Raw genomic sequence first — 461,373 nt, 5'->3', positions numbered from 1 at the left:
AGATTTACTTGAGAATACTGAAAGCTAAGGCCATCTAAAAACAAGAAAAACGTTACATAGCGAAATGAAAAATAAATTACCAAAATTAGATGTTGTGCTTATTGCAACCATCCGCGCAGATACGCTACGGATGACGCTTTCCTCATTCACCAAGAACTTCTTGCATCAGTTTGATGTGCGGATTATTATCACTGTTGACCCTGTGGGCGAAACCGAAAAGAACAGTCAAATGGATATAGTGGAAATATGCCGAGAGTATTTTGACAAGGTGACCCACCGAACCCCGAAAACCGCATCGTTTTCCGATGCAGTCAAGTGGGCTTGGCAGCAAGTGGAAACCGAGTTGTTTTTCCATTTGGAAGATGATTGGATTTTGAAAAGAAAAGTATCCGCACAGGAAAATATCGATCTTTTTCAAGATGAAAATGTGGTGAATGTAATTTTCAACAAATACCCCCAGGAAGGTAATTTTCTACATGTGAACAAGGTTGAGTTTTATAACAAAAAGTATATCTATTTCCCAAGTATTTCTTTGAATCCAAGTCTGTTTAGAACCCGATACAGCAAGGAGCTTGCAAATAAACTGGACACTGCCAGAGACCCCGAGTTTCAATTTGGCGGTGATAACGCCACCGAACTTTACCCAAACCCAAAGTTTCTATGGCGTGTTTCTAAAACCAGTTTAATCATTGACACGGGAAATAGTTGGCGCAGAGCGGTTTTTATTCACAAGTCAGCTGGTGATGATATAACCACCAAATGGATTTCAGTGAACTCACGGATAAGGATTAGAGATCGTATTAGAAAAATCAAAAGAACTGCTCTATACTGCTTGCGTAAATGGTATTGGCAAGTTCGTTATTGCCGCCCACTTGACCCACCCAAGAAAAGAACATGATCTTGCCAATTATTCAATCACTTGGATTGGCGATGACTTAACCATTTTGTGTTGGCGGCAATCTTGATTCCCATCATAATCAATATCATTTCACTATTTTAGGATTGACCATGTTGCCTCCTATTTATGTAATATCTCTTGCGCGGGCAAAAGAGCATCGCGCCGATATAAGTAGCCGATTGGATTCCGCTGGCGTGGCATACCAAATCATCGAAGCGGTGGATGGGGAGACATTGGATTTACTCACACTCAAAGATCGGTTGGTGCAGGATATTTACTGGTTCAAAAAAGAAAAGAAAATGACTGTTGGGGAAACCGGTTGTTATCTCAGCCATTACAATTTATGGGAAAGGATGGTCGCCGAGCAAACCCCGTTTGCTTTGGTGTTGGAAGATGATGCCGTATGGGAGGATGATTTTTTTGAGGTGGTGGAGCAGTTGGTGCAATCCAAGTATTATTGGAATGTAGTGCATTGTGCCTGCCCCAAAATAGGCAGAATCTACTCCACTTTGTCGAAGGTGGGCAATAATCGAAAATTTGTCCGTTTCAAACACCCAATGGGAATCACCGCCGCTTATCTGATTGATTTGGACGGAGCAAAAAAACTACAACAGCATTGCTATAAAATCCGCGACTCAATTGACATGCAGTGGTTGTTGTATTGGCAATGCAATCTGTATTTTTATTTTGTGCAACCACCCCCCGCGCAAGGTGCTATCGATGAAACCACCATTGGCTCGCGCCCGATTGCAAAAAACAAGCATCAACTAAAATCTGAAATGGGCGTGTTGAAATATCTCATCAAGGCAAACCGTGAACGATATGCTCGCCGATTTTATCATTGGACACACCCGCCCAAGAAACGAAAATAACCTTTCCCGTTGAAATAAACCATCGGCACATTGTATTGGCGGGCAATGTTAGTGCGAAATGAAGATTTGCCCATATTCAATGAGAAATCTGCAAAAGAACACCGAAAATACCACCCACCAAAGTATTCCAACTAACCAATCTCTACCCATGAAATTTAAACTTATTATTACCAATTTAACAGGCGGAGGCGCTGAAAAAGTAATTTTGACTTTGGCAGTAGAACTCATGAAACAAGAACATGATGTTGAAATCGTCTTATTACAAAACTTGATTCAACATGAAGTGCCAAACGGGATTAAGATCACTGTTTTGATGCAAAAACCATCCAGAAGTTGGATAGGTAAAAGATATGTGGCAAATCGACTAAAAAAGCATATAAAGTCTCAAGAGAAACCTGACTTAATTATTAGCGCTTTACCATTTGCTAATGAGATTAGTTATTTGGCAAACCTTCCAAATCATTGGTGTCGAATAGATAATACACTAGGAATAGAAATTGATAAACTAGCCGTCAAGAACCCAAAAAAAGCGAAAAGGCGTTTAAATAGGTATAGGCGCATTTATAACAACAGGCCGCTGATAGCAATCTCTAACGGCATGATTGATGATTTAAAAAATATAGGCATAACAGGTAAAATTGTCAAAATTGCCAACCCTCTCGATTTTGCCGATATTAAATGTAAATCTGATGAGTATTCGGTTGATGAGACAGATTACATTATTCATGTGGGTCGTTTTAATACTCAAAAACGACACGATATTTTGATAAATGCCTATAAGGTTTCTTGCATTAAACAAAAATTAGTATTACTTGGCGATCACACAACACCTCAGGGTCAAAAAATACGCAAATTAGTTTACGGTTTAGGAATAGAAGATAAGGTTATTTTTATGGGTTTTAAGCCAAATCCATATCCTTATATAAAAAATGCCAAAGCCTTGATGCTCAGTTCAGATCATGAAGGTCTTGGAATGGTTTTAATTGAAGCCTTGATTTTAGGTGTGCCAGTTGTCAGCACGGATTGCCCATCTGGACCAAGCGAGATTTTAGTTAATGAGTTAAGCGAATTTTTATCACCTGTTGGTGATGTGGAAGCATTGTCGATTAACATTCGCAAAATGCTAAAAGCTCCGGTTAAAATTACTGATGATTACATATCAAAATTTGATGCTGGAAAAATTGCCAAGCAATATCTGGCATTATGCAAGAATGATTAAAAAAATAACCTTCATTCGCGCTAATAAAATCAAATATGGCGGCGGCGGGGCTGAAGTTTATTGAGTGAAATTTGATAAAAATTGATTAAATAATCACCAATAATGGCATCAAATGATGCATAATAAAGATGTCCATAGAGAGGAAAAATGCGAATGCGAACCACAATAAACATAAACGACGAGCAACTGGCAACCGCCCAAGAGCTGACCGGGATTGAGCAAAAGCCGGCATTGGTGCGTGAAGCGCTTAAAGCGCTGATTGAACGAGAAAGCGCTCATCGACTGGCACGCGCTTAGGGGGTGCGTTTCCTAAGTTCAAAGCGGCGCCACGTCGCCGTTTTGAATCTATTGTTGCAGATGAGGAATCCTCAGAAAAGCCGTTCCTCTTGGTAAATCTGAAAAAGGAATTCAAAGCCATGAAAAATGAGTCAGAAGTCGTCAAAACTCAACGCACTCTAAAGAGGAAGCGTTGAAACAAATTAGATTTGGCACGGAGCAAAAGAAAGTTGGTTCTTAAGAGGACCGGGTCGGTTACAAATGATTTTGATTGACACCTCCATTTGGGTCAACCACTTTCGCAAACCTGATGAAAATTTGTTAAGCCTGCTGGACCACCAAAAAGCACTAATACACCCGATGGTAACCGGCGAGCTATTGTTGGGTGACTTGGACCGCCAAACGTTTCATTATATGAGCAAATTGACGCAAGCAATAGTTGCTACCCATAATGAGGGCTTTTTTAATACCAAGACTTCGTTAACTGTTGCACTTACGAGTTGAATCCACGTTCCCTAAAGACTACATACATTTTGAGAAAACCATGCAAATTAAGTTGGAAAACCTTGCCTTGGCAACAAAGCGACCTAACAGTTTTTAAAAAATCATACTATCCAACAAATAGAAATCAAGGAGTCGTATAAAGATTTAGGCTTATTCTCGCTGAGATAATAGACCATCCTGAAAATTTGCTAAATTTAAGCAGCAAGGGAAATCAAGTGATACCGTCCCTTGATTCGCTCTAGTTTCAGATTCATCCATCATCGTTTCCTGTTTTTGATGGGAAATTTCTCAATGGGAGAAAATTCATGGCAGTCGCAAAACCGATGAAACTCAAATTCGACATCGTGGTGCCGAGCGTGGCAATCCGCGAGGGCGTGTTGAAAAGCATCGGGATGATTATGCAAAGATGATTAAAAAAATAACTTTTGTTCGCGCTAATAAAATCAAGTATGGCGGAGGCGGGGCTGAAGTTTATTTATCGAGATTATCGGAAGCGCTGACTAAGCAGCGCATCAGTCATTCAATTACGCATTCGATTTTCCCTGAATTTCTGCCTTCATGGATACGGGTTTTATTATTTAATCTGCAAACCTGCTTAACCAAGGGCGGAAAGTTTTATTTTTCACTGGAAAGAATTACTTGCCCGGATATTTATCGTGCCGGTGATGGTGTTCATAAAGTCTATATGCGTATTGAGAATAAAAGTATTTTCAATTTATTGCATGCCGTGTATTTATTTATAGAAAAACGCTGTTTCAGGAATGCTAAACACATCATAGCTAATTCGCAAATGATAAAAGATGAAATTATTGCCACTTACGACATTAATCCAAAGAAAATAAGCGTTGTTTATAGTGGTATGAATTTCAAAAAGATGGATTACCAGGGTTCTTTTGACAGATTGTCCCGAGAATTTTCAATCCCTCAGAATAAAAAAATACTGCTTTATGTTGGCAGCGGTTTTAAGCGAAAAGGCGTTGAAGAGTTTTTGCATATTGTTGCTCTACTAAAAAACCGAGACCTCAAAGCCTTTGTCGTCGGTAGGGAAAGAAACAGTCAATTTTATTATCAGTTGGCAAAAAAATTAAAAATTGACGATCAGGTTGTTTTTACCGGCATACGAGATGATGTGGATGATTTCTACGCTATCAGCGATATTTTTTTATTGCCCACGCATTATGACCCGTTTTCCAATGTCGTTTTAGAGGCGATGAGTTTCGAAAATGCAGTTTTTACGACAAGACAAAATGGCGCCAGTGAGATACTCAAGCAACCGTTTATAATGGAGAATCCTAAAGATTTTTCAATCGTGGAAAAGATCGATAATTTGCTGAATAATGCTGAACACTTGCAAAATATCAAACGACAGAACAAATTGAAATCAGCAGAGTTTTCTATTGATGCTAACCTTGAGAAAACATTGGCTATTATAAATGGAGCGAATGAAGGCGCGGATTTCACAAATTGATGGGGTTTCCTTGTCATTCTGGAGCGAACAACCCGGAAAACACCACCGTTGACAACGGAAAATTCGCACTAACACCATGCAAAATCAAAGCATACAATTCGGTGCCGGGCAGTGATGCGGTTGTATTTCTACATCTTCGGCTGCTTTCGATTTACACCGAATCGGCAGGGAGGGGTAGAACAGTTCTATTCCCTCAGCCAAATGTAATGATTGACTCTGTTTTGTATTAAGTTGAATTTCCTCTTGTCATCTTTAATTACACGCTTCAAAAGCCAACCCGCATCTTTTGCCGCTTTGGCATACGCATCATCTTCAGTTGCACTAGTTTTTCTGTGTTTGTCATACAATGGCTGTAATGGTGTGCCACGCCAATCAGCATTTTCAGCACCCACAAGGGTGCGGACGGCAAATTCTTCGTCTGGTTTGTTTTTACACCAGCAATAAACCGACCTTTGCAGAAAATCTTTGGCACGCTGTTTCTCTTCTAGGCTCAGAACGTTAACATCCCTTATTGTGCCGCCATTATTTTTGATAGTCATGCTTACACATATTCAGTATATTGAAAATATTTGAAATATGCACCTAAATGCACCCGCACCTAACGGTGCAGTAGTGAAGGGGAATTATACCATACAAAAAATATGGGGCAAAATTCCTTTTTCATTTATCTGCTTGTTTCTTTCAATGAGGACGGCGATACCGAGTTTTTCACCCTATCATTATCCTGTAATTTCTGCCGATTTAGGCATATTATCCCCATAAATAGTGTGTAGCGATCGAGCAATGGAATGTTTGATTGGAGTCCATTTGCTCGTTTCGGGAGCACTGAGCATTGAATTTGCTAGAATCGTCCCCAAATATTATTTGCGGGATCATCATATATAAAGTGCTCATGAAAAACGATTACATAACCCATCGGGATATAGCCAATTTTGCCGACCAATATGTTAACCTCAAAAGGGATTACGCGAAAAATACAGGGACCAAGCCAATGGATTGCGTGACAGATTGGATAAAAAACTGAACGAGGATTCCAATTTTAAGTTGCGCAGAATGTTACTGTCCGGGAGTTTGGCAAAGCGTACAGCACTGAAAAATCTTAACGACATTGATGTCGCATTGTACATTTTACAACCCAACCCGCCGGATGATATGCCTAAATTCCTGGATGACTTGGTGAATATGCTTAAGACTCTGTATTCAAATATGGAGCCTTCGCAAATACAAAAACAGGAACATTCAATCCGCATATCGTATCGAGGCACCGGGCTTGATGTCGATTTGGTGCCGATTGCGTATGATGACAATGGAGAATGGAACGGCTACTTGTATTCTTCTCGTTCAGGCGAATGGGTTAAGACCAATATCAAAAAGCATCTTGAGTTCATTGGAAAACGTAAAAAAAAGCATGATGCGCATTATGTGCAGGTGATTCGCCTGCTGAAATACTGGATTAAAGAAACGAAGAAAAATGACGAAAGTTTTAGGTTCAAGTCGTTTTTGGTCGAGTTAATCGTGGCGCATTTGGCAGACAACGGTAAAATTTGTCTGGACGACTATGTTGAAGCATTGGCGGATTTTTTCAATTTCATTGTCCGGGGCAAATTGGATGAAATAATCGTATTTCCGGATTATTATCCGCGAAGTTCGGTTTCTCGTTGCTCCGACCAGATACGAGTATTTGATCCAGTTAACCCGGGGAATAATGTCGCGAGCAATTATACGTTCCACAATAAAAAATCTATAGCGGATGCGGCGGCGGACGCTGCTGACGCCGTGGATTCCGCTTTGCGCGCACCTACGAAAGGCGAAGCCGTTCGCTATTGGCGCAAGGTTTTTGGTTCTTCATTTGGGGGTTAGAGAAATGTCCACGGTAACTGCGACACAAACAAACACTTATGTTTATGCACGTCATATTGCCGCCAAGGTGTCTGCGGACTTAAAGCGATTGCAACGTCTTTATGGCATTGATAGCCCATCCGATAAGGAGATTGATGATTATGAAGAGGAAATGCAAAAGTTATTGTGTGCCGGATATTTGGGCGTCGTCACTTATGGCTACAAGCGAAACAATAAATGGGTTGTGGCATTGAAATATGAAGCAATTGATGGCGAAGTTATTGGCGGTGACCCTGGTGGTATAAGCCCAGAAGGGGATATAAGGGATTCTTATTTCACCTCGTTTTTGAGTTATTCGAGCAAGTGGTTCTATCTTCCTCCAGTCGCTAAAGAACAATTTAAAAAAGATCTTCCGTTCCAACGCGTAAACGGTGAGGAACCACTGCCTGAGAGAGGTCACTGGGTTAAAGGCAGAAGTTATGCGGCGGGTGCATTAGGTGTACGACGTTCCATGATAAAAGTATTTTAGAGCAATGAAAGAAGAATCAATAGACGATGTTTTTAGTCGACGAACAGTGTTGCCCGACGGCGATGCGGACGAGCGTCTTGCGCGTTTGGTTGGCATCGACGAATATATTGAAAGGTTATCCAAGATTTTGGAAATGCTGTTATTCCCTGCGCGCACTGAGGCATGGCGCAAGCGTCATCATCCCGAGGCATCAACTATCTTTAACTACGCCAAGAATAAATACCCACTGGTCATCATTGCCGGTGATGTCGGCACGGGGAAAACGGAGTTGTCGGAGACAATCGGGAGCCGAGTTGCCAGAAACGGCAATTTGGAGATAACCTTGTTCCCGATGAGTTTATCCACCCGTGGCTCGGGGTTGGTTGGTGAAATGACCAAATTAATTTCTTTCGCCTTTGGTTATGTTGAACAGGAATGCAAGAAAATCGCCAAATCAAAGGATGGCAGTTACCGGACGGGCATTATTTTGTTAATAGACGAGGCCGATGCCTTGGCGCAATCGCGTGATAGCGGGCAGATGCACCACGAAGACCGGGCAGGAGTGAATGCGTTGATACGCGGTATGGATTTGTTGAATCGGCAACGGTTGCCCGTCGTGGTGATAATGTGCACCAATAGACTGGAAGCGATTGACCCAGCGGTTGCCCGTCGTGCCGCGGAAACTTTTATGTTTGAACGACCCAATGCGAAAAAACGCACCGCCATATTGAAACCGGCGTTGGAAGAACTTGGTTTTGATGCATGCCAAATCGATCAGGTTGTTGCGGTTACCGGCGAAACCGAGGGGCGAAACTATGGCTATACTTTTTCAGATATTACGCATCGATTGTTCCACGCCATTACGATGTCAGCGTACCCCGATAAGCCGATTGATTTTGATGATGTTTTGAGGGCAGCCAATCAAATAAAACCGACACCGCCGTTTAAGAATTAACCTAATGCCTTCGATAATTGAATTCTTCGATTACCCATTTTTTACACTGGTGGGCGGTGTGAATGTTGTGGTTTCTTTGGCCGTATTGGTGTGTATCGCGTATTTAGCAGTAACCGGAATTATCCCAGTCTGGTGGCGTTTGGGAATCGCACTTTCTCGAAATAAGATCGCCATCTTTGCGGATAGCGATCATTTTAGCGATTTGAAAAAAGTGCTGATTGATTCAAAATTATTCAAAGAAAAAAATATCGTGCACATCGGAACAACTAATATCCAAAGCGCAAAATCAGCAGACTTGCTTTTGGTTTATTGGCCGACTTTCAAAGACAAACTGGATAATGTGTTGATGGCTAAAAGTCATTCGGTGAGTCTTGTCGTGTATGCTCCCCAAGAAGAAGGACGCATAGATGAGGAAAGTATGAATAAATTAAACAAACATCATAATGTAATAATCACAAACTTCAGGGGCCGGTTGTTAAATGATGTGTTCGTGTCCATGATTACAACCAAGCGAGAAAAATGACGGAATCTGAAAACGAAGTAGTTGTAAATAAAATTAGTCAAACGAGTGAAAGGATTTACGAGCTACAGCGTCTTGGCCTGGATGTCGATGAATCCTTGAATTTCTTGGGATGCATGAAAGAGTATCTTGATTCATTACGCTTTATCAGGCAGTACGACCAAACGCAACCGGACACCGTTGACACTGCGCCCACAAACGAACCGGAACCGTATATCCTGAAAAAGGAACAAACGAATATCATTATACCAGAACTTAAAAAGTATCTGCACAGTAAGGGGGAGAACGTAGTGCATTTCGGTGTTGAACGCAACGGCGGCGTAGAAAAAGTTATAGGTAACATTTATCAGGGTTCGAGTGAAGGAGACTATTACCAAAGTGTGGAAAGCAAGGCGACGCACCTACTCTATTTCTTAGTGAAAGACCATCTTTTTGTTTATGGCAATAAAAGGATAGCGGCATTTCTGTTTATCTGGTTTTTGGATATGAATGGAATGTTGCGCCGTGAGGCAAAAAAAGCGCCGATCGTTTCTTATGGCATCATCTACAAACTGACGGTGTTTATTGCCAAGAGCAACCCCAAAGACAAAAATATAATTGTGGATTTGATTACGCATATCGTATCTTTCCATAAGGAATTACTGCTGGACTAGCCTTCGGTTGAATGAATGTGAGTGTGAGTGTGAGTTCGATGTTGAGACTTCTATTGTACTTGGTTTGCCATGCTTCGTTGAACTCGCCACGCGCACGAGAGAAAAACTTACGCGAGCGGATGGGAACAAAGACACCGGCGACAATGCGGCTTGAATCACCTTTATATAAGGGAAAATCATGCACCGTCTTTCAATACTTTGCGAAAATACGCGCACGCGGTTGAGTGTAAAATGCAGATTAAATGTGTCAAACAAGGGCCGGCTGCTTGATAAAAATATCAATTGTCATCGGTTGTATGCTTCGTGGTCAATGAGCGAGCGGTTGCCGCTTGTTTGGTGTTGTGGTTTTGCTGCCGCTTCGCAGTGCCCGATGTGCAGCATCAGTGTCCGCAGGCAACAAGATTCGTTAGGCACTTAAAACGCTGTCCAAAACGAAAGGAGTGGTTTCCAAGATAGGTGGAAGCCCTGCTATACAGAGATAATAGTTTGATTGGATTTGTGTTTACCATTCACATCGCCAATTCTTGCTGACGAAGTTCTGCAGAATGATCCTTCTTGAAAGAATCAGACGAAATCATGTCTATGAAATCATGCTGAGACCCTAATGCTTTATCCAATGAGTTTAGCTTCAACAAGGAGACCAATAATGCACAAGTATGGGCTTGGCAATTGATGGATCTTTGCGGGTTAAACTCGATATCAGTGAAGCCCTTATAGGAATACAGCCGCTTTAGAAATTCTTGATGCGAACTTAGGGCAGAAAGGTACAACCAATCATAGAAGGCTGTTTCTGGCGCTAAAGGCCACGTCCGCCCGAAGTAATCAAAACCTGTTAAGGTACCTGACTCCTGTATCCTTGGGTCTTGTTTGGCACGCTTGCTATCTTTCCTATAAATATCCGTGTAGGGGCCTCCTTTTTCAAATACCTTGCTCCCTTGGTACGCAGCTTCAAGGCTAATTTTTCCGATGTCTGTCTCAACTTTCAGACTAAACGCACTTAATCTTTGCCCTAACCGTTCATCAGACTTTGTTGATACTTCCAACAAGGGAGATAGACCTTCTTTGTCAGCGGATTCATGCAACGCCGCTACATTCTTTTTCTTTTGAATCGGAGCGAACCCGGGATTCCATTCAAAATCCACTAGGACTTCTTCAACAAGATGCCCTGGCTTGCCAATGGGGATAAATACTGGACGTTTAGCCATTCTTCCAACCTGATATTTTCTCGATTGAGATCGAGCGAGGGATAAGTATTTCGGATTTACGCGCTTTTTTCAGCCTTTCTTGTATAGCTGGATTTGTCCAATCCGTGCTGGTAAATAGTACCTCAAAGTCGATCTGCTTTTTTGCTTCCTCGGCATTGGAGGATAGCTACTCCAGTTTTGTTGGAAACATCAGAACTAAATCGCACATCATCTCCAAGCAGTATAGATGAATCAATTTTAAGCCAAACGGGTTCTGATATTCTATGCTCTTTTTTGGCCCAAAAAAGCATTGGGTGATCATCAACAAAGGCCAAATGAACATACTCATCCATCTCTTTTATTCTGTCTGCGTCATGGCTCCAATCATTACCACCTGAGGATAGTATCTCGATGCCACGCCTCTCAGCTTCCCGAAAAGAAAACAATCCTTTGTGCTCCTGAATCGAATCAAGGTTTGACCTGTCAGTGAAATGCCAGATCTCGAAGATGTTGTATTTCCGGATAATCGTATTCATATTTATGGATAACTATACACGATCTTTCTTCGGCGAATAGTCAAACACCGGATTCTTATCGTTGAGCGCGACAAATTGGCGGCCTTTGGCGCGGGCGATCAGGATTGCCCTGAATACTTCGGTCAGATTAAAGCCTATGTGGGTGGCGCACAACTCATTTCTTTTTGCGCATTGATTGGATGAATGCTTTTCGAGTGGTGTTTGCGGTTTTCAGGTTACTCATAATGACATTTGCGGACAATTCTTTTTGTTCGGGAACAACAATCGGACGGGAAATTTCCTCTTTGGTCAGAACAATGTGACTTCCTTTTGCCGGTTGCACTTGAATCCGTGATTTTCAAGAAATTGCACGAATTCTCTGTAACTGACGACGGGCAGCCTGTCGCCCATTATGCGTCATACATCATCATTGGAATTTCCGCAGGGATTTGGACTTCCCGGGCGCTGGAAAATGCACCCGCAGATTTGTTGCGTTGCTTGCGGGTAGATTGCTGCTTATACGAAGTAAACCCGCATTCTGTTAACACCTCATTCAGCGTGTTGCACTGGATACAGGGATGTTCTCGGTGGCTTGTTTGATTGTTTCGCCCTGACTGTATAAATCCAGTTCAGGACAGTAAGAGATGAGTATTTTGGGTTTTTCTTGTTTGATTTGCGCGGACAAGTTTGCTCTGATAAAGACAACGCCCTTCGTCTCTTTAATCGGTTGATTATCGGTCATGGTTATTTCGCATGGTTGTGTGCATGGATATAAAAGATTGAGTCGCCTAAAATCTTTGCCTAGTGCCAAATCAGGGTTTGGGAAGTGTAAAGCATATATGATCCTGGTTACAACATATTCAATCGGAGTGTACAGAGTCTGGAAATTACCTGAAAATGGTCGCACAAGACAAGATTTTCTACACCCCGGTCGCAAACGGATTTTTGCGTTGAGCGCAATGGATTGGCAGTAAAAATCGTTGCTGGAACGCCTGCTATGCAGTTAGTTTCATGGATTGAGCTGCGGCGCCTGTACATTAAAAGATATCGCTATAAAATAGATATTAAATTATGAAAGTAAAAAATACTATGAGACAACTTCTTGTGGATAGCCTTGGCGAATCACGCCGAATTATGGCCGAATCATGCTTGTGTTCTCGATAGTAGATGCAATAGCCTGATTTGATGACATCCAAACTCACCTTATCTAGTCCCCGAATTGAGATAACTTGTGCCGAGGCAACCACTGTTGTGCGGGATATTTTACTCAAAGCCGGATGCAGGAATAATGTTGCGAGAATAGTTGCAGCACATTTGGTTGATTCTAATTTGGCCGGGGTAGAATCCCATGGCGTCATGCGGGTGCTTCAGTATGTCAAACAGTTTCAAAGCGGCTATATGCGGATAGACGGGTCGGCCGAGATTATTGAACATGATACCTTCACTGAAATTGATGGTGGCGGCGGTATTGGAATCCCAACAATGCTTAAGGCAGTTGAACACAGTGCATCCATGGTTTCTGAAAAAGGAATTTACGCACTCCCTATCCGAAATGTGGGTCATACTGGCCGACTGGGCGCGTTTACTGAGCTTGCCGCTGAGGCGGGTTGCCTGATGATTGTCGTTGGCGGGGGCGGTCGCCAAAAATGGCGTCAGGTTGCGCCATATGGTGGGCGCAAAGCGATGTTGCCGACTAATCCGTGGAGTATTGCTATTCCTGGTGGTGATCGTGGTCCGGTGGTTCTGGATTTTGCCACTGCGATGATTGCGGGCGGCTGGCTCTATGCCGCACAATCAGCTGGTGCTTTGCTGCCGAGTGGTTCTATTATTGACGCTCAGGGCAAGCCATCACGTAACCCGGAGGATTATTTTAATGGGGGTGCAATTCTACCGAAAGGCGGGCCAATGGGTTATGGATTGGCAGTGATGGCGGAAATGATCGGTGAAGCAATGCTTGGTCCTGTTGCGGTCGAGGCAAACACATTAATGATAACAATGGATACACATCGCTACCGGGAACCACATATATTTCAGGCCGCGGCGGAAGAAATTTTAGCCGACTTGCGCACTTCTCCTGCTATGGGAAAAAACGCTGTGGTAGAAATACCGGGGGAAAGGGAACGCGACCATCGGACGCGAAGAAAAGCTGCGCACATTGAAATTCCAGAGCGGACCTGGCATCAGATTAACGACCTCAATAATTCACTCGGTTAACTTCATGATAGCGCTCTGCCCTGCTTTGGACGGGTTGCGCTTGGGCGTTAAATTCGCCCTGCATCGTTCGGGTGCATCATTATTATTCAGGGCATTATTCAGGGCATTATTCAGGGCATTATTTTATCGTGTTTCGGCAACGGCACAGCACAATTTCGTGGCATTATGATTCACTATGATTCACTATGATTACTGATTCGGAAAAAATTACCAGGCTGACTGCTGGCCAGGCTTGCCGCGCGCCTCTGCACTATTGTTCATGCACAAAGGTTCGCCCGTGACAGATCAATTAGACGGCGCCGACCGGCCCAGGTTGGGCATCGTCTTGATGCTCATCGGCATCGCCGCCTTCTCGGTGATGGACGCGACCATCAAGTGGCTGACCGCCGATTTCCCGGTGCCGCAGGTGGTCGCGTTGCGAAGCTGGTTCGGGCTGCCGTTGCTGTGTCTGCTGGCGCATTTCGAGGGCGGGCTACACACGCTCAAAACCAGTCGTCCGCTGGTGCATATCGGGCGATATATCCTGGTGCTGGTGCTTAGTTTCAGTTTTTTCTGGGCGCTCTCGCAGATGAAACTGGCGGATGTGGTGGCGATCACCTTCGCCGCACCGATCTTTATTGCCCTGCTTTCGGTGCCGTTATTGAAAGAGACCGTCGGCTTGCGTCGCTGGGTCGCCATCGGCGCCGGGTTTTGTGGTGTTCTAATTATGCTGCGCCCCGGTGTGGGTGTGTTCCAATGGGCCGCGCTGGTGGCGCTCGGCAGTGTCGTCGTTTACGCGCTGTTGATGATCACCACGCGCGCTTTCAAGTCCACCGAAAGCACCGCGGCGCTGATGCTCTACCCGCAACTCGGCATGACGCTAACCGGCATTGTCATCGCGCCGTTCTTCTGGGTGCCGCCGAGCCCGGGCGATCTCGGATTATTCTCGCTGGCTGGCCTGTTCGGCAGCATCGGCGTGATATGCCTGACCCACGCCTTCCGCCTGGCGCCCGCAGCGGTGGTCTCGCCGTTCGAATATTCCGCGCTGATCTGGGCGACCTTGCTGGGGTTTTTGCTGTGGCGCGAATTGCCGGCCACACTGACTATAGTGGGCGCCGGCATCGTGGTCGCAAGCGGGCTTTACATCATCTACCGCGAAACCATCAAAATCGGGCGAGCGCAACCACGCTTGCCAAGCATGAGCCCGGACGATACCGGCCAATGAAGCGGTCGCCGAGCGATTTAATTCGGTCGGCGGGTTTTCAATGAACTACGCCGACAAAATTTTATCTTGTGATTGTGGCAGCCCGATGGTTGCAAACCGCGATCATTGTAGCGTTCTTTTGAGGGCATATTCTTTCAGGCATAGCAGTTTTTGATCTCATGTCTTGGGCCATGATTCACAAACAATTCAAACTCCATTGATCTGCAAAAAGCTCGGCTTGTTTCAAAATATTTTCCGTTGCCAATTTTTGTTTGTCCGGCGGATAGCCGTATTGGCGTAATATTCTTTTCACAATAACGCGGAGCTTCGCTTGCACGCTTTCCTTAATCGTCCAGTCAATCGCAGTATTGGTTTTTACTTGCTCCACTAAAATTCTGGCAAGATCGCGCAGGGTGTCATCGCCAAGCACTTCTTTAGCGCTGCCGTTCATTTCCAGCGCGTCATAAAAAGCGACTTCATGGTCCGTTAATCCCAAGTCGTCGCCGCGCTTGTCTGAGGCTTTGATTTCCTTTGCGAGGTTAATCAACTCTTCAATGACTTGCGCCGCTGTCAGCAGATTGTTTTGGTACTTTCTAATCGCGGCATCAAGCATATCCGACAGCTTTTTGCTTTGAACAAAGTTCTTTTTGGCTCTTGTTTTTATTTCATCATTAAGAATTTTTTTGAGCAATTCCAGCGCAGTGTTTTTATGCGCCATCCCTCGTATTTCCTCAAGGAAATCATCGGAAAGAATAGAGATGTCCGGCTTTTTAATTCCAGCCGCATCAAAAATATCAGTCACCCCGTCAACCACCACCGCTTTATCCACAATCTGCCGTATAGCCGTCTCTATTTCGACATCGCTTGGCCCGCTCCCGGTTGTTTCAAATTTAATCAGCCTGGCTTTTATCGCTTGGAAAAATCCCAACTCCTCTTTTATGCCCATCGCAGCAGGTGCGGGCACGGAAAGCGCGAATGTTTTGGAAAGTAAGCCGACCTGCTTGGTAAATCTGTTTTTACCGTCTTGCAAACTCAAAACATGCTCTTGCGCCGCCAGGATAAGCGCCATCTTCTCTCCAGTGTCTGCGGAGAAATATCGCCGGTAGTCAAAACCATTGAACATTTGCACAACAATTTCGTGCTTCTCCAGCATCGCGGTAATCGCATCTGCTTGGTTCAGCGTAGGTGTGCCTTGCCCGCCGCTTCTGGTATAGGATGCAAGCGCTTGTTTCAAATATGAGGCAATGCCGATATAGTCCACAATCAACCCGCCGGGCTTGTCTTTGTAAACCCGATTTACGCGAGCGATGGCCTGCATCAGGTTATGCCCTCGCATGGGTTTATCAACATACATCGTATGCAAGCACGGCGCGTCAAAACCGGTCAGCCACATATCCCGCACGATAACCAACTGCAATGGGTCGTCTGGGTTTTTCAATCTCTCGCCAATCTCTTTTCTGTCTTGCTTGGTGGTGTTGTGTCTTTGCCAGCTTGCAGGGTCGCTTGAACTGGAAGTCATAACCACTTTGATTACGCCTTTGTTTTTATCGGGGTCATGCCATTGGGGACGTAACTTGATGAACTCGTCATGCAATTCAACGGCAATGCGACGGCTCATGGCAACGATCATGCCTTTGCCATCAAAGACCTCCCGCCTTGTTTCAAAATGATTGAGAATATCCTGTGCAATCGTTTTCAGTCGATGTTTATGCCCGACAATGGCTTCTAACTGTGTCCATTTGGCTTTGGCTTTTTCAGATACGGTTGCTTCTTGATTTTCGGTTATGCGCTCAACTTCGGCATCAAGTTTTTCTTTTTCATCTTTTTTCAAGTGCACCTTGACCAAGCGAGATTCGTAATAAATCGGCACGGTTGCGTTATCTTCCACTGCTTGTTGAATGTCATAGATATCAATGTAGTTTCCAAAAACGGCAGGCGTTGAAGCGTCCTCTTTTTCAATCGGTGTTCCAGTAAAGCCAACGAATGAAGCGTTTGGCAAAGCGTCTCTTAGATATTTTGCAAAGCCGTATTTTGTGTATGCTTGTTCATCTTTTATCACCGTTTTTGCAGCAAAGCCATATTGACTGCGATGCGCCTCGTCCGCGATCACAACAATGTTTTCCCGTTGCGAAAGCAGTTCAAAGTTTTCGCTGACCCCATCAGGAGAAAACTTTTGAATGGTGGTGAAAACAATGCCGCCGCCTGCGGTCTGCAAAAGATTTTTCAGATGCGCTCGGCTATCCGCCTGTATCGGTTTTTGACGTAATAACTGCCTGCTGTCTGAAAATGTGTCAAACAACTGTTGGTCAAGGTCGTTGCGGTCTGTAATAACCACAAGCGTGGGGTTTTCCATTTGCGGATGGACAACCAATAACCCGGCATAAAAAACCATCGACAGCGATTTACCGCTTCCTTGCGTGTGCCAAACCACTCCCGCCTTGCGGTCTCCTTTCGGCTGGTCTTTAACATCAGGCAGGTTATATGCATCAGGGGATTCGCCCATCCATTTGTCCGGTTTTTTGTATGACGCTCTTATTGTTGATTTAACGGCTTTCTTGACCGCGTGATACTGATGGTAGGCAGCGATCGTTTTTTCTTTTTCATAATCTCTGCCGGTCACCGGGTTTTCTGTTTTACTACTTGCGAAGACGGTAAAATGCCTAACCAAATCAAGCAGCACATCCGGGCGCAGCATACCCTTGATGATGGTTTCTATCTGCGGTGTGGTTGCAGGGTCTTCCCTTTCTCCGTCAACGGTTTTCCAAATCATAAAACGAGTCCAGCCAGAAGTCAGCGAGCCGGCTTTTGCGTCCAGGCCATCAGACGCAACCAAAACACCGTTGTAACAAAACAAACTCGGAATATCGTTTTTGTAGTTCTGTAATTGCGTAAATGCCTTGTTGACTGTCGCGTTTTCATCGGTTGGATTTTTTAATTCAATCACTACCAGCGGCAAGCCGTTCACAAAAATAACCACATCAGGACGTTTGGTTATGTTGTTTTCCGTAACCGTAAATTGATTGCAAACTGCAAGGTTGTTATTCAACGGATTGTCAAAATCAATCAACCGTACTTTGGCACCGACCGTTTCGCCGTTGTTCTGGTATTCCTCAGCAACGCCCTCCATCAACATTTGATAAAATGCTTGGTTGCTGTCAATCAAACTTTGGTTAGGCAGCGCAATCACTTGCCGCAAAGCATGCGCTTTAACTTCATCGGGAATGGTCGGATTGAGATAATCAATCTCGGTTTTAAGCCGTCCAATCAAAACAACATCGGAAAAGTTTTTTCTTTCGGCTTCATGGTCTTCAGGTGAAAGATAAACATAGCCCTGTTTTTGTAGCAGTTCTATGGAAAATTTTTCAACGTCTGCTTCGTGGAGTGTAAACACTGAGTTTTATTTTGTGAGTTTGTGGGTTTGGCTAATTTTCCATATTTCTTTTTCCCGAAAAGCCGATATGGTTTGGCGTTTTGCTGCGTTGGTTAATTTTGGCGCTGAGAGTTTATGTTGCCTAATATAATCCGACAAACGAACGATGCGCTCTCCTTGCAGGTAAGTGATTCGTTTATGCAATGATTCCAGCAGAGATAACGCCACAATTTTCCCCATCGGTTTTGTTCGTTGAGCATTGTTGTAATCATTAAAAGCCTGATAGTAGGCATTTTTTCCTTTGTTGCGAATGATGACACGCGGAAAACCTAACGCCAACAACTGAAAGTTCATAAGCACGCGCCCCATGCGTCCGTTGCCGTCACAAAATGGATGAACAGTTTCAAAATCCAAATGAAACCTGACTACTTTATCCAAAAAATAACTATCCAGATCGTTTGAGTCGGCCAATAAAATTTCATTGATCATGGGTTCAACCTGTTCTGGCGGCGGCGCGATGTGTGCGCCCACTCGCACATACTCATCGTTTTGCCGAAAACGTCCAGCGATAGAATCGTCAATGCCGCCTAGCAACATATTATGCAAAAGTTTTATGAAGTCTGCGGTGAGCGGCTCGGTTTTAACTTTGTTGCGTTTATACACCATAACCCGCGCCAAATTTTTAGCCTCAAACACTTCGCGCACCGAAACATTACGCGACAATTCCATTTCCAACAAAATTTTCTCGGTCTCGCTGAGAGTTAAGGTGGAGTTTTCTATGGCGTTCGAGTTGTAAACATTTTCCGCTACTTCGGCCTCGTCAATTAAACTTAAAAGGGACTCCTTACCCGATTTAAGGGAGGCGTATTGTTGGTGTAAGGATTTAATCCTGGTTCTGGTGGGTGCGGCGATGGCCATGCTGGGAAGTATATGAATTCACCAGAAAATGTCAATAAGCTGTGAATTTACGTTATAAAATGATCATATTCACAAAGGTTTCCTATTTCCAGGTCGGATTCATGAATATCACGCATATTATTTTTCATCGTCTTTTGTAATGGTGGCAGGTCAGCATAATACACTTGCATCGGGTCTTGTTCTTCGGAAGCGGGACTTTAGTCCCGCCATTTGCAATGGCTTGGCGAGGCTGAAGCCTCACTCCCAGCACTCATACATTACTCTGTTCTTCGGAAGCGGAACTTTAGTCCCGCCATTTGCAATGGCTTGGCGAGGCTGAAGCCTCACTTCCAGCATTCATACATTACTCTGTTATTCGGAAGCGGGACTTTAGTCCCGCCATTTACAATGGCTTGGCGGGGCTGAAGCCTCACTTCCGGCATTCATGCCCATCTCGGAAGCGGGACTTTAGTCCTGCCTTCTTGGCACTGGCTTTGCGGGGCTGAAGCCTCACTTCCGGCATTCATGCCCATCTCGGAAGCGGGACTTTAGTCCCGCCATTTGCACTGGCTTGGCGAGGCTGAAGCCTCACTTCCGGCATTCATGCCCATCTCGGAAGCGGGACTTTAGTCCTGCCTTCTTGGCACTGGCTTGGCGAGGCTGAAGCCTCACTTCCGGCATTCATGCCCATCTCGGAAGCGGGACTTTAGTCCTGCCTTCTTGGCACTGGCTTTGCGGGGCTGAAGCCCCACTTCCGGCATTCATGCCCATCTCGGAAGCGGGACTTTAGTCCTGCCTTCTTGGCACTGGCTTTGCGGGGCTGAAGCCCCACTTCCGGCATTCATGCTCATCTCGGAAGCGGGACTTTAGTCCTGCCTTCTTGGCACTGGCTTTGCGGGGCTGAAGCCCCATTTCCGGCATTCATGCTCATCTCGGAAGCGGGACTTTAGTCCTGCCTTCTTGGCACTGGCTTTGCGGGGCTGAAGCCCCACTTCCGGCATTCATGATCATCTCGGAAGCGGGACTTTAGTCCTGCCTTCTTGGCACTGGCTTGGCGGGGCTGAAGCCTCACTTCCGGCATTCATGCCCATCTCGGAAGCGGGACTTCAGTCCTGCAATCTGCAATGATCTTGCGGGACTTTAGTCCTGCCTTCTTGGCACTGGCTTTGCGGGGCTGAAGCCCCACTTCCATGATCGTAAAGTCCGTAAAATCTAAGAGGCGAAGCCTCAGCATCTCCCAATTTTAAAGGATTGTTTTTAATATACTGGTACACAACGCCAAAATGCTTCTCATCTCTAATCGCCTTATCGTAATAACCATTAGCCCAAAATTGACCGTTTCTCCCCATCATTTCGTTAATGATTTTTGCGCTAACCCCTTTTATTGTTTGCATTACAAGCGATAATTTGTCAAGTGGTTTTAGTAGTAAATGAACATGATTAGGCATAATAGCAAAAGCGACGAGTTCATATAAAACCTTCTCGTTGCTTTTAAAAAAATCACTCAAAGACAATAAAACTCCATCATTTAAATAGGCTCCTTGTTGCGAGCTATCAAGATATTCATCAACATCTAGTTGTTTCTTATTATTAGGTTTATTTTGATTAGATAGATTTTTAATAAAACCATCCGTGCTGTCATAAGTTCGAAAAGTAATAAATTGATAATAACCAGCAACATCAATATGTGGTAAGTGATGATATTTCATGTCCTGCGCCTTTGTATTATTCGGAAGCGGGGTTTTAGTCACGCCATTTACAATGGCTTGGCGAGGCTGAAGCCTCACTTCCGACCAATCCCGGAAGCGGGACTTTAGTCCTGCCGTTTGTGCAGTGACTTTGCGAGGCTGAAGCCTCACTTCCATTGTCGTAAAGTCCGTGCATTTATGCGTCCGATTGGGTTTAAGTGTTAGGTGATGCTTTGCGTGGGTAGTGATGAGGATTTTCTATGATATTTTCACTAAGGTCTATATCAATATCCGGCCAGTAGAAATGACCTGTAGTCGGCTCTTCTACGTTGTAGATTACTTTTACCGGCTGATCCTTAAACCAGGGAAAGTCATCATAGGACATGAATAGCTCTTTGCCACTTGATGAAAGAAGCCATACTCCATATGGAGAAATATGGGTTACTTCAGCTACCGAAGTATTCTTGCCATGCGCTGACGATCTCATTTTTATGCTCCTCAATGAGTTGTTCGATATCTTTAAGTTGTTTTCTTGAATAGTGATAATTCTTCGCGAGCTCTATATCTGGTTCAAGCCAAAATTTAGCTTCCCCATCTCCAGAGATAACATGAACATGCAGCCTGTCTTCCTCTCTTGAGAAAAAGAAAAACCTGTATCCGCCTTCACGGAATACTGTAGGACTCATCTGGTCTCCCTGTTCACATGGCATTTAGTATAGGGCATAGTATAAGGCACTACTGCCTCAATACACCGTATTAAAAATTATAATCAGGTATGCTTGCAGAATTCAAATTAAAACCTGTTAATTACTCGATTATCGGTATTGCACGAAGCTCGGAAGCGGGACTTTAGTCCTGCAATCTGCAATAATCTTGCGAGGCTGAAGCCTCACTTCCGACACTCATACATTACTCTGTTATTAGGTATTTCACCGCATCGTTCACTTGTGTTTTTCCGAAGGTCTTCGACTTCTCTTTGACTATCAGAACCGAGATTAACCATTTTCCCGACGTCGGGAAAATGGTCGGAAACTGTACGCCCCGACACTTCACAAGCCGTTTTTGCCTTATATATCACAGACTTGAAGTTATCCCACTTTTCGTAGCCCAGCAAATACTGCAAGTCACGAGCCAGCCAAAACTCCACACCGTTTTCGGTTTGTTTGGCGCATGATTCAAAGTTATCGGTAAGTGATTGGATAATTTTTAGTTTCATTTTGGGGTGCTTATTTTCTCCAAGAAAGTATTTAACATTGTTGTTATTTTTTCCTCAACCACTCCTCTTTTTGTAACCTTGTCTGCACATTTTACTTTTATCTCACCAGTTATTTTGCTAATTATGGTGTTTATGTCTTTCAAGCGGTTTTCTTTGGTCTTTTCATTACTAATATCTTTTTGCTCTGTACGAAGGAAATTTTTAATGATCTGCATTCTATTATTTTCTTCCGACAGGCCTGATTCTGGCATTGCAATTCCATGCTCTCCCAACACTTCTTCAACAATACTTGTGAAAAAATCTTCACTGTAAAAATCTTCAAGAGTAATTGCATCGCTACCTAAATCTTTAAATGTGTACCAATAGGCAGGGTTGTTCATCTTTTTCTTTTTTTGTTTGGCGCTATCATCTGCATCGGAGAGAACGAAATATTTTCTATCTACCAAATCAAGCATAGAAAAAACATGTTCAATGTTGCTTACTCCCCGGGTATAACATTGGCCAAAGTCTTTCCAGTTCAAACCTGTCATAAACAAGCCAAGAAGCTTTTTATCGGTATATCCTTCTAGTAAAATATTTGTTTTTTTCAGGTTTTCATATATTGAATATCCTATCGCTTGATAAACATTCTCGGCGGGCGATGTGCCATCTTCTCTCGCTATTTCAAATTTGGTATTTTCATTTTCTTTGGTAATAATCAAATTATTTTCTATGTTTGTTGTATCAATCATTGAGATAGAATGGGTAGCATAGACAACCATATTATTCTTTCCTAGATCTATTAGTTTATCTCGTAAATCTTTTGCGCTGCTTGGATGCAAACCTGTTTCTGGTTCATCAATTAATATCAACTGTTGCTTCTCTTGTGTCACACGGGTTTCTGTACTCATTAACAATAAAAAAGAGATATATCTGCGAAATCCATCACTCCTTTGTTGGAAGTCAAATGAATTTTTCGAGTCCTGTATTCCTATTACTATATTTTCCCCATCCGAGCGTAATTTCAACTTGACGTTTTTGTAATCTTTCCAACTTTTATTGATATAGTTGTTTGTTTTTGTGTTCACTTTATCCAACAAATTTTGAATCTGATTATGCCCACGGTCAAAGGCTTCAGTAATTTTTTCGTTAATGCTCTCTTCTTGAATTCCAGACAATAAAAATACATTTTTTAACGGAATACAGGAGTTCGGACTCTCGGAAAATGTGTTTCTGTTAACACTGTTTGGCAAATCATGTTCTTTCTCGCTGTATCTCCAATTGACAATTGGAGAATCATAATTATCATCAACCCCGACAACTTCTTTTACTATTAACTTCAGATTTTCATATATTTTATTTAGTTCTATAGGCGATGCAGAACCCTTGATAATTTGTTTCTCTTCTTCTGATAGATTGGTGATACAACTCTCGTCTATATAATTCCCCGGACTTGGTTGTTCCTGCTGTTGCGGATTACTAGAAACAAAGCTTTCAGGGATCTGGTACCACTTTCCTTTAATTGTTAATTTTTGAGGCAACGCCGAAAAATCCCAATGTTTACTTTGACAGTTGACCATATACAAAATAGATGGTGCATATTTCTCAGCAAACGCCTTGATGGTCAGATTATTTGTTATGAGTGTTTGTGAAAGGGCAGCAAATTTTTGACAAAATTTATTTGTTACCTGATTGATTTCATCTGGCTCCAAATCAAAAATGAACTTCACATATGTGGAGCCAGAATATAATTCTTTTTTATTTTCTTTGCTAAAAGCTATTTCTTTTGCCAGTAAATGAAGAGCTTTTAGTATATTTGACTTGCCACACTCGTTTTTGCCAACTAAAATTTTATGTCCGTTTCCATCAAATGGAATTATCATCTCTTCTATAGAACGGAATCCTTTTATTATAACTTTTTTTAACTGCATGGCTTTTTCCCAATATCGTTAGTGTTTACTCTCACAGTACCAATCATTAACTTTGGTAACAAGGTGTCACGTAGGTTTTCAAGGGTGCTGATTTGTTTGATATTCAATATTTTTTTTTCAAATACAGGCATTATTTTCTTGTTCATTATTTTTAATGTATTATCCGCTGGAGTTAGAACCATTGAACTTGAAAGATCGCCTCTTTTAATATGCCCCATTGTTGTTGCTTTGCTATTGGCGATGGCAATAAATTTTTCTAAATGATGTTTTGTCCAGAAGTAATAAAACCATTTTGGATATTGTTCTGATGTCACTTTAAATAGGTGTTGGTTCAAAACACATTTCTGCCCATCCCAAATTTTTAGCATTAAACTGCCAGACCAAGAAAAAATTATATCGCCAATTTGAATAATATATTTTTCTTCAATTTCTGATGTTGCCCAATCTGAATTTTCAGTAAAGCCATTCCTTAATTCTTTAATTTTCAAAACAGGCAGTTTATCAATTTCATTTTTTGCAGGGTGTTTTTGACAAGCTAAACCGTTCAAGTAGTCCGCCATTTCATCCAACGGTCTTTCTTTCCAATCATCATTTGCATCTTCCACAAACCACTGGCGGAACAGGGTTTGTGCGATGTTTTCCAGGGCTTTGTTTTGGCGGTGGAGCAGGTCTATTTTGTCGTCAAGGCTGCTTAGTACTTCGGCAATGGCTTTTTGTTCTGGGAATGGGGGGAGTAAAAATTTATGTTTGACAATCACCTCAGTTTGTACTCGTTGCCTCCCAGAAGTACCAGTCATTGATTTAATTGCCACTTCTCTAAAATTATTGGATATAGCAAGATAATACAAAAAGTGCTTGTTGGTGATGTTTTTTCTCTCTCGGAGAACGATAAATTCTGTAGAACCGAAGCCTACTTTTCCATTCTCCAAAAAATCAACAAAACTTGTCTTTCCATTTTCCAAACATGGGGTAATTCTTGCTACCAAAGTATCCCCATTTTTGAATTTAGAACCGCCCTTGTAAACACCTAACACATATTTTGGTATCCGTTTTGTAAATGGAACAAGAAAGTCCATCAAAACTTTCGGCAATTTTTCTCCCTTTGAAATACTTTCAGTTGGGTTAATGTCCGCCACATCCCCCAACTTCACCTCCCGCCAACCTTCCAGCTTTGTCTTTTCCTGCAACACCACATACTTCTTTTTGATATTTTCTTTGAACTTTTCAGGGATGGATTCCCAATCCATCACATCAACCGAAATCAACAAATCGCTTTCTTCAAATTCCTCCTTGAGACTGGAAATCTGCGTTGAGTTGCATTCAAAAACCGCTAAATCCAAATCCGATATTTCATTGGCTTTCCAGGTTACGCGGGAACCATAAGCCCATACGGTTTTATCGGGGATATGTTGCCTGATTATTTTTTTAAGCAATCCAAGCTGTTTTTTATCCAAATCTATGAGTTGTTCTCTGCTCATTCTTGTTCTGCCATTTGCTCATAAAGTTCTGTGGCATCTTGAATGAAGTTGCCCACTTTATTCAAGGTTTCTTCCGCTTTTTCCATGCTGTAATCATGGGCAGAATCACCTCTTGCCTCGTTATAACTAACCAAACGCTCATGCATTCCTTGATCTATCAGGCCGCTTTCATGTGTTATGCGAAAAATTGGCATGGGCGAATTTGGCATCGCGGGCAAACCTGATTTTTCTAGCGTAAATTTCTTTAAGTGCTTCCATAAGGTGTCGTAGCAAATCTCAAAACGCTTTATGACTGACTCTTGAATTCCCTCCTTCAGATTCCCTGATAAAGTTTCCTCATTTGATTTGAAAAATTCATGTTGTTCTTTCAGTCTCTCAAGAGATTTCTCCAGTTTTTCATAATCGGTTTTGTTCATTTCTTTCTGTCATCTCCTAAATGCTGTGGTAATTAAATCAAGAATATATTTTATTGGAATAACTAGCGTTTTCGTAAAATTCATAAGTGCAACTCGTCTCTTCCATGGATGACTTTTGCCGCACCCATGACAGTGAGTCGGGACTTTGGTGAAGTCGCCCACTTTATTCAAGGTTTCTTCCGCTTTTTCCATGCTGTAATCATGGGCAGAATTACCTCTTGCTTTGTTATAACTAACCAAACGCTCGTGCATTCCTTGATCTATCAGGCCGTTTTCATGTGTTATGCGAAAAATTGGCATGGGCGAATTTGGCATCGTCGGCAATCCTGATTTTTCTAGCGTAAATTTCTTTAAGTGCTTCCATAAGGTGTCGTAGCAAACTTCAAAACGCTTGATGACGGAGTTATTGACAGCTTTTTTGTTGACCTCGGACACACCCTGTTCATCTATTGTCAAATAATTTTCATATTGCTCTTTTAGATTCTCAAGGGATTTACCCAAATTTTCAAGAGATGCTCTTAATTTTTTATAGAGACCTTTGCATAATTCAAAATACTATCGGAAGTGGGACTTTAGTCCCGCCATCGGCAATCATCTTGCGCGGCTAAAGCCGCACTTCCGGTAATTATGCAAAGGTCTCTTATAATCTGTGTCACAAATTCTGTTTTCAAAAGGTGTCGTAGCAAATCTCAAAACGCTTTATGACGGAGTTATTGACAGCTTTTTTGTTGACCTCGGACACACCCTGTTCATCTATTGTCAAATAATTTTCATATTGCTCTTTTAGATTCTCAAGGGATTTACCCAAATTTTCAAGAGATGCTCTTAATTTTTTATAGAGACCTTTGCATAATTCAAAATACTATCGGAAGTGGGACTTTAGTCCCGCCATCGGCAATCATCTTGCGCGGCTAAAGCCCCACTTCCGGTAATTATGCAAAGGTCTCTTATAATCTGTGTCACAAATTCTGTTTTCAAAAGGTGTCGTAGCAAATCTCAAAACGCTTTATGACGGAGTTATTGACAGCTTTTTTGTTGACCTCGGACACACCCTGTTCATCTATTGTCAAATAATTTTCATATTGCTCTTTTAGATTCTCAAGGGATTTACCCAAATTTTCAAGAGATGCTCTTAATTTTTTATAGAGACCTTTGCATAATTCAAAATACTATCGGAAGTGGGACTTTAGTCCCGCCATCGGCAATCATCTTGCGCGGCTAAAGCCGCACTTCCGGTAATTATGCAAAGGTCTCTTATAATCTGTGTCACAAATTCTGTTTTCAAATCGAGTAACTGCCATCCGTTTTGTTGCTTGATTATTCACTCCTCAAAACATTGCAGATAGGTTTTAAACATAAATATCCGATTGCGGCGGCTGCCGGTTATTTCTTGCAGAATCTGTTTGTCAACGAATATCTGTATCAGAGCATTGGCGGCTTTGGCGGACAGGCCGATGCGTGTTTGTACATCTTTGGCGGTAATGATTGGGTTTTCAAACAAGCCACGCAAAACAAGCATGGCATTTTTTGAGCGTTTGCCCATAGTGATGATGTGCTGGTTTTCAATGTTTGCCTTCAGGTCGATTATCTTATGTAGTGTGGCGACAGACTTGTCCGCGGTTTGCACGATGCCGGTCAGGAAAAATTTGATCCATTGCGCCAGATCGTTTTTGGTGCGGACAAAAGTGAGATTATCGTAGTAGGCGGTTTTGTGCTTCTCGAAGAAACTGGACAGATATAGCAGTGGCTTGCTTAATACTTCGTTTGATACCAAATCCAGCGTTATCAGCAGGCGCCCTACTCTGCCGTTGCCATCTAAAAAGGGATGAATGGTTTCAAATTGGTAATGGGCGATGGCGATTTTTATCAACTTGGGGATTTTTATTTCCGTGTTGTGCAAAAACTTCTCAAAATCAGACAACAACTCTGGCAACTCGCCATGCGCTGGTGGAATAAACACGGCATCTTGCAAACTGGCGCCGCCTATCCAGTTTTGCGAATGTCTGAACTCCCCAGGCGTTTTGTGCTTGCCACGGCCGCTTGCGAGCAGTGTCTTGTGCGTGTTTTTAATCAGTCTTTGCGATAAAGGCAGCGTCTCAAGCGCCGCAATGGCCTGATTCATCGCGTTGGCATAGTTGTTGACCTCTTGCCAGTCGTCGCGTCTTTCGAGCTTAATCTCATTTTCATTCTGCAAGGCTTCTCCCATATCGGTGCGGGTGCCTTCAATTTTGCTGGAAACGACTGCTTCCTTGAAAACGTGCATCTGGATGAACATATCCGTGTCGGGCACGAAGCGGGAAAAGGCATTCAATTCGCCTAATTTCAGGGCGGCTTGTTCCAGCAATTCATCAATCCTGCCGTCATTCCAGGAAAATGAATGATTGATCTTTTCGGGCAAGAAGTAACTGTAGCGATTGCCTTTTTTATAAGCGCCTGCTTTAAAATCTTGAATGTTCACACTATGTCTCTCTCTTTTTCCCATCCAGCAAAGTAAAATAAGACTTCTGCTATTTTACCTTAAGGCTATAAAGTAAAACAAGACTTTTGCTATTTTACTTTAGCCACCCAATGGCAATTAGAATTTTTGCCTTGCTCAAAATCAATCCTCAACCCTCACCTTTGCCAAATTCGTTTTAATCCGTTTATTCAAAGCGGTTTCTTCTTTTAGCTGTGCCTCAAACTCTGCTTTCAATTGAGTGAATCGCTCACCAAAATCAAAATCATCTTCCACTTCAGCCAACCCGACATAGCGCCCGGGACTCAGCACATAATCCAATTGCTTGATCTTCTCAACGGTTACCGAAGCGCAAAACCCCGGCTCATCTTTATATTCGCCAGCTTTCTTGCGCCACTGATGATAGGCATCTGCCACTTTGACAATATCCTCATTGGAGAACTCTCGCGTGCGACGATTGATTAAATGCCCTAATTCGTTTGCATCAATAAAAAGAATCTCGCCAGCTCGGTTTCTGTCACCGTTAAAGCCGTGACGTTTATTGGACACAAACCACAAGCAGGCGGGAATTTGCGTGTTCAAAAAAAGTTTCGCGGGCAAGTTAACAATGCAGTCCACAAGGCCTTCATCAATGATGTTTTTACGAATGACATCTTCGTTGGATGACTTGGATGTGAGCGAGCCCTTTGACAACACAAAACCGGCCACGCCTTTGGGCGCGAGGTGATGTATGAAATGCTGAACCCAGGCGAAATTAGCATTGCCGCGCGGCGGCATGCCGTATTTCCACCTGCCGTCATTTTGCAGCAATTCCCCGCTCCAGTCGCTGTCGTTAAACGGCGGATTGGCGAGGATAAAATCGGCCTTCAAGTCTGGATGCATATTGTTCAAAAACGAGCCTTCGTTATTCCACTTCACTTGCGAGCCGTCAATACTGCGGATGGCAAGGTTCATCCGGCAAAGACGGTAGGTGGTCTGGTTGCTTTCCTGCCCATAAAGGGAAATGTCATCAATTTTCCCTTGATGCCTGGCAATGAATTTTTCACTCATCACAAACATGCCGCCACTACCGCAACACGGGTCAAAAACTCGCCCTTTATAAGGCTCTATCATTTCCACAAGGACTTTCACGATGGAGCCGGGGGTATAGAACTGGCCGCCTTTTTTGCCTTCTGCCAAGGCGAACTGACCGAGAAAATACTCATACACCTTGCCGAGAATATCTTTTGATTTCGCGGCTTCGTTGCCAAGCGCGATATTGCTGATCAGATCGATTAATTCTCCGAGTGTTGTGGACGCAATATTTGGCTTTGAAAATACTTTCGGCAAAATACCTTTCAGCGTTTTGTTTTCTCTTTCTATGACTTCCATCGATTGGTCCAGAATTTTACCGATGGTGGATTGTCTGGCTTGTGATTGGATGTGCGTCCATCGTGCGTTTGGCGGCACCCAAAAGACATTTTCCGCCTTGTATTCGTCTTGATCTTCCGGGTCAGCCCCTGCGTAGTTTCCTTTCCCCTCATGCAGATTGACATGCAACTCTTCAAAGGAATCAGAAATATATTTGAGGAATATCAAACCCAGCACAATATGTTTGTATTCGGCTGCGTCAATATTTTTGCGTAACTTATCCGCCGCCTTGAAAAGCTGATCTTCAAATTGTTCCGCTTGTGTGGCGTTATTTTTTGTCATGGTTTTATTTTCTGGTTGCTAAATCGTGCATCGGTGTATGTGCTTTTTCATTTCTTTAACTCGCCGTGGACTCGAAAAAACGCTGCCGCGTAGCGCAACGATACCGTGTTGTGCCCAAGCGGAGCATGGATTATAGCGAAGGTGCGCGCAATTAGGCCAAAGCGCGGTCAGATAGACCTGATGCCCACGGCTGCCGTTTGCCAAAACCGGCGCGCCTTCAATCAACCGTTCAAACTGGAGCCGTGAACGTTTTTCCATCTGTCTAAGTCGCCAGCTATGTGATTCCTTGCCAGGACTTGCCCCCGGCGGTCGGGGAATGGGGTAAAATAATGCGCCTGACGATCAAAATTCCACACCGTGACCCATCCTCCCATCGCCACCTCCGACATCCAGCTTTACCGTCGGCTTCTGACATATGTGCTGCCTTATAAATGGGTGTTTATATTCGCGTTGGTGGGCATGTTGCTGTCGGCCACGGGGGATGCCGCCGTCGTTGCCATGCTCAAGCCAATCATCGACCAGGGGTTTGTTAACCGGGATACATCGTTTATCCAGTGGGTGCCGATATTTTTGCTGGGGTTGGCGCTGCTTCGGGCGGTCGGCACCTTCATCGACAGCTACTGCATGAACTGGGTGTCGCGCCGGGTAATCCAGGACTTGCGGCAGTTGATGTTCGAGCGTTTGATCCACGCGCCGGCGCATTTTTACGACGAGAATTCAAGCAGCGTCTTAACCGCGCGCCTGATATACGATGTCGAACAGGTCGCCGCCGCGAGCACCACCGCCTTCCGGGTGTTGTTTCGCGACACCGTAAAGGCGGCCTTCCTGTTGACGTGGATGTTCTATATGAGCTGGAAGCTGTCGTTGCTGTTTTGCATCATCATTCCAATGGCGTTTTTGATTTTCAAGATTTCCAGCAAGCGCTTCCGCGGCATCAGCTCAAAAATCCAGGAAAGCGTCGGCGCGATTACGCACATTGCCCATGAATCTCTGCAGGGCCATCGCGTGGTCAAAATATTCGGCGCTTACGATTACCAACGACGAATTTTTCTGCACGCCAACAACCACAACCGGCAGCAAGCGATGAAACGAACCGCGATTGAATCCGCAAGTGTGCCGTTGATGGTATTTCTCTCCGGGGTCGGGGTGGCCGGCGTGATTTGGGTGGCGTTGCATCAGGACATCACGCCCGGGGTGTTTTCCTCTTATCTGGCATCGATGATCATGCTGACCAAACCGGTGCAAAGTTTGTCAAAAATCAATCTGGTAATCCAGTCCGGGCTGGCCGGCGCGCAGTCGATATTCCGTACCGCCGATCTGGAGCAGGAGCGTGATGACGGCGCCATCGAGCTTGACAACGTAGTCGGCGCGGTACGCTTCAGCAACGTCTCGTTTGGTTACCGCAACAGCGAAAAGCCGGTGCTCGATGATGTATCCATCGACATCAAGGCCGGCACAACGGTCGCGCTGGTGGGGGTTTCCGGCAGCGGCAAATCCACCATCGCCTCGCTGTTGTTGCGCTTCTATTCCCCGACCAGCGGGCAGATTAGCCTCGACGGAAAACCGCTGGACTCGGTCACGCTGAAATCCCTGCGCGCCAACACCGCCATCGTTACCCAGGAAATCATGCTGTTTGATGACTCCATCGGCAACAACATCGCTTATGGTGAAAAAGGCGAAATTGATCAACAAAGACTACGCAAAGCCGCCATCGCCGCCAACGTGATGGAGTTCGTCGAGCCGATGGCGGCCGGGCTGGATACGCTAGTGGGCGAGCAGGGCGTACGGCTGTCCGGCGGTCAGCGGCAACGCATCGCCATCGCCAGGGCGTTATACAAGGACGCACCGTTGTTGATCATGGACGAAGCCACATCGTCTCTGGATACGCATTCCGAACAGCACATCCAGGCGGCCATCGGTCGTCTGCTGGAAAACCGCACATCCCTGATTATCGCCCACCGGCTGTCCACCATCGAAAATGCCGAGCTGATTCTAGTGCTTGAGAAGGGCAAAATTGTTCAGCGCGGCAGCCACGCGCAATTGCTCAAACAAGCGGGCGTTTATGCCGGCTTGCACTCGGCTCAGCACAATCCACCGAAATCGAGCTAGCGAAATCAAAGGTGAAATCGACCTGGTGTCGGGCGCAATCCGCGCTTGGCAGCGGCCGGGATGGATGCGAAGGCGGGAATCCAGTGGAACACTACGGCAGGAACCCGCCGACCGCGCATCCAACTGGTTGAGGCGCATTCCCGCCAATAAGGCGTCGCCTTGAAATCTTTGGTCAAGAGGGCTTGACTCATCACCTACATCACCTGCTCAGCGCCAACTCAAAACCGGCTTGTCTGATAGCTGGTTTTATTCAACCAGTCTGGATTGATCTCTACGCCCCAGCCCGGTTTATCGGTCACCGTGGCAAAACCATCGACTATGGTGTATGGGTCTTCAACATATAATCCCTGTTGCCAAGGGTAGTAGTCCTCGCCTTCGATGGAAAACTCGAGATATTTGCCGGCATTGGGAATGCCCCGAAGAAAATGCATGGTGAACAAGGTTACCATTGAAAGGTTTGCACAATGAGGCGTGCACGGCAGTCCGCGTTCGGCGGCCATTTCAGCAACTTGCAATGCGCGGGTCAATCCACCGATATAACAAACATCGGGTTGGATGATGTTAACCACACCGTCATCAATGATTCTTTTCCAGGTTGGCAGTTCGCAGTCCTGCTCACCACCCGTCACATCAATGGAGAGCGCATCGGTTACTTGTTTGGTTTGTTCAAGCTGCCAATAAGGGCAAGGTTCTTCAAAATGGGAGATGCCATGATCCTCAAGAAATTTTCCGACTTCGATTGCCTTGCCGGGCGAGTAACCGGAATTGGCATCGACCAGTAATGCGATGTCATCATCCATGGCGGCACTCATCCGTTTAACAATATTTTCTGTTCTGCCCGGCCATTGATCAATGTTGTGACCACATTCCGCGGCGATGCGAAACTTGAAGGCATCAAACCCGAATTGTTCTCGAAGTTGCACAAGTCGCGCTGCTTCCTGCTCAGCTGTAATACCTCGTTGCATAGATGAAGCATATGCACGCAGGCGGCCGGGTTGGCCACCGATCAATTTGCATACCGGTTTTTCCTCCAACCGCCCGCGTAAATCCCATAGCGCAGTGTCCAAACCGGCCAAGGCTCGGTACAGATAGGAGCCCGGAAACTTATGTTCAAGTTCAGGTATGCAGGCAACCAATTCGCCAATGTCCAGTGCCTCTTTGCCAAGGGCATGGGGCGCGATCTGTCGATGGACCACCAAGGCAGTGATATCGGCATTGTACGGCGCGACTTGCCCCCAACCGATATCGCCGGTATCGGTGGTAACTTTCAACACGCCGACGAATTCGTTGGAAAAGGTTTCTATTTGGGCAATTTTCATTAGGTGTCAATCTGGAGTACGATTATATTTTGGCGTTGGATTGTTAAAAATGCTATGTTGATTATAATGGTCGGCATAAGGCCCGATTTGAACCATATCAAATATCAATTTTTTTGCCCGGAAGTGAAACGCCCAACCCGGAGTGAATTGTGAACTATGATTATATTATCGTCGGCGCAGGCTCGGCCGGCTGCGTTGTCGCCAACCGATTATCAGAATCGGGCAGCCACAAGGTGTTGGTGCTTGAGGCTGGGGGTTCCGACCAACGGTTCTGGATTCAAACCCCCATTGGCTACGGACGCACCTTTTTTGATGACCGGGTGAACTGGAAATACCTTACCGAAAAAGATGCTCAAACAAACAACCGGGCAAGTTACTGGCCTAGAGGAAAAGTGCTGGGCGGTTCCAGCAGCATCAATGCCATGGTCTATATTCGCGGTCAACAGGAGGATTACGAGGACTGGTCAAATCAGGACAACCCGGGGTGGAATTGGCAAGATGTTTTTCCCTATTTCAAAAAAATGGAAAATCTACGACATGAAAATTTACAGCGGGGGGATGCAAACTTCCACGGCACCGAGGGTCCGCTACACGTCGATGACGTATCGGATCGCGTTCATGCGCTATGCGATAACTTTATCAAGGCCGGTCAGGAACTAGGGCAGTCGTTCAATCCCGATTTCAATGGAGAACGACAAGAAGGGGTGGGCATTTATCAACTCACTACCCGTAACGCGCGCAGAATGTCGGCCGCTCGGGCCTACCTTCGTCCGGCGCTCAAGCGCAGAAATGTTGACCTGATTACTGGCGCGCTCGCCACCAAAATTGTGTTTAAAGATGCTCAAGCGGCAGGGGTGGAATTTATGCGTCATAATCGCAAACGCACTGCCTGGGCGGGGAGAGAGGTTATCCTGTGCGCTGGCGCGATAAATTCTCCACAACTTTTACAATTGTCGGGCATCGGTGATCCAGCGCGGTTGAAGGACTTGGGCATCGAAGTCGTTCACGCCAATAAAATGGTTGGGCAAAATCTCCAGGACCATCTGGGCATCAGCCACTTTTACCGTTCGCGGGTAGCCACACTCAATGACGAGCTGTATCCGTGGCCTGGAAAACTGCTTGCGGGATTGAAGTATGTGTTGTTGCGAAAAGGCCCATTGTCGTTGAGTATTAACCAGGCGGGCGGCTTTATTCGCACCCGGGAAAATCTCAGCCGGCCGAATATGCAACTCTACTTTTCACCGGTCAGTTACCTTAAAGCGCCCACAGATACCCGTCCGTTGATGAATCCCGATCCATTTCCAGGATTCTTGATCGGCCTGCAACCACTGCGGCCAAGCAGCCGAGGTTATTTATACATTGATTCCGCTGAGGCCACGGCGCCGCCAAAAATTCATCCAAATTATTTATCCACACAAAAAGATGTTAATGAGATGCTTGAAGGGGTGCGATTTATAAGAAGGCTGACCGCAACAGATGCGCTCTCAGGGGTAATTGAAAAGGAGATAATTCCAGGCGCAGAAATAACCAGCGACCAAGCGCTTATTGAAGATATTCGCGCCAGATGCGAAACTGTTTTTCATCCATGCGGCACCTGCAAAATGGGCTCGGATGCCAACGCCAGCGTAGTCGATCCCAAGCTTAAAGTTCATGGTGTCCGCGGTTTAAGAGTGGCGGACGCTTCCATCTTCCCTTCGATAACCTCTGGAAATATCAATGCGCCGACGATGATGGTTGGAGAAAAGGCGGCCGACCTGATACTGGAGCGCTGTTTGCATGACCATTGTTGAGTAACCAGAGCCAAACTGAAAATACATATTAAATAAATGGTATGTTTGCACCCTCTTCCACTTCGCACCCCTAAGATTTTTAAGAAACGAGCACTAGCATGAATTCAAGGTCAAACTTAAACATAGCCTATACTTGATGCCACGTTCCAAGAATTTATAAGCGAGGGGCAAGAATATTATGAAGAAGGTATAAAATCCACCCATTATGAATCAATCAACAATCCGTTCAATCATTCTCGCATTGCCGTTTTGGTATTTCATACCGAAACTTTTATAATTCTGTTAACTAGCATGAGCAAGTAAAGTGACAAGTAAATTTAGTGGCGCTCGTACCGAAACCGATTCTTTCGGCGCCATTGAGGTGCCGGCAGACAAGTATTGGGGCGCACAAACACAGCGCTCTCTGGGTAACTTCAAAATCGGCGACGAGCGTATGTCCCGACCGTTAATTCGGGCCTTGGGAATCATCAAACGCTGTGCCGCACTGACCAACATTGCTCAGGGAATACTGGACAAAAAAATCGGGTCAGCTATCGCCGATGCGGCGCAAGACGTGATTGACGGCGCCTTGGACGACAACTTTCCTTTGGTGGTCTGGCAAACCGGATCCGGCACTCAGTCGAACATGAATGCCAATGAAGTTATATCCAACCTCGCAATTCAACGGCTCGGCGGCGACATGGGCGCCAAATCGCCAGTGCATCCCAACGATCACTGTAATCTGAGCCAGTCTTCAAACGACACCTTTCCAACCGCGATGCACATCGCCACCGCCGAACAACTACGACACGCATTGATTCCATCGCTGCAACACCTGCGCTCGGCTGTGCACCATAAATCCAGGGAGTGGGACGATTTAATCAAGATCGGGCGCACCCATTTGCAGGATGCAACGCCGCTTACCCTGGGGCAGGAATTCTCGGCATATGCGACGCAAATGGCGCTTTCAACTGAGCGGATTGAAGACAGCCTGGCGCGAATTTATCCTTTGGCACAAGGCGGCACCGCGGTGGGTACCGGAGTCAATTCCAAATCCGGGTTCGCCGACCTGTTCGCCAGCGAAGTGGCAGCATTTACCGGGCTTCCGTTCACCTCTGCGCCCAACAAGTTCGAAGCCTTGGCCGCCCACGACGCCATGGTTGAAATTTCCGGAATGCTCAATACCATCGCGGTCAGCCTTAACAAAATAGCCAACGATATTCGCTTGCTGGCATCCGGCCCGCGTTCAGGCATCGGCGAACTGCAGCTACCCGAAAATGAACCCGGATCGTCGATCATGCCCGGCAAGGTCAACCCTACCCAGTGCGAAGCGCTGACTATGGTATGCGCCCAAGTAATGGGCAACCACACCACAGTCACGGTCGCTGGCGCCCAGGGTCATTTTGAGCTCAACGTGTTCAAGCCCGTGATTGCCTACAACGTACTTCAGTCCATCCGCCTGCTCAGTGATGCCGCTGTCAGCTTTACCGACAATTGTGTGGTCGGTATCGAACCAAATCACGCACGTATTGCCGAGTTGGTGGAAAATTCACTGATGCTGGTCACTGCCCTTGCGCCGATAATTGGTTACGACAATGCGACCACTATCGCCAAAATGGCGCACAAAAACGGTACCACGCTTCGCCAAGAGGCAATAGTTGGAGGCTTCGTTACAGGAGAAGAATTCGACAAAATCGTCCGTCCGGAAAATATGATCCATCCGCTGCCTTGATTTTTTGGACTTGAATTTTCAGGCTTGATTTTGTGGACTTGATTTTTCTTAGGCGTGACCCAAATCCCGACATGGAAATCCGCCGCGTACCAGACGTGTAATTCGATATAATCCAGCGTTATTACAAACTTTTATTGCAAATTTTTATAACAGAAGTGTTGAACCAGACCGTACACTGTGTAGTGCTAAAACAGGATGCCGAAGCGCTGGATTCACCGCCATACCCAGGAGAGTTGGGGCAGCGGGTATTCGAGAATGTCTCCAAAGGCGGTTGGGTGCAATGGCTTGAACGTTTAACCACCATCATCAATGAGAACGGTCTCAACACATCGGACCCGAAATCTTTGGAATTGATTGAAAAACATATGGAAGGATTTTTCTTTGGGGAAGGGGACTACGGCCATCTACCCGCAGGCTTCCATGCCGCCGATGCGTCAAAATAAGGGTGCATACAAATTGTGCCCGCAATGGAAAATGAGCGTTTTCACTACGACACAACCATCGCGTTGAATATCGGCGCCACCACGAAATTTAGTTTTTCACAAGCCCGGCGCAGCGACTACTTCTTGCGGCGTATCCGCTCGGGCAAATATATAGCCGGGATACTGATTTCCCTCTGGCAGCGTGATTAACTCATTGCCTGAGCGGATAATGATATCGATATGTTCGACCCGGTTTGCGTCGGACAGACCCTCCACTCGCCGCAAAATTCCCGGTTGCTTGATTGGGATCATCATCACTCCCCTAGCTTCTGTGGGTGGATTTATTCGGTACTCACGGTTGACTGCCAGCGAGATTACCAATTTCTCGAAGTTGAATTCATCGCCATTGTCCAGGCTGCGGGCGCAATCTCCGCCAATGGTGCGGGCCGCCACTTCGAGGATCCAGGCTTGTGCGCCATTGACTCGTAATTCGGCGTGGACCGGCCCGGTTCTTATGCCATACGCCTTGCAGGCGGTGGCAACGTTTTCCCTGATTGTGGATTGCAGTCTGGCAGACAAGCTAGACGGGGTGACGTAGATGGTTTCTTCGAAATACGGGCCAGTCAATGGCTCCAGTTTATCAAATATCACCAACGTTTTTAGTTGACCATGATAAAGATACCCTTCAAAAGCAACCTCCTTCCCGTTGATGTACATCTCCGCCAGCAAGTGCCGTTTTCCAAAAGGATCGCGCACCTCGGCCAACACGGGTTCGATGCGCTTACAGGCGGTAATCAGTTCTTGCTGGTTATTTGCGCGGATAATGCCTCGGCTGCCGGATAGCGCCAGGGGCTTGATTACACATGGAAATTTTATGTCCGCCATTTGTTGTTGCAGCGGCAGGTCGAGATTGATTAACCAGTGAAGGGGTATGGGGCAGCCCGCCTGGGCCAGGTGTGCGCGCGCCAGATCTTTACGTCGGGTTAACTGGGCAGCGGCGGGCAAGTTATGCGGCAAACCAATCTGCCGCGCTGCTTTTGCCGCAAGCTCAACAGTGCTATCGTCAATACCGAGGACACCCTGCTCATTCAGGGTTGCGCTTTTATCCACCATTCAAATTCCCAACCGAGCATTCGTTATGGCGGCTGATAATCAATACAACCGGGCAGGAAGCCGGTAAACTCACTGCATTGACTCAAACGATAATCTAACATGCAATATATACGAACCGGCCTGATACTTTGCACTGAAAACTACGATGAGTGCGTTGAATTTTACTCGATCGTTTTAGAATTGCCCATTTTATACGCGCTTGATAACGCGCATTCGAAACTCACCTGCTGCGATATGGGCGGGAATAATTATTTGATGATCGAAACTGAGGGCAGCGCAAGTGCGGTCGCAAAATCACTTGAGCAGAGTCCGGTTTGTCTAAGATTTAACGTGGACGATATTGAGAAATCGGCCGCCGAACTGCAAGGCAAGGGGGTAAATGTAAAACTAAGAAAAGAGGTTTGGGGTATGGTAGTTGATTTTGTCGATCCTGATGGAAACAGGTGCGCGCTTCGAGACGAAACTACATTTTGATGCCCATATAAAGAAGGGAATTACATGCATAAATCCGCAAACTCCATAAACACCCCCCTTTTGGTCAATTTCCACCCGCGCTTGTGATCGGCGCGGGTTTGGCGCGACGGCCTGGCTTTTTCGGCATGGATAATAATGCCGGCCTGGCGGCATCGGCCAATTCCGGCGCGGTGATTTTCTTCGGGGGCTTCATGCGGCTATTTCTTCTCGAATTCGCTCAGGTAGGTTATGGCATTTTGCAGGTAACTCTCTCCGTTTTTAAACCTGCCGAGTCCGGTATTGCAGCTATCGCACAGGAACGCCCTGGAGGTGCCATTCGAATGTCGGTGGTCTAATACGACTTTCGCTGTAATATCCACGATGCACCGCTTTTAGCAAATCGGGCATTTCCATAACGTCCCTTTCTTTGGTTTGTGCTTTGCCGCCTTCCTCCTTGCTGCCGCTGTCATCGATATCCTGTCTATGTCTCTGCGGCATATCTTGCAACTCGGCCTCGTCGTTATCTTGCCTGTCGAGTCGTGCTGATTTGGCTGAAAAGCGGATTGTGGTTTGATTACATGGCATATATTGCATATTTTCTTGGCATGGGGGCCTTTTCCGGTTTGTGTTGGGTCAATGTATTCGAAGTCGGTGTTGTCGACAATGTACTCGGCTTTCTTTCCGATCACATAAAGCGTGGGACTGGTCGGTCCCACATCGCGGACTTCGGCTATTGAAAGACGATCAAAGTGCGTCTCAAACTCGGCAATGCTTCCGCCCATCTCCACCATCCGACCTTTATTGGTCTTGCAAACAACAAAGCAGCCATTTTTGATTATCTTCATCACGTCTGTAACTGCTTTCCCGTTTCTTTGATGCGCTGCCTGGCCACTTCCGCATACTCCTTGGAAATATCAACGCCGATCCATCGCCTGTCGTTCAGCATCGCCATTTTGCAGGTCGTGCCCGAGCCGCACATTGGGTCAAACACCAAATCCGCCGGATTGGTCCATGAGCGGATGTGATCGGCGGCCAGTTTTTCGGGGAAAACCGCTGGATGCTGGAACGCTATTTTGTCCGAAGTCGTCCCGCCAAGCCCGACTGCGTATTGCCAGATGTTGGTTTTGGTTTTTTCCTTTTTCAACTCCTTGCGGATTTTCTTGTTCACGCCATCCGCCAGTTTGTTATGCGTCAGCATCTCAAAGCCGCTGCGCGCCGTTTCCGTCTTGATGGGGTTGAATGTCTTGGGCGACCCCTTGCTCAAGACAAACATGAACTCGTAGCAATTCGTGTAGGCGTTTTTTCGCATGAAGGGCGTGTTCTTTTTCTGGTAAATCATCACATCGTGCATCTGAAAGCCAATTTGCTGGAAAAACAGCCCTTGCCGGAAACTGGTCAGTGTCCTGCCGCCATTGATTTTGTCGCCGACTACCCATACCACCACGCCGCCATGCGCCCGAGCATGAAATTCAGGCAATCAGCGACATGGATTTTTCCCTCGATGCTTTCCCTGTTGCTCGGTGCCATTGATCGCATTTTAGCTTCTACGCTCACTTGACCAACCCCGCATAGGTGCCGCACCGCGGATTATTGCATATAATTCCCATAAAAAAGGGAGTCTGTAGCCTACGCCTCAGTGTCGGCTTGTTCAGCCAGTTCCTGCCAGCGGTGGCAAGCGACATCATGCTCAAATCCCGAATGGTCGAGTTTCGGTTCTTCCTTGCGGCAGATGTCGATGGCGAAGCGGCAACGGGTCTGAAATTTACAGCCTGGCGGCGGGTTGATCGGCGAGGGTATCTCGCCTTCCAGCTTCACCACTTTTCCATGGTCATCGGGATCAAGGGACGGGATCGCCGACAGCAATGCCTTGGTATAGGGGTGCCGGGGGGCCGCGAACAGTTCGCGAGTCGGCGCGGTCTCCACCAACCGCCCCAGATACATCACCGCCACATGGTCACAGACATGCGCCACCACGCTCAGATCATGGCTGATAAACAGGAACGTCAGTCCCATATCTTTCTGAATCCCCTTCAGCAGGTTCAGCACATCCGCCTGGATCGACACATCAAGGGCTGCAACGCTTTCATCTGCCACAATGAAGTTCGGTTCTGAAACCAGCGCCCGCGCGATTGAGATACGCTGCCGCTGGCCACCGGAAAAGGCGTGTGGGAAGCGCCGCAGATGTTCGAGATTGATGCGGCATTTCGCGGCGATTGCACGCACCCGCTCGTCGGTCTCTTCCCGCGTCTTCGTCAACCGCATAACTTCCAGAGGCTCGGCGATGATGTCTCGTACCGTCATGCGCGGGCTGAGTGCGGCATATGGATCCTGGAAAATCAGCTGCGCGCGCTTGCGATACTCCACCATATCATCGCCCTCGAGCGTTGTCAGATCATAATTAACATCGCTATCCGAGTAATCTGCCGCGCCGCGGGTGATGGGTGCGGCGCGCAACAGGGCGCGTCCGAGTGTTGTTTTGCCAGACCCCGACTCGCCCACCAGTCCAAAGAAACTGCCCCTCTCGATGTGAACCGTGACGCCTTCAACCGCGCGCACCACTGGCTTTGGCCCGAAAAGGTTGCCTTGCAGTGGAAAGTGAACGGATAAGTCGTTGGTGGCAATGAGTGTCTCGGTCATGCCGGCGCATCCTCTTTCTCTGCCAGAAGGCAGGCCACCTGATGCCCGTCTGGTGTCGTTGTGTAAACCGGAACACGCGACTCGCATTCGGCCCCGAGCGAGACCGGGCAGCGCGTGTTGAAGACGCAGCCCGTAGGCCGGTCAAGCGGGGAGGGAATGTCGCCCTCGATCGCGGTCAACGGCGTGTCGAGGTCGTCGAGCCTCGGCAGCGCGTTCATAAGTCCTTGCGTATAGGGATGCCCCGGGTTCCTGAGCACCTCCCGCACAGAGCCTTTTTCGATTAGTTTGCCAAGATACATCACCGCCACCCGGTCCACTGTCTGGGCGATCACGCCCAGATCGTGGGTGATGAACAGGATCGCCATATGAAATTCACTCACCAGATCTTTCATCAGGTCGATGACCTGGGCCTGTATGGTCACATCGAGCGCGGTGGTCGGCTCATCGGCAATCAGCAGCTTGGGTTTGGTCGAAAGCGCCATGGCGATCATGGCGCGCTGGCGCATACCGCCAGAAAACTCAAACGCATACTGGCTGAAACGCTGCTCCGGATCTGGAATTCCCACACGCGCCAGCATCTCAATGGAAATTTCCTTCGCTTTTGCTTTGTTCATGTCCGAATGGATCATCAACTGCTCCACCATCTGTTCGCCAATCGAGATGGCCGGGGCAAAACTTGCCATAGGCTCCTGAAAGATCATGGAAACCGCGCCACCGCGGATAACCTTACGATTATTTGGGGGCAGTGAAAGCACATCCACCTGCTCATCGCCGAGGTTCAGTGTGATGCTGCCTTCGGGGTCATAGATCGAGTTATCCGGATTCAGCAGCATCAGCGCCTTGGCGGTCACCGACTTGCCCGAGCCGCTCTCGCCGACCAGCCCGAGTATCTCGCCTGCCGCTATATCGAAAGTCACTTTCTCCACGGCGGTCACCAGACCTTCGTCGGTCTTGAAGCGGATGGTCAGATCCTTTACTGAAATCAACGGCGTCGTCATTTGAGTGTTGTCATTTTTTGGTGTCCGCATAAGGATCAGCGGCATCACGCAGTCCGTCGCCAACAAAAACAAAGGCAAGCACTAGGGTGATGAAGAAAATAACCGGTATGAAATACCATTGGTAATTGAGCAGGACATCGGCGCTGGTCACCTGCTGCAGCATCACGCCGAGCGAGTTCACCGGGTCTTTCAAACCCAAGCCGATAAAGCTGAGCGCGGTTTCGGAGAGCACCATGTATGGAAATGAAATAATCAGATCGACGATGATGTAACTGGTAAAACTCGGCAACAGGTGTTTTCGGATGATATGGCCGGCGGGGGCGCCGCACAACTGCGCGGCCAGCACATACTCCTGATTGCGTTCGGTCAGGAGGTGGGTTCGAACCCGCCTTGCCAAGGTCGGCCAGCCGATGAAACCAAGGATTATCGAGATGAATAAAAACCGCGTTTCGGCGCTCCAAGTGTCGGGAATGAACGCCGCCAGGGCCATGAAAAGCGGGATTGCCGGAATGGTTCGCACCGCATCGGTAATCATCTGCAACACGGAGTCGATCCAGCCGCCGTAATACCCGGAGATTCCGCCGATCATCAGCGCCAGTATAAAGGCAATGAAGACTCCGATGGTGCCGACCGCCAAAGAGGTGTTGATGGCATGGAGCGTTCTGGAATAGATATCCTTACCAGTGCCATCGGTGCCGAAAATATGAATCTTGCCTTCATCGACTCCGAACAAATGCGTTGTCAAGGTTAGGCCGAGGAATTTGTATTTGTCCCCTTGCGGGAACAGAACCACATAGCGACGGGCATCCCTGTCGATTTCGGTAACCCAACGAAAGTTGGTCGCAATTGAGCGGCTTCGTTCATATGTGTAAATGAAAGGTCGTGCGGAAAAGCCATTTTCATCCCAAAATTTCGGGATTTGCGGCGCACCGTTTTGATAGCTCTCATCGCGCCCCGCAATAGTCGGATCATAGGGTGTCAGGAACGGCGCAAAGAACCCCGACATGATTAATATGATCAGAATCGCAGCACCCACCATGGCGGCTTTCTGCTTTTTGAATCGGGTCCAGATCAACTGCCCTTGCGAGGCGGTGAAATACGCCTCCTTCAGCTTCTGGTGAACCAGCTTGTCCGTATTGGCATCAATGTTTGCAGTGTCTGTCATATTACTTAACTCAGGATGCTACGGCGCACGCGCGGATCGGTCAGGGCAAGTATGATGTCGGTGACAAAATTTATGCCCACAATGCTGGCGGTCAGCATAAAAATAATCGCCCCGGCTAATTGCTGGTCATTGGATCGCGCTAGAGACTCGATCAACAGCGATCCGGCTTCGGTCAAGGTCAAAATCAAGGCCACAATCGGCAACTCATTGAAGATACGGTTCAGATCGAAACCCAGCGAGTTGATGATCGGCCCAAGGGCATGCCGCGCAGGGTAGCGCCACAGCAATGCTCGACCTGTGACACCGCGGGCAGATGCGGCGGTGACATACAGCTTGCCGACCTCATCGGACATTAACGCGCGCACGGTCTGAATGGCAAAAGCAGTTGCCGACCAGCCGAGGATAAATACCGGCAGCCAAGCGCGCGACAGAAAATCGATGACCCGATCATAAGACCAGGCGGCATCGCGAAACTCTTTGGAAAACAGCCCGGTCAGGGTGTCGCCAAAAACCACCGTTGAAAACAGTATGATCATCAGCGCCAGCAGAAAGTTCGGCATTGCCAGGCCGAGGTAGCTGACGAAACGCAGGCTGTTGTTCAGCACGACATTTTTCGATGTGGCGGCGATGATACCCACCGGGATCGCAATGATGTAGGCAAGCAGCAGGGATGACAGGCAAATCCACAGGCTTATCCAGAATTTGTCACCCAGCAGCTGGGCGATATTGACCCGTAGGATGCAACTATCGCCAAAATCCCCCCCGAAGGCGCCAACGATCCAGCGCGCCCAGCGAATAATATAGGGTTTGTCCAACCCGAGGCGGACGCGTTCGGCTTCGATGTCAGCAACCGATATTTGACTGCCTTGCGTGTTTTTGAAGGCAAGGTAGCGTTCCGCACAGTCACCGGGCACCAGCTCCATCAGGCTGAAAACAATGAGCGACACCATCACCAGCGTGATGACCGCCAACATTGCGCGTGTGCCTGCAAACCGAGCAAATTGAAGCATTAATCTCTATGCGCCCCCGACTGTGTTTCCTGTGGGTTATTCAATCCAAATGTAAGAGCTTTTGGTTATAGTTTGACCGCGGGCAATCGGAACTGCCCGCGGCCAGTTTATGTCATAACGGAACTATTCGTCCAAGTACCACTGCGCTGCCCGGTATGGGAAAGTCCGGTAGTATTCGTAGGAAGCTGTTTTGAATTCCACGAAGTTTTTCAGCGCATTGCGATGATAGATTGGCGATGGCGCCTGCACCGTGCCGATGAACAGCAGGTTCTCGGTCATGTTCTGCACCAAACGCGCGCCCAGCGCATCGGACTCGGGCGTGCCCAGAAGTGTGGACTGGAACGCAAGGACATCGTCTATCAACTGCTTCACGTAATCCGGCGGTTCGACGCCGCTTGCACCGTCTGAATCCACCCACTCGGCCCAAAGCATACCAGTCCGATGGCCAAAGTAGTTTTCAAACGGCGGCACCCACAACTCGTCGTTGCCGAGGATGATGGCAAGTGGCTGGCCTTTTTCCCACATTCCGACATCAAGCTGGTTCGACGACTGTGCCGAGCGGTACTCGTCCGGCGTCACTTCCTTGACCGTGGTCTGAACACCGACATCGGCCCAGTGCTGACCGACCACTTCAACAATCTTGCCGTCGATACCCTGCGTCGCAAATTGCATGTTGAGTACGATCTTTTCGCCGTTGGGCAACTCACGGAAACCATCACCATCAGTGTCCACCATGCCGATTTCATCAAGCAGAGCTTTTGCGCCTGCATTATCGTACTCAATGGCATAAGAAGCCCACTTTTTATCAACGAAAGCCGGTGCCGGCGAGAAGCCGATATACTGCCTGGAAACACCCAGCCCAAAGCTGGCAACTTCGTTGACCTCGTCGCGGTTGATCGCGATCGACATTGCCTTGCGGAAGCGAATATCGCCAAACACCGCGCGCTTGCCCGGATCGGCGGAGGTCAGGTTGAACGAAAAGACTCCATTCATGGCGACCGCCGGACGCAAATCCACCGTATAGTCACCTTTTTCCTGATTATCCATAAGCAACGGCACAGCACTCAGCCCAAGCGACTGCGCCTTGTAGTCGGTCTCGGCGTTAACCAGTTTGAGGATGCGAACTTCGTTTTCGTTGATATAGACCTCGTCCTGCTCAGAGATATAAGGAAGTTGGTTGCCGGACGTATCAACCATGAAAAAATACGGGTTGGCGACCAGATGGCGGCCTTCGGTGGTATCCGTAATGGTGATGTGGGACTCAAGCGTCGGCACAACATCCGCTGGCAGATTGGCGGCCTTGCCCGGACTTCTCAGCAGTGGCGACGGGGTATCGGTCCAGTCCGAGTTACCGAAATAGTTCGACAGAACCTCCAGACCATTTTCGAACCCGGCCGCCTGTGCCATCTTATCGGCATCAGGGTTCAGCTTCGGATCCCATTTTCCGAGGAAGTGCTTGGGCTGGAAGCCTTGCGCGAAAGAGGTTGCAAAATGCGCGATCAGGCCCGGCTTCGGCGCCGGCAGGTTGAACACCACGGTTTGCGCATCAACGACATCAACCGTCATGCGCTCGCCAGCCACCAGAACATAATCCTTCGGCTTTTCGATCACATCTGAATTAAGCGCAAGATTGTCATACCAGTATTTCACATCTTCAGCAGTGAACGGCGCGCCATCCGACCACTTGTGACCTTTGCGCAGGAAGAAAGTCAGCTGAGTGAAATCATCGTTCCACTCCCAATCCCTGGCGACGTTCGGCACAACCGTCTGAAGGTCGTCCGAATAACGGACCAAATTGACATGGCGAGTAGACAAAAAATCTGAAGTGCCCGCTTCCGTGGCATTGGATAAAGCATCAAAAGTGCCACCATATTTCCCGATAGAATCGTAAGGGGCCACTACCAGTGGTTCAGATGGGATGCGATCAGCCAGCGATGGCAGCTCCGGGTTGCCGCGAATGCGGCTGTTCAGAGCGGCGGCGTCGGGGTTGCCGGAAAATGACAAGGTGCAGTTGGCCAGAGACTGAAACTCCGAGAGCTCGTACTGCTGCGGATATTTCCCGGCCGCAACGCCCATTGAGTCGGCTACCGTGACCGCCGGGCATTCCGCAGCCTGTGCGCTGCCGACTAACAGGCCTAGTGCTGCCCAGACAATGCCAAATGTAGTTAAGTGTTTCATTTTATATTCTCCTGTTCACCAAAAAATAGTATTAGCAAATAATAATTGGCTTTGTTATGTTAATTATGCGGATACACATTGGTTGCAATTCTATATATACAATTCTACATGCTTGAATCTATCTGCATGCTTGAATCTAGTTGCGCATCCCCAACAAATATTACCTCCACTCCATATAATTTAAACCACAACCGACAGAACAGCAAATTGGTAATCATTACGTTAGCCGATTCCGATTGAATGAGCTGGATACCATTAGTCTACCCCAAAAAGTTTGCTTGTAAAGTATTATGTATAAGCCATCTGAACCCCTATTGCAAGTAATAGACTTTCAGGAATTCCACGCGGGGCATCGAATTAGTGAACATCTACAAATCCCGCGTCAGGTCTCTCCCTTTGGTCGGGATGCCTAGCATATCGGGTTATGTATCAGGTTATGTCTATGGCTATATCTCCGGCGATGCTCCAGAGCTTTGCACTTAAACCCAATACGCCGTTTTGGTCATCACTTTCGAGGCGCATTTCATTAACCGTTTCGCCGCTGGCGGCAGTTCAGCGGCGCCGGCGGCCATCGCCTGTTCGGCGTGTTGGCTTTCGTCCTGTTTCATCTGCGCCACGACCTCCTTGCTGCGTAAATCGTTTTCCGGCAGTTTGCCCAAATGATGTTCAAGGTGCTTGACCACTTGGCGCTCGGTTTCGGCAACCAATCCCAGGTTCCACTTGTCGCCGGCAATACCGGCAACGGCGCCGATAACAAATGCACCCGCATACCAGAACGGGTTGAGCAGGCTTTTTCGGCCACCCAACTCCTCTATGCGCTGCTCGCACCATGCCAAGTGGTCGATTTCTTCATCCGCGGCGGATTGCATTTGCGCTCTTGTGGTCGGCTCCTTCGCGGTCAGCGCCTGGCTTTGATAAAGTGCCTGGGCGCATATTTCACCCACATGATTGACGCGCATATAGCGACTCGAGTGCCGCCGATCTTGTTCGCTGAGATCATCGGTATTGGCACCGGACTCCGCGCTTTTTGCCGGGTAGTTTCGATTCGGCGCGGGTTTGACGAACAGGGTGTTCAATATTTTGGACAGCCCGATGATGTGTTCATCGATCTGCGTGTATCGGCGTTGATTAGTCATGGGTTGACCTAAAGTTGCGCTTATAATGAGTGTGCAAAATTGAATCCGCGATCCATAATTTTACTCCATGAAAGGTTTGAAGCGAAAGAATATGTTACAGAACTTGCCAAATCACGGATAAGATCAAGGATAATGCAGATGATGAATACTGGCCAGCTAGTACAGTTATTTCGACAAGCCGTTGCCGCCCAATCGATTATTTCCGAAAAAACCTCGCTTCGAGTGTATGAAAGCGATGGATTGAGCGCTTATCGCCAACCGCCTCGGCTGGTGGTGTTGCCGGAATCCATTGCCGAGGTTCAAGGGGTGATGGCAATTTGCCAAAAGCATGCCATTCCTGTTGTTAGCCGTGGCGCCGGCACCGGTTTGTCCGGCGGCGCATTGCCGCATAAGGATGGCATTGTTGTTAGCCTGGCCAAGATGAATCAAATGTTGGCTATCGATCCGCTAAATCGCATAGCCAGAGTGCAATCGGGTATGCGCAACCTGGCAATTTCTGAAGCGGTCGAGAGTCTGGGCTTGTATTATGCGCCAGACCCGTCGTCGCAGATTGCCTGCACAATTGGCGGCAATGTGGCAGAGAATGCCGGCGGGGTGCATTGCCTGAAATATGGTCTGACCTTGCATAATATTGTGAGTTTGAAGGTGGCCACCATGGAGGGAGAATTGATCGACATTGGCGCCAATCGTTTTGCCAATTGCTTGGACTGGCCCGGATTTGATTTGCTGTCACTGATGATTGGCTCCGAAGGGATGCTTGGAATCGTGGTCGAGGTCACGGTCAAGCTATTGCCTATTCCTGAATGCGCGAAAGTAATCATGGGCATTTTCGATTCGGTAAAAAATGCAGGCGATAGCGTGGCTGGAATTATCGGCAGCGGAATTATTCCCGCAGGCATTGAAATGATGGATAACCTGGCGATCCGCGCGGCCGAGGATTTTGTTGGCGCGGGATATCCAGTGGCGGCGAAGGCCATGTTGTTATGCGAGCTGGATGGGACTGAGCCAGAAGCGGACGATCAAATTCGACAGGTTGAAACGCTGTTTCGGGATAATGGCGCAATCAATACTCGAGTGGCCAAAGATGAGCAGGAAAGAGCGCTGTTTTGGTCGGGTCGAAAAGCCGCTTTCCCGGCGATGGGCAGAATATCTCCAGACTACTACTGCATAGACGGCACCATTCCACGACGATCATTGGGCCATGTATTAACCGAAATAAACAACCTTTCTGAAAAATATCAGTTGCGCGTCGCCAATGTGTTTCACGCCGGCGACGGCAATCTGCATCCGTTAATTTTGTATGATGGCAATATTCCGGGGGAGCTTAACAAGACTGAGGAATTGGGCAGCAAGATATTACAACTTTGCATTGATGTGGGTGGCACCATTACCGGGGAACACGGGGTTGGGGTGGAGAAAATCGGTGAGATGTGCATTCAGTTTTCCGACCATGAGCGGGAACAGTTTCATCGAATTCGTCAATGTTTCGATCCCAAATCCCTGCTCAATCCTGGCAAAGCGATTCCCAGCCTGGCTCGATGCGCCGAACACAATGCCATGCACGTCCACCACGGCCAACTGCCGTTCCCGCAATTAGAGCGTTTCTAATGCCCAAGAGTGTTGCAGGGAATATTGAGGGTCAATTACAGCAACAAGTGCTGGCCGCAAGGCAGTCATCAACGCCATTGGCTATCTGTGGCGGAAACAGCAAAACATTCTACGGGCGTGAAATCGTCGGCCAACCGATTAGCGTGGCACAACATTCGGGCGTTATCGAGTATCACCCGACTGAGCTGGTAATCACGGCCCGCGCTGGAACGACGCTGCGGGAAATTATGGAATTGCTTGAAAAAAACAATCAAATGCTGGGCTTTGAACCCCCGCTGTTTTCAGATTCCGCAACCTTGGGCGGCGCAATTGCCAGTGGCTTATCCGGGCCAAGCCGTCCTTTTTCCGGTCCGGTGAATCATTTCGTGCTTGGCGTTAAGGTACTGAGTGGTCGAGGAGAAGTGCTGCGATTCGGCGGCCAGGTAATCAAAAATGTTGCCGGGTTTGATGTCTCGCGCTTACTGGTCGGTTGCCTGGGCTGTTTAGGCATTTTGCTGGAAATTTCGTTGAAAGTGGTGCCAAAACCTGCAACAGAATTAACCATAGTGCTGCACCATGCCGATGCTGATGCGGCGATCGTCTTAATGAATACCCTGGCTGGAAAGCCATTGCCAATTTCTGCCGCAGCCTGGGTCGCCGGCAAAACTCGAATCCGTCTTTCCGGCAGCAAAGCAGGGGTGACGGCAGCCAGGCAAGCCATTGGCGGGAAAGTGGATGCCGAAGGTGCGGCGTTCTGGACCGGGATTCGAGAACAAACTCATGGGTTTTTTAGAGTCGATCGGCCAGGCAATCGGCCAGGCAATCGGTCAGGCAGGCAGTTAGACCGGCCGTTGTTGCTCAGAAGTTCGGTTGCCCCGGCTACAAAAATGTTTTGCCAAAATAAACACCAACTCATCGATTGGGGGGGAGGATTGCGCTGGTATTCATGCGCTGAGCGTGACGATAACGATGGTCGCTCCCGCGCATCCTGCGCCCGCGACCTACATGCCGTCCATGGCAATAATGTGCAGGAGTTTGAGGATGCGGTGAAATCCGCACAAGGTCATGTTACCCGCTTTCGTAACGGAGATCGAAAAAGCGAGGTTTTTGCACCGCTGCCCGACATGATTTTGAAATTTCATCACCGATTAAAAAACCAGTTCGACCCGGATGGAATTTTGAATCCCGGCCGAATGTATCGCGCCCTTTAATTTAGCGTGCATCATGCAGACTTCCTTGACGCCTGAATTTGCTGATACCGCTAAAGGCAAGGAAGCCGAGGCGATTATTCGCAAATGCGTGCATTGTGGTTTTTGTAATGCGACCTGTCCAACGTATCAGTTGCTGGGAGACGAACTCGATGGCCCGCGCGGGCGAATCTATCTAATGAAGCAATTGCTTGAAGGCGAGCAAGCCAATGATCATATAACCTTGCACCTCGACCGTTGCCTGACCTGCCGCGCCTGCGAGACAACCTGCCCGTCGGGCGTGGAGTACGGAAAGTTGCTGGCAATTGGGCATTCTGCCTTGCACATGGCCAATCATCGGAGTTTAGTCGATCAACTCAGCAGAATTGTTGTTGCGAAAGTGGTTGGAAACGCCAGGATTTTCGATCTGTTGCTGAATTTTGGCAGGGCGGTGAGGCCGATTTTGCCCGCATCGCTAAAATCCAGGGTTCCCGCATCGGTTACGCCAGCCAATGCGGGAAGCATGCCCATCCCTGAATGGCCTGAGTGGCCCAAGCGATCTCATAAACGCACAATGGTTGCGTTAGCGGGTTGCGTCCAGGGGGCATTATCGCCAATGACAAATTTGGCCGCAGCGGTGGTGTTGGACAAACTTGGGATTACTCTTATTGAGGCAGCCGGGGCCGGATGTTGTGGTGCTGTGGATTTGCACACCACCAGTGAAAGCCGAGCCAAAAAGTTAGCCAAAGCGCTAATCGATGAATGGTGGCCTTACCTGGCGCAAGGGATCGAAGGGTTTGTCATGACCGCCAGCGGCTGCGGAGTGACCATCATGGAATACCCGCACCTGTTCCAGGACGAACCGGATTACCTGGAAAAGGCGAAGGCTGTTTCCGGGAAAACGGTTGACCTTTGTGAGGTCATCGACAAAGAGATGTGCAAAGGGATGGATAAAGAAATTGACCCGGTTTTTCGAGTACAAGACACTTCGCAGAAAGTGGCGTTCCATTCTCCCTGCACATTACAGCACGGCCAAAAAATTACCGGCACTGTGGAAAAAATTTTACAGCGGGTGGGTTACCAATTGTGTAAAGTTGAAGACCCGCATTTATGTTGTGGTTCCGCCGGGACCTATTCAATTTTTCAGCCAGGAATTTCCAGCCAATTACGCCAAGCCAAGCTCCGCTCATTGTATAACGATAACCCGAACATCGTGTGTACCGCCAATGTCGGTTGCCAGGCCCACCTGAATATGAATGGCCACGCCAAGGTCAAGCATTGGGTGGAGCTGCTGTTATAGTTTGTATGCTCTCCCGCTTGCGAATTCGGCTGCAAATTTTAACTTCTGAACATCGGCAATGACCTACACTGCTAGCGACATCTGTTTGATTGCATCATTCCGCTCGCTCACGGCTACGTAGCGGATATTCCAGTGATAAAACTTCCCAGGTTTTGATTCTCATGGATACCCATTGCTATCAAATAACCTTAAAAAATCATCAATTTGGGTAAAAATGCCCAAAATAACCCGGAATACTTGTATCAAACCCGTGTCTCCAGTATCATCCGCGCTCCGTTTTTTACCCTTATTTCGTTAGCAGATGAAAACATTTTCCGCCAATCCCGATAAAGTCAAACGTGATTGGTTCGTAGTCGATGCCAATAACAAGGTTCTGGGCAGATTGGCGGCTGATATCGCCCATCGGCTTAGAGGAAAACACAAACCAGAATTCACGCCGCATGTGGATACCGGCGATTATATCGTGGTCGTCAATGCCGAGAAAATTGCGCTGACCGGCAATAAGGCTAACCATAAAAAATATTATCGCCACACCGGCTATCCCGGCGGTATCAAAGAAACCTCTTTCAAGGAGATGATCGAAAAACATCCCGCCCGGGTGATTGAAACTGCGGTTAAAGGCATGTTGCCGCGCAATAAGTTGGGTAGAGCGATGTTTTCCAAGTTAAAGGTTTACGTCGGTGAGCAACATGATCACCAGGCCCAGCAACCAAAAGCGCTGGACCTCTAATTTAATTTAAGCCCAATACAATTTATTGAACATGGCACAAAAACAAGAAACTTACCAAGGCACAGGGCGTCGCAAGTCATCCACCGCAAGGGTTTACCTGCAACGTGGCAAAGGAAGCATCCTGATTAACAAAAAATCTATTGAAGAATATTTCGGCCGTGAAACCGCGCGTATGATTGTGCGCCAACCACTGGAACTCGTGGAAATGTTAGACAAAGTAGATATCAGGGTAACCGTAAATGGCGGTGGAAACAGCGGTCAGGCTGGCGCAATTAGACACGGTATCACCCGCGCGCTATTGAATTACGATGAAGAACTGCGCGTTTCCCTGCGACAAGCAGGATTTGTAACCCGCGATGCCAGGGAAGTGGAACGGAAAAAATTTGGTTTGCATAAAGCCAGAAAACGACCGCAATACTCCAAACGGTAATTATCGCATTTCGAGATTATTGCCCAAGTTATTTACCGGGTTATTTGCCAAACCTCTGATTAATTCAGGCTGCCTTAAAACTTAGAGGGCAACTGTGAACAGGCAGATTTTTCTTGCTTAATAATACCAAACCATATGTATTGAACCCGCAAAGTCATTAATTGACAGACCGTAATGAATCTACTCGATCCATTTATTTCATCCTTTGGCGGCAACATCGGCCAGGTACATGCCATTCTCGTATTACTCGCCACCTTTGTAGTCAGTTTGTTGAGCAGGGTTGTGGTTTCGAGGTTGACGCAGTATTCCCGTCATTCGGCGACCCTGTGGGGCGATGCCTTCGCACAGTCGCTGGGCCCGCCGCTACGGTTTTTGCTGTGGGTGGTTGGGCTGAGTATTGCCGCCGACCTGGTGCAGGTTAATGCGGATGCAACCTTGGCTAAAATAATAAGCCCGGCTCGGGATCTGGGTGTCATTGTCGCGCTTGCCTGGTTTCTGATTCGCTTCATCAAGCGCGCGCAAAGCAATGTTATTGCAAACAAAGCGGAAACCGGGAAGCGCCTCGACAAAGCGGCGGTGGATATTATCGGAAAGGTTTCACGATTAATTGTATTCATAGCCGCATTTTTGGTGGCCATGCAAACGCTGGGTTTCAGTATCGCCGGCGTACTCACATTCGGCGGCGTCGGGGGTATTGCCATTGGCTTTGCCGCAAAAGACATGCTCTCAAATTTTTTTGGCGGGTTTATTATTTATCTGGATAGACCGTTCTCGGAAGGAGATTGGATTAGTTCCCCGGACCGGGATATAGAGGGCAGCGTGGAGCAGATTGGCTGGCGTGTGACCCGCATCAGAAAATTCGATAGCCGCCCGCTGTATGTCCCCAACTCGGTGTTCGCCACCATTGCCATTGAAAACCCATCGCGGATGTCCAATCGCCGAATCTATGAAACCATCGGCATCCGCTATGAAGATGTTGGCGCTATGGAAAATATCGTCGAGCGGGTCACCGCGTATTTGAAAGATCATGCCGAGATCGACCAGGAGCGGACAATTATGGTGAATTTCACCACTTTCGCGCCGTCGTCATTGGACTTCTTCGTGTATTGCTTCACCAAAACCCAAACAGGAGTGGAATTTTACCGAATAAAACAAGAAATCCTGTTGCATATTCTCAAAATCATCGAGGACAATAACGCCGAGTGCGCGTTTCCAACCACCACGGTCCACCTGCAAGGCGACATTGCTCAGCAAAAATAGCTGAAATAACAAACGCGCTACGCCGGCGTTAAGCGTCCTACGAATGATTAGAATTCTATTCATTCATCCGGGAATTTATAACCAAGTTCTTTCAAAGTTTTTTTCGCTTTTGCTAGTTCATCAGCCGTAAACAGTGATCGCCAAGCATCCTCCAATACCGCAGCCTCCATCGACAGATCAAGTCGCATCTCTTCCCAAAGCCGGGTCAGACCGTATGAAAGATCATTGGTATTCAGTAGTTGTTTTGCTGTCGCAAGACCACCCTGCCGATTTAGCATACCAAGAAAATCTGTGGCGTTGTAGTTGCATTCGCTTTGCGCTCGTTCATAAACCCGCATCATGCGTTCGTGAAACTGCTTTTCTAAATCTGTTTGATTATCCATTTTGTGTCTCTTCTGGAGTAGTTATAAAGTGTCGAATAATGTCCTGCTTCGCCGCGCGACCCGGCGAGTCATTTCACCGACAGTACCCTGATCAAGTCCGTGCTGCCGGCCTGGCGCGAGCTGCCGGCGGTCAGGATTAGCACATCATTATTCTTGACATAGCCGAGCGCCTTGGCTTTGGATATCGCGAAGGCGATCTTTTTTTCATCCGAGCCATCGCGGTCATAGTGCATCGCCAATACCCCCCAGTTCATCGACAGTTGGGCAACCACTTGCTTGGAAGTGGTAATCGCGAAGATCGGACAGTATGGGCGATATTTGGAAATAAGCCGCGAAGTAAATCCGGTTTCTGTCAAGGCGATGATCGCCGCCGCGTTCAAATGATTGGCCATGGTTATCGACGCCTGTGCCACCGCCTCGGTGACTTCATGGGACGGGTTCGGCTCGATTTGTTGCAGATAGCCGTACTGACGCAACCCGGTTTCGGCTTCCATGGCCAGATGCACCATGGTTTGCACCGCTTCCACCGGTCTTCGACCGACCGCGGTTTCTCCCGACAGCATGACCGCGGAAGTGCCGTCAAAAATCGCATTGGCGACATCGCTGACTTCGGCTCGAGTCGGTCTGGGATTGCGCTCCATGGAGTCCAGCATTTGCGTGGCGGTAATGACCGGCTTGCCTTGGGAGACCGTGGCTCTGATGATTTGCTTTTGAATGGTGGGACCTTGTCCCAGTTCCAGTTCCACACCGAGGTCTCCGCGCGCTACCATGATGCCGTTTGCTGCGGTGATAATGCTGGTTAAATTTTCCACGCCCTCGCGGTTTTCAATTTTCGCAATGATTGGAATTTCTGCGCCGCGACTTTTAAGTTGGTCACGCAATGCCATCACTTCGTTGGCATTGCGAATAAAAGAGGCGGCGATATATTGCGCCTCGTTGGACACCGCAAAGTCAATTTCCCGGGCGTCATTAGAAGGGATATCGTCGAACGCGGTTTTATTGTCGGGCAGATTAACGCCTTTGGTATTTCGCAAAACGCCGCCACATTCAACCCGACACTCAATGATCGAGTCCACCACTTTGGTTACGATGAGCTCGATTTGACCATCGTTCACCAGAATTCGATCATCCGGCTTGGTATGACGATATAAGTTTGCATATGAAACCGAAACGCCCTGTTCATCCCCTTTTCGACCATCCCCGTAAATCGAAAATTTCTGATTGCGTTCCAGCAGCACGCCGTCCGATTTTAAGGCGGATTTCAATGTGCCGGTGCGGATTTCCCGGCCGCGGGTGTCAACCATTATGGCGATGGTGCGGTCCATTTCATGCGTCGCCTGACGCACCCGTTGCAGGGTTTCGGTGTGCGCTTTGACATCGCCATGAGACATATTTAATCGAGCAACATTCATGCCTGCTCCAATCATTGCCTTGAGGGTATCGACGTTATCGCAGGCTGGGCCGATAGTGGCGATGACCTTGGTTTTCCGCAATTTCGGCATTGTCTTCAGTTTGCTTTCTCCCGCATTATCACAAGCGCGCGATTATAGCCCTAATCACTGCCCTAATCACTGGCCTAATCACTGGCCTAATCACTGGCCTAATCACTGATTTTGGTCTGGTTTTATGGCTGCGCTTGGTCTACATTAGCACAAGCATCAAAAATAAATATCATGATTAAAACGTATTTTTTACAAGCCAAGCATTGGCAATTGTGTTTGTTAATGGTCACGCCCTATGCGGTGTATAAACTAACCGGGTTTGGCCATAACCCGATAGACTGGGGATTTTTATTGCTGTACTTCATGCTGGTAATGCTGGGCTGGTTATACAGCGTCGGCAGCGCTGCCAACGATAAACTCGATCCACAGTTTAAAATTCCATTGCTGTATTTTCAGTTGGCAGCCATCGTTCCATTTATCTATTTGCCGATCGTTGTATTTTGGGTTTTAGCGCCGATGTCTCGCGGGGAAATACAGCACCCGCCCCAAGGGTTGATCTTTATTCATTTTGCCACGCTATTCGCTGTCGGTTATTGTGTTTGGTATACCGCCAAGCAATTTACCACACTGCAAAACAACGAACAATCCAGTTTTAGTGATTACTATCTGGCGTTCATCGGATTCTGGTTCGGATTTTTTGGCGTGTGGTTTCTACAACCTAAAATATCCGAATTGTTTTATCGAGCCAAACACAGCAATTGACTGCTCAGATCTCGAAAACCTGGCTGTGGTTTTATAGCTTATTGCCGCTGGCGTGCTTTTTCGTATTTGCCTATCCCGTCATTCGGCTCAGCAATTGGTATAGCGCCGGGGATGGACTCAGCGTTTATCATTCCCTCTTAATTTGGGCGGTGAGCGTGGTTGCTATGTGGTATTCGTTTAGCGCCCCAAAAATGAAAATTCGATATCTGGCAGTGCACTGGATGGGGATCAGCTTTGTGTTTGCCGTGCTAACGTTGTTCGCCGAAGGGTTAAGACTGGCTCTCCCGATACAGGATGTGCTGATTGTACAGGGCGTGCTCGTAGCTGGCGTGCTTGGTGTTTTATTTTCCATATTGCTTTCGCATCATCTGTCGGTAAAGCGACTGGAAATATTCAGCCGCAAGGTCAGCCGCAGTTACCGCATCGCACAAATCAGCGACGTGCACATCGGTTCTCGTCAGGGTGGTTTCATGCGAAGAATTGTGGTCCGGTTAAACGCCCTGGATGCGGATTATGTTGTAGTAACCGGAGACCTGATAGACAGCAGCACCGTGGACTATCAGGCTCTTGAATCCATAAAGCAAGTTAATGCGCCGATATTTTTTGTCATCGGTAATCACGAGCGTTATGCCGATCTGCCGAAAATCATCGACCTGGCCGACAGACTCGGGATGAAGACACTCAGACAGGAATCGGCCATCCGCGAAGAGTTGGTGTTTTTTGGCATCGATGACGCCGACCATAAAGCCCAGGTTGCGAAGCACCTGCCGAGCATCAATAAAGACCCGGATAAATTTAATATCCTTTTGTACCATCGCCCGGTCGGATGGGAGTCGGCGATTGAACACGGCATTGATTTAATGTTATCGGGACATACCCACAATGGCCAGATATTTCCGTTTAATTTTATTGTTAAACAACAGTACAATCGGATATCAGGAATGTACCGGCAAGGAAATTCTCATTTATATGTTTCTTCCGGCACCGGAACCTGGGGGCCATGTATGCGGCTAGGATCGTTAAATGAAATTACCGTCTTTGAGATAAAACCAAAGTAAGATTGACTCAAAGCAAGATTACATGAGCCGCACCCAACCAGATTAAAACTGTATTTTCTTGCGTAAACATCATCAGGAAGGAGGGCTTGGCAGCCTATGAAAATCACCGAACTTCAGGTGATCACTTATATTCTAAATTGCATCAGAATTCGCACCAAGCCTTGTAAATACTTCCAGTTAAATTCGCCCTGCTTTAATGCGAAAGAAGGTATTTTTTCCAAAAAAGAAATGGATCGGCTGATTCCGGAAAAATGGCGATTGCAACATGTATATGATGATGAGGAAGATGACGATAGCGCCTACAAACCAGAAAACTATCCTATATTTGTAAAACCGGAGTGGGGGCAAAATGCCAGCGGCGTATTCAGGGCAGATGACGCCGCGTCACTGGCAAAGATCAGAAAAATTACCCGCCAGGCCCGAACCAGATACTTAATCCAACAAGGGGCATCAGAAAAACGCGAGTTTGAAATATTTTCCATCTTGCACCATGCAGACAAAAATCGTTACGCCGAATTGACCATAACCGAAACCACAAATTCCAGCGAAATCAATCCGGTTAACAGCATATATAATCCAGCCACCGCCTATCGTGAAATTACCGATAAATTTTCAGAACCGCAGAAGCAAGCGCTATGGGAACTGCTCGGTCAAATTGGGCGATTTGGCATTTCCAGGGCAAGTTTACGGGCTGATTCCATTGCGCAAATGCTGGCTGGAAAATTTCATGTTATTGAAGTGAATTTATTTGCACCGATGTCGATTAACCTGCTTGACCCAAAATACAGCAATAGCGAACTATGGCAAATGATTCGGCGTTACATGTTAGCCCTGGCGAGAATCACTAAATATCGAGACCAGAGCCTGACAGAAAAACCGGTATTTACAAAAATTATGTTATACAACCGACAAAACCCGCTCCTAAATTTTATACGAGAAAGACTATGAGAAGATTAAAGGCGTTAATCTACGCCTGGATTAGCGAGCGTTATATGCATGGCTGCAGCAACTATAATTCTTTGCAGATCAGAAAGGGCTGCCGCTCGAAATCGCAGAGCAGAGCGATATTCGCCAAAAACGGTGTTCCGCATGCTCATGGACTGATTTTTTTCTGGCCCTGGCAGGCGCATAAATTTGCCAAACAACACGGTTTTCCATTGGTGGTCAAACCCAATGTCAGCGGCTATTCCCGAGGCAGTTATTTTCCGATCAACCGCTATGGCGAATTGTACAAAGCGATTTTTTGTGCCAAGGCATGGTGGCCTGTTACGGTTATTGAACAATATGTAAAAGGCGCAAATTACCGGGTGTTGGCCGCCGATCATGGATTGGTATCGGTTATCCGTCGTTATCCGCCCTTTGTCACAGGCAATGGCAAGGATTCAATCGCAACGCTTATTGATAATGAAAATAATATCCGGGCAAAAATGAAACTGCACCCGACCATTTTTCCCATTGCAAAAAGCGATCAGGTTATTAAGCATCTCAAAAAACAACAGCTGACTTTGGATTCTGTTCCAGTGCAGGGAAAAGATGTTGAGCTGTTCCATCGCGTCGCTCTGGCGCCTGGCGGAGTAATTGAAACCATCGATCAAAACACTATTGCTGAAGACAATAGAACGTTGTTTATGGAGGTGGTAAAAATGTTTGGCGCGAACGTGCTGGGGATTGATGTTATTTTCGAGCAAGGAATTGAAACCAGCCATAAACAACAAAAATGTATTTTTATCGAGGTAAATTCAAGACCTTATATGAAAATGCATTATTATCCGAGATATGGAGAAGTCGAAGATTTTAGCGCATCTTTGGCGGAACTGGACGAATTAGACATTGCTGACCAAGATATTTTTTGAATGCAGCGCCTCGCTCAGGTATATTTTTCATTATCGCACCCCTGATATTTTTAAGGAACCGGAGCATGAATTTATCACTAAACTTGAACGAACTGTATGCTTGCGCCCTTTATGCCCTTATGGTTTGGGCATGTCCAAAAAAATGAAATGAAAAGGGTGACCCATAGTAGAACCTTCTATCAGTATTTAGGCCTTCACGCGCTGCTAATAGGCATATTTCCTTTCTATATTCCAGTCTATCTGTGGAACCAAGGGTTTCGCGTCGGCGATGTATCGTTGTTTATTTCCCTGGCCGGGTTGGGGTTTTGTTTTGGCCTTTGGATCTGGGACCGGTTGCGGCTGCAAATCAACCTGTCGGGGCTGATCGGAATATCCTTGATACTGGAAATTTTGCTTTTGTTCAATGTCCATATTCTGGAAATGGACCGACCCGTTTTGTTGACTTTAGGGATAACATATGGCGTTTATAATAGTTTCTTCTGGACCACTCAACGCGCTTTGTTCTTTGATTTGATAGACCTTGAATCATCCGGGAAAAAGTACGGAAATTTTCAGATATTCGTCGGCGTGTCGTTGCAAGCGGGGATATTAGTAGGTGGATTTCTGCTGGAGAAAACAAACTTTATTTACCTGTTATGGGTATCGGCGGTTATCGCGCTGATTGGTTTTTTTGTCGTTACCCGCACCAAGCCGCGCTATCCAAAAACACTTTCTCTGCACAAAAGCCTGAAACTGCAAGAGGTCTTTAATTTTAAGGATCAAGAAAACTCAAAGCTGATTTTTGTTGTGGACGGTTTCTTTTTGTTCGCGGAAAGTTTCTTTTGGTTGATTACCCTGTTTCTTTTGGCCCATGAAAGTTTTAGCGAACTGGGAGTAATGGTGTTGTCCCTGGCGGTAATATTTGGCGTTTTGTTCTACTTGCTAAAAAATGTCATAGACCGATTAGGGCGCAAGCGGGTATATACGTTAGCGGTCGGATTGTATGTGTTGTCCTGGGTGCTGCGCGCAGTCGCCCACGACCAGCTTTCGCTGGAGCTTTTATATCTGTTTTTGGTGTTGATTACCTTTTGCACTTCATTTTTTCGGCTGGCCATGAATAAACGATTTTATGACTTGGCCAAGCTCACTCTATCCCACGATTATCTGGTTTTGAAAAGCTATTATTCTCAAATCAGCATCGCGCTGGTCTTCGGCGTATTTGGTTTTGCCACCTATCAATCGCAGGGAAGTGAAAAGTTGCTTACGCCGATTTACTGGGTGGCTGCCGTATTTACACTGACCTATTTTCTGTATGGCCGGCGGCGCGCCAATACCTGAAACAGCGCCATCCTATAAGCGGGTTTATAATCTGCCGTGTACTGCGTTAGCGGCAATTTTGGCGTAAGTGTCGGCATTGTGGTCAATCGGATTGGTGGCCGCCGAGGGATCTGCCACAGCCATTTCCCCGATCTCATCGAGTCGGTTGTCATCGATACCGATATCCTGTAGTGTATTCGGGATGTTGATGCTTTCCCGTAACTCAAGCACCCAATCAAGAAAAGGCTCAAAACCAGATCCAATGTCGAGGTAACGACCAAGCCGGGTGATCGGCTGCTTGATGACATCCCGGTTTGCGATCAACACATATGGCATTAACACCGCATTCAAGGTTCCATGATGAGCATCATAGCGCGCGCCGAGCGGATGGGCCAGAGCGTGCATCGCACCCAGCCCTTTCTGGAACGCGGTGGCGCCCATGGAAGAGGCCGCCAGCATTTGAGTTCGCGCGGCGATATTGCTGCCGTTTGCAACTGCGATGGGCAAGTATTCCTTTACCAGTCGGATGCCTTCGATGGCAATGCCTTCTGCCATGGGGTGAAAAAGCGGCGAGCAAAACGCTTCCAGGCTGTGGGATAACGCATCCATTCCGGTTGCCGCAGTGAGTTGCGCGGGCAGCCCAATGGTGAGTTCGGGATCAAGGATAACGCAGTCCGGGGACATGCGCGGATGAAAAATGATGACTTTCCGATGTTGCTGTTGATTGACAATAACAGCGGCACGGCCCACCTCAGAGCCGGTGCCCGCAGTGGTGGGGACGGCAATGATAGGCGGGATTTTACTGGCCTCGGCACGCAGCCAGTTATCGCCGATATCCTCTAAATCCCACATCGAGCATTGCTGCTCTGCGGCAACGGCGATTGCCTTGCCCGCATCAATGCCACTGCCGCCGCCGAAGGCGATAACACCGTCGTGTTTCCCTTTTTTATAAACCGCAATGCCACGCTCCACATTTGCTCCGGTTGGATTGGGCTTGATATCACTAAACACCTGAATACCCAATCCAGCTGCTGTACAAATATCAACCACATTCCGCACCATTGGCAACGCCGCTACTCCCGGATCAGTCACCAATAGCGGCGCGGTTATTTTGTGTAACGCACAGACCTCGGCGATTTCCGCGATACGGCCAACGCCGACACGCATAGCGGTAGGATAGTGCCAGTTTGCATTCATATTGATTGATAATGCCTTGCATCATCGGCGGCAAAAAGCATAGCGAGAAACGAGCGGCGCTTTTTGCCGCCCGAGTGCATGTGATTGTTACGCATATGTTGTTTGAGCCTCCAGCAACATTAACTGCTCTGGTTTTTTGGGTTGTTTGTATTCATCAATTGGTATATCGTAATTAGTTATAATAGCTTCTACCATAGGATTACGATTTTTCTCGCTACCGCCAACGTGATAAAAGTGCTCTCGCGTTAAGATATCAAATTCTTCCCACAAGGAATCAATATACTCATTTTTCCTATAGTCATTATGATGCCAAGTAGACAGAATAAATTTGCTTGGACTATTTGACAGAACCCGATATAGCGTTTTTTCATGCTCACTATCCCAGCCATTGTAATAATCTACATGTCTATCAATATAAGGAGGGTCACAGTAAATAATATCCCCTGGATTTCCACTGGTAATCGTTTCTTCAAATGACTGACACTTAAACGAAAATTCCTTTGCTTGAAGCAAGCGATAAATATGGGAGACTTGGTTTACAATTTTAGTAACATTATTAGTCAACAGACAACGATAAAGGGCAATGATCGGAACCCATTTGCTCATGCAAGTATTCGACCTTTTTTATGCGCTGCAAATGCGCTTTGTCCATCAGAAAATAATCGATGCGCCAGCCGACATTGCGTTCCCGGCCCTTGCTGATCATATGCCACCACGAATAAACGTCGGTGACGCCGGGGTTGCGCTCCCGCCATACATCAACCCAACGGTCCGCAACCAACCTATCCATCCAGGCTCTTTCCTTGGGATGGAATCCAATTTTTCCATCGTTCTGTTTGGGGCGCGCAATATCAATTTCGGTGTGCGCCACATTCATATCGCCGCCAACCAGCACGATGCTACCTTGCGCGCGCAATACGTTCATATAGTCGTGAACCCGATCATAAAATTCGAGCTTTTCGGCCCAGGCCTGTTCGCTTTTGCCGCCATTGGGGAAGTAAATGGATAACAGCTCCCATTGCTGCCGCTCTCCCTTTTGTTGTTCAAGCGTAAAACTCAAGTGAGAAAGCCGGCCTTCATCCGCATTGGGCGCATTCGGAATTCGGGTCTTGAACTTGGCGTTATCGAGTTTTTTAAATACCGACTCCTTGACCCAAAGCGCGCTGCCCGCATAACCCTTTTTCTCGGCGCTGCTGTAGTGTTGCCGGTAATCATCATTTTCAGTTAAAAACGCGCTGAACTGATCAGCGCATCCCTTGATTTCCTGCATCATCAGGACCTCAGGTTTTTGCTCGGCCACCAAATTTTGAATCTCGCCTTTTCGCTCTACGGCACGAATGCCATTCACATTCCAGGTAATAATTTTCATGGGTGCATTTTACAAGATGAGAAGGTTTTCGGATACAGTAGCGACACAGCAGAAAAAATCTATCAATCGAGGCACTTGCGCCCGAACCAAAATAATCTATCTACCGAGGTGGGAAAATTGTTATTATCAATCACCGACCGCAAAACCGGGGCGCTCATACATTTTGGCAAATAATTCTGGCATGGCTACTATGGTTTTTGATTCCGTCATTGAAGCGATTGGCAACACGCCAATAGTACGTCTCAATAAAATCGCCGAGGGCGTTAATGCAAATTTATTCGCCAAGTTAGAGTTTACCAATCCAGGTGGCTCTATAAAGGACCGCATCGGTTGGTGGATGATTGAAGACGCAGAGAAGCGCGGCGCCTTAAGACCAGGCGGAACCATTATTGAAGGCACCAGTGGCAACACTGGCGTAGGGCTGGCAATTGCTGCGGCAATCAAGGGTTACAAATGCGTGTTTATCTTGCCGGACAAGATGTCTGATGAAAAAATCAAGAATCTTCGAGCCTTTGGCGCCAGAGTCATCGTTACGCCGACTGCCGTTGAACCCGATGATCCGCGAAGTTATTACTCGGTGTCACGCCGAATGGCACAGGAAATACCGAACTCGTTGTATATCGATCAATACAATAACCTTTCCAACCGCGAATACCACTATTTAAATACCGGGCCGGAAATACTCAGGCAGATGCCGGATATTGATGTGTTTATATGCGGGATTGGCACTGGGGGGACGGTTACCGGGATTGGAAAATTCCTTAAGGAAAACAAACCAGCCGTGGAAATTGTTGCGGTCGATCCAATCGGGTCGATTGTTTACGATACGTTTAAATTTGGCGCGCCAAAAACCTTGGCGGAGGGTTATTTAATCGAGGGCATCGGTGAGGATTTCATCCCAGGCAACTACGATTTTGACCAAATTGATGACATGATTCAGGTTGAGGACAAAGAGTCGTTCTTAATGACCAGGGCGTTGTTAAGAAGCGAAGGCATTTACGCCGGCGTGTCTTCAGGTTGCGCCCTGGTCGGCGCTAAAAAATGGATCGCCCAACAAAATGGCGGGCAAAATGCCCAACAAAATAATGGGCAAGGCGATCGCTTGGCCGGTAAAAATGTATTAATCATTTTCCCGGATAGCGGAAATCGGTATATGTCCAAGGTGTACGACGACGACTGGATGCGCGAGGTTGGTTTTCTGGAATCTAAAATGGGCATTGTTGCCGATATGATGGAACAATTGGGCACGCGACAGGCTGCTATCGGGCAGGCTATTATCATGGCCCACCAAGCTGACAAGATATCTGCGGTCATCGCCAGGCTGAGTGAAGCCGGGGTAAGTCAAATGCCGGTGCTTGATGAAAATGGATGGATTAAAGGAATCATTCGCGAAAATGCCATCTTGAAAGCGATTTTTAACCAGCAGGCCAGCGTCGACGACAGCATCGATAATCTGGTGGATACGTCGGTTGAATTCGTTGCGCCAAATGATTCCATTGACCACGTTTCCAAATTGGTGACCGAAGGAAAAGTGCCGCTGATTACCAATCCGGATGACGGCGATAGCCTGCTCGGAATAATCACCGATATCGATCTGCTCAATTACCTGGGTTCAAAAGACAAATAATCAACCGATAAAAATCCAGCAAGCCCTGAACGCGTCGCCGGTCATGCCATAGCCGCAGAAAGTAGCGCGCACAGGAAAAATGCCAAGGTAATATGTCTCCAAGACTCTTAATCGCAACCGATCAAAAAGGCGACTGGCGAGTCGCCAGGCGATTGTTGCCATACCTTTGGAAGTATCGGTACAGGATTGGCGTCGCCCTGATGTTTTTGGTGCTCGCCCGAGTTGCCAATGTGTCGGTCCCCCTTGTACTCAAAAACATTGTCGATCATTTTACAGAGGGCGGCAATTTGGTTCTGATTGTGCCTATGGCATTGCTGATCGCTTACGGCGTCTTGCGGTTTAGCGCCATCCTGTTCAACGAGATGCGTAATGTGGCGTTTTCCAGAGCCGGGGTGGCGATTATTCACCATATTTCCATGGTCGTGTTCAAGCACCTGCACAACCTTTCTTTAGGCTTTCATCTGGATCGTAAAACCGGCGGATTGTCTCGTGACATGGAGCGCGGCAATATGGCGGTCACCAATTTTCTAAGAATTATCGTCTTTAATATTATCCCTGTTGCAATCGAAATTGCACTGGTGTTGTATATTCTTTGGCTGCAACTGAATATCCGCTTCGTGCTTATTACGGTATTGATGATTGTTATTTATTGCGTATTCACTTTCATGATAACCCGATGGCGAACTCGATTTCGGGTGCAAATGAACGACTCGGATTCTTCGGCGAATACTCGGGTGCTGGACTCGTTGTTGAATTACGAGACAGTCAAAGTTTTCGGCAATGAGCGGCTGGAAATGGAACGCTATGGCGACTCCCTTAACGGCTGGGTTAGCGCATCGCTGAAGAATAATTTATCGCTTTCCTACCTGAATGCGGGGCAGGGTTTTATCATTGCCGTCGGGTTGGCTGTGCTGATGATTCTGGCCGCCAATGGCGTGGTTGATAAAACGCTAAGCCTGGGTGATTTTGTCATGATCAACGCATTTTTAATCCAGCTCTATATTCCCCTGAACTTTCTCGGCTCGGTATATCGAGACTTGAATCACTCGCTGGTGGACATGGAAAAAATGTTTGATCTGATGGATGAGCGCCCTAAAATTGTTGAGCGCGATAATGCGTCAGTATTGAAATTTAAAAAAGGGCAAATCAGGTTTGAAAATATAAATTTCGCTTATCAGGCCGACAACCCGATCCTTAAAAATATTAATTTTGAAGTCGCCGGCGGCGGAATGCTTGCTCTGGTTGGCCCATCCGGCTCGGGAAAATCAACGCTGGCGCGGTTATTGCTTCGATTTTACGATCCGGATTCCGGCGCCATTTATATCGACGACCAGGATATCAAATCGCTCACTCTTGAAAGTCTTCGTCAAATAATGGGGGTTGTTCCCCAAGACACTGTTTTGTTCAATGAGACCGTTGGCTACAATATTGCCTATGGCCGACCTGGTGTGAGTGACCCGGAAATCGTCGAAGCTGCAAAGATTGCTCAAATCCACGACTTCATCAGCCAACACCCGCAGGGATACGATATTCTGGTTGGTGAACGCGGGTTGAAATTATCCGGCGGCGAGAAGCAACGGGTGGCAATCGCGCGAGTTGCAGTCAAAGGGGCGCGAATTCTGATATTCGATGAAGCCACTTCTTCCCTGGACAGCCGTTCAGAAAAAGCAATACAACAGGCATTGGAAAATGTTTCCATCAACAATACCACTCTGATAGTCGCCCATCGCTTATCCACGGTGATCAATGCCGATGAGATAATCGTTTTGGATAAAGGGGAAATCGTGGAACGCGGCACCCACCAGTCGCTGGTTGCGGGTGGCCGGTTGTATTCTCAAATGTGGGCGCTTCAGCAACAGCATGGCTAGACCTAGGCGGATACCGCGAACCAGTGCCAGCATCTTCGCCATATATAACCAAACAGGGATTTGAAAATCTGTTGCGCGTCGGACTACAATCAATTTCAGCTACTAGAATGACCAGAAAAGAACAACACCGCTCATGCCGTTGCGGTTATTCGGACAATGTAGGGGCGCATCAGAGACCAGGCATGCCTGGTCTCTGATGCCGATAGACCAATCAAACCCTTGCGGCATCAGCCGCACCATCTTAAAATCCACCGAGTGGTAGAAATGGGCGGTGGATATGAAGCCGCCATAACACTGAGACAAGAACAGGAAATTAAGCAATGCATATGCAAGCAGTATGGTATGAACGACAGGGTGCAGCCAACCAAGTATTAAAATTCGGTGATCGGGAGCTGCCCGTGGTCGGGGATGGCGATGTTTTGGTGCGCTTGCATTCGTCAGCGGTAAACCCTTCTGATATTAAAAAGCGTTCTGGCGGTCAGGCAGTGGAATTCCCGGCCGGTTTCATTATTCCGCATAGCGACGGCGCCGGCGTGATTGAAGCGGTCGGCGGCGGCGTCTCGGAAAATCGGCTCGGGCAACGAGTTTGGATTTACCGCGCCCAATTTGAACGCCATATGGGAACCGCAGCCGAGTATGTTGCGGTGCCATCAATAACCGCGCCGGCCTTGCCGGACAACACCGGGTTTGATATTGGCGCATGCCTGGGCATCCCGCTGATGACCGCCCACCGAGCGGTATTCATTCAGGGCGATGTTTGCAGGCTGAACATATTGGTCACTGGCGCTTCGGGTCGAGTAGGCTACTATGCCGCACAACTGGCCAAGGCTGCTGGCGCCAGAGTCATCGCTACCGCAGGCAGTGATGCACGCTGCCAGGTGGCTAGGCAAACCGGCGCCGATGAAGTATTGAACTATCGCTCGGATGATTTGGTCAGCGCCATCGCCGAGTTCACGGACGGCCAGGGGGTCGATCGAATTGTCGAAGTAGAGTTCGGCGTTAACGCCGCAACCAGCGCAGCGGTGCTGAAAAATGGCGGGATAATTTCGACCTACTCATCGTCTCTGGCGCCGCAACCCACCATCCCTTTTTATCCGATGATGTTCAAGAATATTTCGGTTAACCTGATTTTGGTTTACAACATGCCGGAAACCGCAAAACAGCAGGCGATACTGGATATCAATCGCGCCCTTGCCAAGAATCAATTGCGCCATAGAATTGCACAATCCTGGTCGTTGGAACAAACCGTTAAAGCCCATGAGTCTATCGAACAGGGTGGTAAGGACGGTTGCGTCGTTATTGATATACCATAAAAATAACCAATAAATGAACCGGGCGACGTTAGCACGGAATATCGGGGTAGCGGGCTGACCGAGTGCCGACCAGGGGCTGGTTGTTACAATCGTGGTAAGTGAAAACCACCGAAGTTTTTACCTGCGCGGTATTATTTTTTCCTGCCGTGTGGAAAGTGCCACTGTGAAAAAACAACACGTCGCCCTGGGATAATTCAGCCGCTACGGCACTATCAATAAGTGTCCGGTTTTCAGGTAAGTCCTGTCTTAAAAAGAACGCCGCATCGAATCGACCACGGTCAAGCGCCTGCAAATGGGATCCAGGAATTAGTTTCAGGCCGCCGTTATCGGCATATTCCGTGCCAAGAGCCAACCACACGCTGATCAGGTCCGGCCGATCAAACAACCAAAAACGTATATCCTGATGCCACAGAGTTGCACTGCCAAACCCGGGGTATTTAGTCATTATACAATTGTGATGATTTTGAGAGACCGCGATATCCTTTGTAAATAACAGTTGTTTTACCCGGCTTGTAATCGCCTTGGTTGTTGCCCACTTTCTAAAAACTGAGCCGCGAGTATAGGCATGCAACAAGCGCCGCGGTGTATCCCCACCCGGCGAGAGTCGATTAGAAGGTGCGCCCGGATATTTCACATCGGTTTCGAATTCAACCGCGGCCAGGGGTGGATTGATAGAACGCTGCACCACCTTCAGCATCGCCTGGCAAACGCCTGAAGAAGCGAGTTTACGGTCGATGACAAAACCTTGACTGCTGAATTGATCGCATTGCCTTTGACTAAACATGCTTTTGACTAAACCTGCTTTTGATTAAACCTGCTTTTGATTAAACATTATCGCAAACTGATCTTGCTCCATAAAATGACCTGTCTGGTGCGGTATCCTAACCCATGATACAACCGCGCCAAAGGCAAATACCCTAAACAATAAACAGCGCTTTTGCATCGAATCACCTCAGAGTTAAATGTTTGTTAATTAAATCAAAAATAGCCATGTATAATCCACATTTTTCTGCTAGGTCATCAACTTGGCCATCAAGCAAGATGCCGTTTCAGATCGCCATGCAAACCAATCGACCAAAATTTGTTGCCCAAAAATTTGTTGTTTGCGCGCTGTATAAATTTACCGCGCTGGATCATTTCGCCTCCTTGCGAATCCCGGTTCAAACTAAACTGCAAGAATATAAAATTCGCGGCACTATCCTGTTGGCCAAAGAAGGCATCAACGGCGCCATCGCCGGAACCCGACCCAATATTGAAAGGTTTTTAAGCTGGCTCAATCAGCAACCGGCAATGCGTGAACTCGAAGTCAAGCACTCTGTTGCCGAGCAGCTGCCATTTAAACGCGCTCGGGTTAAACTGAAAAAGGAAATCGTAACCATGGGAGTGGCTGATATCGATCCGCGCGAATCAGTCGGCGCCTACGTGGAACCGAAAGACTGGAATAATATGTTGGATGATGCCGATGTGCTGGTTGTGGATACGCGCAATGAGTACGAAATAAAAGTTGGGCGATTTGTCGGGCGATTTGCTCATGCCACAAACCCACAGACCACTAATTTCCGCGAATTTCCAGCATTTGCAGCGCAGCATTTGAATCCCGCGAAGCACAAAAAAATCGCCATGTACTGTACCGGCGGGATTCGTTGCGAAAAATCCACGGCGTTTCTAAAGCAGCAGGGTTTCGATCAGGTGTACCACTTGAAAGGGGGTATATTGAAATATTTAGAGCAGATTCCGCAGAGCCAGTCAAAATGGCAGGGGGAGTGTTTTGTTTTCGATGACCGGGTAACCGTGGACCACCAGTTACGCAAGGGCAGCTATGATCAGTGCCATGCCTGCCGCCTGCCGATCACCGACCAGGATAAACAAAGCGAAAAATATCAAGCCGGCGTGAGTTGCCCGGCCTGCTTCGAGCGCAGCACCAAGGCAGACAAAGCGCGTTATGCCGAACGGGAAAAACAGGTAAAGTTAGCGCAATCTCGTGGCCAGGATCACATCGGCCCCGAAAAATTTAATTTCCTTTTTTAATGGTCATGCTCGTAATGTCAATGTTACTATTATTGTAAGCAAAGCGGTCAGCATTCAGAAATGGGTTGCCCGCTTTTTTTGAAGATGCGGAGCTGAAGTTCCACAAAATCTACATAGGATAAACATGAATAACTATTGCTGGTTCTATAAAGGCTTGCTACTGCTACTGTTCACAGGGCGGTCCGCGTGTAGTACTGCGGATCAGCCGAAGACCATTGATGCAGTTGCGGTATCCGATTATTCTAAAAGAATACTGAATCATCCCTTGTACGATAGTACGGACAAGTTTTCCTTCACTACAGCAGTCGTGAGATACAAGGCAAATGCGTTCGGACAAAATAAATTCGCTTGTTTTCGCGCACCCGTATTTCTCCATTGAAAGGAAGAGATACAGCCATAACAGAGGGTAAGACAATGAATGCGACTAAGTTTATTAAAAGAATTTACGAATCGATAAGCATTGGCACAGTAATACGGAAGCCCAAAAAGGATTCTGTTGTTCTCGATATCAAAGAAAACGGCAACATTTACTACCGTATCGGCGTGAGTAATAAAAAATTTGTGACGAAAAATGAATTATCTCAAACATACGAAATCCTAAGAAAAGGGCATCTGTCTAACGCACATCTTTACGAGATAGTCACGTCTTCCAAACCTTGCAATGCAACTACTATAAAGTGGCTCCTCGAGCATTCCGGCCTCGCTAAAGAAACCGCTGATGGCACATTCGCCAAACGGTGGTAGGACTAATGACTGATCCGGCGCAAAATTTGGAAGCCTATTTGGTGGGTGGTGCGGTACGCGATCAAATTATGGGTTTTGAGAGCAAAGATCGTGATTGGGTGGTTGTCGGGGCCACTGCGAAGAAAATGCTGAAATTAGGTTTCAAACAGGTTGGCAAGAATTTCCCGGTGTTTCTGCATCCATCAACCCGGGAGGAATATGCGCTGGCGCGGGCTGAACGCAAAACCTCAAAAGGCTATCATGGTTTTGAATTCGACAGTCATTGTCAAATTACGCTGCAGCAAGATCTGCAACGCCGCGACCTGACAATGAATGCCATGGCGATGGACTGCCAGGGCAATCTAATCGATCCCTTCAGCGGTCAGCGGGATATAAAAGAAAAGCTAATCCGTCACGTATCCGCCGCCTTCAAGGAAGATCCGGTAAGAGTATTGCGGGTTGCCAGATTTGCGGCGCGCTATGCCGGCAAAGGCTACCGTGTCGCCGCAGATACTCAGGAGATGATGGTGGACATGGTCGATAATGGCGAAGTGGATGCGCTGGTTGCAGAGCGGGTGTGGCAGGAAATGCACGCCAGTTTCCAGGAAAAACATTGCGCCGTATTCTTCAGGGAACTCAGAAACTGCGGTGCGCTGGAAAAAATACTACCGGAGATCGATGCGTTATTCGGGGTGCCGCAAACCGAGAAATATCACCCGGAAATCGACACCGGAATACATATTTTGATGTGCCTGGACGCGGCTGACCAACTAACCGACAATCCGATGAATTTATTCGCTGTTCTGCTCCACGATCTTGGAAAAGCATTGACGCCGATATCAGAATTGCCCAGCCACAGAGGGCACGAAAAACGAGGTTTGAAACCGATTAAGCAGCTTTGCGAGCGCTTGAATGTGCCGAGTCAATACCGATCATTCGCGTTGAAAGTCTGTGAATTCCACTTGCATTGCCATCGGATTGGGCAATTAAAGGCGACTACGGTTATGCGGCTGCTGGAAAAATTAGACGGGTTCAGAAAGCCGGAATTGATTGGCGGATTTGCACTGTGCTGCCTGGCCGACAAACGGGGACGCTGCGGCCACGAACAAGAAAACCACGATCAAGTGAATTTGTTATTGGAATATCACCGCGCCGCATTGGCGGTTGATGGTGGCAAGGTTGCCAACCAGGTCAGGCAGCAGGCCAGTGCTGGCAATAACATGGGCTCAAAAATCACCGGTGCAAAAATCAAGGCGGCGATTCGAAAACAACGTATTGAGACGATCGCTCAGGTGATCGCTAAAGGCAAATTGCAGACCGCGTTTTGCCCCTGTTTGTCTTGAATTCTCTTTGCCTTCCCTCGAAATTTATATTGATATTCCACAACCATGAATAATTTAGAATCGCGCAATTTCGAATTGCTCAGCGGCGAACAAGTCGGCCATCTCCTTGAGGATTTCGGTGTCAATTTACTAGTGTCAAATGTCCACAATACCGTGGCATTTCTTACCGCAGTATTGGATTTCACCGCTTTGCGGTCATCCGCAGACTATGCGTTACTTAAACATCAGGATCGACTCTATCAACTGCATGGCGATCAAACCTATTCGACCCACCCACTTTTGTCCATTTTGCCTGAATCGGGATTGCGTGGAGCAGGGGTGGAGTTGAGATTGTTCCAGATTGATCCCGATGCAGCACAGCAGAAAGCGATAGCAGGGGGATACACGGTATTGCAGTCAACCGCGGACAAACCCCACGGCTTGCGCGAATGTTTTCTGCTTGATCCGGATGGTTATTGTTGGGTACCGTCAATCAAAATCCAGCCCAGCACAATTTGAATCACGACAAAATTTAAATCAGGCAATGACGGAAATATCCAAGACCATCGATCACACGATCAAAGGCATCCTGTTTGACAAGGACGGCACACTGCTGGATTTCAATGGCAGTTGGCTGGCGCCCTATCTTCAGGTCACGGAATTTATCGCACAAAGTATGGGGCGACCCGAACTCAAGGAATCGTTGATGACTGATGGCGGGTTCATTCCAGAAACTAAAAGTTGGGTCAGCGATTCGCTATTGACATCGGCAAGCAATCAGCAAATCCTGGAATTTTGGTCTCAGCAAATCGGGCAGCCCATCGTCGGTGAAAATTTGAATCATATCAAACGGATATTTTCCCACGCTTCAAACCACTATGTACCCGCAATAGAGGATCTGCACGGTTTTCTCAACGGCCTGAAAGAGCGCGGTATTCGGTTGGGATTGGCGACCATGGATGACGAAAAAAATGCTTGCGGCATGTTAACAAAACTGCGATTAACCGGCCTGTTTGACTTTGTTTGCGGCGCCGATAGCGGGTACGGCGTGAAGCCTGAGCCCGGAATGGTGTATGCCTTTTGTGAATCCTGCGGCCTTTGCCCCAAGCAGATGATTATGGTGGGAGACAGCCCCAAGGATTTGAATATGGGTAAAAATGCAGGCACCGCCTATTCTATTGGTGTGCTGACCGGGGCGCATGATCGAGCCGGGTTGGAGGCGCATGGCGATTATGTATTTGAAAATATATCCGGTCTGAATCAGCTTTTTAGTACTGGTTGAACTCTACAATCCTATGGTTGTCATATAAGCTCCAAAACAGCAGGCAAATAACGTGAAAATTGCAATTCCTCTAGTGGGTATAATTGTGCTTGCGGGCATTGGGTTTGGCGTAATGCTGAAAAGCAACCCGGAACAACAATTAAAATCGGTAACAATCACCAGCAATCAAAAAATGTCAGATTCTACTGCAGCCATAAAAACTGAAGCCGCAAAAACCGGGGCCGTGTACACAAAACCCTCAATGGAGCAGATTAAAGCCCGGTTGACCGACATACAATTCCAGGTTACTCAGAAAGATGCGACGGAGAGGCCTTTCAGCAACCTGTACAATGATGAAAAACGGCAAGGAATCTACGTTGACATTGTCAGCGGCGAACCTTTGTTTTCTTCCACGGACAAATTTGATTCGGCAAGCGGATGGCCGAGTTTTTCCCAGCCGCTTGAGTCAGGCAATATTGTGGAAAAAACCGACTACAAATTACTTTTTCCAAGGACCGAGATAAGAAGTTACAACGCGGACTCTCATTTAGGCCACCTTTTCAAAGATGGGCCGACGCCGACCGGGTTACGCTATTGCATGAATTCCGCCGCCATGCGATTTGTTCCAAAGGCAGAACTGGCCGAGGCTGGATATGAACAATATGTTGGATTATTTCAGCAATGAAATTTATTCGACAGTTGATTCCACAACAGGATTTTTTCACGAAGGGCGCGATCTTTTTCGGGCTTGTGCTGGGAGCCAGCGTTGCACAGGTTGCCCCAGTTAGTTTTGGGGCAGCGGATGACGAACAAGCAAAACCACTGTCCCAACTATCAGTGACCAGTCGCGCTACCATTAGCCCGGTCATCGAGCTGTATACTTCCGAAGGTTGCAGCAGTTGCCCCAATGCCGATAACTTCATGACTGAATTGGGCGGTATTATTGATCGGGCGATTGATCAGGAATTTCATGCCGTGCCGTTGGCATTTCATGTGGATTACTGGAATCGGTTAGGTTGGATTGATCCATATTCAAAACCGGAGTTTACTGCGCGGCAAAGGGAAATTGGGAATATCAACAATCAACGCTCGATATACACCCCGGAATTTGTGGTAGCTGGCAAAGAATCACGCGGCGGCACCGATGTAGTCGAACGAATAAAACAGAGCAACCGCCAAATGGCTGCTGTGGATATCAATTTAAATTTAAAAGCGGCAGATACCGATAAACTAGAGGCTGACTTCACTATTGACAATAGGATTACAGGCGCCGCCGGGTCCGACGCGCTGGCGTATGTGGCTATCTATGAAAATGATATTGTCCGGGAAATTGGTGGTGGTGAAAACAAAGGACGCACCCTAACGCATAATTATGTTGTCAGACATTGGAGCAGCCCCATGCGGTTGTCTCAAGGCATAACCAATAAAACGGCATCCCTGAAAATTGGCGGCGATTGGGTGCGTGAAAATCTGGGGTTCGCTGTGGTTGTGGTTAATCGTGAAAATGGCGAAACCCTTCAAGCGCTAAATACGTCACTGGATACGCTTTTCCCGATATAGGAAAGGTCGTTAATGCGGTCTGGCGGGCTCGGACACAAATCAGTCACGGGACCGGAAGCGGGACTTTAGTCCCGCCATGTGCAATGGTTTGGCGAGGCTGAAGCCTCACTTCCGCTCGGACACAAATGAGTCACGGGATCGGAAGTGGGACTTTAGTCCCGCCATCTGCAATGGCTTGGCGAGGCTGAAGCCTCACTTCCGCTCGGACGAGTGAAAACCTGAGTATTGAATCTAATCCCGTCTTAAGAAGGTCGTTAATGCGGTCTGGCGGGCTCGGACACAAATCAGTCACGGGATCGGAAGTGGGACTTTAGTCCCGCCATCTGCAATGGCTTGGCGAGGCTGAAGCCTCACTTCCGCTCGGACGAGTGAAAACCTGAGCATTGAATCTAATCCCGTCTCAAGAAGGTCGTTAATGCGGTCTGGCTGGCTCGGACACAAATGAGTCACGGGATCGGAAGTGGGACTTTAGTCCCGCCATGTGCAATGGCTTGGCGAGGCTGAAGCCTCACTTCCGCTCGGACGAGTGAAAACCTGAGCATTGAATCTAATCCCGTCTTAAGAAGGTCGTTAATGCGGTCTGGCGGGCTCGGACACAAATCAGTCACGGGATCGGAAGTGGGACTTTAGTCCCGCCATCTGCAATGGCTTGGCGAGGCTGAAGCCTCACTTCCGCTCGGACGAGTGAAAACCTGAGTATTGAATCTAATCCCGTCTCAAGAAGGTCGTTAATGCGGTCTGGCGGGCTCGGACACAAATGAGTCACGGGATCGGAAGCGGGACTTTAGTCCCGCCATCTGCAATAGTTTGGCGAGGCTGAAGCCTCACTTCCGCTCGGACGAGTGAAAACCTGAGCATTGAATCTAATCCCGTCTTAAGAAGGTCGTTAATGCGGTCTGGCAGGCTCGGACACAAATGAGTCACGGGATCGGAAGTGGGACTTTAGTCCCGCCATCTGCAATGGCTTGGCGAAGCTGAAGCCTCACTTCCGCTCGGACGAGTGAAAACCTGAGCATTGAATCTAATCCCGTCTTAAGAAGGTCGTTAATGCGGTCTGGCGGGCTCGGACACAAATGAGTCACGGGATCGGAAGTGGGACTTTAGTCCCGCCATAGTCCCGCCATCTGCAATGGCTTGGCGAGGCTGAAGCCTCACTTCCGCTCGGACGAGTGAAAACCTGAGCATTGAATCTAATCCCGTCTTAAGAAGGTCGTTAATGCGGTCTGGCGGGCTCGGACACAAATGAGTCACGGGATCGGAAGCGGGACTTTAGTCCCGCCATCTGCAATGGTTTGGCGAGGCTGAAGCCTCACTTCCGCTCGGACGAGTGAAAACCTGGGTATTGAATCTAATCCCGTCTCAAGCGGTCGCTGATGGCAATCGGGGTTGGATATTTGGCGACGATCCAGTAAGCGGAAATAATAAAAGTAATAATCGTTGCCAGTTGAACCATGTACAACGTTTCCAGGGCAATCAGCCCGTTTTGTCGAGCAATAAAAACAACCAATAGTGAGAACTCGCTCAGCTGACCAAGGCGTACCCCGGTTTCCCATGCAAGCTCATTTGATTCTGATTGCGTGACCAGCAGGAACCTGAACACGACCGGCTTAATGATGAGCAATAAAATTGCAATGACCGTAGCCGGAATAACCACATCGGCGGCTGCCGAAAGATCGAAGCCCGCACCAAGACCAAAGAAAAACATCACTAGAAAGAAATCACGCAACGGTTTAAAACTGCTGGCGATGTGCAACGCTATGGGGCTGGTGGCAATGGCAACGCCGGCAGTAAACGCGCCTATCTCATAGGATAATCCCATTGTCTCAGCCAGCTGGGCGATACCGAGACACCAGCCTATGGTTAACAGAAATACATATTCCTGGATGCGGTCGAATTTGAGAAATAATTTAAGTACAACATAGCGATGCCCAATCCATGCGATAACCCCGAGTGCGGGTAATGCCAAAAACAAACGCGCAATGTCGGCCACAGGCAACGCCCCTTGTCCGTACCCTTGAATCACCAGCATGGCAATAATGGCAATGAAGTCTTGAAGCAACAGAATGCTTATGATTACTTCGCCGGTATGACGATGATGCAGAACGGTGGTGGGTAAAAGTTTTAGCCCTATTATCGTGCTGGAAAAAGAAGCGGCGATACCGACGATGATGATGTCAACCGGATTAAAGCCGAATCCCCAAGCTACTATACTGGCGACTCCGCCGAATGCGAGCGTGCAAAAAAGGGTGACCAAAGTGGTTTCTTTGATGAGTTGGAATAGTTTTTGCGGCGATAGATTGAGACCCAGTAAAAACAGTAAAAAGATTATGCCGATTCTGGCGATGTCCTGAATTAACTGTGCATCGGTAACCAAGCCAACCCCCCATGGTCCGAGCATTGCGCCCAGAACAAGGTAGGCAACCAGCATAGCTTGGCGCATATAGAGCGCGGCGGTGGCTAACAACGCCGCGCCACTGAAAATCAAGAATATCGAAAATAGAATCGAGTCGCTATGCACAGTGGTTTCTCATCGATTGCCCATGGTTCTGTTAATTGGTTGATTTTGAGGAAATGGCAGCATGTATTGTTTACAGCTGTATTGTAAGCGGTTTCAATGTTTCCTCGCCCACACTACAATATCACTATTATTCTCGATATAGTGAAGCAACGCCTGAGATATCGCAATGACAATGAAAACCAAACTAACGCACTTCAATGAACAATGCGAAGCTAATATGGTTGACCTCGGTAAAAAAGAATCGACTCAACGCAAGGCAGTGGCGGAAGGCCGTATTACCATGGATAGCACGACCCTGGAAATGATCCGGCAGGGCTGCCATATGAAAGGCGACGTACTCGCCATTGCCCGCATAGCCGGGATTATGGCAGCAAAGCGCACCGCCGAGTTGGTGCCGCTTTGCCACCCAATCATGTTGACCGGAATAAGTGTCGATCTTGATATCGATGCAGAAAATCCTGGCGTTATCTGCACGGCAACCACCAAGACCACCGAGCGAACCGGCGTTGAAATGGAAGCATTGACTGCGGTTCAGGTCGCCTTGTTAACGATATACGATATGTGCAAGGCTGTTGATCGCGGTATGCAGATGCAGGCGATCAGGTTAGTGCATAAATCCGGCGGAAAATCGGGCGACTGGAACAGGCAGTCCACTTCGGCAGTCCAATCCGTCCGGTGACCAGCCGACTACAAAAAATTTGAAACGTGACTAAACACCAAAACCCGGTTTCATGTGATTTCGATTCTAATTCCATAACCGTGGCACAAGCTATGGCGCACATTCGTGAAACAATTGTTCCTATCACTGACCAGGAAACGATCGACGTATATTCCGCATTAGGTAGAGTAACGGCAAAGGATATCGTCAGCGCATTTAATGTGCCCAACCACACCAATTCTGCCATGGATGGCTATGCGGTGAATGGCAATGCCTTGCCAAAGGTCAACTCAAAAGGCTTTGAATTAGTGGGCGCTTCATTTGCAGGAGCGCCGTACCATGGGTCGGTGGGACCTGATCAATGCGTGCGTATTATGACCGGTGGCGTGATGCCCGAAGGCGCCGATACCGTGGTTGTCCAGGAACGGGTAGCGCATGTGGAGGGTCGGGTGGATGGTAGGGTGGTCATTCCAGCCGGAGATAAAATAGGCGCTAACGTGCGCTACGCCGGAGAGGATCTTAAAGTGGGTGACATCGCCATACCGGAGGGCATTAAACTGGGCGCCTCGCAGATGGGGTTAGCAGCCTCTTTAGGCATGAAAGAAATTACCGTTTTTCGCCGTCCCAAAATTGCGTATTTTTCTAACGGCGACGAACTTCGGTCTGTCGGCAACCCTCTGGAAATAGGGGAAGTTTACGATTCCAATCGTTATACCCTGCATGCCATGTTAAGCGAGCTTGGCGTGCAACAATTTGATTTAGGCATTATCAAAGACGACCTTGATGCTATTGCTAATGCATTTAAGGCCGCCGCCGAGGATGCCGACATGATTATTACCACCGCTGGAGCGTCAGTCGGGGATGCCGATTATGTCAAGCAGGCTCTGGCTGGTTTGGGGGAAGTCAGCTTTTGGAAGGTTGCGATAAAACCAGGTCGTCCTATGTCGTTTGGCAAGTTAAACAACAGTTTATTTTTTGGGCTGCCGGGCAACCCGGTATCGGTGATGGTTACGTTTCAAATTTTTGTCAAGGCCGCGATTAAGCGATTGTCCGGCGAAAAATTTAGTGTGCCGTTAGTACTGAAAGTCAAAACCCTTAGCGACTTGAAAAAACGGCCTGGCCGTATGGAATATCAACGTGGGGTTCTATCTTTGGATGAAAACGGCGAAACCGTGGTCAGCTCCACCGGGCAACAAGGTTCGGGAATTTTAAGCTCCATGAGTCTGGCGAACTGCTACATCATTTTATCCGATGAGTCACAGGGGGCTAAGGCGGGCGATTGGGTCGAGGTGCAGCCGATTGACCAAAATTGCTAATCCCGAGCGTGTAGTGAAAGCCGGGAAATATGTAGATTGCGCGGCATCCCAAGGCAACAACCGAGGCAACGTTAAAGAGGAATATTGTGAAAAACGCCAAGCTAATTTATATTCATGACCCAATGTGCAGTTGGTGCTGGGGGTTTAGACCGATCTTGCAACAGCTTCTGGCTTCACTGCCCGAAAACATTAAAGTGATTAGAACGCTGGGCGGGTTAGCCGCTGATTCGGATTTGCCCATGCCCGAAGAGATGCAGCGATCTTTGCAACAAACCTGGCAAGTGATACAAGGGAAAATACCCGGCACGGAATTCAATTTTGATTTTTGGGCGAATTGCGCGCCCAGACGCTCAACCTATCCGGCCTGCCGGGGAGTGATTGCCGCGAGACGTCAAGGCGCAAAATATGATGAGGAAATGACGCACGCCATTCAAACAGCGTATTACCTCGATGCGAAAAATCCTTCCGACGACTCGACATTAATTGAGCTGGCTGAGTCCATAGGACTTGACCCCGGCGAGTTTGAGGACGCTCTGAATTCGACCTCAACCCGGCGGGTTTTAGCCGATGAAATTGATTTTAGCAGAAAACTTGGGGTTCAAGGATTTCCGAGTTTAATGCTGATAGCCAACAATACCACGCAGCCAATCAAGGTTGATTATACTAAGGCTAAGTCCATGTTAACTGCGCTAAATGTGCAGTTGGCAACGTAGTCTAATTGGGGCGCTTAGCCACTAACGTTTCACCAAAACTCGAATACTGACTTGCGCCGAGCCTTGAAAGTGGTTCGATAGCCTGAGGATTGATGTGGAGACATCCATTATTCCCGCAACAATTATTGGAAAGCGGTCAAAACCGGGACGCAGACCACTAAACCCCAAATACCTGAAAACCAAAGTCTCCAGGCCAAAGTTTCTAGCTTTGGCTTCAGGTGTAATCTACCCGCCGTTCCCAGGTTAGTTGCCTGAGGCTGGCGGGTCGTTTTTATAGCCGACAATCAAGCTTGCGGAATGATTGCCGGATTTTTATAACGCCAGATATTTATAACGGTGTAACGTTCTCTGCTTGTGGTCCTTTTGCGCCTTCCGTAATTTCGAAAGTCACTTGCTGACCATCATGCAGCGTTTTTCGACCATCACCAATTATCGCGCGGTAATGTACGAATACATCTGATTCTCCTTCTCGTTCAATAAAACCAAAACCTTTGGCATCGTTGAACCACTTAACGGTTCCGTTTACTGATTTACCTGACATACTAACCTCGTACTTCAAAAAAATGAGCCACCAAAGTGGCTGAAAAAACGCCAGCTTCGTCACAAAGCTGCCTTCGAACAATACTATTTCGTAACTTTAGTCACCAGTTTAGTATCTGATGAGCGAGTGTAACACCTTTATTTGTATAACAATAAATTATTTGTAATCATACATCAGATCTAAATTATTGACTTTTGAGGTTGGACAGCGCCTTTATTAAGGTGCCTAATGCAAACTCTTTTTCAGTCCCTGTAGCACGATGATGATACTCCACCACACCCCTTTCCAAACTGCGTTCACCAACAACCAACCGATGGGGAATTCCAATTAACTCCATATCAGCAAACATGACCCCGGGGCGTTCATTACGATCATCGAGTAAAACATCGAATCCGGCATTTTCCAACTGGCTATAAATCTCCTCAACTTTATCCTTGACGGATGCCGATTTCCGCATACCAATTGGCACCAGCGCGATATCGAAGGGGGCGATGGAATCCGGCCAAATTATGCCTTGGTCGTCGTGGTTTTGTTCTATTGCCGCAGCGATGACCCGAGTGACCCCTATGCCGTAGCAACCCATCGCCATTTCAACGGCCTTGCCCGCTTCATCGACAACCGTGGCGCCCATGGCGTTGCTGTATTTTGTGCCCAATTGAAAAATATGACCGACCTCGACGCCGCGGGCGATAGTCAAGGTGCCCTTGCCGTCGGGGCTGGGATCCCCTTCGACAATGTTACGAATATCGGCAACCATACCCGGAGACACATCACGACCCCAGTTAATTCCAAAGTAGTGCTTATCCTCAATATTTGCACCCGCCGCAAAATCTGACATTGCTGCCACACTGTGGTCGGCAATAAAGGCGATGGGCAAATTTACCGGTCCAAGAGAGCCCGGACCGGCACCAATAGCGGCACGAATTTCTGATTCTTCGGCCATTTTCAACGGTCTGGCAACCGCGTCCAATTTCTCTGCTTTTAGTGCATTTAACTGGTGGTCGCCGCGAACCAATAATGCGACTATCGGCTGTTCGCGCAGTTTAGCATGTTGCGCGGACGCTTTAACTACCAGCGTTTTGATGGTCTTCTCAATGGGAATATCAAATTGTTCCACAAGATTCGCGATAGTTCTGAGATTGGGCGTGTCCACTAGTGTCATCTCCCGGGTCATATCCCGGGATGGAGGCGAACGCTTTGCCTGCGGCGCCACCGCTTCAGCAAGATCGATATTTGCGGCGTAGCCGCTGGTGGTTGAAAAGGCAATGGCATCTTCGCCAGAATCCGCCAACACATGAAATTCGTGCGAGGTGTCGCCGCCGATACTGCCGCTGTCCGCAGTCACTGCGCGATAACGCAATCCCAGACGATCAAAAATAGTACAGTATGTTTGATACATTACATCGTAGGTTTCTTGCAACGAAGCCTGGTCGGTGTGGAATGAATAGGCGTCTTTCATGATAAATTCACGGCCGCGCATGACCCCGAATCGAGGCCGAATTTCATCCCGGAATTTGGTTTGGATCTGGTAGAAATTAAGCGGCAACTGTCGATAGCTTCGCACTTCGTTTTTTACCAGTGTGGTAATAATTTCTTCGTGGGTAGGTCCGAGGCAAAATTCACGGCTATGTCGATCCTGTAAGCGCAGCAATTCAGGCCCATACTGTTCCCAGCGACCGGATTCCCGCCAAAGTTCCGCCGGTTGCACTCCGGGCAGCAACACTTCCTGAGCCCCGGCCCGATCCATTTCTTGCCGTATAATTTGTTGCACTTTGTGAAGCACACGCATACCCATTGGCAGCCAGTTGTAGATACCCGCAGCCACCTGTCGAATCAAACCCGCGCGCAACATTAACTGATGGGAAACGACTTCCGCATCAGCAGGGGTCTCTTTTAATGTGGCCAGGAGTAGTTGTGAGGTACGCATTTTCTATTGACTAAAAATATGAAATCAGCATTTGTGGCTGTTAAAAAAAATTTCCTGATGAATGCAGCCCAAGGCAAAATTGCACAAGTTGCAAGTCGCAAAATAGTATTTTGGGATGAATTTTAACGCCGTAATGTGTGGTGAGGATTTTTCAACACGTTGTTTTATACTTGCTAATCATTTGAAACGCAATCGCCTGTATGTTTTCACCTTCGGGAACAGCAATTTTATGTCCCTGTGCCTGCTGGTCGGTTTTGGGCTTTCGGATGTGCAGAAACATTGCTGCCCTGATTCTCGCCAAACTTTTGCGCTCTCCAGTGCCGTGCGGGTGATTGGCGGGGGATGACAAATTCCCTCCGATGTGTTTTCGGTTAATCGCGCTACGCCAAAAAATGGCAACAAGAAAAGTCCTTCAAGCGCAGTATGATGCGAAAGTCACAGAACAGTGTCTTGATGGATGGCGCAAAGCGGTGCGGCGTTGTTTGCTTTAGAGCCAATTAGAACCACCAGATGATTTGATTTAACATTCCTCGGTTTCAAGTAATCAAATGCGGCTGGATTATACACAAGTGATCACGCAATCGTTGCTGTTTCCAGCTTGATACCGCCCAGCTTTTGAGTCTTGGGTTTTGACGGCTAATGCGGATGAATAATCGTTGTTCTTAATTTTTTAAGAAAAATAGTGGAAAATGTGGTTGACATATAGTTTTTTGGTGTAGACTTGCTGACCGCGCCCGAAAGGCGTTAACCCCCCCGGGGTCTATCTGGTGTCAATCGGATACACGCCGGGGTTTTTTTTGACCAGCGGAGCGGGGCTATGAACGCCAAGAACGAGAGCGCCGTTATTTTTATTGACGGCAATAATTTTTATCACGGTATGCGTGACATCGAATTGACCACTGGCGTTGATTTTAACTACGAAGCGTTTTCCAGAAAATTGGTCGGTACGCGGGAGTGGGTCGAGACGCGCTACTATACAGGCAGGGTCCAGCAAAAGGCCGACCTGACGCGCTATCAAATGCAACGCAAATTTATCGCGCATTTGGAACGGTTTAGTCAAATCAGTGTTTTTTTGGGACGCTTGGAAATGCGGCCAGCGAAAAGCTCAAACCAAAAACTTCAAAACTGGCTGAATGCCCTGCCGCGCCGGGATGATATGGATTTACCGTCTAATGTTGTTGATGAATTAACCATGATCGCACAATCTGCGAGCGCCCCGATTTGGATCGAAAAGGCGGTGGATGTGATGATTGCGACCGATATGGTTTCCATGGCATATGAAGAGCAATACGATGTCGCCTATTTGGTGAGCGCGGACGGCGATTTTACCCCCGCCGTAAAAAAAGTGCGCGCCACCGGGCGAAAGGTTTTTGCGGCATCGCCGCAACACGGACAAAAACTTGCCGGGGTAGTGAACACGTTTATTCCAATGGGTCGAGAGTTCTTTCATGGTTGCTGGCTGTAAATCTATGCGGACATAACCATCGACAATAGCGAGAGGATACAGGATGAATATTATAATAGGCAATTATAGCAGGGTGGGCTGCGCCCACCAATCAGCAGTCAAAGGCAACAAAAGGGCCGTTCTTTTTCAAAAATAGGCTTGGCAAAATAAAATATGTTTATGCCGTAACAACAGGCATCTCATCATATATGCGCCCCCGATACATTCTGCCGTTACCCTTCTTGCTCCCTTTTACCCCGTTCCTATCATGCGCGCCCCATTGCTTGAAAAAGAACCGGGCGCCGGCGCCGCGGCATTGCCGCTTTACGCCGGCCACCCATTCCGGCCGCATGGGACGTGCGCCTTTGCCGCTCTCGCCGCCGACAATGACCCAATGAATACCGGCAAGATCAATCTCCCCAACATCCTCCAACAACGGCTCCACCGACAAAAAACGAATGTTCGCATCAATCCCCCGCAATATGTCAATGCGGGGAACGCCGTGCCGCTTGTTCTCCACCGACACCCCAAGCCAGGCATTTTTCGGCACACTGCGCCGCGCGAAGTATTTCGCCATTGTCGCCGGGCGTTTGGTCAGGATTTGGTAGGTGTGTTGCGGGGTCTCGCTAATTGTTTGCATGACTTTGTCGATGAACGCGAACGGCACTTTCGGATGAAAAAGATCGCTCATTGAATTGACGAAATACATGGTCGGCGTTTTGCGCCGCAACGGCACCGACAACCGATTCTCATGGCAGGCCACGGCAAAGCCATTTTCATAGCCCGCCACGCCCATCGCCCGTAGCCGCCGCGCCATTGTCTCGGCGTAGCAGTGTTTGCAGCCTGCTGATATTTTAGTACAGCCGGTAACGGGGTTCCAGGTTTGTTCGGTCCATTCAATGGATGACTGGGTCATGGTGAAGTATCAATAATGTGATTAGCGATTTTCACGGCCAAGCCAAACGCCTTGGGATTAGGATTGGAGCAAGCAAAACATAATAAAAACAGCGGTGAATTTTTGGAATTTTTCAGTACCAGATTATTATTGCTGACACTTGGAAAAATAGTCCGTAATCGACCGTTAACAAATTGACTGAGAATTTCAAAGATATTCGCAACTTTCTCGATCGATGACTCATCTTCAAAAAGTGTCGATTGACGTTTTTTTTGATAAAAAACCGGTTGCCATTCATCTGTCCCGAAACACTCAGTAAGTCTTTCTTGCCATTGATCAGGCATTCCCCCGGTTTTGGTCAGCATTCGATTCACCGCCATAGCCGGGAATAATAGCCATAAATCAATAGCCTTGGTGCTTGCCATTTTCTCAATAGTGTTCCATTTAACCTGTGTGGCAAATGGGTCGATAAAGGCAACTGCTCTGTGAGATTTCCAGTTTTCATTATTGCAGATTGCCTCGATCATTTTGTTGGCATCGCTGTGAGGATTGTAGTATTTCCTTTGATTCAGAAATGTTTTGTTGTACGGTTTTTATGTCTCGCCGCATGTCATGCAATATCCGCTGTGATGTTATTTTTTGTCCCTCCAATTCTGCCAATTGATTTTTGGTAGTTAAAAATCTCGCTTCGGTGTAGCGGATATTAAACGGCCGGATAGTTGTCTTTATTTGATCTATATAGTTCAATAACTCATCGGGGCTTGAGAAAACTGCCATAGCATTTCCCAGAGCTGACCTAATACTATCTCGGTCATCAAAAGTTGATAAGCTTAAAAATTGCTTGGGGCTTTCTGTTAGTGTTCTTAGATCATCTAGTATGCTGGCTAACTCGTCCAACAATGCTTGATGCGTGTATTCTTCTTCTCCGCCGTATCGACCTTCTTCAGGAACAACTTCCGGTATCCCCTTCTCTAGCTGATTGATTAAACCCTTAATAGCATTAATTGATGGTGTTTCTTGCATGATTAGACTCCTATTGACGGTTTCAGATGTTCTTTTCAATCACAATGATTTCTTCATCGGTTAGATTATAAAGTTGATAAACAAGTGTGTCTATTTCAGTTTCCAGTTCGCTGGTGTCGGCGTTGGGGTTTTGGGCTTTGGCGGCAAGGATTTTGTCTGCTAGATTTGTGATGTTCGATTGTTCTTTTACGGGCACAATCGGAATCGGCAAACTTTTCGCGTCGTCAGGATAGCAATGCAATTTTTCGCTTAGAAAAGACAGAAAATACCAGTTTACTAATTGCGAATTGAGCACCCCAAGCAGAAATTTGTAATCAAACTTCTGGGCAAATACAACATCGCCATTTTTCAACGCACGAAGAGCCGTTATGTGCGATTCACCTTTCAGCATATCCAGCCGAACACAATTGACAACAGTATGACTATTGTAATGCTGGTTTGAATCGTAGGCGAAGCGTAAACGATCAGCAACAATGTTAATAAGCATCAATTTTTCGTTCTCAAACAAACTTCGGAACATAGGATTATAATGTTCTTTTGGATGGTAATTTAACCAACCAGCGGTACTGAAATGATAGCGTTTAATGTTTTCCCCTTCAGTAAATTTCTTGCCGTCTGGAATCGGCTCCGCGCTGATATAGTGGCTTTTACCAATTTTTTCAGATTTATGATTAAGCCGCGCACCATAAGCAATTAAGCAAATATCCTTAAGCGGACATGATCGCTTCCACAACTTCTGCTTTATTGGCAGAAAATCAAAGATACGTTGACGAGTCTCGAATCGGCACTCCTTCATATCCATAAAGCGAGATTGCTCAATGAAAAAACCCGGAGACGGATTCTTAAAATCATCATTGCAGTTGTGGTGGCGTATGAGTGTTTTACCATCGCCACTTTTGCCTACCCGAACAACGACATTAAAGACAGTCGCTTTTTCAAAAATTCGATAACTGCTGGCATCTACAATCTCGTGAACCACATATTTTTTGGTCATAAAACAGCGCATTTTTTGGCCATATTTTTGCGTTGTGAAAGAGTGTGGGACGATGAATTGTACCGCTCCATTCGTATTCAACATATCGAGAGACTTTTCAAAGAATGCAATATAAATATCGGTTCTTTTTTCGCAAGTCGCATAAGATGACATGATACGTTTGCGAATATGTGCGGACATTGACTCCACGTTTATATAAGGCGGGTTACCAATCACAATATCAAAACCATCGCGCGCGCCGAACATCCATTCCGCATCAAACCAGTCCGCTTTGGCGTTTTGGTCGTAGGGGTCCCAGTCGGCTATTTTTTGCGATTCGGCGTGAATCATCTCGTTCTTCTTTTCCGTCGCGGCTTTTGCCTGCTTCCAAATTTCGTCATTGCGCACCGCTTCGTCGCGCTTGCTAATCATCGTGCCGAGTTTTTGCTTATCGGCGATTTTTTGTTTCAGCACGGCGACCTTTTCATCGGTCATTGACGTTTGATGCGGATCCTCCTTGACCATAAGCGTCGCTTGTTTTGCCGCAGTGATTTGTGCGTTATATTTATTCAGTTGAGCGGTGAGGGCGCGCGCGGCTTTATTGTTAATCTGCAGTGCTTCCTGCCATATGCTATCGCGCTGATAATGTGTTTTCAGAATTTCTGCCAGGGTACTACGCAATTCCCGGTCTTTCCTGCTGCATTCCAGTTTTTTACGGCGGGTTCCGGCGTTGAAATGCCGCTCTCGGTTTTGTTGCAACTGTTCTTCCAATGCCCTGATTTCAGTGGATTGCAGTGTATCTCGTTGCGTTAATTGCAAGCCGATCAACGTATCCGCGGCGACAAAGCGCGTCTCCAGATTCGGCAACGGCTTTATGCCGTAGTTTTCCTGATTGTCATCGCGTCGCTGTTCAATCGCCAGCGAGATGAAAAAGCGCAACTTGGCGATCTGACAGGCAATCGGCTGAATGTCGATGCCGAAGATGCTGTTTTGAATGAGGTACAGCTTGCGCCCGAAGTCGGATGAATAACGCTCGAAAGTGTCGCTGATTTCCTGTAGCAACGCGTCGCGGGCATCGCGGTCTTTTTGTTCGCTGTAGGCGGTTTCTGTTTCTTTCATGGCGCGTTTCTTTTGCAACTCGCGCCAACGCTTGTTTTTCGGGTCCAGTTTGCCCAGCGCCAAGGTCAGTTTGTGCAAAACACCCATCGGGAAAGCACCGGAACCGGCCGCCGGGTCGAGAATTTTCATTGCCGAGATGGCTTCCACCAGCGGCTCGATCTCTTCCGCTTCAATCAAGCAATCCGGGGTGGCGTAATCCAGCAGGTCGCGCAAACGCTCGCGCCAAAAGCCCGCGTCGTCGTCCGCCGGTTTTACTTTCTCCGCTAGGCTTGCCACCAACGCCTCATCCACCATGTAGTCGACAATGGCGCGCGGAGTATAATAAGAGCCGGTCTGCTTGCGCGCGCTCCCGCTCGTCTCCGGGTTGTATGCCGCTAACAAGTTTTCAAATACCTTGCCGAGCAATTCCGGGTCGAGTGCCACTTCCTGTTCGATGGGCGTGTTTTCCTCCACGGTGAATTTGTATTTGTTGAGTAGCGGAAACAGACCGCGCACGTCGTCAAAAAACAGGCGGTTGGGAACGGAGAGCAGTTTGCGATGTTGTTTGTTGTCGCTGAAGCAGTCCAGCCGGTAGCCGCTGTCGCCGGTCGCCTCTTCGCTGTCCAGGCAGTCAAACAGGCCGCCGTTGATGAACGGCGTTTGCTTCATCAGGTGTAACAATTGTTCAGGCTTTGCCAGTAGGTCTTTATAGCGGTATAGGTTAAAATTTCGGTGCGTGTCTCCGCGCGCCTTGCTGAAACGGCGCTTACTTATTTCGGTGTTGAGGGTGGCAAAAAACAGGTTCTGCAATACGGCGCGGTAATAGTCGTCGTTGTCGCGGCGGTACTTCTTCAGTAATGAGCTGACCCGCGTTTCAATGAACAACTCTTCCGTCACCAGTTCTTTTTCTTTGACAAACCAGACAAATAGAATACGGGTAATTAGGCGAATAATGTGGTCTTCCATCGACACCGGCTTCTTTTCAGGGCATGGAAATTTGGCCGCCGCGACCGCCCATTGAAACCAGTTGAACAGTTCCTTATAAAAACGTTTGTTCAATTCTTCGGTGTCCAGTTTCGCCAGCCACGCCGCCAGCAATCCGTCGAAATTTCTCTGCTGTTGCTTTTGTTCAATCCAGCCCAGGCAGTTGCCAAGGGAAAGCTCAGCGAGAATGTCCAGATGTGCGCGGTGCGGGTCGGCGCAGTTCGCTTCCCGTATCAGCGAGACTTTGCCGAGCACATCCCTGTTTTGTTTCTTGTGCTCACGGCGATGAACGAAAGCAAGCGTCGTTCTGTTGCCGTTCAAGAACAGCACCACCGTCGGCATTCCAAATCGCTTGTTGATTTCCCGCGTCATCTCGGCATACTTGCCGCGTGCATAGTCGCCCGGTTGCAATTTCACCGCCATGAATAAAAAAGATTTTGCGCATCCTTTGTCGAAACTCTCTCCTGCCAACAAATTCATTTTTCTGGAAGATTGGATCTCTTCGTCTGTCACCTGAAAGACGATATGCACGGATTTTGCGGCCTTGAGAAAATACTTTTCCGTTTTTGTGCCTAGCGTGGGTGCGGGAAATTTGGCGACAAATTTTTCGGGGCCGCCATGCAAGTTATGCGTTCGGTCGCTGGAGTACCCCAGCGCGTTGAAAAACTCGCACGCCCGCTCGCGCAAGTCGCCGCTCTTGAATGCATTCAACGCTTGCTTTATTTTCAGCATGGTGTCAGCGCTGGAGTAGATGTGGGTCTCGATGTTTGCTTCAGTCATGATCGTTTTCTTTATGAGTGTCATCTCCAGTTATTCGTCGACGGATGTATTGGTCCAGCAACGGCACCGCCAGGACATATTTGCCGTGCCGGTTTTTGAATATCAAGCCTTTGGCAAATAAAGAGTTCAGCATCTGATTGGCATGGCTACTGCTGAAAGCCTGTTCGGTGCGTTTTGATCCTTCCACAATTTCTTGAACGGTGAATTCCCCGCTGCTGTTTTCAAGCTGGGCGATGATACTGAGCAAATCTCGTTGCCGATCGGTCAACCGCGCCCAGCGGGCCTCGAAAAAATCCATGTCCAGTTTGCGGGAGATGCGCTCCATGACTTCCGCTTCCGCTCCATCTTCATCGACATCCGGCCGAGTGCCAGCTAAATAATCGTATAACTCTCTGCACCAGAATTGAATGAAATAAGGATAGCCTTTGGTAAGGTCGTAAATATCGTCGCTGAATGAGTTAAAGAAGTTTTTTATCTGCTCCGGTACTTTATCCAGCGGTTTGGCGATTGCTTCACGGGACTCATCGTAGTTCAGATTATCCAGAGTCATCACCCGAAACATGCGCTCGGCATAAGTACGTGAGTCGACCAGTTTGGGGAATAACGTCGGTAATCCGGTCAGTAACAGCATGAAAGGCACGCCCTGGCTTTGTAATGAGCTGAAGACATCAAGCAACACGCCCAGAGGATATTGGTCCACCTCGCTTCGGTCCGCCAGATTTTGCGCTTCGTCCCAGGCAAAGATAATCCCTTTTTTGTCCGGCATGTGCTTTTGCATCAATTCCCAGGCGACCAGCAAAATCCGCTTGATCTTGTCCGAAGACAAACCCGGCTCCCGCTTGAACAACGTCATCATGGTTTGGTAATCGAAGTGAATCGTTTGGTGTTCGGCTACTTCGGTGAAACCGAGCGGATACCGTTCGCTGGAGGAATATTCCCAATCAGCGGAAAAGGTGTTCAGATCCGTCAGCAGGCGCCGCACAAGGTGGTTTTCGCTGACGGAAGCTGCTTCGGAAATATCGCTACCCACCCAAAGCCAGCCGTTTTCGGCGGCATCTTTTCTGAGTGCCTCACGCATAAGAACGGTTTTGCCGATGCCGCGGATACCGGTCAGCACCAGATTTTCCAATACTGGTGTTTGTTTCAGGAGACGGGAGAATTCCCGTTGCTCGGCCTCGCGTCCGGCGAGATAAGGCGGCGCGTGGGCGGCACCGGGTCGATATGGGTTGTCGGCCATGATGAAATTATAGATAATTAGTTAAAAGTATAAATTTAGTATTTTCGCTAATTATATCTAATTTCAGGGTTGATGCAACAATTTTAAGGGGGCAATTGAATAAGGCCCCAGCGTTTTGTGGACTCTTTTGTCGGCACGCCACAAAACAACATCAATACCCATCCAATCATCAAGTGCCGTCCAGAAAGCTACGCAGATAGTCGGAGCGGACTGGGTGACGCAGTTTTCTCAGGGCTTTCGCCTCTATCTGCCGGATGCGTTCACGGGTAACTCCAAACTGCTTGCCGATTTCCTCGAGCGTGTGGTTGGTGTTCATACCGATGCCGAAGCGCATTTGCATTACTTTGGCCTCGCGTTCAGTGAGCGAGTCGAGAACTTTCTGGGTGGCGTTTTTCAGGCCGGAACTGATGGCGATGTCGATCGGCACCTTGATGTTCTTGTCCTCAAGCAAATCGACTAGGTGCGAGTCTTCGTCGTCACCCATCAGCATTTCGAGTGCAATCATCTCTTCTGCCATCAATTTCATGGCTTTGTCAGTCTTTATATTTTTATGATTCAGTATGTGCACCACCTCGTTGCGAGAGGGAATACTCTCATCCTCTGCAAAGCTGCCGAAATCCAAATCCACATCATTGTCACTGGGCATATCCATGGGAATCGTGTCATTGACTACTTTCAGTAGCTGGCGCACTTTTTCTTCGGATAATTCCATTCTTCCCGCGAGACCCTCGGGTGATGCTTCACGGTCTTTTTGCTCCAAAATCTGGCACGATACACGGCTGAGTTTGTTGGGTGTTTTGATTATGTGCACCGGGATACGGATGGTCTTTGCCTGGTTGGCGATAGAACGGGTCATCGCCTGGCGAATCCACCAGGTTGCGTAGGTCGAAAACTTGTAACCGAGGCGGTATTCAAACTTGTCCACCGCCTTCATCAAGCCGATATTGCCTTCTTGAATTAAATCCAAAATATCAAGGCTGGACCATGAATATTTTTTGGCTACCCAGACTACTAGTCTCAAGTTGGAACAGATGAATTTCTCTCGTGCCTTGCGTTGCATGTTCTGCGCTAGTTTTTGTTCCTGCGTTCTTGTAAGTAGAGGCCATCGAATTGCTCTTGTAAGATAAGAATGAAGGATATCAGGTGCATCGCTTTTCTTGCATAGATGATATAACTTGTGCATATCTGGAACATATGTTAGATGATTTACGACATCACCTAATGTTGTCGGGAAACCTGAGGTAATTATTCTTCGCCATTTCAACAGGAAATCTTTATGCTTCCAGCGCGGATTCGTAAGGTGGATATTCATCGTCACGCCGGAACCAATCAAAGCATCCTTTTCCGGCCGGATTTTATGTTTTCTCTGCGCGGTCGCCGCAAACGCCATCCTGTTTTTATATCGAAACAGACCGATTACCGAAGGGCCAAAACCTTTGTTCAGCACCCAGATGATGGATTGCAATTCGCCTTGTGTCAGGTAGGGCGAATAGCGTATATCTGCGGCCACAAAAATTATTGAATAGGCTAATACGCCACCATCTTCTCCGTGGGACGGTGACAGGTGGGTTTCTTTTTCGGTAACTTGGAAAAGAAACAGAATTTTGTTGATGAGTCGGTCAAGCGTATAGCGCTCGTTATCGGTTAATTTTTCCTCGATGCCATTAAATTGATCAAAGAAACTATTTAGCGATCCATCACCCTTGTTTGCTCCTACAACCCGAACACGGTCGCTTGTTAATCCGAATGTGCCTAATAACTGAATTGCGCCTTCGTACAAAGGAGCATCTTCAAAATGATGCAGGGCTTTTCGAATTTCATTCCCGGTCACAGCAAGCCCCGATTCTCGCTCAGCATAATGTCGAGTTTTGTCGTTACTACGACTTATTTTGCGGAAACCGCGGCAGTTGATTTGCTGTCCTTAATCACCAACCAGGTTACCAGTTCAAAATTAGATGCTTCGCAGGGCTGTTCGGATTGTTTGGACACAATGCCATCGCGTTGGCTCAAGCTACTCGCTTCCTGACGGTAAAACTGCTCGCTCACTTTTGAAAAAACTTTATCCAGCAGTTTGTCGTATTTATCCATGTTCCGCCCGTTGTCGGTTTCTCGATCGAATGCATCGCACAGGTGTAGCAACGGTTCATGTTGGCCGTGCGCCAGTTCTCCGAAAATATCCAGGATTTGCTTGGCGTGCGTATAGTTGTAGCACACTTCGCCATCGTCGCGCACGTAAACCAGATAGTAGGCTTTCAGGGGGCTGCGTATCCGGTTATCTTGCGGTGGGTTTTTCTGACGCAGGCAAAAAATCACGCCCGGGGCAGCGTTAAGGATAAGGCTCTCCTGTTGCCGCGCACAATCCGCGACGGCATAAACCCCCAGTGGGGCGTTTTCTAATTGTTCACGGTTTTGCTCTAGGTAGTTCATCAGTTGCGCTAAAAAATCGTCGAGCGAGAAGTCGCTAAGTGTCACGCCGTCGTTGAGGTCGTCGAGATCCAGCACTTCCTTGCGCAGGCGATGCAATTGTGCGTCGCGGAAGTTCTGCTCCGTTTGAGCGTTATCACGTATTTCGTTGCCTGGCGCCAGACGGTCGTCGCCAGTGGCGGAGGCATCCACCAACGCCATGCGCGCTTCCACGCGGCTTTGCAAATTGATGTAACGGTCCAGTTCCTTCATGGGCCAAAAATTAATCATTTTAACTTCTTTGTTGCGGCTGCCGATGCGGTCAATTCGGCCAAAGCGTTGAATCAGGCGCACCGGATTCCAGTGGATGTCATAGTTCACCACCAGATCGCAGTCTTGCAAATTCTGCCCCTCAGAGACGCAATCGGTGGCAATCAGAATATCGATCTCCAATTCGCCATCAACAATCGGCGCGCCTTTTTCATCGCGTTTGAAACGACTGCGTCCCATGGGGGCGAAATTGGTCAGAATATCGTTGAATTTATTGTTGCCATAAGTGGTTCTGGTTGCGTCGCCCGCCACCATTGCGTAATTTGCACCCAACTCGTCCATCAATGGCGTTAGTTCCTCGTGTAGATAAAGCGCCGTGTCTTTGAATGTGGTAAATATCAGCACCTTGCGGTTTTCGCGCCCATCCTTGTCTGTCGTCGGGTTGGTTAGTTTATCGCGGATTTGTTTCTTCAACGCGGCCAATTTGCCGTCGCGCTGCGGGGTGATGGCGGAGACTTTTGCCAATACGCTGTTGAGAACACGGTAATCCTCTTCCAAGTCGTCCAACCATTGCGACAAGTTCAAATCTTTAAAGTTAAAAGGGTGACGCGCTTTGTTGACGATAAAATCCTCGTCTTCCAGTTCATCTTCCCAGTCATTCTCGGGGATTTTTTCATCAGAGGCGTGGACAGATTGATAACGCTCTATCCTTGCCACCAATTGCACGATCTTGTCTATGGTGCGCGCTAACGTGAGCGCCAGCGATGGCGCAGCACTTTCCAGACGTTTAAGAAAGTTCACGCGAACCATGCCAATCAACCATTTTTCGCGGTCAGCCTGATTAAAATTGAGCTTCTTTTTCTCTTCCGCCAATTCCTGTTTCGCTTGTTCACTGATGACATATGCCGCCGGGGTATAGATTGACAGACCAAAAGTTTTAATTTCTTCGTTAAGCGCCTCAAAGGAAAGCTCGCCTTGTAAGTCGGTCGGCGGCGTTTCGTTTTCCGGCTTGGCTTGTTCAGGAAAGCCACCGATTTGTTTCACCACTTCGGGATAAAACTTTTTTATATGGCGGCGCGAGCGAGCGATAGAAACAGCATCCAATAGCGTAAAGAATTCGCCGCCCAGTTGGTCGAACAGGTCGCGCTTGTGCTTTTCGCCAACTTGTTGTTCCCAGTGTTTGAACTGTTTTTGTGCGGCACTGAGCATGGTACGAAGGTGTCCTATGCCGAGCGTCTCCCTGAAGGCATCTTCATGTTTTCCGGTCATAAAGTAAATTTGATTACGCAAATCATCCAGCGACGTATTAACTGGCGTTGCCGACAGCATCAACACGCTGGTTTTGCCGCCGGCCTTGATCACATCTTCCAGCAATCGTTCGTAGCGACTGCGACGGATAATTTCGCCGCTCTCGTCACGGGCGCTACGGGATTCATTGCGGAAATTGTGCGATTCGTCTATCACCACCAGGCCATAAGACGCCCAATCAAATTCTGCCAGATTGATGCCGTTGGATTCACCCGAAACGCGCGATAAGTCGGAATGATGCAAGACTTCATAGTGAAAATTGTCGTCCTTGAACGGGTTGCCTTTCTGGCCGAACTGGGTGGGGTAGAGTTTCCAGTTTTCGTTGAGTTTCTTCGGGCAAAGCACCAACACTCTTTGGTTTTGCGCCTGATAGTAGCGAATGACCGCCAACGCTGTGTAGGTTTTGCCGAGCCCGACACTGTCGGCGAGGATGCAACCGTTGTGTTGCCCCAAGCGATTGATGATACCAGTCACGCCATCGCGCTGGAATTGATACAACTCTTTCCATATTTGTGTGTCCTTAAGGTGCGCATCGCCGAGTCGGTCGCTGGTTTCTTCGCGTGCGTCCAACCGGTCACGGAAGACTTCCAGCAAGGTTTTGAAATACACCAATTCCGGCGAGCAGTTTTCGCCGAGCCGGCGCAGCGCGGCCAACACGTCTTTTCTGGCGTCCCGGGTCAGTTTTTCGTCCCGCCAGATATCATCAAACCAGTGTTTGAGCTGGCCGCAAGTATCGGTTTCGCTGACCGCTAGATTAAGTTCCAGATTTGCACCTTCGTTAAAACCCAACCCACGACGAGTGAAGTTTGAACTGCCAAGTATCGCCACATCAAGATCGTCATGCCGCTCGATGTGATACATCTTGCCATGCAGAAAATTCGCTTGTTTTATGGTGCGAACTTTAACCCCATTCTCTGTTATCCATTTCTCGCAGTCCCTAGCCAAGCGTTTTTGTTTGAGCAATTGTTTCGGCAACAGACCTCGCTCGGTTAAATCAAAGCATTTGTCTTGTTTCTCACCGGGGTCTATTTCGCCCACTGAGCCGGGGTCACCGTACAAAAACCGCACCGCGCCAGCGTTTTCCAGCTCGTCCCGTAACGCCTCATAGGCATATACCGTGAAATAAGCCGAGACGATGCGCAAGGTCTTTGCGCCACCGGCGAGTTGCTCGCGCAAATAGATGCCGACGCTGGTTTGTGGGCTGCGGTTGTCTAATATGATTTGTTTTTTTGGGATGTTCATTTGCGGGAATTCAGATAGCAACCTTCACTCTTCGGTGGGCTGGGCCGAATGTTTACAATACCAGAACGTATAAAGCGCCTGATGATGAGGCTAAAGATACATTATATTGAAGATCATGGGGAGAAAAACCACCTCTTTGGATTCCGATTATGCTCGAACAATCGAAACTGTGGTTGTTGCCCGGAAATGCTAATATCAACTCACACGTTTCCGCGCAGACTGATTTTTATTATGCAAGGTAAAATTCAAGGAGTCGGTTTTTATTCTGGCAAGCCAAATTGAGAATTGATTATTTACAAGCCATTACGAAAAATCGTATCCATGAAAACCGAAGCCGTCATTTCCCATATTGTCAACTGGCTGACCGACTACGCAAAAAAATCGGGTGCCTGTGGGTTTGTGGTTGGCGTGTCGGGGGGAATTGATTCTGCTGTAACTTCCATGCTTGCCGCTAAAACGGGGCTTCCTGTCCTATGCCTTGAAATGCCAATCCATCAGGCGCAGTCCCAGATTACACAGGCACGCACACATATAGATATACTGGAGGCGAACTTTTCCAATGTGTCATCTATTCGGATTGATTTGACACCGATATTTGACGGTTTCACTAACGCAATGCCAACAATCGAAAACAGCAAAAACGAAGAGCGTTTTTTGGCTTTGGCCAATACCCGTGCCCGACTACGCATGACCGCGTTATATTACTTCGCAGGATTAAACAACTATTTGGTCGCAGGCACCGGTAATAAAGTTGAAGATTTTGGAGTCGGGTTTTATACCAAATACGGCGATGGCGGAGTCGATCTGAGTCCCATCGCCGATCTGAATAAAACCGAAGTTTATGCCCTCGGGGAAACTCTGGGCGTGAGTGAAGAAATCAGGGTTGCCAAACCCACGGACGGGTTGTGGGGGGATGGCCGAAGCGATGAAGAGCAATTGGGAGCGAGTTACCATGAACTCGAATGGGCCATGGATTATATGGATTATGATGAGGCCATCAATGCAAATAATCTTGCAAATAACCTTTCCGGGCGTCAGCGCGAAGTGCTTAAAATTTATCGGCGACTGCACCAGGCAAACCAACACAAGATGGAGCCGATCCCGATTTGCGAGATACCCGGTGCTTTTAGATAGTTTCATGGGCTAAGTTGCCTAACGATTGGCAATAGGGCCGCAAAATTATCCGCCCCATATTCATTAAATCAGATTAATACCCTGCTTAATGAGGGCGTCGCAAATCCTTCTCGTCGTTGCCGGTGGTGCGGCTTCGCCGCGGGTGTTTCACTGAATTATCGGGTCAAGCCCGATAATGATGGGCTGAGAAAGGTTCACCAACTCCCGCCGCCAAATGGTGCGGTTTGTGCTGGAATCACAAAAAGTAAACCGCTACCGAAAAATACGGCTCATTTTGTTTTTGCTGGGCTTGTTTTTACTGGAACCCAGGAAATTCTGGACTTCGATACACTTCTTTTCCCGCCAGCAAGGTCAGTAATACTTTGGTATCCGAAATAGATTCCACTGAAATTTCAAATAGATTTTGATCAACCACAACAAGGTCGGCGAATTTCCCCAGTTCAATGGACCCGGTTTTATCTTCGTGACGCATCAGATAGGCGCCGTTAATGGTGTAAGCTTCAATCACATCGCTGAGTGTTTCGAGACTTTCAGCCCCGCGAGTCAAAGCATGTTGCATCGCAACGAATGGATTCATGGTGCTGACATCGAAATCACTGCTCAGGGTGACCACCGCGCCGCTATCGTGAATACTTCGTATTGGAATTGGATTATGCGCCTTTTCGCCAATCAGGGTTTCGGCTTCGCTGTAAACCTCGGGAAATGACCCGTCTCCAGCAACCTGGAAATCGGCAATCACGTTGAGTGCCTTGAATCTTGGTATATCAATATCGTCAACAATTTCCAGGTGCGTTAGACGATGTCGTCGGTCCTTGTTTTCACCGTTCGCCTCGCCATCAATCTGGCCATTGATGCGGTCCGCCGATTCAATCGCATTTAGTGCTTCATGCACCGCTCGGTCGCCAATGGCGTGGATATTAAAATCGAACCCGGCCGATTCCAGTTCCTCGATATATCGGGTTAACCGAGCCTCATCAAAATAGTTCAGACCACGGTTGCCAACAACCCACCCCAAATCCTCCAAGTAGGGCGTTTTCATTGCCGCGGTGGTGTTATCCACTACGCCATCCATATAAACTTTGATCTGGGACATGCGCAACAGGCTGTCCGGATCATTTCGATACAATTTCTTGAGTATTTCAATTTGACTTTCGTCTTTATCGGGGTAGGCCCATAAACTCAATACAACCCGCGCGGTCAGTCTGTTTTCATCCGCAAGTTTTTGCCACACCTCATGGTGTTTTCGCGTCCAGTATGAGCGCGCATCAACGATTGAGGTCAGCCCGTTACTAGCAAGTCTTGGCAGCATTTTCAGTACACCTTGATAAGCCAGATTCAACCCTTTTTCTGTTGGCGCAAAAGCATACTCCATCACCATGTTACCTACGTTATCAACGAGTATGCCGTTCGGTTGCCCGGTTTCCAAATCCTTGACAATGACGCCGCCCGCCGGATTTTTGGTATGCTCATCTATGCCCGCCGCTTGCAGTGCCAATGAGTTTGCCCACATGGAATGCGAAGTAAAATCCATCATCAATGCCGGTTTATCTGGAATCGCCTGATCGAGAATTTCGACAGGCGGTCGATCCGTGCTCAAAACATCAAATATCGAGTAACCCCAGCCAAGCACCCAGTCCGATGCCCAACCCGCGCCGAGTTGGTATTTTGCACATCGGCGTAAATTACCGATTTCCCTTTCAGGATTCATGCCAATACGCAGGCTACATGCCGCAGCTGCCGGATTGCCCGCTTCCAGAGGGTGCATGTGCACATCATGCAACCCTGGCAACACCAGATGGCCGTTTAAATCGATGACTCTCTCGGCCTGATCGAATAGCGCTTGCGCCTGCTCCGAGTTGCCCAGAAAACGAATTGATCCGTCTTCAACGCCAATTGCTTCAACCCAAGGCTGAGCGGAATTTACAGTATAAACTTTTCCATTTGTGAGCAATAAATCCAGCGCGCTTGCCGGCAATGTCAAAAACAGCCCGCCGAGAACCGCTACGGAGAATAATCGCTGCACTTGCCCGTTGAATTCATCAGGCCTGCTCAATCCGCAGGGTCTTTTATGTATCGTCTTTTTTCCTGTTCCATCATCTCCTTGTATTCAGGCATATCTTGCGGAATCGGGGCTGGTTGCGGGCGCGACAGGGTGACGCCTAAAACTTGAATTTGCTTAAATCCAAGATAATAGGGCTTCCACCACTTGAGACTGACCGGCACGGTAATATTCAGCAGAAACGCGGTAAACATCAGGATATAAAACTGGGTAATGTCGATCAACTGATTTTGAACAAATGCAATATTGATAACGATAAATGCTAACTCGGCCCGCCCCAGCATCCCAAACCCAATCATTACGCCTTCATGCCATTTGTAGCGGCCGGTGAATCGGGCGGCAATACTGGCGGATAAAACTTGAAGCACGACAACGCCTATGTACAGGGTAATCACCGCGGGCAGGGCATCCAACACGATAGCGAGATCAAACTGGAGTTTTCCGCCCAAATTAACAAAGAAAATCGGGCCGAATATTGTAAACGCCAGGTGCTCGATGACATGGTTGGTTTGTTTGAACAAATCGTCTTCTTTCTCTTGTTCAATGATTTCACCTTCCTCGTTTTTAACCTTTTTGGTTTTAGTATGAACAAAGTAATCTGCATGCAGAAACAGCCCGGCAAAATAGGCGCCAATGGCCGGGTGAAAGCCCAACCAGTGCGCAACGACGCCTAACAGCATTGCAATAAACAGCATGATCAAAGGGGTGAATTCGCCGCGATGCAACAGCAGGAATCTTCGCACCCCGAAATTCGCCATTATCCGACCGACCCGATAATCAATGACTTGATAGAGACTGGGATTTGCGGGCAATGCTTTGGGGATCCGATCAGGAAATGCGATCAACCCCATAAACAGGGTAATGGCAAAGAAGATAATGACTTTTGCAATAATCCATAAAATACTCAGCAGGCTGACCACTTCCCCGCCGGCACCCGCAGAGCTGACCAGTATGATCGGAACCAGTATAGCGACGCCCACTAACGACAATACATCATCAATTACCGCGGCGGTCATGATTCCGGTCGCGGCTGTAGATTTGTGCAACAAGTCACCGCGCAAACTCATCATGGTAAGGCTGACCGCCGTTGCGGTCATGGTTAAGCCCCATAACAATGCCGAGTTATGGTCATACCCAAACAGGCTGGCTGTTCCATACCCGACCATGAAGGGAAACGCCGCCCCAATCAACGCCACCCCCAGTCCGCGTTTAACCCCTTGTGAAAAACGGTTGATGTCTTCTTCAAGGCCAAGGGCAAACATGACAAATACGATGCCCCATTCACCGATGGTTTCCAGGAATTCATTATGGGTAGGCAATAAACCAATATTGGTTAGCAGCGCGCCCGCAACAATCAGCCACACAACATCGACTGTTCCTGTTTTTTTGCTAATCAGTTTTGAAATCAGTACGACGCCAAAAATAATTGCGGAATATTCCCAAATTGAAAATTCTTCGAGTAGGTTCATTTTCGTGGTCCTATAGTAGTATTGCTTTTATTTGAATTTACAGGTGCGTATTATACAGATTTATACAGATTGTTCAGGTTACATGGCTATTTTTGTAGCGGTCAGCGTAACGATGTGGACTAATGAGACCATGCAGCTGCTGTTAATGTAAGCGCTGTTAAATGTAAGCGCTGTTAAGGAACTACAATTTAACGATGCCTATACGCTTTTTCAAATAGTTTCGAGAAGCGCGTTAAAATAATCCAGGTTGTAACGGAGAAGCCGCGGTCAGCCCACCATCCACGGTAAATGTTTGGCCAGTAACGAATGAGGATTCATCCGATGCAAGCCACATCGCTGTGGCTGCAACATCTTCGGATTGCCCAAATCGCCCGGCCGGGTGGCGGGCCAGCGCATCCGCCCTGGCCACGGCAGGATTATCAGCTAAATCAAAGGCCGCATCCACCATCCCAGTCATAATCCACCCCGGACAGATTGCATTGCAGCGTATTCCCTCAGTGCCATGATCAACGGCGATGCTTCGGGTCAAACCATGGACGAAACCTTTTGATGCGTTATAAAGCGCCATGCCGGGATCCGCATGATTGCCGGCGATGGAACCGATATTAATAATCACGCCGCCACCGCTTTTTGTCATTAACGGAATAAATGCGCGACAGCATAAAAACACGCCTTTGGCATTGATGCCTATCACTTGATCCCAGTCATGGTCGGTTGAATCAACGACATTCTTTTCAACTTGCACCCCGGCGTTATTGACCAAAACATCAAGTTCGCCGTATTGGCTACGGATGAACTGATCAAGCCTTTGAACATCCTGGTTTGACGACACATCGACTTGCCGCCAGGTGACGCCGGGGTCCAGGTAAGTAGGTCGATCACCGCGACCGCAAGTGACAACCGTCGCGCCGTCTCGTTCGAACCGTTCCACTATGGCTCTACCGATTCCACGGCTACCGCCGGTCACCAGTGCAATTCTATTTTTTAATTTTTTGGTCATGCTAAATTGGCCACGCTAAATAAAATGTGCGCGGCGTTCCATTTCAAATAATTTACTCTATTATTCGAGATAATACATAATATTTAATTTAGGGGTTAGTTTATTTATGTCCGGTCATACTTTGTGGGGAATCGATCTCGGCGGCACTAAAATAGAAGGCGTGGTTTTGCAGTCAAAAGCAAAGTCATGGGCAAAGACCCGGACAAAAACCCGGGCAAATCCAAATATACTTTGCAGAAAACGTATTGCAACGCAGGGGTCAAAAGGCTACGCGCATGTACTCAACCAAATTAAAAGCCTGATACAGGCCATGAGCGATGACCTTGGCGCGAGCCCGCAACGGATTGGTTTCGGCATGCCCGGCGCAATTGAACCGACAACCGGATTGCTCAGAGGCAGCAACTCCCAAAACCTGAATGGAAAACCCCTGCATCAAGATTTGGAAAAACTGCTTGGCATTCCTGTGGCCGTGGAAAACGATGCAAATTGCTTTGCATTGGCGGAAACAAAATCAGGCGTCGTTGGGGATGTTGCCCCTACGGCCAATGTCGTTTTTGGTGTGATATTGGGAACCGGGGTGGGTGGCGGCATAGTCGTAAATGGAAACCTGATCTCCGGAAAACAGTCTATCGCCGGGGAATGGGGCCACAATTTCCTGCATGAATCCGGCGGCGCCTGTTTTTGTGGGCGAAGCGGTTGTGTTGAAACCGTTATATCCGGGACCGGGCTCGAAAAATACTATGCGTCCCTCGCCCGACAACAACGACCACTGAAACAAATAGTCGAACTGGCCGAAGCGGGGGATAGCAATGCCTCAAGCACTATGGACCGGTTGGTACAGTTTTTTGGTCTGGGAATTAGCAGCATCATCAACATCCTCGACCCTGACGTTATCGTGATCGGTGGCGGCGTTGGCAAAATCGATTTGCTTTATACCAGAGGGGTAAGCGAAATTGTCAAACACATTTTCGCCCCGCGCCTGAAAACTATGATTATCAAACCAAAGCTCGGTGACAGCGCCGGTGTTTTTGGGGCTGCTTTCTTATTTGAGGGCGCCCCAAATCAGTCGGGATAATTACGATGCGACATAATATGTTACATATACTATTGACTCAACTCTAAGTGAATATACAATTTAGACCAGTTCCGATGACTATAAACGCATGATCGACCAGTTTGAAAATTTCTTGAAGACCGACAATCTGGTTAAGCACGGGCTGCCGGCCTTTGTCTATACCAGCGATGCGTTTCGGGAAATTGAAAACCATACGGTGTTTACCAACAGTTGGGTGTTTGTCGGATTCGCTCACGAGTTGGGGGAAATCGGTGATGTTCAACCGGTTACTGTGGCCGGGAAACCCTTTTTTCTGGTGCGTAACGACAATAATGAAATTACTGCATTCCACAATGTTTGTCGACATCGCTGTTTAAAATTAATTGAATCCAGCGGCAATTGCGGGCAATTAATTCAATGCCCGTACCATTCCTGGATATATGACCTCCAGGGCGCGCTTAAGGCTGCGCCCTACTTTGGCGGACGCGACAGAAAACCCCCGCCAGGATTCTTATTGGAAGACCATGGCCTAGTCGCGGTGAGCTGTGAGACATGGCATGACTGGATATTTATCCGCATTAATGGCGAGGACACCGACGGTGGACTGGCATTTGATAAGTTTATTGCACCGCTAAAAAAACGACTCGAAAATATTGATCTGGCGCAAATCAAGCCGGTGGCGACCATTGATTTCGGCGTGCTGCAAACCAACTGGAAAGCGTTAATGGAAAATTTCATTGAGCCGTACCATGTACAATTTGTGCATAAAACAACCACCAGCCAGCCATTAGTCGATCACTACACTATTTTAGAAGATCATTGCCTCGGCAGTGGCTGCGATATTGCCGAGGACAAAAACAAGGATGACTTAAAGACGCTGGCCGTGAGCTCAAGATTTTTAACGCTTTTCCCTAACTTTGTTATCGGGACATATGCGCCTGATCAACTGGGCGTTCATTTAAACATTCCTGTCAACGCCGGCGAAACCCGGCAACGCCGGGTCATTTATCTTCATAAAGATAACCCGGCGTCAGAAAAGGAGATTCAGCAAACACGTCAACTTTGGTACGATGTCCACAAACAAGACCACGCAATTTGCGAGCGGTTGCAATTGGGACGCGTGTCCGAGATTGCCGCCGACGGCGGTTATTTATCCCCACACTGGGAAGATAGTGTTCGGCGATTTCAGGAACTGGTTGTAGAATCGGTTTTCCCGCAAGGGGACGCAAGCTGCGCCGACGCTAAGATGAGAAAAAATAATTTCTATGACTAATTATCAGGACTAATTGACATGAAAAATACCACTCAGGCAAGTACTCTTCAGGCATTGCCTGACTTTCGCATTGATCACACCATGCTTCGGGTCAGCGATCTGGACCAGAGCTTGGATTTTTATGTTCGCATTCTGGGCATGAAAATTCTTCGCCAAAACGAATATCCGCAAGGCAAATTCACCAACACATTTATTGGTTATCAAGGGGTGGATGAAGGCGCCACCATCGAACTCACCTATAACTGGGAGCAAGCCGAGCCCTACGAGCGCGGAAATGCCTGGGGACACATTGCGCTTAAAGTCTCCGATGTCTATGCGGCCAGCGAGTATCTTAAAAGCCAGGGTGTGGAATTCACCAAACAGCCCTCGCCGATGAAAAACGGCAGCCGTATTCTCGCGTTTATAAAGGATCCAGACGGATACCCGATTGAGTTGAATGAGCCGCTGTCCAAAGACCGCCATGTATAAAAATTAGTCGGGCTGCTTGACCATGAAATCGTGATGCCCCGGATAACACCAAAAACTGAATATCAAACGATAATACTTACCAGCATTATAGCGTTGAGCGTCCAGCAACACCTGATAAGATTGTTCAACTTGCTGAACGGGCGATAATATGTTGGACGCGATTGCCTGCACGCACAATTCATTCGGTTGAGATTCCACCGTCCGTGATTGTGCGCTAACCACCGACCAGCGAAAGATCGTGCAAGGCGTTGATGCCGATAACCCAATTATCCGCTTGCCGTTATTGCGTAATCGTAAAGTGAGTGGCAGTTCCATAACACCCGCCGCGGCTTGCTTTGCGTCAGGCAAAACCATTGCATAAGGCGCGGACACTTCCCCTGATACTTCGGCGTCCGCATAAAAACGAGCGGTCGCAATCGTTAAAGCGGGCGCTTTATCGGCTGGCAACCCGCCGGCGTTCTTGGCGATGCAAGCGGCGATACCAACCAATGACAGGGTTAGCAATACAGCACATTTGATTTGCTTAGAAGACATAAATGAAAACCAAACTACTGTGAATATCATTGCGATTTTCAATCGGTTTATAGTCGCTCCACGCCGTTAGCGCCGGGCAATAATACGCCCGGTTGAAAGAATCTCGGCATGCCTTTTCTGAGACCTTGCCGCCGAACCAACCGCTAACGCCATGTCAAAACATCATCATAAGCAAGGCTTGATTGCGAGCAGGATTTCTGGTTTTTCGAGCAGCAACGAATAGCCTCTCAAATTCAGCTACGGTAATATAATCACGCGATCTTTCGTGGGCATCAATCGGCTCTATCGAGTTTTTAGATTTAGTCTTCGTCAAAACCAAAGCCGCGTTGTTCTGCTTTTTTTATGTTTTTTAATCCGCTGTATATTTCCGATCGAAGCCCAGCATCTACAACACAAATTATCAGGCGAGTTGCTTTAACCTTAAATAGCACGCGGTAACGACCCACTCGATAACGAAACAGAGCGGGAACCCCTCCAATCGCTCTCCCTTGGATGTCTTCCCGAGGGTCATTCTGCTTGGCTAACCGTTGCTCAATCTGTTTTTCAACTCGTTTCCGAAGAATCGGTGCATCCATTTTTTGAGCGATCTACGCGCCCGAGGGGCGTACTCAATCGTCCAGCTCAAGCTCCCGCCTCATTTCTTCTTGTGTGTAAAACCGCCCTTTTCCTGATTCCACTTCTTCTAATGCGTCCCGCGCAATATACATATCCCCCAAATCTTCGGCACCTTCACCAATAAATTTCTTAGCGAAGTGTTCCTTATGTTTTACCCGATATTTCCGCCAACCTAGTCAACAGATTCATATCATCTGCCGGTAAATCAACAGTAATCGAGACTGTTGCCTTTGCTTTTGATTGTTTTCTGGTTGCATCTGCCCGCATGCTTCATTCCCAATAAGCGTTTAATTGATAAAAAACAGCGCTGGAACATTGAGGGCAATGCCACCGTTTCTTAATTTAGTAACTGTAACGATGAGCCACATGCTTCTGCCTAACTTTAATTTGTTCGAGTCGATCATTGCTTGTGAAGTCAGGTGTACTGGCAGGAATATGGCTTTTAACCGAATTTGCTGGAACAATCATCACGCTAGGGGTTGGCAATAGCACATCGGTTTTAATCCAACGATAGCTGAAGAATATGTGATTCAATCCTTCGGGGTCCAACCAGTTTTGGACCATAGGATCATTTTTCGTCACAACAAGACGAATTTTACCGTCATCATTAATATGGGTTTGGGCCTGATTCAGGCTGCCCGTGCGATTAGCGTAGTCAAGCGACTCTAAATATGTATTAGCGAGCATGAAATTAAAGTAATGGTCGGTCGCTGGCACATCAGTAGTAATAATGGCCGCCTCATCATCGGCAATTTCAAGACAAGCATTACCCGAAACCGTTTGTGGGTTAGACGCAATTGCGTCCGGCGGTGAAATAGAATTGACAGGCATATTGTCACAAATATTTTTATACCCAAAAGTATATGTTTGCCAGATTGAGGTTACAGCAGTAGCTACATTATCTAGCCGTTGCGCGATACTTTGAGCACTAATTCTTTGTGGCGACTTGCCTTCCATCCCGGGCTTGACAATACGCATTTCACCGCGGTACTCATGCTCCCAATCGTTGAATATCTCTCTAACCACTAAAACCGTGCCGTTCACCAACGGCAGGTAGTTACCGTCAAAGCCACCAGGTTTCTGTGTGCTAATGAGAATCTCAAAGTCACCGCCATTCATCTTCAAATTATCACGAGTCAAAGACCCAAGAGAAGTCGCGCTCACAGGGTCAACAATATTGAAAGTAACTAAATGTGCAGAACCTATATTTCCGTAAACATAATAACTACCACTGTCACTCATTGGTGTTGTAGTGCGATAATAATTATCAGGATTCTCTAGCGCAGCCTTGGTGTAAATGCCCGGAGAATTTCGAAACTTTGGGAAATCAGGATCAGCAGCTTCAACCTTACTGATCAAACCATCTACTAATACGCGCGAACCATGTCGGTATCCATGCGCCATTTCGTCAGATGTTTTGGCAAGACCAAAGTCCTGTATGAAAGTATTAACAGTTGCTTGAATCGAATCAGTTAGCTCACGCCAAGCCTGACCACTAACAAGCCTATCCTCATCAGTCATGACTTGTGTCCTCAAAATGTTTTAATGGAAACGTCAAATGCAAGTAAAGGCTAACACCCTCTTTTAGGAAAGTCAAAGCACTGTATAAGTCCACCACATATTGCACTTTTTGTTGTTTTCAATGATGACCTGAACCGATGTTTTCAGTGCAAGCTCGTTATGCGGCCGGCGTTGTGTTTGACCAGATAATCGGCCAGTTTCTGATTGAACACATCGAGATCTCAAACAGGCGGTTTTCGTGATAATCCACAAACCGCTCCTGTACGGCGCGTAAGCCCCCTGTTGTAAGTCCCATTCGTCCAGGGGTTAATGCGTTTCAGACATTCGAAGAAATTACCAGCGCATCCACTATGGTGCACGCTTCTGAGCTGACGATCACCGGGTTCAAGTCGATTTCGCTAATAACATCTCGCAGTTCAAACGCAACTTTGGAAAATTCGGAAAGCATCTGAGCGGCGAGATCGACACGGCATGGCGGTTTGCCGCGTACGCCTTTTAAAATTTTAAAAATATTCAGCGACTGAATACTATACAGCGCTTCTTCCACACCGCACGGCGCCGGAATGAACCGACGATCTTTGAGCAACTCAATATAGATTCCTCCAGCGCAAACCATCACTATCGCACCGAATTGCGGATCATTGATCATTCCAAATGCCAGCTCCACACCAGATTCAATCATGGTTGCAACCATAACCCTGGCGCCCAGGCGATTTGCAATATCGTGATAGGCATGGCCCACTGCATCCGCATTCATTAACGATAACCGAACCCCGTCCGCCTCGGATTTATGATGCAAGTCAGGTTGGGCCGACTTGAGTACAACCGGGTATCCTAAAGCCTCCGCAGCCGCAACGGCATCATCCAAATTATCGGAAACCCGCGACCTCACACAAGGCAAGTTAAAATCTGCAAGCAATTGCAAGGACTCGACTTCACCCAGCGCGCGGGTGTTTTGCAGGCGGTCTCGCCAATATGCCAATGTTTTATTGTCTAAATCATTGCCTCTGCTTTCCATTGCATGGGCCATTGCCTGTGCCATTACCGGGGTATCGAAAAATATATAATCACGATATCGAAACATGTTTGCCATGGCAGACAAAGCCAGCGACACGCCATTTATCACCGGAATGCCAAACTGACCTAACTCGCTGGCAGTAGCGGCGTTATTGGCATTCACGCTGCTATTTACCACGATCAATGGTTTATCTGTCAAATCGATAAACGCCTTGGCCACATCAAGCAGCGCAGGGTACTGAGAAAAATTGTCGCGAAATTCAAATTCCAGAGATACCATTGCTGTGCCTGGGTCATCGGCGAGGATGTTTAAGCAATTGCGGTATATCTCGGCGATATCGGCATTGAGCGCGCCCATGGCATCCACGGGATTTTCAGCAACCAGCCCATATTCCAGAAACTTCTCGAGTTGCTTGCGCGAGTGGTCGGTAAGTTGGGTGAATTTCAATGCCATTCCTTCACCAAGATCAATCATCTGTTCGCGCAAGCCGCCGGAATCGAGCAGGCTGGAAAGATCGCCCTTGCCCGGACGCCGTGGTTGGGAAAAAGCCAATGCGGTGGCGGCCAATTGATCGATATCGGCCACTCGAATTGCGCCATAATGATCACAAATTGCTTGAAACGCGCCATCATCTCCGGCCACAGCGCCGGAGTGACCGGCCGCCATACGTGCGCTTTGCTCGGTGCAGCCGACTTTAACCACAATCACGGGTATTTGTTGTTTACGCGCGCGTATCAAAGCAAGCATAAACCTCGCTGGATCACGAATGGTTTCGACAAAAATCGCCAATACCCGAGTGGATGGTTGCGCCAAAGCGTAGAGCATGTAATCTGCCACAGTGCCATGAATCTCCTGGCCCGGAGAAACGGCAAGATTAAACATCAACCGCGGGTCGGTATTAGCAAGGTAGGTCATCACCGAACCGGAGTGGGCGATAAACGCGATGTGGCCGGCTGGCCGCTCAGGCGGAAAATCAAAACTAACCAGCGTATTGGCGCGGTAATTATAGAAACCCATGCCATTACCGCCACAAACCGGCATATTGGCTTTGCGGGCTTTGGTTTTTAATCGTTGCAACAGGGTAGGCGACCGGTCTTCTTCGAGGTAATTGTTCACATAAATGACCATTCCTCCGACCTCCAGCTCGATTGCCTTATCGAACACTGCCTCCACTGCGTGGCTGCCGATGACCAAAACCACTAAATCAGGCACTATCGGCAGCGATTCAATATTCGGATAACAGGCCACCCCCTCGACTTCCTGATAACGCGGATTGACCGGGTAGAGACTCCCGGCATAGGCATGATTCTCTAACAGGCGCTTGGTGCGCAACCCAAAACTGTCCGGCTTTTCCGATGCGCCCACAAGTGCGATGGATTGAGGCGCCAGCATACGAGACATCCAGTGTGATTGTTTGTTTCCGCTCTGTTTGTTTTGTGGGTCTTTATTTTGTGACGCTGTTTCGCTCATATCAGTTACATTAGCATAAGGTTCTATTTACTGACGGGCATTGACCCATACAATTCTCAATTCACTGTTCAACTTTCGGGGGGACAATATGACAGACCATGTTCGTGTTCAACAAAACGGCAAGGTGCTGGAAATCACGTTAAACCGGCCGCCTGCCAATGCCATCAACCAGGAAGTCGCGCGCGCCATTCACAATGCGTTGCGCCAGCTTCAGGATGACCCGCAATTACAGTGCGGTATTGTAACCGCGACCGGCGAAAAAATATTTTGCGCGGGATGGGATTTAAAGGCCATGGCCGACATGGAAACCAACCAACAGGCGTTGGCTGATTCGCTGGCTTCGCCCGGTGGATTTGCCGGCATGACCGAATTCTGGGATTTGCGCAAACCGGTGATTGCCGCCGTGAACGGCATTGCCGTGGGTGGTGGATTTGAGATTTGCCTGGCTTGCGACATCGTTGTATGCGTGGATAGCGCGGAATTTTTCCTGCCGGAATTGCACCGGGGATTTCTGCCTGACGCTGGCGGCGTACAGCATCTGCCGCGTAAGTTTCCTTATAACGTCGCCATTGAATTATTGTTAACTGGACGACGAATGCCCGCAACCGAAGCTCGGCATTGGGGCTTCGTGCATGAGGTATTGCCACCGGAAAATTTATTATCTCGGGCCCGGCAACTGGCTGAGGAAATTGCCAATGCCGCCCCCCTTGCGTTGCAGGCATTGAAAGAAGTTGTCCCGAATATTTACAGTTTACCTATTGAAGACGCATTTGCGGCGACCAAGCCCGGCAACAAAGCATTTCCGGTCTATCAAAAAATGCTGCTCTCCGAAGATTTTATGGAAGGCGCCAGGGCGTTTGCGGAAAAACGACCGCCAAATTGGAAAGGCGGCTAACCTGAATATTGCGCCCGAAATTGCACGCAAGCGACCGAATCTGTTATTTTGCGCTAGTTATTTTGCTTTAGTCCGGATCGGCCAGCCCGCGCATTGTTTTTTTCTACGCAGTTGCAGTGCGGCGTCTGCGTTGCAAAAATACCACCAGACCGAGCAACAAAATGGCCGGGATATAAAATACTTCCTTGGCCACGCGCTCGGATCTAGTAAGGACATCGGCAATGCGCACCGGTCGGTCGTCATAAAAATCAAACGTTTTTCCGATGCCTTCAAAAAACGGCGTGCCCGGCAAGGGCTCCTCAATGACCGCGAATCCATCTTCGACGGTGACCGACAGGCCTGCATTTTCAAGTCGCTCGACGGCTTCCGAACGTTGTCCCAGCGGCACCAGTATGGTGGTTGATTCGATTTCCCCGGAATCGAAGTCCGGACCGCTGATTACCATCGTGAGCACGCCGTCGGGAGTGGCTTGGCCAACCACTTCATAAATTGTGCTGGGCTCAGAGCTGTCGTATGGCGGCGAAATTTGGTCCAGCCAGTAACCCGGTCGGAACAGGGTAAATGCGACAATTAACAATAATGCCGATTCCCACTTCTTGTTGCGCGTAAGGAAGTACCCTTGCGTTGCCGAGGCAAATAGCATCATCGCGAACACGGCCACGCAAAATATAAATACTGCTTTGAGCGGCGACACGTCGATCAGTAGCAGCTCAGTATTGAAAATAAACAAAAACGGCAGTAATGCGGTACGAATATCGTAAGCGAATCCCTGGATACCGGTTTTAATCGGATCGCCTTTGGAAATCGCCGCCGCCGCAAACGCTGCTAATCCCACAGGCGGCGTATCGTCGGCCAGGATACCAAAATAAAACACAAACAAATGTACCGCAATCAACGGCACCAGCAATCCATTTTGCGCGCCGAGGGTGATAATCACCGGCGCCATCAAAGAAGAAACGACGATGTAGTTAGCCGTTGTTGGCAAGCCCATTCCCAAAATCAGACTCATTAATGCGACCAGAACCAGCATCACAATTAAAGAGCCACCAGACAGAAACTCAACGAACTCACCGACCACCTGATGGGCGCCGGTCAAGGATATGGTGCCGACGATAATTCCAGCCGCCCCGGTCGCAACCGCAATGCTGATCATGTTGCGCGAACCGGCCATCATGCCTGCAATCCAGTCACACAGGCCGATTTTAAATGCCCCCCAGTAATTACCGGTGCCACGGAAAAACGCCTTAATCGGGTTTTGAGTCAGCGAAACGATAATCATGGCGATGGTTGCCCAAAATGCTGAGAGTGCTGGCGACAGTCGCTCGATAATGATGCACCAGATTAGAATCACGATGGGCAATATGTAGTACAAGCCGGTGATTGCAGTCTCCCCGGCTTTGGGCAATGCCAAGATCGGGGCATCAGGATCGTCGACAATCAGGTCGGGGGTTTTGGACGCGAGTTTTAGCAAGAACAGGTAAAGCAGCGTACAGCCAACCGCAACAATGGTGAATGCCGCATCCGGCGCGGCGACTTTGACCCAGCCGAGACCGAAATAGACCACCATGCCGAGTAGCGAGATACCGATGAATCCGCCCAGAAATCCGATCAATTTATTCGCAAAAGTGCGCGATGAAGGCGGTTTTGGCAGGCCCTGTAAATCCATTTTCATGGCCTCAAGATGCACGATATAGAACAGCGCGATGTAGGATACCAGCGCCGGAACCAGTGCGTGTTTGAGAATATCCTGGTAGCTGATGCCGGTAAATTCGGCGATTAAAAATGCCGCGGCGCCCATCACCGGCGGGGTCAACTGCCCGTTTGTGGACGAGGCGACTTCGACTGCACCAGCTTTTTCCGCGGAAAAGCCGGTGCGCTTCATCAGGGGAATGGTGAATGTTCCTGTGGTCACGGTATTGGCAATGGACGAACCGGAGTACATGCCGCTCAGGGCCGAGGCGACAACCGCGGCTTTTGCCGGCCCGCCGCGTAAGTGACCGAGCAAGGCGAAGGCAATTTTAATAAAATAGTTGCCGGCGCCCGCTTTCTCCAGAATCGACCCGAACAGCACAAACAAAAATATCAGCGTAGCGGAAACCCCGAGCGCCACCCCGAATACGCCCTCGTTCTGCATCCAGAAATGCCACATGGCTTTGCCATAGGACGCGCCCTTCCATTGAATCGTTTCCGGCAACCATTCGGAGTTGCCAAAAAATACGTAACTCACAAACACGCTGGCCACGATTAGCAACGGCAGCCCCAGAGTTCGATAAACAGTCACACCAAGAATCAGCATGCCTATGGTCGAGGCAATCAAATCACCTTGCGTTGGCAGCCCGGCGCGAACCGCAATTTCATTACGCAATACCACGATGTACAAGCAAGCAGCGACGCCAATCGCCGCCAGCGCCCAGTCGTACCACGGAACTCGATCTTTGGGACTCGACTTGAATAAGGGAAACGCCAGTGAGCCGAGAAAAAAACCAAATGCGAGGTGAATCAATCGGGCGTTTGAATTGGTCACAATGACGCTGATGCCGGTAACATCGGTAAGCCAAAACGGCAGGTTTGAGGCAATGTACAGTTGGAATAATGCCCATATAAATGTCGCGCAGGCAATAAGTTTGCCCTGCCAACCAATGGCATTGCGGCCACCGGATTCGATTTGCGCTACAAAATCATCAACGCCGTCCTTGGATAGGTCGTGCTTTGCCATCAATGCCTCGCTGGAAGCGGTTGCGTTTCAATTTATAGGTTTGAAATCACCTGTGATTGAAGATGATTTTAGTGAGGATGGATAGGCAGGCGCCTGAAAACTTGGACATATCCGAGTAATTCAGGCCCGCCCGATTTGCGTCTTGCTACATCCAACCGCGTTCTTTGTAGTACTTGATTGCGCCGGCATGCAATGGCGCAGATAGCGCGTCGGTAATCATTTCGGACTCTTTGAGATTGGCAAAAGCCGGGTGAAGCTTTTTGAAATCCTCGAAGTTGTCGAATACCGCTTTTACCACAACATAAACCGCTTCCTCAGACACATCGGCGCTGGACACGAACGTGGCGCCAACGCCAAAGGTATTGATGTCGCTATCGTTATTGTACATGCCGGCGGGGATAGTCGCGGTGCGGTAATAGGAATTATCCGCAACCAACTTGTCGACCGCCGGGCCGGTAACGTTAACGAGATGCGCGTCGCAAGTCGCCAGCGATTCCTGGGTCAATGCCGAAGGATGACCGACCAACCAGAAATAAGCATCAATTTTGCCATCGCACACGGCTTGACCGGTTTCCGCCGATTTCATTTCCGCGGCCAGTTTCAGGTCGCTGCGCTCCCAGCCAAGCGCTGCTTCAAGCACTTCCCAGGTGCCGCGCGTGCCGGAGCCCGGGTTGCCGATGTTCATGCGCTTGCCCTTGACATCGTCAATATTGACAATGCCCGAGCTGTCGCTGGCAATAACGGTCACCGGTTCGGGATGAACCGAAAAGACCGCGCGCAAATTCTCAAACTTGCCGGCATCCTTAAATTTGGAGGTGCCATGGTAGGCGTGGTATTGCCAGTCCGATTGGGCCACGCCAAATTCAAGTTCGCCGGCGCGAATGGTATTGATGTTGTAAATTGATCCGCCGGTGGATTCCGCCGAGCAACGAAAACCATGCTCTTTTCGCTTCTTGTTCACCAGCCGACAAATCGCGCCGCCGGTGGGATAGTAAACGCCAGTGACGCCGCCGGTGCCGATGGAAATGAATTGTTGTGCCGCTGTCGCTGTGCCTGCACAAGCGAGTGCGCCGGCCAGTACACCGACCTGCGCCGCGGCAATGACTACTGATTTTAACTTCATAACTTTTTCTCCAAATCTTTAAAGTGCATTAGTATAGAAAACCATCTGATTAAATTCGATTTCCTTATGAATACAAGGATGTGCGCACAAAATCAATAAATTTTTTTAATGAAGTATTATTCGCACACAGGCGCAAGAGTAAACTAAACTACTACCCAAAGGCAACCTTTGTATGGGTCCACCACATATTGCACTTTTTGTGATTGTCGATAATGTATTGCATGGGTGTTTTTAATGCCAGTCCTTTATGTGGACGGAGGGTATTATATTTGATCAGCCAATCGGCCAGTTTTTCATTGAACAAGTTCAAATCCGTAAACAATAAGTCCTCATGGAAATCGACGAACTGCTCTTGGATGGTGCGATTAAATCGTTCACAAACGGCATTCATTTTAGGGGTGTTGGGATAAGTCCAAAGGTGAACGATCTGTGAATCGCTGATTAACTGATCAAATGCGCCCTTAAACTCACTGCCGCTGTCGGTGATAATCTGTTCCACATTAAAAGGGGTTAGGCGGAAGCATTTTTCAAAGAATTGTTTCGCTGCCTGACTGTTTAATCGCGGTAGCGCCATTGCCAGGGCATAATCGCTCACTTCGTCAATGTAGGTGAGGATATATCGGCGTACAGAACCCATGCGGCGTTCTATGGCGTCCAGCCCGACGCATTCCCCGATGCGTTGTGGGCGATAGCCTTTTGGACGCCGCGCTACGGCTGGGCGACGATAGCGTTTGGGTTTGCCTTTGGGGGTTAAGGTAGGCAGGCTGGCGCGCATGTTATCGGACGCATCGGCAATAAGGCGTCCGATTGTGGATTCACTGGGGCAATGCACGCCTTTTTGGATACACCATGGCTTGAGCAAGACATGTAGTTGCTCTTGCCCAAATTGGGCAATTCAGTACGCCAATGCCTGATTTGTTGAATGAGTTCCACAGACCATTGACGCTTGCGCCGGTGTTTAGGCGCGGTGGATTTGGCTTGCAATCCGCTCACTCCCAGCACGTGATATTGCTTTTTCCAGTTAAACAAGGTGCGGCGACTTTTGCCACTGTGGTCCGTTGCTGCCTGTAAGCCGTGCTTTTCCCAGAACTCAAGGACTCGTAATCGGTGTTGTATTATTTCATTGTTCATAGTCGGTTTTATCGCATAACAACCGACACGATAAAACCCTTTGACGCCATAACCTATGTGTTGATATTGCATTCTGATTCCTCCGAATCATAGTGCAATATGTTTCTGAACTTATACAACCTTAAAAAAATAAACAGATCAAATAAGCGTATCATGAGTTATATATTTCATCGAAACTTGCAAAATGAGTACCCCAAAGCCGTGCGCGGCGAAGGGGTCTATCTCATTGATCAACAAGGCAAGAAATATCTCGATGCTTCCTGTGGCGCTGCGGTTTCCTGTCTTGGCCATCATAACCAATACGTGATCGACGCGGTCAAATCCCAATTGGACAAATTACCTTATGCACATACCGGTTTTTTCACCACCGAAGTCGCCGAGCAATTGGCAACCCTGTTGGTCGAGCGCACGAATCAAGCGCTGAACAAAGTTTATTTTTTATCCGGCGGGTCTGAAGCCATCGAGACCGCGCTGAAAATGGCGCGCCAGTATTTCGTCGAAATCGGCCAGCCGCAACGCCAGTATTTCATCTCGCGCCGACAAAGTTATCACGGCAATACTATTACCGCCTTGTCTGTGGGCGGGCATTTCGGGCGACGTCAAGTTTATCAGCCGATATTGAATCGCTCGCATCACATCTCCCCGTGCTATGCCTACCGCGGGCGCAATGAAAACGAAACCCCTTCTCTTTTCTTCTGTTTCTTTACCCACCGGATGCCGATGTGAGTAAAACTGTCCGTACTTGTCTGGGGTGACCCGGCGTAGTGCGCTATTGGGAGAGAGTCAGATTTACTCTCGGCTTCGACACCAAAGCGGCTGGACGATCAATAAAATCTAAGAAATCAGTTTCTAATATACGTTGCAGTCTTCGTATAAATTTCTGTTACGCTATACGGGTTTGCGGTGCGATGGAAAACAACAGATAAGACCCGCACACACTATTCCTACAATATTAAACAGCATGGATTGGCCAACAATAGGCGAGAGGAAACCACCCATTATTGGGCCAATACCTTGTCCTAGAGAAATTAAAAAAAATGTCGCACCGAAACCGATGGAGGGGTGATCGTGATATAGTTGCATGCTCCAGATGCCAAAGATGGCCGTGGCCGCGATAAAACCCACACCGAAAAATGCGGCCGACAAATAAATGCCCAACACTGTGTCTGCGATGAGGGGCAGGGTTCCAATGGCCAGGGCAACGATGAGCACCAGGGTTTGATAGGCAAGTTTTAGCCCCAGCGCATTGACGATTTCTCCGGCGAAGCAACCAAAGATGCCGGATACGCCAAGCGTGACCCAAAAGATAATACCGGCTTTGGAATCGCTGGATAAATGGCGCAACAAATCAACTGCATAAGTCCAGTAGATGGCTGTCACGACACCAAACAATAACGCGGTGATAAACAGGCCGGTTGCTGCGGGGTTTTTGAGAGTAAAAAAATATCCGAGGGGGGTGGTTTTTTGTTTGCCGGCCGCAGGTTTGGATACGGGAATGACCAAGCCATTCCATACGGTTACAACAAGCGCAAGGGCGGCAAACGCAAACCAGGCAATCCGCCAATCGGCACCGGCATACAGAGCCAACGGACCAGCCAGTGCAACGCCAAAACCAGTTCCCGAATTGATCCAGGCATAAACGGTATTTTGCTTTTTCACCTCGATATGGCGAACGATCACATCCGAAAAAGGCGGGTAGGCGAGGCCCGGACTCATACCTGCCACAAAAACCCCAAGCACCAGGATAAAGGGCGTTTGGGCGAGCGCGATCAAGAGCATTCCGACCGTGGCGGCAGTGCCGCCTAAGATGACAGGCAATCTCGGTCCAAACAGAGCTGAAAGCCATGCGCTCAAAAAAATTGCTGTCAGATATCCCACATAGGAGCTGCCGGCGATTAATCCGATGGTTTGAGACGAAAGATTGAAGGCATCACGGATTTCTGGGAGGAACAGGCCAAAACAATAGCGGGCCAAACCATAGGTTGCGGCAACGATTGATAAGCCGGCGGCAGTCAACATGGGAATGTTAGGCATTTAATAGACCCTACCGGCGTCTGGAAAACTGAAACAAGAGGGTTTCATCATCGGTGGAATTTTCCCAAACGATTGAGAAAAACCGCCGCGCTGGCGGTAATATTGATATTGTTGTCGGTTGGGCTTTAAACAAAAATTGGAAACAAACAAATACCGATCCCGGTTTGTATCGATAAATTCCTCGCACAGGATAGCCGTATAAATGATACTGTTGTCAATAAGCGTAACGGGCAGAAGAAAAAACCGGTTCAGCGAAGGAGGTTTTTGACCGATGAATTGCTCAAACGCAATGCGCGAGAACCGCTGCATAAGGGGATGGGCATAAATTCGGAAATTTGCGCCGCATTGCGCGCGTTTAAAAGCTGGACTTCGGACAACAACAGATCCCCCTCGCGCGCAATCCGGGAAAGCCAGCCCGACATAAATATGGGGATCGTCATTACCCTCCTGAAATCCGAGCATGGTTATTAGTGTAGGGGCATTTTGCTTGTCCAAAAACTGGTCTAGCCGGAATTGCCCAAATGAAGTGACGGCAAAATCGATGGGGGTGTCCGGCAATATGTCCTTTAGAACGGGGCGCATATGGGTTTGGGATGCCGGGTTGATATCCACCGCGATATAGCGCTCAATCCTGACGTCGCAATTGAGTAAATTTTCGATGATGTAGCGGGTTTTGACCGGCTCTGGTCCCAGTTCGGCATAGACTAATGGGCGTGCCGCCAAGTTCCGCAACGAGGTGTTTGCAGATGACGCACAACGCATCGCGCAATGCCGGGCCGTCCACGGACACACGGCCTAGATTTTCTGATTGCACCCCTAGCTTATTTAGCTCGGCCATCGTGTGATAGACCTCGCTCAGATAATCGTGTGAAATCAGCGGCTGTGCGGGATCGTGATATTTGGCTTTATTGTCTTGCGTTAGAATATTGGCGAATGGGAATTAGTATGAATTGAAAGTGTATTTCTGACACGATGCTGTAGCGAATGGTTCTCTGATGTTTGTACTTGAAATGGGTGCTGTGAGTGGAGCAGTTGTAAGTTCATTTGCATCCTCTATTTTGCTAAAATGATCAGGAAGTAAAGTATAACCCCCTATTACAAGCAATCAAACACCTTGAAAAATAAACTGAAAAAATAAACAGGTCGAATAAACCTATCATGAGTTATATATTTCATCGAAACTTGCAAAATGAGTACCCCAAAGCCGTGCGCGGCGAAGGGGTCTATCTCATTGATCAACAAGGCAAGAAATATCTCGATGCTTCCTGTGGCGCTGCGGTTTCCTGTCTTGGCCATCATAACCAATACGTGATCGACGCGGTCAAATCCCAATTGGACAAATTACCTTATGCACATACCGGTTTTTTCACCACCGAAGTCGCCGAGCAATTGGCAACCCTGTTGGTCGAGCGCACGAATCAAGCGCTGAACAAAGTTTATTTTTTATCCGGCGGGTCTGAAGCCATCGAGACCGCGCTGAAAATGGCGCGCCAGTATTTCGTCGAAATCGGCCAGCCGCAACGCCAGTATTTCATCTCGCGCCGACAAAGTTATCACGGCAATACTATTACCGCCTTGTCTGTGGGCGGGCATTTCGGGCGACGTCAAGTTTATCAGCCGATATTGAATCGCTCGCATCACATCTCCCCGTGCTATGCCTACCGCGGGCGCAATGAAAACGAAACCGAGCAAGAATACGGACTGCGCGTCGCCAATGAACTCGAGCAATCAATCGAGGAACTTGGCGCCAATCAGGTTATCGCGTTCATTGCCGAAACCATTGTCGGCTCGACCGTGGGCGCGGTGGTTGCGGTGCCGGGTTATTTTTCCCGCATAAGGGAAATTTGCGACCGTTATGGCGTGTTACTGATCATGGATGAAATAATGTGCGGCATGGGCAGAACGGGCCAAACTTTCGCCTTTCAAGACGAGGGCGTAACCCCCGACCTGGTTAGTATCGGCAAGGGTTTGGGCGGCGGCTATCAAGCTATTGCGGCGACCCTGGCGACTCACAATATCTTCGATGCGATTAACGCCGGCAGCGGCAATTTTCAGCACGGACATACCTATATCGGTCATCCGAGTTCCGCCGCCGCGGCCCTCGCCACACAACGATATATCGATAAAAACAATCTGCTTGAAAATGTCCGAGTCCGCGGGGCGCAACTCTCCGAGGCTCTTAATCAACGATTTGCCGAGCATCCCCATGTCGGCGATATTCGCGGCCGAGGTTTGTTCCTCGGCATCGAATTGGTGAAAGACCGAATTGAAAAAACGCCTTTTCCGGCCGACAGTAAATTGGATTTAATTATCAAACAAATTGGAATGGACAATGGCATCATCGTCTATCCTGATGCCGGCACCATAGACGGCAAGCGCGGGCATCACATCCTGCTCGCGCCTCCTTTCATCATCGAATCAAGCCATATCGAAGAAATCGTCGACAAACTGGATACTACCCTTAATTCGGCGATTGAGCATATTTCAGATTAGGCTTGTAAGTTCCCATTTTACCCAGCAATGAGCACCCCACTAATCATCGCCCCATTAATAATCGCCTTGGCGCCCAACGGCGCGACCAAACAAAAAACCGATCATCCTGATTTGCCGCTCAGCCTGAATGACATAGTGGATACCGCATCCGCCGCTTGGGAGCTGGGCGTCACGCTGCTGCATCTCCACATCAGAACCGATGACGGAAAGCATAGTCTCGATGCGGCCATCTATAGAGACACCATCGCGGCTATTCGGCGCGCCATCGGGAAACAGATGGTCATTCAAATGACTACCGAGTCGGTCGGCGTTTATTCTCCGCCGCAACAGATTGCGGCAGTGCAATCAATCCGGCCGGAAGCTGTTTCGGTGGCATTGCGCGAATTGATTCCAGTTTCGGCGGATGCCAATTCATTGCGAGAAAACCAAACTTATGAAAACACGGCTTCAAAATTTTTCCATTGGCTGCGCGACGAAAAAATACTGGTTCAATATATCCTTTTTTCCGTAGCCGAAATTGAACGCTATCATCAACTATTGAATCGGGAAATTATTCCTGCCGATGGTCACAGCGTTTTATTTGTGCTTGGCCGCTACACGACAACCACCAATCCGGGGCCTGAATTATTATCGCAATACCTGAATTTATGGGCGCGCAGTCAGAGTTGGATGGTGTGCGCCTTCGGGCAACATGAATTTGATTGCTTGCAAAGCGCGGTTCACAACGGCGGGCACATCCGCGTTGGCTTTGAAAACTGTTTGCTGATGCGCGACGGTGCTGTCGCCAAATCCAACCAGGCATTGATTATGCAAAGCAAGAAAATGGCGGCTCAATTAAACAGACCGCTTGCTGACAGCGAACAAACACGAATACTGCTTGGGGCAACTTAATGGGCACTCATAAGGGGCAGTAGTTTTTGATAAAACCCAAAAAACTGCCCCTAAAACAAACCCGAATGATACTTGGAGCGACTTAATTAACAGATTCCTTAGCTCCGGGAATCAACAAACCCAGAGAGATCACTAATGGATAAAAAACGTTTTGAATTGGGCCTGGCAAAACGCAAGGCCACCCTTGGCGCGGAATATGTAGAGAAAAATCTTGAGGCCGCGGACGATTTCACCCTGCCCTTTCAGGAAATGATGACGGAATGGTGCTGGGGTTTCGGTTGGGGCGACGATTCCATCGATGAAAAAACCCGCTCGATGATGAACCTGACCATGCTCGGCGCCTTAGGGAAAATGCACGAATGGGAAATACATTGCCGTGGCGCAATCACCAATGGCGTGACCAAAAAGCAATTGCGCGCAATCATCCACGTCATCGCTATTTATTGCGGCGTGCCGCAATCGCTGGAATGTTTTCGAGTGGCGAAAAAAGTAATTGAAGAAACTGGACTGGAATAATGCACAGCGGAATGTGCGAGCGGCACATTTACCCGGATTGTGTTCGGCCGTGTCGGTAAAAATTATTTTTATTCATTGAATCGTTTGATTTACAATGTGGTGAAATACAATATAATCAAACAAGGCGTTTTACTTTTAGAGGTATTAAAGTATGAAATTTAGAGCTGTTGAATTTATGAGAAAGGCTAGAGACCAGATAAGCAAAGATATCCAAGGTATGTCGTTTGAAGAAGAAAAAAAATATTTAAAACAACATAGTAAATCCTTTGCTTATTTAACAGAAAAATCACCTAATAAATCATTCCAACGGACGGCTAACGCCGCCGCTGAATTCAGGCATTAGTGCTTCCTTCCATCTTTCTATTATTTTTAATAGAAGGTTTTGGAGAAATAAAATGAATTTTGGAGAAATAAAATGAAAAAGTCAATTTTAATAATGTTTAGCATAGCGTTTTTATCAAGTTGTGCTGGCGTTAATATTAAACCTATCACAATAACCGAAGATGGAAGTTCGCATGGTACGGGTAATAATTTAGATGGATATATCCTATATGCACCAAAAGTTTTTGTTGTGGTAAAAAATATCGAAAATGATTGTAAAATCACATCCTTTCAAATGCCAGATTATAATAAGCCATTTACCCTGAATTTAAAAAGTGGGTTAGGAAAAATAGATACAACTATAGAGATAAAAGACGGTTGGATGCTACGGTTGGATGCTGGGGAACATCAAAGCTAATATTGATAATACATCTGTCCTAAAAAACATAAAAAATGCATCGTGGTTAAGTACTTCAAATGATAAAGGAGAATGTGGTATGGAAAACGGTATCTATAGTTTGGAGAAAACAGACAATCCTTTAGTACTTAAAAAAGTAAAGATTGATTCCGAATAAAAACTGCCTAACAAAAAAGACAAGGGGACACAAACATTAATTACTTAGGGTCATAGGAAGTTACGCATCACCAAATGTGTGCTAAGCTTCTGAAATGACTATCAAAAACAGGTATTATCGCCGTTCCCGAATCGCAGAGAAGACTTTTCGTCGAATTATTCGCTATTTCGCGATGGATTTCTCGGCTTCTGACACCGCGCGGTTGGTCCCGGTCAGCGTGCGCTCAATCAACTCGGCTACATAAAATTGCGCCAACGATTGGTGCAAGAATGCGAGCGACATGCCAACCTGGCAGGCTGTATAGAAGTGGATGGGTCGTATTTCGGGACCAGGCGCCGGCGGCAAAACCATCGTGTTTGGTTTGTTCAAACGCAATGACCTGGTTTACACCAAGCGTTTTCTTTGCATTTGCGGGATAAATCTTCTGACAAACAAAACGTAAGCATGCGTCTATCCCAACAACGGCGCCAAATGGCGACTAAATAACGTAAGTGATTTTCACTCAGGATTGGCGATAACTCATGGTTTGCAGAAACTATTGTAATTCTTGAGATTGGTCAGTAGTTTATAATTCCGCGCAATAACAGAATCGGCACAAAAATAATTATGCTCAACACCAACGCATTGCGGAAAATTTTGCTGGAAAATAATACGGTGGCGATAGTCGGGCTTTCCGACAAATGGCATCGCCCCAGTTACTTCGTCGGCAAATATCTGGTTGATCACGGTTACAAAATAATTCCGGTCAATCCGAACCATGAACAAATTCTAGGGCAACAATGTTACCCCGACCTGGCTTCGATTCCTCATCCGGTGGATATCGTCGATCTCTTTCAGCGCGCTGACACGACCCCGGATTATGCGCTGCAAGCCATCGAAATTGGCGCAAAGGTGCTGTGGCTGCAACTCGGCATCATTAATCAGGAAGCACAGAAGTTGGCGCAAGACGCGAACTTAAAATTTGTCATGAATAAATGCCTCAAAATCGAACATGCGCGCATTTTTGGCGGACTTAATTTTATCGGCGTGGACACTAAAATAATTTCATCTTCACGCATCAAGGTTATTTCAAACTAGACCGTAACACGAGCAATAACACGAGCGATAACATGAGCGATAACATGAACGACCACGAATTTGGATTTGACACGCTGTGCCTACATGCCGGAACCCAACCCGACCCGGCCACCGGCGCCAGAGCCACACCGATTTATCAAACCGCGTCCTATGTATTTGACGACACCGAACACGCGGCCAGTTTATTTAACCTGCAAACATTCGGCAATATCTACACCCGCCTGATGAATCCGACCACTGCCATGTTCGAGGAACGTATGGCGGCGTTGGAAGGCGGACGCGCCGCAGTGGCCACCAGCACCGGCATGGCGGCGCAAATGACGGCATTGCTGACCCTCCTTAAACAAGGCGATGAACTGGTCTCAGCCCGCACGCTGTACGGCGGCACGGTTACGCAATTTGCGCTGACATTCAAGCGCATGGGCATTAAAACGATTTTTGTGGACCCGGATGACCCACAAAACTTTGCAGATGCCATCACCGATAAAACCCGGGCGGTTTACGGGGAAACAGTGGGCAACCCCAATAATAATGTGCTTGATCTGGAAGCCATTGCCGAGATTGCGCATGCCCATAAATTACCACTGGTCATTGATAATACCTTCGCCTCTCCTTATCTGTGCCGACCGTTTGAACATGGCGCTGATCTGGTGGTGCATTCCGCCACCAAGTTCATCTGCGGTCATGGCACCTCAATGGGCGGCATTGTTGTCGAGTCTGGAAAGTTTGACTGGGGCAACGGAAAGTTCCCGGATATGACCGACCCATCCGAGGGTTATCACGGCGTTAAATTCTGGGAAACCTTCGGCGACTTCGCCTATACCATGAAAGCGCGTTGCGAAACATTGCGTACAATGGGACCCGCTATCAGCCCGTTTAACGCTTTTATGATGTTGCAGGGGCTGGAAACTCTGCCGTTGCGTATGCAGCGCCATGTGGAGAATGCGGGAAAAGTGGTGGATTTTCTGAAATCAAGCAAAAATGTCAGCTGGGTAAAATACGCCGGGGATCCAGATAATCCGTATTTTGAACTCGGCAAAAAATACCTGCCTAAGGGGGCCGGCTCAATTCTTACATTTGGTGTTCGTGGCGGTCAGGAAGCCGGTGCGAAGTTTATCGAAAGTGTGCAATTTCTGAGCCATCTTGCCAATGTCGGCGACGCTAAAACCCTGGTCATCCATCCTGCTTCCACGACCCATCGTCAACTCAACGAGGAACAACAACTTAAAGCCGGCATCAGCGCGGATATGGTCAGGATTTCGGTGGGCATTGAAAGTATTAACGATATTTTGTGGGACCTTGAGCAGGCACTGGAGAACGCGCAAAAATAATTGTCCTGCCATTATCCTGCTGTTATTCACTGTCAATACGTTTTATAACAGTCGGTTTTCGGTGTTGGTCAATTGAGACATAAGTGTATGTCGCCTCGGTTACTTTTAGATTTTGTTCCGCCGATTGCTTACGCCTGACCCAGGTTTCGATGTGTATGGAAATCGAGGTCGTGCCGATTCTTGAAGTCTTGCAATAGCAACTCACCTGATCGCCGATGAAAACCGGCAGGTGGAAGGTCATGCCTTTGACCGCCACGGTAACGATCCGACCTTTGACGATGTAGCTCGCATAGATCGCGCCTGCCAAATCCATCTGCGACATTATCCATCCGCCAAAAATATCGCCGCTCGGGTTGGCATCCGCAGGCATGGCCACGGTACGCAATGACGGGGCGTGTTTTTTTCGGAACGTGCCTTCTGGGAACTGGTCGGGCATTACACTAGATTATTGGGTTAAAATAGTGTCGCCCGGATGAAATGGCGTATATTTCCTGTAACAACAACTCATAGTGCTCATCATTATTCAGAAAATTCAAACTTTCTGCATTAACCATTAATAACGCCGAATTGTGGTAAGACAAAAAATATCGGGCGTAGGATTCGGTCAGCCGCTCCAAATAATCACGTTCCATGTTGCGTTCAAACAACACCCCTCTTCTGCGGATGCGACTCACCAGTACGTCGGTAGGCGCTTGCAAATAAATCACCAAATCCGGGGCTGGAACTTCCATGGCAAGTCGCTGGTAAACCTGTTCGTACAAGTATAATTCGTCTTCGTCCAATGTTATACGCGCAAATAACGGATCCTTTTCCAACATAAAATCAGCAATCCGAAGGGATGTAAATAAATCGCCCTGGCGAAGCTCGCTTGATTGGCGCACCCGTTGGAAAAGGAAATATAACTGGGTTTGTAGGGCATATTGTTCGGGGGATTTATAAAACCGCTCCAAAAACGGATTTTCAGACGATTGCTCCAGCATCAAGGCGGCGCCGAGGGACGACGCAATCTTTTTGGCCAGGGTTGTTTTCCCCGCCCCAATTGGGCCTTCCACAACAATGTATTTTTTGTTAATTACTTTGCACCTCTTTGCTTATGTCATTCTTGCTTATGTCATTTTTGTTTACTTCATTGCGACCAACTTCGTATACTCTCATGCTTTCAACCTTTCCGCCAATTAAACACTCTTAATTCAAATGTCGCAACTATGAAACTCCTGTTTGATCTGTTCCCCCTGCTCATCTTTTTTGGCGCATTCAAATTTTACGATATTTACGTCGCCACCGGGGCGGCAATTATCGCCACATTCATCCAGGTTACGGTATTCTGGGTCAAGAATCGCCGATTTGAATCGATGCATATCATAACTTTGGTTATCATCACCCTTTTTGGCGGCCTGACCATATTGCTAAAAGACGACGTATTCATAAAATGGAAACCCACCGTGGTCAATTGGCTGTTTTCCGGGGTGATTGTCGGCATGTTGTTGTTCGCGAAAAAATCCGCATTGGAATATGTTATGGGCAAGCAAATCGCCTTGCCCGACGCGGTGTGGAAAAACCTGAACTGCGCCTGGGCGATATTCTTTTTAGTCATGGGCTGCCTCAATCTTTATGTGGCGTTTTACTATAATGCAGACGCCGATGCGGCAATCCGCACCGCAACCTGGGTGAACTTCAAGGTCTTCGGATTGCTCGGACTGACCTTAGCGTTCATTATTGGACAGATGTTTTTTCTGTCCAAACATATCAAAATGAATGAGCCAAATAGATAGGCCAAACAGACAGGAATGAATAATGTATTACACCATTTACGCAAAAGATGTTGCAAACAGTCTGGAGAACCGACTAACCACGCGCCCGGCCCATGTCGAGCGGCTGAAGGATTTGGTTGACCATGGCCGATTGTTGGTTGCGGGACCCAATCCTGCGATTGACAGCGAAGATCCGGGCGCCGCCGGTTTCACCGGAAGTTTAATCATCGCCGAGTTTGATTCCCTGCAAGCCGCCCGAATTTGGGCCGATGCCGATCCTTATTTAATTGCCGGGGTATATGAAAGCGTGGAAGTGAAACCGTATAAAAAGACGCTTCCCTAGAACAGCGACATCCGTACCTGCCAACGCGTACCCAATCCAGTCGGAATCGACGATTTATGCCCCCGGCATGAAAAACCGCAGATTATTCGATACAATGTCCGGGTTTGTTCTGGATTTTGCATTCCGTTGTCCAAAAATGAGACTGTTTTCAACTAAAAGAATAACCTGATTTCCATATCCCACGCTCGCAATAGGCGGCTTATACTACCTATACTTCGTTATTGAAGCAAAGCACTAAATTCTTTCTCAAATTCAGGTTTGGTTTCTGTTTCATTATAAAATGGCATTCCCCAAATAATGCAGTTTCTATCTTTCCATAGTTGTTCAACCTTATGTTCAGCCTGCAATTGCATCAAGAAATTGTTCTTCCATTCATCATATTTTATTAAATGGCTTCCTTTGGGTTCAATGAAAACCTGACAATGCAATGCAGGTTTATTCTTCCCAATTAAAACCAACACAAAATCGGGTTCAAATACACGCCCGTCATCAAAATTAAATAATTTGAGGTGTCGCTCATTGCGTAGCAAATAAACTTGCGAATATCTTTGCTTTAGTTGCTCTACAACTTTGGCGATATATCTAACAAAATATTTTTCTTCGGTGGTGCCGTAGTTTTCGTTAAACACAAACCAATCCTCGCCGGATAAATCCATGTTCAAATCCGGCTTAGTCGTCTTACTTTGAGCAATGCCATACTCTTTATCACTGTTACCATCATTGACAATATTGAGTGTTTTATCTATAAAAAGCTCTTTGACGCTATACGGCTTAAATTCTTTCGTGCCTTTATAATCAACATTTTCAGCCTGTAATTGACTGCTTAATTTATTTAGTAAGCGGATAACAACATCCAATTTATTCTCTTGAGTTAAATGACTAACCACATCATCAGAACCTTTAACTTCAACTTTTATTTTCCCAAGATAATGATCGGATTGAATAAACTCAGACAGGCTCTTCAAATACGGGAACAGTCGTTTTAAGTTTGAAAATCGATACTCAGGAAATTGGCTTAATGCTTTCTTAATGATGCTGGAGCCGAATGATTTTATAAAGTAATTCTTTTGCTTGTTATTGACCCTTAGTCCTGATTTAGATTCAAAGACCGTTGACGATTGAGAAAAACCAGACAATAACGGGAATTTATGGGTAGTTTCTATAAAAGAAGTACTGATGCCGGTCACATCCTCACGAGCATATTTCACTCGCTCATTCTTAAAAACAGAACCCGACTTATAAAATGGTTTCTTTTTGAAATCAGCTTTTAAAAACAAGCTCAACTGCTGACTTTCCTTTGCTTTAATACCGATTTCCTCTAACGCCATGTGCAATTCTTGAATATAATTTGGATTGTAAGCGCTGTGGTAATACAACTCTTCACATAGCTTTAATTCATGCTCATTTTCATTACCTAGAACATCGTATTTGCGCTGATAAAGTGACTGATCATCTTCTAACCTAAAAGGGCAATATCTCGCACCACGTCCAATTAGCTGCGCCTCTGATATGGTGGTCTTCCCCGGCCGGTTAGCTCGTGCATCGCGTGTATCGTACAAGCGCACAATATCAAACAGGTTAAGCACATCCCAGCCTTCATTCAGTTTATCGACCGCAAAAATAACACGGTATTCATTGTCCCTGTCTTCTAATGTATTGACTGCAATCTGTTTCTGTTCTGATTCATCTTTTGAATTAACAGAGATGCACTTATTTTCAGCAAATTCTTCTTGTAACTCTAAAGCTAGATTTTCCAGTGTAATTTGATTCTCTTCAAAATAACGAAACACACCAGATAAAACACTATCCAGATTAGGATTACTCTTAATTTTTACCAGGTCATTACCCTTTAAACCTTTTATCTTGGCAGTAAATTCATCGTAGAAAGCATTAGACTCTTTAATTGTTTTTGATTTGAGCAAAATGACAGGTTTTATAAACCAACCGTGCTTTTCAAATATTTTCCGCCTGAACTGGTTTAATAGAATTGCCTGCAATGCCCGATCAAACAACTGAATATCTGATTGTAAAACTTTGACCTCTTTAGAATATCCATCTAAGCGAAAAGCCTTTAGCGGGTAATCAAAAATTATTTTATCTCGATATTTTTCAACAATTTGTTCATTTGTTAAATCTATCGTAGCGGTAAATTCCAGCAGGATATTTTCAGTATTGGCTTTGAATATTTTACTTACCGTTGATTCCCAACTTGTCAAATCAAACATTTCAGATTGATTCAAGTCTTTGGCTCTTTTAGTTTCTGCATTAATGTGATGCGCCTCATCCGAAATCAAGACGATTTTCCCGCTTTCAAAATCATCAAAAGTAATACTGTTTTCTCGCGGCGTATTCAGGCGAGCATGCAAGCCCTGGATGGTTGAAAAAACGATATTTGTATCGTCAGGGTTAGCCGCCTGGAAAGTATCGACTTCTTTAATGCGTATTTGTTGGTTATTGATCTGCACTGATTCATTAAACAGGTATTTTGTAGCAATCGTATTGAGGAAATTATCGCGGGTTTTGTTGATGATATTGGTGCTATTGACAAAAAACAGAAAATTCCGATAGCCTTGGTTATACAAATAGAGCATCAGCCCGGCCATTATCAGCGTTTTACCGCTACCCGTTGCCATATGGAATAAGGTTTGTACAGGGGCACTCTTTGGGCGGATAGTGTAGCTTTCTATGTAATATTTAAAACGACCAAAGGCTTCAAGCTGGTAAGGCCGCAGTTCAAAAGCAAGGTTTAGATTGCCGACGATGCAACCAGGAATGTTCTGTTGATAATAATCACTGCCCCCTAAAAATTCTGCGCCTGTGGTTAGTTTTTCATGGAGCATAGGCTCGTTCATTTATTACCCCACAATTCTGCTCTAATATCGTTAAGTAACGCTTGACGTTGTCCAATATATTGGGGCAAGGAAATACAGTTGATACTTATTGATCGACAGCAAGCAACTATATTGTTTTGTTTGTTAGGATTTTCTTGTGTTACTATAATTGCGCCATTGGATTGGGCTAAAGCGATAACTACCGGATCCGCATTGACCTTGCTTGGTTTTTTCAATATCCCGGGGAATCTGTTGGAAATATTTGCAATACTACCCTGTAGTTCAGGTTGTGTAGGAATGAATAAATTAGGCCGACCCTTTACCCATTTTGTCAGCGGATCATCCACTTTTTCCTCAAGTTCTTGTCTCACTTCTACTGGCGATTGGATAATCTGTTCTTCAATATCGTTTTCGATGAGTTTGGCAACATCTTGAAAGATTCCAACAGGATAAATTTCATGCCACCAGGCAATAAACGCGCTGGTATCAAACAGGTAAGTCACGAAACCCACCTATGCAACGGGAATTGCAATCTACTTGACAAATCACCAAGATACTTGAGTTTTATGCGCAAAACATCATAAATCTCGGTGGCATTGACACTACCTTGTTCATAAGCGGTTAATACGGTTAGAGTGAGCAACTTTCCGCAACGGTCAAGCACCTGTTTATCGGGAACAGTTCTACCACCGCTGGGTCTGTTTTTCAGTCCTTCCAGGTAGAGTCGCCGGTATTCCACAAGCAACGAGTCCAACGTTGCCTGGTTAATAAAACCCAGCACTTTTAATCTAACAGCAATTGCGCTATGGCTTATTTTAAGATCAGAGACCAAAGCTTGAATAGTCGTTTCAGGATTATCGTTATCATTCCATTGAGATTGAAGATAATCGTCATTAATAAGGACATTGGAAGCAATGCGGTTACATGTCGTTTCCACAGGGTCATAGCCCGCGACTTCCTGTCTGAAATCTATTTTGGATATACCGCTGTTATCATCCAGCAACAAATGCGCTAATTCATGCACCAGTGTAAAAATGCGCCGTGCAGGGCTGTCCGCAGGGTTGAGAAGAATTAAGGGAGCGTAGTTATCATAAAGCACCAACCCGCTGTATTCAGCACGATCAATTTTGCGCGCCGCATGGGTACCGTTGCTGGATACAACAACGCATTTCGCTTCAATTTTTTCTATCCAATAAGACAGGGCTTCTTTATCATCCATAAGATCTTCAATTTCTTGTCTATCAATCCCCAGCCATTGCACGACCCAATCAGCAATATGCTGTATATTTTTTTGATCCGAGAATGAACCCAACCAGTCCAAAGGTTTTTCGTTTTCATTTTGCAGATATTCGCGCATCCATGATTGGCGGTCACGCGCATCGCGTATGGCATAACAAAGTTGGTAGCTATAAGGTTGGCGGGCATCGGGGCGGCGAAAATCTTTGGGGGGTTCCTGCTGCCATTCTTCAGGAATGTTTTGCAAGTAGAGAACAGGCAATGAAACTTTGTACTTGTCAGCCAATTTCCGTGCATCGCTCAACTTAACTTCCTGCGTGCCCGATTCCCATGCGCTAATTTGCTCAACAGACCGCTTTATTTTGTCAGCAGCCTGCTGCAAATCCAAACCCATCTGCTCTCGTGCCCAGCGCAAAGTGGCGGGGTGTATCGGCACTGTCATCGTAGCCATCTAACTATCCCCATAAAACTTCTTGTTCAGTTTTTTATCATCATCTGATATTTGATAATCCGCATCGTCAATTTCAGAGTAATTAACATAAAGCTGGTTTTTATCCAGTACGACAATCAGGAATTGTTTTTGCTCTTCTATGGATAAGGCTTCAAACTCGTGGATATTTTCATTGATGGATTTTGGTTTTATTTTGTAGCTGATGAAGTCGGCGTTTTCGATTTCATGCCAGATTGCTTTTAAGGCTTTGCTGGTGCGGGCTTGTTCGATCTTGTCAATGATATTGGCGTTGTGTTGTCTGAGTTCGCAGTAGATGAATGAGCCACCGCCTTGCCAGTTGACTGATTTGGAAATGCCGCCTTGTTCACCGACAATGACTTTTTTGAGTCGTTCAATAGTTATGTCTTTCACATAATCCATCTGCTCAATTAAAATATACTTGCGGTTTATTTTATGTGCAACTGCTCCGCTGGTTCCGCTCCCTGAAAAGAAATCTAAAACTAAATCCCCTTCTTCCGTGGTGTATTCTATGATTCTACGCATTAACAATTCATTTTTAGGATACGAAAATGCTTTTTCCCCAAATAAATCAACGATTTCATCTGTGCCTTTTTTATTGCTCATTTCCCTTAACAACTCATCCATTGCTTTATTTAGAAAGTCCGATGAAACATAAGCTTTATCAAAATCGCTTCCTTTTTTAGCAATTTCTTCCGATTTAAATACTCGCATAGCGGGTATTTTGATATTTAAAAAATCATAATCACCGGGAAAAACAATTTTATTATTTTGGATATACTCATCCACAGTATCAATCGTAATCGCCCAACATCTATTAGGATTAACTGGGTACTTGATGCCATTTTTCGGGTTTATTAAGGTGAAATCCGAGTTAGGTCTTTCATCTGTAGTTCTTTGTGTGGTTATATCTGTTAATCGCCATTCATCATTTGGAAAATCATCTGATTGGTGATATTTCCTAGCCATATATCGGTGAAATAAACTTTCTTTACTATCAGCCCTTTTTGTATAAATCAATATCCAATCATAATCTTGTGACAATTTATATGGCACATCACTTTTACCGCTTCTGGTTTTTCTAGGGATAGTCGCTAGAAATTTATCACGCCCAAACACTCCATCAGACAACACCTTTAAATAATGCAACTCTCCGTCTCCAGCGTGGATGAATATCAATCCATTGTCCATCAACATATCTTTGGCTATTTCCAACCTGCTTTTAATAAAAGTCAACCAGGTAGAATGATTAAAACTATCATTATAACCAAAGCTATCTGATCCCGTATTATAAGGCGGGTCAATATAAATCAGCTTCACCTTGCCCGCATATTGCTTTTTCAAACAATGCAAAGCCAGTAGATTGTTGCCCTTGATAATCAGGTTATCATCAATGCCAATGCTTTCTACTTTATGCTCGCCTTCTTTATCGTATCTCTTGAAATTGGTTAATACCTTCGGGTCAAGCAAGCGGTCAATCTCATCCGGCACTAGCGTTTCATTCCAAAATATCTCTTTACGTTTTTGCTCCTCTTTGGTTTGTCCGCCCTGCAACACGCAATCCTTGTACGGCCAGGACAAAACCACTTCCTTGCTTTCGCTCAGATATTCATTATCCGAGGTCAAGCCGATTTTGTTTTTGAACGCGGTGTAACTGTCGGGCAGAAATTGTTTATTGGAAACAAAACTTTGAAATGCCACCTTGTCAAACACATAAGTCCCGCCGACGTCGGCGAAGAAATGTTTTTTAAGCAACACATTCTTCAGCAACAACCCAATCAAATCCGCATCCATCGCAAGGGCAAGCTCAACGATTTTATTTTTCACTAACTTACCATCAATAACTAGCCGTTCATCGCTTTGCAGTGTAGTTTTTAATTCTTCTAACAAATTTTGCATATCTGTATATCTTCCTTATCAAATTTCATCTATTGACTTGAAGTTTTTGACACATAACGCAGAGGTAAGCAGCCCCTACCAATTACCTTTGATTGCATCTCACCTGGTTTGCGTAGTTCCGGGAACACAGCGCTGAATTAAAAACCGATTGGGAATTAAGTCTTGTGTTCCCAGAATTTGGGAATTTTATCTTGTTCCTGAATTTTAACCCATATCGTACTTGATTCACTGTACTTGATTGAGCGCCTGCTCGGATTTTCTGTTTCGTCAGCGTTAGCCCACCGCAATTTGCGATATAAATCATTCCATCATTTTCAATTCACTATCCGCCACCTTATCCCATACCACATCGTCTTTCGACTCCTTGCGCAACAGCGCCAGCCATTTAGCATGTTGTTCTAGTTCTTCCGTATTGGCTTTAGTCACGGTAAGTTTTTTTACATCTTGAGGATCAATTTTCACCGCCTTGCGCTGACTTGATTGCATTGCTCCGGATTGCGTGATTAAGGCTTCCGATTCGCCAAGCAATGTCGTCTGGCCGCCGGTCATTTGCAGATAAACGTCCGCCAGAATCTCGGCATCCAATAACGCGCCGTGCAGGGTGCGTTGGGTATTATCCACACCATAGCGCCTGCACAATGCATCCAGGTTATTTTTCTGCCCGGGGTGCTTGTGTCTTGCCATTATCAGGGTGTCCAGCACCTGACAATGTTGTTCAATTACGCCGTCACCGAGTCCAAATACCTTAAACTCATGATTCAAAAAGCCCAGGTCAAATGGCGCATTGTGGATAATCAACTCCGCGCCTTTGAGGAATTCCAATAATTCCACGGCAATGGCATTAAAAACAGGTTTGTCTTTAAGGTATTGATTTCTAATGCCGTGAATCTCAGTCGCGGCTTCTTCGATCTCTCGCTGAGGATTGATATAGCGGTGAAACGTGTTATCGGTCATTCGCCGATTGATCATTTCAATGGCGCCTATTTCGATGATTTTATGTCCCTGGCCGGGTTCCAGCCCGGTGGTCTCGGTGTCTAAAATTATTTGTCTCATTGGACTCATTGTTGGTTAATTGGGTTGGTTAATTAGGTTGATCAATTCCGCGATTCGCAAGCGCGTCTGCACGTTCATTGCCAGGATCGCCGGCGTGCCCTTTTACCCAATGCCAGGTTATGCGATGTTGGGATGAAAGATCGTCCAACGCCTCCCAAAGATCTCTATTCTTCACTGGTTTTTTATTCGCCGTTTTCCAATTGTTTGTTTTCCATTTTCTCAGCCACGCCTGAATGCCGTTTTTCACATATGTGGAATCTGTGTATAGTTCTATTTCGCAAGTCTTGGTGAGCGCGCTTAGCGCTTCAATGGCTGCCCTCAATTCCATTCTGTTGTTTGTGGTTTCCTTTTCTCCGCCATACAATTCTTTTTCGTGTTCTCCAAATATTAACCAAGCGCCCCATCCCCCTGGGCCTGGATTTCCTCGACACGCGCCATCGGTATATATGACCACTTGCCTCCCATGGTTAATCTTCCCATGGTTAATTTTCATATTGAACTCTCATGTCAAACAAGCCGGTATCAGTTTTTTGTGACCAGCTTCAAGCCAATTCTTGCGGCCCGCTGGGATATGGGCTGAGCCATACCGGGGATGAGTCTATGCCATGTTCGGGCACTTTTCGACAATGCGGTCACTGCCATTTCTCGTTTCCGACCAACAATCACGTATACCCCACCTAACCCCGGCCACCAGCGCTCTCCGGCTTTTTCGATAAACGCCAACTTGTCCCGCCATTTGTCGGATTGCACGGGTGGCTGCCAGCATGTCATCGCTGCGCCCACCAAATCAAATCCAAGCAGCGCCAGCCAATCCTGCACCCGACCCACCCGATAGTAATGACCATCGGCATGACTATCGTCATAATTATCCCAGGGCGCCTGTTTTTTATGCCCGTCTTTTTTATGCCTGTCTTTTTTATGATGTGTGAATAATTTTATCATGCCGTAAAAGCCGATTAAATTAAATCCAATGATCACGATACAGCCTTCGGCAACCAGAATCTGACTGGTTTGCCGTAGAACTTCATGCGGGTCGGGACAAAAATCCAGCGTGTGCGGCAATATGACCAAATCATGGGTTTTTTCGGGAAACGGCAATGCGGCGCTGGCTGAAACGGCGTAATGGCATTGCTCATTTTTTTCATGGGCATTTTGCACAGCCGGATCGATAGCCCGGCGCCTAACGCCAGATGATTTTTCATGCTGCCCGTTGGTCAATTGAGCCTGATAGTGGGTGTCGATCACAAATCGTGAGGACACTTCTATTCCTTCGAAATAGTTTGCCCAGGGCATCCCGATCTGCAGACTGCGCGCATAGTATCCGGACGGGACTAATTGGGTGCATTTCTCTTTTTCCTGGTTAATAATGGAATACCCTAAAGATGTTTTGAACCATTTGTTCATCGGCTTATTTTAATCTATTTTGGCTGCATTGTTTGCGCCGATTATTTATCGCCAAGGCGAAAATACGGCGGAAATACCGTGATTCATTATTCGCTTTTTATCGTTACAATATGCACACAATAAAACTTTAGCCACCCCATTGCAACGATGTCACATTCAGCCACCATAGAACTGGCCAGGGACTTGGTCTGCCTGCAATCAGAAACGCCCAATGATGCGGGTTGTCAGCAGCTATTATCACAGCGTCTGGCTGCAATCGGTTTCACTTGCGAGCAAATCAACTTCCACGATGTGACCAACCTTTGGGCAACTCGAGGGCTTGAAAATCACAAGCCAACAAAGCCATTGGTGGTTTTTGCCGGACACACCGATGTGGTGCCCACGGGGCCATTAGAGCAATGGTCGATTCCGCCCTTTGACGGCGCCATACAGGATGGCATGCTGCATGGCAGAGGCGCCGCGGATATGAAAGGCAGCATCGCCTGTTTCGTAACCGCGTGCGAGCGTTTTCTTGAAACTCATAATAATCATAGTGGCGGGGATTATCGCGGCACAATCGGCTTGTTGATCACCAGCGACGAGGAAGGCATCGCCAAATGGGGCACCAAAGCGGTGATCGCTGAGTTGGATTCCCGGAATGTCAAGATCGATATGTGCATCGTCGGCGAACCCACCAGCTCGGAAACATTTGGAGATACCGTAAAGGTCGGGCGTCGCGGTTCAATCAACGGAAAGTTGATAATCAGAGGCAAGCAGGGCCACATCGCATATCCCCATCTCGCCGTAAATCCGCTGCACACCGCCCTGCCCGCACTCGCCGATCTGGTTTCAAGGCGATGGGGCCAAGATGAGAACCAGGACGAGGGCCAGAATGAGAACCAGGATGAAAACCAGGACGAGAACCAGCGCAACGGATTTTTTCCGCCTACCGGCTTCCAACTGTCCAATATCAACGGCGGAACCGGCGCATTGAACGTTATTCCTGGTGAAATTCAAATTGATTTCAACTTTCGCTATTCCCCGCAAACAACCGACATCAAATTAAAGAAACAAGTCGAAGCAATTTTATGCCAGCACAACCTGGATTTTGAACTCCAGTGGGGAATGCCCGGTTATCCATACCAAACCAAACCGGGCGCATTGGTGGATGCGGTCGTGGCAAGCATCACCGAGGTTACGGGCTACTCGCCAACCCTGTCAACCACTGGCGGCACTTCGGATGGGCGTTTTATTGCGCCCAGCGGGGCGCAGGTGGTAGAGTTTGGTCCAATCAATGCCACCATCCACCAAATCAATGAACAGGTCTCGACCGCAGACCTAGATCTATTGTCGGCATGTTATGAAAACATCCTGACCCGGCTATTGCATAAAAATTGACCCTGACTTGAGAACGGGAAAACATGATGTCATTGTCACACGATTCCCGCCAGAACCGAATGGTTACTTGCATATTGGGCATGCCAAATCAATTTGGCTGAATTTTGGAATCGCCGATGATTATAACGGCAAATGCACCTTGCGCTTCGACGACACCAATCCGGTAAAGGAGCAAGCGGAATTTGTCGCCGCCATCGAACAAGATGTACGCTGGCCGGGATTGACAATATTCGCAAACTGAAACGTGGAAAAATAAGATAAGCAAATAAAATGGTTATTATAGGCAAGATGGTACATATGTGAGAGGTTGCTGGCGTGGTTGATGAGCGGACGGGTGACACTGATGGAGAAAGTCGTGTTCTCTATCAGAGAGTTTAAGGATGATGGAAAAATACTGACAACATCCATACTCTGTCCCCAAGAAGCATGTGGTCTCGGTCGAAATGAGACTGACAATGCAACCAATGCCTAACCGCTTGAAATTCGCTATACTCCACGTCCATTGTCAAACTGTCCATTGTCAAACCGTCCATTGTCAAACCGCCCATTGTCAAACCGCCCATTGTCAAACCGCCCATTGTCAAACCGCCCATTGTCATACCACCCATTGTCATACCACCCGTTATCAAGCCCACTTTTTTCATGTCCGACACCACCAAACCAACCAACTTTATCCGTCAAATAATTGACCGAGACTTGAGCGCGGGGAAACATGATGTCATTGTTACGCGATTCCCGCCCGAACCAAATGGTTATTTGCATATTGGGCATGCCAAATCACTTTGGTTGAATTTTGGAATCGCCGATGAGTATAACGGCAAATGCACCTTGCGCTTCGACGACACCAATCCGGTAAAGGAGCAAGCGGAATTTGTCACCGCCATCGAACAAGATGTACGCTGGCTGGGCTATCAATGGGGCAGTATTGCCCACGCATCGGACTACTTTAATCAACTTCACAGTTTCGCTGTTGAGTTAATCGAAAAAGGGCTTGCCTATGTGGACAGCCTTACCGCCGAAAAAATTCGGGAATATCGAGGCACCCTGACCGAACCCGGAAAGGACAGCCCCTATCGCAGTCGAAGTAGTGATGAAAACAGCGAAATGTTCGCGAAAATGCGCGCTGGCGAGTTTGCAGACGGGGAACATGTTTTACGCGCGAAAATTGATATGTCCTCTGCAAACATCAATTTACGCGATCCGGTTATTTATCGTATTCGTCACCATCATCATCAACGCACCGGTAATGCCTGGTGCATCTATCCGATGTACGATTTTACCCATGGACTCAGCGATGCCATCGAGGGTGTAACCCATTCGCTTTGCACTCTTGAGTTTGAAGACCATCGTGCGCTGTACGACTGGCTGCTGGACAACACTTCCGCGCCTGGCCATCCGCAACAGATCGAGTTTTCCCGTCTTAATCTCAACTACACAGTAACGAGTAAGCGCCTACTGACTCAATTGGTGGAAAACGGAAACGTGCAGGGATGGGACGATCCGAGAATGCCGACTATTTGCGGATTACGGCGACGCGGCTTTACCCCCGCGTCGGTACGAAATTTCATCGCCGCCGTCGGGATTACCAAAAGAGACAATGTTATCGAAATGGGCGTTTTGGAAAACAGCATTCGCGAAGATTTGGAGCCCATTGCGCCTCGTGTCATGGCGGTTTTACGGCCGCTCAAAGTTGTCATTGAAAACTACCCGGAAGGCGAGTATGAAGAAATCGAAGCGCCTAACCATCCGCGAGATGCGTCCATGGGGACGCGCACCATCACCCTGGGCCGGGAAATTTACATCGAACAAGATGATTTCATGGAACGCCCGCCTGATCAGTTTTTCCGTCTTGGCCCCGACCGGGAAGTTCGTCTGCGCTATGGTTTTGTTATTCGCTGCGCCGAGGTGATTAAAAACCAGTCTGGCGAGGTCATGGAATTAAGATGTCAATACGACCCTGATACGCGTCGCGGCCGCCCGCCTGAAGGCCGCAAAGTGAAAGGCATTATCCACTGGGTATCGGCTAATCATTGTGTCGAGGCGGAAGTTCGGCTTTATGATCGGCTTTTTTCGGAAGCCCATCCTCAAGCCGACAAGAGTCGGGATTTCAAACAGGCGCTCAATCCAAACTCCCTGAATATACTGCCACATAGCAAGCTGGAAGCCAGTTTGGCATCGCCGAAACCGGATGTCCGATACCAGTTTGAACGGCTGGGTTATTTCTACGCCGATAAGGATAGCAGCGCGGGAAATCTGATTTATAATCGCATTGTAACTTTGCGCGATACCTGGTCCAGAATTACTGGATAACCATAAAAGCAATAATTTGAGACCTTTGCATAATTCAAAATACTATCGGAAGTGGGACTTTAGTCCCGCCATCGGCAATCATCTTGCGCGGCTAAAGCCGCACTTCCGGTAATTATGCAAAGGTCTCAATTTACAAAAGCACAAACTCAAAAAAGGGCTACTAAACTAATATGCAATTTCTCGCTGAATACGGCCTGTTCCTGGCCAAAGCCATCACCATTGCCGCCACAATACTGATCGTTGTGGGTGGCGTTATCTCCCTGGCAATACGTCAAAAGAAGACCACGGAAAAACAATTGGAAATAACTCACCTCAACACCCGCTACGAGGAAATGGAAAAAACCATTGCCTCCGCAGCCTTAACTGAGGCGGGATTAAAGCAGAAAATGAAGGCCGACAAGAAAAAAGCGAAACAACAGGCCAGGGCCGAAAAGAAAGCCGGAAAGACAGCTAAAAAAGAGGCTGACACGGCTGAGAAACCCCAGAAAAAACGATTATTTGTACTTGATTTCGACGGCGACATAAAAGCCACCGATGTGGAAAACATGCGCCAGGAAATCAGCGCATTGCTAACCATCGCCGGCAAGGAAGATGAAGTCCTGGTTCGATTGGAAAGTGGCGGTGGAACGGTGCATGGTTACGGATTAGCCGCATCTCAATTACAACGCATTCGTGATCAAGGCATCCCGCTTACTATTTCTGTTGATAAAGTGGCGGCCAGCGGTGGTTATATGATGGCCTGTGTTGCTAATAAAATCATTGCTGCGCCATTTGCAATCATCGGCTCTATTGGCGTGCTTGCACAAATACCCAATCTAAATCGTCTCCTGAAAAAATATGATGTTGATTTTGAGCAATTGTATGCCGGAGAATTCAAACGCACGTTGACGCTGTTTGGCGAAAACACGGCTAAGGGTCGCGCCAAAATGCAGCAGGAACTCGAAGAAACCCATGAGCTGTTCAAGAGTTTTGTAAAATCCCAACGCCCTAGTCTGGATGTGGATAAAGTGGCCACCGGAGAACACTGGCTCGGCACCCGGGCATTGGAACTTGGATTGGTTGACCAACTGCAAACCAGCGATGATTATTTGATGTCGTTACGAAACGATGCCGAGCTTATTCTGATCGAATACTCTGAAAAGCAAACGATTGTGGAAAAACTGTCACAGTTAATGACAACGAAATGGCGACAGCAGAGTAAACTGGTTGAGGATGTTGATAAGCCGTTGCTTATGTAGGCGGTATGTAGCCCATGATTTACACGCTTGCCGATCGAATACCGGAAATAGCGATCAGTAGTTTCGTCGCGCCCAGCGCAGATGTCATCGGCCTGGTGCGCATCGGCGAGCAGGCCAGTGTTTGGTTCAATGCGGTACTGCGCGGTGACAACGAATTGATACACATTGGCAATCGGTCGAATGTTCAGGACGGCAGTGTTTTGCACACCGACCCGGGCATGCCGCTTACGCTTGAAGACAATGTCACGGTCGGGCACGGCAGTATGCTGCATGGCTGCCACATTAAAACCGGCAGTTTAATTGGCATCGGCAGTGTCATTATGAATAACGCAATAATCGGGGAGTGCTGCTTGGTTGGGGCGAATGCCCTGGTTACGGAAAACAAGGAATTCCCGGATCGAACCTTGATTTTAGGCGCCCCGGCCACGGTTGTCAGAGAGCTTACTGACCAAGAGGTTGAGGGCGTGAAACACGCTGCGGAAATTTATGTTAGTCGGATACCACAGTATCGAAACTTAAAATATTATTCAAATTAAGATGTATCAACTGTATGGCAGTTTGGGCTGCGGATCGTGCGCAGTCGAGATGACTCTGGCGGAACTCGGCGCAAGGCGCCCGCATGACAATGTCCGGATGGCACTGTCATCACAGAATCCGTTGTCATCATTCTGTGGTTGTTGGAAACCCATTCAGATAACTGCCTGCTACCCATAATTGGAAGCGCAGAACGCGGTCAGGCATTGCGATGGCTGGTATTTCTCGCTACTGAGATTTATCCGATGGTTGAAATTATTGACTATCCAGAAAGATTTTCACCGCAATCCACCGGTCCCGAATCGGTTCGAAAAACAGTTAAAGAAATTTGGCGTCAGCGATGGCTTGTCGTTGAACAGCGTGTTTCGGGTGCGTTCCTGTTAACCGGCGGTTTTTGCGTCACGGACATTTACATCGCAGTGCTAAGCCGTTGGGCACAACAGGAAAATTGGCGGCCAGGTAATATTCCAAGAGTTGAAACGTTATTCCAAGCCGTCGCAAGCCGACCGCTGTGCAAAGAAATATGGTGCAGGAATTTCCGTGATTGGTGAATTTAGCGCCCCGTCGCTTTTGTTCGAGTCGGCGCAATTTTATCCAGGCCAGTTTTCAGGTCTCCGATTATATCATCGACATGCTCCAAACCCACCGAAACTCGAATCAATGAATCCGTTATTCGCGCGCGGTCACGTTGCTGTTGCGTGATTCTTGCGTGGGTCGTGCTCGCTGGATGGGTAATCGTGGTTTTTGCGTCGCCCAGGTTTGCGGTGATGGAGATGAACTCGGTGGCATCGATAACTTCCCAGGCTTCGTGCTTCACCCCCTTGACTTCAAATGAAACGATGCCGCCAAATCCGCTGTGCTGGGATTTCGCCAATTTGTGCTGGGGATGGGATTCAAGCCCCGGGTAGTAAACCCGGTTTACCGCCGGATGAGCCTCCAGCCATTGCGCCACGGTCAGCGCATTTTCACAATGTTGTTTCATTCGTAATTCCAGCGTCTCCAATCCTTTGCTGAAGGTCCACGCATTAAACGGACTCATGCACGGCCCGGTAGTGCGTAACATTGCGAACAATTCATCGTAGATTTTTTCATCATCGGTCACCAATGCACCGCCCACACAACGGCCCTGTCCATCAAGGTATTTAGTCGCAGAATGGACCACGATATGCGCGCCCAGTGACAATGGCTGTTGCAGCGCTGGCGTGCAAAATACATTATCTACTGCGAGCAATATTCCCGCTTGGTTGGCAACTTGTGCGATGGCAGCAATATCGGCGATTTCGCAAAGCGGGTTTGACGGGGTTTCCAAAAATATCAACTTTGTACTGGGTCGGATTGCACCTTTCCACTGTGCTGTATCGGTCAAACTAACGAAGGTGGTTTTGATATTGAATCGACTAAAGTACTTGGTAAACAGCGACACTGTCGATCCGAACAAGCCGACTGATGCGACTATGTGATCGCCACCACTGAGCAAGGCAAGCACCAAACCAGAGATTGCCGCCATACCCGAACAAGTGGCAACACAATATTGCGCGCCCTCCATAGCAGCCAGGCGATTTTCGAATCCGGCGACGGTGGGGTTGGTAAATCGGGAATAAACATTACCCTGTTGTTCGCCACCGAACCGGTCGCTTGCCTGTTGCGCATTTTCAAAAACATAGCTCGATGTCGTAAAGATCGGCTCGCTGTGCTCCTGCTCAGCAGTCCGCCGATGACCGAATCGTATTGCCGTAGTTTGACGATGGTATTTTTGTGACTGTATTGACATTTTTCGCGCCTCAACATTATCTGCATATTATTGACGCGGGCATAAAAAAACCCGCTTCCAGCTTTTACTATTGAGATTTGCCAGTAATTGCAAAAAGCAGGCTTGATTCTGCGACTCTTTAGCCGTATTTTTAAGCGCCCGCAAGCTGATAATCAAATCGGCGCTGAAACAGAAGTCTAGCCCAGAGATTAGTTTATGTCAACAACCCCCTCGCCCGCACCGATTTCGGTAACCATGTCCGCCGTTGCTGCACCAGCCATCGACATTGACCACAAAAACCAAGTAAGATATTTGCATAGTCTGCGTTTTGTGTTCATTAAGAAGCCCCCGTATCTCCATCGGGATAATAGTTAGAAGGACAGTGACTATAACTTCCTGCAAGCGGGCAAGTACAACTTGTACACAGCCGGCCTTTTCTTATTTGAAGCGGTATAATCCGGTTTTTGTTTTTAATAATTATTTGACATGACCAACGCCAGTGGAAACTTAACGGGCAATCCTGAACCAGAATCATTTCGGTCGGGCCCGGACGATAGCGGGCACTTCGGAATTTTCGGCGGCAGATTTGTTGCCGAGACCTTAATGCCGCTTATTCTCGATCTGGAAACCACCTACAATAAATATCGAAATGATCCGGATTTTCTTCACGAACTGGATTATTACGCCAAGGATTACATCGGCAGGCCAAGTCCTCTTTATTTTGCTGAACGCCTGACCCGGGAATTAGGTGGCGCCAAAGTTTATTTCAAACGCGATGAACTGAATCACACCGGCGCGCACAAAATTAATAATACCCTTGGACAAATTTTGCTGGCCAAACGCATGGGGAAACGGCGCATCATTGCCGAGACCGGTGCTGGCCAACATGGCGTTGCCACCGCGACAGTTTGCGCCTTATTCGATTTGCCCTGCGTGGTGTATATGGGGGAAACGGATATCAAGCGTCAGGCGCCGAATGTATTTCGTATGAAACTTTTGGGTGCTGAGGTCATCCCGGTGACTAGCGAGACCGCGACCTTGAAAGATGCCATGAATGAAGCATTGCGCGATTGGGTATCAAATGTCGAGGACACTTTTTATATTATAGGCACCGTAGCCGGCCCCCATCCTTATCCGCAAATGGTGCGAGATTTTCAATGCGTGATTGGCCGGGAAACAAGACAACAAATTCTTGAAAAAGAAAAACGGCTGCCGGACACCCTGTTGGCTTGCATTGGCGGCGGCTCGAATGCCATTGGGCTATTTCATCCATTTCTTGACGATGAAACCGTATCTATAATCGGCGTTGAAGCCGCTGGTCATGGCATCGATACCGGAAAGCATGCGGCCTCCCTGAGTGGCGGCAAGCCGGGGGTATTACATGGCAATCGCACTTATCTGCTCCAAAATAACGATGGCCAGATTTGCGATGCGCATTCTATTTCCGCTGGCCTGGATTATCCTGGCATCGGACCCGAACATTCGTGGCTGCATGAAGTCGGTCGAGTGCAATATGTCTCTGTTACCGATCAAGAAGCACTGGATGCGTTTCAATTGTGTTGCCGTACCGAGGGCATCATTCCTGCCTTGGAGCCGGCCCATGCGCTGGCCCAGGTTGCCAAAATCGCGCCCGCAATGCCGCAGGATAAAATTATTGTCATGAACCTCTGCGGCCGCGGCGACAAGGACGTGTTCACCGTGGCCGAAGCCCTAGGCGTCAAGTTATGAGCGTAAAGTTATGAGTGGAAGCAACCAGCGCCTGGAAAAACGTTTTGCAAAACTGAAATCCGAAGGACGCTCGGGCTTAATCACTTTTACCACCGCCGGCGACCCCGATGCCGATACCGCGCAAAAAATTCTTAACGGCTTGCCTGCTGCCGGAGCCGACATCATTGAATTGGGCATGCCGTTTTCCGATCCCATGGCCGACGGCCCGGCCATTCAATTAGCTGGTCTGCGCGCGCTAAAAAGCGGGATGACTTTAGGTAAAACCCTGGATATGGTCACCCAATTTCGACAACTGGATGAGCAAACGCCCATCGTATTAATGGGCTACTACAACCCAATTTACTATTATGGGAATCAACGGTTTCTGGATGACGCCATTCGCGCCGGCGTGGATGGCCTGATTATTGTTGATCTGCCACCGGAAGAAGATGACGAACTCTGCCACCCTTGTCTGACTGCCGGATTAAACTGGATTCGGCTGACCACCCCAACCAGCGACCAGAAGCGGCTTGCCATTGTATTAAAAAACAGCTCTGGATTCGTATATCATGTTTCCATCGCCGGCATAACCGGCACCCGCTCGGCCGACCAGCCGGATGTGCAACAGGCCGTCGCCCTCATTCGGCAACACACCGACCTGCCCATCGCCGTGGGCTTCGGCATCAAAACCGCCGAGCAGGTAACCCAAATCGCCGCGGTCGCTGACGCAGTGGTGGTGGGGTCGGCGCTCATTGACCGGATTGCGGAGGGAATCGCGAATAAATCCGGAAAGGATGCGATTGTTGCCAACGTGCACCGCTTTGTCGGCGAGTTGGCAGGGAATTTAGAGAGGTGATTGCGATGTGGCAAACCAACCTTGAAATCGATTTTGCCACAGATATTGACCGCGCCCGATGGGCAAACATTGATCGCCGAATGCCAGCGTCACAGTACCTTGGCGCGAAATACAAACTCCTGCCTTGGCTCTGCGAGTTTATTCCCGTAGGCATAGATACGGTGTTAGACGGATTTTCGGGATCCCAATCTTTTTCTTTTGAAATGAAAAAACGCAATTACACGGTTCGTTCAAACGATTTTCTCGGTTTCTGTCACATACAAGGAGTCGCGCTGGTCGAAAACAAACAGGCAGTACTGACGGATGGCGATTTAGATATGCTGTTTTGCGAAAATAAAAATCGCGGCGATACCATGCTACGTTTCAAAAACATTTTTTTCCTTGAAGATGAATGCGTATTCCTAGACGATTTCCGTGCCAATGTCGAATTGCTTGACTGTCCTCATAAACGCTCGCTTGCCCTGGCGATCATGTGTCGTAGTTTGACCCGTAAGACAATCATGGGGCACTTTGCACATCTGCGGGCACTCTCATATGCCAAAGACCCCGCACGCATAAAACGTAATCCAAGCATTGTCCGGCCAATTCGAGATTTGTTTGTTGAGTTGCTGCCGAAATATAACGCCGCAATTTTTGACAACGGCAAGAAGAATAAAAGTTATCGGGAAAACATCCTGGATCTTCTGCCGAAGTTGCAGACCGATAAAGTCGACCTTGCCTACTACGACCCGCCTTATTGCAACAGCCACGCTGACTACCAAGCGTTCTACCATCTGCTTGAGACTTTTGTGGAAAGTTGGGGAGATAGCGACAAAAAATTTATCAACCGCAACCAGCGTTACCACCCACCCCGACACAGCGGTTTTGACAAAGCATCTGAAATTGAAGATTCCTTTCGTAAATTGTTCGCTCTCTCCGATGAAATCCCGCACTGGCTAATCAGTTACAATGACCGCTCGTTGCCAAAAATCGAAACGTTGGTAAGCATGGCGAAACGCCATAAATCGGTTCGCGTCGAGGAAAAAGCCTACGCAACCTCGCGCGGCGGCAAAGGGTCCGTTTCCGGCAGCCGTGAATATCTGATGGTTTGCAGTTAGATGGAAAAGTTTGATTACCATAAGAAATTATTCGATGATAACCAAATGGACAAAGTCACCGAGTCCGCCGAGGGCCTTTTGTGGATTAAGATCAAAGCGATAACTCGAAAACAACTGATTGACGCTTATTGTCAATTGAACCATCCGCATCTTGTCGGGAAAACGTTAAAAGAGCAATCCACTCGCCTTTATACAGAACTGCTAACTGACCTCAACCAATCCCACACTAATCTTACCAATATATGAGATCAATCGCGCCCGCACGATCTCACCAATATCTTGAAAAAATCGCTTCTGAACTTCACAAAATGCAACACTTTTCCTGGGGCGGGGATTACAGTAACGCCCTGGACAGGTTTCTTGTTGATCGTTACATAAAAACATATGATTCATATGAAATCATACAAAGAATGTTGGAAACCGAAATCCCCCAAGCGGTTAGCGGCTATGTTAAATGCAGTTGGTATAACCATTGGTCAACCATACTCATCGAAAATATTTTTCGGCAACACAACAAGGTTCTGCCGGTGGTCGGCAATATCAAAAAAGTTGATTTTTTCATTGACGACATCCCGTTTGACTTAAAGGTGACTTATCTTCCGGCAAACTATGTTAAGCACAAAAGAAAACAGGCAGGGCTGAAAGATGAATTAGCCGAGCTCAAATCCGTGGCGCGGAAAAACAACATATGTTTTGACAACACAGCCAAACCAAAAAACATCGCATATGAAATTACCGAAAGGATAAAGACATCAAGCAACCATAAATGCAAAAAAACCTTGCAGGGTCAGCGCCAATTTCGATGAAACTTGTCAATGGTTGCGCGAAAAACCCAGAAGAATTACTGACAAATCTCTACGAAGAACAAGGTGAGATGCGGTTTGATGCATCCAATCGGCTGTTTATGATTCTGGCGGACACGCAGGAATTCGAAAACTCGTGGAAACTGAAACGTAATCCCGCCCTACTCCAAGGACACATCAACTTTTACTTGGATAACTTTTCCGCGAGTGTGGTAAAGCAACGAAAAATAACTTTTACCCATAAAGCAAGAAGCGGTGAATTCACCGCCATTGCAGACGCAATTTTCGTTATCATTTAAGATTCAAGCGGTTGTCTCCGCATCGGGCGGGTTTGGGCCAAACAACCAAGGCACCTTGACCTTGCGCTGCTGATCATATCGTTTAATCATTTCCGTTTTGTGTAAATTTAGTGCATTATTGTGCTGTAGGTTAGCTTGGCGTTTAGTTATCCATATTGCTACGATTATTGCTAGGATAGAGCCAACGGCCTGAACCCAGGCAACACACTCGGTATTCGTCAAATTCGACAAAAAGCACAACTTATTCATCTCGTTTCTTCAGCCGCACAACGCTTCAATCAGCCGACGCTGTAGGCTGGATTAACTTGTTATACGCTGATTAGTTTGACTTAAAGACGCAACAACTTTTTGAACATTAAGCTCACTGCGGTGCTCTTCTGCCCGCCATAAATCGTATTGCAACTGTTGATTAAGCCAGCTTTCTGCGGAGGTATCAAAAGCAATTGATAGACGAATAGCCATTTCTGGGCTAACACCCGAACGACCGTTTAAAATAGAACTTAGTGTTTTACGACTAACGCCCAAAGCCTTCGCTGTAGCGGTAACAGAAATACCGACAGGCTCAAGACAAAGCGCTGTAAGTACTTCTCCAGGATGAGGGGGATTAAACATTTGCATAATTTCACCTAATGGTAATCTTCATAATCGACTGTCTCGGCATGCCCGTTTTCAAAGCGGAATGTAATCCTCCAACTGCCGCTTACCCAAACCGACCAAATACCAGCTCGTTTGCCAGAAAGCGCATGAAGCCGTAATCCAGGCAAACCCATATCTTGTGGCTGAATAGACACATGCAACCTACCGAGAATTAAACGAAGCCTTTTTGCATGCTGATTCTGGATACCTGCGGTATTGCCAGTTTCAAAAAATTTTGCCAGCCCTTTGTGTCTGAAGCTTCTAATCACGAAGGAAATGTAACGCGTAACGACTCGGTTGTCAAAGCATATAGCATTAAAACTAAACGGCGGGCTGTTTTTGCCCGTCAGCTTGAGTGTTTAGTTAGGTGATTTTAATAATTAATGTTTGTGTCCCTTTATCTTGAACAGTTTGTTATACGTTAATTAGTTATAATGAAACAATATACCCATTTGACTGAATGAGCAAGATACCTTATTCACCTAATGAAAAACAAGGGTTTTCAATAAGATTTGTTGCCAACAGCCTCAAACAAGCAACGCTAAACCAATAGCCCTTAACCAAACAACCAAGGCACCTCGACCTTGCGCTGTTGCTCATATCGTTTAATCATTTCCGTTTTTTCCAGGGTCAATCCAATTTCGTCCAGCCCGTTTAACAAGCCGTGTTTTCGAAAAGCATCTATCTCAAAAGCAATCGCGGTCTTATCGGGCAACGTCACGATTTGGTTTGGAAGATCCACCTGCACGGCATATCCAGGCTGTTTCTCCACCTGAATAAATAATTCTGCCACCGCCTTGTCACTTAAAACAATCGGCAATATCGAGTTTTTAAAGCAATTATTGAAAAAAATATCGGCATAACTTGGGGCGATGATGCACCGGAAGCCATAGCCTTCCAGTGCCCAGGGCGCGTGCTCGCGCGACGAGCCACAGCCAAAATTTTCTCTGGCAAGCAAAATTTTGGCGTCTTTGTAGCGTGGGAAATTTAACACGAAGTCGGGATTGAGCGGGCGGGCGGCGTTGTCCATTTCCGGCTCGCCATGATCCAGGTAACGCCATTCATCAAATAAATTGGGGCCAAACCCGGTGCGCTGAATTGATTTAAGAAATTGTTTTGGAATGATCGCATCGGTGTCCACGTTTGCGCGATCCAGGGGCGCTACGATGCCTTCGAGTATCGTGAACTTCTGCATAGTTACATTCGGCCCGGGTCAGCAAAATGACCGGCGATAGCGGCCGCCGCCGCCATAGCAGGGGAAACCAAATGGCTTCGTCCTCCTTGCCCTTGCCGGCCTTCAAAGTTTCTATTCGAGGTCGATGCACAGCGCTCGCCGGGCTGTAATCGGTCGGCATTCATTGCCAGGCACATCGAACATCCCGGATTGCGCCATTCAAACCCGGCATCGATAAACACCTGATGCAAACCTTCTGACTCAGCCTGTCGCTTAACCAAACCGGATCCGGGAACAACCAGCGCTTGTTTTATATTGCCGGCAACCTGCTTGCCCCGAGCGACTGCTGCGGCATTCCGTAAATCTTCAATCCGACCATTGGTGCATGATCCAATAAATACCAGGTCAAGGTCGATTTCTTTTATCGGCGTGCCGGGTTCAAGATCCATATACACCAGCGCATGCTCCATGCCTTCTCGCATCACCGAGTCGGACTCATGCGCAGGGTTTGGCACAATATCATCAATGCCAACCACCATCTGTGGCGATGTTCCCCAGGTCACCTGCGGCCGAAGCGCGCTGACATCGATAGTTGTTTCGAGATCAAATTCCGCGTCTTCATCGCTATGCAATTGTTTCCAGCTTTGCACGGCGCGCTCCCATAATGCGCCACTGGGTGCATATGGTCTGCCGTTCAAATAATCCAAGGTGACTTGATCAACCGCGATCATCCCGGAGCGGGCGCCGGCCTCGATCGCCATATTGCACACCGTCATTCTCCCTTCCATGCTTAATGACTCAATCGCCGGCCCGGCAAATTCAATCGCATGACCACTGCCTCCGGCAGTGCCAATTTCACCAATCACTGCCAACACCAAATCCTTGGCGGTAACCCCGATTTGCAATTCTCCCTGCAGCCAGATTCGCATATTTTTTGATTTACGCTGCCTCAGGCATTGGGTCGCCATGACATGCTCCACTTCGGAGGTGCCAATACCAAAAGCCAATGCACCGAATGCGCCGTGGGTGGAGGTGTGAGAATCGCCGCACACAATGGTCATGCCCGGCAATGTGGCGCCTTGCTCCGGGCCGATAACATGAACAATGCCTTGTCTGGGATCAGACATGACAAATTCGGTGATACCGAAATGCCGGCAGTTCTGATCCAATGTCGTCACCTGAAGCCGGGATATCGGATCATCCATTTCAGAATTGTCCACAGTGGTGGGCACATTATGATCCGGCACCGCAATCATCGAGTCGATACGCCAGGGTTTGCGTTTGGCTAAGTGCAAGCCTGCAAAGGCCTGGGGCGAGGTCACCTCATGAACCAGATGGCGATCAATATAAATGAGCGTTACGTCATCTTCCTGGTCATGCACAACATGTTGTTGCCAAAGTTTGTCGTAGAGCGTTTGTGGATGCATTTATCGTGTAACGAATTATGGGGGGCAACAATAATACCATAATGCCAGCAAATCGCGCATGCCGCCAAAACCATTATGTCAAAGCAACCGTTGCGGTATTAAGACATCTTGATGGCAGTGTCCCTAGAAGCGGATCTTGCCCTCCAGCAGGATGGCGTGGTTGGCGAAGCTGCCGCTCAGACCCCATCCGGTGCGCCAACGCAAGCACTTGTATGGGTTGGCGTTAATGATACATGAATCACTATTTTTTATATTCAAGCGCTACGCGGTAGAGTTTATTTCTATTGACGCCGAATGTATTACCGGCAATTTTGCAGGCTGTTTTAACGGGCATCTCAACGATAAGCGATTTCAGCAATCGGATTGCGCCATCCCAGTCTGAATCCGAATCATCGACCTCGCTTGCCGAAACCACGATCACAAACTCTCCCTTTTGGTGACGCGGGTTTTGTTGCATTTGATCAATCAGGCTGGCGATACCGCCAAAGTAAAATGTCTCAAACTTTTTGCTGATCTCCCTGGCAATCGTTGCCTCCCGGTTGTGCCCAAAGCTCTCCGCCATGGCGTGTAGCGATGCTATGATGCGGTGACTGGATTCATAAAATATCAATGTGCGATTCTCATTACGCAGTTTCTGCAGACGTTGAAGGCGCTGTTGGGATTTTGCAGGCAAAAACCCCTCGAAACAAAACCGATCCGTGGCCACCCCGGATGCACATAAGGCGGCGGTAAGGGCGCTGGCGCCGGGACTGGGCGAAACGATGATTCCATTTGTTCTCGCTGCACGCACCAGACGAAATCCCGGATCACTGATAAGCGGCGTTCCGGCATCGCTGACCAGGGCAATATCCTCGCCTGCTTGCAATCGCCCTATGATTTTAGGGGTTTGCGCGGGTTCATTGTGTTGGTGAAATGATCTGGTTTTGGTTGAAATTCCGAAATGGGACAGCAGTTTTCCAGCATGGCGGGTATCTTCAGCCAAAATTAAGGTTACCTGTGTTAACACGGTAATCGCCCGCTCAGTGATGTCACCGAGATTACCTATGGGGGTCGCTACTACAAACAGACTGCCGGTTTTGCTGTTCATCGAATGGTTTCGTATTTTGCGTTATATTCAAGGCAACGCCGAATATTGCCATCCTGGCGTTATCAGAGCAAGAAAACCGCTTCTTTATGTTTTAGAATACAACAATATGACTACTGCAAGATGATGACTATGGGCTTATGTAAAAAGGAGCGCGATAAAATACGGTCATTAAAAATAGCGTGTCCGTCCAGATTGCCAGCCAGATTATTTGACCTGAGGCCGTGGAAAGTGTCATGCTCACTCCCAAGCACATTAGGCCGGACATTAAGCCCACGGATATTAGTCTTGAGTTTGGTGTGTCTAACAGTGGTCAATTGTTCAACGCTGCCCGTCTCTTCACCCCAGGTCTCTTCATCGGCCACAAACCCTGAGGCGGTTTTGGAAGAATCATTGCCTGAACCACAACCCAGCCCAGTCGAAGAACAAGAAGTCATTACCCATGCCTTCGAAAATGGTGAGCAAATTATAGCCGCTGATAACCCGTGGGAGCTGCTTGAGCACTCGAAAGTCGTGACCGAGCGGGAAGCGCCCGCATTACTCATCCGTGCCATCAATGCGTTTATCCATCAAGGTCAAAATTTCACCGCCCAGTCGGTGGTTGAAATACTGATGGATTACTCTCTCACACTCGATGAGGGTTTTTCCCTACAAATAATTCATGCCCAGCTGGCCGAAGCAGCTAGCGAATATGCGCGTGCTATTAAATTATTGAGCGTGCTTGACTACAACCAAATACAAAATATTGAAACTAAAAAACAGGCTCTGTCTATTTTAGCCAATGCCCAAATTGCGTTGGGTCATCCGTTCGATGCCACGGCGGCGCTGCTTGATATCGATCTGTTAACGGGCGATGTTGCTGGCAATGCAGAACAACTCGAAAATCAACAAAAAATATTACAGCTGTTGCGAACCATGGATGCGTTACAAGTTTCCTTGTTGAGAGAGAACCTGTTCAATCCACATCTGGACGGCTGGCTGGCCCTCGCCAACACCATGGAAACGACCACGCGAACGTATATTGATGTCGATTTAGAGCATTGGCGGTTAGCCTATCCTGACCATCCCGTCCAATCTCAACTGCTCGCTCAGTATGCGGGACGGGGTGAGCGTGATGAATACCGGCAGATCGCATTATTGTTACCTCTTACCTCCCCTTATGGCACTGTCGCTGGTGCATTTTATGACGGCTTTATGCAGGCGCACAGCAATAATATTTCGTTGAACCCTCCCCTGGTCGTTCTGTATGATGTTGGCGAAGAACCGTATCTATCATCATTTTATTACCAGGCAGCGGTAAATGAAGGCGCCGACTTTGTTGTCGGTCCGCTCGGAAGACAGGCTGCAGATGCGTTGCTTTCCTCCCGACAACCGGAAATCACAACATTGTTGATTGCGGAAGTTCCACCAGAGAGCAGAGCGGATAACTTATTCGGTATAAGTTTATCTCCCGAAAAAGAAGCTCGGCAAATTGCCGACAAGGCGTTTGCGGATGGACGCCGGCAGGCGACGGTTTTTCGCAGCCAGAGCAAATGGGGTGAACGGGTGGCAAATGCCTTTGTTTCCCAATGGGAATTGTTAGGCGGCACCGTCGTCAAAAACAAGTCGTTTCCTAATGATATTTCGGACTACACAAGGATTATTCAAAAATTCCTTGGACTGGATAAAAGCATTGCAAGAGCGCGTTTATTGGAAGCTCAGATAGACACCAATTTAAAATTCGCGCCGCGGCGAAATGATGATATGGATATGCTTTTTCTTGCAGCGAATGCGGATCAAGCCCGTTTGGTCGTGCCGCAACTGCGTTTCTTCCAGGCGCACAACCTGCCCATATACGCAACTTCATATGTGTATAGCGGCAACCCCAACCCGGCTTTAGATGCTGATCTTGATGGCTTGATATTCGGTGATATGAAATGGATGCTGGAAGGCGTATCCCGCTATAAATTAAAAGTTGCCGAAAAGCGGGCTCTGAAATCTGCCCTGAAAACGGCGCCCAAAGTTAAGCATGAGGAAACCTCGACAGCGGAACATGGGGACCGCAATGTTAATGTTAATGAGACTGCTTTTGTTCAAGGCAATAGCGGCTCATTGACAACAACAAACCCAGTGCGCGATAAAATTTCAGACCTCAATAATCCTGAACACGAAGCGCAAGAATCCGCGAACAAGACGCGCAATCCATATCAAAACTCAACATTAAATCGTCTATACGCCCTTGGAATACAAAGTTACCAGCTCATCCCGCGTCTAAATTTACTGCGCAGCAAAAACCTGGAGCGGTTTTTCGGTCGGGCTATGGCGGTTAGTGTTGACCAGGACGGCAGCGTTGTGCGTCATCCGGCATGGGCAAAGTTTGTATCCGGGTTGGCAGAGCCGATCGACCCATTAGCGCAACAGCAACCGTAAAAAGTGAAAGCGGCTCATCTACGACGCGGTGAACAGGTTGAGTCGGCCGCACTGGCATATTTGCAATCCAATGGATTAACGTTCGTAGAAAAAAACTACCGCGCCATGTATGGGGAAATTGATTTGATAATGATGGACCAACATGATCTGGTTTTTGTCGAAGTGCGCTATCGTAAAAATGAGGTATTTGGCGGCGCCACACAGAGCGTCGATGCCAACAAACAACAAAAACTTCGGCGCACCGCTGAGACATTCCTGCAGAAAAATCATTCAATAGAATTCGACGGTTGCCGATTCGACGTTGTTGCAGTGAGTGGCCAATCGGCGAATTACAAAATCCAGTGGATACGCGATGCCTTTTAATTGTCGAGCGGTGCCAGGTTATGCGAGGTCCTGCGAGGCCCGGTCGGGTTGCGCGACTTTGTTTAAAATTATTCGCAAAGACTCGGACAAATGGATATACACTATTGCTGGTCGGGAATCTCCCGCAGCTACCCAATAATCGACTAACCCATTGCGACTAAACCCTGCGACTAAACCCACTGAGAGAGTGCAACCATGGTCAACCTACGCTATAACCGAAAAGTCTCGTTAAAAATCCTTTCCTTGAGTCTGCTCATTGTAGTCTCACTGGAATTTCTAAGCGCTTGCGTTCCAGTTTTTCTCGGCGCCGCCGCGATATCAGCCATTGATCTGGCACTTGAACGGCGTACCGCTGGTCGAATCATTGACGATAATTTCGTGGAAGTAAAACTGCGCAACATCTATTCAACGGATGCACAGTTGGGCACTGCGGAAAACATCAGCGTGGTCGCTTTTAACGGTATTGTGCTATTGACCGGAGAAGTGCATAGCGACGCGCAGCGGCAGCACGCCACCGCATTAGCCGAACAGCTGGTACAAACAAAGAAAGTGGTCAACTTGTTGGATCTGTCTGGCAAAACCAATCTAACCAGCCGGGCGAATGACTCGTATATTACCGGCAAGGTTAAGTCCAAACTTATTCGCGCCGACAATGTGCCCTCCAGCAATATCAAAGTCGTCACCGAACGTGGTGGGGTTTACTTGTTAGGCTTGGTGACGCAGGCAGAGGCTGAAGCGGCATTCGATGTAACAAAAACCGTGCGTGGAATAACACGCATCTTTGACGTTTTCGAATACATCGAGCCCGAATAACTTTCCCTGCTGAGATTATTTACCCGGTTTAATTTACTCAGGACTAATCGAATTGGCTAACCGACCAACATATGAGCAGAAAATTTGTCCGTCTGCCACCGGCATCGAGCTTAAACAATGGATTGGCGCGCTGGCGCGTCCATTGGTGTTTACCAATGGCTGCTTCGATATACTGCATCGTGGGCATATCAGTTATTTGCAAAGCGCCGCCCGACTCGGGGCTTCACTGATTGTTGGGTTAAACAGCGATAGCTCGGCGCAACGCCTGGGCAAGGACCTGAGCAAGGACCTGAGCAAGGGCGCGAATCGACCGATAAATCAATTAGACGATCGAATGGCATTGGTGGCCGCTTTGGCCAGCGTCGATGCCGTGGTTTGGTTTGAGCAGGACACGCCGCTGCAACTGATTATGGCTATCAAGCCCGAGGTGCTGGTGAAAGGGGGAGATTGGGCGGTTGAAAAAATCGTCGGTGGCGCAGAAGTGATTGGCTGGGGAGGTGCCGTGCATTCAATCGAATTTGAATTTCAACGCTCAACCACGGAATTGATTGAGCGAATTCGACGCTAAATAATGTCATTGATAAGGGCGCCGATTAAGTTGTCATGACCCTTTTTTAATTTTGATTAATAATGCGGCGGTCTTTCATCGCCTGCTGGTTTATCCTGATCGGCAAGTTCATTAAACCGCTCTAGCCTGGATTGAAGCCATTCAATTTTCCTTTCCAACACCAAAACCTTGTCGGCTTGAGCGATAAGTTGCTCGCTCAAACTTTCTAATGAACGCTGCTGATCCATTAACAGCATTTGCAGTTCGGCTAATTCATTTTTCATATTCGTACTGTTTCACTGGGCTGAATCTGTTCCCGACACAACACAGATCGATTCATTATTGTTGTACCAATGGCCATTTAATGCGTTATAGCGTTGCTCAAGTTCGCTGGCCGCCCAGGTCTTTTGTGCGCGTTGCGCCACCGGGATTTTTCCCGACCTGAACACTACTGGCCTGTGCAAATTCGCCTATAGTTTCGCGGGTGTCAGAAGGATTGATATTCGGTACGCTGTCTTCGCCAGCGACCCAATGGCCGTTACTATAATTGTTGGTTTGTATCATGGGCTCTGCTACGTCACTGATATTTGTTACTCAGGTTCGATATTAACTCGATTCGCCTTGTAATATAATCGGCTAGACACAATAAGTTCCAGTTTAACCGAATATCACGAAGCGTCGCCATGAGCAACGCACCTCTTTACCTCGACTAGGTTCACTAATTGGTATGAATCCCAAATATCTAGAAAAAATTGCAGAGAGAGCCAATGACGGGGTAAGTGAAAAATTTGGTTTTTCTAAATTCGATCAAATCAACATTCACTTGATGAAGACAGTATTGAATAAAAACAAACATTTTTGGCTTGCGGTGAATGAATCTAATTTAAGCAAATTTTATGAATCGGCCATTTTTGCGATTTCAGTACATTTCCTTGAATATAACTATTGTGAAAGCAGGAAAATTCTTCCGGAAATTGGTGATAAATATCAAAAAGAGAGGGGGCGATTCAAAGTAATCGAAATTTGCAAACTTGAAGGAGAGGAAGCAGTAAAACTTGAGTGTTTTAGCCCCAAGAAAAATTGTGATGCTTTGTACACTACGAAAATGTCATCTTTTCATTCAGAGTATGTAAAGTTAGACAAAAAAGCAGAGAAGTCCAATAGAAACACCTTTGCACCAATGTTGAACTTTATTGAAAGAACATTGGGTGAGAGAGAAAACATTCTATCCTTTCCATATAAGTTTGCTGTGGTCGCGCAAAAAAATGATTTTGAAAACAGCTTTAACATTTTAGATAAAAAAGCATTTCTTTATACTTACATTACCAAAGAAGGTGTAGAAAATTCAAACTTAGAGTCAGATGATTGCATGTTTTATGTCGCGTCTAATTACGAAACTATTCAAGATTATATTTTTGATAAAGGCAGTAAATTAGAATCTATTGTTTTTATCGGGAATAAATACAACCACCAAATCCAACAAGACATTAACAGGAATTATTTCAAGCAGGCAATTTTTGTTGGAGAGGAAAAACCTGATGTGCGAGGTTTTTTGAAGTGGCGATGGATTTTGCCAGAGCATCAGTATTTTGAAAAAACCCAACAAACCAAGATTCGAACCGTAAAAGTTGAGAATAAAGAATTAAGTCAATTAACCAAACAATTTATGAATGAACTAAAAGCAATAGAAACGGAAAATTATGTTGATTTAAGCAAATTATCTGCCTATATCTCATACGCATACCCTTTGGTAATTCCTATAAGAAATAGTCGTTTGACAAATAGAATTGATGACTTGAAGAACAGTTTTGAGAAAAAATCTAAACAAGTTTTAGGAGAGCAATTTGACGGAGATTATACCGAAGATCATCAAGAACTAAATAAAATCTATAATCACATTTTAAAACAATTTCATTTTGAAAATAACGCCAAAACAAATGCCCTCCAACAATTAGCAGAAACTGATTATTTATTAGCGCCTAAAAGACAAACTTTAGAAGTATGGAAAGAAGAACTTAAAGAGATAAATTGGAAAAAAACAAACATTATTTCCACTACTAAACTAAAAGGATTCAAAGGTCAAAAATCTATCACCATTTTGTCGCTAGAAAATTATGTCTTTTATTGCACGATAAGAGGTGGTGGACATAATATTAATTGGTTGCTTTATGATAAAGAATATGAGCAATATCAAAATTTTTCTAAACGATATGATAACGCTTTAATAAAAGAGTATAAATCAACTGATCGAAAAAAATTAATCGGCATCGCTTATCCTGATGATATTACACCCGAAAGCGCTGATAATTTACTAGATAGAATTTTTGATAACAAGCCACCTGATGACAAAGAGTATCAAAACTCTTATCAAGACCATATAACCAAAAAGGTTATTTTTAAGGATGGCAGCTATATAGAATTGTCAGCTAACAGTACGCTTATTTTAATCAACCAACACAATGAGTCAAAGAAGTATAATGTGGGTGATTTGTGTGTAGGAGATAAAGTTAGAGTGTATAAAAATCAGCACAAAGAGGTGTTGTTTGACATTGCTGCTGATGCTGATAAACAAGGAAAATTCAAGGAAATTTTGGATAATGCTAAGTTATGGAAAGATATATTAAGCCAATATTGCACGGATAATGACAAAATAGTAGAAATTGCCAATAAATGCGACATTGCTGAAAAAACCGTTAGAGGGTGGTTGGATAGCAATTCAAACACCATGTTCCCGCAAAATCTTGGCAGTTTGCAGGATATTTGTGGCAACGATTATCAAAAAATATTTATCAGCAAGAAAAAATACAATAGCATTATGATCGCATTAGGTAGAGATTTAAGTGATGAAATATCGGATTATATTATTAGCCAAAGTCGTGAAAAGGGTAAATTTTTAAGCGAATTTAAGGATGAAGAAATTAAAGCAATTTCAGAACACAACATGCCTGTTAAAATAATAAAGAGAATAGAAATCCTTGATAAGGAATAAACAATGACTAATCAAATAGATATATTTGAAACAACAATTAAGACGTTATTATTAGGGCCCGGGTCTGATGTTCTTACTAGGGATGTTAATAATGAAATCATTACAGATTTCCCGTTGAAGCGTTATTACACAGGGATACTATTTCCTGAACAGATTCTTAAAAGCCAAGGGGAAAAAGATACAGATAATGAAGAAACTGATGAAGATGCGTCATTGACAGAAGATGCGAGTGACGATGCCTCAAAGAAAAAAGATATAGAAGATGATGGCAAAGAAGATATGGTGCTTTCCAATCATTTTTTTCCATCTAATATGGGCATTAGTTTTTGTGTAGATAAATCAGTTAATGAACTAGAGGTTAAGTTTTCTTTCGCTATTTATAAGCAACCAAAGCAAACTGAAATTAGCCTAGAAATCAGTCGAAATGCTTATCAAAATTTAATTAATGACAAGTTTGGTTTTCCTTTTAAAGACATAATTGAATATAAAGAAATTGATGATGATTACGGTAATTTATCACTAAAACGGAAATTAGAAGGAAAAAGCAAAGGCAGGACTGGGGAATACAAGCAGTTTGATGATTGGAACAAAGGTTTACAAAAAGAAGACTTTAGGGAAATTGTGCGACCTTCGGCTAATAAGTTCTCTAAACTAATCGGCACATTGTGGCAAAGAAAACCTGTTGATATTCCTGTAAGCATGGTCTTAAGAGATGCCAATGAACCTCAGCCATTTAGAGATTTTGAGAATTCAGGTTATACGCTTAAATGCTACGAAGATGATTTTATTGAAAATAGGAAATATATCAAAATTCAATTGGTTAATTTGTTTGAAAAAATCCCTAAAAACAATTTCTCTAATGGCAAAGAATTGCTTAATGAATCTTGTCTTTTCCAAGCAGAAATCAACATTCAGTCAGAGTCAGGACAGTTACGAGAGTATAAGCCTTATAACGAAAATAAAAAACATACTGATAGCGAACAACAGAAATTAGAATTTTTGTATAGGAAAGTATCGCATTTTGCCATTGGGCATAATTGCAGTGCCTTATGGGAGCCTTTAGACCATCCTACACAAGTTAGCACAACCTTTATGCCAACTTACGATTTAAAAAGCACAGAGACAAAAATTGAAGGTTTAGCGGATATACCATTGCACGATTTATCTATTTGGGGGAAAGAGCAAGATGAAGTAATAAAAATGCTTGAGCGTTTTATTGATAAATACAGTGACTGGATTAAACAACAAAATCAAGGCAATGAAGCGGACACTGATAGTGGTAAAGAAATTATTTATAATTTAGATACTACGCTTAAACGGTTAAAAGAAGGTGTGAAATTATTGAAGGATGGCAAGTTATTTAAAGTATTTCAATATACTAATACAGCGATGTTATTGCAGTTTTGTCTCAAAGGTGATTTTTATAAAAAAATACAAGACTGCAATTTTAAAGAAACTTGTCCATGCGATAATAAGCAAAAAGAATTTGCCTATCGTCCATTTCAATTAGCGTTTTTATTGCTTAGTTTAGAAAGTAGCATTAACCGACAATCAGAACATCGAAAAAATACGGTTGATTTAATTTGGTTTCCAACAGGTGGCGGCAAAACTGAAGCCTATTTAGCGGTGGCTGCTTTAACGATTATTTGGCGGCGCATGACTAATGAGCATTATTCTGGGGTATCAGTCATTATGCGTTATACCTTGAGGCTGCTCACCGCCCAACAATTTGAGCGAGCCAGCAAATTAATAACCGCATTAGAATACTTGCGCAGTAAATTTAGCGATGATTTAAAAGAAGAAAGAATTTTTATTGGATTGTGGATAGGTTCTCCTTCAACGCCTAATGATGTTAAAGAGGCAATCGAGGCAACAAAGGAAATAGCGGAAAAAGGCGAATCAGCAAACCAGTTTCAAATTGATACTTGCCCTTGGTGCCAAGATAAATTAATAAAAGAGAAAAATGGTGAATATTGCCATGCTTTTGAAACACGAAATAACAGTAAAAATATAAAAATAAAATGCTTAAACAATGACTGTCATTTCTTCAGAACTGGCTTACCTATCCAAGTTGTTGATGAGGTGTTATATAAAGAACCGCCCACTCTATTGTTTGCCACTGTTGATAAATTTGCCATGCTCAGTTGGCAAGACAACGGACATAGATTCTTTAATAGCGGAAGAGATGCAAAGGGACCCCCTGACTTAATCATTCAAGATGAATTACACTTATTAACTGGTCCGTTGGGATCAATCGTTGGTTTATTTGAAACGGTAATAGAAGATTTGTGTACCAAAGGTGATTTCAGTCCCAAAATAATTGCATCAACCGCAACAACCCGAAATACCGAAGAACAAGTTAAACAACTTTATGGCAACCGCCAAGTGAATGTATTCCCACCTTCTGGATTAACTTATAGTGACAGTTTTTTTGCCAAACAAAAAGATAGCAGTCGGCGACGTTATCTGGGATTTATGCCGACTGGGAAAACGGGAATAGACAGTCAGATTCACTTGTTGGTTGCTTTATTTATTGCTCGTCTCAAAATTTATTTGACGAATGAGTCTCAAGTAAATCCCTATTGGACATTGGTATCATATTACAACAGTCTCAGGGATGTTGGTCGAATGTCTAACAAGGTAGGCGATGAAATACAAACCTTAATTAAACAAGTACAAAAACGTTTAGGATTAGAAAAGCATGGTTTTAACCATTCGGGTTTAATCGGTCGAACTGAAGAATTAACCTCTCGCATGGATAGTGCAAAAATAAAGCAAAGCTTAACTCAGTTAGAGCAAGTATTTTCATTGTCTGATAAAAATAAAAAAGGTTATCAATATATTGAACAAGGTGTGGTGGATTTAGTGTTGGCTACTAATATGTTATCGGTGGGCATTGATATTGATAGACTCAATATTATGCAAATTAATGGTATGCCAAGAAATACGGCGGAATACATTCAAGCATCATCAAGAGTAGGCAGAAAAGACAAAGGTTTGGTTGTTGCCTTGTTTGATTCTAACCGTGCTAGAGATAAGTCTTATTTTGAACATTTTTTGTCGTTTCACCAATCGCTGTATAAGCAAATTGAACCACTTAGTATCACTCCGTTTACTGAGAATACCATTGACAAGATGATAGCTAGCTTGATGATTACCTATGTTCGACATAAGAAGAAATTGAATGAAAATGGTGATATGAAGCATTTTACAAATGACTGTATTAGTGATTTCAAAGAATTACTAAAAAATCGTTTTGGGGAAAGTGTAAATTTAGACTTTTGTTTTAATAGATTAGATGAGTTAAGTAAGGATTGGGCAGAAAAAATAACTAGAGACAATCCTTATAAATTCTATAAAGGCAAACAGAATGCATTGTTGTCTAAACCAGATACCAAATCAGCCTTAAAGGATAAAAAATGGGTAGTTGCACAATCTATGCGAGATATTGATAGCAGCAGTTTTATTAAAATTCAACAAGCCTTTACTAACGATTATGAATAAATTTATACAAACCCAAAGCAGGAAAATGGTAGGCACTTTTGCAGGTGTGGGTGCGTTAGTAGAAGATGTCAAAGGTGTGGTGAAAATTGAACCGATTGATAAGTGGGTATTTTTCGAAAAAGATAAACACTTGGAACCTGAATGCCATATTAATGATTATCGCTTGTTAGAACGCCTAAAAGATGAGAAAGGGTTCCCTAGGTTAAAAGCCTTAGTAAAAGTGCCAACTAACACCACAAAAAGTTTTTCTAATGCTCAATACGCCCAACCCACAGACTGGGAAAATGTTGCCACTGCTCAATATTTTCCAAAATGGATGTTTTGTAGTAGTGATAAATGTAGGCACTTCAAGCCACTAGGAGATTGGTGGCAGAAATGGGACGAAGTCATCAAGCAATATGACTCTGGAAACTCTAATAAAGCAAAGGAATACTTTATTCCACCAAAATGTGGATATTGTTACGAAGAAGCAAAGATAAAGAAAAAAGGAAGATGGTATCGCGAGTTAACTCAAGTGCGATTTATTATGACAAGCTCTGACGGCAAGATACGCGATGTGCCTTGGAATAAGTGGATTACTTTTGAAAAACAGGCAAACAATGATACAGACAAAGCAGAAGCAGAAGTGCTAAGTACCTGGAAGCCGTGTTGTGACAAACCGGATTTGTATTACAAACCAGGTGATCATGAAGGTTTGGCGGGTATTTATATTAGCTGTAAAAAATGTAGTAAATGGAAAACATTAGCAGGCATATATGGTTTAAGTTTCCCTACTAGTACGGAAAACGAACACCGATTTAAAACAGTAATTCGCTCTAGTAATAGTGTTTATTATCCGCTTCTGGTGCATAGCCTTTATTTGCCCAGTCCTAGTAATATTAGCGATACCGATCAATCCAAAATAAATGGATGGAAAAATAAAGGTAAAAATATTGAGTTTATGTATGATGCTTTAGAAGAGTGTTATAGCAAAGACGTTATACAAAACTATATTGACACCAAGGATAGCGAAGGTTTTCAAAAAGAATTAGTTTATCGCCGTAAAGAGTACCAATTTATTATTAATGAAACAAATTATGAACACGCTGACTTTATTTTTACTCATCAAGATGTCAATTTTTTAGATAAGTTTGGTATCACCAGTTTGGTTAAAGTGTCACGCTTAAAAATGACTACTGTTCAAACAGGATATACGCGCCAGCAGCCCTTAGATGTCGATCTGTTTTTAAGTGAAACCATTGAAAATATAAAACCAAAATACACTTCAGACGCAGCAAAAAATACTAAATATTTATTAGGGATAGAAAATTTTGGCGAAGGTATTTTTATTGCTTTCAATAAAAACAATGTTGATCCTTATATTAGCGGCCATAAACAAAAACTAGAAAGCGTTTTTTCAAAAAGTCAAGATAGTGCTTTATTTAAAAGTAGATTTAGCGACTTACGGCATTTAGCAAATTTTATTTTTATACATACTTTCTCACATCTATTGATGAAAGAGTTAGAATTTTCTTGCGGTTATCCCACAGTATCTTTACAAGAACGATTGTTTGTAGATGAAAATGAAATGCAAGGTGTTTTAATTTATACAGTAGGTGGCATGGAAGGCAGTTACGGTGGATTGGCTTCGCAGGCTACCCCTGTAAAGTTCAAGCAGTTATTAAAGAATGCTTTAGAGAGAGCCGAGGACTGCGCTTCTGACCCTATTTGTAAAAACTCAGAAGGCCAGGGAGTGGCTGAAATGAACTTAGCCGCATGTTACTCATGTGCATTGGTTGCCGAAAACGCCTGCGAAGTTTTCAATTCTTTTTTAGACCGCAACGCCATACCAGATTAACCATTAACTTCGTTAACAAATGCACCGTTGCCACTTTGACAGCGCGGGCGTTGCCCGCCCTCCACTCGGTAGCGCTAAGGAACATCCATGGTCATCGCCATAATCTCATTGTTCAAACTATCGGGATTGATTTATTGACATCCTCACAATACCGGATAACCAGCGGCGAAATCTTCCTGCATCACTTCGATTACGGTGGGTCGCGCTTGCCCGGCCGCCGTAACCAGCTCGGATTTTAGTTGGTCAAGATTGTTCGCCCGCACGGCATGACAACCGAACGCCTTGCCCAGGCCGACAAAATCAGGGGTATATATATCGACGCCTGTTTGCGCGATGTCGCGATCGGCCATGAAACGTTTGATTTCGCCGTAGCCGTGGTTATTCCAAATCAGGAATATGACCGCCGCCTTTGCTTCCACGGCGCTGGCGAGTTCGCCGATGGTAAACTGCGCCGCACCATCACCAATCAAGCCGATGACCGGGCTATCCGCGGCCGCCAGCTTGGCACCAATGGCTGCTGGAATGGCGTACCCCAGCGTGCCGAAACCGCTGGCCGAATGGAAGTAGCGGCGCGGTTTTTCGGTTTCATAATGCAGCCAGGCGTAATAGGTCGGTTGGGTCGAGTCGCCAACGATAATAACATCGGGCAGGGCTTCTTGAACTGTAGCAAAAAAATTTTCATAGTCGGCATCACGAGTTGCCCGCAATTGGTCGCGTAGCTGTTTCGCCCGAGCGGCGCCATTACGCGCTCTGCTTTCATGGGTCTCCAATACCTTATTCGGCAATGCCTGATTTAGCGCTTGCAATGCGTATCGGGCATCGCTACAAATCGCCACATCCGCTCGTACATTGCGGGTCAGCTGAGCGGCATCAATGTCGATACGAATCAATTTGCCATTGATCTGCAGCTGACCGTCGAAAAAGAAATCGTAATCGGTTTCGCCAACCTCAGTCCCTATTGCCAGCACTAGGTCGGCGGCTTTTAATTCATCCCGTACCGCGCGACAGGAAGCGGAGCCGCCAACTGCGAGCGGATGGCTGTAGGGCAGGACGCCTTTGGCATTGACGGTGTTGACAACCGGCGCACCTGATTTTTCCGCCAGCTGGACCAGTTCAGCCGCAGCATTGATGGCACCGCCGCCAATAACGATTACCGGACGTTCAGCCGCTTTTAAGAGCTTTGCACTGGCATCGATGGCTTGTGGAGAAGGCGCGGGTGCACTAGGTAATTCAAAAGCCCGCTTGTCCAGATGGCCGGCCGGTGCCGTAATCACATCGACGGGAATTTCAATATGTACCGGTCCCGGGCGCGCGCTGGTGAACGTGGCGAAGGCGCGGGCCAGAATTTTGGGCAGTTCATCGGGACGCAGCAGGGTATGGCTGAAGCGGGCCACACCCGCTATCAGGTTACGCTGGCCGGTCATTTCATGCAGACGCCCCTCGCCCAAGCCCAATTCATAGGTGCGGTTGACCGACGAGATTACCAACATGGGGATGGAGTCGGCCAGCGCCTGCCCCATGGCGGTTGCGATATTAGTCATGCCGGGACCGCTGATAATAAAGCAAGCCGCGATTTTTCCGCTCGCCCGGGTATAGCCATCGGCCATGAAGCCGGCCGCCTGCTCATGGCGCGGCGTGACGTGGCATATGCGGGTATTTTCCAGTCCACGATAAAGTTCCACAGTATGGACGCCGGGAATTCCGAACAGGGTATCGATACCATAGTTTTCCAGTATTTCGACGAGCACTTGACCGCAAGTGGGCATATCGGGTCTCTTTTAATGATGGCGGTTAATTTACGCTCTGCCCATTTACGATTCAGCTTGGGCTACGGCGTTGACGAATCTTTGCAGCCGCTTACAACCTTCCACTAAAACATTTTCGGGCTGCACCAATGAGAGCCGGATGTGCCCGCGGGCGCTGTTGCCGAATGCGCTGCCTGGTAACACCGAAAGCCTCTCGGCATCCAGCAGCTTTTGTGCAAAAACCTTGTCGTCTTCACAGATGCCGCTAACCTCCACCATGATAAACATGCCGGATTGCGGGCGCAGGTATTTCAGACGCGGCATTTCATCGAGACCGGCGCATACCAGATCTCTTCTTTTTTGGTACTGGTCGCACATATCCTTAACATAGTATTGGTCATTGTTCAGCGCAAAAGCTGCCGCATCCTGAATAAATTGCGGGCAGCCGAATATCGACATGGCGGCAAAACGCCCCAGATGAGCGGTTAACTCGACCGGCGCCACCGCCCATCCCATGCGCCAGCCGCTCATTGCATGCGACTTGGAAAGCCCGTCAACCACCACTACATTATCGAGTCGTTGCGCCGCCGTGCGTAGTGAAATATGCGGTTTTTCATAAGTCAACATGGAATAGACTTCATCGCAAACCAGCCAGATACCTCTATCGTAACAGTAGCGGCTCAGGCTTGTTAAAGTGTTGCGGGGAATGATCGCGCCAGTCGGATTGCCCGGCGTGTTTATAAATACCACTTTGGTTTTATCGCTGATGGCACGGATGAAATCGTCTAATTGTGGCTCAAAGCCGTTTTCCGGCAACGCCATGACGGTCTTTACCTCAGCATCCAACGCTTGCATTATCGGGCCATACCCGACATATGGAGGATCCACAATAATTATCTCGTCCCCGGCATCCAGCAAACAACTCATAACCGAAAATATAGCCGCAGTAACCCCCGGATAAATGGATACTTGTTCCGCATCGCAGGGATTGGGTGAAACCATAGTCTCATAGTCGGCCACTGCGCGTCTCAGGTTCAACTCGCCGAGCGCCGGAGAATAGTGGGTTCGACCCACACGCATATGGCTAACGGCATTATCAATGATCGGCTCAGGCGTTTGAAAATCCGGATCGCCGATGGAGAGCAACACCACATCTTCCCCTCGCCGTTTCATTTTCAAAGCCTGCTCATGCACCTGCCAGGCTTCTCCTGATTCGGAATTCAGCCGTTGCGCCAGTTTACTGAACGGTATTTTTTGTTGGTTGTTAAATTCGCTCATGCTGCAGGATTTTACCGAATATTTGACGCTAATGACCGAGTTGGCAGGCGTTTTATTAAGGAACCTCTGATTTAAGGCAACGCTATTCAAATTGTCGGATTTTATTCTCAAGCATTTATTATCTGATTGGCGGGATTTCTTAACGGTATTTGACTTGTCTTTCGCCCCCTGTTAACTTCTATCTTATTGCCAGAACTTATAGAATCTAGAGTATAAAAATCGCACCATTTAAATTACAAATATTTTTTAAGCATCTTAAGTGCATGTATTGTGGCATTGAAGTAAAGTCACAAGAAGGAATGTATATTTGCAAAGAACATAGAGAGTATGGGACATTTGATGTTATTTATGATTACTCGGCTATTTCAGAAGAAATGTCTCCGTTTGATTTGGAGAAAAAGCCTTTTTGGCGTGGTATGCAACGCTATCTTCCTTTGTTGCCAATAAATCAAACAGAAAGTGAGTTACCACGTATAAATGTTGGAGGCACTCCGATTCACAAACTAAAACCACTAAAGTTTTGCCAAGAACGTTAAAAACTACCTTAAAGATATGGACAAAAAAGATTCCTAAGCTTATGGGAGTTCAAGCTCAAGGAAGCGCATACTTTTACGATGCGGTACAAAATAATGAAGATGTTGTTTTAAAACATAAAATAAAGTCACAAACATGTGCAGACAGTATCTCTTGCGATTTGCCTCGTGACCGACTAAAGGGATTGCGGGCTGTAAAGAAAACAGGTGGAGATTTTATTGTGGTCTCGGATGCTGAAATAAAAAATGCCATGTTGATATCTGCTCGACAAGACGGTTTTTTCTTAGAACCGGCGGCAGCGGCGGCATACGCGGGCTTTAAAAAAGCAGTTTTTTCTCTCGGAAAAAACGAAACAGTAGTGACTCTAGCTACTGGAACAGGTTTAAAAGATATAAATACAGCCCGTATGGCTTTGAATGAAGCATCTGATGCCACAAAGTGATTCATGACGTTGACGGCACTGCCACACTTATACGATAAAAATTATTTTTCGCTGTATTACCAACCATTCAGGGGCATAATCAGATGAAAAAAATAACCTTTTTAAAGGATTTTTCTATTTCAGCACTTACCGCGGGATTTGTGGCTGTCCTAGTTTCGTTCGCGGGACCGTCTGTTATTGTGTTTCAAGCCGCTCAAGTTGCGGATTTGAGCCAGGCCCAATTGTCGAGTTGGATATGGGCTATATCCATTGCCAGCGGCCTGTCGTGCCTGCTCTTAAGTATCAAATATAAGGTGCCTGTGATATGTGCTTGGTCAACCCCAGGAGCAGCATTGCTTGTGACTTCATTGATGAATTACGGCTATAACGATGCTATTGGCGCATTTCTCGTATCCTCGTTTCTTATATTTTTATTAGGCGTTACTGGTATTTTTGCAAAAGCCATGGATTTAGTTCCGAAAGAAATATCCGCGGCGTTGTTGGCCGGCATTTTATTGAATTTTGGCTTGGATGTTTTTCATGCCGCACAAAATAGTTTCATTTCTGCCACAATAATGATTGGTGTTTATTACATAGCGAAGCGGTTTTTCTTGCGATACGCCGTTCTTTTGTCGCTTGTTGCGGGCATGATTTTCTCCTATTCGTTAAATCAATTTTATTTTGAAGATGTTGTTTTATCATTGGCCAGACCCATGCTTACGATGCCGGGTTTCAGCATAGAGGCAATTATTGGCTTGGGCCTTCCTTTATTTGTTGTTACGATGGTTTCCCAAAATGTGCCGGGGGTCAGCGTTATGCGTGCCGCCAGCTACAAAGCGCCTATCAGCCCTATCATCTCAACAACCGGAGTCATGTCACTGCTTTTTGCGTCTTTCGGTTCTCATGCGATCAACCTGGCAGCAATTACAGCGGCTATATGCACGAATGAAGAGGCGCACATTGATCCAGCACGGCGTTATATTGCAGGCATTTTTTGCGGATTATTTTATATTTTTGTAGGTATTTTTGGAGCAACTTTAGTTTCACTATTTGTGGCGATGCCAAAGGATGTGGTCATCGTCATAGCGGGGCTTGCTTTAATGGGGTCACTTATGTCCAGCTTGATTCAATCCTTGGAAAGCCCTCAAAATCGAGAGGCTGGGCTGATGACTTTTTTGGTAACTGCATCAGGATTTACTTTGTTTGGGATTGGGTCGGCCTTTTGGGGGTTAATCACAGGCATCGTGGTTTTTCTCTTTAATAAAAAATAACGTCTATATTTCAACCACCTAATGCTAATGAGTATCGATTATGAATGTAAAAAATCCCATTATTACAAGTGAATCATCAGATCCATTGGGAACATATTCACAAGCTATAAGGTCTGGGGATATGGTTTTCATATCGGCGCAATCGCCAATAATTCCCGCTACAGGGGAAATGATAAAAGGGACTGTTGAAGACCATATAAGACAGTCATTTGAAAACGTAAAAGCTGTAGCCATTGCAGCAGGCGGGGAGTGCGATAAAATCGTTAAAGTGACTATTTTTTTAACATCCCTCGCAAATTTTTCAATTGCAAACAAAGTGATGGGGGGCTTTTTTACTAAACCATATCCAGCAAGAACGACAATCGAAGTTTCAGCCTTGCCAGAAGGGGCGTATGCTGAAATTGATGCCATCATGCATTTAACATAATAAATTGGTAACTCCTTTTGCTTTAAGATATGATAAATTGCCTAAGCCTACGGCTTAATTGAAAGGTTCTATTTTTAGGAGGTCTGCTTTATTTAGTAAAGGCATATCCCACCCTAACTCACGCAACATATCAAAGTTTTTATCGGCATGTTGCAAAGATGTATTTGTTCCATAGAGATATAATATCCCCTTTTTTTTATGATTAAAATTGATTTTCGTTTTAGCTACAATATCATTAAGACATTCCAAAGAGTACCTTGCTAAATCAAATTTAATTATACTGTTTTTTCTGAATTTTTTATAACAACATTCTCGTAAAAACCGTAAAGACCAAAACAAGAGATCCTTGTCGAGTTTTGGCACAATTCTTATTCCCCAATCAGAATGAAATAATGATTGGAAATAAGTCCACGGGGCACTTGGACGGGCCCAACCGAAAGCATCGCTTGGGGCGAGTAAGCCTGCATTGGCATAACTTGTTTCTTCGGCGGGAAGATCGCATTGATCGATTAATTCAACATGATGGCCAGATTGAGAAAGAAACCACGCTGTTGTGACTCCAATAACACCCGCACCTAATACAATAACTTTCATTATTAATCATGTGTTGTTGTTGAGAATGAAAAAACTAAGGAAACTCTGATTTAATGCGGTGACACTCAAATTGTCGGATTTTATTCTCAAACATTTATTATCTGATTGGCGGGATTTCTTAATTGGCGGTATTTGGCTTGTTTTTTACCGTTTTTAGCCGCTTTCGCCCTTATTCGCTTTGCAGGCCGCAATCATCATAATGTCAGCCTCAATAAGCGCTTCCTGGACATCGCCAAATTAATCAACGCACAACTCGTGAACACCTGATTCGTGTTCTTGTCCAGCCCTTTGTATCTCACCTTGGTGAAATGGAATTGGCGTTTCATCACAAAAACACTTGCTCCGCTTTGCGCCGCGCTTTTGACTTGTTCCGATTCCTCCGCCTTTCCTCACCCGATGACTTGCGGTGTCCCGCCCCTGCTTTCGGGTCGTCCCTTGCCTTCGGCGCACACCGGCTGAGCGCGTCCTCCATCCCCAGACCGGATAAGTCAAGCCAATGCCGCATCAAATGAATACGCAACATGCGCCCTACCCTCGCCGATAGACGACCGCTTCCTTCCAGCTTCGGATAGCGCGGCTCTATCGCCTTGCTTAACTCATCCCAAGGAATAATCCGCGCCATCCGCAACAGAAACTTTTCTTTCCTGGTTTGCTTCACATGCTTTGCGAAACCGCCTTCGCGCAGGGTGGTTCGACGCATCGCTCTCGTTACCTGCAATCAGTTGTTTTGTGAATTTGATTATCTCACATTTTTCGGTTTTAATTAGAGTTTCCCAAAAGGTTGTAACACTCAAAGCGGAAATGTTGTGCTGTGCTAAAATTCGCAACCAGCGCATGGCAACGATTAACCCATGCTTTTAACCTGACCCACAATTTAATCATCCAACGTGCCGGCTGACGAACTGATACTTGTCCTGGTTATTCTGCTTGGGATTGCCATGCTTCTGACCGGGCTATCGCGCAAGCTTCCTATCCCGCATACCATCCTGCTGGTCATTGTCGGCATAGCGCTCGGTCGGGCAGCCGATAGCTGGGCGCCATTGGAGCCACTGCGCCACTTTCAGCTTGGACCGGAAATCATGTTCTTTATTTTCCTTCCGGCGCTCATTTTTGAATCCGGCTTTAGCATTGATACCCGGCAACTACACCGGGACTTGCCGCCGATTTTAATGTTGGCTATTCCGGCAATGCTTTTGTCCACTTGTGTCGTCGGACTCGGGGTTTGGTGGTTGCTGGACATACCACTGATAGTGGCGCTGGTATTCGGCGCCTTGATATCGGCGACCGACCCGGTTGCGGTGGTAGCCTTGTTCAAGGAACTGGGGGCGCCAAATCGCCTTAACGTCCTGGTTGAAGGCGAATCGCTGTTAAACGATGCCACCGCCATTGTCGCGTTTACCATTTTGCTGGGAATAGCGATGCAGGGCGGGGGCATTGGTTGGTCTGATTCTGGACACATCATTGCTGAGTTTTTACGCGTTTTTATCGGCGGGGTTATCGTCGGCAGCTTGCTCGGATTTGCGGTATGCGAATTACTGTATCGAATGCGCAGTGATATGGCGGTGATATTAACCACCTCTATTGTTATTGCATATGCCAGTTTTGTTCTCGCCGAACACGCTTTGCACGTTTCCGGAGTGATGGCGGTGGTTGGGTCGGCAATCGCGCTAAAACGATTCAGCATGATCAGATTTCCTCATGATGCAACCCATTCCATTCACAGCAGCTGGGAAGTCATCTCCCTATCCTGTAATTCCCTGCTTTTTCTGCTGGTTGGCTTAACCGTCAAGTTCGACAATATCATGGCCGTTATGGGCGCTGTTCTGTTGGTGGTAATACTGATTCTAGGTGCAAGAGCATTTGCGGTATATAGCGTAATTCCGGTGACGGTCAAACTATTTCACTTGCCGCGTATCAGTATGGCCGAACGACATATCATATGGTGGGGAGGGTTAAAAGGCGGCTTGGCAATAGCGGTGGTTCTTTCAATTCCGGATGCCCTGCCAGAGAAGCAATTCCTGTTTGATCTGACGGTTGGCGTTGTGCTGTTTACCTTGTTGATCAGTGCGCCGACTATTCGGCCATTGATGGAACGACTCGGGCTCAATCAACTGACCGAGGGGGAAGATCTGGAACTCAGAAATTCCCTGATTACGGCCAGAAAAGAATCGGGTTCATGGTTGAGTGAACTACGAAATTATTCCTTGCTGCCAAAACGAGCGAGCAACGGCCTGTTAATTAGAATTCGGCTGGCATTCAGTATCGGAATGTTTGATGAGGGCAGCGAAAAGCATGATGACGATGAATATATGGCACTGTTCCGCGCTTATCAAACAGAAAGAACCGTATTAATGCTGCTCTATGAATCGAAAATCATCAGCCAGTATGTTTACCTGAGAATGAATGACTCGCTGTTTAGCATGCAGGAAGCGCTGCGAAAGGGGAAAAACGAGCATAACGCTTTTCGCGACAGCCCTCGAAAAAGCCTGTTTGTGCTGCTGGAGAATAGCTTGCTGCGTTATTCCAGGGAACGGCTGTGGTTATCCAAACTCTTGTCCAGATACCAGTCCCTGCGGCTGGTTCAGCAGATGGAACGTCACATTGCCAAGGTAATCATCAATAACATGATTATTAACATGCTGGAGCAACAGGACGACCTGGCCAACTCGGCGCGTGATCTGCTGATATCAAATTATAAGGTTCGAAACAAGCATTACCGGCATGAGCTTAAGATGGCCAAACGCCAGTTTCCCGGCTTCTACCAACGCAACATGAAACACACTGCGCATAGATCAATGATAAACCGTGGCTGGAACCAGGTTAAGCAGCAGCATAGCCAAGGCGCCCTGGGCGCCAAAGGTTATAATATTATCCGGCGCAAGGTCGAGCAGGAGCTGGCCAGCATCAGTAATATTCGGGCAATCAGGCCAGACAGCAATGAATCGGTTTCCGAATTGCTGGATGAGACGGCGTTATTTGAAAACATGAGCAGTGAAGATCTGAATTTCGTTAAGAACAATGCGAGCGGAATCACATTTCTAGCCGGGGATACGATAGTGGGTGAATCCGAACGAGGCGACAACTTCTATATCATTATTCACGGCAAGGTATTGGTGCGCAAGCAGGATGAAAGCGGTGCGACTCACCGAATTGCTACTTTTCATGATGGCGATATCATCGGCGAATCGTCGTTAGTGGAAGCGCAATCCGGCGCCCATCGCAGAAGTGCGACCATTGTGGCCAAGACGCCCTGTAAATTACTGCGTGTCACCAGGAAAGCCATGCTGACTATTGTCGGGAAATATCCCGATGTCAGGCAATATCTGCAGAAAATTCACAGCGACAGATTGGGATAAGCAGAGAATGAGTCTTTCCCAATATGAAATGAGTCTGAAAAGCGGACGACTATGCCCCGGTTGTTCACGCCATGGAGAATGGGGCTGGAAGTTTAAATTCCCGCTGACAATTTAATACTCGTGTCCACTTCAAACCAAAATCCGGTCACCCGGCGCAGCGCAATTATCGGGTTTTCACTGGGCACGCTGTTTTTCGGCTACGCCTTTATCCAGCGCGTTGCGCCGAGCATCATGACCGATGAATGGATGCGGGATTTTGCGGTCGGTGGCGCCGCCCTCGGTTCATTATCGGCATTTTATTTCTACGCTTATGCCTCTATTCAACTGCCCGTAGGCATACTTACCGATCGTTACGGACCGCGCAAATTGATGAGTTTTGCGGCCGGTTTATGCGCAATCGCTTCGGTTAGTTTTGCGCTCAGTGATTCACTTGTTACGGCATCAATCGCACGCGGTTTTATTGGCGCGACGGTCGCATTTGCCTTTGTCGGCACGCTGGCCATTGCCGGGCACTGGTTTAAACCGGCACAGTACGCCATGCTGGCGGGCGTACTTCAGGCGGTCGGCATGTGTGGCGCGATATTTGGACAGGCGCCGCTTCGCTATGTTGTGGAATCTGTTGGTTGGCGTGGCACGATGGGCATTTTGGCAATGATTGTCTTGGTGCTATCGGTTTTGCTGTTTGTCCTGGTGCCACACCGGTCGCAGAACCAAAGAAAAGTTGAGGAACGCAGCAACATATGGGATGGCGTGCGATCAGCGGCATCCAATCCACAAACCTGGTTGTGCGCGTTAATAGGCTTCGGCCTAGCCTCCATTATGCTCGGGTTTGGCGCTTTGTGGGCAGTGCCATGGCTGAGCGCAGTGCATGGGTATTCGACCACGGAGGCGGCCGGGATTGCCTCGATGTTGTTCGTCGGGTGGGCGATTTTTTCACCCCTGATGGGCTGGTTGTCAGATCGGATTGGCAGCCGCAACCCGATTATGATTGTCGGCTCAGTGATTTGTCTAATAACCTTTGCGGCAATTATTTTCATTGCCCCGACAAATACCGCGATATTAATGACACTGATATTAATCACCGGTCTAGGCGGTTCCACGATGACGGTATGTTTCAGTTCGGTAAAAGAGCACAACAGCCTGGATTGCAGCAGCACAGCACTGAGCTTGATGAATATGTGCGTGGTCGGCTCTGGCGCGGTAATGCAACCGATGATTGGCTGGTTGCTCGACTTGAACTGGACCGGTACGATTGTAGGCGGTGTACGCGTTTATTCGACCGACGCCTACACGATTGCGCTGTCCAGCTTGTTAGTGGTCACAGCAGGCGCCTTTGTCGGCGCGCTGCTATTGCGCGAAACCTGGTGCAAACAAGTGGGGTAGATGTAATAGTTCGGTGACGATGATGACGAATAGGATATTTATAGCGGTAGTTGGGGAAACGCTATAAAATATAGGAAATTGATTCATTTAGAGTTTCCTTTGAGCGCAAGGATATGCGAACAAAACCGCCATTTTGGATGTTCTGTTATGGGTAGTTGTTGTTTGTAAAAAACCCGATTTTGGTATACTCTGTTTTCACCTTCACACAACCAAAGAAAATGACCACTCCCACCATAGTCGTTGCGGATAATTTATTGCATACACAAGACAAACTCGCCGAGATTCGGGTGGTTTTGCAAGAAGAATACCGAAAAAAACACAGCCACCCATGGATAGTCGCCTATTCCGGCGGCAAGGATTCCACGCTCCTGCTGCAGTTGGTCTTTGAGACCATCCAGGCACTGCCCGCCGAAGCCAGAAAAAGACAGATTCACATTGTTAGCAATGACACCCTGGTTGAGTCTCCGCTGGTGATGGATCATTTGCGGCAAAGCGTCGAGATCATACAGCGGGCGGCGGAAAACGCCCGGCTGCCGATGTCCGTGACCATCACCAAGCCGTGCATCGACCAGACCTTCTGGGTGAACGTCATTGGGCGAGGCTATATCCCGCCCACCCGGAACTTTCGCTGGTGCACTGATCGCATGAAAATTAACCCCACCAGCAAGTTCATCAAGCGGGTCACCGCCGCGCATCGCAAGGCCATACTTCTTATCGGCACTCGCAAAAGCGAGTCATCCGGCCGGCGCCGCAGAATGGAAAGCCGCGAAAAAAGCGGTCGGCGGATGAACCCGCATAATCAGATCAGGAATTGCCGCGTTTTTTCACCTATTGCAGAACTGACTGACAACGAGGTGTGGGCAATTCTGTTGCAATCAACGCCACCGTGGGGCGGAAGCCACCGCAATCTGATAACGCTATATCGCAATGCGCGCGGTGGTGAATGCCCGCTGGTGTTGAGCAAAGATGATGCACCGTCATGCGGATCAACATCGCCGAGGTTCGGTTGCTGGACTTGCACGGTAGTCGCCAAAGATCGCAGTTTGTCGGGTTTGGTCGATGCTGGTTTTGACGAATTAGAACCGCTCCTGGATTTTCGGGACTGGATTCTTGAATTACGAGAAATTAACGAAAATCGAATGCCTGTTCGACGTGATGGAACAAGCAAATCTCGAGAAGATGGCAGTCGCGTCAGAGGGCCTTTTAAGATGGAAATACGCCACCGCGTGCTGAAGCGGCTTCAGAATTTGGAGCAGGAGACGGGCAAAGACCTTATTTCAAAACCGGAACTGGAAATAATCGAGGATATTTGGCGGCGCGACATGCTGCACTATGAAAGCCGTGATGCGTTGATGGATTCAGTGGGGGCTGTGGCGGTCGTTTGAAGCCATGCCAAAATTAATTAAAGCCGAGGAAAGCACATTAGCCGAGTTGCTTCGGGATGGATTTTTTAACGTTCCGCGACATCAACGTTACTACGACTGGGAAGGCGGTCACGTTACTATGTTGTTAGATGATTTGGACGAAGCGGTCAGTCAAGACAGTCCCTGTCATTTCTTAGGTTCTATCATGCTGATAAAAAACGGAGCGGAAAAAAATGGGAAATTAACGATGGTCAACAAAGGATTATTACATTTTCACTGATATGCGCTTATTTATGCAGGACTTTTCGTGACCAGGGCATGTCCTCCGAGGAGAATCATATTATTCGCATACTGTTTGGTGTCCAGGAAGCACACAATAAAACGCTACAAGATGCAGATAATCTTTCTCCTCGTGTTACTCCACCTAGAGATAACGAGACAAATTTCAATAATTTAATTCGTGGACGGGACGTTGGCACAAATGGAAAAATGGTTTCAGCCTGGAACAGTATTGTTTCCTTTTTTGAACAGGCGGAACATCAAAATCTTGTATGGAGAGAAAAAATATTGAACTTTATGTTGCACAACGTTTTTGTTGTTCGACTGGAGGTGGATAAATCTCTTGATTCGAATGCTATTTTTGAAACTCTTAATTATCGCGGGAAGCATTTAGATCAGGTAGATTTAATCAAGAATTATTTTTTATCGTTTTTCTCTAATGAGCCTGCTCGGAGCGACACTGTGTATGATAACCTTGAAAAGATATACACGAGTTTTCCCGACAAAGCAGTTTCTGAATATGTTCGGTGTTATATGCAAGCAAAATATGGATTCATAAATAAGGAGCAATTTTTCCGAAAAACAAAAAACCGTTTTGGCAACACCAACAAAGGGAAATCTGGAGAAGTTTTTGATTTAGTGAGCGATTTGTCTAAAAAAGAAAAAATACAAATATTTAGGACTTTTTGGCGCAAATCTTCGAATCAAGAATTTTTGCAGCAGTTAACCCAAGACGCTAAGAAAATGAACAATAAAAGAAAAATTGATGATTATCTACTTGATTTGCATGACTACAAAATTGCACGACCGCTAATATTTGCCTTGTTTTGTCATTATGCATCTGCCCCCCAAGAAAACAAAATTGGGAGTGCAAAATTTGTCTATGATTGCGTTAAACTTCTTTCCTCATTTGTGCAACGAGTGACGCATATAGGAAATTTTAGGCCTTCAGTTTACGAAGCCAAATTCGCAGATTTGGCTGAGATCATATCTGATGGAAGTTGCACTACCTCTGAACAATTTTTTGATTACCTAAAAACTTATGACAACGCCGGGGTTATTGATGATACTGACTACATAGAACAAATGGGAACAAGGTTTTATTCGCAAAAGAGCATCACAAAGTCTGGTTATATCTTGAGAAAAATCGTAGAATATCAAGAAAAAGGTGTGAGAATTGATAATGACCAAGTCAGCGTAGAGCATATTTTGCCAAGATCGAATGAACATAATTCTAAAAATAGTTGGGCTTCAAAATTCGATCAGAATGACCGTGACAGATTCGTTCATTGTCTAGGAAACCTGACATTAATAAGTAAAAAAGATAATAGTCCGAAAGCGAAGGATAATGAAAGTTTTTCAGCAAAGAAAAAAATATACGCAATGTCTTCATACCAATTGACGAAAGATATTTGTCAACATACAGAATGGACTCCTAAAGCCGTCAAACATAGACAATCCAAGATTGCTAAAATAGCGGCAAAACAGATATGGCATTTTAGGTTGAAATAGATATGAAAAAATCAAAGAAAACCCGTAACAAAATGTCTTTTAGACATCACAATATTGATAGCATCCCTCCCCATATAAAAGGCGTGTATGGATTTTGGTGTCGTACTAATGGAAAGTGCGTATATGTCGGAAAGGCAGAAAAACAGTCAATTAAGGATCGGCTCACGCAACATTGGCGTAATTCCCACAATGAAAATTTAAGATTGTGGATAAAGGCTTTCGGTGCATTCTTGGATATTTGCTATTTGTCGGTAAAAGATAACAGAATAGACAAAATGGAAACAAAATTGATTCAAATATGGCATCCTGAGACAAACATCTCAAAACAGAGGAGGTAAATCCAATGGCAACAACCGTCGCGGCAATGAAGGGCAAACTCGGCAGCACCGATTATTTTATTATAGCCATGAAGGCCAAAGAATTAGTGGAAAAGGCTATTATCCCGTCGGAAATGCCAGAGTGGACGAATATGACCTTAGAAGAAAAGGAGAAGCGGGATATCAATTATACTCGTGTGAAAAATCAAATCGCCCCTTATTTGGCATCGGATAAGGACAGATTTTTCGGGGCAATCATTTTAACGGCCAAAAACTTTGACACGTCAAATTTTGAACCTATAGCGGATGTTGCTACTAAAGGACTACCAAATCTTTACAAAACCCAAGCTCAACATATGGGGTTTTTGACATTTACAGGAGGCGAAGAGTTGATTCCGCTGGATGGGCAACATCGCCTGAAAGCTATCCAGTTTGCTATAGAAGGAAGGGATGAAAAAAACAGACAAATAGAAGGCTTTTCTCCCAGCTCGGAATTGGCGAATGAGGATGTGACGGTTATGTTAGTTCCCTACAATCAGAAGAAATCTCGAAAAATTTTTACTAAGGTGAATAAGTATGCCAAAGCGACAACAACTGGACAAAATTTGGTAACAGATGATGACGACATTATCGCTGTATTATCACGGTTTATAGCCAATGACCAGAATATTATCGGTTCACATCTTGTCAATTCTAAAAGCAACACGCTCAGCGTCAAGGATTCTCGTTTCACTACACTAGCAACTTTAGCGGAATGCAACGAAGCAATTTTAGCCGCCCATTTTCCCGAAAAAATAGATCGTACGAACCTTCCAGATACTAACAAAGCAAGGTTATACAAGCAAAAAGTTTTTGAAGTATGGGAATTCCTTGTTGAAAACATAAATTGGTTTTCCAACTTGTTGGAAGATAAGGAAGAAACAGGAGATGACAAACGTTGCGAAATACGCACGGATTACCTATTGGGGAAACCTGTTGCGCAAGCATGTTTAGTAAAGGCATTTGCTTGTTTAACCACCCCCGAAACAAATCTCACCTATGTGGAGGCGGCTAATAAACTCAACGCGATTGATTGGCGAAAAGATGTCAGCGAATGGGATCGCCTGTTCATGTCTGGCGGAAAAATAATCACCAAAAACAGAAAACTGGTAACGGATATTCTATGTTACAGAGCTGGTCAGGTGTTGGATGAGGAGAAAAAGGGGGAATTACTGGAAAGATACCGTGCACTTTTCCCCGATGACGAAAAAGACAAAAAGGAACTGCCGCCTTTGCTTTAATTAATCAACCGAGATTTTGAGGCATAAGCAAAGCCGATAACAGCCGGCCACCCGTGGCGTAAATTGACTTTCGGGCTATGAGAACACCGCTTTACTTTGATTATTCGGCCACCACGCCAGTAGACCCGCTTGTGGCCGAAAAAATGAAGCACTGCTTGACCTTGGACGGCATCTTCGGTAATCCTGCGTCACGTTCCCACACATTCGGCTGGGAAGCGGAAAAGGCGGTGGAAGATGCTCGCATACAAGTAGCCAAACTCATCGGAGCCGACCCACTCGAGATTGTATGGACTTCAGGCGCTACTGAATCGGACAATCTGGCCATCAAAGGATCGGCGCATTTCAACCGCAACAAAGGCCGCCACGTCATCACCGTAAAAACCGAGCACAAAGCGGTGTTAGACTCAGTGCGCGAACTAGAACGAGAAGGTTTTGGTGTGACTTATCTGGACACTAAGCCGAACGGCTTGATTGATCTGGATAAGTTTCAAGCATCGCTACGCGACGACACTGTGCTGGCCTCCGTGATGTGGGTTAACAACGAAATCGGAGTCATCCAACCCATCGCCGAAATCGGCAAAATCTGCCGTGAGCACGGCGTTGTGTTTCATGTCGATGCAGCACAGGCACCGGGGAAAGTACAGATAGATGTCAACACGGCTAATGTGGACTTGCTGTCTTTGTGTGCTCACAAGGTGTATGGACCGAAAGGTGTAGGTGCGCTGTATGTGCGCCGTAAACCGCGAGCGCAGTTGAAAGCGCAGATGCACGGCGGTGGTCACGAACGCGGATTGCGTTCTGGCACCTTGGCAACGCACCAGATTGTCGGCATGGGCGAGGCTTTTCGCTTGGCTCACGCAGGGTTTGATGAAGAAAACGCCCGTGCGCGGACACTACACGATAAGCTGCTGGATGGCGTGTGTGGTATTGAGGAGGTTTACATCAATGGCGACCTGGAACATCGCGTGGCGCAAAACTTGAACGTCTCTTTCAATTTTGTGGAAAGCGAATCATTGATTATGTCCATCAGGGATGTGGCGGTTTCCAGCGGATCAGCTTGCACTTCCGCTTCTGTAGAACCTTCTCATGTGTTGCGAGCACTGGGGATTAGCGATGAGTTGGCGTATTGTTCGGTTCGTTTTTCCATCGGTCGTTTCACTACCGAACAAGAAGTGGACTTTTTGATTGAACTGCTACATAAACAAATCGATTGTTTGCGTACCCTGTCACCGCTGTGGAAAAATCTAGAAAAACGTGCTGGAGGAATTAAATATTAGTTTGTTACCTCCTGACTTAACGGTGCGATATAACGTACGTCATGTCAAATGATATTTTCAGCAGGCATTTTCAACACCAATGGGATTTGTAGCGGTAGTTAGAGAACCGATTTACAAGTATAATCAGGCCCGGATTTTCGTTCCTAGACTTACTTTGTTACCAAGAGATTCTAATGACTCACACCAGCAATAACTCGTTCGACAGCTACGCTACTCTCGAAGCCAACGGCAAAACCTACGGCTATTACAACCTGCAATCCGACCAGGTGGCGAGCCTTGCGGATATCAGCCGATTGCCAAATTCGATTAAAGTGTTATTGGAAAATCTGCTGCGCCATGAAGATGGGGTGGCCTGCACGGTGGAGGATATTAAAGCGCTTGCAAAGAGCGCGCAGCAAAAGACCTCGCAAGAAATCGCCTACCATCCAGCGCGCGTGTTGATGCAGGACTTTACCGGCGTGCCCGCAGTGGTTGATTTGGCGGCGATGCGTGATGCGCTAGTGAAGGCTAATGTGGATGCCGAAATAATCAATCCATTATCTCCTGTGGATTTGGTCATCGATCATTCGGTGGTGATTGACCAGTTTGCAACCCATACTGCGTTCAACGCTAACGTCGAATTTGAAATGCAGCGCAATGCTGAGCGTTACGAGTTTCTGAAATGGGGTCAGGGCGCATTCGATAATTTCAAGCTGGTGCCGCCCGGCACCGGTATATGCCATCAGGTTAATCTGGAATACATTGCCAAGTGTATCTGGAGCGATGACAGCAGCGGCGAAAGGGTGGCGTACCCGGATACGCTAGTCGGCACCGATAGCCACACCACCATGATCAATGGGCTCGGTGTATTGGGTTGGGGCGTCGGCGGCATCGAAGCCGAAGCGGCGATGTTGAGGCAACCGATACCGATGTTAATTCCAGAAGTGGTTGGCTGTGAATTAACCGGCCAATTGAGTGAGGGCATCACCGCCACGGATTTGGTATTGCGCATCGTGCAAATGCTGCGCGAACATGGCGTAGTGGGTAAATTCGTGGAATTTTATGGCAGCGCATTGGATGGTCTGCCGCTTGCCGATAGAGCGACTATCGCCAATATGGCGCCAGAATACGGCGCCACCTGCGGGTTCTTTTCCATTGATCAAAAAACCATGGACTACCTGCGACTGAGCGGTCGGGACGAGGACACCGTGGCCTTGGTTGAAGCCTACAGCAAGGCTCAGGGCATGTGGCGCGACAGTGCGAGGCCGGAGCCGGTGTTTGCCTCCACTTTGCATCTCGATATCAGCACAGTACGGCCGAATTTATCGGGCCCGAAACGTCCACAAGATCGCGTTGCATTGCCGGATATGCCCGCTGCTACCGAAGCTTTCATTAAGCAGGACGGCAAGCAAGCTGAAATGGACAAAAGTTTCCCTACTGCCGATGGCTATGACCTGCATCACGGTGATGTGGTAGTGGCTGCAATCACCTCTTGTACAAACACTTCGAATCCTGCGGTCATGGTGGGCGCTGGATTGGTTGCCAAAAAAGCCATCGAGCGCGGCATGACGCGCAAGCCCTGGGTGAAGTCGTCCCTGGCCCCTGGCTCCAAAGTGGTTACGGAATACCTGGAAAAAGCCGGTCTGCAGGAATATCTCGATCAGCTCGGATTCAATACGGTGGGATATGGTTGCACGACTTGTATCGGCAACTCCGGCCCCTTGCCCGAAGCGGTGCATAACACGGTCAGCGACAATGACATGGTGGCCTCCTCGGTGTTATCGGGCAACCGCAACTTCGAGGGCCGTATTCATCCGTTGGTGAAAGCCAACTGGTTGTCATCGCCGCCGCTGGTTGTGGCTTATGCGCTGGCCGGCAGCACCCGCGTCAATTTGGCTACTGAAGCCATCGGCCAAGACCAGGATGGCAACGATGTGCTCCTGAAGGATATTTGGCCGAGCAATGATGAGATTGCCACCGAAGTGGCAAAAATCGATCACTCGATGTTCACCCGTAAATACGCCGATGTATTTACCGGCGATGACAAGTGGCAGGCGGTGCCGACCACTGAAGGTGCTACTTATGCCTTTTCAGCGGATTCGACCTATATTCAGCTGCCGCCATTTTTCGATGAGCAATACACCAGCGGCAAGAATAAAAACATCGAAGGCGCGCGGGTGCTGGTGTTGCTGGGCGATTCTGTTACCACCGATCACATTTCCCCGGCGGGATCCATCGCTGCGGATAGTCCTGCGGCGAAGTACCTGATTGAAAATGGCGTAGCGCCAAAAGATTTCAACTCATATGGCTCGCGCCGCGGCAACCATGAAGTGATGATGCGCGGCACCTTCGGCAATATTCGCATCAAGAATGAATTGGTGCCGGGTACCGAAGGCGGCTATACCTGCACCAATGACGACCCGAGCGTGCTTCCGATTTATGACGTAGCCATGAATTACCGCGCCGCCGGCATCCCGACAGTCGTGGTCGCCGGCAAGGAATATGGCACCGGTTCGAGTCGTGACTGGGCTGCCAAAGGCCCCTTGTTACTGGGCATAAAAGCGGTCATCGTGGAAAGCTTCGAGCGTATTCACCGCTCCAACCTGGTCGGCATGGGGGTGTTGCCATTGCAGTTCATGCCCGGCCAAGATCGTAAGACGTTGAATATTACCGGCAGCGATAGCATTGATATTCTAGGGCTGGACAAAAATCTGACCCCAAAGCAGGTATTTGAAGCACGGATTCATCGCGCCGATGGCTCGGTTGACAACCTGCAACTGCAATCGAGAATTGACACCGCGGTTGAAGTTGAATACTTCTTGTGCGGCGGCGTACTGCAATTCGTATTGAAGCGATTGAAAGGCTGAGGGTTATGTTCTGACGAGGTTGATGAGGCGCAACGAAAGAGATCGTCAAGCGGATAGGGAGCGTTTTTACATGCTCCTGAACCGGTTATCCGAGCGGAGCAAAGGAGCGAGATTACTCGCAAAATGTGATGGACAAATGAACTTGCCCGAATGTGGCATTTATTTTTTTCAAGAAACTGATGAGCTGCGCGCAAACGGCAAGCCGCGAATCGCCAGAATCGGCACCCACAGAATAACCCAAACATCACGCACCAAACTATGGGATAGATTGAGGCAACATAGGGGCGTATTGAGTACCGGCGGAGGCAATCATCGTGGCTCCATTTTTAGAGGGCTGGTGGGTTTTGCGTTAATGCAACGGCATGGACTTAATTGCCCTACATGGCTTAAAAAAGACGCTATCTCCATTGCCAACCAAAAAGGCGAGCTTGAATTGGAGTGTTTGGTCAGTCAGTATATCGGCAACAAGATGCTTCTTTTGTGGCTCGCTGTCCCCAAATTGGAACAGCGTAAATTTATTGAACGTCACGCCATCGCCCTGCTGAGCGGTTACGACAACCGTGATGCGGATTCTCCATCGGCTTCATGGTTGGGACACGACAGCAACAAAGAGAAAGTGCGCCGCTCAGGATTATGGAATCAGCAATATATTATGAGGATTATGACCCCGCCTTTTTAGAACAGCTGGAATGTTTGTGTGAAGCCGAATATTAAAATCGTCATTGCCTGTGCGGGAAGTAAAGTGGCGGATGCTGGTCGGATGGAGCGGGATGAGCATGCGGTTGAGTTTGTCGCCCTTCCGCATGAAGCATCAAGTCAGAAGGATGTGCTTTACGCGCATCCCGATGACAAGGTGGATGACAATGCCGATGACGGTCAAAGTTGGCGACAAAAACTTTGCGACTACAATAAGAAATACCGCAATAAGCGTTCCGATAATCCGCTCAACCTCAAACCCGCCTATCTCCTCTACAAACCGCCGATTTATAGGCAGCTGGTGGCGCATTATGGCTGTGACAATGTTTTTATTTTGTCGGCCGGTTGGGGGTTGCTGGATGCGTCATTTTTGACGCCATATTATGACATTGCCTTTTCAAAACAAGCCGAGCGTTACAAACGCCGCGACCCAAAAGACACATATGAGGATTTATGCTTTTTACCGCCGAGTGATGACAAGGTAGTGTTTTTTGGAGGCAAAGATTATCTGCCGATGTTTTTAGAATTAACCAAAAATTATAAAAAGCGTTGGGTGTTTTACAACTCGGCATGTACGCCGTCCGTGTCACAGAATTGCGCCTTGCGTCGCTATGAAACAAGGACAAGAACAAACTGGCACTATTGCGCCGCTCAAGATTTTATGGCGGGGAAAATCGCTTGTCCCTGACTCTGCGGATATTGCTAATCTACGCCACACCCTCATGGCATATCCATAAAAGATGTGGACTGAAAACTATCGCCTCGCTTGCAGATAAAGCGCCAACACCGGCGTTGGCCCGGCTTTAACGCCATGCCAGTTGTAAGGATAGTTATAAATCAGGTTGCCCGCGGTAATGCTGCGAAAATGGCGATGCCCGCCCCAACGCCATTTAGCGGTTCCCGAAATCAAGAAATAAATTTCATCCGGCGGATGATTGTGTTCGGGATAGGCGCTATAAACGTCTACATACATTAACCCGGCGGTGACCTTTCCCATTTCAAACATCTTGCGAAAATCCATAATCGCCACATGCTTGCCTTGATCAAGGGTGCGCGGTGAAAAACCCCAGGGTAAATAGTGGGCAAATTGCTGGAAATCTTTCGCCAATTTCATATCCTTGACCAATTTCAAATTGCCTAGGCAAGGCAGTGGATTGGGCTTGAAGTCTTTAACTTTATTTGGCGTCTTGTTTTTCTTGACCTGAGCTGAAAATACCTTAACCATATTGGCTTGGACCGCTGACTCGGCGCACAGGGCCATGGATTTTGCGCAACTCGTCATAAACCCGTGGGTTTGTTGTGCGACTGTTGTTTGCTCAAACCCGCGCCCCATCATAAACATGATTCGCTCGGTTAATGGGTGCGCCCATAAAAAGTCAGTCGCGCTTGCTCAGACAGCGTGATGCCAGGCGCTGTGTTGTACGCCAACACGACTTGAATTCTATCGGTGCTGCCCATAACCGGGGTAACCCGATGCAATGCGTTTCTGCCTCTGAATAATGCCAGCGTCCCCGCCGTGATATTAAGTTTTATCGCCTCAATGTCGCCGTCAAGGGCTTGACCAACGCCCTCAAAATTCATGTCGCCGGTTTCGTGGTTTCTAAATCGGGGGATATATTCAAATTCGCCGCCTTGCTCGGCGGGTTGAATCATCAAGGTAACCGCAAATGATGAATTATCAAAATGCCACCCTAATTCCTGGCCGGCCTCATAGTAATGAACATTTATCGAAGACAGTGAATCGGCATAGTCAAACAGCTGATCTTGTTTGAGAACATAGCACAGAAATTTTCGGAACTTCTCGTCGGCATAAATTATTCGCAGTAACGACGCTTCGGGAATTTGATCGTCGGTGATACACCCCTTGGTGCTGATTACCTGACGATTACGTGGATGAACGGCAGCGTAATTTTTGTCGGGCGGCGAAAGATAGGCTGTGTGGGTCTGTTGGCAATAATAGGCAAGGTGGGCATGCGCTAACGCTTCGGCTTTTAATTTCGCAATGGCTTGATCGGTTATAAAGTTTGGCAACAATAACGAACCGGTTTTTTCGAGTTGTTGTTTGCAGCCGGCCGCAAACTGCTCGAGCCGATCGATTGGGTGCTTTTGAAAATCAATTATTTGCTTGATTTGCAGCATAATGTTTGCCTCGACGGTCTGTTTCACTAAACGGTATCGTGGCTTCCATAAATCACGCTACATTTTCTCCGCTCTACAATTTTCTCTCGGTCGCGCTCTCGTTGCTTTCTGATTGCTCATACAAATTTCCGCTTTCTCCGCATATTATTGATTCCACATAATCCTCGGCATCGTGTGCATTATACTCTGCCACGGGCGTGCCTATCAGCCCTGCGACGACGATGGATTTCCGGTCGCTCGGGGCGACGCGCTTGGTGACAGTCATACGGTAAACCGCAAATACCATGAGCAAAGCAAAGGCGCTGGCGATGCCAATGAAATAAAACATTGAACCAAATTTTCCCATCAAAAATGAAACAATGATTGGGCCAGCACTCAGCCCCATGCCCGCAACCATCACCAGGCCGCCGCTGGCCGGGACAATTTGTTCTGGTTTGAGACGGTCATTGGCGTAGGCGATACTGAGCGAGTACATCGGCATGACCGCGCCGCCGAGAATTACGATTACCGCAAAGAACAGAGGTCCGCTTTTAGGCAGCAGCATGGCCGCTATACATGCGGCGATAGCCATCACCGACATGCCTATCATGACTACTCTACGGCTGACCCGGTCTGAAATCCAGCCAATCGGCCATTGAAAAATCAAACTACCCAGCAAAAACGAAGCCATAAATATTGAAATTAGCTTAACATCGTACAATTCCTGCCGCGCATAGACCGCGCCCAAACCAAAAACGGTGCCTTGGGCGATGCCGGTCAAACCATTGCTGATGACGGCCAGCGGTGATGCCCGATACAGCTCAGCCAGCGACATTTTCCCGGTCAATGCAAAAGCCGGCGCCGGCCGTGCGGTGAGCAAAATCGGAATCAATCCGATGGAAACGATAATTGAAACCAGCACAAACAAATCCACATTCGCCGGACTGCCCAAATTAAGCAAGAACTGCCCGCCGCCCAATCCAATGGTTATGACAACCATATATACCGAAAGCATCTGACCCCGAGTTTCATTGCTGGCACGATCATTCAACCAGCTTTCGGAAACCACAAATAGTCCGGCATAACTGATGCCGGTAATTAATCGCATAATGCTCCAGGTTATCGCGCTAACGTAAATGCCGTGAACCAGAATGGAAATGGAAGCGAGCGACGCCAATGCCGCGAATACCCGGATATGTCCGACCCGCTGCACCAGCTTCGGTGCAATCATCGAGCCGACAAATATGCCGATGAAATATCCCGACATCATTATCCCGGTTGTGAAGGTCGGGAATCCTTCCATGGTGGCGCGCAACCCCAGCAATGTACTTTGCAAGCCATTGCCCAGCATCATGAATCCAATGCCTATAAGTAGCGCCCAGGAGGCGCGAAGTTCATTCCACATCTCGAAACCTGTAGTTTAGGGGCAGTTTTTTTGACAAGTCAAAAAATTACTGCCCCTTATGTCGGTGCAAATCGCGCCAGCGAATTGCACCGACCTGCTGAATAACGGTCGTGCACAATGCTGCGGTAGTCAATGATGTTGCATTCAACATTTTGTCAAAATCTATATGTCATCCCGGTAACGTACAGCCGATAATCCGCCCAATAATCCGAATGACAAATCGATGCCGATTCTAAAGAGATTCGCCCCGTTGCACCACCAAAAACTTCATCATCCAAGACCGAAGATGGCAGGCTAATTTCGTACATCGCCAGGTCATTTTGGTAACCATGGTTTCAACTTTGATGAGCAGTGCTGGCAGGAATGAGTATTTTGTTTATGCGCTTTATTGTAACCTGCCACTTTATTAATCGCAGCACAACATGAATTCACCCACCGCTCAATCCATTAGCGCGCCATCAATTACCCATGGCACTGTATGGGCGTTGGCCGGGCCGATGATAGTTGCCAATTTGTCGGTTCCCCTGGTTGGCGCAGTCGATACCGCTGTTGTCGGTCACCTGCCCGAACCCCACCATATCGGCGCGGTCGCGCTGGGTGCGTTAATTTTTAGTTTCCTGTACTGGGGATTTGGCTTCCTGCGCATGGGCACGACCGGTTTTATCGCCCGTGCTTACGGTGCCAATGACGAAATCGCGCTTGCCCGGATTACGCTACGATTTTTGATGCTCGGCCTGTTGCTTGGCTTGGCCGTCATTTTGATCGGCCAGCCGTTAATTCGCTTCGCCCTGTATTGCATCGACAGTAGTTTAAAGGTCGAACGACTGGCCGAGCAGTACGCGCTGATTCGGCTTTGGAGTGCGCCCGCAACCCTTTCCATCTATGTCTTCACCGGAATTTTTATCGGTCTGCACAACACCAGACTGGCATTGGTGCTACAACTGGTTTTAAACCTCGTCAATATTGCCCTGGACCTGCTGTTTGTCCCCGTTTTGGAGTGGGGTGTTGCCGGAGTGGCCTGGGCCACCCTTATTGCAGAATACACCGCCGCGCTTTGTGGATTTATTTTACTGCGAAAATCCCTGATCAAGGCACTGAAAACTGCCGACTGGAGTCAAATTCTGCAAGCCAGCGCATTGAAGGAAATGATGAGAGCAAACGGCAACATATTTATACGCACATTGTGTCTGGTGTTTTCGTTTGCTCTTTTTACCGCGCAAAGCGCCCGGCATGGCGAGCTGATACTCGCAGCAAATACCATATTAATCCATCTACATAGTATGATGGCATATGGGCTGGACGGATTCGCATTCGCAGTGGAAGCTTTGGGTGGCAGTGCATATGGCGCAAAAAACCTGTCCAATTTCAAAAGAGCGGTCGCGCTCACTTCATTGTGGTCAGCAGGCATGGCGGTTACCGTCGGCATTGGCTATTTTCTTTTCGGGCATACCGTTGTTTCGTGGTTTACCGAAATTTCTGAGGTAATCAAAACCGCAGACCAGTATTTAATCTGGATGATTATTTCCCCAATTATATCGTTCTGGAGTTTTCAGCTTGATGGCCTGTTTATCGGCACCGGTCACACAAAATCCATGCGCAACGCCATGCTCGTTTCCGCCACGGGTTATTTGATCATGGTGTGTTTATTTCAGGCAATCTGGGGAAACCACGGTTTATTCATGGCCCTGACTGGTTTTATGATGCTGCGGGCGATCACCTTGTTTTTGTATTATCCGTCGGTGGTTCGATCGATTGCGGAGCAGTCAATTAATAGCGCGAATTAACGATTATTGGTTGGCGCGGAATGAACCAGATGCTTGTTTAAATAATTAGCAAGGTCTTCGATTTCATTCGGGTGTATCGAATGTGGCATCTCGTAGGTATGCCACTCGACATCGTAGCCCAGTTCACGTAATAGCAGATGGCTGCGCGTTGCTATCGGCAGCGGAATCAATGGATCCTGGATGCCATGACCCATGAAAATCGGTGTGCTTTGATTGTGGGTGGATTTTTCGGCCTCAATGGTCGTCTCATCTGGAAGATAGGCGGACAACGCGATGATGCCGGCTAGTTGCGCCTGAAGCCGTAACCCGGCGAACAGTGCGATGGCGCCGCCCTGGGAAAACCCCGCTAAAAATATCTTCTCGGTCGCGATGCCACGCTGATTTTCCTGCTCAATCAAGCGATATACAATTTGTGCGGATTGCTGCATGCCCTCTCGGTCGCTTCGCCACACGCCTTCCCGGTCGCTTCGCTCAGGGCAATCGGCATCGATGGGCAAGTCAGCGATGTCGTACCAGCCGCGCATGTTCATGCCATTGTTAACCGTGATCGGCCGAATCGGTGCATGCGGAAAGATAAAACGTACCGGCGTTTCCCGGGGCAATCCCAATTCAGGCACGATGAATTCAAAATCGTGACCATCGGCGCCGAGTCCGTGCAACCAAATAATCGAGCAGATCGGATCGATACCCGTTTGCATTTCGATTGAGTCGATTATTGCGGGTTCGCCTTTTGGGTTGTTGTCTTGTTCTATCAATGTGATTACCGTTAACGCCCGTTGGGTATTGGCATGGGCGGGTTAATAGACTGGTCAATAGGCTGATGTTAATAGACTATCTGGCACATAAAATAATCGCCGCTACACCCAAGCCTAGGCAAGACCAACATCAACAGCGTAACCCTGACCCTGCTGGCACAGCAAAGCTGCCGCCGGGGAGCGCGCTGGCGATAGTGCTATCGCCGTTTATACTTTTAAGCGATAATCGCTTTAACCTGACCTTTTAATGTTCTATTTTAATCGTTTTATTTCCGTGTTCAAAAATTTTTACAGTATTTTTATTGCACTCTTGTTGGGATTATCCAATGTTTATGCCCAACAACCCACCCTGGTCTCGGTGGATACCGTTGTTGTACAACATTTTACCCAAACCGTTCCCATACTCGGGCGGCTAATCGCAAAGCGTTCGGGCACGGTTGCCACGCGCATTAGCGGGGCGATAGCTGAAGTGTTGGTGGATATTGGAGACCAGGTTATTCAAGGACAGTTTCTTGCTCGTATTGATTCAGACACCCTTGAGCTACGCAAACAACATGCAGAATCCCAACTGGGTGAATCCCAAACCCGGCTAAAAACCACAAAAGCACAATTGGCTTTGGCCAGCCAGGAAGTAAAGCGGCTCGAAGCATTGAAAGATTCCGCCGCGGTGAGTCAGGCTCTGTATGACGATGCCCGGCAGCAACGAAAAATCGCTTTTGCTCGAGTTAGCGAGGCACAAGCCGGCATCACCAGCAGCAAGGCTTCGTTTGATATCGCACAACTGGAATTGAGTTACGCTGATATTACGGCGCCGTTTGACGGCACCATAACCCGCAAGCTCACCGAAGTCGGAAATTATCTTCAGCAGGGGCAGTCGGTATTTAAAATAATTTCCGACCAACAGCTTGAATTGGAGGCCGATGTGCCCGCTGCATTGTTAAACGGACTATCCGCCGATTCTGAGCTTGACGTTGAACTCGAAAATGGCAGCCGACACCGCGCCCGTGTTCGCGCCATCATCCCGGAGGAAAACCCGCGCACGCGCACCCGTCGAGTAAGATTTAACACCGTACTCGGTGCCGACGCCGGCTTCCTCGCCAGTGAACAAAGCGCAACCGTGCATGTTCCCGCATCCGCCGCCCGAAATATTCTAACCGTGCATAAAGACGGCGTGATACGGCGAGGTCAGGACAACATCGTTTATGTGGTCAATGACAATGTCGCGCAAATTCGAACCATCCAGACCGGACCGGCCGCCGGCGAGCGCATCGAAGTTCTGGGAGGGCTTGAGGCTGGCGATATTGTCGTTGTCCGCGGCAATGAAAGGTTGGCGCCCGGGCAGCCGGTGAATATCACCGAAAATCTGTGAATATCATCCGCACCGCCATTGATCGACCGGTTGCGGTTGTTGCCGCAGTATTGTTAGTCGTGTTGTTCGGACTGGTCGCGCTCAAAACCATCCCCATTCAACTCGCTCCAGATGTAAACCGTCCGGTTATTACCGTAACCACCAACTGGTTTGGCGCTGCGCCTGCGGAAGTTGAACGTGAAATCATCAACCCCCAGGAAGAAGAATTTGCCGGTCTTGAAGGACTGGTTTCCATAACCGCAAGGGCGCAACCCGGCCGTGGTCGTATTACCCTGGAATTCAAGATTGGCACGAATATGGATCGGGCCTTGTTACTGGTCGCAAACCGGTTGGATCGGGTGCCCAGTTATCCCAACGAAACCGACCAACCGACCCTGGATACTTCGGGCAGCGAAGACAATGCGATCGCCTGGATGATACTCAACCAGGCGGAAAACAACGACAAGCCCATTCATGAATACGGGGATTTCATTGAGGACGTGGTTAAGGAACGCCTGGAACGGGTACCTGGGATTGCCGCGATAAACGTCTATGGCGGCAGTGAACGTGAAATTCACATTGTCGTCGATCCAGATTTACTGGCGCGCTATCGACTCACGGTCAGCGATCTGACACGCGCGCTTAGGAATGCACATATTTCACTGGGCGCCGGCAGCATAGACGAAGGCAAGCGTCGCTATGTGGTGCGCACCGAAAGCGAGCTTGATAACTTCGAAATTATTGACCGCATCCTGGTACGCAACACCAATGACGATAGCCCTGGCGATGGCGCTTTAGGCAGAGTAACGGTGGCAGATGTTGCCGACATTTCATTTGGCTTTAAAGAACCCACATCCACTATCCGATTCTTGGGCAAGGCATCAATAGCCCTGAGTGCGGAACGACAAACCGGCGCCAACGTGATTGAAACCATGGCCGGTTTAAGGGAGGCCATCGATGAGCTTAATCAATCTATCATCCCCAATGCCGGATTAACTTTTCAGCAAGTTTATGACGAGACGGTTTATATCAATTCATCCATCGACCTGGTGCAACAAAATATCTGGGTTGGCGGAACCTTAGCCGCAATCATTCTGATTTTGTTTTTGCGGTCTTTCAGAGCCGTGCTGGTTATTTCATTGGCAATACCGATATCCGTGATCGGGGCGTTTGTCGCTATGGCCGCTTTGGGACGATCTATCAATGTTATTTCCCTGGCCGGGCTGGCATTTGCAGTGGGCATGGTGGTCGATGCCGCCATCGTCGTGCTGGAAAATATCTATCGGTTAAAAGAACAGGGTCATTCCAATATCAAGGCCGCCTACCTGGGCGCCCAACAGGTTTGGGGAGCGATTTTAGTTTCAGCGTTGACCACGGTTATGGTGTTCGTGCCCATCCTGATTATGGAGCTCGAAGCCGGTCAGTTGTTTCGTGATATCGCAGTCGCCATCTCGGTATCGGTTTTATTATCGCTGTTGGTTTCCATCACCGTCATCCCGGCGTTGTCAAAACGACTGTTTAAAGACAATCCGCCAAACGCCGAACCAGCGGGTGAAAGTCCTCAAGATGAAAGTCGTCAAGTCGCAAAGTTTCGAATTCCTTTTATTGATGGGTTAGCCAGAAAATTCGTAAATCTAACTATCGGATTTGTCGATGCCGTTGTCAAAAGCCGCAGCAAGGCGTTGGTAATCACCGCCGCAGTGACATTGAGCGCTGGTTTCAGCGCTTATCAAGCCTTGCCAAAACTCGAGTATCTGCCGGAAGGCAATCGCAATTTGCTGTTCGGCATCATCATTCCACCGCCTGGCTATAACCTTGAAACCACCACCAACATCGCACTGAGAATCGAAAACGAGATTCGACCGTTATGGGCATCAGAATCGGAAGTGGAGTCGGGAGCAGAATCAGGAATGAAGTCGGAGCTCGGGCAACCCCCAAAAATTGCCCGGTTTTTTTATGTCGCCACGCGCGCGCAAACATTCCTTGGCGCCATTGCTGTGGACCCGCGGCGGGTTGCCGAGCTAAAGCCGTTTCTTCAAAAACCGGTATTTCGAGAACCCGGCACTTTCGGATTCATTAACCAACCCTCCATCTTTGGTCGCGGCATTGGCGGCGGACGTAAAATTGACCTGGACGTATCCGGCCCTGACCTGGACACGATTTTGCGGGTTTCCAATCGGGCTTTCGGAAAAATCGTCGGCCTATTCCCGCGCGCGGATGGGCATGAATGGCGGCCTGTTCCCGGGCTTGAATTGGGCGCACCGGAAGTACGGGTCATCCCGAACCTGTTGCGCTTGAGCGATAGCGGCGTGACCGCAGTGGAGTTGGCGCAAACTATCGATACTTTCAACGACGGATTGCGGGTAGCCCAGTCCACCATTGATGGCAAATTGATGGACATCATTTTAAAAGGCGCGAGTCAAAGCGTCAGCGCAACTCAGGGCATCGATAACCTGCCCGTGGTCACACCCAGTGGCCAGGTGGTTCCAGTATCGTCGCTGGCGGATTCCATATTGACCGCCGGGCCCACAGCAATACGCCATCGCGAACGCTTGCGCACGGTAACATTGGAAATCAGGCCGAATCAAACTCTGGCGCTGGAATCCGCTATTGATATTATAAAACAGCAGGTGATCGAGCCTTTGCAGCAAGAAGGGCTGCCCGCTGGCGTGCAGTTGAACATTTCAGGCACCGCCGACAAATTGGTTGAAACCCGAAATGCCATGGCGATTAATATGATGCTGGCGCTTATTATTGTTTATCTGGTCATGGCGGTGCTTTTTGAAAGTTTTGTCTATCCAATAATCATCATGCTGTCGGTGCCGGCGGCCGCGGCTGGCGGCGTGGGCGGCCTGGCGCTTTTGAATCTGGTCACGCAGCAGCCGCTGGACATGCTGACCATGCTTGGCTTTGTGATTCTCATCGGCATAGTGGTCAATAATGCAATCTTGCTGGTGCATCAAACATTGCGCCATATTCGCAACGATCTGCTTACCGCCCAAGAGGCCATAAAACAAGCGACTCGAAATCGGATTCGGCCGATTTTTATGTCCACGTTGACCAGTGTTTTCGGCATGTTGCCTTTGGTTTTATTTCCCGGCGCTGGCTCTGAGTTATATCGCGGACTCGGCTCTGTGGTGGTGGGCGGGTTGGGTTTGTCGGCGATTATTACATTGTTGATCATCCCGCCAATGATGTCTTTATTGGTGGTGCCTATCGAAAACCGGCGAAGCCGACGGCTGCGGGCGACCCAGAAATTACAAGTCTAGCCCGAATTTAGTCTTGCTCGCATAACATTCTCGCATTCAGACATTGTGAAGCAAAACCGGTATCTACTCGGTATTCTGCTGGTCATCTCCGGCGGTGTTTGCTTAAGCATATCGGGTATTTTGTTACGCATTATGGATAATGCCGATGGTTGGCAAATAATATTTTTCCGCTCTATTGCGTTTTTTTGCACCATCCTGACGATTCTGGTTTTCAAATACGGCAGGAAAACCTTCGCGGCATACCGGGCGGTCGGCATCCTCGGGCTGGTCGCCGCCACCCTGCTCAGCCTTGGATCGGTTCTTTACATTTTCGCCATGCTCAACACCACGGTCGCAAATGTGGTGTTCATTATTGGATCGAGTCCGCTGGTGACCGCATTGGTGGCATGGCTTTTCCTTAAGGAAAAGCTCAGTGCCTGGCGACTGGCGACAATGGTCGTGGCGGTGTTGGGCATCGGATTGATGTTTATAGACGGCTTCGTGAGCGGCGGACTATTGGGCAACATTCTGGCAATGTGCATGGTATTTGTGTTTGCGTTTTACCTGTTGATATTGCGCGCCAAAAAAGACGTTGACATGGTGCCGGCGACCGGATTGTCCGGTTTGCTGACGTTTGCGGTCGCTGCAATCATGGTTTCCGATCTAAATATTACCGCCCATGACTTATTAATTTGCATCGTCTTGGGCAGTCTCCAATTTGGCTTGGGATTCTTCCTGTTAACCCTGGGAACGCGCTTCATCCCGGCCGCGGAGGTCGCACTATTTGCATTGAGCGAATCGGCGCTCGGCCCGATTTGGGTTTGGATTGGGGTCAATGAGGTACCAGGAAATTACACGTTTTTTGGAGGCGGCATCGTGTTAGCCTCGGTTATTACCTACAGTTTGATCGCTATTCGCCATGAACGACAATTGCACAATCACTTAAAAAATCAATCAAACAATCCATTCGCAGCAAAACCAAATGAGTAGTTACCGGGAACAATTTCTCTATCCTTCCCAGCGTATGCCGGTCATGGCCAGGAACATGGTTGCCACTTCCCATCCGCTGGCGGTGCAGGCTGGATTATCGATCATGCGCCAGGGCGGCAATGCGGTAGATGCTGCAATTGCCACGGCAATTACGTTGACAGTTGTGGAACCGACCAGCAATGGCATCGGCGGCGATGCTTTTTGTATTTTGTGGGACGGCGAGCAACTGCATGGCCTCAATGCTTCGGGACGGAGTCCGGCGGCGCTATCGGCCGATTATTTTGCCGGGCTGAGTGAAATGCCGCAACGCGGATGGGACAGCGTGACTGTGCCAGGCTGTGTCAGTGCCTGGGTTGCATTGTCGAAACGCTTTGGCAGACTGCCGTTCGACAAACTATTTGAAGCGGCCATAGAGTACGCCGACAATGGTTTTATGGTGACACCGATTACGGCAAATGCCTGGTCTGCGGCAGCTGAAATATTTTCTGAATTTGAAGATTTTGCACCCTTCCTTCCAGGCGGAAACGCGCCCAAATCTGGCCAACTATTCCGCTTCCCGGATCAAGCGCGAACGCTGCAGAAAATCGCCGACACTAAAGGCGGGGCATTTTACCAAGGCGATCTGGCAGAGCAGATGGTGAGTGCAGCAAAATGCGCCGATGCCAAGCTGGCCGCGACCGACCTTGAGGCACACCAAGCCGACTGGGTTGATTTAATTTCTCATGAGTATAACGATTTTGAGTTGCACGAAATCCCACCCAACGGTCAGGGATTGGCCGCGCTGATCATGCTCGGAATTATTCAACACCATAATATCGCGCAGTATGAAATGGATTCGGCAGACAGCCTGCATTGCCAAATTGAGGCTATGAAACTGGCTTTTGCCGATGCTTTTCGCTACATCGCCGACCCCGCCTATATGGACATCAATGCCGTTGCGCTTCTGGATTGTGGGTATCTGGAAAGTCGCGCCGCATTGATCGACATGAAAAAAACCGGAAATCCTGCCTATGGCTTGCCGCCGAACAGCGGCACGGTTTACCTTGCCGCCGCAGATCAATCCGGCATGATGGTGTCGATGATTCAAAGTAATTACCAGGGATTTGGCTCCGGCATCGTCATACCCGAAACCGGAATTAGCCTTCAGAACCGAGGCGCCGGTTTCGTTTTACAAAACGGCCATCCGAACCAAGTTTGCGGCGGCAAACGCCCGTTTCATACTATCATCCCGGCGTTTCTCTGTGCTAATGGAAAACCTTTCATGAGCTTCGGGGTAATGGGCGGACACATGCAGGCACAGGGCCATGCCCAAATGGTGATACGGATTTGTGATTATGGACTAAACCCCCAAGCGGCAAGCGATGCGCCGCGCTGGCGAGTATCCACCGATAATCAAGTTCATATTGAAGACGGTATTGGCGACAAAGTTCGCGGTGAATTGAAAAACCGCGGGCACAATATAGTGGATAACAATGCAGACACCCGATTCAGCATGGGTGGCGCGCAGTTGATCGTGAAAACCGAGGCCGGTTATATCGGCGGTTCCGACCACCGCAAAGATGGCATGGCTGCGGGCTTCTAGGATTGTTTTTGTCATCTGGTATTTGGCGGTATTTGATTGATGATGCGGCAAAAACTTAAAACCAGACTCTTGGCCATTGCGCTGTTTTTATTATTGCTGCCTGTAATTTGCGCGATAATTTTTATTGGCGCTCTTCGATGGATCGATCCAATCACCAGCTCGGTCATGCTGCAAAATAATATTCATTCGGTTTTGTCTGGAGAGAACAAGTTCTCAGCATACCAATGGCATGATTGGGACAAAATTTCAGGGCATGCGGCAGTCGCGGTTATCGCCGCTGAAGATCAGAGATTCCCTGCCCACTTCGGCATCGACTTTAATGAACTGTTCAACACCATCGCCTCGAAATCTGATCGACTACGCGGCGCGAGCACCATCACCCAGCAAGTCGCCAAGAATCTTTTTCTTTGGCCCGAACGCAGCTACTTCCGAAAAGCATTGGAAGCGGGGTTGGCAATTTTGATTGAAATATTCTGGAGCAAACAACGCATTCTTGAGGTCTATCTTAACATCGCGCAAATGGGGGACAACCTGTTTGGCATCGGCGCCGCCAGCGCTTTTTATTACCACAAGACGCCTGAGCAATTAAATCGGCACGAAGCCGCGCGAATCGCCGCGGTATTACCCAATCCGACGCAATACTCAGTTCTGCAGCCTTCGGCATTTGTGGTCAAACGCCAGCGATGGATATTGAAACAGATGAAACAGTTGGGTGGCAAGGCATTGTTGGAGAAACTCGATTAGCGGTAAGCGATACCCAGATAGTAATCCACTTCCTGCTCGGTATAGCCAATCAAGTCAACCAGTCTGCGGCGACACTCGTCCATAGATGCGCCGCGTTGCTTCCATAGCGGCACCCGCTTCATTAATGTTTCTACCCGCTCTCGGGGTGTGATAATCCATGTATTCTGCGGGGTTTCGCCAAAATAAAAATCAGCGCCACTGACCGCCATCGCCTTGGGTTTCATATACAACGCTAGGTTCAGCACCTTGTGCGCGCCGCTGTCGAGAATGTGGCGCGTGAGAAACTGCATGGTGCCGCCTTCATCGCCAAGGTCGTCGATGACAAGCACGGTTTCCCCGGTAATCGGGATGGAAATTTCGTGTTGCACTAACGGGTTTTTATAACGCTCTCCCGGCCCCTTGTATAATGAAACCCCAATGGTTCCAAACTCAATTTTTGGAATTTCTCCATGACGGCCTTCAACCAAATGATCGTAAAGCAAGACGCTGGGCAACAATCCGCCCATGGTCACCATCAACGATTTTGTAATCTGTTCGGGCAGGTTTTCATGTTGTTTTTGATAGGCGTGCACCTGTTTCGCTAAATCCAGGCAAGCAACCGATTCAACAACATCAGGCACCAGCAGAAAATTGAGTTCGTCGTCCGGCACCGACACCCCTTCAGGATTGCGCCAGAAGTCAATGTCAATGGCCTGGCGGTATGATTTAGTGTTTTCGTAATAATCATTCATTCCTTAAAAACAGGGTATTATCCCATGCGGAAATTTTTTAACGATTATGATACAGAAATATCCACTAAAATACACGGCATATGCAAGCGTATTATTCGGCAGCGACAATGCCACCTAAAACCGCCGCCGAACCCAACCCGACTGCGGACAAACAATGAACATCCACCCATACCTCAAGCAACTCGACCAGCACCACCAAGCCGGCATCGCCACCGAACACACCCACCGCTCGGCGTTGGAAACCTTGTTAAAGGCGACGCTCCCCGGCGTACTGGTCACCAACGAGCCGAAGCAGATTGACTGCGGTGCACCCGACTTTGTACTGACCCGCAACCAAATCCCGCTCGGCTACCTCGAAGCCAAGGACCTCGGCAAGAGCCTTGACGATCCTGCCCACAAAGAACAACTGAAACGCTACACCGAATCACTGGATAATCTGATTTTTACCAATTACCTGGAGTTTCGCCTGCTGCGCGACGGCAAACCCGTATCAACGGTTGCTATCGGTGAAATCGTCAACGGAAAAATAACAAGTAAAACCAAAAACTTCGCCAACTTCACCGCGCTCCTCGACGCCTTCATCGGCTACCAGGGCCAAACCATCCAAACTGCTGCCGACCTCGCCAAACGCATGGCGATGAAAGCGCGACTGCTAGCAGAGACGATTACCAAAGCGCTGCATCAGGACGAAGGCGCAACCGACCAGCCCAGCGAAATTGACAGCGCCCTGCAAGGCCAACTCGCCGCGTTCCAGAAACACCTAATCCACGACATCGCGCCCGCCGCATTCGCCGACATTTACGCCCAGACCGTTGCCTACGGCATGTTCGCGGCGCGTCTGCACGACCCGACCCCGGTCACCTTCACACGCCGCGAAGCCGCCGAACTCATCCCCGCCAACAACCCGTTCCTGCGCCGATTTTTTCAACACATCGCCGGCTACGACCTCGACCAGCGCATTCGCTGGATCGTCGACGACCTGGCCGACATCTTCCGCGCCGCCGATGTCGGCGAATTGATGAAAGACTACGGCAAAGCCACTCAGCGCAATGACCCGTTCCTGCATTTTTACGAGACCTTCCTCGGCGAATACGACCCGAAGTTACGCAAGAGCCGCGGCGTTTATTACACCCCAAAACCGGTAGTGGACTTCATCGTGCGCGCCGTGGATGACATCCTGCAAAAGGAATTCGGCTTGTCCGCCGGCCTCGCCGACACCAGCAAAATCACCATTGAAATCGACGCGCAACCGTCCACCGACAAACGCAAGAAAGGCACAATCGAGAAGTACAAGAAGGAAGTGCATCAAGTGCAAATCCTTGACCCGGCCACCGGCACCGGCACCTTCCTCGCCGCCGTCGTGCAACAGATTTATAGCGAGCATTTTGCCAATCAAAAAGGCATCTGGCCCGACTATGTCCGCAACGACCTGATTCCACGATTGAACGGCTTCGAAGTGTTGATGGCATCCTACGCCATGGCGCACACCAAATTGGACATGGTGCTGCGCGACAGCGGCTGCGAACTCGACGACCGCCGCCTGCGCGTCTTCCTGACCAACTCCCTGGAGCAACACCACCCCGACACCGGCACCCTGTTCGCGCAATGGCTTTCGGCCGAGGCGAATGAAGCGAATTTCATCAAGCGCGACACGCCGGTGATGGTGGTGCTGGGCAATCCGCCGTATAGCGGTGAATCCGCCAACAAAGGCGAGTGGATTACCGACTTGCTGCAGCCTTACAAACAAGAGCCGGGCGGCGGAAAATTGCAGGAGAAAAATTCCAAGTGGCTTAACGATGATTATGTGAAGTTCATTCGTTATGGTCAGCACTACATTGATCGCACCGGCGTGGGCGTCCTCGCCTACATCAACAACCACAGTTTTCTGGACAACCCGACCTTTCGCGGCATGCGCTGGAGTTTGCTGCAAAGTTTCGACAGCATTTATATCATTGACTTGCACGGCAACAGCAAGAAAAAGGAAACCACGCCCGACGGCTCGCCGGATAAAAATGTGTTTGACATACAGCAAGGCGTGTCCATCAACTTGTTCATAAAAACCGGGCAGAAGAAAAAGGGGGCTTTGGCGCGCGTGCTCCACCACGATCTGTATGGACATCGCGAAAGCAAATATCAATTTTTGTGGGACAGCAATCTTAAACAAGTTGGCTTCCAGGAATTGAAACCGCAAGCGCCACAGTATTTTTTCGTGCCGAAGGACTACAAGCTGCAGGGCGAGTATGACAAAGGATTTTCGGTCAATGAGTTGTTTCCGATAAATGGCACCGGCATAGTTACAAAAAGAGACAAACTCTCTATTCATTTTTCACGCGACAGAGCACTCCAAGCAGCAAGAGACATATTGAACATGGAGAAAGATGAGTTTTACCGTAAATACAACCTTCCGAATGATGTGCGAGATTGGCGGTATGAGTGGGCAAGGAATGATATTGAAAAGTTTGGCATCAGCAACAAACTTGTACAAACAATTCATTATCGACCTTTCGACTTTCGGGAAATTGTCTATACGGGGCGTACTCGGGGGTTTATCGGCTGGCCGGTTATGCAGGTAATGAAGCACTTTCTCTTGGGTGAGAATGTGGGGTTAGTCACTTCACGCATTACAAAAGATAATTTTTCTGTATTATGCACCAAGCACATAACGGCACATAAGAACGCTACCCGCTACGACATAAGTTACATATTCCCTCTCTACCTCTACCCCGACAACAAACAACAAAGCCTCGACAACAAACAAGAGCGCGAACCTAACCTCGACAAAAACATCGTGCAAACCATCGCCGCCGGACTCTGCCTGCGCTTCACCCACGAAGTCGAGGCCGACCCCAACACCTTCGCCCCCATCGACCTGCTGGACTACCTCTACGCCGTCCTCCACTCGCCCGCGTATCGGGCGCGTTACAAAGAGTTTCTAAAAATAGACTTCCCCCGCGTGCCATACCCCACCGACAAAAAACAATTCCAAAAACTGGCCGCCCTCGGCGCCGAGTTGCGCGGATTGCACCTGTTGGAAAGCCCAACCCTGAACACCCTCATCACCGGCTACCCCGAAACCGGCGACAACACCGTCACCAAACCAATCTTTGAAATCACCGACCCCAAAAACCGCCTCGGCAAAGTCCGCATCAACAAAACCCAATACTTCAGCGACATCCCAGAAACCGCCTGGACCTTCCACATCGGCGGCTACCAACCCGCCCAAAAATGGCTAAAAGACCGCAAAGGCCGAACCCTAAACCACCACGACATCATCCACTACCAAAAAATCATCATCGCCCTGCTTGAGACCGAGCGATTGATGGGGGAAATAGAGAAGTGCGGGAATATTTGCGGTTGATGGCACCGGAGGCGGTATTAGGCGCGACCGGGGGCGTGGATTACAGATTAAATCTCTGAAAAACTTCCACATCAAAAGGCTGCACGGTGACAATTTTGTCCGCGGAAATCAGCATATGATCCCGCTCGGATGGTGACATATTAAAGACCGATGAATAGTCTGTTTCAACGTTAATTCTCGCTTGCTTATCTCGATAACCGCTCCATTCCGGGACGAGACGCAACCATTTACGCTCTTCATTGTTGGGCGCCTCAAGTGGCCAACCTGCATAGACTTTATTATTCTCCAATGTGACCATAATCATTTTTTTTGCATGGATCCTTTCATAAACGATTTGAGCCAGCCCGTTTTCATTAAGATTTCTCAAGTCCAGTTTATATTTACACCTGCGTCCCCCACAAAGTCGAGTTCCTATGGCAAAGAACGACCGGAAGGCAAGCGCAATGGTAAATGCCAGTACCGGCGCATGTTCTGGGACGATCTCAACATCAAATAAGGTAAGACCGCGGAAAGCCGGCGCGTATAACAATACGGTCAGGGCGAGCACCAGAGAAAAGCCGGTGACGATAATGCGAAAATACAAAACATAGCCGGTGGATTTGGACAGCCACAAACGGCAAATCGGCGCATCGTAAATAATGTAGCCGCATGCCAATATGGAGAGAGTTCCTAATACAAATCCATTTGTTAGTGAAGACATTGATTAAGAATTGTTTGGTGTTTTCTCGGAGGGTGTATTCAATGGCTCAAGTTTGTTGCCATTCAGTCTTTTTCCTGCGATGTTCAGTTCTCGCATCACTTGCTGCCGTTTTTGCACTTCGGGTTGCGCGAAAAACTCATCCGCATTGACTTGAACGCCGCCTGTTTTCCCTATGTGAATTGTAAGGGGTTTTGTTTTGTGGGTGGTTTTCATGATTGTCTCCTCTGTGTGGTGTGGTTGGTAGGGTAAGTATACCAAAAAGTGAAATTTTTTGTGCCGCTTGAAAATCTATATCAACCATTTGATTTTTCTACTATTTTTCATCTCCTAAAATGCGCCCCCAGCACCCAATCCACATGCTCTCGTACCAACTCGGAAGGGTGGCTTGACCGGTTGCGCAGAGCCGAGATGACCGCTTCGTTTGAAGGTGCGTTGCCGAGGGCGACGGCGAGGTTTCGCAGTCAACGGGTATGTCCGATACGGCGGATTGCAGAGCCTTCGGTGAAGTGTGCGAAGTCTCGCTCATCCCAGGCGAACAGTTACCAGGGGGGTGGCGTCGAGTTGCCAGGGCGCGACGATGGCGTCCGTCGGGCAAAGGATGTCCCCGAAATCGCCTGGCATTTCTTCATCGGCGGCTACCAACCGGCCCAAAAATGGCTAAAAGACCGCAAAGGCCGCGCCTTGAACCACCACGACATCATCCACTCCCAAAAAATCATTGTCGCCTTAGTGGAAACCGAGTGATTGATGCAGGAAATTGATGAAGCAAGCGAATAACCACCGGCCAATCGGCTGCCCCATGTCTGGCCTGAGGCTTACCACGAAATTTTCTAACTCTGGATACCGCGGTTTCAGACGGGGGGTTGATTTGGCATTAGATCAATCTGAAACCCGGGGGGCATTTGAGGAGGAGCATGGTGTTTGATAAATGCGCGACCGGTTTGATTTTCGACAATTTTAACGGCGGGGGTGCCGGTAAACGTATGGGTTGTTGCATGAAACACAGAAAGGCTTGCATCCTGTAATTTTTCATCATTTTCCAATCGAGTTACCACCAACCCTTGATCCTCAAGATCATCGCGTGATATATGTCGACTATGACTCTTGAAATTCTGGTGTTTGGCAAACCACTTTGAAATCGCTTCGGCTTTCTGTTGTCCGTCTTCCTCCGCATTGAACATATACGCTTCCAGCCATGTCTTTACCAATTCTTTGGACATGGCCAGAGCCACTTCACATCTCACCAGCAAGTCGGGGCCATATTGGCTTAGCATCGGCAACCACGTCGATAGTTTGCCTGGGTCAGCACATTCTTTTTGTGCCTTATCAAACTGGTCCAAGACTGCTTGAGCCGGAACCAAGCGCGCGCCCAGTGAGGTCAAGAGCAGAATTTGCGGATCGGTCGGTCCGAGGAAAGAATGTTTACCGAGCACAATTTCATCAGCAGCACATGAAATCATCGTCGCCGCTGACATGGCAAGATTGGGAACAATTACGCGAATATGAGAAAAGCGTGACCGCAAATAAGAAACGATCGCCTCGGCCGCTTCGGGGGAACCGCCAGGGCTATGCAATATCAAATCAAGATTAGAACCTTGTAGACCATGAGTCACCTCCATCAGCGCGTGAATATCCTCGTCGCCAATCAACATAGCCGCTCCCGGTGCTTCGCTCTTTTGTTGCCATCCCGAAGCGTACAAAATGACATTGCGCCCAGTATGTCGGTAGAGTTGAAGGAGATACTTGCGCCGAACTCCATCAAAAAAGTCCGGTACACCCTGCTGGCGGCTACCTTCAAGCTCAGCGAGAATCTCACTCCAAATGGGCATGGTAAAACCGTTTAAGAAATGTTCGCGCGGTCTGATGTAAGGATATGCGGAATTTCTTTCGTTGCTGAGCGATAAGAATCAAGTGCCTGGTCTTGTTTCTGCCACCATTGATAGACCTGCATAACTTCACGTACCCCAGGACGAGATAGCGCATCCTCAAGCATGGCAGCGAACTTTTTCTCGCGGTCGGAAATGTGGTGTGTTTTAGTCATTTGAGATTCTCCAGTTGGTTATAGTGTGGTCGTTTATACTATTTTAGTGGTCATTATACCTACTTTAGGTGTAGCATGGATAGAGGGCAATCACAGCCCAGTGTCCGGGTTCACTCATATTGCACTTCTTTTGCCCCCTGTCGCGTGCATGTTTCTGAACTTATACAATGATTTTGACCGCTACACCACAGCCACGAGAGATATACAACGATTTCAGATGCTTGAGAAATGCACATTCGGTTTTGCCCTCGCCAACCAGCAACACAGTATGACGTGCGAAAAGCTTGGGTTTCACCATGCAATATCCGGTGTGGCGCCGTAAGCGCCAGCGCGATACTTTCCATAGTAGTTGTCGTCCCGCCGGACGCCTGGTATATCATCCAATCTCCACGCTTTACTGCAGCCGTTATTTTTTCAACAAGCAGTATTTGCTCTTTCAGCAATGTATCCTTTACATCGGGGATATAGGAAGTAAAGATAATCTGTAATTATTAACTTATACCCAGATTTACCAAGTCGTTTCTCCCTGTTTTTTACACATTTTCCGTAAAACTAAAGAACTTTGCCAATCAGATGAAAACCCGGTAGGACCGGGTTCATGATTAATTCAGCCCACGGCAAGATCTACTTCTGTGGCATTTCAAGAATGACGGTGTAACGATTTTAGGTTACTATTCAAATAATGATTTCAAATTACCCAACAATGGCGGCGAAAAATGGCGGCGCTTGAAACACCCGTATGTGAGTTTGGATTACCTGCTGTGGATTTTAGTTTGCAAGGTATTGATGGGAAAACCTGGGGGCTGAATGATTGCGTCGGGGAAAACGGATTGCTGGTAATGTTTATCTGTAATCATTGCCCTTATGTCAAAGCCGTTATCGATAGAATCGTTGGCGATGTCAGTGGCCTTGAGAAGCACGGCATAAAAAGCGTGGCGATTATGTCAAACGATCCTGACGATTACCCTGAAGACTCTTTTGACAACATGAAGCGCATATCCGACAAGCATAATTTTACATTTCCATATCTGATCGATACCGACCAGAAAATCGCGGAAGGTTATGGCGCGATTTGCACGCCGGATTTTTTTGGCTACAACGCCGACCTTCAACTGCAATACCGCGGACGGCTGGATGAAAGCGGGAAAAAACCGCCGAAACTGGGCGCCCGTCGGGAATTGTACGAAGCCATGAAGCGCATCGCACAAACCGGCAAGGGGCCTCTGGAGCAAATCCCCAGCATTGGTTGTTCGATAAAATGGTCAGGAAAATAGTCTGGCAGCAAATAAACGAACTGCCGAATTGCCGGACTGTGCTTGATTTCAGGCAAGCATAATTTGCGAACGCGTCGCTGAAGAGTCGCCTACGGCTGTTTGACTAAGCGCAGATACGGCTTCACGGTCTTCCAGCCGTCGGGATATTTCTCTTTGGCCTGTTCATCGGAAACCGCCGGCACGATAATCACATCATCGCCCTGTTTCCAGTTCACCGGGGTTGCCACTTTATGCGCGGCGGTTAGTTGCATGGAATCAATGACACGCAAAATTTCATCAAAATTGCGGCCGGTGGTCATCGGGTAAGTCATCATTAACTTGATATTTTTATCGGGGCCGACGACATAGACCGTGCGCACCGTGGCATTGGTCATGGCGGTGCGCCCTTCCGACGTCCCGCTCTCGTCCGCAGGAAACATGTTATAGCGCTTTGCAACATTGAGATCAGTATCGCCGATCATCGGAAAGTTGACCGCATGCCCCTGGGTTTCCTCGATGTCTTTAGCCCATGCCGAGTGATCGTCAACCGGGTCGATACTCAAGCCAATAACCTTGCAATTACGTTTTTCAAATTCCGGTTTTAGTTTGGCGACATAGCCCAATTCGGTGGTGCATACCGGGGTGAAATCCTTGGGATGGGAAAAAAGAATCCCCCAACCATCCCCCAGCCAGTCATGAAAACTAATTTCGCCTTGCGTGGTATTGGCGGTGAAGTCCGGCGCTTGATCATTAATTCTTAAAGTCATGTTACTGTCCTCTTATTATATAAATGTTATAATTATAATTCGTCGGGACGGATAATTATATATCTAATGCGCTAGAACCAATAAACTAATTTCATGTTACTATTTCGTAATGTCAGCCAATTTACCGCAACCGGACTAAATACCGTCGCAGGCGAACCGCACCGCTACAACCGAGAGGCTTCTACTTTGGGGATGCCCCGATGCATTTCCATTCAATGAACATGTGGCTATACTCCCACGCATATACTTGTTTTATCAGGAGAAAATTATGAAATGCGCTGTTGCTCTACTTTGTCTTTGCTTCTTTGCCGGCAATCTTGGCGCTCAGGATGATTCCGAAAGAGAGGCTTTTGAAGACTTCAGACACGCCGATTTCGATGAAAATTCAAACCGGATTGATAATGAATGGTGGCCCCTGCCGCCCGGGAAGCAGCTCCATTATCAGGGCTATACGATTGAGGATGGTAAAAAAGAAGAACACAGTATCATTTTTACCGTCACCGATTTGGTCAAGGAGATTGACGGCATTTCAACCGTTGTCGTTTGGGACAGAGACTTCAAAGAGGGAATCCTGCAAGAATCGGAACTCGCATTTTTTGCGCAAGATAAAAAGGGGAATGTTTGGCACTTGGGCCAATACCGTGAACTGTATGAAGAAAACGGCATCGAGCTTGTCGGCGGGCGAGCCTGGCTTGTCGGCCATTTGAAGGAGGCAAAGGCGGGCATTATGATGCCGGCGAATCCGCAATCCAACACGCCCGGCTATTCGCAAGGTTATGCGCCCGCGCCTTTTTATTGGACCGACCGCGCCCGCGTAATTCTAACCGGGCAAGAAATTCAGGTTGCCATGGGAAGTTACAAAAACGTGCTGGTGACCGAGGAATTCAATTACGAGGAACCCGGCGCCTTTCAACTCAAATATTACGCAAAGGGCGTAGGCAATGTCTATGTCGATTGGAAGGGGGATGACCCCAACAAAGAGGTGTTGGAATTGGTCAAACTGGTCTATCTCAATGGAGATGAATTGGCGGAAGCTCGCAAACAAGCCTTGCAGTTGGAAGAAAGAAATTATATCTACGGCTCGACACCACGCGCAAAATTACGCAGTAAATACTAATCCAGAGGCGACCCTCAATTTTCCGGGGTATTTACTCGATACCCCGGTTTCCACCAATTTCAATTGGTTATGGATTGCCCGATTCGAATCGTCTCTGCTGCCAGAACATCAAAGTCTTCAAAGCGACTGCGGTGGTTGGCGATGGCGACCCGAATGCAGTAAACGCCATTCAGGGTGGTATAGGACGGCGCGGCAATGCCTTGCTCCTGTAGCTCCACCAATATCTCGCGATTAAGTTTATTCAGTCCTTCCTGCTCCATTGCGCCGGGATTATAGCGATAGCAAACGATATCAAGACCAATCGGGGCAATCAGTTGCAAATGCACAGACTTTTCAATCAGCGTGCCGAGATATTGTGCCTGCTCCACGTTTCTTGAAATCATCCGACCGAGTTTTTCAGTGCCGTGCTCTTTTATCGTCATCCAGATTTTTAGTGCGCGAAAGGATCTGCTTAATTGCAACCCGTATTCTGAAAACCAATAGGGCCCCGAAGCAATGCCGCGCGTGGCAGGCTCAAGGTATTCCGGCACCAGTGAAAATGTGTCTCGATGGGCTTTTGCATCGCGTACCAACACGCATCCAGCTTCAAACGGGATATGCATCCACTTATGCAAATCCATGGCGATGGAATCGGCCCGTTCGATCCCGGATAAATACGGTTTGACCGTTTCAGACAGCATCGCCGTCGCGCCAATGGCGCCATCCACATGAAACCATATATTATGTTGGCTGCATATATCCGCGATACGGTTAAGATCGTCTATGGCGCCGGTATTGACGGTGCCGGATGATGCGATTACACAAATCGGCTGGCAGCCCAATCGTGTATCTTCGGTAATGGCGTTGTTCAATTGCTCAAGATTGATGGTGTAATCATCGCATACTCCAATTTTTCTAAAACAATCGTGACCCAAGCCGAGCAATTCCACGGCTTTCTGATTACTGCTGTGAACTTCAGTTGAGGCGTATACGGTCAGCTTTTTGTCGATCGCCTGCACGCCGTGTTTTCTCACATCAAAGCCGGCAACAACATTTCGTGCCACGGTTATCCCCACCAGGTTCGCCATTGATCCACCGCTAACCAGCAGTCCGCTCGAGTCATCGGGAAATTCCACGACTTGCTTCATCCAGTTGGTAACCTGGGTTTCCACCATAGCGGCAGAATGGTTTCCGCCCCCCATATTCGAATTCATAGTGGATGCCATTAAATCAGCAAGGGCGCCCATGACGGTGCCGTTTCCCATATACCAGGCCCAGAACCGGGGGTGAATATTTCCCATGGGATAAGGAAAGATATTGGTCAAAAATTCCTGGTAAATCTCGGACGGATCAGACGGCTTTTCGGGAAGCGCGGCGTGAAAAGTCTGCGCTATCTCTGTCGGAACCCGTTGCCAAACCGGTCTGTCGCTCACTGATTCTAAATAATCGATGGCATCATTCACCATTTGGTGGGCCAGCGCCCTCATTTTTTCCCAATCTTCCGGGTCAAGTGTTTCGTAAGGTTGGTTGCTATTCATTATATTACGCCTGATCTTGCTCTTGATATTATTCCCGGTATGACCTTTGAGGTTTGTCTGGTTCAGGCCATCAATGCGGGGTTAATTTATATTCTATGTCTTTGGCCGCCTGTATTCCATTTTTAACATTGACCTTTAACAAAACATAACCACCGGCCGCAAAAAGCATCACTAAAACCAAAATACTATCCCGCGCTTCGCTGCGCGCGAATAATACCGGCACCGCCGCCATCAGCAGCGGGCCCAGGATGCTTGCAAATTTTCCGACCATATTAAAAAACCCGAAGAACTCAGCCGTCTTGGATATGGGAATCAAACGCGCAAACAGCGACCGACTCAGACTTTGCACCCCGCCCTGGACTAAACCAATCGCCACTGCGAGTTTATAAAAATCAGCCGCTGAATCAAGCCACCCCCAGGCATAGAAAACCGCCAGGGTGTAAACAATCAACCCAATCAAGATGCCTGACTTAGGTCCGATACGTTTGCCCAGCCAACCGAAAAATAATGCGGCTGGAAAGGCCACAAACTGAGTTAACAATAATGCGGTAATCAAACTTTCCTGGGGTAGTTCAAGAACTCGGTTGGCAAAAAATATCGCCATTTTGTAAATAGTGCCGACGCCATCGATGTATAGCCAGTACCCGGCAAGAAACAGCAATGCCGCTTTCAGTTGCCGTAGTTCTCGGTAAGTGATACGCAGTTGTTGAAAACCCTGCCGTATGCTTTGACCGAAAGTTGTTTGTGCCAAAGTTGTTTGTGCCAAAGTTGTTTGTGATTGGCTGGTGGTCTCTTTGACCACCCATAAAAGCGGCGCGGTAAAAATTGCCCACCAAATGGCTACGCTGATAAATGACAATGATAAAGCCGTGCCTGGATCTGCCAAACCAAACAGTTGCGGTTTGGTTACCATCAGCACATTGACAAGAAATAAAATTCCGCCGCCAGCATACCCCAGAGCATATCCATAGCCCGATACAACATCCAAATCCTCTTCTGAAGATAGGTCCACAATCATTGCATCATAAAAAATATTGGCGCCTGAAAATCCAATCTGGCCCAGCCCATAAATCAGCAACCCCATCCACCACATGCCGGCGCCGACCCATGCCAACCCGGCGCTCATTAAAATTCCCAGCATGGCAAAGGTGGCGAGAAATTTTTTACGGCGGCCACCGCGGTCGGCAATGGCGCCTAAAACCGGCGCCGCGATGGCAATCAATATACTGCTGACCGCCAATGTTATATTGAACCAAAATTGGGCATCCCGTGTGGTTAGCTCGGCGCTCAAGAGCGTATAAAAAACCGGAAAGAATCCCGCCACCACGGTAGTCGCGAATGCGGAATTTGCCCAATCATAAAGCGCCCAGGACAATACCGTTTTATCAAACAATATTTTTTTCACGATTTCATTATGTGTTTAAATCTTTCCATATACCAGCGTTAGTCATTCCCTTATAGTGAGTTTACAAATCCGATTTCGGTAGTGACCCCACTTGCACCAGAATTACGAAACTTGAATTCAAGCAGAACCTAAAAAATTCTTTCAGTCTGTTAGCGTGTCGAATCCAGCGCCGAAATAAGGCGCTTGATAACCACGGTTTTCAGGGTGACAAAAACACCCAACCAAGCGGTGATAACCCAGCAACCAAATCGGCGTAGAGGCAAGGCATACCTGATCTCTACGATAACATGTCTGCCTATTAGTGGTGACACCATGACTCTGGCATGCTAACCTTTAAGTCCATTTAATTGCGTAAAGGAGGTGATTTTATGTCGAGTGTTTTGCATCTGGGCGGGGCCGCCTTGGGTAGCGACTGTTAGCTAATCCCTGATTGATTACTGCCCAAAACGTGGCTGATCGGTTTAGCCAGAACGCGATAGCTGCCGAAAAGCAGCCCTTTTTCTTGGTTCATGATATTCGTTGTGCGGGTCTATATGGATTAGTTCGGGTTTCGGCCCTATAGCAACAACTTCGATGAAATTAGCTGTGGACATATTAGCTGCACTTACTTTCGCCGCAGTTGAGGCAGGTCATGCAGCCGTCCAATAAAACCGTGGCTTTGGTGTTGCATTTTAGGCAAAGCGTCGCCCCGGCCGGGAAACTGCCAGATTCCAGGTCAATGCCTCTCAATCGATTTTGCGCCTCAAATTCTTTGCGTTTTTGATCGACCAGTGCCTGTTGGTATTGGTCAAGACCTTTATCAACAATCATCCCGATCATTTTTAAATGGGATTCAATCGCGTCGCCAATTTCAGCGACCAAAGACGGCATGAGTTTTCCGCCGCGCTTAAAGTAGCCGCCTTTGGGATCGAATACGCTTTGTAGTTCGTTAACCAGAAAGGTGACATCCCCGCCCTTTCTAAACACCGCCGAAATAATCAATGTCAGGCCCGAGATCCATTGGTAGTGGTCCATGTTTTTTGAATTGATGAAAATCTCAAACGGCCTGCGTTTTTCGAATGGCGTGCCCGGATTCAACAGGATATCGTTGATGGTGATGTAAAACGCGTGTTCTGAAACGGGTGTTTTGATTTTATAGGTATTGCCGATTAACCGGTCCGGTCGCACCACTTTTTCGTGCATTTGCACGATTTTGGACTGACCCTGAGTGCCCGTATCCAAAGACTCCGTTATCTGCTTAGCGGCTTGCGGGGGGGATTCCGCGGCGCGCGGGTCAATGTCGTTGTTGTCGAGGTCGCTGGGTTTGATTACGTTGTAATCAACAATTTGCTTTTCAATGGTAATGGCCATGATTTAATCAGTATTCTTTATGCTATTGCTTCTTTTATATTGATGGGGTCGCTTTCTCAAACTTGCTTTTATATGTCTGTCGGTCACTTTTTCACCGGATGAACACGCTTACTCAGCAAACTTCGCTGGGCGCTGTATGGCGTATGCATCAACTGACCAATATGCCGATTGAACTGGATTCTTCTATTGCGTTCGCTATTTCGGGAAAGGTTTGGATACCTTTTGTTAGTCTTGTTCACAATTTAAACTCTATTGCGTCATTAATTAGAAATTCCCGCCAGCGCAAATAATGCCTGGTTAAAATCTACCGTAGTATCCCTCTTTCAATGCGTCGAACAGGTTCGCGGCGGTATGAATTTCGCCATCGTATTCAATTTCTTCGTTGCCCTTGACTTCGACTATTTCACCGTTTTCCAGCGTGAACTGGTATTTGGTATTTTCCAGGTCCTGTTCTTTTACCAAAACACCCTGGAACGCTTCGGGGTTGAATCGAAATGTAGTACACCCCTTCAACCCTTTTTCCCATGCGTATTGATAGATGCCCTGGAAATCTTCGAAAGCAAAGTCTGTTGGCACGTTGGCGGTTTTCGATATCGACGAATCGATCCATTTTTGTGCCGCAGCCTGCACATCGACATGTTGTTTCGGGGTGATGTCATCGGCGGTAACGAAATAATCCGGCAGAGCGTTTGCCTTGTCTTCGACAGACGCCGCGGCCTGTGGATTCACCAGATGGCGATAGGCCAATAATTCATATGACAACACATCGACTTTCTCCTTGGATTTCTTTCCTTCGCGGATGACGTTGCGGCTGTAGCTATGGGCAAATGTCGGCTCGATGCCGTTGCTGACATTATTTCCCAGAGACAGGCTGATGGTGCCGGTCGGTGCGATAGAAGTATGGTGCGTATAACGACAGCCTTTAACTGCGATTTGGTTTTGTAATTGTTGCGGGAATTGCTGCATATAACGACTGTATTTGCCCATTAATACCGACCCTTTGACGGTGTCGCCGGGACGATACCCGTGTTTTTTCATTTCCGGTCGCATCGCCAGCATTTCGTTGGTTACCGGGTATTCCAGATCCAGTATCGGGGCAACGCCCTTTTCTTCGGCCAGTTGGACACCGATTTCCCACCCTACAGTGGCCATTTTTTCGGCGACGCGTTCGGTGAACTTCAGCGAGGACTCATCACCGTATTTCATTTTTAACATGGTCAACGTTGAGCCGAGTCCGAGAAAGCCCATGCCATGTCGGCGTTTGGACAAAATTTCTTCGCTTTGTTTTTCAAGCGGCAAGCCGTTAACTTCCACTACGTTATCCAGCATGCGGCAAAAGATAGCGACCACTTCACAATACTTGTCCCAATCAAATTTGGCGGCATCGGTAAATGGGTCGTCCACGAATCGGGTTAAGTTGACCGAGCCGAGCAGACATGCGCCATAGGGCGGCAGCGGTTGTTCGCCACAGGGATTGGTTGCGCGGATATTTTCGCAAAACCAGTTATTATTCATTTCATTGATTCGATCGACCAAGATGAAACCGGGTTCGGCATAATCGTAGGTGAAATTCATGATCAGGTTCCATAGCTGCTTGGCTGGAATGGTGTTGTACACCCGACAGGCCACCTGGCCGAGCTCATTGGTTGTGTAATCCGACGACTGTGGCCAGGGCCGCATAATGATTTCGTCTTCGCCGCTCTTTGTTTCCTGTTGGGTGGCGGGGAAATACAGTTTCCATTCGGCATCATCATTTACCGCTTGCATAAATTCATCGGTAATCAAACAGGACAGATTAAATTGTCGCAGGCGACCGTTTTCACGTTTGGCGCGGACGAACTCGAGAATGTCCGGGTGGGAAATGTCAAAAGCGCCCATTTGCGCGCCGCGTCGCCCGCCAGCGGAAGACACGGTAAAGCACATCGAGTCAAAAATATCCATGAAAGACAGCGGGCCGGAGGTATAAGCTCCTGCGCCGCTGACGAAGGCACCCTTGGGGCGCAAAGTGGAGAATTCATAGCCGATGCCACAACCGGCCTTCAACGTCATCCCGGCTTCGTGGACTGACCTTAAAACGCCGTCCATGGAATCTGGAATGGTGCCTGAGACGGTGCAGTTAATGGTGCTTGTTGCCGGTTTATGCGCCAACGCGCCGGCGTTGGAGGTAATTCGCCCGGCGGGAATGGCGCCATTTTTTAACGCCCATAAAAATTTGTCGTGCCACTCCTGTTGTTTCGGCTTGGTGACTTCGACTTCAGCCAAGGATTTGGCAACGCGGTCGTAGGTCGCATCGATATCCTGATCCAAAGGGTCGCCCGTTATGCTCTTCAGTCGATATTTTTTATCCCAGATATCGAGGGACGCTGGCTGAAGTGGAATATCGTCCACAGAGACGCGCTTGATGATGCTGCCGATGGCACTTTTATTATTGGCCAGATTAGCCATTTTCATGATTAAACTTATCTTCACTCAGCGGCCTTTTAAGGCCGTAACGTCATCAATTTCTATCAATAACTGTTATCCCTGTAATGTTCATCTCCGTTTGCAAAACCAGAATTTTTCTGGCTCGTTCCGCCAACCCACTGATTGGCACTATATTTTATATTCTAGTATAAAAACTATATGTAGTGGGGAAACTCCGATATTAAACCCAGCATATAGGGTTCGTCAAAATTATTTTTCCTTTCCAGCAATTTCAACAGGTTATCTACGTTGCCAAAGAGAGATCGGGCCGGTTAGTCTAATCAGATAATATTTTCAGAAAATATTTTCAGGCAACGCTTTGGCATCGCTCACCCTAATCCATCGCCAATTTTATTGCCCATTTTTTTGATGATGTCTAAAACCTTTTTTGGCATCAATTGATTCAAACAATTCAGATGGTCGAGCGGGCACTCGCGCTGGAAGCAAGGACTGCATTCGAGGCGCAGGGTGAGGCAGTCGCAGTGCTCGGTCAGCGGCGGGGTGAAGGCGTCGCTGGACGAGCCGTAGATAGCAATCACATGGCAGCCAACGGCGGCGGCGATGTGCATCAATCCGGAATCATTGGTGACCGCATACTTCGCCAGCGACATCAAATCAATCGCTTCGCCCAGCGAGGTGCGGCCGGCAAGATCGGCGCAGCGCCGTTGGCAAAGTTGGTTGATGCGCGCGGCGATTTGCCGATCATTGTCCGAGCCGAACAGCCACACCCGCCAACCCTGTGCGAGTTGCGCGTTGGCGACTTCGGCGAAATGCGCCGCCGGCCATTGCTTGGCCGGCCCATACTCGGCGCCCGGACAAAGCGCCAGCACCGGCGCGTCGGTCTGCAGTTTGAAACGCGCCGCGGTCTCGCCAACCAACTCCCGATTCACCGCCAGCGCCGGCTTGGGAAGGTCCGTAGATTGCAGGGTTTCGACGGCGTTGGCGGTCGATGATTTTGGCAAGCCCAAGGCGACAAAGCGCTGCACATTCAGCGGCATCACCCGCCGGTCGAGGATACGAATGTCATTCAGCAAACCCCAGCGCTGCTCGCCGAGATAACCGGTGCGACGCGGAATTTTGGCGAACCACGGCACCAGCGCCGACTTGAACGAATTCGGCACGACGATGGCATGGTCGAAATTCGAGCGTCGCAGTTGGCGTCCTATCTTATGTCGCGCGCCCAGCCCGAGCGCGCCGTGGCCGACGGTCATGCGAATCGTATGAGCGACTTCCGGCATACGCGCCAGTATCGGGATACTCCACGGCGGCGCCAGCACGCTGATCTCGTTATCGGCCTGAGCATCGGCCTGAGCATCGACCTGAGCATCGGCCTGCGCGCGCTTAAGTGCCTTGAACAGACTTTGCGCCATTACCATGTCGCCGACCCAGGCCGGGCCTACCACCAGAATGTTGTTCATGGCTTGCTGTTCATGATGTGATGTTCATGGCAACCATTCACACTTATCGAGCACTCACAAAATGGGATGTCACGGTCCGCCGAAAACCCCGGCAAATCGCTTCAACTGCTCCAGCTTGTTGTTCCAGTCGCGCAAAAAACGGCGCCGGTCTTTGCGGCGCTTATACAGAAATACGCAAAATGCGCCCGAAATTACCGAGGGGGTGGGTGCGGAAAAATCTTGCATCCGAAACCGCGGGCGATAGATTTCGTTCGACCATCCAAGCGATAAAATCCGAATCATCGCGGTCTGGTTGACCAGTATTTGCCCTCGTCGCAGTTCTTCCAGCCGCCGCCCGGCTTCCTGCGAGGGCTTCCTTGCGCTTTGTATTTTCATCCGTTCTCCTGCCCCGTCAATCAACTCGCACCGGCACGAGGCCGCGGCGTATTGCGGATTTTGGATGAGAAAAGAGAACTGTTTTTCCAGCCGTTGCAGATGCGTTATGTCGTTGCCGTCTATGATGACGACGAAGTCGCTTTGGGCGTGGGCTATTGCCACATTGCGCGCGGCGGTGCCATCGGTGGAGCCATCATCGACTACGATGAGTTTCAGATCGCCCATGGTTTGGTTAAGGATGCTTTCCATGGTAACGCCAATATACGGTTCGATATTGTAGGCTGCCATGACCACGCTGACCGCTGGTTTTCTTTTATTTTCAATCAAGCACCCATCTCATCAGGCTCAATGTCGAGCTCAATATCGGGCTCAATGCGACGATGGCACGGCGCCGATGAGAACATAACGGGTGCCGCAATAGGGACAAAGTTCTTGCCCGCTGTCCTCGATAGGGAGATAAACTTTAGGATGGGAATCCCACAGGCGTTTGCCGGGCATGGGACAGTGCAGCGGTAGATCATCCGCGCTGACTTCAACCCGCTGATTGACATTCGGCGTGTCAGGATCCAGAGTGACTGGATCCTGAGCGCTCGAAAAATCTTCGGGCATGTTCGACTTTTTATTATCAGACATAGGTCAGCCAATCTTCGTATTCCGGTATGCGGCCATGCACCGCATCAAAGAAACGGCTTTGAATTTTTTCCGTTATTGGGCCGCGGCCGCCATTGCCAATTTGACGATTATCCAATTCCCGGATTGGCGTTACCTCAGCGGCAGTGCCGGTAAAGAAGGCTTCATCACAAATATAAACTTCATCCCGGGTGATGCGTTTTTCAACCAACTCCAGACCTTCATCAGCAATAATTTTAGCGACGGTCTTACGGGTGATGCCATCCAGCGCCGAGGTCAGGTCTGGGGTGTACACAACATTGTCGCGAATGATAAAAATATTCTCGCCGCTGCCTTCCATGACGAAACCATTGGTATCGAGCAACAGAGCTTCGTCGTAGCCGGTTTCAATGGCCTCCCGCAACGCTAACATGGAGTTAATGTAATGACCATTCGCTTTAGCCCGGCACATACTGGCGTTCACATGGTGCCGGGCATAAGAAGATACCCGCACGCGGATGCCATTTGCAAGATTATCGTCACCTAAATAGGAACCCCAATGCCACGCGGCAATGATGAGATGCACTTTCAAATTGTCGGCGCGCAGGCCCATGCCTTCGGAGCCGTAGAACGCCATCGGCCGTAAATATCCTGATTCCAGATTATTTTGTTTAATCGAGTCGATCTGAGCCTGGGAAACCGTATCGGCATCGAATGGGATTTTCATGCCCAGAATATGCGCCGAACGAAACAATCGCTGGGTATGTTCGGCCAATCGAAAAATAGCGGCGCCTTTTTCCGCTTTATAGGCGCGCACGCCTTCGAATACCCCCATACCATAATGCAGGGTGTGGGTCAGGACGTGGACCTTGGCTTCGCGCCACGGCAGCATTTTTCCATCCATCCATATCACGCCATCACGATCACTGAACGACATTTTGATTATCTCCACAAATTTAACGATTGCCTGATTTTGCCTGGCCTGATTTTACGTAACCTGATTATATTTGGTCAAATTGTTCTTGGGTGTAATAGATTTTGCCCGTCCCATAGAAGCGGCCATCGACCGGGCTGTTAAAAATACTAAATAAATCACATTCGATCCATTGTCAACCAAAAGTCTTGTTCCAGATTGCTTTAATCGCACCCCGTTCAGCCAATAACGCGCCTTGTTCGACCAATACGGGTCGCTCCATTAGCTTTAAATCAAGAGAATGGCGAAGGTAGGTTGCATAACAATTTAACAGTTGCCTGCCAGTATTTGCATCGATTATTGAATGCTCGATTAAAGCATCTATGCAATCGGCAGTGGTGCGTGGAATCGTCAACGCTACATGCTCATTGGCATGGCGCAAAATCCAATACTGGATCAAGAACTCGATATCGACAATACCGCCTTCATCAAGCTTAATATCATAGACCCGGTCAGTTGACCGACAATTCACGTCAATCATCTTTCGGCGCATGCTGATCACGTCATCCGTCAATTGCCGGCTTTCACGTTTCAAGCACAGTATTGCTTTTCTGGCCACTTCAAATTTTCTTTGAAACTCAGCATTTCCTACCATCACCCGTGATCTGACCAGAGCCTGATGCTCCCAAGTCCAGGCATTATTAAACTGGTAATCGAAAAATCCCGAAAGAGAAGTTACCAATATACCGCTGCGCCCACTGGGCCGCAGTCGCATGTCGAGTTGATATAAGATTCCCGCCTGGGTGCGTGTGGTCAGCAAATGGATGAACCGTCGGCCCACCCGACTATAAAAATGCTCGGCTTCACTGTGGTCGGTGGATGGGCCTCCGTCAGCTTTTTCATAACATACCACTACGTCTAAATCAGAATTGTAACCGAGTTCACCACTGGCTAATTTGCCATAGGCAATGCCGCCGACACTGTCGGGCGTCACGAATTTCTTCACGCCGAATTTTTTCTCCACGAACTTCACCGCATCACGGAACACAGTTTGCAGCAACACTTCGGCGAGTTGCGTGAGCGCGTGATGAACATCGTCCACCTGAAGCACCCTCGAAACATCGGCTGCGGCAATACGTAATATCCGGGCCTGCTGATATTCCCGCAGTGTATCCACCCGTCTTTCCTGATCATTCAAATCTACTTGCGCCAAACGGTGATTCAGTTCGGCGTATAACGCTTGATCGCTGCGGTTACGGATATCTACCAATGGACGCTCTAATGGCTCCGCTAATGACCCCGCTAATGGACTGAGCAACTCGTCCAGTATTACCGGGTGTTTGCCAATATGCGAAGAAATCCAGGGACTGGCGGCACACAGATGAAGCAGTTGTTTCAGAGCGATGGGGTTTTCAATCAGCAAACTGAGATAAACCGAGCGCCGACCGATGGCTTCAACAACCGAAACAAATGCCGCCATCGCACGCTCTGCCGCGGCGTGTTGCGCGGCTTGCTGTAGCGCGAGCGGCATCAATCGATCAATTCGGTCCCTCTCAATGCCGGAAAATGCCTGATAGAGCCGTCCTTCCCGAAACCCTCGCAATAGCTGTATGGTGGACGAGGCCTGAGCGAATCCTGCGGTGCGTAACAATTTCACCGCTTCTTGTTGTTGCAATGTCTGTGCCCACACATCGGCTAGCTGAACCATTGTTGCATCGGGTGGGTTGGTTTGTTGGGCATCTGCACCCAATATCATTTTAAATTGACTATGAATATAGGTTCGATGTTGATACAGTTTTTCAACATATGCAGACCAGTTTTCACATCCCATGCTCCAGGCCAGTCGCTGCTGCTCAATTTCCGATTGGGGCAGTTGTTGGGTTTGGCGATCCGCCACCATTTGCAATCGGTGTTCGGTATTGCGTAAAAACCGATAGCCGTTTAATAATTGTTGCAGCACCCCGTCATCAATAACGCCTAGTTCTACCAAGCTGGATAGTGCTTGATATAATGATTGGGTTTGTAAATTCTTTTCCCGGCCACCGCGAATGAGCTGGTGGCTTTGCACGAGAAACTCTATTTCTCGAATCCCGCCCCAGCCCAGTTTGATATTTTGATTCACCCCGGTATGCTTTAACGCCCGTTCGATCATGCTTTTCATTTCACGGATGGCGTCAAAGGCGCCAAAGTCCAGGTATTTTCGGTAGATAAACGGTTTTAACAAAGCCAACAATTCGGCGCCCGAGTCTTTATCGCCCGCCACCACCCGGGCCTTTATCAATGCATAGCGTTCCCAATTTCTACCGTGGGTTTGGTAATAGTGTTCCATTGCCGGAAACGATAACACCAATGGGCCGCTGTCTCCGTTCGGACGCAGCCGCATGTCGGTGCGAAAGACAAATCCATACTGGGTCACAGTATCCAGTGCCGATACGATTTTTCTGCCCAACTTGATAAAGAATTCCTGGTTGTCTATACCCGGCTTGTCTATACCAGTGGTTTTGTCATGGCGGTTGTCAACAGGGGCAGTTTGGCCGGGGCTATCGTAGGCAAAAATCAAATCGACATCGGATGAATAATTAAGCTCGCGACCCCCCAACTTTCCTAATCCCAGAACGATCAAATTAGCCATATCGCCATTTTTATTCCGCGGTTGACCATAACGCCGGGACAACCAATTGTTGTGGTGGAGCAATGCCTGGCCGATGCAGCTCTCCGCAAGTTCCGAAACACACTGCATGGTTTCTTCAAGATCGGCCACGCCACAAAGATCGCGCCAAGCCATTCGCACCATTTCTCTTTGTCGGATTTGCCTTAACTGAGTATGCAAGGCAGCTTCGTCTTCGCAGCCGCCAAGGGCCTCTTTGATTCTGCAAGTCAATTCGCCGGGCGCATAGAGCCGGTCCAGGTCACCGCTGTTAATAAGGTCGTATAAAAGCAGCGGTGCGCCGATACAGGTCTTGGCCACAAAGTCGCTTGCCGCCCACACCGCGCCAAGTTCGGGGCGAGACGAACACAACTCAAGTAAATCAGATGATTGTCCAACCTCAGACAATGTGACAATTGCGTCGACAAACCGAAGCCAGTAATTTTCTACGGCGTCTGCAAGGGCACTCGGTATTGGGGCACAGACCATGGTTTTCAAACTGTTCACCCGGACAAAAAATATCAGCCGAATTTCGCTATTGAATTATTTTTATCAATTGCCCGTTGGCTGGTTCGCCGTCGGGATACAACCCGTTCAGCAGCCTTAACCTTTCTTCGGCAAACCTGCCCAAATCGGTTTGCTTGGCGAGCAGGGCAAAGGTGTCCCCCGATTTTGCCCGGAGCAATCTAATTTTTTGCGCCTGAGCAAGCGTGTGTTCACTATTTTTCAGTTTTCGTATGGATGTTGCAGTATCAACGAACAGTTGGTCAGGGCGTTGGGATTTGGCGAACCCGGCAACGACAAAAACATATCCTTGGTGCGGCACAGTAACAACACGATAAGGGCCATCGCCGAGGGGGTGTTTACCCGTAGCGATGCCAGTGTATCCACCGCCGTCAACAGATTGACCTTTTTGTAAATTGCTGAATTTTCGGTTGAGAAATTGTGCAGTGGATTCGCCACCCTCTAACTGAGCGGTATTCACAATCATTGCCGCAGCACCATCCGCTCTAATCGCCACCAGTTGATTGGGTTGGTTTTCAATACGCCAGTCTTGCGGAAAGGCAACCACAAAATCCATGGCTTTGTGGTAAAACTTGTTTTCTCGTATGATTCCCTGCTCTTCACTTTCGCCAAAAGCAACCTCATTCATCAAGCGCAGGAAATTTTCCGGATCGGTTGCTCTGGCATCGGGATTTTTAAACTTATCAGCCGCACGAATCACCTCCTGTAAACGCCGATCATTTCGCGGATGGGTTGAGAACACGCCGTGGTAAACCCTAGGCTCTCGGCCTTCTTCCCGGGCGCGTTGCAATTCGAACTCTTCCTGATTTTTAAGAATGCCCACCACCCCCAACATTTTTTCGGGATCGTAGTCGGTGCGAGCTAAATACTCTGCGCCTAATCGGTCTGCTTCCAGTTCGTGATTACGTCCGTACCCGCTAATCAGCACATCGCCAAGCTGATTAGAGGCTTCTGCCACTTGTTTGTCTCCGCTAGCAATGGTTGCGATTAACCCGATAATCCCTGCTGCAACTTGGGCGCTCTGTTGGCGCACACCATGACGCGCGGTCACGTGACCAATTTCGTGGCCGAGCACCCCGGCCAATTGTTCTTCGTTATTCATGTATGCCATGATGCCCCGAGTGATATAAATATAACCCCCAGGCAGGGCAAAGGCATTGACTTCAGGAGAGTCCAGCAAGGTAAAGCGGAATTCCAGATGGTTGCGATGGCTTTGTTGCGCCAATTTTTGCCCCACTTCATTGACGTATTGTTGCAATTGTGGATGTTCATATACCTTGTACTGCTTCAGTATTTGCTGGTGATTTTGAGCCCCTAAGGCAATCTCCCGTTGTTCTGACATCAACACGAAATCTGATCTTCCGGACACCGGATTGGTGGCGCAGCCGGCGGCAACCGCAAGCATGGCCAGTAATGCGGCAATCTTGAACAAGCCAGGCCGGTTTAATGGTTTCATATACCTTGATTTTCTATTATTGTTCGTAGTCTCGTGATCATTCGGACCTGTTGCATGAGCTTGTTGCATTGTGTCTGGCAATATGATACTCCAATTTAGTCTCGCCCGTCTGTGATCTCATTGGCGCACAGCGGGCAGACCGCTGTCATATAAGAATCGTTTCGGCTTTATGCACTATCCGGGCCGAGTATAATATCCTTTGTATGCGCGCCGACCCAAACCCCGTGAATATTGAGGTCCATTCGAGCATGGACGCCATCCCTGTTGCCGAGTGGAATGCGTTGATCGGCGGAAACTACCCGTTTCTGCAACATGCTTTTCTTTGCGCGTTGGAAAAATTTAGTTGTGTCGGGGCGCATGTGGGGTGGATTCCCCGGCACCTGGTCTATTCGAAAAATAATCAAATAATGGGCGCCATGCCGCTCTATGAAAAACACAATTCATGGGGGGAATTCGTTTTTGATCATGCCTGGGCAGATGCCTATCAACGCTATGGCGTCGAATACTACCCGAAACTGGTCAATGCCATTCCGTTTACGCCTGCCAGCGGTCAACGGATATTGTTAAACAGTGAAAATGACAAGGAAACGGCGCGTTTGTTGGTGGCGGCAGCCAATGCGTTGGTAAATGAAGGCAACTATAGCGGACTGCACAGTCTTTTCCCTGCGACCAAAGACTTCGCAATTTTAAATCAGCAGCATGCGATTTCAAGAAACGACTGCCAGTTTCACTGGCACAACCAAGGCTACACTTGCTTCGAGGATTTTTTAGGCAGGCTAAAATCCAAAAAACGCAAAAACATTAAACAGGAACGGCGCAAGGTTGCCGAAGCCGGGGTAAAAATTCGCAGACTGGATGGACATATGGCCAGCGCGGACGACTGGTATGATTTTACCGCTTTGTATCAAAAAATGTATGATCGAAAATACGGCATGCCAGCTTTCAATCAGGCCTTTTTTATGGATATTGCCCAATCCATGCCCAATCAAATTCAACTGGTGCTGGCATCGCGTGATCAACATCGGCGGAATCAAAATTGCCTGGCCGCGGCGCTGATGTACTGCGACGACACCACCCTTTATGGACGGCATTGGGGATCTGAGCATTATATAGACAGCCTGCACTTTGAGGTCTGCTATTATCAGGGTATCGAGCTTTGTATTGAAAAAGGCTTACAGCGTTTTGATCCTGGCGCACAAGGGGAACACAAAATTGCCCGGGGATTTGCGCCCACGCGGACGCAGTCATTGCATTGGATGGCGCAAAGCCCGTTTAACCAGGCGATAGCGCAATTTGTTGAACGTGAACAATCCGGGGTGCAACGCTATATCGACGCGGTAAGCGCGCATTCGCCCTATAACACCGCAGCATAATTGATTGTCATGCCAACTAACTTACCGATACTGTTGCCGGGTATTCGCCGGTTAAACCGAATCGCCTCAGCCACCCAATAACCCATCATTTTCAGGTCATGGCTTTTCTGGTTGTCAAAATATTGGTCGCTCTCATTGTGGCGGTCATTATCGTTATCGTGGCGGCAGTTGTGGCATTGACCCTGTCCAGCTCGTTGAGATTCAAGCTCGGAAAATGGCTGGCGCACTATTTGAGCCAGCCCATTCCAAACTACCTGCCTTTTTCCACTTATGAAATTCCGTTGCTGGAAAAAGTCATGCAGCCCGGAGATATCCTGCTTGTGGACGGCAACACCAGAATCAGCACCCCCATAAAATACCTGACACAATCCACCTGGTCGCACGCCGCCTTCTATGCCGGGTCTGCAACCAATGGATTCACCGAATCAGGGGAAGCGTCGCCATTGATCGAGGCGTTGTTAGATGAAGGGGTCATCGCGTCTCCATTGTCAAAGTACCGAAATTTCAATATCCGTATTTGCCGCCCGGTCGGATTATCAGACGACGACCGCGAAAAAGCCGTGCAATTTATGGTAAGGAGTTTGGGTTTGCAATATGACCTTAAGCATATTTTTGATCTGTTACGGTATCTTTACGCTACCCCGCCAGTCCCGGTAAGATTCCGGCGACAGATGATCGCCCTCGGCAGTGGCGACCCATCAAGAGCAATATGCTCAAGTTTAATCGCCGAATCCTTTCACTCCATCCACTATCCCATTCTGCCGCTGATCGAAAAGAGAACAGAAGTTTCCTCTTATCATTACAGCGTCAAGGAAATTTACCATATTCGCCACCACAGTTTGTTCACGCCGCGGGACTTTGATGTTTCACCCTTTTTCAAAATAATCAAGCCTACCATTGAGCATGGATTCGATTATTGTTCCTTGACTTTTGTGGATCCGCAGATTGATCTGGAACAAACTGACATGAAATAACTGTTATGCTCAAGTATTCGGTAAAATGGGAATTTTTCAACCTTTTCCAGCACCTTTCCCAGCAAGTTAAGACCGTTTTCCCCGAATAACAATTGCAGCGGCAATCTCAACTGAATACAATCGATACACCCAAATTTATCGCAGAATCCAAGCGGTTGAGGGGTTATTGCCCGTTATTTGTCACCTCAAGATCTCCGGAATATCGCTGATGACCACAAGTATGACCGCATTCGCCAGGCTTGAAACGGAACTGGAAGGAAACCAGTTGATCTGGGAAATCCGAAGTGTTAATCATCGTTATTTGGATATCATTCTAAAGTTGCCGGAGCAGTTGCGCGCCCTGGACACGTCATGCCGGAAACAGATTACGGAAGGATTAAAACGCGGCAGGATTGATGCTCATTTTAAGATTGAACAATCCAACGCCCTGAGCCCCCAAACCACCATAGATTTTCAGTCCGTTAAAGCATTGGTGAACCTGCTGGAGCAAATTGAGCGAGCCAACTCCAATCTTCAGCCAGCAAAAACCACCGATATTCTGCGTTGGCCGGGGGTAATTTCAGAAAATCAGATCGATAGACAACGCCTGAATAAGCATACCCTGACTGCGCTGCAAAATTGCATTTCTCAATTGGTTGAAAATCGCCGACGGGAAGGAGGGCGTTTGGCGAACATGATTGAGAAACGCGTCGTTCAATGTAGAAAAATAGTCGCACAATTAATGGGCAATATTGACCAGATTCAACAAAAAATTCAGGACAAGTGGCAGCGGCGCATTGAAGCGTTTACGCATCATATGGATCAAAATATCGATCAAGTAATCGATCAGGGGCGCATGGCCCAGGAAATCACGATTTTGCTCACTAAAACCGATGTCAGTGAAGAGTTGGACCGATTGCAGATGCATTTGACCGAGGTCGAACACCATTTGCAAGCGGGCAAACCAGCCGGGCGTAATTTAGACTTTTTGATGCAGGAACTAAATCGTGAAGCCAACACCCTGGGAGCGAAGTCGGTGGATCAGCAAGTGACCAATGCCGCAATCGAGTTAAAGGTCTTGATAGATCAGATGCGCGAACAAGTGCAGAATCTTGAGTAAAGACTGCGCTGACAATGACAGCTACGACCGTAAACAGACCATGTCATCATCAGGAATATTGATTCTTTCCGCGCCCTCCGGCGGCGGCAAAACCAGCTTGGCCCGGGCCTTGGCTGGGTCGCGAGATGATGTTTCAATTACCGTCTCCCATACCACTCGTGGGCAACGCCCGGGGGAAGAAAATGGAGTGCACTACTATTTCGTTGACAAACCAACGTTCAAGACAATGATTGCTGAGGGTCAATTTATTGAGTACGCGACGGTTTTCGATAACTACTACGGGACCTCCATTGAGTCCATAGAAAAACTGATTTTAAATGGCAAGCATGCTATTCTGGACATTGACTGGCAAGGGGCTAAAAATGTTCGAAAAAAGTATCCGGCTGCCATCTCGGTTTTTGTGATACCGCCGTCAACGGAAGTGCTTGAACAACGCTTGCAACGGCGCAAGCAAGATAGCGACCAAGTCATCGCCCGGCGGATGAAGGAAGCGAATAATGAAATGAGCCATAAAGACGAATTTGACGCTATTATCATCAATGATCATTTTGACAGCGCTTTGGCTGAACTTGAATCTATCGTGAATGGCCTTAAATCCGCTATTGAAACAGCCGAATAAACGAACATTCACATTTTATATTAAGGGTAGATTAAACAAATGGCACGTATAACAGTTACCGATTGTTTGCAGCACGTGGACAATCGATTTGAATTGGTTTTGGTTGCAGCTAAACGGGCGCGGCAACTTACCTTGGGGGCAGAGCCCCTTGTCGAAGTCGAAAAGGATAAGCCCACCGTGATTGCCCTGCGCGAAATAGCCGAGGGGTTAATCGGCCCTTCCATTCTCGACCAAGAAGTCACTCTGCCCGGTCTTAACTTTGGTGACCACGATGAAATGATCGAAATGAACGATGATGAGGTAGAGGAAGCGATCAGACAGGCCATGCTGGAGGACACTGAAAGTGAGCAAGATCGCCCTGGCAAAGAGGTGGAAGAAAAACCTGAGTGAACTACTGGAAGCGCTGGGAAAGGCAGCTCCAGATCATGAAAACCTGTTCAGCGAGCTGAGCGGGGTTCTGGAAAGCTATCTGGACGAGGCCGCAGTCGCCGACATCTACAAGGCTACGTTATATGGCGCGGATGCCCATAAGGGGCAAAAACGCATCAGCGGCGAAGACTATATTTACCACCCCATCGCCGTGGCGCAGATGCTCGGTGAAATGTGCATGGACAGTCGTACCATCATCGCCGCGATTCTGCACGATGTTGTGGAAGATACCGGCATTACGCTGGATCAGATCGGCGAAAGCTTCGGTGATGATGTCGCGGTTTTGGTTGATGGCGTCAGCAAGGTCAGTCAGTTGGAATTCCAGGAACATGCCGAAGCCGAGTCGTTTCGTAAAATGTTTATGGCTATGGCTCAGGACATCCGGGTAATTATCATCAAGCTCGCTGATCGTTTGCACAATATGCATACACTGGATTCATTGGACGATGTTCGCAAGCGCCGAATCGCCAGGCAGACCCTGGAAATATATGCGCCCATAGCCAACCGATTGGGGATGCGTGAACTGAGTCAAAAACTCGAAGATTTGAGCCTGCTTAATTTATACCCGAAACGTTACAGCGCGATCGCGAAAAAGGTCAAGGCTTCAAAACGCGGCCGCAAACCCGTGGTTAATGAGGCGTGTAAAAACATTCAGGATAAACTGGCGCAAAATGGCTTAAAAACGGAGGTGTATGGGCGGGAAAAAAATATTTTTAACATCTATCGTAAGATGCAACAAAAGAAGCTCTCGCTCAAAGAAGTAAAAGATATTAACGCCATCAGGATCATCACGGAAAAACGCCCGGATTGCTATCAAGCCCTCGGCGTTATTCATCAGCTATATAAACCCCGACCGGAAAGTTTTAAGGACTATATCGCCATCCCAAAAATTAACGGCTATCAATCGTTGCACACCGTTGTGGTTGGGCCCTTTGGCCAACCTGTCGAGATTCAAATACGCAGCCAATCGATGCACCGCACTGCGGAAAAAGGGGTGGCCTCCCACTGGTTTTACAAAACCGAAACCACGGGTGAACACGCGCCTCAGCAACTGGCCCAACAATGGCTGAATAGTTTTTTGGAATCCCAACACATGTCCAGTGATTCGGGCTATTATCTTGAACACCTGAAAGCCGACCTGTTTCCTGACGAAGTCTATGTATTCACCCCAAAAGGCGACATAAAAAGATTGCCGCGCGGCGCCACTGCGCTGGATTTCGCTTATTCGGTACATTCTGGCGTGGGTGACCATTGTATCGGGGCGCTAATCAACCAGACCGCCGTACCCTTGCATGAAAAATTATCAAATGGCGATTATGTCGAAGTAAAAACTTCTCGAAAAGCCCGGCCTATACCACAATGGCTCGACTACGCGGTTACATCGAAAGCGCGTGCATCGATCCGGCATTACCTCAGCCGGCAAAAAGACCGGGAATCCTTGCGTCTTGGAAGAAAACTGTTGCGTGGCGCATTGAGCGACCAGGGATATCGCAGAGTGCGTATCCCGAGCGCGGACAAGGTCAACCTGCTTAAACATCTTGAGCTGGACGGCTGGGAACGCTTATTGATCGACATTGGATTCGGCAAGCGATTACCCACTCTAGTCGCTAAACAGTTGATCGCCGAATCCGAAGCGCAACATCGGAATCGGCCCGTGCCAAACGACCAAAAACAGTCTACTCTGACCATTGAAGGCACCGAGCGCTTGCTAATTACTTACGCCAGTTGCTGCCATCCCATTCCCGGGGACAACATAATCGGCACGACCACCAGCGGCAGAGGTTTGGTAGTCCATCAATCCAACTGCAAAAATTGCAAGGTTATCATGCGTCAACCGGATAACTACTTTCACCTTAGTTGGTCGGAAACCACAAAAGGAAAATTCCAGGTTGTTATCGATGTTGAGGCGCAAAACGAGCCGGGCGTTCTTGCCACTATCAGCAACATCATTGCCGAGCACAATTCCAATATCAATCGCCTCACGGTTGAACAGGAACTCAGGCATACCGCCAAGATGTTATTCATCATTGAAGTCACCGACCGCAAACATCTCGCCGATATCATGCGTCAGCTCCATACCGAGCCTTCAGTCATAAAACTGACTCGGGGATAGGCATGGACACGCATCGAATATTGTTTGTATGTATGGGAAATATATGCCGATCACCCACAGCGGAAGGGGTTTTCAGAAAGCTGGTCAAACAGCGTGGGGCAGAAAATCAGTTTGAAATTGATTCCGCCGGGACCGGCGGCTGGCACATCGGTTGTCCAGCGGACAAACGTGCACAGCAGGCTGCCAGTGAGCGGGATATCGACCTTTCGGCCCTTAGGGCGCGGCAGGTTTGCGTTGCCGATACGCGGTATTACGATAGCCTGATTGCGATGGATAATGACAACCGATTGCGACTATTGGAATTAGCGGATGAGTCACATCAACCAAAGGTTCGGCTACTGTTGGAATACGCAGACTCTCCAGATAACCTTGAAGTGCCCGACCCCTATTACGGCGGAGAAAATGGATTTGATCTGACCCTGGATTTGATTGAAGATGCCTGCCACAAGTTGCTCGACCAATTACTTGCCCGGCGGCTTGCAAAGCGCCCGAGGTCACGATAATGCATCCGGGTATCCGCCTGCGAATCGATATCGCCAACCAAACGCTTCACCTCCTCAACGGCGATGGCATAGGCGGCGGTCGCAAAACAAACTATCCGGTTTCCACCGCAATCAATGGGCCTGGAGAGGTCGATGGCAGTGGCTGCACCCCTCAGGGAGAACATGTCATCCGCGCAAAAATTGGCGGCGACCAACCGATCAATACCATATTCATTGGCCGAAGACCATCCGGTGAAATTTACCAACCGGGTATGCGCGAACTGCACCCCAATCGGGATTGGATATTGACCCGGATTCTATGGTTAAGCGGTTGCCAGCCGGGATTCAACCGGCTTGGGAACGTCGATACCATGCGTCGATATATTTATATTCACGGCACGCCGGACGACGTAGCGTTAGGAAAGCCCGGCTCAGCCGGGTGTATCAGAATGAGAAATCAGGATTTGCTGGCGCTATACGATACCGTATCAGTGGGCACAAACGTAACCATCCATGCCTAATCTGCCTCATGTCTAATCTGCCTTTGGGCCCGCTGATGGTGGATGTCAGCGGCGCGCAACTTAGCGCCGATGAAACCGCGTTTTTATCCCAACCGGCAATCGGCGGGGTGATTTTATTCGCGCGCAACTATGAATCCCGTGAGCAGGTCACGCATCTCATCGATGAAATAAAATCTATTCGAAGCCCGTCGCTGCTGATCGCCGTCGACCAGGAAGGCGGTCGGGTGCAAAGATTCAAGCATGAATTTTTTGCCCTGCCGGCGGCTTATCGATTCGGCCAGGCCTATCAGCAAGACCCGAAATCAGCCCGCCATCTTTGCCACGCCGCCGGCTGCTTGATGGCAACGGAGTTGGTGCAAGTTGGGGTGGATTTCAGTTTTGCGCCGGTGCTGGATTGCGCGAATTTGAACAGCAAGGTGATTGGTGATCGTGGCTTCCATGAACAGCCTGAGATTATCGCTGCCTTGGCCGGCGCTTTCATCGACGGCATGAGCGATGCTGGCATGGCGGCCACCGGAAAACATTTTCCAGGCCATGGCGGCGTTACCGCGGATTCTCATTTTACATTACCGGTTGATGATCGATCATTGGGTCAAATCGCTGAGTGCGATTTAGCGCCCTACAAAAAACTGGCAAAAACCTTGCGCGGCGTCATGACCGCGCATATCCAATTTCCGCAGGTAGATATCGATCCGCCGACCTTCTCGGCATTCTGGCTCAATAAAATACTTCGCCAGGAAATTGGTTTTAGCGGACTTATATTCAGTGATGATCTGTCGATGACGGGCGCCCATGTCGCTGGAAATGCTGTGGAACGAACAAAGCGCGCACTACAGGCCGGGTGCGATATGGCGTTGATATGCAACGACCCCAAGAGCGCGGCCAGGGTAGCTGATGAACTGGGTAAGTCGTGGGCGGCGAATCAACCACGGTTACTGGCAATGCACGCTAAATCGGCCCATCGAATCACTGAGCCAGAGATTGCGATGTTGAAAGACCAGGTATCGCTGATGGCGAAGAATTTTGCCTAGCCCGTATTCGGATGGTGATCAGGAAAGTTTGAAATGGGTAATGGCGGATTGATCAAACGTAAATCCAATGCCAGGGCGCTCCGGCACACATAGATATCCTTCTGTTATTTCCATCGGCTCGTTGAATAGCGGACAAAACCACGGCATATGTTCGACAGAAACACAGTTCGGCTCGGATGCCGCAATACTGATACTCTGCTCGGTGAACATGTGCGTTGAAACAGGCACATCGTGGCAGGCCGCCAATGCCACAGCGCGACGAAATTCGCTCAAGCCGCCGATGCGCTGCAAGTCGGGCATCAAAACATCCACCGCATCGGCCTCAAGAATACGACGCATACCATAACGCGTGTACTCGGTCTCCCCGCTGGCAATGGGAATATCCAGCGCTCGCCGCACTTGTGCATGTCCTCTCAGATTTTGATAAGGCGCCGGCTCCTCAAACCAGCCAAGATCAAATTCCTCGAGTCGGCGACCGAGCCTGATTGCCTGTTTTGGGGTGAACGCCTGGTTGGCATCAACCAGCAATTCGATATCCGGCCCTGCGACCTCACGGATAGCACGCACCCGCGTTATATCGTCTTCCATTCTTTTGCTGCCAAGACGAATTTTCATTGAGCGAAATCCAGCGTCGATAAACTGCTGGGCTTCCAGGCGGCATTGTTCGATAGATTGAGATAACCACAACCCGCCACTGGCATAAGTTTTTACTTTATCACGACAGGCGCCAAACACTTTGTGCAGTGGCTGGCCTGCGGCTTTACCGATCACATCCCAACAGGCGGTATCGATAGCAGAAAGCGCGGCTATGGAAAATCCCTGGTGCCCGATGGCGTTCATTTCGTTGTAGATATTTTGCCAAATTTCGGCGACAAAATGAGGGTCGCGATCGATTGCCTGATGAGAAAAACCCAATATCATTTCGTGCAACGCTTTCAAGCGCACACCGTTCAGGGTAAATACATAACTCTCGCCAGATAAGCCTTGGTCGGTTTCGAGTTCCAGTAACACGCAACCCACGCTGTTCACATTGTGCCTCGCCGTGGCAATGGGTTTTGTCAGTGGCACCTTGACCAGAGTGGTTTTAAATTTGGTGATTTTCGTGACCGGCCCTCTCAATTATGGCGCTGTGTTAAACGGCGGCCCATGTCAACATAATCCACGCTGGTTTAGATCGGCCGGTCAAATCATTATGGCTAATTTTTATACGAGGGATCGGCACGATCGCATCGCCGTTTCAACGCTGGCCACTCGTATTTGCCCGGAGGAAAGGCTTCATACTGCCTGGATGACATAGCCCACACCTCAGCAGTCGCAGGTTCCAACTCCAGCCCGGCGCTCTGTGCCTGCACCGCCACCTGGCACATGCGAATGGTGTAATACATGTTCATAAACGCTTCACCAGCGGTTTCACCGACGCTGAGAAATCCGTGGTTGCGCATCACCAGCACCTTGTTATCACCAAGGTTTTCGGCAATGCGAAAACGCTCATCGAGATCAACCGACAACCCTTCCCAGTCGTGATAACCGACCTTGCCGTAAAGCATGGATGAATCCTGCACCCAATACGGGATACCCCCCTTGAATGCTGTCGCTGCCAGCGCCGTCGGCGGATGAGCATGAAATACATATTTGTTATTTGGATGGTGTAAATGAATTGCGCTGTGAATCACAAACCCGGCGGTATTAACCTCCGTGGAACCTTCCAGCACGTTGCCGTTTTCATCCACTTTAATCAGATTCGATGCGGTGATTTCTTCGTATAGCAGCCCGAACCGATGCATCAAAAAGGCGTGATCAGTACCGGGCACCCGTGCGGTAATGTGATTCCAAATAGTGTCGTCCCAACCCATCAAATGGGTCAGCCGGAACATCGCCGCCAGGTCTATACGCACTTGCCGCTCTTGTGCATTAGCCGCTATCGCACCCTTGGCACTGTTAAAATCTTCCGGGTTAACTTGTTTATTCATACTTACCTCGCCGATGGTTTATTTGATGTGGATTTGCAATTTAATAGATGATCTATTCCCGTAGAAACGTTTTGTTGTCATTTTCAAGTAAACGCACCGCTTTTAGATGATTGGCATCAAATCCATATTGTTCAAGGGCGCGAGCGTAGATCTCGGTGGTTAAATCGCACATCGGCAACCTGAGACCGAGGTCATCGGCCATTGCCTGAGCCAGTTTCATATCTTTGTGCGCCAAACCGAGGGTAAATGAGGGGTCATAGTCGCCGCGCAGAATCGGTGGGCCATAGCGCTGCGCAACATAACTTCGGCCCGTGCTATTTTGAATGATCGATAACATTTCTGACGCTTCGACACCGCCCTTTATTCCCAGCATCAATGCTTCGGACAGCGCCAGAGAATGCAAATAACACAGCACTACCTGAGCAATTTTTGCACAACACCCGGCTGCCGATGGGCCCAAATAAGTAATCCTCTCTCCGATTACTTGCAGCACTGGCAAGTAGCGTTCAAACACCGCTTTTTCACCGCCAACCAGAATGGTCAAATTGCCTGCCCGCGCGCCCTCATCGCCGCCTGAGACCGGCGCATCCAGATAGTCCACTTTTTGTTCGGTGGCGCAGGCCGCGATACGCTTGCACAATTCAAGATTGCTGGTGCTTAAATCGATCCACACCGCCCCGGCCTGGATATTGGCGAACAATCCATCGTCATCGAATGCCACGGCCTCGATCTGATCAGGGCCGGGCAATGACGTCATAATGACATTCGCACCCTCAACTGCCTGTGCAACAGATTTGGCGCGCAGCGCACCCATTTCAACCAAGTTATCCGCGCGCTCTGTATGTATATCAAACACGGACACGTTATAACCGCCATCCCGCACCAAATTTGACCCTATAGGATTGCCCATCACACCAAGGCCAATAAAACCGATATTCATTAACACGAATTTCCCGAAAAGCCAACTCGGAAATGGCACCAAGACGAACTGATTTTGTAAATCGAACTACTCATTTCAATCGTTAATTTTATGCAGGTAAATAAGGCTGGGTTGCAGTTTATCCTGTTTGGAAATCGTAATCAAAGCGTATTGCCAAAACCGCATGCCGGCTATTGAACAAAAATGCGCATTGACTCGGCTCCGCTCTGCGCCCATCATTATCGGGCTCAACCCGATAATCCAGTGAGACACCCGTGGCTTATGCCGCAACCTTAAATTGACTTCTGCCCTTGCTTTGCCTGCCCGACCTTGTGGATGAGTTGCGCTTCAAAGTTGAATGCAAGGTACAATATCCCTGAATTTTTTCGATAACAGACACGCTCAATCGACGTAATCAAACAATACGAGGACGGAATATCAACACCAAAGAAAAACGCTTCCTGGACGCGCTCGAATCCATGTTCACCGGCGCCGAAGTGGACGGCGACTCCGGCTTTGTTAATTTGATGCGGATGAAGCGCGCCTATTTTCGTTCCATCCGCCCGCAACTGATGGCGGAGATTGATCGTCGCGCCGAACGGCAGACTTCATTCCGCGAAGAACTTTTCGACAAACTCTATACCTTCTTCAACCGCTACTTCTGCGAAAGCGGCTCGATCTACTTCCGCCACCTGCCAGCTTTCTCAAAAACCTACGAGCGCGTGTATGCCGATGGGCAGGATGTCGCCCTGTCGTGGAAAACGCAGATGCTTTACTACGTTAAATCCGACGTGCTGGTGCGCTCCATGCCGGTTGAGTTGAACGAAGAGGGAATGCCGCAAAACACTCGGCTTTTGTATTTTGACGCTTCCGAGGTTGAGCACAAGAAAAATAACGAGCGGAAAGAATTCGTTTTTGCCTTTGACGAAGTGAAAAGATCGCCGAAAGGATGGGTTATTCACTTCAAGGTTTCGTATTCCAAAAACGGCGCTAAAACCAGGGCCGATGAAATTCTCAAACAATGCCGAAAAGAAAGAATCCCGCTGTCCAAGGATGAATTGCAAAAAGCCATCGGTGTATTCCAGCGGCAGACCGAAGCCAACTTTTTCATCAACAAAGACGCAAGAGGCTTTTTGCACGAGCAGTTTGACTTGTGGGTGTATCAATACATTTTTCAGGAAGAAACCGTCTTCGAGGAAAAAAGAATTCGGCAGATTCAGGCGATCAAGGACACCGCCTATAACATCATTGACTTCATCGCGCAGTTTGAAGATGAACTTTGTCGGGTATGGGAGAAGCCGAAGTTTGTGCGTAATGTCAATTATGTCGTCACGTTGGACAAACTGGCGGACGGGGTTCTGAACAAGATAATAAAACATCAAGGGGCAAAAGCGCAGATAAAAGAATGGCGCGAGTTGGGGATGGTGGATAATCAGTTTTCAATGACCGCGATTTTCAACGGACAGAAAAGTCTGGCCGACAAAAACGGCGCAAGCGGCGAGTGTCAATTTCTGCCGCTTGATACCGCGCATTTCAAGGATTTGGAATTGGATATTCTTGGTTGCTTGGGTAACTTGGATGAAGTGCTGGACGGGGAGTTGGTGCATAGCGAGAATTGGCAGGCGTTGAATAGTTTGCAAAAGCGTTATAGGGAGAAGGTGAAGTGTATTCACATTGACCCACCATACAATACGAAAACCAGCGGCTTTCTTTATCGTAATGATTACAAACATTCCAGTTGGCTGACGATGATGGACAATCGTGTTCACTGTTCTTTGGGGTGGCTCTCGGATGACGGATCATTTTTGTGCCATATTGATGAAAATGAATACGAGAGACTGCATTTGCTTATGGATAATAGCGGCTTGCTGAATGCCGGGACTGTGATTTGGGATAAGAGGAATCCTATGACTGGAGGCAGCGGTATAGCAAAGCAACACGAGTATGTAATCTTCAGAATGAAGACAGATCAAACCTTCAATGCTCAAAGTAAAAATATCAAAATCATGCTGGCAAAAGCAGAAGCAATTATTAAGCGAAACGATGGCGTTACTGACACAGCAAAAAAACAATATGCCGAATGGGTTTCTAGAAATTCCAAATTAAGTGGGGGTGAGCAAGCTTGCCGTTTCTTAGATGACGAGGGATTAGTTTATCGTGACGTTAGTCTCAGGGCGCCAGAACCACGAACAGACAAAAAATTCTTTATCCCGCTGATACATCCTGTTACTGGCAAACCATGCGCTGTTCCGCCAAATGGTTTTTCTCGCACCCCTGAAACCCTTCAAAAAATGATTGATAAAGGAGAGATTCTTTTCGGCTCAGATGAAACCACTCAACCAAGGCAAAAGCGGATTTTAGAGGATGGTTCAAAGTATCAGATAAGTTCTGTTATGCCAGATGCTAGACGAGGCAAGTCAGACCTTGATAAATTGGGACTGAAGAATTTCCCGTACTGCCACTCGGTTTTTTTCTATACCGGACTGATAGGCTCTGGGGCGGAGTCTGGTTCGGGGAATATTCTCGACTACTTCGCCGGCTCCGGTACCACTGCTCATGCAGTAATAAATCTAAACCGTGAAGATGGCGGAGAGCGAAAATATCTGCTTATTGAAATGGGAGAGTACTTCCATACGGTTCTGCTTCCACGGATAAAAAAAGTTGTCTATTCCAAAGACTGGAAAGACGGCAAGCCCGTTTCCCGCGAGGGCAGCAGCCACTGCCTCAAATACTACACGCTGGAACAATACGAAGAATCCCTGAAAAACGCCCGCTACGAGGACGGCGAACAGTTGGAACTGGACAGCGCGAAATCGCCGTTTGAACAATATGTCTTCTTCGGCGATGACAAACTCGCCCACGCCGTCAAACCCCTGAAAAACGGCAAACTAAAAATCAACCTGCACAACCTCTACCCCGACATAGACATCGCCGAATCACTCTCCAACATCCTCGGCAAACAAATCCGCCATCGCACCGCGGACACGGTAACCTTTGAGGACGGGAGCATTGAAAAAATAGATACGACAAAAATGACGGAGCAGGAAAAGCGGCATTTCATATCCCTAATCAAGCCCTACTTGTGGTGGGGGGAGTGATAGAATAACAATGCTTTTGCACTTAGGGGATGCATCATGGCTTTTGAACTGAAAATCAAGAATATCGGCAAACTTGCCGATGCGAAAATTCGCATCGGGCAATTCACTGTGTTCGCCGGACCGAATAACACCGGCAAAAGTTTTGTTTCTAAGGTTTTGTATTCGCTTTTTAACTCGATGAATGCGAATCATGCTAAGGAGCATATAAATAATCTCACCGCACATCTTTTACATAGTATTGGTAATCTAAAAGATTTGGAGGATTCAGAGGGGGAAAGAGTGTCGCTATTTCCGCTATACGAGAGAATTAGAGTGTTGCAAGATATGATCATAGATTCCCCAATCGGAGACTTTAAACAGTTGGACAAAATCATGCCTGATCTTGCTAACAAGGCGAAAGAGATACAGGCAACTCTCTCTAAACTGATTTTAGAACTGGAATCTATGGCATCGCCGGATCTGGACGGTTCCCGTTCCTTAATGAAAGATACTTTGAAGGGTGAGGAACAATCTTTGACCAAGTTGCAAGAAGAACTCAGCGACAAAAATGCGAAAGAATTTATTGTTTCCGGGATAGCATATAAAATTAAAGAGAATCTGATTCAAAATTTTCAAGTGCCAAAGCTTTCCGATCTGAGAGGCAAAGAAGACCGGTCATCGGAAGTTGTGAGTGATTATCTTGGAAAATTTGAATTCTCAAATGGAGAAATTGAGTTCAGCATACCTCGGTTTGGATTGCAGGAATTACAACAATATTCCAAAGTGATTTATCTGGAATCCCCTGTTTACTGGAAATTAAAAAACGCTTTGGAGGACATTCGCCTATCTCCGAGGCACCTGCATAGCAGCAGAGAACGAATCAGTGGGATTCCGGGATATTTTTATGATCTGGCAAGCGCGCTCAAGTATCAATACACCGGTGATATGGCTTTCCCGGATGTATATGAAAAATTGACTGGCGAGAATATTCTCGGCGGAAAAATCGCACTTTCCGAAAGCGGCGATTTATCATTCCAGGAAAATGGCCGTAGTTTCTCTTTGCCCGTAACCGCCATGGGAGTTGCCAACCTCGGTGTTTTGGCGCTGTTGATTGAGCGCAAGGTGCTGGACGAGGATTCCTTTATTTTCATTGACGAACCGGAAGCGCATCTGCACCCGGGGTGGCAGGTCGTTATGGCTGAAACCCTGTTTGAATTGGCGAAAGGCGGCGTTAACGTTGTCATCGCCACCCACAGTGCCGATATTCTTAAATTCCTTGAAGTGGCAGTAAAGAAAAATCCAGAATATGAGGAATTGGTGGCATTAAATCATTTTTCACATCAAGGAGTTATAGATGGTGAGAGCGATTTTGACATTAAATTGGCAAGGATAAAGCAGGAACTGACAAAACCGTTTTCTGATTTGTATATCAAGGGGCTTTTATGACATTTCTTGGTCAATTTCGGGAAGTAAGACCAGACTCGAACGGGAAAGAAGTTGATGTTTTTCGTATGGATAACACAACAAAATCGGTAGAGATGCCCGATATGAGGGCAGATGTGGGTTTGGGAAGCTGCAACTGTTGCGATTATTTTTTTATTAATGATAACAAAATTTTTGTTGTCGAAGAAACTCGTTTGGCGGATACTATTAAAGCCATTGAAGAACAATATTCATATCTTAATGATGATGACAAGAAGGATTGTGTTGTTAAAAATGTTAGACAAGAAAATTACGTGAAAGTATATGGAAGTTTGCTTGTTCTGTGTCGTTTAGCTGCAAAATGCAAGGATGCTGCAAAACGCATGAAAGATAAAAAGCATGATTTTTGGCTTGTTATAGATGGTGTAGACGCAGAGGAAACAAGAGGGGTTGTTGAATATTTGGCTAGCTACCTGCTTGATGATTTGCGCGGAGTATTAACAAAGAAAGTGGTAGGCGATGTTGAAATAATACCATCCGAGATTTTGGCTAAAAAACTGTCAGCAAATGCAAACACATCTTGAACTTATCAGCGAATCCCTGAACTACGGAGACCTCCCCGAAACTTGGCGCGTGCCTGATATTCACCGGTTTTCTTCCGAAAAAACCCTATACGGCTACCAAACAGACGCTTTGGAAAAAGCCGCGCGCGCGTTTTATCTTTATTATGGGAAAGATCATGATTGGTTTTCCGGTGAAACCCAGGAGACAAGCAATGAACGCAAAAGGTTTTTCATGGATTTATACAGAGATTCCAGCTTGTCTGCGTATCTTAAAAAATACGAAACCCGTGCCGATGAAAAGAACAAGAGGGAAAGCCAAGTATTTCGCCTATTGTCGGAGTTCATGCGCCCATTGGGCGATTTAATCCCATATGCCAACCTGATAAACCGAATGTGCTTTTGGATGGCCACCGGAAGCGGCAAGACGTTGGTGATGGTTAAATTGATTGAATACTTGCGTCATTTGCAGCAACATGGCGAAATTCCACCGCATAACATTCTTATCCTCGCTCCGAGCAGCGGTGGCTTGATTGGGCAGATACGCCGCACCATTGACGAATTCAACCGAAGTAGCGGATTGCAAATAGATTTGGTTCCTTTGCGTCAAGCGGGCAGGGGGTCGTATCAGCACAGGGTCGGCGATTCGATAGTGGTTTATTACCACCGCAGCGACAACATTTCCGATGTTCAGAAAGAGGCGTTGATTGATTATCGCACATATGAAAACGGAGGCAAATGGTTCATCCTGCTGGATGAGGCACACAAGGGCAGCAAGGAGGATTCCAAACGGCAGGCGTATTACGCGATTATGGCGCGCGAGGGTTTTCTGTTTAACTTCTCCGCAACTTTTACCGATAAAGAGGACATCATAACGACCGTTAAAAAATACAATTTGGAAGAGTTTGTAAAAAACGGACATGGCAAAAACATTTACTTGAATGAAACCGAGTACAACGCATTCAAAAACAGGAAAGAGGAAATCAGCCACGCGGAAAGACGAAAAATTGTCCTGAAGTCGCTTATCACGCTGGCTTATGTATCTATGCGGGTCAAGGCGCTTCGCATCGGCACGGGGTTGGAAAACCTTTACCATCTGCCGCTGATGCTGACCTTGGTTAATTCCGTCAATACCGACATTGAAAACGACCAGAATGATTTGTGGGCGTTTTTTCAAACCTTGCGCGAAATTGCCACTGGAGAGATTGACCAATCGCTTTTCAAAGAGGCGAAAACCGAATTGATGGATAATTGGAGAAACGCAAGGCTTCTTTTCGGCGGGAATGGCGCTGGAATTATTGGAACCGATGAAGATGTCATCGGCAAAATGAAAATAACCGATTTGCGCGAAGCGGTTTTTCTGAGCCGCGCAAAGGGAGCATTGCAATTCATCCGCAGCGAAGATAACAAGGAACTGGCGTTTCAATTAAAAAACGCCGACTCGCCTTTTGCCTTGATACGCATCGGCGATACATCCAAATGGCGCAATATATTGCTCGATGGATTTGAAGAAACAACCGCATTGCAAGGGAAATCGTTTTTTGAGGGCTTGGAGAAAAGCCGAATAACCATCCTGATGGGCTCGCGATCATTCTTTGAAAGTTGGGATTCCAACCGCCCCAACGTGATCAACTTCATCAACATCGGCGGGAAAGACGCCAAGAAGTTTGTGGTGCAGTCGGTCGGGCGAGGCGTACGGATAGAGCCGTTGCCCAATCAACGCCGCCGGTTTGCCCGTTTGCCTGAGAGTAATGAGAAAAAGGCCATTCAGCCTTATCACGACCAGGTACAGCCGCTGGAAACCTTGTTTCTTTTTGCGACCAACCGAAGTGCCGTCAAGGCGGTGCTGGAAGGGTTGGCGGCGGAATATGGAGAAAGTGGAGACTTTGAAATCCTGGAAGGTTTTGAAAGGGCGCCAATACCGAAAATCGGCAATAAAAATATGCCGTTGCTGGTTCCCGAATACAAAGAAGCGAAAGATGGCGCAGCCGCACAAGGAAAATTCGCCATGAGCGAGAAAACCCTGAACAGACTCAAAAGTTATATGGAAACAACATCCGATGCAGTGTTTGCAGTTCGAGATGGGCTTAAAACATCCCAGATTGCTGCATTGCGCAGCATGGTAAAAAATACGGAGAAAATACAACTCACCCCGGAAAAGAACTATGCGATGATTCCTTTTTTGCAACACCGTCTTATATCCCACCTTTCTAAAACGGCAAAGGTGTCTGATGGCGTTCGGGCGCTTGGCAAAAAAGATATTGTTCACTTCCGTCATATTCGTGTCCATTCTGAATACGTCAACGATCTTAAAGAAAGACTTAACCGGGTCAGGCAAGGTGAGGTGTCCGATGGAGAGATAAGCAAATTAGGTCAGCAACTTGGACTGGGTGAGATAACGCGGGAAGAGTTTACTAAGAAGTCTTCAGGAAAAAATGAAGAGACTTTCAGGGAGCTGACGATCAAAAGGGTTGCTCAACACTATTACTTTCCCGTGCTTCTGGGGAACGAGACAACCGATTACATACAGCATATAATCAAAGTCAATAGCGAGGTCAGTTTTCTTAATGCACTGGAAAAATGGGTGGAGAGAAACAAGGTACCGTGGGATGCTTGGATGTTCAGCAAAATAGACGAGTCCTTGGACGATGTTCACATTCCTTACTATGATAGAGGTAACAACGATTACCGCCGTTTTCTGCCTGATTTTGTTTTCTGGATGTGTAAGGGAAATGAATACCGTATCGTGTTTGTGGATCCGAAGGGAACCGAATACACTGCCGCCGAGCGCAGAATAGACGGTTACAAAGAGCTGTTTGAAGAGGATGAAAAACCCCGTTTTTTCCGCCACGGCAAGGCTGGGGTCCAGGTGAAGCTTTTCATGTTCAACGACCCCCAAAAAGCTTCCGGGCAATACCGTCGCTATTGGACCGAACAACCTGGAGATATTTTCCGCGTCGCATAGATTTTCAACAGACCCCATTATCAACTCTCAATCCACTCAGTTGAAATGACCGTCCAGGGTTTGCGCGGGGTTGTCGTTATGAACGCTGAATCATTTTTTAAACAAGGCTGGCGCAAATTCAAATACGACGGCGCGCTCGCCGAATGGGTTAAATGCGCGTTGCCTGAAGCGCGTGAAGCGGTTAGCAAACAGGAAAACGCACAATGGTTGCGTTGTGGCGGTACCTGGTTCGCTGGCGTGAACGTACTGCCAAACTCGGCTTCTGGCGCGCTAGGCGACTGCGCACCACTGCAAGGCGCTGCGGTGGAATTTATTCGACATTGCCTGGGGCTGTCAAATTTCGATCTGGACCGCGGGCAGATCTCGGTATGCTACCCGGGTTATCCTCAGCCGATGGAATCGGAATCCAGCGCCGCCTTTCGGTATCGCCGTGACTGCGATGCCGCCCATGTCGATGGCTTGCGCGCTGAAGGCACCGCTCGGCGCCGCCATCTGCGCGAGCATCATGGTTTTATTCTGGGCATTCCGCTGGTTGATTTCAGCGCGGATGCTTCGCCGTTTGTTGTCTGGGAGAAATCTCATGAAATTGTCCGCACGGCATTCGGCACACGCTTTAAGGGCCTGGCGCCGGACAAGTGGGGCGACGAAGATGTTACCGAGATTTATCAACGCACCCGTAAAAATGTATTCGCCACCTGTAAACGAGTGGAGATCGCGGTAAAACCCGGCCAAGCGTTTGTTGTCCACCGTTTAGCTATGCACGGTGTTGCGCCTTGGGGTAAATCATGGGGTAAATCGGCAACCAGCGGCGCCGATGGCAGAATGATCTGTTATTTCAGGCAGAGATTGGTGGCCCGTTGGAGTGGTTATCGGCCCGATGACTTATCACTATTGTTTTCAACGATCATCAGGCGCTCCGCTTGTCGGCCCAGCGCTCTCTTTGTGCTGCCGGCTTTTGCATGCCCTTTTAATTTACCTGCCCGATGTCTATAGTATTGCTTAACCGAGCGCTTAACCGAATACGGCCCTGTCGTTCTAAATTTTCACCGCTTCAATGACCATCGAAAAATATCTAAGCAACTTCAAAAACAGCCTGCACATTACGTTGGTGGGGCCTTTTTATGAAAATGTCCATGACAATGTTCAGGGTATTGAAGAACCTGTAATCTTCGTGGACCGCGGCGCGCGCTTGCGAAAATCGGGAGAAGGCATTTCGGTAGGGGATGGTGATTCTTTTGAAGGCATGATCGATGTTCCGCTGAATCCAAGCAAGGATTTTTCTGACCTGGCTTTTGCCCTTGGCCATATTCCTGAACATTTCGGCGAAGTGAATTTAATCGGATTTCTCGGTGGACGACGCGATCATGAATTATTCAATATCGGCGAATCGCATCATTTCTTGCGCGCCAGAAAATCTCCGACGACGATTAAATTTGACAATGATATTGTTGGCTATTCCTCCGGGCAATGGCGGTTCGAGCGCATCGGCGGCTTTAGCGTTTCGGTAGTCGAACAAACACGGGTCGGCATAACCGGCGATTGCCGCTATCCTTGTCCGCAAACCACCAAATTTATGCCTTTGAGCTCTTTGGGCTTGAGTAATGTGGGTGCTGGCACCATTTGCATTGACTGCGACGGCCCGGTTTTTATCCTGTTTGAGGAAGTGTGATAGGGTTGAGCCGGAAAATATCCAGAAAATATTATTGGAAACTTCCTTTAGCAACATTCTTTATCATGCCCGATTATCATGACCGATTTATTTGACTTCAAATTAAAGTCGTCCAGTTTCGCCGTGATGGGCAATCCAGTGCAACACAGCAAGTCGCCGCAGATCCATAGTTTATTTGCGCAACAATGCGGTATTGCGATAGACTATGACCGGATTCAGGTAGATGTGGGTGGTTTTTATCAAGCGGTTAGCCATTTTTCAGCTTGCGGCGGGGCCGGGTTGAATATTACTGTACCTTACAAAGTTGAGGCTTGGCAGTTTTGTCAACAAGGGCAAAATACCCTTAGCCACAGGGCAAGCCAGGCGCAGGCTGTAAATACACTTCGATTTGAAAAACAGGGTGGCGTATTTGGCGACAATACCGACGGCGCAGGATTGGTGGCCGATCTGCAAAACAACATTGGTTTTTCCATTCAGGATAAATCGGTTCTGGTGGTCGGCGCCGGTGGCGCGGCGCGCGGGGTGATTGGGTCGCTATTGGCGTGCCAGCCGAAAGGCATAACCATCGCCAACCGCACGGTTAATAAAGCAACCGCATTGAGTGAAAGGTTCGGCAATGAGGTGCACGGGGTGGGACTCGATCAAGCGGTTGACAGGTCTTTTGATTTAATTGTAAATGGCACCGCAACCAGCCTGGAGGGGCAGCTACCGGGGCTCAGCGAAAAGTGTGTTTCTGAAAACACGCTGGTCTATGACATGATGTATGGCGCACAACCTACGATATTTATGAATTGGGCGCTGGCACATGGCGCCGCCCAGGTGCACGATGGATTGGGGATGCTGGTCGAACAAGCGGCTGAATCGTTTTATGTGTGGCACCAGAAACGCCCGCACAGTCGGTCGGTCATTGATGCGCTACGTCGATTCTGAACATCAGGTCTGAACATGGCGCAATCGTTTGAAAATTCTCTGGTAATCGCCATCTCATCGCGCGCCCTGTTCGATATGGCCGAAAGTCATGCGGTCTATACCGGGCAGGGTGTCGATGCCTATTGCCAATATCAAATCGATCACGAAAATGAAACCCTGAATCCCGGCGTGGCTTTCCCTATGGTGAAAAAGTTTTTGGCGCTGAACGATACACCGGATACCGACGATGCCAACAATCATAATGCGCTGGAAAATAACCGTGCCGGACAGCATGTCGAGATCGTGTTGATTTCCAGAAACAGCGCCGACACCGGCTTGCGGGTATTTAATTCCATTGAGCACTACGGTCTGAATATCACCCGCGCGGTATTTACCGGCGGGCGGTCGCCGTATCGGTACGTCAAACCATTTGATGCGGATTTATTTTTATCTGCTGACCCGACAGACGTCAGTCAAGCTCTGGACGCCGGCTGCGCCGCCGCCACCATTTTGCCGTCGCAGATGGATAACCGGGATTCCGGCAAACTGAAAATTGCGTTTGACGGCGATGCGGTTTTGTTTTCGGATGAAGCAGAACAGGTGTTTCAAAATCAAGGGCTTGCGGCATTCAGCGAAACCGAAAAACAAGCGGCCAACCAGCCCTTGCTCGGAGGACCGTTTAAGAATGTATTGGCTGCGCTGCACCGGATTCAACAAAACCACCCGCAATCGCCTATTCGCACGGCCTTGATTACCGCCCGCGGCGCACCCGCCCATGAACGAGTCATTAAAACCCTGCGCGCCTGGAATATCAGGATTGATGAAAGCTTTTTTCTGGGCGGCATGGATAAAGGCGAGTTTTTACGCACCTTCGATGCCGATATTTTCTTCGACGATCAACGCGGTCATTGCGAATCTGCGCGCCAACACGTCCCAACCGGGCATGTCCCCAGCGGCATCACCAATCAGTAATCGAGCGCAACGCTAAGGCAGAATTTGTTCTCCCTGATAGAGTGATTCCACAGTTTCGCGTGGTTTAATAACATGAAATTTATCGCCATCAACCATGACTTCAGCGGGTCGCGGACGGGCATTGTAATTTGAACTCATCACCGCAGCATAAGCACCCGTGGTTCTGACCGCAAGTAAATCGTCCTCAGCAACACTTAATCGTCGTTGCGTGCCCAGAAAATCGCTGCTTTCGCAAACTGGCCCGACGACATCATAGACATCGGGATCGACTTTGCCGGTTTTATCCACTTCAACTATTTCCTGATACGCCTGATATAACGCGGGCCGAATTAAATCGTTCATTCCTGCGTCAACGATACAAAAATTTGAGGCATCGCTTTTCTTGATATAATGCACCCTGGTTAGCAAAATTCCTGCATTGGCGATAATCGCCCGCCCGGGTTCGATGACAACCGGAATTTGCCGGGCTCGGGGTTTAAGTTGGTCAAGCAGCATTTGCCCGTATTCATCGGGGCTGGGAGGCTGTTCATCACGGTATCTCACCCCCAATCCACCACCGAAATCAAGATGGCTGATTGCAATCCCAATGCGCTCAAGTTGGCCAACAAAATACAAGGTGCGGTTCAACGCGGCTTTGAAAGGCGATAAATCCGTCAACTGAGAGCCAATGTGGCAGGCAACGCCGTGGATTTGAATATTTTTGTCTTTAGATGCTTGTGTATAGATTTCCAGCGCTTGGGCGGGAGACAAGCCGAATTTGTTTTCCCGCAGACCGGTGGATATATACGGGTGGGTTTTTGCATCCACGTCCGGATTTATCCGTATCGATATCCGCGGCTGCACGCCTGATTCCCCGGCAATCGCACTGATGCGTTGCAACTCGCCTTCGGATTCGATGTTAAAACAATGAATCCCTGCTTCCAGCGCATTGCGAATCTCCCAACTCTGTTTACACACACCAGAAAAAATTGTCTTCGCTGGATCCCCGCCAGATTCCATAACACGCATAAGTTCCCCCGCAGAGACAATATCAAAACCAGAGCCTAATCTGGCGAGTAAGTTCAGGATAGCAAGATTGCCGTTTGCTTTTACCGCATAACAAATTTGATGGGGATAGTCGCCGAATGCATTGTTGAATGCATTCCAATGTCTTTCCAGGGTTGCGCGGGAGTATACGAAACAAGGCGTGCCGACTTGTTCTGCAATATCGCCAAGGGCGACTTGCTCGGCAAATAACCGCCTGTTTTTATACTCGAAATAATCCATTTGAGGTTGGAATGGTTTAGAAAACTGGGTTAGAAAACTGAGGTGGCGAGGTTACGCAGCCGTCCGAAAAATGAATCTAATGCTTAAAAACGATAATCTAATCCGTCGTCTTTTCTCCTTGTTGTTTCTGTTGTTTTTGTTGTTGTTTTTGCTCAGTCTGCTCTGCACTAATTTGGTCTTCGGTCAAATACAACGGGCCTTTCTGCCCGCAAGCAGACAACAACATAAAACTCGCCATCACCAAGATTAGGGCGCTTCTCATTGATACCTTTTGGGGATCACATTCTTAGGGATGCGGATATTTGGTTGGTCATTGCTTATATCGTCATTGCTTATATCTTGGGCCGAGATGAATCCGCCTGTGATTTTATCCTGAATTGGACTTTCTTGCATCGAGTAATTTTCGTGCGGCCGCGGCCGCCTGCCTAACCCGTTTTGGCGCTGTTCCGCCCATATGATCGCGCGCATTGACCGAGCCCTGCAAGTCCAACACAGCATAAACATCTTGCTCAATCACCGCGCAATACTTTTGCAATTGACTTAACGCTATATCTGGCAAGGCCACACTTTGTTCAACGGCATAACCGACAACCTTACCAACAACTTCATGGGCATCCCGAAACGGAATGTTTTTCCTTGCCAGATAATCCGCCAAATCCGTTGCCGTGGAATATCCTTTTTCAGCCACCGCATTCATTCTATCGCGGTTAAATTTCACCCCAGGAAACATCGCCGAAAAAACACCCAAACAGAGTTGCAGCGTATCGACGGTATCAAACAGGGGCTCTTTATCTTCCTGATTATCTCGGTTATAGGCTAGGGGTTGCCCTTTCATTAACATTAACAGCGACATCAAATCACCGCAAACTCGCCCGCTTTTTCCTCGGGTCAGCTCGGCAACGTCGGGATTTTTTTTCTGTGGCATGATGCTCGAACCGGTGCAAAACTGGTCGCCCAAATCTACGAATCCAAAGGCATCGGATGACCACAGCACCAACTCTTCCGAGACCCGCGATAAGTGAATCATGGCCAGTGCGGCATGGGCGGTAAATTCAATAATGAAATCACGATCCGATACCGCATCCAGCGAATTCAAACTAACACCCTCGAAACCGAGTTCCTGGGCGGTCATTTCCCGATCTATGGGGTAACTGGTGCCAGCCAGCGCCGCACTGCCCAGCGGACAAATATTTATCCTTTGCCTGCATTGCTGAAACCGTTCGAAATCACGTTGCAGCATTTCGTTCCAGGCCAGAATATGATGCCCCAAAATCACCGGCTGAGCGGCCTGCATATGCGTATAACCGGGCAGGATAGTTTCCGCCTCATGCTCGGCCAATCTGATTAACGCATGTTGCAATTCGGTCAATTGCAAGCATATCCCATCCAGCGCTTGCCTCAGAAATAAACGCATGTCGGTGGCAACCTGATCGTTGCGCGAGCGCCCGGTATGCAGTTTTTTACCGGCCTCGCCAATTCTTGAGGTTAATGCCGCTTCAATATTCATGTGAACATCTTCAAGCCCTTCGCGCCATTCAAAGGTGTTGTTTTCTATTTCAGCTTGGATTTCCAACAATCCTTTTGCAATGGAATCAAAGTCCATTTGAGTAATAATACCTTGGCGGCTGAGCATACGCGCATGGGCAATTGATCCAGCAATGTCGTGTCGATATAATCGGCAGTCGAAACCAACTGATGCGGAAAATTGTTCCATCAGGCGATTGGTGGCGCTTAAAAAGCGCCCTCCCCATGGTTTTTTTTGATTCATATTATTGCGCGATTTTTCACCAAATAAAATTGCTGTGGGCTTGCACAGGTCTATTCTATCAACCTATCCGTGACACTTTAAGCAGTTTCTTCAGGTCTTTGAGCAACAGCCTTGGATCCAGATCCACGGGAATCACCATCATTACGTTTCCCACCGGGTCAATTAATAGCGCATCATCACTGCCAATATTATGTTGCTCAATAATCCGCTGCAATTGTTTTTGCAGCCCTTCCCCGGATTGATTCACCAGCACAACATCTGCGTGGCGTTGCTGAATTTCATCGGCCAATACAGAGTCATTGATAACCACATAGCGCTGCACGCGCACGGCGCCTTTGCCCAGGGCGATACGCGTTTGGCGTGTGTTATAGAGGGACTTTTGGCATTGTGCCTCACAGTTGGAATTGAGCAAGTGCACGATGGTCCATTTATGTTTTAACGACTCAAGTGAAATTCTTCCTGATGAAATGCGCCCGTGGTTGAACAGACTATTTTCGAATGGGGTTAAAGTGACCACCGGATTGACCAGCGGAGCATGATTGGATTTCCCTTTCGGCAACAATATGGCGCCTAAGCCGTAGTACCAAAAGAATGCAACCAACAGCGGCCCAAGAAACAGGAAAAAAATGAAAATTAGTTTTAACCTTGAACGCCACAAATCCGTGTTTCCAAAATCAGCGCCTCCAGCGTTTTTGTTTTTGTCTGTCATATCAAGCCATCATATCAAAATTGGCTATTACTGTTGCGCCGCCATATAATACCGAAAATTATCAATGTCAACGCTAATCCCCACCATTGAAAAGCATATCCGAAATGGCGAGATGCGTTGACCACATAGGGCGACCAGATTTTTATTAAGCCTCGACTTGGGCTTGAGTCCAAAACAACGACTGCCGGACCTAGATCAACCCCCAGTGCTTTTGACAACGCCGCCTGATCGAAATACTGGATTATTTTTGGCCATGAAGTTTCATTTGTATAGGCCGCTCCCAGGGTAAACCCTTTGTCCGGCAAATACAGTTGGCCGGTCACTTTTTCTGACTCAACCGAGTCATTGCTGATTAACCTGGCATTGATTGACATGACCTCCTTAACCCGTTGCTTTTCAACCCAGCCGAGATTGACAAGCACTGCACTGCCATCGCCACTCAGCTGAATGGGATTCAACAATTCATAACCTGTTTTCCCCTGATAGACGCGATTGTCCAGCAAAAATGTTTTTCCCGCCAACCAATTTCCATCCAGTTGCACCATTTTGTACTTTATGTCGCCCCAGCTTTCAGGCTGTTTTTTTATGACTATGGGCTGATTTTGCCGTTCAGAAATGGCTTTCTCAACCTGGTTTTTTTCCAGGCCCCTGCCGATCTGCCAACCGCCTAATCCCAGCAATAACGACAACCCCAATAGATAGACAACCATGACGGCATGTTTAATAATCCCGGGTTTAATAATCCGGCGTTTAACCCCATTTTCAATTGGTTTTTTTTCGGAATCCGTGATCATATTATCGCCCTCCTCAATCCGTTATTCATTCAATGCCGCCGTTAATCAATGATGTTCAAAATTATACTGGTCGCGCTGTTGCTATTTGTCATCGTCAGCTTGTTTACGGCGTTTTACTATATGGTCAAGGATCCCGCTGCCTCCACACGGATGGTTAAATCACTGTTCATTCGCGTGGGGTTGTCGCTGTTTATTATGCTGCTTTTATTTGTTGGCGTACAATTCGGCTGGATTTCTCCGCACGGATTTGGGCAATAAGAACGATGGGCGAACCAAAACGGCGCGCGCCGTTTCTAAAAATCTTGCGACGGTGGCCCGTGGTGACTCGTGGGTTAAAGGACGTATACGAAAATAAACAATCCTAACCAAACCACATCCACAAAGTGCCAATACCAGGCGGCAGCTTCAAAGGCAAAATGCCGCTCAGGGGTGAAATGTCCACGAATTGCGCGAAACAGCATCACCGTCAACATGATCGCGCCCAAGGTCACGTGCATGCCATGAAATCCGGTCAGCATAAAAAATGTTGAGCCATAGATACCACTGCTGAGTGTCATGCCTTCATGATAGGCTTCGATGTATTCCACGCCTTGTAAATAGACGAACAAGAACCCGAGGGCGACGGTCAGGAACAGGCCGATTATGATTTGAGCGCGATGATTGGCTTTGATCGCATGGTGCGCCCAGGTAACCGTAACCCCGGAACTAAGCAGAATAATCGTATTGAGGAACGGCAGCGGCCACCAACCCATATGGAAGTCACTGCTCCCTAAATTTCCGGGCCCATTGGTCGGCCAAATCTCGGAATATGCCCCCCACAGTTGCATGTGGGTTTCGGTGCCAGCGCCTTCACCCAGCAGCCAGGGGACTGAAAGTATGCGAGAATAATACAGTGCGCCGAAGAAAGCCGCGAAGAACATGACTTCAGAAAAAATAAACCAACTCATTCCCAGTCGAAAAGACATGTCTTCCCAAGGTTGGTATGTGCCTGATTCGCTTTCCCGAATTACGGTTCCAAACCATCCAAACAACATCACCACAAAGAGTATGAAGCCCGCAATACTGAATTTCGAGCCTAGCGCACTGCCATTTAAATAGGCGGCAAACCCACCCATGATCAGGGTTAATGCAATGGAGCCGACAATCGGCCATTTTGCCGCCTCGGGAACGAAATAGTGACCGCGCGCCACCTCTGCCATAACTGTGCCTCTCAATATTATTTAATTCGATTATTTAGTTTATTCGACTGTTGCATCAAAAAGTGTGTAAGAAAGCGACACCGTGTTGATGTCGTCTGGTAACGCCGGATCAATCACAAAAGTCAGCGGCATTTGTTTTAATTCATTCGCTGCAAACTTTTGTTGGCTAAAACAAAAACATTCGGTTTTTTTGAAATAGGCGGCCGCTTTAGATGGCGCCACGCTGGGTATCGCCTGTCCGACCATCTCCTGACTCAGTTGATTGGCGGCGATATAGTTGGTGGTGTATGGTTTGCCGGGATTGACCAACATACTGCTTACTTCCGGGGCGAATTTCCAGGGCGCTTGCTGATTCAAGACACTGAGAAATTCCACTTTCACCAGCCGCTGTGCATCAATTTCAAATTCATGCGCCTGGCTGACGGAAATACTGCCGGTCTTGCCATTCAAGCCGGTTAGATCACAAAACACATTGTAAATCGGCACCATCAAATACCCGAACCCAAACATAACCACCGGAATTAAGAAAAGGTGGGCGATTGTGCGCTTCTTAATCAACTTGGGTTTCAATGTCATCTTGCGTCATCTTGCGGAATCGCTTCACAATCGACCGCTGCCGGCCAAAAAAATAAAGCTAAAATAAATCATTAGCGCAACCACGAAAAGCGCAACTATCGTATTTTTTACCTTTTTGTCCACCGCGATATATCCAAAAACAGGTCAATAACAGGTCAATTAACGGGGTTATTTAATCATCGGCTGCACGGAAAAAGTATGGTACGGCGGCGGCGAACTTAAGGTCCACTCCAAACCGTGGGCGCCTTCCCAAACCTGGTCGGCGGCCTTCTCGCCGCCGCGGATGCATTTCACAACCAAGATCAAGAACAAGATTTGCGAGAAGCCAAAACCGAATGCGCCGATGGTCGCAATCTGGTTGAAATCCGTAAATTGGACGGCGTAATCCGGGATGCGGCGCGGCATTCCAGCGAGTCCGACGAAATGCATCGGGAAGAACAGGATGTTTACGAAAATGGTCGATAGCCAAAAATGCCATTTGCCCAATCCTTCGTTATAGCGGTTGCCGGTCCACTTAGGCAGCCAATAATAAACACCGCCGACAATCCCGAAAACCGCGCCCGGCACCAGTACGTAGTGGAAGTGCGCCACGACAAAATAGGTGTCGTGGTATTGGAAGTCGATAGGGGTCATGGCCAGCATCAACCCGGAGAAACCGCCGATGGTGAACATCACCACAAAACCCAAGGCGAACAGCATCGGTGTCTCAAACGTCAGCGACCCGCGCCACATCGTGGATACCCAGTTAAACACTTTCACGCCGGTAGGCACCGCGATCAGCATGGTGGAAAACATGAAGAACAACTCCCCGGCCAACGGCATGCCCACGGTGAACATATGATGCGCCCAAACAATGAACGACAAAAAGGCGATGGACGCGGTGGCATAGACCATTGAGCTATAGCCAAACAATCTTTTGCGCGAGAAGGTCGGGATGATTTCGGACACCAGGCCGAATGACGGCAGAATCAAGATATAGACTTCAGGATGGCCGAAGAACCAGAAAATATGCTGGAACATCACCGGGTCGCCGCCGCCGGCCGCGTCGAAAAAACTGGTGCCGAAAAATTTATCCGTTAGCAACATGGTCACCGCGCCAGCCAATACCGGCATTACCGCGATCAGTAAATAAGCGGTGATGAACCAGGTCCAAACAAACAGCGGCATTTTCATAAAAGTCATGCCCGGGGCGCGCAGGTTCATGATGGTGGCGATAATATTGATCGCGCCCATGATGGATGAAATCCCAAGCAGGTGAATCGAGAAAATTATAAACGGTAAGGCATTGCCGGTTTGCAATGACAATGGCGGATACAAAGTCCAGCCGGCCGCCGGCGCGCCGCCCTCCATAAACAGAGTGGAAAGCATCATCGCAAACCCAAATGGCAGGATCCAGAAACTCCAGTTGTTCATGCGCGGCAGCGCCATGTCCGGCGCGCCCACCATTATCGGCAGCATCCAGTTCGCCAGCCCGACGAAGGCCGGCATGACCACGCCGAAAATCATGACCAATGCATGCAGCGTGGTCATCTGATTGAAGAAATGCGGATCCACGATTTGCAGGCCGGGCTGAAATAATTCGGCGCGGATAATCAGCGCCATGAAGCCGCCGATGAAGAACATAATAAATGCGAACCACAAGTACAGGGTTCCAATATCTTTGTGGTTGGTGGTGGTGACCCAGCGCATCAGGCCGGGCGCGGGGCCGTGATGATCGTGGTGGTCGTCGGCGTGGGTTGCATATGCGTTCATTGATTTGCTCTCAAAGTTTCATTCATTTTGATGCTTGTTGAGACAACTGTGCCATTTCAATTATTCTAACTTTATCATCAATTTGCCCGTTATGCTGTGAGACAAAGGCGAAACAACATAACCAAACGATGCCCCACAATCCAAATGTGATGGCCGTTAATATGGCATGCAATATGTGGTTGACGCTTTTTTTGCTTGCCAGCAATTTTTGCACTTCTTCCATGGGAAACATTCTTCCGTCCTGTCTCATTTCAACATCACCGACATCACGCCGAGAATAATGCCAATCGTAGCGGCCCCGCTGGCGACGATCATCGAACCTAATTTGAGCATCAATTCTTTCCTCAACAACTCAATGTCATGCCTCAACAACTCAAAGTAATGATTAGTCGCCAAATTCTCATTAATGATTTGGGATTGATGGCGTGCGATGGCTTCGGCTTGGCGTTCAGTCATACCGGCCTCGGTCAGTTCTTTGATGAACTCGTGGGTTTCCATAGCGAGTGCGCTCATTGGCGTAAGTATAAATGCGTTTCTCTTGGTAGCATCAGCGCGCCGCCTTGATGGTGGCCGGTTGAATCACATCGCCGGTATCGTTGCCCCAGGCATTTCTCTCGTAGGTGATGACCGCGGCAATATCAACATCGCCGAGTTGGGCGGCGAAGGCTTGCATGGCGGTGCCGGGCGTGCCGTTCATGACAATGCCGATGTGGGATTCAATATCTTCGAGCACCATCTGGTTGCCTGCCAGTGCCGGGAATACCCCAGTAATGCCTTCGCCGTTGGCTTGGTGGCAGGCGGCGCAGGTGGTGTCATAAACCTGTTTGCCTTTTTCCATAAGTTCGGCCCTAGTCCATTCGCGATCCGCCGAATTTGCGGCTTCCTCGGCGGCGACAAGTTCCTGAGCAACCCATTGGTTATAGTCGGCCTCTGTCTTCGCTTCCACCACAATCGGCATGAAACCATGGTCGCGACCACAAAGCTCGGCGCATTGCCCGCGATAAATCCCGACTTTATCGGCATCGATATTGGTCCACATTTCATTGATGAAACCCGGCACGGCATCTTTCTTAATCGCCAGAGCCGGCAGCCACCATGCATGAAGCACGTCATTTGAAGTCAGCAAAAACCGAACCTTCTTGCCGACCGGCAGCACCATGGGCTTATCCACCTCCAGCAAATAATTGTCCACCGTATGTGGGTCAATGCCGGAATCCAGCACCGCGGCCTCTCTGCTATCGCTGTGCAAGCTGCTGATAAACCGAATCCCCTCATTAAGATATTCGTATTCCCATTTCCATTGGTGGCCGGTAATCTTGATGGTGATGTCCGCATCGGAGGAGTCTTCCATCACAATCAGGGTTTTTGCCGCGGGAATTGCCATGGCCACCAAAATAACAAACGGAACCACGGTCCAAAGCATTTCGGCGGTGATGCTTTCGTGGAAAGTCGCCGCGCTAACGCCTTTGGATTTTCGGTGCTTGACGATGCTGATTGCCATAGCGCCAAACACCAAAACGCCAATAGCCACACAGATCCATAACACCATCATATGCATGTCGTAAACTCGACGGCTGATTTCCGTTACCCCCTGAGTTAAATTAAGTTGCCAATCGGCCGCCGCCGTGAAACTAAGCGCCCACAGCGACATGCCCAACATAACTTTTGCCATGGTTTTCGCCGTTCTTTTGAGTGCGCGTTCGGGCATTCGTTGAATTTTGTTCATTAAATTTTTATGAATCCTCGTCAACAATAATAATATACAATAAAATCATAAGGGGTTGCACTATTTAAGATTGCCCTATTTAAATTAATCAAACCGCACATGACCCATCGACCTCAAAAAGGCGGCATGGTGGCCAAATCGGGCATGGGTTACAAACACCGCTGCCGTCAACTATTTACCCGCTGTGCGTTGGCGATTATAACTTCAAAGCCTGGATTTAGGGTATTTGTGTTCAAGTTTTAATGCCACTCATTTTGTGGTCATACCCGTCTTATGTTTTAAGCCGCAGTCGCAATTAAGTATTTCACGCCAAGCCACAACGCCACCACAAAGACCACCATAAAAATAATCCCCGCGGCGAAAAAATGCCGGAATTTTCCGCTCTCGAAATCGCGTTTTCGATTGGCATTATTTTGTATGCCGATAAAAGAGGAAAAGACACTCTGGAGAATGGTGAAAAACGTGACCGCCGGTTTTTTTGAGTTTGGATCTTCGGGAGGTTGATTGCGGGCGCTCATATTGTGAACGTCATTGCCTATAAAAAATTGCGAATGATAATTCGCGCATAATGATCCAATAGCAGGAATGCGAACAACGCACTGAGGTAAAAAATTGAGTAGCCGAACGTTTTCATGGCGTATTGATCGCCGTCGGTACGATATAGCTTGACCGAATAAAACACAAATCCCGCACCCAGAGCCAACGCGCCAGCCAGATAAATCGTGCCGCTCATCAACACCAGAAATGGCATCAGGGTAACGACCACCAGCAAAATGGTGTAGAGCAGGATATGCAGTTTGGTGAAGGCAATGCCGTGGGTTACCGGCAGCATCGGCACGCCGACTTTAGCGTAATCGTCCACCCGCTTGATCGCTAACGCCCAAAAGTGCGGCGGTGTCCAGATAAAAATTATCAAGAACAATAACAGTGCTTCACTGTGAAGTTCGCCGGTCACCGCGGTCCAGCCTAATACCGGCGGCGCGGCGCCTGCCGCACCACCCAAGACGATGTTTTGCGGCGTGCTGTGCTTGAGGAACATGGAATAGATAACCGCATAGCCCACCATAGAGGCGAATGTTAATACAGCGGTCAGTACATTGATGAAACTGAGCAGCACTGCCATAGACAACGCTGCCAACGACAATGAAAAAATAACCGCTTGTTTGCCAGTGATACTGCCGGCCGGCAGCGGTCGGTTATGGGTACGCTCCATGCGCGCGTCAATTTCTTCATCCACCCAATGATTCAGCGCCGCGCCCGCGGACGCGGCCAATCCGATGCCGATCAATCCCCAAAACCAGGCGTTAAACGGAACCCATCCATCTGTGGATAAAACCATTCCAACCAGAGCCGTGAATAAAATCAGCAATACCACTTTGGGTTTGCACAGCACCAAGTACGCCTGCCAGTGGGTTCTTTGTTGAATCGCTTCACTCATGTTGATTTACGCTGGTTGATTTGCGCCGGTTAATTTACGCTGGACCGCCGGCCCTTATCAATGCCATCGAAGCGCAGGACTTGATTGCCAATCGCCTGAGCCAGCGTTATTCGTTCCCGGTCAGTCAAACATCGGCCAATCTCGACCCATTTGCCGGCACTGCCGATCAGTAACTTGTGCGGATACCAACGATGTTTGGGTGATTGTAAGTTCACTTGAATCCAATGCAATGGAAACTGCCAACTGGCATTGTTGTTTTTCTGGATATGCTGAATTTCCACCTTCTCGCCATCGACCCGTATTTTTTCGATATACGCCGACTGGCGCACCACCATCTGCAAAATCAAACCAACCGCCAATACATCTATCAGCGCGAAGGGCAGAATCATCCAGTATCCCAGTAAAGCAAATCTGATGGCAATGCTCAGGCAGACCACCACCAATAGCGCAAAAACCTTAAGCCATGACCGGGGATGGCAGGCGCTATTCGGGCGAATCTCAAACTCGGCGGGGGCGGGCATAGGCTATGGAATATTAGTTATGGCGCATGGGTTATGAAACGTGTCAGTTGGTTTTTCGATGCCATTTCAGGATCGTTGGAATATGTTCCTCGTTGCACTCGCCGACACCTTTTGCGAGAATACGCTTGCGAATCGATTCTATCAAAATTATCCCGCGAAGGCTTACACCTGTGGTGGCTCGCAGTCTGGCCGATGGAGTGATTTTGTTACTCGATTTCCCGTCGTCATTTCTGCGCAAGCCGCACCATTAAAACCGCAGTCTGCCGCTTAGCAACACGCCGTTTTCGGTCTCGCCGATGGCATCAACCTGCTGTTTGCCCTGCAGGGGTGAGTCAAGGATGAGACGAATAAAAATCGCTTCAGGCGATTTTTCCGGACAATATGTCGATTCATCTGATTCCCGAAGCGTCGTTGCGGTTCATACGCGGGGTCATATGGCGAATTTGACCAGCCCGAAAAACAATGCCGTCACGGTCAGCATGATACTCAGGTTCCACCTGATCATATCCGTCTTGAATCGCTTGCAATCTGTATTAATCGCCATTATTCTCGACACTCACAGACGGCACCCTTACCGTTAATTCAGGTTGCATTGACTTTCAACCCAATCTTCCGGAGCTTAAAATATGAACCCACTTAAAAGCATCACTGGCACTATTGTAACCGGCTTTGTCATCGCCATCATTATCGCCCTTATTTTGTAGCCGCCAATCGTCACGTGTATCACCGCTACAGATTACTTGAGACCTTTGCATAATTACCGGAAGTGCGGCTTTAGCCGCGCAAGATGATTGCCGATGGCGGGACTAAAGTCCCACTTCCGATAGTATTTTGAATTATGCAAAGGTCTCTACTTATTAAAATTATAGTTAGGAGGTTTAGTTATTATGAATACTTGGTCTTTGATTGTTTGGTTGCACGTACTTGCAGGTATCACCTGGATCGGTCTGCTGTATTATTTCAATTTCGTTCAGGTGCCGGCGGTAGCCGAAGCCGCTGGGGATTCGGAGGGCCCTGGCCCCGCTGCGATTTCCAAATATGTGGCGCCGCGGGCGCTTCTATGGTTCCGGTGGAGCGCATTGGCAACCTGGATTACCGGTGCGCTGGTGCTGGCCTACGTCGGCGGCTTCGTCACGCACTTTTTCGCCACCGACGGCATCACCGTAATCGGCCTCGGTGCTTGGCTCGGCACAATTATGCTGTTTAATGTTTGGGTGTTGATTTGGCCGAACCAGAAGAAAATTTTGGGCCTGGTTACGGCAAGCGCGGAAGAAATTACTAAAGCAAAATACATCGCATTAATGGCATCTCGAACGAACACCATGCTGTCCATCCCGATGATTATGTGTATGGTCGGCTATGGTCACGGCTTGCCGTTTTAACTCCTCGGCGAAGTTTATTGCTATCCAGTTATGCTTTCATTTTTAAGATCCGCAACACTGCCGCATCAATTCGAGTCGTTACCCGATAGAGAGGAGGTAATGCCGGTCACCAACAAGCATTATGTCAATGGCCATCCGATTTTGCGGCCATTCGACAGTCACCTGGAAACCGCCGTATTTGGTCTCGGTTGTTTTTGGGGCGCTGAGAAAAAATTCTGGGAGTTCGATGGCGTGTTCACCACTGCGACGGGGTATGCCGGCGGCGACACGAAAAACCCGAATTATGAAGATGTTTGCAGCGGTTTATCGGGTCATGCCGAAGTCGTGTTGGTGATTTTCGATCCGACCAAGGTATCCTATTCAACCTTGTTAAGCCTTTTCTGGGAGTCCCACAACCCTACTCAGGGTATGCGCCAGGGCAATGACCAAGGCAGCCAATATCGGTCGGTTATTTATACCTATGGGGATGAGCAGTTAAACCTGGCGATGGAATCCAAAATCACCTTTGAACAGAACTTAAAAAGCGCCGGTTATGGGGGTATCACCACTGAGATAATGCCGGCCGCGGAATTTTACTACGCCGAGGACTATCATCAACAGTATCTTGCAAAGAATCCTGGTGGATATTGCGGGCTGGGTGGGACCGGCGTTCGCTGCGCTTAGGGATTAATAGCGAGATCGGCCGCTGTTTCAGATCGGCGGTCTAGCCGCAGTTTCAGATTGGCGGTTGTAGCGGCGGCATGGGAAACGCAGCCACGTTGCTGCCGTCTTTGTCTGCCGAACTATCGATAATTTTATTGATGCCTTCCTTGTCAACTTCATCAATTCTGACCACTGAATGCAGCGGGATATAGGTTCGCTTGACCGAGCTGAATTCCTGTTTCAAGCGTTCTTCGGACGGGTCAACCACAAGCTTTGTTTTCTCGCCAAATATAATATCCGCAACCTCGATAAAAGCGTACATATTGCTTTGGGTAACTTGCCTGGCATATAGTTCATACAACTTCCCCTGATTGTGAAACTGAATTTTGTAAATGCCTTTCTTGTTGTTCATGGTCTTCTTGTTCATATGCTGACATAAAATGCGAATCACCGTTGATTATATCATTTCTTCAAAAACACTAATGGGTTCTTGCCGTAATTACGCTCATATCCTGGCGCTCCTGGTTAGCCTGGCTTGCCTGTTCCCCGATACACTCAGCGCGACCGCCAGGGATGGTGGAAGTGCAGATTTTGCCGGGAGCAAAAATCTGCCGCAACAGCTACCGGACAGCGTGGCTATTCTGTTAAAAAAATATGGCATCTCATTGAGCGCGGTTAGCCTGGATATTCAAGAAGCAGAGTCACAATCCACGCTGGTAAGTTTAAACAGCAATGCGCCAAGAAACCCGGCTTCGGTGATCAAATTGGTTACCACACTGTCAGCGCTTGAGATTCTTGGTCCAGACTACCAATGGCACACCCGGTATTGGGCTGACGGCACCATTACCGATGGCGTATTGACAGGCGATCTTGTGCTGCAAGGCGGCGGTGACCCGTTTCTTACGGTGGATAAATTTTTGCATCAAGTACTGTCCATACGGCAACGCGGGATTCACACCATCACCGGCAGCCTGGTGATTGACAATTCCTTGTTTGATGTCGCCGACCACGACCGCGCACAATTCGATGGCCAGCCGTCACGACTTTATAACGTCGAGCCGGACTCGGCGTTGGTTAATTTTTCAGCAACGCGATTTATTATTCAGCCCATGCAAACTAACGGGGGAACTCGCATAGCGGTTTTTGCCGATCCGCCGGTTGCGGATCTTGTGGTGGAAAATAATATAAAACCGCAGTCAGGAAAATGCCCTAATCGTAATAACGGTCGTAATCATGGTTGGTCCTATGAGTTACACAAAAAGGGCGACAAAGTCATCGCCAGATTCGACGGCAAGTATCGCAGCCGCTGCGGTCAACATTCGATCACCAGGTCGCTGTTTTCCAACCGCGAATACACTTATCGTTTATTCAAATACTTATGGAGCAATAGTGGTGGGACCTTTGACGGCGGTTATCGAATGGCGGTTACCCCCGACCATGCCATCGCGATCATCAGTTACCCTTCGGAACCCTTAGCGGACGTTATCACCAGCATCAACAAGTACAGCAACAACGTCATGGCCCGCCAATTAATGCTTAGCCTCGACGCACAAGGTCAAGATCGGCCAGCAACTATAGCAGGAGGGCATGCGGCAATAAAGAATTGGCTGTCGGAGAATGCAGGCATTATGCCCAGGTTGATCATCGACAATGGCGCCGGGCTTTCCAGAAAAACCCGCATCACCACGGCAAACCTGACTAATCTATTACAACATGGCTGGCGCAGCAATTACCGTGCCGAATTCCTGTCGTCATTTCCCCTGGCCGCCCTTGATGGCACCATGAAAAAAAGATTGCGCGGCAGTGCGTTGACGGGAAGAGCGCGAATAAAGACCGGGCTGATCAACAGCGTGCGCAGCATGGCCGGATTTGTGAACGCCAGTAACAATAAACATTACTCTGTGGCCATGATGATTGAATCAAAAAACGTAGGCTTTGGGAATGGCAATGTTATTCAGGACGCTGTTTTGGAGTGGATCTACAATCGTTAAGCCCTGGATTTCTGGCAACGCTCGATCAGAAGATCAGAACGTTCGGGCCAAAGAATCACAAAACAAATCCCGGCGCACTGGCAATTAACAGGGCAACTGCCCGGACCTGTCTATTTATCGAATCACCCTTAGATTAAATCACCCTTAGATTAAATCATCCTGGATTAAATCATCCTGTATTAAATCTCCCGTGCCACAAAGTTTTCAATCTCCAGCGCCACCAATTCCGGGTTGTCCATATGCACATGATGATATCCTTCGACGGTCGCGGTAGTTATGTTCTTGATCGCCGCTATTCTTTTTGCGGTTGATTTTTTTGCTATAATTTGACCTTTGTTGGCCATGACCAGCAGCGTCGGCGCTTCAATGCCGCTTAATAGGGCAAGAACTTTTTTCTGACTCAGGTAAATTGGAGAATGTTGCTTCAATCTTTTATCGCTGTGGACAACAAACCGGTCGCCCACCCAATTCGCGCCACGTCTCAGTAAACATTCCACGCTACTCTGATCAATTGCCCCTGTGCGCATGCGCGCGCTTTTTAATTCCTCCCAGGTGGCGTATCCGTATGAGTTACCCACGTTATCCGGCGGCGCTTGATCAAGAAATTTCATGGACTTGCGGAATTGAGTCAAACCATCGTCATCGTCTCCGGCGATAGGTCCGATGCCATCAATCAGCACCAGCCGATTTACTTTGTCGGGGAACGCCGCCGCGAACATCGCCGCCACCCCGGCGCCTAAGGAGTGCCCAACTAAATTACATTCCCCAGGATTAAATTCCTGGTCAAATTCCTGCGCCAATCCCCGCACGATGGCATGGATATCCGCAACATAGTCGGTGAAATGATAGATACACCCGGCCGGCCGATGAGCCGATTTGCCATGCCCTGGCATATCGATGCAAATCCAGCGAAATTTTTCAAGGCGCTGAGCCAGGGGAATAAAACTCGCGGCATTATCCCGCCAGCCGTGCAACGCGACCATCGGGACACCGTCTGCGGCTCCTAGATCCAGGGCAATGACCTGGCCGGTCAACCCCGATAATGCGATTTCTTTTTCAGTCATCTTTCGGTCATTTAATGGGGGTTTCTGGACCTTGCGTGATACCGGGGTTAAAACAAGTTTGTTATTCCAGCGGAATTCTATTATTGTATATGGACAAAAATAAGCGTTTTAAATATTAGCATTGAATTTTTCAATGCTGGGCATTTGATTCTGAAAAAGTGCGATTCTGAAAAATTGATTATGATGGAGACTTTAATGAGCGACAAGCAAAATCCAGCTGACCAGGCCAACACCACCGATTCATTCACCCTGACCGACAACAGCACCGGTGAATCCTGGCGATTACCTTCCCGGGTTGGGGCCATGGGCAACCGCTTGATTGATATCAAGGCATTATATGGCGAAACTGGCGTTTTAACCTATGATCCGGGTTTTACCTCGACGGCTTCATGTAAATCAAGCATTACCTTTATCAACGGCGTCGAGGGCGTGCTATTGCACAGAGGCTATTCCATCGATGAATTGGCCGCGAAAAGCGATTTTATGGAAACCTGCTACCTGCTGCTATACGGCGAACTCCCTACCCCGGAGCAAAAAGCGTCTTTTGACGCAGACATCAGAAATCATACCCTGATTCACGAACAGTTGGCGCGGTTTTATTCCGGCTTTATGCGCAGCGCCCATCCGATGGCGATCATGGTCGGCGTAGTCGGTGCGCTATCGGCGTTTTATCACGACAGCATCGATATAACCGATATTGAGCAACGGCGCCTGGCGGCGCATCGGCTGATCGCCAAAATGCCAACCATCGGCGCGTGCGCATTCAAGTATTCCCTGGGCTTGCCCTTTCCCACGCCGCGCAATGAATTGTCCTATTCGGAGAATGTATTGCAAATGATGTTCTCCAATCCGGCCGAGGACTACAAGCTCAATCCGGTGCTGGTCAAGGCGATCGACAAAATTCTGATTCTGCATGCCGACCACGAGCAAAACGCATCGACTTCCACGGTACGGCTGGCTGGCTCTTCCGGCGCGAATCCTTATGCCTGCATCGCCTCGGGGATTGCTTCGTTATGGGGCCCGGCGCATGGCGGCGCCAACGAAGCGGTGTTGAAAATGCTGGATGAAATCGGCTCGGCCGATCAAATCGATAAATATGTCAAAAAGGCGCAGGACAAAAACGACAAATTCCGGCTGATGGGCTTCGGGCATCGCGTTTATAAGAATTACGACCCGCGGGCAACCGTCATGCGCAACACTTGCCATGAAGTGCTCAAAGTTTTAGGGATTAATAATCCGCAACTTGAACTGGCCATGAAACTCGAGGAAATGGCGTTGAAGGATGCGTATTTCATCGACAAGAAACTGTATCCCAACGTGGATTTCTATTCGGGAATAATCCTGAAAGCCATGGGCTTTCCGACCTCGATGTTCACCGTAATGTTCGCCATTGGCAGAACCGTGGGCTGGATATCGCATTGGAAGGAAATGCTGGTGGACGATGAGCAAAAAATCGGTCGGCCGCGTCAGCTGTATATGGGGGAGACTAAACGACGCTATGTTCCAATCGATAAACGCGGCCACACCGAAAAGAAAACCAGCTGGTCGTGGTTGTGGAAAGGCAAATAGGCGGCATAGCGAATCACGCCCTGTTCCACGCAGAACGGAAGAAATCACGAAGATATTCTTACCAACTCAATCGCGTATTTTATCTTTGTATTATATTTTCATAAAACATGGCCACAGCAAACATCATTAAAATACATCCCGCGCTCCAGTCAATATATTTTTGCACTGTTGGGTTTTTAAGGTATTTATTTGCTGAAAATGCAGCCAGACACAGCGGTACTTGCCAAACAGTGTTTATTAGTATCAGCAAAGCGCCGAGAATCAGGAGTTGAGATTTCACATTTCCAAATTCCAAGATCACAAAGTTTGGCATAAGCGCGAGGTATATTAAGATAACTTTTGGATTCAAAATGTTGCATAGCATAGAATCACGGAATGCATTAAGCAGACTCTTATCAGAATCCTTTATCAAAACCCCTGCTTTTTTGCTTCCGCGCATGTTTTGAATCGCTAACCAAATCAGATACAAAGAACCTGCCAACGCAACCCCTTTGAACATCAATGGCGAGGAAGCAATCAGCGCGGAAAGTCCGAATATCGCCAATAGAGTATGGCAAACAAGCCCAACTTGAACGCCTGCTACTGTTGCCATGCCCAAAGATATGCCGCCTGCCGTGCTACGATGGAGAATCAGCATGGTATCGGGCCCAGGCGTAATCACCAGCATGAATGCCACTAAAGAAAAAGCCAGCAGTGTGGAAATTTCAAACAACATCATTTATATCAACTGTTCGATATACGGCCTGTTTGCATATTGTCGGTTTGTATATTGATGCCTATCGCAAAGCGGGAATTTTAGCAAGTTAGGATGCCATTGCATATCGAAGTGGCTAGGCGATCAATCATAGCGCCTCTTTCATTGGTATATTCCCAAAGTTTCTCAGAAAAGTTTCTCGGGGGCTAGCAATACATGCTTTTTTCTAACACTGAACGCAATTCCCTGCTTGAGCTACGCGCGCTCGGACCACGCAGCGCATCGGTTCTAAGGTAGAATCACGCCATGCACACTTGGATATACAAAGGCCGCCGTAAGGAAAATACCTACCTTTACATTACCGCCAAAGACAATTTTGAGCGTGTCCCCCACAAAATCACTTGGTCCTTTTAGGGTTGTTTGGCGAATTCGACTTCGTGCGGGATATAAAGCTCACTAAACAGCGTCGCCTGGCACAGGCCGAGGTCGATGAAGCGCTTCGTCAACTCGCAATCGGGGGCTATTATTTACTATTGCCGCCGGGAGATCATGAACCAGAAAGAATACCCGAAAGAATATGATCACAAAGATTTTATTCACGCTGACGGTGATCATCGTGGTTGCGTTGGTTTTTCGCCAGAGACGCAACCAGAGACACGGCGATAAAGCGCATCAATCGACCAGGAAAACCCCTGAGCAAAACAGCCGGCAACCCAGTCGCAAAACCAGTGAGCCAGGAGCATTGTCCACACGCACTGTGGCTTATTGTATTTTGGCGGCATTGATGGCTATATCCATCACCGTTTTTATCGTTAGCTATCAGTCCGATAACAAGATAATCAATATTCGGGTGATTGCCGAAGACAGCATGAGCACGCTCTATCAAGCCAAACAAAAGTCCATCAAAGGCAGGCATTTCGTTACCCTGGATGGCAGACAGGTTACGTTGGGCGGAAGTGATCGTATCGAGATGGCGCCGTGATTCCCGGCATGATTCCCAAGCATCCGCCGCTTACTATCGCTATGGTAACGATATCCGTTATGGTTTATTTGTTGATGAACGTGATTAACCAGCACACTATCGCTACGCCGTTGCTCATTTCCGAATCCATCAAACCGACGCTGCCTGAAATCTTCGGCGGCCAATACTGGCGTTTGGTTACCCCTGTGTTTTTGCACTCCGGTATTTTTCACATCGTTTTTAACATGCTGTGGACCTGGGAACTCGGCCGACTGATTGAATGGCGCCAGGGAATGGGGGTATTGGGTGCGCTGACATTGGCGGTCAGCGTGGTCTCCAATTTGGCGCAGTATTTTGTGTCGGGGCCCTTTTTTGGTGGCATGTCCGGGGTTATTTACGGTTATTTTGGATATGTCTGGATACAAAGCCTGACCAACCCGGGGTTCGGAATACGTCTAAACCCGGTGATCGTTAAATTGATGTTGGGCTTGTTTTTAATTTGCTGGTCGGGAATACTCGAAAAACTATTCGGGCTGGTTGTGGCCAATACCGCCCATACCGCAGGTCTGCTGAGCGGAATAGCAATCGCGTTAATCGTATCCGGTGTGGTGCGGGTAACCGCAAAATTGCATTGAGCAGGAAAATTGTGTTGGATATCCTGCCCTGCAGTTAGTTCATACACCTAACACTTCCCCTGGAAATAGACCTGCACCGTTGGAACGCTGATTGTCCCTTTGTCAACAGGGTTCAATACATGGAATAATTTGACGAGCAAAAATAAGGGGAGGCGTTAATTGCATAAGCTCAGAAACATATGGCACACCTCCACCCATGAGGTGAGACCTTGCAAATCCAGCATATAGGCCACCGTATCAGGGGTTTTACCGCGTTGCCGGGCTCGGGCATCGTTCGGAGATGAACGACCCTGCCCAATCCCGAATCAACGCCCTTCGCTTTCAGCAAGCCTACGCCGCCGCCTGTGATGCATTCAAGGTCAGTCGCAGAACCTTGCGCCGCTGGCGCTAGACCCGCAAACGAACCCCCATACCCCGGCGTAGCCCCCCCCCCTCAAGAGCGCTCAAACGCCGCCGCCATGCGACTTGGCCGCCCGAACTGGCGGGCCAGGTGCGGCACTTGCGCGGGGTCTATCCGAACCTCGGCAAGCTGCCCCTGTCGGCGCTCATCAGGCGGTGGAAGAGCGGGGGATGACACCGCCGGGCATCTCCGCCATCGGCCGCATCATCCAAAGCCGCCCCCGATAAAATGCGCTGCGCCCTACTACGCCTTGACACCCGCGGACGGCGCAAACCGCTACGCCAAACCCGCAAAACACGCCGCCCCGCTGGATCTGTTCGCCTGCGGCACCGTGGAGCGGCTGCGCGACGGCATCCGTCGCTATGTGTTCACCTTTATTGACCCATGCTCGCGCTTTGCCTTTGCCTGAGCAGCTGCTGCCCAATGGAACAGCGCGTGTGGTAGGCGGTCGTTGGTCGGAAATCCTGCCCCCATCAAACATCAGGTTCTCACGTTGACCTCGGACTATGGCAGCGAATTCACCGATCATGAGGCGGTTGCCGGTGTCCTGAAAAGCGATTTTCACTTCGCCCATCCCTGTGCACCTTGGCAGCGCGGCGCCAATGAGAATACCAATGGACTGATACGGCAGCGCTTTCCCAAGACTAATGATCTTGCGACCATCAAGACCTCGCAACTGGCGCGGGTGGTGCGCAACTCAACAACCGACCACGCAAATGTCTTGGACTGAAAACGCCAAATCAAGCGCTATTCGGCATACCACCCTCTGTTGCACTTCAGGGTTGAATCCACAGACCTATACATTAAATTACCATCTTTAACGATTTTCGTTTATAATCCATGATATGGAGGAGGGCGCATTCGCGTGCGCTACCCCTCTCAATTCATAAATCAATTCATAGGAGTCAAATAAAATGCAAAATATCAAAAACTGACGTTCGCTTTTGGCATAGCCTCAATGTTGTCCCTAGGGCTTGCGCCTGTCGCCAACGCCAATGAAACGCTCAAAATCGGTTTTGTCGGCATCACCAGCGGCGCGAAGGCCGCATGGGGCATTTCCAATGTCCGCTGCATGCAAACGCGCGCCAAGTGGGTGAACGATGAAGGCGGCATCAAAATCGGCGGCACCACTTACGATATCGAAATCGTGACCTGGGATACCCAGGACAACACCACCCGCGCTCGCGAGGGCATGGAAAAAATGGTGCAAGAGGGCATTCATTATGTCATCGGCCCGAACACCGACCCCACCGCCGCGGCGGTGCGCCCGGTGGCGGAAAGAGACGGCGTGATGTATTTTCCCTACGCTTTTCCCAAGGAGTTGTATTCCAAGCCGGCTTCCAACGCCATTTTGGGGATGATCGCCAACTACCAATCCGGGCCGGCGATCTACAAATACCTGAAAGAAAACAAAGGCATCAAATCCATCGCTTTTTTGGCGGCAAATGAATCGGACGCGCTGAGCCAGCGCGAAGGCGGTGTGCAAGCCGCCCAAGCACTTGATTTGAAAGTGCTGGCGCAGGACGCTTATCAAAGCGACACCCGAGACTTCGCGCCAGCGGTCACCCAGATCGTCAAACTCAAGCCTGATTTGCTGGTTCTCTCCGGCGTCGCCGGCGGCACCGCGCCGCTGATCATCCGCGCCGCCAGGGAGCTGGGCTACACCGGGCTGATGTCCTCTGAAACCGCACAGGATGCCACGCAGCTGAAAGAAGGCGCTGGCGATCTAGCGAATGGCTTTATTTCAGTCGGCGGCGCGTCCACGCCGGAGATTCGCTCCGAAAGGATGGAGGAATTCATCCGCCGCTACACCCAGGATCACGGGCAGTATGACGACGAGTCCAACACCAAGGTGTATGCCATGGAATATATTTTGGAAACGCTCAAAGCCAATCCGAAAGCCATTGATGACGTGACAGAGTTCCAAAAAACGATGGACACGCTTTCCGTGCCGAATCCGTATATGAAAGGCAACGAAAAATTGGTGTATGTCGGTTCCACGTCTTTCGGGCAGAAACGGCAGGTTGGCATCCCGATGGTGGTGAACGAATATCGCGATGGCGAATTCCAAACCCTGTTTGTGACTAACGTCGATTAGTCCTCGACGCACAGGAAAAGCCCGCATGGCGGGCTTTTTCTTTGTTTAACTCGCGGTTTTCCGGTTATGGAGCAAATTCTCGTCACCGGGCTGTATCTGGGCGCGCAATACGCGCTGATCGCGCTCGGATTAACACTTATTTTCGCGCTGATGAACGTGCTCAACTTCGCGCACGGACAAATGTATGTGCTGGGTGGCTATATGACGTATCTTGTTTACGCAAAGCTGGGGATGCCCTTTGCGCTCGGGCTGGCGACGTCGGCGCTGACTTTGTTGGCGGTGGGCGCGGTGGTGGAGAAGTTTTTGTTCCGCCCGGTACTGAAAAAAAGCGTGCGCGAAGAAAGTTCGATGTTGCTGGCGGCCGGGCTGGCTTTTTTCTTTGACAGCGTCATTTTGCTGCTGTTCGGGCAAAAACAGCACGGCGTACCGAAAACTATGGAAGGCGTGCAAAACTGGGGCGATTTTACTGTGGTCACCCCCAATGATAAAATCGTGATCGGCGTGTGTACCGCACTACTGATTGTCACCTTCATCCTCTTCATGCAATACACCAAGCCCGGGCGCGCGATGCGGGCGCTGGCGCAAGACCGCACCGCGGCGCAACTGATGGGCGTGTCGACCGATCGATACGGAATGTTGGGCTTTGCACTGGGCGCGATGCTGGCCGGCATTGCCGGCGGACTGTTGGTCGCCATTACCGGGGTCAGTTCCGGCATCGGCGGTTCGGTCTCCATCAAGGCGTTTTTGATGGTGATGATCGGCGGTGCCGGCGTGGTGCCCGGCGCCATCGCTGGCGGCTTTATCTTGGGCATAATGGAGTCTTTCGGGCTGTCTTATCTGCGCGCTTACGGCGACATTACTTATTTGGTGATTTTCGCTAGCCTGATGGTGTTTCTCAGCATACGTCCACATGGACTGATGGGTAAGCCATGGGGCTGACGGCATGACGAATAACATAAAAACCGCTATCGGCACCGGTGTTTTTCTTTTCGCGGTACTGGCGGCTGTGCCGTGGCTGTTGATTCAAACCGAGCGCGGCGATTTAATCAGCGTGCTGACATCGGTGGCACTGTTGAGCGTCATCAGTGCCGGCGTGTGGCTGACTTTTTTCATCGGGCGAATCAATATCGGGCAGGGCGCCTACGCGCTGATGGGCGGCTATGTGTCGGCGATTTTGGTGGTCAAATACGGCGTGCTGTTTTGGTGGACGTTGCCGCTTGCCGGGCTTTTTTGCGCTGGTGCGAGCGTACTGATCGGCCTGCCCATTTTGCGCTTGCGCGGCGTGTATTTTGCGATGGTGACGCTGACGCTGACCGAGGTGGCGCGTCTTTTAGCGCAGGCGCTATCGATCACCAACGGCCCGCGGGGCATCACCAACATTCCGCCGCCTGGCGGCGTGGAACTTTTTGGGCTGACGCTGATTCCCGATTTTGCGGAATTGGGAAACCTGCGCCTCGGTTTTTATTATCTGGCCGTGGTGCTGATGATTTTGTGCTTCGCCGCCATGTGGCGGCTGGTCAATTCGCGGCTGGGGGTTTTATGCCGTTCGCTACAGCAAAACGAGGAGCTGGCATCTTCCATCGGCGTTAATGTCGCCTATTTGCGTATCTTGGCATACGCGATTTCCTCTTTTCTCGGGGGAGTCGGCGGGGCGATTTTTGCCGCGATTGTGCAGTCTATTTATCCCGCCACTTTTCAGATTCAGGAGTCGGTGAATTTCATGCTTTACTGTTTTCTGGGCGGACTCAATTATGTGTTTGGGCCGATGCTGGGGACGCTGGTGCTGTATATGGGCTGGGATTTTCTGTTTAAGACGGGCGCCTATCAACTGTTGATTTTTTCGTCGGCGCTGATTGCGCTGATACTGTTTTTGCCGAACGGCTTGTTGAGTTTGCGTCTGCCGCGGAGAAAATAGCCACAAGGAAAACAGAGCATGCCCGAATTGCTGGAAATCAGGGGATTAACGCGCCGCTTTGGCGGATTGCTGGCGGTAAATAACGTCAGTTTTCACACACTGGAGGGCGAGATATTGTCCGTTATCGGCCCGAATGGCGCCGGCAAATCCACGTTATTTAAGCTCATCTCCTCTTTTTTGCGCCCGACGCGAGGCGAAGTGCTGTTGCGCGGCAGGCGGATTTCCGGCTTGAAGCCACATACTGTCGCGCGGATGGGAGTGGTGCGTACTTTTCAAGAGACGACGATATTCCGCAACATGACGGCGCGCGACAATGTGATTATCGCGCATCATCTGCGCTCCCAGGCGAGTTTGCTGGGTTTTTATCTGCACTCGCGGCGAGCATCCAAGGACGAGGCCGCGTTCGGCGAATCCGCCGACGGGATTTTGGATTTTTTGGGCTTGGACAGCATTAAAAACGAAATCGCCAGCACGCTGCCACACGGGCATCTGCGCGCCTTGGGCATCGCCATCGGCTTGGCCACGAATCCATCGGTGCTGCTATTGGACGAGCCTTTTGCCGGGATGAACCACGACGAGACCGGACGGGCTTTGAACATGGTGCGCGAGGTGCGCAACCGCGGCGTGACCGTGTTGCTGGTGGAACACGACATGCGGGCGGTGATGAGCATTTCCGACCGCATTGTCGTGTTGAACTTCGGCGAGAAAATCGCCGAAGGCGCACCGGCCGAAATTCAGGAAAATCCGAAAGTGATAGAGGCGTATCTCGGCGCGGAAGACGACGAGACCGGGATCTAAGCATGTCTGAATTGCTGTCCCTAAAAAACGTGTCGCTGTTTTACGACCACGTCCATGCCCTGCGCGATGTGTCTTTGCATCTGGACGAGGGCGAGACAATCGCCCTCATCGGCGCGAACGGCGCCGGCATTTCCATGGCCCCGGAGGGGCGGCACGTGTTTCCGTATATGAGTGTGAAAGATAATCTGTTGATGGGCGCGTTTACACGCAAGGACAAGGCGGGAATCGCCGAAGATCTGCACAAAGTGCTGGAAAAATTTCCGCGGCTGAGGGAGCGGTTTCACCAGTCGGCATCGACGCTGAGCGGCGGCGAGCAACAAATGATGGTTATCGGACGAGCACTGATGTCGCGTCCGAAAGTGCTGCTGCTGGACGAGCCGTCTTTAGGGATCGCGCCCAAACTTGTGCAAAGTATCGCCCGTTCCATTGTCGCCATCAATCGGGATGATCATGTATCGGTGATTTTGGTGGAACAAAACTCGCGCATGGCGATGAGAATTTCCCACCGGACTTACGCGCTGACAACCGGCGAGATTGTTATCAGCGGCAATTCGGCGGATCTGCAGAACGATGATCGCATTCGCAAATTATATCTCGGAGGAGACACGGCATGAAAATAGCCCTTATTAACCCGAATTCCACCGCGTCAATGACTGACAAAGTGCGGCAGGCGGCGCGCAAAGCCGCCGCGCCCGGCACGGAAATTTTAGCGGCGAACCCGGCAGACGCACCGCCCAGCATTGAGGGGCACTACGACGAAGCGGCATCTCTAGCCGGCTTGCTGCGCGAGATAAAAAAGGCTCAAAGGTGGGGCGCGGACGCTTATGTCGTCGCTTGTTTTGACGACCCGGGGCTGGGCGCCTGCCGGGAGATTGTGACCGGCCCGGTGCTGGGCATTTGCGAGGCGGCGATGCACATCGCGGCGACTTTGGCGACGTCGTTTTCCGTAGTGACCACGCTGGGGCGTTCCACACCGATTATTGAACAGGCCGCGCGACGCTACGGCATGGCGCATCTGTGCAAGAACGTGCGCGCGGCGGAAATACCGGTGCTGGCTCTGGAGCAGGAAGACAGCGGCGCAGCGGCGAAAAAAATTGAACAAGAGACGCGGCGCGCCATCGCCGAGGACCGTTGCGAAGCGGTGATTTTAGGATGCGCCGGCATGGCCGATTTGGCGACGGAACTGACACAAAAATGCGGCGTTCCGGTGATAGACGGCGTTGTCTGTGCGCTGAAAATGTGCGAGGCGATTGTCGGCGCCGGGCTTTCCACCAGCAAAATCGGCGCCTACGCGCCGCCGCGCAAGAAATAAAAATTTACCCGGCGAAAAAACCGCCCGCCGCCAGATGCGCCCATACCGCAGGCATGCTGAGCGGGATGGCCATGCGTTAATCGTATCGGGTGTGGTGCGGGCAACCGCGAAATTGCATTGATATTGGGGAAATTGAGTTGGATATCCCGCCCTATAGTCTCGTATGTCTCTGAGCCCGGACAATCCCATCATGAGGTCGATAGGGTTGAGTCAGGACAGTTAATGTATACTATTTATAACTTATAATGGGCGGTGTAGATGTTTGATTCGATTGGAAGGATGCTTGTTGCATTGTGGGCGAATGACTTCAGCCAATTATTCTCAATAGTCATAGCTGTTTACTTTGTATTTGCCTTACTCCTGGTTAACTCCACCAACACAAAGATAAGGGCGCTGGTATCAAATGCACCCGGCACCCTGACTTCTCTAGGCATCCTAGGCACATTTGTCGGCATCTTTCTTGGCCTCCTGGATTTCGACATCCGGACTATCAACCGATCTGTTCCCATGCTCTTAGAGGGACTTAAGGTTGCATTTGGAACTTCTATTCTCGGTCTATTCGCGGCGGTTTCCTTCCGTTTGGTCAGCCCTGTAATTACCCGGGAGAGCGTAGGCAGAGAGGATGCGTCCGCGAAAGACATTGTTGATCAGCTGATTCAACTTGATGCTTCAATCAATAAGGCGGCAGAAGCAAATAGCGCGGGTTTTGAGAATCTACGAAACGCTCTAACTGATGACAAAGACAGTAGCATTGTCGGCCAACTACAAAGATTACGCACTAACGTCGGCGACCTTGAGAGCACTACCCGCCACGGATTTGAGGATCAGGTCAAAGAGTTTAAAGTCTTTGCCGAGCATATGTCAGAAGCTTTTTCCAAGGCCATTATAGAAGAACTTCAAGCCGTAATTCGAGAGTTCAATGAAACACTTTCTGAGCAGTTTGGAGAGAACTTCAAGCAACTCAATGTAGCTGTTGGCCGTCTTGTCGATTGGCAAGATGAATATAGACAACAAATGTCAGAACTTAAAATCGCCCTAGACAACGCAGTTGAAGGCATCCAGGAGAGCAAAAAAGCACTCGGGGACATCGAAGTGTCTGCGTCAAAGTTACCAGATCACTTGACCAAAATGGAACAAGCTAACAGCGCCCTAAATTCTCAAATCGAGAAAATAGAGGAGTCTTTGGGTGGTTTCGCAGAGATGAGAGATAAAGCGATCCATGCGTTTCCTGAAATAGAGAAAAATATTGAAGACATCACAGTTAATCTAAGCTCTACAGTTGAGCATCAAACAGGTGTCGTGAAAGAGATTGCTGCAAATTGTGAAAGCCTGGTCTCTCTACAAAAAGAATCTAACGAGAAATTGTTACAAGGTTTCGAGGAATTACGTTCCACGACATCCGAGACAACTCTCAGTCTTCAAAGCGACGTTGATCAAATAAGCAAGGATCTCGTTTCAGAGCTATCAACTGCTGGCCAATATCTTCATGCGGAAGTCATCAAAATTTCTCAAGAACTATCCGCATCTGTGACAAATGCTTCTGCCGGAATAACAGAACATCTAGAAACGACAATTGCTGATCAGAGAACCGTTCAACGCGAAATGCTTGGTGGTCTTCAAACATCTTTCAACGAGACAATTTCGAATGCCACTAGCCAAATGAACGAAACCATAGTCCAACTTGACGAGGCGATGCAAGATGAAATTGAGAGTGTGATTCGCGCAATGGCTGAGAGTTTGTCCGGGATTACCGAGAAATTCGTTGCTGACTATACGCCGCTTTTGGATGCGACCCGTCGGATTGTAGAAATTGGGAAAAAGTCCAACCGCAATGAATAATATCTTCTCGTCACCACAAGGGGACGATAAGGACAGCTGGATTTCAGTCTCAGATTTAATGGCTGGCTTGATGATGATCTTCCTTCTTATCGCGGTTATTTACGCTAAAGATGCAAATCAGCGGGCGAAAAACGTCACCGAGATTGTGACCGAGTGGCAGGATTCCGAGCTCGCTATCTACTTCGCCTTGAAAAACGAATTTGAAGATGACTTGCCAAAATGGAATGCCGAAATTGAGAAAGAGACACTGACCATTCGGTTTCTCTCTCCCGAGGTTCTTTTCCATGCAGGAAGATCCGATCTGGAACAACGATTTCAGGAAATACTTCTTGATTTTATGCCTCGTTACATCAAGTTGCTTCACGACAATTTCATCGATGAAATTAAAGAGGTCAGAATTGAAGGGCATACATCATCAGAGTGGTCAAGCAGCGTGAGTGCAACCGAAGCATTCATTCGAAATATGGGACTGTCGCAAGAGCGGACGCGAACGGTTCTGAGATTTTCAATGGATATTCTGGATCTGAAGCCTCTCAATCCGTGGATGAGGAAAACTGTTAGCGCGAATGGTCTCTCCTCTGCTCAATTGATAATTAAGGATAATATCGAGAACAAAAAGCGGTCTCGTCGCGTTGAATTTACGATCCGAACCAAGACGAAAGAGGCGATGTTTCAGATTTTGGACAGGGTAGCACCTGCAATCGAGAAGAGGATCTGATGAAACTGGACATCAATTTTCAGCGCCTTGAACGGGCTATGGAGTCCATCAACGCTTCGAAAGCTAAAGTCGATAACATTAGAATCACGGGTCGCAGTCCAATTGAAATTACAATTTTGGAGCAGGGTTCCCTGATTTTGTCTGGAGAGGAACTAGATGAGGTTTTGCGTTTCCCTGCTGGTATTGCCGCCATTGGAAATACACAAATTACTCTTCACATTTTCCAGCCTTTTGTGTCCCTTGACGACTTACAGCAAATTCCTACCTCTGCGCCCCGATACCACGTTGCTGATTGTCTGACGCTTAATGAAATGCGGCAGAGAGGCCGTTTCGATCGATATGTCTCCACTGCTGAGGCAGATGGTGATTTCCGGGTTGAGCCTTGGGATCGTGAAACACAGACGAGGGGGGACGAAATGATATCCAAACTCGCCCCATGTCAGAACTGTCTAAAGTTTCTGAACTATGACGGTTTTGAAGAAAAGACACTTTCAGAGCGAAAGTTGATTCAGAACGATTTCGACATCCAATTGTTCTTCAAGAATTATGAGCCCGTTTTCCAATGCCGTCCGCTCTACAACCCAGACAATTTTCCAGAGGGCAATTACACATCAGATTGGGCACGCATATCTGAGGACTTGCGTATTAGAGCAAACTGGAAATGCAAAGACTGCCTCGTTGATTTGTCAGACCACCACAACCTGCTCCATGTCCACCATATAGATGGCAACCGTGGCAACAATGAGTCGAACAACTTAGAACCGCTTTGTTGCGTATGCCATAAGAAGAAGCCCTTTCACGAGCGCATGCACATCAAACCGCAACATCGACGTTTGATCGAGCAACTCGTTTCGCAATGACCGTTTTGGCTAAATCCCCCGCCCAGCCGGTTCTCATTTCCTGCCTGCTTTAAGGCACCAAGGGACATTCCCATATCGAGTGCAAAAAGGTGCCAGAGGGATTAAATATCAGGCAGTATTGAAGTTTGGATAAAGAAAAGTATTTGATTCATGTCTGACGAAAAAAACATTGTTGAAGCGCCGGTTTTTGATGAAGTGCAAGGCCGCTACAACGGGCCGGAACTGGAACAGCGCATACTCAGGTTTTGGGAAGAGCATTCGATTTTTGAAAAATCCCTTGAGCAAAGCGCGGACAAACCACGGTTTAGTTTCAACGAAGGCCCGCCCACCGCAAATGGCAAGCCGGGAATCCATCATGTGCTGGCGCGCGCGTTCAAGGACATTTATCCCCGCTACAAAACCATGCGCGGCTACTATGCGCCGCGCAAGGGCGGCTGGGATACCCACGGGTTGCCGGTGGAGCATGAAATAGAAAAGCAACTCGGCATTTTTGACAAGAAAGAAATCGAACGCCGGGTCGGCGTTGCTGAATTTAACCGGCGTTGTCGGGAATCGGTAATGACTTACATCGGCGAATGGGAGCAGATGACGCGGCGCATGGGATATTGGGTGAACCTCGACCAAGCCTACTATACGCTGGACAACCAATACATCGAGTCAACCTGGAATTTGTTAAAGCGAATTTGGGACCAGGGTTTGATATACAAAGGCTATAAAGTGGTGCCATATGATCCGCGAATTGGCGCCACGCTGTCATCCCACGAAGTGGCGCAGGGCTACAAGGAAGTTGAAGATCCTTCAATTACGGTGCGCTTTCTCCTGGAAGACGGCATGGAAAATGAGGGGCCTGCTGCGCTTTTAGTCTGGACCACGACACCCTGGACACTGCCATCCAATCTGCTGGTTGCCGTTGGTTCTGACATCGACTACGCCTATGTTCGCTGCAATAATGAAACGCTCGTTCTGGCACAGTCCCGAGCGCAGGCATATTTTGCTGAAGCGTCATATGAAATCGTAAAAACCGTGAAAGGCTCGGCGCTGGTCGGCAGGCGCTATCACCGTCTTTTTGATTACTTGACGGTGGAATCTGATGACTGCTTCCGTGTGGTTGCCGCGGATTTCGTTAGCACCGAAGAGGGCACCGGCATCGTTCACACTGCGCCTGCCTACGGCGTCGATGACCTGGAATTGGCTGAACGCGAAGGCTTGCCCGTGCTTCACGGCGTCGGCCTGGACGGTTGCTTTGTGGCAGAAGTTACGCCGGTTGCCGGATTATTTTTCAAGAACGCCGACCCGATTATCAACAAGCTGCTAACCGAACGCGGCTTGATGTTTCGCGAAGAAAAAACCTGGCACAGCTACCCTTTCGGTTGGCGCACCGGCGATCCGCTGATCTACTACGCCAAGGAAGCCTGGTATATCAAAACCACCGCTATTAAAGAGCGAATGGTTGCCCTTAACAAAACCATAAACTGGGTTCCCGAAACTATTCGCGATGGGCGTTTTGGAAACTGGCTGGAAAACAATATCGATTGGGCGCTGTCCCGGGAGCGTTTTTGGGGTACGCCACTGCCGCTGTGGAGCGACGGAGAAGGCGATTTTGTTTGCGTTGGCTCAGTACAGGAATTAGAGACGCTAACCGGCCAATCGCTAACCGATGTGGATTTACACCGCCCTCAAATCGATCAGATAAAATTTACAAAAAAGGGGCGCGAGTACTGCCGGGTACCGGAAGTGATTGATTGCTGGTTTGATTCCGGCGCCATGACCTACGCGCAGTGGCATTACCCGTTTGAGAATCAGGAAATATTCGAGAAGCATTTCCCGGCCGATTATATTTGTGAGGCAATTGACCAAACCCGCGGATGGTTTTATACGCTGCACGCCATTGCTGCCTTGGTTGATGACAGCGTGGCATACAAAAACTGTGTTTGCCTTAGCCATATTGTTGACGAACACGGCAGGAAGATGTCAAAGTCGCAGGGAAATATCGTTAATCCATATGATGTTTTTGACAGCGTCGGCGTGGATGCATTGCGTTGGTTGTTTCTGGCGCGCACCGCGCCGGACGCGCAAAAAAGAATATCGATAGATATTGTCAGAGAAGTCGCCGCCACCTTCGTTAACACGCTTTGGAATACCTATTCGTTTTTCGTGCTTTATGCGCGGCTGGATTCGGTTGACCTGAAAAGAGAGGTTGCCTGCGATTCCCGACCGGAAATCGATCAATGGATTTTAGCCCTGGCACATCAAACCGTAAAAACCGTAACAGAAACGTTGGACAACTACGATGCTTTTGCTGCCGGGCAGGCTATCGAGAAACTGATAGACCAGCTTAGCAACTGGTATGTGCGAAGAAATCGCCGGCGATTCTGGAAGAGCGATGACGGCGATGACAAACAATCGGCTTACCTGACCCTGTACGAGTGCTTGAATATAGCGCAACGTATCGTCGCGCCCTTTATGCCTTTCCTGAGCGAGGCGATTTATCAAAATCTGTGCAAGTGCGATGACCAGGCAAAACCAAGTGTGCACCTGACACCATGGCCAGAATTTGATCCGGTCCGTCTTAACGATGCATTGGTGTTCGAGATGGATGTTGTGCAAACCATCGTTGGATTGGGGCGTTCTGCTCGCGAACAAAGCCGAGTCAGAGTGCGTCAACCATTGTCTCGTATCCTGGTATGCGTTACCGATGCGAAGTGCCTGCAGGGTAAATCCATGAAGCGTGCTGCACACAAGCATATTCACCAAATCCGTGAAGAGTTGAATGTCAAGACGGTGGAGTTCATTGAATCCGACGCCGAAGTGGTAAGCTTCACAGTCGCTCCAAACTTCCCCCGATTGGGCCGGCGCCACGGAAAACTCATGCCCGCCATCAAAGCCGCGCTGGCAAGCGCAGACAGTGCCGTAATTGCCAGGCAGGTGCAGCAGAACCGGAATGTTGAACTTGAAATTGATGGACGATGCATAGAATTTGAGCCTGAAGATATCCAGGTGCAAACCACATCGGCTGAAGGCTATGTCTCAAGTAGCGCCGACGGTTGTCTGGTTGCTTTGGATACGTCTCTTGACCATGCCTTGATTATCGAAGGCTTGGCACGCGAACTGGTGCGCACTGTGCAAGACGCGCGTAAATCCGCCGGTCTGGAAATCTCGGATCGCATTGCGCTCGAAATCACCGGCACCGCCCGAGTCCTGGAAGCATTGCAACAGCACCGTAAATATATAATGACCGAAACCCTGGCACTGGAATTATCTAGCCCACAAGAAAAACCCGCTGCCGAGGTGGCAAGCAAGCTTGACCACCGGTTTCAGGTGAACCGAACCCTCAGAGACGATAGTTGGCAAATCGTATTAGCGCAGCAGTAATTAATGGCAACCAGAATCCGCTTGCCTGAGTTAAAATCAAGCAAATGAAAATACTGATTACCGGGGGAGCCGGATTTATCGGCGCGGCACTGGGTTGCCGACTGCTTGAGCGCGGAGACACGGTTGTTGCGATCGATAACATGAGTGACTATTACGATGTCAGTCTGAAACAGGCGCGCCTGAATAATTTATCGTTAAACAACAATTTTTCATTTTTGCAACTGGATATTGCTGACCGCGGTGCGATGCATGATTTATTTGCGGCACATCAGTTTGACGCGGTCGCTAACCTGGCCGCCCAGGCCGGGGTGCGGTACTCAATAGAAAACCCGGCGGCATATATCGACTCAAATCTGGTTGGTTTTGCAAACATATTGGAAGGATGTCGGCAGGGCAAGGCCGGGCATCTGGTGTATGCCTCCAGCAGCTCGGTCTATGGTGGCAACAGCAAACTGCCGTTTAAAGAAAACCACTCGGTTGACCATCCTGTATCGCTTTACGGCGCGACCAAAAAAGCCAATGAATTAATGGCGCATAGTTATGCGCATTTATACGATTTACCTTGTACTGGACTGCGGTTTTTTACCGTTTATGGTCCTTGGGGACGACCAGATATGGCGTTTTTCAAGTTCACTCGATTGATGCTGAACGGAGAAAAAATACCGATATTCAATAACGGAAAACTGACCAGAGACTTTACCTATATCGACGATGTTGTCGAAGGCGTCGTGCGAGTGATCGACCTGCCAGCCAGTGCAGACCCCGACTTCGACCGCTCCAACCCAACCCCAGAAAGCAGCGTTGCGCGGCACCGGATTTTTAACATCGGCAACGGCAGTCAGGTTAATTTAATGGACTATATTCACGCCCTTGAACAGGCATTAGGGATAAAAGCGCAATACCAAATGATGCCCATGCAGGCCGGGGATGTGGAGGCGACCAGCGCCGATATGCAGCGAATGAGCGAGCATTTTAATTTCAAGCCAACCACGGATATCGTGGAAGGTTTAGGTGAATTTACCGCTTGGTATAAAGATTATTATAAGATCAAAGATTGAATACGACTTGAACAACACCAAGGCAAAGCTGATCAAGAAACTCAATGATACCCAGGCGACCATAGGGGTCATTGGACTCGGCTATGTTGGTCTCCCGCTGTCTTTGCGATTTAATGCGGCCGGGTACGATGTCATCGGATTTGACACCGATCCATCAAAAACGCACCAATTAAACTCAGGCATAAGTTATATCAGCCATATAGATTCCTGCCGTGTGCAGCAGGCAATAAATAACGGTTTCACCGCCACTGCAAATTTTGCGCGAATCAAGGATGTTGACGGCATCATTCTTTGTGTGCCGACGCCGCTGACTTCAAATCGGCAGCCCGACCTGTCTTTTGTTATCCAAACAACCGAGGCGATCTGTCCGCACTTGCACGAAGGGCAAGTTATCTCCCTTGAAAGCACAACTTATCCGGGAACGACTGAGGAGGAACTTTATCCGCGGATTAGCGCCGGCGGTTTAACTGTGGGCGAACAAATATTTCTGGTTTACTCGCCTGAAAGAGAAGATCCCGGCAACCTTGATTTTGACGCCCGTAAAATCCCGAAAATTTGCGGCGGCTATACCGACCGATGTCTGCAGGTAGGACTAGCCCTGTACGAGAAGGCGATTGATGTGGTTGTCCCGGTCAGCTCGATTAAAGTTGCCGAAATGACAAAGCTGCTTGAAAACATTTATCGGGCGGTGAACATTGGCATGGTCAACGAAATGAAAATTGTGGCTGATCATATGGGCATCAACATTTACGAAGTTATCGAGGCCGCGAAAACCAAACCTTTTGGCTTTACAGCGTTCTATCCGGGCCCCGGGCTCGGTGGTCATTGCATCCCCATCGACCCGTTTTATCTAAGCTGGAAAGCGAAAAAACACGGGGTCGATACCCGCTTCATTGAGCTGGCCGGGGAAGTTAATACGGCGATGCCAAATTGGGTGGTTGAAAAACTCTCGCAGGGCCTTGAACGTTTCGATAAAACCTTGGCTGGCGCTAAAGTTCTAATCCTGGGCATAGCTTACAAGAAGAACATTGATGATATGCGCGAGTCGCCTGCGGTTGCGATCATGGCGTTGCTGGAAAATGCCGGTTCGGAAATCGCCTATTGCGACCCCTATGTGCCGGTTTTTCCACGCTTGCGGAATCATTATTTTGATTTAGCGACCGTACCAATAAAGCAACAGAATCTTGAGCAATTTGATGCGGTATTGATAATCACGGATCATGATTGTTTTGATTACCAGATGATCCAAAACCACGCCAGGCTAATTGTCGATACCCGTGGCCGATACGCGAAGTTCCAGATCGACACTATCATTCATGCCTAATCGGAATCGAATAAGAATACTGTTAAGAAATTCGAGCTTACAGCGCTGAAATTTTCTCGATCTGCTCGGCAACCCCGGATATTTTTACCTCAAGATCGGCCAGCTTCTTCTTTTCATTCTCCACCACTGCTTTCGGCGCTTTGGAAACAAACCCCGGATTGGCTAACTTTTTAGTGATTTTGTCGAGTTCATCCCGGGTCTTGTTTGCCAATTTGCTCAGTCGGTCCAGCTCCGCATCCTTGTCGATCAATCCGGCAATCGGAATCAATAGTTTCATATTTCCAACCATGGCGATAGAACACTCCGGCGGTTCATCGCCATCATCCAGGATACCAATGGATTCGGTTTTTCCGACAACGTCAAGGTAGGAGTTATTGCGCTTTAGCCGTTCCAGATCGACAGTTGACGCATCGGCGAGCAATACGGGAACGCGTTTCCCCGGCGCGATATCCAGTTCTCCCTTGATTTTTCTGATACCAAGAATAAATTGCATGACCCATTCCATTTCTCGTTCAGCCTGGTCGTCAACTTTGTTTAAGTCAAATTGTGGATAGGGCTGGGTCATGATGGTCTCGCCATGTTTAGCCGCAAGCAATGAAATACGCTGCCAAATTTCTTCCGTTATAAACGGCATGATAGGGTGGGCGAGCCGCAATATGGTTTCTAATACCGCGACCAGAGTTCGTCTGCTTCCGACCTGTAAAGCCTCGCTGCTATCCTGACTGTTAAGCGCCGGCTTGCATAGCTCCAAATACCAATCGCAATATTTATTCCAGACTAAGTCATAAATTTCCTGGGCCACCAAATCGAATCGATATTTATTTATCGCTTTTTCTATTTTTAATTCGCTGCGCTGTAGCTGTGAAACCATCCATTTATCCGCGTTCGAAAGCTCAAATTCAGTTGACCCAAATTCAATTGAATCCTGTCCGCAGTCCTTGCCTTCGGTATTGATCAACACAAAGCGCGCGGCATTCCAGATTTTGTTGCAGAAATTACGATATCCTTTGATGCGCCCCAAATCAAAATTAATATTCCGCCCATTTGATGCCAGTGCGGCAAAAGTGAAACGCAGCGCGTCGGCGCCAAAACCAGGGATGCCATCGGGATAATCGTTGCGGGTTTGTTTGGCGATGCTTGAAGCCAGGTGCGGCTGCATCATGCCTTTGACACGCTTGTCGACCAGCGCCTCCAGTTCAATGCCGTCAATTAAATCAATCGGGTCCAGCACGTTGCCTTTTGACTTGGACATCTTTTGGCCATGCGCGTCACGAATCAATCCATGAATATAAACCTGTCGAAATGGCACTTGCCCGATAAACTTTGTGCCCATCATAATCATCCTGGCGACCCAGAAAAATATAATATCAAACCCGGTTACCAAAACACTGGTAGGATAAAAAGTGTTCAGCCGTTCGGTTTTTTCCGGCCAGCCCAGAGTGGAAAACGGCCACAATGCAGAGCTGAACCAAGTATCGAGCACATCGTCGTCCTGGCGTAATCCGACCTCGTCGCCAATGGCATATTTATGCCTGACATGCGCTTCAGTTTTGCCGACATAAATATTGCCTGGTTGGTCATACCAGGCCGGAATGCGGTGTCCCCACCAAATTTGCCTGGAAATACACCAATCTTCGATATTCTCCAGCCATTGAAAATAGATCTTGCGCCAATTGGCTGGCACAAATTCGATTGAACCGTTTTTTACCGCCTCAATAGCCGGGTCGGTGATTTTCGCTTTGCCGCCCGGGCGTCCGTCTTCAAGTTTGTCACGGGTTAGATCGACGTACCATTGGTCGGTCAAATAGGGCTCGATCACCGCTCCACTTCGATCTCCTCTGGGAATCATCAGCTTATGAACGTCAATTCGCTCTAACAATCCTTGCGCTTGTAAATCAACCACAATCTTTTTACGTGCTTCAAAACGGTCAAGTCCGATATACGCATCAGGCATCAGTTCCCCTTCATCGATATCTTCATCATTTACATTACCCCGGATGGCCGCATCATCGGTAAACACGTTGATCAAGCCGCCGTGAATCTGATCCAGCATTGCTTTATTGTGGCGATGACGCAGCCAAACCTGATAATCGTTATAGTCGTGGGCCGGGGTAATCTTCACACAACCGGAGCCAAATTCAGGATCGACATATTCGTCTGCGATTATGGGCAGCCTGCGATTAGTCAGCGGCAGCTCGACAAATTTGCCAACTAGATGTGCAAATCGCTGATCGCCCGGGTGTACCGCTACCGCGCTATCCCCCAACATCGTCTCCGGCCGCGTGGTAGCGACGGTTAAATAGCCCTCGCCATCCATCAGCGGGTAACGCAAATGCCACAGACTGCCTTTTTCTTCCTCCGATAAGACTTCAAGGTCGGATAGCGCGGTATGCAGAACCGGATCCCAATTAACCAGTCGTTTGCCGCGATAAATAATTCCTTCATCAAACAGCGTAACAAACACTTCGTTAACCGCTTCGCTTAACCCGTCATCCATAGTAAACCTTTCATTTTCCCAGTCGGGCGAAGCGCCCAGACGACGCAGTTGTTGCGTAATCATGCCGCCGGATTCGGATTTCCATTGCCAGACTTTTTCGATGAAGCGGTCGCGACCGTAGTCGTGGCGGTTTTGTCCTTGTGCATTGATCAATCGCTCGACCACCATCTGAGTCGCTATTCCCGCATGATCCATGCCCGGCTGCCACAAGGTGCGGCAACCCTTCATCCGATGATATCGGGTTAATGCATCCATGATGGTGTCCTGAAACGCATGCCCCATATGCAAACTACCGGTAACATTAGGCGGCGGTATCATGATGCAGTAGGATGGCTTGTGCGGATCAGGGGGGCCCGGGGAGAAGTAGCCTCGTTCCTCCCAGTGGCGATACCAGCGCGATTCGATATCGCCGGGGTTATAGGATTTGTTCAAGTTTATTTCCGGGTTCATTTGCAGGATGATTAGGTCGATAATGGGGATTTGCTATGAAAGTTAGCGATATTACCGCACTGGAGTAACGATGAACCAGAACGACGGAAACGAGAACAAACTATATTGATGCAGTCTAACGAATAAACCCACCTGAATAAAATTTATAAAACATTTTCATGAATATGGTGCATTCTATGCTCTATCTCATATTCATAATTCCATTGCTCATCAATCTTTAGTTTATCAAAATCAGTATCATGCACATTATCAAGTGTTAGCATTTTATTTTCCAAATTTTATTTTATCGGCATTAAAAATGATGGTGGCTAGCATATTGTTTGGTTAAATTCTGGGATAACGCTGGCAATGCGCTCAAAATCTTGATCGTTGTGTAATAAAATCAAGTCGTTTTCGATGGCACATTGGGCGATGAGGCAATCGATGCTGGCGCGGATGGTGATGCCTTTTTTACGGCATTTTGAGTAGATGAGGGCGGCTTGTTCGTAGCTTTCTTTTTGGTCTTTGAGGTAATAAAATTTTTGCTCAAGTAGCACCTGTTTGATTTTCTTGAATAGCACTGTATTTTTAGAGCCTTGCAACACTTCAAGATAAATCGTGGAAGTTAGCCCCAATTTTCCAGATGCAAATAATTCTTTGTTGTTATTACTTGCGTTATTATTGAGTATGTCAATCCAGATTGAGGTATCAGCCAGATACATAGGTTAGCCTTTGGGTAGGTGTGGATTAACACGCATCGCCTTATAATCGTAGTCATCATAAAAAGGGCTTTCGCCATTCAATGATTTTAATAATGCCGCCATGCTATTTTTGGGTTTATGGTTGCTGATAAACTCCCTCAAGGCAGTATCTATCAAAGCTCGCTTAGTTTTTAGTTTGCTGAGTTTTAGGGCTTCCTGGACGATAGATTCATCTAAAACGATGTTGGTTCTGTGGGCGGTGTTTAGCATTTTTAACTCCTTAAAATGTGTATTGTAGCATAAGTTATGTGTATGACTGCTCCCTATTCTTAGCAGGTTGGATGGATTTATCCTAGTCGTTGGTATATTTGTGTTTGTAAGGTTAAGTATCTGAATCTCCTAAATTTTTTGAAAAATCAAACATTAAGTGATAAATATCTAGGGTCTTGACTAGTTAAGACCCATCATTTATTGAAGCGGCTTAACGCTTGAATTCAGCGAGCGTCTAGTTACTCTACATTACTCGAAACTAACGATCGAGCGATGAGAAAAAACCTGATTGATAATCAACAAATAATAACCGATAACGCTAACCTGTAGTCGCATTGCAAGATTAGAAAAAGGCTTGCAATCCGGTTTGCGCGCGACCCAGAATCAACGCATGGATATCGTGAGTGCCTTCGTAGGTGTTTACCGATTCGAGATTGCACATATGGCGAATAACGTGGTATTCATCGGATATGCCATTCCCGCCATGAATATCCCGGGCCTGCCTGGCAATATCCAGCGCTTTTCCGCAGTTATTTCGTTTGATCATAGAAACATTTTCGACCGCACAGGCATTGTCGTCCATTAGCCGCCCGACGCGTAAACAGGCCTGCAAGCCTAAGGTGATTTCGGTTTGCATATCGACCAATTTTTTCTGAATCAGTTGGTTTTGCGCCAGCGGTCGTCCAAACTGTGTGCGCGCCAGCGCGTAGTTGCGGGCCGCGTGCCAGCAAAATTCAGCTGCGCCCAAGACCCCCCAGGCGATGCCATAGCGCGCCTTGTTCAAACATCCGAAAGGCCCTTTTAGCCCTTCCGCCCCGGGCAAAATATTGTCTTCCGGCACAAACACATCCTGCATCACTATTTCACCGGTAACCGAAGCGCGCAGACTCATCTTGCCTTCAATCTTTGGCGTGCTAAAACCATCCATGTCGCGTTCGAGAATGAAACCACGAATGACCCCATCGAGTTTCCCCCAAACTATGGCAATGTCGGCAATCGGTGAATTGCTGATCCACATTTTACTGCCGTTCAATTGATAGCCGCCATCAACTTTCCCGGCCCGTGTTTTCATGCTGCCGGGGTCGGAACCGTGATCGGGTTCGGTCAGGCCGAAACAACCAATTAGTTCGCCGGTTGCTAATTCGGGCAGGTATTTCTGTTTTTGTGGTTCGCTGCCATAAGCATATATCGGATGCATCACCAAAGATGATTGCACACTCATTGCCGAGCGATAACCACTATCCACGCGCTCAACTTCCCGGGCGATGAGACCATAACAAACATGATTCAGGCCGGCGCAGCCGTATTGCTCTGGAAGCGTGCTGCCCAACATGCCGAGCGCGCCAAACTGTCGCATAATGTTTGGATCAAAATTCTCAAAGCGGTTGGCCTCCACGATTCCAGGCATTAGTGCATGGTCACAAAACTCCCGAACGCTATCGCGCACCATGCGCTCATCCTCGCCAAGTTGGGAATCAAAATCGAATGGGTCTTGCCATTGAAACGGAGGGGGAAATTGAGGGGGAAACGGTGCGGTCGCCATCATTTATTTCTGGAGTAATTGTTGCGGCGGTCCAGTTTTGACATTTTCGCGAGCAGTAACATTAGCATGCCGCCGGCGAATGCCAGCCAGCCGATTAGCGGCATTGACGAAAGTTGCTGAGGATCAGGAAGCGCAATGAAAGCGATGATGATCAATCCAACGCCCAACACTATTTTAATTGTTCTCTTATGCTGCCAGGCAATTTGATTTTTCAACTTCTCGACTTCCCGATCCTGGGTGCGTATTATCATTTCATCGTTTTTCAATCGATGCATCAGTTGATGTGCCAGCCCCGGCAATTCCGGCGCCAGGGTAAAAAGATTCGGCAATTCACGCTTAATTGTTCTTATCGCCGCTCGCGGTCCAATTTGTTCTTTCGTCCACTTTTCAAGAAATGGCTTGGCGGTTTCCCAAAGATCAAGCTGCGGGTAAAGCTGTCGACCCAAACCCTCGATATTCAACAGCGTCTTCTGCAGCAACACCAACTGGGGTTGCACCGGCATATTAAATCGCCGCGCAACACGAAACAAATCCACTAAAAATGTGCCGAATGAAATTTCGCTAATCGGACGCGAAAATATCGGCTCGCACACGGTGCGTATTGCGCCTTCAAAATCTTCCGTATTGGTGCCTGGCGGAACCCACCCTGCTCGAATATGTGCATCGGCGACACGGTGATAATCTCTATTGAAAAACGCCAGTAAATTTTCCGCCAGGTAACGTTTATCAGCAGTACTCAACGTGCCCATAATGCCAAAATCAACGGCCCGGTATTGCCCATCCTCGGATACGAAAATATTGCCCGGATGCATATCCGCATGAAAGAAACCGTCTCGAAAGGCTTGGGTGAAAAAAATCTCCACTCCGGCATGGGCTAACTTTTTCATGTCGATTCCCGCGCCCTTCAGTCGTTGCACATCGCGAATGGGGATGCCGTGGATTCTTTCCATTACCAATACATTGCGATTGGTATGTTCCCAATAAACTTGTGGAATATAGATTAAATCGGAATTTTCGAAATTAACTTTTAGCTGACTGGCACTGGCCGCCTCTCGCATCATGTCCAATTCATCGTGGATGGTTTTGTCGTAGTCGGAAACTATTTCCTTTGGCTTCAAACGTTTTCCCTGAGACCAATAACGATCCGCCAAATCTGCCAGGACATACAGCAATTCAAGATCCCGTTTGATAATAGGTTCAACGTCAGGGCGTAAAACTTTAACCACGACATCAGAACCATCGTGTAATTGTGCATAGTGTACTTGGGCAACCGACGCTGAAGCGGTGGATTCTTTTTCAAAGGTCTTAAAATGATTTTCCAGTTTGTCGCCATAAGCCGCTTCAATAATCTTGACCGCTTCATCCCCCGGGAAAGGCGGCACCTGATCTTGAAGTTTGACAAGAGACTGAGCGATATCCGCCGGCAACAAATCCGGACGGGTGGAAAGCACCTGGCCGAACTTTACAAATACCGGCCCCAATTCCTCCAATGCCATTCGCAGTCGGTCTCCTCTCGGCAACTCACGCCGCCTACGCACCGGGATTAGTTTGAATAGAAAAGTGTAGGGTCTAAATAAATGCAATGCAGATACGAATTCGTCCAAACCATGCCTAGTCAGGACTCGAGCGATTCTCAGCAAGTGGAAAAAGTTTTTAGTCAAGGATTGGTCGGGCTTTAGGATGCAGATTTTTCTGCAAGTTTTTCTTTAGGCGCGAAATTCTTTGTTCCAGGCGATCCGTGTCAGCGCGCAACTTATCCACCGAATCCTGGAATCGTTCCATAGCCAGGTTAGTGACTAACACTCGCTTTTCTTCTTGCAAGAATTCTCCTGTATTGTGCCGGGATAAATCCAGCGACTGCGAAGCCCAGAAGCCGAAATTTCGGACAGCATTTCCTGCTTTCCTTGCTGGTGTGTCGCCAATATATCGAGATAGTAATTCCTCCCAGTCAATATCCAGCTGCGACAATATTTTCTGAAAAGCCTGGCCGGTTTCGGTATCACCTTGCATCGTTACCCGTCCGTCAGACAAGACCCCGCTGCCTATTCCCGCTGCACCGAGTTTGACAAACCCCATGGCCGATCCGGTTAAAGTGACATCTGCTTCAGAATCACATTGCTGCTTGATTTTCAAACCCTCTCTCGAGGGACTCATATATAATGTTAATTGTGGAATAGTGATTTCAATGCACAGAACCTTGCCTTCAAGCTTGGCGAGTTTTTCCTGGCCATCAGGATCAACGCTCAAAAGAACCTCGGAAGTTCGGTTTAAAAAATCGAAGAATGCGCTCATTCTGGGAATCTGAAAATTGGCGACGGCCGCAGGTGAATTGAAAATTTAAAATCCGGGCTAAAACTTAAAACCCAGGTGAAGCGCCACGATCCCGGCACTCAGGTTGTGATATTTAACCTCGTCAAAACCTGCTTCCAGCATCATTTTCCGCAATGTCTCCTGATCCGGGTGTTGGCGTATGGATTCAACCAGATACTGATAACTTTTCTGATCATTGGCCACCCATTTTCCTATTTTTGGAATTGCGTTGAACGAATAATAGTCATAAATTTTACTGAGCATGGGAATCACTGGTTTTGAGAATTCCAGCACCATCATTCGACCGCCTGGCTTTAGCACCCGATACATTGATTCCAATGCTTTGTCCTTGCGCGTGACATTGCGTAATCCAAATGAAATAGCAACGCAATCGAATTGATCTTCTTCAAACTCCAGATTTTCCGCGTCGACAATGGCGTATTCGATATTACCCGCTAAACCCGCATCGATCATTTTTGCCTTGCCTTGTGCAAGCATGTCGGTATTGATATCGGTCAACAGGACTTTTCCGCTTTGTCCAACCTGCCTTGCAAAGTGACGGGCCAGGTCGCCGCTGCCGCCAGCAACCTCTAAAACATGCCCGCCCGGCCTTAATCCACTTTGGGAAACCGCAAATCGCTTCCATAATCGATGCACGCCAAACGACATGAAATCGTTCATGATGTCATATTTCGATGCCACCGAACTGAAAACAGCGCCGACCAACTTTTCCTTTGCCGATTCATCCACCGAGCGAAAACCAAAATGGGTTTGATTTTCGGCGTGCGCTTGCCCGGATGAATGGCCTTGGGGGTTTTTGCTCATCGAATTTAAATAAGGCGGTCCAACCTAACCAAATTAATTATGCGTCCAATTTTCTGGAATGGCCGGCCGCATCCAATCTTTGCGTATAAATGGCCCAGTTTTCCGCCTGATGCTTGCCTAGCTCATACAGCGTTTCCCAGGAAAAAATGCCGGTGTCGTGACCATCATCGAATACCGGCTTGATCGCATAATTTCCAACCGGCTCAATGGCATCAATGTTGACGTGTTCCTTACCAATTTGCAGCACTTCCTGTCCAGGCCCATGGCCTTTCACTTCGGCGGATGGAGAATGCACTCTCAGATACTCGCAACTTAAATCAAATGATTCGTCATCAAACGTCACCGTCAATATTCTAGTGCGCCGATTTAAATTTATTTCGGTGGGAACGTGTTTGCTCATGATAGCAATACTAATACAAAGAATAGTGTGAATCTTATATTTTACGCGAAATTGCGGATGCGGATTGTCCTGTCAATTCCGAACAACAGGCATTGACTGGCAAGATAACGGTATTATCGGGCTGGCGCCTGAGTAGCCTGAGTAAGTCGGGAATTTGTCAGGCGTCGGGTTGCAGCCAATTGGCAATTTGCTCCGCGTAGTAAGTCAGAATCCCGTCACAACCTGCTCGCTTAAAACCCGTCATCGCCTCCAGCACCACTTGTTTTTCTTCAAGCCATCCCGGTTCGCTTGCCGCTTTGAACATCGCATATTCGCCGCTGACCTGGTAAGCGAATGTTGGCATGCCAAAAGCTTCCTTTACCCGCCAAATGATATCTAAATAGGGCATGCCTGGCTTGATCATAATCATATCGGCGCCTTCAGCAATATCCAAAGCCACTTCCCGCAACGCTTCATCGCCATTCGCCGGATCTATTTGATAACTGTATTTGTTTCCGCCCGCTAAATTCTCCGATGATCCAACGGCATCCCTGAATGGAGCGTAGTAGCTTGATGCGTATTTTGCGGCATAGGAAAGAATTTTTGTATTGGAAAAGCCGTTGTCTTCCAACGTCTGCCGAATCGCGCCAACCCGACCATCCATCATATCCGATGGCGCAACCACATCAGCACCGGCATCGGCATGACAAAGCGCCTGTTTTACCAATACCTCCACCGTTCTTTCATTTACCACATAGCCGGTTTGGTCGATTAGCCCATCCTGGCCATGGCTAGTATATGGGTCCAGCGCAACATCGGTGATAACGCCTAAATCCGGCACGGCATTTTTAATTGCTTTAATGGTTCGCGGAATCAATCCTTTATCATTCCAGGCTTCCTCAGCGCCTTCGGATTTTACCTCCAACGGCGTGACCGGAAATAACACAATCGCTGGAATGCCCAACTCATAAAAAGTTTTACATTTCTCAACCAATAAATCGATCGACATTCTTGAAACACCGGGCATGGAAGGAACCGGTTCGGTTTTCTCGTTGCCTTCCATAACAAACACTGGCTGTATCAAATCGTTAGTGGTCAACACGGATTCGCGCATCAATCTGCGGCTAAATTCATCCTTACGCATCCGTCTCGGACGAGACAACGGAAATTTTCCCTGCTGCGGGTGATCAACCATTTTATTGCCCGATTTTATTATCCGATTAAGGCAATCCGCTATCTGGGCTTCCTGGCGACCTTCTTTTTCGCCGCCTTTTTAGACCTGCTCGCAACCGAGTTAGCAGGGGCTTTTTTCTTTGCTGGTTTTCGAGTTACCTTTTTGCTTATCGGTTTTTTCCTTGTTACCGCCTTGCTCATTGACTTGCTCGCCGCTTTCTTTTTCTGCGTTGTTTTTTTGGCAACCTTTGATTTTTTCGCCGCTACCTTCTTTTCAGGACGTGTTTTCCCGGCTACTTTTTTCCTGACGGTTTTTTTGCCTGCCTGTGTTGCGGCGCGCTTTGTTGCGGCACCTTTTATTGTGGCACGGGTTGATTTTCTCTTTTTTGGCGATGCTTTGTTTGCCGTAGTATCCAACTCGACCCGGTTTATTTGACCCCCGGCAATAATCGTTGAATCCATTTCATCGTTTGTATCGGCCGCGGTCTCCAATGTTTTAATCTCCAGAGGGCGGATTTCCAGATCAACAACATCGCACAATTTTTGATGGATTTCGTCGACTTCTCCCAAGCCCGGCATGGTACGCAATTTGTGCTGGGCGCGGTAATAGGTGATTAGTGGCATGGTTTCTTCGTGGTAGACACCAATGCGCACTCGTGCGGTTTTTGCGGTGTCGTCAACACGGGATGCCAGCACGCCGCCACATCGATCGCATTTGTTTTTAACGTTCGGTGGCGAAAAGTATTTATTGTATATCGCGCCACAATGATCACAGCCCATCCTGCCAACAATCCTTTTAACCAAGGCATTGTCATCAACGTCGATGTTGATCGCAATTTGCAAAGTCTTATCCAACATGCCCAACAATGTATCTAAAGCCTGGGCCTGGGGAATGTTTCGCGGATAGCCGTCGATAATAAAGCCACGCTTGGTGTCTCTTTTTCGCAGTCTTTCCTCCAGCAATTTGAGCACAACCTGATCGTCCACAAGCCGCCCTTCCGCCATAGCCCGTTTGGTTTCCTCATTCAGGATTTCGTTATTTTTTAATGCTTCCCTTAATAGATCACCGGTTGATATCTGGGGAACGCGGTATCGCTCCGCTAATATCTTTGCTTGGGTGCCTTTACCGGAACCGGGACCACCTAGAATAGCTACTCGCATGGCAGACTCTTTGTTGGTTTGTAATGAGAAATCGGGCGCACAGACTACTCGTTGTTGGTCATAAGGTCAACTATCTGTCCGAGTTCACCACATTATGAGACAAAATCAGGCAGTTTGAGTGATTGGTTGATAATACCACCATCGTTCGAATCCTGCTCCATCATGAGCGGGCGAGTACTAGCTCGTACATCCATCGTGTTGACAATCTATCGCTTTACCCGCATAAACTGCAAGCAGTTTGATACTGAATCATAAACCTGATTTAATGGGTAACACAGAATATTGTTGGAAGATCCGGTGACCACTCAAAATTGCCTCGTTTAGTTATTCTTGAACCTCGGTCTAAATCTTTGATCGGGCATAGCAGAACGTGGCATCAAGTATAGGTTATGTTTAAGTTTGCTCTTGAATTCATGCTCGTGCTCGTTCCTTTAAAATCATATGATGCGAAGTACACCTCGTTTATAAATTCTTGCACCTCGGTCTAAATCTTTGATCGGGCATAGCAGAGCATGGCATCGAGTATAGGTTATGTTTAAGTTTGCTCTTGAATTCATGCTCGTGCTCGTTCCTTTAAAATCATATGATGCGAAGTACACCCTTGACAATTTATCAACGCAGCATTGAACAGGGAGAATTGAACCCTGATTCGGCGCAACTCAATGCAATCAGGCATCTTGATGCGCTGTTCCATAAACTGGTCTCGAATCAAGACAAAGGAAACTGGTTTCAACGCCTATTCAAACCGACCAAAGAGCCGGTCCAGGGCTATTACTTCTGGGGCGGCGTTGGAACCGGCAAGACGATACTTATGGATATGTTCTATCAATCTTTGCCAGAAGGATTAAGCCAACGCATTCATTTCCATCGTTTCATGCAATCGGTCCACGACCGGAAAAATCAAATCACAGACCGCCAGGATCCTCTCGGCATGGTCGCAGCAAGTTTCGCGTCCAGGATAAAAGTCCTGTGCCTTGATGAATTTTCTGTAACGGATATCACCGATGCCATGATTTTGTCTGGATTGCTTGATCACTTTTTCAGACAAGGCGTGGTGTTAGTAACGACATCGAATACCGAGATAAATAATCTTTACCGGGATGGTTTCCAACGGCCTCGGTTCTTGCCGGCTATTGCCCTGCTCAAAAAGCATACCGTTGCGATACATGTCGATAGCGGCAACGACTATCGCATGGCGTATTTGCAGGGGCATGCCATTTTTCATATACCGCCGGGGCAACAGGCGGATTCGGAACTGGCCAAATGCTTCAATCAATTGGCAGGCACGGTCGATGAGAGCGTGCCGGCCAATGTAAACAGCGTAAAAGTAATGACGATTCTTGGCAGGGACATCGCGATTGTGGCCGCCGGTTCCGGGGTTGTCTGGCTCGAATTCCAATCCTTGTGCCAGACCAATCGATCCAAATCTGATTACATCGAAATCGCCAAGCAGTGCCATACCATCCTGCTTTCCAACATTCCGCGATTAGATGCCACGCGCGATGATGCGGCCAGAAGATTCGTGGAATTGGTTGATGAGTTGTATGACCGTAACGTCAACTTGATCGTATCTTCCGCTCATCCGCCAGAAAATATATATACCGGGAAAAGACTGGCTGAGCCATTTAAACGCACCGCCAGCCGTCTGACTGAGATGAGTTCTCGTGAATACCTCTCAAAACCTCATTTGTCCTGAGGCAATGCTCAACGTGTTCTCATTGGCAAAAAACCGCCTATTTGTGACTTATATCACATCTTTTAATATTTGAATTGGATAAATTCTGTTTGCCCTGCGTGAAAACACGTTATTTGGTTTTGCAACGGGCCATTTATTAACAAGACAATCAAGGAGAATTGATTATGCAAACAATTAGACAAAGGGCCCGCACTGGGCAAAGTGGCATCAGGTTTTTTATGCGGTTTTTTCAGTATGCGGTAATGGTAATGGCGATTGGAGTGTTTTCCATTGCCGGCGCGGCTGAAAAAGTGAATCTTAACCTGGCGGATGCCGAAACGCTGGAGTACATCCCTGGAATTGGTCCCGGCAAGGCGACGGATATCATCAAACTTCGTCAACAAAATGGTGGATTTAAAAGTTTTGAAGATCTACTTGAAGTTCGCGGAATTGGTGTAAAGACTCTGGAAGATGTAAAGAAATACGCAACCCTCAATGGCGGTGTTTCTAAAATTAGCCAGGAAATGCGGGACAACCCTCCGAGCAAAAATAGTGACCACAACTGATTCTAACCAGAATCAAACGAGTGGGTAGTCAAGTGGGCAGTCGAGTTTTGGCGGGTTAACGCCTGATTGCCGTAAGGAATGGGTGTGGTTTGCACGAGACTGTTGCCAAAATCAAGGAGATGGACAAGGAAATAAACAACAGCGTTCATCATAACTGGCAGGATGTCATAATCGGCGACCGGGCCGAACGCAGTAGAAGGCGTTGACAAGGGTGTCAACGTGCTTGTGCGAACCGCATCACATTCCGATTAAGAGGCGCCGATTATTCCTGGCACATCTTTTTGTCGGCCTGTCTTCTGCCCGAAACCAATCCAAGTGGGTCTGCAGGATCGACCCCGTCCATGAATACTTTTCCTCGGTCTTTGTTGGCAACCTGGTAAACCAGCCCTAGCCAGTTATTGACCATTGCCTTGCCAGTATCAGACCAGGTGATATCGATGGTTTTTGATAACTCCTGATCAGGAAATGGGCGTAGATTATCGAAGTTTCCGGAACACGCGGCTATCTCTTTCTCGAAAGAATCCAGAACCTCACGGGCTTCACCAAAAAAATAGTTTTCTGGATAGGGCGGATAGTTGGAACGAACGCCTTCAATAAATCGCATGACTTCCCGTTTGTACTCCTTCAGCAAACTAACCGCATCGTATTCTGGATGACCCTGGAAAAATACAAACCGAAGGCCGTCGGGGCTCACGCCAAGGTGTAGCCCCGACTCCGTGCTTTCCGCCAAAACGATGAGGCCTGCTTCACGAAACTGTTGTGCGTTAACTTCATGAACATGGGAGTGCGGGGCATAAAACCGGCTATCGATATTTACCGTCAATGGATGATATTGGTCGGTTACTCTATTTGAATACACCCCCCAACGCTTCTGTGGCAGCGGATACCGTTCGACTCCCCAAAGCTGTTGCACGATGGCATGCGTTGCCAGGCACGAACACATCACCGAGCAAACATTATCCTTGGCCCAATCCACCACTTTTGCCAATGGCTGCCAAAAGGGCTCGGTGGTGATATCGCTATTTGCAGGATTTGCGCCAGACAGGATAAGCGCATCCAAGCCCTGTTCTTTGAGATCTTCGAAGCGACTGTAGTACTTGTCAATATGCGCCTGCGTGTCTGGCAGCCGCGGGATTTCCGCGAAGGTGAACGGATGCACATAAAACTGCGCTATTCGATTACAAGAACCCACCAGTCGCAAAAATTGCCGTTCGGTAGCCTGCAACGCGGCATCCGGCATCATATTTAACAATCCAATATGCAATTCCCTGATATCCTGTTTCTGCGCTCGACCAAGAGCCAGAACTTCCTGGCCCTCTTGTCGAAGTCGTTCGAAATTGGGCAAATCTGTATCGGCAACCAGTGGCATAAGAGCAGGCGGGCAGGGTAGATGATCAGGGCGGGTAATATCCAGGCTGCTATGACATGCTTTCGCAAACCAAATCGATAATGTCCGCATCTTCCGGCAATTTAAAAATCTTTTCCGCCTCTATGGTATGACCATATTTTTCTGCCAGGCGTTCGTACCGGGGTTTGCGATAGTTAATCAATTTGGGGAAAACCCATTGCACGAATTCATCCGGCACCATTTCATCTGTCGATTTTAAATTGTTTTCTTCCAGGTATCTGGCCAAATGTTGATCCAAAAAATTTTCTTCATAAAACAAAGGCTTGGGGTTTTTCCCGGCGCGCTCAACCAATGTTTTCTCCATATCATCGCTGGCACGCAAATATAAAACCACGGTCAATTCATTCAGGTTGTTCCAACATTCCTGGTCAGTCAGGTAACATATACTGCCCCCGGCATCATTGATGAAATGCGGATAACTATAAATTTTCCGGGCTTTTTCCATGAACTCACGAACATCCGCCATGGCGTTAATTTCTGCAGCGAAAAACAAGTTTTGGCGACGCTTGAATTCGTCCACATTTAACCCGCCGAGATCAGGATTTCCGATCTTGCTCAAAAAGCATGACAGTGGATGCAGATGATCGATGGTTATATTATTGCGGATATATATTGAATCGCTGCGCAGCAACTCTTTAATCGATTGATTTTCCATGACTCTGGTTTTAATGTCATCCAAAATTGGCTCGTCAAGGTATTTGGTGCCTATTCGATAATCTCCGGAATAATGGAACCAGGACTCGCGCGGCAACCTGGTGGATAACGTTGTCTTGCCCACCCCGGACATTCCCAGCAGGGTAATCGCTTTGTTTGGCCATTGCCTGAATTGTTGGGCGGTCTTTTTCACCTTGTTTATAAATTCTTAGAACGTGGCATCAAAAATATTAGGGGTGCGGAGTACATCAAATCATTTCACCAAATTGGAGCAGTACAAATTTGAATCCGGATTTTACAGGAAGACCACAAGCAAAATCACGCCCAGAATTAATCGGTAAATCATAAAGGGCAACAAACTGAATCGCTGTAAATAGCGTAAAAAATAATGAATGCAAAGTATCGCAACAATGGCGGATACCGCGGTTGCAAAAACCAAAATTGACCATTGCACCGGTTGCACCTGAGCAACCAACCCTTTTCCCAGCCAAATGCCGGCCAGGGTAATTACCGGTATAGCCATCAAAAATGAAAATCGCGCTGCTGCCTCGCGGGTCAATCCCATCATTAAGCCCGCGGAAATCGTTATCCCCGAGCGCGATGTGCCCGGTATCAACGCCAACACTTGCGCGCCGCCGATGACCAACACATCTTTCCATGAGATTGATTCGATGCGCCGTTGCTTTGCCCCAAATTTGTCGGTCAACCCCAGAATAATCCCAAAGGCGATGGTGGCGCCGGCAATGGACAACGGATTTCTCAGCACCGTACTGACAATATGTTCGAGCAAAATACCGGCGATGCCAACGAGTACCGTGGCAAAGGCGATGGACCACGCCAACTTACTGTAAATAGTGACCGGCCCGCCGGTCAGCGAACCAATCCAGTCGCCAATAATCAAACCAATGTCCTTGTGAAAATAGATTAAAACTGCAATCAATGTCCCCACATGCACCGCAACATCAAATGCCAGCCCCTGATCGGGCCAATTGAATAACGCCGGCGCTAATGCGAGATGCCCTGAACTGGATATCGGCAAAAATTCGGTGAGGCCCTGGATAGCCGACAGCCACAACGCCTGAGTCCACTCCATTACAACCGACCGCTATGATTCTGCATGGTAAAACCGCTTAGTTGGCCGGGATAATTCTTTGCCAATGCGATAACCTTGAATAACTCACCCATCTGGTGAGGCAGGGTTAGTTTTTTTATTTCCTGTGCCAGCGTATGTGATCGCGAAATCGAATGCGGGTTGGCCGCTGTGTTATTTTGTGTTGCATTATTTTGTATGGCCTCAAAATTCTCCAGCAACCCCAGCGACAGCAAAAATCCGCCCTGACCACAATAACCCATTACTTGCAGGTCCGCATCATGCCCGGCGGCGGTAATAGCACTAAAATCCACATGAGAGGTAATATCCTGGATGCCCGGAAAATAAAACGGATTGTCATGGGCGATGTGTTGGTAGTGACACATTAACGTGCCCTGGTCTCTATCCCAGTGATAGAACTCCGCCTGAGGGAAACCATAGTCAATCAAAATCATAACCCCTGAAATCAGCTTTTCACCGATCGTTCGAACCCAGCCCTCGGCCTGCCTGCCAATTTCGCTCTGGTAGCCTGGAGGCAGCGAATATTGGCTTAATCGTTGTTGCAACACTTCAGGGATTGAATGGGTTGAAACTTTCCAATCGAACCGGTCGTCGATTATCGACACCCCAAGTTCTTTTGCCTGTCCGCTGCCATCAATTTGAAATCGCATGACCGGCAATGCATCGAGCAACTCATTGGCGATAATAACGCCGCTAATCCCGGTTTCGGGAATCGCGTGAGCCCATTTAATAATATCGAGATATTCGGTGCCGCTGGTTTCAATTAATTGTTTTTGCCGTTGTTTTAAATCAGCACTGGTTTCAATAATTAGATACCGGTCCGGAAGCCGACCCAGCGAATCCAGATGAATCAAGAAATCCAGCGCAAACTGGCCAGTGCCAGCACCGAATTCAGTAATCGTAGTCAGTTGATCCGCCGCCAAATTTTTAATAATTTCATTGCATTGTCTGGCCAGGCATCCTGCAAATTGCTTACCTAGCAATGGCGCAGTAATGAAGTCGCCGTCCGCCCCAATTTTTTCCGACCGCGCGCTATAGTATCCTAAACCCGGCGCATACAACGCCAACCCCATGAATTGTTCAAAACTTATCCATCCGTCATTCTGCTCAATACATTCTCTGATAACATTTGAAAGTGCAGCGGAGCGCTCAGTTTGAATTTTGTTTGGTTGAATTTTGTTTGGCGGGCTTATCATACCGATGACGATGTTTAGTTATCCGCTTAAAATAGCAATTTCGTATTCGACAATGAAAAACCGGCGACTGCATGGATGCAGGAGGTAGAGAGACGCATCGCTACATGGACGTAGTTTATTAGAGCAATGCAGGAGCAATTGCCGAGGATGCCAAAGCCGAGATTAACTCGGTAAAATTCGACCAGCCATGCTATCATTTTTCGGTTATCTTTTTTTCAGTCATAGCACTCTATAAATGCATTTAATATGAATCACCTTGAAAATAAAGTTGTGTTAATAACCGGTGGCTGCCGCCGGATTGGCGCTTGCACGGCCAGGTATTTACACCAACATGACATGCGTATCATTATTCATTTTAACAATAGTGCGGTTGATGCCGAGCAAATTCGGTCGGAGCTTTGCGAAATACGACCTGATTCGGTGAGATTGATCCAGGGAAACCTTGGAGATATTGCCAAAGTAAAATATCTCATCCGCGAAGCGGTTAATGCGCTCGGCCAACTCGATGCATTGGTTAACAATGCATCGGCATTTTTCCCCACCCCGATTGCCTCGTCCAAGGAAAGCCAATGGCAAACCATCATGGATACCAATCTCAAAGCCCCGTACTTTCTTTCACAGGCGGTAGCGCCCTATTTAAAGAAACAAAATGGTTGCATAATTAACATTACCGACATCTACGCGCAGCGTCCCCTTTTAGACTACGCAATATATTCGGCATCAAAAGCCGGACTGGTATCGTTAACCAAATCCCTGGCCAATGAGCTGGGGCCTGAAATACGAGTCAATGCCATAGCCCCGGGCGCTATTCTTTGGCCTGAAAACGACACCGACGAAATTTCCCATCAAAGAATGATTTCAAAAACCCCGTTAAAGCGCGCCGGCGAACCCGAAGACATCGCCAAAACCATCCATTTTTTACTGGCAAATTCGAACTATATCACCGGACAGGTAATCAATGTGGATGGCGGGCGCAGCATATCGCCTTAGCGATTCAAAACCGGCGCACTTCGGGCATGAATATTTTTCAGGAACGAGTACCGAGCCTTCCAGCATTTGACCCCGTTCTTCTTACAAAGCACACTCGCGCCCGAACCAGAGATAACCACTCGAGGCGCACTTCGGGCATGAATATTTTTCAGGAACGAGTACCGAGCCTTCCAGCATTTGACCCTGTTCTTCTTACAAAGCACACTCGCGCCCGAACCAGAGATAACCACTCGAGGCGTGGAAATGAAGCATGTTCAATCAGGCAGAATCGATTAGCGCCTCATTCATTATGACATCACCTTCAATTTCTTCGCGATCACTTTCTTTCATCGGGTTTATCGCCTGCGCGCTGCTGATTGCCATCGCTCTTTATTTTCAATATATCGAAGGTTTAGACCCTTGCCCGTTATGTATTTTCCAGCGCGTCGCATTTACCAGCATGGGGGTTGTGTTTCTGGCAAGTTTTTTACACAACCCAACCAACGTTGGCCGCAAGCTATACGGATTTCTAGCCAGCGTTTGCGGAGTGCTGGGTCTTGGCATTGCCGCCCGCCACGTGTGGCTGCAAAGCCTGCCCGCGGATCAGGTTCCCGAATGCGGTCCTGGGCTTGATTATATGCTTGAGGTTTTTCCGTTCAGCAAAGTGCTTGAAACCGTATTCAAAGGCGCAGGAGAATGCGCTGAAGTTTCCTGGACCTGGTTTGGAATTTCCATGCCCGGCTGGAGTTTGATTTGGCTGGCGGTTTTAACCACGCTCGCCCTCATGCTGATATTGCGTAAATCCTGATGACGTAAATCCTGATGTCGTGGGCATCATAACCAGAGCAAAACGCTGCACGACAAAAAACGCGGCGGCATTACTTACGAGTGGCTTCGGAATACCAACAGGCGAAGTTGCCGACGCTCGGCTCCAGCGCGGAAAAACGCCCTTGAACCGCGTACGGAGACTGCATTCCAGTCTGTTGTTTTTCCAGCGCCGGAATATCTTCGTCTATGGCCAAATCAAAACGCTTGTAGTACTCGGCCGACTTGGCATTGAAGTCGTTCAGTTTAGCGGTGTCTGCGGGGAAACAAACGGTTTGCACTACCCGGGTGCTTGCGCCGCTCAATGGATAAACATGATACATCCATAAACAGTCTGAACTCGCGGCAAAGGTCATATTCGGATAAACCCAGGTATAGCGCATGCCCGTTCGCTGGGTCTCATCCAGTGATTTTATAACCGGCAGGGACCGGCCCTGCTGTTGTGCAATCTCAAGCAAGGCCGCATTGCCCGAGGTTCGACCAAACTGGCTGGTGTATTGGCCGATGACATCATCCGCCGAGTCCGGCTCTGGATACAACCCGTTGATGGAATCCGGGTGTACATGGGGCAGGTGATAGTATTCATTGAATACTTCGATGAATAATTTCCAGTTGCAGCCGACCTCAAAACTTCGCCGCCGGCTGGTCGCCAAGTCATTAAATGACCAGGCGCGGTGCAAGTCCGAAAAATCTCCTAACCACTGATGCAACGGCTCTGGATTATCTTGCAAACTCAAGAATACGAAACCATCCTGGAGCGCCACATTAAACGGTTTTAATTGATGTTCATTTTCCGAAAAGCATTCTGCCGTTTCCATCCTCGGCGCAGCAATCAGCTGGCCTGTGGCATCGTAGCTCCAGCCATGGAATGGGCATACCATGGCGCGACAATTTCCACTGCCAGACATGATCTGACTCGAGCGATGCAAACATGTATTGGACATGGCGCGTAATTTATGGTCTTTGCCCATGATGATCACGACCGGAATATTGGCCACATTGATCGCTTCGAAATCCCCGGGTGCCTGCCACTGATCAGCGCGCCCAATACAGAACCAGCCATTGCCGAACAAACAGACGGTCTCATGGCGCCACCACTCCTCATCATGGTAACAAGCGGGGGGCAGGCTTAGCGATGACGAAACCGGATGCTTCACCGTATTAAGCGCCTGCTTAATGTACTCTACAGACATTGTCGAAAATCTCAGTCATTGCTCTAATGGGAACAGCAGTTGAACCTGCTTGACCACATGGGAAAGATCGAAAGGCGCATAGTCCACAGGACATCCACGAAACATCCGGCTTATCGGTCGCCTGACATGAGTCAATATTTTGTAGGTGTCCCGTATTTCCGCCTCAAGCCGGGAAGCATAACTAAATCCATCCCATATAACTCATAAGACATCTAATGGACTTTGCACCCCTTGCCCACCTTGTTTTAATACATGCGTGTAAATCATCGTAGTCTCAACATGTTTATGCCCAAGTAATTCTTGAATAGTGCGAATATCATAACCGGTTTCTAATAAATGCGTAGCAAAAGAATGCCGTAAAGTATGCGGGCTGACTTTTTTGCTAATGCGCCCATCACGCGTTGCCTGCTTAATCATTCTTTGAATAGATTGATCATAAATATGATGACGGCGCACAACACCGGTACGCGGGTCTGCTGACAGATTCGGTGAGGCAAATACAAATTGCCAAATCCACTCATTCTGAGCATTGGGATATTTTTTAGCCAGGGCATTAGGCAGATAAACACTGCCTACACCATTCGCTAAATCTTGATCAAACACCTGCTTGCGCTCTTTTAAAACGCTTTGTAAAGGTTTAATCAATTTACCAGGCAACATCACTACTCGATCTTTATTGCCCTTGCCATCACGCACAATAATCGATTTATAACCAAAATCAATATCCTTAACGCGCAACCGCACCACCTCCATTAACCGCAGCCCCGCGCCATAAAGCAGTTGTCCCATTAAATAATAACGCCCTTTTAGATGCGACAACACCCGTACCACCTCAGCACGCGTTAATACCACAGGGATATTTTTCTTAGGCTTGGCACGAACCACATCGGTTACCCAGGGTGGCTTCATATCCAACACCTGCTTATACATAAATACCAAGGGTCTTGACTAGTTAAGCAACTAAAAATTGCTTAAAGTACTAGTTATGAAAAGGAAAAACAAGTATTACAATCGTTCCCGAATTACGGAGAAGAAATTTAGAGAGGTTTTAAGGTGTTTCTCAAAATGGAAGTTTTGATGAGGCACTGGCTCAGGCAATCCAAACTGCAAAAGAGAAACTTAGAACTGATTTTGTGCGTTGGGAGTTGTTGAAAACAAGTGAAGAAAACGGTGGCTTCATCCTAAAGAACGAACTCAGAGTACAAATATCTGCGATGGGACCTGTGAGTTCTATTGAGGGCATTACTCGAAAATAAATCTAACAAAAGCATTCAGCGGACACACAAAAGAAAAGTTATGCCAAAACGGATAGTTCTAATTTCATGTGTAAGTAAAAAACTTTCGCGCAGTGCGAAGGCAAAGGACCTGTACATCAGTACACTCTTTAAACTCAATCTGAAATACGCAAAAAAACTGGAACCCGATAAAATCTTTATTCTTTCCGCAAAGTATGGGTTGTTGCCTTTAGGTCAGGAAATTGAGCCGTATGAGCAAACTCTGAACAATATGCGTTCAAATGAAATCAAACAATGGGCAAGTAGAGTACTTGATCAAATAAAGCAAGTTTGCTCTATTAATGAAACGGAGTTTACGTTTCTAGCCGGAGATAAATATAGGAAGTATTTGTTGCCGCATATCAAGAATGCACAAATACCACTTGAGGGTCTGCGTATTGGAGAGCAGCTACAAAGGCTCAAGGGGTTGGTTACATGAGTAGTGAATGTTCTTCAGTTCATAGACTTGCCAATGAACTTGAGAGGCATAAATTTCCCTTTGAGGCATCAAATATTCCATTGAATGGCATCTATGTTTTGTTTCAAAAAGGCGAGTATGGGCACCAGAAGGAAAGAATTGTGAGAATAGGTACGCACACGGGAGAGAGTCGACTTCGTTTAAGATTGGAGGAACATTTCCTTAACGAGAATAAAGATCGAAGTATTTTCAGAAAGAATATTGGCAGGGCTTTACTTAGCCAGCACAATGATCCTTTTTTAAAATACTGGGAGCGTAATCTCGTCACAAAAAAGGCAAAAGATAAATACTCTTCGCTGATCGATTTTGATTACCAAAAGAATATTGAAAACCAGGTTAGCCAGTACATCCAGGGCAATTTCTCGTTCGCTACCTTTGAAGTAAAAAACAAGGAAGAGCGGCTGGATATTGAATCAAAACTAATCGCTACAATCTCAAGGTGTGATGAATGTAAACCGTCAAATGATTGGCTTGGCAATAGTTCGCCAAAAGAAAAAATCGTAAAAAGTGGTTTGTGGCAAGTAAATGAGCTTTATAAAACACCGTTTGATGCTACAAGCATAGGGAAGCTCGAAAGGCGCATAGCCCACAGCAAATGAAAGGAGGCGGTAAAGTAACTGCGGAAAACTGTCGATAAGGGTCTTACAGTTAAGGCCCATCTTTATCGCAAGTTACAAATGGAGTGGGCATCATAAAGCACCGCGGCTTCCGCTACGCTCCAGCCGCCCCACTTTTTGCTATCTGTGATGCGAAGCGTTAGGGCTACTCTCGCGACAAGGCTCGTGTAATCATTTGTGTTACTTGCTCGTTGGAATTCAAGTAAATTAATTCCATATCTGGTTGCTGCAATTTGAAAACACGAAATATTTCATCAGCAAACGCTTGCCCAATCGTTTCAACATTATCAAAATCAAAAATAACAGTTTCAAATTTCTCAACCCCCGCTAACAGTCTTTTAGCTTGAGAGCGAGAAACCAGATTATCATGGCCGTACTGTGTTAATCGGACTGGGACGACAGTTTTGGTAAAGCCGTAATCATCTCCAGATGTAAACTTATCAAAGACAGATTTTGGTGTTCTTGCTGTGTTATTGAATAACACCATAAATACACCCGTACCAGATTGAAATTTTTGACGCTCTAAAATCCAATCTTCAACTTGATCATGTTTGTGTGAAAAACATACACTGCCAGACAATATTGCAAAATCATCAAACATACGTGAGCTAAAGAAAATCCCTTCACCAGTGTGATTGTCTGGGTCAGTTGTTAATTTACCTTTAGCCAGCTCTAAAACTGAATGGCGCTCATCACTCAATTCTAATTCGCGCTGAATTTTCTTAAAGATACCTTCGCCATCGTCATATATTACGATTTCAGTTGTAGTAGCAGTTTTTGTAATCTGTATATGTACTTGCGTGCCAGATGAGTGGTCAATTGCATTGTTAAGTATTTCAGTAAAACCATAGTGCCAAATATCAATGACGTTATCTGGCAAGTCATTTATAAACTCAGAAATATCTCCGCGCCAAACCGCATCCTCTGCCAAAGTGCCATTTAAAGTATAGATGTGTTCCCATTTAACTAATGGATGCAAAATATAACGCTTATTCCTGGTTGCGCCACGCTCTAAAAGTGCGTTTTTTTCAACAAGACGTTTAATGTGCTTGTTTACTGCCTGTCTGGATATATCGTATGCACGAGATGTAAGAGCAACTATATCTTTCGGGTTATGCTCAACATTATTTAATATAAATTGGCGGATATCTTCACCTCTTTTACGAATACCTACCATAAGTCAATACCTTGATTGTCAACCTTAAAGAATAATATTGTCAACCTTATTGGTTATATTGTCAACCCTATTGATGCTGCAATAATTTACAAATGCCCTGACAAGTAGCTCAACGTTGCAACCCTAATATTTTCAAGGAACGGCCACGAGCCTGAATTAAAATACATTAGTTTATTAAATCTATACTCGATGCCACGTTCTAAGAATAACTAGACGAGGTAAAACAACCCCAGCACAACACCCAGGAAAGCCATGACAACCATGAGCATAGCGCGCACCGACCAGGGCATCAGCAAATCATAAGATTGTTTTCTTGCCATCGGCGTTAGCATCGTCGCAGTCGCTGACGCGAAACCGTTAATTCCAAGGTGCAGTTTTTGCGCTATCGCACAGGCTGTAGTATAAATCGCCGGCCAAAATTTTCGATAAAGCCATTCGCTGTCGATGTTGGTGGATTTGAGTTCCGCGGGGTAGATGTTTTTTAACTGCAACCAGATGAAGGCCAGGGCAGAAAAGAATAGCAGTTGAACCTGCTCAACCACATGCGGAAGCTCGAAAGGCGCATAGTCCACAGCAAATGGAAGGTGGCGGTAAAGCAACTGCGGAAAACTGCCGACAAAAATACACAACGCTGCGGCAATGCTCATGGCGATTAACATGTGCCGAGGGGCTTCTTCAGGACGCAATCCGGAGTCGTGGGCGAAGAAGGCGAAATAGGGAATTTTAATGCCGGCGTGGTGGAATACCCCGGCAGACGCAAACAGCATGGCTAGCCAAACGAATTCATGGTGTTGCAGCAGCAACGCCGCCATCACCATGGATTTGCTGACGAATCCGCTAAACAACGGGAACGCTGAAATCGAGGCTGCGCCGACCAGACAAAGCGCGGTGGTTTTTGGCATGGTTCGGAACAACCCGCCAAGATTGGATGCGCGCATGTCGCCGGTTCGGAATAATACTGCGCCCATAGACATCATTAACAAGCCCTTGAAAATGACATCGTTGAAGGCATGCGCCACGGCCCCGTTCACAGCCAGCTCGGTGCCAATGCCGATGCCGCAAACCATGAATCCAATCTGGTTAATCATGCTGTAACTCAGCACCCGTCTTAAATCATTCTCGATGACCGCGTAGAAAATCGGGAAGCATGCCATCGCCATGCCGATGTAAATCAATGCGTCCAATCCCGTGAACGTTCGCGCTAAAACGTAGACCGCGACCTTGGTGGTGAACGCGCCGAGAAACACTGTGCCGCTGACTGTGGCTTCTGGATAGGCATCGGTCAACCAGTTGTGCAACATCGGGAAGGCCGCCTTTATGCCGAAAGCAAGCAGAAAAAATATCGCCCCGGGGTCGGTCATGTCCAACGGCCCAATCGCAATGCCGCCGGTTTGGTGAAGCATCAACAAGCTGCCGGTCAACAAGAGCACGCCCGACACGACCTGAAACACCAGATATCGGATCGCGGATTTAATTGCCCGCGGGGTTGCCCTAGCGGTGATAAAAAATACCGAGGTTAACGCCAGGCATTCCCAAAATACGAACAGGGTCAAAAAATCACCGGCGAAAACGATGCCAAGGGCACTGCCGGGATACAATAGCGCGACCGCTTGCTGGGGGCGGTCTTTGACATGCCAGGCATAGATTGTGGCGATGATCGCGGCGATATGAAACAGTATGCCAAAAATAAAACTTAATCGGTCGCTGGTGAAAAGCACCAGGTCAAGGTCAAGCCACTGTAATTGCCACACCGTGGTCTGGTCTAAGGTCAGCAGATTGATTAACCCTGCCAGCGGCACTGCCAGCATCACAATTTTTCGTAATCGCCCGGATCGCTCTGAGCGTCCCGGCAGTGCCAGAACGATAGCTGCGCCGATGAAGAAAACTAAAAATGGTGCGTTAATCATAGTAGTCTTCATCCCGCATAACGATGCGACGTAGCGCCGTGGCAACCAGCACCAACACCACGCAGGCGGCAAATCCGTACAAACTGTGGAAGCCGAAAAAGTTCCACCAATGCTGACTGTGGTCGGCGCCGATAAAACCGAGAACAATAAAATCGAGCAAGGTCACCAGCGCGCATAATACGAAAAATATTTTTAAGCCGCGTTGCAGCCCTATCGACAATGAAGTAAATTTTTTCATCATGGTTGAATTTCTCCAATGAAACTCGCCAACCCATCGGCGATGAAGAAAAGCAGCAGGCTAACTGCTGCGGTAAGTGTCAATGGCGCGACCATGGACGCACGATTTTCCAACGCCTGCGGTGGCTCATCAGCCGGCAGGAAAAATGCCCTGAGCGGAATGGATAACAGGTAATACACGTTTAACAGCGAGCTGATCATCAGCACCGCAAGCAAACCAAACTGCCCGGTCTCCAGAGTCGCCAAAGCGAGATACCATTTGCTCCAAACGCCGCCGGTAGGCGGCAGACCTGCGATGGACAATGCGGCGATAAAAAATGCAACGAATGTCCAGGGCATTGATCGGCCCAATCCGTTCATTTCTGAGACCTTGTTCTTGCTCGAAAAAACAATGATCGCACCGGCACAGAAAAACAGCGTGATTTTGCCAAAAGCGTGCATGGTGATGTGAATTGCGCCGCCAATCATCCCCATCTGATTGGCCATCAGCGCTCCTAACACGATATAGGAGAGTTGGCTGACCGTGGAGTAAGCCAGGCGCGCTTTTATGTCGTCCTGCCGCATCGCGATTACCGATGCCAATAGAATAGTGATTGCGGGTATCCACAAAATAATATCGTGCAGCATAATATCGTTCAGACGCAGGGACGACAACGCGTCAAACCCAAAAATATAGACGCTGATCTTCAGGATCGAAAAAACCCCTGCCTTTACCACGGCCACGGCATGCAGCAACGCGCTCACCGGTGCGGGCGCAACCATGGCGTTAGGCAGCCAGCGGTGAAAAGGCATGACTGCCGCCTTGCCAATCCCGAACAGAAACAGCAATAGCAATACGGCGGTAAGGGTCGGCGACACATTTGACAGCACACCACCGGGAATAAATGACAATCCGCTGCCGTAGCTGCCGACCAAAACAATGGCCAGTAAAAACAAAATCAATGAGGTGGTCAACAGCACGCCGAGATAGACCCGACCTGCGGCGATGGCTTTGGGTGTTCTGCTGTGGGTAACCAGCGGCCAGGTGGAAAAGGTCAGGATTTCATAAAACAGAAACAGGGTAAACAAGTTTTCTGCGAAAGCGATGCCCATGGCGCTGCCCATGGCGACACAAAACAAGGCGTGGAATCGGGTTTGATGCGGGTCGTTACCGGCATTTAAATAGCCGATGGCATACACCGATGTAATCGGCCACAGCGACCCGGCGGTTAACGCGAATATCAATCCCAGAGGCTCAATATGAAAAGCAATTCTTAATCCCGGCAGGGTTTCGAATAAAACCTGAACCGAGTCATAATTTTCTCGGCCCAGCAGTAAATAAACCAACAGAAAAAGATTGACCAAACCTGAGATAACCAGCACACAGTTTCGAATCAGCGGAGATTTCCGCGTCGCCACAACCCCGCAAGCGCCAATAAAAGGAATCAGCACAGCCAGCCCAATCGGGGTCATTGGCTTAGACTCATGGATTCGGGGTTAATCAGGCTGGCCGCTGCCCGTATCGCAAGATCGCTTGTGAATGAGGCATTAAGCCCGAACCACAGGGCCAACCCGGTCAACACCATTAAAGGCAACCATTCAACGATGTGGAGCGGCGCGCCGCCTGTGTTTGGCATATGGCCGAGATTGATTGCCGCGGGCAGATATTTGCTCCTTGCAATATCTGCACTCCCACCTTCCATGGCGGTCGGTTTCGTCCACAGGGTTTCGACGATACGCCAAACATAGGCGGCACTGACTAATGATCCTGCAAGCACAGGGATGGCTAACCACCACCAGCCTTTCTCCACCGCCGCCGTCACCAATACCCATTTGCTGACAAAACCCACCGTGCCCGGAATGCCAATCAAGCCGAGCCCGCCGAACAACATGGCGTAGCAGGCAAACCGATGGCCGTGGGCAACGCCGCCCAAAAGCTTGATTCGGGCAGTGCCGGTGCGGGCGATGACGATGCCGACCGCCATGAATATCGCCGCCTTGATAATCGAGTGGTTAAACAAATGCAGCAAAGCGGCCGCCGTTCCGGCGGTAGTGCCTATCCCAATGCCCATGACGATATAGGAAATCTGCGCCACGCTTGACCAAGCAAACATGCGTTTCAGGTTTGATTCCCGCAACGCGGCTATCGGCGCCAGCAACATTCCCAAAATCGCACAGAGTATTAACACGATATCCAGGGGCATTTCGGTAAAACTGAAATTCGCGCCAAACAAGTCATGCAAAAATCGCAGCATGACGTAGAGCGCTACTTTTGTGGCCGTCCCGGACAAAAGAACGGTGACTGAATTCGGTGCAAAACTATATGCATTCGGCAGCCAGTCATGCAACGGAAATATCGCGCACTTGATGCCGATTCCGATAATAAAAAATGACAACGCCATAATTATTGTCCGGTCGGCACCGCGTTCGGCGATGATTCGGGAGAGATCGGAAATATTCAGGGTGCCGGTTTGCATATACAAAAGACCAATCGACAGCAACACAAATGTTGCCCCGACTGCGCCTACAATCAGATAACGATAAGCGGCCAGTATCGCTTTGGGGTCGCGGCCGCAACTGATCAGCATATAGGCAGCCAGCGAGCTGATTTCAAGAAATACGAAAACATTGAATGCATCGTTGGTCACCACCATGCCATTCAACCCGGCAATGCAGAGCAGCCAGGCCGTGTAAAAAACCGGGCGGGCGGCGTGGCCGATATTGTCGTCGGTCCTGCCCAAACAAAATATCGACGCTAATAGATGGATCAGGTTGATGGTGAACAATACAAACGCGGTTAAATGATCAACCCGGTATTCGATTCCCCACGGCGCGGCCCAGCCACCCAGATGATAGATATAAACTTCGCCATTGAATACGCCGCCGAGCAGCATCGCGCTGATCGCAAACATGACAACCGCGGTCGATACCATTAATATCCGTGCCAAATTACGACTGCCCAGGACAACGCAAAAAGGCGAAATCAGCAGAGGAACAACGACCTGTAGAATGGGTAGGTGCCGACTCAGGAGGTCGGTCATGGCATGATTTCCGGTTCCACTTCCGGTTTATCCATTATCTGGTCTTCGTGAACAGTGCCATAGGCGCGACGAATTCGAACGATTAGCGCCAGGCCGACGGCCGTGGTTGCCACCCCGACCACAATAGCGGTAAGGATCAGTGCATGCGGCAAAGGATTGCTGAAATTGGAAATCGCCCCTTCTACATTCGCTGCGGGCATGATGGACGGCAGGATGGGCGGATGGCCTTGGCTCACTTTCCCCATGGTGATAAACAGTAAAAATACCGCAGATTGAAAAATGTTAAGTCCAATTAGTTTTTTGATGAGATTGCGACTATCCATGACTATGATCAATCCACAGACCAATAATGCGATCGCTATCCAGTAATTGAGCAATCCGGGCAGGCCGCCGAACAAAGTTTCAAAGGCGCTCATCCCGGAAATTCATCCTGGCTTTGATTAAAATGGCGCCGATTAAAACTTATAAATAGCGACACTATGGTCGATGCCACCGTGATGCCGACTCCGAGTTCAATCAGAAAAACCCCTAGGTGTTGCCCGGCTGTTTGCGACTCAGACAGCACCGAGTAATTAAAAACAGAATAATCGAGAAAATCCCCGCCAAAAAAAAGCGCCGCCACACCCACCGAGCCGTATAGCAGAACACCGCAGGCCATGCCTGATATGACTATTCTTTCGCTGATTACGCTTTGCAATTTTTCCGAATCGGTAAGCAGGCCAAACGTAATCAGTCCGGCACCGAAAATGACCCCGGCCTGGAAGCCGCCGCCGGGACCATAGTCACCATGAAATTGCACATACAATGCAAACAAAATCACGATTGGGATAAATCGCAACAACACTGTTTTTAGCACCGGGTTTGAAATGAGCGGGTCGCGCCGAGACCAAAGCCCAGGCTGTTTGCCGAGCGGTTTAGTTGTAACCGCCCCCTCCGCCAGCAACAGTAATACCGCCATTCCAGCAGTAAAAATCACCACCACTTCTCCCAGTGTATCGTAGCCTCGATAGCTAGCCAGCACCGAGGTTACCACGTTTGGAATGCCGATCTCAGCGGCCGACTGACCAAGAAAGCGCGGCGCCAAATAATGGTGGATGGCTGCCGCTGGATCGCCATACAATGGCATGTCTGTGGTGCCTGAAATGAGCAAAATACCGAGCGCCAATCCAAGGCAGATGGATAGCCCGGAGGGCCAGGCAGACTTCAATCCTGGCGCGTCAGTGCCCAGTTTGTTATTGCCCGGTTTGTTATTGCCCGGTTTGTTATTGCCCGGTTTGTTATTGCTTGGCTCGTCATTGTGCCGGATGACGGCAACAAACAATATCAATGAAATTCCCGCCCCCACTGCGGCTTCAGTAAAAGCCACATCCACCGCATCCAGCACCACAAACAGGGCGCAGAGTATTAAACTGTAAATTGACGATAGAATGGTAATCGACAACGCACTTTGGCTGCGCATTATCAATAGTGTCGTTGCCAGCAACAGGCCCAGCAAGCCAATGTCAACAACCGTATTAATCACGGTAATTGCCCGACCACGTTTGTTTGTTGCGGTTTTGTTTGTTGCGGCCTTGTTTTGTTACGGCTTGCTGAATGCCGATTCCAGATTGCCGCGCGGATTTTGCCAGCGCATGAGCGACCACCGGGGAAAGAAAAAATATAAGGATGCCAACCATCAAAATCTTGGCGGCGACGACCAGAGATCCGGCCAACAACAGCAGACCAAGCAGAGTCATACCCGACCCCAGCGTATCGATCACGCCAGCACTGTGAAGGCGACAGTAAAAATCCGGGAAGCGCAATAATCCAATCGCGCCGATCAGCACAATACCGGCCCCAATAAGTAACACCGTCGCGCCAATAATTTCAATCATCCGCCGTCCCATTGGTTGTCGACCCATCCGTTGGCGCGCCCATCGGTTCATCTTGGCGATTAAAATAATCCACTAACGCAATGCTGCCGACATAGTGGATCAAGGCATACAGCAAGGCAATATCGATGTACTGCGGATGCCCGGTGGCAAAGAAATAAATCGCAATCAATAAAATAGTCTGGCTGCCAAATGTGTTGGCAGCCAGAATGCGATCAAACAATGTTGGACCTAGCCCCGCTCGAATTAATGAACACAGGTTGGCAACCAAAAGAATGATCAGCGTCAACAAATAAATGCTTTGCATTGGAAATAAATCGTTTCCGTTGGTTATCTGTTGGCGGCCAGTTGGCGCACTTTTGCCAGCATTTTGTTATCCATCAAACCGGCTTTTGAACGCGCCAGCAACCCGTGCACCTGGATTTCTGTTTCACTCACATCGACGCTGACGGTTCCCGGTGTGCGGGTGATTGAGTTAGCATAAATTACCCGACCCATCTCATCCAGACCACTGACTTCAACATCAAAAAACTGCGGCGCTAATTTTTTGGTATTAAATATCGCGCCAATCACGGCTATGCTTGATTTCACAATTTCTCCTATCAGCCAAAATGTGTAGATAAGTTGCTTCCAGGGGTGGAATCTTAGGCTGGCAATTTTGGTCTGCCCGACTATTTTTTGGTAAAACCCATAGCTAACCAGGCAAGACAACGCCCCTAAAGATAATAATAGAGCGGTGTAGCGCCCGGACAGCAAACACCATATCGTGGCCAAGCCGACAAGCGCAATAAGGTGGCGGGGGTAAGGTTTGGGCGGCATCTTAGGCATCTTATATTTTGGGTGGGTTTTCAGGCTTTCACGATATTCGCGTCGCCTATCTCAGCAAAGCCGGCGCCCTTTTTCTCCCAGCGGCGCCGCCAAAGCTAAAATATCGGTTCGCAGATCTTCAACAAACCCCTTGCCGGCCCAAGGGTTGGCAGTGACCACCCCGCCCATGACCCAAGGTCGTTGCGCTGGTTTGCCGCCTTCGATATAAGTTTCATCGACATAGCGCACCAATTTTTGAATGTGTAAACGCACGGTCTGCCTGTCAAAAAGGTTCAAGATAACTAAAGCGGGTTGTGCGCTCGATTTTAGCAGATACGCGCACCTGTTTTCATGCCATCACGGCCGGCGCGCGCCATTCGGCCCGGCTCAGTTTACGCTGTCTTCGATGATTTTGATTTCCGCTTTGGTTAAATCATAAAGTTCATAGACCCGTTGATCAATTTGCCGGTCGGTGGCGTCTATCTGACGTTGCAGGACGGTTTTTTCATGCGCGGTTTTGGTTGCGGCAAGTTTTTTGTTTAGCTCCTGTATTTGCTCGACTAACGCCACCATCTGGTTATGCCTGGTTTTTTCTTCGGGGTTGGAGAAGTCAATTTTGCGGATAGGTAGTTGTGCTACATACATAGGCTTATATTCAAAATAACCACCCCGCTTGGTAGAGGCAATAGAATGCAGTACAAAATCTGAAATTTTAGAATTTAAAAGGCCAAGCAAATAAGGGGCATCCGCTGAAATAATCGATGTTTTATCGTTGGAGAAAAATCCATCTTTGTCAAAAGCATAAGAAGCCTTTTGAACGATGGCCGGAATAATTATTTTAGGCTTTTCAAATTCGGCATAATAATCCACAGCACTTTGCAGTTCATACCATTTATAACCGCCCGACGCACGACCTTCCCACTTCCTTCCGCTCCAGTTCTTGGGTTTTGGCGTGAGTTGTTTTCTAAACTGCTGCAAGTATTTCTCAACCGTAGGGTAGTTTTTGATATTGATGCCGCGCCGGGCGAAGATCAAAAACTTGTCATTAGAGAGACATTGATAACGCTTTATATCCCGCCCACCCAAAAATGGCTTGATCAATTCTTTGCTATTGGCGTCTTCTTTGATTAAGCGGTTTCGCGTTTGGGCATCTATGACAAACGCTTTGTTGAAGCCGGTTTTTATTCCATAATAAATTTTCCCATTCACATAATCTCTCAAAGGCGTGCCTTGGGTTTTTAATTTTACCAACAGAGATTGGGTTTTCTTGTTCGCCAAGTGCCAACCCTGTTTGCTTAGGGATTTACGGTCGATGGCATGGTGTTTTTGCAGTACATAATCGCTTAAATCCTGGAACGCCAGGGTCTTCACCTCGGTGATGTTCAGCGTGTTTTTTGGCGCATTTTTACTGACGCCAAGGATACAAGGGTAGGCAGTGGCAGTCTTGAAAACCGGCAGATCGCCAAAATCCACTATTTCTTCGATGCATTGTTGCTGGAGATACAGCCGTAATCCCTTCCCGTAATTAGCGCGCATCCACTTGTTGGAAACGATGTAGGAAAAATAGCCGCCCTGCTTAGTCAGCGTGATACCTTGCTCAATAAAATAGGCGTACAGGTCGGCCATGCCGTGATAGACCTTGAACTTCTTTTGAAAATAGGCTTTGTCGCGGCCCAGAGTTTCCTGCCGCACATAAGGCGGGTTGCCGATGACCGCATCGAATCCGCCGGCTTGCATGATGTCCGGGAACTCGGCGCGCCAATCGAAGATGTTAATCCGATATTGCTCAGCCTCATCAAACAGGCCGGTTTGCTGGTTATCGTAAAAATCCGCGGCGATCAGCGCATTGCCGCATTTGATGTTGTCGCCTAAATCCGGCAATGCCCGCTCTTTGAGCAGGGACAGCTGCCGTTTCAAAGTTTCGCTGGACTCGCCTTCAAGCACTTGCAGCAACAGGGAAAGCTTGCTGGTTTCCACCGCCTGAATATCGATGTCCACGCCATGAATATGCTGCAGGAGAATGCGCTTTCGCTCGGCTGTGGTCAGCCGCCATTCCCCGCCTTGCGTTTGATAGATCACTTTTTTATGCTGATCAACCCCGGCTTTCACATATTGGTCGCAATACCAGGCGAGAATATATTGATAGGCGCCCAGCAGGAATGAACCGGAGCCGCAGGCCGGATCCAGCACCTTCAAATTTTTTACCGCTGGCGCGGCCGGGCGTTTACCGGCGAGCAGCTTGCCAACGGTTTGCCCGACGATGTAATCGACAATATATTTTGGCGTGTAATAAACGCCGCCGGCTTTTTTGACTTCCGGCTTTTCTATAATCCTTGCCTGATGTTTTGGGGTAAGGGTGATGACCTTGCCCAAAAATTGTTCATAAACCTGGCCCAGAGTTTCCGAGGGAAATACCGAAAACTCGTAAGGGCTTTGCGGGTAATAGACGGTTTTCAAGATGTCCTTAAGAACCTTGTCGTCTATTTTGAGTTGCAGGGTCAGTTCATCCGCTTGCGTCGGGCGGCCCTTTTCATTGTTGAAATGAAACAGGCCGGAATTGTATTTATCATCCGCGTTTTTGAAATATCGGGTAAGACGAGAATAAATTCCGGTGCCATCAAGCAAATTTTGTAATTGACCGTAGGGCTCGATTTCCCGGTCTTCGCACATCCGCAGGAAAATTATCCGGTCAATGATTCTCAAGACGGAAAAATTGAGTTCGCGCTGGGTCAAAGCCGGATTTCGCAAAGCCAGGTTGCGCGCCAAATTGCCGCGCCAGCCTTCTATCTCGGCGAGAAAAGCGTCATCCACTTGCGCGGTGCCGCGCTTGGTTTTATACGAATCGGCGTATTTATCGAATGAGCCTTTGAGCACCGCTTCGCGGGAGAAAACGGCATGGATTTCATCCCATTTATCCAGATACTGATTGTAGGTGAAGTAGAGGGTTCTGGCTTTGGAGGCGTTATCGTTTTTTACCGGTTTCACCCGGCAATCATAAACCGCGAATTCCTCAAAATCGGTGAGAATGCTCAGCGGCAGTTTGGCTGACCAGCCATAACGCCGCAGTTGAAAAGCCGGACCCGGGTCGCCCTTGATATTAACGGAAGGTTTTTTCGCTTCGAGAAAGAATTTTCGTGTGCCGCCGATGCGAAACGCATAATCCGGAGCTTTGGTCGCCCCTTTATTCGCCCCCTCAATAAGCACGGCGTCTTCATGGTAAACATCTTTATAAGATTCCGCGTAGCCTCGCTTGTTATGAACATCCCAGCCAAGCAGTTCAAACAACGGGTTGATGAACTCCACCCTGACTTGCGTTTCATTGAACTTGCCGGATAGATAAGCTTCGCGATTACGGTCGAAGGTTGTTATCAATTGTTCAAGGCAGGTTAGGTTGTGCATGGTTGTTTTTTAAGTTTTGTTGACTTTCTTCAAAATAATTCAAATCAATTTCTCTTTGTTTGAAAGGAACAATTTCTCCGTATCTTCGACCACGACAAACATCAGACTGCGATAAAACACGGTTCGAGACAACCCGCCGCTATTCGATTATATTATGCGTCGGGCCATATGGATATCCAGTAATATTTCTATTGCCGTGTTCGGTAACAACCAGAATGTCATGCTCGCGATAGCCGCCGGCGCCGGGCAAGCCCTCGGGCAGCGTGATCATCGGTTCCATGGAAATCACCATATGGGGTTTCAGAACGGTTTCAATATCCTCGCGCAGTTCCAATCCGGCTTCACGGCCGTAGTAATGACAAAGCACGCCAAAGGAATGACCATAGCCAAAAGTGCGGTATTGCAATAAATTGTGCTCGGCATAAATTTCGTTCAACGCATTGGCAATGTCGCAGCAGCGCACGCCGGGCTTTATCAATGCCTTGCCGGCATCGTGCACCTGGCAGTTGATTTCCCATAGTCGAATATGCTCATCGGTTGCCGATTCACAAAACAAAGTGCGCTCCAGCGCGACATAGTAACCAGCCACCATCGGAAAGCAATTCAGGCTGAGAATATCGCCCTTTTCAATCTTTCTGGAGGTCACCGGATTGTGCGCGCCATCGGTATTAATCCCCGATTGAAACCAGGTCCAGGTATCCAGCAATTCGCCATCGGGCCAGGTTTTGGCGATTTCCCGAACCATGGTTTGGGTAGAATGCAGCGCCACTTCATGCTCGGCAACACCCGCGCCTACGGCTTGTGCGCAGGCCGCGCCGCCGAGGTCGGCGATGGCGGTCATTTTGGTGATATGCGCGATTTCTTCTTCGGACTTGATCATCCGCAACGGCGTAGCGAGTGCAGCGATATCCACAATTTTTGAATCCGGCAGCGCCGCTTTCAACTTCTCCAGGTTTTGAATATTGATGTGGTCGAATTCAATGCCCACGGTTTTTGCGCCGCCGACCAGCTTTTGCACTGCCCGAAAATAATTATCCTGCCGCCAGTCGGTGAAAATCAAATTATCCCCGTAGGTTCGGCGATAGGGCTGGCCGCCATCCAGATTGGCTGAAATAGACGTTTGATTTTTTTCATCAACCACCAATCCATATGGCCGCCCGAAAGAGCAATATAAAAAATCGCTGTAATAATTGATGTTGTGGTAGGAAGTAAACAGAACAGCGTCTATGTTATGGTCGGCCATGACAATTCTGAGCCCGCACAAACGGCTTTCCATTTCGTCTGCGGAAAAAGTGGGCTGGGGTTTTTCACCATTGGGCATGGTGATTAAGTCGGGCATGCTCATGTATAAAATATCAGAAAAGTTGTAAAAAAGGATTGCCGAGTATTGAGCGCGAATTTAATAAAAACCGAGAATTTCGCAAGCCTTATAACAACGCCTCGGAATTAAGTCCAGATTTATCGTTGCCTTTATGAATCGGGGCATTCATTTGGCTGTCATTGGCATGGCATGGCTTGAATCCGCGCACAACGTACAGGTTAAAATCAATTGAAATATTTCCGTGTTGGATTATAGTGCTGGATTATAGTTGCGCTTATTCTCCAATAACACCAGAATCGCCAGGGAGCCCGTCAATGACAGAGCCCATAATAGACCTTAGAAGCGATACCGTCACCCAGCCCTGCGAAGGCATGAAGCAGGCCATGTTGGCTGCACAATTAGGTGATGACGTTTACGGCGAAGACCCGACTGTGACCGCATTGCAGGAGCGCATGGCTGAAATGGCTGGCCACGAGTCTGCATTGTATTTTCCATCCGGGACTCAGAGCAACCTGGTTGCCTTGCTCAGTCACTGCCAGCGCGGTGATGAATATATCGTCGCTCAAAACGCGCATACCTATAAGTTTGAAGGGGGTGGGGCGGCCGCTTTGGGCGGAATTCAGCCGCAACCCATCGAGCGCGAACCAAACGGCATCCTGGCGCTGGAAAAAATCGAAGCCGTCATAAAAGAAGATGATATTCATTTCGCCAAAACCCGCCTGTTGGCATTGGAAAACACCACCACCGAAGGCCAGGCCGTCGTGGTCGACTATATCGTCGAGGCCGCTGAACTTTGTCGCGCCCATAAAATAAATATTCACCTCGATGGCGCCAGGGTGTTTAATGCGGCGGCGGCACTCGGTGTCGATGTATCGCAGATAACCCGCCATTTCGATTCGGTTTCGATTTGCCTGTCCAAAGGTTTGGGCGCGCCGGTGGGGTCGGTGCTTTGTGGTTCTCAAGAGTTCATGGAAACAGCCAGACGATGGCGGAAAACCGTCGGTGGCGGTATGCGACAGTGCGGCATGCTTGCGGCTGCGGGGCTGTTTGCCCTGGAAAACAATGTTGAAAGATTAAAAGACGATCATGCCCTGGCAACCTACTTGTTCGGGCAATTGAAACAATTCAAGGATATCGAGTTTGCCTACGGTCAGGCCAACACAAATATGGTTTTTTTTAATTTAGCTCGCGGCAGCGTCGATGAATTTCACCGCTTCGGAAAGCAAAACGGGGTTCTGTTTAACGGACCAAACCCCATACGCATGGTCACCCACAAGGATTTATCCAAACAGCACATCGACATCGCGGTTGAACGATTGTCCGGGTTTTTTAATTAGGGGCAGTTTTTCGGCTACACCGAAAATTACTGCCCCTTATGTCGCATTCAAATCGCTTGCGATTGGATTGCGACTTTTTGAGATTGTGACAGGGTTGAGAGGGGAAGGCGGTTTCGTTGCCAACATCCCACCCACCGTCATTGCCGTTGAATATTCAACCACTCATCCAGATCGAAGCTGCCATAATTTTCCCGGTTGCTTTCTTTTGAGTGTTGTAAATGATGGGCTCAAAATGGCGGCCAAGCTGCTCGCGAATCTCGGAGTCAATTGCACCCAGTTTCATTAACAACCCGCCTAAAGCGACCTCGCTGCCGCGAGTTGCGCCGTCGTCGATTTTAAGAGTCAATCCTAATCCCAGTTCAGGCAGCACACCCGCGTAAACGCCTTCTGCGCCGGTTTTAACCACCACAAAACCGCCTGTCGCCTTGATGACATCAGTACAGCAACGACCGGTTCCGGCAATCATTTGCGGATGCGCCTGAATGGAAGACATTATTCTTGACATCGCCTGCCCGCGCCTGCCGCCCACCACTTCAGGATTAGCGAATAGCGCCCAACCATAGGCGACACGCTCCATGGGCACACAAATTGCGGGCAATCCACAACCATCTCTTTCCCAATCCAGTGTTGTTGCATCAATCCCGACCAGTTCGGAAAAAGTTTTCATCCAGGCTTGTTGGGTGGGATGCTGGTACTCGCTGTAGCCGTTAGTCTGCACGCCAAGATGCCGAGCGAGCGTGAGCATGCCGCAATGCTTGCCCGAGCAATTTTGGTACACTCGGGCCGGTTCTCCCCGGTCTGTCAATAGCTTACGCTTGCTCGTTGAATTCAGGGCATCGGACATCGGAAAATCGGGGCCGCATTCCAAATCGTCTGTATCAAGACCCAGTCGATGAAGCCAGTTGTGCACGGCATCAATATGAAATTGCTCGGCGTTGTGAGAAGCGCAAGCCAATGCGATTTCTTTATCAGACAGCTTGAATTGATCGGCTGCGCCGGATTCCAACAGCGGAATAGCCTGGAACAATTTCAGCGAAGACCGCGGGTAAATTTTTCTATCGGTATCGCCGATCGCCAGTACCGTCTTGCCCTTGCTATCGACTACAACAGCGCTTCCCCGGTGGCAGGATTCAACAACATTGTTCCTGTAAACTTCAGCTAAAACAGGATTCATCGCGTGATTATTCATTCGACAATTATTAATTCACTGAAAGTAACTAGAACTCCCGGGTGGCGTGAAACGCCACCTCTGGCCAGCGTTCTATGGCCAGCTGTAAATTTGCACGATTCGGCGCAAGATAAGTCAGCGTATCCAAGGCATCCAGAGACAAATTCTGCTCATTCCTTCTCCGAAATTCGGTTTCATCGCCCGGATTCTTGAAATATATCCAACGTGCCGTACTGATCGGTGCGGCATCAAAAACGCACTCCACGTTGTATTCAGCTTTTAGTCGATGGACAACAACATCAAATTGAAGAATACCCACCGCACCCAGCACTAAATCATTGCTGGTAAAAGGGCGAAATACCTGGGTTGCCCCCTCTTCACTGAGTTGAGTCAACCCCTTTTGCAGCGCTTTAGCACGCAGTGGGTCGGCCAGGCGAATCCGCCGAAATAATTCTGGTGCGAAGTTGGGAATGCCAGTGAATTTGAGCTGTTCGCCTTGAGTAAAAGTATCGCCAATTTGAATCGTGCCATGACTGTGCAATCCTAAAATATCTCCGGCAAACGCGCGCTCGGTATTGTCTCTTTTTGCGGCCATAAAGGTATGGGCGTTTTGCACTGTAATGGTTTTTCCAGCGCGCACGTGGCGCACTTTCATGCCCTTGTCAAATTGCCCTGAGGTAATCCGCAAAAACGCCACGCGATCGTGGTGGGATGGATCCATATTCGCCTGTATCTTAAATACAAAGCCGCTGAATTTTGGCTCGGTCGCGACAACTTTTCTAGTCGTGGCTTGCCGGGTTTCAGCTTCTTTGATTTCGGCGGCTCTGGGTTGCGGCGATGGCGCAAAATCGACAAAGTTATCCATCAGCTCATCTGTTCCTTGCCGGTTCAATGCAGAGCCAAAAAACACCGGGGTTAATCCGCCTTTTAGATAATCGATTTTATCGAATTCATGGCTTGCGCCCTGAACCAATTCCATTTCATCGCGTAATTCCGCAGCCAATCCGCCAATTTTTTTGTCCAGTTCCGGGCTGTCCAACCCAACGATGAACATATCCTCGGGCAAGCCGCCGCGCCCGGCGAATAAATGGATGGTGTCATCGTAAAGACGATAAACGCCGACAAATGTTTTGCCCATCCCGATCGGCCAGGTCATCGGCGCGCATTTAATTTTCAGGATTTGTTCCACCTGGTCCATGATGTCGATGGCATCGCGCCCCTCCCGATCCATTTTGTTCACAAAGGTCATGATTGGCGTATCCCGAAGTCGGCATATAGCCATCAGTTTCACCGTTCGCTGCTCGACCCCTTTGGCAATGTCGATAACCATCAGCGCGGAATCCACGGCGGTTAACGTGCGATAGGTATCCTCGGAAAAATCCGCGTGCCCCGGGGTATCCAGCAGGTTGACAATTCGATCCCTGTACGGGAATTGCATGACCGAAGAGGTTACCGATATTCCCCGTTGTTTTTCCAACGCCATCCAGTCCGAGGTGGCATAGCGCGAACTTTTTCGCGCTTTAACCGTACCCGCTAGTTGTATCGCGCCGCCATATTGCAATAGCCGCTCGGTCAGCGTGGTTTTGCCGGCATCCGGATGGGAAATGATGGCGAAGGTGCGCCGCCGCTGGATTTGATCTGTGAGTGTGCTCATGGAAGTGGAATAATTTGGAGCGCGATTATACGGTTAATTTATGGTTAATTACGCAGGATCGATATTTTGTGTCCGGGTTCACCATGTATGAGACAAAATCAGGTCGCCAAGGTCAGTTGCAGATTGCGGGACTAAAGTCCCGCCTCCGAAATGGGCATGATTGCCGGAAGCGAGGCTTTAGCCTCGCCAAGCCACTGCCAAGATGGCGGGACTAAAGTCCCGCGTCCGAAATGGGCATGATTGCCGGAAGCGAGGCTTTAGCCTCGCCAAGCCACTGCCAAGATGGCGGGACTAAAGTCCCGCCTCCGAAATGGGCATGATTGCCGAAAGTGAGGCTTTAGCCTCGCCAAGCCATTGCCAAGATGGCGGGACTAAAGTCCCGCCTCCGAAATGGGCATGATTGCCGGAAGTGAGGCTTTAGCCTCGCCAAGTCATTGCCAAGATGGCGGGACTAAAGTCCCGCCTCCGAAATGGGCATGATTGCCGAAAGTGAGGCTTTAGCCTCGCCAAGTCATTGCCAAGATTGCGGGACTAAAGTCCCGCGTCCGAAATGGGCATGATTGCCGGAAGCGAGGCTTTAGCCTCGCCAAGCCACTGCCAAGATGGCGGGACTAAAGTCCCGCCTCCGAAATGGGCATGATTGCCGAAAGTGAGGCTTTAGCCTCGCCAAGCCATTGCCAAGATGGCGGGACTAAAGTCCCGCGTCCAAAATGGGCATGATTGCCGGAAGTGAGGCTTTAGCCTCGCCAAGCCATTGCCAAGATGGCGGGACTAAAGTCCCGCGTCCGAAATGGGCATAATCGCCGGAAGTGAGGCTTTAGCCTCGCCAAGCCACTGCCAAGATGGCGGGACTAAAGTCCCGCGTCCGAAATGGGCATGATTGCCGGAAGTGAGGCTTTAGCCTCGCCAAGCCACTGCCAAGCCACCTGACCACTCTGGAATGGTCAGGTTAAATCCAGCCAAATCATAGAACAGATCATCCGCTAATAATCTCATTTGTGTCTGAACCCGGACATTTTATTTCGCTGGTTCAACTGCCGTGCTGCTGTGCCTACTTAAGACAAATTGCGTTAATTTGTCGTCCGCAGAACTGATGCCCGCGGTGGCGACTTCGTCGATAACTAAAAAATCGTTTTTCGTCGGCATAGGTGTCCTCGGTTAATCGATCAACCTGACTGACCGCTGCGCTCAACAGTCTATGCTCAAGATAGAGCGGCAAATCAAAGCATATACCTTGCCCATTTTCTCCCAGACTAAAACAATCGTGGCAGGCAATTTCTGATTGCTTCAAGAACCTTGCGGCGAATTCATCCCCGACCTCATATGACTGCTTTTGAATCGCCGGACCGATAACGGCGACGATATGATTTTTATTAGCGCCAAGATCACACATCGCACCAACTACATTGTCCGTCACCCCGCACAGCGCGCCCTGCCATCCACCATGCGCCGCGCCGATAACCCGATTTACCGCATCCGCAAACAATACGCCGGCACAATCCGCCCCCATAACGCCCAAAGCAAGATCCGCCGTGCAAGTTACCAGAGCATCCGCCTCGATCACTTTTTCGTTATCGCTTTGGCCATCGATGACGACAACATTATTGCCGTGAATCTGTTTCAGGCTGAACAGTAAACCAGCATCCAGACTGCGCTTAACCCGGCTGCGATTTGCCTGGATGGATTCCAGATTATCGCCTGAAAACCGACTGCAATTGAGCGACTCAAATTCTCCCGTCGACACTCCGCCCAAACGGGTAAAAAACCCGTGATTGATTAAATTCAGCGACTGCAGGAGCGCACTGGTAAGCGGCTTGGTGAGAGGCGGCAGTAACATCATCCATGTAATTTAACAAGAAAATCTCAACATATCCATTATCACAATGTTAAGCGCACTGATAGCCTGTATAAGCTCAGATACCTTTGGCGCTCCGATGCAGAAGGAGAGCCATGCAAATCCAGCATGTCGGATACCGAACAAAGGCTTTACCGCGTAGCCTGTCTAGGGCAGCTTTGGGAGATGGCTTCCAAACATGCCCAACAACGCCTCAAAATCCTCGGTTTCTTCGCGAATCATGGCGCAGCCGCGACCAGTGATGCCTTCAATGTCAGTCGCAGAACGCTTTATCGCTGGAAACAGTGCGCCAAGCCGACGGCGACCCGGCAGCCCTGACTGCCAAATCCTGCACCTCCATGCGCTGGCGACAGCCACAGCACCAATGCTGGTGCGGCAAATCCGCTGGCTGCGCGAGCAATTCCCCAACCTCGGCAAAGCCAAACTGCGGGTCTTGCTGCGACCCTGGCGCAGGCAGCAAGACATCGCGCTGCCCAGTGTCTCCGCCATCGGCCGCATCATCGCCCGCGACCCAAACAAAATGCGCCACGTCCCCCACTCGACTGGATGCCTGCGGCCGCCACAGACCGCTCAACCGTAAACGCAAAACCCGTAAGCTCAAATGCTTCAAGCATCAGCCGCTTGAAGTGTTCGCCTGCGATACCGTGGTGCGCCTGCGCGATGGACTGCGCCGCTACCTGCTCACCTTCATCAACCCCCACTCCCGCTTCGCTATCGCCTTCGCCCAGTCCAGCCAGCAGGCTGCCATCGCCCTTGACGCGCTGTGTCAACGGCTGCCACAACCGCCGCGCTTTAGGATCGAAGACAATGGCTCCGAATTCATGAGCCGCTTCCAGCAACGCCTTGACCTGCACCGCATTACCCACTGGCAGCCTTATCCCCGCTCGCCCACCATTTCGCCGGGAGCGAAATGGCGCCTAGTCCGCGAAGCGGATTCGTTTCAGGGATGATACGAACAAAATGAACCCCTGCGCCGAGCGCTTCAACCGCACCATCCAAGAGCAGTTGGTCGATTATCACGAGAGCCTACTGTTCGACAACCTGGCTTTATTCAACCAAAAATTGGCCGATTGGCTGATCAAATACAACGCCATCCAACCCCACAAAGGGCTTGCACTGAAAACGCCTGTTCAGGTTATCATTGACAACAACAAAAAGTGCAATATGGGGTGAACCCATACAACTGATAGCCTGAATTTAACCAATCGGATATAATCCCATTACAAATCGGCCCATTGCAAACAGGAGCAATTGCCGATCGCTACATGGATGTCGCTTAGTAGAGCAATGCAGGAGCAATTGCCGCGGATGCCAAAGCCGACGACTGAGGTATTGCATTAAGATTTATCGGAGAGCTGGCAGAGTGGTCGAATGCGGCGGTCTTGAAAACCGTTGACTGTAACAGGTCCGGGGGTTCGAATCCCTCGCTCTCCGCCATTACATTATGATACGGCTGCATTTCTGGTCATGCCCACCTGCGCACGGAATCCAGTAAAAAGCCAACGTGGCCGTTGACATTACGCGGCGGCGAGGTTGGCACTCGACTTGGGACTGTGGTGTTGGCAGATTTTTGCTCCCGGCAAAATCTGCACACTCACCGTCCTTGGCGGTCGTGTCCCGCGGTGCGGGACAAATGGTTGACTAGATTCCTGCTTCCGCAAGAATGACGGCCCAGGCTTTGACGGCCCAGGCTTTCATTCGTTATTTCAGCAAAACGCTTCAACGCCACTGCGATTCCAAATAAAGTCATCATTCCCGTTTTCACAAGAATGATAACGGGGAATCAAACAAAAGAGTCGCTCCCCCGCCGAAACCTGCCCACATCACTGAGCCCCCCGGACATTCCCGCCCTCGGAAACGGATAAATCACTTAACCCCTTGACAAACCTCAACAACCGCTTCCGCAACTTCGCCGGCAACAGCCGAAAATGATGCAACAACGCTTTTTCCGCCCCGACCAACGAAACAGCCGCCTGATCGCTCGGCGGCATCTGCGCCTGCATGCGGTGCAACTGCGGAAAAACCGTGCCAGTCGCCAGCCATTGCGGGTCTTGCTGCAGCAAATTGGTGAGCGCGAAAAAATACTCTAACTTAATGTTTTTGCTGAAACCGCTTTCCCATTGATTGACCGCCGAAGCCGACACCCGCAACGACTTGGCGACATCCGCTTGCGACAAGCCCGCCTTTTCGCGGGATGCGCGAATTCTCTCTGCCAATATATTCATGGCAACTATACTTAACTTTTTTTAATAAATATACTTGATTTCATTAATTCAGTATGCTAATTTCCTTTTCCAGTGGCAGAATGGGTTGTCCGCAATGAGAAATAGCACTGGTTGCCAGTCTTTTTCTCGAAAACGAGCAGTCTTGATGAGCATATATTGTGCTTGCCACAAAGTTGCTTGGCATCGGAAAAACCGCAAAAAACAGGTTTTTCGGGACAAGCAGTTTTTCGTTATTTTTAAACACAATAGAGGACAATGAACAAATGAATACAATAGACAAAAACAGACAGTTTCGCTTCGGCAAGGTGCTTGGAGCTTTTTTCGGATGCGCCGTGCTGTTCACAGGGCTGGCGTTGCCGGCTTATGGGCAGGTGGACGAGCAAGACGGAGACTGTGGAAACGACAACCGGGCGGGAGAGTTGAGTGGGGGTGTGCGTTAACATACGACAAGGTGACCACGCCGGCAGTTTTGGCGGAAGCGGCTGTGGATGCTGTGCCAGGGGTGTACGACATAACGCTTGGTGAGGGTACTGATGCGCCAACCTATGTAGGGGTCACCGGCATGCTTACGATTGGAACCGAATCCGTACTCACCTTGGCAACCGAGGATACTACTGATTCAGATGGTGATGGCAATACTATGACGGTTACATACAACGGTAGCCAAACCATTGCGATAAAAGAAGTTACCGCCCCGATTGCTGGAAAAGCTGCGGTGGATGCAGTGGATGCAGTGACAACGGAGGTGGGAGGTGTGTCCACCGCTATTGGCGATGGTTCTATAACGAAGGGTGTGGGTAGCATCGCTATAGGGGAAGGTGCAACTGTTGGCAGAGTCATTCCGGCAGTTGAGGCGAAAGCGGCTGTGGATGCTGTGCCAGGGGTGTACGACATAACGCTTGGTGAGGGTAATGATGCGCCAACCTATAACGGGGTCACCGGCAACATTATAGTTGGACAAGAGTCCATACTCATGTTGGCAACCGAGGATACTACTGATTCAGATGGTGATGGCAATACTATGACGGTTACATACAACGGTAGCCAAACCATTGCGATAAAAGAAGTTACCGCCCCGGTTGCTGGAGAAGCTGAGGTGGTTGCAATGGATGAAAGGAGAGGTGCAGTAGAGAATGCTCTCGCCATTGGCGCAGCAGCATCCGCCACCGGTAATAACGGCGTAGCCCTCGGCTCAGGAGCAACTGCCGCAGAAAACGGCATTGCCATCGGCGGTCGCCGTGACCTGAATGGTGACGGGGATACCGACGACGAAGGCGAAACCGTAATCGCAGGCGAAAATGAGATCGTTATCGGCAGGGCTGGTCAAACCGCGGTTATTGGCGGGGTTGATTTAGCTGGCATCGCCACCAACACCGTTGGCATCGCCACCAACACCGCTGGCATCACCGCCAACACCGCTGGCATCACCGCCAACACCGCTGGCATCACCGCCAACACCGTTGGCATCGCCACCAACACCGCTGGCATCGCCACCAACACCGCTGGCATCGCCACCAACACCGCTGGCATCGCCACCAACACCGCTGGCATCGCCACCAACACCGCTGGCATCGCCACCAACACCGCTGGCATCGCCACCAACAAAAACGCCATTGACACCAACCGCTCCGGCATCGCCATGTCGGTCGCATTGGCGCATCTGCCGACCATCAAAGGCGGCGGCTGGGGCATCGCCGCGGGCACTTTCGACAGCGAAACCGCGATTGCCGTCGGCGCGCATTTTAGTGTGCAGCAAAACGCCTTCATCAAGGTCGGCGCCGCCAGCTCCGGCGGCGAAACCAGTTTCGGCATCGGTTATGGAAAGGGGTTTTAGTCCGTTAGAGTTGTCCTTATTGTGACCACGGGCTCGGCTCAGAATTTGATTGATTTGACCTAACCGGACTGGGCCGGCCCCGTCGATTATAACTCGCGCTGACGCTTGATTCGCCGCTAAAACTTTGCGGTGTATTGAGCGTCAGTGTTTTTTGTGGGCCGAAATCAATAGGCCCCGCGAATATTACCGCGATTTCAAATGGAGTCGTAGGCGCGTACCAGGGATGATATGCACAATCCAGATTCTGTCCGCCGCTACAGCAATTTATTCGCCAGCAGGGTCAGGGTGTAAAGCCCGCCAATCAAGAACATCATCTGCATCATGTTGCGGTTCAGCGCGGTTTGGATTTCGGTCGCTATCTCGTGTTTGAGCAATGCAAAATCATTTTTTAACCCCACAAAATCCCCTCGCAACGCGGTCACGCTGTCGGCCACTTCGTCCAGTCGCTGGTCGAGGTGGTGGATGTGGTTGTACTGCGAGTGCAACAGCAAGGTGTTGATGTCGTCCGGCTGCAACGCCTCGCCGTTGCCGAAGCGCGTTTTGATGTCGTCCACCCTTGGGGCGATCATTTCAATCAGTTGCGTCTCAATAGTCATGCTTGGTTTCATTAATTTCCTCCGTGAAATGGGTGACAAGTGACTACTAGAATAACACATTTTCGGCGCGTGGGTTGATGGGTTCTCTCAATTGAATTTGTTATATTTGCTGTTGCTGAAAATCCGATTCGATGGCCATGAAATATCTTCCTTTAATGCACAATTTCGAGCGCAAGACCTGCCTGATTGTTGGCGGCGGCAAGGTCGCCTTGCGGCGGGCGAAGAGCGTTTTAGCGGCTGGGGGGATTGTGGATGTGATTGCGCCGACCTGCTTGCCGGAATTATTTGATCTTGTGCATCAATATAAGAGCGGGCAATACAAGAACGGGCAATATCAGGCGGAAGACATTGACCCGCGCTATGCCTTGGTCATTGCGGCGACTAACGATCGGCAAATAAATCAAGCTATCGCGCAGCAGTGCAAAGCGAAAAACATTCTGGTCAATGTGGTGGATGACTCTTCGTTATGCGATGTTACCTTTCCCGCAATCGTTGACCGAAACCCGATACTGGTTGCCATTTCGAGCGGCAGCGCGTCACCGCAGTTTTCCAAACTTTTAAGGGAGCGTATCAATACCTTCATTCCCAACGGCTACGGCAAACTGGCCGAGTTATTCGGTCGCTATCGCAAGCGCGTCAAATCCAGCATTCCCAAAACAAAGGACCGAGCGGTGTTTTGGAATAAAGTGGTGCACAGCTACATAGCGGAAAGCGCGCTGTCCGGCAACCTGGAGCAAGCCGAGGCGCAACTCAAAGGCGCTATCGACAACCATGAAAAACTTGAGCAGTGCGGCGAGGTATATCTTATTGGCGCAGGGCCCGGAGACCCGGACCTGCTGACCTTGAGAGCATTGCGTTTGCTGCAACAATCGGAGGTCATTGTTTACGACCGATTAGTTGCGCCGGAAATTCTCAACCGCCTGGAGCAAGGCAAAGACTTGATTTACGTCGGTAAACAGCGTGCCAATCACTCGGTTGCACAACCACAGATAAACGAATTGCTTATCCGCTATGCAAGCCAGGGGAGACGAGTGGCGCGGTTAAAAGGCGGCGACCCTTTTATTTTTGGCAGAGGGGGGGAAGAGATTGAAAACCTCGCGGCACATAATATTCCTTTTCAGGTCATTCCCGGCATCACCGCTGCCAATGGTTGCGCCAGCTATGCCGGTATCCCGCTGACCCACCGAGACCATGCGCAATCCGTGCGTTTTGTCACCGGGCAACTTCAAAATGGCGCGGTAAATCTAAACTGGGCGGAATTAACCGCCGCCGATCAAACCCTGGTTTTCTATATGGGGTTGCAAGGGTTGCCGATCATTTGTGAAAACCTGATCAAACATGGAGCGGCCACGAATACGCCGGCGGCGTTGATAGAAAAAGGCACCACGCTGCAGCAAAAGGTTCATATCAGTACCCTTGAGGAATTGGCTGCGTTGCTTGAATCCATAGAAATTCACGCCCCCACTTTGACCATCGTCGGCTCGGTGGTCAACCTGCATGCATCACTGCACTGGTTTAATAAATCCGTATCAAGTTAATTTTTGCAGTCGCCCAGATCGCCTAAACCGCCTTATATTCAGCCGATTACCCGAAATTATCCCCCGAAATTATCCCCCGAAATTACTCCAAATTACTCGGGCGCGCCCTCTACTGCCTCGACCGTAAAAACCGATCCATCAGCACCGGTAATCCTAACCTCGGCGCCTTTCTCTAATCGAGGCCCTGATACTTTCCAGTGCGTATCATCCACCTTGATTTTCCCCTCGCCTTGTTCAATACTCTGGCTCAGGGTAAACACTCTGCCAACGTATTGTTCGGCTCTGCGATTCAAATTGGGTATTTCAGATTCAGTTTGTCGATTCACCAGGAAGCGCCTTGACAGGATAATGCTGGTTACTGAGAGCACCGAGAAAATCAAAAATTGCGCCTGCCAGGTCGTTTCCGGCATCACAAATAATATCAACGCGGTTATCAGCGCCGACGCGCCGAGCCACAGGAAAAATGTAAACGGCGCTAATAGCTCAAAGGCGAGCAAAACCATGCCAATGAACAACCACCCCCAATACGAGAGTCCAAACAGGCCAAGCAGGAAAGACACGATTTTCCCCTATGATTTGTTATTGTCCGACTTGCTTTTGAAAGTTTCCTTAACCAGTTCCGAAATACCGCCAATCGAGCCGATCAGACTACTTACCTCCGTGGGTAAAAACATAATTTTCTGGTTATCTGCCGTTCCAATAGTCTGCAGCGCTTCAACGTATTTTATGGCAACGAAATAGTTCACCGCCTGTATGTCCCCCACAGCAATGGCTTCGGATACCACTCGAGTTGCTTCGGCTTCAGCCTGGGCTAATCTTTCCCGGGCTTCAGCTTGCCTGAAAGCGGCTTCTTTTTCACCTTCCGCATCGAGAATCAATGCGCGTTTTTGACCTTCCGCCCTGAGAATTTCGGATTGTCTCAAGCCCTCCGCCTCGAGGATGGCGGCCCGCTTATCACGCTCTGCCTTCATCTGACGCGCCATGGAATCGACTAAATCCGATGGCGGACTAATATCCTTGATTTCTATTCGGGTCACTTTGATGCCCCAGGGGCTGGTAGCGGCATCCACTACATGCAGCAACGCCGCATTAATTTCATCGCGTTTCGACAACGACTCATCCAGGTCCATCGAGCCTAACACCGTTCGAATATTGGTCATGGTTAAATTCAACGATGCGTGTTCCAGGTCATTGACTTCGTAACTGGCTTTAGCCGCATCAAGCACCTGAAAAAACATGATGCCATCAACTCTAACAACCGCATTATCTTTGGTAATCACTTCCTGAGACGGCACCTCCAGAACGCGCTCCATCATATTGACCTTAGCGCCGATAGCGTCAATAAACGGAATGATTATGTGGAAACCCGGGCGCATCGATCTGACGAATCGGCCGAGTCGTTCTATGGTGTACTCATACCCCTGATGGACGATAACAATACCTTTAAGGACGATAAGAATTGCGACCACGATGACGATGATTGCCGCGGTGGATATTCCGTACATTTTTTCTCCTGTCTCGTTATTTAAGATTAATTCTGGACTGCTGATGATACAGGACTAATCGGTGAATTATCAAGGCCTTGTATGGGTCCACCCCATATTGCACTTTTTGTTGTGTTCAATACAGCCTGAACCGGTGTTTTCAGTTCAAGCCCTTTGCGGGGTCGATAGCCCTTGGGACGGCGTTGACCGCTCTGGCGCCGGCATTTCCCCGAGTACTCCAGAACCGCTTCCAAGCCCATGTCGATCCCAGAATTCAAGCGTCCTGAGGCACTGTGTTGACACGCCATCGTTCATCGCTAAGGTTAGCGCATATCCGCCTACCCGATAAAACCCTTTGATGCCATAACCTATATGCTGATAGCGCACTGCTTTTACCCCCCCCCCATCCCCCCGTAACCGGGGTTACAAGAGGGTGAAAACCACACTCTTCTTCTCAATGCGCCGGGGAGGGCTACTTAATCATGAACATGCGCCGTCAGATCACTTTCCAGCATTTTCAAGCGCTCCTTCACTTTGTCCCCGAAGTTCAGTTCGCGTAATATCTTTTCTTGCTTGTGCCGCAAACTCACGAAACCTCCCTTAGCCCTCTTCCCAAACACTTGGTTGACGCAGACATCGATAAAAGCATTCTCTTTGGTGGTCGGTGATTCACTGCTTTTTATTACTTTCAGATCCTTCAGTAATTCCGTATCCTTGTCTTTAAGTTTCATGATGACCTCATCTATGGCCTTATCTAATTCGCTGTCATCATCTAAAATTGTTGGCGCATTCATGCCGAAAAGCGTTAGGGAATCCGAAGGCGCGATTTTGTTATATTGAGTTATTAAAGACTCCACCTCTGTTTGCGCATCTTCCATTACTGCCATCTCTGCCTTCAGCGCCTCTAACCGGAATCCGATCTCTCTGCCTACCCTTATCTGCCTCCTGATCTTATCCAACCGATCAAATGAATGATTCATCGCGCCGACACAGGCATCCACAAGAGGCTCCAAGCCATCATCATCCACATAGTCGCGGTAGATCGCATGCATGACTTTGGCAACTGCCTGGTCTGAAGCAGCGCTGTCCGGTGAAATCATCCCCATGGCATCCGGAGACTCGGTCGTATTCATATCGTCCCCGGCAACCGGCGCCAACTTCCGCCCCCTGAAAGCACCCGCTATCATCTCTTGCGAAAGTAGCGTTATCATTGTTTTGTCAATGCGCGCCAGCATCAACACATATGAAACCCGGTCTATCGCCCCATTGGCATATGCTTCACAGGCGCGATACATTCTGTCGCGCAACAATTGCATCACCGCCAATCGCTCTCCCAATTGAATGATGCTCTCGTTAAGAGAAATCATCGCATCCCCATCCTGATTTTTCAGCGACAAAGCGGATGAAATGGCTTGCGCAACATCGGGAGGCGGTTCAATGCAAAGAATCCTCTCGCCGTCGTGATGCGGATCGCTTTTGTTCAACAGAATCCGTTGCTTGGCATCTATTATGATTGATTTGTTTTCAAGATTGACAGTGCGATAGAGCATTCCAATTCGCGCACCCCGCCAGGGAGACAGCCAATACAATGCCGATGATGGCTCTTGGCAGTTTTATTGTTTCAGTAATCACGTCACTTGCTCCAGCCGAGACGGGAGCGCGGTCAAGGCCCCTGTCAAGCACACTTGTTTTCATGGGCATACTGAACCGCTTTCGTGGGACAGCAACCAATCGGCGACTAGCTTGGCGGGCGGCTCATCCGCCTTGGAGTAATCACGAGAGCAACCCGACAATCAACGTCGTTTGCACCGCCGCCACGCCTAACACTACCCCGACCATCCACTTGGTCATCTCCTGCCTGGCCTGAGCGATGTCAACCTTGAGGGCGGCCTCAACCTGGGCGATGTCGGCCTTGAGGGCTGCCTCAACCTGGGCGATGTCGGCCTTGAGGGCGGCCTCAACCTGGGCGAGGTCTGCCTCAATCTGGGCGATGTCAGCCTTGAGGGCTGCCTCAACCTGGGCGAGGTCGGCCTTGAGGGCGGCCTCAACCTGGGCGAGATCAGCCTTGAGGGCGGCCTCAACCTGAGCGATGTCAACCTTGAGGGCGGCCTCAACCTGGGCGATGTCAGCCTCAACCTGGGCGATGTCGGCCTTGAGGGCGGCCTCAACCTGGGCGAGGTCAGCCTTGGTCGCCAGGTTGGTGTTGAGCAACAACGCTTGCTCCTCAGACAAGGCCTCCGCTTGCTGCTCGGTAAAACCGGTCCCAGTCAAATGCTTGATGAAGCGATGGGTGTCAAATGCAATGGCTTCGTTCATGGCCGTTATTCTGCCGTGTGTGCCGCCTTGCTGTCAACTGCTTTGAACAGTCCCTGTAAGGAGAAGAGGATGAGGCGCCCAAGGGGTCGCCGCCGCGGCGCGCATCGCAAGCGGCGGGCGCAACCCATCCTGCGCTTGCCTGCAGAGGCGGACTGCGCCTACCAGCACACCGATACGCCGAACTCCTTGCCGGTTGATGTTCCCATCGAATTGGCGGGCGCAACCCGCCCTGCGCCGGTCGCCGCCCACCCTGCCGACGCTGAAATTAAAACCGCACTTCGCCTTTGAGCAGGATGGCGTGTTCGGTCGCGGCGGCGCTCGGCTCGCGGCGTTCGCCGACCAGGTTCAGGTCAAAGCGCGAACCCGCTTTCCAGTTCAAGCCGATGCGGGCGTCCATGCGGGCGCTGTAGTCGGCGGCGCCGTCATCGCTATCCGCCGGCAAATCTTCCCATAACCGCTGGATGCCGCCGCCGCCAGCGAGGACGCGCGATTGGCTCGCCTCCACCGTCATCCGCAGGCGGGTGGCGTCCACATCTTTCTTGTCAATGCCGACGCCGCCTTTCACTTCCATCGCGGTTTGCAAGGCTTCGCCTTTGAGCCGCAGACTGCTCGCGCCGCCCTGCCATAACTGGCCGCTGCCGCCGACGCCAATGGTGCGTTGGTTTATGTCGCTTGAGTTCTTAACCCCGCTCTGCGTAATCTCCAACTCGCCGTTGCCATAGCCGACGGTCGCCCATAAATCCAACTGGCCGGCGCGCCAGCCGATATAGGGGTGCACGCTGGTCAGGTCAATTTCGTGGTCGCCCTTGCCGAGGGCGCTGCCTTTGTAGTCCAAATCGCTATTCAGCCACGATACCGCCAAGCCGGCGAGGACATCATTGGCGATGCGCGCATCAAAGCCCAGATGCGCACCGGTCAGGTCGCCGTCCCAGTTCAGAGCGCCGCTCTTGCTGGACAAATTGCGGTATTCGCCGCTGCCCCACAATGCCAACGATGAGCCGCCGGTCGCGCCATCGCCGGCGTTCAGCGGCAGCGTGAAGCCGGAGCCGGCCAGCATCTTCTTGAAGTCGCCGAGGTCATCAGTCGCGGTCCCGCCACGAGTACTGAGCGCACCGGCCAGACTGCTCTGCCCGCCGATGGCAACCGAGCGCGTCGCGCTTCCAGCCTGCCCAATCCGCCGGGCAATCGCGCTGACCGTGCTGTCCGCCATGGCGCGCGCGACTTCCGGCAGGATTACGTTATTAAGGTCGGAAAATTCGCCCTCCGCCTTCACCAGGTTCACCACTTCTACATTGCTGAACGCAACCACATCGTTGTTGCCCTGCATATAAGTAATGGTGCCTCGGTTCGCAGTATAGGATACCTGGATGGTCGCCTTTGGCGGGATAACCGGGTCTACGGTCAGGATTATGCTCCCCCCCGACTTGATAGCGGTGACCGTGTGGTTATTAGTACTGCCGTCCAGGGTGGAGGTGGAGGTGACGGTGATCGCCACCGTGACGGTATCCTTGCCGCCGGCATTGGTGGCGGTGATGGCGTAGGTGATCATATCTGCCGTCGCCGTGGGTGTGCCGGAGATGGCGCCGGTTGACGTGTCAAACTCCAGACCAGCACTAAGTGTCTCATCAATGCTGTAGCTGGTCACCGCGCCACCGCTTGAGGCGATGGTCACCGGCGTGATCTCCGCGTCTACCGTGGCGGTCAGCGTCGCGACGCTGGCGCTGATGGACGGGACGGCCGGGTTGTTGACGGTGATCGTCACCGTGACGGTAGCCGTGCCGCCGGCATTGGTGGCGGTGATGGTGTAGGTGATCTCATCCGCCGTCGCCGTGGGTGTGCCGGAGATGGCGCCGGTTGACGTGTCAAACTCCAGACCATCGCTAAGTGTCGAATCAATGCTGTAGCTGGTCACCGCACCGCCGCCACTTGGGTCGATGGTCACCGGCGTAATCTCCGCGTCTACCGTGGCGGTCAGCGTCTCGACGCTGGCGCTGATGGACGGGACGGCCGGGTTGTTGACGGTGATCGTCACCGTGACGGTAGCCGTGCCGCCGGCATTGGTGGCGGTGATGGTGTAGGTGGTCTCATCCGCCGTCGCCGTGGGTGTGCCGGAGATGGCGCCGGTTGACGTGTCAAACTCCAGACCATCGCTAAGTGTCGAATCAATGCTGTAGCTGGTCACCGCACCGCCGCCACTTGGGTCGATGGTCACCGGCGTAATCTCCGCGTCTACCGTGGCGGTCAGCGTCTCGACGCTGGCGCTGATGGACGGGACGGCCGGGTTGTTGACGGTGATCGTCACCGTGACGGTAGCCGTGCCGCCGGCATTGGTGGCGGTGATGGTGTAGGTGGTCTCATCCGCCGTCGCCGTGGGTGTGCCGGAGATGGCACCGGTTGACGTGTCAAACTCCAGACCAGCGCTAAGTGTCGAATCAATGCTGTAGCTGGTCACCGCGCCACCGCTTGAGGCGATGGTCACCGACGTGATCTCCGCGTCTACCGTGGCGGTCAGCGTCGCGACGCTGGCGCTGATGGACGGGACGGCCGGGTTGTTGACGGTGATCGTCACCGTGGCGGTATCCTCGCCGGTGACATTGGTGGCGGTGATGGTGTAGGTGATCTCATCCGCCGTCGCCGTGGGTGTGCCGGAGATGGCGCCGGTTGACGTGTCAAACTCCAGACCATCGCTAAGTATCGGATCAATGCTGTAGCTGGTCACCGCACCGCCGCTACTTGGGTCGATGGTCACCGACGTGATCTCCGCGTCTACCGTGGCGGTCAGCGTCGCGACGCTGGCGCTGATGGACGGGGCGGCCAGAGTTAGTGTAATAATTACAGGTTCTGACAAGGCAGATTCGTTACCTAGTGCATCCCGTGATGTTACAGTAAGGGAATTCTCACCTGGATTTAATGTTAGAGTAATACTCCAGTTGCCATCTGTATCAAGATTTGCATTAGCAACAAATGAGTCTTTATTGTATACGCCAACAGATGTTGTATCAACTGCAGTGCCAACAAGTGTAAATGATGCTGTGGATACTGTGGCAGCTGTTGTGGTGATTGCTGGAACTGGAGGAGGTATTGTATCAAGGTCATTGGTTACAGTAGCGGATACAAGGGATTGGTTGCCTACCGCATCAGTTGTAGTTGCAGTGAATACATTGCTACCTTCAGCCAAGTCTATGTTAGTAATACTCCAGTTTCCATCAGAGTCAATTACCACTGGATCTAATGCGTTATTGTTTTGAATTAGTGTAAGTGTTGAACCAGGTTCACCAGTTCCAGTGAATGTTGGAAAATTAATAGTCACAAGGAGAGGGTCTGGTTGGGCAATTATAGGAGCTTCAGGTCGTACGGTATCAAGTGTGATGATTAAAGACTCTGTGGAATCAGATGTGTTGCCTGAAGCATCAGTTGCAGTGACAGTAAATACATTGGCACCCTCAGTTAATGTTCGGGTAACACTCCAATTTCCATCAGGTGTAGTAGTGACAGTTGGTAATGATGTGCCATTGTGAATTAGTGCGATAGTCGAATCAGCTTCTGCAGTTCCTGTTATATCTATGCCAGGTTGATTTGTAATAGTTACTGTCGTGGTAATTACAGGTACTGGAGGTGGTGTTGAGTCTACCGGGCTGTTGACGGTGATCGTCACCGTGACATCAGCCGTGCCGCCGGCATTGGTGGCGGTGATGGTGTAGATGGTCTCCTCCCTCGCCGCCGAGGGTATGCCGGAGATGCTGCCGTCTGTCGTGTTAAAATCAGACCCTGATTGGCAATCGTCGGACTGACGCTGTAGCTGTCCACCGCACCGCCGCCACTTGGGTCGATGGTCACCGACGTGATCTCCACGCCTACCGTGGCGATCAGCGTCGAGACGCTGACGCTGATGGACGGAGGAGGAGTAGGCTCACCTAGTATGATGGCTACAGATGCTGACAAGGCGGATTCGTTACCTAGTGCATCCCTTGAAGTTACAGCGAAATTATTGGTACCTTGATTTAATGTTACATCAATAGTCCAGTTGCCATCTGTATCAAGATTTGCATTAGCAACAAATGTGTCTTTATTGTATACGCCAACAGATGTTGTATCAGTTGCAGTTCCAACAAGTGTAAATGATGATGTAGTGACTGTGGCAGCTGTTGTGGTAATTTTAGGAACTGGAGGTGGTATGGTATCCAAGTCATTGATTACAGGAACTGATACGATGGATTGGTTGCCTGCCGCATCAGTTGTAGTTGCAATGAAGACATTGTTACCTTCCTTTAAATCTATGATAATACTCCAGTTAATGCGTTATTGTTTTGAATTAGTACAAGTGTTGAACCAGGTTCACCAGTTCCAGTAAATGTTGGGAAATCAATATTCGTAAGGAGAGGTTGTGGTTGGTTAATTACAGGAGGATCAGGTCGTATTGTATCTAGTGTGACAGATACAGACTGTGTTGGATCAGATACATTTCCAGAAGCATCAGTTGCAGTGACAGTAAATGCGTTAGCACCTTCAGTTAATGTTACAGTGACACTCCAGTTGCCATCAGATGTAGTACTGACAGTTGGTAATGGTGTGCCATTGTTAGTTAGTGTGATAGTTGAATCAGCTTCTGCAGTTCCTGATACAGTTAGGTCAGGTTGATTTGTGAGGGATGGTGTCGTTGAGGTGATTGTTGGAACTGGAGGAGGTGTTGTATCAAGGTCATTGGTTACAGTAACTGATACGATTGATTGGTTGCCTGCCGCATCAGTTGTAGTTGCAATGAATACATTGTTACCTTCCTTTAAATCTATGATAATACTCCAGTTTCCATCAGAGTCAATTACCACTGTAGGTAATGCTTTATTGTTTTGAATTAGTGTAAGTGTTGAACCAGGTTCACCAGTTCCAGTGAATGTTGGGAAATTAATATTCGTAAGGAGAGGTTGTGGTTGGTTAATTACAGGAGGATCAGGTCGTATTGTATCTAGTGTGACAGATACAGACTCTGTTGAATCAGATATATTGTTAGAACTGTCAGTTGCAGTGACAGTGAATACGTTAGCACCTTCAGTTAATGTTAGGGTAATACTCCAATTTCCATCAGTTGCAGTGACAGTTGGTAATGATGTGCCATTGTTAGTTAGTGTGATAGTTGAATCAGCTTCTGCAGTTCCTGATACAGTTAGGTCAGGTTGCTTTGTGAGGGATGGTGTTGTTGAAGTAATTACAGGAACTGGAGGTGGTGTCGAGTCTACATTAGGATCATCTAGTGTAATAATTACAGGTTCTGACAAGGCAGATTCGTTACCTAGTGCATCTCGTGATGTTACAGTAAGGGAATTCTCACCTTGATTTAATGTTAGAGTGATACTCCAGTTGCCAAATCTATCAAGATTTGCATTTGCAACAAAGGAGTCTTTATTGTATACGCCAACAGATGTTGTATCAACTGCAGTGCCAACAAGTGTAAATGATGATGTAGTTACTGTGGCAGCTGATGTGGTGATTTTAGGAACTGGAGGTGGTATGGTATCAAGATCATTGATTACAGGAACTGATACGATTGATTGGTTGCCTGCCGGATCAGTTTGAGTTGCAATGAAGACATTGTTACCTTCCTTTAAATCTATGACAATACTCCTGTTTCCATCAGCGTCAATTACCACTGGCTCTAATGCGTTATTGTTTTGAATTAGTACAAGTGTGGCACCAGGTTCACCAGTTCCAGTGAATGTTGGAAAATTAATAGTCACAAGGAGAGGTTGTGGTTGGTTAATTACAGGAGGATCAGGTCGTATGGTATCTAGTGTGACAGATACAGACCCTGTTGGATCAGATACGTTGTCAGAACTGTCAGTTGCAGTGACAGTAAATGTGTTAGCACCTTCAGTTAATGTTAGGGTAATACTCCAATTTCCATCAGTTGCAGTGACAGTTGGTAATGATGTGCCATTGTTAGTTAGTGTGATAGTTGAATCAGCTTCTGCAGTTCCTGATACAGTTAGGTCAGGTTGTTTTGTGAGGGATGGTGTCGTTGAGGTAATTACTGGGGCTGCAGGAGTGTTTTGGGACCATGCTGTGGATGCCATCCCGATCGACATGCCCATTACAACCAACAGTTTCAGCAAAAAAAGAGTGCCAAGACGATATGCCAAGACGATAAGAGATAGTTTTTAAGAGTGTCATTTTCATCATTACTAACCCACATTTAATGCTTCTTTAAAAGATTGATTAATGATTCATCAACCTATACGTATCCGCAACGTATCACCAACTTCCCGAGTTGTCAATAGATTGTATGGGTCCACCACATATTGCACTTTTTGTTGTTGTCGATGATAACCTGAACTGGCGTTTTCAGTGCAAGCCCTTTGTGGGGTCGGATGGCGTTTCATCCAATCTGCATCCCCTAGTCCGCCTTCGGGCGCTATCTTCAGGTATTGCAATTCGAGTTAATTATTGCGCGGGTTGGTATTCCAATCAAAAGGCGATTAAACTCAACGACACCAATTCATGCCTACAACTTCAAGGCAGGCGATAGCAAAATATAAATAATGAATACTGACAACAAACCCGATATCCGATTCAGTGCGCTGATCAGGTCGGCAATGGTGATCTTCAGTATCACGCTGTTGGTATTCGCGGTGATGCCAAACTTTGCGCAGGATAGCGGCCAGGCTGACCAACCAGGCGGTGCCTCGCAGATTTCCCGGGAGGAATTGCGAGAGGTGCTGACCGAAATGCTGCTGGGCGATCGAGTGCAACTTAATACCGGGCAGACTGGCTCTGGCGCAACAGCCAATGCAAATGATACGACTGCCAATAACAAGCCGGGAATCGAAGACATGGCACAAAGCCAGGCTGCCGTGTTCGGCGAAAAGCTGGCGGCGCTGGTGCAACAATTTCCCGATTATCCCGAAGCTTTTTCCAGGGCGTTTGCAAAGGTTGCCAACCCGGAAACCGGCTGGTCCGGTTTCCGGGTGTTAATGACCATCGTGGTTACTTTTATTGCCGGACTCCTGGCTGAGCTGTTTACAACGCGCAAGTTGCTGGAGCGACTCTATGTTTATGTCGAAGGCAAAGAGAAAACTTCTGTGTTGAAATACAAGTTTATTGTTATGCGGGTGATGATCCAGCTCATTGGCGTGGCGGTGCTGGCAGTGGGAACCTACACCATCGGGGCTCTTTCTTTCGCGGACAACCGGTACTTCGAGTTGGCGTTTACAGAGATCCTGGCTGCGCTTGTGATGTTCCGGTTGTGGATGATCCTGCTCAGAAATATTTTCTCGCCCTACCGGCCGGAGCTTCGGCCAGTTCCACTGGACGATGATTCTTCAAGGCAATTATACCTTTGGTTTATCGTGTTTTTCGCCATCATCGAGTTTGGCGACGCGCTGTTTAGATATCTGACCCCGGCCGGCATGGGCGAAACGCAGGTTAACGGACTGTTGATTCCGTACACCTTGTCCCTGAATCTGATTATCCTGAGCCGCATCTGGGCGATGCGCAAAAAAATTACCGGCATGTTTATCACCGCTACAGGCGCCAACTATCAGAATAATTTTGCCCAAGAATTTTTATATACCGCGTGGCCATTTGTTTTCACTGCCTGGTTGCTGTTGTTGTGGATGCTTTGGCTTTACAAGGCCTTTCTGGGCCAATGGGATGACGCTCAATATGTCAGTATCAGCTGGTGGATCACGCTTGCGTTCTTCGTCGCTGACCGGATATTTTATGGTCTGGTTAAAAACGTGATCAACATTGAGTGGTTGCACGGGGTCACATTCGAGGTGCGTTCCAGCCGGTTTATTCGCATCGTTCAGAACGGCTTTCGGCTGCTTATGATTGCCGTTGCCATGTATATGTTCAGCCTTGCTCTGGGCCTGCCGGCCGATAGCCTGATGAAGAAAAGCGTCGGCAACAAATTTCTTGCCCAAGGAATAAATTTGTTGGTCATCACCACCATTGCCTACATTGTCTGGGAGTTCTTTAATGCTCTGATCGAACGCAGTTTGCCCAAAGAGGTGGACGCCATTACGGCACTGGAAGAAGGCGAGGGCGGCGGGGCCGGAGCGACTCGGGCTGAAACCCTGCTGCCGCTGATGCGAACCTGCCTGACCGTCGTGCTGATTTCGTTTTTAGTGCTGTCGGTGTTGCATTCCCTGGGCATCGCGATCACGCCACTGCTGGCGGGCGCAGGGGTTGTGGGTATCGCCATCGGATTCGGCGCACAGAAACTGGTGCAAGATGTGTTGAGCGGTATTTTCTTTCTTGTGGATGACGCGTTTCGCAAGAACGAGTACATAGAAATAGAAGACCTGCGCGGCACCGTGGAAAAAATCTCCCTGAGATCGATGCAACTGCGACATCATTTGGGTGCGGTGCAGACCATTCCATATGGCGAAATCAAGACCGTTAAAAACATTAGCCGAGACTGGATTACCATGAAATTGGAGCTTCGTCTTCCATATGATGCCGATATTGAGCAGATTCGTAAAATTATCAAGAAGGTGGGGCAGGACATGCTTGAGGATGAGGTGCTCGGGCCTAGCTTTATCCTGCCGCTAAAGTCACAGGGGGTGATGCGCGTTGAGGAATCCGCGCTCATCATGCGCATGAAATTCACCACTAAACCCGGCGAGCAATGGGTCATCAGACGCGAAGCCTATCGCAACGTCAGAGACGCTCTGGCAGCGGCTGGAATTTTCTTTGCCCATCGCGAAGTGCGGGTTCGATTACCTGATGACCAGCCTGCCAAAGAATTAACCGCCGACAAACCGGCTGCAAATGAAACCGTGTCTAAGGCCGCTGCCGCGGCGGCTGGCAACATTATCGCTGAAGAAGCTGAAAAAAAGAGCAAGATCGATTATAGCGACGACATGTAGGCTGCGGGCGTTCAGCAAGCACGGGAATCTGATCAAAACTTCTGGCAACAGGCGGGTTAAACAATGGGCTAAACGATTGACGGTTCGCTATTTGATAATGTGCCATCGCCCTTTAATATAATCACCGCCCTTAAATAACCTCGTCATCAATCATTTGTTGAAGCGCTTTTATATTGCCTTTTAAGCTAGGCAAGTGCGGGTTCGCTTTCAGGGCTCTTTGCATATACTGCAATGCCAGCCGGCGTTCCTGCAACCGTAGATAAATCATTCCTTGCCCGGACAAAGCGCCAAAATGGCGCGGTTCAAGGTCAAGCGTTTTGGCGACATCCTCGGTGGATAGTTGGTATTCCCCGAGGATGTAATAAACCGTTGCCCGGCGATTCCATCCTTCGGCAAATTGCGGGGCAATTTCAATTATCTCGGTAAAATATTTCACCGCTTCGTCATACTTGGCGCGACGCATACTCAGCTCGCCACGATTCATAAGATCAGTCACTTCAGGAATATCGGATTGATACCAATTTTTCCAAATTTGTTTGGTAATCCCTGCGGCTTCAACGCTATCAAGCGTCTCGTTCAATCGGGTAAACAAGACATCCAGTTCGGGATTGTTTTGGTCTGCGTAGGTTGGCATTCCACCGATTAGAATGGCAAGCGCTGTAACTTGAAGAATTCGCCGCATGTTTAAATCGCCCGCGTTTTCAATTTAGAGTTGGAAATACTAACAAGGTTCACTGGCAATCATACATCGCCTGAGGATAACTTAACTTGACTGCCGCATTTTTTCAATTTATCAATACCAGGCATCAGGGATTTCAGACTTGCGTTTTGCGACAAATTCTTTTAATGATTGATCGACAGCTTGATCCATAGGCGGCGCCTCATAGTCATTTAACAATTGATTCCATCGCTCATATGCCCGTCTCGCGGAATCTTTGCTGCCGCGTTCTTGCCATTGCTCGACGCTTTCGCTATCGGATAATTTGGCGTCGTAATACGCGGTTTCGTAGTTGGCCATGGTGTGGGCGCAACCGAGGAAATGCCCTGAAGGCGCCACTTCTTCATAAGCGGATCTTGCCATTGCATTATCATCGAGCGGCAACCCGGACAACATCACCTGATAGGCGCCGAGACGGTCTGCATCCTGGACCAACTTTTCGTAGCCCGTGGACAATCCCCCTTCAAGCCAGCCGGCCGCGTGCAGCACAAAATTGGCGCCGCCGAGCACTGTTGACATCATCGAATCAGCGCTTTCCGCAGCCGCTTGCGCGTCGGGTAATTTCGATGCCGTCAATGAACCGCCGCTACGCAATGGCACGCCCAGTCTGCGAGCAAGTTGCCCGATAATAAAATTGGACATCACCGGCTCAGGCATGCCGAATGTCGGCGCGCCGCTTTTTAAGCTCATCGAAGACAAAAAGTTTCCCAGTATAAAGGGCGCGCCGGGCCGCACCAATTGCGTAAACGCGCCCACCATCATGGCCTCGGCCAATGCCTGAGCAATTGAAGCAGCGGTAGTCACCGGACCCATGGCGCCGCCCAAAATAAACGGCGCGGCGATCAATCCTTGCCCGGCGCCGCAATAAACTTGCGCCGCTTCGGTGACCACTTTATCCACCAACAAGGGTGAATTGGTATTAACATTGCCCATAATCACACAGTTGTTTTCCATGACTTGTTCGCCAAACAACACCCGCGCCATGTCCACCGAATCCTGGGCGCGGGATTTTTCAGTAATCGCGCCGAGAAAGGGTTTGTCGCTATAGCGTATATGGGCATACAGCATATCGAAGTGACGTTTGGAGACGGGCACATCGCAAGGCTCGCATATCACCAATCCGGTGTGGTGAATGCTCGGTAATTGATAGGCGATTTTGACCAGATTTTCCAGGTCGTTGATCGTGCCGTAACGCCGCCCGCCCTCCAGATCTCGGACAAACGGCGGCCCGTAAACGCAGGCGAATACCTGAGCGCAACCCCCAATTTCAACACTGTTCGCGGGATTTCGTGCTAGTTGAGTGAATTTATGGGGGATGGTTTTGCACAGCTCACGGGCCATGCCCTTAGGTAATTTTACCCGCGTGTCTTTTACCTCGGCGCCCGCTTCTTTCCAAATACGCAATGCTTCAGGATCTCCTCGAAACTCAAGACCAATTTCCTGCATTAACCAATCGGCTTGTTGCTCCAGGGCAACCAATCCTTCTTCTCCCAAGAACTCGTAGTACGGTATTTGTCTTTTTATGTATGCCGGTGCAACGAGTTGCATTCGCTCGCGTTTTTTACCGCGACCGAATCGCCTCCTGTTTGCCCGGTCTTTTGCGTCTCCACTCATGTCGTTTTATAGCGTGATTTTATTTCGTGCACCAAGTTCCGGGGACGCAGTACCGAATTAAAACAAACGATTAGAGTTAAGTATTGTGTCCCCGCAATTATGCAATTATGGTGTCCCCGCAATTATGCGACTGGAATTATACGCCCGGAAGCATTAGTGGCACTTTCAGATAGACCCCGAATTCCTCGCCAAAATCACAGCTGACCCGTGCATGGACTTTGCCTTGGCGATCGAGAAACCTTTGACGATCACTAGTCGGGAATATGCCGTCATGCCAAATTCCGGGGTGGATATACATGCCTTGGCGGCCATCGCACCAAAACGCCACAACTTTCTCCGGTTTTATATCGTCGCCGGGCAAGGCAACGGGCACCAGAAATGGTTGCTTGTCGAGGGGAAAGAAAAGCTGGCCGCCATCAGGATGATAGTTGAAATGCCACAAAATAACATGTTCCCTGGCAATATCTTCTTTTGGCGCGTTGGCCTGTGCCGGTAACGCTTGTTGCGGGTCACAACTCCAGCCTAAAACATATTCGCCATTAACCGCATCGTTGCGCCCCATGAGAACGTCACCGTCCCATTCCCCGCAAAAAATGCCTTCGGCAACCCCGCCTTGATTCCCGGTTCCAGCATCAATCGGCCGCCAACCCTGAGCCGGCCACGGTACGATTTCGATCTCGAATTTATCAGCATCGCTGACCAAAGCGCCGTAGCCTTTAACGCTCTCGTCGGTCGCCTTTATCAAAGGCACGTCAAACATCGGCAGCGATGGCTTTTCGCTGGCATCGAAAATATACTGAGGCGCGGCCCGGGTTGTGGCGTGGGCCGTTGCCTGCGTGGTTGCCTGGATCATCGCCTATGGTCGATATGGTTTTGGAACGGCTAGGCTAGTTTATTCAACAGCAGAAAATATGTCGCTATCACTAACCAGATTCGCCAATTCCAGCGTTATTTCGCGATTTTCTTCTGAAGGAGGATAAATACCGGCATGTGCGAGGTTGTTGTCCACTGGTCTATATTGTATTCGGACACCTTTGATTTTTCGTTTAGCATCTCCTACGTGAATCTTAGCAAATCTTCCATTGTGAGGAAGATTCAGGGATTGCCCAACAGTTTCTCTAGTTTTCCGCAGTAGTTCAGGAAATTGCATGCCTTCATTGAAGTATTCTAGCCAATTAGCAGAAAGGTACTCCTCTTTTTCTCGAAGCGCGAAAGCGGATTCAGTAATCTTTCCCCTTTGTACTTGTTTCGGCCGGCAATATCTCATTACATGATGGGCATTCTCTATGCTATCGCCGTCTTGTAATCCACCGCCTACTCCGGCCATTCTGTTACGCCTGTCTCGGATAAAATATTGAGGACTTTCTCTCGGGAAGCGCGACCATTGAGTCGAAATTTTTTGTCCCGTTCCTTGTTATCCGGACCAATCATTGCAAAAGAGATTAAGTTACGCTCTAAAAACTCAATAAGGAGATGCCTGTTGTCAGCAAGTCTCCATCCAGCGGATAGGGTGCCCTGGGGGAAAACGCCCAATATCGGCTCCCCCAATTTACGGAACTCAAGGATAAAATCACAAAAACCCTGTGCAGATTCCAGCAAAAGAGGCTGTTCGCCATCTTCCAAATCTTCAAGATTGTGCAATTCTTCAATTCGTTCTGCGCTCTCTTTTAGTCCGTTATTTTTAAGAAATAAGGTTATTTCAGCAAAAGTATTAACGTTGCTATAAGGTTGATTAAGAATGTTGACCAACTCGGTCAGGATTTGGTTTTTGAGCTGCGGAGTGTCGAGCCCATATGATGCATTTGCGCCCGACAAAAATTCTGCATCACTCGCCGGAAAAGCCATGTGTTGCCAATTAAAAGCATCTGCGCTTTCTCCTATAGTCAATTCGGTATATGTTCTTTGAGCTTTTTCCGCCCATGCTCTCCGGGCTTTCTCCATAGCGTGTTGAGGCTCCTCGTCACTTAGAATATTGAGCGCCATGGTTTCAATAACTTTGTGGCCAGCATCATATTTGGCTAATCCAGTTGTCATGCTAGTTCCTCTTGGGTAAAGTATTTCTGCAAGTCGGTTTCAAAAGTTTTTTTGTGCATCTTCCAGTTATCTATAGTTTCTGTTATTCGTTTTATTTTTCTGTTTTCATTTTCAAGATTAAAATGAAAATTGCAACTTATCATCACATCTCCATCTTGGATTTCCGTTATCAAAGTGTAAACGGTAGCTATATCATGCTGAATCTTGAAAACAAAATTGACAGGTTTAATTTTCTCTTGCCACGCACCACCTTTTAAAAATCTTTCCTTAAACCAAGAGTCTGGGGCTGGCATAGGAATCCGTATTCTCCAATTCAAACCAAGGGCAATGTATGGGATGTGTGGAAGTGCCGTCACGTATTTCTTTGTGCAGTCGTATAACATAGACGAATCCAGGAAACGGTTGTTTTCTGGATTCTTGTTCCTTTCTTCCAGGTGAAGTTGTTCGGGGACCACGGTCAGCATTACATTTTGGAAAGCAAGTTTTGCTAAAATAGGGGTAACAAGAAGTTCTTGCCCTACCTTACAATCTGCAGGAATAATCCCGTTGTTTTTCAAAAAATCGGGGTTAATAATAGACGGGTTATGGGTATTTGCGACCAGCACAACGGCAGCATTTTCCAGTCGCCAAGAGGCGTTAGACATGGCTGTTAATCCCGAGTGTGGGTAACGAGCAACTGATGAAAGCCAGTACGTCCTTACAAATGGGCATGGGCATGGGGATGGCGCGATGGTTGGATAGTATTTTTATCATACTATTTCCGAGCTTCTGAAGCAAATATATGGAATATATATGGGGACACAACACTTAACTTATTCAAAATTATGGTGGGCCCGGTAGGACTTGAACCTACGACCAATGGATTATGAGTCCACTGCTCTAACCAGCTGAGCTACAGGCCCTATAAGGGATGCCAAAAGGTCGGCCTGACGCATGAAAGCGCGGCAGATATTGGCGCTGGTTTGCCAACCTTGACCGGGATGACAGCCAAAATTTAATTGCCTTTAAGCGCCTTCCAGAAAACCTTTTAAATGCTCCGACCGGCTCGGGTGTCTCAGCTTTCTGAGTGCCTTGGCTTCTATTTGTCGAATGCGTTCTCGGGTTACGTCGAATTGTTTGCCGACTTCTTCCAGGGTATGGTCGGTGTTCATACCGATGCCAAATCGCATTTGCAATACTTTTGCTTCGCGCTCAGTGAGTGAATCGAGAATTTCATCGGTCGCGTTTTTTAAGCCAGAAGCCGTTGCGTTATCAACCGGCGCCTTGATGTTTTTATCTTCAATAAAATCCCCCAAATGAGAGTCTTCGTTATCACCGACCGGCATTTCCATCGAAATTGGCTCTTTGGCAATTTTCAACACCTTTCTTACTTTATCTTCGGGCAGCTCCATTCTTTCCGCCAATTCTTCAGGCAACGCATCCCTGCCTTTTTCCTGAAGGATTTGCCTGGAAACCCGATTGAGTTTATTAATGGTTTCTATCATATGCACTGGAATACGAATGGTTCTGGCCTGATCGGCGATGGAACGGGTAATCGCCTGCCTAATCCACCAAGTTGCATAAGTTGAAAACTTATAACCACGGCGATATTCAAACTTGTCAACCGCTTTCATCAAGCCGATGTTACCTTCCTGAATCAAATCCAGGAATTGCAAACCGCGGTTGGTATATTTTTTGGCTATGGATATCACCAATCTCAGATTAGCTTCTACCATTTCCTTTTTAGCACGGCGTGCTTTAGCTTCGCCTTCGGTTAGCCGCCGACTCAGGTCTTTTAGATCGGCTAGCTCAAGACCCGCTTTTTCCTGAGTTTTGACCAGTTGTGCAGTGTATTCGGCTATCGTGTCTTCATATTTTGTCAGGCGTGGTGTATCGTCGCCACAATCCATCACCAACTTATGGAACCATTCCAGCGTGGTTTCATTGTCCCGAAAGTACCCCATGAATTGTTTTCGCGGCACTTTGCCGTAGTTAATGCAATACCGCGCAATGCTTCGCTCGCAGTCCTTGACTTTAATCATACAGTTGCGCAATGTTGCCGATAATGCTTCAACCTTCGCTGGCGTAAATTTTATCTGCAGCAGCTGGTCACCAAGGTTTCGCCGATTACGCAACGCTTGCTTGCTACCAAGGCCGTGGGTTTCGATTGCTTTCGTCAATGCATTCCAGGTACGTCGCATGCGTCTGAATCGAACAATCGCATCATCGTAATCCGGGCCGCTGGGAGACGCTTCTTCTTCGGCTGCATTTTGTCCAGGTTTTCCCGGGATAGCCACAGTCTGGTCGTCCAATGCGTTTAATTCCATGAAAGCAACCACTACTTCAGTCAATTTCATTTCACCCGCTTCAATAGCCTCCGCATAGTCCAGAAGTTGGCGAATGGCTACCGGGGTTATCGCGAAAGCCGCGGCGCTTTGTCGATTGCCGGCTTCAATTCGTTTTGCCAAGGCAATCTCACCCTCCCTGGTCAACAATTCAACGGTTCCCATCTCGCGCATGTACATCCGCACCGGGTCGGTAGTTCGACCAAATTCACTTTCCACCGCAGTTTTAAGCGCGGCGCTGACTTCTTCGGCAACTTCATGGTCTTCCGGGTTGTCACGCTTCAAGATCATGCTATCGGAATCCGGCACTTTGTCCACCACCTCGATGCCCATGTCATTAATCATGTTGACAATAACCTCAATCTGGTCGGTGTCGTGCATATTTTCAGGCAGGTGATCATTGATTGCGGGATAGGTTAAAAACCCTTGATCCTTGCCTTTTAAGATGAGCTTCTTGAGATCAGAGGGCGGCTTTCTGACTACTTTCAAATCTTCCTCTGCGGCCGCCTTGGCATCAATGGTTGCGTCAACAATATCTTTGTCATTGACTTTCGTATCGGGGGTTTGGGATTTGTTACTCATAAATAGCCAGTTACCTCGGGAAATTTAGTATCCAATATGAACCGGATACCGCTGAAAATGCGACCGCCGAGTATACACCAAATGTAGTGCTTTACTTAACTATTTCAATGGCTTGTTTCAGCTAAAAATGCCTAATCCGGCTGAAATTCCAGGCCGTTGCCCGTTAATTGCGCTTGACCAATGATCAGGACTCCTCAATTGTCTGCATTCTTCCTGGCATTTAATAGCTCAACCAACGCGGCTTTTTCCTCCTCTTTCAGCTCTTTCATGCTTTTTTGCCGCAGTTTTTCGAGCGCTTCTTGTCGGTTATACTCCTTTTGATTTTCCAACAACCGCCCTACGGTATCCTTGAATTGCGGCTTGAGCACATCATCGTCTATGAAATTGGTGCGCATCGCCAACTTTTCCAGATACCCATGATAAGTCGAATCCCGGAACAACTCCAGCAACCTTGCCGTGGTTTGCTCAGGCTGGTTTCGAATCAGATCGATCATTTTAATCAATACCTCGGCGCCCTGGATTCGAAGCTGCTGCAGCGCGGCAACATCATCGAGCGCCAACGCCAGTGGCGGGTTTTGCAACAATAAACTGGTGGCAAATGCCAACGGGGAAATCTGGCCTGGCTGATGCGGCTTGCTTTTCCGATTCCGTATGCGGGAATTGAGATTGTTTGAATATTCCTGCTTGCCCAATTGGGCGCCGGTCAATCCGCTTAATGAAGTCAGCCTGTCAAACATCAAGTCCCGTAACGCCCCGACAGGCAGCTGCGCGAGCAAAGGTTTCGCCAAACTGACCAGCTGCGCTCTCCCATCTCTGCTCGCCATATCGACTTGCTCGGTCAGGTGGTCGAATAAAAAATCCAGCATGGACTTCGCCGTATTGATCCGCTCAACAAATGCCGCTTGCCCTTGAGCGCGCACCATAGAATCCGGATCTTCGCCATCTGGAAGAAACAAGAGACCGACTTTTCGGCCATCCTGCATTTCCGGCAAGGAAACCTGCAACGCCTTCCAGGCCGCCGCCCGCCCGGCACGGTCGCCATCAAAACAAAACACCACTTCCGCGGCAAGCCGAAATAATCGTTGCAAATGCGTCCTGGTGGTTGCCGTGCCCAAGGTCGCCACGGCATTGTCGACGCCAAACTGCGCCAGGCTGACCACGTCCATATACCCCTCCACAACAATGCTTTTATTGGCGGCGCCAATTGCACGGCGCGCGCGATGCAACCCATAAAGTTCGGCGCCTTTATGAAACAACGGCGTTTCCGGGGAGTTTAAATACTTAGGTTCGCCATCGCCGATGATTCGACCACCGAAGCCGACCACTCGACCGCGATGATCTTCAATGGGGAACATGATCCGACTGCGAAATCGATCGAAAAACTTGGCGCCGGATTCTGAATTTTGGCCTGGGGCTGGGCTGGGGTCGTCTTCTGGGCTGGGGTCGTCTTTCCGTATAATCAGCCCGGTTTTGACTAATTGCTGTTGCGCTTGAGGAGTGGTTGCTAACGCCAGCGCTAAATCGTTCCAGCTGTCCGGCGCAAAACCAATGCCAAAACTTGCCGCGATTTTTCCATCCAGCCCTCGAGCCTTTAAATAAGCGACTGCCTGCCTGGCAGCCGGATGCTTACGTAATTGCTGCTGGAACCAAAAATTGGCTTGTTCGACCATACCAAGCAGGTCGCCGGCGCTTTCCCCGGGGGTTGCTGCCTGTGTGCCTGGTGTCTGCTGAGGCACCTGCAAGCCGACGCCATCCGCCAATTCTTCAACCGCTTCGACGAAACTCAGGTTTGCGTAATCCATTAGAAACCCAATCGCGGTGCCATGGGCGCCACAACCAAAGCAATAATAGAACTGCTTGGTCGGACTGACCGTGAATGACGGTGTTTTCTCGTCATGAAATGGGCAACTCGCCTGAAATTCCTTGCCCTTTCGGGTTAACGGCACTCTACGGTCGATGACCTCGACGATGTCAACTCTTGACATCAGTTGATCGATAAAAACACTTGGTATTTTTCCTGCCATGGCGGGATTTTACTTTAAATGACCTTAATGCTGTGCTATCGGAAGAACGACAGAGTTTACGGGTATTCTTTGGTGACTAATGAAATAGCAATCGGTTAAAATCGCGCCTTTTACGATCACCCGATTTCTGCCCGATTCATTATAATCCCTTATGACCAGCCCGTATAATTCCGCTGAAGTAGAGGCTGCCGCCCAAAAATACTGGGACGACAATCAGAGCTTTGCGGCGACGGAAGATCCGGATCGTGAAAAATATTACTGCCTGTCTATGCTGCCGTATCCTTCCGGGCAATTGCATATGGGTCATGTCAGAAATTACACCCTCGGTGATGTGATCAGTCGTTATCAGCGGATGCTGGGCAAAAACGTGATGCAACCGATGGGCTGGGATGCTTTTGGCTTGCCGGCGGAAAACGCGGCCATCGACAACAACATGCCGCCGGCCAAATGGACCTACGAAAATATAGCTTATATGCGCGGACAGTTGAAGCGTCTGGGATTCGCATATGATTGGGGCCGGGAACTCGCCACCTGCGCGCCCGAATACTACCGCTGGGAGCAATGGTTTTTTAATCGGCTTTTAGACAAAGGCCTGGCCTATAAAAAAATGGCGGTGTTGAATTGGGATCCGGTCGAGCAAACCGTGCTTGCCAATGAGCAGGTGGAGAATGGTCGTGGCTGGCGCTCCGGCGCGTTGGTCGAACGCCGACACATTTCTCAATGGTTTATTCGAATCACCGCCTATGCCGAAGAGTTGCTGAGCGAAATCGACAATCTGCAAGGCTGGCCGGATGCGGTGCGCACCATGCAGCGAAACTGGATCGGTCGTTCAGAAGGAGTGAAATTTTCATTTGAGATTGAAAGCGAAGAGCCGCTTGAAGTTTACACCACCCGACCCGACACGATTATGGGAATCACCTTTATTTCTGTGGCGGCGGAGCATCCGCTGGCATTGAAAGCGGCTCAAAACAACCCGCAAATTGCGAAATTTATCGAGCAGTGCAAGACCACCCATACTTCAGAGGAAGAATTGGAAACCATGCAAAAGAAGGGGGTGTCTTTAGGCATTACCGGAATCCACCCGATCAGCGGAGAAAAAATCGATATCTGGGCGGCAAACTTCATTTTACTGGGATACGGCACCGGCGCGGCCATGGCGGTGCCCGCTCACGATCAACGGGATTGGGAGTTTGCCAAGCAGCATAATCTGGAGATTCGGCCGGTCATTGAATGGCCCGAGGGCGATCAACACAACTACGATGAATCTTCGCTGACCACAAAAGCAGGGGTTGTTTACAATTCCGGGCAGTTTGATGGCTTGAATTTCAAGCAAGCCTTTGATGCAGTAGCGGAATTCCTGGAGAAAAACAAAAAGGGAAACAGAAAAATCAATTATCGACTGCGCGACTGGGGGGTTTCCCGTCAGCGATATTGGGGCTGTCCGATACCGGTGGTTTATGACCATCAGGACATTTCACAAGACCATGCCATCGCTGTTGCAGATGATCAGTTACCGGTATTGCTGCCCGAAGACGTTGAGTTTTCCGGGGTCAAGTCTCCGCTCAGGAATGACCCGAATTTTTATCAAACCACTGTGCCTGGCGCCGATACGCCAGCCCATCGGGAAACAGATACTTTTGACACTTTCTTTGAATCGTCCTGGTATTTTGCGCGCTATTGCTGCCCGGGGGCCGATAATGCCATGCTCGATGAACGCGCCAATTACTGGCTGCCGGTCGATCAGTATATCGGCGGAATTGAGCATGCGGTGTTGCATCTATTGTATGCGCGGTTCTTCCATAAACTGATGCGCGATGCTGGATTGGTCGCCGGCGACGAGCCGTTTACCAATCTGCTCTGCCAGGGGATGGTTTTGAAAGGCGGCGTAAAGATGTCCAAGTCCAAGGGCAATACCGTTGATCCCCAATCCATGATCGACCTTTATGGCGCCGATACGGTGCGTTTGTTTATGATGTTTGCCTCACCGGCAGAACAGACTTTGGAGTGGAATGACGATGCCGTGGCCGGCGCCCACCGCTTTCTGAGACGCTGGTGGTCATTGATCCAACGGACTAAAAATGTAATTTCCTCAGCCCGGGAAACGCTGGCTAACCCGGATTGGGCCAGTCGCATAATCGACCCCGAAGCAAAACAAATACGCCGACTGATCCACCAAATACTGGATAAAGTGCGGCGCGACTACGAAAAAATTCACTACAACACCGTAGTCGCCGGGGCGATGGCGTTGCTCAATGCGCTGGATAAATTCGATCCCGAAAAGAACCCTGATTGCGCCTCGGTGTTACGCGAAGGCGTAGTGATATTGAACAAGGTGCTGGCGCCGATTACGCCGCACATTGCGCATCAGCTGTGGCGTGACCTTGGCGAATCGGGGGATATTATCGATGCAACCTGGCCAAGCGTGGACCCTGAAGCGCTGAAGAGCGACACCTTGAAGTTAGTGATTCAAGTCAACGGCAAATTGCGAAGCGAAATTGAAGTTTCGGCATCCAGCAGCAAACAGGAGATCGAAACCCTGGCCATCGCCGATGAAAAAACGCAAAAATACATTGCGGGCAAACCGATCAGAAAAGTTATCGTGGTGGCGGGGAAACTTATAAACATTGTTATTTAGACTTGGATACTATCCATTACAATACCTGACCTTTATATCTGCCCTTTATCTACATAATCATCGGAAATATCCCATGTCCAAACGCTTGGCGCTACTCGTCCTGAGCCTGACTTTAGTCGCCGGGTGTGGCTTCAAGTTGCGGGGAAATTTCGAACTGTCATCAGCGCTCTCTCGCATTTCCATTGAAGGCGGGAATCGCTCGCTCCGTGAACAACTCCGCGAACAACTCCGTGAACAGCCCCATGAACAACCTGATCAACACCTGCAACAAAGCGGTTCTGCGGCAACAGAAGCCGATAGCGACGGCGCCACCCTGTTCATCTCAAAAAGCGAATTCCAAAGGAGCGTCAGAACCGTGGATGAAAACGGCCTGGCCACGGGTTATGACTATATCTACACCGTCGACTATAATGTTACCGGCAGCGAAGGTGCGGTCTTGCAACCGCTTGCCACAATTTCTCAGCACAGAACCCTGGACTATGAACCCGCTACCCTGGACTATGAGCCAGCTCAAACATTAGCCATTGAGGAAGAAGAGGAATTCTTAAAACAGGAAATGGAACAGGAAATTATCTTGCAGTTGCTGAGACGGCTTAGCCGAATACCCGAATATAGTGGGGAGGCACAGTGATTGCGCGTTAGCCTGCCCTCATTATCCGGTCAACTGAAACAGGGCTTCCAACCGCTGTATCTGCTTTTCGGTGCGGAAACACTATTAGTCGAAGAAGCATTGCAGCCAATTCGAACTTGCGCCAAGCAAGCGGGCTTCCTGGAAAGGCTGCGCTTCACCGTGGAGCCTGGTTTCGATTGGAATAAATTATTTGAATACAGCCAAACTATGTCGCTTTTCGCCGAAAAGAGACTGATTGAATTGCGGCTGCCAACGGGCAAGCCCGGTGATGCCGGGGCGAAAGCTTTAATTGATTACGCCGAAAATCAAAATGCCGACGACACAACATTAGTAGTCATTTGCGGCAGCATTGAAAAACGCGCCCAAAACACAAAATGGTTCAAGACAGTGGAAGCCGCGGGCATTGTTATAGAGTGTCCAACCATTGGCGCGGACAAACTTCCGAACTGGATCAGTCAACGATTAACTGCCGGCGGTCTTGAATTTGATTTCGATGCGGTTGAACGATTGAGTCATTTTGTTGAAGGGAATCTACTGGCGGCCGCTCAAGAAATAAACCTGCTCAGTCTGCTGTACCCCAAACAACAAATCAGCGCGGAAATTATTGAACAGGTTATTGCCGATCACGCTCGATTTAATGTGTACAGCTTTGTCGACGCTTGTCTTGCTGGATCGGTGCATCGGGTGATCCGAATTCTACACAGCTTAAAGCGAGAGCAAATGGAGCCGGTTATTATTCTATGGGCGTTGGCGCGGGATACCCGAATTCTCTGTCAATTGTCCGTGGCAATGGAGCAGGGCGAGCGTCCGCAGTTTCAACGCTATGGCGTCTGGAGCAGCCGCAGCGGCATTGTGAACGCCGCATTAAAACGTCTGTCCCGAGCGCAATGGGAAAATATATTGCGGCGCTTGGGGCGCGCCGACCTCATGGCAAAGGGGCGCGCGTCATTACAACGAAAGGATATTTGGGAGGAAATCGAGAGTATTTGTTTGGGGATGTGTGGGCTGAGAATTCAGTAGATTATGGCATGATTGCCCTGTGAGCGTTATCGCAAGATCGGTCTTGAATTCTCATGGATGCCGAGACATTTAACCATCGAAATAAGGCGCTATTTCTTTTACAATCCTGACAATCTGTCCGCAATCGACCTATATAAACAGGCACAACACATAAACATGCAATCGAGTACCGCAAAAAACCTGGATATAACAAACTATATGCACCAGCTTGGCCGCGCCGCGGTGCAGTCGGCGAAAGTTATTGCTCAGGCAACCACGCATCAAAAGAATGCTGCGCTGGAAAGCATTGCGATTGCGATTGAAAAAAATTGCGCCGCTATCCTGGCCGAAAACGCAAAGGACCTGGCAGATGCAAGGCAAAGCCGTTTGACCAGCGCGTTACTCGATCGGCTTGAATTAAATCAGGAGCGAGTTGAGGCGATTGCGGAAGGCTGTCGGCAGGTCGCCGGGTTAAATGATCCGGTGGGTGAGATGACGGCACTCACTGAACAGTCCAGCGGCATAAAAATCGGAAAAATGCGGGTGCCGCTTGGGGTCATTGGAATCATTTATGAATCACGTCCCAATGTTACCATTGATGCGGCGATTCTTTGTCTCAAAGCGGGCAATGCCGTGATTTTGCGCGGTGGTTCCGAGTCGATTAACTCAAACCTTGCGCTTGGAAAGTGTCTCGCTCAAGGGCTTGAACAAGCCGGGCTTGCTCCAAATTGCGCTCAACTGATAGCAACAACCGATCGGTCTGCGGTTGGCGAGTTGATTACCCTGTCCCAGTATGTGGATATCATTGTGCCGCGTGGCGGGCAAAGTTTGATCGAGCGGGTCAGTCGAGACGCCACGGTTCCAGTGATTAAGCATCTGCAAGGACTATGCCACGTTTATATCGATGATGAGGCCGACATCGATCAAGCGATTAAAATCGCCTATAACGCCAAAACCCGCCGCTATGGCGTTTGCGGCGCAATGGAAACCTTGCTGGTTGCTGAAGCCGTGGCAGATAAAGCGCTGCCGGAATTGGGCAGGCAGTTTCGACAAAAAGGTGTGGAATTGCGCGGCTGCGAGAAAAGCCGGAAAATTATCCCGGCGTTGAAACCGGCGACCGAAGAGGATTGGAGCGCCGAATATCTGGATGCGATTTTATCGGTGCGCATCGTCGATGGAATCGATCAGGCGATTGCTCATATTCAAAATTATGGCTCGCACCACACCGACGCCATCATCACCGAAAGCCAAGCGAAGCAGGACAAATTCCTGCGGCAAGTGGATTCCAGTTCGGTAATGGTTAATGCGTCAACTCAGTTTGCCGATGGCTTTGAGTATGGGCTCGGCGCTGAAATCGGGATTAGTACCGACAAACTCCACGTACGCGGACCGGTTGGCCTTGAGGGATTGACCAACCAGAAATATATCGTCATTGGGGATGGTCATATTCGACCTTAGGATGAGGTCTTTTTTGTTTCAGGTTTATGGGACAGCAGTGGATGTGGGGATAAGTGTAGAAAGACATGAATAATAGAATATATTTCAAAAATTCCCAAAGAATGGACGATGTTCCAGACAAAACTGTCGATTTAATCGTCACATCACCTCCTTATTTCAATATCAAAGACTATTCCAAAAATGGTTATCAAGATGAAACACACTCGAGAAAAAATACAAATCAAATAGGGGATATAAAAAATTATCAAACTTTCATAAAAGAACTGTCAAAAGTGTGGAATGAATGTGAAAGAGTATTAAAACCAAATGGAAAATTAGTTATAAATACTCCCTTAATGCCTATGAAGAAAAAAGCAAATTAACACAAAAAGAATGGACTGAATACACCAAACAAATTTGGGATATACCTATACCGAATAAAAATGATTTAGCCTTTGGCGACCATTCGGCGATTATGCCAGAAGGTATAGTAAGGAGATGTGTAAAATTATTTTCTTATGTAGAAGATGTTGTATTAGACCCATTCGCAGGAAGTGGTACGACTTTAAAAATAGCCAAAGAGTTAAACCGGAAATATATTGGCTATGAAATAATGGAAAACTATAAAGAAATTATAGAAAAAAAATTAAACAGTGTTTAAAAAAGAGATTTCTCATGTTTGTTCAAAACCAGATTGTTCATTTAAATAATCATCAAGATGTCATTACTGCCGAAATAGATAAGGCCGATGAAATGCTTTTTGTTGTTGCTTATGTTAGAGAAAATGGTGTGGACATTATTTTGGAAAAAATCAAAGATAAACCCACAAAATTGCTATGTAGTTTTGATATGGGCATTACCCAATTATCAGGCATCAAAAAAACTGCTTGACCAGTTTGTGGAAAACAGTAATTTCCAAAGAAAAGAATTAAAAACTTCGCATCATCAATTGTTTGTCAGGCAAGCGAAAAACTATCTCATAAAATTTGGTTGGTGTTGTCATCCAATTAAACAAACTGGAAAACTTAACAAACAGGTGTTGTGTCTAACGAATTTAGGAATACAAATTAATCAATGTGAAAATTTAGAATGTGTGAAAGACTTATACACTAATTACTTTCTCAATTATTCTTTCAATGGTTTGAACATTGTTCAGTTTACTAAAAGATTACTGCATTGATTGAATCATCTAACTTTAGACGAATTTAATTATTTTGCGACGCATGCATACAATGATGATGATTTGGAGACCATTGTCAATTTGGTGCACGTTTATCGATCACTCCAAAATCCTACTATTTTTAATGAAAAATATGTTGCATATTTCAACGAAATAAAAGAGCCAACAGCCAGAAATGTTTACGGTAATTATGTTAAGAGCATTAAGCACACTATCAGCGTTATTGCTTGGTGCGACGGGTTTGCGTCAGATGATGATTCCACATTGAGACTAGACAATGAAAACCGATAAAACTATTCAATTGGATCTGCTTCATCCCCTGAAATCATCTTTGAAAACTAAACAAGAATCTGAGTCTGAAACGCAAATTAATAAAATTTATCATTTGGATGTTTTTGATTTTCTCAATACCAAAGTGGAGGATAAGTCAATTGATTTAGCCGTTGTTGATCCGCCATACAATATGAAAAAAGCCAGGTGGGATACTTTTAGAAGTCAAGATGATTTTTTGCATTTCACTTTTTCCTGGATAGAGACGCTCATTCCTAAATTAAAACGCTCCAGCAGTTTGTATATTTTTAATACTCCTCTCAATTCCGCGTACATTTTGCAATTTTTGGTAGAGAAAAAAATGACTTTTAGAAATTGGATTATTTGGGATAAACAAGATGGGATCAGCGCTGCGAAAACAAAATATGTCAGTGGCGCTGAGACCATTTTGTTTTTTACGCAAGGACAACACACCTTCAATTTTGATGCCATCAGAGAGCCCTACAAGAGCATAGACAGGATGAAACATGCCGCCAAGAAAGGGATTTTAAAAAACGGCAAAAGATGGTACCCAAATCCCGATGGCGGATTATGTTCAGAAATATGGCGCTTTAGCAGTGAAAGACATAAAAGAAAAGTGAATGGAAAAGTACAGAAAATGCCCCACTTAACGCCCAAACCAATGGATATGTTAGAAAGGATAATTAAAGCCAGTTCTAATGAAGGCGATTTGGTGTTAGATTGTTTTATGGGTAGCGGAACGACAGCAATAGCAAGCCACAACCTTAATAGAAATTTTATTGGTTGTGAAAAAAACAAGGAATACTATGATCTTTGCAGTAAAACCCTCAGCGGTTGCTTGAAATGAGTGTGCCTTGGCGGTGATTGGGCTCAATGAACGGGTCAGAAGCGCCTGATGACTATTGAGGACGGTGTGCGTGAGTCTACCGTTGGCGGGAGGTCTTGCTGAAGCTCAATGCTCGCAAAATGAACGCCCGCAGCCGGCCTTCGGCAGTGGGGCGATGGAATTCTGGTCGGCCCAAGAATAAGTCTATCCAGCAAGCCGTCCCCAACGCCACTGTGTGGTCGGGGTGATGAGTAGAAGGGGATTTATGCGTCGCTACAAGCTCTGGGATTTTTTGTGAAAGTGTTGGCCCTAGTCGGAACCATCTTTTCGTCATGCACGGCCTAGCCTTTACTTAATTTCTACTTCAAAGCCAATCGTATATTTCTTATTTGCACTTTTTTTATTGTCCGTACTTCCATCTCCGAAAATTTTAATAATGTTATTGTCAGTGTCAAGATATTCTATATTCATTCCCCTCTTGAACAAAACTTTATCGCCACCTGCTAACATTTTGGCGACCCTTGATTGGACATCCTCAAGAACTGATCCAATAGCTCCTCCAACCGTAGGTATACCTCCGACCTTTCCTTTCGCCGTCCCAAATAGGGAGCTGATGACTCTGCCAAAAGCGTCTGAAAGCTTGTCCCAGAGATTCGGTCGGTCTACATCTATGACCTTGACCTGAATCTGGTAGAGCACCTGGGCCTTGACCCGCAGAGCAACTTTGTCCCATTCATCGATTTTATTAATATCGAATTCGGAAGAATCCCCTTTGCGAACAAAATTCGGCTTGTCACTTTTATTGGTGGCGCATTCCCACCACGTATCCAAACCAGGCATCACCGCGGTTGCAACTGCGAAAGCTCCTTTTTCATTTGTGTAGCGAAGATCAACTACAAAACGGAAATTAGCTCGTTTGTTATCGAGATCCTTGGGAAAAGTAAAACTACTAAGAATAATCGTGAAATCCGAACTCGTCTGATTGCTCATTTTCTATTTCTCCTATGTTGGTTGACCATTGTCTTGAGGTCGTTACGTCAGAAAAGCATGTGGATATAGCGTTTAGGTGACTTAACTCCCTTCCCGCGTTGCCCGGTGCCAAATATAATACAGCACCTGTCCGGGTTCACCGCATATGAGACAAACAAGGTCTAAGTCACCACATTTTCATGCAAATATCCGGTCAAATGTTTCCGCGCCTCATCCACGCCTTGTTTATTTGCCGCGGAAAATAACTGCACTGTGGTCTGCGGTTGGGATTGCAAATCCTTGCTTACGGCTTGCAAAATATTTAACGCCTTTCCGCGCTTGAATTTGTCCGCCTTGGTCAGCAGCACATGCACCGCCAACTCGATCTCCCAGCAATACTCCAGCATGATGATATCCAGTTCGGTTAGCGGTCTGCGGATATCCATTGGCATGACTAAGGCGCGCAAGCATTGACGAGCGGATAGGTAGTCGGAAATAAATTCCTGCCAGTGTTTTCGCAAATTCGCGGGCGCTTTGGCGTAACCATATCCGGGCAAATCCACCAACCGCAACGAATCCTGTAACTCGAAAAACACGATTTGTTGGGTTCGGCCTGGGGTTTTACTGGTTTTTGCCAGGCGATTTTGATTGGTAATTGCATTAATCGCGCTGGACTTGCCCACATTTGAGCGCCCGGCGAACGCCACTTCCGCGCCTATGTCCGGTGGCCATTGGCTTGGGTAGTGCGCTGCCAAAGCGTAACTCGCGTTGGTGAAGTCTATTGGGGCGATCGTGGCCAAGTTTTTAGCAATAATTGTTGATATAATTCGCGCTTGATTTTACGTGTTCTCTCCCGGTCGGTGCACCTGATACATGTTTATTTTAAAGGAAACGGCACGAGCCAAACTGAAAATGAATAACTTAAATTCACGATATACTTGCGCCCTATCTAATAATATTGTTAAAAAGGGTGCACCTGATACATGTTTATTTTAAAGGAAACGGCACGAGCCAAACTGAAAATGAATAACTTAAATTCACGGTATACTTGCGCCCTATCTAATAATATTGTTAAAAAGGGTGCACCTGATACATGTTTATTTTAAAGGAAACGGCACGAGCCAAACTGAAAATGAATAACTTAAATTCACGGTATACTTGTACCCTAATCTAAGAATATTGTTAAAAAGGGTGAAATAATTTATTTTCGAGCCTGAAAGCAAGCTCTGGGTCAAATCAATAACCAGGTTTCACAATGATTCGCATGTTTAAAATTTTGATGGTTTCTCTGGCGCTCGCATTCGCGATTAACGCGAACAGCGCGGCGCAATCCGGTGATGCTAAAGCAGGAAAGCAAAAGTCGATTACTTGTATGGCTTGCCACGGCGCCGATGGCAATAGTCCGGTTGCCCAGTTTCCTAAAATTGCCGGACAAGTGGCCGGTTATATCGCCGCGCAACTGGCTAATTTTAAGTCTGGCGAGCGGACAGATCCAATAATGGGCGGGATAGTCGGCGCCTTGTCTGAACAAGACATGGCTGATCTGGATGCCTATTATTCGGAACAACAAATTTCCGGCGGATCCATAACCGCTGACCAGGAGCAACAAGCGCGAGCCGGCGAAGCGGTTTTTCGTGGTGGCAGCGCCGAATTCAATGTGCCAGCGTGCATGGGATGCCACGGCCCGTCAGGAAGCGGCATTCCTCCCAACTTTCCGAGACTGGCCGGTCAACATGCAAGCTATATCGAAACGCAATTATTGGCGTTCAAATCCGGGGAGCGAAACAGCCCGATAATGAATCCTATCGCTTTTCCGCTTAGTGAACAACAAATCAAGCAACTGGCGTTGTATATCTCGGCATTACATTAATCTTGCAGGGGCGCCTTTTGCGGGCACGCCGAGCAACCACCGAGCCACAAGGATTTGTGCCCTGCGAAATTCCATCGCAACCATGCTTTAGGTTATCACTGAAGGGATTTCAATGCCGTTCTTCCTGCATGTGGCAATAACCGTGTTACGTAGCAAACAGGCGATGGTCATCGGCCCCACGCCACCAGGCACCGGGGTCACCCCATCCGCAACTTCCATCGCTGCCGCATAATCGACATCGCCGACCAGTTTGCTTTTGCCGTCTTTGCCGTCCACTCGGTTAATTCCCACATCAATAACAACCGCGCCGGATTTAATCCAGTCGCCTTTCACTAGTTCAGGGACGCCGACCGCTGCAACCACAATATCTGCCTGGCGACAAACCGCCGGCAGGTCGCGGGTGCGGGAATGAGCAATGGTAACGGTGCAGCTTTCGCGCAATAACAGCATCGAAACGGGCTTGCCTACGATATTGGAACGACCGACAATGACCGCATTCTTGCCGGTCAAATCGCCGATATGATCTTTTAACAACATCAGGCATCCGGCCGGTGTGCAAGGCACCAGAGAATCTTCGCCGATAGAAAGTTTTCCAACATTCTCAGTATGAAAGCCATCCACATCTTTGTCAATGCTGATTGAATTGATGACTTTGGATGCATCGATATGCTTTGGCAGGGGCAACTGCACCAATATGCCGTTTACCGCCGGATCATTATTCAACTGCGCCACCAAAGCCAGCAAATCCTGTTCGGACGTGTCCACTGGCAATTTATACTCAAAAGAGTCCATGCCCGCTTCCACGGTTTGCTTCCCCTTGTTTCTGACATACACTTGGCTGGCCGGATCTTCGCCGACTAAAACAACCGCCAGTCCCGGCGTAACGCCATTCTGACTGCCGATTATTTTGACTGCTTGCGCTACACGCTCGCGCAAACCTGCCGCGAACGCCTTTCCATCAATGACCATTGACATTTTTTTATCATTCTAATGAAGTTAATAATGAGGTTGTGATTTTAATTAGATATCGAAATTAATTAAGTGCTGTATTGTACCCATTTTAGGGGCAATTTTAGGGGGTTCGACTTCGCACAATGGGAAGTTCTTTCAAGAAATCAAAAGAACCCCCTAAAAATTACTGCCATCACGCCCGCTTTGTTGTATAATCCGTTTGCAGTGTTGTTTGGCGGGATTTTTTTATTTCACTATTTGGATAAAATACTAATGAGCACAGAAATTGAACATATAGAACAACACCACGTTTTAACGGCTATTAAGCTTTTAAAAATGATCGGCTGGCATCCAAAACGTAATAGTACAAAGTACAACCTGGTACACGAAGACGAAGAGTATCCACCGAAATTGGTCTTGCAAATAGCACACGCAGAATATAAAAAAGAAAAATGGTTGTCGTATCCCGGTATTGCTAGCGGTGGACATCCAACCAACGAGCCTTTAAGAATGTTGGGATTCGAGATTAAAGAAAAGGAATAAGGTTCTCGTTCCCCGCCCCTAGCCCCCTAATAATCATGGCCTTAACCTCAGCAGGCATTGCCTTCCTGTTCCCCGGTCAAGGATCACAATACCCCGGCATGGGCAAGGATTTATTCGATGAATTTGAAATTGTGCGCGACACCTATGGCGAAGCGAGCGAGATTCTTGGCTATGACATCGCCAAATTATCTTTCGATGATGCGGGTGATCAGATAAATTTAACCCGATTTACCCAACCTGTATTACTCACCCATTCCATTGCTTGTTGCCGAGCGTTTGCTGAACACACTGATAATGCGATTTCGCCCAACTTGGCCGCGGGCCACAGTTTGGGGGAGTATTCCGCATTGGTCTGCGCAAACTCGTTGAGCTTTGCGCTCGCTTTGCAACTGGTGAAAACACGAGGCGAGCTGATGGGGGAATATGGCGAAGGCGGAATGGAAGCGTTAATGATTGATCTTGAGTCGGCCGAGTCGCTGGCTGAACGACACTATTGCGGCATAGCGGCTTGCAATTTGCCTAACCAAAATGTTGTTGGCGGGCCGGCTGAAGATTTAGACGCTCTGGTGTCAACAATGGCGGAAAAGTTTCCCGGCAAGCGGTCTGCCCGATTAAAAACTGAAGGCGCGTTCCACACCTATTATATGGTGGAAGCGGCAAGACGATTTCGGCAAACGCTTGATCAGGCCGATTTTAAATCGCCCCAGATTGATGTGCTTTCAAATTTTACCGGCGGCGTGCATGACACCGATATCAACGCTATCAAGTCCCGATTATTTTTGCAATTGTTTAACCCGGTGCTATGGCACAAGAATCTGGTAACCGCCGGTGAGACTGGAGTGGAAGTGATGATCGAATTCGGTGGCGGGCTCGGAAAGGGTGCAAGCGCGGCGGAAAAACGTCCTAATCTCGAAAGTATCGTTAAAAAAACTTTCCGCGGCGCGGACTCGCCGCCGCACTATCTATCGGTAATTAATCTCGCAACATTACAGGAAACGGTGACGTCCATCACGACTGGCTAGTTACGCCTGGCTGGTTACGCATGGCTGGTTAAGACTGACTCATCGTTTTGACGTGTTCGGTGACGGATTCGGCCAGTGCGCTGAGATCGTAGCCGCCCTCAAGCACCGAAATCAACCGTCCCTCGCAACACTGATCGGCCAGTTCCATCATCGTCTGCGTCATCCATACATAGCTTTGGCTATTGAGATTGATGGAACCCAGCGGGTCGGCTTTGTGGGCATCGAATCCAGCGGAAATCAGCACCGCATCCGGGGCGAAGGTTTTTGCCCTGGGCAGTATAATTTCCTTGAAAGCCTGGCGATAATGCTCATCCCCCAAGCCCGGACTCATCGGGCAATTTAGCGTCGCGCCCTGGCCCTCGCCAATGCCGGTTTCAGCAAGCGCCCCGGTTCCGGGATAGTGTGGGAATTGATGCACACTAATATAAAACACCGAAGAATCCTGTTCGAAAATATGCTGAGTGCCATTGCCATGGTGCACATCCCAATCAAGAATCAATACCCGCTCCAAGCGGTATTTTTTCTGCAGGTATCTGGCGGCAATTGCAATGCTGTTGAACAAGCAAAATCCCATCGCCAGATTTACCTCGGCATGATGCCCTGGCGGCCGAATCATGGCGAATCCATTGTCCACTTTATTGGCCATGACTTCATCGGCAACCGCCAAAACACTGCCCACCGCGTTTAACGCCACATCATAAGACGCTTTGCAAATCGAGACATCCAGTGAATCAATATGTCGTTGCTTCAGATCGCAGGCTTGTTTCACTCTACCGATATACCGATCATCATGGACCGCGCCAATCCATTGCAAATCCGCTTTAGCTGTTTTCAGGCACTGTAGATTACTGAACCACGGCTGCGCGCTAAGCACATTATAGGCCGCGCTCAAACGCTGACTGCGTTCAGGGTGGCCCGCTCCAGTATCATGGTTCAGAAATATCGGATCGTATATAAAAGCGGTATTCAAAAATTCATTTCCCGGTTGCGGCTTTGGCTTGGTGCGTCGCTCTCGACTTCTGTTCCAGACCCAGTTCTACCGCCTCCATCCTTGGGGTTGTCCCTTTTGTATCCATGCAGTCGTCGGCGTAGCCTTGTGGTTTTGCGCTCGCCCCGGTCACTGAGGGACCCGGCTGCAATGCTCAACTCACCGCGTAGCTGTGCCTTCGCGCCAGATGAAACTTTTCCGAGTTTGTTTTCAATAATTTCTAGATCTGGCGGCGATTGTTTTTGGTGGTGATCCAGGGCTTTGCGCATCGCTTTTATGTGATCTGGCGTGGTGCCGCAACAACCGCCAATTATCCTGGCTCCGGCATCCACTGCCAATCGACTGTATTCCGCCATGACTTGTTTGCTGCCGCTGTAGACGATTTTACCGTCAATGTATTCCGGAATCCCGCAGTTTGCTTTAGAAATAATGATCGTTTCAACTTTTTCCTGCATTATATCTTGCTGTATTAGAGCATGTCGCATATTGACTATGGCGGCAACCAGTTCCGACGCGCCCACACCACAGTTTGCGCCAATCGCAAAAGGCATTTTTTCCATTTCAAGGCAGATTTTCACGATGTCCGCAGGGGACAGTCCCATCATGGTTCGACCGTTGGTATCGACACTGAAAGTTACGACCATGGGCAGACCGGCTCGGGAAGCGCCGATCACGGCCGCTTCAACCTCTTCCCTGGACGACATGGTTTCAATCCAGAAGATATCCACGCCACCTTGTTTTAAAGCGTGCGCTTGCTCTGCAAATGCATCCGCCGCCGCCGCGACACTAAGATTCCCCAGCGGTTGCAAGATTTCACCAGTGGGGCCTATAGAACCCCCAATGACAATTTCCCGGTCTGCTTTTTCTGCCTGTTGTCGGGCAATCTGCGCGCCTTTGACGTTCAGTTCGGACACCCGCTCGACCGCATCATGTCGTTTCAATCGGTGTCGGCTACCGCCGAAGGTATTGGTTAAGATAATATCTGAACCAGCGTCAATAAAGGATTGATAGTTTTTTGCAATGCGGTCGGGATGAATGTCATTCCACAGCTCGGGGGAGTCTCCGGTTTGCAACCCTCTGTCGAATAAATTTGATCCGGTCGCGCCGTCAGCCAAAAGCACGCCGCGTTGCTCCAGTAATTTAGCCAGTAATCCAGACATGCGTGAAATCCGCTAGACCTGTTTCAAACGGAGTGCGCCAGATGCGGCACCAGATTAAGTCTCAGGATTTCCTGATGCAACACCGGGCATCCAACTGCATCGGTGGACAGGCCTCTGTGCTGTAAGAACAAAATACGCAGCAATCATCCGGTTTCGGTTTAATCAGGATGCCACAGCCTTTGCAGTCATAATACCACTGGCACATATTGGTTGGCATAATCTCCTGCTCTTCGTGGTTGCAGTGGGGGCAAGTAATGGTGGATTGCAGGATTACGTTTTCGATTGTGTCCATAACGAGAATATAGTCATGCCAATAAAAAATGCCAGAGCCGGATACAGCGCGAAGTCAAGATACCCGACCACAGCGAAAAGCCCAAGGCCACCGAGCAACACCACGAGAATAGGTGTAAAACAACACAGCGCAACGATAATGCTGCCAATGATTCCGGTTTTTAGTAATCCGGATTGCTTGGATTTAATTTGATTCATTATTTAATAATGATTCATTGTGAAGCGAAAAATATTTAACCAACTATTTGGCATGCTTGATGCCGTTATTTTATTTTTCCCTCTTTATAGATAACGTGTTTTCGAACAACCGGATCATACTTTTTAATTTCCATTTTTTCAGTCATGGTGCCTTTGTTTTTGGTGGTGGTGTAGTAATGGCCGGTTCCGGCGCTGGACACTAATTTAATTTTATCTCGCATATTTTAATTCCCATGGTCAATTTTCCGGTCCATATCTCTGGGCAATATTCAGATTACACTTTCTCTCCGCGTGAACGGATGTCGCTGAGTATCGCATCAATACCCTTTTTATCGATCATTCTTATTCCCGCAGTGGAAATACGAAGTTTTACCCACCGATTTTCACTTTCGACCCAGAAGCGTCGATTGTGTAAATTTGGGAAAAATTTACGCTTGGTTTTATTGTGCGCATGGGAAACATTATTACCGACGAGGGTGCGTTTTCCGGTTACTTGACATACTCTTGTCATTGGCTTGCCTTGATACTCAATAATTGGCCACGTAAATTGGTCGTGGGGGGGGGGCGCGATTTATACCAGAAATATCAGGAAATAGATAGGGTATGTATAAATCCACCCCCTATGGCACTCGGGTTGATTATGGATGAGGAAGTTGCGGGAGATTGCAAGCCGAGAGGCTATGATGGGGCAGGACGGTGTTGCAGTCGAGTAGCCAGGCGGCCAGTTTGCGGTTAAAGCCGGGCAAGTCATGGAATAGTTGATCCTCGTGATAATCGACCAACTGCTCTTGGATGGTGCGGTTGAAGCGCTCGGCATGGGCGGTCGTTCTGGGCAAGCGGGGATAAGGTCGCCAGTGGGTCATGCCGTGGGCATCGGGGCGTTGCTGGAAGCGTCATATGAACTCCGAGCCGTTGTCTTCAATCCTGAAGCGCGGCGGTTTTGGCAGCAGTTGGCACAGCGCATCAAGGGCGATGGCAGCCTGCTGGCTGGACTGGGCGGCGGCAAAGGCGATAGCGAAGCGGGAGTGAGGGTCGATGAAGGTGAACAGGTAGCGGCGCAGTCCCTCGCGCAGGCGCACCACGGTATCGCAGGCGAACACTTCAAGCGGTGGATGCTTCAAGCGGTGGATGCTTGAAGCCTTTGGGCTTGCGGGTTTTGGGTTTGCGGGGGGGGTCGGTTTGTGGCGGCCGCGGGCATCCAGTCGAGTGAATGTTTCTGAGCTTATACAGGGTAAAATGGGGACCGATATGAATTCATCTGACCAAAGCGAATGACTAAAGCGAAAAATTCGCCACCCCAAGCTTTTGAGTGCTATCAAAATCCAGCCACATTTGCTCGAATTTCACGCCGCTGACCGGATGTGCCAGAGTTGGGTACAAATCTGATAATGGTTTTAAAACGTAGGCATATTTCTCAATCTCATCGCTAGGAATGTTAAGCCCGTCAGGACGCAAATTTTTATCACCGAATAATTCCACATCAATATCCAGGTGCCGGTTGTCGAATGATTGTCGCCCGCGAATGCGCCCTGCCGCAGTTTCAATATTGCGTAATTTATCCCGTATATCCAAAAGCGAGGATGAGGTCTTAAAGCCAAGCACTAAATTAAAAAATGCCGGCCCGTCAAAGCCGATCGCGGCGGTTTCATAGATCGGTGAAATCTCAATTTCACCATACCGATCACCAATTTGCTTAACCGCGAAGCGAATATTTTTTTCCCGATTGATATTACTGCCGAGGCCCAGAACAACATGAGTCACGTCATTTTGCCTCTTTCTATGATGACGCCAACGTCTCCGGCTGCCCCGACTGCGCCGAATTTATTGATTTTTACCCGGCACCACTTAATAGAAAAATCAGTCAGCAACATGGCAGCGATTGCGGCTGCCAGCTTTTCCACCAGCGCAAATCGGGACTCCTTGACCAAGGATTGCACGTGCCTGGAGACCTGTTTGTAACTTAAGGTATCTTGCAAATGGTCGCTTTTCGCCGCAACAGAAATGTCGAATCCCATATCGAGATCGATAGTGACGGTCTGAGTAATTTGCTTTTCCCATTCCCAAACACCAATAACGCAGTCGACTTTTAGTCCATGAAGGTAAATAATGTCCATTGATAAATTTTCGTGATAAATTTTCGCACCGGGGCTAACTGTAATGCGTCAAATGTAATTCAAGTCCAAACCAATATCCAATGTTAAATTTTACTCTGCCGCTACTGGCCTACTGTTTTGGTTCAATCTCCAGCGCAATCATCGTATGTCGCATCATGCACCTGCCGGATCCGCGCACCAGCGGCTCAAACAACCCGGGCGCAACCAATGTACTGCGTATTGGGGGCAAAAAAGCGGCGGTAATAACATTAATCGGCGATCTGCTCAAAGGGTTGGTTCCCATGCTCATCGCAAAAATGCTGACCGACAATGCGATGGTCATCGCGCTGGTCGGGGGCGCCGCGTTTCTCGGGCACTTGTACCCGGTTTTTTTTGGCGGAAAAGGCGGAAAGGGGGTGGCCACCGCCACCGGCGTCTTTCTTGGTTTGAGTTGGTCGCTGACGCTGGTGTTATTGGCCATTTGGCTGAGTATGGCTGTATTATTTCGCTATTCATCGCTGGCGGCGCTCAGTGCCGCGACATTGGCTCCCTTTTTTGTATTGTGGCTGTTGCCGGGCTTGTCATTTTTCCTGCTATCCCTCGTTATCGCGGTATTGCTATTTTGGCGCCACAAGGAAAATCTCTCTCGACTATTATCCGGGCTGGAAAGCAAAATCGGCGACTAAATGTCTTCCAGACTCCATCTGGGGTGCACCTCAAACGCATAGTCGTTGACAGTGGCCAATCGCCTATTTGCCAGTCCCTCAGTGGCTAATCGAAAGTAGCCCGCATAGGCAATCATTGCGCCGTTATCGGTGCAAAATTCCGCGCGTGGGTAGAATAACCTAACATTATTTTGATCGGCTAATTTTTGCAATGTTGCTCGCAATCGTTGATTTGCCCCGACCCCGCCAGCCACAACCAATCGTTTTCGCATGGTTTGAGACAGCGCCCTCGAACACTTAATCTTGAGCGTATCAACCACGGCAAGCTCGAATGCCAAAGCAATATCCGCAATGGTTTGTTCATCCAACTGATGTTTTTGCGCTTGTTTTTGCGTGGCGGTTAAGGTATGCGTTTTCAATCCGCTGAAACTGAAATCCAGACCGGGGCGGTTGGTCATTGGCCGCGGAAAAATGAATCTATTGGCATCGCCATTGACCGCCGCTTTTGCGATGGCGGGGCCTCCGGGATAATCCAAGCCCAGCAGTTTCGCAGTTTTGTCAAACGCCTCGCCCACCGCATCATCGACTGACTGGCCCAGGATTTTGTAGTTGCCGGCCGCTTCCACGTCAACTAAAAGTGTGTGTCCTCCAGAAACCAACAACGCTAAAAATGGAAATTCCGGGGGATTATCTTCCAGCATGGGGGATAGTAAATGTCCCTCCATATGATGGATGCCGATAGCGGGCACAGCCCAGGATTGCGCCAGACTTTTGCCCAACGAAGCACCAACCAGCAGTGCGCCAACCAACCCTGGCCCAGCGGTGTAAGCCACCGCATCCAGTTTTTCTGCGTCATTCACTGGGTCCTTAATCAAGCTGTCGATCAGCGGCAGTAGCGTTCGAATATGATCGCGTGCGGCAAGTTCTGGAACCACGCCACCGTATTGTTGATGCAAATCAACTTGAGAAGCCAATCGATGCACAATCAAGCCTTGATGGCTATCGTAGATAGCCGCGCCTGTATCATCGCAGGAAGTTTCAATGCCTAAAATTCTCACCTCGGTAATTATTTCTTAGTTGATCGGGCGCTTTGCACCTCGGTAATTATTTCTTATCGGAAGCGGGACTTTAGTCCTGCCATCCGCAATGGATTGGCGAGGCTGAAGCCTCACTTCCGGCACTCATCCCCATCGTAGTTATTTCTTAATTGATCAGGCGCTTCGCACCTCGGTAGTTATTGCTTATCGGAAGCGGGACTTTAGTCCTGCCATCCGCAATGGATTGGCGAGGCTGAAGCCTCACTTCCGGCACTCATCCCCATCGTAGTTATTTCTTAATTGATCAGGCGCTTCGCACCTCGGTAATTATTTCTTATCGGAAGCGGGACTTTAGTCCTGCCATCTGCAATGGATTGGCGAGGCTGAAGCCTCACTTCCGGCACTCATCCCCATCGTAGTTATTTCTTAATTGATTAGGCGCTTCGCACCTCGGTAGTTATTGCTTATCGGAAGCGGGACTTTAGTCCTGCCATCTGCAATGGATTGGCGAGGCTGAAGCCTCACTTCCGGCACTCATCCCCATCGTAATTATTTCTTAGTTGATCCGGCGCTTCGCACCTCGGTAGTTATTGCTTATCGGAAGCGGGACTTTAGTCCTGCCATCTGCAATGGATTGGCGAGGCTGAAGCCTCACTTCCGGCACTCATCCCCATCGTAGTTATTTCTTAATTGATCAGGCGCTTCGCACCTCGGTAGTTATTTCTTATCGGAAGCGGGACTTTAGTCCTGCCATCTGCAATGGATTGGCGAGGCTGAAGCCTCACTTCCGGCACTCATCCCCATCGTAATTATTTCTTAGTTGATCCGGCGCTTCGCACCTCGGTAGTTATTTCTTATCGGAAGCGGGACTTTAGTCCTGCCATCTGCAATGGATTGGCGAGGCTGAAGCCTCACTTCCGGCACTCATCCCCATCGTAGTTATTTCTTAATTGATCAGGCGCTTCGCACCTCGGTAGTTATTGCTTATCGGAAGCGGGACTTTAGTCCTGCCATCTGCAATGGATTGGCGAGGCTGAAGCCTCACTTCCGGCACTCATCCCCATCGTAGTTATTTCTTAATTGATCAGGCGCTTCGCACCTCGGTAGTTATTGCTTATCGGAAGCGGGACTTTAGTCCTGCCATCTGCAATGGATTGGCGAGGCTGAAGCCTCACTTCCGGCACTCATCCCCATCGTAGTTATTTCTTAATTGATCAGGCGCTTCGCATTGATGGATTTTATAACAGCTAAATAGTATATTGACACACATAATCGAAAGGCGCACAACTGAAATTGCGTTTTGCCTTTGGCACTATATGTCTTTGGCCCTATAAATACCAGCAACATGAATACCGTAGAAGATTTTCCTGATGTTAAATACGCTACAGACGACGGTTTGCTGGCACTTGGCGGAGATTTAAGTCCGCAGCGTCTAATGACCGCCTACCGAAAAGGTATCTTCCCCTGGTATCACGCTGGCCAGCCGATCCTGTGGTGGTCACCCGACCCTAGATGCGTTTTATTCCCTGCGCAATACAAACCACAACGAAGCCTGAAAAAATCAATCAAAAAACAGCGCTTTGTTTTTTCTCTCGACCAAACCTTTGAGGAAGTCATCAATAACTGTGCCGCACCGCGTACGAACAGCGCTGGCACCTGGATCACCGAAGATATGAAGGATGCCTATATTGATCTGCATCACTTGGGATATGCTCATTCCATAGAAACCTGGAAAGATGACCAATTGGTTGGCGGTTTGTACGGAATTGCGTTGAGCGGCATGTTTTTTGGCGAGAGTATGTTTAGTCAGACCAGCGATGCCTCCAAAGCGGCATTGAACTTTTTAATCTCCCATTTAACAACCTGGAATTTTCAGCTTATCGATTGCCAAATAACGTCGCCTCATTTATTGAACCTGGGCGCCGTAGAAATTCCTCGTACAGAATTCCTTGAGCGATTAGGCTGTGCGTTGACTCATGTCGGCAAACCGGGAAGCTGGAAAAATATTCCGGTAGAACCACAATAACAAAATGCTTAATGTTATGACGGTTTGCCCGATCTACCGGGTAATATCGACTTATCAGAGCAAATGTGCCTGATGCTAATTGTTCACACGGCGCTTCGCGCCGTTATGTGCAGGAAAAATTGACAACTGATAATGAACACAAAAATTGGGAAGTTATAAAAACAAATGGCATATGAATCGGTAGATAAATTACAGAATGCTCTTGGCGAAAAAGTCTTTCATTACACGAAAGATAAGAAAAAAGCAGCAGGCAGAGCGCTTGGAACAATGGTTGAAATTATAACCTATTATCTTCTAAAAACTTGGGGTTTTAATAACTCGACTTCAATAGAAAGAGGACTTGTTGAATATGGGAATGAAGATATATCACATAATGTTGAATACTCCCTGCATCCCATAATCAAAGAGTATGGAGTTGCTATTCCCAATGATGGGAATTCAATTACAGCGGCCAAAATCCTAAAAGCATTGGGAGAAAAAAACAATATTACAAAATTTGACAAAAAGAATAACAATCTTCTTGATACACATAATGTTCTTCGTAACGCTTGTACCATTGGTGAGTCAAAAGACTCATTTTTATTGACCAGTTTTAAGACTATTGGACAACAAGAGCATGAATTATTAGTCTTTGAGCAAATGTAAAAACCTTATGCAATATTTGAGTGCAAAAGGGTCGGAGTTGAAGAAGGAACAAAGAAAGGCCCTCAGACAATAGAAAAAGCAAAACAGGGAGCGTACGTTGCAAGAACCACGTCCTCCTTACAAAAAATTAGGACTGACACTGGAGAAAAATATGGGATAATATATCGTTCTGACAACCAACCGTACATAAAGCCTTATGTTGAATTGATGGAGGAAATAATTTACTCTGATGACTCTGACTTGCTACAAAAATTCATTTTAACCGTTGGAGTAGTCAGTAATCATGGAAATTGGTTCACTGCCGAAAATCATAACAAAGAATTGAAGGTTTTAGCCCAATCATACGATTGGTTAATTTTTTTAACGGATAACGGACTGGCTCAATTCATTGATGAGTTATTGCTCAATCCAACACAGGAATATATCAAGGTACAAGAGGCTTTTAAAAGTAGCTATACTGCTGATAAAAAGCGAAACGTTTTTACAAAGGTCAAGATGGATTTTGAAGCAGACACAGTTTTGCTCAAATACTTTTCGGACAAATTAAATGAAATTGAAGGCTGGTTTAACACCATCGCACCAGAAGGAAAAACAATTACTGAACTAAAGAGCGAACTCGTAGAGTTACGTTCTAAAAACTGGAAAGAAATACTATGAGTGCAGGAAGAACAGTAAATTCTCAAAGTCAAAGCTGGGGAACACCTCTTAAATATGTAAAAGCCATTAAACGTTTTTTTGGTGGTGCTATTGCATTAGACCCTTGCTCAAATAAATATTCGATAGTGCATGCAGAGATAGAATTTACGCTTCCACAAAATGATGGACTTAGAGAAGATTGGAACTATCCGACCGTCTATATGAATCCACCATATGGTGCTGACAGAGAAAGAGGGACAACAATAAAAAATTGGTTAGCAAAGTGTGCTTTAACTCACCAAAAATATAGTTCGGAAATATTGGCTTTAGTTCCGGTAGCGACAAATACAGGTCATTGGAAGCAAAGTGTTTTCGGGCAAGCGAGAGCCGTTTGTTTTCTCTATGACACAAGACTAAAATTTCTTGAAAATGGTTCCGGTGCAGGCAAAGGCGCTCCCATGGCATGTGCAATGAGTTACTGGGGTAGGGATTATGATAAGTTCTACGATGTATTTATTGAGCATGGTGCCGTCGTTGACTTATCAAGCTTACAAAGAGAATAGATAGGAGCAACAAGAAAGCAACTAAAATTGGTCTTTGGATAAAGATGTGTGCTGTTTAGAGCTATAAATGAAAAAAACACATGACTCAAGCGTTAGGCGACCAAGCATAGGGATAATGACCGACAGTGCAGAAGCAAGCCTTGAATTGATCATCGAGCGAATTGAGGGTGAGTATTCGAACTTCTCCGTCTCCTCACGCTGGTGTCGACGTCAACTCATGCTAGGTCGGAAGATGTTTGCAACATTTTCGGAAATCGACATGTCGTTTAAACTTGGGGAAGGCCAGTTAAGTCAGACGTATTCGATTGCCGGCGCGGAGACTTGGAACCCAAAAGAAAGGGGGAATCCATCCAGGAGTTGGGTGCTGATTCCCATTTCCCAACAGAAATACTGGATGTTGCTGGCTTTGGAAGCGGCAAAGGACATGAATACGCATGGCGTCTAACAAGCGCATGAACTACGCGCCTTCAGCGCCGGACGCAGCAAAGCTACGCCGATTATGCAGGCGTTAGCTGTCTCAAATAAACTATATCTCAACTATTGACTTCACCCTAAATAATGAATACTATAAGTAGCATCAATATGGGGAGTCCAATGCAAACAGCTGAACGATATAGCCATGTAGAATCAAGAAAAAAAGAAGGTGCACATTATACTCCAGAGATTTTTTCTGATTTTATTTCAGAAAATATTATTTTCAATGCTAACTTGAAAAAATCCGTAAAGGTGGTTGATCCCGCTGTAGGGGATGGTGAATTACTGATAAGTCTAATAAAAACATTAAAAGCCAAATCGTTCCATAACATTGAGGTTTATGGATTTGATACAAACCCCGCGTCAATTGAAATAACCAGGAAAAGATTAAAAGAAACTTACCCTAATCTTACTCCAATTTTGCAAAATAAAGACTTCCTTCAGATATGTATAGAAAAGAGTGGGCTGTCTGACTCGCAAGATTTATTTTATTCAAGTGATATACCAGATTTTGACTTATTAATAGCAAACCCTCCGTATATACGAACTCAAGTTTTAGGTGCAGAACAATCTCAACTATTAAGTAAGAATTTCGGGCTAAAGGGAAGAGTTGATATTTACCAAGCATTCTTGGTTGCGATGAAATCGGTGTTAAAACCTGATGGAGTCGCTGGCGTGATCGTTTCTAATCGTTTCCTGACAACAAAAGGTGCGGGGAAATTTAGAGAAATTATCCATAACCAATATTCAATTAAAGGGATTTGGGATTTCGGTGATACTAAAGTTTTTGAGGCTGCTGTTTTGCCAGCAGTAGTCATTCTTTCAACACACAACAAAGAAAGGGACTTTAATATCCCTTTTTCATCTATTTACATGGCTGAAAATGAAAGTTATTCAAAAAGCCTTCCTTTCGTTGAAAGCCAAATTCAAGCCCTAAAATATGATGGTATTGTTTCTTCAAAACAAGGTAATTTCTATGTTAAAAATGGACACCTAACATTTGATTCCAATCCGGCTGATTTGTGGCGACTTCAAGACGTAGAGTATGAGCAATGGTTGGATAAAGTGGCATCTAATACATGGTGTCTGTTTAAAGATATAGGGAAAGTTCGTGTTGGTGTAAAAACAACTGCTGATAATGTATTTATTAGGTCAAATTGGAAAAAAGAAATTGGTTACGAGCCTGAATTATTACGCCCATTAACCACACATCATATCGCTAGTCGGTTCAGGAGCAATGAAAAAGAGAAAAAGGTAATTCTTTACACTCATACTATCATTAATGGAAAAAGGCACACATTTAACATTAATGAATATCCTCTGTCTAAAAGGTATCTTGAAGAAAACAAAGATCAACTTAGTAGTAGGAAGTATGTTATTAAAGCTAATAGAGAATGGTTTGAAATTTGGGTTCCGCAGAACCCATCACTTTGGGAGCAACCAAAAGTTGTCTTTCGTGACATAAGTGAACGTCCAACATTCTGGATGGATAAAGAAGGAAGCATTGTAAATGGAGACTGCTATTGGTTATTACGTGATAATGAACAAATGCCAGAGAGTATTATGTGGCTTGTTTTAGCAGTAGCTAATTCACGTTTTATAGAAAAATTTTATGATATAAAATTTCACAATAAACTCTACTCAAATAGAAGGCGGTTTATTACCCAGTATGTTGAACAGTTCCCTATACCAAACCCAAATCTTGCAGAATCAAAAACATTGATTGCTTTGGCTAAAGAATGCTACAAGGAAAAAAATGAAAATAACCAAATAAACATCGAAGATAAAATTGATAAAATCGTTTGGTCGGTTTTTAATGTCTCGTAGGTATCAACAATTACGGATTAAATACCGATAGTCCTTTTATGCCTTCAAAAAAACTCATTGGTATTGATCTCTGGCATTTATAGCTTTCGTCTGGAACGTAGGTGAAATGTAAACCAAGCTTATTTCCTTGGCATAATATTGCACCTTCAACTATGTTAGTTTCAGGATTGGTAAGAGCTATAAAATAACGCATATTTCGAGTTGTAAAGTTACCGCAATCTGGAGCAGTAATTTCAAATTCAGGACTAAACTTTCCTAAATCAACTGTTGGAGAATCTTGAATTTTTACTTCTAGTGCTTGGTTGCGAAGATCAGGGTATCCACCAGAAAGCAATTCATTATCGCCAATACTGTAACCTAATGCACCGGCAAATATCTCTTCAAGCATTTGCCCTCTATTTTTGGTAGCTGCTGGCGCAATATTACACCCAATAATTTTATTAATAATAATTTCCTTGATTATTGACAGTGGTAATAATGATCCAGTTGTTGGCTGGTCGTGAATACTAAAAAGTGATAGGTTTTTAATGTTTTCTTTATCCCCAACCATATCGTCATAAAACAATACTCCATTTGGTTTTGCTAATACAAACCGCCGCAATGAAGAGGAGATAACCAGTTGATTTTTTACTGTTGGTTTGCCAAACACTCCAAATTTATTTACGATATATTCAGGTGTTAGTACAGCGATAGCAATGACCTTGTGGTTATCTGGATCAATTTTTACTAATACAAAGCGAACTTCACCTGATTGAAGTGTTTCACCGCTTGAATATTGGATTTGAACGGATTCTGATGAAGGATTTCTATTCCAAACTTGAAGGTTATACGATGTACCCGTCGTTACGATATATGTATCGACATATTCTAAAAGAATTTTAGGTACACCTTTGGGTGGGACTACCTCATAAGAATTTTTTTCTGCGTATGGTGGCGGGTTTGAATTGATTAATTTATCGGCTATTAATTTACGAATATTTGAACCATCTGTTCTTGATTTTCCTGTAAGTTCAAACTTAGTATTTATTAGGGATTCAAGTTTTTTTGCCAAATCGGGCAAAGATGTTAAAAGACTTTTGCTTTTAGGTGGTTTCTTTAATCTTACATCCATATAAACTACTTTGACTTATCGGTTAATAAAGTGGGAACATCTACATTTAAAGCTGAAGCTATAGTTTCTAACGAACTTAATGTTACATTCCGTTCGCCTCGTTCTACCGCACCAACATAAGTACGGTGGAGTCCGCATTTATCAGCAAGATCTTCTTGTGATAAATTCAGATCACCACGAAGCTTTTTGATATTATTGGATAATGTATTTGTGATAAGTTGGCTTGCTTTTCTCATTTAGAAAACAATATAAATATCATGATGCTTATAAGTCTACATACTATAAGCAGCAAAATAGCTAACAAAAGCATACACGCGGACTGCCAAAAGCGGCCGGTTATGCGGGCGTTAGAAGGTATAGTTTCTTAATATGTACACAACATATTTTAGTCATCCAAATGTACCAAAGAAAACAAATTTATCTATGGATTGTGGATGTTATTATTGGGTAAAGGATAGAAATGAAAGAAAATCATACACAAATGCATCAAGCGTTCGTGCAAAAACTGAAATTGCCGGAAGATAATCATACTAATGAAAACGATGTTTCTCGTGAGTGCGGAACTCACTGATTATTAACAAATTTAGGGTAACGGAAGATAATTTTAAAGAGGCAACAGCCCTTTCTGCGCGTGAATCATTGGGATAGATACTTGCATTAGGTTCAGCGCTCGCTATGACGGCATTTTCTTTTTCTGAACCAGAGTGGGAGAAGTCATATTTCGGACACTCAGAAAATGACCCGGTTTATGTCATGCTTAATCCGTAAATAATCGCTGTGACATAACCCGTGACCATTCAGTTAAACCCGCCGAAGCTTTATCTTTCCGCGCCCCACGCCTGTCCCTATATCGAACCTGAAACGGCAACCACGGTTTTACTGGACCCCAATTACAAAGTAGATAATGCGCTGTTTAGCGTATTGTTAAACTCCGGGTTTCGGCGTAGCGGGAAAACCATTTACCGACCGCATTGCCGAAACTGCAAGGCCTGCGTGTCGGTGAAAATTCCAGCCAATGCGTATCTTCCCAATCGTGCTCAAATCAGGTGCTACAAAAAAAATCAGGATCTCCACACCACCATGGTACCCACCAGTTTCAAACAGGAACATTTTGAATTGTATTGTCGTTACCAATCGTGGCGCCACAGCGGAGATACCATGGACCACAACGACTCAGACCGCTACCACGAGTTTGTGGTTAAATCTTTGATTGAAACCGTATTCATGGAATATCGGCTGAAGGGAAAATTAATCGGGCTTTCGGTCTGTGACTTGCCGGATGACGGCATGTCGGCAGTTTATACTTTTTTCGATCCTGATTTTTCAAAACGCAGTCTGGGAACATTTGCAATCATGAAACAAATTGAGTACGTCCGTCAAATCCAAATGGACTGGTTATACCTGGGATACTGGATCGAGGGCTGTAAAAAAATGAGTTATAAAACCAACTTCAAACCGATGTTTGGCTTTGTCAACCAGGCATGGCGGCCGATGTGATTATCGAAAGGGGGCTTTAACCCGGGAATTGTCATGCGCCCCAATCATTGTCTGTGCGTATTGTCTGTGCGAGCATCCTTAATTTTCAAGCGCCAAAGATAACGCTTCAAGCTGACTGACATACCAAAACGGCGCGCGAATCAATAATGTTTCGTTTCGGTTCAAAGCGGATAATGCTTTTTCTTTTAATTCATCGTCCGAAAACTTTTTGGCCAATTCAAGGCTGGTGGAAATTAATACTGCAGAGGGCGCCGGGTTGGCGGTATCTGCAAGCATTGGTTCGCCAGACACCGAGGCTAACAACGTGTCATCCCCCTGATACCAACCATTGTTTCGGTAAAATCGTTGCCAGCCTTGTTTTGTGATTGCCAGCGCAACTTCGAAATCGCCATCGCTGTTCGATAGCGATGCCCAATCAAACAGGCCTCGTGCCACGTAGGCATAATCTTCCAGCGATGCGGTGCCTAGCAACCTTCCTTTGGTCATTGACCGGGCTAACGCTTTACCATCCCATAATTGATTGACCAAAAAATCCCGTAGCGCTTTAGCGGTTTGGTTATATGACAATTCGGGAAACTGCGCGGCGGCCGAGACAAAAGCGGATAAGGCCAAACCATTCCAGCCGGCCAGAAGTTTATCATCCATCGGCAGTGAGCGTTTTAGCCTGGCGGCGATCAATTTGGTTCGTGCCTGCTCATAGCGTTGCTGAGCCTCATCCAATTTCAAATTGTTTTTGTTGGCGTACTGTCCCAGGCTCATCATCAATCGAACATGGTTACCCCTGGGCAGTTCACTCTCTTGGTCCAGACCCCATATTGAAAATATAAGATTGGCTTGCTCAGGGTCAAGTATTTCGGCGATTTCGGCTGGCTGCCATAAATAACTGCCGCCTTCGACGTTATTGTCGTCAACCGCAGAGAATGAAGATATCAATGCGCCGTGTTGGTGCCACATATACTTCTGCATGTACGTTAATGTTTGTTGCCCAATGGATTCATACTTTGCACTACCCAACACTTTTCCGGCATTCAAGTACAGCAAAGCGAGATTTGCATTGTCATACAACATTTTTTCAAAATGCGGTATGCTCCAATCAGTATCCGTCGTGTATCTAAAAAAGCCGCCAATTAAATGGTCAACCAGGCCGAGATCAGCCATAGCGTCGAGGGTTAGCGTCAAAAAAGCTTTTGCCGCCGGCTGTGGATTGATTTGATACTGTTTAAGCAGATACTGTAATTGTGGCGCGGATGGAAATTTTTGTTTATCGCCGAATCCGCCTTTGTCTAGGTCCGCTCGCAACATAACAATCCTGGCGGATTCAGCAAGAATATTCTGGTATCTGCTGCGCTCCAGATTCGGACCATAAATCTGGAATGTTTCAACTGCTTCGTTACTGACCAAATCCAGAACCCGCTGCCGATCGTTTTGCCAAACCCTTTGCAAGCGATTCAATGTTTCCAAAAATTGCTCGGGCGGGGCATACAACAACGAATAAATCGGATGCCCAGTAGGCGTTACAAACACATTCAGTGGCCAACCTCCGCGGCCAATTATGCGTTGGGTGAAATCCATCAACCGCCGGTCCAGGGCCGGCTCAAGCTCGCGGTCGATTTTTACAGGAATAAAATTTTCATTCAGAAACTCGGCGATTTTCTCGTTTTTATAACTTTCCTGCTGCATCACGTGGCACCAGTGGCACGCAAAATAACCTATCGAAAGATAAAGAATTTTGTTTTGTTGTCTGGCTAATTGCACAGATTCCTCATTCCATGCCTGCCAGGCGACCGGATCATCGCCGTGCAAAGCCAGATAGGGTGCGGGGTGATCCGTCAGTTGATTTTTAAGCTCGCTGGCATGAGCCGGAACACACAACAGCAAGAATATGGCGATAACCGCTTGGTGTAATTTCATGCCTTGCGGACTAACCCGAATAGGGCGTCTAAGGATATGGCACAAAGGCCGGGCGCATCTGTAATTTGTGTGATGTAATTCGTATTAATCATCGCTATCTTCATCGCTGGCTTGGTCATTGACGGCCCGGCTTTTCAAGAACCGCGAGCAAATCAAACCGATTTCAAATAAAAGCCATACCGGCAGCGCCAACAACGTTTGAGAAAAAATATCCGGCGGGGTTAATAACATACCGACCACAAATGCTGCAACGATGATATACGGTCGTTTTTTTGCCAGGCCTGCCTCGGTGGCTACCCCCATATAAATCATTAACACGGTTGCCACGGGCACTTCAAAGGCCACACCAAATGCAAAAAATAATTTTATTACAAATCCGAGATACGCATTGATGTCAGTCATTACCGCCACGCCTTCAGGGGCGGTGTTTGCAAAAAATTCAAATATCAGCGGAAATACCACAAAATACGCAAAAATGATTCCCAGATAAAACAAGCCGCTGCTGGAAACCAATAGCGGTATTACCAGCCGTTGTTCATGTTTATATAGTCCCGGCGCCACAAACGCCCAGATTTGATACAACAAATAAGGCACCGCTAATGCGAACGCGCAGGCAAACGCAAATTTGAAGGGCACAAAAAATGGGCCGTGCGGCTCGGTGGATATCATGCTGTTGCCTTCAGGCAATGCCGACATCAACGGGCTTGCCAACACCTCATAGAGCGTATTAGCGAAAGGCGCCAGAATAATGAAAAACACCAGAACCGAAAACACGCCGCGAAGCAACCGATCGCGCAACTCGACCAGATGGGAAACCAGCGAGCCTTCGGCGGCGTTCGAATCGGCGGTCATGGGGATTCGCGCATTGGGTTTAGCCTCGGGGGATCATCATAGCAAAGAGCGGTTTACGCAATGTCCACACTTTTTATTCACCTTCGCTTTCATGGATTTTTGTCGGTGTCTGGCATCTTTGAGGCTGTTGAAAGGCCCGTGCCATGCGGCGTGTTTCGGGTCGGATCCGTCCGCGAGGCCACGCCCGTTATTGCAAAATCTGCAAGCGCCGACATGTATCGTGGCACTTTGGTTCGCCCAATTTTCGTAAATGTAATACTTCATTTCGCGGCTGTCTTTTTGACGACCTTTATTGCCGGCAGTTTTTTTCGCGAGCTTTTTCGCGGGCTTTTTCGCGGGAGATTTTCTCGCGGCGGAATTTTTCTTGGCGGGTTTTTTCTTTGTCATTGACTTTTTCCTTGCTGTTGTTTTACTGGCGATTGATTTACCAGGGGCTGCCTTGCTCTTAACTGCCGGGTTTATTTTGCTGGTTTCCTGCCTTAACGAATCAGACGCCGAATCGGATGCGTCATCTACCGATTTTTTAAACTCATTCCCCACCGCTTTCAGATCCAGAGAATCGGCTGCGGATTGGGTAATGTCTTTTAACTCCTTGCTGGCCGATGTGCTGGCCGATTTCAGGTCATCTCTTAACGTTTTGACTTTCTTCATGCCATACTCGTCGTCATACTCTTTCATTTCCTTTTTAACATCCGACATAACCTCGTTAAGCATATGCCTGCCCTTGCCGACCCACAGACCCACACTGCGCGCGACACCGGGCAGGCGCTCAGGCCCAATGACCACAAGGGCGATGACGCCAATAAACGCCATCTCCCAAAAGCCAACATCAAACATGGGAAGTTAAATCAGGGTTTTTCCTTGTCAATTTCCGCTTTTTCCGCAACCACCGCTTCTTGTTCGTTTATTTCTTCGCTGGCTGCTTCGCTCTCTTCTTCAATTTTCTCCGCGGCGCCTTCTTCTTTGACCGCTTTTTTAAATCCCTTTATAGCGCCACCCAAATCGCCACCCAAATTTCTCAGTTTCTTTGTGCCGAAAATCAATAATACAATCACCAGAATGATGATTAATTGAACCGGACTAATACCACCAATGCCCATAATATTGCGCCTCGTCGATTGTCTGTTTATAGTGAATTGATTACCTTCATTGAAGTATGGCTGTTTTTTAGCAACATTCAAGTATCAACTTTGTCGCTACGCTGATTCTAGCGGTAAACACCCGGCCTGCGTAGCGGCATTTTGTACGCTCGCACCGGCTTGATGAAATATCCGGGCTAGGTCTTATATATCTCAGCCTGGTCTTTTAATATCGGTTCCACTTCATTCCATCGACCGTTTTCATAGCGTTTGTAAAAGCAGGCATGACGGCCAGTATGACAGGCAATGCCGCCGACTTGCTCAACCTGCATTAATACCACATCGCCGTCGCAATCAATGCGAAGTTCCTTTAATTTCTGAATATGTCCCGACTCCTCGCCTTTGCGCCATAATTTTTTCCTCGATCTTGAGTAATACACGGCGCGACCTTCCTCAATCGTGGTTTGCAATGCCTGCCTATTCATCCACGCCACCATTAACACTTTGCCGGTGTCGTGCTGTTGAGCGATCGCGGGCACCAGTCCGGCTTCGTTCCATTTTATTTCATCTACTATCGTTTGCATTATAGAAAATAGAATTATTGTGGTCTTGAATTGATCGGAGTCTTACCGTAATACCCCGCTCAGCCATAAATTGTTTAGCCTGCTCGACGGTATATTCGCCATAGTGAAAAATGCTTGCTGCCAGCACCGCATCTGCGCCGCCCTCGATGATACCGCATACCAAATGTTCCAGCGTCCCCACGCCACCAGATGCAATGACAGGAATCGATACATTATCAGTAATACGGCGCATCAACGCGATATCATATCCGTTTTTGGTGCCATCCCGATCCATACTGGTAACCAACAACTCCCCGGCGCCGTATTCCGTCATTTTTTTCGACCACTCCAGGGCATCGAGTCCAGTGGCATTTCTGCCGCCATGGGTAAAAATTTCCCAACGAGGATTATTAGCGCCCGCATCGGCCTCAGGGGCCACTTGCTTGGCGTCGATGGCCACGACAATGCATTGATTGCCAAAATGTTTGCTTGCTTGGCGGATGAATTCCGGGTTTTTCACCGCCGTGGTGTTAATGGAAACCTTGTCGGCGCCAGCGTTCAGCATTTTGTGAATATCACTCAACTCGCGGATTCCGCCACCGACGGTTAGAGGAATAAAGACTTCGCTGGCAACCTGCTTGACTACATTGACCAGGGTATCCCGATTGTCAGAACTAGCGGTAATGTCCAGAAAAGTGATTTCGTCAGCGCCTTGCTGATCGTACCGACGGGCAACTTCTACCGGATCTCCCGCATCCTTGATACCGACAAATTGTATGCCCTTCACTACACGCCCGGCATCCACATCCAAACAGGGAATAATTCTTTTGGCGAGCGCCATCAATGCGGCCCGGACCGAGCGCCTGGAGCGGGCATTGAAAAATTATTCGCCAAAACCACCTTCGCCGAAAATTTCATCAGCGGCTTTTTGGCCCTCGGCAAAATCCAGCGCGCCTTCGTAAATCGCCCGACCGGTGATTGCGCCGATGATTCCCGAGCCCGATGCCGTAGCTAATTGCTTGACATTTTCAATATTCTGAATGCCGCCGGAAGCAATCACCGGAATATTCACCGCCTGCGCCAACGCCACGGTTGCATCAATATTAACGCCCTGCATCATGCCATCCCTGGCGATATCGGTATAAATGATTGCCGCCACATCCGTTTTATCAAAGTGCCGGGCCATGTCGATGACATCGTGTTTGGACAGTTTCGACCAGCCTTCGGTAGCGATTTTGCCGTCTCTGGCATCCAGTCCAACAATCACGCGGGCAGGATATTCTGTGCACAAATCGCTGATCAGGTGAGGCTGGTTAATCGCCTGAGTGCCAATAATGACATAGCGCACCCCGGCTTGAATATAAACCTCCACGGTGTCTTCATTGCGAATCCCGCCACCAATCTGGATCGGCAATTGCGGGTGGTTTTCAGCAATGCGGTGCACAATATCCGCATTAATCGGTTCGCCTTTCATCGCGCCGTCCAAATCAACAATGTGCAGCCGCCGGGCGCCTTCATTGACCCATCGTTGCGCGACCGATACCGGGTCATCGGAAAATACCGTGGTTTGGTTCATGTCGCCCTGCCGCAGGCGGACGCATTTACCGTCTTTAATATCAATCGCCGGAATCAGCAGCATCGTTAAAACGACCCATTCCAGTTAATAAAATTTTTCAGCATTTGTAATCCCGCGTGCTGGCTTTTCTCAGGATGAAACTGGGTCGCAAAAATGTTCCTCGAACCCGCAGCAGCGGTAAACCGATTGCCATACCGACACTCGCCCATCACCTGATTTTTAATGTCGCTTTCAACGTAGTAACTGTGCACAAAATAAAACCGCTCATTGTCATCAATACCATGCCACAGCGGATGATCAACGCATTTGTTCACCTGATTCCAACCCATATGCGGAATTTTTAGTCTGCCTGCCTTGCCCTCATTGGTCTGGCCCTCATTGGTCTGGCCATCATTTGTTTGACCCTCTATTTGATGCTTCGGATGAGTTGAAAAGTGTTTTACGCGCCCGGACAAAATACCCAATGCCTGAGTGCCGCCATTTTCCTCGCTATGGTCATACAACGCTTCAAGCCCAAGACATATTCCCAGAACAGGGCCATCATTTAGACGCTTGGAAACAGCGGTTTTCAATGCTATGTTGCTATTTAATTGGTTAAACCAGGTGCCGATTGCGCCCTGGCCGGGCAAAACTAAATAATCAGCGCTTTCAATGGCATCAGCCTGCGCAGTAATGCTGACCTCGGTGTCGCTGCTTACGCAAGCCAACGCCTTGCTGACCGAGCGCAGATTGCCCGTTCCCAAGTCGGCAATGACTATCCTGGTCATGCTAATTCGCGGGTTCAACCACCAAATGGCCCGACCACTGGCCCGGTAATGGCTTGGTGAATGACATGGCAAATTTTCCGCGCTGAACCTAACCTCGAAATAAATTTATGCACGAAATTTACAGCAGGCCCTTTTACAGCAGGCCTTTGGTGGACGGAACACCGCTTACCCGCGCATCCAGTTCAACGGCCATCCGCAACGCTCTGCCAAAAGCCTTGAATAAAGTCTCGGCGACATGGTGGGAATTTTCTCCGCGAAAACAATCCAGGTGCAATGTCGCCAGCGCATGATTGGCAAATCCCTGGAAAAATTCATGAATCAGTCCAGTCGAAAATTTTCCAATGTTTCTGTCCGGGTATTTCACATGGCTTACCAATAGCGGTCTGCCTGAGAAATCTATTACCACCCGACTGAGCGCCTCGTCCAATGGCACATAAGCATGTCCATAACGACGAATGCTTTTTTTGTCCCCTAATGCCTTGCTAATCGCCTGACCGAGAGTAATCCCGATATCCTCCACCGTGTGGTGATCATCGATGTGCAAGTCGCCGGTCGCCTTAATTTTAATATCGATAACGCCGTGCTTGGCAATTTGCTCAAGCATATGCTCCAGAAACGGGATTCCAGTATCAAAATCCGCTTTTCCCACGCCATCCAGATTGATAGTGATATCAATCCGGGTTTCTTTGGTGTTGCGGGTGACTCGGGCAATTCTTTCAGTCATGGCAAGTAAAACAGGCATTGGTCTTTAAAAGGCGAACGCCGAGTTTACAAGTAAATCCGAAGGTTTGGTAGTGGATGTATAATTCCCTAAATTAGCATCGGCAATAAAATTCGTTCCGGCGATTGGTGTTGGTACCCAAACCATAGGGTATAAAGGACAATTGCGAATTGCCGTAGAAAAGTTATGCATCTTCATCGATAAATATGGAATAATAAGAATTCGATAATAAATCTTCAAGAGCAAAAACATGCTAAAGGATTGGCTAAAACTTCACTATTTAAGATCTGTATCACTCGCTCAAAAAAGGGCATTAGTAAATTTCTTTGGCTGCCCGGTCGATATTTTTGCGGCCGACCAACCTTGTTTGAGCGACTCTGGCATCCTCTCTGAAGCTGGCATTAACGCTGTATTAACGGCCAATGAGAATTTGCCGCAAAATGATCTGGAGTTGCTCGAATCCATTGGCAGCCAATTCATCGGATTTGACGACCCGAAATTTTCAGATTTGCTCAATGAAATTCCAAGCCCCCCTCTGGGGCTTTTCGTCAAGGGAAATATAAATTTACTCAAACAACCCCAAATCGCCATCGTTGGAAGCCGCAACCCCAGTCCAAGCGGCAAGAAAACCACGCAAGCGTTTGCCGCAGAATTAACGGCAATGGGTTTTACCATAACCAGCGGTATGGCGGCCGGCATCGACAGCTGCGCTCATAGCGGCAGCCTGTCGGTAAACAACGCAACCATTGCGGTTATGGGCACCGGAATCGACCGGGTCTATCCGGCCACCCATCGAGAACTTTATCGGGAAATTTCAGAAAAAGGGCTGATCGTGACCGAATTTGCGCCGGGCACACCGCCCCATCGGGCGCACTTTCCACAACGAAATCGCATCATCAGCGGCTTATCTATGGGCACCTTGGTAGCCGAAGCCGGGATACGCAGCGGCAGTTTGATAACCGCGAGACTCGCCGCGGAACAAGGGCGGGAAGTATTTGCCATCCCTGGCTCAATTCACCTTCCGACCAGTCACGGCTGTCACCATTTAATCCGCCTGGGCGCAAAGCTTGTTGAGTCAGTGCAGGACATCACTGATGAAATTGGCCACTTCTTTAACCAGGCGACCCCGGTTTCTCAAATCAGCGCCGAGTCACCGCAGAGTCATTCTGAACATCCGGCCGAACATCCGCTTTATAACCTGATAGACTACGCGCCAATCTCAATAGACCAAATAATTGCGCTTAGTGGATTGACGACCGAGCAAGTTTCATCCATTCTCATTGATTTAGAATTGCGGGGGTTAATCGCTGAGATGAACGGAGGTTATCAACGCTTGCCTTAGTTTGTCGTTATGCAGCAGGCCATTGTCAAGCAGGCCGTCAAGAAGATTCGCACAATGCGACGCCATTAAATAACAGTTTATATTGCAATGAAAAAATACTGCGACAAAGGCATAATCATTACGCTGCTGGACGACACAAAGAAGGCGCGCCGCGTTCCTGTTTTTTGAGGTGATGAAATGAAAGAAAATGTGCTTGATGTTCTCATCTATTTATTTGAGAACTATATGTTTGATAACGATGAGTTTGAGCCAGACCATGAGACCTTGCTTCTGGAATTGAGCCAGGCGGGTTTCGATCAGGCAATGATTGACAGCGCTTTCGACTGGCTGGAAAATTTGACCGCGCAGTGCGACCGCAATTCATGCTTGGCCAGCATCCATCAAGGCGCGATTAGGCATTATTCTACTGGAGAACTGAGACAACTCGGCGTTGAAGCGCGTGGCTTGTTACTGACCCTTGAACAATGTGGCATCCTGGACGGAATATCCAGAGAAATGGTAATTGATCAATTAATGGCTTTAGGGGCTGATAGTATCGAACTTGCGCATTTAAAGTGGGTCATCCTGATGGTGCTGAGCAACTACACCGATGGTGATGGCGTTACTGAATTGACCGAGACCTTGGTCCTGGATGGATTGCATACCTGTATTCATTAAACATGATACAAAATTGCACTGCGTTGCAGCGTACAATTGTCTCTCTTATAACCGCTCGTCAACGTGCCGCCATGCTTCGCCGACAAAGATTTCCACAATATCGCCACTCCTGCGCATCCTGCGCCCGCGGCATACGACCGCCAGGGATGGCGGGAGTGCAGTTATTGCAGGAGCAAATATCTGCCATTGCATCCATGTAAATAACCGATTTTTGCTCCTGCAAAATCGGCATACATTACATCCATATAAATAACCGCTATTAAGGAAAAATGGGCAAACACCTCATCATTGTTGAATCGCCGGCGAAAGCGCGCTCCATGTCAAAGTATCTTGGCGATAATTTCAAAGCCTTATCATCTTATGGCCATGTCCGCGACCTGCGACCGAAAAAAGGCGCGGTAGATCCAGACAACAATTTCGAAATGCACTACGAAATTATTGAGCGCAATAAAAAGCACGTGGACTTGATTGCCAGGGAAATGAAAAAAGCCGATTCGTTGTACCTCGCGACCGACCCGGACCGCGAAGGCGAAGCAATTTCCTGGCATCTGTACGAACTCCTCAAGGAACGAAACGCCATTGGCAACACACCGGTATATCGGGTGGAGTTTTATGAATTCACCAAGTCCGCAATACAAAAAGCGGTTAACAACCCGAGAGAAATTTCGGCTAACCTGATCGAAGCTCAGCAAGCACGTCGAGCACTCGATTATTTGGTCGGGTTTAATTTATCGCCGCTGTTATGGAAAAAAATTCGCCAGGGACTATCGGCTGGCCGCGTCCAAAGCCCGGCATTGCGGATGATTTGTGAGCGCGAAGCAGAAATAGATAAATTTATCAGCCGGGAATATTGGACCATTGAAGCGGATTTGAACACCGGCGGGCAAAATTTTACCGGTAAGTTAACCCAGTACAAAGATGAAAAATTAAAACAATTTTCAATTGCCGATGGCGCAACGGCCAAGGCCGCCGAAACGGCATTGAACGAAGCGGCGCAAGGGAAATTAATAGTCGCTAAAATTGAAAAGAAAGAGCGCAAGCGAAACCCCGCGCCGCCGTTTATTACGTCAACATTACAGCAAGAGGCGTCACGAAAACTTGGGTTTAGCGCGAGACGAACCATGCAAACCGCCCAGCAATTATACGAGGGCATCGAAATTGAAGGCGGCGCGGACGGCCTGATTTCCTATATGCGTACTGATTCCGTGGCGCTGGCCACAGAGGCTGTTGCTGAAATCAGGGCATTGATCGCCTCCAAGTATGGCGTGGACAACCTGCCCGGCCAACCCAGGGTGTTTAAAAACAAATCAAAAAATGCCCAGGAAGCCCACGAAGCAATAAGGCCTACTTCCGCAAAACGAATACCAAAGGCTCTCAAGTCTCAATTGAGTGAAGATCAATATCGACTGTACGATCTCATTTGGAAACGCACCGTGGCTTGTCAGATGATTCATGCCACTATTGACATGGTGTCGGTTGATTTGACTGCCGGCAGCATCGGCGTCTTTCGATCATCCGGTTCCACCATTCGTATTGCGGGATTTATGTCCGTGTATCTGGAGGGGCGGGATGACAAACCGGACAAGCGCGAAAAAGAGATAATCTTGCCTGCCATGAAACCAGGCATGAGTATCGATCTGGTAAAAATCAGGCCCGAACAACATTTTACCGAACCACCGCCGCGTTATAACGAAGCCTCGTTGGTGAAAACACTGGAAGCCTATGGAATTGGAAGGCCCTCTACATATGCTTCGATTATCAGCACCTTGCAAAACCGTGAGTACGTTACCCTGGAAAGTCGGCGCTTTGAACCCACTGAGATTGGAAAAATAGTCAATCGGTTTTTATCCAGCCACTTTACGCAATATGTGGATTATGAATTTACCGCGAAAATGGAAGATGCTCTGGACGGGATTTCTCGAGGGGAAAAACAGCGGCTGCCGTTAATGCAGGAATTCTGGACGGCATTTTCCAAACTGGTAGAGGAAAAAGAGGAAAGTGTCAGCCGTGATGCCGTTATTCAATCACGCGTTTTGGGGACCGATCCCAAATCAGGAAAGCCATTGTCCGTGCGCATGGGACGCTATGGCCCTTACGCGCAGATTGGAACTCGGGATGATGAAGACAAACCCACTTTTGCCAGCCTCCGGCCAGGCCAAAAGCTGGACGCTATTACGTTCGAGCAGGCGCTTGAGCTATTCAAGCTGCCAAGAACCCTAGGCCAAACCACGGATGGTGAACCGCTTACCGTGGCGATTGGGCGTTTCGGGCCCTACATCAAATACGGCGACAAATTTGTGTCGCTGGGCAAGCACGACCCCTATACGGTGGAAAAAGAAACCGCACTGCAACTTGTCGCCGAGAAAAAGGAAAAGGATGCCAACCGCCTGATTCTGGATTTTGAAGACGCTGGTATTCAAGTATTGAATGGTCGCTATGGTCCTTACATCACCGACGGCGAGAAAAACGCTAGAATCCCCAAAGCCGTGGCAGAACCAAAAACACTATCCCTTGAAGATTGCAAAGAACTGCTTAAAAATGCCAAACCGCCTCAAGGAAAAAAGAAAGCGGGAAAAAAGAAAACCGCCAAAAAGAAGTGATCGACAGGAAAATCAATTCAAAAATTTTGTTTCAAAGAAGCCGGGAGCAAGCAATCCGGGTCAACAAAAAACTAATAATACCTTTGAGTTAAATGAGTTAAACCCCGTGAGTACCAAGGCTGGCGACGGTCATCATCGTTAACAACGCGCACACCATCATTCACGGACATGCGGGAATCCAGAAAACCAACAAAACCCGCTGTTCACACAATGGCGCGCAAACGTAACCAGAATTTTTGAGCGCGTCACCGTCTCTGTCACGCACTCGGTCAACCGGATTCGTTGATTATCGACTGGCTCAGGAAACCATCAAATTCGGCGATAGTCATCTTGCAACGAGAACATATTTCCTTGACTTCAAGATAGTCCAGCCGCCGTTCCCCTGTTTCATATTTTGATACATAACTTTGGGGTTTCGCTAACTTTTTTGACAACTCCGCCTGTGTCAGCCCGGCGCACTTGCGTGCCTGCCGAAGCACCCGACGAAACGCTATCTGTTGACTCCCCCAGGGACGATTAACCATAACGGATATTGCCGCTTGACAAATATCCTAATATGGAATATCTTCTGTAAATATCCCATTTTAGGATATTTACAGTTTACGAGGATAAATTCATGAACAAATCAAATCACTGTTTTGCCTACAGTGTGGCTTTAACCGCACTTTTGCTCGCTGGTTTTGCTACTGCAACAGTTGCCCAAGATAACGTTTTTTTGTTTGGCATTGAATACGCCAATGAAACATCAGTTAGCGGCTTTAAGTTTCTTGACGGGGGGACCCCAAGCGAGCCGTTGGAATCCAAGGGAGTCGCATTCGTGTCGCAAGAGATTCCACGTAGCACCGGTTTTGCGTCTGGTTACCGGTCTGTCGTACGTGCGTCAAATGTTGACGAAAGCTATAACGGCCTTGTACTAGCGGACACAGGGCAAGTGAATTTCAGGGGACAAATGAATTATACAGAAACCGTCCGATTAGATGCACTCAAAGTCTTCTACTATAGCATCACTGAGCGGTGGCATCCGTTCATCATGGCTGGTCTAAGTATTGTTGCTGCCGACGTTTCAATCAAAGGCGATGTCAGCGAAGCAAACGGAAGTGGTAAGTGTACTCAAGGTTGCACTACAGAAACTATCGGCACAGAAACCTCGTTGGGGTACAAATATGGTGCTGGCATGGCGTTTCATATTTCGGATAGTTTAACCATCCAAAGTTTATATGAAGCCTATGTAGGTGATGATTTTGATTTTATTGTGATTGAAGATGATGGCACTCGTCATACGTTGGGCCGCGTAGGCTCTAAGTTCGAGGCGTGGAACATCGGTTTGTTATTTTCGTTTTAATCGTCATTTTCCGAGCAACAAACCGGGCAGCGTATCTTAGTAAGGTGGCGATGGCCGGTTATACTTGTGCTTGTTTTCTTTTTTAGCCCATAAACAATAGCGTCGGGGGAGTAAACCAATGCAATCTTTGAAGTCAGTAAAACTAATATTGGTGGCTTTTTGCCTCACCATTACGGGGTGTGCGAGTAGCCCGCCACAGTGGTCGGAAGCCGCTAAATCCCAGCAAACCGAAACCGGCGTTCAAGTTAGACCCAGCGATCTTGGCGTCCCTCAAACCGCTTCGGTGGAATATATCCGTGTGAAAACGGAAAGGAGTATTTTCCTCGATCCACCGGAAGGGAACAACGAAGTTTATCTGCGCGTCGGCGATACTTCGGGACGTGCCTGGGCCGGCATTTCCATGCGCGATTTGGTCACGCAAGAACTGGGTAAGCGCGGCTTTACGGTAGTGACTAACGCCAAAACCGCAAGTTACGCCCTACAAGTGAATATCCTGCTGGCGGATGAAATATCGGCCGCGGAAATCGCCCAACTCGATGAAACACAATACGGTCAAGATCTGGGCGGCATCGTGAAATCGGTCGTTATTGGCACCGTTGTCGGTGGCGTGGCTGGCTCGGTGCTCGGTAACATTGATAACACGCTCGCCGGCGCGGTCGGCGGTGGCATTCTCGGCGGAGCACTCAAGGGCTTGTCGGGTTCGCGCAAAAAAGATCTGTTGTTAGCGCAACAAGCAACCAAGTATTTTTCCCTGATCATGGATGTGGAAGTGCGCGAGCGCACCAAAGGCACCGTCACCCGAAGCGGCGAGACTAACATCCTCAAGTCGCAAAATTCTAGCACCGGCGACAATGTCGCGGATACTTCGGTGAGCGGCTCACAAAACATCAGCTCCACCGAAACTGAAAGTTTCACTGAAGAATCTACTTGGAAACGCCACCGCACCCGCGTGGTCGGCAAAGCAAAAGGCAAACTTGTGGTGTTTGAAGATGTGGAACAAGACTTTGCCATAAAAATGATTCGCGCAATTGCCGGTTTCTTTTGAAGCCGTCAATGGTCATACATCTAAATCAAACAGAGCAAATTAAAATGAAAAACATTACACAAAGCATAACCATAACCATGCTGGTAGCATTGCTTGCCGGTTGCGCGAGCGGCGCGGCTTACCAGCAGAAAGGCTGGGCGAATTCCACCGAGCATGCAGACTGGGATATAGACTCGGCTATATGCCTGCAACGCTCGGAGCAACTAACCGAGGAAGACCAGCAACGCATCGTGGAAATTAAGCAAAACGCTGCGTTGGTTGGCGATGCGCTCAGTAGCGCAGGAGATACGCTTTCAGTAATCGATGATGATTACGGCTACCTCGGCGCGTTTGGCGGGTTGTTTTCTGGCAGTAAATCCGCCACCGCCGAAGAGCAAATGCAACAAGAGAAATTCACCAAGTGCATGAATGAGAAAAACTGGGAGAAGGGTTAAGCGGATTGGTTCTCTTGCCCAATCCTCATCCAATTTCCGGGCGTTTTCCAGCCTAGCCAACAGCCGTTTTTACAGCAGCAATTATCTTCATTTGGTCGTCGGGTTGCAGATAGGGGTGTATCGGCAGGCTCAGTACTTCGTCTGCCAGCCTATCCGTCACCGGCATCATTTGACCGCCGCCAAGCGCATTCTTAAATGCCGGTTGGCGGTGCAACGGGGAAGGATAATACACGGCTGATGGAATGCCGTTTTTATTGAAATGCCGCCTGATGTTGTCGCGCTTGGCCGAGCGAATGGTATAAACCGACCACGAGCTTTTATATCCTGGCGGTATGGTCGGCGTAATCACGACATCATTCAGTTCGCGGCGATAGATATCCGCGATTACCTGGCGTTTATCGAGTTCTTGATTGAATATTTTCAATTTACAACTCAGGATAGCGGCTTGCAACGTATCGAGACGTCCGGTAATACCGATGCGAGTATTTTCATATTGCCCGTTTTTCCCATGACCCTTGCCGTGAAATCGAATGGACTCCACTATGTCCGCTAGTTCCTGATTATCGGTAAATACAGCGCCGCCGTCGCCGTAACATCCCAGCGGCTTGGACGGGAAAAAACTGGTGGTGGCAATATTTCCAAACACGCCTGCTTTTTTATTTTTATATTCAGCGCCAAAACTCTGCGCCGCATCACTCACAACAAAAAGTCCATGCTGGTCGGCAATGGCCTGAATGATATCGTGGTCGGCTGGAAGCCCAAACAAATCCACCGCAATGATGCCCTTAAGATTCAGTTTGCGGTCGCCCTTGACGGTTTGGATGGTTTCTTCCAGTCGCGCAACATCCATATTAAATGTGGCTTCATCAACGTCCACAAATACCGTAGTCGCGCCAAGTAATTGAATAACTTCGGCGGTCGCAACAAAGGTAAAGGATGGCGCGATAATCCCATCACCCGGACCAACGCCATATGCCATCAACGCCATCAACAGCGCATCGGTGCCGCTGGCCGCGCTGATGACATGTTTTACCCCGCAATACGCTTTTAATTCTTGTTCAAACACGCCAACTTCGGGGCCCAAAATAAATTGCTTATGCACCAATACCCGATCTATGGCTTCCCTGATTTCCTTTTCCACAAGGTTAAATTGCGCGTCTAAATCAACAAATTTCATTATGCTTTTGCCCAAAGTTACACCTGCAATCGAAAGGCACGTAGTTCAGGCTCTATATTCATGGAAACGCCCTGTGCCACTACGCTATTACATTCATCGGCGGTAAATTCATCAGCGGTTTCCGAATACATCAGTGATGCGACGCCGGCAACAGGCAATCCAAGTTGAACCCCAGATACCTCATGAATTTCGCCGATGGTTTCTCCACTGGTTTCCTTGGCGAATAACCCGGATACTTTCGTGCGCCATCGATCTTGATGCAAACCAGTAAACAAATTTACCCGGTTCATAGCATACCTAATCCCGACGCCAAGCACCTTGCCGTAAGCCTCTTTTCTGGTCCAACACGCCAACATGGCTTCGTTCTGTTGTTCTTTTTGAAGCGTGCGCCAGTGGGCTTGTTCAAGGTCGGTTAATATTCGCTTTGCCAGCTGGCCAGCGGCGACAGTCCGCGGAAAAACTTCAAGATCAATACCCAACGCTCTATTCAATGAAAATGCATACAACGCAAATCGGCTGGACAAGGTGTAATTAAATTCCAGTTTCCCGGGCTTGACCGCATTCAATAGTTTCGGCTTGCCCCTGTTTCCATAACCAAATTCAAGTTCAGCATTCACAATTCCGGTATAACCTGATAACAAAATTCGCAGTCCTGCCCGGCCGCCAAGGTAGCGTTGCCGGCGGACATCATTAATTATTCTTTTCGCACACGTAATTTCAGGTTCAGCAAGCAGTTGTCTATATTGGGCGCGCGCCGCGGAATCAAGTTCAGAATCAAGCAATTTTTGAACATCGATCCACCACAAGTGAATTTGATTATCACTAATAGATTGATTTGGCGCGTCAACTCGCGCGTCACCATGAGCGCCAATTTGACTGGTGACGCGCCACTCAAGTTTGCGCTCAGCCACCGCCTTATGGCGGCCTACCATATGTCAAATACCGGTCCGAAATTATTGATTTGCGCCAATGCCGTTTCTTCGACTGCCGCATCGTAGCCTTTTTGTTTTTTCTCAATAATCCGGTGTTGCAAGCCCTGTTTATCGAACAAATAGGTGGTGTCGGACATTTGCAGTTCCACCACAAAACCTTCCCCGGGAATATTATAAATTCCGCCTAGCTCGACTTTTGCGCTGATATCTATTTCAGTCACCCTTGTTATCGGCGCTCATCGTAAAAATAATGTGTATGCCGGATTATTCGTTTCTTCGCGGTAGGCGTAACCCAGTTGCCGCAGGAAATTATTAAATTCCCTGCGACTTTGGCTGGGCACTTGAATACCGCATAGCACCCGCCCAAAATCCGAACCGTGGTTGCGGTAATGAAATAACGTGATATTCCAGGTTGTTCCGATTTGATCCAAAAACTTTCCCAGCGCCCCGGGGCGTTCCGGAAACTCGAAACTAAATATACGCTCATTGGTAATTTCAGGCACCCGCCCGCCAACCATATAGCGCGCATGTATTTTCGCCAATTCATTTTCGGTTAAATCAAGGCTGGCAATGCCTTTTGCCGCCAGCTTTTTTATCAATTCATCAATTTCGTCACGGTGCTTGATCTGCACCCCAACAAAAATATGCGCCTCCGCATCGCTGGCGTATCGATAGTTGAATTCGGAAATGTTGCGGCGTCCCAGAGTTCGATAAAATCGCCGGAAACTGCCGCGGTTCTCCGGGATGGTCACGGCGAGAATCGCCTCGCGTTTCTCCCCGACCTCGGCGCGCTCGGAAACATGCCGCAACCGATCAAAATTCATATTAGCGCCCGAAGCAATGGCCACCAAATTCCTGTTTTTACGCCGCCGTCCTTTGACCTGGTTTTTGCCCTGGTTTTTGATTGGGCCTTTCCCCTCATTGTCCTTCAACCACCGCTTGATGCCCGCGATACCCAGCGCACCGGCCGGCTCTACAATGGTGCGAGTGTCTTCACAAATATCTTTGATCGCCGCGCAAATTTCATCCGTGCTAACTCTGACAACGTCATCAACGAAATCACGGCAAATTTTGAAATTCTCTTTGCCTATTTGTTTAACCGCAACCCCATCAGCAAAAATACCCACCCTGTTTAGCTTGATTCGTTTGCCCGCTTTCAACGACTGATACAGCGCATCCGATTCAAACGGCTCAACCCCGATGACTTTAACCTCCGGTCGCAATTGCTTAATGTAAACGGCAATACCGGATATCAAGCCGCCGCCGCCGACTGGAACAAATACCGCATCCAACGGCCCAGAACTTTGCTTGATGATTTCAAGACCGACGGTTCCCTGACCGGCAATTATCAAGGGGTCGTCAAATGCGCTAATAAATTTTCGTTTCTGTTTTCTGCAAACGGTTTGCGCGTACTCAAAAGCCTCATCATAGCTGTCCCCTATTAGTTTAAGTTTCGCGCCCCAGCGACGAACTGCTTCGATCTTGATTGAAGGCGTCGTAACAGGCATCACGATCAGGGCTTCGCAACCTAGCTGCCTTGCGCTCATGGCAACGCCCTGAGCATGATTCCCGGCCGATGCCGCAACCACGCCGCGCTTCAATTCGCCCGCAGTCAAACTGACCATTTTATTATACGCACCGCGAATCTTGTAGCAAAAAATTGGCGGGGTATCTTCGCGCTTCAGCCAGATATTGCTTCCCAGGCGATCAGACAATAGCCCCGCCAACTCCAGAGGAGTCTCTTTCACCGCCTCATAAACTCTGGAATTGAGAATCGCTTTAAGATAGTTGACCGGATAATTCTGCGGCATATTTCATAAAATGATTGCTGTCGTTGTTATGTTTGCAAGCGTGTAGAAACCGATGGTTAGGAAACCGAGGAATTATAAACCAACGACCGAAGAAATCCTCCTAAGAAATCATTTTAAGAAACCGCCTTATTTCAATAATCCAACACAGGCGCTCATAAACAGGCGCACTGTTACTTCATTAACGGCCGCTTGCTCAGCTTTACGCAATTAAATGGGTCTTAGGCTCAATACCTTGTTCCCGGTAATAACGGAATCGGTTTCGACCCGCTTGTTTTTCTGCGGGATCATCGGTTATTAAATCAACAATGCGGTTGAACGGCGTATGCGGGTTGGGTGGATCGGCAGTCAGGCTAATTAACAAATGCGCTGGTTCGCCAGCCGGGGCGATGCTGCCAAGTTGCACGGGGAAATTTTCCCAGTTTTCAGGGTCCTCGTTTACCACAGCATGGGGCACAAAACTGCCTTGGGAAAAAGTCCAGAGCATCGTATCCAGATGCTGGCACTGTTCGCTATTTTCAGTTTGCACGAAAACTTTCAAGCCCTGCTTAAACGCTTTCTGGACTATTCGGCAGGCATACTTGAACTTGCCGGTCTGGTCGACATTTCCCAGCAAATAAAAATCAACTTGCTGGCTCAAGATGCTTGGCCGGCTGTCGTCAATCCGATTCTTTCAGACACGATTCATAATAAATTCAACCAACAACGCAACCGGGCGTCCGGTCGCGCCTTTTGGTCCGCTGGATTTCCATGCGGTTCCCGCGACATCCAGATGAGCCCATTTATAATTTTCGGTGAACTGTTTAAGAAAACACGCTGCGGTCACTGCCCCGGCGCCGCGTCCGCCGATATTGGCAAGGTCCGCAAAGTTGCTTTTTAGCTGCTTGGTGTAGTCATCCCACAGCGGCAGTTGCCAGACACGATCTCCAGACGCTTCACCCGCCGCCAGCAGTTGCTTGGCTAATTTGTCGTCATTGCTGAACAGCCCGCTCGCATGGTGGCCGAGTGCGATTATGCAGGCGCTGGTCAATGTTGCAATATCGACTACCGCGGCCGGCTTGAATCGTTCAGCGTAAGTCAGCGCATCGCATAGAATAAGCCTGCCTTCGGCATCGGTGTTCAGTATTTCTATGGTTTTCCCGGCCATGCTGGTTACGATATCCCCTGGTTTATTGGCCGCCCCGTCCGGCAGGTTTTCGCTGCTCGGCACGATGCCGACCAGATTAATTTCGAGCTGCATTTCCGCAACGGCACGCATCGCACCGAACACGCTGGCGCCGCCACACATGTCGTATTTCATTTCATCCATAGCTGTAGCGGGCTTGATCGAAATCCCGCCGGCATCGAAAGTAAGCCCTTTCCCCACCAACACAACCGGATTTTCACCGCGCTTTGCGCCCTTGTATTGCATGACAATCAGCTTGGCCGGTTCACGGCTACCGCGCGATACCGATAGCAATGAATCCATTTTCTTGTGCTTCATCTCGGCTTCATTGAGTATCGTGGTTTTGATGTCATGGGTTTTTTGCAATTCCTTTGCTTGCCTGGCCAGGTAGCTGGGAGTGCAAATATTACCGGGCAAATTGGAAATGGTCTTCGCGTAACTAACGCCGTTAGCGATGGCCTGGCCTTGTTTTATGCCCAATCTGGTATTCGCCAGTTGATTCCTCGCCGTCATCAAGGATACTCTTTTCAAGAATCTGGGCTTTTTTCTTCCGCTTTTTGTTTGGTCATAACGATACAGGGATTGTTCAATTGCTTCCACAATATTGCGTGCCTGACGAGTGATCTTCAATGACGCGCTAAATGCGTCAAGCAAGGTAAAATCCGCCGCTCGAATATTACACTCGTTCAGACACTTTGCAGCGCAACTCACGGCACGGCGAAATGAAGCATCGGACAGGTCGCGTTTTTTCCCCAAACCCAATAACAGTATTCTTTTGGCTTTGATGCCAGCAGGGTTATAAAGCATCAATGTCGAACCAACGTCACCGCGCAAATCCCCGTGAGCGAGCAAACCGCTTATTTGTTTATTGGTCGCCGTATCTAGAATTTTGCCGGTTTCTGTTAGTATTGGCTTTGCCCCCTGGAATACACCGACCACCAGACAAGGTGAAGTTTGTTTGACCAAATTAATTGCCAAATGAAGTGATTTTGCTGAGAAATCCATGTTAATTCTCTCTGTTGAGGTATACGTTAAATTAGTTGTCTAATCATGCGAGTAGCCGGGCCGAATAGCCGGGCGACGAAATACGCGGGCAATTCTATTCCCCTGTTATATTAGAACAAATCAATCGCGCTTGGCTATTTTAATATGCCTTATTTTAATCGCCTTGTTTTTAATGTGAACCCGATAGCCCGCTTTCTTTAGTTAGCCTTTATTTTAACAATGACCGTTCCCGAAACCTACCACTGACCTTGATGATAATCCATCGCGCCTTTGTCCGTGAAGTGTTGCAAACCTGTGCGGCTGTGACGGCGATTCTTTTTTCCATTTTCCTGGTCACCCGGCTGGTCGGATTTTTAAGCCAGGCCGCGCAAGGGGACATCCCCATCAATAGCGTGTTCTTGTTATTGACATTAAAAATGCTGGGCTATCTGGATATTATTGTCCCATTGGTGATTTATATCTCAATTCTGCTGGTCATGGGGCGATGGATTCGCGACAACGAACTCACCGTTATCAGTGCGTGTGGTATTGGGATGAAACAATTCATCAGACCGATAATGATATTGTTTGTCATCGTTGGCACTATGGTTGCTGCGTTTTCTCTATACATTTCTCCTTTGGCCGCGGAAGTTTTCCGATCAATTCAACATGAGTATCGAAACCGTTCTGATGGCGCCGGTATTATCCCCGGGGTGTTCACTGAAACCCGAGGGGCAACCGGGGTTTATTTTGTCGAAACTTATGACCGCGCAACAGACACCTTTCAGGAGATTTTTGTGTACAGCCTCGGTGACCAGGAAGATAGTGTGGTGCTGGCGGCCAGTGGTTATAAAACCGTGGATCGCGGCACTAATGACAACAGCAGCAACGACGACTTCCTGGTATTGAAAAATGGATCCAAATACCGCGGCCGCGCGGGCTCCCCGCAATATGCTGTGGTTAATTTTGAAACCTATGCGGTGCGGCTGAAACAACGAGCGGCCGGGGCGCCTGCCCTTCCGGCAAAAGCCAAACCCACACTAAAATTGCTCGGCGACCGCAATAAAACCGCAATCGGCGAGCTTCATTGGCGAATATCAAAAATTATAATGCTGCCAATACTAATGCTCTTCGCGTTGTCTTTTTCATCTATCGCTTATCGAAAAAATCGGTTTCCAGGAATGCTGGCTGCGTTGCTGGTTTACTTTGCTTATTCCAATGTGCTGGGGCTGGTCGTGGCTTTGATTCGCAGGGGCCTGGTCAACCCACATTTTTCTTTGTGGATTGTCCATCTTGCGTTCCTTTGCCTGGCCGTTTATTTTTTTCGGCGGCGTTGTGATAATTTGAGATTGATTCCGGGACTGCCGTGGTGACGCGAATTCTCGACCGCTATCTTGGGCGGATAATTCTGCAGTATACGTTGATCACCATGCTGGTGTTAATTGGGCTGTTTACGTTTGTGAATTTCATCGACCAACTTGGCAGCCTTGGTCAGGGCAATTACAATCTAACGGAGGCAATATCCTATGTAACGCTGATTATTCCGCGCACAATTTACGAGCTGTTTCCAATGGCCGCCTTGCTCGGAACCATTATCGGGCTGTCCCTGCTGGCCAACGATTCGGAGCTTATTGTGATGCGCTCAAGCGGCATATCCATGGTTCAAATTACGGCCGCGGCATTGAAAATGGGTGGGGTATTTGTCATCGCCGCCATTTTGATTGGGGAATTAATCTCGCCCTATACCGAAACCAAGGCTCAGCGCGGCCGCGCCGAAGCATTGCAGCAAGGCATCAAGCAACAAACCAACTTAGGATTGTGGATGCGCGATGCCCAAACTTTCGTCAATATTAAAGAGGTATTGCCTGACTTAACATTACTGGGAATAAAAGTTTTCGATATTGATGACAACCACCAATTACGCTCTCTGCTGGCTGCGGATTATGGCGCTTTCAAGGGCGACCATTGGGTGCTTGGAAACGTAAAACAAACCCGGGTGGATGCTGAAAAGGGGGCTGAAATTATCAATACAGACACGGCGAAATGGACTTCCCAAGTCACCCCCCAAATTCTGTCGGTGTTTCTGATCAAGCCCGATCAACTATCCTTCATGCAGCTCAGCCGCTATATCAATCACTTAAACGAAAATCAACAACAAACCGATCCATATGAACTCGCATTCTGGAATAAAATCATGTTGCCCGTATCCACCGCGGTCATGGTGATGCTGGCGATTCCATTCGTATTTGCCAACCTGCGCTCGGGCACGCTGGGGCGGAGCTTATTCATCGGCATAATGCTTGGAATAGGATTTTATGTCGCCAATAAAGGCTTTGGCTATATCGTTTTGGTTTATGGCCTGCCGCCGTTGCTGGGCGCAACCGTCCCGGTAATGGCGTTTTTACTGCTGGCGCTGGTAATGATGCGCAAAGTTGAATAAAACCGCTCTGAATTGCGCGTTTCCGTAACACATCAAATGAGCACATAAAATGATAATATGAAAATAAATGAATAATATGAAAGTTTCTTTTCTTGGCCTCGGCGTGATGGGTTATCCCATGGCCGGGCATCTGGCCAGCCATGGCGCAAGCAATGGTTATGAGGTTTGCGTCTATAACCGCACCACGGCAAAAGCGAAAAAGTGGGTTGCCCAACACGTCGGCGCCCATGCCGGCGCCTCGGCGAGCACGCCGGCGGAGGCCGCCGAGGGAGCTGATTTTGTGTTTGCCTGTGTCGGCAATGATGATGATGTGCGTAGCGTTACCGTCGGCGCCGAAGGCGCTTTTCAAAGCATGAAACCTGATGCGGTGTTTATTGATCACACCACCGCATCGGCGAATGTCGCTCAGGAACTCTGCGATAAAGCCAAAAGCACTGGGTTTCATTTCCTCGATGCGCCGGTTTCCGGTGGCCAGGCAGGGGCTGAAAATGGTGTTTTGACGGTCATGGTCGGCGGCGATGCGGAAATTTTTGAAAGGAGCAAGCCATTGATCGACTGCTACGCCAAGTCGGTGAAATTAATGGGCGGCTCGGGGGCCGGGCAGCTGACTAAAATGGTCAACCAGATTTGTATCGCCGGACTGGTTCAGGGCTTGTCCGAAGGGGTGGCATTTGCCATAAATGCGGGCCTCGACCCCACCTTGGTGTTTGATGTGATATCCAAAGGCGCGGCCCAATCCTGGCAAATGGAAAACCGCGCGCAGAGCATGGTCGCCGATCATTTCAAGCACGGTTTCGCGGTGGACTGGATGCGAAAAGACCTCAAACTGTGCTTCGAAGAGGCCGCGCGCAACGGCTCCGAACTGCCCATCAGCGAAATCGTCGACGGCTACTACGCGCAAGTGCAGGCCGCCGGCGGCAGCCGCTACGACACCTCCAGCCTGCTGACGCGGTTGTATAGAAAAGATTTAGATGGAAATTCTGCAAAATAAGGTTTTCTTCCTGCTGGAGACTTTTCAGGGGCAACCTTACGTCCAGGCCGTCATTGTTTTTGTTCTCTGCATCGTTTTAGCCTATGCCCTCTCGGCGGTGATTAAGCGACTGTGCAGCAAAATCGCCAGTTTCGCCCGTTTTAACCTGGATAACGAAATCGCTTTGATAATCCACGCGCCGGTTGTTTATTCGGTTTTAATGGTTGGATTCATCATTGCACTGTCCATACTGGATCTCCCTGAAACTTTATATGCTGTAGCGGTTTCGATTTTGAAATCCGCAAATATTTTAATCTGGATGGTGTTTGCGATCCGTTTATCGAAGTTACTGTTGCGCGCCTCGGCCAAAAATCAAACTCGAATCAAAATAATTCACCCTCAGTCTTTGCCGCTGTTTGAGAATCTTGCGGTGCTTCTGGTCATCGGCTTTTCCATCTATTTCGCTTTTCAAACCTGGGGCATCAATATGACCGCCTGGCTGGCCTCAGCTGGCGTGCTGGGAATCGCGATTGGCTTTGCCTCCAAAGATACCTTGTCGAATTTTATTGCCGGCATATTTATTCTCTCGGATGCGCCCTACAAAATCGGCGACTATGTTGTGCTTGACACCGGGGAACGAGGAGCAATAACCGATATCGGCATTCGCAGCACCAGAATGCTGACCCGCGATGATGTGGAATTAACCATCCCCAATGCGATTATGGGAAACACCAAGATCATCAATGAATCCGGCGGTCCGTATCAAAAATTCCGTATCCGAATCCCGGTTGGCGTGGCATATGGGTCGGATATTGCACAAGCAAAAACGATCTTGCTCGACCTCGCCAAAGACAACCCCCTTGTTTGCCCATATCCGGAAGCCCGGGTTCGGCTACGTCAACTGGGTGCTTCCGGGCTGGATTTAGAACTGCTGTGTTGGGTTGAGCACCCCTCCCAACGCGGCCTGGCCACCGATGAATTATTGACCATTATATACAACGCCTTCAACCAGGCGGGCCTGGAAATTCCGTTTTCGAAGCAGGATTTATACATCAAGGAGATGCCGGTAAATCCTTGAGCCGATTGCTTTTGTGCGCATCCTATATTTCCGCCAAAACCTGACTGATTTTTTTTCTCCATCAGCTCAATCAGGCGGCGGTTGGCGGTGATGATTTCTTCTTCTTTTTCCACCTCAAAGACAAGTTGTTTTTGGGCTTCAATCGGTGGGAGCGGGACTTTTAGTTTAGAGTATTCAGCAATCCAATATCGTTTATGGCGACTCGCGTCAAATTTGATGTCTTGCATTGCATAGAAGGCAAATTTTATATGAAATTCCCGTTTATTTTTGATGCTTAAAATTTTCATTGCCGAAGATTTAACCTTAAAAGAAAAATCAACAAATTTTGTTGCAGTTGTGAAGTCGTCAAATATTATTACTGGCAGTTTTTCTGCCGGGAAAATCCCAACTTTTTCGTCCGTGTATCCCAAAATAAAAGTTTGTCCAGCCGTCAAAACGGGGGTTTGTGTTCATCGCTGTAGTCAACGGATTTCACGATATATTTTGTCGGCTGTTCATAATTTAATATACTCCCCGACTCCACCCACTCTATATTTTCTAATTTCCTAATCTCCTGGCCAAAATACTCTCTCTTTCTCTCTCTAGGTTTTTAATGATTTCCTTGGCGTGGTTGATGGCGTTTTGCTTAATCTCAATCTGCTCCACGATTTCTTTTTGCACTTCAAGCGGCGGGAGCGGGATTTTAATTTTTTGAATGTCTTTTGGATAAACATGAGGTTGTCCACCGCCTTGTTGAAATTGATAAATTTCGTCTTGTCGTGATTTCAAAATCCGGTAAATAAATTGAACATCTACTACTTCTCCATTATTTTTTGGTTCAATGGTAGAACAATCGGAAGCATAAATCGGTTGATTGAAGAAATTTACAAACCCAGCATATGCACCAGAACCACTCACTGTAATAACCGGAGATTTTCGATTTGCTTTGTTGTGATAATAAGCTGGCTGTTGCCCCCCTGCAATAACTGGAATGTCACCTACCACTGCTTGCTTCTTTGTAATTGTTGTTCCCCTCTTAATCTCACATATATCCCCCAACTCCACCAACGGCCACTTCTGGTTTTTATAAACTTCGACTTCTCTATACCGTACTCCGGTCAAATTATAGTCACCGCTGTCGGCTATTTTTGCTTTCTTTATCCACAACGCAATATCACCCGCTCGCTTTTTCCCCCGCTTCCACGCCGCAATCACTTTCCGCGCTTCGGGCAGATCATTTTTCTCGATCTCCCGCCGTTGCGCGCCGAGATCGAAGCCGTCGTTTTCTACTTTCAAAAACAAAATCTCGGCGCGCTTTTTGGCGAATTCATTATCAAAAAACAAGACGCTCGTTTTCACCCCCGAATACGGATTGAATACGCCGGGCGGCAGGGAGACAACCGCAAACAACCCGTCTTCGACCAACATTTTCCGCAGTTGCTTATAGGCATTTGACGCCTGAAAAATAATTCCCTCGGGAACAATGATGCCGGCGCGGCCATTAAGGCTGAGATGTTCCAAAATGTAATCCACAAAAAGCACTTCGGAACGGCTGGCCTGAACGGAGAAACGCTTGTGCGGCCGGATGCCGCCTTTGGGTGTCATAAAGGGCGGGTTGGCGATTATCACATCGAACTGCTCGCCCCAGCGTTTCTCGCTGGTGAGCGTGTCGTATTCGTGAATTTGCGGGCCGGGGAAGCCGTGCAGATACATGTTGACCAGCGATAACTTCACCATATCGGGAGAAATGTCGTAGCCCACGACATTGCTCATCAATTTGGTTTTCTCGTCGGGCGTAAGCGGGGTTGCCGTGTTGTTGTTAAGAATATGCTTGTAGGCGGAGATCAGGAAACCGGCGGTGCCGCAAGCCGGGTCAAGGACGGTCTCGTGTTTGGCGGGATCCACCACGGCGACGATGAAATCAATGATATGGCGCGGGGTGCGGAACTGCCCGGCATCGCCCTGGCTACCGAGCACCGAGAGCAAATACTCAAAGGCGTTGCCGAGATTTTCGCTGTGGTCGTAGATGAAACCGTTGATTTCTTTCAAGAACAGCGAAAGGGTTTCGGGGTCGTTATACGGCAAAAACGCGCCCTTGAATATGTCCCGGAAAAGTTGGGGGAGATGCGGGTTTTTGGACATGTTCGCAATGGCTTGCCTATAGAGATCAAGCCGCCCAGCCCCGGAAAGCCGCCGGTCCAGGAGTTTGCTCCAACTGTATTTCTCAAAGCCTTTGGCGAAAAACCTGGCTTTGCCGCCAAGTTCCTGGGATTCCTTGTCCATGTCGTCCATAAACTTATAAATCAACGCGGTGGTAATCTGCTCCACCTGCGCTTTTGGATCCGGGACTTTGCCGACCAGGATATTCCGGGCGGCATCAATGCTGCGCTTGGTTTCGGTGTCTAACATAGGTTGATCATCGGTTATTTTTCTTGTCGTTCCAGATAAAGCCGATGGGCCGCTTTTTTGTGCTGTCCGGCGGTATCATAAGTTCACGGATGGCTTCAAACACCATCTTGAATTGTGCGTCATATTTCTGCTCCAGATCGTTGAGTTGCTGCGCCAGTTTTTTATTGGACGCCAGCATCTGTCGCAGGCGCACAAAGGCGCGCATAATTTCAACATTGACTTGCACCGCGCGCTTGCTTCGCAACACGCTTGACAGCATAGCGACACCCTGTTCGGTGAAGGCATATGGGGGATAGCGCCGCCCTCCCCGTTTTGAGGTCACAATTTGTGACCTCAAAACCGCCGGGGCTTGGTTTGAGATCACAGTTTGTGACCGCAAACGATCAAATTCCTCCTTGCTGAGTTGAAACATAAAATCAGCGGGGAAGCGCTCGATATTGCGTTTCACCGCCTGCACCAGAACCTTGGTTTCCACTCCATAAAGGGCCGCAAGATCAGCATCAAGCATGACTTTTTCTCCGCGAACAAGGAGGATGTGACGCTCAATCTGGATCGTTGGCGCGGTTTTTTCGGGCCCGGCTGTCATGTCGCTTTTTTCAGAATCACATATACTGATTCAAGGGAACATAGTCTTTCACATATTCCGGCACGGTCTTCCGCCAATAGCCAAGCGCCTTGAATTCCCCCATGGAAAACCCGGGATACACGTTGAGTTCGGCAAAACTCCCGCAGTTGATGATTTCACGAAAGCGCTCATCCGTAACATATGCTTTCAAGTAGTTGCGAATATGCGGGACATACTGGCTCTCCGGTTTATGGATGGAGATAAACTTATCAACTTCTTCTTCCAGTTTTTCGTTTTTTGACTTGAATGCGTCGATCAAGCCAAAGGTGCGCTCCAGAAACTCACGCCAGGTCAAGCGACGGTCGAGATTTTCGCTTTTACGGATTTTATACAGGGTTAGATAGAGTTCAGGCTGGTTTTCGTATCGTTCGCGCAGGATTTTTATCGCCTTTTCCCACTGCTCTTGAGCAACGGCTTGCTTTACTTCTTTGTCTTGCTGGATTTTTTCTTTGGCTCTTTCAAACAATTTTCGGTCAACTTTCATTCCCTCGACGCCGACTAACGTTTGGGTTAACAGCCTGATTTTGTCGGGGTCGAAAATTTCAATTTGATCAACGTACGCCACTTTGTCGTCATCGCCGCCACCGCCCGCACCTTTCGGCTTGACCGGCATAACAAGCACTTCGTCATAATTGAACTTCTCCTCAAAGTATTCAAAATTGGCGAAAAAGTCGAAGAACTTGTATTTATCCTTGTCCGCTTTTTTCGCTACGCCGTTTTCATCCTTATACGCAAAGGTGAATTTGCGTGTGCCTCTCCCTTTAATTTGCACAAAGTCAGTCGGCGAAAAGACCGGTCGGAGCAAGGCAAGATTCATAATATCCTCGCAGTCGTAGCCGGTGGTCATCATGCCCACGGTAACGCATATTCGTGTTTTGCTTGTTTTGTAGCCGGGCAGAAATTTTGTGCGTCCGTTAAGATTATTGTTGGCGAAATTGATCGCCATTTGCTGGGCATCCTGGACATTCGAAGTAATCTGCACGGCAAAATCAGAATTGTATTTGTCCGGCCAGCGTTGATACGCCATTTGATTCAAGGTTTGCGTGATTTTGGCGGCGTGCTTTTGGCTGATGCAAAACACAATCGTTTTCCCGATTTCACCGCTGATCGGGTCGGGCAAAGCATTCTCGATAATCGTTTGACAAAATATTTGGTTGGTCGCCTCTGAAAAGAATTTTTTCTCAAAGTCCAAATGGAAATAGTTTTTTTCGATTTCCTCGCCTTCCTCATTCTCCACCATTACGGCGTATCCCTTTTCCGAAAGCAACTCGGTGGTAATGTCAGTTCTCGCATCAACCGCGACCGGATTAATTAGATAGCCACCTTTCACGCCATCCAGCAAAGTATATCTAAACGTCGGCTCGCCGCTCGGGCAACCGAAAGTCGTGTAGGTGTCCAATAATTGCCGCCGCTCCCATGCCCGTGGATCTTCGGCGGCCAGGTTTTGCGAATCAACGTTTTTGAGATAATCTTTCGGCGTTGCGGTCAGCCCGAGTTTGTAGCCGACAAAATACTCAAACACGGCGCGGCTGTTGCCGCTGATTGAGCGATGCGCCTCGTCGGAAATCACCAGTTCAAAATCCGTTGGCGAGAACAGTTTTTTGTATTTGTCCTGGGAAGTGAAACTTTGCACCGTTGAGATAACAATCTCCGCCTTTTTCCAATCATCGCGATTATGTTTGTAGATCACGGCATGGCAATCTTTTTTCAGATAGTGGGAGAAATTCTTATGCGCCTGCTCTTCCAGTTCCAGGCGATCCACCAGAAACAACACTCTTTTCGCATTGCCGGAGCGCAGGAATAGTTTGATCGCCGCACCGGCCACAAGGGTTTTTCCGGTACCGGTCGCCATTTCAAGCAAAAAGCGGTCGTTGCCGTTGTCCGCGCTTTTCTGCAACGCTTGAATGGCTTTAAGTTGGTATGGGCGCAGAATCCGCAAGCCTTCATCGTGGATATATTTTCCTCTTGTCGCTTCATTTTGATAGCGCGGGTCGTCCTTATAATCCGGCTTTTGCGTCAGCGCGATATAATCGACTGCAACTTTCTCCTCCGCCAAGCGTTTGTTGTTTGGCGTAAAATCCAAGCGGTTTGACAGCGACTCCTGGGTTGGAATTTCGGTGATGACTTCCGGGTTGCCGCGCTCCAAATCCCAAAAGTAATGCAGATTGCCGTTCGACAGCAGAACAAAGCGGGCATTTTGTGATTGAGCATAGCGGCGCGCTTGCTCTTTGCCGTCCAGCGGGTTTTTTTCTTCTTTTTTGGCCTCCAGGACGACATAAGGGAACCCTTTTTCATCCAGCAGCAGAAAATCAATGTAACCCTTCTCGGTGCTTTCAAAATCCTCGCCAAAAGCATCAATGTCTTTTTGGGCGATTTTTACATTCGCCTCAAGTTGGATGTTGGCCGGCCCTTTTGCATCATCAAAAAACCGCCAGCCCGCTCTTTCAAGCAGATTATTGATTTTTATTCTGGCCTGCGCTTCTTTGGAATTGGCCATGGCGGTTATTATTGGACTTCGCCATCCCTGAGTTGCCGCCAGCGTCAAAGTCCATGCGCCAGCAGGCGCCGCACAAACGGGGGCAGCTTAGCTCTTCAGTTTTCTCAGTTTTTCAATCGCCCGCAACTGCGCCACGGCGTTGGCCAGTTCGGCTTTGGCCCGGGCGTATTCCATCGCCGAGGTTTGGTCGCGCATGGCTTCTTCGGCGCGTTTTTGGGCTTCTTCGGCGGCGGCTTGGTCGAGGTCGACGGCGCGGATGGCGGTGTCGGAGAGGATGGTGACCACGTGCGGCTGCACTTCAAGGATGCCGCCAGAGATGAAGAAGAATTGCTCTTCGCCGTTTTCTTGCTGAACCCTTACATCGCCTGATTTGAGGCGGGTGATCAGGGGCGTGTGTTTGGGGGCGATGCCGAGTTCGCCCACTTCGCCCGGGGCAAATACCATGGTGCCCTCGCCGGACCAGATTTCCTGTTCGGCGCTGACGATTTCGACTTGAATGGTGGACATGGTTTGCCTTGGGCCGGGTGGCTAGCTCAGTTCTTTGGCGCGCTCAATGGCTTCTTCGATGCCGCCGACCATGTAGAAAGCCTGTTCCGGCAGGTGGTCATAGTCGCCGTTGGCGATGCCCTGAAACGCCGCGATGGTGTCCTTGAGGGGGACGTATTTGCCCGGCGTGCCAGTGAAAGTTTCGGCCACGGTGAAGGGCTGGGACAGGAAGCGCTGCATGCGCCGAGCGCGTCCGACCGCAAGTTTGTCGTCTTCGGAAAGTTCGTCCATGCCGAGAATGGCGATGATGTCCTGCAGTTCCTTGTAACGCTGCAGGATGCTCTGCACCGCCCGCGCGGCGGCGTAATGCTCGTTGCCGACGATCAGCGGGTCCAGCTGGCGCGAGGTCGAATCAAGCGGGTCAACCGCAGGATAGATGCCGAGTTCGGCGATCTGCCGCGACAACACCAGGGTCGCGTCAAGGTGGGCGAAAGTGGTCGCCGGCGACGGGTCGGTGAGGTCGTCCGCCGGCACATACACCGCCTGAAAGGAAGTGATGGAGCCGGTCTTGGTGGAGGTGATGCGTTCCTGCAGCGCGCCCATCTCGTCGGCCAGGGTCGGCTGATAGCCGACCGCCGACGGCATGCGCCCGAGCAGCGCCGACACTTCGGTGCCGGCCAGCGTGTAGCGGTAGATGTTGTCGATGAACATCAGCACGTCGCGGCCCTCGTCACGGAAGTATTCGGCCATAGTCAAGCCGGTGAGGGCGACGCGCAGGCGGTTTCCCGGCGGCTCGTTCATCTGGCCGTACACCATCGCCACTTTATCCAGCACGCCGGCTTCGGTCATTTCGTGGTAGAAATCGTTGCCTTCGCGGGTGCGCTCGCCGACGCCGGCGAACACCGACAAGCCGCTGTGCGCGGTGGCGATGTTGTTGATGAGTTCAAGCAGGGCCACGGTCTTGCCCACGCCGGCGCCGCCGAACAGCCCGATCTTGCCGCCTTTGGCGATGGGCATGATGAGGTCGATGACTTTGATGCCGGTCTCCAGCAATTCGAGGCTGGCGGCTTGTTCTTCATAGGTCGGCGCCGGGCGGTGAATCGGCATTCGCTTCTCCGCCTTAACTGCGCCAGCCTCGTCCACGGGCTCGCCCAATACATCCATAATACGGCCCAACGTGCCTTCGCCGACCGGCACCGAAATCGGCGCGCCGGTATTGTCGACTTCAAGGCCGCGCTTCAAGCCGTCGGATGAGCCCATGGCGATGCAGCGCACCACGCCGTCGCCCATCTGCTGCTGCACTTCCAGGGTCAAGCCGCGCTCTGATACTTTTAGCGCATCATATACTTTGGGGATGCTCTCGCGGGGAAACTGAACGTCCACCACCGCGCCGATAATTTCTACGATGTTGCCTTGCATTTTATTTACCAGTGTAAAAAAGTTATTTGAATTTTACGGCGGTGCCGTATATGTGAATCGTGTCGTAATAGTGCGCGGTTGGACCCACAAACTGCATGCCAACAACTGCATCCGCACCAAGTTCACTTGCCCTGTTTGCCACTTCGTCTAACGCCCCGCTTACACCCTGAGCTACATGAGTACGGTCCAACACCTGATTCGATTGCGCGCTCACGATGCCGAAATATTCCTTTATGGTCTTGCCTTCAATCGAAGACGTGGTTGTCAATATAATTTCGGTCATCGTATCTACCGCTTGCTATTTTAAAATGGCCTTCAATATTTCTCTCGCTAAAATATCTTGGCTAATTGATTTGCCGTTCTTAATGAGTAAATCAATCAAACTACTTGCAACAGTTCCCATAATCTCAACAGGAATTTCCGGCCCTTGCCTCAAGTGACCATTACCCTCCCGAACTTGAATGCGCACAGCAGGCACCTTCCAGCCGGAATTTTTCACATATGTAAGCCGTATATGCTTGTTGTAACACTCAACTGCGGTATAAGGTTGGTTGCTAGAATCTGTTTGCATGTTCATAGTTTTCTCCAAATAAAAATTCTGTGAAAATTTAGCTAAACCGCCGCCGCGCCGCTAACTATTTCCGACAACTCCTGCGTTATCGCCGCTTGTCGGGCCTTGTTGTACACCAGCTGTAAATCATCAATCAAATTGCCCGCATTATCGGTCGCCGCTTTCATTGCTACCATTCTGGCCGCTTGCTCACAGGCGGAATTTTCGGCCACCGCCTGATAAACCAGCGACTCGATATAACGCGCCATCAACACATCAATCACTGGTTTGGAATCCGGCTCGTAGATATAGTCCCAATAATGATCCAACTGTTTTTCATCGCTGGGCAAAATGGGGATGAGTTGCTCAACATTCGGGTTCTGGGTCATGGTGTTGACAAATTCGTTACTGACCACAAACAAGCGATCAATGCCGCCTTCGAGATAATCATCAATCATTACCTTGACCGCGCCGACCAGCTCTTCCAACTGCGGCGCATCGCCCAAACCGACCGCCTCGCTGACCACTTCCGCATTGAAGCGTTTGAAAAACGCGCTGGCTTTCTTGCCGATGACCACAACCTTGACCTTGACGCCCTGGTCATGCCATTGCGACATGGCGTTGACCGCCTTGCGAAATACATTGATGTTGAGCCCGCCGCATAGCCCGCGGTCGCTGGAGACGATAATGTAGCCGACGGCTTTGGCTGTGCGCTCAATGGTGTAGGGATGCTTGTATTCCGCATGGGCGTGGGCCAGGTGGGCGACCACGGTGCGCATTTTGCGCGCATAGGGCTGCGCCGCGCGCATACGTTCCTGAGCGCGGCGCATTTTGCTGGCCGCAACCATTTCCATGGCCTTGGTGATTTTTCGGGTGCTGCCGATACTCTTGATCTGCGTGCGGATTTCTTTGGCGCCGGGCATGGTTGGTTACGGTTGGTTACGGTTGGGTGATTAGGAGCAAACCCTGATTTTTGGTTATTGCCGGTTAGCGTTGATACGTCTCTTTATCATGCCAACAATCACTTTCGCTGTATCGTGGTTATACGTTTTGCACTCTCTCTCTTTTTCATTGGCAAGCCATCGGGCATTATATATTGTGGATGTGCGAAACCAATAGGAATTATAGCATCCGGAAAGGGTGTCAATATATTCTCTTGCAGAGCCTTTTGTTTTTCTCGTACGGCATGCACAAATAATGACGTGGCAATTTTTATCTTGGAAAGATTTAATTGCGTTTCTTACATTACCTGGCACGTCACCATCACTCACAATTCCGATACGAATACCCCCTACTTTAATAATGCATGTGAAGTCTGGAGCATCTGGTTTGTATTCTGTTTTAGTAGCATCTGGCAGTTTCATTAGCAAATCACGTGTTTTCGTAATCGTAGTGGTCTTGCCAGTGTTCCATGTGCCATACAGCACAAAAAGCGTTTTATCAACAGTCATTTTCATACTCCGTGGGTTTGATTAATAAGGGGGCAGTATTTTGGTCATCCAAAAACTAAAAATCCTCTAGCCCCCATATTTGAACAACGAAACTGCCACCGTCATCAGTTGGGGCAACCTCATAAGTGATGGGAAACTTGATTGTGTTTTCTTTCTCATTCTCTGTATTAACCACACCTAGCGAGGGTAACGATTGCGACAATCACCAAATTTTTTACGGCAAACTTCATGGTTGACTTCCTTTGGTTATGTGTTCGGCGTAGTTCATGAGACGGCTCTGGCGGCGAGTCCCTACCAACTCCCATTCTTCTTAAAATCCTCCAACGCCACGCGGAGTTTGTCGGCGACTTCGTCGTTGTATTCAGGGTTGCCGTTAATTTCATCTATCATCTCGCCGTGGCTGGATTTAATGTATGCCTGCATGGCGGCTTCAAAGGCGACCACCGTGCCGACTTCGACATCGTCCAGATAACCTTCGTTGGCGGCGAACAATGACAACGCCATCTCGGCCACCGACATGGGCTGGTATTGGGGTTGCTTCATCACTTCCATCACGCGCTCGCCACGTTCCAACTGCTTGCGGGTGGCTTCGTCCAGGTCCGAGGCGAATTGGGAGAAGGCGGCGAGTTCGCGGTACTGGGCAAGCGCGAGGCGGATGCCGCCGCCGAGTTTCTTGATGATCGGGGTCTGCGCGGCCCCGCCGACGCGGGACACCGAGAGGCCGGCGTTGATGGCCGGGCGAATGCCGGCGTTGAACAGGTCGGTCTCGAGGAAAATTTGGCCGTCGGTGATGGAAATTACGTTGGTGGGCACGAACGCGGACACGTCGCCGGCCTGGGTTTCGATAATCGGCAGTGCGGTCAGCGAACCGGTCTTGCCCTTGACTTTTCCGTCGGTGAGTTTTGCCACCGCGTCTTCGTTGATGCGCGCGGCGCGCTCAAGCAGGCGCGAGTGAAGATAGAACACATCGCCAGGATAGGCTTCGCGGCCCGGCGGACGGCGCAGCAGCAGTGAAATCTGGCGGTAGGCCCAGGCTTGTTTAGTCAGGTCGTCGTAAATAATCAGCGCGTCCTCGCCCTTGTCGCGAAAGTATTCGCCCATGGTGCAACCGGAATACGGGGCGATGAACTGCTCCGAGGCCGAGTTGGAGGCGGCCGCGGCCACCACGATAGTGTGCGCCATGGCATCGTGCTCTTCCAGTTTGCGCACCACCGCGGCGATGCTGGACGCTTTCTGCCCGATGGCGACATAGATGCACTTGATGCCGGTGCCCTTCTGGTTGATGATGGCATCCACCGCCACCGCGGTTTTGCCGGTCTGGCGGTCGCCGATGATGAGTTCGCGCTGGCCGCGGCCGATGGGCACCATGGCATCGATGGATTTCAGCCCGATCTGCACCGGCTGGTCCACCGACTTGCGCGCGATCACCCCGGGTGCGACCTTTTCGATGGGCGCGGCGCCAGCATAGTCGACCGGGCCCTTGCCGTCCACCGGCTGGCCGAGGGAATCCACCACGCGCCCGAGCAGACCTTCGCCGATGGGCACTTCAAGGATGCGACCGGTGCACTTGACCGTATCGCCTTCCGAGAGGTGCTTGTATTCGCCCAGCACCACCGCGCCCACCGAATCTTGTTCAAGGTTGAGGGCGAGGCCGAAGGTGGCATGCCCGTCAAGCGGGGGGAATTCGAGCATTTCGCCCTGCATGGCATCCGACAGCCCATGGATGCGGGCGATGCCGTCGGTCAGCATCACGATAGTGCCTTCGGTGCGCGCTTGCGCGTCTGCTTCGAAATTTTTGATTCGATCCTTGATCAGTGCGCTGATTTCAGACGGATTCAATTGAATGGACATTGAATTTTTACCTCGAGTTGTCTCCCGCAAGGGAATAAATATATTTTTGTGGTACGGACACCGAGCCTTCGTATCTTTGAAAAAATAGACTTGCTCAGGGTTATGCGTAGCTCTAATGGTTTCATGTTTGCGAAGTGCCTCTAATCGGGTATTTAAGGTCATGTATTCCGGGCTTAAGCACTCAGGGCACCTACAAGTTGTTCAAGTTGTGCCTTTACCGAGCCATCAACCACCCAGTCCCCGGCACGAATCACCGCGCCGCCGATAAGTTCTTCATCAACTTCAAATTCAAGGTTGACGCTTCGGCCCAGCCTGGACTGGAGCGCCTCGGCAAACTGTTTTTGCTGGCTCTCATTGATTGGCGCGGCGGTAATCATGTTCGCTGCCACGACTTTTTCCGCTTCGGCTTTGAGCACAACGTAGGCTTGCGCGATATCGCCCATTGCATTGACTCGCCCATTTCGGACCAGCAGCTTCACCAAATTCTTCCCGCCATCGTTTAATTTATCGCTGCAAACATCGACTATCAATTCCGCTAACTGCGCCGAAGAAATACGCGGGTCACGTGCTAAATTGATTAAGGTTTTATCGCTCGCCACGACTGCCAGCAACTGCAATCGCTCAGCCCATCCAGCCAGATCCTTTTGTTCCTGAGCCAATTCAAATAAGGCTTGGGCATATGGTCTGGCAATATTACTTTGGGCGGGCATGGTTTTGGAGGTTATTGATTAGCGTTTGTTTGGCGTTTACTTATTTAGTCTTTACTTGGGCTAAAGTTTTCCCGCCAAGTCATCAAGCAATTCGGCGTGGGCTTTGCCGTCCACTTCGCGCTTCAGGATTTGTCGCGCCCCGGCCACCGCCAGTTCGCCGACTTGTCGGCGCAACGTTTCTTTGGCCTTATTGAGTTCGGTGTCAATTTCCGCCTGAGCGGCGGCGGCGATGCGTTCGCCTTCCTGTTTGGCGTTGTCTCTGGCTTCATCAACCAGTTCTGCGCCGCGTTTTTCGGCTTTGCCAACAATTTTGTTTGCCTGATTTTTGGCTTCGGCAATGACCCTCTGTGCCTGGTCATGCCCTTGTTGCTCCGCCATCTGCCCTTTTTCCGCGGCCGCGAGGCCGTCGGCGATTTGGGTCTTGCGCTGGTGCAGCGCGCCGATGATCGGCGTCCAAACGAATTTCTTGCTGAACCAGACAAAGCCAATAAAAAACAGCACCTGGAAAGCCAGTGTGAGATTCAGATTCATCTCGAATCGCCTCTATTTGTCGTTAAAGTTAGTCTTGGGTTCATTGACCTTGAGGCAACCTTAGGCCACTGCAAACAAGACGTACATGGCAATACCGACCGCGATCATGGGAACGGCGTCGACCAACCCCATGACAATGAAGAATTGAGTGCGCAGCATTGGAATCAACTCAGGTTGGCGGGCCGCGCCCTCAAGGAAGCGACCACCGAGGATGCCGATGCCGACAGCAGCGCCCAATGCGCCAAGGCCCATCATAATCCCGCCTGCGATATATAAAAGTGCTTGTTCCATCTTAATCTCCGATAAGTAGAAGTTGGCTTAAAAAATCAATAAAATCAATAAAATAAAAATGCGTCCCGATGTTAGTGATGCTGGTGCGCCATATCCATATAGACAATCGTCAATACCATGAAAATAAACGCTTGCAGGGTAATAATCAAGATATGAAAAACCGCCCAGATAAACTGTAGTACGCCGCCGAACAAGGTCAGGGTAACGCCTGCGCCAAACATCAATGAGATGAGAATAAAAATCATCTCTCCCGCGTACATGTTACCAAACAATCGCAGTGAGTGGGAAATTGGTTTTGCGATCATGCTGACGAATTCAAGGAAAAAGTTTACCGGTATGAACAGTATTTTCAGTGCCAAATTTTTTGCTTCGAACGGTTGCATGGTCAATTCCGCGGCAAAGCCGCCGAGGCCCTTTACCTTGATGCTGTAGTAGATCATCAACGCAAAAACACTCAGCGCCAGGCCAAATGTAATGTTTGGATCGGTGCTGGGCACCACTTTCTGAAAGTGAATGCCAACAAGGTCCAGGGCTCTTGGCAACACCTCCACCGGAACCAGGTCCATCAGATTCATCAGGAAAACCCAGCAAAACAACGTCAGCGCCATGGGGGCGACTAAATCGTTCTTGCTGCTAAATGAATCGCGCACGTTGCCGTCTATGAATTCAACAATCCATTCGACGAAGTTTTGCATCATCCCCGGCTGCCCGGAAGTCACCGATTTCGCGACCTTGCGAAAAATCCACAGGAACAGGACGCCCAGCGTGAACGACCAGAACAAACTGTCCACATGCACTGCCATGAAGCCCATTTCCGCCGCTTCTTCACCGGACTGCGCCATCCCCCAATGGCCATCAAGGTGCCGCCCAAAGGTCAGGTTGGTTAAGTGGTGACGAATAAACTCAGTGGAGGTAATCGCTTCTGACGATGCCATTTAATTTCAATAAATATAAATATAAATATATCGTTCTAAATGCCCAGAAAACATATTCTGGACTTAATCGTTAATGTTCGTTCATTACCAATCGGCTGGCCGCTGCCATCTGCACCACAAAATAACCGATCACAACAAATATGGGCTCAAGGCCAAGCACAATCAGACCCAACGCAATGCCACCACCGACAATAACCAATTTATTCAATAGTCCTGAATATATGGGCGCCATCGCCGAATGGCACAAGTCACTCGTTGCCTGGCTGGACCTGTTAACACTTCTAGCACTGAGTATTGTACCCGAAATCGCCAGCATAGAACCATAAATCGAGGCTTTGAGTTTAGCGGTTAACGCCGCAAAGTTTCCCGGCTTGCTTTCACTAACAATCTCAGTTGCCGAAAACAGAAAAACCAGCGCATAAAAAGCGAATATTCCAAGTAATAATAACACTAAGACAATACATTGCAACCTCAAAACACGTTTGACGCTTTGCTCCAGCATCACCTCGTTACCAATTTTTTCGGCGCCCCGGTTTTCGCTACCACTGTTCATGGAGCCATTTTACATCCATTTACATGGTGCCATGATTCATTTCCCGGGCTGTTTTTTCTCTTGCGGCAATCAGACTGCCGTTAAAAGCGGCGAATTGTAAAGGCGCCAGATGGTCGGTCAACCAAGCGCCGATTTATGTATTGCCTGGCTGCCCCAAGCAAACTCAAGCCTCGCCCCGAGCCGGGTAACCTTTGTCGATAATGAACTGCAGTGCTGGCAACACTTCACCGAAATGGGGTCGGGCAAAAGGCATGCTTTGAATAGCCGTCATATATAAAGCGCCGTCTGATAGTATCACAAACAATCCAGGCTCGCAGAATAACTCCGGCTCTTCAACTCCAATTGAGGTCATGCCGTTGCTGGTAGATATATATAACCCACATTGACGAGCAGAATCGATGGATAATCCATATCCAACAGTAAGTTTATCAAGCTCCCAATCCCGTTTAGCCGTGGCGGCGCGCGCTTGTGAATCGCAACTAATTGCCACCACCGTCACGCCCAGATTTTTGAAGTCATTGGCCTTACGATTCAGGTCGTTCAACGACAATTTGCATTTAGGGCAGTGTAATCCACGATAAAATGCTATCAGCGTGAAATTTTCCGGTTGTTGTTCGGACAAGGTCCAGGTCGGACCGTCCACCGTTGTGATCGATAATTCTGGAACCGGTTGGCGGGTTTTTAAAGTCATCGTGCTTTTGTCTCAATTTGCAGCGCTCACATTATATCCTCCTTTTGCTTTATGAAGAAGGATTGCATGAAAATCGTGGTTCAGGCCTGATATTCAAGGCGCTGCCGTTATTTTATGCGCCCAAGAATACCATCCAGCTCATCCAGAGAATGATAGTGGATAATAAGCCTGCCTTTCTTCGCGCCATGCCGAATATCCACTTTTGCGCCTAAGCGCGCCGAAAGATCGTCTTGCAAATGGGTAATGTCTGCGTCCGATTGCTGGTTTTTCCTGGTTTTAGTCGTGCCTGCTCCGGTCTTATCTCTGGCCTCATCCCTGGCTCTGGCCCATTTCCTGACCAGTCGTTCGGTTTGCCGAACAGACAGGCCCTGACTACTCACATGATTAGCGATTTCAGGCTGCGCTTGTTCCGGCAACGCCAGTAACGATCGGGCATGGCTCATATCAATTTCGCTGTTTTCGACCATTTTTTGAACCGCGGGGTGCAACGCAAGCAGTCTTAACAAGTTGCTCACCGCCGTGCGCGAGCAGCCTACCGTCTCAGACACCTCCTGATGGGTTAACCCGAATTCTTCGAGCAAACGCTTAAAGCCTCTGGCTTGTTCGATGGCGTTGAGGTCTTCCCGTTGAATATTCTCAATCAGCGCCACGGCCATGGCGGTTTGATCGGTAATTTCCCGTATCACTACGGGAACCGTCGTCAGCCCGGCAAGTTGCGCGCCGCGCCAGCGTCGCTCTCCGGCGATGATTTCGAATTGGCTTGCCACCGGGCCTTTGCCCAATGACCGCACCAACAATGGCTGTATTACGCCCTGGGATTTAATCGATTCCCCTAATTCAGCCAGCGCATTTTTGTCCATGCGCACTCTTGGCTGATACTTTCCGCGTTGTAGTTGTTCGATCGGAATTTCACGATAGCCCGCGGGGCCGGCCCGATCGCTTCTGGTTTCGGGCGGCAGTTGCTCAGCCTGGATTGTGGTTTTCACGTCTCCGAGCAATGCTCCCAGACCTCGGCCCAACCTTGCTTTCTTTTTTACCATTGTTTGTTTGCCCTTAGTTAATGTTCCTGAGCGGCTTGCGGTTAACCGTATTTCGGCGCAACAATTCGCTGGCCAACGCCAGGTATGCCTGGGATCCGGCACATTGTTGATCGTATTCCAAAACCGGCTTTCCATAACTTGGGGCTTCGGCCAAACGCACATTTCTCGGAATCAGGGTTCGAAACAGATTGTCTGGGAAATGCTCTTGTAATTGCTCGGAGACTTCGATAGCCAGGTTATTTCTGCCATCATACATGGTCCTGACTAAGCCGAGAATTTCCAGCTTCGGGTTGAGCCCTTGTTGAACCCGGCGAATGGTTTCCATCAAACTGGTGAGCCCTTCCAAGGCATAGTATTCGCATTGAACCGGGATTAGCACCTCTGTGGCTGCGGTTAGTGCGTTTATAGTGAGGACATTCAGCACCGGTGGGCAGTCTATTAGCATGATATCAAACCCTTCGGAGATGTCGCTCAAGGCCCGGTCCAGGCGCTGGTCGCGGGCTTCAAGCTGGGTCATTTCCACCTGGGCGCCAGCCAAATCAGGGTGGGATGGCAGTATATGGAATTTGTATTCGGTCGGGATAATGGCTTGAGCGATGCTTGTTTCGCCTAGCAGCACTTCATAGACGGTCGCTTCGAGTTCACGCATGGCAATGCCGCTGCCCACCGTGGCGTTACCCTGAGGGTCGGTGTCAATCAATAATACCTTATACCCGGCATGGGCCAATGAAGATGCCAGATTTATAGCGGTGGTGGTTTTGCCGACCCCGCCTTTTTGGTTGGTTATTGCAATTATTCTCGCCAATGTTAAAAATCAATAATGATCAAGTGTCGCTGGGCCTCCAAAAAAGGCACTTCCAGTTTCTCAATCGTTAGTCTGGGTCGCGCTTGTTCAGGCAGTTCGGACAATTCATCTGCCAGGGTTGCAATTTCTTTTGCTGGAAATCGACCTTTAAGCGCCAATAACCGGGTGCCCTTGCTGAGGCTTGCTTGACTGAGTCGAACTAATTCCGGCAAGGATGAAAACGCACGGGCGGTAAGCGTATCAAATTTTCCGTGTGGTTGGTAATTTTCAATCCGGCTTTTTACCAGCGAAACATTTTTCAATGCCAGATTTGAAATGCAGTTTCGCAGAAATTCCACCCTTTTGCCTCGGCTATCAAGCAAGGTAACTTGCCACTGTGGCTTGACGATTGCCAATGGCAGCCCGGGGAAACCGCCGCCGCTGCCAATATCCAGCAGGGTACTGCCGATGACATAACGCTGGATGGCCAGCGAATCCAGAATATGGCGACTAATCATGTCATCCTTTGATTCGATCGCGGTGAGGTTCAGGCGGGCATTCCATTTTGCTAATAATTCAATATGGGTTAACAGGCTCCTTTGCTGATGCGCATTGATGACAATCCCAATCCGCTCACAGCCTTTGATTAGATTTTGTGCGTTAAATCGCGGTTTTGTCATGGTTTCGAATCGTTTTCGGGCAACCGACCGCCAACCGCATTATCATCCGTGAAATTGCGCGACTTCGCCGAAACACTTGGTTTATCAAATCAACCGCTCTGCCGCCGGGTCTTGGACGCGGGCTTTAGATATTCCTAACCGGACACGCAGGGCCCGGCGGCAACCAGCGCCTTGCCCGCTGCGGTGTCTTCGTACTTTCGGAAATTTTCCTCAAACAACCCGGCCAGGGTTTTCGCTTTTTCAGCCCACTCTTTCGGGTTGGCATAGGTCTGCCTCGGATCAAGAATGTCGGTGTCGGCTCCGGCCAGGGTTTCCGGCACCGCTAAACCAAAGTATGGAATAATATTAAATGACGCTTGTTTGATGCTGCCGTTTAATATGGCATCAATAATCGCTCTGGTGTTTTTTAGTGATATTCTTTGGCCGCTGCCGTTCCATCCGGTGTTGACTAAATAAGCCTGTGCCGCAGCAGCCTGCATCTTCTGAATCAGTTGTTCGCCATATATTGTCGGGTGAAGGCTTAAAAATGCTGCGCCAAAACAAGCTGAAAAAGTCGGTACTGGTCGGTCAACACCGCGTTCTGTGCCTGCCAGCTTTGCCGTGAACCCGGATAAAAAATGATATTCTGCTTGTTCTGGCGTCAATTTTGAAACCGCCGGCAACACCCCAAAGGCATCCGCCGACAGGAAGATTACCTTGTTGGCATGGCCGCCTCTGGAAACCGGTTTGACAATATTGTCGATGTGATAAATGGGGTAGGAAACCCGGGTGTTTTGCGTTTTTGAGCGGTCCTCATAGTCGACTGTGCCATCCTCCCTGACACCCACATTTTCCAGTAGCGCGTCTCGCCTGATCGCCCGATAAATATCCGGCTCGGCCTGTTCGTTCAATCCGATGGTCTTGGCATAGCAGCCGCCTTCAAAGTTAAACACGCCTTGATCGTCCCAGCCGTGTTCATCGTCGCCAATCAGCCGCCGTTTCGGATCTGTTGACAGAGTGGTTTTTCCGGTTCCGGACAAACCGAAAAATATTGCTGTTGCACCGTCCTCGGAGACATTCGCTGAGCAGTGCATCGATGCCATGCCGCGCAAGGGCAACAGGTAATTCATCATTGAAAACATGCCCTTTTTCATTTCGCCGCCGTACCAGGTGCCGCCGATGAGCTGCATTTTTTCAGTCAGGTTAAACGCAATAAAGTTTTCTGAATTCATGCCCATGGCTTGCCAGTTTGCATTGGTTGCCTTGGCCGCGTTCATCACAATAAAGTCCGGTTCAAACTCCACCAACTCCTCAGCGCCTGGCCGTATAAACATATTCTTGACAAAGTGTGCTTGCCAGGCCACTTCCATGATGAAACGAACCGATAATCGGCTGCCGGGGTTTGCGCCGCAAAACGCATCCACCACGAATAGCCGTTTGTTCGATAATTGATCAGTAACGATGATTTTAAGGTCGGCCCAGTTTTCCTGGGACAGGGGGTGATTGTCATTCTCCCCTTGATCCGACCACCAAAAGGTGTCGCGCGTGAGATCGTCTCGAACAATATATTTATCGCTGGGCGAGCGCCCTGTAAAAACCCCCGTATCCACCGCTATGGCACCGCTTTCGGTCAGCATGCCACGCTCATGCCCGGTTAAATCCGCCCGGGTTTCCTCCTTGAACAGCAATGCAAACGAGGGGTTGTAAATCAGCTCCGTTGTGTCGCGAATGCCATACTGAGTGAGGTCAATTTGGGTCGTCATGCCTCTATTCTAATCGATTTTCCCGGTTTTTCATAAGCAGCGTATAAAAACTCACCCCCTATGGCACTCGGGTTAATTATGGATGAGGAAGTTGCAGGAGATTGCAAGCCGAGGTTATGATGGGGCAGGACAGTGTTGCAGTCGAGTAGCCAGTCGGCCAGTTTGCGGTTAAAGCTGGCCAGGTCATGGAATAGTTGATCCTCGTGATAATCGACCAACTGCTCTTGGATGGTGCGGTTGAAGCACTCGGCATGGGCGGTCGTTCTGGGCAAGCGGGGATAAGGTCGCCAGTGGGTCATGCCGTGGGCATCGGGGCGTTGCTGGAAGCGTCATATGAACTCCGAGCCGTTGTCTTCGATCCTGAAGCGCGGCGGTTTTGGCAGCCGTTGACACAGCGCGTCAAGGGCGATGGCAGCCTGCTGGCTGGACTGGCTGGCGGCAAAGCCGATAGCAAAGCGGGAGTGAGGGTCAATGAAGGTGAATAGGTATCGGCGCAGGCCATCGCGCAGGCGCACCACGGTATCGCAGGCGAACACTTCAAGCGGTGGATGCTTGAAGCCTTTGGGTTTGCGGGTTTTGGGCTTGCGGTTGAGCGGTTTGTGGCGACCGCGGGCATCCAGTCGAGTGGAGGCGTGGCGCATTTTGTTTGGGTCGCGGGCGATGATGCGGCCGATGGCGGAGACGCTGGGCAGCGCAATGTCTTGCTGCCTACACCAAGGTCGCAGCAAAACCCGCAGTTTGGCTGTGCCGAGGCTGGGAAATTGCTCGCGCAGTTGACCGATTTCCCTAACCAGCATCGGGGCGCGCAGGATTTGGCAGTCAGGGCGGCCGGGTCGTCGCTGGCTTGGCGCACTGTTTCCAGCGATACCGGGTTGTGCGGCTGACATCAAAGGCATCACCGGTCGCGGCTGCGCCATGATCCGCGAAGAAACCGAGGATTTTAAGGCGTTCTTGAGCATTTCTGGAAGTCATCTCCCAAAGCTGCCCTGAACAGGCTATGCGGCAAAGCCTTTGTTCGGTATCCGATATGCTGATGTTGCATGGCTCTCCTTCTGCACCGGAGCGCCAAAGGTATCTGAACTTATACAAGCAGCGTGATTGATTCAGGATTTCCTTATTCTGTGCAGCGGCCGATTATTTTGTTGGAACTTTATTCTGCCGCCGGGTCTCCGCAGCGCCCATCCCGTTAAGACCTCAGGACTATGTTCTCGGCATCATAGGGCGACTCCTCAATAACCGTCGCATCATGCCGCTTCCCCAGAATTTCGATTTCGAGCGTGGTGCCGATGGTCGCCAATTCAGGCTTAACCAATCCCAGGGCCAATGATTTTTCAACTCTGAATCCATAACCCCCTGAGGTTGCTCGACCGACCAGTTCGCCGCCTTTGTAAAGTCCTTCCGAGCCGCGTGCATCGGCATCCGTTATATCGTCAACTTGCAGGGTGACAAACGCATTCTTGGCGCCGCGGTTTTGCCAATCGATCAAGGCTTGCCTGCCGATAAAATCGTTTTCCTTATCAAGGCGGATGAACCGATCAAGGCCCGACTCAAACGCCGAATATTCTATGGACATTTCCCGCGGAATCAAGCGATAGGATTTCTCCAGACGCATGCTGTCCATGGCGCGGATGCCAAACGGCTTAATCTCAAATTCCTCGCCCGCCGCCATCACCGCATCAAAAATATAGTTTTGCATTTCCATCGGATGATGTAGTTCAAACCCGAGTTCGCCGACAAAGTTTACCCGCAGCGCATTCGCGCTTGCAGCACCAACATTGATTGGCTTGCCGGTCAGCCATTTGAATGTTTCATCGGATAAATCCGTATCGGTTAGTTTCTGAAGCAGGGCTCGGGATTTCGGTCCGGCGATGACCAAGACGCCGAATTGGGTGGTTATTTTTTGCAGCTCGACACTTCCGTCCGCCGGTTTGTTTTTAAGTAAATAATCCCAGTCGTGGCGCTCCATAGCGCCGGCTGAGACCACGTAATAATGATTGTTTGCGGTCTTGTAAATCGTGAACTCGGCGCGCACGCCACCATTTCTCGACAGCATATGACACAGTCCTATTCGACCGATGCCCTTGGGTATTCGGTTGCACACCAGAGACTCCAGCCAGACCTCAGCGCATGGCCCGGTCACCCTGAATTTGGAAAACGCCGACATATCAAGCAACCCCACTTTTTCCTGCACCTGTTTACATTCCTGCCCCACATAAGAGAAATAATTTGACCGGCGAAACGAATATCGTTCTACAATACGGCCGTCTTCCAGCGGCGGCGAGGTGTTTTTGTTGAGCAGCACGTCACCGCTGCCGACCTCGTCCGCGGGCAGCTCATAGTCCAAGGGCGCGAACCAGTTCGGTCGCTCCCACCCGTAAATGTGCCCGAAGACCGCGCCCAGCGCTTTCATGCGGTCATAGCAGGGCGCGGTTTTCAGCGGCGTGGCGGCGGCGCGCTCTTCGTCGGGGAAATGGTTGGTGAACACGTTGCGGTACGCCTCCTCGTTTTTTTCCCGCAGATAGCCGCGCGCAGCGTAAGGCCCGAAGCGGCGCGGGTCCACCCCCATCATATCCACCGTCGGCTCGCCATCCACAATCCATTCGGCTAACTGCCAGCCTGCTCCGCCGGCCGCCGTTATGCCAAAGCTGTGGCCTTCGTTTAGCCAGAAATTCCTGAGCCCCCAGGCCGGCCCGACGATAGGGTTGCCGTCCGGAGTATAGGCAATGGCGCCGTTATAGGCCTGCTTCACCCCGACTTCTGCAAATGCCGGGACCCGACTAATGCAGGCCTCAATATGCGGCATAAGCCGATCCAGGTCTTCCTGAAACAATTCATTCTCGCAGTCTGGTGCGGGACCATCCACATAGCAGCAGGGCGCGCCGCATTCATAAATTCCCAGTAACAGGCCACCGGCTTCTTCGCGCAGATAGTAACCGGCATCTGATTCGCGCAACACGCCTTGCTCGGGTAGCCCGTGCGCCTTTCTGGCCAAAATGTCTGGATGGGCTTCAGTAACGATATATTGGTGCTGCACCGGCATGACCGGAATATCGAGACCCACCATCTGCCCGGTTTTTCTGGCGAAGTTGCCGGTGCAAGCGATGACATGCTCGCAGGATATGTCGCCTTTCTCTGTTTTGACTCGCCACCCGTCACCCCGTTTTTCAATGCCGGTCACGCTGGTATGGCGATAGATTTCAGCACCTCGGTTGCGCGCGCCTTTGGCAAGCGCTGTGGTTAAATCATTGGGTTGGATATAGCCATCTTCGGGGTGTTGAATTGCCCCTGCCAGCCCCTCAGTATTGCACATTGGCCAAATCTCCTTGACCTGTTTCGGAGTTAAAAATTTTGTTTCCACGCCGACCGTTTTTCCGACTCCAGCATAATATTTATACTCGTCCATGCGATCTTCAGTACACGCCAGGCGGATATTGCTGACCTGTGAAAAGCCTACGGCCAAACCCGTTTCTTGTTCCAGTTCCTGATAAAATTTTACCGAATATTGGTGCAGCTTGCCGACCGAGTAGCTCATATTGAACAAGGGCAACAAGCCGGCGGCATGCCAGGTTGATCCCGAGGTCAACTCTTTTCTTTCAAGCAAGACCGAATCGGTCCAGCCTTTTCTCGCCAGATGGTACAGCGTGCTGACGCCAACCACGCCACCGCCGATGACCACCGCTTTTGCCTGGGTTTTCATGTTTTCTGCCTCAAGTGTATTTGTTCATTGACTTTCGGGATAGTTTATCGTTTGCTTGCAATTTATGCGACAAGGTCTTAATGCGACATCGATTTACATGATTGCGCGACATTCCAATTTTACCGGTTTTTCAACTGCCATTGAGCCGATGTCGTCTTGCTCTAATTTTTTAGGGAAAAAGTCCAGATATCTGTGGATAAAAAGTGTCATTAAGATTAAACTAACCCTGTCGGACAATACAACCCATTTATGGTTTTAACGATAAAAACGTTATATTATTCTTTAAAAACAATAACATAGATCGGTTCTCTGATTACGCCAAGGAGAATATCAGTTCCCCTGGGGTGTAACCGGGCGTAACCAAAAACTTCAATGCGAGTGAACAAACTTTGAGCAATCCTTGTATGTGGGATACCTGTCTTCAAAAATTGCGGACTGAGCTTTCATCCGACGATATTAATACCTGGATTATGCCGCTGCATCCGAATTTTAGTGGCAACATGCTCAACCTGCTTGCACCAAACCGTTACGTGCTTAACTACGTAAAGCAAAATTTGTTCAGCCAAATCGAGACCACTATCTTGGCGATGGATATCGGTATCGACGCGGTGCGGTTTGAAATTGGAAGCTATCATCAGGAACATGCCGATGCCCTCTGCGGTCGGTCTTCTACTACAAGCGGCCTCTCCTTGTCTCAGGAAAATGAACTAGGTGCATCGTTGCCCTATTCCGGCGGCGTGCTTAACACGGACTATACTTTTGCTGCTCATGTCGAAGGCAAGTCTAATCAGCTGGCCCGAGCCGCCGCTTTACAGGTCGGGAAAAGCCCGGGCAAGGCGTTCAACCCGCTGTTTATCTATGGTGGGGTCGGACTAGGCAAAACCCACTTAATGCAGGCTGCCGGGCAATTAATGCTGGACGGCGGCACCGGCGCAAAGGTCATTTATATTCATTCAGAGCTTTTCGTCAACGATATGGTCAAGGCGCTTAAAAACAACACCATGAACGAATTTAAGCGGTATTACCGCTCTCTGGACGCGCTATTAATTGACGATATTCAGTTTTTTGCCAAGAAAACCCAGTCCCAGGAAGAGTTCTTTCATACTTTTAATTCTCTTCTTGAAGGACAACGGCAAATCATTATCACCAGCGACCGAATCCCAAAAGCCATCAATCATGTCGAAGAACGTCTTATATCCAGATTTGGCAGCGGCTTGACGGTATCTATAGACCCGCCTGAACTTGAAACCCGGGTCGCCATACTCGAAAAGAAAGCACTGGAACGGGGTGCCGATCTGCCTAATAACGTTGCATTTTTCGTGGCCAACACAGTGCATTCCAATGTTAGAGAACTGGAAGGAGCGTTGCACAGAATTTTAGCCAACTCAAGTTTTACCGAACGCCCCATTGATATGGATTTAGCGCGGGAAGCACTTAGAGACATACTGCTTTATCAGGAAACACAAATCAGCATAGAAAATATTCAGCAGACTGTCGCCGCGTATTACAAAATCAGGGTCGCTGATCTACTCTCAAAAAACCGTGCCAGGGCCGTTGCCAGGCCGCGCCAGATTGCTATGTCCTTTGCCAAACAGTTCACTAATATGAGTTTGCCGCAAATTGGAGATCGCTTTGGCGGCCGAGATCACACGACAGTATTGCATGCCTGCAGAAAAATAGAAGAGTTGGTTCAATCCGATTCAAGAATGAAAGAAGACCAAAAAAACTTACGCCGATTGTTCGATGGTTAGCACTACCCGTCTGGCAAAGCAAGTGCCTTGGTCGTGTCGCGCGCTTGAGTCGGCCCGCCGCACATCAGTTCCTGCTGTGTACAATGCTGTGAAGTTTTACTTGATAACCGCACATAGCTTGTGGGCAGATTTGTGGAAAAGAGTTACCCACAATCTGTTATTTCATTTTACAATACTTTTCTATGGACATACCCACAGCAAACAATCACTAGAGTAACCATAAAACAACCGATTATTCGAGTTTTCCACAAGTCCACATGCTTTACTATTACTATTACTAAATACCTAAATATGAATATAAAAATAGCCAGAGATAATCTTCTACCTGCATTAAATTTAGTCAGTAGTGTTGTCGAAAAACGGCAAACCCTCCCAATATTAGCCAACCTTTATTTTAATCTTGCTAATGGTAAATTAAACTTGGTGGGAACAGACCTGGAAGTGGAGATTTCAGAAAGCATAGCCGATGTTACTGGTGATAACGGTGCATTTACGGTATCTTCGCGCAAAATACTTGATATAACGCGCATGTTGCCGGAAAATGCGCTTATCTCCCTAAAACATGAATCAGAAAAGGTGATAGTTTCATCTGGTCGCAGCCGGTACACACTAAAAACACTGGAGGCCGGTGATTTTCCGAGAATTGAAGATAATGTTTGGGAAGAACGCTTTACAATCAGTCAGTTATCTCTTAAAACCTTGCTCGCAAAGACCGCTTTCGCCATGGCGGTCCAGGATGTCCGCTATTATTTAAATGGGATATTACTCGAACTGACTCAAAATTGTCTTCGTGCTATTGCGACGGATGGACACCGGTTAGCACAATCGGATGTGGATATCTCGCTGGATACCAAAGAAGGCAGACAATTAATAGTGCCACGAAAAGCCATCATTGAAATTAATCGTTTTCTGGAGGCGGCCGATGATCAAGCAATCACGGTTGAAATAAACAAGAACCACCTTAAGCTTACTAAAGGAGAAACCACCCTCATCACAAAACTGATCGATGGTAAATTCCCTGAATTTAAGGATGTGCTGGAAACCGAACTCAATATTATGATAACTGTAAACAGAGCTGAGTTTATTGAAACCACGAACCGAGCCGCCGTGTTGACAACCGAGCGATTTCAGGGCGTAAAAATTGTGCTGGAGCCAGGGGTTATGCGTATTACTGCGAATAATTCAGAACAGGAGGAAGCCGTTGAAGAATTGGAGATTGACTACGCGGGCGAAAAAATAGAAACTGGCTATAATGCCAGCTATTTGGTTGATGCAACCAGGGTGATCAGCACTGAAAATGTTGAACTTCATCTACAAGGAGCCAATGGACTCTGCATCATTAAACAACCTGAAGACAGTCGATCAACCTGGCTGGTGATGCCCATGCGGATTTAAACCCGCGGTATAAAAAGAGGAATTATATCTGCAACTTCGCAAACATGAATAAATCGGCCTTGTTGTCGTTTAATATGATGGCTATGCGAGATGATTTTGATGTTTGCGAAAGATACGGGATTCGGCCGGCATTCCTGCGTAAGCAAGAATCCAGTAAAACACACCCGATAGAACTGGATTGCCGTGCCGGTATTGTGATCGCACTGAAACTCCAGCGATATAGCCTCTGTGAAGTTAAGTATATAATTCCCTTAAAAAGCGCCGACTCCTGCGCCCTGATGCTATCCGGGTACGCCGATCCCCAAGAGTGCCTTTACGTGTACAGCCAGTGCTTAAGACCCTGTGTTCAAAAGCATTGTATTCAAAGACCACACAGCGTTAATCAGCACTTCTAAATTGTTTCACGTGAAACAATCGCATAGCAACGCGAACAGACCGCCAAAACTAAAACAATAGCCGCGGTCGACGTTTCACGTGAAACAACGTGAGCGCTCGAACCGGAGTGCCGGTTCAAGAGTCTCAGCCGACCAAACCAATAAAAATGCCAATAGTCACGCAGAGACAAGAAATCGGCACTGAACACACCGCAGCCATTCGTCTCTGGCGATTTTCGAGCGTTGCGGCGTTTTTTACGGCCACTAAAATCCCAAGCCGCAACGCGCACACCACTTGTTTGCAAGAAAATCAGAAGGCGCACAGCGCGGTCAGCAGTGCTGTTTTAATACGGCTGGCAACAGCAAGATGGCGCCGGTGTGCAGGCTGATTTTATAACCCACAACTCTTTGATAAATAAAGAAAAAATAGATAAGACAATCGTCAACAAGCAACCCCTTTCAACCCAAAATAGGTTACAATGGCCAATCTTGTTTCAGGCAATAAGTGCAATGACGAATGAATACGATTCGAGTAACATAAAAGTTCTAAAAGGGTTGGATGCAGTGCGGAAACGGCCAGGCATGTTCATCGGCGATACCGATGATGGCACTGGCCTTCACCACATGGTCTTTGAGGTTGTGGACAACGCTGTCGACGAGGCGCTGGCCGGGTATTGCAACAAAATCAAGGTTACCATCCACAGCGATGAGTCGATTACAGTCAGTGACGACGGCCGCGGGATTCCGACCGGGATTTTAGCGGACGAGGGTGGCAAGAGCGCGGCTGAAGTTATCATGACGGTGCTTCATGCTGGCGGTAAATTTGATCAAGATTCCTATAAGGTGTCTGGCGGGCTTCATGGCGTTGGGGTGTCTGTCGTCAACGCGCTTTCGGAAAAACTCATCATGGAAATCCATCGCGATGGAAAAATCCATGTTCAGGAATACGCCCATGGCAAGGCTCTGGCACCCCTTAAAATCGTTGGCAAAACAGCGCGCTCAGGCACCATCATTACGTTCAGGGCAAGTCCCAAAACATTCAGCCACGTGCGCTACCACTATGAGATTCTGTCCAAGCGACTTCGGGAGCTTTCGTTTTTAAACTCTGGAATACGAATCAAGCTCTATGATGAACGCACTGAAGCCGGCGATATATTTGAATACAAAGGCGGAATCGCTGCTTTTGTAAGCCATTTGAACTTAAAGAAAACCCCCCTTCATGCCACCGTGTTCACAACCTCAACCGAAAAAGCAGGGGTGCAAATAGAATTAGCGATGCAGTGGAATGATTCGTACCAAGAAAACACCTATTGTTATACCAATAATATACCACAGCGGGATGGCGGCACGCATTTAGCCGGATTGCGCGGCGCGATGACACGAACGTTGAATGGTTATGTGAACGGGCTCGGCCTGGCGAAAAAGGAAAAAGTTAATTTAAGCGGCGATGATTGCCGGGAGGGATTAACCGCAATTTTGTCCATTAAGGTGGTGGATCCAAAATTTTCATCGCAAACAAAAGAGAAACTGGTTTCATCAGAAGTGAAAGGGGCGGTCGAATCAGCGGTCAATGAAGCACTCGGCAACTTTCTGATGGAAAACCCGGCGGAAGCAAAAACAATTGCTAATCGAATCGTTGATTCCGCTCGGGCGCGGGAGGCCGCGAGAAAAGCGCGGGATATCACCCGCCGCAAAAATGCGCTGGATTTCGGTGGTTTGCCGGGTAAATTGGCGGATTGTCAGGAAAAGGACCCGGCATTATGTGAAATTTATTTAGTGGAAGGGGATTCCGCCGGGGGCAGCGCAAAGCAGGCCAGGGACCGGAAGTTCCAAGCAATCCTTCCACTTAAAGGCAAAATTCTGAACGTGGAAAAAGCGCGGTTTGACAAAATGGTCTCCTCAGAGGAAGTGACCACATTGATTACCGCGCTTGGCACCGGCATTGGCAAAGATGATTTTGAAGTCAGCAAATTGCGCTACCACAGGATCATCGTCATGACCGATGCCGATGTCGATGGTTCACACATTCGGACGCTGTTGCTGACCTTCTTCTTTCGGCAAATGCGCGAATTGATCGAGCGCGGGCATATTTATATCGCTCAACCGCCTCTGTACAAAGTGGCGATGAAAAAGAAAGAAACCTATATCAAGGATGATGCGGCAATGGCGAATTTTTTGCTGGGGATTGCCATGGAAAAAGCGCAAATCAAACTGGAAAACAACAAAATTCTAAAAGATGCGGAATTGAAATCTTTGGTTATGGATCACAATTTGACCAACCAAACCACCCAACGCCTATCGAAAAGATTCAATCAGGAAGTGCTCAATACGCTGCTTGCCATAGAGCCGGTATTGGAAGAAGACTTGTGCAATACACAAAGCGCGAACAGAATTGCCGAGGTATTGGCGCAGGCTTTAAATGAGATGTCCACGGATATTGTCGTTTATAAGGTCACGGCAGATATAAAAACGGCGGCGCTCACGGTTCGGCGTTATCAATACGGGTTAAGCGAAGAATATATTTTAAACGATAGCTTTTTTCGAAGCGCCGAGTATCGAAGCCTGATCGCCTACGCCGCAAAACTAAAGGAAATAGAGGTCCCGGGGGATGGCCCCAGGAAGGGCCAGGGGAGAAAAATCATCGTGCTTTGGGGCGACACAAATACCGAGGTGGCAACCTTTGCCGAAGCGGTGGATTGGATTATGTCCAAAGCCAGGCAAGGGTTTACCATCCAGCGATATAAAGGGCTCGGGGAAATGAACCCGGAACAGCTTTGGGAGACGACAATGGATCCGACGGTCAGAAGGTTGCTACAGGTCACCATAGAAGACGGCATTGGCGCAGACGAGACCTTTACCACGCTAATGGGCGACCAGGTGGAACCGCGCCGGGAGTTTATAGAAGAGAATGCGTTTGCGGTTTCAAATCTCGATGTTTAATATCCGGATTAGACAAAATGACGCAGCGGTTCGGTGAAAACGCGCTCGACCATCGGTTTAAAGAAGGTCATCGGCTTTGATTTGAAATCCGGGTCAAAACAGTTCTGATCATAGTTTTCACAAAAATCTATCGTGTCCTGGTACCAACGGTGATCCTTGTATCGGTCTCGGGCATGACGATCCCGATCGAAATAGTGGGCGTAGTAATACAGTTGAAACAGCCCGTGGTGTCCAACAATCCAATATATCCGGTCGGAAACATACGGCCGTAAAATGGCTGCGGCCATTTCGCTATGGCAAACAGGCGCAAAGGTGTCGCCGATATCATGCAGCAAGGCCGCGACCACCATTTGTTCCGATTCTCCGGCCTGATAGGCATGAGTGGCGGATTGCAATGAATGTTCCAAACGGCTGACCCGGTAGCCAGAAAATGAATGTTCCAACGCTTCAAGCGCGCTTATCAAACGCTCAGGCAGGCCGTTAACAAAAAGTTTTTCCTGTTCAGCCAGGAAGGCATATTCCTGTGCCGTTCCATCCGCCATATGTGCAAATGCGACTGTTTTCATAATGCTGAATATTTGAAATGTTATAATTTCCAATGATAATTCCCTTTCGCCGGGCGAGGCAAGCGATAAAATGTGGAAATTGGAGCAACTGCTCAACCAGCTAAAATCATTCTCAAGCGAGGCATGTCGTCGATTCAATCAGGATTGCTGTTTTAGTACCGCGGCATCGCTGTCTTTCACAACGCTATTGGCGCTGGTGCCGCTGGTTACGGTCATTTTTTCCATGCTCTCCCTGTTTCCGGTATTTGGAGAATGGTCGAGTGATATTGAGGCGTTTTTATTCGAAAATTTTGTGCCCGCAGCAAGTGAAACAGTCAAGGGCTACATACTGGAATTCTCGGATAAGGCCGCCAAACTAACCGCGGTCGGGCTGGTGTTTTTGCTCCTGAGCAGTTTGTTGCTGTTAGCAACCATTGAGGATGCCTTTAATGAGATCTGGAAAATCCGAAAAGGACGCGACTGGTTCCTGCGCTTAATGGTTTATTGGTCAGTATTAACGCTCGGCCCTTTGTTGCTTGCGATTAGCCTTTCTATGAGCTCGGCACTGCTTTCAATGTCGGTATTTTCAGAGCAGCCCGTGGTCGTCGGTTTTACCCAACTGCTGTTGAAGTATTTGCCCATACTATTCGAACTGTGTGCATTTATGTTGTTTTACCAAGCCATACCCAACCTGGAAATCCGGGTGCGCGACTCTTTTATGGGCGGTATTGTCGCCACGGTTTTATTTGAAGCCTTGAAGCTGGGGTTTGGAATTTACCTCCTGAACTTCAACTCATACCAGCGTGTTTATGGTGCTTTGGCAACCATTCCTATCTTTTTTCTATGGATCTACCTGTGTTGGTTAGTGCTCTTAGTGGGCGCCTTGGTTGCCGCCATACTCCGGGAAAAACGCAGTCCGGATCCATTCGGTTCATAGACGGCACGCTTACCGCCGCTAACTCACTCAAACCGTTTGATTTTGTCTCATAGGTATTGAGTCGGGACAAACATGTATAAACTCAGATATCTTTGGCGCTCCGATGCAGAAGGAGAGCCATGCAACATCAGCATATCGGATACCGAACAAAGACTTTGCCGCATAGCTTGTTTAGGGCGGCCTTGGGAGATGACTTCCAAACATGCTCAAGAACGCCTCAAAATCCTCGGTTTCTTCGCGGATCATGGCGCAGCAGCGACCAGTGATGCCTTCAATGTCAGTCGCAGAACGCTTTATCGCTGGAAACAGTGCGCCAAGCCGGCGGCGACCCGGCAGCCCTGACTGCCAAATCCTGCACCTCCAGGCCCCGGCGACAGCCACACCACCGATGCTGGTGCGGCAAATCCGCCAACTGCGAGAGCAATTCCCCAACCTCGGTAAAGACAAACTGCGGGTCTTGCTGCGACCCTGGTGTAGGCAGCAAGACATCGCACAGCCCAGCGTCTCCGCCATCGACCGCATCATCGCCCGCGACCCAAACAAAATGCGCCATGCCCCCACTCGACTGGATGCCCGCGGCCGCCACAGACCGCTCAACCGCAAACGCAAAACCCGCAAGCCCAAAGGCTTCAAGCATCAGCTGCTTGAAGTGTTCGCCTGCGATACCGTGGTGCGCCTGCGCGATGGCCTGCGCGATGGGCTGCGCCGCTGCCTGTTCACCTTCATCGACCCTCACTCCCGCTTTGCCATCGACATCAAAGCCGCCCAGTCCAACCAGCAGGCTGCCATCGCCCTTGACGCGCTGTGTCAACGGCTGCCATAACCGCCGCACTTCAGAATCGAAGACAACGGCTCGGAGTTCAGGGGACGCTGCCAGCAACGCCTTGACCTGCACGGCATGACCCACTGGCGGACTTATCCCAAATCGCCCACCATTTCGACGGGAGCGAAATGGCGCGTAGTCCGCGAAGCGGATTCGCATCAGGGATGATACGAACAAAATGAACGTCTGCGCCGAGTGCTTCAACCGCCCCATCCAAGAGCAGTTCGTCGATTATCACGAGGATCAACTATTCCATGACCTGCCCGGCTTTAACCGCAAACTGGCCGACTGGATGGTCGACTGCAACACCGTCCTGCTCCATCATAGCCTCTCGGCTTGCAATCTCCTGCAACTTCCTCATCCACAATCAACCAGAGCGCCAAAGGTGGTGGACTTATACAAAACATTGTTTTAGGCGTATCAATCCATTACTATCAGCGCGGGAGTCGGCCAGACAGTTGCTTCGTCCTTATCGGGGCGGGGAGGAAAGTCCGGGCTCCATTGGGCTAAGGTGCCAGATAATTCCTGGGCGGTGCGAACCGACGGCAAGTGCCACAGAAAACATACCGCCTGACCCTCATTCAGTTGAGTGGTTCGGTAAGGGTGAAATGGTGCGGTAAGAGCGCACCGCGCTATTGGTAACAATAGTGGCTGGGTAAACCCCACCTGGAGCAAGACCGAATAGAGATCCGTTGGCGTAGCCCACGCCAGATCCGGGTAGGTTGCTAGAGGCATTCGGCGACGAATGTCCCAGATGAATAACTGTTCTCGACAGAACCCGGCTTATCGGCCGACTCCCGCTTACCGTTATGTTAACGTTGTCGGCATCCTTGTTTTTTAGGGTGGTGGTCTCTAAATTCTAACGCAACACCTATAGTATGAATACAACAATATCAAGCGAGGCGTTGAAGAATGAAGGTTTATCATCGTCTAAGCTTGGTGGAGCGAGAAGCCATCGGCGCATTGTATCATTGTGGCGCGGGCGTCCGTGAAATTGCCCGGCAACTTTATCGCAGTCCATCAACCATCAGTCGTGAACTCAACCGCAGCAAGAGCGGATTTTATTACTTGGCGGTCACCGCGGACAACAAGGCTCGGCGGCGATGTTATCGTCGTTCGGGCAAGTTGTCCAAAGACAAGGGTTTGCGTTGGGTCGTCATCAACGGACTTCGCAAGCAGTGGTCGCCGGCGCAAATCAGCGCCAAGCTCAAGCTGGATTATCCTGGGGATGAACGCATGCGCGTGTGCGCCGAAACCATCTACACGTATTTGTATGCGTTGCCTCGGGGGGTCTGCGTCAATCCCTGTTGCGTTGTTTGCGGCAGCATCGAAAGGCGCGGCGGCCCCGCAGCCGGGGCCTTGACCGGCGGGGTCGGATTCCAGAGATGATCAGTATTGAGGAGCGGCCGGCGCAAGTGGCTGAACGCACTGTGCCCGGGCATTGGGAAGGCGACTTAATCCAGGGCGCTCACAATCAATCCGCGCTTGGCACGCTGGTTGAGCGCACCACCCGGACGGTGTTGCTGGCGCGCTTGAAGGGACAGGACGCCGAAACGGTGCGCAAGGCGTTTGCGCGCAAACTGCGAACGATACCGAAACAGATGAAACTGACCCTGACCTACGATCAGGGCAAAGAGATGGCGGCGCATCGCTTGTTCACCAAAGAGACCAACATGCAGGTCTATTTTGCCCATCCGCGCAGCCCATGGGAACGCGGCGCCAATGAGAATGCCAACGGCTTGATCAGGCAGTGTTTTCCGAAAGGCACGGACTTTAATCAAGTCAGCGCTTATGCAGTGCGCAAGGCTCAAGATCGATTAAATGGACGACCGCGTAACGTGTTAGACTGGAAAACGCCTTTTGAGGTTTTTAATGAACTGTTGCAATAGAAACTAGAGACCACCGGTCATAAGAAATTAAGACGTTAAATTGGCTGTTCATGAGCGGTTTGAGTATGACATGATAGAGACGATTACAGCGGTGATTAAAACGAAATCCAGTTTCTTTGAGAGAGCAATAAAACATAGGTTGGTGAATCCCTTTTGACTTGCGTAATCACCATTTGGCGTAAGCCCAAAAGGACGCGATGCCGTTACTATGAGTCGGCTCATTGACAAATTCATTGCGCCCATGTTCAACCCGAAAACGCTTCGCATAGCCGACATCAACCAGGCCAGGATAACCGCGCCGGCCATCGGCATGAAGCGCGCTATCCAGATCAACCTTGCCGCGGATAATCGCTTGGAGCGTGGACTTTCGTGCCTTCGGCACAATTTCGTGTCGCTCCGGCCATTGCGTTTGAACACACCAAACACGATGGTTTTGCTGCCAGCGGCTGGTCTGCGTTTGCCACGAACAGGCTGGCATCCAAAATACGACTCATCCACCTCTATACAACCTGCTAGATTGGCATTATTCAACAAAAATCCGTTGAAATTAAAGTTTGAATGAAACTCCACGCATTCATGGACCAAACCTGGGACGAGATGCCTGTTGTGGTCACACAACACCCCCCGCATTTTTACCTAAGCCGATTGTTAAATTCGGTTGTTAAATGTAACCCAATGTTAAAAACCATTCAGTTTACTGTAAGCGGTTGTGTGCAGGCGGTCGGATTTCGTTGCTCCATTCAGAATAAAGCACGGGCCCTTGGCATAACCGGATGGGTCAGAAATCGTGCGGACGGTGATATTGAAGGGGTTGCCCAAGGCGACGACGGCAATCTCGATGGGTTCGGGAAATGGTTATGGATCGGACCAAAATATGCCATTGTTACAAATGTGGACAGTAGCGTTATTCGGCGAGAACTGATAAACAGCTTCCAGATAACTCAATAATAATTGCGTTCGGCCCACTCATTTGTGGTTCCAATTGACTCTAAAGCAAACAACGCTGCACCGCTTTGCGCCATCCGTCGAGACACTGTTCTCTGGTTTTCGTATCCATGCTGTGCTCAAAGCTCTGTTCCTGTTGCCATTTTTTGGCGATATCCTCTATGGATTCGAATAAACCAATTTGTAGTCCCGCTAAATAAGACGCTCCCAGAGCGGTGGTTTCCGTAATCGTCGGTTTGCAGATACGGGATTGGGTGATGTCGGACAAAAATTGCAGCAACCAGTTATTCGCCGTCATGCCGCCATCCACGCGGATTTCGGCGAGGCTTAAGCCGCTATCTTCCAACATGGCAGCGATCAGGTCATGGGTTTGATAACACACCGATTCGATGGCGGCGCGCACAAGATCTGAGGCGCTGGTGTCTCTGGTTAATCCGCTAATGATCCCGCGCGCATCGGTATCCCAATGGGGCGCGCCTAAACCGGTGAATGCAGGCACCATGTAAACGCCGATATGACGGCCACGGTTGGTTTCGGAATGTTTCAAATGCCGGTCGATTTCATTGGCGCCTTCGATTAGGCCGATACCATCTCGCAACCACTGAATGGCTGTCCCGGCATTGAATATGGCGCCTTCAAGGGCATATGTTGTCTGATCGTTTAAACGATATCCAATGGTGGTGAGCAGTTTGTTGCTTGAGCGGATCGGTTGGCGGCCGGTGTTCATAATCATAAAGCAACCGGTTCCATAGGTGCTTTTCAGCATTCCAGGCTTGAAACAGGCTTGGCCAATTAACGCGGCTTGCTGATCGCCGGCCACGCCCGCTATGGCTAATTCGGCACCGAGCACGGTCTTATGTGTCGTTCCGAAATCGTCTGAACAGTTTTTGACTTCGGGCAGCAATGCCTCAGGCACATTGAATAACTTGAGTAAGCCGGCATCCCAATTTCCAGAATGGATATTGAACAATAATGTTCGGCTGGCGTTGGTGGCATCGGTAAAATGGCGTTTGCCGTTGGTCAGTCGCCAGATTAGATAGGTATCCACGGTCCCAAAAGCAAGCTGCCCAGTCTCCGCTTTTTGCCGGGCGCCGGCGACGTTATCCAAAATCCAACTGATTTTAGTCGCCGAGAAATAAGGATCGAGCAACAACCCGGTTTTGGCAGTCACCTCGCTTTCAATGCCCGACAGCTTTAGCTTTTCACACGCCGCCGCGGTCCTTCGATCTTGCCAGACTATGGCGTTGTATATCGGTTTCCCGCTTTGTCGATCCCAGATGAGGGTGGTTTCTCGTTGGTTTGTTATACCAACCCCTGCGATGTTTCCCTGTGTGGACGCGCTTGCTATGGCCTGCTTACAGGCCTCGAGAGTAGTGCGCCAGATTTCTTCCGGATCATGCTCAACCCACCCATCGTCAGGATAATATTGCTTAAACGCTTGCTGGGTGAACGAGACAACTTCATTTTTTGGGTTAAACACCATTGCGCGGGAGCTGCTGGTGCCTTGGTCTATACTGAGAATTAACGGTGAATATGGCATGGTCGGATTTGAGGGATTGGCATACGCGGGTGCATTTGATTAGAGAATGAACGTGATGAACACCTCCCGACTCAAAAAATCATTCTGGCAATCATCCTGATAACGGACAAGTTAAAATCACTTTATCCATCAATTCCCGATTGATGGGGCGCTAAGTGGTTACCGCCACCAGGGCATCAGCAAATTGTTCTAACTGGTTGTTATCTTTTATTCCGGCGATGTTGATTCGTCCGCCCGCTACCGCGTAAACCGCATAATCGTTCCGAAGTCTGTCAACTTGTTTGTCGTCCAGGACCAGCAGTGAAAACATGCCACGATGGTCGGCGATAAAATCCCATCGATCCGAACTGGATTTTTCTCTCAACAAGCCGCTTAATTTTTTCCTGCTCGACAGCATACGCTCGCGCATACCCGTGAGTTCGTCTTCCCAGGATTGACGCAACGCGGTATCGGCCATGATTTGGGCGACAATGGCAGCGCCGTGATCGGGGGGCATGGAATATGAGCTGCGTGCAGCACTGAGTATGTGGCCGCGGGCGAGGTCTGATGCTTCAGGGGTGCTGCCAAGCAATAGCGCACAACCGACCCGGTCTCGATAAAGCCCGAAGTTTTTAGAGCAGGAACTGGCGACAACCATAGACTCAACAGTTGAAGCCAAGGCGCTTATGCCATAAGCGTCATCTTCCAGGGAATTCCCAAATCCCTGGTAGGCGAAATCCACATAAGGAAAAAATCCATTTTTTGCGCTGAGTTGGGCAAGTTCATCCCAATCCTGCGGCCCAAGTTCCGCACCTGAAGGGTTATGACAACAACCGTGCAATACCACGATGTCGTTTTGACCAAGAGTGGATAACTTGCCCATCAATGCATCAAGATTAACGGTTTTAGTTTCTCGATTAAGGTATGGGTAGGCTTGCACGTTAAATCCGCTCTGGCGAAATATAGGATAGTGGTTGCCCCAGGTCGGATCACTTAGCCAAACAGTTTTATCGCTCGCTATTCGAAATAACATGTCGGACAACATTCTAAGCGCGCCACATCCGCCCGGGGTCTGAACCGCCCGCACCCGATCCGGTGCGCAGGATTGCCCGAAAACCAGATCCGCGATCTGGTCATTGAACACCTCATCACCGGCGAGACCGACATAAGCTTTCGTGGTTTGTGTTTCATGCAGTCTTTGCTCGGCTATTGTGACCGCTTCCATGACCGGGGTTTGACCGTTGGAATCCCTGAAAACGCCGACTCCGACATCTATTTTTTCAGGTCTGGGGTCGTCTCGATACATGCTGATTAGTTTGATGATCGGGTCTTGAGGGGTGGCTTCAAATTTTTCAAACATGGGCTTTGTTATCCAATTTTTCTTATTCGTAAATTGTTGTAAGCAATCCACGATTATTTGTCAACCGCACAAAATGTAACGGGTTGGTACGATGTTCGTAACATCATCGCGTCGATGCGTTGAGATTGATGTTATGAGAGAACCGGGTGCGGATATTGAGGCCGGGCTGCGACTATCTTGTACGCAAGGCGATATGTGAAAACCATGCGACAGACCGCGTATCCGTTTCGTCTGAATCGCAAAATACCGCGATATGTGTCAGACGAGGCTGCTCACCATCTTTCCAGATTTTGCTATAGACCTCCCGCAGATCCAGCCTTTCCTCGAACCAGCGACCAATCAATTGCGGGTCTCCGCCATTGGCGGTGTAATGATGAAAATCACCGATGATTTTGTATTGGCCGGCACGAAATTCCTTGTTGCCCCAGATGATTTCAAAGGCTCGACGCTCTCCCTTGGCGGTTTCGAGCGTCACAAACAGCCGCGCCGGATGATCGTCGCCCTCGTGCAATTTTTCGCTGACCGTGCTGGTGATGGGCACCTCGACCAACCATTTCCAGGTCAGGATCGGGTACTGAGCCAAATCGATATCCAGGTCCCGACCCAACATCGATGCGCTGTCGTCGGTCTCGAAACGCATCGCCGGGACACCTTGATAGACGCCAAACGAATACTTCATCGGCGCTCGCGTAAAAAATTCGTTTTTTACCCAACCATTGGGTAGCGGGTGCAACGGCTTGGCGACGGAGAAATCCATCACCATCAGCGTATCTTCACCGCTGCCAACCAACGGTTCCGGCTTCTCCGCGGTGCAGCCAAACAACATGCCCAGCACCAAGCTTCCGAGAATCGACGATAGTCTATTCATTTGGACGGACAAAACATAAATACATGCTATCTGGTAGACTCCTGTCAGTCAAGCGACACAGTTGACAGCGACAATGCGACGCTGGCAGGAGTGAAAATTAAATGCCAAACCAATACAATTGAACAGACCGCTGTAAAATACTAATGAACCCCATCATGAACTCAGGCACAACCGTTAAGTCAGTCATTCAGGCAAAAATGCGCCGGTTTGCGCCGACTCACCTGGAGGTGGTGAATGAAAGTTTTATGCACAGCGTTCCGGAGGGCACCGAATCCCATTTTAATATCACCCTCGTCTCCGAACAATTTGCGGGCAAAACGCTGGTCGCCCGCCATCGCATGGTTAATCAAGTGCTTGCCGAGGAATTGGCAGGAACAATCCATGCGCTTGCATTGCATACCCTGACCCCGGACGAGTGGTTCGAGAACGGTGGACAAACCCCGGACTCCCCGCCTTGCCTCGGCGGTTCGAAAAGTTAAAAAAGTTTTTGAATGATTAACTCTTGATTATTAAAGCGAAATAAACTAATGGCGTGGTGGGGAAAAGTTGTAGGCGGCACATTTGGATTTCTTATTGGCGGGCCGATAGGCGCGATGTTGGGGGCGTCATTAGGCCACAGAATAGACCAGGGCCTTAGTCAAAGCGATCAACGCCAACGTTATTTCCCCGGCGATCAGGAGCGCACTCAGGCGGCTTTTTTCACCGCGACCTTTTTGGTCATGGGGCATATTGCCAAAGCGGATGGGAAGGTTTCAGCGAATGAGATATCGCTGGCCAACCAATTGATGAATCACATGCAGTTGGGCAAGGCTCAGAAAAAGGCGGCCATCGAATTATTCGATCGCGGCAAGGCCGCGGAATTCGATTTAGCCGGCGTTTTGATGCAATTTCGTCAGGAATGTCATCGCCGATCAACTTTGTTGCGCATGTTTCTCGAAATCCAGGTGCAAGTGGCTTTCGCGGATGGCCGATTAGATCCGAAGGAAAATATCATCTTAAGCGAGATTGCCCAAGCCCTCGGGTTCAGGCACTCGGACTTGCAGATGATTATAGAAATGATGCGCGGCGGCAGTGCTGCCCAAGCCTCCAATAAGGGCTTTGTCTCAGACCCCTACAAAACGCTCGGTGTCACCGCGGACACGCCTTATCACGAAATTAAAAACGCCTATCGCCGATTACTCAGCCAGCATCATCCTGATAAATTGGTATCCAAAGGGTTGCCGGAAGAGATGGTGAAACTGGCCAACGAAAAAACCCATGAAATTCGCATGGCATGGCAACGAGTCCAGGAGATTCATAAAGGAGATTCATAAAGGCAAATAACGGCTTCCATAAGTGCGTTGTTGAGCAGTGAACTTCAACGAGACCTGGAAATCGTTTGCTTATTTTTTTAGTTTGTCCCCGTGTATGGATGCGTGCATGGATTCGGAGTAATTGCACAAAGGCGCTGATTTTTGTTGTATTATCCGCACGCTTTGGAAAGGCTGCCAGGACGGGCAGTTTGTCACTCAAATTTAAAGGAACTTCAACACAATAACCGCCATGACAGAACTATCAAATTATAGAAATATAGGAATCTTCGCTCATGTGGATGCCGGTAAAACGACCACCACGGAGAGAATATTGAGTCTCACCGGCAAGATTCACAAAATAGGTGAAGTCCACGATGGTGAAGCCACAACGGATTTCATGGAGCAGGAGCGCGAGCGAGGAATCACCATACAGTCTGCTGCGACCAGCACATTTTGGGCTGGCCATCGCTTAAATATTATTGATACGCCGGGCCACGTTGATTTCACTATCGAAGTTTATCGGTCATTAAAAGTGCTGGACGGCGGCATTGGGGTGTTTTGCGGGTCCGGCGGCGTTGAACCGCAATCTGAAACCAACTGGCGTTATGCCAATGATTCAGAAGTCGCACGAATTATTTTCGTGAACAAGCTGGATCGTATTGGCGCTGATTTTTATCGTGTTGTCGCGCAAATCAAGGAAGTGCTTGGCGCGCAGCCGTTGGTGATGGTTTTGCCAATCGGTATCGAGGATGACTTTACTGGCGTGATTGATTTATTGACCCGCAAAGCCTGGATTTGGGATGGCTCCGGCGATCCTGAAAACTACCACATCGAGGAAGTGCCCGCAGATATGGTCGATAAGGCGGAAAGCTATCGCCAAGCGTTGGTTGAAACCGCGCTTGAGTACGACGATGATGCTATGGAAAAATATCTCGATGGCGAGGAACCGGATATCGATACGGTAAAAGCCGGTATCCGAAAGGGTACGATTGCGCTGGATTTTTTCCCCACTTATTGTGGTTCTGCATTTAAAAACAAAGGGATTCAATTGATTCTCGATGCGGTTGTCGATTATCTGCCCAATCCAATGGAAGTCAAGCCGCAACCGGAAACGGATTTAAAGGGCAATGAAACCGGAGAATTTGCCCTCGTTGATCCACAGAAACCATTGCGCGCCCTGGCATTCAAAATAATGGATGACCGATTCGGGGCGCTCACATTTCTGCGTATTTATGCCGGCAGGATGAGCAAGGGCTCGAATGTGTTAAATACCGCCACGGGAAAAACCGAGCGGATTGGACGGATCGTGGAAATGCATGCAAATTCTCGTGAGGAGCGCAGTTCGGCTCAAGCGGGCGACATTGTTGCCGTGTTGGGCATGAAAAATGTCAAAACCGGACATACGCTGTGCGACCCGGACCATCCTGCAACCCTGGAGCCAATGGTTTTCCCGGACCCGGTCATTTCCATGTCGGTAAATCCTAAAGACAAAAGCGCTTCGGAGAAACTGGGCGTGGCCCTCGGGAAAATGATATGGGAAGATCCCTCATTTCACGTTACCACCGACCAGGATAGCGGTGAAACCATTCTCAAAGGAATGGGGGAACTGCATTTGGACATCAAAGTCGATTTGCTCAGGCGCACGCACGGTGTTGACGTAACAGTCGGCAAGCCACAAGTCGCCTACCGTGAAACCATTACCGAAAGCGTAGAAGACACTTATACGCACAAAAAACAAACCGGCGGCGCGGGTCAATTTGGTCGAATCGATTACCGGATCGAACCTGGTGAAACCGGCTCGGGCTACCTGTTTGAATCCAAAGTGACTGGCGGAAATGTGCCGCGGGAATTTTGGCCGGCAATAGATAAAGGTTTTGCCGGCTGCATGGAGCAGGGGGTATTGGCAGGCTATCCTTGTATCGACGTTAAAGTAACATTACTGGATGGCGCGTTCCACGCCGTGGATTCGTCGGCGGTGGCGTTTGAACTGGCGGCGAGGGCGGCATATCGCCAATCCATGGTTAAAGCTGGCCCACAATTGCTGGAACCGATCATGAAAGTGGATGTTTTTACCCCGGAACAGCATGTTGGTGATGTTATCGGCGATCTAAATCGCCGTCGTGGAATGATTAAGTCTCAGGAGGCCGGTCCTACGGGGGTGCGAATCAAGGGCGATCTTCCCTTGGCGGATATGTTTGGTTACATCGGTGATTTGCGTACCATCACGTCTGGGCGAGGTCAGTTTTCCATGGAATTTTCCCACTATATGCCGTGCCCGAAGAATGTGGCCGAAGAAGTGATTAAGGAGGCCCGGGAAAGAAACGCCACAAAGTAATCCGTGGCGATCTGCCGTGCCGCATAAGTTCAGATACCGCTGGCGCCTTTTTGCAATTATAATTGATTAAAGAGAGTTAGCCGGGGTATCGGTATGAAAATAGTGAATTCAAAATTTCCCGTTAATAAATTTAGCGATGAAGAATGGCGGGTTAGACAGGATCTGGCGGCCTGTTACCGGTTGTTTGTTTATTACGGCTGGACCGACCTGATTTTTACGCATCTCAGTGCGCGGATCCCGGGGCATTGTGACCAATACATTATAAATCCTTACGGTTTGTTGTTCTCCGAAGTCACCGCGAGTAATTTGATTAAAGTTGATTTTGACGGCAATGTTCTGCAAGGAGACTGCCCGTACAATTCGGCCGGTCACTCCATTCACACCGCCATCCTTAAAGCCCGCCCTGAGGTGAATACGGTGTTGCATAGCCATACACGGGCTGGAATGGCGGTATCCTGCATGGAATGCGGTTTATTACCGCTGACCCAACAAGCTAACGAGGTCGGTGGCATAGTGTGCTATCACAAATATGATGTGGTGACGGACAATCCAGAAGAATGCCGAAAGCTCGGAGAAGATATGGGGGACAAATGGTTAATGATCATGAACAACCACGGACTGCTCGCCGCCGGAAGAACGGTCGCAGAAGCTTTCTACTATCTATACACGCTGGAAAATGCCTGCAAGGTGCAAGTGGATGTCATGGCTTCCGGCGCGAAACAATGGGCGCTGGAAGCCAGCGTCGTCAAAGCGCTCAATGATTATGGCGCACCGCCACAACCAGCTCCGGCGGATTTTGTAACGCGCTCATGGGACGCGGTCATCAGGATGCTTGATCAGCAAGATCCTGCCTACAAGCAATGACAGTTTTTCAAAAGCGGTTATCCCGACAGGGGTGAAGCGATGGGGAGATATCGCACTGACTGCAGCCCGCAAAACGATGGCTCACTCGATTTGAAAGCGCTCCTCTTGCGTTATACCTTAAACCTTCCGGCGCCTTTTTGAAAAATGTGAGCGCATTGAAATGACCGGGCAAAATTATATTTTCGACATTACCCCGCAGTCATTTAATTCAATGGTGCTGGAAAATTCAATAAAGGGGCCGGTGCTGCTTTATTATTGGTCTGAAAATGCCGGCCCTTGTATGAAGTTATTGCCTAGACTGGTTAAGCTTGCAGATGAATACGGCGGTCAATTTTTATTGATGCTGCTTGATACCGATCGGTTCAAAAATTTTTCCAATGACAAGGGGGTCATCAGCATCCCCACGGTGCAGGTTTATTTCCAGGAGAAAATTATTGATACGGTTCACGGCGCCTATTCTGAAAAACATTTTCGCGCGGCCATTGAAAAAGCACTGCCGCGGCCACGTCATGCCATTATTTCTGCCCGCTTTCAAGCAATAAGCGCCAATGAACGCGCTCAATTTCGAGCAAAACTGGATACAGCAAAGCGGTGGGTTCAAAACGGTGAAGCGCTTAAGGCGGTAACCATTTTGGATAAACTGCCGGCACAGGCCATGCAGGATCCGGAGATAGAACTGCTTTATACGCATTTGGATATGATTCGAATGGCACAATTGGCGCCGGATCTCAAAACGCTGGAGAAAAATCTCATTGACAACCCTGACGATACCGAGGTTAAGTTTAAGATTGCAGCGCGTTATCTGGTCAACGATGAATTCGATGCCGCGTTGCAAACACTGATATCATTGCAGGAATCCGAAAATCACCGGGTAAAATCCAGGGCGATACGCGCAACACTGGCAATATTCGCATTGCTTGGCGAGTCCCATTCGTTGGTAAAGAAATATCAATTCTCCCTGGAAAATTCATGAGCAAGTTCATGGGGAAATTCACAGGGAATCAAAATAAATATTCTTGCCGCTAAGGCAACGCCAAGAGCGTATGCGCTGTTATCGGCCACCGCATTTTTTTGGGGTTGCAACACGATCTTCGCCAAGTTAGCCGTTGGGCAGGTGTCGCCTATGTTATTGGTGAGTCTGCGTTGGCTGGGTGCAGTATTGCTGCTATTGATATTTGCCCACAAATTATTGGTGCGCGACTGGGGTAAACTGCGTCGTAATCTTGCCACTCTTTTGTTGATGGGTATTCTGGGATTTACCGCGTTCAACGCGTTGTTTTATATTGCGGCCCATACAACATCCGGGCTGAATATGGGTATTATTCAAGGCGCGATTCCTGTATTTGTGCTGATCGGCGCCTTTATCATCTACCGCACGACAGTGTCTTCATTACAAATAATGGGTGTGGCGCTGACCATCATCGGGGTGTGCTTGGTGGCTTCCGCCGGCAATTTGGAGCGGCTAACCTCGCTCACTTTAAACCGGGGCGATTATCTTATGATCATCGCTTGTTTGCTGGCTGCAGGATACGCGCTGGCGCTTAGGCGATTTACCTCGATGTCACCTTTAAGCGTGCTCTCGGTAATTGCACTATCGGCGTTTATTACATCCCTCCCGTTAAGCGTCGTTGAATTGCTACTAGGAAATTTGCAATGGCCCACTGCAAAAGGCTGGATCATCGTTGCCTTGGTTACATTCTTTCCGTCATTTCTCGCGCAAATTTTTTTCATCCAGGGGGTTGCCGCTATCGGGCCCGGGCGCGCTGGAATATTCGTAAATCTGGTTCCGATTTTCGCATCTGTTCTGGCGGTTTCGATATTGAGCGAGCCGTTCAAAGCCTATCACGGCATTGCCTTGGCGCTGGTTCTGGGAGGAATTTGGCTATCCGAGCAGAACAACAAAGGCGTAACTGGAATCAACTAAACAGCGATGCTGGCTTTCAGCAACCCTATGGTAAAATTCCTGATATTTACAATCAATCACTATCAAACGGTCAGCATTATGAATAACGAAGTCATCATCACTTGTGCGGTTACTGGCGCCGGGGACACCACCGCTAAAAGTCATTTAATACCGATTACACCGGAGCAAGTCGCCAATGCGGCCAGTGAGGCGGCTAAAGCCGGCGCCGCAGTTGCCCATATCCATGTTCGTGATCCCGAAACCGGCAAAGGCTCGCGTGCCCCAGCGTTGTTCAAGGAAGCGGTAGATCGAGTGCGCGACAGCGGCATCGATGTCATCATCAACCTTACAGCGGGCATGGGGGGTGATTGGATACCGAGCGATGCAGACCCATCCATGCCCGGGCCCGGCACTGACATGGTAGGGCCCGAAGAGAGATTGGCGCATGTCGTTGAATGTCTGCCTGATATCTGCAGCCTTGATTGCGGCACCATGATATTTGGAAATGAAAAAGATCTTTATATAAACACCCCGGTTTATTTAAGAGCGATGGCCAAAATCACCCAGGAGTTGGGGGTCAAACCCGAGCTTGAGGTTTTTGATTTCGGGCAGATACGGCTGGCGCGCGCTTTGATCGAAGAAGGCTTAATCGATGCGCCGCCGTTGTTTCAATTGTGTTTGGGGATTCCCTGGGGCGCTGGCGCCGACACCGAAACCATGGCTGCAATGAAACAAGCATTGCCTGACAACGCGCTTTGGGCCGGGTTTGGAATTTCCCGGATGCAGATGCCTATGGTTGCCCAGGCGGTGGTGCTTGGCGGCAATTGTCGGGTTGGCCTTGAAGACAATATTTATCTGGATCGGGGCGTGCTTGCGACTAACGGTATGCTGGTTGAACGCGCGGTAGAGATCATCGAACGCCTGGGCGCGAAAGTGTTGTCAGCGGATGAAGCCAGAGAAAAAATAGGTTTGCAGAAAAAATAAGCCGTAAGAAAACATAGACGTTAAGAAACACAGGAGAGGCCAAGTGGCTGCCCTCGAAATTGACATCATATATTTAGAGCACCCGCATATCGGGGGTGCCCATACTCGGACTCCTAATTCGCTTTGCAGGCGCAATCAGCCTATGTCGGCCTTCAATAAGCACTTCCTAGCCATCACCAAATTGATTAACACACAACTGTGAATACATGATTCGCGCTTGGTTTGCTTCGTATGCTTCGCGAAACGGCCTTCGCATAGGGTGATTTGACGCATCAGTTCTCGCTATCTGCAAGCAGCTGTTTTGTGAATCCAGCCATCGCGCATTTTCCGGTTTTAATCAGGGGTTCCCTTATTTTTGGTATCCGTCTCTTGAACAATAATTCCACTGCTGGATAACCCCAGCTCTTTTAGCAAAGCATCAACGATTGACGCTTGCGCTCTATAACGCAAGGCATCTTCAAACAAACTGCGACCATTTCCACCATCGTTACTCGTATTCCCGGTACCGCCCAAACCGCCCGTCTGAACTATGCGAATACTTTCGATATTTTTCAGCGGCTCACCGCTCTCCCGGATAATTTCAGGGAGATGGTCAATCAAATATTTACGCATTTCCGAGGATATTTGATCGGCTGACAATAAATTGCGCGCATCATTAAGGTCGCGTTGCCCTTCGGCGTCAGTTTTGTATCGGATAGCATCCGCTTTAGCTTTGATATTATCTGTTTCCGCTTCACGCGCTGCTTCTATAATAGCCACTGTTTTTCGCCGCTCAGCAGTTTCCTTTTCTCGCTCGGTTAAAACCCGCTCTTCAGTGGAAACCAAAACCGCACGCATTTTTTCGGCTTCCTCTTTTGATTTCATTTGTGATAGTGCGCCTTTGGAAATTTCCTGGTCGCGGATTTGTTCGGCTAATTTTATGGCTTTATCTTTCTCAATTTCTCGTTCGTTAATTATACGCTCGCGATTAAGTCGCTCTTCTTCTACCATGCGTGAAGACAGGATTTTTGCGATTTCTATTTTCTTTTGTTTTTCAATATCTGCTTCATCGGCAGACTGGCTCTGTAATGCTCGTTGTTTTGCAATTTGAGATGTTTGTTCAGATTTTTGATTCTCAATACTAAGCTGTTGTTCCAACCGCGCAAATTGCTCTTCACGTTCCAGTGCCATATATAATTTTTCGGTTTCAAGATTTTTGTGCTTTATTTGAATTTTAGCGTCTTGCTCGATATCATTGCGTTTCTTTTTACGCTGTTCAATCGTTTCGGTAAGCCGAGTCAGACCTTCAGCATCAAACGCATTGGAGGGGTTGAAATAATCCATATTTGTTTGATCAAGCGAAGTAATGGAAACCGATTCCAGCGCTAATCCATTTCGCGATAAGGCTTCATTGAGCAATCCGAGGATTTTAAGTGCAAATCTTTTACGCTCTGCATGTAGTTCTTCCATGGTCATTTCCGCCGCAATAGCACGAATCGCATCCACAAATTTACCCTCCACAATATCGCGCACGGCATCTGGACGCAAAGTACGCGAACCAAGTGTTGCGGCTGCGGTGGAAACAGACTCCTCAGTTGGCGGAATATGAACATAAAAATCCACCATCACATTGACCCGCATCCGATCTTTGCTAATCACCGCTTCGTTATTGGTCATTCCAACACTGAGACGTAATATGTTTAAATTAACCTCGGTCACTTCCTGCAATATCGGTACAACAATTGCCCCGCCTCCAATCACCACTTTTTCACCGCCAAACCCTGTTCGGATAAAAGCGATTTCTTTGGTAGCACGTCGGTAGAAACGAAAAAAAAGGATGATAGCAACAAGTACTACAATAACAATCAAGGTTAAAAACGTAAAAACAGTCATTGATTTTCTCCAGAGAAACGTTTTTTTAAGGCATCAAATCCCGCTTGAAACACGTTTTGACTAATCATCCCAGCCATTTCTGCTTCTTTCCCCGAAGTTGTATTAAATTCGGCCGTCCATTCGCCAAAAGTATGGTTTTTGTCGGTAACTGGTATAAATTTTAATCTTGCTATATAGTTTTTCACATCAAGCTCTGATTCAAGGACCGCATACGAAAACTGATAGTCAAAATCAGACAACATCAGTAGTTGTTCTCGGATTTGCGTCCCATCCTGCAAGTAAAAATTACGAACGCAACCAATCGCATCGCTCAATCTCCCGCCTTCAATCATTGACCGCGCAATCGCAGGATGCCAATTCGGCATATCGTTAAAATCGCGCACAATTTCCCAAACCTCAACGGTGGGCGCTTCAATAATAGAGCTGACAAATATTTTTACCATTCTAAATTAATTGATTGCAAAAAAGTAATAGATATAGACTCGCTCGTAACTTGTATTCCCGGTTTATTTTTGCTTCTTGCCAATATTTTTAAATTTTTGTGTTTGCTCTATCAGCGCTATTTCAGTTGGCAAACGCTCCATACTTGAAGCGCCGTAAAAACCATTACACTTTGGACAGTTTAACAAAATATATTCAGCGTCTTCTGGCGAAGATATCGGGCCACCGTGGCAAAGTACAATAATATCATTTCGCAATGTATGCGCGGCTTCAGACCAATTGTTGATTAAATCCGCGCAATGACTGAGATCAAAAGCAGTTTGAGCGCCAATGTTGCCACCCGTGGTTAAACCCATGTGTGCAACAATAATATCGGCCCCCGCTTTGGTCATATTTATCGCGTCTTCCTGGTTAAACACATAAGGCGTGGTCAACATGTTTAATTCATGCGCTCTGGCAATCATCGACACTTCCAATTCATAGCCCATGCCTGTTTCTTCAAGATTAGAACGAAAATTGCCATCAATAAGGCCTACCGTGGGGAAATTCTGTACCCCACTAAAACCCATGTCATTCAATGTTTTAAGAAATTGGTCCATATTAAGGAATGGGTCTGTGGCATTTACACCGGCGAGAACAGGCGTGTGATACACAACGGGCAATACCTCTGAAGCCATTTCTAATACGATTTGATTTGCATTGCCATAGGCTAAAAGCCCGGCAAGCGAGCCACGCCCGGCCATGCGATAACGCCCAGAGTTGTAGATAACGATAAGGTCAATGCCCCCCGCTTCCTCGCATTTCGCAGAAAGACCCGTGCCCGCGCCACCGCCAATTATCGGTTGGCCTTTGGCTATCATTTCTTGAAAATTCGCCACTAATATCGATCGTTCAATGCCAGCCATTGTTAAACCTAAAAATAAATTAAATCTGTTAAAAACATGTTCAATGCATTATGCTTTTAAATTCCGTCGTCACAATATCCGCAAACGCAGAATCATTTATGTGATGCGGCAACCGAATAAGCCTGCGATTATCAGTTTGATTGACAGTTTTTTCCAGCATATAAAACAATGCCTGATTTGCCTCCGGGTCATGAAATTGTTTGCCGGGGGCATCCAGCGTGGATACGCCTCGTTCGGGAATAAAAAATCTAACCAAACCATTGCATTGATTCAACTTGATTCCAATCCATTGGCCTATTTTCTGATTTTCTTCAGTCGTTGTACGCATAAGGGTAACTTGCTGGTTATGAACATAAAGGTTGCGTTCCCGGTATTTTTCAGGCACGGTTTCCAGTGCGCCGAAATTGACCATATCCAACGCGCCACATGACCCGATGTAGGGAATACGGGAACGAATAATTGCACCGAATCGATCTTCATCGGCACTCATTACACCGCCTGCTATCAAGTCGCACACTTCTGTGGTTGTTATATCTAATACCCCAACCAACACATTTGAGTCAATAAGTTTTTCCATTGAACGGCCACCGGTGCCGGTGGCGTGAAATATAAGGCACTCAAATTGATGTTCCAGTTTATTTGATAGTAGTTGGACACAAGGCGTAGTTACCCCAAACATGGTTAAACCAACTGACGGCTTTAGATTTTTATTTTGTGGTTGTTCGCCAAGCATCATTCCGGCAAGGGCATTAGTCGCATTGGAAAGAATCCGTTCTGAAATACGGTTAATTCCTGAAATATCGGTAACCGAATAAAGCATACAAATATCGGAGGGGCCAACATAGCCACTGACATCACCGGAGGCGACGGTGGAAACCATTATCTTGGGTACGCCAATCGGTAAACTTTGCATGGCCGGCGTGGCGAGCGCTGTACCGCCAGACCCGCCAAGACCAACAATCCCGGCGACATCATTTTTAGTGGTGAGAAAATGCCGAAAAGCGATGGCCATCTCGGTGACGGCCGTTCCCCGGTCGCCTGTAAATACGACGCTACTGCCATCCGGATGACTTTGTGCAACTTCGCTTGGAATAATCTCGGCGGTGGATGGTTGGCCTGATGTGGATAAGTCCACTGTGATAGCATTTATTCCGTGTTGTTCAAGTAAATTATGCACGAAAAATAATTCACGACTTTTAGTATCAAATGTTCCAACAACATACGCCATATTGGAATCATCATGTGAGATAGATTGATTAAGTTTGGGTTTATCGTCCGCTAAATCAGTTGCCGTGGATGAGATAGTCCCATCCCAACGGGTGATGAATTTTTTCACCCTGGCCAATTCGGATATCGGCGACTCGAGTTCTTTAACCAACGGATTACCAAAGGAAAATCTATTTATCTTGGATCCAAGTCCGGCAAGTGTGCCAGCATCATAGTCGGATGCCGAATCTGCACGAGCGCTTAAATCAGCATCCTCATCTGCAATGCTTTTATCCGGTTTTTCATCACTGCCGGCGATGCCCAAAAGCTGTTGTTGCATTTTTTTGTCCTTGGCAAGTTCATCCGCATCCAGTTCCACCGCAATACGACCATTGACCATAATTGCAATACGTTGAGAGATACGTAGTGCCACGCCAAGATTTTGTTCCACTAAAAAGACGGTAATTCCTTCTTCTTCAACGATCTGTGAAATCAGTTTTTCTACTTGCTCAACGATTATCGGCGCCAACCCTTCAGTTGGCTCATCCATGATAAGCAAGCGTGGATTTGTGAGTAATGCACGGCCAATCGCCAACATTTGTTGCTCACCACCGGAAAGCTGATTGCCGCCATTTAAGCGTCGCTCCTTGAGCCTCGGAAACGTGGCATATAGACGCTCCAAAGTCCAAGCGCCATCTTTCTTTGCGGCAAGACGCAAATGCTCATCCACCGTTAGCGACGGCCAGACACGTCGCCCCTGAGGCACGTAGCCGACTCCCAGGTCGACTATCTGATAAGGGTTTAAACCAAGCACGTCGGTGTTATTGATCAACACTGAACCGCTGTTACCCGGCACTATTCCCATAATTGTATTGCATAAAGTCGTTTTACCCATTCCGTTGCGCCCGACCATAGCCAAAATACCGTTTGCAGGGATATTCAATGTTACGCCCTGCAAAGCATGGGCTTGCCCGTAGTAAACATTCAAATCGTTTACACTCAATCTAAAATCCGATGTAGTCGTGCCGGATGTCATTGATGTTCAGCGCCCAGATATATCGCTTGCACATCCGGATCATTCTGAATTTTTTCAGGCGATCCTTCCCGAAATAAACGTCCATCATTCATAATCGTCACCTGATCGGATACTTTCAAAGCAACGTCCAAATCGTGCTCAATGATGACCATGGTTATGTGGTCGGGTAGTCTGTGTAGCATTTCAACCAATCGTGTCCGTTCGGCAGGCGACAGACCCGCGGCCGGTTCATCAAGCAAAATAGTGCGTGGTGAGCCGGCCATGGCCATGCCAATTTCCAGCTGCCGTTGTTGCCCATGAGACAGATTGCCCACTAATTGGTTGGTATTATCAAGGCCAACAAACTGAGCCAGCTCCCCGGCTTTTCGCATGACCGCATTGTCTTTCCCAGGCCTTTTCATAACAAAACGATCGCCCATGATGCCCCGCACAGCCAAATAAAGATTGTCAAGAACACTCAATCCGCCAAACAACAGTGATTTTTGGTAAGTGCGACGTAAACCACGCCGAATCCTGTCGTGCACTGGCATATAAGTAATATCTTTACCGAAAAAAATAATACGTCCTTCAGTGGGCGGAAAATCTCCGGTTATGGCGTTAAACAAAGTCGTTTTCCCGGCGCCGTTGGCGCCAAGCACGGCACGCCGCTCTCCGGAACGAATAGAAAAAGAAACCCCTTCCAGCGCAACCAGAGACCCAAAGACTTTACCGACGTTTATTAATTCCAGCGCAAACGGCGACCCGATTGAATGACCCCCGTCCATTGGTTTCACAATACCGGAATAAGTCATATATCGCCTTCCGCCTAATTACACTTGGGCACCCCCCGTCCCACCCTGCCAAGCGCAAGGAATTTGTCGCGGTCACCATTCATAACTTGATTGACTTGCGGAATAATTTTAATCACTTTGTTATAAAGTGTTCCATCATCGGCCTCAGCGACTTCGGTAAGAAATATATCAGCGACAACTTGACGGTTTTCATCCAGATGAACTTTCCCGGTAGGCGTATCCAATTCCAGGTTGCTCAACGTCTTACGCAGTTTGGCATGACCATCCGATAAATCACCGCCAATTGCATCAAGTGCCGTTAGCACTGCGG

431 protein-coding genes, 2 tRNA genes, 1 other RNA gene, 13 pseudogenes and 1 riboswitch (1 of these 448 cut by a window edge) are annotated in these 461,373 nt (G+C 48.3%); of the genes and pseudogenes, 204 read left to right on the top strand and 243 right to left on the bottom strand.

Translation table 11 applies throughout. The annotated features are described in order from the left end of the window. Positions 1–64: 64 nt before the first annotated feature. The 5 genes and pseudogenes from ACPXXB_RS02510 to ACPXXB_RS02490 all read left to right on the top strand — a co-directional run bounded on the left by ACPXXB_RS02510 (position 65) and on the right by ACPXXB_RS02490 (position 5,237). Positions 65–898, top strand: a complete 834-nt coding sequence (locus ACPXXB_RS02510; RefSeq protein ID WP_423908929.1) for a hypothetical protein — start codon at positions 65–67, stop codon at positions 896–898. A gap of 110 nt (positions 899–1,008) precedes the next feature. Beyond that, complete coding sequence (locus tag ACPXXB_RS02505) at positions 1,009–1,770, top strand: glycosyltransferase family 25 protein (protein ID WP_423908926.1); 762 nt, start codon at positions 1,009–1,011, stop codon at positions 1,768–1,770. Positions 1,771–1,918: 148 nt separating this feature from the next. After that, complete coding sequence (locus ACPXXB_RS02500) at positions 1,919–2,989, top strand: glycosyltransferase (RefSeq protein WP_423908924.1); 1,071 nt, start codon at positions 1,919–1,921, stop codon at positions 2,987–2,989. Between the two features lie 153 nt (positions 2,990–3,142). Beyond that, positions 3,143–3,327, top strand: a pseudogene (locus tag ACPXXB_RS02495) (type II toxin-antitoxin system VapB family antitoxin); the annotation flags it as partial. A gap of 848 nt (positions 3,328–4,175) precedes the next feature. Further along, entirely contained in the window at positions 4,176–5,237 is a 1,062-nt protein-coding gene (locus ACPXXB_RS02490) for a glycosyltransferase family 4 protein (RefSeq protein ID WP_423908921.1), read from the top strand. A gap of 185 nt (positions 5,238–5,422) precedes the next feature. Here ACPXXB_RS02490 and ACPXXB_RS02485 read toward each other — a convergent pair whose 3' ends face one another. After that, positions 5,423–5,776 (bottom strand): hypothetical protein, encoded by a 354-nt coding sequence (locus ACPXXB_RS02485; RefSeq protein ID WP_423908918.1) that lies wholly within the window; start codon positions 5,774–5,776, stop codon positions 5,423–5,425. A gap of 469 nt (positions 5,777–6,245) precedes the next feature. Here ACPXXB_RS02485 and ACPXXB_RS02480 point away from each other — a divergent pair, with 469 nt between their 5' ends. Genes ACPXXB_RS02480 through ACPXXB_RS02460 form a run of 5 tightly spaced genes read left to right on the top strand, consistent with a single transcriptional unit; the run spans position 6,246 to position 9,712 of the window. Further along, positions 6,246–7,097, top strand: coding sequence for a CBASS oligonucleotide cyclase (locus tag ACPXXB_RS02480; RefSeq protein ID WP_423908915.1), 852 nt, complete (start codon positions 6,246–6,248; stop codon positions 7,095–7,097). Between the two features lie 4 nt (positions 7,098–7,101). Beyond that, positions 7,102–7,605, top strand: a complete 504-nt coding sequence (locus ACPXXB_RS02475) for a hypothetical protein (RefSeq protein WP_423908912.1) — start codon at positions 7,102–7,104, stop codon at positions 7,603–7,605. Positions 7,606–7,609: 4 nt separating this feature from the next. Next, entirely contained in the window at positions 7,610–8,539 is a 930-nt protein-coding gene (locus ACPXXB_RS02470) for an AAA family ATPase (RefSeq protein WP_423908910.1), read from the top strand. 49 nt (positions 8,540–8,588) lie between these two features. Further along, the gene (locus ACPXXB_RS02465) at positions 8,589–9,062 is read left to right on the top strand and encodes a hypothetical protein (RefSeq protein WP_423908907.1); all 474 of its coding nucleotides are present in this window, start codon (positions 8,589–8,591) and stop codon (positions 9,060–9,062) included. After that, a complete protein-coding gene (locus tag ACPXXB_RS02460) occupies positions 9,059–9,712 on the top strand; it encodes a Fic family protein (RefSeq protein ID WP_423908905.1) in 654 nt (217 codons plus the stop codon). Before ACPXXB_RS02465 ends, ACPXXB_RS02460 begins: the two co-directional genes overlap by 4 nt. Positions 9,713–10,221: 509 nt before the next feature. Here the strand turns inward: ACPXXB_RS02460 and ACPXXB_RS02455 are convergent. The 4 genes from ACPXXB_RS02455 to ACPXXB_RS02440 all read right to left on the bottom strand — a co-directional run bounded on the left by ACPXXB_RS02455 (position 10,222) and on the right by ACPXXB_RS02440 (position 12,153). Continuing rightward, a complete protein-coding gene (locus tag ACPXXB_RS02455) occupies positions 10,222–10,917 on the bottom strand; it encodes a DarT1-associated NADAR antitoxin family protein (RefSeq protein ID WP_423908902.1) in 696 nt (231 codons plus the stop codon). Between the two features lie 122 nt (positions 10,918–11,039). Then, complete coding sequence (locus tag ACPXXB_RS02450) at positions 11,040–11,432, bottom strand: DarT ssDNA thymidine ADP-ribosyltransferase family protein (protein ID WP_423908899.1); 393 nt, start codon at positions 11,430–11,432, stop codon at positions 11,040–11,042. Between the two features lie 12 nt (positions 11,433–11,444). After that, on the bottom strand, positions 11,445–11,585 hold the full coding sequence (locus tag ACPXXB_RS02445; RefSeq protein ID WP_423908896.1) for a hypothetical protein: 141 nt from the start codon (positions 11,583–11,585) through the stop codon (positions 11,445–11,447). 379 nt (positions 11,586–11,964) lie between these two features. Continuing rightward, positions 11,965–12,153, bottom strand: a complete 189-nt coding sequence (locus ACPXXB_RS02440) for a hypothetical protein (RefSeq protein ID WP_423908894.1) — start codon at positions 12,151–12,153, stop codon at positions 11,965–11,967. A 443-nt stretch (positions 12,154–12,596) separates the two neighbouring features. Between ACPXXB_RS02440 and ACPXXB_RS02435 the strand changes: the two genes are divergently transcribed. Both ACPXXB_RS02435 and ACPXXB_RS02430 read left to right on the top strand, forming a co-directional pair. Then, a complete protein-coding gene (locus tag ACPXXB_RS02435; protein WP_423908892.1) occupies positions 12,597–13,625 on the top strand; it encodes an Ldh family oxidoreductase in 1,029 nt (342 codons plus the stop codon). A gap of 277 nt (positions 13,626–13,902) precedes the next feature. Continuing rightward, positions 13,903–14,829 (top strand): DMT family transporter, encoded by a 927-nt coding sequence (locus ACPXXB_RS02430; protein WP_423908889.1) that lies wholly within the window; start codon positions 13,903–13,905, stop codon positions 14,827–14,829. A gap of 175 nt (positions 14,830–15,004) precedes the next feature. On the opposite strand, the gene ACPXXB_RS02425 is transcribed toward ACPXXB_RS02430, so the two are convergent. The 13 genes and pseudogenes from ACPXXB_RS02425 to ACPXXB_RS02365 all read right to left on the bottom strand — a co-directional run bounded on the left by ACPXXB_RS02425 (position 15,005) and on the right by ACPXXB_RS02365 (position 30,188). Next, positions 15,005–18,199 carry a type I restriction endonuclease subunit R gene (locus ACPXXB_RS02425; RefSeq protein ID WP_423908886.1) on the bottom strand — a complete coding sequence of 1,065 codons (3,195 nt, stop codon included), beginning with the start codon at positions 18,197–18,199 and terminating at the stop codon, positions 15,005–15,007. A 6-nt stretch (positions 18,200–18,205) separates the two neighbouring features. Continuing rightward, entirely contained in the window at positions 18,206–19,096 is an 891-nt protein-coding gene (locus tag ACPXXB_RS02420) for a Fic family protein (protein WP_423908884.1), read from the bottom strand. Positions 19,097–20,181: 1,085 nt separating this feature from the next. Next, positions 20,182–20,940: a transposase gene (locus ACPXXB_RS02415; protein ID WP_423908881.1), complete on the bottom strand. Its 759-nt coding sequence runs from the start codon at positions 20,938–20,940 to the stop codon at positions 20,182–20,184. Positions 20,941–20,977: 37 nt separating this feature from the next. Continuing rightward, positions 20,978–21,250, bottom strand: a complete 273-nt coding sequence (locus tag ACPXXB_RS02410; protein WP_423908878.1) for a DUF2442 domain-containing protein — start codon at positions 21,248–21,250, stop codon at positions 20,978–20,980. Then, on the bottom strand, positions 21,210–21,449 hold the full coding sequence (locus tag ACPXXB_RS02405) for a DUF4160 domain-containing protein (RefSeq protein WP_423908875.1): 240 nt from the start codon (positions 21,447–21,449) through the stop codon (positions 21,210–21,212). Before ACPXXB_RS02405 ends, ACPXXB_RS02410 begins: the two co-directional genes overlap by 41 nt. A 272-nt stretch (positions 21,450–21,721) precedes the next feature. After that, positions 21,722–21,979, bottom strand: a pseudogene (locus ACPXXB_RS02400) (DNA damage-inducible protein D); the annotation flags it as partial. Next, positions 21,976–23,889: an AAA family ATPase gene (locus ACPXXB_RS02395; protein WP_423908872.1), complete on the bottom strand. Its 1,914-nt coding sequence runs from the start codon at positions 23,887–23,889 to the stop codon at positions 21,976–21,978. The pseudogene ACPXXB_RS02400 and the gene ACPXXB_RS02395, both read right to left, overlap by 4 nt. Beyond that, a complete protein-coding gene (locus ACPXXB_RS02390; RefSeq protein WP_423908869.1) occupies positions 23,880–25,367 on the bottom strand; it encodes a restriction endonuclease subunit S in 1,488 nt (495 codons plus the stop codon). Before ACPXXB_RS02390 ends, ACPXXB_RS02395 begins: the two co-directional genes overlap by 10 nt. Next, on the bottom strand, positions 25,364–25,783 hold the full coding sequence (locus tag ACPXXB_RS02385; RefSeq protein WP_423908867.1) for a nucleotidyltransferase substrate binding protein: 420 nt from the start codon (positions 25,781–25,783) through the stop codon (positions 25,364–25,366). The genes ACPXXB_RS02390 and ACPXXB_RS02385 overlap by 4 nt, the downstream gene beginning before the upstream one ends. Before the next feature lie 9 nt (positions 25,784–25,792). Further along, complete coding sequence (locus ACPXXB_RS02380; protein ID WP_423908865.1) at positions 25,793–26,284, bottom strand: nucleotidyltransferase substrate binding protein; 492 nt, start codon at positions 26,282–26,284, stop codon at positions 25,793–25,795. A gap of 820 nt (positions 26,285–27,104) precedes the next feature. Then, positions 27,105–28,241 carry a Fic family protein gene (locus tag ACPXXB_RS02375; RefSeq protein WP_423908862.1) on the bottom strand — a complete coding sequence of 379 codons (1,137 nt, stop codon included), beginning with the start codon at positions 28,239–28,241 and terminating at the stop codon, positions 27,105–27,107. A 141-nt stretch (positions 28,242–28,382) separates the two neighbouring features. Beyond that, positions 28,383–29,930, bottom strand: coding sequence for an N-6 DNA methylase (locus ACPXXB_RS02370; protein ID WP_423908859.1), 1,548 nt, complete (start codon positions 29,928–29,930; stop codon positions 28,383–28,385). 18 nt (positions 29,931–29,948) lie between these two features. Continuing rightward, entirely contained in the window at positions 29,949–30,188 is a 240-nt protein-coding gene (locus tag ACPXXB_RS02365; RefSeq protein ID WP_423908856.1) for a hypothetical protein, read from the bottom strand. A gap of 99 nt (positions 30,189–30,287) precedes the next feature. On the opposite strand from ACPXXB_RS02365, the gene msbA reads away from it, so the two are divergent. Beyond that, positions 30,288–32,039, top strand: coding sequence for a lipid A export permease/ATP-binding protein MsbA (msbA, locus tag ACPXXB_RS02360; protein WP_423908853.1), 1,752 nt, complete (start codon positions 30,288–30,290; stop codon positions 32,037–32,039). Between the two features lie 5 nt (positions 32,040–32,044). Here the strand turns inward: msbA and ACPXXB_RS02355 are convergent, their stop codons facing one another. Beyond that, positions 32,045–32,230 carry a hypothetical protein gene (locus ACPXXB_RS02355; RefSeq protein ID WP_423908850.1) on the bottom strand — a complete coding sequence of 62 codons (186 nt, stop codon included), beginning with the start codon at positions 32,228–32,230 and terminating at the stop codon, positions 32,045–32,047. 27 nt (positions 32,231–32,257) lie between these two features. Continuing rightward, positions 32,258–33,358 carry a mandelate racemase/muconate lactonizing enzyme family protein gene (locus ACPXXB_RS02350; protein ID WP_423908848.1) on the bottom strand — a complete coding sequence of 367 codons (1,101 nt, stop codon included), beginning with the start codon at positions 33,356–33,358 and terminating at the stop codon, positions 32,258–32,260. A 146-nt stretch (positions 33,359–33,504) separates the two neighbouring features. Here ACPXXB_RS02350 and ACPXXB_RS02345 point away from each other — a divergent pair, with 146 nt between their 5' ends. The 3 genes from ACPXXB_RS02345 (at position 33,505) to ACPXXB_RS02335 (ending at position 37,302) form a co-directional block, all read left to right on the top strand. Next, positions 33,505–35,148 (top strand): GMC family oxidoreductase, encoded by a 1,644-nt coding sequence (locus ACPXXB_RS02345; protein WP_423910892.1) that lies wholly within the window; start codon positions 33,505–33,507, stop codon positions 35,146–35,148. 304 nt (positions 35,149–35,452) lie between these two features. Then, positions 35,453–36,859, top strand: a complete 1,407-nt coding sequence (fumC, locus tag ACPXXB_RS02340) for a class II fumarate hydratase (RefSeq protein WP_423908845.1) — start codon at positions 35,453–35,455, stop codon at positions 36,857–36,859. A 158-nt stretch (positions 36,860–37,017) separates the two neighbouring features. Then, positions 37,018–37,302 (top strand): oxidative damage protection protein, encoded by a 285-nt coding sequence (locus tag ACPXXB_RS02335; protein ID WP_423910889.1) that lies wholly within the window; start codon positions 37,018–37,020, stop codon positions 37,300–37,302. 96 nt (positions 37,303–37,398) lie between these two features. Here ACPXXB_RS02335 and ACPXXB_RS02330 read toward each other — a convergent pair whose 3' ends face one another. Continuing rightward, positions 37,399–38,394, bottom strand: a complete 996-nt coding sequence (locus ACPXXB_RS02330) for an ATP-grasp domain-containing protein (RefSeq protein WP_423908843.1) — start codon at positions 38,392–38,394, stop codon at positions 37,399–37,401. A gap of 99 nt (positions 38,395–38,493) precedes the next feature. Between ACPXXB_RS02330 and ACPXXB_RS02325 the strand changes: the two genes are divergently transcribed. Then, a complete protein-coding gene (locus ACPXXB_RS02325; protein WP_423908840.1) occupies positions 38,494–38,868 on the top strand; it encodes a VOC family protein in 375 nt (124 codons plus the stop codon). Between the two features lie 64 nt (positions 38,869–38,932). On the opposite strand, the gene ACPXXB_RS02320 is transcribed toward ACPXXB_RS02325, so the two are convergent. The 10 genes from ACPXXB_RS02320 to coq7 form a co-directional block, all read right to left on the bottom strand. After that, positions 38,933–39,061 (bottom strand): hypothetical protein, encoded by a 129-nt coding sequence (locus ACPXXB_RS02320; protein ID WP_423908837.1) that lies wholly within the window; start codon positions 39,059–39,061, stop codon positions 38,933–38,935. Between the two features lie 4 nt (positions 39,062–39,065). Beyond that, the gene (locus ACPXXB_RS02315; protein ID WP_423908834.1) at positions 39,066–39,227 is read right to left on the bottom strand and encodes an endonuclease domain-containing protein; all 162 of its coding nucleotides are present in this window, start codon (positions 39,225–39,227) and stop codon (positions 39,066–39,068) included. 12 nt (positions 39,228–39,239) lie between these two features. Then, positions 39,240–39,692, bottom strand: coding sequence for an Hpy99I family type II restriction endonuclease (locus tag ACPXXB_RS02310; protein ID WP_423910886.1), 453 nt, complete (start codon positions 39,690–39,692; stop codon positions 39,240–39,242). Further along, positions 39,692–40,324 (bottom strand): DNA-methyltransferase, encoded by a 633-nt coding sequence (locus ACPXXB_RS02305; RefSeq protein ID WP_423908831.1) that lies wholly within the window; start codon positions 40,322–40,324, stop codon positions 39,692–39,694. The genes ACPXXB_RS02310 and ACPXXB_RS02305 overlap by 1 nt, the downstream gene beginning before the upstream one ends. A 149-nt stretch (positions 40,325–40,473) precedes the next feature. Then, positions 40,474–41,484 carry an ABC transporter ATP-binding protein gene (locus ACPXXB_RS02300; protein ID WP_423908828.1) on the bottom strand — a complete coding sequence of 337 codons (1,011 nt, stop codon included), beginning with the start codon at positions 41,482–41,484 and terminating at the stop codon, positions 40,474–40,476. Then, positions 41,481–42,527 (bottom strand): ABC transporter ATP-binding protein, encoded by a 1,047-nt coding sequence (locus tag ACPXXB_RS02295; protein WP_423908825.1) that lies wholly within the window; start codon positions 42,525–42,527, stop codon positions 41,481–41,483. The genes ACPXXB_RS02300 and ACPXXB_RS02295 overlap by 4 nt, the downstream gene beginning before the upstream one ends. Beyond that, a complete protein-coding gene (locus ACPXXB_RS02290; RefSeq protein ID WP_423908823.1) occupies positions 42,493–43,647 on the bottom strand; it encodes an ABC transporter permease in 1,155 nt (384 codons plus the stop codon). Before ACPXXB_RS02290 ends, ACPXXB_RS02295 begins: the two co-directional genes overlap by 35 nt. 5 nt (positions 43,648–43,652) lie before the next feature. After that, entirely contained in the window at positions 43,653–44,657 is a 1,005-nt protein-coding gene (locus tag ACPXXB_RS02285) for an ABC transporter permease (protein WP_423908820.1), read from the bottom strand. Positions 44,658–44,780: 123 nt separating this feature from the next. Next, positions 44,781–46,835: an ABC transporter substrate-binding protein gene (locus ACPXXB_RS02280; RefSeq protein ID WP_423908817.1), complete on the bottom strand. Its 2,055-nt coding sequence runs from the start codon at positions 46,833–46,835 to the stop codon at positions 44,781–44,783. A 479-nt stretch (positions 46,836–47,314) separates the two neighbouring features. Continuing rightward, positions 47,315–47,971 (bottom strand): 2-polyprenyl-3-methyl-6-methoxy-1,4-benzoquinone monooxygenase, encoded by a 657-nt coding sequence (gene coq7 / locus ACPXXB_RS02275; protein ID WP_423908814.1) that lies wholly within the window; start codon positions 47,969–47,971, stop codon positions 47,315–47,317. A 138-nt stretch (positions 47,972–48,109) separates the two neighbouring features. Between coq7 and ACPXXB_RS02270 the strand changes: the two genes are divergently transcribed. From ACPXXB_RS02270 to ACPXXB_RS02245, 6 genes are all read left to right on the top strand, one after another. Further along, complete coding sequence (locus ACPXXB_RS02270) at positions 48,110–49,579, top strand: FAD-linked oxidase C-terminal domain-containing protein (RefSeq protein WP_423908811.1); 1,470 nt, start codon at positions 48,110–48,112, stop codon at positions 49,577–49,579. Next, entirely contained in the window at positions 49,579–50,769 is a 1,191-nt protein-coding gene (gene glcE, locus ACPXXB_RS02265; RefSeq protein ID WP_423908809.1) for a glycolate oxidase subunit GlcE, read from the top strand. Before ACPXXB_RS02270 ends, glcE begins: the two co-directional genes overlap by 1 nt. Before the next feature lie 13 nt (positions 50,770–50,782). Continuing rightward, positions 50,783–52,045 carry a glycolate oxidase subunit GlcF gene (gene glcF, locus ACPXXB_RS02260; protein ID WP_423908807.1) on the top strand — a complete coding sequence of 421 codons (1,263 nt, stop codon included), beginning with the start codon at positions 50,783–50,785 and terminating at the stop codon, positions 52,043–52,045. Positions 52,046–52,346: 301 nt separating this feature from the next. Then, positions 52,347–52,775 (top strand): 50S ribosomal protein L13, encoded by a 429-nt coding sequence (rplM, locus tag ACPXXB_RS02255; RefSeq protein WP_423908805.1) that lies wholly within the window; start codon positions 52,347–52,349, stop codon positions 52,773–52,775. Between the two features lie 31 nt (positions 52,776–52,806). Then, on the top strand, positions 52,807–53,205 hold the full coding sequence (gene rpsI, locus ACPXXB_RS02250; RefSeq protein ID WP_423908802.1) for a 30S ribosomal protein S9: 399 nt from the start codon (positions 52,807–52,809) through the stop codon (positions 53,203–53,205). Positions 53,206–53,379: 174 nt separating this feature from the next. Continuing rightward, positions 53,380–54,465 (top strand): mechanosensitive ion channel family protein, encoded by a 1,086-nt coding sequence (locus ACPXXB_RS02245; RefSeq protein ID WP_423908799.1) that lies wholly within the window; start codon positions 53,380–53,382, stop codon positions 54,463–54,465. A 59-nt stretch (positions 54,466–54,524) separates the two neighbouring features. Here ACPXXB_RS02245 and ACPXXB_RS02240 read toward each other — a convergent pair whose 3' ends face one another. After that, positions 54,525–54,848 (bottom strand): hypothetical protein, encoded by a 324-nt coding sequence (locus tag ACPXXB_RS02240; RefSeq protein ID WP_423908796.1) that lies wholly within the window; start codon positions 54,846–54,848, stop codon positions 54,525–54,527. Between the two features lie 68 nt (positions 54,849–54,916). Continuing rightward, complete coding sequence (gene pyk / locus ACPXXB_RS02235) at positions 54,917–56,350, bottom strand: pyruvate kinase (protein ID WP_423908793.1); 1,434 nt, start codon at positions 56,348–56,350, stop codon at positions 54,917–54,919. A gap of 171 nt (positions 56,351–56,521) precedes the next feature. On the opposite strand from pyk, the gene ACPXXB_RS02230 reads away from it, so the two are divergent. The 5 genes from ACPXXB_RS02230 to ACPXXB_RS02210 all read left to right on the top strand — a co-directional run bounded on the left by ACPXXB_RS02230 (position 56,522) and on the right by ACPXXB_RS02210 (position 61,280). Beyond that, entirely contained in the window at positions 56,522–57,052 is a 531-nt protein-coding gene (locus tag ACPXXB_RS02230) for a hypothetical protein (RefSeq protein ID WP_423908792.1), read from the top strand. Further along, positions 57,049–58,110, top strand: a complete 1,062-nt coding sequence (locus ACPXXB_RS02225; protein WP_423908791.1) for a metallophosphoesterase — start codon at positions 57,049–57,051, stop codon at positions 58,108–58,110. The genes ACPXXB_RS02230 and ACPXXB_RS02225 overlap by 4 nt, the downstream gene beginning before the upstream one ends. Positions 58,111–58,206: 96 nt before the next feature. Then, complete coding sequence (locus ACPXXB_RS02220) at positions 58,207–59,058, top strand: hypothetical protein (protein ID WP_423908790.1); 852 nt, start codon at positions 58,207–58,209, stop codon at positions 59,056–59,058. Continuing rightward, positions 59,055–59,963 carry a cyanophycin synthetase gene (locus tag ACPXXB_RS02215; protein ID WP_423908789.1) on the top strand — a complete coding sequence of 303 codons (909 nt, stop codon included), beginning with the start codon at positions 59,055–59,057 and terminating at the stop codon, positions 59,961–59,963. Before ACPXXB_RS02220 ends, ACPXXB_RS02215 begins: the two co-directional genes overlap by 4 nt. A gap of 147 nt (positions 59,964–60,110) precedes the next feature. After that, a complete protein-coding gene (locus ACPXXB_RS02210; RefSeq protein WP_423908788.1) occupies positions 60,111–61,280 on the top strand; it encodes an MFS transporter in 1,170 nt (389 codons plus the stop codon). Between the two features lie 24 nt (positions 61,281–61,304). Here ACPXXB_RS02210 and ACPXXB_RS02205 read toward each other — a convergent pair whose 3' ends face one another. From ACPXXB_RS02205 to ACPXXB_RS02195, 3 genes are all read right to left on the bottom strand, one after another. After that, positions 61,305–62,456 (bottom strand): iron-containing alcohol dehydrogenase, encoded by a 1,152-nt coding sequence (locus ACPXXB_RS02205; RefSeq protein WP_423908787.1) that lies wholly within the window; start codon positions 62,454–62,456, stop codon positions 61,305–61,307. Between the two features lie 87 nt (positions 62,457–62,543). After that, the gene (locus ACPXXB_RS02200; protein ID WP_423908786.1) at positions 62,544–63,020 is read right to left on the bottom strand and encodes a DNA adenine methylase; all 477 of its coding nucleotides are present in this window, start codon (positions 63,018–63,020) and stop codon (positions 62,544–62,546) included. Then, a complete protein-coding gene (locus ACPXXB_RS02195) occupies positions 63,013–63,825 on the bottom strand; it encodes an exodeoxyribonuclease III (protein WP_423908785.1) in 813 nt (270 codons plus the stop codon). The genes ACPXXB_RS02200 and ACPXXB_RS02195 overlap by 8 nt, the downstream gene beginning before the upstream one ends. Positions 63,826–64,006: 181 nt before the next feature. Between ACPXXB_RS02195 and ACPXXB_RS02190 the strand changes: the two genes are divergently transcribed. Both ACPXXB_RS02190 and ACPXXB_RS02185 read left to right on the top strand, forming a co-directional pair. Continuing rightward, a complete protein-coding gene (locus tag ACPXXB_RS02190; protein WP_423908783.1) occupies positions 64,007–65,452 on the top strand; it encodes a pyridoxal-phosphate dependent enzyme in 1,446 nt (481 codons plus the stop codon). A gap of 92 nt (positions 65,453–65,544) precedes the next feature. Next, positions 65,545–67,320 (top strand): ABCB family ABC transporter ATP-binding protein/permease, encoded by a 1,776-nt coding sequence (locus tag ACPXXB_RS02185; RefSeq protein ID WP_423908782.1) that lies wholly within the window; start codon positions 65,545–65,547, stop codon positions 67,318–67,320. A 102-nt stretch (positions 67,321–67,422) separates the two neighbouring features. Here the strand turns inward: ACPXXB_RS02185 and ACPXXB_RS02180 are convergent, their stop codons facing one another. Then, positions 67,423–67,641, bottom strand: coding sequence for a hypothetical protein (locus ACPXXB_RS02180; RefSeq protein ID WP_423908780.1), 219 nt, complete (start codon positions 67,639–67,641; stop codon positions 67,423–67,425). On the opposite strand from ACPXXB_RS02180, the gene ACPXXB_RS02175 reads away from it, so the two are divergent. Then, complete coding sequence (locus ACPXXB_RS02175) at positions 67,641–68,633, top strand: NADPH:quinone reductase (RefSeq protein WP_423908779.1); 993 nt, start codon at positions 67,641–67,643, stop codon at positions 68,631–68,633. The genes ACPXXB_RS02180 and ACPXXB_RS02175 overlap by 1 nt on opposite strands. A 28-nt stretch (positions 68,634–68,661) precedes the next feature. On the opposite strand, the gene ACPXXB_RS02170 is transcribed toward ACPXXB_RS02175, so the two are convergent. Beyond that, positions 68,662–69,417: a phytanoyl-CoA dioxygenase family protein gene (locus ACPXXB_RS02170; RefSeq protein WP_423908777.1), complete on the bottom strand. Its 756-nt coding sequence runs from the start codon at positions 69,415–69,417 to the stop codon at positions 68,662–68,664. 206 nt (positions 69,418–69,623) lie between these two features. On the opposite strand from ACPXXB_RS02170, the gene ACPXXB_RS02165 reads away from it, so the two are divergent. The 7 genes and pseudogenes from ACPXXB_RS02165 to ACPXXB_RS02135 all read left to right on the top strand — a co-directional run bounded on the left by ACPXXB_RS02165 (position 69,624) and on the right by ACPXXB_RS02135 (position 75,527). Then, positions 69,624–70,661 carry a rhodanese-related sulfurtransferase gene (locus tag ACPXXB_RS02165; protein ID WP_423908775.1) on the top strand — a complete coding sequence of 346 codons (1,038 nt, stop codon included), beginning with the start codon at positions 69,624–69,626 and terminating at the stop codon, positions 70,659–70,661. Positions 70,662–71,075: 414 nt separating this feature from the next. Continuing rightward, complete coding sequence (locus tag ACPXXB_RS02160) at positions 71,076–71,405, top strand: hypothetical protein (RefSeq protein ID WP_423908773.1); 330 nt, start codon at positions 71,076–71,078, stop codon at positions 71,403–71,405. Positions 71,406–71,431: 26 nt separating this feature from the next. Then, positions 71,432–72,727, top strand: a complete 1,296-nt coding sequence (locus ACPXXB_RS02155; protein ID WP_423910883.1) for a multifunctional CCA addition/repair protein — start codon at positions 71,432–71,434, stop codon at positions 72,725–72,727. Positions 72,728–72,772: 45 nt separating this feature from the next. Further along, positions 72,773–73,225 carry a VOC family protein gene (locus tag ACPXXB_RS02150; protein ID WP_423908771.1) on the top strand — a complete coding sequence of 151 codons (453 nt, stop codon included), beginning with the start codon at positions 72,773–72,775 and terminating at the stop codon, positions 73,223–73,225. A 25-nt stretch (positions 73,226–73,250) separates the two neighbouring features. Further along, the gene (locus ACPXXB_RS02145) at positions 73,251–73,988 is read left to right on the top strand and encodes an HAD family hydrolase (RefSeq protein WP_423908769.1); all 738 of its coding nucleotides are present in this window, start codon (positions 73,251–73,253) and stop codon (positions 73,986–73,988) included. Positions 73,989–74,214: 226 nt separating this feature from the next. After that, positions 74,215–74,652: pseudogene (msrB, locus tag ACPXXB_RS02140) on the top strand (peptide-methionine (R)-S-oxide reductase MsrB); the annotation flags it as partial. Further along, positions 74,649–75,527 carry a DUF1223 domain-containing protein gene (locus ACPXXB_RS02135; protein WP_423908767.1) on the top strand — a complete coding sequence of 293 codons (879 nt, stop codon included), beginning with the start codon at positions 74,649–74,651 and terminating at the stop codon, positions 75,525–75,527. The pseudogene msrB and the gene ACPXXB_RS02135, both read left to right, overlap by 4 nt. Positions 75,528–76,875: 1,348 nt before the next feature. Here the strand turns inward: ACPXXB_RS02135 and ACPXXB_RS02130 are convergent. Then, positions 76,876–78,045, bottom strand: coding sequence for a cation:proton antiporter (locus tag ACPXXB_RS02130; protein WP_423908766.1), 1,170 nt, complete (start codon positions 78,043–78,045; stop codon positions 76,876–76,878). A 172-nt stretch (positions 78,046–78,217) separates the two neighbouring features. Between ACPXXB_RS02130 and moaC the strand changes: the two genes are divergently transcribed. The 3 genes from moaC (at position 78,218) to ACPXXB_RS02115 (ending at position 80,732) form a co-directional block, all read left to right on the top strand. Then, positions 78,218–78,724, top strand: a complete 507-nt coding sequence (gene moaC, locus ACPXXB_RS02125; protein ID WP_423910881.1) for a cyclic pyranopterin monophosphate synthase MoaC — start codon at positions 78,218–78,220, stop codon at positions 78,722–78,724. 26 nt (positions 78,725–78,750) lie between these two features. Continuing rightward, positions 78,751–80,019 (top strand): gephyrin-like molybdotransferase Glp, encoded by a 1,269-nt coding sequence (gene glp, locus ACPXXB_RS02120; RefSeq protein WP_423908764.1) that lies wholly within the window; start codon positions 78,751–78,753, stop codon positions 80,017–80,019. An 86-nt stretch (positions 80,020–80,105) separates the two neighbouring features. Continuing rightward, positions 80,106–80,732 (top strand): DsbA family protein, encoded by a 627-nt coding sequence (locus ACPXXB_RS02115; protein WP_423908762.1) that lies wholly within the window; start codon positions 80,106–80,108, stop codon positions 80,730–80,732. A 328-nt stretch (positions 80,733–81,060) separates the two neighbouring features. Here the strand turns inward: ACPXXB_RS02115 and ACPXXB_RS02110 are convergent, their stop codons facing one another. Further along, positions 81,061–81,273, bottom strand: coding sequence for a cold-shock protein (locus tag ACPXXB_RS02110; RefSeq protein ID WP_423910878.1), 213 nt, complete (start codon positions 81,271–81,273; stop codon positions 81,061–81,063). A 184-nt stretch (positions 81,274–81,457) separates the two neighbouring features. Further along, a complete protein-coding gene (locus tag ACPXXB_RS02105) occupies positions 81,458–83,200 on the bottom strand; it encodes a proline--tRNA ligase (protein ID WP_423908760.1) in 1,743 nt (580 codons plus the stop codon). Positions 83,201–84,017: 817 nt separating this feature from the next. On the opposite strand from ACPXXB_RS02105, the gene ACPXXB_RS02100 reads away from it, so the two are divergent. Continuing rightward, entirely contained in the window at positions 84,018–84,665 is a 648-nt protein-coding gene (locus tag ACPXXB_RS02100; protein ID WP_423908758.1) for an NYN domain-containing protein, read from the top strand. A 157-nt stretch (positions 84,666–84,822) separates the two neighbouring features. Here ACPXXB_RS02100 and ACPXXB_RS02095 read toward each other — a convergent pair whose 3' ends face one another. From ACPXXB_RS02095 to ACPXXB_RS02065, 7 genes are all read right to left on the bottom strand, one after another. Beyond that, on the bottom strand, positions 84,823–85,560 hold the full coding sequence (locus ACPXXB_RS02095) for a DUF5131 family protein (protein ID WP_423908756.1): 738 nt from the start codon (positions 85,558–85,560) through the stop codon (positions 84,823–84,825). Beyond that, on the bottom strand, positions 85,557–86,066 hold the full coding sequence (gene tcmP / locus ACPXXB_RS02090; RefSeq protein WP_423908754.1) for a three-Cys-motif partner protein TcmP: 510 nt from the start codon (positions 86,064–86,066) through the stop codon (positions 85,557–85,559). Before tcmP ends, ACPXXB_RS02095 begins: the two co-directional genes overlap by 4 nt. Then, positions 86,044–86,562, bottom strand: coding sequence for a hypothetical protein (locus ACPXXB_RS02085; RefSeq protein WP_423908753.1), 519 nt, complete (start codon positions 86,560–86,562; stop codon positions 86,044–86,046). Before ACPXXB_RS02085 ends, tcmP begins: the two co-directional genes overlap by 23 nt. Positions 86,563–86,584: 22 nt before the next feature. After that, positions 86,585–90,397, bottom strand: a complete 3,813-nt coding sequence (locus tag ACPXXB_RS02080; RefSeq protein WP_423908751.1) for an Eco57I restriction-modification methylase domain-containing protein — start codon at positions 90,395–90,397, stop codon at positions 86,585–86,587. Next, positions 90,390–91,634, bottom strand: coding sequence for an AAA family ATPase (locus ACPXXB_RS02075; protein ID WP_423908750.1), 1,245 nt, complete (start codon positions 91,632–91,634; stop codon positions 90,390–90,392). Before ACPXXB_RS02075 ends, ACPXXB_RS02080 begins: the two co-directional genes overlap by 8 nt. Before the next feature lie 169 nt (positions 91,635–91,803). After that, entirely contained in the window at positions 91,804–92,694 is an 891-nt protein-coding gene (locus ACPXXB_RS02070) for a sigma-70 family RNA polymerase sigma factor (RefSeq protein WP_423910876.1), read from the bottom strand. Between the two features lie 824 nt (positions 92,695–93,518). Further along, positions 93,519–96,857, bottom strand: coding sequence for a helicase-related protein (locus ACPXXB_RS02065; protein WP_423908748.1), 3,339 nt, complete (start codon positions 96,855–96,857; stop codon positions 93,519–93,521). A 321-nt stretch (positions 96,858–97,178) separates the two neighbouring features. On the opposite strand from ACPXXB_RS02065, the gene nadE reads away from it, so the two are divergent. Continuing rightward, positions 97,179–97,991: an NAD(+) synthase gene (gene nadE, locus ACPXXB_RS02060; RefSeq protein WP_423908746.1), complete on the top strand. Its 813-nt coding sequence runs from the start codon at positions 97,179–97,181 to the stop codon at positions 97,989–97,991. Between the two features lie 295 nt (positions 97,992–98,286). Here nadE and ACPXXB_RS02055 read toward each other — a convergent pair whose 3' ends face one another. The 3 genes from ACPXXB_RS02055 to ACPXXB_RS02045 all read right to left on the bottom strand — a co-directional run bounded on the left by ACPXXB_RS02055 (position 98,287) and on the right by ACPXXB_RS02045 (position 102,519). Continuing rightward, entirely contained in the window at positions 98,287–100,044 is a 1,758-nt protein-coding gene (locus ACPXXB_RS02055; RefSeq protein ID WP_423908744.1) for an amidohydrolase, read from the bottom strand. After that, positions 100,041–101,519: a cation:proton antiporter gene (locus tag ACPXXB_RS02050; protein WP_423908742.1), complete on the bottom strand. Its 1,479-nt coding sequence runs from the start codon at positions 101,517–101,519 to the stop codon at positions 100,041–100,043. The genes ACPXXB_RS02055 and ACPXXB_RS02050 overlap by 4 nt, the downstream gene beginning before the upstream one ends. A gap of 232 nt (positions 101,520–101,751) precedes the next feature. Continuing rightward, positions 101,752–102,519 (bottom strand): SDR family NAD(P)-dependent oxidoreductase, encoded by a 768-nt coding sequence (locus tag ACPXXB_RS02045; protein WP_423908741.1) that lies wholly within the window; start codon positions 102,517–102,519, stop codon positions 101,752–101,754. Between the two features lie 106 nt (positions 102,520–102,625). Between ACPXXB_RS02045 and ACPXXB_RS02040 the strand changes: the two genes are divergently transcribed. From ACPXXB_RS02040 to gloA, 3 genes are all read left to right on the top strand, one after another. Continuing rightward, on the top strand, positions 102,626–103,594 hold the full coding sequence (locus ACPXXB_RS02040; RefSeq protein ID WP_423908739.1) for an ROK family protein: 969 nt from the start codon (positions 102,626–102,628) through the stop codon (positions 103,592–103,594). Between the two features lie 88 nt (positions 103,595–103,682). Further along, a complete protein-coding gene (locus ACPXXB_RS02035) occupies positions 103,683–104,846 on the top strand; it encodes an aromatic ring-hydroxylating oxygenase subunit alpha (RefSeq protein ID WP_423908738.1) in 1,164 nt (387 codons plus the stop codon). 18 nt (positions 104,847–104,864) lie between these two features. After that, positions 104,865–105,314 (top strand): lactoylglutathione lyase, encoded by a 450-nt coding sequence (gene gloA, locus ACPXXB_RS02030; RefSeq protein WP_423908736.1) that lies wholly within the window; start codon positions 104,865–104,867, stop codon positions 105,312–105,314. 3 nt (positions 105,315–105,317) lie between these two features. On the opposite strand, the gene ACPXXB_RS02025 is transcribed toward gloA, so the two are convergent. The 4 genes from ACPXXB_RS02025 to ACPXXB_RS02010 form a co-directional block, all read right to left on the bottom strand. Further along, positions 105,318–105,878, bottom strand: a complete 561-nt coding sequence (locus tag ACPXXB_RS02025; protein WP_423908734.1) for a hypothetical protein — start codon at positions 105,876–105,878, stop codon at positions 105,318–105,320. A 269-nt stretch (positions 105,879–106,147) separates the two neighbouring features. Next, positions 106,148–106,423 carry a type II toxin-antitoxin system RelE family toxin gene (locus ACPXXB_RS02020; RefSeq protein WP_423908732.1) on the bottom strand — a complete coding sequence of 92 codons (276 nt, stop codon included), beginning with the start codon at positions 106,421–106,423 and terminating at the stop codon, positions 106,148–106,150. 382 nt (positions 106,424–106,805) lie between these two features. Next, on the bottom strand, positions 106,806–107,984 hold the full coding sequence (locus ACPXXB_RS02015; protein WP_423908730.1) for a hypothetical protein: 1,179 nt from the start codon (positions 107,982–107,984) through the stop codon (positions 106,806–106,808). Positions 107,985–108,300: 316 nt separating this feature from the next. After that, positions 108,301–110,472, bottom strand: a complete 2,172-nt coding sequence (locus tag ACPXXB_RS02010) for an acetate--CoA ligase family protein (protein ID WP_423908728.1) — start codon at positions 110,470–110,472, stop codon at positions 108,301–108,303. Positions 110,473–110,560: 88 nt separating this feature from the next. Between ACPXXB_RS02010 and ACPXXB_RS02005 the strand changes: the two genes are divergently transcribed. Continuing rightward, positions 110,561–111,367 (top strand): enoyl-CoA hydratase-related protein, encoded by an 807-nt coding sequence (locus tag ACPXXB_RS02005; protein WP_423908726.1) that lies wholly within the window; start codon positions 110,561–110,563, stop codon positions 111,365–111,367. A 103-nt stretch (positions 111,368–111,470) separates the two neighbouring features. Here the strand turns inward: ACPXXB_RS02005 and ACPXXB_RS02000 are convergent, their stop codons facing one another. From ACPXXB_RS02000 to ACPXXB_RS01990, 3 genes and pseudogenes are all read right to left on the bottom strand, one after another. Next, a complete protein-coding gene (locus tag ACPXXB_RS02000; RefSeq protein ID WP_423908725.1) occupies positions 111,471–114,083 on the bottom strand; it encodes a TRAP transporter permease in 2,613 nt (870 codons plus the stop codon). Between the two features lie 145 nt (positions 114,084–114,228). Next, entirely contained in the window at positions 114,229–115,206 is a 978-nt protein-coding gene (locus ACPXXB_RS01995; protein WP_423908723.1) for a TAXI family TRAP transporter solute-binding subunit, read from the bottom strand. Between the two features lie 151 nt (positions 115,207–115,357). After that, positions 115,358–116,409: pseudogene (locus ACPXXB_RS01990) on the bottom strand (integrase core domain-containing protein). An 81-nt stretch (positions 116,410–116,490) separates the two neighbouring features. On the opposite strand from ACPXXB_RS01990, the gene ACPXXB_RS01985 reads away from it, so the two are divergent. After that, a complete protein-coding gene (locus tag ACPXXB_RS01985) occupies positions 116,491–117,063 on the top strand; it encodes an aminotransferase class III-fold pyridoxal phosphate-dependent enzyme (protein WP_423908722.1) in 573 nt (190 codons plus the stop codon). A 162-nt stretch (positions 117,064–117,225) separates the two neighbouring features. Here the strand turns inward: ACPXXB_RS01985 and ACPXXB_RS01980 are convergent, their stop codons facing one another. Continuing rightward, positions 117,226–118,371: an MFS transporter gene (locus ACPXXB_RS01980; protein WP_423908720.1), complete on the bottom strand. Its 1,146-nt coding sequence runs from the start codon at positions 118,369–118,371 to the stop codon at positions 117,226–117,228. Further along, complete coding sequence (locus ACPXXB_RS01975; RefSeq protein WP_423908718.1) at positions 118,372–119,163, bottom strand: hypothetical protein; 792 nt, start codon at positions 119,161–119,163, stop codon at positions 118,372–118,374. A 366-nt stretch (positions 119,164–119,529) separates the two neighbouring features. On the opposite strand from ACPXXB_RS01975, the gene ACPXXB_RS01970 reads away from it, so the two are divergent. From ACPXXB_RS01970 to ACPXXB_RS01950, 5 genes are all read left to right on the top strand, one after another. After that, positions 119,530–120,864, top strand: coding sequence for an aspartate aminotransferase family protein (locus ACPXXB_RS01970; RefSeq protein WP_423908716.1), 1,335 nt, complete (start codon positions 119,530–119,532; stop codon positions 120,862–120,864). Between the two features lie 27 nt (positions 120,865–120,891). Next, on the top strand, positions 120,892–121,755 hold the full coding sequence (locus tag ACPXXB_RS01965; RefSeq protein WP_423908714.1) for a 3-keto-5-aminohexanoate cleavage protein: 864 nt from the start codon (positions 120,892–120,894) through the stop codon (positions 121,753–121,755). 135 nt (positions 121,756–121,890) lie between these two features. Continuing rightward, entirely contained in the window at positions 121,891–122,271 is a 381-nt protein-coding gene (locus tag ACPXXB_RS01960) for a carboxymuconolactone decarboxylase family protein (protein WP_423908712.1), read from the top strand. Positions 122,272–122,422: 151 nt separating this feature from the next. Then, positions 122,423–122,614, top strand: a complete 192-nt coding sequence (locus ACPXXB_RS01955; protein ID WP_423908710.1) for a hypothetical protein — start codon at positions 122,423–122,425, stop codon at positions 122,612–122,614. A gap of 72 nt (positions 122,615–122,686) precedes the next feature. Then, positions 122,687–123,010, top strand: coding sequence for a hypothetical protein (locus tag ACPXXB_RS01950; protein ID WP_423908709.1), 324 nt, complete (start codon positions 122,687–122,689; stop codon positions 123,008–123,010). Between the two features lie 319 nt (positions 123,011–123,329). Here ACPXXB_RS01950 and ACPXXB_RS01945 read toward each other — a convergent pair whose 3' ends face one another. Continuing rightward, positions 123,330–123,536, bottom strand: coding sequence for a hypothetical protein (locus ACPXXB_RS01945; RefSeq protein ID WP_423908707.1), 207 nt, complete (start codon positions 123,534–123,536; stop codon positions 123,330–123,332). 237 nt (positions 123,537–123,773) lie between these two features. On the opposite strand from ACPXXB_RS01945, the gene ACPXXB_RS01940 reads away from it, so the two are divergent. Together ACPXXB_RS01940 and ACPXXB_RS01935 are read left to right on the top strand one after the other, a co-directional pair. After that, complete coding sequence (locus ACPXXB_RS01940; RefSeq protein WP_423908706.1) at positions 123,774–124,244, top strand: CoA-binding protein; 471 nt, start codon at positions 123,774–123,776, stop codon at positions 124,242–124,244. A gap of 44 nt (positions 124,245–124,288) precedes the next feature. Then, on the top strand, positions 124,289–125,575 hold the full coding sequence (locus ACPXXB_RS01935; protein ID WP_423910873.1) for an O-acetylhomoserine aminocarboxypropyltransferase/cysteine synthase family protein: 1,287 nt from the start codon (positions 124,289–124,291) through the stop codon (positions 125,573–125,575). Positions 125,576–125,597: 22 nt separating this feature from the next. Here ACPXXB_RS01935 and ACPXXB_RS01930 read toward each other — a convergent pair whose 3' ends face one another. Together ACPXXB_RS01930 and ACPXXB_RS01925 are read right to left on the bottom strand one after the other, a co-directional pair. Continuing rightward, entirely contained in the window at positions 125,598–126,011 is a 414-nt protein-coding gene (locus ACPXXB_RS01930) for an acyl-CoA thioesterase (protein ID WP_423908704.1), read from the bottom strand. Positions 126,012–126,015: 4 nt separating this feature from the next. Continuing rightward, positions 126,016–126,627, bottom strand: coding sequence for a deoxynucleoside kinase (locus tag ACPXXB_RS01925; protein WP_423908702.1), 612 nt, complete (start codon positions 126,625–126,627; stop codon positions 126,016–126,018). A gap of 153 nt (positions 126,628–126,780) precedes the next feature. Here ACPXXB_RS01925 and ACPXXB_RS01920 point away from each other — a divergent pair, with 153 nt between their 5' ends. Together ACPXXB_RS01920 and ACPXXB_RS01915 are read left to right on the top strand one after the other, a co-directional pair. After that, positions 126,781–127,347: a septation protein A gene (locus tag ACPXXB_RS01920; protein ID WP_423908700.1), complete on the top strand. Its 567-nt coding sequence runs from the start codon at positions 126,781–126,783 to the stop codon at positions 127,345–127,347. A 22-nt stretch (positions 127,348–127,369) separates the two neighbouring features. Beyond that, positions 127,370–127,669, top strand: coding sequence for a YciI family protein (locus ACPXXB_RS01915; RefSeq protein ID WP_423908698.1), 300 nt, complete (start codon positions 127,370–127,372; stop codon positions 127,667–127,669). A gap of 218 nt (positions 127,670–127,887) precedes the next feature. Here the strand turns inward: ACPXXB_RS01915 and ACPXXB_RS01910 are convergent, their stop codons facing one another. The 7 genes from ACPXXB_RS01910 to ACPXXB_RS01880 all read right to left on the bottom strand — a co-directional run bounded on the left by ACPXXB_RS01910 (position 127,888) and on the right by ACPXXB_RS01880 (position 136,561). Beyond that, the gene (locus ACPXXB_RS01910) at positions 127,888–130,521 is read right to left on the bottom strand and encodes a DEAD/DEAH box helicase family protein (protein ID WP_423908696.1); all 2,634 of its coding nucleotides are present in this window, start codon (positions 130,519–130,521) and stop codon (positions 127,888–127,890) included. Next, positions 130,518–131,003 carry a DUF4411 family protein gene (locus ACPXXB_RS01905; protein WP_423908695.1) on the bottom strand — a complete coding sequence of 162 codons (486 nt, stop codon included), beginning with the start codon at positions 131,001–131,003 and terminating at the stop codon, positions 130,518–130,520. Before ACPXXB_RS01905 ends, ACPXXB_RS01910 begins: the two co-directional genes overlap by 4 nt. Next, a complete protein-coding gene (locus ACPXXB_RS01900; RefSeq protein WP_423908694.1) occupies positions 131,000–132,187 on the bottom strand; it encodes an ImmA/IrrE family metallo-endopeptidase in 1,188 nt (395 codons plus the stop codon). Before ACPXXB_RS01900 ends, ACPXXB_RS01905 begins: the two co-directional genes overlap by 4 nt. Beyond that, the gene (locus ACPXXB_RS01895; RefSeq protein WP_423908692.1) at positions 132,188–134,104 is read right to left on the bottom strand and encodes a DNA methyltransferase; all 1,917 of its coding nucleotides are present in this window, start codon (positions 134,102–134,104) and stop codon (positions 132,188–132,190) included. A gap of 300 nt (positions 134,105–134,404) precedes the next feature. Then, positions 134,405–135,157, bottom strand: coding sequence for a DNA polymerase III subunit epsilon (dnaQ, locus tag ACPXXB_RS01890; RefSeq protein ID WP_423910870.1), 753 nt, complete (start codon positions 135,155–135,157; stop codon positions 134,405–134,407). Positions 135,158–135,185: 28 nt separating this feature from the next. Then, the gene (gene rnhA, locus ACPXXB_RS01885) at positions 135,186–135,650 is read right to left on the bottom strand and encodes a ribonuclease HI (protein WP_423908691.1); all 465 of its coding nucleotides are present in this window, start codon (positions 135,648–135,650) and stop codon (positions 135,186–135,188) included. A 29-nt stretch (positions 135,651–135,679) separates the two neighbouring features. After that, positions 135,680–136,561, bottom strand: coding sequence for a class I SAM-dependent methyltransferase (locus tag ACPXXB_RS01880; RefSeq protein WP_423908689.1), 882 nt, complete (start codon positions 136,559–136,561; stop codon positions 135,680–135,682). Positions 136,562–136,708: 147 nt separating this feature from the next. On the opposite strand from ACPXXB_RS01880, the pseudogene dapE reads away from it, so the two are divergent. After that, positions 136,709–138,164 (top strand): annotated as a pseudogene (dapE, locus tag ACPXXB_RS01875) (succinyl-diaminopimelate desuccinylase); the annotation flags it as partial. A 148-nt stretch (positions 138,165–138,312) separates the two neighbouring features. Here the strand turns inward: dapE and ACPXXB_RS01870 are convergent. Beyond that, positions 138,313–138,582 (bottom strand): hypothetical protein, encoded by a 270-nt coding sequence (locus tag ACPXXB_RS01870; protein WP_423908687.1) that lies wholly within the window; start codon positions 138,580–138,582, stop codon positions 138,313–138,315. On the opposite strand from ACPXXB_RS01870, the gene ACPXXB_RS01865 reads away from it, so the two are divergent. From ACPXXB_RS01865 to ACPXXB_RS01850, 4 genes are all read left to right on the top strand, one after another. Continuing rightward, positions 138,581–140,248, top strand: coding sequence for a glutamine--tRNA ligase/YqeY domain fusion protein (locus tag ACPXXB_RS01865; protein ID WP_423908685.1), 1,668 nt, complete (start codon positions 138,581–138,583; stop codon positions 140,246–140,248). The two genes, ACPXXB_RS01870 and ACPXXB_RS01865, sit on opposite strands and share 2 nt — an antisense overlap. A gap of 170 nt (positions 140,249–140,418) precedes the next feature. Next, positions 140,419–141,486, top strand: a complete 1,068-nt coding sequence (gene sohB, locus ACPXXB_RS01860; RefSeq protein WP_423908683.1) for a protease SohB — start codon at positions 140,419–140,421, stop codon at positions 141,484–141,486. 14 nt (positions 141,487–141,500) lie between these two features. Next, entirely contained in the window at positions 141,501–142,022 is a 522-nt protein-coding gene (locus ACPXXB_RS01855) for a gamma carbonic anhydrase family protein (RefSeq protein ID WP_423908682.1), read from the top strand. 141 nt (positions 142,023–142,163) lie between these two features. Further along, positions 142,164–142,571 carry a hypothetical protein gene (locus ACPXXB_RS01850; RefSeq protein ID WP_423908680.1) on the top strand — a complete coding sequence of 136 codons (408 nt, stop codon included), beginning with the start codon at positions 142,164–142,166 and terminating at the stop codon, positions 142,569–142,571. 2 nt (positions 142,572–142,573) lie between these two features. On the opposite strand, the gene ACPXXB_RS01845 is transcribed toward ACPXXB_RS01850, so the two are convergent. Further along, positions 142,574–143,791 carry an O-succinylhomoserine sulfhydrylase gene (locus ACPXXB_RS01845; protein WP_423908679.1) on the bottom strand — a complete coding sequence of 406 codons (1,218 nt, stop codon included), beginning with the start codon at positions 143,789–143,791 and terminating at the stop codon, positions 142,574–142,576. 97 nt (positions 143,792–143,888) lie between these two features. Continuing rightward, a riboswitch (SAM riboswitch) is annotated at positions 143,889–143,965 on the bottom strand. Between the two features lie 291 nt (positions 143,966–144,256). On the opposite strand from ACPXXB_RS01845, the gene trpB reads away from it, so the two are divergent. The 5 genes from trpB to ACPXXB_RS01820 all read left to right on the top strand — a co-directional run bounded on the left by trpB (position 144,257) and on the right by ACPXXB_RS01820 (position 148,532). Further along, positions 144,257–145,498 carry a tryptophan synthase subunit beta gene (gene trpB / locus ACPXXB_RS01840; RefSeq protein WP_423908677.1) on the top strand — a complete coding sequence of 414 codons (1,242 nt, stop codon included), beginning with the start codon at positions 144,257–144,259 and terminating at the stop codon, positions 145,496–145,498. A gap of 10 nt (positions 145,499–145,508) precedes the next feature. After that, positions 145,509–146,333, top strand: a complete 825-nt coding sequence (gene trpA, locus ACPXXB_RS01835; RefSeq protein WP_423908675.1) for a tryptophan synthase subunit alpha — start codon at positions 145,509–145,511, stop codon at positions 146,331–146,333. 5 nt (positions 146,334–146,338) lie between these two features. Next, positions 146,339–147,430 carry a DNA adenine methylase gene (locus tag ACPXXB_RS01830; protein ID WP_423908673.1) on the top strand — a complete coding sequence of 364 codons (1,092 nt, stop codon included), beginning with the start codon at positions 146,339–146,341 and terminating at the stop codon, positions 147,428–147,430. A 308-nt stretch (positions 147,431–147,738) separates the two neighbouring features. After that, the gene (locus ACPXXB_RS01825; RefSeq protein WP_423908671.1) at positions 147,739–148,236 is read left to right on the top strand and encodes a hypothetical protein; all 498 of its coding nucleotides are present in this window, start codon (positions 147,739–147,741) and stop codon (positions 148,234–148,236) included. Further along, positions 148,233–148,532, top strand: coding sequence for a hypothetical protein (locus ACPXXB_RS01820; protein ID WP_423908670.1), 300 nt, complete (start codon positions 148,233–148,235; stop codon positions 148,530–148,532). The genes ACPXXB_RS01825 and ACPXXB_RS01820 overlap by 4 nt, the downstream gene beginning before the upstream one ends. Positions 148,533–148,832: 300 nt before the next feature. Here the strand turns inward: ACPXXB_RS01820 and ACPXXB_RS01815 are convergent, their stop codons facing one another. The 4 genes from ACPXXB_RS01815 to leuC form a co-directional block, all read right to left on the bottom strand. Then, positions 148,833–149,150, bottom strand: a complete 318-nt coding sequence (locus tag ACPXXB_RS01815; RefSeq protein WP_423908668.1) for a HigA family addiction module antitoxin — start codon at positions 149,148–149,150, stop codon at positions 148,833–148,835. An 8-nt stretch (positions 149,151–149,158) separates the two neighbouring features. Then, on the bottom strand, positions 149,159–149,437 hold the full coding sequence (locus ACPXXB_RS01810; protein ID WP_423908667.1) for a type II toxin-antitoxin system RelE/ParE family toxin: 279 nt from the start codon (positions 149,435–149,437) through the stop codon (positions 149,159–149,161). 287 nt (positions 149,438–149,724) lie between these two features. Further along, the gene (gene leuD / locus ACPXXB_RS01805; RefSeq protein WP_423908665.1) at positions 149,725–150,363 is read right to left on the bottom strand and encodes a 3-isopropylmalate dehydratase small subunit; all 639 of its coding nucleotides are present in this window, start codon (positions 150,361–150,363) and stop codon (positions 149,725–149,727) included. A 2-nt stretch (positions 150,364–150,365) separates the two neighbouring features. Next, on the bottom strand, positions 150,366–151,769 hold the full coding sequence (gene leuC / locus ACPXXB_RS01800) for a 3-isopropylmalate dehydratase large subunit (RefSeq protein ID WP_423908663.1): 1,404 nt from the start codon (positions 151,767–151,769) through the stop codon (positions 150,366–150,368). 111 nt (positions 151,770–151,880) lie between these two features. On the opposite strand from leuC, the gene ACPXXB_RS01795 reads away from it, so the two are divergent. After that, positions 151,881–152,006 carry a hypothetical protein gene (locus ACPXXB_RS01795; protein ID WP_423908661.1) on the top strand — a complete coding sequence of 42 codons (126 nt, stop codon included), beginning with the start codon at positions 151,881–151,883 and terminating at the stop codon, positions 152,004–152,006. Positions 152,007–152,010: 4 nt separating this feature from the next. On the opposite strand, the gene rsmI is transcribed toward ACPXXB_RS01795, so the two are convergent. Then, complete coding sequence (rsmI, locus tag ACPXXB_RS01790; protein ID WP_423908659.1) at positions 152,011–152,856, bottom strand: 16S rRNA (cytidine(1402)-2'-O)-methyltransferase; 846 nt, start codon at positions 152,854–152,856, stop codon at positions 152,011–152,013. Between the two features lie 110 nt (positions 152,857–152,966). After that, positions 152,967–153,290 carry a hypothetical protein gene (locus ACPXXB_RS01785; RefSeq protein ID WP_423908657.1) on the bottom strand — a complete coding sequence of 108 codons (324 nt, stop codon included), beginning with the start codon at positions 153,288–153,290 and terminating at the stop codon, positions 152,967–152,969. Between ACPXXB_RS01785 and ACPXXB_RS01780 the strand changes: the two genes are divergently transcribed. From ACPXXB_RS01780 to ACPXXB_RS01765, 4 genes are all read left to right on the top strand, one after another. Next, on the top strand, positions 153,247–155,262 hold the full coding sequence (locus tag ACPXXB_RS01780) for a penicillin-binding protein activator (protein WP_423908656.1): 2,016 nt from the start codon (positions 153,247–153,249) through the stop codon (positions 155,260–155,262). The two genes, ACPXXB_RS01785 and ACPXXB_RS01780, sit on opposite strands and share 44 nt — an antisense overlap. Positions 155,263–155,265: 3 nt before the next feature. Beyond that, on the top strand, positions 155,266–155,625 hold the full coding sequence (locus ACPXXB_RS01775) for a YraN family protein (RefSeq protein ID WP_423908654.1): 360 nt from the start codon (positions 155,266–155,268) through the stop codon (positions 155,623–155,625). A 195-nt stretch (positions 155,626–155,820) separates the two neighbouring features. Then, positions 155,821–156,438: a BON domain-containing protein gene (locus ACPXXB_RS01770; protein ID WP_423908653.1), complete on the top strand. Its 618-nt coding sequence runs from the start codon at positions 155,821–155,823 to the stop codon at positions 156,436–156,438. A gap of 46 nt (positions 156,439–156,484) precedes the next feature. Further along, positions 156,485–157,006 carry an adenylyltransferase/cytidyltransferase family protein gene (locus ACPXXB_RS01765; RefSeq protein WP_423910867.1) on the top strand — a complete coding sequence of 174 codons (522 nt, stop codon included), beginning with the start codon at positions 156,485–156,487 and terminating at the stop codon, positions 157,004–157,006. Positions 157,007–157,062: 56 nt separating this feature from the next. Here the strand turns inward: ACPXXB_RS01765 and ACPXXB_RS01760 are convergent, their stop codons facing one another. Together ACPXXB_RS01760 and ACPXXB_RS01755 are read right to left on the bottom strand one after the other, a co-directional pair. Beyond that, the gene (locus ACPXXB_RS01760; protein WP_423908652.1) at positions 157,063–157,269 is read right to left on the bottom strand and encodes a SlyX family protein; all 207 of its coding nucleotides are present in this window, start codon (positions 157,267–157,269) and stop codon (positions 157,063–157,065) included. A 97-nt stretch (positions 157,270–157,366) separates the two neighbouring features. Next, on the bottom strand, positions 157,367–157,549 hold the full coding sequence (locus ACPXXB_RS01755; protein ID WP_423908650.1) for a hypothetical protein: 183 nt from the start codon (positions 157,547–157,549) through the stop codon (positions 157,367–157,369). 163 nt (positions 157,550–157,712) lie between these two features. On the opposite strand from ACPXXB_RS01755, the gene ACPXXB_RS01750 reads away from it, so the two are divergent. The 3 genes from ACPXXB_RS01750 to drmB are packed head-to-tail and all read left to right on the top strand — an operon-like array spanning position 157,713 to position 165,315. After that, positions 157,713–159,974 carry a hypothetical protein gene (locus ACPXXB_RS01750; protein WP_423908648.1) on the top strand — a complete coding sequence of 754 codons (2,262 nt, stop codon included), beginning with the start codon at positions 157,713–157,715 and terminating at the stop codon, positions 159,972–159,974. Positions 159,975–159,977: 3 nt separating this feature from the next. Beyond that, the gene (locus tag ACPXXB_RS01745) at positions 159,978–163,478 is read left to right on the top strand and encodes a helicase-related protein (protein WP_423908646.1); all 3,501 of its coding nucleotides are present in this window, start codon (positions 159,978–159,980) and stop codon (positions 163,476–163,478) included. Next, on the top strand, positions 163,471–165,315 hold the full coding sequence (gene drmB / locus ACPXXB_RS01740; protein WP_423908644.1) for a DrmB family protein: 1,845 nt from the start codon (positions 163,471–163,473) through the stop codon (positions 165,313–165,315). Before ACPXXB_RS01745 ends, drmB begins: the two co-directional genes overlap by 8 nt. Before the next feature lie 143 nt (positions 165,316–165,458). Here the strand turns inward: drmB and ACPXXB_RS01735 are convergent, their stop codons facing one another. Further along, positions 165,459–167,081 (bottom strand): 5-guanidino-2-oxopentanoate decarboxylase, encoded by a 1,623-nt coding sequence (locus ACPXXB_RS01735; protein WP_423908643.1) that lies wholly within the window; start codon positions 167,079–167,081, stop codon positions 165,459–165,461. 45 nt (positions 167,082–167,126) lie between these two features. Next, positions 167,127–168,338 (bottom strand): pyridoxal phosphate-dependent aminotransferase, encoded by a 1,212-nt coding sequence (locus ACPXXB_RS01730; protein WP_423908641.1) that lies wholly within the window; start codon positions 168,336–168,338, stop codon positions 167,127–167,129. A gap of 263 nt (positions 168,339–168,601) precedes the next feature. Between ACPXXB_RS01730 and ACPXXB_RS01725 the strand changes: the two genes are divergently transcribed. The 4 genes from ACPXXB_RS01725 (at position 168,602) to ACPXXB_RS01710 (ending at position 170,991) form a co-directional block, all read left to right on the top strand. Further along, complete coding sequence (locus ACPXXB_RS01725; protein ID WP_423908640.1) at positions 168,602–168,874, top strand: hypothetical protein; 273 nt, start codon at positions 168,602–168,604, stop codon at positions 168,872–168,874. Beyond that, a complete protein-coding gene (locus ACPXXB_RS01720) occupies positions 168,859–169,314 on the top strand; it encodes a threonine synthase (RefSeq protein ID WP_423908638.1) in 456 nt (151 codons plus the stop codon). Before ACPXXB_RS01725 ends, ACPXXB_RS01720 begins: the two co-directional genes overlap by 16 nt. A gap of 83 nt (positions 169,315–169,397) precedes the next feature. Beyond that, positions 169,398–170,564, top strand: a complete 1,167-nt coding sequence (locus ACPXXB_RS01715; protein ID WP_423908636.1) for a benzoate/H(+) symporter BenE family transporter — start codon at positions 169,398–169,400, stop codon at positions 170,562–170,564. Between the two features lie 40 nt (positions 170,565–170,604). After that, positions 170,605–170,991, top strand: coding sequence for a Rid family detoxifying hydrolase (locus tag ACPXXB_RS01710; RefSeq protein ID WP_423908634.1), 387 nt, complete (start codon positions 170,605–170,607; stop codon positions 170,989–170,991). Between the two features lie 54 nt (positions 170,992–171,045). On the opposite strand, the gene ACPXXB_RS01705 is transcribed toward ACPXXB_RS01710, so the two are convergent. From ACPXXB_RS01705 to ACPXXB_RS01695, 3 genes and pseudogenes are all read right to left on the bottom strand, one after another. Next, entirely contained in the window at positions 171,046–171,585 is a 540-nt protein-coding gene (locus tag ACPXXB_RS01705; RefSeq protein ID WP_423908632.1) for an FAD-dependent oxidoreductase, read from the bottom strand. Positions 171,586–171,779: 194 nt separating this feature from the next. Continuing rightward, positions 171,780–171,914: pseudogene (locus ACPXXB_RS01700) on the bottom strand (IS5/IS1182 family transposase); the annotation flags it as partial. Next, positions 171,911–172,285, bottom strand: coding sequence for a hypothetical protein (locus ACPXXB_RS01695; protein WP_423908630.1), 375 nt, complete (start codon positions 172,283–172,285; stop codon positions 171,911–171,913). The gene ACPXXB_RS01695 and the pseudogene ACPXXB_RS01700, both read right to left, overlap by 4 nt. Positions 172,286–172,472: 187 nt before the next feature. Here ACPXXB_RS01695 and ACPXXB_RS01690 point away from each other — a divergent pair, with 187 nt between their 5' ends. The 11 genes and pseudogenes from ACPXXB_RS01690 (at position 172,473) to ACPXXB_RS01640 (ending at position 186,583) form a co-directional block, all read left to right on the top strand. Further along, positions 172,473–174,941, top strand: a complete 2,469-nt coding sequence (locus ACPXXB_RS01690; RefSeq protein ID WP_423908629.1) for a cation:proton antiporter — start codon at positions 172,473–172,475, stop codon at positions 174,939–174,941. A gap of 120 nt (positions 174,942–175,061) precedes the next feature. Beyond that, positions 175,062–176,324 (top strand): MFS transporter, encoded by a 1,263-nt coding sequence (locus ACPXXB_RS01685; RefSeq protein WP_423908627.1) that lies wholly within the window; start codon positions 175,062–175,064, stop codon positions 176,322–176,324. 218 nt (positions 176,325–176,542) lie between these two features. Further along, positions 176,543–177,709, top strand: a complete 1,167-nt coding sequence (dndC, locus tag ACPXXB_RS01680) for a DNA phosphorothioation system sulfurtransferase DndC (protein WP_423908626.1) — start codon at positions 176,543–176,545, stop codon at positions 177,707–177,709. Between the two features lie 4 nt (positions 177,710–177,713). Further along, positions 177,714–178,333, top strand: a pseudogene (locus tag ACPXXB_RS01675) (DUF262 domain-containing protein); the annotation flags it as partial. 168 nt (positions 178,334–178,501) lie between these two features. Continuing rightward, entirely contained in the window at positions 178,502–179,479 is a 978-nt protein-coding gene (locus ACPXXB_RS01670) for an HNH endonuclease family protein (protein ID WP_423910864.1), read from the top strand. A 2-nt stretch (positions 179,480–179,481) separates the two neighbouring features. Beyond that, positions 179,482–179,817 (top strand): GIY-YIG nuclease family protein, encoded by a 336-nt coding sequence (locus ACPXXB_RS01665; RefSeq protein WP_423908624.1) that lies wholly within the window; start codon positions 179,482–179,484, stop codon positions 179,815–179,817. Between the two features lie 5 nt (positions 179,818–179,822). Next, positions 179,823–181,076: a DNA sulfur modification protein DndB gene (locus tag ACPXXB_RS01660; protein ID WP_423908622.1), complete on the top strand. Its 1,254-nt coding sequence runs from the start codon at positions 179,823–179,825 to the stop codon at positions 181,074–181,076. 77 nt (positions 181,077–181,153) lie between these two features. Then, positions 181,154–182,353, top strand: coding sequence for an IscS subfamily cysteine desulfurase (locus ACPXXB_RS01655; protein WP_423908620.1), 1,200 nt, complete (start codon positions 181,154–181,156; stop codon positions 182,351–182,353). A gap of 173 nt (positions 182,354–182,526) precedes the next feature. Further along, positions 182,527–185,199: an aconitate hydratase AcnA gene (acnA, locus tag ACPXXB_RS01650; RefSeq protein ID WP_423908618.1), complete on the top strand. Its 2,673-nt coding sequence runs from the start codon at positions 182,527–182,529 to the stop codon at positions 185,197–185,199. A 22-nt stretch (positions 185,200–185,221) separates the two neighbouring features. After that, entirely contained in the window at positions 185,222–185,878 is a 657-nt protein-coding gene (locus ACPXXB_RS01645) for a hypothetical protein (RefSeq protein WP_423908616.1), read from the top strand. Between the two features lie 18 nt (positions 185,879–185,896). Next, positions 185,897–186,583 (top strand): hypothetical protein, encoded by a 687-nt coding sequence (locus ACPXXB_RS01640; RefSeq protein WP_423908615.1) that lies wholly within the window; start codon positions 185,897–185,899, stop codon positions 186,581–186,583. A 66-nt stretch (positions 186,584–186,649) separates the two neighbouring features. On the opposite strand, the gene ACPXXB_RS01635 is transcribed toward ACPXXB_RS01640, so the two are convergent. Genes ACPXXB_RS01635 through ACPXXB_RS01625 form a run of 3 tightly spaced genes read right to left on the bottom strand, consistent with a single transcriptional unit; the run spans position 186,650 to position 189,418 of the window. Next, entirely contained in the window at positions 186,650–187,237 is a 588-nt protein-coding gene (locus ACPXXB_RS01635; RefSeq protein WP_423908613.1) for a dimethylsulfonioproprionate lyase family protein, read from the bottom strand. Between the two features lie 11 nt (positions 187,238–187,248). After that, positions 187,249–188,061 (bottom strand): HalD/BesD family halogenase, encoded by an 813-nt coding sequence (locus ACPXXB_RS01630; RefSeq protein ID WP_423908611.1) that lies wholly within the window; start codon positions 188,059–188,061, stop codon positions 187,249–187,251. 46 nt (positions 188,062–188,107) lie between these two features. After that, entirely contained in the window at positions 188,108–189,418 is a 1,311-nt protein-coding gene (locus ACPXXB_RS01625; RefSeq protein WP_423908609.1) for an MFS transporter, read from the bottom strand. 422 nt (positions 189,419–189,840) lie between these two features. Here ACPXXB_RS01625 and ACPXXB_RS01620 point away from each other — a divergent pair, with 422 nt between their 5' ends. Beyond that, on the top strand, positions 189,841–191,202 hold the full coding sequence (locus ACPXXB_RS01620; RefSeq protein ID WP_423908607.1) for an MATE family efflux transporter: 1,362 nt from the start codon (positions 189,841–189,843) through the stop codon (positions 191,200–191,202). Here the strand turns inward: ACPXXB_RS01620 and ACPXXB_RS01615 are convergent. Then, the gene (locus ACPXXB_RS01615; RefSeq protein ID WP_423908605.1) at positions 191,199–191,957 is read right to left on the bottom strand and encodes an alpha/beta hydrolase; all 759 of its coding nucleotides are present in this window, start codon (positions 191,955–191,957) and stop codon (positions 191,199–191,201) included. The genes ACPXXB_RS01620 and ACPXXB_RS01615 overlap by 4 nt on opposite strands. Positions 191,958–192,022: 65 nt before the next feature. On the opposite strand from ACPXXB_RS01615, the gene ACPXXB_RS01610 reads away from it, so the two are divergent. From ACPXXB_RS01610 to mtgA, 6 genes are read left to right on the top strand one after another with little or no spacing between them, the layout of a single operon-like run. Further along, complete coding sequence (locus ACPXXB_RS01610) at positions 192,023–192,205, top strand: hypothetical protein (protein ID WP_423908604.1); 183 nt, start codon at positions 192,023–192,025, stop codon at positions 192,203–192,205. A 26-nt stretch (positions 192,206–192,231) separates the two neighbouring features. Further along, entirely contained in the window at positions 192,232–193,326 is a 1,095-nt protein-coding gene (locus ACPXXB_RS01605; RefSeq protein ID WP_423908602.1) for an efflux RND transporter periplasmic adaptor subunit, read from the top strand. Further along, entirely contained in the window at positions 193,323–196,574 is a 3,252-nt protein-coding gene (locus tag ACPXXB_RS01600; protein WP_423908600.1) for an efflux RND transporter permease subunit, read from the top strand. Before ACPXXB_RS01605 ends, ACPXXB_RS01600 begins: the two co-directional genes overlap by 4 nt. Positions 196,575–196,619: 45 nt before the next feature. Further along, the gene (locus ACPXXB_RS01595; protein ID WP_423908598.1) at positions 196,620–197,543 is read left to right on the top strand and encodes a DMT family transporter; all 924 of its coding nucleotides are present in this window, start codon (positions 196,620–196,622) and stop codon (positions 197,541–197,543) included. Further along, complete coding sequence (locus tag ACPXXB_RS01590; RefSeq protein ID WP_423908596.1) at positions 197,536–199,125, top strand: gamma-glutamyltransferase family protein; 1,590 nt, start codon at positions 197,536–197,538, stop codon at positions 199,123–199,125. The genes ACPXXB_RS01595 and ACPXXB_RS01590 overlap by 8 nt, the downstream gene beginning before the upstream one ends. A gap of 39 nt (positions 199,126–199,164) precedes the next feature. Further along, positions 199,165–199,869 carry a monofunctional biosynthetic peptidoglycan transglycosylase gene (gene mtgA, locus ACPXXB_RS01585; protein ID WP_423908595.1) on the top strand — a complete coding sequence of 235 codons (705 nt, stop codon included), beginning with the start codon at positions 199,165–199,167 and terminating at the stop codon, positions 199,867–199,869. Here the strand turns inward: mtgA and ACPXXB_RS01580 are convergent. Beyond that, positions 199,866–200,600: a phosphoribosyltransferase gene (locus ACPXXB_RS01580; protein WP_423908593.1), complete on the bottom strand. Its 735-nt coding sequence runs from the start codon at positions 200,598–200,600 to the stop codon at positions 199,866–199,868. The two genes, mtgA and ACPXXB_RS01580, sit on opposite strands and share 4 nt — an antisense overlap. A 154-nt stretch (positions 200,601–200,754) precedes the next feature. On the opposite strand from ACPXXB_RS01580, the gene ACPXXB_RS01575 reads away from it, so the two are divergent. Further along, positions 200,755–203,958: a type ISP restriction/modification enzyme gene (locus tag ACPXXB_RS01575; protein WP_423908592.1), complete on the top strand. Its 3,204-nt coding sequence runs from the start codon at positions 200,755–200,757 to the stop codon at positions 203,956–203,958. 40 nt (positions 203,959–203,998) lie between these two features. Here the strand turns inward: ACPXXB_RS01575 and ACPXXB_RS01570 are convergent, their stop codons facing one another. From ACPXXB_RS01570 to ACPXXB_RS01560, 3 genes and pseudogenes are all read right to left on the bottom strand, one after another. Then, positions 203,999–204,658 (bottom strand): hypothetical protein, encoded by a 660-nt coding sequence (locus tag ACPXXB_RS01570; RefSeq protein ID WP_423908590.1) that lies wholly within the window; start codon positions 204,656–204,658, stop codon positions 203,999–204,001. Positions 204,659–204,661: 3 nt separating this feature from the next. After that, complete coding sequence (locus tag ACPXXB_RS01565; protein ID WP_423908588.1) at positions 204,662–204,871, bottom strand: hypothetical protein; 210 nt, start codon at positions 204,869–204,871, stop codon at positions 204,662–204,664. Positions 204,872–204,978: 107 nt separating this feature from the next. Continuing rightward, positions 204,979–205,197, bottom strand: a pseudogene (locus tag ACPXXB_RS01560) (tRNA epoxyqueuosine(34) reductase QueG); the annotation flags it as partial. Between the two features lie 58 nt (positions 205,198–205,255). On the opposite strand from ACPXXB_RS01560, the pseudogene ACPXXB_RS01555 reads away from it, so the two are divergent. Then, positions 205,256–205,402: pseudogene (locus tag ACPXXB_RS01555) on the top strand (type ISP restriction/modification enzyme); the annotation flags it as partial. Positions 205,403–205,509: 107 nt separating this feature from the next. On the opposite strand, the gene ACPXXB_RS01550 reads toward ACPXXB_RS01555, so the two are convergent. After that, positions 205,510–206,487, bottom strand: coding sequence for an SDH family Clp fold serine proteinase (locus tag ACPXXB_RS01550; RefSeq protein ID WP_423908586.1), 978 nt, complete (start codon positions 206,485–206,487; stop codon positions 205,510–205,512). Positions 206,488–206,498: 11 nt separating this feature from the next. Then, entirely contained in the window at positions 206,499–206,699 is a 201-nt protein-coding gene (locus ACPXXB_RS01545) for a hypothetical protein (protein ID WP_423908584.1), read from the bottom strand. 716 nt (positions 206,700–207,415) lie between these two features. On the opposite strand from ACPXXB_RS01545, the gene ACPXXB_RS01540 reads away from it, so the two are divergent. Continuing rightward, positions 207,416–207,973: a thioredoxin family protein gene (locus tag ACPXXB_RS01540; RefSeq protein WP_423908582.1), complete on the top strand. Its 558-nt coding sequence runs from the start codon at positions 207,416–207,418 to the stop codon at positions 207,971–207,973. A gap of 89 nt (positions 207,974–208,062) precedes the next feature. Here ACPXXB_RS01540 and ACPXXB_RS01535 read toward each other — a convergent pair whose 3' ends face one another. After that, positions 208,063–208,719 carry a peroxiredoxin gene (locus ACPXXB_RS01535; RefSeq protein ID WP_423908581.1) on the bottom strand — a complete coding sequence of 219 codons (657 nt, stop codon included), beginning with the start codon at positions 208,717–208,719 and terminating at the stop codon, positions 208,063–208,065. A 268-nt stretch (positions 208,720–208,987) separates the two neighbouring features. Between ACPXXB_RS01535 and ACPXXB_RS01530 the strand changes: the two genes are divergently transcribed. Next, positions 208,988–209,836: a hypothetical protein gene (locus ACPXXB_RS01530; RefSeq protein WP_423908580.1), complete on the top strand. Its 849-nt coding sequence runs from the start codon at positions 208,988–208,990 to the stop codon at positions 209,834–209,836. Between the two features lie 59 nt (positions 209,837–209,895). Here ACPXXB_RS01530 and ACPXXB_RS01525 read toward each other — a convergent pair whose 3' ends face one another. The 10 genes from ACPXXB_RS01525 to ACPXXB_RS01480 form a co-directional block, all read right to left on the bottom strand. Beyond that, positions 209,896–211,353: a pyridoxal phosphate-dependent decarboxylase family protein gene (locus ACPXXB_RS01525; protein ID WP_423908579.1), complete on the bottom strand. Its 1,458-nt coding sequence runs from the start codon at positions 211,351–211,353 to the stop codon at positions 209,896–209,898. Positions 211,354–211,423: 70 nt separating this feature from the next. Then, positions 211,424–212,758, bottom strand: coding sequence for an MFS transporter (locus ACPXXB_RS01520; protein ID WP_423908577.1), 1,335 nt, complete (start codon positions 212,756–212,758; stop codon positions 211,424–211,426). Positions 212,759–213,352: 594 nt separating this feature from the next. Beyond that, entirely contained in the window at positions 213,353–214,108 is a 756-nt protein-coding gene (locus ACPXXB_RS01515) for an NrdJb (RefSeq protein WP_423908575.1), read from the bottom strand. 297 nt (positions 214,109–214,405) lie between these two features. Then, complete coding sequence (locus tag ACPXXB_RS01510; RefSeq protein WP_423910862.1) at positions 214,406–216,553, bottom strand: adenosylcobalamin-dependent ribonucleoside-diphosphate reductase; 2,148 nt, start codon at positions 216,551–216,553, stop codon at positions 214,406–214,408. 347 nt (positions 216,554–216,900) lie between these two features. Continuing rightward, on the bottom strand, positions 216,901–217,989 hold the full coding sequence (gene waaF / locus ACPXXB_RS01505; protein WP_423908573.1) for a lipopolysaccharide heptosyltransferase II: 1,089 nt from the start codon (positions 217,987–217,989) through the stop codon (positions 216,901–216,903). A gap of 69 nt (positions 217,990–218,058) precedes the next feature. Continuing rightward, complete coding sequence (locus ACPXXB_RS01500) at positions 218,059–218,691, bottom strand: glycosyltransferase family A protein (protein WP_423908571.1); 633 nt, start codon at positions 218,689–218,691, stop codon at positions 218,059–218,061. Positions 218,692–218,733: 42 nt separating this feature from the next. Then, the gene (locus ACPXXB_RS01495) at positions 218,734–218,997 is read right to left on the bottom strand and encodes a zinc-finger domain-containing protein (protein WP_423908569.1); all 264 of its coding nucleotides are present in this window, start codon (positions 218,995–218,997) and stop codon (positions 218,734–218,736) included. Continuing rightward, the gene (locus ACPXXB_RS01490; RefSeq protein WP_423908568.1) at positions 218,990–219,910 is read right to left on the bottom strand and encodes a branched-chain amino acid transaminase; all 921 of its coding nucleotides are present in this window, start codon (positions 219,908–219,910) and stop codon (positions 218,990–218,992) included. The genes ACPXXB_RS01495 and ACPXXB_RS01490 overlap by 8 nt, the downstream gene beginning before the upstream one ends. 172 nt (positions 219,911–220,082) lie before the next feature. Then, positions 220,083–222,941: a bifunctional [glutamate--ammonia ligase]-adenylyl-L-tyrosine phosphorylase/[glutamate--ammonia-ligase] adenylyltransferase gene (gene glnE, locus ACPXXB_RS01485; RefSeq protein ID WP_423908566.1), complete on the bottom strand. Its 2,859-nt coding sequence runs from the start codon at positions 222,939–222,941 to the stop codon at positions 220,083–220,085. A 127-nt stretch (positions 222,942–223,068) separates the two neighbouring features. Beyond that, positions 223,069–224,514 carry a M48 family metalloprotease gene (locus tag ACPXXB_RS01480; protein ID WP_423908564.1) on the bottom strand — a complete coding sequence of 482 codons (1,446 nt, stop codon included), beginning with the start codon at positions 224,512–224,514 and terminating at the stop codon, positions 223,069–223,071. A 248-nt stretch (positions 224,515–224,762) separates the two neighbouring features. On the opposite strand from ACPXXB_RS01480, the gene ACPXXB_RS01475 reads away from it, so the two are divergent. The 9 genes and pseudogenes from ACPXXB_RS01475 to nagZ all read left to right on the top strand — a co-directional run bounded on the left by ACPXXB_RS01475 (position 224,763) and on the right by nagZ (position 233,155). After that, the gene (locus ACPXXB_RS01475) at positions 224,763–225,887 is read left to right on the top strand and encodes a GNAT family N-acetyltransferase (protein ID WP_423908563.1); all 1,125 of its coding nucleotides are present in this window, start codon (positions 224,763–224,765) and stop codon (positions 225,885–225,887) included. A 98-nt stretch (positions 225,888–225,985) separates the two neighbouring features. After that, entirely contained in the window at positions 225,986–226,861 is an 876-nt protein-coding gene (locus ACPXXB_RS01470; protein ID WP_423908560.1) for a YiiX/YebB-like N1pC/P60 family cysteine hydrolase, read from the top strand. 208 nt (positions 226,862–227,069) lie between these two features. Beyond that, the gene (locus ACPXXB_RS01465; protein ID WP_423908558.1) at positions 227,070–227,960 is read left to right on the top strand and encodes a YicC/YloC family endoribonuclease; all 891 of its coding nucleotides are present in this window, start codon (positions 227,070–227,072) and stop codon (positions 227,958–227,960) included. A 40-nt stretch (positions 227,961–228,000) separates the two neighbouring features. After that, on the top strand, positions 228,001–228,579 hold the full coding sequence (gene gmk / locus ACPXXB_RS01460) for a guanylate kinase (protein WP_423910859.1): 579 nt from the start codon (positions 228,001–228,003) through the stop codon (positions 228,577–228,579). Between the two features lie 39 nt (positions 228,580–228,618). After that, a pseudogene (gene rpoZ / locus ACPXXB_RS01455) lies at positions 228,619–228,813 on the top strand (DNA-directed RNA polymerase subunit omega); the annotation flags it as partial. Between the two features lie 109 nt (positions 228,814–228,922). Further along, positions 228,923–231,121 (top strand): RelA/SpoT family protein, encoded by a 2,199-nt coding sequence (locus tag ACPXXB_RS01450; protein WP_423908556.1) that lies wholly within the window; start codon positions 228,923–228,925, stop codon positions 231,119–231,121. Between the two features lie 2 nt (positions 231,122–231,123). Then, positions 231,124–231,624 carry a low molecular weight protein-tyrosine-phosphatase gene (locus tag ACPXXB_RS01445; RefSeq protein ID WP_423908554.1) on the top strand — a complete coding sequence of 167 codons (501 nt, stop codon included), beginning with the start codon at positions 231,124–231,126 and terminating at the stop codon, positions 231,622–231,624. Between the two features lie 11 nt (positions 231,625–231,635). Next, positions 231,636–232,124, top strand: coding sequence for a L,D-transpeptidase family protein (locus ACPXXB_RS01440; protein ID WP_423910856.1), 489 nt, complete (start codon positions 231,636–231,638; stop codon positions 232,122–232,124). A gap of 8 nt (positions 232,125–232,132) precedes the next feature. Continuing rightward, positions 232,133–233,155 (top strand): beta-N-acetylhexosaminidase, encoded by a 1,023-nt coding sequence (nagZ, locus tag ACPXXB_RS01435; RefSeq protein ID WP_423908553.1) that lies wholly within the window; start codon positions 232,133–232,135, stop codon positions 233,153–233,155. A gap of 18 nt (positions 233,156–233,173) precedes the next feature. Here the strand turns inward: nagZ and ACPXXB_RS01430 are convergent, their stop codons facing one another. The 3 genes from ACPXXB_RS01430 to ACPXXB_RS01420 all read right to left on the bottom strand — a co-directional run bounded on the left by ACPXXB_RS01430 (position 233,174) and on the right by ACPXXB_RS01420 (position 236,065). Continuing rightward, the gene (locus ACPXXB_RS01430) at positions 233,174–234,274 is read right to left on the bottom strand and encodes a mandelate racemase/muconate lactonizing enzyme family protein (RefSeq protein ID WP_423908551.1); all 1,101 of its coding nucleotides are present in this window, start codon (positions 234,272–234,274) and stop codon (positions 233,174–233,176) included. 77 nt (positions 234,275–234,351) lie between these two features. Then, on the bottom strand, positions 234,352–235,125 hold the full coding sequence (locus tag ACPXXB_RS01425) for a class II aldolase/adducin family protein (protein WP_423908550.1): 774 nt from the start codon (positions 235,123–235,125) through the stop codon (positions 234,352–234,354). A gap of 52 nt (positions 235,126–235,177) precedes the next feature. Next, positions 235,178–236,065, bottom strand: coding sequence for an NAD(P)-dependent oxidoreductase (locus ACPXXB_RS01420; RefSeq protein ID WP_423908549.1), 888 nt, complete (start codon positions 236,063–236,065; stop codon positions 235,178–235,180). A 458-nt stretch (positions 236,066–236,523) separates the two neighbouring features. Between ACPXXB_RS01420 and ACPXXB_RS01415 the strand changes: the two genes are divergently transcribed. The 8 genes from ACPXXB_RS01415 (at position 236,524) to ACPXXB_RS01380 (ending at position 247,618) form a co-directional block, all read left to right on the top strand. After that, positions 236,524–239,142 (top strand): site-specific DNA-methyltransferase, encoded by a 2,619-nt coding sequence (locus ACPXXB_RS01415; protein WP_423908547.1) that lies wholly within the window; start codon positions 236,524–236,526, stop codon positions 239,140–239,142. 36 nt (positions 239,143–239,178) lie between these two features. Beyond that, positions 239,179–240,567, top strand: coding sequence for an AAA family ATPase (locus ACPXXB_RS01410; protein ID WP_423908545.1), 1,389 nt, complete (start codon positions 239,179–239,181; stop codon positions 240,565–240,567). Beyond that, positions 240,564–241,127, top strand: coding sequence for a hypothetical protein (locus ACPXXB_RS01405; RefSeq protein WP_423908543.1), 564 nt, complete (start codon positions 240,564–240,566; stop codon positions 241,125–241,127). Before ACPXXB_RS01410 ends, ACPXXB_RS01405 begins: the two co-directional genes overlap by 4 nt. Continuing rightward, the gene (locus tag ACPXXB_RS01400; protein WP_423908541.1) at positions 241,111–244,068 is read left to right on the top strand and encodes a DEAD/DEAH box helicase family protein; all 2,958 of its coding nucleotides are present in this window, start codon (positions 241,111–241,113) and stop codon (positions 244,066–244,068) included. The genes ACPXXB_RS01405 and ACPXXB_RS01400 overlap by 17 nt, the downstream gene beginning before the upstream one ends. Before the next feature lie 78 nt (positions 244,069–244,146). Continuing rightward, on the top strand, positions 244,147–245,061 hold the full coding sequence (locus ACPXXB_RS01395; protein ID WP_423908539.1) for a hypothetical protein: 915 nt from the start codon (positions 244,147–244,149) through the stop codon (positions 245,059–245,061). A 61-nt stretch (positions 245,062–245,122) separates the two neighbouring features. Continuing rightward, positions 245,123–245,737, top strand: a complete 615-nt coding sequence (locus ACPXXB_RS01390) for a hypothetical protein (protein WP_423908538.1) — start codon at positions 245,123–245,125, stop codon at positions 245,735–245,737. A 78-nt stretch (positions 245,738–245,815) separates the two neighbouring features. Beyond that, entirely contained in the window at positions 245,816–246,667 is an 852-nt protein-coding gene (aroE, locus tag ACPXXB_RS01385) for a shikimate dehydrogenase (protein WP_423908536.1), read from the top strand. 15 nt (positions 246,668–246,682) lie between these two features. Then, positions 246,683–247,618, top strand: a complete 936-nt coding sequence (locus ACPXXB_RS01380; protein WP_423908535.1) for a 5'-nucleotidase — start codon at positions 246,683–246,685, stop codon at positions 247,616–247,618. A 12-nt stretch (positions 247,619–247,630) separates the two neighbouring features. Here the strand turns inward: ACPXXB_RS01380 and lysA are convergent, their stop codons facing one another. The 5 genes from lysA to ACPXXB_RS01355 form a co-directional block, all read right to left on the bottom strand. Beyond that, positions 247,631–248,884 carry a diaminopimelate decarboxylase gene (gene lysA / locus ACPXXB_RS01375; protein WP_423908533.1) on the bottom strand — a complete coding sequence of 418 codons (1,254 nt, stop codon included), beginning with the start codon at positions 248,882–248,884 and terminating at the stop codon, positions 247,631–247,633. A gap of 97 nt (positions 248,885–248,981) precedes the next feature. After that, entirely contained in the window at positions 248,982–249,146 is a 165-nt protein-coding gene (gene lptM, locus ACPXXB_RS01370) for an LPS translocon maturation chaperone LptM (RefSeq protein ID WP_423908531.1), read from the bottom strand. Positions 249,147–249,251: 105 nt separating this feature from the next. Beyond that, positions 249,252–250,652 carry an argininosuccinate lyase gene (gene argH, locus ACPXXB_RS01365; protein WP_423908529.1) on the bottom strand — a complete coding sequence of 467 codons (1,401 nt, stop codon included), beginning with the start codon at positions 250,650–250,652 and terminating at the stop codon, positions 249,252–249,254. Between the two features lie 58 nt (positions 250,653–250,710). Next, positions 250,711–251,361: a hypothetical protein gene (locus tag ACPXXB_RS01360; RefSeq protein ID WP_423908527.1), complete on the bottom strand. Its 651-nt coding sequence runs from the start codon at positions 251,359–251,361 to the stop codon at positions 250,711–250,713. Positions 251,362–251,375: 14 nt separating this feature from the next. Further along, entirely contained in the window at positions 251,376–252,155 is a 780-nt protein-coding gene (locus ACPXXB_RS01355; protein WP_423908525.1) for an SURF1 family protein, read from the bottom strand. Between the two features lie 48 nt (positions 252,156–252,203). Between ACPXXB_RS01355 and ACPXXB_RS01350 the strand changes: the two genes are divergently transcribed. Next, positions 252,204–252,413, top strand: a complete 210-nt coding sequence (locus ACPXXB_RS01350) for a DUF2909 domain-containing protein (protein ID WP_423908524.1) — start codon at positions 252,204–252,206, stop codon at positions 252,411–252,413. Between the two features lie 74 nt (positions 252,414–252,487). On the opposite strand, the gene ACPXXB_RS01345 is transcribed toward ACPXXB_RS01350, so the two are convergent. The 9 genes from ACPXXB_RS01345 to ACPXXB_RS01305 form a co-directional block, all read right to left on the bottom strand. Next, positions 252,488–253,354, bottom strand: coding sequence for a cytochrome c oxidase subunit 3 (locus ACPXXB_RS01345; protein WP_423908522.1), 867 nt, complete (start codon positions 253,352–253,354; stop codon positions 252,488–252,490). A 39-nt stretch (positions 253,355–253,393) separates the two neighbouring features. After that, complete coding sequence (locus ACPXXB_RS01340) at positions 253,394–253,930, bottom strand: cytochrome c oxidase assembly protein (protein ID WP_423908521.1); 537 nt, start codon at positions 253,928–253,930, stop codon at positions 253,394–253,396. Between the two features lie 168 nt (positions 253,931–254,098). Continuing rightward, positions 254,099–255,682: a cytochrome c oxidase subunit I gene (gene ctaD, locus ACPXXB_RS01335; RefSeq protein WP_423908519.1), complete on the bottom strand. Its 1,584-nt coding sequence runs from the start codon at positions 255,680–255,682 to the stop codon at positions 254,099–254,101. Between the two features lie 22 nt (positions 255,683–255,704). Further along, positions 255,705–255,914: a hypothetical protein gene (locus tag ACPXXB_RS01330; protein WP_423908517.1), complete on the bottom strand. Its 210-nt coding sequence runs from the start codon at positions 255,912–255,914 to the stop codon at positions 255,705–255,707. Positions 255,915–255,928: 14 nt separating this feature from the next. Beyond that, complete coding sequence (locus ACPXXB_RS01325; RefSeq protein WP_423908515.1) at positions 255,929–256,195, bottom strand: hypothetical protein; 267 nt, start codon at positions 256,193–256,195, stop codon at positions 255,929–255,931. Positions 256,196–256,229: 34 nt separating this feature from the next. Next, positions 256,230–257,354: a cytochrome c oxidase subunit II gene (gene coxB, locus ACPXXB_RS01320; RefSeq protein WP_423910854.1), complete on the bottom strand. Its 1,125-nt coding sequence runs from the start codon at positions 257,352–257,354 to the stop codon at positions 256,230–256,232. Between the two features lie 332 nt (positions 257,355–257,686). Further along, the gene (locus ACPXXB_RS01315; RefSeq protein WP_423908513.1) at positions 257,687–257,926 is read right to left on the bottom strand and encodes a DUF2970 domain-containing protein; all 240 of its coding nucleotides are present in this window, start codon (positions 257,924–257,926) and stop codon (positions 257,687–257,689) included. 17 nt (positions 257,927–257,943) lie between these two features. Next, positions 257,944–258,846 carry a heme o synthase gene (gene cyoE, locus ACPXXB_RS01310; protein ID WP_423908511.1) on the bottom strand — a complete coding sequence of 301 codons (903 nt, stop codon included), beginning with the start codon at positions 258,844–258,846 and terminating at the stop codon, positions 257,944–257,946. 29 nt (positions 258,847–258,875) lie between these two features. Then, entirely contained in the window at positions 258,876–259,367 is a 492-nt protein-coding gene (locus ACPXXB_RS01305) for a DUF2244 domain-containing protein (protein WP_423908510.1), read from the bottom strand. Between the two features lie 338 nt (positions 259,368–259,705). On the opposite strand from ACPXXB_RS01305, the gene ACPXXB_RS01300 reads away from it, so the two are divergent. The 3 genes from ACPXXB_RS01300 to msrA all read left to right on the top strand — a co-directional run bounded on the left by ACPXXB_RS01300 (position 259,706) and on the right by msrA (position 261,412). Further along, on the top strand, positions 259,706–259,948 hold the full coding sequence (locus ACPXXB_RS01300) for a hypothetical protein (RefSeq protein WP_423908508.1): 243 nt from the start codon (positions 259,706–259,708) through the stop codon (positions 259,946–259,948). 306 nt (positions 259,949–260,254) lie between these two features. After that, positions 260,255–260,749, top strand: coding sequence for a urate hydroxylase PuuD (locus ACPXXB_RS01295; RefSeq protein ID WP_423908506.1), 495 nt, complete (start codon positions 260,255–260,257; stop codon positions 260,747–260,749). 30 nt (positions 260,750–260,779) lie between these two features. Further along, on the top strand, positions 260,780–261,412 hold the full coding sequence (gene msrA, locus ACPXXB_RS01290) for a peptide-methionine (S)-S-oxide reductase MsrA (protein WP_423908504.1): 633 nt from the start codon (positions 260,780–260,782) through the stop codon (positions 261,410–261,412). 52 nt (positions 261,413–261,464) lie between these two features. Here msrA and ACPXXB_RS01285 read toward each other — a convergent pair whose 3' ends face one another. Then, the gene (locus tag ACPXXB_RS01285) at positions 261,465–261,818 is read right to left on the bottom strand and encodes a DUF1820 family protein (protein WP_423908502.1); all 354 of its coding nucleotides are present in this window, start codon (positions 261,816–261,818) and stop codon (positions 261,465–261,467) included. A 13-nt stretch (positions 261,819–261,831) separates the two neighbouring features. On the opposite strand from ACPXXB_RS01285, the gene dacB reads away from it, so the two are divergent. After that, a complete protein-coding gene (gene dacB, locus ACPXXB_RS01280) occupies positions 261,832–263,382 on the top strand; it encodes a D-alanyl-D-alanine carboxypeptidase/D-alanyl-D-alanine endopeptidase (RefSeq protein ID WP_423908501.1) in 1,551 nt (516 codons plus the stop codon). Positions 263,383–263,561: 179 nt separating this feature from the next. Here dacB and ACPXXB_RS01275 read toward each other — a convergent pair whose 3' ends face one another. Then, entirely contained in the window at positions 263,562–264,446 is an 885-nt protein-coding gene (locus ACPXXB_RS01275) for an alpha/beta fold hydrolase (protein WP_423908499.1), read from the bottom strand. A 195-nt stretch (positions 264,447–264,641) separates the two neighbouring features. On the opposite strand from ACPXXB_RS01275, the gene gltA reads away from it, so the two are divergent. Continuing rightward, on the top strand, positions 264,642–266,015 hold the full coding sequence (gene gltA / locus ACPXXB_RS01270; protein WP_423908498.1) for a citrate synthase: 1,374 nt from the start codon (positions 264,642–264,644) through the stop codon (positions 266,013–266,015). A gap of 79 nt (positions 266,016–266,094) precedes the next feature. Here the strand turns inward: gltA and ACPXXB_RS01265 are convergent, their stop codons facing one another. Next, positions 266,095–266,730 (bottom strand): LysE family translocator, encoded by a 636-nt coding sequence (locus ACPXXB_RS01265; RefSeq protein ID WP_423908496.1) that lies wholly within the window; start codon positions 266,728–266,730, stop codon positions 266,095–266,097. A gap of 285 nt (positions 266,731–267,015) precedes the next feature. Here ACPXXB_RS01265 and ACPXXB_RS01260 point away from each other — a divergent pair, with 285 nt between their 5' ends. The 18 genes from ACPXXB_RS01260 (at position 267,016) to ACPXXB_RS01175 (ending at position 283,999) form a co-directional block, all read left to right on the top strand. Then, a complete protein-coding gene (locus ACPXXB_RS01260) occupies positions 267,016–267,123 on the top strand; it encodes a YcgL domain-containing protein (protein ID WP_423908494.1) in 108 nt (35 codons plus the stop codon). A 23-nt stretch (positions 267,124–267,146) separates the two neighbouring features. Next, positions 267,147–267,290 carry a hypothetical protein gene (locus ACPXXB_RS01255; protein ID WP_423910851.1) on the top strand — a complete coding sequence of 48 codons (144 nt, stop codon included), beginning with the start codon at positions 267,147–267,149 and terminating at the stop codon, positions 267,288–267,290. Next, positions 267,287–267,691 carry a hypothetical protein gene (locus ACPXXB_RS01250; RefSeq protein WP_423908492.1) on the top strand — a complete coding sequence of 135 codons (405 nt, stop codon included), beginning with the start codon at positions 267,287–267,289 and terminating at the stop codon, positions 267,689–267,691. The genes ACPXXB_RS01255 and ACPXXB_RS01250 overlap by 4 nt, the downstream gene beginning before the upstream one ends. Beyond that, on the top strand, positions 267,688–268,305 hold the full coding sequence (locus ACPXXB_RS01245) for a rhomboid family intramembrane serine protease (RefSeq protein ID WP_423908490.1): 618 nt from the start codon (positions 267,688–267,690) through the stop codon (positions 268,303–268,305). Before ACPXXB_RS01250 ends, ACPXXB_RS01245 begins: the two co-directional genes overlap by 4 nt. A 458-nt stretch (positions 268,306–268,763) precedes the next feature. Next, the gene (locus ACPXXB_RS01240) at positions 268,764–269,114 is read left to right on the top strand and encodes a hypothetical protein (protein ID WP_423908488.1); all 351 of its coding nucleotides are present in this window, start codon (positions 268,764–268,766) and stop codon (positions 269,112–269,114) included. 42 nt (positions 269,115–269,156) lie between these two features. After that, positions 269,157–269,435, top strand: coding sequence for an IS30 family transposase (locus ACPXXB_RS01235; RefSeq protein WP_423908487.1), 279 nt, complete (start codon positions 269,157–269,159; stop codon positions 269,433–269,435). A gap of 228 nt (positions 269,436–269,663) precedes the next feature. Continuing rightward, positions 269,664–270,803, top strand: a complete 1,140-nt coding sequence (locus ACPXXB_RS01230) for an ABC transporter substrate-binding protein (protein ID WP_423908485.1) — start codon at positions 269,664–269,666, stop codon at positions 270,801–270,803. A 66-nt stretch (positions 270,804–270,869) separates the two neighbouring features. Continuing rightward, complete coding sequence (locus ACPXXB_RS01225) at positions 270,870–271,742, top strand: branched-chain amino acid ABC transporter permease (protein ID WP_423908483.1); 873 nt, start codon at positions 270,870–270,872, stop codon at positions 271,740–271,742. Between the two features lie 4 nt (positions 271,743–271,746). After that, a complete protein-coding gene (locus ACPXXB_RS01220) occupies positions 271,747–272,718 on the top strand; it encodes a branched-chain amino acid ABC transporter permease (protein WP_423908481.1) in 972 nt (323 codons plus the stop codon). Between the two features lie 18 nt (positions 272,719–272,736). After that, a complete protein-coding gene (locus ACPXXB_RS01215; RefSeq protein WP_423908479.1) occupies positions 272,737–273,516 on the top strand; it encodes an ABC transporter ATP-binding protein in 780 nt (259 codons plus the stop codon). A gap of 2 nt (positions 273,517–273,518) precedes the next feature. After that, positions 273,519–274,130, top strand: coding sequence for an ABC transporter ATP-binding protein (locus ACPXXB_RS01210; protein WP_423908477.1), 612 nt, complete (start codon positions 273,519–273,521; stop codon positions 274,128–274,130). Continuing rightward, a complete protein-coding gene (locus ACPXXB_RS01205) occupies positions 274,127–274,828 on the top strand; it encodes an aspartate/glutamate racemase family protein (RefSeq protein ID WP_423908475.1) in 702 nt (233 codons plus the stop codon). Before ACPXXB_RS01210 ends, ACPXXB_RS01205 begins: the two co-directional genes overlap by 4 nt. 258 nt (positions 274,829–275,086) lie before the next feature. After that, positions 275,087–276,667 carry a hypothetical protein gene (locus tag ACPXXB_RS01200; RefSeq protein ID WP_423908473.1) on the top strand — a complete coding sequence of 527 codons (1,581 nt, stop codon included), beginning with the start codon at positions 275,087–275,089 and terminating at the stop codon, positions 276,665–276,667. After that, positions 276,660–277,385: an OmpA family protein gene (locus ACPXXB_RS01195; RefSeq protein ID WP_423908472.1), complete on the top strand. Its 726-nt coding sequence runs from the start codon at positions 276,660–276,662 to the stop codon at positions 277,383–277,385. The genes ACPXXB_RS01200 and ACPXXB_RS01195 overlap by 8 nt, the downstream gene beginning before the upstream one ends. Further along, a complete protein-coding gene (locus ACPXXB_RS01190) occupies positions 277,385–278,245 on the top strand; it encodes an HNH endonuclease (RefSeq protein WP_423908471.1) in 861 nt (286 codons plus the stop codon). The genes ACPXXB_RS01195 and ACPXXB_RS01190 overlap by 1 nt, the downstream gene beginning before the upstream one ends. Before the next feature lie 150 nt (positions 278,246–278,395). After that, positions 278,396–281,617, top strand: coding sequence for an isoleucine--tRNA ligase (gene ileS / locus ACPXXB_RS01185; protein ID WP_423908469.1), 3,222 nt, complete (start codon positions 278,396–278,398; stop codon positions 281,615–281,617). Positions 281,618–281,661: 44 nt separating this feature from the next. Then, positions 281,662–282,675 (top strand): SDR family NAD(P)-dependent oxidoreductase, encoded by a 1,014-nt coding sequence (locus ACPXXB_RS01180; RefSeq protein WP_423908466.1) that lies wholly within the window; start codon positions 281,662–281,664, stop codon positions 282,673–282,675. Positions 282,676–282,682: 7 nt separating this feature from the next. Continuing rightward, a complete protein-coding gene (locus ACPXXB_RS01175) occupies positions 282,683–283,999 on the top strand; it encodes a nucleotide sugar dehydrogenase (protein ID WP_423908464.1) in 1,317 nt (438 codons plus the stop codon). Between the two features lie 37 nt (positions 284,000–284,036). Here ACPXXB_RS01175 and ACPXXB_RS01170 read toward each other — a convergent pair whose 3' ends face one another. The 10 genes from ACPXXB_RS01170 to ACPXXB_RS01125 all read right to left on the bottom strand — a co-directional run bounded on the left by ACPXXB_RS01170 (position 284,037) and on the right by ACPXXB_RS01125 (position 295,287). Continuing rightward, positions 284,037–286,946, bottom strand: coding sequence for a valine--tRNA ligase (locus ACPXXB_RS01170; protein ID WP_423908462.1), 2,910 nt, complete (start codon positions 286,944–286,946; stop codon positions 284,037–284,039). A gap of 308 nt (positions 286,947–287,254) precedes the next feature. Next, positions 287,255–287,647 (bottom strand): type II toxin-antitoxin system VapC family toxin, encoded by a 393-nt coding sequence (gene vapC, locus ACPXXB_RS01165; RefSeq protein ID WP_423908461.1) that lies wholly within the window; start codon positions 287,645–287,647, stop codon positions 287,255–287,257. A gap of 3 nt (positions 287,648–287,650) precedes the next feature. Then, positions 287,651–287,896 carry a type II toxin-antitoxin system VapB family antitoxin gene (locus ACPXXB_RS01160; protein ID WP_423908459.1) on the bottom strand — a complete coding sequence of 82 codons (246 nt, stop codon included), beginning with the start codon at positions 287,894–287,896 and terminating at the stop codon, positions 287,651–287,653. A gap of 343 nt (positions 287,897–288,239) precedes the next feature. After that, entirely contained in the window at positions 288,240–289,442 is a 1,203-nt protein-coding gene (locus tag ACPXXB_RS01155; RefSeq protein ID WP_423908457.1) for an acyl-CoA dehydrogenase, read from the bottom strand. Continuing rightward, positions 289,439–291,100, bottom strand: coding sequence for a ubiquinone biosynthesis regulatory protein kinase UbiB (gene ubiB / locus ACPXXB_RS01150; protein WP_423908456.1), 1,662 nt, complete (start codon positions 291,098–291,100; stop codon positions 289,439–289,441). The genes ACPXXB_RS01155 and ubiB overlap by 4 nt, the downstream gene beginning before the upstream one ends. Beyond that, positions 291,093–291,731 (bottom strand): ubiquinone biosynthesis accessory factor UbiJ, encoded by a 639-nt coding sequence (locus ACPXXB_RS01145; RefSeq protein ID WP_423908454.1) that lies wholly within the window; start codon positions 291,729–291,731, stop codon positions 291,093–291,095. The genes ubiB and ACPXXB_RS01145 overlap by 8 nt, the downstream gene beginning before the upstream one ends. 57 nt (positions 291,732–291,788) lie before the next feature. Beyond that, complete coding sequence (ubiE, locus tag ACPXXB_RS01140; RefSeq protein WP_423908452.1) at positions 291,789–292,574, bottom strand: bifunctional demethylmenaquinone methyltransferase/2-methoxy-6-polyprenyl-1,4-benzoquinol methylase UbiE; 786 nt, start codon at positions 292,572–292,574, stop codon at positions 291,789–291,791. A gap of 37 nt (positions 292,575–292,611) precedes the next feature. Then, positions 292,612–292,977, bottom strand: coding sequence for a gamma-butyrobetaine hydroxylase-like domain-containing protein (locus ACPXXB_RS01135; RefSeq protein ID WP_423910848.1), 366 nt, complete (start codon positions 292,975–292,977; stop codon positions 292,612–292,614). Positions 292,978–293,131: 154 nt separating this feature from the next. Beyond that, positions 293,132–294,148, bottom strand: a complete 1,017-nt coding sequence (gene hemB, locus ACPXXB_RS01130) for a porphobilinogen synthase (protein ID WP_423908450.1) — start codon at positions 294,146–294,148, stop codon at positions 293,132–293,134. A 38-nt stretch (positions 294,149–294,186) separates the two neighbouring features. Beyond that, positions 294,187–295,287, bottom strand: a complete 1,101-nt coding sequence (locus tag ACPXXB_RS01125) for an adenylate kinase (RefSeq protein ID WP_423908448.1) — start codon at positions 295,285–295,287, stop codon at positions 294,187–294,189. 583 nt (positions 295,288–295,870) lie between these two features. On the opposite strand from ACPXXB_RS01125, the gene zapE reads away from it, so the two are divergent. Next, positions 295,871–296,983 (top strand): cell division protein ZapE, encoded by a 1,113-nt coding sequence (gene zapE, locus ACPXXB_RS01120; protein WP_423908446.1) that lies wholly within the window; start codon positions 295,871–295,873, stop codon positions 296,981–296,983. A gap of 164 nt (positions 296,984–297,147) precedes the next feature. Beyond that, complete coding sequence (locus ACPXXB_RS01115; protein WP_423908444.1) at positions 297,148–297,528, top strand: ComEA family DNA-binding protein; 381 nt, start codon at positions 297,148–297,150, stop codon at positions 297,526–297,528. A 262-nt stretch (positions 297,529–297,790) separates the two neighbouring features. Here the strand turns inward: ACPXXB_RS01115 and metA are convergent, their stop codons facing one another. The 4 genes from metA to ACPXXB_RS01095 form a co-directional block, all read right to left on the bottom strand. Continuing rightward, a complete protein-coding gene (gene metA / locus ACPXXB_RS01110; RefSeq protein WP_423908443.1) occupies positions 297,791–298,897 on the bottom strand; it encodes a homoserine O-succinyltransferase MetA in 1,107 nt (368 codons plus the stop codon). 49 nt (positions 298,898–298,946) lie between these two features. Next, positions 298,947–299,783, bottom strand: coding sequence for an ATPase (locus ACPXXB_RS01105; protein ID WP_423908441.1), 837 nt, complete (start codon positions 299,781–299,783; stop codon positions 298,947–298,949). A gap of 102 nt (positions 299,784–299,885) precedes the next feature. Further along, a complete protein-coding gene (locus tag ACPXXB_RS01100; protein ID WP_423908439.1) occupies positions 299,886–300,683 on the bottom strand; it encodes an undecaprenyl-diphosphate phosphatase in 798 nt (265 codons plus the stop codon). Continuing rightward, positions 300,683–301,897 (bottom strand): class I SAM-dependent methyltransferase, encoded by a 1,215-nt coding sequence (locus ACPXXB_RS01095; protein WP_423908437.1) that lies wholly within the window; start codon positions 301,895–301,897, stop codon positions 300,683–300,685. The genes ACPXXB_RS01100 and ACPXXB_RS01095 overlap by 1 nt, the downstream gene beginning before the upstream one ends. Positions 301,898–302,143: 246 nt before the next feature. On the opposite strand from ACPXXB_RS01095, the gene ACPXXB_RS01090 reads away from it, so the two are divergent. Together ACPXXB_RS01090 and ACPXXB_RS01085 are read left to right on the top strand one after the other, a co-directional pair. Then, a complete protein-coding gene (locus tag ACPXXB_RS01090; RefSeq protein ID WP_423908435.1) occupies positions 302,144–302,887 on the top strand; it encodes a pteridine reductase in 744 nt (247 codons plus the stop codon). 289 nt (positions 302,888–303,176) lie between these two features. Beyond that, positions 303,177–303,674 carry a disulfide bond formation protein B gene (locus tag ACPXXB_RS01085; RefSeq protein ID WP_423908433.1) on the top strand — a complete coding sequence of 166 codons (498 nt, stop codon included), beginning with the start codon at positions 303,177–303,179 and terminating at the stop codon, positions 303,672–303,674. Between the two features lie 70 nt (positions 303,675–303,744). Here ACPXXB_RS01085 and ACPXXB_RS01080 read toward each other — a convergent pair whose 3' ends face one another. Next, complete coding sequence (locus tag ACPXXB_RS01080) at positions 303,745–304,884, bottom strand: aromatic ring-hydroxylating oxygenase subunit alpha (RefSeq protein ID WP_423908432.1); 1,140 nt, start codon at positions 304,882–304,884, stop codon at positions 303,745–303,747. Positions 304,885–305,085: 201 nt separating this feature from the next. Continuing rightward, positions 305,086–305,814, bottom strand: coding sequence for an integron integrase (locus ACPXXB_RS01075; RefSeq protein WP_423908430.1), 729 nt, complete (start codon positions 305,812–305,814; stop codon positions 305,086–305,088). 366 nt (positions 305,815–306,180) lie between these two features. Here ACPXXB_RS01075 and ACPXXB_RS01070 point away from each other — a divergent pair, with 366 nt between their 5' ends. Continuing rightward, positions 306,181–306,597: a DUF6884 domain-containing protein gene (locus ACPXXB_RS01070; protein WP_423908429.1), complete on the top strand. Its 417-nt coding sequence runs from the start codon at positions 306,181–306,183 to the stop codon at positions 306,595–306,597. Continuing rightward, a complete protein-coding gene (locus tag ACPXXB_RS01065) occupies positions 306,594–307,235 on the top strand; it encodes a hypothetical protein (RefSeq protein ID WP_423908427.1) in 642 nt (213 codons plus the stop codon). Before ACPXXB_RS01070 ends, ACPXXB_RS01065 begins: the two co-directional genes overlap by 4 nt. Before the next feature lie 163 nt (positions 307,236–307,398). Here ACPXXB_RS01065 and ACPXXB_RS01060 read toward each other — a convergent pair whose 3' ends face one another. From ACPXXB_RS01060 to ACPXXB_RS01000, 13 genes are all read right to left on the bottom strand, one after another. After that, entirely contained in the window at positions 307,399–308,430 is a 1,032-nt protein-coding gene (locus ACPXXB_RS01060) for an STAS-like domain-containing protein (RefSeq protein WP_423908425.1), read from the bottom strand. 209 nt (positions 308,431–308,639) lie between these two features. Then, on the bottom strand, positions 308,640–310,337 hold the full coding sequence (locus tag ACPXXB_RS01055) for a Na(+)/H(+) antiporter subunit D (protein WP_423908423.1): 1,698 nt from the start codon (positions 310,335–310,337) through the stop codon (positions 308,640–308,642). Beyond that, a complete protein-coding gene (locus tag ACPXXB_RS01050; RefSeq protein ID WP_423908421.1) occupies positions 310,330–310,578 on the bottom strand; it encodes a hypothetical protein in 249 nt (82 codons plus the stop codon). The genes ACPXXB_RS01055 and ACPXXB_RS01050 overlap by 8 nt, the downstream gene beginning before the upstream one ends. Then, complete coding sequence (locus tag ACPXXB_RS01045) at positions 310,575–312,026, bottom strand: proton-conducting transporter membrane subunit (protein WP_423908419.1); 1,452 nt, start codon at positions 312,024–312,026, stop codon at positions 310,575–310,577. The genes ACPXXB_RS01050 and ACPXXB_RS01045 overlap by 4 nt, the downstream gene beginning before the upstream one ends. Then, a complete protein-coding gene (locus ACPXXB_RS01040; protein WP_423908418.1) occupies positions 312,023–313,594 on the bottom strand; it encodes a monovalent cation/H+ antiporter subunit D family protein in 1,572 nt (523 codons plus the stop codon). Before ACPXXB_RS01040 ends, ACPXXB_RS01045 begins: the two co-directional genes overlap by 4 nt. Next, positions 313,591–314,010, bottom strand: coding sequence for a cation:proton antiporter subunit C (locus ACPXXB_RS01035; protein ID WP_423908416.1), 420 nt, complete (start codon positions 314,008–314,010; stop codon positions 313,591–313,593). The genes ACPXXB_RS01040 and ACPXXB_RS01035 overlap by 4 nt, the downstream gene beginning before the upstream one ends. Then, positions 314,007–315,116: a Na(+)/H(+) antiporter subunit B gene (locus ACPXXB_RS01030; protein WP_423908415.1), complete on the bottom strand. Its 1,110-nt coding sequence runs from the start codon at positions 315,114–315,116 to the stop codon at positions 314,007–314,009. The genes ACPXXB_RS01035 and ACPXXB_RS01030 overlap by 4 nt, the downstream gene beginning before the upstream one ends. Next, entirely contained in the window at positions 315,109–315,468 is a 360-nt protein-coding gene (gene mnhG, locus ACPXXB_RS01025) for a monovalent cation/H(+) antiporter subunit G (protein ID WP_423908413.1), read from the bottom strand. The genes ACPXXB_RS01030 and mnhG overlap by 8 nt, the downstream gene beginning before the upstream one ends. After that, positions 315,461–315,772, bottom strand: a complete 312-nt coding sequence (locus ACPXXB_RS01020) for a monovalent cation/H+ antiporter complex subunit F (protein WP_423908412.1) — start codon at positions 315,770–315,772, stop codon at positions 315,461–315,463. Before ACPXXB_RS01020 ends, mnhG begins: the two co-directional genes overlap by 8 nt. A gap of 23 nt (positions 315,773–315,795) precedes the next feature. Next, positions 315,796–316,293: a Na+/H+ antiporter subunit E gene (locus tag ACPXXB_RS01015; RefSeq protein WP_423908410.1), complete on the bottom strand. Its 498-nt coding sequence runs from the start codon at positions 316,291–316,293 to the stop codon at positions 315,796–315,798. 51 nt (positions 316,294–316,344) lie between these two features. Continuing rightward, entirely contained in the window at positions 316,345–316,569 is a 225-nt protein-coding gene (locus tag ACPXXB_RS01010) for an amino acid synthesis family protein (RefSeq protein ID WP_423908408.1), read from the bottom strand. Between the two features lie 90 nt (positions 316,570–316,659). Next, positions 316,660–319,671 (bottom strand): Eco57I restriction-modification methylase domain-containing protein, encoded by a 3,012-nt coding sequence (locus ACPXXB_RS01005; protein WP_423908406.1) that lies wholly within the window; start codon positions 319,669–319,671, stop codon positions 316,660–316,662. A gap of 139 nt (positions 319,672–319,810) precedes the next feature. Beyond that, on the bottom strand, positions 319,811–321,016 hold the full coding sequence (locus ACPXXB_RS01000) for an aminopeptidase P family protein (protein ID WP_423908404.1): 1,206 nt from the start codon (positions 321,014–321,016) through the stop codon (positions 319,811–319,813). Positions 321,017–321,306: 290 nt separating this feature from the next. On the opposite strand from ACPXXB_RS01000, the gene ltaE reads away from it, so the two are divergent. Further along, a complete protein-coding gene (gene ltaE / locus ACPXXB_RS00995) occupies positions 321,307–322,329 on the top strand; it encodes a low-specificity L-threonine aldolase (protein WP_423908402.1) in 1,023 nt (340 codons plus the stop codon). Positions 322,330–322,483: 154 nt separating this feature from the next. Here the strand turns inward: ltaE and ACPXXB_RS00990 are convergent, their stop codons facing one another. From ACPXXB_RS00990 to pgeF, 3 genes are all read right to left on the bottom strand, one after another. Further along, positions 322,484–323,518, bottom strand: a complete 1,035-nt coding sequence (locus ACPXXB_RS00990; RefSeq protein ID WP_423908401.1) for an asparaginase — start codon at positions 323,516–323,518, stop codon at positions 322,484–322,486. 28 nt (positions 323,519–323,546) lie between these two features. Continuing rightward, positions 323,547–325,151, bottom strand: coding sequence for a peptide chain release factor 3 (locus ACPXXB_RS00985; RefSeq protein WP_423908399.1), 1,605 nt, complete (start codon positions 325,149–325,151; stop codon positions 323,547–323,549). A 1,051-nt stretch (positions 325,152–326,202) separates the two neighbouring features. Next, complete coding sequence (gene pgeF / locus ACPXXB_RS00980) at positions 326,203–326,991, bottom strand: peptidoglycan editing factor PgeF (protein ID WP_423908398.1); 789 nt, start codon at positions 326,989–326,991, stop codon at positions 326,203–326,205. Positions 326,992–327,114: 123 nt separating this feature from the next. Here pgeF and ACPXXB_RS00975 point away from each other — a divergent pair, with 123 nt between their 5' ends. Then, positions 327,115–327,324 (top strand): helix-turn-helix domain-containing protein, encoded by a 210-nt coding sequence (locus tag ACPXXB_RS00975; RefSeq protein WP_423908396.1) that lies wholly within the window; start codon positions 327,115–327,117, stop codon positions 327,322–327,324. Here the strand turns inward: ACPXXB_RS00975 and ACPXXB_RS00970 are convergent. After that, positions 327,260–327,535 carry a hypothetical protein gene (locus tag ACPXXB_RS00970; RefSeq protein ID WP_423908394.1) on the bottom strand — a complete coding sequence of 92 codons (276 nt, stop codon included), beginning with the start codon at positions 327,533–327,535 and terminating at the stop codon, positions 327,260–327,262. The two genes, ACPXXB_RS00975 and ACPXXB_RS00970, sit on opposite strands and share 65 nt — an antisense overlap. Further along, the gene (locus ACPXXB_RS00965; protein ID WP_423908392.1) at positions 327,504–327,872 is read right to left on the bottom strand and encodes a hypothetical protein; all 369 of its coding nucleotides are present in this window, start codon (positions 327,870–327,872) and stop codon (positions 327,504–327,506) included. The genes ACPXXB_RS00970 and ACPXXB_RS00965 overlap by 32 nt, the downstream gene beginning before the upstream one ends. A 94-nt stretch (positions 327,873–327,966) precedes the next feature. On the opposite strand from ACPXXB_RS00965, the gene ACPXXB_RS00960 reads away from it, so the two are divergent. After that, complete coding sequence (locus tag ACPXXB_RS00960) at positions 327,967–328,179, top strand: integrase core domain-containing protein (RefSeq protein WP_423908390.1); 213 nt, start codon at positions 327,967–327,969, stop codon at positions 328,177–328,179. Positions 328,180–328,355: 176 nt separating this feature from the next. After that, a tRNA-Ser gene (locus ACPXXB_RS00955) sits at positions 328,356–328,443 on the top strand. Between the two features lie 386 nt (positions 328,444–328,829). Here the strand turns inward: ACPXXB_RS00955 and ACPXXB_RS00950 are convergent. After that, positions 328,830–329,231, bottom strand: a complete 402-nt coding sequence (locus ACPXXB_RS00950; RefSeq protein WP_423908388.1) for a helix-turn-helix domain-containing protein — start codon at positions 329,229–329,231, stop codon at positions 328,830–328,832. A gap of 158 nt (positions 329,232–329,389) precedes the next feature. Between ACPXXB_RS00950 and ACPXXB_RS00945 the strand changes: the two genes are divergently transcribed. Both ACPXXB_RS00945 and ACPXXB_RS00940 read left to right on the top strand, forming a co-directional pair. Beyond that, complete coding sequence (locus ACPXXB_RS00945) at positions 329,390–329,671, top strand: hypothetical protein (RefSeq protein WP_423908387.1); 282 nt, start codon at positions 329,390–329,392, stop codon at positions 329,669–329,671. Between the two features lie 11 nt (positions 329,672–329,682). Next, positions 329,683–331,065: a beta strand repeat-containing protein gene (locus tag ACPXXB_RS00940; RefSeq protein ID WP_423908385.1), complete on the top strand. Its 1,383-nt coding sequence runs from the start codon at positions 329,683–329,685 to the stop codon at positions 331,063–331,065. Positions 331,066–331,319: 254 nt separating this feature from the next. On the opposite strand, the gene ACPXXB_RS00935 is transcribed toward ACPXXB_RS00940, so the two are convergent. Further along, positions 331,320–331,673 (bottom strand): hypothetical protein, encoded by a 354-nt coding sequence (locus ACPXXB_RS00935; RefSeq protein ID WP_423908384.1) that lies wholly within the window; start codon positions 331,671–331,673, stop codon positions 331,320–331,322. 125 nt (positions 331,674–331,798) lie between these two features. Between ACPXXB_RS00935 and cysG the strand changes: the two genes are divergently transcribed. Further along, positions 331,799–333,199, top strand: coding sequence for a siroheme synthase CysG (gene cysG, locus ACPXXB_RS00930; RefSeq protein ID WP_423908382.1), 1,401 nt, complete (start codon positions 331,799–331,801; stop codon positions 333,197–333,199). A gap of 92 nt (positions 333,200–333,291) precedes the next feature. Here cysG and ACPXXB_RS00925 read toward each other — a convergent pair whose 3' ends face one another. The 4 genes from ACPXXB_RS00925 to ACPXXB_RS00910 all read right to left on the bottom strand — a co-directional run bounded on the left by ACPXXB_RS00925 (position 333,292) and on the right by ACPXXB_RS00910 (position 336,999). Continuing rightward, positions 333,292–333,759 (bottom strand): NfeD family protein, encoded by a 468-nt coding sequence (locus ACPXXB_RS00925; RefSeq protein WP_423908380.1) that lies wholly within the window; start codon positions 333,757–333,759, stop codon positions 333,292–333,294. Between the two features lie 9 nt (positions 333,760–333,768). Beyond that, positions 333,769–334,704 (bottom strand): SPFH domain-containing protein, encoded by a 936-nt coding sequence (locus ACPXXB_RS00920; RefSeq protein ID WP_423908378.1) that lies wholly within the window; start codon positions 334,702–334,704, stop codon positions 333,769–333,771. 455 nt (positions 334,705–335,159) lie between these two features. Beyond that, positions 335,160–336,233, bottom strand: coding sequence for a hypothetical protein (locus tag ACPXXB_RS00915; protein ID WP_423908377.1), 1,074 nt, complete (start codon positions 336,231–336,233; stop codon positions 335,160–335,162). A 223-nt stretch (positions 336,234–336,456) separates the two neighbouring features. Then, positions 336,457–336,999, bottom strand: coding sequence for a coiled-coil domain-containing protein (locus ACPXXB_RS00910; protein ID WP_423908376.1), 543 nt, complete (start codon positions 336,997–336,999; stop codon positions 336,457–336,459). A gap of 69 nt (positions 337,000–337,068) precedes the next feature. On the opposite strand from ACPXXB_RS00910, the gene ACPXXB_RS00905 reads away from it, so the two are divergent. After that, on the top strand, positions 337,069–337,287 hold the full coding sequence (locus ACPXXB_RS00905) for a hypothetical protein (RefSeq protein WP_423907162.1): 219 nt from the start codon (positions 337,069–337,071) through the stop codon (positions 337,285–337,287). On the opposite strand, the gene ACPXXB_RS00900 is transcribed toward ACPXXB_RS00905, so the two are convergent. From ACPXXB_RS00900 to ACPXXB_RS00890, 3 genes are all read right to left on the bottom strand, one after another. Further along, entirely contained in the window at positions 337,265–340,654 is a 3,390-nt protein-coding gene (locus ACPXXB_RS00900) for a putative Ig domain-containing protein (protein ID WP_423908374.1), read from the bottom strand. The genes ACPXXB_RS00905 and ACPXXB_RS00900 overlap by 23 nt on opposite strands. Then, positions 340,651–340,941, bottom strand: coding sequence for a hypothetical protein (locus tag ACPXXB_RS00895; RefSeq protein ID WP_423908372.1), 291 nt, complete (start codon positions 340,939–340,941; stop codon positions 340,651–340,653). Before ACPXXB_RS00895 ends, ACPXXB_RS00900 begins: the two co-directional genes overlap by 4 nt. Before the next feature lie 332 nt (positions 340,942–341,273). Beyond that, on the bottom strand, positions 341,274–343,067 hold the full coding sequence (locus ACPXXB_RS00890) for an Ig-like domain-containing protein (RefSeq protein WP_423908370.1): 1,794 nt from the start codon (positions 343,065–343,067) through the stop codon (positions 341,274–341,276). Between the two features lie 465 nt (positions 343,068–343,532). On the opposite strand from ACPXXB_RS00890, the gene ACPXXB_RS00885 reads away from it, so the two are divergent. Further along, positions 343,533–345,863 carry a mechanosensitive ion channel family protein gene (locus ACPXXB_RS00885; protein WP_423908368.1) on the top strand — a complete coding sequence of 777 codons (2,331 nt, stop codon included), beginning with the start codon at positions 343,533–343,535 and terminating at the stop codon, positions 345,861–345,863. A gap of 130 nt (positions 345,864–345,993) precedes the next feature. Here the strand turns inward: ACPXXB_RS00885 and ACPXXB_RS00880 are convergent, their stop codons facing one another. The 9 genes from ACPXXB_RS00880 to ACPXXB_RS00840 all read right to left on the bottom strand — a co-directional run bounded on the left by ACPXXB_RS00880 (position 345,994) and on the right by ACPXXB_RS00840 (position 355,159). Then, a complete protein-coding gene (locus ACPXXB_RS00880) occupies positions 345,994–346,545 on the bottom strand; it encodes a tetratricopeptide repeat protein (RefSeq protein ID WP_423908367.1) in 552 nt (183 codons plus the stop codon). 111 nt (positions 346,546–346,656) lie between these two features. Then, entirely contained in the window at positions 346,657–348,195 is a 1,539-nt protein-coding gene (locus ACPXXB_RS00875; RefSeq protein WP_423908365.1) for a trimethylamine methyltransferase family protein, read from the bottom strand. A 136-nt stretch (positions 348,196–348,331) separates the two neighbouring features. Then, the gene (locus ACPXXB_RS00870) at positions 348,332–349,048 is read right to left on the bottom strand and encodes an ureidoglycolate lyase (RefSeq protein ID WP_423908364.1); all 717 of its coding nucleotides are present in this window, start codon (positions 349,046–349,048) and stop codon (positions 348,332–348,334) included. A 39-nt stretch (positions 349,049–349,087) separates the two neighbouring features. After that, positions 349,088–349,522, bottom strand: coding sequence for a hypothetical protein (locus ACPXXB_RS00865; RefSeq protein ID WP_423908362.1), 435 nt, complete (start codon positions 349,520–349,522; stop codon positions 349,088–349,090). Beyond that, positions 349,510–350,229 (bottom strand): hypothetical protein, encoded by a 720-nt coding sequence (locus tag ACPXXB_RS00860; protein ID WP_423908361.1) that lies wholly within the window; start codon positions 350,227–350,229, stop codon positions 349,510–349,512. Before ACPXXB_RS00860 ends, ACPXXB_RS00865 begins: the two co-directional genes overlap by 13 nt. After that, complete coding sequence (locus tag ACPXXB_RS00855; protein WP_423908359.1) at positions 350,226–350,873, bottom strand: hypothetical protein; 648 nt, start codon at positions 350,871–350,873, stop codon at positions 350,226–350,228. The genes ACPXXB_RS00860 and ACPXXB_RS00855 overlap by 4 nt, the downstream gene beginning before the upstream one ends. A 181-nt stretch (positions 350,874–351,054) precedes the next feature. Beyond that, positions 351,055–351,131: transfer RNA gene (locus ACPXXB_RS00850), tRNA-Ile, on the bottom strand. A 102-nt stretch (positions 351,132–351,233) separates the two neighbouring features. Next, on the bottom strand, positions 351,234–353,135 hold the full coding sequence (gene rpoD / locus ACPXXB_RS00845; RefSeq protein WP_423908357.1) for an RNA polymerase sigma factor RpoD: 1,902 nt from the start codon (positions 353,133–353,135) through the stop codon (positions 351,234–351,236). 194 nt (positions 353,136–353,329) lie between these two features. Beyond that, positions 353,330–355,159 (bottom strand): CHC2 zinc finger domain-containing protein, encoded by a 1,830-nt coding sequence (locus ACPXXB_RS00840; protein WP_423908355.1) that lies wholly within the window; start codon positions 355,157–355,159, stop codon positions 353,330–353,332. A 151-nt stretch (positions 355,160–355,310) separates the two neighbouring features. Here ACPXXB_RS00840 and leuS point away from each other — a divergent pair, with 151 nt between their 5' ends. From leuS to ACPXXB_RS00805, 7 genes and pseudogenes are all read left to right on the top strand, one after another. Further along, positions 355,311–357,794: a leucine--tRNA ligase gene (gene leuS / locus ACPXXB_RS00835; RefSeq protein ID WP_423908353.1), complete on the top strand. Its 2,484-nt coding sequence runs from the start codon at positions 355,311–355,313 to the stop codon at positions 357,792–357,794. 73 nt (positions 357,795–357,867) lie between these two features. Next, positions 357,868–358,425 (top strand): LPS assembly lipoprotein LptE, encoded by a 558-nt coding sequence (lptE, locus tag ACPXXB_RS00830; RefSeq protein WP_423908351.1) that lies wholly within the window; start codon positions 357,868–357,870, stop codon positions 358,423–358,425. Continuing rightward, positions 358,426–359,445, top strand: a complete 1,020-nt coding sequence (gene holA, locus ACPXXB_RS00825; protein ID WP_423908350.1) for a DNA polymerase III subunit delta — start codon at positions 358,426–358,428, stop codon at positions 359,443–359,445. Positions 359,446–359,601: 156 nt separating this feature from the next. After that, complete coding sequence (locus ACPXXB_RS00820; protein WP_423910846.1) at positions 359,602–360,882, top strand: glutamate-5-semialdehyde dehydrogenase; 1,281 nt, start codon at positions 359,602–359,604, stop codon at positions 360,880–360,882. Between the two features lie 65 nt (positions 360,883–360,947). Beyond that, positions 360,948–361,522, top strand: a pseudogene (locus tag ACPXXB_RS00815) (DNA-methyltransferase). A 14-nt stretch (positions 361,523–361,536) separates the two neighbouring features. Continuing rightward, positions 361,537–361,752 (top strand): hypothetical protein, encoded by a 216-nt coding sequence (locus tag ACPXXB_RS00810; protein WP_423908348.1) that lies wholly within the window; start codon positions 361,537–361,539, stop codon positions 361,750–361,752. Positions 361,753–362,318: 566 nt separating this feature from the next. Next, the gene (locus ACPXXB_RS00805; protein WP_423908346.1) at positions 362,319–363,179 is read left to right on the top strand and encodes a DNA-methyltransferase; all 861 of its coding nucleotides are present in this window, start codon (positions 362,319–362,321) and stop codon (positions 363,177–363,179) included. A gap of 327 nt (positions 363,180–363,506) precedes the next feature. On the opposite strand, the gene ACPXXB_RS00800 is transcribed toward ACPXXB_RS00805, so the two are convergent. Continuing rightward, entirely contained in the window at positions 363,507–364,148 is a 642-nt protein-coding gene (locus tag ACPXXB_RS00800; protein ID WP_423908344.1) for a hypothetical protein, read from the bottom strand. Positions 364,149–364,309: 161 nt separating this feature from the next. Continuing rightward, positions 364,310–364,927, bottom strand: coding sequence for a ribosome biogenesis GTP-binding protein YihA/YsxC (yihA, locus tag ACPXXB_RS00795; protein ID WP_423908342.1), 618 nt, complete (start codon positions 364,925–364,927; stop codon positions 364,310–364,312). Positions 364,928–365,382: 455 nt separating this feature from the next. Between yihA and ACPXXB_RS00790 the strand changes: the two genes are divergently transcribed. Further along, positions 365,383–365,997 (top strand): c-type cytochrome, encoded by a 615-nt coding sequence (locus ACPXXB_RS00790; RefSeq protein ID WP_423908341.1) that lies wholly within the window; start codon positions 365,383–365,385, stop codon positions 365,995–365,997. A gap of 87 nt (positions 365,998–366,084) precedes the next feature. On the opposite strand, the gene folD is transcribed toward ACPXXB_RS00790, so the two are convergent. Beyond that, positions 366,085–366,972, bottom strand: coding sequence for a bifunctional methylenetetrahydrofolate dehydrogenase/methenyltetrahydrofolate cyclohydrolase FolD (gene folD, locus ACPXXB_RS00785; RefSeq protein WP_423908339.1), 888 nt, complete (start codon positions 366,970–366,972; stop codon positions 366,085–366,087). Positions 366,973–367,221: 249 nt separating this feature from the next. On the opposite strand from folD, the gene ACPXXB_RS00780 reads away from it, so the two are divergent. Together ACPXXB_RS00780 and ACPXXB_RS00775 are read left to right on the top strand one after the other, a co-directional pair. Then, entirely contained in the window at positions 367,222–367,491 is a 270-nt protein-coding gene (locus tag ACPXXB_RS00780; protein ID WP_423908338.1) for a hypothetical protein, read from the top strand. A gap of 35 nt (positions 367,492–367,526) precedes the next feature. After that, positions 367,527–368,513 (top strand): ACP S-malonyltransferase, encoded by a 987-nt coding sequence (locus ACPXXB_RS00775; protein ID WP_423908336.1) that lies wholly within the window; start codon positions 367,527–367,529, stop codon positions 368,511–368,513. Between the two features lie 28 nt (positions 368,514–368,541). Here the strand turns inward: ACPXXB_RS00775 and ACPXXB_RS00770 are convergent, their stop codons facing one another. The 7 genes from ACPXXB_RS00770 to ACPXXB_RS00740 all read right to left on the bottom strand — a co-directional run bounded on the left by ACPXXB_RS00770 (position 368,542) and on the right by ACPXXB_RS00740 (position 372,013). Further along, positions 368,542–369,483 (bottom strand): histone deacetylase family protein, encoded by a 942-nt coding sequence (locus tag ACPXXB_RS00770; RefSeq protein WP_423908334.1) that lies wholly within the window; start codon positions 369,481–369,483, stop codon positions 368,542–368,544. Continuing rightward, positions 369,480–370,661, bottom strand: coding sequence for a betaine--homocysteine S-methyltransferase (bmt, locus tag ACPXXB_RS00765; RefSeq protein WP_423908332.1), 1,182 nt, complete (start codon positions 370,659–370,661; stop codon positions 369,480–369,482). The genes ACPXXB_RS00770 and bmt overlap by 4 nt, the downstream gene beginning before the upstream one ends. A 61-nt stretch (positions 370,662–370,722) precedes the next feature. Next, complete coding sequence (locus tag ACPXXB_RS00760; protein ID WP_423908331.1) at positions 370,723–370,953, bottom strand: GDCCVxC domain-containing (seleno)protein; 231 nt, start codon at positions 370,951–370,953, stop codon at positions 370,723–370,725. Next, positions 370,932–371,150, bottom strand: a complete 219-nt coding sequence (gene merF, locus ACPXXB_RS00755; RefSeq protein WP_423908330.1) for a mercury resistance system transport protein MerF — start codon at positions 371,148–371,150, stop codon at positions 370,932–370,934. Before merF ends, ACPXXB_RS00760 begins: the two co-directional genes overlap by 22 nt. A 65-nt stretch (positions 371,151–371,215) precedes the next feature. Beyond that, entirely contained in the window at positions 371,216–371,371 is a 156-nt protein-coding gene (rpmG, locus tag ACPXXB_RS00750; RefSeq protein ID WP_423908328.1) for a 50S ribosomal protein L33, read from the bottom strand. A 53-nt stretch (positions 371,372–371,424) separates the two neighbouring features. Then, positions 371,425–371,661, bottom strand: coding sequence for a 50S ribosomal protein L28 (gene rpmB, locus ACPXXB_RS00745; protein ID WP_423908327.1), 237 nt, complete (start codon positions 371,659–371,661; stop codon positions 371,425–371,427). A gap of 127 nt (positions 371,662–371,788) precedes the next feature. Then, the gene (locus ACPXXB_RS00740) at positions 371,789–372,013 is read right to left on the bottom strand and encodes an integrase core domain-containing protein (protein ID WP_423908325.1); all 225 of its coding nucleotides are present in this window, start codon (positions 372,011–372,013) and stop codon (positions 371,789–371,791) included. Between ACPXXB_RS00740 and ACPXXB_RS00735 the strand changes: the two genes are divergently transcribed. Beyond that, positions 372,005–372,286, top strand: a complete 282-nt coding sequence (locus ACPXXB_RS00735) for a hypothetical protein (protein ID WP_423908323.1) — start codon at positions 372,005–372,007, stop codon at positions 372,284–372,286. The two genes, ACPXXB_RS00740 and ACPXXB_RS00735, sit on opposite strands and share 9 nt — an antisense overlap. A 139-nt stretch (positions 372,287–372,425) precedes the next feature. On the opposite strand, the gene folK is transcribed toward ACPXXB_RS00735, so the two are convergent. Further along, the gene (gene folK, locus ACPXXB_RS00730) at positions 372,426–372,911 is read right to left on the bottom strand and encodes a 2-amino-4-hydroxy-6-hydroxymethyldihydropteridine diphosphokinase (RefSeq protein ID WP_423908321.1); all 486 of its coding nucleotides are present in this window, start codon (positions 372,909–372,911) and stop codon (positions 372,426–372,428) included. Then, positions 372,908–373,264, bottom strand: a complete 357-nt coding sequence (gene folB, locus ACPXXB_RS00725) for a dihydroneopterin aldolase (RefSeq protein ID WP_423908319.1) — start codon at positions 373,262–373,264, stop codon at positions 372,908–372,910. Before folB ends, folK begins: the two co-directional genes overlap by 4 nt. Before the next feature lie 80 nt (positions 373,265–373,344). Here folB and plsY point away from each other — a divergent pair, with 80 nt between their 5' ends. Next, positions 373,345–373,929 carry a glycerol-3-phosphate 1-O-acyltransferase PlsY gene (gene plsY, locus ACPXXB_RS00720; RefSeq protein ID WP_423908318.1) on the top strand — a complete coding sequence of 195 codons (585 nt, stop codon included), beginning with the start codon at positions 373,345–373,347 and terminating at the stop codon, positions 373,927–373,929. Here plsY and tsaD read toward each other — a convergent pair. Beyond that, entirely contained in the window at positions 373,926–374,966 is a 1,041-nt protein-coding gene (gene tsaD / locus ACPXXB_RS00715; protein WP_423908316.1) for a tRNA (adenosine(37)-N6)-threonylcarbamoyltransferase complex transferase subunit TsaD, read from the bottom strand. The genes plsY and tsaD overlap by 4 nt on opposite strands. A 1,324-nt stretch (positions 374,967–376,290) precedes the next feature. Here tsaD and aat point away from each other — a divergent pair. From aat to ACPXXB_RS00685, 6 genes are all read left to right on the top strand, one after another. After that, positions 376,291–376,971: a leucyl/phenylalanyl-tRNA--protein transferase gene (gene aat, locus ACPXXB_RS00710; RefSeq protein ID WP_423908314.1), complete on the top strand. Its 681-nt coding sequence runs from the start codon at positions 376,291–376,293 to the stop codon at positions 376,969–376,971. 165 nt (positions 376,972–377,136) lie between these two features. Continuing rightward, positions 377,137–377,616 (top strand): hypothetical protein, encoded by a 480-nt coding sequence (locus ACPXXB_RS00705; protein WP_423908312.1) that lies wholly within the window; start codon positions 377,137–377,139, stop codon positions 377,614–377,616. Positions 377,617–377,823: 207 nt separating this feature from the next. After that, entirely contained in the window at positions 377,824–378,273 is a 450-nt protein-coding gene (locus tag ACPXXB_RS00700) for a hypothetical protein (protein ID WP_423908310.1), read from the top strand. After that, entirely contained in the window at positions 378,270–378,815 is a 546-nt protein-coding gene (locus tag ACPXXB_RS00695; RefSeq protein ID WP_423908308.1) for a DNA N-6-adenine-methyltransferase, read from the top strand. The genes ACPXXB_RS00700 and ACPXXB_RS00695 overlap by 4 nt, the downstream gene beginning before the upstream one ends. 115 nt (positions 378,816–378,930) lie before the next feature. Beyond that, positions 378,931–379,260, top strand: a complete 330-nt coding sequence (locus ACPXXB_RS00690; RefSeq protein ID WP_423908306.1) for a hypothetical protein — start codon at positions 378,931–378,933, stop codon at positions 379,258–379,260. Between the two features lie 149 nt (positions 379,261–379,409). Continuing rightward, the gene (locus ACPXXB_RS00685) at positions 379,410–381,116 is read left to right on the top strand and encodes an Eco57I restriction-modification methylase domain-containing protein (protein WP_423908305.1); all 1,707 of its coding nucleotides are present in this window, start codon (positions 379,410–379,412) and stop codon (positions 381,114–381,116) included. A gap of 10 nt (positions 381,117–381,126) precedes the next feature. Here ACPXXB_RS00685 and ACPXXB_RS00680 read toward each other — a convergent pair whose 3' ends face one another. Then, positions 381,127–382,227, bottom strand: coding sequence for a nuclease (locus ACPXXB_RS00680; protein WP_423908304.1), 1,101 nt, complete (start codon positions 382,225–382,227; stop codon positions 381,127–381,129). A 5-nt stretch (positions 382,228–382,232) separates the two neighbouring features. Continuing rightward, positions 382,233–382,463 (bottom strand): helix-turn-helix domain-containing protein, encoded by a 231-nt coding sequence (locus ACPXXB_RS00675; RefSeq protein ID WP_423908302.1) that lies wholly within the window; start codon positions 382,461–382,463, stop codon positions 382,233–382,235. Positions 382,464–383,016: 553 nt separating this feature from the next. Between ACPXXB_RS00675 and ACPXXB_RS00670 the strand changes: the two genes are divergently transcribed. After that, the gene (locus ACPXXB_RS00670) at positions 383,017–383,724 is read left to right on the top strand and encodes an arginyltransferase (protein WP_423908300.1); all 708 of its coding nucleotides are present in this window, start codon (positions 383,017–383,019) and stop codon (positions 383,722–383,724) included. A 78-nt stretch (positions 383,725–383,802) separates the two neighbouring features. Here the strand turns inward: ACPXXB_RS00670 and ACPXXB_RS00665 are convergent, their stop codons facing one another. The 9 genes and pseudogenes from ACPXXB_RS00665 to hisB all read right to left on the bottom strand — a co-directional run bounded on the left by ACPXXB_RS00665 (position 383,803) and on the right by hisB (position 391,196). After that, a complete protein-coding gene (locus tag ACPXXB_RS00665) occupies positions 383,803–385,635 on the bottom strand; it encodes a thioredoxin domain-containing protein (protein ID WP_423908298.1) in 1,833 nt (610 codons plus the stop codon). A gap of 87 nt (positions 385,636–385,722) precedes the next feature. Continuing rightward, positions 385,723–386,487, bottom strand: a pseudogene (gene tatC / locus ACPXXB_RS00660) (twin-arginine translocase subunit TatC); the annotation flags it as partial. A 36-nt stretch (positions 386,488–386,523) separates the two neighbouring features. Continuing rightward, positions 386,524–387,324, bottom strand: coding sequence for a Sec-independent protein translocase protein TatB (tatB, locus tag ACPXXB_RS00655; protein ID WP_423908296.1), 801 nt, complete (start codon positions 387,322–387,324; stop codon positions 386,524–386,526). Positions 387,325–387,335: 11 nt separating this feature from the next. Further along, the gene (gene tatA, locus ACPXXB_RS00650; RefSeq protein ID WP_423908295.1) at positions 387,336–387,587 is read right to left on the bottom strand and encodes a twin-arginine translocase TatA/TatE family subunit; all 252 of its coding nucleotides are present in this window, start codon (positions 387,585–387,587) and stop codon (positions 387,336–387,338) included. A 176-nt stretch (positions 387,588–387,763) separates the two neighbouring features. Continuing rightward, positions 387,764–388,150, bottom strand: coding sequence for a phosphoribosyl-AMP cyclohydrolase (gene hisI / locus ACPXXB_RS00645; RefSeq protein ID WP_423908293.1), 387 nt, complete (start codon positions 388,148–388,150; stop codon positions 387,764–387,766). Beyond that, positions 388,131–388,970: an imidazole glycerol phosphate synthase subunit HisF gene (hisF, locus tag ACPXXB_RS00640; RefSeq protein WP_423908292.1), complete on the bottom strand. Its 840-nt coding sequence runs from the start codon at positions 388,968–388,970 to the stop codon at positions 388,131–388,133. The genes hisI and hisF overlap by 20 nt, the downstream gene beginning before the upstream one ends. A 42-nt stretch (positions 388,971–389,012) precedes the next feature. Beyond that, on the bottom strand, positions 389,013–389,768 hold the full coding sequence (gene hisA / locus ACPXXB_RS00635) for a 1-(5-phosphoribosyl)-5-[(5-phosphoribosylamino)methylideneamino]imidazole-4-carboxamide isomerase (RefSeq protein WP_423908291.1): 756 nt from the start codon (positions 389,766–389,768) through the stop codon (positions 389,013–389,015). A gap of 2 nt (positions 389,769–389,770) precedes the next feature. Then, on the bottom strand, positions 389,771–390,472 hold the full coding sequence (gene hisH, locus ACPXXB_RS00630; protein ID WP_423908289.1) for an imidazole glycerol phosphate synthase subunit HisH: 702 nt from the start codon (positions 390,470–390,472) through the stop codon (positions 389,771–389,773). Between the two features lie 133 nt (positions 390,473–390,605). Further along, complete coding sequence (gene hisB, locus ACPXXB_RS00625; protein WP_423910843.1) at positions 390,606–391,196, bottom strand: imidazoleglycerol-phosphate dehydratase HisB; 591 nt, start codon at positions 391,194–391,196, stop codon at positions 390,606–390,608. A 247-nt stretch (positions 391,197–391,443) separates the two neighbouring features. On the opposite strand from hisB, the gene dprA reads away from it, so the two are divergent. The 3 genes from dprA to ACPXXB_RS00610 all read left to right on the top strand — a co-directional run bounded on the left by dprA (position 391,444) and on the right by ACPXXB_RS00610 (position 395,792). Then, the gene (gene dprA, locus ACPXXB_RS00620) at positions 391,444–392,535 is read left to right on the top strand and encodes a DNA-processing protein DprA (RefSeq protein ID WP_423908288.1); all 1,092 of its coding nucleotides are present in this window, start codon (positions 391,444–391,446) and stop codon (positions 392,533–392,535) included. A 177-nt stretch (positions 392,536–392,712) separates the two neighbouring features. Further along, entirely contained in the window at positions 392,713–393,192 is a 480-nt protein-coding gene (locus ACPXXB_RS00615) for a DUF494 family protein (protein WP_423908286.1), read from the top strand. A gap of 269 nt (positions 393,193–393,461) precedes the next feature. Continuing rightward, positions 393,462–395,792, top strand: coding sequence for a DNA topoisomerase I (locus ACPXXB_RS00610; RefSeq protein WP_423908284.1), 2,331 nt, complete (start codon positions 393,462–393,464; stop codon positions 395,790–395,792). Between the two features lie 269 nt (positions 395,793–396,061). Here the strand turns inward: ACPXXB_RS00610 and ACPXXB_RS00605 are convergent, their stop codons facing one another. After that, positions 396,062–396,316 (bottom strand): helix-turn-helix domain-containing protein, encoded by a 255-nt coding sequence (locus tag ACPXXB_RS00605; RefSeq protein WP_423908282.1) that lies wholly within the window; start codon positions 396,314–396,316, stop codon positions 396,062–396,064. A gap of 92 nt (positions 396,317–396,408) precedes the next feature. Here ACPXXB_RS00605 and ACPXXB_RS00600 point away from each other — a divergent pair, with 92 nt between their 5' ends. From ACPXXB_RS00600 to ACPXXB_RS00590, 3 genes are all read left to right on the top strand, one after another. Then, on the top strand, positions 396,409–397,134 hold the full coding sequence (locus ACPXXB_RS00600; protein WP_423908280.1) for a hypothetical protein: 726 nt from the start codon (positions 396,409–396,411) through the stop codon (positions 397,132–397,134). A gap of 118 nt (positions 397,135–397,252) precedes the next feature. Beyond that, positions 397,253–398,179: a complement resistance protein TraT gene (gene traT / locus ACPXXB_RS00595; protein ID WP_423908279.1), complete on the top strand. Its 927-nt coding sequence runs from the start codon at positions 397,253–397,255 to the stop codon at positions 398,177–398,179. 44 nt (positions 398,180–398,223) lie between these two features. Further along, positions 398,224–398,613, top strand: a complete 390-nt coding sequence (locus ACPXXB_RS00590) for a hypothetical protein (protein ID WP_423908277.1) — start codon at positions 398,224–398,226, stop codon at positions 398,611–398,613. Positions 398,614–398,665: 52 nt separating this feature from the next. Here the strand turns inward: ACPXXB_RS00590 and ACPXXB_RS00585 are convergent, their stop codons facing one another. The 6 genes from ACPXXB_RS00585 to ACPXXB_RS00560 all read right to left on the bottom strand — a co-directional run bounded on the left by ACPXXB_RS00585 (position 398,666) and on the right by ACPXXB_RS00560 (position 404,700). Then, positions 398,666–399,790 carry a DegT/DnrJ/EryC1/StrS family aminotransferase gene (locus ACPXXB_RS00585; RefSeq protein ID WP_423908276.1) on the bottom strand — a complete coding sequence of 375 codons (1,125 nt, stop codon included), beginning with the start codon at positions 399,788–399,790 and terminating at the stop codon, positions 398,666–398,668. 17 nt (positions 399,791–399,807) lie between these two features. After that, positions 399,808–400,722, bottom strand: coding sequence for a 4'-phosphopantetheinyl transferase family protein (locus tag ACPXXB_RS00580; protein ID WP_423908274.1), 915 nt, complete (start codon positions 400,720–400,722; stop codon positions 399,808–399,810). Next, on the bottom strand, positions 400,716–400,943 hold the full coding sequence (locus ACPXXB_RS00575; protein WP_423908273.1) for a hypothetical protein: 228 nt from the start codon (positions 400,941–400,943) through the stop codon (positions 400,716–400,718). The genes ACPXXB_RS00580 and ACPXXB_RS00575 overlap by 7 nt, the downstream gene beginning before the upstream one ends. Positions 400,944–400,958: 15 nt before the next feature. Then, positions 400,959–402,533, bottom strand: a complete 1,575-nt coding sequence (gene ilvA, locus ACPXXB_RS00570; protein ID WP_423908271.1) for a threonine ammonia-lyase, biosynthetic — start codon at positions 402,531–402,533, stop codon at positions 400,959–400,961. A gap of 199 nt (positions 402,534–402,732) precedes the next feature. Then, positions 402,733–403,170, bottom strand: coding sequence for a DNA polymerase III subunit chi (locus ACPXXB_RS00565; RefSeq protein ID WP_423908269.1), 438 nt, complete (start codon positions 403,168–403,170; stop codon positions 402,733–402,735). Between the two features lie 33 nt (positions 403,171–403,203). Continuing rightward, a complete protein-coding gene (locus ACPXXB_RS00560; protein WP_423908267.1) occupies positions 403,204–404,700 on the bottom strand; it encodes a leucyl aminopeptidase in 1,497 nt (498 codons plus the stop codon). Positions 404,701–404,951: 251 nt separating this feature from the next. On the opposite strand from ACPXXB_RS00560, the gene lptF reads away from it, so the two are divergent. The 4 genes from lptF to ACPXXB_RS00540 all read left to right on the top strand — a co-directional run bounded on the left by lptF (position 404,952) and on the right by ACPXXB_RS00540 (position 409,167). Further along, a complete protein-coding gene (gene lptF / locus ACPXXB_RS00555) occupies positions 404,952–406,052 on the top strand; it encodes an LPS export ABC transporter permease LptF (RefSeq protein ID WP_423910841.1) in 1,101 nt (366 codons plus the stop codon). Next, positions 406,049–407,119 (top strand): LPS export ABC transporter permease LptG, encoded by a 1,071-nt coding sequence (lptG, locus tag ACPXXB_RS00550; RefSeq protein WP_423908265.1) that lies wholly within the window; start codon positions 406,049–406,051, stop codon positions 407,117–407,119. The genes lptF and lptG overlap by 4 nt, the downstream gene beginning before the upstream one ends. Positions 407,120–407,186: 67 nt before the next feature. Then, positions 407,187–408,110, top strand: coding sequence for an NAD(P)-dependent oxidoreductase (locus ACPXXB_RS00545; RefSeq protein WP_423908263.1), 924 nt, complete (start codon positions 407,187–407,189; stop codon positions 408,108–408,110). Then, entirely contained in the window at positions 408,091–409,167 is a 1,077-nt protein-coding gene (locus tag ACPXXB_RS00540) for a mechanosensitive ion channel family protein (protein ID WP_423908262.1), read from the top strand. The genes ACPXXB_RS00545 and ACPXXB_RS00540 overlap by 20 nt, the downstream gene beginning before the upstream one ends. A gap of 537 nt (positions 409,168–409,704) precedes the next feature. Here ACPXXB_RS00540 and ACPXXB_RS00535 read toward each other — a convergent pair. From ACPXXB_RS00535 to ACPXXB_RS00435, 21 genes are all read right to left on the bottom strand, one after another. Then, complete coding sequence (locus tag ACPXXB_RS00535) at positions 409,705–411,555, bottom strand: N-6 DNA methylase (RefSeq protein WP_423908260.1); 1,851 nt, start codon at positions 411,553–411,555, stop codon at positions 409,705–409,707. A gap of 7 nt (positions 411,556–411,562) precedes the next feature. Beyond that, on the bottom strand, positions 411,563–412,141 hold the full coding sequence (locus ACPXXB_RS00530; protein WP_423908259.1) for an ORF6N domain-containing protein: 579 nt from the start codon (positions 412,139–412,141) through the stop codon (positions 411,563–411,565). Positions 412,142–412,157: 16 nt separating this feature from the next. Next, the gene (locus tag ACPXXB_RS00525) at positions 412,158–414,677 is read right to left on the bottom strand and encodes a DEAD/DEAH box helicase family protein (RefSeq protein ID WP_423908257.1); all 2,520 of its coding nucleotides are present in this window, start codon (positions 414,675–414,677) and stop codon (positions 412,158–412,160) included. An 87-nt stretch (positions 414,678–414,764) separates the two neighbouring features. Further along, positions 414,765–415,184: a F0F1 ATP synthase subunit epsilon gene (locus ACPXXB_RS00520; RefSeq protein WP_423908255.1), complete on the bottom strand. Its 420-nt coding sequence runs from the start codon at positions 415,182–415,184 to the stop codon at positions 414,765–414,767. 21 nt (positions 415,185–415,205) lie between these two features. Beyond that, entirely contained in the window at positions 415,206–416,582 is a 1,377-nt protein-coding gene (gene atpD / locus ACPXXB_RS00515; protein ID WP_423908253.1) for a F0F1 ATP synthase subunit beta, read from the bottom strand. Positions 416,583–416,604: 22 nt separating this feature from the next. Next, positions 416,605–416,865, bottom strand: coding sequence for a heavy metal-binding domain-containing protein (locus tag ACPXXB_RS00510; protein ID WP_423908251.1), 261 nt, complete (start codon positions 416,863–416,865; stop codon positions 416,605–416,607). A gap of 15 nt (positions 416,866–416,880) precedes the next feature. Continuing rightward, entirely contained in the window at positions 416,881–417,159 is a 279-nt protein-coding gene (locus ACPXXB_RS00505) for a hypothetical protein (protein WP_423908249.1), read from the bottom strand. 35 nt (positions 417,160–417,194) lie between these two features. Further along, positions 417,195–418,055: a F0F1 ATP synthase subunit gamma gene (gene atpG / locus ACPXXB_RS00500; protein ID WP_423908248.1), complete on the bottom strand. Its 861-nt coding sequence runs from the start codon at positions 418,053–418,055 to the stop codon at positions 417,195–417,197. 54 nt (positions 418,056–418,109) lie between these two features. Beyond that, positions 418,110–418,583 carry a hypothetical protein gene (locus ACPXXB_RS00495; RefSeq protein ID WP_423908247.1) on the bottom strand — a complete coding sequence of 158 codons (474 nt, stop codon included), beginning with the start codon at positions 418,581–418,583 and terminating at the stop codon, positions 418,110–418,112. A 291-nt stretch (positions 418,584–418,874) separates the two neighbouring features. After that, positions 418,875–420,434, bottom strand: a complete 1,560-nt coding sequence (atpA, locus tag ACPXXB_RS00490; protein ID WP_423908245.1) for a F0F1 ATP synthase subunit alpha — start codon at positions 420,432–420,434, stop codon at positions 418,875–418,877. A gap of 173 nt (positions 420,435–420,607) precedes the next feature. After that, the gene (locus ACPXXB_RS00485) at positions 420,608–421,144 is read right to left on the bottom strand and encodes a F0F1 ATP synthase subunit delta (protein ID WP_423908244.1); all 537 of its coding nucleotides are present in this window, start codon (positions 421,142–421,144) and stop codon (positions 420,608–420,610) included. A gap of 60 nt (positions 421,145–421,204) precedes the next feature. Then, complete coding sequence (locus ACPXXB_RS00480; protein WP_423908242.1) at positions 421,205–421,675, bottom strand: F0F1 ATP synthase subunit B; 471 nt, start codon at positions 421,673–421,675, stop codon at positions 421,205–421,207. Between the two features lie 60 nt (positions 421,676–421,735). After that, a complete protein-coding gene (gene atpE / locus ACPXXB_RS00475) occupies positions 421,736–421,972 on the bottom strand; it encodes a F0F1 ATP synthase subunit C (RefSeq protein WP_423910838.1) in 237 nt (78 codons plus the stop codon). Positions 421,973–422,037: 65 nt separating this feature from the next. Continuing rightward, entirely contained in the window at positions 422,038–422,901 is an 864-nt protein-coding gene (atpB, locus tag ACPXXB_RS00470; RefSeq protein ID WP_423908240.1) for a F0F1 ATP synthase subunit A, read from the bottom strand. A 70-nt stretch (positions 422,902–422,971) separates the two neighbouring features. After that, positions 422,972–423,454, bottom strand: coding sequence for a hypothetical protein (locus ACPXXB_RS00465; protein WP_423908238.1), 483 nt, complete (start codon positions 423,452–423,454; stop codon positions 422,972–422,974). 163 nt (positions 423,455–423,617) lie between these two features. Beyond that, positions 423,618–424,145 (bottom strand): peroxiredoxin-like family protein, encoded by a 528-nt coding sequence (locus ACPXXB_RS00460; protein ID WP_423908236.1) that lies wholly within the window; start codon positions 424,143–424,145, stop codon positions 423,618–423,620. A 107-nt stretch (positions 424,146–424,252) separates the two neighbouring features. Beyond that, entirely contained in the window at positions 424,253–425,185 is a 933-nt protein-coding gene (locus ACPXXB_RS00455; RefSeq protein ID WP_423908234.1) for a ParB/RepB/Spo0J family partition protein, read from the bottom strand. Between the two features lie 13 nt (positions 425,186–425,198). Beyond that, positions 425,199–425,990 (bottom strand): ParA family protein, encoded by a 792-nt coding sequence (locus ACPXXB_RS00450; protein WP_423908233.1) that lies wholly within the window; start codon positions 425,988–425,990, stop codon positions 425,199–425,201. Between the two features lie 2 nt (positions 425,991–425,992). Then, positions 425,993–426,649 (bottom strand): 16S rRNA (guanine(527)-N(7))-methyltransferase RsmG, encoded by a 657-nt coding sequence (rsmG, locus tag ACPXXB_RS00445; RefSeq protein WP_423908231.1) that lies wholly within the window; start codon positions 426,647–426,649, stop codon positions 425,993–425,995. 134 nt (positions 426,650–426,783) lie between these two features. Continuing rightward, a complete protein-coding gene (gene pckA / locus ACPXXB_RS00440) occupies positions 426,784–428,391 on the bottom strand; it encodes a phosphoenolpyruvate carboxykinase (ATP) (protein WP_423908230.1) in 1,608 nt (535 codons plus the stop codon). Further along, positions 428,388–428,690, bottom strand: coding sequence for an integrase core domain-containing protein (locus ACPXXB_RS00435; protein WP_423908229.1), 303 nt, complete (start codon positions 428,688–428,690; stop codon positions 428,388–428,390). The genes pckA and ACPXXB_RS00435 overlap by 4 nt, the downstream gene beginning before the upstream one ends. On the opposite strand from ACPXXB_RS00435, the gene ACPXXB_RS00430 reads away from it, so the two are divergent. Next, a complete protein-coding gene (locus ACPXXB_RS00430) occupies positions 428,682–428,876 on the top strand; it encodes a hypothetical protein (protein WP_423908227.1) in 195 nt (64 codons plus the stop codon). The two genes, ACPXXB_RS00435 and ACPXXB_RS00430, sit on opposite strands and share 9 nt — an antisense overlap. A gap of 63 nt (positions 428,877–428,939) precedes the next feature. Continuing rightward, positions 428,940–429,275, top strand: a complete 336-nt coding sequence (locus tag ACPXXB_RS00425; protein ID WP_423908225.1) for a hypothetical protein — start codon at positions 428,940–428,942, stop codon at positions 429,273–429,275. A 302-nt stretch (positions 429,276–429,577) separates the two neighbouring features. Here the strand turns inward: ACPXXB_RS00425 and ACPXXB_RS00420 are convergent, their stop codons facing one another. Beyond that, entirely contained in the window at positions 429,578–432,088 is a 2,511-nt protein-coding gene (locus ACPXXB_RS00420) for a GcvT family protein (protein WP_423908223.1), read from the bottom strand. 404 nt (positions 432,089–432,492) lie between these two features. Between ACPXXB_RS00420 and dnaA the strand changes: the two genes are divergently transcribed. From dnaA to gyrB, 3 genes are all read left to right on the top strand, one after another. Continuing rightward, positions 432,493–433,839, top strand: a complete 1,347-nt coding sequence (gene dnaA / locus ACPXXB_RS00415) for a chromosomal replication initiator protein DnaA (protein WP_423908221.1) — start codon at positions 432,493–432,495, stop codon at positions 433,837–433,839. 291 nt (positions 433,840–434,130) lie between these two features. Further along, positions 434,131–435,234, top strand: a complete 1,104-nt coding sequence (dnaN, locus tag ACPXXB_RS00410) for a DNA polymerase III subunit beta (protein WP_423908220.1) — start codon at positions 434,131–434,133, stop codon at positions 435,232–435,234. Between the two features lie 884 nt (positions 435,235–436,118). Then, a complete protein-coding gene (gyrB, locus tag ACPXXB_RS00405; RefSeq protein WP_423908218.1) occupies positions 436,119–438,548 on the top strand; it encodes a DNA topoisomerase (ATP-hydrolyzing) subunit B in 2,430 nt (809 codons plus the stop codon). A gap of 8 nt (positions 438,549–438,556) precedes the next feature. Here the strand turns inward: gyrB and ACPXXB_RS00400 are convergent, their stop codons facing one another. Next, entirely contained in the window at positions 438,557–439,114 is a 558-nt protein-coding gene (locus ACPXXB_RS00400; RefSeq protein ID WP_423908217.1) for an HD domain-containing protein, read from the bottom strand. A 70-nt stretch (positions 439,115–439,184) separates the two neighbouring features. Between ACPXXB_RS00400 and ACPXXB_RS00395 the strand changes: the two genes are divergently transcribed. Further along, positions 439,185–440,030, top strand: coding sequence for a YihY family inner membrane protein (locus tag ACPXXB_RS00395; protein WP_423908215.1), 846 nt, complete (start codon positions 439,185–439,187; stop codon positions 440,028–440,030). Positions 440,031–440,102: 72 nt separating this feature from the next. Then, complete coding sequence (locus tag ACPXXB_RS00390; protein WP_423908213.1) at positions 440,103–440,372, top strand: helix-turn-helix domain-containing protein; 270 nt, start codon at positions 440,103–440,105, stop codon at positions 440,370–440,372. On the opposite strand, the gene ACPXXB_RS00385 is transcribed toward ACPXXB_RS00390, so the two are convergent. Continuing rightward, positions 440,308–441,030, bottom strand: a complete 723-nt coding sequence (locus ACPXXB_RS00385) for a hypothetical protein (RefSeq protein WP_423908211.1) — start codon at positions 441,028–441,030, stop codon at positions 440,308–440,310. The genes ACPXXB_RS00390 and ACPXXB_RS00385 overlap by 65 nt on opposite strands. A gap of 1 nt (position 441,031) precedes the next feature. On the opposite strand from ACPXXB_RS00385, the gene ACPXXB_RS00380 reads away from it, so the two are divergent. The 3 genes and pseudogenes from ACPXXB_RS00380 to ACPXXB_RS00370 all read left to right on the top strand — a co-directional run bounded on the left by ACPXXB_RS00380 (position 441,032) and on the right by ACPXXB_RS00370 (position 442,742). Continuing rightward, the gene (locus tag ACPXXB_RS00380; RefSeq protein WP_423908209.1) at positions 441,032–441,268 is read left to right on the top strand and encodes a hypothetical protein; all 237 of its coding nucleotides are present in this window, start codon (positions 441,032–441,034) and stop codon (positions 441,266–441,268) included. A gap of 27 nt (positions 441,269–441,295) precedes the next feature. Then, positions 441,296–441,655: RNase P RNA component class A (rnpB, locus tag ACPXXB_RS00375), an RNA gene on the top strand. Positions 441,656–441,765: 110 nt separating this feature from the next. Further along, a pseudogene (locus ACPXXB_RS00370) lies at positions 441,766–442,742 on the top strand (IS30 family transposase). A gap of 166 nt (positions 442,743–442,908) precedes the next feature. Here ACPXXB_RS00370 and ACPXXB_RS00365 read toward each other — a convergent pair. Next, positions 442,909–443,220 (bottom strand): transposase, encoded by a 312-nt coding sequence (locus ACPXXB_RS00365; RefSeq protein WP_423908207.1) that lies wholly within the window; start codon positions 443,218–443,220, stop codon positions 442,909–442,911. 197 nt (positions 443,221–443,417) lie between these two features. On the opposite strand from ACPXXB_RS00365, the gene ACPXXB_RS00360 reads away from it, so the two are divergent. Continuing rightward, the gene (locus ACPXXB_RS00360; RefSeq protein ID WP_423908205.1) at positions 443,418–443,690 is read left to right on the top strand and encodes an acylphosphatase; all 273 of its coding nucleotides are present in this window, start codon (positions 443,418–443,420) and stop codon (positions 443,688–443,690) included. A 40-nt stretch (positions 443,691–443,730) separates the two neighbouring features. On the opposite strand, the gene glpK is transcribed toward ACPXXB_RS00360, so the two are convergent. The 3 genes from glpK to ACPXXB_RS00345 form a co-directional block, all read right to left on the bottom strand. Then, on the bottom strand, positions 443,731–445,227 hold the full coding sequence (gene glpK / locus ACPXXB_RS00355) for a glycerol kinase GlpK (protein ID WP_423908204.1): 1,497 nt from the start codon (positions 445,225–445,227) through the stop codon (positions 443,731–443,733). Between the two features lie 151 nt (positions 445,228–445,378). Further along, positions 445,379–446,566, bottom strand: coding sequence for an aromatic amino acid transaminase (locus ACPXXB_RS00350; protein ID WP_423908202.1), 1,188 nt, complete (start codon positions 446,564–446,566; stop codon positions 445,379–445,381). 172 nt (positions 446,567–446,738) lie between these two features. Then, positions 446,739–447,434 (bottom strand): DUF3047 domain-containing protein, encoded by a 696-nt coding sequence (locus ACPXXB_RS00345; RefSeq protein ID WP_423908200.1) that lies wholly within the window; start codon positions 447,432–447,434, stop codon positions 446,739–446,741. 143 nt (positions 447,435–447,577) lie between these two features. Here ACPXXB_RS00345 and ACPXXB_RS00340 point away from each other — a divergent pair, with 143 nt between their 5' ends. The 7 genes from ACPXXB_RS00340 (at position 447,578) to ACPXXB_RS00310 (ending at position 454,812) form a co-directional block, all read left to right on the top strand. Further along, positions 447,578–447,913, top strand: a complete 336-nt coding sequence (locus tag ACPXXB_RS00340; RefSeq protein ID WP_423908198.1) for a BolA family protein — start codon at positions 447,578–447,580, stop codon at positions 447,911–447,913. Between the two features lie 48 nt (positions 447,914–447,961). Beyond that, positions 447,962–448,747 carry a co-chaperone DjlA gene (gene djlA / locus ACPXXB_RS00335; protein WP_423908196.1) on the top strand — a complete coding sequence of 262 codons (786 nt, stop codon included), beginning with the start codon at positions 447,962–447,964 and terminating at the stop codon, positions 448,745–448,747. A gap of 229 nt (positions 448,748–448,976) precedes the next feature. Beyond that, positions 448,977–451,061: an elongation factor G gene (gene fusA / locus ACPXXB_RS00330; RefSeq protein ID WP_423908195.1), complete on the top strand. Its 2,085-nt coding sequence runs from the start codon at positions 448,977–448,979 to the stop codon at positions 451,059–451,061. Between the two features lie 93 nt (positions 451,062–451,154). Next, on the top strand, positions 451,155–451,925 hold the full coding sequence (locus tag ACPXXB_RS00325; RefSeq protein ID WP_423908193.1) for a class II aldolase/adducin family protein: 771 nt from the start codon (positions 451,155–451,157) through the stop codon (positions 451,923–451,925). 160 nt (positions 451,926–452,085) lie between these two features. Then, complete coding sequence (locus tag ACPXXB_RS00320; protein WP_423908192.1) at positions 452,086–452,898, top strand: tetratricopeptide repeat protein; 813 nt, start codon at positions 452,086–452,088, stop codon at positions 452,896–452,898. A 27-nt stretch (positions 452,899–452,925) separates the two neighbouring features. Next, positions 452,926–453,849, top strand: coding sequence for a DMT family transporter (locus ACPXXB_RS00315; RefSeq protein WP_423911218.1), 924 nt, complete (start codon positions 452,926–452,928; stop codon positions 453,847–453,849). Positions 453,850–453,927: 78 nt separating this feature from the next. Beyond that, on the top strand, positions 453,928–454,812 hold the full coding sequence (locus ACPXXB_RS00310) for a 3-keto-5-aminohexanoate cleavage protein (RefSeq protein WP_423908190.1): 885 nt from the start codon (positions 453,928–453,930) through the stop codon (positions 454,810–454,812). A gap of 333 nt (positions 454,813–455,145) precedes the next feature. On the opposite strand, the gene ACPXXB_RS00305 is transcribed toward ACPXXB_RS00310, so the two are convergent. From ACPXXB_RS00305 to ACPXXB_RS00280, 6 genes are all read right to left on the bottom strand, one after another. Next, entirely contained in the window at positions 455,146–456,684 is a 1,539-nt protein-coding gene (locus ACPXXB_RS00305) for a flotillin family protein (protein ID WP_423908188.1), read from the bottom strand. Then, entirely contained in the window at positions 456,681–457,127 is a 447-nt protein-coding gene (locus ACPXXB_RS00300) for an SRPBCC family protein (protein ID WP_423908186.1), read from the bottom strand. Before ACPXXB_RS00300 ends, ACPXXB_RS00305 begins: the two co-directional genes overlap by 4 nt. 63 nt (positions 457,128–457,190) lie before the next feature. Continuing rightward, positions 457,191–458,030, bottom strand: a complete 840-nt coding sequence (locus tag ACPXXB_RS00295; RefSeq protein ID WP_423908184.1) for a phosphoenolpyruvate hydrolase family protein — start codon at positions 458,028–458,030, stop codon at positions 457,191–457,193. Positions 458,031–458,070: 40 nt separating this feature from the next. Continuing rightward, the gene (locus ACPXXB_RS00290) at positions 458,071–460,272 is read right to left on the bottom strand and encodes an ABC transporter permease (protein ID WP_423908182.1); all 2,202 of its coding nucleotides are present in this window, start codon (positions 460,270–460,272) and stop codon (positions 458,071–458,073) included. Then, positions 460,269–461,063: an ABC transporter ATP-binding protein gene (locus tag ACPXXB_RS00285; protein WP_423908181.1), complete on the bottom strand. Its 795-nt coding sequence runs from the start codon at positions 461,061–461,063 to the stop codon at positions 460,269–460,271. The genes ACPXXB_RS00290 and ACPXXB_RS00285 overlap by 4 nt, the downstream gene beginning before the upstream one ends. A gap of 14 nt (positions 461,064–461,077) precedes the next feature. Continuing rightward, a protein-coding gene (locus ACPXXB_RS00280; RefSeq protein WP_423908179.1) for an ABC transporter substrate-binding protein crosses the window boundary here: on the bottom strand, positions 461,078–461,373 show its 3' portion. The gene runs 952 nt beyond the window's last position; only the last 296 of its 1,248 coding nucleotides appear in the window; its start codon lies beyond the right edge, outside the window; its stop codon occupies positions 461,078–461,080.

Source organism: Candidatus Spongiihabitans sp., assembly GCF_965237845.1.
Lineage (GTDB): Bacteria > Pseudomonadota > Gammaproteobacteria > Arenicellales > Poriferihabitantaceae > Spongiihabitans.
Note: the sequence above shows the minus strand (reverse complement) of the source record. Positions and strands in the feature narration are given on the sequence as shown.

Coding starts and splice junctions, on each gene's coding strand:
- ACPXXB_RS01530 (WP_423908580.1), top strand. CDS start 208,988: ATGAAATGCGCTGTTGCTCTACTTTGTCTTTGCTTCTTTGCCGGCAAT.
- ACPXXB_RS01195 (WP_423908472.1), top strand. CDS start 276,660: ATGAATAATATCTTCTCGTCACCACAAGGGGACGATAAGGACAGCTGG.
- ACPXXB_RS00300 (WP_423908186.1), bottom strand. CDS start 457,127: ATGGTAAAAATATTTGTCAGCTCTATTATTGAAGCGCCCACCGTTGAG.
- ACPXXB_RS01005 (WP_423908406.1), bottom strand. CDS start 319,671: ATGCACAACCTAACCTGCCTTGAACAATTGATAACAACCTTCGACCGT.
- ACPXXB_RS01250 (WP_423908492.1), top strand. CDS start 267,287: ATGATCACAAAGATTTTATTCACGCTGACGGTGATCATCGTGGTTGCG.
- ACPXXB_RS02395 (WP_423908872.1), bottom strand. CDS start 23,889: ATGCAGTTAAAAAAAGTTATAATAAAAGGATTCCGTTCTATAGAAGAG.
- lptF (WP_423910841.1), top strand. CDS start 404,952: ATGATAATCCATCGCGCCTTTGTCCGTGAAGTGTTGCAAACCTGTGCG.
- ACPXXB_RS00560 (WP_423908267.1), bottom strand. CDS start 404,700: ATGGATTTCTCAGCAAAATCACTTCATTTGGCAATTAATTTGGTCAAA.
- ACPXXB_RS02415 (WP_423908881.1), bottom strand. CDS start 20,940: ATGGAAGTGAGGCTTCAGCCTCGCAAAGTCACTGCACAAACGGCAGGA.
- ACPXXB_RS02455 (WP_423908902.1), bottom strand. CDS start 10,917: ATGGCTAAACGTCCAGTATTTATCCCCATTGGCAAGCCAGGGCATCTT.
- ACPXXB_RS00700 (WP_423908310.1), top strand. CDS start 377,824: ATGGAGGAAATAATTTACTCTGATGACTCTGACTTGCTACAAAAATTC.
- ACPXXB_RS00365 (WP_423908207.1), bottom strand. CDS start 443,220: ATGCCAGCCTGTTCGTGGCAAACGCAGACCAGCCGCTGGCAGCAAAAC.
- ACPXXB_RS02145 (WP_423908769.1), top strand. CDS start 73,251: ATGACGGAAATATCCAAGACCATCGATCACACGATCAAAGGCATCCTG.
- ACPXXB_RS01795 (WP_423908661.1), top strand. CDS start 151,881: ATGGCAGTGTCCCTAGAAGCGGATCTTGCCCTCCAGCAGGATGGCGTG.
- ACPXXB_RS00600 (WP_423908280.1), top strand. CDS start 396,409: ATGAACAAATCAAATCACTGTTTTGCCTACAGTGTGGCTTTAACCGCA.
- ACPXXB_RS02015 (WP_423908730.1), bottom strand. CDS start 107,984: ATGACTGATGAGGATAGGCTTGTTAGTGGTCAGGCTTGGCGTGAGCTA.
- ACPXXB_RS01960 (WP_423908712.1), top strand. CDS start 121,891: ATGGATAAAAAACGTTTTGAATTGGGCCTGGCAAAACGCAAGGCCACC.
- ACPXXB_RS02085 (WP_423908753.1), bottom strand. CDS start 86,562: ATGCAAGAAACACCATCAATTAATGCTATTAAGGGTTTAATCAATCAG.
- ACPXXB_RS00305 (WP_423908188.1), bottom strand. CDS start 456,684: ATGACTGTTTTTACGTTTTTAACCTTGATTGTTATTGTAGTACTTGTT.
- dnaN (WP_423908220.1), top strand. CDS start 434,131: ATGAATATAAAAATAGCCAGAGATAATCTTCTACCTGCATTAAATTTA.
- mtgA (WP_423908595.1), top strand. CDS start 199,165: ATGATGCGGCAAAAACTTAAAACCAGACTCTTGGCCATTGCGCTGTTT.
- ACPXXB_RS02510 (WP_423908929.1), top strand. CDS start 65: ATGAAAAATAAATTACCAAAATTAGATGTTGTGCTTATTGCAACCATC.
- ACPXXB_RS01190 (WP_423908471.1), top strand. CDS start 277,385: ATGAAACTGGACATCAATTTTCAGCGCCTTGAACGGGCTATGGAGTCC.
- ACPXXB_RS01590 (WP_423908596.1), top strand. CDS start 197,536: ATGAGTAGTTACCGGGAACAATTTCTCTATCCTTCCCAGCGTATGCCG.
- ACPXXB_RS00295 (WP_423908184.1), bottom strand. CDS start 458,030: ATGGCTGGCATTGAACGATCGATATTAGTGGCGAATTTTCAAGAAATG.
- ACPXXB_RS00950 (WP_423908388.1), bottom strand. CDS start 329,231: ATGAATATATTGGCAGAGAGAATTCGCGCATCCCGCGAAAAGGCGGGC.
- ACPXXB_RS00585 (WP_423908276.1), bottom strand. CDS start 399,790: ATGAAATTTGTTGATTTAGACGCGCAATTTAACCTTGTGGAAAAGGAA.
- ACPXXB_RS01300 (WP_423908508.1), top strand. CDS start 259,706: ATGAGACGAATAAAAATCGCTTCAGGCGATTTTTCCGGACAATATGTC.
- ACPXXB_RS01230 (WP_423908485.1), top strand. CDS start 269,664: ATGTTGTCCCTAGGGCTTGCGCCTGTCGCCAACGCCAATGAAACGCTC.
- ACPXXB_RS01100 (WP_423908439.1), bottom strand. CDS start 300,683: ATGGAGTGGACTCAGGCGTTGTGGCTGTCGGCTATCCAGGGCCTCACC.
- ACPXXB_RS01405 (WP_423908543.1), top strand. CDS start 240,564: ATGACATTTCTTGGTCAATTTCGGGAAGTAAGACCAGACTCGAACGGG.
- ACPXXB_RS01645 (WP_423908616.1), top strand. CDS start 185,222: ATGAGGCGCAACGAAAGAGATCGTCAAGCGGATAGGGAGCGTTTTTAC.
- hisH (WP_423908289.1), bottom strand. CDS start 390,472: ATGACCAGGATAGTCATTGCCGACTTGGGAACGGGCAATCTGCGCTCG.
- ACPXXB_RS01755 (WP_423908650.1), bottom strand. CDS start 157,549: ATGATACAAACCAACAATTATAGTAACGGCCATTGGGTCGCTGGCGAA.
- ACPXXB_RS01785 (WP_423908657.1), bottom strand. CDS start 153,290: ATGACTTCTTGTTCTTCGACTGGGCTGGGTTGTGGTTCAGGCAATGAT.
- ACPXXB_RS01735 (WP_423908643.1), bottom strand. CDS start 167,081: ATGCCCACTTGCGGTCAAGTGCTCGTCGAAATACTGGAAAACTATGGT.
- ACPXXB_RS02485 (WP_423908918.1), bottom strand. CDS start 5,776: ATGACTATCAAAAATAATGGCGGCACAATAAGGGATGTTAACGTTCTG.
- ACPXXB_RS01180 (WP_423908466.1), top strand. CDS start 281,662: ATGAAAATACTGATTACCGGGGGAGCCGGATTTATCGGCGCGGCACTG.
- aat (WP_423908314.1), top strand. CDS start 376,291: ATGAATACCGTAGAAGATTTTCCTGATGTTAAATACGCTACAGACGAC.
- ACPXXB_RS01910 (WP_423908696.1), bottom strand. CDS start 130,521: ATGAACGAGCCTATGCTCCATGAAAAACTAACCACAGGCGCAGAATTT.
- ACPXXB_RS01865 (WP_423908685.1), top strand. CDS start 138,581: ATGTCCGACACCACCAAACCAACCAACTTTATCCGTCAAATAATTGAC.
- ACPXXB_RS01115 (WP_423908444.1), top strand. CDS start 297,148: ATGCAAACAATTAGACAAAGGGCCCGCACTGGGCAAAGTGGCATCAGG.
- ACPXXB_RS02500 (WP_423908924.1), top strand. CDS start 1,919: ATGAAATTTAAACTTATTATTACCAATTTAACAGGCGGAGGCGCTGAA.
- ACPXXB_RS01815 (WP_423908668.1), bottom strand. CDS start 149,150: ATGCAAATGTTTAATCCCCCTCATCCTGGAGAAGTACTTACAGCGCTT.
- ACPXXB_RS01705 (WP_423908632.1), bottom strand. CDS start 171,585: ATGAAAGTTATTGTATTAGGTGCGGGTGTTATTGGAGTCACAACAGCG.
- ACPXXB_RS02280 (WP_423908817.1), bottom strand. CDS start 46,835: ATGAAACACTTAACTACATTTGGCATTGTCTGGGCAGCACTAGGCCTG.
- ACPXXB_RS02025 (WP_423908734.1), bottom strand. CDS start 105,878: ATGATATTCACAGTAGTTTGGTTTTCATTTATGTCTTCTAAGCAAATC.
- ACPXXB_RS00400 (WP_423908217.1), bottom strand. CDS start 439,114: ATGAAAACAGTCGCATTTGCACATATGGCGGATGGAACGGCACAGGAA.
- plsY (WP_423908318.1), top strand. CDS start 373,345: ATGTTAAATTTTACTCTGCCGCTACTGGCCTACTGTTTTGGTTCAATC.
- ACPXXB_RS00360 (WP_423908205.1), top strand. CDS start 443,418: ATGTTAAAAACCATTCAGTTTACTGTAAGCGGTTGTGTGCAGGCGGTC.
- ACPXXB_RS01535 (WP_423908581.1), bottom strand. CDS start 208,719: ATGACTTTAAGAATTAATGATCAAGCGCCGGACTTCACCGCCAATACC.
- ACPXXB_RS01495 (WP_423908569.1), bottom strand. CDS start 218,997: ATGTCTGATAATAAAAAGTCGAACATGCCCGAAGATTTTTCGAGCGCT.
- ACPXXB_RS01085 (WP_423908433.1), top strand. CDS start 303,177: ATGACATCACCTTCAATTTCTTCGCGATCACTTTCTTTCATCGGGTTT.
- ACPXXB_RS01410 (WP_423908545.1), top strand. CDS start 239,179: ATGGCTTTTGAACTGAAAATCAAGAATATCGGCAAACTTGCCGATGCG.
- ACPXXB_RS01225 (WP_423908483.1), top strand. CDS start 270,870: ATGGAGCAAATTCTCGTCACCGGGCTGTATCTGGGCGCGCAATACGCG.
- ACPXXB_RS02190 (WP_423908783.1), top strand. CDS start 64,007: ATGGCTACTATGGTTTTTGATTCCGTCATTGAAGCGATTGGCAACACG.
- argH (WP_423908529.1), bottom strand. CDS start 250,652: ATGAATCAAAAAAAACCATGGGGAGGGCGCTTTTTAAGCGCCACCAAT.
- ACPXXB_RS02010 (WP_423908728.1), bottom strand. CDS start 110,472: ATGAGCGAAACAGCGTCACAAAATAAAGACCCACAAAACAAACAGAGC.
- msrA (WP_423908504.1), top strand. CDS start 260,780: ATGCTTTCATTTTTAAGATCCGCAACACTGCCGCATCAATTCGAGTCG.
- ACPXXB_RS01985 (WP_423908722.1), top strand. CDS start 116,491: ATGAGTTATATATTTCATCGAAACTTGCAAAATGAGTACCCCAAAGCC.
- ACPXXB_RS01470 (WP_423908560.1), top strand. CDS start 225,986: ATGGCTTTTCTGGTTGTCAAAATATTGGTCGCTCTCATTGTGGCGGTC.
- ACPXXB_RS01550 (WP_423908586.1), bottom strand. CDS start 206,487: ATGCCCATTTGGAGTGAGATTCTCGCTGAGCTTGAAGGTAGCCGCCAG.
- ACPXXB_RS01900 (WP_423908694.1), bottom strand. CDS start 132,187: ATGGCTACGATGACAGTGCCGATACACCCCGCCACTTTGCGCTGGGCA.
- rpmG (WP_423908328.1), bottom strand. CDS start 371,371: ATGCGAGATAAAATTAAATTAGTGTCCAGCGCCGGAACCGGCCATTAC.
- trpB (WP_423908677.1), top strand. CDS start 144,257: ATGACCAACGCCAGTGGAAACTTAACGGGCAATCCTGAACCAGAATCA.
- ACPXXB_RS02505 (WP_423908926.1), top strand. CDS start 1,009: ATGTTGCCTCCTATTTATGTAATATCTCTTGCGCGGGCAAAAGAGCAT.
- tatA (WP_423908295.1), bottom strand. CDS start 387,587: ATGGGCATTGGTGGTATTAGTCCGGTTCAATTAATCATCATTCTGGTG.
- ACPXXB_RS01760 (WP_423908652.1), bottom strand. CDS start 157,269: ATGAAAAATGAATTAGCCGAACTGCAAATGCTGTTAATGGATCAGCAG.
- ACPXXB_RS01525 (WP_423908579.1), bottom strand. CDS start 211,353: ATGAATAGCAACCAACCTTACGAAACACTTGACCCGGAAGATTGGGAA.
- ACPXXB_RS00800 (WP_423908344.1), bottom strand. CDS start 364,148: ATGAGCAATCAGACGAGTTCGGATTTCACGATTATTCTTAGTAGTTTT.
- ACPXXB_RS01995 (WP_423908723.1), bottom strand. CDS start 115,206: ATGAAGTTAAAATCAGTAGTCATTGCCGCGGCGCAGGTCGGTGTACTG.
- ACPXXB_RS02040 (WP_423908739.1), top strand. CDS start 102,626: ATGTCCGGTCATACTTTGTGGGGAATCGATCTCGGCGGCACTAAAATA.
- rpmB (WP_423908327.1), bottom strand. CDS start 371,661: ATGACAAGAGTATGTCAAGTAACCGGAAAACGCACCCTCGTCGGTAAT.
- dacB (WP_423908501.1), top strand. CDS start 261,832: ATGCGAATCACCGTTGATTATATCATTTCTTCAAAAACACTAATGGGT.
- ACPXXB_RS01625 (WP_423908609.1), bottom strand. CDS start 189,418: ATGTGGAATGAACTTCGCGCCTCCTGGGCGCTACTTATAGGCATTGGA.
- ltaE (WP_423908402.1), top strand. CDS start 321,307: ATGACAGAGCCCATAATAGACCTTAGAAGCGATACCGTCACCCAGCCC.
- ACPXXB_RS02170 (WP_423908777.1), bottom strand. CDS start 69,417: ATGTTTAGTCAAAGGCAATGCGATCAATTCAGCAGTCAAGGTTTTGTC.
- ACPXXB_RS01515 (WP_423908575.1), bottom strand. CDS start 214,108: ATGGCCATTACCATTGAAAAGCAAATTGTTGATTACAACGTAATCAAA.
- ACPXXB_RS02450 (WP_423908899.1), bottom strand. CDS start 11,432: ATGAATACGATTATCCGGAAATACAACATCTTCGAGATCTGGCATTTC.
- ACPXXB_RS02080 (WP_423908751.1), bottom strand. CDS start 90,397: ATGACTGAAGCAAACATCGAGACCCACATCTACTCCAGCGCTGACACC.
- ACPXXB_RS01000 (WP_423908404.1), bottom strand. CDS start 321,016: ATGAGCATGCCCGACTTAATCACCATGCCCAATGGTGAAAAACCCCAG.
- ACPXXB_RS00525 (WP_423908257.1), bottom strand. CDS start 414,677: ATGGCCAATTCCAAAGAAGCGCAGGCCAGAATAAAAATCAATAATCTG.
- ACPXXB_RS01820 (WP_423908670.1), top strand. CDS start 148,233: ATGAAACTTGTCAATGGTTGCGCGAAAAACCCAGAAGAATTACTGACA.
- ACPXXB_RS00935 (WP_423908384.1), bottom strand. CDS start 331,673: ATGAAACCAAGCATGACTATTGAGACGCAACTGATTGAAATGATCGCC.
- ileS (WP_423908469.1), top strand. CDS start 278,396: ATGTCTGACGAAAAAAACATTGTTGAAGCGCCGGTTTTTGATGAAGTG.
- cyoE (WP_423908511.1), bottom strand. CDS start 258,846: ATGAGTGAAGCGATTCAACAAAGAACCCACTGGCAGGCGTACTTGGTG.
- dndC (WP_423908626.1), top strand. CDS start 176,543: ATGACCACTCCCACCATAGTCGTTGCGGATAATTTATTGCATACACAA.
- ACPXXB_RS00685 (WP_423908305.1), top strand. CDS start 379,410: ATGCAAACAGCTGAACGATATAGCCATGTAGAATCAAGAAAAAAAGAA.
- ACPXXB_RS02440 (WP_423908894.1), bottom strand. CDS start 12,153: ATGACCGATAATCAACCGATTAAAGAGACGAAGGGCGTTGTCTTTATC.
- ACPXXB_RS00495 (WP_423908247.1), bottom strand. CDS start 418,583: ATGACTGTTGATAAAACGCTTTTTGTGCTGTATGGCACATGGAACACT.
- ACPXXB_RS01045 (WP_423908419.1), bottom strand. CDS start 312,026: ATGACCCCGATTGGGCTGGCTGTGCTGATTCCTTTTATTGGCGCTTGC.
- gltA (WP_423908498.1), top strand. CDS start 264,642: ATGAGCGACAAGCAAAATCCAGCTGACCAGGCCAACACCACCGATTCA.
- gyrB (WP_423908218.1), top strand. CDS start 436,119: ATGACGAATGAATACGATTCGAGTAACATAAAAGTTCTAAAAGGGTTG.
- ACPXXB_RS01825 (WP_423908671.1), top strand. CDS start 147,739: ATGCAACACTTTTCCTGGGGCGGGGATTACAGTAACGCCCTGGACAGG.
- ACPXXB_RS01155 (WP_423908457.1), bottom strand. CDS start 289,442: ATGATGGCGACCGCACCGTTTCCCCCTCAATTTCCCCCTCCGTTTCAA.
- ACPXXB_RS01565 (WP_423908588.1), bottom strand. CDS start 204,871: ATGAAAACCACCCACAAAACAAAACCCCTTACAATTCACATAGGGAAA.
- ACPXXB_RS02100 (WP_423908758.1), top strand. CDS start 84,018: ATGAACGCCAAGAACGAGAGCGCCGTTATTTTTATTGACGGCAATAAT.
- ACPXXB_RS02270 (WP_423908811.1), top strand. CDS start 48,110: ATGATGAATACTGGCCAGCTAGTACAGTTATTTCGACAAGCCGTTGCC.
- ACPXXB_RS01055 (WP_423908423.1), bottom strand. CDS start 310,337: ATGATTAACGCACCATTTTTAGTTTTCTTCATCGGCGCAGCTATCGTT.
- ACPXXB_RS01415 (WP_423908547.1), top strand. CDS start 236,524: ATGTTCACCGGCGCCGAAGTGGACGGCGACTCCGGCTTTGTTAATTTG.
- ACPXXB_RS01350 (WP_423908524.1), top strand. CDS start 252,204: ATGATGTTCAAAATTATACTGGTCGCGCTGTTGCTATTTGTCATCGTC.
- ACPXXB_RS01895 (WP_423908692.1), bottom strand. CDS start 134,104: ATGCAAAATTTGTTAGAAGAATTAAAAACTACACTGCAAAGCGATGAA.
- ACPXXB_RS00695 (WP_423908308.1), top strand. CDS start 378,270: ATGAGTGCAGGAAGAACAGTAAATTCTCAAAGTCAAAGCTGGGGAACA.
- ACPXXB_RS01880 (WP_423908689.1), bottom strand. CDS start 136,561: ATGAACAAATGGTTCAAAACATCTTTAGGGTATTCCATTATTAACCAG.
- ACPXXB_RS00510 (WP_423908251.1), bottom strand. CDS start 416,865: ATGACCGAAATTATATTGACAACCACGTCTTCGATTGAAGGCAAGACC.
- ACPXXB_RS01145 (WP_423908454.1), bottom strand. CDS start 291,731: ATGAGCGCATTCTTCGATTTTTTAAACCGAACTTCCGAGGTTCTTTTG.
- ACPXXB_RS01490 (WP_423908568.1), bottom strand. CDS start 219,910: ATGTCGTTCAGTGATCGTGATGGCGTGATATGGATGGATGGAAAAATG.
- ACPXXB_RS02045 (WP_423908741.1), bottom strand. CDS start 102,519: ATGACCAAAAAATTAAAAAATAGAATTGCACTGGTGACCGGCGGTAGC.
- ACPXXB_RS01935 (WP_423910873.1), top strand. CDS start 124,289: ATGAACGACCACGAATTTGGATTTGACACGCTGTGCCTACATGCCGGA.
- ACPXXB_RS01285 (WP_423908502.1), bottom strand. CDS start 261,818: ATGAACAAGAAGACCATGAACAACAAGAAAGGCATTTACAAAATTCAG.
- ACPXXB_RS02245 (WP_423908799.1), top strand. CDS start 53,380: ATGAATCTACTCGATCCATTTATTTCATCCTTTGGCGGCAACATCGGC.
- ACPXXB_RS01040 (WP_423908418.1), bottom strand. CDS start 313,594: ATGACCGACCTCCTGAGTCGGCACCTACCCATTCTACAGGTCGTTGTT.
- atpB (WP_423908240.1), bottom strand. CDS start 422,901: ATGGCATCGTCAGAAGCGATTACCTCCACTGAGTTTATTCGTCACCAC.
- hisI (WP_423908293.1), bottom strand. CDS start 388,150: ATGCAAACGATAGTAGATGAAATAAAATGGAACGAAGCCGGACTGGTG.
- ACPXXB_RS00840 (WP_423908355.1), bottom strand. CDS start 355,159: ATGGCAGGAAAAATACCAAGTGTTTTTATCGATCAACTGATGTCAAGA.
- cysG (WP_423908382.1), top strand. CDS start 331,799: ATGAAATATCTTCCTTTAATGCACAATTTCGAGCGCAAGACCTGCCTG.
- ACPXXB_RS02410 (WP_423908878.1), bottom strand. CDS start 21,250: ATGAGATCGTCAGCGCATGGCAAGAATACTTCGGTAGCTGAAGTAACC.
- glcE (WP_423908809.1), top strand. CDS start 49,579: ATGCCCAAGAGTGTTGCAGGGAATATTGAGGGTCAATTACAGCAACAA.
- lptE (WP_423908351.1), top strand. CDS start 357,868: ATGTCCAAACGCTTGGCGCTACTCGTCCTGAGCCTGACTTTAGTCGCC.
- ACPXXB_RS01545 (WP_423908584.1), bottom strand. CDS start 206,699: ATGACTAAAACACACCACATTTCCGACCGCGAGAAAAAGTTCGCTGCC.
- ACPXXB_RS02365 (WP_423908856.1), bottom strand. CDS start 30,188: ATGGAAAAACGTTCACGGCTCCAGTTTGAACGGTTGATTGAAGGCGCG.
- glcF (WP_423908807.1), top strand. CDS start 50,783: ATGCAGACTTCCTTGACGCCTGAATTTGCTGATACCGCTAAAGGCAAG.
- rsmG (WP_423908231.1), bottom strand. CDS start 426,649: ATGACAAAACCGCGATTTAACGCACAAAATCTAATCAAAGGCTGTGAG.
- mnhG (WP_423908413.1), bottom strand. CDS start 315,468: ATGATTGAAATTATTGGCGCGACGGTGTTACTTATTGGGGCCGGTATT.
- ACPXXB_RS01725 (WP_423908640.1), top strand. CDS start 168,602: ATGTATTGTGGCATTGAAGTAAAGTCACAAGAAGGAATGTATATTTGC.
- ACPXXB_RS01610 (WP_423908604.1), top strand. CDS start 192,023: ATGTTAATAGACTATCTGGCACATAAAATAATCGCCGCTACACCCAAG.
- ACPXXB_RS01710 (WP_423908634.1), top strand. CDS start 170,605: ATGAATGTAAAAAATCCCATTATTACAAGTGAATCATCAGATCCATTG.
- ACPXXB_RS00290 (WP_423908182.1), bottom strand. CDS start 460,272: ATGACATCCGGCACGACTACATCGGATTTTAGATTGAGTGTAAACGAT.
- rpoD (WP_423908357.1), bottom strand. CDS start 353,135: ATGAGTAACAAATCCCAAACCCCCGATACGAAAGTCAATGACAAAGAT.
- ACPXXB_RS02295 (WP_423908825.1), bottom strand. CDS start 42,527: ATGCCGCTGATCCTTATGCGGACACCAAAAAATGACAACACTCAAATG.
- ACPXXB_RS02310 (WP_423910886.1), bottom strand. CDS start 39,692: ATGAAGATAATCAAAAATGGCTGCTTTGTTGTTTGCAAGACCAATAAA.
- ACPXXB_RS02165 (WP_423908775.1), top strand. CDS start 69,624: ATGTATAATCCACATTTTTCTGCTAGGTCATCAACTTGGCCATCAAGC.
- ACPXXB_RS01160 (WP_423908459.1), bottom strand. CDS start 287,896: ATGCTAAACACCGCCCACAGAACCAACATCGTTTTAGATGAATCTATC.
- ACPXXB_RS01745 (WP_423908646.1), top strand. CDS start 159,978: ATGACTAATCAAATAGATATATTTGAAACAACAATTAAGACGTTATTA.
- pgeF (WP_423908398.1), bottom strand. CDS start 326,991: ATGATGTTACTGCCGCCTCTCACCAAGCCGCTTACCAGTGCGCTCCTG.
- ACPXXB_RS01400 (WP_423908541.1), top strand. CDS start 241,111: ATGCAAACACATCTTGAACTTATCAGCGAATCCCTGAACTACGGAGAC.
- ACPXXB_RS01075 (WP_423908430.1), bottom strand. CDS start 305,814: ATGTATAAGCAGGTGTTGGATATGAAGCCACCCTGGGTAACCGATGTG.
- rplM (WP_423908805.1), top strand. CDS start 52,347: ATGAAAACATTTTCCGCCAATCCCGATAAAGTCAAACGTGATTGGTTC.
- ACPXXB_RS01750 (WP_423908648.1), top strand. CDS start 157,713: ATGAATCCCAAATATCTAGAAAAAATTGCAGAGAGAGCCAATGACGGG.
- ACPXXB_RS01425 (WP_423908550.1), bottom strand. CDS start 235,125: ATGAATAAACAAGTTAACCCGGAAGATTTTAACAGTGCCAAGGGTGCG.
- ACPXXB_RS00865 (WP_423908362.1), bottom strand. CDS start 349,522: ATGGCCGGAGTAGGCGGTGGATTACAAGACGGCGATAGCATAGAGAAT.
- atpG (WP_423908248.1), bottom strand. CDS start 418,055: ATGCCCGGCGCCAAAGAAATCCGCACGCAGATCAAGAGTATCGGCAGC.
- ACPXXB_RS00820 (WP_423910846.1), top strand. CDS start 359,602: ATGCAATCGAGTACCGCAAAAAACCTGGATATAACAAACTATATGCAC.
- gloA (WP_423908736.1), top strand. CDS start 104,865: ATGAAAAATACCACTCAGGCAAGTACTCTTCAGGCATTGCCTGACTTT.
- ACPXXB_RS01200 (WP_423908473.1), top strand. CDS start 275,087: ATGTTTGATTCGATTGGAAGGATGCTTGTTGCATTGTGGGCGAATGAC.
- ACPXXB_RS02390 (WP_423908869.1), bottom strand. CDS start 25,367: ATGAGCAGAGAACAACTCATAGATTTGGATAAAAAACAGCTTGGATTG.
- ACPXXB_RS02355 (WP_423908850.1), bottom strand. CDS start 32,230: ATGAGTCAAGCCCTCTTGACCAAAGATTTCAAGGCGACGCCTTATTGG.
- gmk (WP_423910859.1), top strand. CDS start 228,001: ATGTCATCATCAGGAATATTGATTCTTTCCGCGCCCTCCGGCGGCGGC.
- ACPXXB_RS00775 (WP_423908336.1), top strand. CDS start 367,527: ATGGCCTTAACCTCAGCAGGCATTGCCTTCCTGTTCCCCGGTCAAGGA.
- ACPXXB_RS01070 (WP_423908429.1), top strand. CDS start 306,181: ATGCCAAAACGGATAGTTCTAATTTCATGTGTAAGTAAAAAACTTTCG.
- ctaD (WP_423908519.1), bottom strand. CDS start 255,682: ATGAACGCATATGCAACCCACGCCGACGACCACCACGATCATCACGGC.
- ACPXXB_RS00875 (WP_423908365.1), bottom strand. CDS start 348,195: ATGAGTGGAGACGCAAAAGACCGGGCAAACAGGAGGCGATTCGGTCGC.
- ACPXXB_RS00350 (WP_423908202.1), bottom strand. CDS start 446,566: ATGTTTGAAAAATTTGAAGCCACCCCTCAAGACCCGATCATCAAACTA.
- ACPXXB_RS01360 (WP_423908527.1), bottom strand. CDS start 251,361: ATGACAGACAAAAACAAAAACGCTGGAGGCGCTGATTTTGGAAACACG.
- coq7 (WP_423908814.1), bottom strand. CDS start 47,971: ATGACTAATCAACGCCGATACACGCAGATCGATGAACACATCATCGGG.
- ACPXXB_RS02035 (WP_423908738.1), top strand. CDS start 103,683: ATGATCGACCAGTTTGAAAATTTCTTGAAGACCGACAATCTGGTTAAG.
- ACPXXB_RS01695 (WP_423908630.1), bottom strand. CDS start 172,285: ATGCGTCGAACCACCCTGCGCGAAGGCGGTTTCGCAAAGCATGTGAAG.
- ACPXXB_RS01475 (WP_423908563.1), top strand. CDS start 224,763: ATGGACGCCATCCCTGTTGCCGAGTGGAATGCGTTGATCGGCGGAAAC.
- ACPXXB_RS01730 (WP_423908641.1), bottom strand. CDS start 168,338: ATGAGCGAATTTAACAACCAACAAAAAATACCGTTCAGTAAACTGGCG.
- ACPXXB_RS01665 (WP_423908624.1), top strand. CDS start 179,482: ATGAAAAAATCAAAGAAAACCCGTAACAAAATGTCTTTTAGACATCAC.
- ACPXXB_RS01330 (WP_423908517.1), bottom strand. CDS start 255,914: ATGTTTCCCATGGAAGAAGTGCAAAAATTGCTGGCAAGCAAAAAAAGC.
- aroE (WP_423908536.1), top strand. CDS start 245,816: ATGACCGATTTATTTGACTTCAAATTAAAGTCGTCCAGTTTCGCCGTG.
- ACPXXB_RS00485 (WP_423908244.1), bottom strand. CDS start 421,144: ATGCCCGCCCAAAGTAATATTGCCAGACCATATGCCCAAGCCTTATTT.
- ACPXXB_RS01205 (WP_423908475.1), top strand. CDS start 274,127: ATGAAAATAGCCCTTATTAACCCGAATTCCACCGCGTCAATGACTGAC.
- ACPXXB_RS01950 (WP_423908709.1), top strand. CDS start 122,687: ATGAAAAAGTCAATTTTAATAATGTTTAGCATAGCGTTTTTATCAAGT.
- ACPXXB_RS00435 (WP_423908229.1), bottom strand. CDS start 428,690: ATGACCCACTGGCGACCTTATCCCCGCTTGCCCAGAACGACCGCCCAT.
- ACPXXB_RS02195 (WP_423908785.1), bottom strand. CDS start 63,825: ATGAAAATTATTACCTGGAATGTGAATGGCATTCGTGCCGTAGAGCGA.
- ACPXXB_RS02240 (WP_423908796.1), bottom strand. CDS start 54,848: ATGGATAATCAAACAGATTTAGAAAAGCAGTTTCACGAACGCATGATG.
- ACPXXB_RS02300 (WP_423908828.1), bottom strand. CDS start 41,484: ATGACCGAGACACTCATTGCCACCAACGACTTATCCGTTCACTTTCCA.
- pckA (WP_423908230.1), bottom strand. CDS start 428,391: ATGACGACCCAAATTGACCTCACTCAGTATGGCATTCGCGACACAACG.
- dnaQ (WP_423910870.1), bottom strand. CDS start 135,157: ATGAGACAAATAATTTTAGACACCGAGACCACCGGGCTGGAACCCGGC.
- ACPXXB_RS01295 (WP_423908506.1), top strand. CDS start 260,255: ATGAATACTTGGTCTTTGATTGTTTGGTTGCACGTACTTGCAGGTATC.
- ACPXXB_RS01580 (WP_423908593.1), bottom strand. CDS start 200,600: ATGAATGATTATTACGAAAACACTAAATCATACCGCCAGGCCATTGAC.
- zapE (WP_423908446.1), top strand. CDS start 295,871: ATGATGCGAAGTACACCCTTGACAATTTATCAACGCAGCATTGAACAG.
- ACPXXB_RS01930 (WP_423908704.1), bottom strand. CDS start 126,011: ATGCCCGACCAGTTCCCAGAAGGCACGTTCCGAAAAAAACACGCCCCG.
- leuD (WP_423908665.1), bottom strand. CDS start 150,363: ATGCAGAAGTTCACGATACTCGAAGGCATCGTAGCGCCCCTGGATCGC.
- ACPXXB_RS01170 (WP_423908462.1), bottom strand. CDS start 286,946: ATGAACCCGGAAATAAACTTGAACAAATCCTATAACCCCGGCGATATC.
- ACPXXB_RS02460 (WP_423908905.1), top strand. CDS start 9,059: ATGACGGAATCTGAAAACGAAGTAGTTGTAAATAAAATTAGTCAAACG.
- ACPXXB_RS02385 (WP_423908867.1), bottom strand. CDS start 25,783: ATGAACAAAACCGATTATGAAAAACTGGAGAAATCTCTTGAGAGACTG.
- ACPXXB_RS01970 (WP_423908716.1), top strand. CDS start 119,530: ATGAGTTATATATTTCATCGAAACTTGCAAAATGAGTACCCCAAAGCC.
- merF (WP_423908330.1), bottom strand. CDS start 371,150: ATGAATCAAATTAAATCCAAGCAATCCGGATTACTAAAAACCGGAATC.
- ACPXXB_RS00740 (WP_423908325.1), bottom strand. CDS start 372,013: ATGACCCACTGGCGACCTTATCCCCGCTTGCCCAGAACGACCGCCCAT.
- ACPXXB_RS01380 (WP_423908535.1), top strand. CDS start 246,683: ATGGCGCAATCGTTTGAAAATTCTCTGGTAATCGCCATCTCATCGCGC.
- ACPXXB_RS02020 (WP_423908732.1), bottom strand. CDS start 106,423: ATGGATGCACCGATTCTTCGGAAACGAGTTGAAAAACAGATTGAGCAA.
- ACPXXB_RS02075 (WP_423908750.1), bottom strand. CDS start 91,634: ATGGCCGACAACCCATATCGACCCGGTGCCGCCCACGCGCCGCCTTAT.
- ACPXXB_RS00985 (WP_423908399.1), bottom strand. CDS start 325,151: ATGAGCACACTCACAGATCAAATCCAGCGGCGGCGCACCTTCGCCATC.
- ACPXXB_RS02470 (WP_423908910.1), top strand. CDS start 7,610: ATGAAAGAAGAATCAATAGACGATGTTTTTAGTCGACGAACAGTGTTG.
- ACPXXB_RS00920 (WP_423908378.1), bottom strand. CDS start 334,704: ATGTACGGAATATCCACCGCGGCAATCATCGTCATCGTGGTCGCAATT.
- ACPXXB_RS02230 (WP_423908792.1), top strand. CDS start 56,522: ATGATTAAAACGTATTTTTTACAAGCCAAGCATTGGCAATTGTGTTTG.
- ACPXXB_RS02160 (WP_423908773.1), top strand. CDS start 71,076: ATGAATGCGACTAAGTTTATTAAAAGAATTTACGAATCGATAAGCATT.
- coxB (WP_423910854.1), bottom strand. CDS start 257,354: ATGGCAAAAGTTATGTTGGGCATGTCGCTGTGGGCGCTTAGTTTCACG.
- tatB (WP_423908296.1), bottom strand. CDS start 387,324: ATGTTTGATGTTGGCTTTTGGGAGATGGCGTTTATTGGCGTCATCGCC.
- ACPXXB_RS01635 (WP_423908613.1), bottom strand. CDS start 187,237: ATGTTTATGATGGGGCGCGGGTTTGAGCAAACAACAGTCGCACAACAA.
- ACPXXB_RS02350 (WP_423908848.1), bottom strand. CDS start 33,358: ATGAAAATTGCCCAAATAGAAACCTTTTCCAACGAATTCGTCGGCGTG.
- ACPXXB_RS02320 (WP_423908837.1), bottom strand. CDS start 39,061: ATGAAGCCCCCGAAGAAAATCACCGCGCCGGAATTGGCCGATGCCGCC.
- metA (WP_423908443.1), bottom strand. CDS start 298,897: ATGCCACTGGTTGCCGATACAGATTTGCCCAATTTCGAACGACTTCGA.
- ACPXXB_RS00885 (WP_423908368.1), top strand. CDS start 343,533: ATGAATACTGACAACAAACCCGATATCCGATTCAGTGCGCTGATCAGG.
- folD (WP_423908339.1), bottom strand. CDS start 366,972: ATGTCAATGGTCATTGATGGAAAGGCGTTCGCGGCAGGTTTGCGCGAG.
- ACPXXB_RS00310 (WP_423908190.1), top strand. CDS start 453,928: ATGAATAACGAAGTCATCATCACTTGTGCGGTTACTGGCGCCGGGGAC.
- ACPXXB_RS02150 (WP_423908771.1), top strand. CDS start 72,773: ATGAATAATTTAGAATCGCGCAATTTCGAATTGCTCAGCGGCGAACAA.
- ACPXXB_RS00610 (WP_423908284.1), top strand. CDS start 393,462: ATGGGCAAACACCTCATCATTGTTGAATCGCCGGCGAAAGCGCGCTCC.
- ACPXXB_RS00545 (WP_423908263.1), top strand. CDS start 407,187: ATGAATAATATGAAAGTTTCTTTTCTTGGCCTCGGCGTGATGGGTTAT.
- ACPXXB_RS00395 (WP_423908215.1), top strand. CDS start 439,185: ATGTGGAAATTGGAGCAACTGCTCAACCAGCTAAAATCATTCTCAAGC.
- ACPXXB_RS00860 (WP_423908361.1), bottom strand. CDS start 350,229: ATGACAACTGGATTAGCCAAATATGATGCTGGCCACAAAGTTATTGAA.
- ACPXXB_RS01955 (WP_423908710.1), top strand. CDS start 122,423: ATGAAATTTAGAGCTGTTGAATTTATGAGAAAGGCTAGAGACCAGATA.
- tcmP (WP_423908754.1), bottom strand. CDS start 86,066: ATGATCGAGGCAATCTGCAATAATGAAAACTGGAAATCTCACAGAGCA.
- ACPXXB_RS02005 (WP_423908726.1), top strand. CDS start 110,561: ATGACAGACCATGTTCGTGTTCAACAAAACGGCAAGGTGCTGGAAATC.
- ACPXXB_RS00520 (WP_423908255.1), bottom strand. CDS start 415,184: ATGTCCACCATTCAAGTCGAAATCGTCAGCGCCGAACAGGAAATCTGG.
- ACPXXB_RS00680 (WP_423908304.1), bottom strand. CDS start 382,227: ATGGATGTAAGATTAAAGAAACCACCTAAAAGCAAAAGTCTTTTAACA.
- ilvA (WP_423908271.1), bottom strand. CDS start 402,533: ATGCCGCAGAATTATCCGGTCAACTATCTTAAAGCGATTCTCAATTCC.
- rnhA (WP_423908691.1), bottom strand. CDS start 135,650: ATGAAAATTAACCATGGGAAGATTAACCATGGGAGGCAAGTGGTCATA.
- fusA (WP_423908195.1), top strand. CDS start 448,977: ATGACAGAACTATCAAATTATAGAAATATAGGAATCTTCGCTCATGTG.
- ACPXXB_RS02285 (WP_423908820.1), bottom strand. CDS start 44,657: ATGCTTCAATTTGCTCGGTTTGCAGGCACACGCGCAATGTTGGCGGTC.
- ACPXXB_RS01980 (WP_423908720.1), bottom strand. CDS start 118,371: ATGCCTAACATTCCCATGTTGACTGCCGCCGGCTTATCAATCGTTGCC.
- ACPXXB_RS01275 (WP_423908499.1), bottom strand. CDS start 264,446: ATGACTGAAAAAGAAATCGCATTATCGGGGTTGACCGGCCAGGTCATT.
- ACPXXB_RS00535 (WP_423908260.1), bottom strand. CDS start 411,555: ATGTTAGACACCGAAACCAAGCGCAGCATTGATGCCGCCCGGAATATC.
- ACPXXB_RS01965 (WP_423908714.1), top strand. CDS start 120,892: ATGAGCACCCCACTAATCATCGCCCCATTAATAATCGCCTTGGCGCCC.
- ACPXXB_RS01080 (WP_423908432.1), bottom strand. CDS start 304,884: ATGTCTGTAGAGTACATTAAGCAGGCGCTTAATACGGTGAAGCATCCG.
- ACPXXB_RS02405 (WP_423908875.1), bottom strand. CDS start 21,449: ATGAGTCCTACAGTATTCCGTGAAGGCGGATACAGGTTTTTCTTTTTC.
- ACPXXB_RS01220 (WP_423908481.1), top strand. CDS start 271,747: ATGACGAATAACATAAAAACCGCTATCGGCACCGGTGTTTTTCTTTTC.
- ACPXXB_RS01465 (WP_423908558.1), top strand. CDS start 227,070: ATGACCACAAGTATGACCGCATTCGCCAGGCTTGAAACGGAACTGGAA.
- ACPXXB_RS01845 (WP_423908679.1), bottom strand. CDS start 143,791: ATGTCAATACAGTCACAAAAATACCATCGTCAAACTACGGCAATACGA.
- traT (WP_423908279.1), top strand. CDS start 397,253: ATGCAATCTTTGAAGTCAGTAAAACTAATATTGGTGGCTTTTTGCCTC.
- ACPXXB_RS00880 (WP_423908367.1), bottom strand. CDS start 346,545: ATGCGGCGAATTCTTCAAGTTACAGCGCTTGCCATTCTAATCGGTGGA.
- dnaA (WP_423908221.1), top strand. CDS start 432,493: ATGTGGGATACCTGTCTTCAAAAATTGCGGACTGAGCTTTCATCCGAC.
- ACPXXB_RS01210 (WP_423908477.1), top strand. CDS start 273,519: ATGTCTGAATTGCTGTCCCTAAAAAACGTGTCGCTGTTTTACGACCAC.
- ACPXXB_RS01020 (WP_423908412.1), bottom strand. CDS start 315,772: ATGCAAAGCATTTATTTGTTGACGCTGATCATTCTTTTGGTTGCCAAC.
- lptM (WP_423908531.1), bottom strand. CDS start 249,146: ATGAGAAGCGCCCTAATCTTGGTGATGGCGAGTTTTATGTTGTTGTCT.
- ACPXXB_RS02065 (WP_423908748.1), bottom strand. CDS start 96,857: ATGAACATCCCAAAAAAACAAATCATATTAGACAACCGCAGCCCACAA.
- ACPXXB_RS00960 (WP_423908390.1), top strand. CDS start 327,967: ATGAACCCCTGCGCCGAGCGCTTCAACCGCACCATCCAAGAGCAGTTG.
- ACPXXB_RS02475 (WP_423908912.1), top strand. CDS start 7,102: ATGTCCACGGTAACTGCGACACAAACAAACACTTATGTTTATGCACGT.
- ACPXXB_RS00910 (WP_423908376.1), bottom strand. CDS start 336,999: ATGAACGAAGCCATTGCATTTGACACCCATCGCTTCATCAAGCATTTG.
- ACPXXB_RS00780 (WP_423908338.1), top strand. CDS start 367,222: ATGAGCACAGAAATTGAACATATAGAACAACACCACGTTTTAACGGCT.
- ACPXXB_RS01715 (WP_423908636.1), top strand. CDS start 169,398: ATGAAAAAAATAACCTTTTTAAAGGATTTTTCTATTTCAGCACTTACC.
- ACPXXB_RS00455 (WP_423908234.1), bottom strand. CDS start 425,185: ATGGTAAAAAAGAAAGCAAGGTTGGGCCGAGGTCTGGGAGCATTGCTC.
- ACPXXB_RS01315 (WP_423908513.1), bottom strand. CDS start 257,926: ATGAGCGCCCGCAATCAACCTCCCGAAGATCCAAACTCAAAAAAACCG.
- ACPXXB_RS01345 (WP_423908522.1), bottom strand. CDS start 253,354: ATGGCAGAGGTGGCGCGCGGTCACTATTTCGTTCCCGAGGCGGCAAAA.
- ACPXXB_RS01390 (WP_423908538.1), top strand. CDS start 245,123: ATGACCATCGAAAAATATCTAAGCAACTTCAAAAACAGCCTGCACATT.
- ACPXXB_RS00855 (WP_423908359.1), bottom strand. CDS start 350,873: ATGTCTAACGCCTCTTGGCGACTGGAAAATGCTGCCGTTGTGCTGGTC.
- ACPXXB_RS01480 (WP_423908564.1), bottom strand. CDS start 224,514: ATGAAACCATTAAACCGGCCTGGCTTGTTCAAGATTGCCGCATTACTG.
- sohB (WP_423908683.1), top strand. CDS start 140,419: ATGCAATTTCTCGCTGAATACGGCCTGTTCCTGGCCAAAGCCATCACC.
- ACPXXB_RS01260 (WP_423908494.1), top strand. CDS start 267,016: ATGCACACTTGGATATACAAAGGCCGCCGTAAGGAAAATACCTACCTT.
- ACPXXB_RS01305 (WP_423908510.1), bottom strand. CDS start 259,367: ATGCCCGCCCCCGCCGAGTTTGAGATTCGCCCGAATAGCGCCTGCCAT.
- ACPXXB_RS01340 (WP_423908521.1), bottom strand. CDS start 253,930: ATGACATTGAAACCCAAGTTGATTAAGAAGCGCACAATCGCCCACCTT.
- ACPXXB_RS02435 (WP_423908892.1), top strand. CDS start 12,597: ATGACATCCAAACTCACCTTATCTAGTCCCCGAATTGAGATAACTTGT.
- ACPXXB_RS01620 (WP_423908607.1), top strand. CDS start 189,841: ATGAATTCACCCACCGCTCAATCCATTAGCGCGCCATCAATTACCCAT.
- ACPXXB_RS00540 (WP_423908262.1), top strand. CDS start 408,091: ATGGAAATTCTGCAAAATAAGGTTTTCTTCCTGCTGGAGACTTTTCAG.
- ACPXXB_RS01540 (WP_423908582.1), top strand. CDS start 207,416: ATGGCGGCGCTTGAAACACCCGTATGTGAGTTTGGATTACCTGCTGTG.
- ACPXXB_RS00605 (WP_423908282.1), bottom strand. CDS start 396,316: ATGGTTAATCGTCCCTGGGGGAGTCAACAGATAGCGTTTCGTCGGGTG.
- ACPXXB_RS02220 (WP_423908790.1), top strand. CDS start 58,207: ATGAAAATCACCGAACTTCAGGTGATCACTTATATTCTAAATTGCATC.
- ACPXXB_RS02420 (WP_423908884.1), bottom strand. CDS start 19,096: ATGGCCATCGCCGCACCCACCAGAACCAGGATTAAATCCTTACACCAA.
- nagZ (WP_423908553.1), top strand. CDS start 232,133: ATGTCTAATCTGCCTTTGGGCCCGCTGATGGTGGATGTCAGCGGCGCG.
- ACPXXB_RS02210 (WP_423908788.1), top strand. CDS start 60,111: ATGAAAAGGGTGACCCATAGTAGAACCTTCTATCAGTATTTAGGCCTT.
- ACPXXB_RS02325 (WP_423908840.1), top strand. CDS start 38,494: ATGCAATATATACGAACCGGCCTGATACTTTGCACTGAAAACTACGAT.
- ACPXXB_RS01050 (WP_423908421.1), bottom strand. CDS start 310,578: ATGATGAAAAAATTTACTTCATTGTCGATAGGGCTGCAACGCGGCTTA.
- ACPXXB_RS00320 (WP_423908192.1), top strand. CDS start 452,086: ATGACCGGGCAAAATTATATTTTCGACATTACCCCGCAGTCATTTAAT.
- ACPXXB_RS01770 (WP_423908653.1), top strand. CDS start 155,821: ATGGTCAACCTACGCTATAACCGAAAAGTCTCGTTAAAAATCCTTTCC.
- ACPXXB_RS01240 (WP_423908488.1), top strand. CDS start 268,764: ATGCGACTTGGCCGCCCGAACTGGCGGGCCAGGTGCGGCACTTGCGCG.
- ACPXXB_RS00805 (WP_423908346.1), top strand. CDS start 362,319: ATGAAAACCGATAAAACTATTCAATTGGATCTGCTTCATCCCCTGAAA.
- ACPXXB_RS01325 (WP_423908515.1), bottom strand. CDS start 256,195: ATGAGCGCACTCGCTATGGAAACCCACGAGTTCATCAAAGAACTGACC.
- ACPXXB_RS01655 (WP_423908620.1), top strand. CDS start 181,154: ATGAGAACACCGCTTTACTTTGATTATTCGGCCACCACGCCAGTAGAC.
- leuS (WP_423908353.1), top strand. CDS start 355,311: ATGACCAGCCCGTATAATTCCGCTGAAGTAGAGGCTGCCGCCCAAAAA.
- ACPXXB_RS00675 (WP_423908302.1), bottom strand. CDS start 382,463: ATGAGAAAAGCAAGCCAACTTATCACAAATACATTATCCAATAATATC.
- lysA (WP_423908533.1), bottom strand. CDS start 248,884: ATGGATTATTTCGAGTATAAAAACAGGCGGTTATTTGCCGAGCAAGTC.
- leuC (WP_423908663.1), bottom strand. CDS start 151,769: ATGCATCCACAAACGCTCTACGACAAACTTTGGCAACAACATGTTGTG.
- ACPXXB_RS00870 (WP_423908364.1), bottom strand. CDS start 349,048: ATGATCCAGGCAACCACGCAGGCAACGGCCCACGCCACAACCCGGGCC.
- ubiE (WP_423908452.1), bottom strand. CDS start 292,574: ATGAGCAAAAACCCCCAAGGCCATTCATCCGGGCAAGCGCACGCCGAA.
- ACPXXB_RS02175 (WP_423908779.1), top strand. CDS start 67,641: ATGCATATGCAAGCAGTATGGTATGAACGACAGGGTGCAGCCAACCAA.
- ACPXXB_RS02135 (WP_423908767.1), top strand. CDS start 74,649: ATGAAATTTATTCGACAGTTGATTCCACAACAGGATTTTTTCACGAAG.
- ACPXXB_RS02095 (WP_423908756.1), bottom strand. CDS start 85,560: ATGACCCAGTCATCCATTGAATGGACCGAACAAACCTGGAACCCCGTT.
- ACPXXB_RS02105 (WP_423908760.1), bottom strand. CDS start 83,200: ATGCGTACCTCACAACTACTCCTGGCCACATTAAAAGAGACCCCTGCT.
- ACPXXB_RS02205 (WP_423908787.1), bottom strand. CDS start 62,456: ATGAATGCAAACTGGCACTATCCTACCGCTATGCGTGTCGGCGTTGGC.
- folB (WP_423908319.1), bottom strand. CDS start 373,264: ATGGACATTATTTACCTTCATGGACTAAAAGTCGACTGCGTTATTGGT.
- glpK (WP_423908204.1), bottom strand. CDS start 445,227: ATGCCATATTCACCGTTAATTCTCAGTATAGACCAAGGCACCAGCAGC.
- ACPXXB_RS02215 (WP_423908789.1), top strand. CDS start 59,055: ATGAGAAGATTAAAGGCGTTAATCTACGCCTGGATTAGCGAGCGTTAT.
- ACPXXB_RS01915 (WP_423908698.1), top strand. CDS start 127,370: ATGTATTACACCATTTACGCAAAAGATGTTGCAAACAGTCTGGAGAAC.
- atpA (WP_423908245.1), bottom strand. CDS start 420,434: ATGTCCATTCAATTGAATCCGTCTGAAATCAGCGCACTGATCAAGGAT.
- bmt (WP_423908332.1), bottom strand. CDS start 370,661: ATGTCTGGATTACTGGCTAAATTACTGGAGCAACGCGGCGTGCTTTTG.
- ACPXXB_RS01265 (WP_423908496.1), bottom strand. CDS start 266,730: ATGTTGTTTGAAATTTCCACACTGCTGGCTTTTTCTTTAGTGGCATTC.
- acnA (WP_423908618.1), top strand. CDS start 182,527: ATGACTCACACCAGCAATAACTCGTTCGACAGCTACGCTACTCTCGAA.
- vapC (WP_423908461.1), bottom strand. CDS start 287,647: ATGTATCTGGCTGATACCTCAATCTGGATTGACATACTCAATAATAAC.
- ACPXXB_RS00990 (WP_423908401.1), bottom strand. CDS start 323,518: ATGAATAATCACGCGATGAATCCTGTTTTAGCTGAAGTTTACAGGAAC.
- ACPXXB_RS01445 (WP_423908554.1), top strand. CDS start 231,124: ATGGACACGCATCGAATATTGTTTGTATGTATGGGAAATATATGCCGA.
- ACPXXB_RS01395 (WP_423908539.1), top strand. CDS start 244,147: ATGAACGCTGAATCATTTTTTAAACAAGGCTGGCGCAAATTCAAATAC.
- ACPXXB_RS01355 (WP_423908525.1), bottom strand. CDS start 252,155: ATGATCACGGATTCCGAAAAAAAACCAATTGAAAATGGGGTTAAACGC.
- ACPXXB_RS01575 (WP_423908592.1), top strand. CDS start 200,755: ATGAACATCCACCCATACCTCAAGCAACTCGACCAGCACCACCAAGCC.
- rsmI (WP_423908659.1), bottom strand. CDS start 152,856: ATGAACAGCAAAACCGGCAGTCTGTTTGTAGTAGCGACCCCCATAGGT.
- ACPXXB_RS00345 (WP_423908200.1), bottom strand. CDS start 447,434: ATGAATAGACTATCGTCGATTCTCGGAAGCTTGGTGCTGGGCATGTTG.
- ACPXXB_RS01065 (WP_423908427.1), top strand. CDS start 306,594: ATGAGTAGTGAATGTTCTTCAGTTCATAGACTTGCCAATGAACTTGAG.
- ACPXXB_RS00915 (WP_423908377.1), bottom strand. CDS start 336,233: ATGCTCTATCGCACTGTCAATCTTGAAAACAAATCAATCATAATAGAT.
- ACPXXB_RS00705 (WP_423908312.1), top strand. CDS start 377,137: ATGGCATATGAATCGGTAGATAAATTACAGAATGCTCTTGGCGAAAAA.
- ACPXXB_RS00380 (WP_423908209.1), top strand. CDS start 441,032: ATGAACGTCTGCGCCGAGTGCTTCAACCGCCCCATCCAAGAGCAGTTC.
- drmB (WP_423908644.1), top strand. CDS start 163,471: ATGAATAAATTTATACAAACCCAAAGCAGGAAAATGGTAGGCACTTTT.
- ACPXXB_RS00890 (WP_423908370.1), bottom strand. CDS start 343,067: ATGGCATCCACAGCATGGTCCCAAAACACTCCTGCAGCCCCAGTAATT.
- ACPXXB_RS01215 (WP_423908479.1), top strand. CDS start 272,737: ATGCCCGAATTGCTGGAAATCAGGGGATTAACGCGCCGCTTTGGCGGA.
- ACPXXB_RS01855 (WP_423908682.1), top strand. CDS start 141,501: ATGATTTACACGCTTGCCGATCGAATACCGGAAATAGCGATCAGTAGT.
- nadE (WP_423908746.1), top strand. CDS start 97,179: ATGAAAACCGAAGCCGTCATTTCCCATATTGTCAACTGGCTGACCGAC.
- ACPXXB_RS01095 (WP_423908437.1), bottom strand. CDS start 301,897: ATGATAAGCCCGCCAAACAAAATTCAACCAAACAAAATTCAAACTGAG.
- atpD (WP_423908253.1), bottom strand. CDS start 416,582: ATGCAAGGCAACATCGTAGAAATTATCGGCGCGGTGGTGGACGTTCAG.
- hisF (WP_423908292.1), bottom strand. CDS start 388,970: ATGGCGCTCGCCAAAAGAATTATTCCCTGTTTGGATGTGGATGCCGGG.
- hisA (WP_423908291.1), bottom strand. CDS start 389,768: ATGCTGCTGATTCCGGCGATTGATATTAAAGACGGTAAATGCGTCCGC.
- ACPXXB_RS01060 (WP_423908425.1), bottom strand. CDS start 308,430: ATGGTAGGTATTCGTAAAAGAGGTGAAGATATCCGCCAATTTATATTA.
- ACPXXB_RS00760 (WP_423908331.1), bottom strand. CDS start 370,953: ATGGACACAATCGAAAACGTAATCCTGCAATCCACCATTACTTGCCCC.
- trpA (WP_423908675.1), top strand. CDS start 145,509: ATGAGTGGAAGCAACCAGCGCCTGGAAAAACGTTTTGCAAAACTGAAA.
- ACPXXB_RS00325 (WP_423908193.1), top strand. CDS start 451,155: ATGAAAATAGTGAATTCAAAATTTCCCGTTAATAAATTTAGCGATGAA.
- ACPXXB_RS02050 (WP_423908742.1), bottom strand. CDS start 101,519: ATGAACCTACTCGAAGAATTTTCAATTTGGGAATATTCCGCAATTATT.
- djlA (WP_423908196.1), top strand. CDS start 447,962: ATGGCGTGGTGGGGAAAAGTTGTAGGCGGCACATTTGGATTTCTTATT.
- ACPXXB_RS00420 (WP_423908223.1), bottom strand. CDS start 432,088: ATGAAAACCCAGGCAAAAGCGGTGGTCATCGGCGGTGGCGTGGTTGGC.
- ACPXXB_RS00905 (WP_423907162.1), top strand. CDS start 337,069: ATGAGGCGCCCAAGGGGTCGCCGCCGCGGCGCGCATCGCAAGCGGCGG.
- ACPXXB_RS00690 (WP_423908306.1), top strand. CDS start 378,931: ATGACCGACAGTGCAGAAGCAAGCCTTGAATTGATCATCGAGCGAATT.
- waaF (WP_423908573.1), bottom strand. CDS start 217,989: ATGAACAACATTCTGGTGGTAGGCCCGGCCTGGGTCGGCGACATGGTA.
- ACPXXB_RS02370 (WP_423908859.1), bottom strand. CDS start 29,930: ATGACAAAAAATAACGCCACACAAGCGGAACAATTTGAAGATCAGCTT.
- ACPXXB_RS00285 (WP_423908181.1), bottom strand. CDS start 461,063: ATGACTTATTCCGGTATTGTGAAACCAATGGACGGGGGTCATTCAATC.
- ACPXXB_RS01670 (WP_423910864.1), top strand. CDS start 178,502: ATGCAAGCAAAATATGGATTCATAAATAAGGAGCAATTTTTCCGAAAA.
- ACPXXB_RS02330 (WP_423908843.1), bottom strand. CDS start 38,394: ATGGTGGATAAAAGCGCAACCCTGAATGAGCAGGGTGTCCTCGGTATT.
- ACPXXB_RS01660 (WP_423908622.1), top strand. CDS start 179,823: ATGGCAACAACCGTCGCGGCAATGAAGGGCAAACTCGGCAGCACCGAT.
- ACPXXB_RS02290 (WP_423908823.1), bottom strand. CDS start 43,647: ATGACAGACACTGCAAACATTGATGCCAATACGGACAAGCTGGTTCAC.
- ACPXXB_RS01920 (WP_423908700.1), top strand. CDS start 126,781: ATGAAACTCCTGTTTGATCTGTTCCCCCTGCTCATCTTTTTTGGCGCA.
- ACPXXB_RS00460 (WP_423908236.1), bottom strand. CDS start 424,145: ATGACTTTAAAAACCCGCCAACCGGTTCCAGAATTATCGATCACAACG.
- ACPXXB_RS00425 (WP_423908225.1), top strand. CDS start 428,940: ATGCTTGAAGCCTTTGGGTTTGCGGGTTTTGGGCTTGCGGTTGAGCGG.
- ACPXXB_RS00505 (WP_423908249.1), bottom strand. CDS start 417,159: ATGAACATGCAAACAGATTCTAGCAACCAACCTTATACCGCAGTTGAG.
- ACPXXB_RS00810 (WP_423908348.1), top strand. CDS start 361,537: ATGTTTGTTCAAAACCAGATTGTTCATTTAAATAATCATCAAGATGTC.
- ACPXXB_RS01015 (WP_423908410.1), bottom strand. CDS start 316,293: ATGCCTAAGATGCCGCCCAAACCTTACCCCCGCCACCTTATTGCGCTT.
- ACPXXB_RS01830 (WP_423908673.1), top strand. CDS start 146,339: ATGTGGCAAACCAACCTTGAAATCGATTTTGCCACAGATATTGACCGC.
- moaC (WP_423910881.1), top strand. CDS start 78,218: ATGAAAACCAAACTAACGCACTTCAATGAACAATGCGAAGCTAATATG.
- hemB (WP_423908450.1), bottom strand. CDS start 294,148: ATGGTTGATCACCCGCAGCAGGGAAAATTTCCGTTGTCTCGTCCGAGA.
- ACPXXB_RS02110 (WP_423910878.1), bottom strand. CDS start 81,273: ATGTCAGGTAAATCAGTAAACGGAACCGTTAAGTGGTTCAACGATGCC.
- ACPXXB_RS01125 (WP_423908448.1), bottom strand. CDS start 295,287: ATGCGAGTAGCTATTCTAGGTGGTCCCGGTTCCGGTAAAGGCACCCAA.
- ACPXXB_RS00590 (WP_423908277.1), top strand. CDS start 398,224: ATGAAAAACATTACACAAAGCATAACCATAACCATGCTGGTAGCATTG.
- ACPXXB_RS01035 (WP_423908416.1), bottom strand. CDS start 314,010: ATGAGCGCCTTTGAAACTTTGTTCGGCGGCCTGCCCGGATTGCTCAAT.
- ACPXXB_RS00790 (WP_423908341.1), top strand. CDS start 365,383: ATGATTCGCATGTTTAAAATTTTGATGGTTTCTCTGGCGCTCGCATTC.
- ACPXXB_RS00465 (WP_423908238.1), bottom strand. CDS start 423,454: ATGAACAGTGGTAGCGAAAACCGGGGCGCCGAAAAAATTGGTAACGAG.
- ACPXXB_RS02490 (WP_423908921.1), top strand. CDS start 4,176: ATGATTAAAAAAATAACTTTTGTTCGCGCTAATAAAATCAAGTATGGC.
- ACPXXB_RS00975 (WP_423908396.1), top strand. CDS start 327,115: ATGTCGGATACCGAACAAAGGCTTTACCGCGTAGCCTGTCTAGGGCAG.
- ACPXXB_RS00390 (WP_423908213.1), top strand. CDS start 440,103: ATGTATAAACTCAGATATCTTTGGCGCTCCGATGCAGAAGGAGAGCCA.
- ACPXXB_RS02185 (WP_423908782.1), top strand. CDS start 65,545: ATGTCTCCAAGACTCTTAATCGCAACCGATCAAAAAGGCGACTGGCGA.
- ACPXXB_RS00530 (WP_423908259.1), bottom strand. CDS start 412,141: ATGACAGCCGGGCCCGAAAAAACCGCGCCAACGATCCAGATTGAGCGT.
- ACPXXB_RS01570 (WP_423908590.1), bottom strand. CDS start 204,658: ATGTCTTCACTAACAAATGGATTTGTATTAGGAACTCTCTCCATATTG.
- ACPXXB_RS02070 (WP_423910876.1), bottom strand. CDS start 92,694: ATGCAACGCAAGGCACGAGAGAAATTCATCTGTTCCAACTTGAGACTA.
- ACPXXB_RS00665 (WP_423908298.1), bottom strand. CDS start 385,635: ATGAAATTACACCAAGCGGTTATCGCCATATTCTTGCTGTTGTGTGTT.
- ACPXXB_RS01870 (WP_423908687.1), bottom strand. CDS start 138,582: ATGAAAAAAGTGGGCTTGATAACGGGTGGTATGACAATGGGTGGTATG.
- rpsI (WP_423908802.1), top strand. CDS start 52,807: ATGGCACAAAAACAAGAAACTTACCAAGGCACAGGGCGTCGCAAGTCA.
- ACPXXB_RS00580 (WP_423908274.1), bottom strand. CDS start 400,722: ATGGTAGGCCGCCATAAGGCGGTGGCTGAGCGCAAACTTGAGTGGCGC.
- ACPXXB_RS00480 (WP_423908242.1), bottom strand. CDS start 421,675: ATGAATCTGAATCTCACACTGGCTTTCCAGGTGCTGTTTTTTATTGGC.
- pyk (WP_423908793.1), bottom strand. CDS start 56,350: ATGCCGAAATTGCGGAAAACCAAGGTCATCGCCACTATCGGCCCAGCC.
- ACPXXB_RS00615 (WP_423908286.1), top strand. CDS start 392,713: ATGAAAGAAAATGTGCTTGATGTTCTCATCTATTTATTTGAGAACTAT.
- ACPXXB_RS01940 (WP_423908706.1), top strand. CDS start 123,774: ATGCTCAACACCAACGCATTGCGGAAAATTTTGCTGGAAAATAATACG.
- ACPXXB_RS01090 (WP_423908435.1), top strand. CDS start 302,144: ATGAATCACCTTGAAAATAAAGTTGTGTTAATAACCGGTGGCTGCCGC.
- ACPXXB_RS01510 (WP_423910862.1), bottom strand. CDS start 216,553: ATGGCTAATCTGGCCAATAATAAAAGTGCCATCGGCAGCATCATCAAG.
- dprA (WP_423908288.1), top strand. CDS start 391,444: ATGCTAAAGGATTGGCTAAAACTTCACTATTTAAGATCTGTATCACTC.
- ACPXXB_RS00340 (WP_423908198.1), top strand. CDS start 447,578: ATGAACCCCATCATGAACTCAGGCACAACCGTTAAGTCAGTCATTCAG.
- ACPXXB_RS01420 (WP_423908549.1), bottom strand. CDS start 236,065: ATGAATATCGGTTTTATTGGCCTTGGTGTGATGGGCAATCCTATAGGG.
- hisB (WP_423910843.1), bottom strand. CDS start 391,196: ATGACTGAAAGAATTGCCCGAGTCACCCGCAACACCAAAGAAACCCGG.
- ACPXXB_RS02000 (WP_423908725.1), bottom strand. CDS start 114,083: ATGGCAAAGCACGACCTATCCAAGGACGGCGTTGATGATTTTGTAGCG.